The sequence below is a fragment of the Streptomyces sp. NBC_00885 genome (assembly GCF_045207475.1).
Lineage (GTDB): Bacteria > Actinomycetota > Actinomycetes > Streptomycetales > Streptomycetaceae > Streptomyces.
Genome location: NZ_CP108796.1, coordinates 3,233,144 through 3,683,240 on the forward strand (window position 1 = coordinate 3,233,144; position 450,097 = coordinate 3,683,240).

A 450,097-nucleotide genomic window follows, 5' to 3' on the forward strand; every position below is an offset into this window, starting at 1 on the left:
AGGCCATGGCCAAGCTGGACGCGGCCGCCCGGCAGGGCCTCGACCCGGTCCTTCTCGAACTGGTCAAGATCCGCGCCTCGCAGATCAACCACTGCGCGTTCTGCCTGGACATGCACACCAAGGACGCGTTCGCGGCGGGCGAGTCGGTGGAGCGGATCATCCAGCTCAGCGCGTGGGAGGAGTCGCGGCACTTCTATACCGAGAAGGAGATCGCGGCGATCGAGCTGACGGAGGCCGTCACCGTGCTGACCGACGGCTTCGTGCCGGACGAGGTGTACGAGAGGGCCGCCAAGCACTTCGACGAGGCGGAGCTCGCGCAGCTGATCTCGGCGATCACCGTCATCAACGCATGGAACCGCCTCGCCGTGAGCACGCGCATGGTCCCCGGGCACTACACGCCCGGCCAGTTCAAGCACTGATCCGCGTACGAGAACCGACCAGACCGGGGTATCCGACATGACCGTTGAAGTCTTCCGTTCCCTCCACCACGACCGCGCGCCCGGCGATCCCCTCGTCCTGCCGGGACCGTGGGACGCGGCCAGCGCGCTCGCCTTCGCGGAGGCGGGTTTCCCGGCGCTCGCGACACCGAGCGCGGGAGTCGCGGCGTCCCTCGGTTACGAGGACGGGCAGACCCCGGCCGACGAGATGTTCGCGGCCGTGGCCCGTATCACCCGCGTGGTGAACATCCCCGTCTCCGCGGACATCGAGGACGGCTACGGCCTGGCCCCGAAGGAGCTGGTCGCCCGCCTCCTCGACTCCGGCGCCGTCGGCTGCAACCTGGAGGACTCCGACTCCCGGACCAGGACGCTCAAGGACCCCCGGCGCCACGCCGACTGGCTCGCCGAGGTCCGCGCCGCCGCGGGCGACCGCCTGTTCGTCAACGCCCGCGTCGACTCGTTCCTGCGCGGAGTCAGCGACCCGGCTGAGGCGATCACGCGGGCGCGGCTGTATGCGGCGGCGGGGGCGGACTGCGTCTACCCCTTCGCGGTGCCGCCGCAGCAACTCCCCCTGCTGCGCAAGGAGATCGACGTCCCGATCAACGTCGCGCCGCTGCCGGGCAGCCCGGGGATCGCGGAACTGGGGCGGTTGGGGGCTACGCGGGTGACGTTCGGGCCGTATCTGCAGCAGCAGGCGGTGGTGGCGGCGCGGAAGCTGGCGGAGGAGCTGCGGCCGGGCGGCGCGAACTAGCCAGGGGGCGCCTGCGGCGGGCCTGTTCCCCGCCCCGCCCCTTCCCGAATCGGGGCTCCGCCCCGAACCCCATATGCGACCTCCGGCCGCATGTCCTCAAACGCCGGACGGGCTGGATATACGGCCCCGCCGAACATTCGCGCCCCCGGTTACCCCGCGTCCGCCTCCTTCGCGAACTCCACCGCCGCCAGCAGGCTCAGCCCCGGCTGTGCCTGGCGCAGGGCCTTGATCGCGGGGATCGAGTAGGCCGGGCCCTCGATGCCCGCCACGTCGAGCTGCTGGCGTACCCACCGGCCGCGCAGTTCGGCGGCGGAGGCTTCCGACGCCTCGGCGATGATCGCGGCGGCGCGCTCCAGGCCGGGGCGTTCCTCCGGGGTGGCCGTGGACAGCGCGGCGCGGACGGCATCGAGAATGCCGTCCGCGTCACGCACAACGAGTACGGTGAGTTCGCGCTTGCCGGATCCGAAGAACATGAATGGATCTTCATCCGCGAACCCCCGTTCACTCAAGCGAGTTGAGCAGACTCAGAGCTCGGATCACTTCTTCGGGAGCCACGCCTTCCACGTCGCCTCGTTCGCCTTGACCCACTTCTCGGCCGCCGCCTCCGGCGACATCTTCTCGCCCGCGATCATCAGGGCGACCTCGTTCTGCTGCTCGGTCGTCCACTTGAAGTTCTTCAGGAACTCGGCCGCCTCGCCGCCGTTCTTGGCGAAGTCCGCGTTGAGGTACTTCTGCAGCGGGGTGTTCGGGTACGCGCACGCGATCTTCTTCGGGTCCGCGTCACAGCCCGTCTTGTACTCCGGCAGCTTGACCTCGACCATGTCGACCTGCGCGTTCAGCCACTGCGGGGTCCACCAGTACGTCAGGAAGGGCTTCTGCGCCTTCGCGTACTTCTTGATCGCGGTGATCTGCGCGGCCTCGGAACCCGAGTAGTTGGTCTTCAGGTTCAGCTTCAGGTTCTTGATGAGCGCATCGTCGTTGGTGACGTAGTCCGGGGAGCCCTCAAGGATCTCGCCCTTGTCACCGCTCTCGCCGGTCTTGAAGTCCTTGGCGTACTTGTTGAGGTTCTTGTAGTCCGTGACGTCGGGGTGCTTGTCCGCGAAGTACTTCGGCACGAACCAGCCGATATGCCCGGTCACGCCGAGGTCGCCGCCCTTGACGACGGTCTTCTTCGTCGTCAGGTACTGCTTCTCCTCCTTGGGGTGACCCCAGTCCTCCATGATCGCGTCTATGTCGCCCTTGGAGAGCGCGTCCCAGGCGAGAACCTCACCCATCTGCTGGGTCTTGACGGTGTAGCCCAGCTCCTTCTTCAGGATGTACGCGGCGACGGCGGTGTTGGCCTGGGCGCCGACCCAGGAAGGGACGGTCAGCTTCACGGTCTTGTCGCCGCCGACCGCGTCCTTCTTTCCGGTCTCCGCGGCGCCGCACGCGCTGAGGGTGAGGACGCCGAGGGCGCCGATGACAGCAGTGGTGGTTCGAAGAATGCGCATGGTGGTTCTCTTGCTCCTGTTACTGAGGGACGGGGTTCAGTCGGTCTTGCGGGCTGCGGGCTGCGTGATCCGGTCCAGTACGAGACCCAGGCAGACGATCGCGACTCCGGCGGTCATGCCGACGCCCATATCGCCCCGGGACAGGCCCTTGACGACGTCGTAGCCGAGGGCTCCGCCGCCGACCAGGCCGCCGACGACGACGACCGCAAGCACCAGCACGACGCCCTGGTTGACGGCCAGTTGCAGTGCCGGGCGGGCCAGGGGCAGCTGGACCTGGAGGAGTTGCTGGCGGGTCGAGGCACCCAGCGAGCGGGAGGCCTCCAGCGCGGCCGGGTCGACCTCGCGCAGGCCCTGGGTCGTGATGCGCACGACGGCGGGCAGCGCGTACACGACGGCCGCGATGATCGCCGAGGCGCGGGTGACACCGAACAGCGCGACCACCGGGATGAGATACACGAACTGCGGCATCGTCTGCATCGCGTCGAGTACGGGCCGCAGCCAGCGTTCGAGCCGCCCGGCCCGCGCGCAGAAGATGCCCGCGAGCACACCGAGCACCAGCGTGAGCACGAGCGCCGCGAGCACCTGCGAGAGCGTGTCCAGGGACTTCGCCCACACGCCGAGGACGCCGATCGCGCCCATCGACAGCGTGGCGGTGAGCGCGGTCGCCCAGGTGCCGACCAGCCAGGCGACGGCCGCGACCAGCAGCAGGAGCGACCACCAGGGGAGCCAGACCAGGGCGTCGCGCAGGGGGTTGAGGATCCAGAGGGTGAACTCGCGCGACCAGACCTCGGTGAAGGTCAGGTTCTCGGTGATCCACTCCTGCGCCTTGTTGACGGGCGAGGAGATGTCGTACGTCCAGCCCTCCGGCCAGGCCCTGCCGATGGCGAGGCCGCCCAGCGCGGCGGCCACGACGCCCCCGAGCACCAGGGCCCAGGCCGGGCGGCCGTGCAGCAGCCCGCCGCCGGGAGTGCTTTCGCCGATACGGTCGCCCGCGGCCGCCGTCGTACGGTCCAGCCAGATCGCGATCAGCACGATCGGGATACCCGCGGCGAGCGCCTTGCCGACGTCGACCGTGGACAGTGCCGAGTACACCGCTTCGCCCAGGCCGCCGGCCCCGACGAGCGCCGCGATGACGACCATCGAGAGCGCCATCATGATCGTCTGGTTGAGACCCAGCAGCATCTGCTTGCGGGCGAGCGGGAGCCGCGCGGTCCGCAGCCGCTGCCAGCCGCTCGCACCGAGCGACGCGGAGGCCTCCAGCACGGCCGGATCGGCGCCGCGCAGCCCGAGCGCCGTGAGGCGGGCCATGGGCGGGGCCGCGTAGATGACCGTGCAGAACAGCGCGGCGGGCGTGCCGGTGCCGAAGACCAGCACGAACGGCAGCAGATACGCGAACGCGGGCAGCACCTGCATGGTGTCGAGCACCGGCCGCAGCGCCCGGTCGACGCGCCCGGACAGTCCGGCCGCGAGCCCGATCAGCACGCCCAGCAGGGCGGCGACCGCCACGGAGACCACCATCAGCGCGATGGTGATCAGCGTGGCGTCCCACATCCCGAGCAGCCCGCAGACGGCGAACGCCCCGAACGCGGTGGCCGCCACCTTGATCCCGCGCCGCCCGAGCCCGGCGGCGCGCCAGGCGAACAGCACCCCGGCGACCATGACACCCAGCCAGCCCATGGAGTCCAGGAAGCCGTACACGGCGTCGACCGCGTCGGTGGCGGTGTTGGAGAAGTGGAGCAGGAAGTAGAGGAAGAGGGGGTGGGTGTCACGGTTGTCGATGACCCACTTGTTGGCGTCGTCGAGGGGACCCGAGACGTCGACGGTCAGCCCGGCGGGCCAACTGCCGCTGCCCCACAGGGCGATGCCGACGGGTACGAGCACCAGCGCGGCGAGGCACAGCACCAGCAGCTTGCGCTGAACGGGGCTTTTCAGCAGGGCGCGCAGTGCGGGCGTTTCCTTGACGGGAGCGGTGGTGACGGCCGTCATGCGACCACCACCTTGTCGGTATGCGCGCCGCGGTCCAGGCCCGCCACCACGTTCAGCAGACCCGCGTGGTCCACAACGCCCACGCAGCGGCCCGACTCCATGACCCGCACCGGGGACCCCGTGCGGGCCACGGCCTCGATCGCCTCGAAGACCGTCGCGTCGGGAGCGATCGCCGGTCCCGCGTCCGCCTCGCCGCCGTCCGCGGGGCGCATGGCGGTGCGCACGGTCATCACCTGCTCGCGCGGCACATCGCGGACGAAGTCCCGTACGTAGTCGTCGGCGGGCGAGCCGACGATCTCCTCCGGCGTGCCCAGCTGCACGATCCGCCCGTCCCGCATCAGCGCGATACGGTCGCCCAGCTTCAGCGCCTCGCTCAGATCGTGCGTGATGAAGATCATCGTCCGGCCCTCCTCGCGGTGCAGGCGGATGACCTCCTCCTGCATGTCGCGCCGGATCAGCGGGTCGAGCGCGCTGAACGGCTCGTCGAAGAGCAGCACTTCGGGGTCGACGGCGAGCGCGCGGGCGAGCCCGACACGCTGCTGCTGACCGCCGGACAGCTGGCCCGGCCTGCGGTGCTCGAGCCCTTCGAGCCCCACCTTGGCGACGACCTCCGCCGCCCTGGCCCGGCGCGCGGCCTTGCCGAGGCCCTGTATCTCCAGACCGTAGGCGACGTTGTCGAGCACCGAGCGGTGCGGCAGCAGCCCGAAGTGCTGGAAGACCATGGACGCGCGGCGGCGGCGCAGTTCGCGCAGCCGGGCCGTGTCCATGGAGAGCACGTCCTCGCCGTCGATGGCGATCGCCCCGGACGTCGGCTCGATCAGCCGGGTCAGACAGCGTACGAGGGTCGACTTGCCGGAGCCGGAGAGGCCCATGACGACGAAGACCTCGCCCTTGTGCACATCGAAGGAGACGTCGCGCACGGCGGCGGTGCAGCCGGTACGGGCACGCAGCTCGGCCGGGCCGAGCGCGCCGAGTTCGGCGTCGCCGGGGATGCGTTCCGCCTTCGGGCCGAAGACCTTCCACAGGTCGCGTACGGAGAAGACGGGCGGCGCACTGTCGTCGCCGGCCTTCTTGGTCATGTCCACCGCCTCGTTCACGGTCGCGTTCGCGGTCTTGTCCACTGCTTCGGACTTCATCGGAGTTCACCCCTCTCGTCGGACGCCGCCGCAAGCAGCTCGGCGCATTTCTCTCCCACCATCAGGACCCCGATCATCGGGTTCACGGCGGGCATGGTCGGGAAGACGGACGCATCGGCGATACGGATGCCGTCGAGTCCACGGATCCTCAAGTCCGGTTCCACTACCGCGAGTTCATCGGTCGTTGCGCCCATCCGGCAGGTGCCGGCGGGGTGGTAGACGGTGTGCGCCACCTTGCGCGCGTACTCGCTGATCGCCTCGTCGGAGGTGATCTCGGGCCCCGGGCAGACCTCCCGCTTCAGCCAGCCCGCCAGCGGATGGGCCCGGGCGATCTCGCGGGCGAGCTTGATCCCGTCGACGAGGGTCCGGCCGTCGTAGTCGTCCTCGTCCGTGAAGTAACGGAAGTCCAGCGCAGGCTTCACATCCGGATCCGCGCTGGTCAGATACAACCGGCCGCGGCTGCGCGGCTTGGGGATGTTCGGCGTCATCGACACCCCGTGCGCGGGCCGCTCATAGCCCAGCCGCTCCGGGTTGTCGGTGAACGGGACTTGGTAGAAGTGGAACATCAGGTCCGGCCCCTGCTCGCCCGGATCGCGCCGTACGAACAGGCCCGCGTCGCTGTCCATCGCCGAGTTCTCGGGGATGGGCCCGTGCGTCTCCCAGACGATCACCGACTCCGGGTGGTCGAGCAGGTTCTCGCCGACTCCCGGCAGATCGTGCACGACCGGAATGCCGAGAGCTTCCAGGTCGGCGCGCGGTCCGATGCCGGAGTGCAGCAGCAGCCGCGGGGTGTCCACCGCGCCCGCGCAGACGAGCACTTCGCGCCGGGCACGGACGACCTGCTCCTCGCCATCCTTGGTCCGCACATGCACGCCGGTCGCCCGGGTGCCATCGAGCTCCAGCTTGTACGCCCAGGTCTCCAGGGCGATATGGAGGTTCGGGCGGTCGAGGAAGGGGTGCAGATACGCGACCGAGGCGGAGGAACGCTTGTTGTTCTCCGGGTGGTACGCGAGGTCGAAGAAGCCGACGCCTTCGTGGAAGGGCTTGTTGTTGAAGCCCTCGACGCGCGGGACCGAGAGCGCGCTGTGGGCCGCGTCGACGAAGTCGCGGGCGATGGCGTTGCGGTCCTTCTCGTCGACCGTGACGATGTTGTTCCGCAGCCGGTCGAAGTACGGGTCCATGGCGGCCGCGTCCCAGCCGTCGGCCCCGGCCGCCGCCCACTCGTCCCAGTCGGACGGCAGTGGCCTGAAGGCGATGAGGGTGTTGTGGGAGGAACAGCCGCCCAGCACACGGGCGCGGCTGTGCCGGATGTGGGAGTTGCCGCGCGGCTGCTCGGTGGTCGGGTAGTCGTAGTCGAGTTCGCCGCCGAGCAGCCCCATCCAGCGCCGCAGGGTCAGGACGTCGTCGCGGCCGACATCGCTCGGGCCGCCCTCGATGACGGCGACGGTGATGTCCGGGTTCTCGGTGAGCCGGGATGCGATCACCGATCCGGCGGTGCCGCCCCCGACGACGACATAGTCGTAGGTGCTCATGTGTTCGTTCTCCAACTCGGCCCTGGCTCAGCCCTTGAACCAGCGCACGGGGCGCGGGGCGAGGTTCTGGTAGACGTGCTTGGCCTCGCGGTACTCGGCGAGACCGGCGGGACCGAGCTCTCGCCCGATGCCGCTCTTTCCGAAGCCGCCCCACTCCGCCTGCGGGAGGTAGGGGTGGAAGTCGTTGATCCAGACGGTCCCGTGCCGCAGCCGCCCGGCGACGCGCCGCGCCCGCCCCTGGTCGGCGGTCCACACCGCGCCGGCGAGCCCGTACTCCGTGTCGTTGGCGAGGGCGACGGCCTCGTCCTCGGTACGGAAGGTCTCCACGGTCAGGACGGGCCCGAAGATCTCTTCGCGGACGACGCGCATGCCGCGGTGGCACTGGTCGAGGACGGTGGGCCGGTAGAAGTACCCGTCGGCGTACTCGTCCCCTTCGGGCCGCTGCCCGCCGGCGCGCAGCACCGCGCCCTCGGCGAGGGCGGAGGCGACATAGTCCTCGGTCCTGGCGAGCTGCTGCGCGGATACGAGGGGACCGCACTCGACACCCTCGTCGGTGCCGCGTCCGAGACGGATCCGCTCGGCCCGGCGGGCGAGCTCGCCGACGAAGCGCTCGCGCAGGGATTCCTCGATGATGAGCCGGGACCCGGCGGAGCAGACCTGTCCGCTGTGGATGAAGGCGGCGTTCAAGGCCTGGTCGACGGCGGTGTCGAATGCCTCGTCGCTCTCGCAGGCGTCCGCGAAGACGACATTGGGGTTCTTGCCGCCGAGTTCGAGAGCGACCTTCTTGACGCTGTCGGCGGCGGCGCGCATCACCTTCGTACCGCTGGCGAGCCCGCCGGTGAAGGACACCAGGTCCACATCGGGATGCTCGGCGAGCCGGGCCCCGACGGTGTCGCCCGGTCCGGTCACGATGTTCGCCACACCGGCGGGCAGCCCCGCCTCCTCGAGCAGCTGGATCAGCTCGACGGTCGTCAGCGGAGTGATCTCGCTCGGCTTGATCACAAAAGTATTGCCCGCGGCCAGAGCCGGGGCAATCTTCCAACTCGCTTGAAGGAGTGGATAGTTCCACGGCGTGATGAGGGCACAGACCCCTACGGGTTCGTGCACCACGAAGCTGTGAATGTCCGGCGAACCGGCATCCACCACTCTGCCGCCGCTCTCGTTCATGACGAGGTCGGCGAAGTAGCGGAAAGCGTCGCTGACGCAGTCGACGTCGATGCGGCCTTCCTCGACGGTCTTCCCGGCGTCCCGGCTCTCCAGCTGCCCGAGCGCCTCCCGGTTGCGCTGCAGCAGATCCGCGACGCGCCTGAGCACGGCGGCCCGCTCGGCCACCGGAGTCCGGGGCCATTCGCCCTGGTCGAACGCGGTACGCGCGGCGGCGACCGCGGCGTCCGCGTCCAGGGCCCCGCCCTCCGCGACGGAGGCGAACACGGTCGCGTCAGCGGGGTCGAGTATCTCGCGCGCGGACCCGGAGGCGGCTGCACGCCACTCTCCGCCCACGTGGATGGTCTGTTGTGCCGACACGTCGCGTTTTGCCTTCCCGTTCCCGATGTGATCCCCGCCGGTGTGGACCGGCGGACGGGGCGCCTGCCCCTGGGCGTGGGAAGCATGCGCAATGGGTGGTCGAAAGTGTCGCGTGTCACTTATCCGGTGCCTACGCCACGCATCGGGCCCTGCCTGGGCCGCCCCAGCTGTGGCGGGCGGACACCGCGGCGGGCGAGGGAGCCGCAGGTGGACGTCGGGAAGCCCTGAGGCGTGGACGCGACCGCGTCAGCGCGTCCCACGCGGGCTCGAACTTCTTCGCCGAGGCTCCCCCTGCGCCGCAAAGGCATCCACATGCGAGAAAGCTCCCGGCAGCCATACGGCCGCCGGGAGCTTTCAGCGAATTGCGGATCAGATGAGGCCGAGCTCGCGGACCGCCGCGCGCTCCTCCTCCAGCTCCTTCACCGACGCGTCGATGCGCGCACGCGAGAACTCGTTGATGTCCAGGCCCTGGACGATCTCGTACGTGCCGTCCTTCGTGGTGACCGGGAACGACGAGATCAGGCCCTCCGGCACGCCGTACGAGCCGTCCGACGGGATGCCCATCGAGGTCCAGTCGCCGTCCGCGGTGCCGTTGACCCAGGTGTGGACGTGGTCGATGGCGGCGTTCGCGGCCGAGGCGGCCGAGGACGCGCCGCGGGCCTCGATGATCGCGGCGCCGCGCTTGGCGACGGTCGGGATGAACTCCTCGGCCAGCCACTTCTCGTCGTTGACGACCTCGGCGGCGTTCTTGCCGGCCACCGACGCGTGGAAGATGTCCGGGTACTGGGTCGCCGAGTGGTTGCCCCAGATGGTGAGGCGCTTGATGTCGGAGACGGCGGCACCGGTCCGGGCGGCGAGCTGCGAGATCGCGCGGTTGTGGTCCAGGCGGGTCATCGCGGTGAAGCGGTCGGCCGGTACGTCCGGGGCAGCGGCCTGCGCGATGAGCGCGTTGGTGTTGGCAGGGTTGCCGACGACGAGGACCTTGATGTCGTCCGCGGCGTTGTCGTTGATGGCCTTGCCCTGCGGCTTGAAGATGCCGCCGTTGGCGGAGAGCAGGTCACCGCGCTCCATGCCCTTGGTGCGCGGGCGGGCGCCGACGAGCAGGGCCACGTTGGCGCCGTCGAAGGCGACGTTCGGGTCATCGGTGATGTCGATCCCGCGCAGCAGCGGGAACGCGCAGTCGTCGAGCTCCATCGCGGTGCCCTCGGCGGCCTTCAGGCCCTGCGGGATTTCGAGCAGACGCAGCTTCACCGGCACATCCGCGCCGAGCAGGTGGCCGGAGGCGATGCGGAAGAGCAGCGCGTAGCCGATCTGGCCGGCCGCGCCGGTCACGGTGACGTTGACGGGAGTGCGGGTCATGGCGATCTCCGTAAGACAGCTGGCGGTAGGGGTCCCTGCCCCTGATGCTGGACATCTCCCATGATCGATCGGTGTCTCGACATGAAGAGATATCCAGCGGTCAGGCTATCCGACCCCGGACACCGCCAACCTACGCCCCCTTGTGGCGCGGATCACTGCGGCGTGGTGCAGCCGTTGACGCCCGTCGTGAGCGTGGCGCACGCCTTCGCGTCGGCCGGCCCGGTCACCGCGGTCATCGGGGTGTACGCATCCTTGTCGGCGTTCACCAGGCCGTTCTGGGCGCCCTTGCCGCCCACGCTGATCTGCACCGTGTCGCCGGGCGCCGCGCGGGTGATACGGGCCCAGGACGCCTGGCAGGTCTTGCTGTAGCGGACCTCGACGAAGGCCTTGCCGACGGTCGCGGACGAGACGGTCTTGGCGAACTGGCCACCGCAGCCCATCGCTTCCGGGTCCTGCCCGGTGCAGTCCTTGCCGCTGCACTTCACTCCGGCGGGCAGCGGCGGGCTGCTTGTCGTCGGGGCGCTGGAGGGGGGCTTGGCCACGGGCTTGTCGTCGCCGTCCCCGCCCAGGTCGGTCAGCAGCACGGCCGCGGCGATCACCAGCAGAGCGCCGACGAGACCGGCCAGGAACATGGTGACCTTGCGCTTGCCGCCACGCCCACGTCCGGGGGACGGGGCGGAGGGCAGCGACCCCGGCGCGGAAGGGGAACCCGGCGCGGACGGGGAGCCCGGATGGCCCGGCCCGCCAAGTCCGTCCGGCTCGTGGTGCGTCGGTACGTACGACGGACTCTGCGGCTGGTGATCCCGGCTGCCCGGATCCCGGCGGCGCCCGCCCGGTTCGTGGCCGCTTTCCGGGTCCGCCGGCGCGGCCGTGCGGCCGCCCGCGCGGCCGTTCGCGGTGCCCGCCGGGGCAGGCCCGAACTCGCCGAGTGCGGCCCGCGCCTGGGATATCCGTATCGCTTCCATCGTCATGTCGTGACGCATCTCGGCCCGGCTCCAGGCGCGCTCGGCGAGCTCCCACATGGTGGTCAGATGCGCCTGGTTCGTACCGGTCACCTCCGCGAGCGCGACGATCGCGCCCTTGGGCGCGAGCAGCCGCCCGTTGAGATACCGCTCCCAGGACGTCTTGCTGTACCCGGTGCGGTCCGCCACCGCGGCGATGCCGAGCCCACTGCGGTCCACCAGTCGGCGCAGCTGACTGGTGAACTCTCTGACCTGCGGGTCCAGCTCCTCCGGCAGTGCCTTCCAACGAGGCATGTGCTTCCCCCCTTGTCCCCCCGAACGTGCCTGATGTGCCCCGCGCTCCTGACCCCCTGCGGTGTACCTCGGGAGTCCGTGTACCGGACTACCCACTGGGATGCGCAGGGCCAGGATGTCAGTTCCTGTTATCGGCGTGCACGGGAGCATCCGGGACGGTCGGCGCGCCCCGTTGTGCGCCCAGCCCCGGCTGCCGGACTCAGTCTCCCATCCGTTGCGGAACGATCACACCATGGCGGAACGGTCACTTCCGTGCCACAGGCCCCTGGCGTCCCTTGTCCGAGATTGGCGCGTCCATGACTCTTGAAACACGACGGCGCCCGTCCTCCCTCGGGGGAGAGGACGGGCGCCGTCGGTGTTCGCGGGCGCGATACGTGTGGTCCGCGCGTGCCCGTTCGGGCCCTGTGTCCAAGGCAGTTGCCCCGGCCGTCAGGCGGAGGCCATCTTCTTCTGCAGCCTCGCGTCGAGCGCGTCCAGGAACTGCTCCGTGGTCAGCCACGGCGTGTCCTTGGAGATCAGCAGCGCCAGGTCCTTCGTCATCCGGCCGCTCTCGACGGTGTCGATGCAGACCTGCTCCAGGGTCTGTGCGAACCCGGTGACCTCGGGTGTGCCGTCCAGCTTCCCCCGGTGGGCGAGACCACGGGTCCAGGCGAAGATCGAGGCGATGGGGTTGGTCGAAGTCGCCCTGCCCTGCTGGTGCTGGCGGTAGTGGCGGGTGACCGTGCCGTGCGCGGCCTCGGCCTCGACGGTCCTGCCGTCGGGCGACATGAGGACCGAGGTCATCAGGCCGAGCGAGCCGAAGCCCTGGGCGACGATGTCGGACTGGACGTCGCCGTCGTAGTTCTTGCACGCCCAGACGTAGCCGCCCTCCCACTTGAGCGCCGCGGCGACCATGTCGTCGATGAGGCGGTGCTCGTAGGTCAGACCGGCCTTGTCGAAGTCCGCCTTGAACTCGGCGTCGAAGGTCTCCTGGAAGATGTCCTTGAAGCGGCCGTCGTACTTCTTGAGGATCGTGTTCTTCGTCGACAGGTAGACGGGGAAGTCACGCGCCAGGCCGTAGCGGAACGAGGCGCGCGCGAAGTCGCGGATCGAGTCGTCGTGGTTGTACATGCCGAGCGCGACACCGGCGCCCGGGAACTCGTGGACCTCCACCTCGATCGGCTCGGATCCGTCCTTGGGGGTGAAGGTCATGGTGAGCGTGCCGGGACCCGGGATCTTCAGGTCGGTGGCGCGGTACTGGTCGCCGAAGGCGTGACGGCCGACGACGATCGGCTTGGTCCACCCCGGTACGAGCCGCGGCACGTTCTCCATGATGATCGGCTCGCGGAAGATCACGCCGCCGAGGATGTTGCGGATCGTGCCGTTCGGCGAGCGGTACATCGCTTTGAGGTTGAACTCCTCGACCCGCGCCTCGTCCGGCGTGATGGTCGCGCACTTCACGCCGACGCCGTACTCCTTGATGGCGTTGGCGGCGTCGACGGTCACCTGGTCTTTGGTGGCGTCGCGGTGCTCCATGCCCAGGTCGAAGTACTTCAGCTCGACGTCGAGGTACGGAAGGATCAGCTTGTCCTTGATGAAGGACCAGATGATGCGGGTCATCTCGTCGCCGTCGAGCTCGACGACGGGGTTGGCTACGTTGATCTTGGCCATGAGGTGGAACGTCCCTCTCACGCGTCGATGTGTCCCGCCATCACGGTACTCGACGTGAGCGTTCACTAACGCACGGTGAAGTGGACCGCGTCCTCCAGGAACGGGACGTCCAGCCAGGGGTTCGGCTGGGTCACGAGCGCGATCAGTACGATCACCGTGCCGAGCAGTCCGTACGTGACCATGTCGGTGAAGCGGGAGCGCACCGCGAGCATCCCGACGGAGGGCAGGATCCGGCGCATGACGGCGCCGGTGATGAGCGCGACCCCGATGAGGATCGTGCCCACACGGAACGCGTCGGCGAAGGCGTCCGTACCGACGATGACGAGCCCGAGTCCGGCCAGGGCGAGAACGGTGAGCAGGGGCCACTGTCGTGCGGGCGCGGAAGCGTCGCCGGGGGCGGCGCGCCCGCCGCCCTCGGGCCGGGCGGTGTCCTGGGTGAGGGAGGGCGGCCTCCGCGAGGGGGCCTTGGGGGCGGTCTTGGGTTCGGCGTCCGGTGCTTCGGCGGTGTGTGCCTCCGGCCTCCTGTCCGAGTCGCCGGAGCCCGTACCGCCGGAGCCCTCGGGGTCGGCGTCCGCAGCCGCTGTCCGCGGATGGACCGCCTCTGCCAGGACGGCCGCGGCCGCCACGTCAGGGGCAGGCTCGCCCGCGCGGCCCCGCTCGGCCCCGGGGACCGGTCCCGCCGCGCCGCCAATCGGCTCGGATTCGTCGTTCGTGCGTACGCCCATGGGCTCAGCCTCTCCCGATCCGCTCAGCCCTCGGCAGCGACAGTCGCGCGCTCGGCCGCCTCGACGACATTGACCAGCAGCTGCGCGCGGGTCATCGGGCCCACGCCGCCCGGGTTCGGCGAGATCCAGCCCGCGACCTCCGCGACGCCCGGGTGGACGTCTCCGGCGATCTTGCCCTCCGCGTCACGGCTGACGCCGACGTCGAGGACCGCGGCCCCCGGCTTGACGTCCTCGGGCCTGATGATGTGCTGCACACCGGCCGCCGACACGATGATGTCGGCCTGCCGCAGATGCATCGGCAGATCGCGCGTGCCGGTGTGGCACTGCGTCACCGTCGCGTTCTCGGACTTGCGGGTGAGCATCAGTGGCAGGGAGCGGCCCACGGTGATACCGCGGCCCAGGACCACGATGTGCGCGCCCTTGATCTCGACGCCGTGGTGGCGCAGCAGCTGGATGATGCCGTTCGGAGTGCACGGCAGCGGCCCTTCGATGCCCAGCACGAGGCGCCCGAGGCTCATCGGGTGCAGCCCGTCCGCGTCCTTGGCCGGGTCCATCAGCTCGAGCACCTTGTTGGTGTCGATGTGCTTGGGCAGCGGGAGTTGGACGATGTAGCCGGTGCACTCGGGGTTGTCGTTGAGTTCACGGACGACCGCCTCGATCTCTTCCTGCGAGGCGGTGTCCGGCAGTTCGCGCTGGATGGAGGCGATGCCGACCTGCGCGCAGTCGCGGTGCTTGCCGTTGACGTACCACCGGCTGCCGGGGTCGTCCCCGACGAGCAGCGTCCCGAGGCCGGGGGTGATGCCCAGCTCCTTGAGGGCCGCCACGCGGGCGGTCAGGTCGGACTTGATCGCGGCTGCGGTGGCCTTGCCATCGAGAATCTGGGCAGTCATGGACCCATCCTCGCGGATGAACCCGCCCGGGTTCCAATTCTGCTCTCGCTCCGGTGGCCGCACGCACCCCTCCTGCCCCGCCAAACAGCAGGGGAGGTTGCACTTGCACAACACATACGGATACCGACTGGACAAAATGTCGACGTTAATACCACGATGATCCGCGCAGTACCGCGGCAGTGTTGGGGGGCCAAACCGCTGATCTTGTGAAGTTCCTCCGCTCGGACCGCATCGTCCCCGCACTTTCAACGGAGGAATCCCCCCATGAGCTTCGGCGACCCGAACAACCCGTACGGCCAGCCCCAGGGCGGCCAGCCGGGCTACGGCCAGCCTCAGGGTGGCCAGCCGGGCTACGGCCAGCCGGGATATGGCCAGCCCCAGCCGCAGGGACAGCCCGGTTACGGCTACCCGCAGGCACCGCCGGTCCAGGCGTACGGCGGCGGCTTCGCGGGCGGCCCCACGGAGATGCCGGGCGGTGTGAAGGCGGCCCGCGTGATGCTCTTCGTCATCGCGGGCTTCCAGGTGATCGGCGCGATCTTCGGCGCGCTGGGTGCCATCGGCGTCGCCAAGGCCAAGGACGACCCGGCCCTCAAGGACGACGTCCAGTTCCAGCAGCTCACCGACTTTCCGGTCGGCGCGGTCTGGGCCTTCGCCTTCCTGATCCTGGCCTGGGGCATCCTCGCGATCGTGCTCGGCGCCAAGTTCAGCAGCGGCGGCAACGGCATCCGCGTCACCACGATGGTCTTCGGCATCATCACGGCGGTCCTGGGCATCTACCCGTTCGTCGTCGTGGGCCTGGTGCACACCGTTCTCGCGATCCTCATCACCGTGTTCGTCGGCAAGTCCGACGGCGGCGAGTGGTTCAACCGCGCGCAGCGCTGAGCTGAGCCCTTCGACAGCACGAAGGCCGTAAACCCCGCCGACGGGCGGGGTTTACGGCCTTCTGCCGTTCAGGTCAGGTCAGATTCAGCCGGGTCAGTGGAAGAAGTGCCGCGTCCCCGTGAAGTACATCGTCACGCCCGCCTTCTTCGCCGCCTCGACCACCAGCTCGTCCCGTACCGAACCGCCCGGCTGCACCACGGCCTTGACGCCCGCCGTGGTCAGGATCTCCAGGCCGTCCGGGAACGGGAAGAACGCGTCCGAGGCCGCGTACGAACCCTGCGCCCGCTCCTCGCCGGCGCGTTCGACCGCGAGCTTCGCCGAGTCGACGCGGTTGACCTGGCCCATGCCGACGCCGACCGACGCACCGCCCTTCGCGAGCAGGATCGCGTTGGACTTCACCGCGCGGCAGGCCCGCCACGCGAAGGCGAGCTCGGCCAGCTCGCCGGCGGTCAGCGCCGCGCCCGTAGCGAGCGTCCAGTTCGCCGGGTCGTCGCCGTCGGCCTGGAGGCGGTCGGTGACCTGGAGCAGCGCGCCGCCGTCGATCGGCTTGAGCTCGACCGGGCCGGCCGGGGCACCCTCGGCGCGCAGCACGCGGATGTTCTTCTTGCGGGCGAGGATCTCGACCGCGCCGTCCTCGTAGCCGGGGGCGACGATGACCTCGGTGAAGATCTCCGCGACCTGCTCCGCCATCTCCTTGGAGACCGGGCGGTTGACCGCGATCACTCCGCCGAACGCGGAGAGCGGGTCGCAGGCGTGGGCCTTGCGGTGCGCCTCGGCGACGTCGGCGCCGACCGCGATACCGCACGGGTTGGCGTGCTTGATGATCGCGACGCACGGCTCTGTGTGGTCGTACGCGGCACGGCGGGCGGCGTCCGTGTCCGTGTAGTTGTTGTACGACATCTCCTTGCCGTGCAGCTGCTCGGCCTCGGCGAGGCCGCCGTTGCCGTTGACGTACAGCGCGGCGCCCTGGTGCGGGTTCTCGCCGTAGCGCAGGACGTTCTCGCGCTCCCAGGTGCCACCGAGGAAGTCGGGGAATCCGGACTCGTCGGCCGGGGCGTAGGAGCTCGCGAACCAGGAGGCCACAGCCACGTCGTACGCGGCGGTGTGCTGGAAGGCCTCGGCGGCCAGGCGCTTGCGGGCGGCCAGGTCGAAGCCGCCCTCCTTCACCGCGGCAAGAACGTCCTTGTACCGCGCGGGGCTGGTGACGACCGCGACGGACGGATGGTTCTTGGCGGCGGCGCGGACCATCGACGGGCCGCCGATGTCGATCTGCTCGACGCACTCGTCCGGGGTGGCTCCCGAAGCGACGGTCTCCCGGAAGGGGTACAGGTTCACGACCACCAGGTCGAAGGGCTCGACGCCCAGCTCGGCGAGCTGCTCGCGGTGCGACTCGAGGCGCAGATCGGCGAGGATCCCGGCGTGCACGCGCGGGTGCAGCGTCTTGACCCGGCCGTCCAGGCACTCGGGGAAGCCGGTGAGCACCTCCACCTTGGTGACCGGCACCCCGGCCGCGGCGATCTTCGCGGCGGTGGAACCGGTGGAGACCAGCTCGACGCCGGCCTCGTGGAGCCCGCGGGCGAGCTCCTCCAGCCCTGTCTTGTCGTAGACACTCACCAGCGCGCGACGGATGGGCTTATTCACCGACATGAACCTTTCGTCCCTCAATGCGGTAGCCGTTACGGGCCAGACGCCCCACGACCTCGACGAGCAGCTGACGCTCGACTTCCTTGATGCGCTCGTGAAGAGCGGCTTCGTCGTCCTTGTCCCGGACCTCGACCACGCCCTGCGCGATGATCGGTCCGGTGTCGACGCCGTCGTCGACGAAGTGGACGGTGCACCCGGTGACCTTCGCGCCGTACGCGAGCGCGTCACGCACGCCGTGGGCTCCGGGGAAACTGGGCAGCAGGGCGGGATGCGTGTTCACGAACCGTCCGCCGAAACGGGCGAGGAATTCCTTGCCCACGATCTTCATGAAACCGGCCGAGACCACCAGGTCCGGTTCGTACGCGGCGGTTGCCTCGGCGAGCGCGAGGTCCCACGCCTCGCGGGTCTCGTAGTCCTTCACCTTGCACACGAAGGTGGGAAGCCCGGCGCGCTCGGCGCGCTCAAGACCGGCGATCGCGTCCCGGTCTGCCCCGACGGCGACGATACGGGCGCCGAATCCCTGCGGATCGTCATCAATGGCGTCCAGCAGAGCCTGCAGATTCGTACCGGATCCCGAGACCAGGACCACGAGGCGGGCCGGGCGGGCGGAGTGGGGCGGGGAGGCCACGGCGGGTCTCTTTCTCGCGTGCTTGCTGTTCGCTGGCTGTTCGGCCTTTGTGCGGTCCTACGAATCAATCGCGCCCCGCGATACGGGGAACTCTACGAAGGGGCCGACCGTCAGCAACGATACCGGCACACAGAACGGCCCCCACGGGACGGGGGCGTGGCCGGGAGGTAGCGTCTGGGGACAGGCCCGTCCCCCGACGGGCACGACGACACAAGACCCCATGCGCGCTGGGTCTGAGGGGAAGACGTTCACCAGATGCCGGACCGACGCCGCCGTACGGACCTCCTGTTGCCGCGGGAGCGCCAGTCCACGGATGACAACAATCCCTTCGCGCCGCCGCCGGAAGGCCGGCCGGACCAGCCCTGGCAGCCGCGCCACCCTGCGAACGACGGCAACTCCGACGATCCCTCGTCCGGCTCGTCGGACCCTTCGGGCGACCAGGGCGAGCGCCCGACCTGGGGCAGCCAGTGGAGCAGCCGCCAGCCGGGCCGCTCGTCGGGCGGCGGCTTCGGTGGCCGCCCCGGCGGCCAGAACGGCGAGAACGGCCAGAACGGCGGCGGCGGCCGCCAGGGCCAGGACGGGGGCTCGCCCGGCGGCCTGAAGTGGGACCCGACGGACCCGGCGCAGCGGCGGGCCCGGTATGCGCTGCTTTCGGGCATGTGGGCGTTCTTCTTCGCGCTGTTCGACCTCCCGGAGATCGCGCTGCTGCTGGGTGCGCTGGCGCTGTACTGGAGCATCAGCTCCCTGCGCGCCAAGCCCCAGCGCCGCCCGGTTGACCCGACCTCCCCTCCCCCGCCCCCGACGCCGCCGACGCCCCCGAACAAGCCCCAGCTGACGGCTGCGGTGAGCGGCCTGGTGATGGCGAGCATCGCGCTGGTCATCGTGGCGGCGTCATTCACGGCGCAGCTGGTGTACCGCGACTACTACACGTGCGTGAACGACGCCCTGACGAAGTCGGGCCAGCTGGCCTGCAACGACTTGCTGCCGGATCCGCTGCGCGGAGTGATCGGCGTCAAGGAGTAGCCCCCGGGCCCACTGAGCACGCGGGCGGCGATGCCTCCGCTCCCGCCTGCGGCGCGAAGCCGACCATCGTGGCGGCTGGGGCTTGCCCGGGTACCCATCCGGGCGCGGCAGTCTGCCCGACGTTCCCCTGCGGCGCGAAGCTGCCGCACACCCGGGGTCTGGGGGCCGAGCCCCCAGTTTCGGGGAGGGGCGGGGCTGGGGAGAAACCCTCCTACGGTGCCACCGACGGCCCGGGCTCTTCCGGTGCTGGTGGCTCTCCTTCCGGCTCTGCCGCAACCAGCGGCACCGACGGCTCGGGCTCCTCTGCTGCCGGTGGCTCCGGTGGCTCCGCCGGAACCGGCGCCGGCGGGAACTCCGCCATCAGACCCCCCGACGCCTCCTTCAGTGCCGCCAACCGGACCTCCCACGGCTCCCTCTCCTCCAGCTCCCCCAGCGCCACCACCGGCAGGAAGTCGTACCCCTCCGTCTCCTCCGCCTCCTCCGCCTGCTCCACCTCCTCCGACACGGCCGGGGCAGCCACAACCCCCGCCCCCCGCATCCGCCACGCCCGTACCCCCAGCGCCCCCGGCACCCCCACCGCCGCCGTCCAGGCCGTCGCCGCCGCGCCCGTCAGCCACCACACGGGGCCGAACGCCGCCAGCCTGCCCGTGCCCATTGGGCCGCCCGCCGCCGCCGCGAGCAATGTCGTGAGGAGCCCGCAGCCCACCGCGCCCAGCAGCGCCGCGAGCGCGGTCTCGCGGAGGCCCGACACCGCGTCTCTCCGTACCGTGAACCAGGCGATCACCACCCCCGCCACCACCGGCACGACCACCACCGCCCAGTTCAGCGGGGTCCCGCGGCCCTCCGCCGGAATCGCGGACAGCAGCGGGAAGTGCGGCAGTGCCGGGTCACCGGTGAGCGCGAGGGGCGTCGCCATGGCGCCCGTGCCGAGCGCGAAACCGGGGCCGAGACCGTACGCCGCCCCCCACACCGCCGCGTTCGGCACCAGCGCAAGCCCCAGCAGCAGGAGCGCGAGCCGTCCCGACCACTCATCCGCGAGGTGCAGGAACGAGTCCTGCGTCGCGTCCGCGTGCCACACCAGTGACACCGCGACCAGCAGCGCACCACACCCCAGCAACGCAAGCGCCCCCGCCGCCGCGGACCGCGCGGCGACGGTGTTCCGGGTACGGGCGAGCTCGGTCCGTACGCGCTCGGGCAGCCACACGGGCAGCGGCCCGAGCGGCCGCCCGCTCGCGGTCCACACCCCGGCCGCCGCAAAGGCCCCGGCCACCAGCGGCAGATGGAGGAGCGCGCTCAGCGGATCGGCGGCCAGCGGACCGCGCGTCGCATAGACCACCACGGCCCCGCCGACCAGCAAGTATCCCGAGGTCACCGCGCACAGCACCCCCCGCGCCGACGCCCGCGGCCGCCCCTCTTCCGGTTCGAGCGCGTCGCGCGCGGCCCGGTGCGTGAGCAGCGCGGGCAGGGCGACGAGCAGCAGCGGTACGACACCGACCGGCGCCGGGTTCCCGGAGAGCGTGTCGGCGCGTACGAGCTCCGTGCCGTGCGCCAGCAACCACAGCCCCGCGGCGACGTGCAGTGCCCCGCCAGGACCCCTGTCCGGGTAGGGGGAGCTGATCCACAGCACCATCACGAGGGCGGCGAGCGCGCCGAGCCCGAGCCCCGCGGCGGTCACGCCGCGTACGAGGGCCGCGGCCAGCGCGGGCGCACGGCCCCCCTGGACGACGGCCGGGGCCTGCGACAGCAACGGGCTGGGCTCAGTCATCTGCGTCACGCGGCCATGCTGTCAACGACACGCGGTTTATCCATGTAACAGGCGAATGCCCGCTGTGTCGCTCAAGATACGCTTATGTACTTTTCGCCTGGTGCAGCACTGCGGGGAGCCCTCTCATGACTGAGAGCACCCGACACTCTGCGTCCGACTCCCTGCCCTCCCCCAAGGAACGGCGCAGGCTGCGCGAGGCGATGTCCCTGAGCGAGGAGCAGGTGGCGACAGCGGTCGGCGTCACGCGGGCGACGGTCAGGAACTGGGAGACCGGGCGCAGCAGCCCCCGGGGACGCAAACTCAGGCTGTACGCGCAGCTCCTCGCCGATGCAGGACCCGAGGAGCCGTCCCGTACGCCGGACCCGGCCCCGGACCCCGAACCGGCACCCAAGCCCAATCCCAATCACCCCCACTCCACCACCCGGCCCACCTCCAAAGGCGCGGCCAAGCCCCCCACGCTCCCCGCCCACGCGGCCCCGCCGCCCTCCGCCACACCGCACTCCGGCCCGCCCCCGACACCGCCCGCACCCCCGGCCCCCACCCCGGCCGAGGCCTTCGACGCCCTCTACGCGTACGCCGCCCCCGCGCTCGTACGCCAGGCCTACCTGCTCACCGGCCGTCGCAGACTCTCCCACGAGGCCGTCGAGCGCGCCTTCCACCTCGCCTGGCAGCGCTGGCCCGAGGTCGCGGTCGACGGGGACCCACCGGGCTGGGTGCGGGCTGCGACGTACGAGCACGCCATGTCTCCCTGGCAGCGAATGCGGCGCGTCCACCGCCACCGCGACGCCCCGCCCGCCGAGCAGGACCGCCGCGAACTGCTGGACGCACTCCTCGAACTGCCCCCGCACTACCGCCGGACCCTGCTGCTCTACGACGGCGTGGGCCTCGATCTGCCCGACACGGCCGCCGAGACGGAGGCGAGCACGCCCGCCGCGGCGAACCGGGTGCTGCACGCGCGCGCCGCCCTGGCCGAGCGCGTGCCCGAACTCGAAGCGCCGGACACACTCCACGACCGGCTCACCGAACTCGCCAACTCCTGTCCGGCGCCCCGGCTGATGCCCGCCCAGGCGGTACGAACGGGCAGCGAGCGCCGGGCCCGGTACTGGACTCGGGTCGCAGTCACCGTCACCACCCTGATCGTCGGTGTCACCGCTCTGACGATGATCAACGCACCGACCCGGTACGAGCCGCCGGTCTCCCCCGGCCGGCAGGTCGAGGGCGTACCGCCCCACAAAGGACCGCAGAAGCTGACCCCGAAGGACAAGAAGCTGCGCGCAAGGCTGCTCTCCGAGCCGGTGCACGGCCCGGAACGGCTCGTACCGCAAGATCGCTGAGCCGGCGCGCCCAGGAACGCGTGTGGGCCCGCACCTCGTTGAGAGATGCGGGCCCACACGTGGGTACTGCGAAGGTCAGCCGGCCAGAATGGCGCGCGCCAGCTTGGCCGTCTCGGTCGGCGTCTTGCCGACCTTGACGCCCGCGGCCTCGAGGGCCTCCTGCTTCGCCGCGGCCGTGCCGGAGGAGCCCGAGACGATGGCGCCGGCGTGGCCCATGGTCTTGCCCTCGGGCGCGGTGAAGCCCGCGACGTAGCCGACGACCGGCTTGGAGACGTTCTTGGCGATGAAGTCCGCCGCACGCTCCTCGGCGTCGCCGCCGATCTCGCCGATCATCACGATCAGCTCGGTCTCCGGGTCGGCCTCGAACGCCGCGAGGGCGTCGATGTGCGTCGTACCGATGACCGGGTCGCCACCGATGCCGACGGCGGAGGAGAAGCCGATGTCACGGAGCTCGTACATCATCTGGTAGGTCAGCGTGCCGGACTTGGACACGAGACCGATACGGCCGGGCTTGGTGATGTCGCCCGGGATGATGCCGGCGTTGGACTGGCCGGGGGTGATCAGGCCGGGGCAGTTCGGACCGATGATCCGGGTCTTGTTGCCCTTGCTGACCGCGTACGACCAGAACGCGGCGGAGTCGTGCACCGCGATGCCCTCGGTGATGACGACGGCCAGCGGGATCTCGGCGTCGATCGCCTCGACGACGGCGGCCTTGGCGAACGCCGGCGGCACGAACAGGACGGAGACGTCGGCCCCGGTCTTCTCCATCGCCTCGGCGACGGAGCCGAAGACCGGCACCTCGGTGCCGTCGAAGTCGACGCTGGTGCCCGCCTTGCGGGGGTTCACGCCACCGACGATGTTGGTGCCGTCGGCCAGCATGAGCTTGGTGTGCTTCATGCCGGTGGAGCCGGTCATCCCCTGGACGATGACCTTGCTGTCCTTGGTGAGGAAGATAGCCATGGTGGTCTGATTTCCCTTACTTCGCGGCCGCGAGCTCGGCGGCCTTGTCGGCCGCGCCGTCCATGGTGTCCACGCGCTGCACGAGCGGGTGGTTGGCGTCGGACAGGATCTGGCGACCCAGCTCCGCGTTGTTGCCGTCGAGGCGCACGACCAGCGGCTTGGTGACTGCCTCGCCCTTGGTCTTGAGCAGCTCAAGGGCCTGGACGATGCCCTTGGCGACCTCGTCGCAGGCGGTGATGCCGCCGAAGACGTTGACGAACACGGAGCGGACGTCCGGGTCGCCGAGGATGATCTCGAGGCCGTTCGCCATGACCTCGGCCGAGGCGCCGCCGCCGATGTCGAGGAAGTTGGCGGGCTTCACGCCGCCGTGGTTCTCACCGGCGTACGCGACGACGTCGAGGGTCGACATGACCAGACCCGCGCCGTTGCCGATGATGCCGACCTCGCCGTCGAGCTTGACGTAGTTGAGGTTCTTGGCCTTGGCCGCAGCCTCGAGCGGGTTGGCTGCGTCCTTGTCCTCGAACGCGGCGTGCTCCGGCTGACGGAAGTCGGCGTTCTCGTCGAGCGAGACCTTGCCGTCCAGAGCGATGACGCGACCGTCGGCGACCTTGGCCAGCGGGTTGACCTCGACGAGGAGGGCGTCCTCTTCGATGAAGGTCTTCCACAGGGTCACGAGGATGTCGGCGACCTGGTCGGCGACATCGGCCGGGAACTTGGCGGCCGCGACGATCTCGCGGGCCTTCTCCAGGTCGACGCCCTCGTTGGCGTTGACCGGGATCTTCGCGAGGGCCTCGGGGTTCTCCTCCGCGACGACCTCGATCTCCACGCCGCCCTGGACGGAGGCCATGGCGAGGAATGTGCGGTTGGTGCGGTCGAGGAGGTACGAAACGTAGTACTCCTCGGCGATCTCCGGCGCCGTCTCCGCGAGCATGACCTTGTGGACCGTGTGGCCCTTGATGTCCATGCCGAGGATCTGACCGGCCTTCTCGACGGCGTCGTCCGGGTCGGAGGCCAGCTTCACGCCGCCGGCCTTGCCGCGGCCGCCGACCTTCACCTGCGCCTTGACGACCGACCGGCCGCCCAGACGCTCGGTCACCTCGCGCGCCGCCTCAGGCGTGTCGATGACTTCACCGGCCAGCACCGGTACACCGTGCTTGGCGAAGAGGTCCCTCGCCTGGTACTCGAACAGGTCCACGCGCGTCCGTCCCTTTTCTACTGATCGCGGTTCGTTGTCTGCGTGGGCGTGCCGCGAAGGGCAACGTGACTGCGCTGTCACAAGGGAGGCGTACACGGTGGCCGAGTACGCGGCATGTCCGTCTCGCAGGTTATCCCCGCCGGACCGGGGTCCCTAAATCGCAGATCACACCTGAGCGGTGATTACGGTCACAGATCGCACGGGTGGGCGCGCCGAACAGGGGCTACACCGAAGGAAACGGGCGGTCCCCACCCCAATGAGGACCGCCCGTGGAAAATCCGGCCCGCCTGCCGGACAGTGCTGCCGCCTCAGATGCCCTGGGTCAGGTGCGAGGCGTAACCCGGGGTGACCGTGGTGACCAGGCCCTGGGCGCCGGAGGCGGCGTTGCCGACGAGCTGCGCCGATTCGGCCGTGCCGTGGACGTCCTGCGCGAACGGCCGGACGTCGGAGACCACACCGCCCGTGAACGGGGCGACGTCAGCGACGACGCCCTGCGCGAGGGTGCCCGCGCTGCCGCCGACGCCGTACGCGACCGGCTGGACCTGGCCGACGACGGTGTCGACGAGCGGCGCGAGGGCGCCGACGACGCCGCCCGCGAAGGGCTGGACCTCTGAGGCCACGCCACCGGCGAACGGCTGGACCTCGGAGACGACACCGCCCGCGAACGGCGTCACGTCACCGACCACGCCCTGCGCGAGGGTGCCGACGTCGCCGACCGCCTGACCGGCGACCGGAAGGACGCCGCCGACGGCCCGGGAGGCGATGGGCGGCAGGGTGTCCTGCGCGGCCGCGTCGGCGATCGGGGTGGCGGCGGCGACGGTGCTCTGCGCCGTGTACTGGGCCTGGGCCGGGGCCTGCTCGGCGAGCTGCGGCGCGAAGGCGGCCAGCGGACCGAAGAGGTAGTCGATCTCGGCCTGGACGTCGGCGACGCCGGGGGTGGCCGGGACCTCGTACGCGGGGACGTCGTACGCCGGCAGCTCGGCCTCGGCGTACTGACGGGCCTGCTCGGCCACGGTTTGGGCCGAACCCTGGGCGCCGGTGGCCGTGCCGGTGGCGGTGGCGCGGGCGTCGGATGCGGCGCCCTCGGCGGCGCGGGCTGCGTCGATGCCCTGAACGTCGGACGGGATCTCCGAGCGAACCTGCGACTGGACGTCCGTGATGTCGTCGACGACATCGGCCGCCTGGTCGGGCGTGGAGAGCGGCACGGAGACGGGCAGTTCGTCGGCGCTTGCCGCGGCGGTGCCGAGCGCCCACATACCGGTGGCCGTGGCGGCGACGGCTATGGAACGGCGAATGTTCTTGTGCATGCTGGTGTCAAATCCTTCGAATTGGTTCGGCTGTCCGGAACTATCCGGTTGGCGGGCAGACCTGTCCCGCCCCCGCGCGGCAGGTCTTGAGCGGGGGAAAGGACTGCCCTAGCCGGGGAAATCGAGGATGTCGCGCGGTCGTTCGCGGGTCGGCGCATCCGCCGCCGACCCGCCCGCGCCGGGTACGAGCGCGAACGGCCTGTCGTACGCACTCGTCGCCGCATGCTGGTCGCCCGTGCGCGGCGTGTGGGTCTCGGCGGACTGCTGCAGCGCGCCGGGGGTGGAGTCGCAGGGCTCGCCCGGGACTTGAGCGGGCGCGGAAGCGGGCCGCTCGGAACGGGCTTCGACCCGCGGACGGTGAAGGCCGATGTCGTAACTACTGAGCTGTCCCGGGGTGGTGACGGTCGCCGCCCCGGACGACCGGCCCGCCTCGACGACCGCGGACCGGCCGAGGAGAAGCTGCGGCGCACGCGCCTGGTCCGCGTGGCTGCCCGGAGGTGTCAGCGGTACGGGAGGGGGCTCCGGCAGCGACGTGACGGGCAGCCCGCCGAGCGGCTCGGTGAGCTGCTGGACCACGGGCGGTACGACATGCCGCACTGTGTCCGCGACCGGCTGCGCGACTTCGCGCAGCGGCTCGACGGGCCGGACCACCCGCCGCAGTTCCCGTACCGGGGCCTGCTGCACCGACGTTGCGACGTTCGCCTCGGCGTCGGCCGCCGTTGCCGACGCCTCGGTGACCGCCGTCGGCTGCGGCAGTTCGGCCGCGTGCGCCTGACCGCCGTGGAGAAGACCGATCGTCAGCAGGCCCCCGAGGAACAGCATCACGCGCAGCGCACGCCGACCGCCCGCCGCCCGGCGCAGTATGCGCAGGACAGCAGCAGGACGAGCAGCTGCGGCAGTCACGGTGAGGGAGCCTTCCCTGTCGGCGGAAGCGGACCTTCCGCGGGGATCGGGACGATGCTCGCACGAGACTCCCGGGGGCACGCAAGTCCCCTGTTACTGATGGGTCACTTGTCCGGTATGGGAAGCGGCCGCTTCTCGATCGCCGCCGCCATCACCTCCGGGAAGAGATCCGGCGTACACGCGAACGCCGGTGCGCCCAGCGCCGCGAGGGCCGCCGCGTGCTCTCGGTCGTACGCGGGCGTCCCCTCGTCGGAGAGCGCCAGCAGCGCGACGAACTGCACGCCCGACGCCTTCATCGCCGCGACCCGCTTCAGCATCTCGTCCCGTATGCCGCCCTCGTAGAGGTCGCTGATCAGTACGACGACGGTGTCGGCGGGGCGCGTTATCTGCGACTGGCAGTACGCGAGCGCCCGGTTGATGTCGGTGCCTCCGCCGAGCTGGGTGCCGAACAGGACGTCGACCGGATCGTCGAGCTGGTCGGTGAGATCGACGACCGCGGTGTCGAAGACGACGAGGCGGGTGGCGATGGAGCGCATGGAGGCCAGGACCGCGCCGAACACCGAGGCGTAGACGACGGAGGCCGCCATCGAACCCGACTGGTCGATGCAGAGGACGACGTCCTTCTTCACGGACTGCGACGCCCGCCCGTACCCGATGAGGCGCTCGGGCACGACCGTGTTGAACTCAGGAAGGTAGTTCTTGAGGTTGGCCCGGATGGTGCGGTCCCAGTCGATGTCCCGGTGGCGCGGGCGGTTGATCCTCGCCGAGCGGTCGAGCGCCCCGGTGAGCGTGGAGCGGGTGCGGGTGGCCAGCCGCTTCTCCAGGTCGTCGACGACCTTGCGCACGACGGCCCGGGCCGTCTCCTTCGTCGTCTCGGGCATCGCCTTGTTGAGCGAGAGCAGGGTGCCGACGAGGTGGACGTCCGCCTCCACGGCCTCCAGCATCTCCGGCTCGAGCAGCAGCGCGGACAGACCGAGCCGGTCGATCGCGTCGCGTTGCATGACCTGGACGACGGAGCTCGGGAAGTACGTACGGATGTCGCCGAGCCAGCGGGCGACCGAGGGCGCGGACGCCCCCAGCCCTGCCGAGCGGTTGCCGGCGCGGCCGGCGTTCCTGGCGCCCTCGTTGCCGTAGAGGGCGGTCAGCGCGCCGTCCATCGCCGCGTCCGTACCGGCGAGGGCGCAGCCGGTGCCGTCCGCGGACTCGCCGCCGAGCACCAGCCGCCAGCGCCGCATCCGCTCGTCGTCGCGGCTCATCGGCCCACCCCCACAAGGTCGTTGTCCACACGGTCGTTGTCGTCGGCGTCCTGGGTGCCGAGCAGCAGTCGCAGGAGCGGCAGCACCGCGTCGGCCCGCTCTTCGTCGAGGCCGGGCCCGAAGCCGGGGACCGTGGACTCGGCGCGCATCTCACCGAGAGCCGCCGATGGCCCGCGTCTGACGAGCTCGCCCAGGGTGCGGCGCACACCCGATTCGTACGCGGAGAACGTGCGGCGCAGCAGCGGCAGGACGTCGGTGAACGCGTCCGCCGCAACTCCCGTCAGCCAGGCGTCGACGAGCTGGAGCAGGCGCTGGTCGTGAACCAGGAGCATCCCTCCTCCGGAGGCACCGCCGACGAAGCCCTCGATCCAGGCGGCCGCTTCGGTGGGCGCTGTGCCGGGCGAGAGCGCGAGGCCCATGAGGCGCCCGGCCTCGGCCTCCTCGAGCCGGCCGTCGTCCAGCAGCAGCCGGGCCGCCCGGCCCCGTATGACCCCCGGTACGGTGTCCCGCCCCGCGAGCCGGTGCAGGACCGAACCCCAGCGCCCGCTCAACTCCTGTGCTGTGGGCAGCAGTCCGATCGCGGTGTGCACCCCGTCCAGGTGTCCGCGCATCTCGGCCGCGCCCTCCGCGTCGAGCCCGGTGCACGCGGGCGGCAGGCCGACGCAGATGCGCTCGGCGAGCCCGGCCGCGACCTCGCCGAGTGCTGCCGTGTCGGTTGACCGCACGTCGCCGTACCGCAGGGAACGGGCCAGGGCGGGGAGCGCCTGCGCGAGATGGCCGACGTCGGCGTCGAGCGCGGCACGGTCGGCGAGCGCCCTCATCACGACGGGGAGCGCGCCCGGCAGTTCGGCCAGCAGGCACTGCTCGGCGAGCTCGGTGACCTCGGCGAGGGCGGTCGCCGCCACCGCATGGTTCTCCGCCTTCGCGGTGGCCGCGGAGAGCACGGTGGTCCCCCACACCCCTGCCTCCGCGACCTTGACGAAGAGCTCGGGCTCCCAGCGCAGCCGCCAGCTCTCCCGGAAGGTGCCGGTGCTCCCCCGGCCCGTGACGGTCTCGCCCCAGCCGACGTCGAGCAGCCTCAGCCGGTGCAGCAGGCGGCTTTTGGCCGCGTCGGTCTCCTTGCGCAGATCGAGCTCCAGCTCGCGCTCCAGTGCCTCCGGTTTGAGCCGGAGGCTGCGCTGGAGGCGGCTCAGGTCGCGCTGCAGCGGCACGGCGGGCGCGGCGTCCGGCACCTCGCCGAGGACGTCCCCGACGATCAGCCGGTCCCTGATGAGGTCGAGCGGAACATCGGAGCCGTCACACATCACCGCCCGTACGGCATCGGTCGTCTCGGTCAGCCCGGCAAGCGGCCGGCCGCGCATCGCTGCAAGGGTGTCGGCGAGGCGGACGGCCTCGATGACATGGGCCGGGGAGACCATCCGGTCCTCGCCCCTCAACAGCCGGGCGACCTTGGTCATCCAGCGCTCCACGGGCCGGTCGGGCGCGCCGAAGAGGTGCCCGTACCAGCCGGGTGAGTCGATCCCCGCGCCGTAGCCGCTGTGCCGGGCGAGCCTGCGGTGTGTCCAGGGCACCCAGGTCACCTCGGTCCTGACCTTGGGCAGCCCTTTGAGGAGGGCCTTGTCGGCGGCGAGGGTGGTCTTCCCGGCGAGCGCGGGCACATGCCAGGCGCCGCAGACCACGGCGACATCGTCCCCGAACTCCTTGCGCGCGGCGCGCAGTTGGATCCGCATGTGAGCCTCGCGGGCGAGGTCGCGGTCCTGCCCGCCGTGGCCGTACATCTCGCGCAGCGCGGTCATGGCTTCGCCGAGCGCGGCGAACGGCGCGCGGGGGTCGTCGCCCGCCCGGCCCGTTGGCCCGGCCCTTGACCCGGCCCCGCGGTGCTCGACGACGTCCTCCCACCACCGCTCGGGGTCGTCGTATCCGGCGGTCTCGGCGAGGACGGCGATGGGGTCGATCCGCACACCCGCGTCGGGCACGGCATCCCACTCGGGATCGACGGACTGTGCGTCGGGCTCGACCACGGGCGGCTCCCCGCCCGGAACCGCATCCCATTCGGGGTCGGCGGCCACCGCGTCCGGGAGAAGCTTGTGATCCGCTTCCCGGTCCGGATCCGCGTGACAGGAGTCCTTCTCCTCGGCCGCCGCCAGTGCCAGCGAATGCGCGGCCGGCAGGTCGACGAACCGCACCGGCACCTCCCGCTCCAGCGCCCAGCGGATCGCCACCCACTCCGGCGAGAACGCGGCCAGCGGCCAGAACGCAGCCCGTCCCGGATCGTCCACGGCATGGGCGAGCAGCGCGACCGGCGGGCGCATCTGCTCGTCCGCCGCCAGCGCCAGCAGCGCGTCGCCCTCGGGCGGCCCCTCGATCAGCACCGCCGGGGGCGAGGCCGCGTCCAGCGCGGCCCGCACCGCCCGTGCCGAACCGGGACCGTGGTGCCGGACACCGAGAAGCAGGGGGCCGGTCATGCGCTCACCTCACGGCAGGCGCGGTAGAAGTCCTTCCAGCCGTCGCGCTCACGGACCACCGTCTCCAGATACTCCTGCCAGATGACGCGGTCCGCCGCCGGGTCGCGGACGACGGCGCCGAGGATCCCCGCCGCCACATCGCCCGGCCGCAGCACGCCGTCGCCGAAGTGCGCGGCGAGCGCGAGGCCGCCCGTGACGACGGAGATCGCCTCGGCCGTGGAGAGCGTGCCCGAGGGCGACTTGAGCTTCGTGCGGCCGTCCGCCGAGACACCGTCCCGCAGCTCCCGGAATACGGTGACCACCCGGCGGATCTCCTCAAGACCCTCGGGCACAGCCGGCAGATCAAGCGAGCGCCCGATCTGGTCGACGCGCCGCGACACGATGTCGACCTCGGCCTCGGACGTAGCGGGCAGCGGCAGCACAACGGTGTTGAAGCGGCGACGCAGCGCGCTGGACAGGTCGTTGACCCCGCGGTCGCGGTCATTGGCGGTGGCGATGAGGTTGAACCCGCGCACGGCCTGCACCTCCTGCCCCAACTCCGGGATCGGCAGGGTCTTCTCGGACAGGATCGTGATCAGCGTGTCCTGCACGTCGGCGGGGATACGGGTGAGCTCCTCGACCCTCGCGGTCATGCCCTCCGCCATGGCGCGCATGACGGGGCTGGGCACGAGCGCGTCGCGGCTGGGGCCGTGGGCGAGCAACTGGGCGTAGTTCCAGCCGTAGCGGATCGCCTCTTCGGGTGTGCCCGCCGTGCCCTGCACGAGCAGCGTCGAGTCGCCGCTGACGGCGGCGGCCAGATGCTCTGAGACCCAGGTCTTCGCGGTGCCGGGCACGCCGAGGAGCAGCAGCGCCCGGTCGGTGGCGAGAGTGGTGACGGCGACTTCGACGATCCGGCGCGGACCCACGTACTTGGGTGTGATCACCGTCCCGTCACCGAGCGCGCCGCCGAGCAGATAGGTGGACACGGCCCACGGCGACAGCCGCCAGTTGACCGGGCGCGGCCGGTCGTCGGCCGCCGCGAGCGCCTTGAGCTCGGCGGCGAAAGCGTCCTCGGCATGCGGCCGCAGGGCCTCGGCGCCGGTGGCTGCCCCGGTTTCGGACACGGTCATGGATCCCCCTCCAGATCGGTTCCAGATCGTTCGACCCGATGTGGATTCCACCGTGCACCATGCCACTGACAATCGACTTCGCCGCATACGAATCCGCAGGTCAGAGCCATTGTCAGTGGTGACCCGTAGCGTCGTCCTCATGAATCAGCTGGGGGTGCGCTGGACGTCGGAACAGGTGCTGGCACTGGCTCCTGACGACGCGTCACGCAAAGCGGGAATCAAACTCGGTGCGGCCGGGCCGTGGTCCGGTGCGGGCAGCTGCGGCTCGGGGGCCGTGTGGGGTCTGTGCAAGGGCAGCGGCAGCAAGCCGTACCAGACCGTCGTCGACACCACCGGCCCGGCCTACAAGTGCAGTTGCCCCAGCCGGAAGTTCCCGTGCAAGCACGCGCTGGGACTGCTGCTGCTCTGGGCGGCGGACGAGGGGGCCGTCCAGGTCGCGAGCACGCCGGACTGGGCCGAGGAATGGCTGGAGGGGCGCAGAAAGCGCGCCACGGACAAGGAACAGAGCGGAGCGGGCGCGGGGCAGACGGCGAAGACCGCCGACCCCGAGGCGGCCAGGCGCAGGGCTGAGCGCCGGGCGGAGCGGATCACCGCGGGGGCAAGAGAGCTGGAGCAGCGGCTGTCCGACCTGCTGCGCGGCGGCCTGGCCGCGGCCGAGCAGGCGGGGTACGGGCTGTGGGAGGAGACAGCAGCCCGCATGGTCGACGCGCAGGCCCCAGGACTGGCGGGCCGGGTGCGTGAGTTGGGGGCGATACCGGGCTCGGGGCCAGGCTGGCCGGCGCGGCTGCTGGAGGAGTGCGCGCTCATCCATCTGCTGGATGCGGCCTGGCTGGGGATCGAGCGGCTGCCGCGGCCGCTGGCCGCGACGGTCCGCACCCGGGTCGGGCTCACCTCGCCCGCCGAGGGCCCGGCGGTGCGGGACGACTGGCTGATCCTCGCTCAGTACGACGCCTCGGACGGAAAGATCACCACTCGTCGTATCTGGCTGTACGGACGCGAGTCCGGGCGCATGGCGCTGCTGCTCTCCTTCGGAGCGGCGGGACGGTCCCCGCAGCACGCCCTTCCGGTGGGGCTGATGATCGACGCCGAGCTCACTCCGTACGCGGGTGCGGGACAGCTGCGGGCGGACCTGGGCGAGCAGTTCGGCGCGCCCGTTCCGATCACGTCGCCACCGCCGGGCGGCCCGACCGCGGCGGCCCTGGAGGCGTACGGGCAGGCACTCCGGAACGACCCCTGGCTGGACTCCTGGCCGGTGACGCTGAGCCGCGTCATACCCGTTCCGTCGGACGGAGGGTGGCAACTGGCCGACGCCGACGGCAAGGCCGCGCTGCCCGTCGCACCCGCGGCGCTCGCCCGCTCCGGGCTGCTGAAGCTCGTGGCCGTCGCCGGCGGCGGCCCGGTCACCGTCTTCGGCGAGTGCGGCCACCAGGGCTTCTCGCCGCTCGCCGCCTGGCCCGAGGACGGGTCCGAGACGGTCCCGCTGATCTGAAAGGTACGGAGGACCCCATGACTGGCACCACCAGCACATCGGCCTGGGAAGAACTCGTCACCGCGGCCCTGCTCGGCACCGACCGCCGCACGCCGCCGGATGCGGTCCTGACCCCGGGCAAGGACGCCCCGGCCGCACTGCTGGACGCCGCGGCGCTCCATACCGTACGGCGCAGGGCGGGACTGCTGCCCGCACCCGCGGCCGACCGTCCCGAGCCCGCGCCGCACGACGCACGGCCGCGAGTGCCCGTGGCCGCGCGGCGCCGGCTCGCCCAGCTGCTGGCCGACCGGTCCGCCCCCTCCCACGCGGGCGGGCGGCGCGGTACGGCACCCGATCTGACCGAGCTGCTCCCGCAGTGGCTCGCCGTGGCCAACGAGCACGGTTACCAGGCGCCGCCGTCCCTGCTTCCCGCGCTGCTCGACGCAGCCCGGGCGAGGACCGACCTGCGACCGTATGTCCTCGCCTTCGCCGGGTCGCGCGGGCTGTGGCTGGCCCGGCTCAACCCGGAGTGGAAGTTCGCGCTGCGCGGCGCGTCCGGGAGCGCTGTGCTGCCGGATGTGACCGACGCCGAGGCCGTCCAACGGCTGTGGGACGAAGGGCTGTTCGCGGAGCGCGTCGCCCTGCTGGCCGCGGTGCGGGTGCACGACGCGGGGGCCGCGCTGGCGCTGCTGACCGCGACATGGGGCACAGAGCGAGCCGAGGACCGGCTGATGTTCCTCGACTCCCTGCGTACGGGGCTGTCCGGCGAGGACGAGCCGTTCCTGGAGAGGGCCCTGTCCGACCGCAGCCGCAATGTCCGCGCCACCGCGGCCGACCTCCTGTCCGCGCTGCCGCACTCCGCGCTCGCCGTACGGATGGCGGCCCGGGCCGCGTCCTGCGTCGGCCTGGACCGCAGCGGGGACGGGGCCGGCGGGGACGCGGCGTCGATCGCGGTCGAGGCACCGCACGAGTGCGATGCGGACATGCAGCGCGACGGGATGGTGCCGGGCCCACCGACGGGCCGGGGCGAAAGGTCATGGTGGCTGGGCCAGTTGGTCGAGGCGGCCCCCCTGTCCACCTGGCCGGCGCGGCTCGGCGGGCGCACGGCCGAGGAGATCGTCGCCCTGCCCGTCGCCGAGGACTGGGGGCAGGAACTGCACGCGGCGTGGTGCCGCGCGGCGGTGCGGCAACGGGACGCGGAGTGGTCCCGCGCCCTCCTGGGCGCCCCGGCCGCCCCGCCGGAGACCGGTCCGGGCACCTCGTCCCTCGCCGAGCGGGCGAAGCTGCTCTCGACGCTTCCGGCGGCCGAGCGAGCCGCCTGGGTGGCGGAGTTCATCGCGGCCCACGGCCTGTCGGAGGCCTTCCAGCTCCTCGGCGTCTGCGCCGTGCCATGGGCGGAGCCGCTGGGCCGCTCGGTGGTCGACGCGCTGGACATCGCGCGGGACGCGGGGAGCTACCCGTGGAGCTTCAGCGGCGTGATGGGCCTCGCGGAGCGCTGCCTGGACCCGGCAGAGGCAAGCCGCCTGGAACTGCTGACGGCGACCCCGGACGAGACGGAGGGGGCGTCGCCGGGGGCGGGAGGCTACTGGTCGGAGGCGTTCCAGCGACTGGTGTCGACACTGAGATTGCGCGCGACGATACGTGCGGAGCTCGGGGGTACGCCGCTCTGACCCGCGCCTCAGACGTCGGCGGAAATTCAGCCCGTCCGGCGTTTGAGGACATGCGGCCGAAGGTCGCCTACGGGGTCTTGGGGCTTGCCCCCAGTTCGGGAAGCGGCGGTAGGGGACAAGGCCCGCCGCAGGCGACCCGCACCGCCCCCGCCGCGCGCTGAGCGCTACGCGCCCGCCGGCTCCCGCACATTCGCGTTGACCCAGTCGACGATCGACGTCGTGGTCGCCCCCGGCGTGAAGATCTCCGCGACGCCCAGTTCCTTCAGCGGCGCGATGTCCGCCTCCGGGATGATGCCGCCGCCGAAGACCTTGATGTCCTCCGCCTCACGCTCCTTCAGGAGGGCGATCACCTTCGCGAAGAGCGTGTTGTGCGCGCCGGACAGGATGGACAGGCCGATCGCGTCCGCGTCCTCCTGGATCGCCGTGTCGACGATCTGCTCCGGGGTCTGGTGGAGGCCGGTGTAGATGACCTCCATACCCGCGTCGCGAAGCGCCCGCGCGATCACTTTGGCACCCCGGTCGTGGCCGTCGAGACCCGGCTTGGCCACCACCACACGGATCGGACCGGTCACACCCATCACTGCCTCCACATACCGACTGCGCCGCACTGGGCACGGGTCCCGCGCCGACTCAGGCCCGGGGAAGTGAACGAACGTTATCTCCAGCATCCCGCAACCGGCCGTTTCGCGGTGGACAGCGAGGGGGAAATCACACGTGGGACAAGTTCGCTATGCGTCGTACCCGCATCGGGCGGAACACAAGCCACACCACCGCCGCGGGCACGGTCGCTACGGGAGCCGCAACAGGGTCGTTCCCCGTGCCGTCAGCCGCGCGGCACGGCGGACGACACCGTCCGGCCCCTGGCCCGGTTCGGGCCAGGGGCCGCACAGTACCTGCGAAAGCTCCCATGAGGGCACACGGGGGACGGAGCCGTCCTCCGGCGTGCCGTACGGGAGGTCGGCCATGAGGGTGCTCCCCTTCTTTCCGCTGTGTCTGCGCCCTGTCCGACACCTGCGAATATCCGCCGCGCTGATGCGCGCCACCGCCCTCGAGCTTGCGATCCTCGCCGGGCATCTGCTGCTCTACCCCACCGGCCTGACCCCGGAGCGCCCCGCGCCCACCCCCGCACCGGATCCGGAGCCCCACCCCTCCGACGCCGCACTGCTCCCGACCGGCGGCCCGGTCCACCCGCCCGTCGTGCTCCTCCACGGCTTCGTGGACAACCGCTCCGTCTTCGTCCTGTTGCGCCGCGCCCTCGCCCGGCACGGCCGACAGCACGTCGAGTGCCTGAATTACTCACCTCTGACCTGCGACATCCGCACGGCCGCCGAGCTGCTGGGCCGCCATATCGAGCAGATCTGCACACGTACCGGCCGGTGCGAGGTCGACATCGTCGGGCACAGCCTGGGCGGCCTGATCGCCCGCTATTACGTGCAGTGCCTCGGCGGCGACCTGCGCGTGCGCACCCTGGTGACGCTCGGAACGCCGCATTCGGGCACCGCCGTCGCCCCGCTCGCCAGTGCGCACCCCATCGTGCGCCAGATGCGTCCCGGCTCGGCGGTGATCGAGGAACTGACCACGCCCGCTCCCGGGTGCCGCACCCGTTTCGTGAGTTTCTGGAGCGATCTCGACCAGATCATGGTCCCGGTCGAGACGGCCTGCATCGACCACCCGGACCTCATCGCGCAGAACGTACGTGTCAGCGGAATCGGACATCTCGCCCTGCCGGTCCACCCCGCCGTCGCGGCCGCGATCCGGGAGGCCCTCGAGTCGAGCGACTCGGCGGCAGCCACCTCGGGAGCCGTCTCCGTCGCGTGAATCGGCGTAGCGCCGGGCAACGAATGGTCGAACACATTTCGAACGTAGGATCAAAGCTGTGCCCGCAGTCCGCCGAAAGACGGCCGAATGCCCGTTTCCTGATTGCCTAAAACCTGCGGAAGATTGTCGCCGTCGCGTACCGCCGGGTACAGTCGCGCCACTGCTTTCCCTCTGGGTCCCCCGCTCCCCGTGGCCCCAGAACCCAGGTCCTGCTGCCGAGGCGAGAGAGAAGTTGGTGAACGACCAGCACGCCCACGCCGGGTACGTCGGATACGACGGGTATTCGACCACTGGCAGCTTCGACGCCGACCCGCTCTTCGGTGCGCTCCCCGGGAGTTACGAAGCGGGCCACAGCGGCCAGTACGACACCGCCCAGTGGGACACCGGGTCGCACCAGACCGCCGGTTACGACGTCTACGGCGCGCAGCAGGCACAACAGCCGCAGTACACCGAACAATTCCCGCAGTACGAGACCTCCGCGGTCCAGTACGACACGACCGGGCAGTGGGACGCCGGCGCGTGGAACCAGACCGCGCAGACGGGTCAGTACGAAACGGCCGCGGCGACGTTCGCGTACGACACGACCGGGCAGTGGGCGGCGCCCGCCTTCGACACCGGGACGTACGACGCCGCCGCGTGGAACGCGGGCACGCAGCCCGTCGTACCGCAGCAGTTCACGCCGGAGCACGAGTATCTCCAGCCGGAGTCCCACGGCGAGCCGACGTACGACGGCTTCACCACCGAGTTCCCACAGGACTTCCAGCAGGAATTCCAGCAGGAGTTCACGACCGAGTTCGCGGCGGCCGACTACGAAACGGCCCACTTCGCGGCCGAGCCCGAGGCCCACGCCGAGCCCGAGCCCGAGGCGTACTTCGACGCCGAGGCCCAGTTCGACGAGGCTCACTTCGACGCCGAGGCCCATGCCGAGACCGGCTCCGAGGCCGACGACGAACCGGACGGCGACGACTACGAGCACGACCCCGAGTCCGAGTTCGCATCCGACTTCTCGCCGGAACCCGAACCCGCCTCCGCCGCCGTCACCCCCCGCCCCGTCCGCCGCTCCGGCGGCTCCCGCGGCCGTCGCCGTACCCCCGCCAAGCGCTCCGCCCTCCTCACCGTCGCCGTCCCCTCGGCCTGCGTGATGGGCGTAGCGGGCATCGCCGCCGCCTCCGTCGGCAATCTCGGTACCGACACCAAGGACGACTCCAAGAGCCTCGCGGCCGCCGATCCGTCCTCTGTGAAGCCCGTCGCGGCGAACAACAAGATGGACACGCAGCTCGCCGCTCTCAGCGCCGACGCCCGCGACTTCGGCGACCGCGCCTCCCGCACCCAGGAACGCCTCGATCTCAAGGCGCGCCAGGAAGCGGAGAAGAAGAAACGCGAGGAGGAGGCCAGGCGCCGCGAGGCCCTGCGCCCCAAGTTCGTGCTGCCGGTGAAGCAGCAGGGTCTGAGCGCGTACTACGGACAGGCCGGCGTCAACTGGATGTCCGTGCACACCGGCATCGACTTCCCGGTGTCGTACGGCACCGAAGTGAGGGCCGCGACCGACGGCACCGTCCGTACGCAGTGGAACAGCGCCTACGGCAACATGGCCATCGTGACCGCGGCCGACGGCACGGAGACCTGGTACTGCCATCTGAGCAGCACCAAGATCCGCTCCGGTTCGGTCAAGGCCGGTGACGTCATCGCGTACTCCGGCAATTCCGGCAACTCCACCGGACCGCACCTCCACTTCGAGGTCCGGCCCGGCGGCGGCTCGGCCATAGACCCGCTGCCGTGGCTTCGCAGCCACGGCCTCGACCCCACCTAGGCGACAGGCCTCACAGCTTCTCGACCGGCGCGTACCGCAGCAGCAGCCGCTTCGGCTTGGTGTCCCCGAAGTCGACCGTCGCCTGCGCGTCCGAGCCCGACCCCGTCACCTCCACCACGGTCCCCAGACCGAACTGGTCGTGCGTGACCCGGTCACCGACCGACAGCGAGATCACCGGCTTGTCGCTCGCACGCCGCGTGGCGAAGCCCGACGCACCGCCGCCCGAGCGGGAGCGCGAGGACGAGAGCGACGACGTGATGCCGGAGGTCGGCCCCGCGGGCGCGGCCATCGGGCCGGTCCGCTTCCACTCCAGGTGCTGCCCCGGGATCTCCTCCAGGAAGCGCGAGGGCGGGTTGTACGAGGGCTGGCCCCAGGCGCTGCGCATCGACGACCGGGTCAGATACAGACGCTCACGGGCGCGCGTGATGCCGACGTAGGCGAGCCGCCGCTCCTCCTCCAGCTCCTTCGCCTGGCCGAGGGCGCGCATGTGCGGGAAGACGCCGTCCTCCATGCCCGTCAGGAACACCACGGGGAACTCAAGGCCCTTGGCGGTGTGCAGCGTCATCAGCGTGATGACGCCGGAGCCGTCCTCGTCCTCGTCGGGGATCTGGTCGGAGTCGGCGACGAGCGCGACCTTCTCGAGGAATTCGGCGAGTGTGCCCGCGCCCTCTTCCTCGGCGCGGTCCTGCTCGAACTCCAGGGCAACGGCGGCCAGTTCCTGGAGGTTCTCGATACGTGTCTCGTCCTGCGGGTCGGTCGAGGCCTGCAGCTCGGCGAGATAGCCGGTGCGCTCCAGGACGGCCTCCAGCACCACGGCCGGGCCGGCGCCCGAGTCGACGACCGTGCGCAGTTCCTCCATCAACACGTTGAAGCGCTTGACGGCGTTCGCGGAGCGGGACGCCATGCCGTACGCCTCGTCGACGCGGCGCAGCGCCTGCGGGAAGGTGATCTTCTCGCGCAGTGCGAGGGCGTCGATCATCGCCTCGGCGCGGTCGCCGATACCGCGCTTGGGGACGTTCAGGATCCGGCGCAGCGGGACGTTGTCCTCCGGATTGGCGAGGACCCGCAGATACGCCAGCACATCGCGGACCTCCTTGCGCTCGTAGAAGCGCACTCCGCCGACGACCTTGTACGGCAGTCCGACGCGGATGAAGATCTCTTCGAAGACACGGGACTGGGCGTTCGTACGGTAGAAGACGGCGACGTCGCCCGCCTTCGCGTCGCCCGCGTCCGTCAGCCGGTCGATCTCGTCGGCGACGAACTGCGCCTCGTCGTGCTCGGTGTCGGCGACATAGCCGGTGATCTGCGCGCCCGCGCCCGCGTTCGTCCACAGGTTCTTGGGGCGGCGGCTTTCGTTCCGCTCGATGACCGCGTTGGCGGCGGAGAGGATCGTCTGCGTGGAGCGGTAGTTCTGCTCCAGCAGGATCGTCGTCGCGTCCGGGTAGTCCTCCTCGAACTGGAGGATGTTGCGGATGGTCGCGCCACGGAAGGCGTAGATCGACTGGTCGGCGTCGCCGACGACACAGAGCTCGGCCGGCGCCAGATCCTCGTATCCCGTCCCCACCAGCTCGCGTACGAGTGTGTACTGAGCGTGGTTGGTGTCCTGGTACTCGTCCACCAGGACATGGCGGAAGCGGCGCCGGTAGTGCTCGGCGACATCCGGGAACGCCTGGAGCAGATGCACCGTCGTCATGATGATGTCGTCGAAGTCCAGGGCGTTGGCCTCGCGTAGCCTGCCCTGGTACATGCGGTACGCCTCGGCGAGCGTCTTCTCGAAACCGTCGGCGGCCTGGTCGGCGAAGGTCTCCTCGTCGATCAGCTCGTTCTTCAGGTTCGAGATCTTGGCGCTGAAGGCCTTCGGCGGGAACTTCTTGGGGTCGAGATCGAGGTCCCGGCAGACCAGCGCCATCAGCCTTTTCGAGTCCGCCGCGTCGTAGATCGAGAACGACGAGGTGAAGCCGAGCCTCTTGGACTCCCGGCGCAGGATGCGGACGCACGCGCTGTGGAAGGTGGACACCCACATGGCGTTGGCGCGCGGCCCGACGAGCTGCTCGACGCGCTCCTTCATCTCGCCGGCGGCCTTGTTGGTGAAGGTGATCGCCAGTATCTGGCCGGGGTGGACGCTGCGGGTCCCCAGCAGATACGCGATCCGGTGGGTCAGCACCCGCGTCTTGCCCGATCCGGCCCCGGCGACGATGAGCAGCGGTGAGCCGGTGTGCACGACGGCGGCGCGCTGCTGTTCGTTCAGCCCTTCGAGGAGGGCGGCGGGGTCCACGACGGTGCGCGGGGCGCCGTCGCGGTGGTACGGATCCCGGGCCGGGGGCACGTCGAAGGCGCCCTGGAAGAGATCGTCGGGCATCTCCTCCGGGGCCGGGTCCTCGGGCGGCGGCGGAGGGTGCTCCGAGCTGGGCTGGAGGTCCGCCAGGAAGCTGTCGTCAAAGAGGCTGCTCATCGCTCCACGAGTCTAGGCCGCCGCACTGACAGCTTGCCGCCGCATCAGGCCACCACCCTCCGTAACCTTCGCGACCCTGCGTGATCGGGGCATGTCGCCGGGTCATCCTCCGGAACGCACGGGTCCGTCAATCAGCAAGGTCACGAAAATGTATCGGGCATATCGAACATCAACCTTCACAGCGGCCACGCGAGTTGGCTACCGTGCTCGACCAGGCGGCCCGTATCCCCCTGGCGATCCGCGTCACATCGGGCAGCCTGCGCCGAATTCGGGCTTTCCGCAAGGAAGTTCGGAACCGGGGACCCACCATGCACAACCGGGGTGAATCGGACCGCACCCATTCGGTCCGTAGGGCGATCTTCCGTTCCGCCCGAACCCGACAGCTAACCCGGTAGGCGGTCCACGGAAGAAGGAGATGCCGGCCTTGGCGTCGCATCGCAAGGAACGCAGCCGTACCACGACCTCACCCGCCGTCGGGCTCACGACGGCAGCCATCGCCGGCGTCACGCTGCTGTCGACGCAGAGCGCGGGCGCCGCGCCGACCGAGCCGAAGCCCTCCATCGAAGAGGTGCAGAAGAAGGTCGACGACCTGTACCGGCAGGCCGGCACCGCGACCGAGAAGTACAACAAGGCCAAGGAATCCACCGACGCGAAGCGGGCCGAGGTCGACGAGCTGCTCGACGACGCCGCGACACGTACCGAGAAGCTGAACGAGTCGCGCAGAGTCCTGGGCAACTACGCGGCCACGCAGTACCGCACGGGTGCCGTCACTCCGACCGCCGCGCTGCTCTTCGCGGACAGCCCGCAGGCGTACTTCGACCAGACGCAGCTGATGGACCGGATGACCGACCGTCAGCGCACGGTGATCGACGACTACGAGACCCAGCGGGCCGCGGACGCCAAGCAGCGCGCCGCGGCGACCGAGAAGCTCGAGTCGCTCACGCTCTCGCAGAAGGCCCTGCGCACCAGCAAGCAGGAGGTCCAGGCGAAGCTCGCCGAGGCGCGGGCACTGCTGTCGAAGCTGACGGCCGAGGAGAAGGCGCGGCTCGCCGCGCTCGAGCGCCAGAAGCAGGACGAGGCCCGCCTCAAGGCCGAGGCACAGGCCAAGGCGGAGGCGGAGGCCCGCGCCAAGGAGGCGGCGGCGGAGGCGGCGCGGCAGCAGCAGGAGGCCGCGCAGAGCCAGGACACCAGCACCGGGACGGGCACGGACACCGGCACCAGTACTGGCACCGGCACAAGCACCGGAACAACCGACAGCACCTACGCGGCCAAGGCCGACAAGGTCCTCGCCTTCGCCCGCGCCCAGATCGGCAAGCCGTACGTCTGGGGAGCGAGCGGCCCGAGTTCGTACGACTGCTCGGGGCTGACCCAGGCCGCCTGGAAGGCGGCCGGCGTGGACCTGCCGCGCACCACCTGGGACCAGGTGAACGTGGGCACGCGGGTCGCGACGAAGGATCTGCTCCCGGGTGACCTGGTCTTCTTCTACGACGACATCAGCCACGTCGGCATCTACATCGGCGACGGCATGATGATCCACGCACCGAAGCCCGGTACGAACGTCCGCGAGGAGTCGATCTACTACATGCCCATCTACGGCAGCGTGCGCCCCGCGTAGCACTGCAGCAGCCGAACGCCCGGGCCTCCGAAGCGCGCCCGGGCGTTCTCATGCCCGGCGCACCCGGCGCACCGGGTATCCCAGGCATCCGGGCAACCGGGCATCCCGCGCATCAGGTCCAGAGCGTCGCGATGAAGATGTTCGCGATCGTCAGCCCGCCCACCACGCCGAACAGCGCCTTGTCGACCTTCTCCTCGTCCCGCTTGACGTAGACGAGGCCCAGGATGACCACCAGCAGGGCCATCTTGATCCCGATCTTCAGGCTGTTCACCGGCTGGTCGTCCGCCTGGTTCAGGCCCACCAGCACCACGCCGGTGACCAGCATCGTCAGCGCGCCGTGGAGCATCGCCGGGCTGAAGCGGGCCGTCCCCGCGCCCATCGCCTTCATCTGGGTGAGGAAGCCGCCGAGCAGCGCGGCTATGCCGATGATGTGCAGGGCGACGAAAACATTGATGAGTACGTCCATGAGGCGGAGCCTAACGATCCCCATACCACCGCCCTTTGGGCAGGTGTGCCTCATTCGCCGCATCGGTCACAGCGGTAGCGGGGTCGGGCCGGTGCCATCAGGTCCGCTCTCAGAAACCGGTCCAGGGTGTCCACCTTCGGACAAAACCGGTCCTTGTGCCCCCACCCCGTGAACCCCAGGCTTAGCGTCCTTCCTCAGGTGACCGACTCCCCACCGCCGCCGAGCTCCCGGGCGGCCGTCGGCCACCACCGCCGAGAGATCCGGCGGCGGACCGCTCCCCCTGTGCGGACCGCCGCCGGACTCGGGCTCGGACCGCAGGGAAGACGGAAGGACGTGGACGCCCTCGTGGCAGCGCACCGGAAACCGAAGCAGCATCCGCTCACCGGGCCCGCGGCCCGTACCGCCGCCACCCTTGCGCTCGCAGGCGCCGCAACGACCACCGCATTCAACGGCACCGCACTTGCCGAGCCCGCTCTCACCCCCGCACAGGTCAAGGCCAAGGTCGACAAGCTCTACATGGAGGCCGAGGCCGCCACCGAGAAGTACAACGGGGCCAAGGAGCAGACCGCGAGCGCCCGCAGGTCGCTCGACGAGCTGCGCGACGAGGCCACTCGCAGGACCGAGCTGCTCAACACCTCGCGCAACGCGCTCGGTTCGATGGCCACCGCCCAGTACCGTGCGGGCGGCATCGACCCTGCGCTGCAGCTCGCGCTGTCCTCCGACCCGGACGAGTATCTGGAGCGGGCCGCGCTCGCCGAGCGGGTCGGCGCCCGTCAGGCCGACGCCATCGCCGGCGTGCACCAACAGCTCGTGGACATCGCCCGGTTGAGGGCCGAGGCCGGCCAACGGACGGACGCGCTCACGGCCCGGCAGACCGAACTGGCCAGGCACAAGGCCACCGTCCAGGAGAAGCTCTCGGCCGCCGAACGCCTGCTGGACCAGCTCACCGCGGCGCAGCGCGCCTCCTACGACAGCTCGCAGGGGACGTCCGACGGGGGCTACGGGGACGCCACGACCGAGGCCCGCGCCGACCGCTCCGCGGCTCCCCGCGGCTCCCTCCAGGCCCCCAACCCCCGTGCCGCGCAGGCCGTCGCCTTCGCCTACGGGGCGCTCGGCAAGCCGTACGTCTGGGGCGCGACCGGGCCCGACTCCTTCGACTGTTCCGGGCTCACCCAGGCCGCCTGGCGCTCCGCGGGAGTCTCGCTGCCCCGCACCACGTACACCCAGATCAACGCGGGCAGGCGTGTCTCGCTCTCCGAACTCGCCCCCGGTGACCTGGTGTTCTTCTACTCCGGCATCAGCCATGTCGGCCTCTACATCGGCGGCGGACAGATGATCCACGCACCCCGCCCCGGCGCCCCGGTCCGGGTCGCGCCGATCGACGAAATGCCTTTCGCCGGAGCCACCCGGCCCGCATAGGATCCCCGGCGTCCCGAGATCCCGAACGCGGCAGGAGCCCGACGTGGACGTCGATGTCCAGAACTACGTACGCACCCTCGCGCTCCGCTCGCCCGATCATGTGCGAGTCGGCCCCTTCACGGTGCGCTACGACCCCAACTGGGCCATCCCGCCGGTGAATTACGCCATACCGGACCATGGCGCGGAGCCGACGACCGAAGAGATCGGCGCTCTGATCGCCGTCTTCCGCGAGCGCGACCGGATGCCGCGTCTTGAGTTCCTGCCGTCCTGCGCCCCCGAGGTCGAGCCCGCGCTGCTCGCCGCGGGCTTCGCGGTCGTCAACCGCGCCCCGCTGCTGGCCTGCGCGCCCGGCTCCCTCGTCCCTCCCGCGCCGGTGGCCGGGACGGCGATCAGCGAGCCCCGCGACCCGGCCGGATTCAGGGCCGCGGCCGCCGTGCAGCATCTCGCGTACGGCGAGACGGGAGAACCGACCGAGGGCGAGATCGCCTGGCTCCGCGGGGCCCACGAGGGCGGCGGGGTCGCGGCGCTCGTCACGGACGAGGCGGACGGGACCACGGTCGCCGCCGGCGGCTGCTCCATTCCGGTCGACGGGATGAGCGAGCTGTGCGGTCTCGCGGTCGCCGCGTCGCACCGCCGTCGCGGCATCGGCGCCGCCCTCTCCGCGTATCTGACCGCCACCGCCTTCGACCGCGGCTGCAAGGTCGTCTGGCTGGAGCCGGGCGACGCGGACGTCGAGCGGATCTACGCGGGGATCGGCTACCGGCGGGTCGGCGACAAGACCGACATGGCACTGGACGTGTCGCCCCGGTAGGCCGCGGCCGTCACAGCCGGCTACTCCAGCGGTCCGGCGGCGCTGTCGGTCAGCTCCCCCTCCTGCTTCCCGTCATCGCCCCGGCCGCTTGCCTGTCCCACGGTCTCTCCCTGGCCCTTGCCATGGGGCTGGGTCATGCCCTGCAGATGCATCTGCCGCGTCAGCCACTGGAACGCGTACGGCATTTCCCTGCTCCACACCTTGGTGAGGTGCCCGCCGGTCGTCTTGCGCACCTCCACCTTCGTGGGCGCCTTGGCCGCACGCAGGAGTGCGAGACCGGGCTGGTACCCGTCCGCGCCCTCGCCCGTCGCCAGGAGCGAGACGCGCGGCGGCTTCGTGGCCGACTTCAGGATGTTCAGTACGTCGTTCTCGCGGCGCAGGTCCGGGTCCGAGCCGGTGATCGAGTCCTTCTCGGCCGCCGGGTCGTTGTAGCCCGAGAGGCTGATGGCCGCGCGGTAGCGGTCGGGGTGGGCGAAGGCCAGTTTGGCCGCGCCGTGCCCGCCCGCGGAGTAGCCCGCGACGGCCCAGCTGTCGGGGCTGAGGGAGACCCGGAAGTTGTCGGCCATCATCTTGCGTACGTCGACGGTCAGCCAGCTGTCCGCGTTGACCGTGCCCGGGATGTTCGCGTATCCGGCGTCGGAGGCACCCAGCAGCATCGTGCGGGGCGAGACGAGTATGAACGGAGCGACCTTGCCCGACTCGATCAGCGGCTGGATCTTGGACTGCGCCTTCATGGCCTTGAACCAGCTCTTGGAGGAGCCGGGGAATCCGGCGAGCAGTTCGACGACCGGGAACTTCTTGTTGCGGTAGGCGGGGTCGTCGTACTGCGGCGGCAGCCAGACGTAGACCTCGCCCTCCACACCCGAGATACCGCCCTTGAGATAGGTGCGGCGCAGTCCCTTGCCGAGCTGGGGATCGTCGACCTTGTCGAACTTCTGACGCAGCTTCGGCAGCGAGGATATCTGCCTGCCGCCGGTGCCGCTGGGGCCGAGGTCGACGGCCGTGTTCACATGGTTCGACGTGCCGAGCAGGTCGTCCCAGCTGTCGTAGAGGCCATTGGAGTTGTTGACCGCCACGAACACCACCAGGACCGCCGTCGCCTGCGCGAAGAGCACCATGAGCAGCCGGCCGGCGCCCCGCACCACCGCGGGTCCGCGCAGCCGGCTCCAGAACAGGAGCGGCAGGAGTACGGCGATCACGACCAGGACGATCGTGATCACGAAGAAGGTGTTCCCCGTCAAATTCATCACGCAAAACAAGAGGTGATCACGGCACAGTCGGTTGCCCGGCTATGTACCAGTTACCTCACAACGGAGCCTAGACGAGACGACGAGCCGTCGCCCATCGCGTCAATTCGTGACGATTTGAGAGCTGCAACTTGCGCAGCACCGCCGACACATGGGACTCCACCGTCTTCACCGAGATGAACAGCTGCTTCGCGATTTCCTTGTACGCGTACCCCCGCGCGATCAGCCGCAGCACTTCCCGTTCGCGCTGAGTGAGCCGATCGAGGTCCTCGTCCACCGGCGGCGCGTCCGTCGAGGCGAACGCGTCGAGCACGAAGCCCGCGAGCCGCGGAGAGAACACCGCGTCCCCGTCCTGCACCCGGAAGATCGAGTCGACCAGGTCCGCCCCCGTGATGGTCTTGGTGACATAGCCGCGGGCACCACCCCGGATCACCCCGATGACGTCCTCGGCCGCGTCCGAGACGGACAGCGCCAGGAACCGTACGGGGTTCTCGGTGGCCGCCATGAGGGGGGCGCAGCGCCGCAGCACCTCCACCCCGCCGCCGCCCGGCAGATGCACGTCGAGCAGGACGACCTCGGGCCGGGTCGCCGTGATCACGGTGACCGCCTGGTCCACGTCGGCGGCCTCGCCGACCACCTCGACGCCGGTGGTGTCAGTCTGGCCGATTTCCGCCTGCACGCCCGTGCGGAACATCCGGTGGTCGTCGACGAGCACGACCCGTACGCGCCGCTGTGCGGTCTCTCCCGCAGCCTCGGTCTCGGTCATTCGCCCGCCCTCTCCATCTCCAGCTCGACCTCGGTGCCCCCGCCGGGCACCGAGCGAAGCCGTGCCGTGCCGCCGTTGCGCTGCATCCGGCCGATGATCGATTCTCTTACGCCCATCCGGTCCTGGGGCACCGAATCCGGATCGAAGCCGGGCCCGCGGTCCCGTACGGAGACGAAGACCGTGCGGTCCTCGACCTCCGCGTAGACCTGCACCGCCCCGCCCTCGCCACCGTACTTGGCCGCATTGACCATCGCCTCGCGTGCGGCCTGCATCTGGGCGACCAGTTTCTCGTCCAGCGGGCAGTCGCCGACGACCACGACCTCCAGGGGGACGCCGTGCTTGTCCTCGACCTCGGCCGCCGCCTTCTTCACCGCGTCGGCGAGAGTGTCGGGTTCCTCGTCCTCGTCCTTGCCGGTGCCCTCGGGTTTGTAGAGCCAGTTCCGCAGCTCGCGCTCCTGGGCGCGGGCGAGCCTGCGGACTTCGCCCCCGTCGTCGGCGCTGCGCTGGATCAGGGTGAGGGTGTGCAGGACGGAGTCATGGACGTGCGCGGCGACTTCGGCACGTTCCTGGGCCCGGATGCGCATCGTCCGCTCCTCCGAGAGGTCCTGGGTCATCCGCACCAGCCAGGGTCCGGCGAGCAGCGCGACACCGGCGATCACGGCGATCGCCGCGGTCAGTACGTTGCCGAGCTGGGCGACCGAGCCGCGGACCACGATGAAGACGGTCAGGCCCATGCCGACCAGGGCCACGCCCGCCAGCGCCCGGCCGAGCTGCAGCAGCCTGCGGCGGCGGCCGACCTCGGTCCAGCGGGCGCGGCGCGCGTTGTCCGCCTGCCGCCACACCAGCACCACACCGGCGCCGATCAGCAGGATCGGCCAGACATAGCGGCCGGCGCTGCTGCCCATCTGCACATTGCCCGCGAAGATCGCGGCGCCGACGAGCAGCGCGACCATGGCGAAGAGCTGGCCCTTGTCGGGTTTGCGCAGCCTGCGTCTGCCGTCCGCCGTGGTCTCGAAGACGGAGCGCGGCTCGGCGGTCCTTCCCCCGACGCCCAGCGGCACGACGATCCAGAAGACCGCGTACAGCAGCACGCCGAGTCCGTCGGCCATGAACAGGCCGAGGAAGACCAGCCGTACCCAGATGACAGGCAGCCCCAGATGGCCCGCCAGGCCCCGTGCCACACCGCCGAGCATCCGGCCGTCCGCGCTGCGGTACAGCTTGCGCAGCGGCTGCTCCTCGGGCACGGGGGCGCGGGAGGGTCCGGCGGGTCGGGGCGCGGCGACTGGCATGTTCCGATCGTCACACGCGGGGACAGGCCGCGGTATCAGGGTCGTCCCTTAAACCGACCCTGATCCGCGCCCGGGGGCGGGCTGCCGATATCAGGGACCGGCCAGGGTCGGGGTGGGTGCCGCCGGGGCGCGCGGCCCGTCACCATGGACGTATGACTCAGCCGACCACTTCGCCTCAGGCGCAGCCGGATGTGCCGCCCGAAGCGCAGCAGCTGCGCCGCGCCTCCCGTCAGAAGGTCGTGGCCGGTGTCTGCGGCGGGCTCGGGCGTTACTGCGACGTGGATCCGGTGATCTTCCGGATCGTGATCGGCGTGCTCTCCGTGACCGGCGGTCTCGGCCTGATCTTCTACGGCTTCGCCTGGCTGCTGATCCCCTTGGAGGGCGAGGAGGAGAACGAGATCCGCAGGGTGCTGTCGGGCCGGGTCGAGGGCGCTTCGCTGGCGGCCGTGCTGCTCGCGCTGATCGGCTGCGGTGTGTTCCTGTCGATGCTGAGCAACGGCGGGACGCTCGCCTTCGCCGCGATGCTCTCGATCGCGGTCGCGGGCTCGGCCGTGTGGTCGCAGCGCCGCCGTGTCACCGCGCCCGGCGGGGCGCCGCTGGATGCGGCGACGGCGCACGCGGTGGCAGAGGCCCCGCCGGAGACCAAGGCGCCGCCCGCTCCCGACAGCCCCTCCTGGTGGCGGGATCCGATCGTCAAGGACGGCACGACGGGCCCGGTGCCTTCCGGCTATCTGTGGGGTCCGGAGGATGCCGTCGCGGAGGCGGCACCGGCCGGTGCACCGCCCCCGCGGCGCACGTCCTCGGCTCCCCCGCAGTCGCGCGGCCCGCGCGGAATCGGTGGCACCGTCTTCCTGTTCGCCCTGCTCGCGGCCGGTCTCGGCACCGGTCTCAGCTGGGACAGCAATCCGCTGGGCACAAGCCTTCAGATCGGACTGGTCTGCGCGCTGGCGGTGTTCGGGCTCGGCCTGCTGGTCAGCTCGCTGCTGGGCCGTACCGGCTTCGGCACGATCATGATGACGATGATCACGGCGGTACTGCTGGCGGGCGCGGCCGCCCTGCCCAGGGACATCAGCACCCAGTGGGTGCGTACGGGCTGGAAGCCCGCCACCGTCGCGGCCGTGCAGGAGCACTACGAACTGGGTTCGGGCGTCGCGACGCTCGATCTGTCGTCCCTCGCCGTGCCCGCGGGCCGGACGGTGTCGACGAGTGCCGAGGTCGGGGCCGGCCGGCTCAAGGTCGTGGTGCCGAAGAACGCACCGGTGAAGGTGCGGGCCGAGGCGGGCATCGGCGACATCCGTCTCCCCGACGACGCCCCGAACGACATCGACGTCTCGGCCGGCAAGGAACGGCAGCAGACGCTGCCCGCCCCCGCGGGGGCGAAGCCGTCGGGCACGGTGGAGCTGAACCTCGAAGTGGGCATCGGACAGGTGGAGGTGACCCGTGCCTCGTCGTGAACTCCGGCATGGTTTCCGGCCGGGCAAGCTGGTCGCGGGTCTCGCCGTGCTGGCCGCAGCGCTGCTGTACGCGGGCGATGCGGCCGGCGCGTGGCAGACGCCCTGGTTCGTGGTCTTCCCGGTCGTCTTCGGCGGTCTGTTCCTGGCCGGGGCGGTGACCTGGATTCACTACGGAATCCGGCGCCGCCGCTCGGCCAGAAGGGCATCGAGGGAGAACACCGCGGCGCCGCCGAGCACCAGCGGCAGCCAGGCCATGAGATAGGCGAGATCGTTGCCGTAGTAGTACGGCTCGGTCTGCCAGCTCACGGTCAGCCACAGGCTCAGCGAGATGAGCGCACCGCCGAGCGCGGCGAGCCGGGCCAGCAGCCCGACCAGGGTGCCGATGCCGACGGCCAGCTCACCGAAGGCGATCGCGTAGCCGAAGCCCTCGGGGCTCTTGAGCGCAAGATCGACCAGGGCGGGCACGGCGGCGGTGTCGCGCACGCTGCGCATCAGTTCTCCGATGGAGCCGCTGCCGCTGGCCGCCATGAACTGGCTGTCGGTGAGTTTGTCGATGCCCGCGTAGATGAAGGTCACGCCGAGAAAGATCCGCAGCGGCACAAGGGCGTAGCGGCTCGCCTTCTCCCTCCAGCCGCCGCGCCCGCCGTCGACCGGTCCGTAGCCGGCCGTCGTCCGATATGTGTGTGTCATGAGTGGTCCCGCCTTCGGTTGACCCGTCAACTGACCATACGTACGACGAAGCGGGGCCGCTCACCAGCCGCGCGGCTCACTCTGTGACAGACGAGTGTGGTGGGTCAGGCCTTCAAATCCCTCAGTCCTTCACCTGGATCGGACAGCGGTTGCTCTCCACGCCCGCCGCCGTCACCACCTGGACGTCCACCTGCCCGGGCTCGACCTCGGCCGGGACCTGCACCGTGAGCACCGTGTCCGCCGGGTTGGCGAAGCCGCCCGGGACCGGGATCAGCGGGACATGGACATGCACCTCGCCGATACGGACGACCATCCGGGCCAGCCGGTCGGGCGCTCCCGCACCCGGCGGCACGAAGCCCGCGCCGCGGATCTCGATGTCGTCGCCCGTACGGATGGGGGCATCCAGATCCCCCGCCTCACGGGCCCGTACGACCGAAAGGACGACCGGCGGGCCGCCCTCCGCGTACTTCCCGGCGAAGTACGTCGCCGCCGAGACCGCGACCAGGAGCGCGAGCCCCCACGGCAGATCGGGCAGCTGCTCGGGCCGCCGCGCCAGCCGTACCAGCGCGAAGATCACGGCAACGGCGCTGACCAGCGCGTACTGCACATCCGCGAAGCTGCCGCGCCCGCCGTCGTCGCAGAGCAGATCCCCGAGGCGCGGGCGGTCGGCCCGGATCTTCTGCAGCCGCCGGTTCCTGACGCGCACGGCCACCACACTGCGTACGACAACGGCGATCCCACACACCAGGGCGAGAACGGACAGCACGCCCGCGCCCCGGGCCAGGTCGAGCCCTTCGATCAGCGCGTCCCGGTCGGCGGCCGAGGAGGCCCCGGCCAACTGGACAGCGAGCACCAGGACCGCGAAGACGACGAGCAGCACCCAGGCGGTGGCGACGGCGCGGGAGGTGGAGAGGCGGTTGTCCTCGCCGATCAGCGGCGCGAGGAGACCGCCACGCGAACGGTGCAGCCGCGCGGCCGCGGTCAGCAGCCCGCCGACTACGACCGCGGCGATCAGCCCTGCCGTCCGGGCACCGGTCCAGCCCGCGCCGATCGCGGTGGCCGCCTGACCCAGCACCAGCGCCCCGACGCTCACCCAGACGATCAGCAGCGTCCGGCACCACACCAGCTGGAGCCAGGCCTCGCCCTCTTCGCGGCTGCGGTCGGCGACCGTGCGGGCCGACTGGTACAGCTCGTCCGACACCCACTGTCGTGAGGCGCTCGGCGAGTGCGAGAGCGCGACCGGCAGTCCCTGTCCGGCGGCGAGCTCGTCCCTCTTGGCGATGAAGGCCGCCACGGCACGCCGATGCTCTTCGCGCGCGCCGTGCGTGCATTCGTCGCACTGTCCCGCTTCCTGCACCGCCACGACCGACGCCGCCCTTTCCGCGTACCGACTGAACTTCCGTGCAATTCCTGGGAATTGTGCCGTACGGAAGGGGTCCACACTCCGGCGCCAAAGGCCAGAGCGGGTGAATGTGCCGTGCCGAGATTGACTTCGGCCACCGCGTGGCCGGTTGTGGGGCTATTGAAGCAGCCCCGGCTCCTCCTGGCTGATCTGCCGCCACAGCGGCTGGTAGTTGATCCACGCGACCAGATCACTGCCGAGCTGATCGCGCGTGGCCACCGCGTCCCGGTGCTCGATCAGCACGGGCTTGCCCGCCGCCCGGGCCGCGAGCTGGACCTGCGCGCAGCGCTCCATCGAGATGAACCACCAGGCTGCCGCGTCGACCGAGTCGCCGACGGTCAGCAGCCCGTGGTTGCGCAGGACGACGGCCTTGTACGCACCGAGGGCGCCCGCGATCCGCCGGCCCTCCTCCTCGTCCACGATCACTCCGGTGTACGAGTCGACCAGCGCGTGGTCCTCGTAGAAGCCGCAGGCCTCCTGCGTGATCGGCTCGATCAGCTCACCGAGGGCGGACAGCGCCCGGCCGTGCACGGAGTGGGTGTGCGCGACGGCGACGACATCCGGCCGGGCGCGGTGCACCTGCGCATGCACGGCGAACGCGGCCTGGTTGACGTGGTGACGCCCGACGACGACCTGGCCCCCGTCGTTCACCAGGATCAGCTCCCCGGCCGTGACCTGCGCGAACGGCACACCGAAGGGATTGACCCAGAAACAGTCGGTGAACTCCGGGTCGCGTGCGGTGATATGGCCGGACACCCCCTCCTCGTAACCGAACCGCCCGAAAAGCCGCAGTGCCCCGGCGAGCCGCTCCTTGCGGTAGCCCCGCTCGTCCACCACGGACTCGTGCACGGGCGGCATGGCGAAGCGCAGCTGCTCGACGGGGATGGGAGGGGGCGTCTCAGTCATGGCTGGAAGCTACCTCCGGGTACCCGAAGTGACCAGAGACTTCGCACGCCTTGTACGAGAATGCGCTCATGACCGACACGACATCTCCGCTGGTCCCGCTGCTCGGCCTCGAACCGCACGTCGAGGGCGGCTGGTTCAGGGAAACCTGGAGGACGGCCGGCTCGACGACCCCGCCCGGCTACCCCGGCCCGCGCGCGTACGCCACCGGGATCTACTTCCTGCTGCACCCCGGCGAGAGCTCGCGCTGGCACCGCGTACGCTCCGACGAACTCTGGCTCTGGCACCGCGGCGGCCCGCTCCGCCTCCGCTTCGGCGGCACGGACGAGAAGCCGTCCGAGACGCAGAGCCTGACCCTGGGCCCCGCGGTGGAGGCGGGCGAACAGCCCCAGCTGCTGATCCCGGCCGGGACCTGGCAGGCGGCGGAGCCCGAGGGCGACGAGCCGGTCCTGGTGACCTGCATCGTCGCCCCGGGTTTCCACTACGAGGACTTCGAGCTGGAGCAGTCCTAGGGACCTAGGAAGTGGTTACTCCCACTCGATGGTGCCCGGCGGCTTGCTCGTCACATCGAGGACGACGCGGTTCACGTCCGCGACCTCGTTGGTGATCCGCGTCGAGATCTTCGCCAGGACGTCGTACGGCATGCGCGTCCAGTCCGCCGTCATGGCGTCCTCGGACGACACCGGCCGGAGCACGATCGGGTGGCCGTAGGTGCGGCCGTCACCCTGCACGCCGACGCTGCGCACGTCCGCGAGCAGCACGACCGGGCACTGCCAGATGTCACGGTCCAGGCCGGCCGCGGTCAGCTCCTCGCGGGCGATCGCGTCCGCCTCGCGCAGCAGGTCCAGACGGTCCTTGGTGACCTCGCCGACGATACGGATACCGAGACCCGGGCCCGGGAAGGGCTGGCGCTGAACGATCTCGTCGGGCAGGCCGAGCTCCTGGCCGACCATCCGGACCTCGTCCTTGAACAGCTTGCGCAGCGGCTCGACGAGCTCGAACTCGAGGTCCTCGGGAAGGCCGCCGACGTTGTGGTGCGACTTGATGTTGGCGGTGCCGGTGCCGCCGCCGGACTCGACGACGTCCGGGTAGAGCGTGCCCTGCACGAGGAACGCGACGTCCTCGCCGTGCTCGGCCTCGGCGATGATCTCGGCCTGGGCCTGCTCGAAGACCCGGATGAACTCGCGGCCGATGATCTTCCGCTTCTCCTCGGGGTCGGAGACCCCGGCCAGCGCGCCGAGGAACCGCTCCTGCGCGTCGACGACCTTCAGCTGGACGCCGGTTGCCGCGACGAAGTCCTTCTCGACCTGCTCGGTCTCGCCCTTGCGCATCAGACCGTGGTCGACGTAGACGCACGTGAGCTGGGAGCCGATGGCCTTCTGCACGAGCGCTGCGGCAACAGCGGAGTCGACTCCACCGGAGAGACCGCAGATGGCCCGCTTGCCGCCGACCTGCTGCCGGATGGCCTCGACCTGCTCGTCGATGACATTGCCGGTGGTCCACGTCGGCTCGATGCCGGCGCCGCGGTAGAGGAAGTGCTCAAGAACCTGCTGGCCGTACGTCGAGTGCATCACCTCGGGGTGGTGCTGGACTCCGTACAGCTTCTTCTCGTCGTTCTCGAAGGCCGCGACCGGCACGACGTCGGTGGACGCGGTGACGGTGAAGCCCTCGGGCGCGGCGGAGCAGGCGTCGCCGTGGGACATCCACACGGACTGCTCGGCCGGGGTGCCCTCGAAGAGGGTCGAGCCGGTCTTGGAGACATGCAGCGGCGTACGGCCGTACTCACGCGCACCGGTGTTGTCGACGGTCCCGCCGAGCGTCGTCGCCATCAGCTGGAAGCCGTAGCACATGCCGAAGACGGGGACCCCGGCCTCGAAGAGCGCGCGGTCGAGACGAGGAGCGCCTTCCGCATAGACGGAGGACGGGCCGCCGGAGAGGATGATCGCCTTGGGGTTCTTGGCCAGCATCTCGGCCACGGGCATCGTCGAGGGGACGATCTCGCTGTAGACCCGGGCCTCGCGGACGCGGCGGGCGATGAGCTGGGCGTACTGCGCGCCGAAGTCGACAACGAGGACTACGTCCGGGTTGGAGGGGTCTGGCGCGGCAGCGGGGGACGCTGAGGACACTGGCGGCCTTCCGGCGGTGGGAGGGGGTCGGTTTTGTCGATTCTACCGGCGCGCCGGAGCCGTTTTTCGTCTCACCATCCGAACCGGGTTTTCGCCGCGGACGGCGGGCGGTCCATACTTCCCCCATGCACAAGCAGCTGACCTTCGTCTTTACCTATGGCACCGGCCCGTCCGGCTGCCATGGTCGTGCTGCTTGAGCCACTGACAAGCAACTTCCCAGGCGCCCCGGGCCGACAAGGCCCGGGGCGTTCTGTCATTTCCGGGCCGTGCCGATCCGGGGCCTCGCACAAAGGAGCCCCACCATGACCGTCACCGAGCAGACCGTGACCGAGCAGACCGGCGCCCGCACCGAAGAGGCCGCGGATCTCATCACCGGCGCCCGCGAGCGCATCGACGCACTCGACGACCGGATCATCGGCCTCGTACAGGAACGGATGGCGGTCTCGGCCGTCATCCAGGAGGCCCGGATCTCCTCCGGCGGCCGCCGCGTGAATCTCTCGCGGGAAATGGAGGTTCTCAGCCATTTCCGCGACGCGCTCGGAAAGCCCGGAACGGCACTCGCGATGACGCTCCTGGAGCTGTGCCGGGGGCGCATCTGAGGCCGCGCCGACGCGTGCGGAGCCGCAGCTGAGTTCGGGCCCAGCCTCACCCGTACGGAGCGTGACCGCGCCCGGCGGGGCTTCGTTGGTACCGATGTCCGCGCCAGCCAGGGGCGGGCTTCGCAGGAAACCACGCGTGGCTTCGCTGGGGCGTGTGACGTACCGCGGGTACGTCGTGGGACCTCGCCCCGGCGTGCGTGACCGGTCGGCAGGGGACAGCAGCCCGGTCACCCCAAGGGCGGTCGGCTCCGGGGACGCCCGGGGCCGACCGCATCCGGTCCAAACGGTTGCGCACGCCGCGGCCCGTCCAGCACGATGCAAGAGAAGCGCGTCCCCCTCTGCGCGAAACAACTGCCAAAGGTCGATACCACCCGCGCGCCCTCTGCGCGCCGGGGCGGCGACCTTCCCCACGCGGCGCTACCCCCCGGTGCCGCGCCTCGGCACCGGCGCTGCCCTGACGTCGGTGCTGACCCCCAAGGGCCCTGCGGTGGTGCATCCGCGGGGCCCTTGGCCGTTTCCGCACGCTCAAATGGCATGTGACGGGGGGCACATAAAGTTTCTGTCAGTCCGAGGGCAACCTTTTCGGCCACTGGCCGGTCAAGCATGCGAAACAACGGCCTCACCTATGTACCCCCACCTCGGTAGGCCCATCAGACTCCGTGCCGTGTCACAGCGGTACGCCCGGACTTCACTGAGGTCTTAATGATGCTTCGCCGCGCTATGGCCGTCGCTGCAGCGACCGCTGTCATAGCACCCGCCGCGTTCCTGTCGGCTCCGGCCGCGTTCGCGGACCCGTCGCCGACGCCGACCGAGACGGCGAGCAGCTCCCCGTCCGAGACGGCCAGCGCCTCCCCTTCGGAGACGGTCAGCAGCACCCCCTCGGCCACGGCGACCACGCCGGCCGCGGACCAGAGCAGCACCCCGGCAGCCGCTCCGAGCACGTCGTCCAGCTCGTCGGCCGCGACGCCGAGTGCCACGGCGAGCGAGCCGGGCGAGGACGACGACTTCGAGTGCGAAGAGGGCTCCATCCAGGTCTCCCTCGGTGGCTTCCCGAACAAGATCGTCGCGGGCAGCGGCTGGAAGAACTTCACGTACAACGTGAAGAACACGGGCAAGAACGACATCGAGAGCCTGCTCGTCTACACCGTCGCCACGTACGCGGACGGTCTCGAGAACCCCGACGACAAGCTCGTCAGGAAGTACGCGCACTTCGAGTACAAGGACCCCGAGTCCGGCAAGTGGGTCAATGACCTCGCCGGCTCCGGTTTCAACAACGGCATCTTCTTCGGCGAGTTCCCGCTCGACGCCGGGCAGAAGGTCACGATCGACCTCCGCGTCAAGATCGACAAGGCCGCCCCCGCGGGCGATGGCCTCGCGATCGCCGCCGGCACCTATGACAACGGCGCCGACGACGACTCGTTCAAGTGCTACGACAACGGCGACGTCTACCCGTTCGCGATCGTCAAGGCCGGTAGCAACCCCGGTGACGTCGACGACTCGAAGCCGAACGGGCAGAAGCCGGAAGGCGACGTCAAGCCGCAGGGTGGGGCCAAGGAGCTCCCCGTCACCGGCAACCTCGCGTCGACCGGTTCCAGCTCCATGCTGCCGACCGTCGGGATCGCCGGTGGCATCGCCGTCGTCGCCGGTGCCGGTGTCGTCTTCGCGATGAAGCGCCGCCGCAGCGGTGACGCCACCGCGTAACACCCGGCCCCAGAGCCAGAAGGCCGCTGCACTCGGAGGGGGGTGCAGCGGCCTTCGTATGTCCGAAAGGGTCAGGACTTCTTCGGCGGGACCGCCGGCATTCCCAGGAACGGCAGCCTCAGCGCGCCGAACGCCGAATCCGGCACAGCCGGTGACTTCGGAGCCACCGCCGGGAGGCGTTCGTACGCCGCGCCCTGCTGCGGGCGGGTGTCCTCCTCGCCGTAGTTGGGCCAGAGCGACATCGCCCGCTCCGCCTGTGCCGTGATCGTCAGCGACGGGTTCACGCCCAGGTTCGCCGAGACCGCCGCGCCGTCCACGACCGAGATGCCCGGGTGGCCCCACAGCCGGTGGTACGGGTCGATGACGCCCTCCTCGCCGGAGGCGCCGATCGGGCAGCCGCCCAGGAAGTGGGCCGTCAGCGGGGTGCCCATCAGTTCGCCGATGTTGGAGCCCGGGTAGCCGTTGATCTCCTCGGCGAGGAGCGACGCGGCGCGGGTGGCTTCCGGGATCTGGTTGGGGTTGGGGGCGCCGTGGCCCTGGCGGGCGGTGAGCAGGCCCTTGCCGATGCCTTTCGGCTTGCGGTACGTCGTCAGGGAGTTGTCCAGCGACTGCATGACCAGACCGATGATGGCCCGCTCCGACCAGCGGCGGCTGGAGAGCGAACGGACCGCGAGCCAGGGGTGCCTGGCCATGTTGCCGAACCATGCCGCGACCCGGGAGTGGGCGCTGTAGGGGACCTGGAGGATCGTGAGGCTGCCCATCGCGTTCGAGCCCCTGCCGTAGCGCACCGGCTCGATGTGCGTGTTCTCGTCGGGGTGGATCGAGGACGTGATGGCGACGCCCCGGGTGAAGTCGACCTTCTCCGCTCCGTGCTTCTTGCGGTAGCGGCGGTTGTCGGTCAGTGCGCCGACCAGCGCCTCGGAGTTGGTACGGGTCAGCTCGCCCAGACGCGGCGAGATCCGCGGCAGCAGGCCGCCGTCCTTCATCCGGTGCAGGAGGGTCTGGGTGCCGTACGTGCCTGCGGCGATGACGACCCGGCGCGCCGTGAACGTACGCCCCTTGCCCTTGCGCTTGTTGTCGCTGGGCAGGGTGCTGACCGCGAAGCCGCCGCGCGAGTCCTCGGTGACGGTGACGACCGAGGTCATCGGGTGGACGACGGCGCCCGCCTTTTCCGCCAGGTAGAGATAGTTCTCGTTGAGGGTGTTCTTCGCGCCGTGGCGACAGCCCGTCATGCATTCCCCGCACTCGGTGCACGCCTTGCGGGAGGGACCCACTCCGCCGAAGTACGGGTCGTCGACCTCCTGTCCCGGTTTGGCCGTCGTCGTGCCGTCGGCGTCCTCGCCGTCGCCGAAGTAGACGCCGACCGGGGCCATGTGGAAGCTGTCGCCGACGCCCATCGCCTGGGCGGTTGCCTTGAGATGGACGTCCGAGGGGGTCATCGTCGGGTTGAGCCGCACGCCCAGCATCCGCTTGGCCTGGTCGTAGTACGGAGCGAGCTCCTCCTGCCAGTTCGTGATGTCCTTCCACTGCGGGTCCTCGAAGAAGGCCGCGGGCGGGACGTAGAGGGTGTTGGCGTAGTTGAGCGAACCGCCGCCCACCCCCGCGCCCGCCAGCACCATCACATTGCCGAGCAGATGGATGCGCTGGATGCCGAAGAGGCCGAGCGCCGGGGCCCACAGATAGTTGCGCAGGTCCCAGGAGTTCTTGGGCAGCGTCTCGCGGGTGAAGCGGCGGCCCGCCTCCAGGACGCCGACCCGGTAGCCCTTCTCGGTCAGCCGCAGCGCGGAGACAGAGCCACCGAAGCCCGAGCCGACGACGATGACGTCGTAGTCGTACTCGGATTCGTCCTGATTCCCGGCAGGATTTGGGGTAGGGGGTAGCTCGGGCATGGCTCTCCTTGGTGCGAAAGGGGCTGTATCAGCGCAGGCGCAGGGCCTTCATCGCCTTCAGGCTGCGGCTCATGAGCGCGGCGTACTTCTCGTCGTCCATGCCGAAGGACGGCCCCAGCGGCATCAGTCTCTGCTGGGCGACGGTCTGCGCCTCGGTGTACTTGAGGATGCCCTCCGAGCCGTGCCGCCGGCTGAGACCGGAGTCCTTCATGCCGCCCATCGGGGACTGCACGCTGCCGTACGCGGGGGCGTAGCCCTCATTGATGTTGACGGTGCCGGTGCGCAGCTTCGCGGCGACGGCGTGGCCGCGCTTGCCGTCCTTGGTCCAGACGCTCGAATTCAGGCCGTACGGAGTGCCGTTGGCCTGCTTGACGACCTCGTCCTCGTCCTTGAAGCGGTAGATGGAGACGACAGGGCCGAAGGTCTCCTCGGTGCACACGGCCATCGGCGACTCGACGCCGTCCAGGATGGTCGGCTCGTAGAACAGCGGGCCGATGTCGGGGCGCGCGACGCCGCCCGCGACGAGTGTGGCGCCCTTGGCGACGGCCTCCTCGACATGGCGGGTGACGGTCTCCAGCTGGCGCTCGCCGACCAGGGAGCCCATGTCGGCTCCGTACGCGAGGGAGTTGCCGAGGCGCATGGCCTTCGTACGGGCGGCGAACCGCTCCAGGAAAGCGTCGGCGATCGACTCGTGGACGTACAGCCGCTCGATGGAGATGCACAGCTGGCCCGCGGAGGAGAAGCAGGCACGGATCGCTCCGGCCGCGGCCTTCTCGATGTCGGCGTCGTGCAGCACCAGCATGGCGTTCTTGCCGCCGAGTTCGAGGGAGACGCCGATCAGGCGGGCGGCCGCACCCTGGGCGACCTCGCGGCCGGTGCGGGTGGAGCCGGTGAAGGAGACGTAGTCCGCGTGCTTGACGACCTCGGGGCCGACGACCGGGCCCTCGCCGATGACGATCTGGAAGACCTCGGAGGGCAGTCCGGCCTCGATGAGCAGATCGCGGGCCCACAGCGCGGTGAGCGCGGTCTCGGTGTCGGGCTTCATCACGACGGCGTTGCCGGAGACGAACGCGGGGAGCGCGTCACCGACGGAGAGCTCGAAGGGGTAGTTCCAGGGCGCGATCTGGCCGACGACGCCGCGCGGCTGACGCAGTTCGGTGGTCTTGGTGAGGACGGGGACCACGCCCGTGTGCCGCTTGGGCTTGAGATAGGCGGGCGCCCTGCGGCCGTAGTGACGGGCGGCGACGGCGACGGCCTGGACCTCTTCGTGCGCGTGGAGGCGGGCCTTGCCGGTCTCCAGCTGTATGAGGTCGAGGACCTCGGCCTGGCGCTCGAGTACGAGGTCGTGGAAGCGGAGCAGGACGGCGGCGCGGGCGCGGGCCGGAGTCGCGGCCCACGCGGGCTGGGCGGCGCGGGCGCGCTCGAAGGCCTCGGCGACGTCGTCGGGGGTGGACTCGGGCAGGTCCGCCAGCTTCTCCCCGGTGAAGGGGGTGTGGTTCGCGGTTGTGCCGGAGCCGATCACGCCACGGGTGAGCTGGGCGACCACCTCGGGAGTGACCACGTCGGCGGCGGTGCGCGCACCGGCCGGGGCGGCGGCTGTCGGATTGGTGCCGGGGGCGGCGGCGGGAGCCTGCGAGTCCGTCATGGGGGTGAGAGTAAGCCGCATCCGGAACTTTGGGTACCCGTCGGTAACGGCTTTTCACCAGGCCCTCACCATCACGCCAGCGATCACTGGCAGATAAGCCCTGATCAGGGGCTTGTCCCGGGTATTCCGGGCTTCAGCAGCTCTTGTACCGGCCCTTGAAGATCCTCGATCTTCAGGTGCTCGACCACCTGGTCGAAGAGCCGGGCGGTCCGCAGCAGCGTGGCCCGCCTGACGTCAGCCCGCCGGCGTGAAGGAGTCCAAGGCGGTGTCGAAGTGCCGCCGCGCCTCGTCCGCCCTGCCGACCGGGGCCGAGACCCACACGTCGTACATCATGCCGTTCTCGTCCCAGCAGATGTCGAACGTGTGCCGGTCTCCCTCGGCCTCGGAGAAGCCGTTCCAGGTGAACTCCCAGAGCGCGGCGGTCAGGCCGTTGTGCGTGGTCGCGGTGACCTTGCCGTCGCGGTAGCCGGGGTTGGTGTTCGGACCGTCCGCGTCCGAGCGGCGCATCGATCCGACCGGCCCTTCGGCGGCCGGGCTCTGCACCCGGATGCCGATCCTGATGTCCTGGTCCGGCGCCATGTAGTAGACGCGCTTGTCGTCCTGGGAGCGGGTGAAGCCCTCGGGGACGACGAGGGCGAAGCCTCCTGGGTCGGAGACCGCGAGATACCCCTCGGGCGCGACGGGCTTCTTGGCCGGGGGCGGTGCGGGCGACGTGGTCACGGTCACCGTGGGGTTCGGTCTGGCCTTCGCGGCGGGTGACTGCTCCGTACGCACCGGAGGCGCACTGTTCTCGGCCGTAGGGCCCGGAGCCGCATCTGCGCTGCTCCCTCCGTCGCCATTGAGCAGGACCGCTGCCGCCCCTCCCGCTCCGGCCAGCGCGGCGACGAGCGCCGCCGCGACCAGCAGCGGCGCACGCCGACGTCCGGCACGCTCGGTCCCGGGGGCCGCGGGGGCCACGGGCTGCCGCGGCGCAGGCGCATGCGGCGTCGGCACGCTGTCCCGGCGGGTGTCGGGGCGGGTGTCCCGTCGGGTGTCGGTGTCGCGTCCGGCAGGCATCGGCACGGCCCCCGTCGTGACGTACGTACGCAGCAGCTCCTCCGCCTCCGTCGCGCCGATCCGGCGCTCAAGGTCCCGATCGAGAAGCCCCAGCACGACCGGCAACAGCGGCGCAGCCTGGGCGGGCGGGCGGATCTCGTCCTCGACGACGGCATGCAGGATGCCGCCCAACGAGTCACGGCGGAAGGGCGATTCACCACTCAGCACCGCGCAGAGCAGTACACCCAGCGACCACAGATCCGACTCGGGCCCGGCCGTCTGCCCCTGCATCCGCTCCGGCGCGGTGTACTCGGGCGATCCGACGAACGACCCCGAGTCTGTGATCGTCGTGGACCCGGCAAGCTGCGCGATCCCGAAGTCGGTGAGGACGACCCGCCCGGTGGACTCCTCGATGAGAACGTTGGCGGGCTTCAGGTCGCGGTGCAGCACTCCCAGTTCGTGCGCGGCCCGCAGTGCGGCCAGCAGGGCGAGCCCGATCCGCGCCGCCTCGGCCACATCGACCGGTCCGTCGCGGCTGATCCGCTCGGCGAGCGAGCCGCCGTCGACCAGTTCCATGACGATGTACGGGAGTCCGTCGTCGACGACCACGTCATGGACGACGATCACATGCGGATGCTTGACCCTGGCAACGGCGCGGGCCTCACGCAGCGGCGCGGCCGTGGACGTGTACGGGGACGCCGAACGGCCGCCCCTCGCATCCTCCGGATGGAGCTCCTTGACGGCGACGCGGCGGCCGAGCAGCTCGTCGTCCGCACGCCACACGGTGCCCATGCCTCCGCGCCCCAGCCGGTCCACAAGCCGGTAGCGGCCCGCGATCAGCCGCGTTTCCTCGGACACGCAACTCCCCCTCGATCAGCCTGCGTCCATCATGCCGGAGGCCGCCAGCCCCGGAGCATGATGTCGAACTGCTGACGTGTCGTAGCCCAGTCGTCCGCCGGGCCCGACATGTAGAGCGCGTACTCCGCGCCGTCCTCCTCGATGTATATCTGATCGATGGCACGGCGCGGACCGGGGAAAGTCTTCTTCTCGTGCCAGGTGAACTCCCAGCAGGCGGAGTTCACCTGGTCACGGTAGGTGTTCTGGCCGAGCTTCAGCCGCTTGTACTGGGGAAGCCGTTTCGCCAGACCCCTCTCCATGTCCAGCAAGTGCGTATACGGATTCTCGAATTCGGGCGAATCGTTACTGCTGATCCGGATGCGGTGCTTGCCGTTGTCGGGCGTGTAGTCGACCTGGTCGCCGTCCGTCTGGCGCGTCCAGCCGTCCGGTACGAGCAGGCTGAAGCCTTCCGGATCGTTCTCGCGGTGCCAGCCGGCCGGCACGGCCGAGGAAGGGCCCGGCTTGGCCGAGGAAGGGCCGGGCTTGGTGGTCGTCTGGTCGCCCGCACGCGCTCTGCCATCGTTGTCGCCGCCCGCGTACTCCATGGCGGCAAGTCCCGCGCCGACACCGACAACCGCAGCGAGCACCACGACGATCGCGGCCCTGCGCAGCCTGCCGCCGCGGCGCAGGGGCGGCGCGGCCTGGGCAGTCGTGCCTGTTCCGGAACCGGAGCCGGTGCCCGGACCCGGACTCGGAACAGGCTCCGGAGCGGGGGGCGTCGGCGACGGAAGGTTCGTGGTCACGGGCCGGGTGTGCCGCTCGGTCGTCCGCTGGGCGGGCACCTGCGGCGTACGCGGGGCCGCCCGGCGCTCTCCCATCGCTTCCGCCAGCATCTGCTCGGCCTCGGCGGCCGACGGGCGTTCAGCGGGATCCTTGCGCAGCAGCGCCATGATGACGGGCCCCAGGGGACCCGCCCATTCGGGATGACGCGGCTCCTCGCCCACCACGGCCTGCATGCTGGCGAGCGGCGACGAGCGCCGGAAGGGCGACTCGCCCTCCACCGCCGTGTACAGCGTCGCGCCGAGCGACCAGAGGTCGGAGGCGGGTCCGGGATCCGCGCCACGTACCCGCTCCGGGGCCAAGTAGTCGATGGACCCCACGATTTCCCCGGTCCGGGTGATCGTCGAGTCGCCCTCGATCGCGGCGATCCCGAAGTCGGTGATCAGCACCCTGCCGTCGCGGTTGAGCAGGACGTTGGCGGGCTTGACGTCCCGGTGGAGCACTCCGGCGGCGTGCGCGGCGCCCAGCGCGCGCAGCACGTGCAGCCCGATGCGGGCGGCCTCGGCGGCCGGGATGCGTCCGGACTCCTTGGCCGCATCGGCGAGCGAGGGCCCGTCGACGTACTGCATCACGATCCAGGGACGGGCGTCGTGTTCGAGAACGTCGTGGACGGTGACCACACCGGGGTGGCTGATCCGGGCAGCGGCCCGGGCCTCCTTCTGGGTGCGGGCGTGCAGAACGATGCGGTCCGCCTCGGAGACATACCGCCCGGCGGTCAGCTCCTTGACCGCCACGACCCGGTGCAGCACCTCGTCGTGCGCGCGCCACACCTTGCCCATGCCGCCGCTGCCGATGGTCTCGCTCAGCCGGTAGCGTCCGGCGAGCAGCAGACCCGCGCCCGTGCTTTGACTGTGTTCCACGTCCCCCGCCCAGTTTCCTTGGGATGACAGGTTACGGAAGTGAAGTACGGGCGCGGAACCCCGGATGCCTCAAGTGACCAGGCCGTGATGCTAGCGGGTGGTCCGATAGGCCTTTGTGGCCTCCTGGTAGATCTCGGTCACCTTGTCGCGCTGGTCCTCCGGTCCAATCACCTGGACGACGTGGTAGCCGCCGCCGATGACGAGGGCGAGATTGCGTACGTACACCTCACGGCCGTTGCTGTCCTGCCAGGTGAACTGCCCTTCGGCCATGACCTGTTGCCCGACCTCGATACGGCGCAGCCCGGACGCCCCGGCCCAGGACGAGTCACGCCACGGCTGGAGTTCACGCTCCTTGTCACGCTGATAGGTCAGCGGATCGTCGCCGTTCGCTTTCACGGTGTCACGGCCGGGGACGACGATCAGAGTGAAATTTCCGTCGGTGTAGCGGACTTGGCCGACATCATTGATCGGGCGGCGCTGCCAGGATTTGTCGACGGCTATCTGGAAACCTTCCGGATCCTTGCGCAACGCGTAGCCGTACGGGAGGTTCCCGGCGGGTGCGGAGGTCTGGGGCTGCTGGGCACCGGGGCTGGTCGCGGGAGTCGACGGCCGGTTGCCGGGAGTGGCGGGGTCCGGGCTCGCACTGGCCGCCGGCGGACGCCCGCCGTTCGTGCCCTGGGAACGGTCCTGCTGCGAGTCCGCCTTCGGCATGAACACCACGGCATACGCGATCGCCGCGACCAGCAGGAGCAGTATCAGCAGCAGGAGGATGCGGCCGAGGGAACGCGGGCCGCGCCGCTCACGTCTGGACTTCTTGTGGCGATGGCGGCCGTGCACCACTTCGGCCGAGCCGCGGCGTCTGCGCACCAACTCGCCCCGGCGGCGTACGACAGGCAGCCGGGAGCCGTCGACCGCGGCCGACGGGACCGGCACGACGTCCATCCCCGCCTCGGGCTCGGGCGCGGACCGTACGAGCGAACGCAGCCAGCCGCGCAGCTCCTCGAAGTCCGGGCGCTCCGTGGGGTCCTGCCGCAGCAGCGACTCGACGACGGGGCGCAGCGGGCCGCACTCCTCGGCGAAGGCGGGCGGCTCGGAGCAGACGAGCTGGACCAGCTCGACTGCGCTCTCCTCGGGATACGGGGCGTGGCCCTGGACGGCCCGGTAGAGTAGGGCGCCCAGCGCCCAGAGGTCGGTGGCGGGGCCGACGGGGGCGGCCAACTGCCAGTTCTCATGGACGGGTCCGGCCTGCTCGGGGGCCCATCGCTCGGTGACCGCGCCGACGACCGCGATACGCGCCTGCCGGGCGCGCTCGGCGGCCAGGGGTGTGGCGGGGCCGCGGTAGGCGGGTGTGCTGCCGCCCGCGACTATCTCGTCCCAGCGCCCGGTGGGCGCCTGGACCTCGGCGACGACGGGCCTGCGCTGGACGTCGGCACGCTGGGCGTCGGCGCGCAGCGCGTCCTGGGCGGTCCCGCCATGACGGGTGGGGGCGGGCACGTTGTCGGTACGGGGGCCGGGAAGCGCGGGGCGGGTGCCGTACGGGTCGTTGTGGCCGCGTGCCGCGGGACCGCCCGTGCTGTGGCTGCCCGGGCTGCCGCCTGCCGGGAGGGGGCGCGGGCCGTCCTGGGCCGGGAAGGCGCCGTCGTGCCAGGTACCGGCCAGCCTGACGCGGCCGGGGGTGCCGGACCAGCCGCCGTCGTCTTCCTCGTCGTCGATGTCGTCGTCGGTCTCGTCGTCCATGCCGAGATCCGGGCCCGGCTCGCCCGGACGCCGGGCCCACCAGTCCGGGTCGAAGCCCGCCTGGACCGGACGGTCGCCATCGCGCTCGTCCTCGCCGGCGCGCGCCGCGGCCCGTGCACCCGCGCGGTACGCCGCGATCGCACCCGCCCTCGCGGCCCGGGCGTCCACCGCGCCGGTTCCGGGCCCCGGCAGGGCGACCCGGGCGCCGGGCGAAGCCCCGTACGGCCCGTCGTCCTCGCCGTCGCTGTTGTCCTCAACCTCGTCCGCGTACCCGTCCGCGTCCTCCGGATCGGCGTACGTCTCCGCCTCCAGGAACGCCGGTTCCCCCGACGGCACGGGCGCCTCTGGCAGCCCCGAAACCCCTGCCAACTCGTCCGGAGGACCCGGCACCGGGGCATACCCGCACAACGCTTCCTCCGCCGCTCCCGACGCCAGTCCGGTCAGGACCACGCGCCCGTCGTCGCAGACGAGGACCGTTCGGGAAGTGATGTTGCGATGGGTCCAGCCGTGCGCGTGCAACACCCGCAGGGCGGTCAGTACGTCGGAGGCGACCTCGGCCGCCCGGTAGGGGCTGAGCGGCTTCTCCGCCAGAAGCGCCGCGAGCGGCCGCGCGGCGACCCGTTCGCTCACTATCCAGAGCGAACCGCCCTCCGCGAAGACGTCGAAGACCTGGTCCAGGCGCGGATGGTCGGGAATCTGCGCGGCAGCCTGCGCGGCCTCGATGGCCCGCCGCACCGCCGGGTCCGTGGGCCGCCGTGTCGTACGCCCCTGGGCTCTGCGTGGCACCGCCGCCCCGGCCAGGCCGTCCGTCTCGACGACCTCGGCGTCCACGACCTCCGGCAACGGCACCTGCCGCACCAGGACTTCCTGCCCGCTGTATGTGTCGAACGCGCGGGTCTCCACCAGTTCGTACTCGTCGGAGGGCGGCAACGGCAGGCGGTAGCGGTCGGCGAGCACCCTTCCCGCATAGTCGTCCACGTCGCCTCCCCACGCGCGCGCATGTCCCCCGGACGGCCCCCAGGGTCGTACCAAACCGTCAATTCCGGTCGTTTGACGGCTACTTACGACCCCTTGCGGCTGCGTACCGTCCGCGAGCTCTCACGATACGTGTCCTGACTCAGTCCTTGGGCTTGAATGTGGCGAACGCCGTCTTGCGCAAGGTCTCGCACTGCGTGCTGTGCCACTCGCTCGCCTTGCACGTGATCATGATCGAGTAGCCGTGCTCGGCATCCACCTTGAAGCCCCTGTTGAGGACTCGTACCCGCTGGCCGACCTGATTGCGCTCGAACTGCCAGTCGGCGACGGTCGGATAGCCCTTGTACTGGACCGGCTTGATCCCGAGGTGCTTATAGCCGTCGCTGCTGGCGGCGGTCACCAGCCTCAATCCCTCCCAGGCAGCGGCGGCGTCGTCCGTGGGGCTGCCGTTGAAGTCGACCTGAACGCGCGGGAAGCCATCCTTCTGCAGGTTGAATATCCCGCCGGAGTTCTCGCCCGCGATGGCGGTCATCCTGAAGCCCTTGGGCATCGCCATGGTGAAGTGGAACCGCTCGTTCGAGACCATCACGTACCCTGCCGGGATTCCGTCCCGGCCCGCGGGGGCATCGGTCTTGGGCCCGCCGGACGGCTGCCCGCCCTGGCTGTCCCCGGTCCCGGTGCCGTCCTGGGGGTCGTCCTTGGCGGCGTCCTTGCCCTTGCCCCCGTCCGCGGTACCACCCGCGTCCGTGCCCTTGCCGCCGGTCACTCCGGCCGAAGTGGACTTGTCCTTGCCCGACTTGTTCTTGCTGCCCTTGTCGCCACCGCCGAGCGTCAGATAGAGCACGGTCGCCAGCACGGCGAGCGCGACGACGGCCGCGATGACCATCAGGGTGCGGCGGGGCACCACATCGGTGAGCGGCGCTCGCACCGGCGCGGGCCGGGCGGCAGGAGCCTGTGGCGCGGGCTGCGGCTTCGGTTCCGGCTTGGCGGCCGCGGCGGCGTTGCGCACGGAACGCAGCGCACCGCGCACCCGGTCGGCCGCCGGGTCCTTCTGCCTGGCCTCCGGCGGAGGCGGGGGAAGCGGCGGCAGCGCGACGACGCGGGTGGCCTCCGGCGACGGCTCGGGCTCGGCGGGCGGCTCCGGCACCTCGGGGGCGTGCAGCACCCTGGTGAGCAACGCCCGTGCGCCCGCGTCGTCGAGACGCTGATCCGGGTCCTTGGCGAGCAGACCGTAGATGACCTCCTCCAGCGGGCCCGCGTTCTTCGGCGGGTCCAGCGGCTCGGTCATCACGGCGGTCAGCGTCGCGATCGCGGAGCCCTTGTCGTACGGCGGGCAGCCCTCGACGCTCGCGTACAACAGCCCGCCCAGCGACCACAGGTCGGCGGCCGGCCCGGGCTTGTGACCGCGGGCACGCTCCGGCGAGATGTAGGAAGGCGCGCCGACGAGCATGCCGGTCGACGTGATCGACGGGTCGCCCTCGACCTGCGCGATACCGAAGTCGGTGAGCACAACGCGCCCGTCCTCGGCGATCAGCACATTGGACGGCTTCACATCGCGGTGCAGGATGCCCTCGCGGTGCGCGGAACGCAGTACGTCGAGGATCGCGAGTCCGACCTCGGCGGCCCGCCGGGGCGTCAGCGTGCCGTCCTCGCGCACGGCTTCGGCCAGGGACTTGCCCTCGACGAGCTCCATGACGATCCACGGGCGGTCGTCCTCGTCGACGACGTCGTAGACCGTCACCGCGCTGTTGTTGCGGATCCGGGCGATCGCCTTGGCCTCGCGCATGGTGCGGGTGATGAGGCGGCGCTTCTCTTCCTCGTCGATGCTGCTGGGGAAGCGCAGTTCCTTCACGGCGACGGTACGGCCGAGGGTCTCGTCGACGGCCCGCCATACGGTGCCCATCCCGCCGCGCCCGAGGACGCCGCCCAGCCGGTACCGCCCGGAGAGCAGCCGCCCCTGGGCCTCCCGCCCGGAACTCCGCCCGGCGGCAGCCGCCTTGACGGGCGCGGTTGCCGCCGACTCGGGCGCCTTGGGCTCAGAGGTCGTGGGCTTGGGGGACGTTGGCTCAGGCGCCGCGGACTCGGGCGCCTTGGGCTCAGATGCCTTGGGCTCGGTCTCCTTGGGGGACGTCGCCCGGGACGCCTTTGACGCACCGGCCCCGGACACGGCCCCGTCACCGCGGCCCGAGCCGGACCCCGGCTCTGAGTCCTGCCCAGAGGCGACCCGCCCGGAAGGCGTCACAGGCTTCTCGGCCTTCGCCGCCTTCTCCGGCTCGGCACCGGACGCCGGTTCGGCAGCCGATGCGGGCACCGCCTTGGACTCCGGCTCCGTGTCGAGCTTCTTCTCGGGATCCTGGGACTCCGGCTCGGTGTCCTGGGACTCCGGCTTGAGCTCCGTCCCGGAATCCTGCCCGGAATCCCGCTTGGGCTCCTCGGCCGTGTCCCGCTGGGGCTCCCGCGCCTGCTCCGCCTCCGACATGCGTCCCCTCTGCGATCCCTGATCTTCGCCCGCGCCTGCCGCTTCCCGCGCGATGCGGTAACCCGCCCTGGCAGAGCCCCCATTGTCCCTCACTCCGGGACCGGCGCTTCTCCCGGGTCCGCAGTCCGCCGGGACAGGTCCAGAAGCAGGGGAGCACCCACCATGCCATTACTCGCCGTGAAGCTCACCGCTTGGCTGGTCGGGGCCCTGCCCAGCCAAGCGGAACGCACCCCTCCAGCCACACTCGCCACCCCGAACCGACCCTCCGGATGGCGGATTTCCAACGGGTCGGGGGCCGAAAACAGGGTTCCGGCAGAAAGCCCGCGGGCAGCCCGCACGGACGGGCGCGGGCAAACGGGATCAGATCGGCACGATGTCCGGTGCCCCCAGCCGCGCCGCGTCCGCCGTCAGGTCGTCCGGCTGCCGCTGCGACTCGCGCTCCGCCTCCACCCGCTTCTCGTAGTGCTCGATCTCCTTCTCGATGTGCCCCTTGTCCCAGCCCAGCACCGGTGCCATCAGCTCCGCGCACTCGCGCGCACAACGCGTCCCCCGGTCGAAGGTCTCGATCGAGATCCTGGTCCGCCGCGTCAGCACGTCATCGAGGTGCCGCGCCCCTTCGTGCGATGCGGCATAGACGACCTCGGCCCGCAGATAGTCCTCCGCGCCCCCCAGCGGCTCCCCGAGCTTCGGGTCGTCGGCGATCAGCGTCAGCAGTTCCTCGATGAGCGAGCCGTACCGGTTCAACAGATGCTCCACGCGGACCACATGAAGCCCTGTCCGCGCCGCCGTCCTCGCCCGCGCGTTCCACAGCGCGCCATAGCCCTCGGCCCCGACGAGCGGGACGTTCTCCGTGACGCACGCAGCCACCCGCTGGTCGAGCGCGTGCACCGCCTCGTCCACCGCGTCCTTCGCCATCACCCGGTACGTCGTGTACTTGCCGCCCGCCACAACCACAAGGCCGGGCACCGGATGCGCCACCGTGTGCTCGCGCGACAGCTTGCTGGTCGCGTCTGACTCCCCCGCGAGCAACGGCCGCAGCCCCGCGTACACCCCCTGGACGTCATCGCGCGTCAGAGGCACCGCCAGCACGGAGTTGACGTGCTCGAGGAGATAGTCGATGTCCGCGCTGGACGCGGCCGGATGGGCCTTGTCGAGATCCCAGTCGGTGTCCGTGGTCCCCACGATCCAGTGCCGTCCCCAGGGGATGACGAACAGCACGGACTTCTCGGTCCGCAGGATCAGCCCGGTCGTCGAGTGGATCCGGTCCTTGGGCACCACCAGATGAATGCCCTTGGAAGCCCGCACATGGAACTGCCCGCGCTCCCCGATCAGCGCCTGGGTGTCGTCCGTCCACACTCCGGTCGCATTCACGACCTGCTTGGCCCGGATCTCGTACTCCCCGCCGGACTCGACGTCCTGCACCCGCGCTCCGACGACCCGCTCACCCTCCCTCAGAAAGCCGATCACCCGCGCCCGGCTGGCGACATGGGCCCCATAGCTCGCGGCCGTGCGTACCAACGTCGCCACATAGCGGGCGTCGTCCATCTGTGCGTCGTAGTACTGCAGCGCCCCGACCAGGGCGTCCTTCTTCAGACAGGGCGCTACCCGCAGCGCCTGCCGCCGCGACAGATGACGGTGGACGGGCAGTCCGCGCCCATGACCCGACGACACCGACATCGCGTCGTACAGCGCGACACCCGATCCGGCGTACAGCCGCTCCCAGCCCTTGTGCTGGAGCGGATAGAGGAACGGCACCGGCTTCACCAGATGCGGCGCCAGCCGCTCCAGCAGCAGCCCGCGCTCCTTGAGCGCCTCCCGGACGAGCGCGAAGTCCAGCATCTCCAGATAGCGCAGCCCCCCGTGGATCAGCTTGCTCGACCTGCTCGATGTGCCCGACGCCCAGTCCCGCGCCTCGACCAGACCGGTGGAGAGTCCTCTCGTCGCGGCATCCAGCGCGGTCCCTGCTCCGACCACGCCCGCGCCGACCACCAGCATGTCCAGTTCACGCTCGGCCATCTTGGCGAGCGCCTCGGCACGCTCCACCGGTCCCAGTGTCGCTGTCCTCACTGCTGCCTCCCGTCGCCCCCGTACGGCCCCTGCGATCGGGCTCACAACGTCGATTCTGTCCGCAGTCGACGACTTCAGCCACCGCCTGTGGATAACACTCGGACAGCCACGAGCACACAATGCGGCATATCGGTCATATTTACGCCTAGTGTGACATTGCGCCTGCCCGTTCTGCCCACAGGGCTTGCGCTCAATGTCTCCGCGGCTTAAAGGGAAGGACGGCCCACGCCATGCCCGCAGATCTCGCCGTCATCGGACTCGGTCAGCTCGGCCTGCCCCTCGCCCAGGCCGCCGTAGCCGTCGGCATCGAGACCATCGGCTACGACACCGACCCACGCCGGCTGCCCGAACCGGCGGCGGGATGCACTCCGGCCGACATCCGCCGCATGTTCGCCGGTGGCTTCCGGACCGTCACGGACCCGGCCGAACTCGGACGCGTACGCACCGCCGTCATCTGTGCCCCCACCCCTCCCGGAGCCGACGGGGCGCTCGATCTCACCGCCCTCGCCGAGTCCGCCCGGGCACTCGCCGCGCGGCTGCGCCCGCACACCACCGTGCTGCTCGAATCGGCGGTCCAGCCCGGCACCACGGAGACGTTCCTCCGCCCGATCCTCGAAGAGGGCTCCGGGCTGCGCGCCGGCCGCGACTTCCATCTCGCGTACTCCCCGAGCCGGGTGGACCCGGGCAGCCGCACCCACGGCTACGCCAACACCCCCAAGGTCATCGGCGGCCTCACCCCCGCATGCACCGAATCGGCCGCCGCCTTCTACGGACGCCTCACCGACAAGGTCGTCCGCGCGCGCGGGCCGCGCGAGGCCGAGACCGTCAAGGTCCTCGAAACGAACTTCCGTCACGTCAACATCGCCCTGGTCAACGAGATGGCCGTGCTCTGCCACGACCTGGGCGTGGACCTCTGGGACGTCATCCGCTGCGCCGAGACCAAGCCCTTCGGCTTCCAGGCCTTCCGCCCGGGCCCGGGCGTCGGCGGCCACGGCGTCCCCCTGGACCCGGGCCTCGTCCCACCCTCCGGCCGCGGTTCGGGCCACCCCCTGCGGATGGTCGGCCTCGCCCAGGAAATCAACACCCGCATGCCGCAGTACGTCATCCAGCGCTGCGCCACGCTCCTCAACGAACACGGCAAATCGGCCCGCGGCGCGCGCGTGCTGCTCCTCGGTATCACCTACAAGCCGGACCTCCCCGACCTGGAAGCCTCCCCGGCCACCGAGATCGCCCGCCGTCTGATGGACCTGGGCGCGGCCGTCAGCTATCACGACCCGTACGTCCCCGACTGGCGGGTCCGCGAACTCCCCGTCCCCCGCGCGGACTCGCTCTACGAGGCTGCCGCCAGCGCGGATCTGACGGTGCTGCTCCAGCACCACCGCACGTACGACCTGCAGGGCCTGGCCGTCAAGGCCCAACTCCTCCTGGACACAAGGGGAGCCACCCCGGCCGGGGCCGCGCACCGCCTCTGAGCCCCCAACAGCGGCATTCCAACAGCTCGATAACGCAGTGCCGCACTGTCCTACCGGACTGCTAGTCTCCGGGATCTCCGCCCGCACACTCGTGCGAGGCCTTCGTCCCTGGGGGGAAATTCCAGATGAGCCAGCCTGTTCCACCGTCGTCCGGCAACCCGTTCGCCGGCGGCGACGCCGCCCCGTACGCCCCAACTCCGCCTCCCGCGCCCGTCCGTGACAACGTCGGCGTCGGCATCGTCGTCGCCGTCGTCGCCGCACTGGTCGGCGCGGGTGCGTACGGCGCTCTCAGCGGCGCCATCGAGCGCGAGATCGGCTACGCGGCCATCGGCGTCGGCTTCCTCATCGGCTTCGCCGCCGCCAAGGCCGGCGGCCGCAACCCGGCGCTGCCCGTCGTCAGCGCGCTGCTCGCGCTCCCCGCCGTGTACTTGGGTCAGTTGATCGGGGGCGCTGTCGTCGTCGCCAAGCTGACGGACGCCGCCTTCCTGGACGTATTCATCGACAGGTTCGATCTGCTGACCGACGCGTGGAGCAAGTCGGCGGACGGCATGACGTATGTCTTCCTCGCCATCGGCGCCGTCGCCGCTTTCGGTGGCGCCAAGAAGGCCAACGGCTGAGGCCGACGGCTGAGGCCGACGGCTGATCCGGACAAACGGAGAGGGGCCCCGCACCACCCGGTGCGGGGCCCCTTTCGTACGCGGCGGATTCAGCGGCGGTGCTGCGAGTCGGCCACCGTCACCTCGACGCGCTGGAACTCCTTGAGCTCGCTGTAGCCCGTCGTCGCCATCGCACGGCGCAGCGCGCCGAAGAAGTTCATCGAACCGTCGGGGCTGTGCGAAGGACCGGTGAGGACCTCCTCGGTCGTGCCCACGATGCCCAGGTCCACCAGCTTGCCGCGCGGCACGTCCTCGTGGACCGCCTCCATGCCCCAGTGGTGCCCGCGGCCCGGCGCGTCCGTCGCGCGGGCGAGCGGGGAGCCGATCATCACGGCGTCCGCGCCGCACGCGATCGCCTTCGGCAGGTCGCCGGACCAGCCCACGCCGCCGTCCGCGATGACATGCACATACCGGCCGCCGGACTCGTCCATGTAGTCCCGGCGTGCCGCGGCCACATCGGCCACCGCTGTCGCCATCGGGACCTGGATACCCAGGACATTGCGCGTGGTGTGCGCGGCGCCGCCGCCGAAGCCGACCAGGACGCCCGCGGCGCCCGTACGCATCAGATGCAGCGCGGCCGTGTACGTGGCACAGCCGCCCACGATGACCGGTACGTCGAGCTCGTAGATGAACTGCTTCAGGTTCAGCGGCTCGGCCGCGCCCGAGACGTGCTCGGCCGAGACCGTCGTACCGCGGATGACGAAGATGTCCACACCGGCGTCGACAACGGCCTTGGAGAACTGAGCGGTGCGCTGCGGCGAGAGCGCGGCGGCGGTCACCACACCCGAGTCGCGCACCTCCTTGATCCGCTGCCCGATCAGCTCCTCCTTGATCGGGGCGGCGTAGATCTCCTGCAGACGACGGGTCGCGGCGGCCTCGTCCAGCTCGGAGATCTCGTCGAGCAGCGGCTGCGGGTCCTCGTAGCGGGTCCACAGGCCTTCGAGGTTCAGTACGCCCAGACCGCCCAGCTCACCGATGCGGATCGCGGTCTGCGGGGAGACCACCGAGTCCATCGGAGCGGCCAGGAAGGGCAGCTCGAAGCGGTAGGCGTCGATCTGCCAGGCGATCGAGACCTCCTTCGGGTCCCGGGTGCGCCGGCTCGGTACGACGGCGATGTCATCGAACGCGTACGCCCGGCGGCCGCGCTTGCCGCGCCCGATCTCGATCTCAGTCACGATGTGTGGCCTCTCCCTCTACGTCTGCGCCTACCAGTATCCCCGACGCACACGTCAGGGGCGGTCCCGGGAATCCCCGGGACCGCCCCTGATCACGCGTGGACTACTTCCTGCTGTAGTTCGGCGCCTCGACCGTCATCTGGATGTCGTGCGGGTGGCTCTCCTTGAGCCCCGCCGAAGTGATCCGCACGAAGCGGCCCTTGCGCTCCATCTCGTCGACGGCGGCCGCCCCGACGTAGCCCATGGTCTGGCGCAGACCGCCGACCAGCTGGTGGAGCACCGCCGACAGCGGTCCGCGGTAGGGCACCTGGCCCTCGATGCCCTCGGGGACGAGCTTGTCGTCGGAGGCCACCTCGGCCTGGAAGTAGCGGTCCTTGGAGTACGAGCGGCCCTGGCCGCGCGACTGCATGGCGCCGAGCGAGCCCATGCCGCGGTAGGACTTGAACTGCTTGCCGTTGATGAAGAGCAGTTCGCCCGGGGACTCCTCGCAGCCCGCGAGGAGACTGCCCAGCATGACCGTGTCGGCGCCGGCGGCAAGCGCCTTGCCGATGTCGCCGGAGTACTGCAGGCCGCCGTCACCGATGACCGGAACGCCCGCCGCCCGCGCGGCCAGCGCCGCCTCGTAGATCGCCGTGACCTGCGGGACACCGATACCGGCGACCACTCGGGTCGTACAGATGGAGCCCGGGCCGACACCGACCTTGACGCCGTCCACACCGGCGTCGATCAGGGCCTGGGCACCGTCACGGGTCGCCACATTGCCGCCGATGATGTCGACGCCCACGCTCGACTTGATCTTCGCCATCCAGTTGAGGGCGTTGCTGTTGTGCCCGTGCGAGGTGTCGACGATGAGGAAGTCGGCGCCCGCCCCGGCCAGCGCCTGGGCCCTCTCCAGGGCCTCCGGGCTGGCACCCACCGCCGCGCCGACGAGCAGACGGCCCTCGGAGTCCTTCGCCGCATGGGGGTACTGCTCGGCCTTGACGAAGTCCTTGACCGTGATCAGGCCCTTGAGGATGCCCGCGTCGTCGACCAGCGGAAGCTTCTCGATCTTGTGGCGGCGCAGCAGCTCCATGGCGTCCACGCCGGAGATGCCGACCTTGCCGGTGACCAGCGGCATCGGGGTCATGACCTCGCGCACCTGGCGCGTACGGACGGTCTCGAAAGCCATGTCGCGGTTGGTGACGATGCCGAGCAGCTTGCCCGCGGCGTCGGTGACCGGCACGCCGCTGATACGGAACTTGGCGCACAGGGCGTCGGCCTCGGCGAGCGTGGCGTCGGGGTGCACCGTGATCGGGTCGGTGACCATTCCGGACTCGGAACGCTTGACCAGGTCGACCTGGTTCACCTGATCCTCGATGGACAGATTGCGGTGCAGCACGCCCACGCCGCCCTGGCGCGCCATGGCGATCGCCATCCGCGATTCGGTGACTTTGTCCATCGCCGCGGAGAGCAGCGGGATGTTCACCCGGACGTTCCTGGAGACACGGGACGAGGTGTCGACCGCGTTCGGAAGTACTTCCGAAGCACCCGGCAACAGCAGCACATCGTCGTAGGTCAGCCCGAGTGTCGCGAATTTATCGGGCACTCCGTCGACGTTGGTCATGACACCTTCCCCAAATGGCCTTGATCGGTGCGGATGTCCATGCTAACGGGCCCGGAAGCCGTCTCATTCCACGATCAAGATCGTCGAACAGCTTTGTGTGTTCATACGTGCGCGAGATGCCGTACGACTCACCGCTCGGCTCACTGTTCGGCCAGGGCGCGCAACCGGCTGAGAGCGCGGTGCTGCGCGACCCGTACCGCGCCGGGTGACATGCCCAGCATCTGCCCGGTCTCCTCGGCGGTCAGCCCGACCGCGACCCGCAGCACCAGCAGCTCGCGCTGGTTCTCCGGAAGGTTGGCGAGGAGCCTCTTGGCCCATTCGGCGTCGTCGCTGAGCAGCGCGCGCTCCTCGGGGCCGAGGGAGTCGTCGGGCCGCTCGGGCATCTCGTCGGAGGGCACCGCCGTCGATCCCGGATGCCGCATGGCGGCCCGCTGCAGATCGGCGACCTTGTGCGACGCGATGGCGAAGACGAAGGCCTCGAAGGGCCTTCCGGTGTCCTTGTAGCGCGGCAGCGCCATCAGAACCGCGACGCAGACCTCCTGTGCGAGGTCCTCCACGAAATGACGCGCATCGCCGGGCAGCCGGCTGAGCCGGGTGCGGCAATAGCGAAGTGCGAGCGGATGGACGCACGCAAGAAGATCGTGCGTGGCCTGCTCGTCGCCATCGACGGCACGGTGAACGAGTGCACCGATCACCGTGGTCTCGTCGTCGCGCATCGGTCCATGGTGCCTTGGCGGCTGAGCATCCGTGGCACTGCGTCCAATGTTGTGCACCGAAGCGTTATGAGCAGGTGCGCCGGAACTCATCTCCTGCGCCCTCCCCTCCCGCTCGACCGACTCGTCCCCGAGGAACTCCACCCCTCAAGGATGCGGCATCGCGAGGGAAACGGATGCCCGCGGTCATCCGTCGCCCCGCCCACCCGGCGGCGGGCGGGGTTCATCGTGCCCCCGCGACAGCCCACCCGTCCGCCTAGCGGACCAGGCCCCAGCGGAATCCGAGCGCGACGGCGTGCGCCCGGTCCGAGGCGCCGAGCTTCTTGAAAAGCCGCCTTGCGTGGGTCTTCACGGTGTCCTCGGAGAGGAAGAGCTCCCGGCCGATCTCGGCGTTCGACCGGCCGTGGCTCATACCTTCGAGCACCTGGATCTCACGCGCGGTGAGGGTGGGTGCCGCGCCCATTTCGGCCGAACGCAGCCGCCGCGGGGCGAGCCGCCAGGTCGGGTCGGCGAGCGCCTGGGTGACCGTGGCCCGCAGTTCGGCCCGCGATGCGTCCTTGTGCAGATAGCCGCGGGCACCGGCGGCGACCGCGAGCGCGACACCGTCCAGGTCCTCGGCGACGGTGAGCATGATGATCCGGGCGCCCGGGTCCGCGGACAGCAGCCGGCGGACGGTCTCGACACCGCCGAGTCCGGGCATGCGTACGTCCATCAGAATCAGGTCCGAGCGGTCGGCGCCCCAGCGGCGGAGCACTTCCTCGCCGTTGGCTGCGGTCGTCACGCGCTCGACGCCGGGTACGGTCGCAACCGCCCGGCGGAGCGCCTCTCGGGCAAGCGGGGAGTCGTCGCAGACGAGGACGGATGTCATGGCCGCCCTCCGCAGCTGATGCGCGTCACCTTGAGCCTCCAGGCTGGGTACGTTTCGTCACCTGTGCGGTTGAACGCTCTCGGACATGTGCCCTAGCGCTTGTTCTTTCAACCGCCTCCGCACTCTCAACGACGGTCACTCGAAAGAGTTACGGGTCGGACTCCCGCCTTCAGCACTCTATGTGAGGGGCCGTGCGCGGAGGAGAGCACTGCAGGTGATGGAGCGTTTCGCCTGGAAGCTATGCCCCATTTAGCTGCTTTTCTTCCCTTTTTGTGGTGTCTGTAGCTAGATTCGCAATGAGTCATATTTACATCTACTTACACAGGAGATGTACGGTCGTGAGGCACACGCGGGTGCCGGACGGGTGCCGGATACGGCTCGGATCCCGCTCCGGATCCTGCCCGCATCCCGCTCGTGCGCTACCTGACCTGTATCCACTCAGCACGGTTTCAAGGGGACATGCGCTATGGCAGATTTCTCCCGCCTTCCCGGACCCAACGCCGATTTGTGGGACTGGCAGCTCCTCGCAGCCTGCCGCGGGGTGGACAGTTCGCTCTTCTTCCACCCCGAGGGCGAGCGGGGAGCCGCACGAAGTGCGCGCGAGAACTCGGCGAAAGAGGTCTGCATGAGGTGCCCGGTACGAGCGGAGTGCGCGGCGCACGCGCTGGCGGTGCGGGAGCCGTACGGCGTGTGGGGTGGACTGACGGAGGACGAGCGGGAGGAGCTGATGGGGCGTGCGCGACATCGCCTGATCCCGGCGACCAGCGTGAGCGGGCCGGCGCGGAGCTGACGCCCGCGCCGGGAGAAGTTCGAAGAAACGTTCCTGCACCACCCCCGTCCGGCTCTCCGGCGGGGGTGGTCCGGTCAGCGCAGTGCGGCCAGGGCGAGCTGATCGAGCGTGGCGGCGACCGCCGGGACCTGGGCCAGGTCCGGCAGTGTGAGCGCGACGATCTCGCGCTGGACGGACGGCTCCACGGTGACCGTCCGTGCACCCTTCAGCCGTACGGACTCCATCGCGAGTCCGGGCAGCACCGCCACGCCGAGACCTGCGGCGACCAGGCCGATCACGGCCGGATGGTCGTCGGTGGCGAAGTCGATCCGGGGCGTGAAGCCGGCCTCCTCGCAGACCTCGACGAGCTGGCGGCGACAGCGCGGACAGCCCGCGATCCAGGACTCGTCGGCGAGATCGGCGATGGCCACGGCATCGGCGCCGGCCAGCCGGTGCCCCTCGGGGACAAGGCCGACGAGGCGGTCGACGAGCAGGGGCCGGACGACCAGGTCGTCCCATTCCGCGGCCGCAGCGCCGTACCGGAAGGCGAGCGCCACATCGCAGTCGCCCTCGCGCAGCATCTCCACCGAACGCGGCGGCTCCGCCTCGACGAGCGAGACCCGGGTGCCCGGATGGGCCGCGCGCAGCGCGGCGAGCGCGGTCGGTACGAGCGTGGAACTGCCGCTGGGGAACGACACGAGCCGCACCCGGCCCGCCCGCAGGCCGGCGATGGCGGCGATCTCCTCCTCGGCGGCGGTCAGCCCGGCAAGGATGCCGGAGGCGTGGCGTACGAGAACTTCACCCGCCTGGGTCAGCCGCGTCTCACGACCCGTACGGACCAGCAGCGGGGTGCCCGCGGATGCTTCGAGTGCCCTCATCTGCTGGCTGACGGCCGGCTGGGTGCAGCCCAGCCGGCGCGCGGCCGCGGAGAACGAGCCGGTGGCGGCCACTGCGCGCAGAACTCTCAGATGACGGGCTTCGATCATCCTCCGAATATAAGCGAGGCTTGGAGGGGAGCCTTCTTTTCGATTGGTTCCTTTGGGAGTGGGGGTTAGCGTGTTGTCCATGAAGCTTCTGACCGTGAATGTGGGCCGGCCGAAGATCGTCGAGTACACCGACACACCGGGCGGCGCGACCGGCATCGACAAACAGCCGGTGGCGGGAGCCGTGCGGGTGAGCGACCCCGGCCCCAAGGGCGAGGGGGCCGGCGGTGTCGCGGGGGACGCGGTCTGCGATCTGCGCCACCACGGCGGCACCGACCAGGCGGTGTACGCGTTCGCGCGTGAGGATCTCGACGTCTGGGAGCGGGAGTTGGGGCGGCCTCTCGGCAACGGCGCGTTCGGCGAGAACCTCACCACGAGCGGGCTCGACGTGAGCGGGGCGAAGATCGGCGAGCGCTGGCGGATCGGCGGCGAGCTGGTGCTCGAAGTGACGAGCGCCCGCATTCCGTGTCGTACGTTCGCGAGCTGGCTGGGCGAGAAGGGCTGGGTCAAGCGCTTCACGCAGCAGGGCGCGCCCGGAGCGTATCTGCGCGTCGTCGAGCCCGGCGAGATCCGCGCGGGCGACCCGATCGAGATCGTGCACCGGCCGGACCACGAGGTGACGGTCCACATGGCGTTCCGGGCCGAGACCACCGAGCGGACCCTGCTGCCCGAGGTGCTCGCGGCGGGCGACGCGCTCCACCCCGAACTGCTCAGGGCCGCACGGGAGTACGTCGCCAAGCAGAGCGCGTAGCGCCGGTCTCCGAGCGCGGCGGGCACGGTGGACGCGTACGCCACGCCCGAACACGGGGCACTAACGTGCCGCCTATGACGACTGCACTGATTACGGGAGCGACCGCGGGGATCGGCGCCGCGTTCGCGCGGCGGCTCGCGGCCGAGGGACACAACCTGGTGCTGGTGGCCCGCGACACCGCGCGGCTGCAGGAGCAGGCCACCGAACTGCATGACCGGCACGGCATCGAGGCGGAGGTGCTGACCGCCGACCTGTCGCAGGACGAGGGCATCGCGGCGGTCGAGAAGCGGCTGGCCCACCGTACGGATCCGGTGGATCTGCTGGTCAACAACGCCGGGTTCGGGAACAAGGGGCGCTTTCTGGAAGTGTCCATGGCCGATGAGTTGACGATGCTGAAGGTGCACTGCGAGGCGGTGCTGCGGCTCACGGCGGCGGCGACCGGGGCGATGCGGGAGCGCGGGCGGGGCGGCGTGGTGAATGTGGCATCGGTGGCCGCGTTCGTGCCGCGCGGGACCTATGGCGCGTCGAAGGCGTGGGTCGTGCAGTTCACGCAGGGTGCCGCGCGGGATCTGGCGGGGTCGGGGGTGCGGCTGATGGTGCTCTGCCCCGGTTTCGTACGCACCGAATTCCATGAGCGCGCCGGAATGGGCACCGACAACATCCCCCGCTGGATGTGGCTCGACGCGGACAAGCTGGTGGCGGCCGCGCTGGGGGATCTGGCACGCGGCAAGTCGCTGTCGATTCCGGACCCTCGCTACAAGGCGCTGATGGGTGTGGTGAAACTGGCGCCGCGCGGGCTGATCGGCGGGGTCACGTCCAGGACAGGCCGCAAGTACGGTCCGCAGTAGGGGCCCGGCGTGGCTGGCGGCTGCCGTCCGGCCGGCGGATGCGGCGGATGGGGACGCGGCGGATGCGGACGGCGGCCCCGGGAGTCGCGGCCAAAGGGAGCCGTGTGCTCCTTCTCGCCGGTGATACGGCCGTCCGCCCAGGTCGGCCTCGTCGTTCGCCCAGTGACCTCAAGCGGCTTACGAGGAGCTCGAGTTCCACCATGGACCACGCCACCGACCATCGCCCGGCGAACGACCCCGGTGCCGAACGCCCCGTCCCCGCCGAACGCGCCACGGAACGCCGCACGATGCGCTCCGCGCAGCGCCCCGCCGTCCTCCTCGCCATGGGCCCCGGCATCGCCGAGCGCCTGTTCGCCGACCGCCATCGCGACCGCCTCACCACGCTCGCCCGCAGCGATCCGCGGCTGATCGCCCACGACCTCGCCGCCCCCACACCCGCCGTCGCCGCCGCCCTCGCCGAGGCGGATGTCCTGTTCACCTGCTGGGGCGCCACCCCGCTGACTCCCAAAGTCCTCGAGCGGGCACCGCGTCTGCGCGCGGTCGTGCACGCGGCGGGCTCCGTCAAGCACCACATCACCGACGCCTGCTGGGAGCGCGGCATCGCGGTCACCTCCGCCGCCGCCGCCAACGCCCTGCCCGTCGCCGAGTACACGCTCGCCGCGATCCTCCTCGCCGGCAAGTACGTCCTGCGCTCGGCGCAGCGCTACGAGGAACTGCGCGCCGGCTACGACTGGCGGCGTGAACTCGACAGCGCGGGCAACTACCGCCGCACGGTGGGTATCGTCGGAGCATCCAGGATCGGCCGTCGCGTCCTCGAGCTCCTGCGCCCCTTCGATCTGCAGGTCCTGCTCCACGACCCGTATGTCACCGCCGCCGATGCGGCCGCACTGGGCGTCGTCCCCACCGGCCTCGACGAGCTCTGCGGCCGCAGCGACATCGTCACCATCCACGCCCCGCAGCTCCCGGCCACCCACCACCTGCTCGACGCGCGCCGCCTCGCGCTGCTGCCGGACGGGGCGACCCTGATCAACACCGCGCGCGGCTCGCTGATCGACGAGCAGGCGCTGCTCGCGGAGCTGGTGTCGGGCCGACTGCATGCCGTACTCGACGTCACCGACCCCGAAGTGCCGCCCGCCGACTCGCCGTTGTACACCCTGCCGAACGTCCTGCTGACCCCGCACATCGCGGGCTCACTGGGCAATGAACTCCACCGTTTGACGGACCGGGCCCTCGACGAACTGGAGCGGTTCGCGGCCGGACTGCCCTTCGCGGACCCGGTGCATCCGGGGACCCTGAATCACTCCGCCTGAACCGGCACTATCCCTGAATCTCACTAAACTGGACGTATCCCACCCAACCCGTGGAACCGGGAGACGCGATGAAATTCGTACAGATAATCGACTGCAAGACCGAGCGGTTCGACGAGATGGACCGGCTCATGGACAAGTGGGTCGAACAGACCAAGGGCAAGCGGACCGCGACGCACAACCTCATCGGCAAGGACCGCACCGATGGCTCCCACCTCGTCGAGATCGTCGAATTTCCTTCGTACGAAGAGGCAATGGCGAACTCCAAGCTTCCGGAGACCGACCGGATCTTCCAGGAGATGGTGGCGCTCTGCGACGGCATGCCCACCTTCACGGACCTCGATGTGGTCCGCGACGAGCAGTTGAACCAGGCAACTTCCCGCCGGTTCTTCCACGAGGTAGCCGTCGGCGGCAACCTCGACGCCATCGACGAACTGTTCGCGGCCGACTACGCCGACCACGACGTCGCCAAGGAAGAGGAAACCGTGGTCGGGTCCGACGGAATCCGCCGCGATGTCAGCCAGTGGCGGGCCGCCTTCGACTTCACCTTCGATCTCGACCGGCAGATCTGCGAGGGCGACGACGTGGTGACCCTGTGGACCTGGACCGGCACCCACAAGGGCGAATTCATGGGGATCGCGCCCACGGGCAGGCAGTGCACGATGACCGGCACCACGATCTTCCGGTTCAAGAACGACAAGATCCAGGAAGGCTGGTGGCACGAGGACCTCATGGGCCTGATGCGCCAGCTCGGCGCCATCGGCTGAGGCGGTACACGCTCGGCCGGACACCGGTACGACGCAGACCGGAACGGGGAAGGCCCCGGTTCCCGCCAGTGGCGGGAACCGGGGCCTTCACACCTCGTACGACGTCACACGTCAGTGGCTGTGGCCGTGGCCGTGCCCGTGACCTGCGTCGGACTCCTCCTCGGCCGGCTTCTCGACGACCAGGGTCTCGGTCGTGAGCAGCAGCGAGGCGATGGACGCGGCGTTCTCCAGAGCGGAGCGCGTGACCTTGACCGGGTCGATGACGCCGGCCTTCACCAGGTCGCCGTACTCGCCGGTCGCGGCGTTGAAGCCCTGGCCGGCCTCCAGCTCCGCCACCTTGGCGGTGATGACGTAGCCCTCGAGACCGGCGTTCTCGGCGATCCAGCGCAGCGGCTCGACGACGGCGCGGCGGACGACCGCGACACCGGTGGCCTCGTCGCCCTCCTTGCCCAGGCCGCCCTCGAGCACCTTGGCGGCGTGGACGAGCGCGGAGCCACCACCGGAGACGATGCCCTCCTCGACCGCGGCGCGGGTCGCGGAGATAGCGTCCTCCAGACGGTGCTTCTTCTCCTTCAGCTCCACCTCGGTGGCGGCGCCGACCTTGATCACGCACACGCCGCCGGCCAGCTTCGCGAGGCGCTCCTGGAGCTTCTCGCGGTCCCAGTCGGAGTCCGTGGACTCGATCTCGGCCTTGATCTGGTTGATGCGGCCGACGACGTCCTCGTGGTTGCCGCCACCGTCGACGATGGTGGTGTCGTCCTTGGAGATCGTCACGCGGCGGGCGCTGCCCAGCACGTCCAGACCGGCCTGGTCGAGCTTGAGGCCGACCTCCTCGGCGATGACGGTGGCACCGGTGAGGGTGGCCATGTCCTGCAGCATCGCCTTGCGGCGGTCACCGAAGCCGGGAGCCTTGACGGCCACGGCGTTGAAGGTGCCACGGATCTTGTTCACGACCAGGGTCGACAGGGCCTCGCCCTCGACGTCCTCGGCGATGATCAGGAGCGGCTTGGAGCCACCGGCCTGGATGACCTTCTCGAGGAGGGGCAGCAGGTCCTGGATGGAGGAGATCTTGCCCTGGTTGATCAGGATGTACGGGTCGTCGAGGACGGCCTCCATACGCTCCTGGTCGGTCACCATGTACGGGGACAGGTAACCCTTGTCGAAGGCCATGCCCTCGGTGAAGTCGAGCTCCAGACCGAAGGTGTTGGACTCCTCGACGGTGATGACACCGTCCTTGCCGACCTTGTCCATGGCCTCGGCGATGAGCTCGCCGACCTGCTGGTCCTGCGCCGAGAGCGCGGCGACAGCGGCGATGTCGGCCTTGTCCTCGATCGGGCGGGCGGTCGCGAGCAGCTCGTCGCAGACGGCCTTGACCGCGGCGTCGATGCCCTTCTTCAGGGCGGCCGGGGAGGCGCCGGCGGCGACATTGCGCAGGCCCTCGCGGACCAGCGCCTGGGCCAGCACGGTGGCGGTGGTGGTGCCGTCACCCGCGATGTCGTTGGTCTTGGTCGCCACCTCCTTCACCAGCTGGGCACCGAGGTTCTCGTACGGGTCCTCGATCTCGACCTCGCGGGCGATCGTGACACCGTCGTTGGTGATGGTGGGGGCGCCGAACTTCTTGTCGATGACGACGTTGCGGCCACGGGGGCCGATCGTCACCTTGACCGTGTCGGCAAGCTTGTTGACGCCGCGCTCGAGGGCGCGACGGGCGTCCTCGTCGAACTTCAGGATCTTCGCCATGGGAGCTTCTCTGTCCTCTCAAACGAACTGCGCCCCTGGGCACCCGGCTACATCAGTGCGGGAACCAGGGGCGCAGATCAAAAACGTGGGTGAATTACTTCTCGACGATCGCGAGCACGTCGCGAGCCGAGAGGACGAGGTACTCCTCGCCGTTGTACTTCACCTCGGTGCCGCCGTACTTGCTGTACAGCACGACGTCGCCGGTCTTGACGTCGAGCGGAAGACGCTCGCCGTTCTCGAAGCGGCCCGGGCCCACGGCAAGGACGACGCCCTCCTGGGGCTTCTCCTTCGCGGTGTCCGGGATGACCAGGCCAGAGGCCGTGGTCTGCTCGGCGTCGAGCGGCTGGACCACAATGCGGTCCTCGAGCGGCTTGATGGCAACCTTGGAGCTGGCGGTCGTCACGATCCGACCTCCCCCTTCGGAGATCTCACGGGGTTAACTGTCTGGGTGGCGACCAGGTGGATCCGTCGTCGCGGGTGCCGGACCTGCCCGTCGCTGCGTTGGCACTCTCCAGTGGGGAGTGCCAGACCCGAGACTATGACTGCGATTAGCACTCGGTCAAGCGGAGTGCCAATTCACCGGTGCGCCGCGGTTCGCTCCCGGTACGGACAACGCCGCCGCCGATGCCAGGGTTCCGCCGCCCGGGCGCCGCCCGGTCAGACGTAGTCCTCCAGGCGCCCCACCGCGTATCCCTGTTCCTGGATACGGCGCAGCAGCGCCGCCGTCCTGCTCGCATCCGCCCGGACGATGTCGCCGGGCCGCAGGCGTTCGCCCAGCGCGTACTCACCGAACTCCCGGCCCAGCACCACCGCACGGACCCCGCAGTCGGCCGCAGCCCGCAGCGTGTCCGCGTTGTACGCGCCTTGGGGCGGATGGAACAGGCGGCTGCCGTGCTGCCCGCAGATCTCGGCGCGCTGTCCCTCGTACGAGAGCGTGGGCAGGTCGGGCCGCCCCTCGGCGCGGAACAGGCTGACCGGCAGCTTCAGTTCGCCCGCCATCCGCACAAACCGCGGATCGCGCGCCGCACCCGCGTCGACAGCGAGAAAGACAACCTTGTCGTGGGTCGGCACATGGTCCACGACATACGCCGCCGAGAACCTGCGTGCGGGCGGCTCCGGCGCGCGGGCGAGCGGTCCGGCCAGCCCCCACCGCCTGTGCGCCGCGGACCGTGGCGCACCCGTGCCCGGAGTGACCTGCTGCGCCGCCTTGCGTCCGAGGCGTTCGATCGGGTCGACCGACTGGGCGCACCCCGCGGTGAGGAGCGCACCGGCCGCCAGCAGTCCGGCCAGCAGCCGGTGCGACTGCCTCATACGTAGTCCTCCAGCTTGGCCACGGCGTAGCCCTTGTCGGTGACCGTCTTCATCACCCGCCGGATCATGTCCGGCATGCTGCCCTTCCATTCTTTGCGGCCACGGAAGTGGGTGAGGATGATGTCGCCGGGGTGCAGGTCCCGGTCCCGCTCGCGCCACTCCATGCGATCGGGGAACGCCTCGGCCGCCCACAGGGGGATGGCTTTGATTCCGCACGACCGGGCGATGCGCAGCGTGTCCTGGTCGTAGCTGCCGTACGGCGGGCGGAAGAGCGGGGGCCTGATTCCGTACCGCTTCTCGAGCTTGGTCTGCTGGTCGCAGATCTCATGCTTCTGCTCGGCGTACGAAAGGCCGCGCAGATAGCGGTGGTTGAGGGTGTGGTTGTGCAGCGAGACGCCTCGGTCCTGCATCTGCTTGAAGTAGCCGTAGTTGTTGCTGATCAGGTAGTCGCTGAGGAAGGCGCTGTACGGGATCTGAAGATCGCTCATCATCCGGAGAAGGGCGGGGTCCTTCTCCGCACCGTCGTCGATCGTCAGGAAGACAATCTTCTCCTTCACCGGCACGGTCGTGAAGACCGGTGGCAAGGACTCGCCGCCGTCGACCTCGAAGCCCGTGCGGGTGGTGATCTTGTGCTTGACGGCGGGCGGCGGGGGCGCGGCAAGAGGCGTCTTGGCCAGGCCCCATTTCTTGGCGGCGACGGCCCGTACGGCCTGGGCGCGCTTCACCTTCTCCACGTACGCGGAGAGCGCGCCCGCCGGTCCAGCCTGCCGACCGGGGGCGGCGGGCGAGCCGTCCCACGACTCGGCGGCACATCCGGAGCCGATCGCGGCGACCATGAGCACGGCCAGGACCATTCGGCCCCACTTTCCATGCTTATTTTCCTTTTGTCGTACTAGTTGCATGGCGCTGGATCCTGTCAGCACGAATCCGTACGGCCCGGCCGACACCGCCACCGCGGGCGCACCATCCCCCGCCTGGCCCACAATGGGCCGGGTGAACGACCTCGATCCCCTCGCCTCCTTCGCCGCACTGCTCACCGAGGAGGGACGGGCGCTGCTCGACTCCCTGGCCGACTACGACCCGGCGAAGGAGCTGGCCACGGCCACCCGACTGCGCCGCGAGCACCCGGCGGAACTGGTCTCGGCGGCCCTCGGACAGGCGCGCCTGCGGCAGCGCGCGGTCGCGAAGTTCGGGCCCGAGGACGCACGGCGGATGTTCTTCACGCCGAACGGCGTCGAGCAGGCGACCCGCCGCTCCGTCGGCTCGTACCGCGCCGGGCGCTTCGCCTCCCTCGGCGTGCGCAGCGTGGCGGACCTGTGCAGCGGAATCGGCGGCGACGCCATTGCGCTCGCCCGCCGGGGCATCTCCGTACTTGCGGTGGACCGGGACCCGCTGACGGCGCAGGTCGCACGGGCGAACGCACAGGCGCTGGGGCTGGCCGAGCTGATCGAGGTCCGGTGCGCCGATGTCACGGAGACCGACACGGCGCCGTACGACGCGGTGTTCGTGGACCCGGCGCGGCGGGGCGGCAGGGGCAGGATCTTCAACCCCGAGGCCTACTCCCCGCCCCTGTCCTGGGCGATCGCCGCGGCCCGCGCCCGCCCGCACGCGGCCCTCAAGATCGCCCCCGGCATCCCGCACGAGGCGATCCCCGAGGACGCCGAGGCGGAGTGGATCTCGGACGGCGGCGACGTGAAGGAGGCGGTGCTCTGGTTCGGCACCCGCCCCTCCACCCTCGGCGCGACCCTGCTTCCGGGCCCGCACTCCCTCACCGGCCGCGGCCTGCCCGACCCCGGCGTAAGGAAGGTGGGCCGCTATCTGTACGAGCCGGACGGCGCCGTCATCCGTGCGCATCTGGTCGCCGAGGCGGCCGAGCAGCTGGACGGCGGACTGATCGACGAGACGATCGCGTACATCACGGCGGACGAGCTGCGCCCGACGCCGTACGCGACCGCGTACGAGATCACCGATGAACTCCACTTCAATCTGAAGAAGTTGAAGGCACTGCTGCGGGACCGCGGCGTCGGCGTACTCACCGTGAAGAAGCGCGGCTCGGCGGTGGAACCGGAGGAGCTGCGCCGCAAGGTGAAGCCGCACGGACCGAACGCGGCGACGGTGTTCCTGACGCGGGTGGCGGGGGCGCCGACGATGCTGATCGGGCGGCCTGCGTAGTCCCGGGCACAGTGGGCCCGCGGTGTGTAACCGCCGTGCTGTCAGCCTGCGTTGTTAGGCTTCTTTCCGACCGCACGGAGGGGGAGCCATGGTGGATCACGCCGATCTCGACGTCTCGGACGACGACCTGACCCGGCTCGCGCTGCACGGAGGAGCGGCTGAAGACGCCGTACGGATACGGGAGCCCGGCGGCCGGCTCACCGGACTCGCCGGACGGCTTCGCTGACCATGCCGCTGCACCCCGAAGGCATACTCACCACCGGCCCCCTCTTCCAGCTGGTCAGCGAGGCGGCGTCGGGCCGGATCCCGTGGAGTGGCAGGTCCTGCGCCTCAAGCGGGTCCTGAGGACCGAGTACTGGGACGCCCCCTGGCGCCAACCGATGCAGCCGCTCGCCTCCCAACTCGACTACATGGCAGCCACCTTCACGAGCGATTTCTTCGCGTCCTGCCCCACGAAGGCACAGGAAACCTGGATCGCCGCCGCCGAGAAGAAGTCCGTCCCCGAGTTCATGACGGAGCTCGCCATGCTGCTGCGCGTCGCGGACCGGCAGTACGAGCCGGACTACGACGAGGTACCACTGGCCCGATGGGAAACGTGGGCGCGCTTCCCACTCCTGATCGGCATCGATCGCTGGGCCTACGACGACGAGTACGACTCGTTCGAGGCGAGCGTCCAGGGGCGCATCGACACGGAACACCCGTTGTGCGAATTGGAAATCGTGCCCGCCATCGCGCAGGCGCTGGAGGCCCTGGCACTCTGCGCCGAGTCGAGCAGCTTCGCCGCCGCCCTGCTCTTGCACGCGTCCGGCGCGACACAGGACTCTCTGGCCGTCTATGCCGACCTGGGTCAGGCCCACATGCGGACCCACCACCGCCCCTGAGCGCAGGTCACCGGTGCGCGCCGCGGCTGTCGGGGCTCCCTTGGGCAGCCGCAGCATCAGTGATCGCCCAGGTCAGCAGCCCGGTCAGCCGGATTCCCGGGCCCGCTTCAGCAGGAGTTCCCGCTCCCGTGCGTTGCGGGTCAAGGACGCCGCCCGCTCGAACTCCGCCCGTGCCTCCTCCCTGCGCCCCACTCGCTCCAGCAGGTCGCCTCGTACGGTCGGCAGCAAGTGGTAGTCCTTCAGCGCCGGTTCGTCGGCAAGGGCGTCGACCAGCTCCAGGCCGGCCTCGGGACCATCGGCCATGGAGACGGCCACCGCCCGGTTCAGTTCCACGACCGGCGAGGGCATCAGCGCCACCAACTGCCCGTACAGCGTCGCGATCGTCACCCAGTCGGTGTCCTCGTACGCCATGGCCTGCGTGTGGCACGCGGCGATCGCGGCCTGGAGGGCGTACGGTCCACGGCCCGCACGGTGCAGTGCCTCGACACCGCGGCGGATCAGCAGGCGGTTCCACCGGGAGCGGTTCTGGTCGGCGAGCAGGACCGGCTCGCCGTCGGGCCCCGTCCGGGTCGCGATGCGCGAGGCCTGGAACTCCAACAGCGCGGCCAGGCCGTGCACTTCGGGCTCCTTCGGCATCAGCCCCTGCAGCACGCGGGCCAGCCGCAGCGCGTCCTCGCAGAGCGCCGGTCGTACGAGGTCGTCGCCTGCCGTGGCCGAGTACCCCTCGTTGAAGACCAGGTAGATGACCTCGAGCACCGAGCCGAGGCGCTCGGCGCGGTCGGAGCCGTACGGGACCTCGAAGGGGACGCCCGCCTTGGCCAGGGAACGCTTCGCGCGGACGATGCGCTGGGCGACCGCGGGCTCGGTGGCCAGGAACGCGCGAGCGATCTCCTCGGTGGTCAGGCCGCCGAGGAGCTTGAGCGTGAGTGCGATCCGGGCGTCCGTCGACAGCACCGGGTGGCATGCGGTGAAGATCAGCCGCAACAGGTCGTCGTCGATGTCGTCGGGACCCGACGGCTCGGGCGGCGGCGCTGCGTCCTCCAGGTCCCGCCCGACCTCGGCGAGCTTGCGGGCGTACGTCTCCTTGCGGCGTACGAGATCGATCGCACGGTGTTTGGCGGTGGCCATGAGCCAGGCGCCCGGCTTGTCAGGGACACCCGACTCCGGCCACTGCTCCAGCGCGGCGACCAGAGCGTCCTGCGCGAGCTCCTCGGCGATGCCCACGTCCCGCACGATGCGGGTGACACCGGCGATGATCCGCGCCGACTCGATCCTGAATACCGCTTCGACCGTTTCGGTCGCGCTTGCTGCCGTCACGGCCATCCATCAGAGCAGCCGCACCGGGGCGGGGCAAGCGCGGCCCGATCAGCCCTCGGCGATCTGGCGGACCTCGCAGGTCACCGACCACTGCTTCGGGTGGATCTCCAGGAAGCGCTTGGCCCATTCGAGGGCCTCCGCCTTGTCCTTGCACTGCATGATGGCGTAGCCGCCGATCACTTCCTTGCTCTCGGTGAAGGGCCCGTCGGTGTACGACAGCTTGCCATCGGTCCAGGTCACGCGGGTGCCGTCGGAGGTCGGGGCGAGGCCGGCCGTGTCCAGCATGACTCCGGCCTTGGTGATCTCCTCCAGCAGCTTGCCCATGCGCTCGTTGAAGTCCTCGGGGAAGTCCTCTCCGGCGAGCTCGTTCTCGTTGACACGGACCATCGACAGGAAGCGCGGCATGGTGACTCCTTGGTTCGGGAGAGCGGGGCCGTTCCCCGCCTCTCACCCATGCGTCGAACAGGAGACGGCCGGATCGACAGCCTCCCCGGAATTCTTCCGGGATTTTTCCCGGCGGGCACCGGCACGGCCACCGGTGCGGCCGCCGGCACGGTCCGATCCGGGCCTGGCTACGGCTGCGTCTCCACCGACTCGAAGCGCCAGCGGTGGACCGGCCGCGTGATCAACTGAGCCTCGGGCTCCGGGAGTTCGGGCAGTTCGGCGCCCACGTCCTCCGCGTCCCACCAGGTGATGACCAGGACCCGGTCCTGCGGGGCGCGGAAGGTCTCCCGGCGCAGCGGCTCGCGCGCCAGCTCCTGGGCCCGCGCCCACTCCAGCAGCTCGGCGCCCCGCCCCTGGACCGCCCGGGCCTCCCACATCAGCGTGACGGTCACTTGTACAAGTTCCCCTTGCTGACCTCGTGCACATGGTCGTGGCCCCGACCTGGAACGTGGGGATCGGTCACCGGAAGCGACGAGTCCGCCGACAGCTCCAGGTCGGACACCGGCCTGCCCCGCGCCACCATCTCCGCACCGAGAGCCGCCACCATTGCGCCGTTGTCCGTGCACAGCTTCGGCCGCGGCACCCGAAGCCGGATCCCGGCCCGCTCGCAGCGCTCCGCGGCCAGCGCCCGCAGCCGCGAGTTGGCGGCCACTCCCCCGCCGATCATCAGGTGGTCCACGCCCTCGTCCTGACAGGCGCGTACGGCCTTGCGGGTCAGCACGTCGACGACCGCCTCCTGGAAGGACGCCGCCACATCCCTTACGGGCACCTCCTCGCCCGCGGCCCGCTTGGCCTCGATCCAACGGGCCACCGAGGTCTTGAGCCCCGAGAAGGAGAAGTCGTACGCCGCGTCGCGCGAGCCGGTCAGTCCGCGCGGGAAGGCGATCGCGGCCGGATCTCCCTCCTTCGCGAGACGGTCGATCACCGGACCGCCGGGGAAGCCGAGGTCGAGCACCCGGGCGATCTTGTCGAAGGCCTCGCCCGCCGCGTCGTCGATCGTCGCGCCGAGCGGCCGTACGTCCGAGGTGATGTCGGGCGCGAGCAGCAGGGACGAGTGGCCGCCGCTGACCAGCAGCGCCATCGTCGGCTCGGGCAGCGGCCCGTGCTCCAGCTGGTCGACGCAGATGTGCGAGGCCAGGTGGTTCACGCCGTACAGCGGCTTGTTCAGCGCGTAGGCGTACGCCTTCGCCGCCGAGACGCCGACCAGCAGCGCGCCCGCGAGCCCCGGCCCTGCCGTCACCGCGATGCCGTCGAGGTCGCGCGCCGAGACGCCCGCCTCCTTCAGGGCGCGCTCGATGGTCGGCACCATCGCCTCCAGATGCGCGCGCGAGGCGATCTCGGGCACCACGCCGCCGAAGCGGGCGTGCGTGTCCACGCTGGAGGCGACGGCGTCCGCGAGCAGGGTCGTGCCGCGGACGATGCCGACGCCGGTCTCGTCGCAGGAGGTCTCGATGCCCAGTACGAGCGGTTCGTCAGCCATCTGTTAAGTCTCTGTTCCTTGTACGTGGAGCCGCATGACGAGGGCGTCGACATTGCCCGGCTGGTAGTAGCCGCGGCGGAATCCGATGGGCTCGAAGCCGAAGCGTTCGTACAGCTTCTGGGCCCTGGTGTTGTCCACGCGCACTTCGAGGAGCACCTCGTCGCACTCGAAGGCGGTGGCGTGCTGCAGCAGCTCGGTCAGGAGCCGGGACCCGAGTCCGGTGCCCCACTGCTCCCGGGCGACAGCGATGGTCTGTACGTCACCGAGGCCGCCGGCCGCCGCGAGGCCCGCGTATCCGACGATCTTCCCGTCGGCCTCGGCCACCACATAGTGGCGGGTGGCCTGCGGCCCGCGCGCATGGGCGAGTTCGGACCAGAACATCCCGGCCGACCAGGCGTCCTCGGGGAAGAGCGCGTGCTCGAGCGCGAGCACGGGCTCCAGGTCCCACCAGCGCATCTCGCGCAGCACGGCGGTGGCGACGTCGGTCACTTGGGGGTGACCACCTTGTAGTTCTTCGGCACCTGGGCGTCGGGCCTGCGCAGATACAGCGGCAGCGGCGGCAGGAAGGCCTCGCCCGCCGCCAGCTTCTCGGCCGCCAGCGAGGCGAGCGCCCCGGCCGAGACATGCTCGGGCCCACGGGCGTCCGGGAAGGCCTCGGGGTAGAGCAGCGCGCCGGCGCCGACGGCGGGCAGGCCCGCGAGCTGCTCGGCGATGTCGGCGGGCCGGTCGACGGACGGCTCGCCCACCCGGGCGCGCGCGAACTCGTACCGCGCCCAGTACACCTCTTTGCGGCGCGCGTCCGTCGCCACCACGAACGGCTCCTGCAGACCGGAGGCGTACGCGAGGCCGTCCAGCGTGCACAGCCCGTACACCGGCACCCCCAGCGCCGAACCGAAGGTCGCGGCCGTCACCAGGCCGACCCGCAGTCCGGTGTAGGGACCGGGTCCGACCCCGGCCACCACCGCGGTGACGGCGTCGAGTTTCACGCCGGCCTCGGCAAGGACGCGGTCGACGGCGGGCAACAGCAGTTCCCCATGGCGGCGCGCGTCGACGGACGAGGACTCGGCGACGACGGAGCTGCCGTCGTGGAGAGCGGCGGTGACGGCGGGCGTGGCGGTATCAACGGCGAGCAGGAGCACGCAAACAGCCTACGGCTCCGGCGGACTGGCCACGGTGCCCCGTCCGCGCGTGCGGCTGCTGCTAACGTCGCAGGCGGATACGTACATCAGAAAGGTGGGCACGGTGGCACGGAGCAGCTCGGGTCTCGTGGCCGGGCTCACGGCGGCAGCGCTGGCCGTCGTCGGATTCCTCGCCTACCAGGCGTCGGCGAGCGCCCCCGACCAGTTCGGCAGTCCCGCGACACCCAGTGCGGTCCCCTCGGGGCAGGCCTCCGGCGGCACCGGACAGAAGCCCAAGAACCCGCTGGCGCTGCCCGCGAAGTCGGGCAAGGGCGTGCGCGTGGTGTACGCGCTCGGCCAGCGGCGCGTGTGGCTGGTGGCCCGCAATGGCAAGGTGGAGCGGACCTTCGGGGTCATGCCGTCGACGGTCAGCCCGGTGCCCGGCGTGTACACCGTCACCTCGCGCTCCGGGAGCGTGCCCGGCTCGGACGGGGTGCGCATCGAGCATGTGGTGCGCTTCGCGAGCGTCGACAGCGTGGCGATCGGCTTCAGCGCCGCGGTGAACGGGTCGATGGAGAGCCCCGACCCGGACAAAAAGACCGGCGGCGTACGGATGAAGCGGGCGGACGGCGACGCGATGTGGACGTTCGCCGCGATCGGCTCGAAGGTCGTCGTCGTCCCTTAGGGGGATGCACCCGAACGGACTAGGCCGCGTCGCGGCGCCGTTCACGCTCCCCGGCGAGCCGCTCGTCGCGGGGCGGGGTGGAGACCGCGCTGGCCGCCGCACACGACGCCAGCAGATCACGCATCGACAGTGCCGACGGTGACATCGGCACCGGCGGCGCCGGCTGCTGCTGCCGCGGCTCTGATTCGCGCTCGGATGCCGACATGGACGCCTCCTGGGCTCCGGGGGCAGGCGTGGTTAGGTAGACCTAACCAGGTCTCAGTACCATGTGACCACGCCCGGTGCGGCCCGCGCAACTTTTTGCCGACGTCTTGTCGGAACGACCAACGCTTTCTGCACACGTCGCGCGCTTGGACCGCCCAGGCCGCGGCTCAGACCCCCAGGGCCGCCAGATCCACCTGCGCCCAGCGGGCGCCGAAGGCCGTCAAAGTGACCTCGCGGTGGTCGTCCACCGTGTCCCCGACCATCCGGTGGATCAGCACATGCAGCCGGTCCTCCGACAGGTCCTCGACCTTGCCGACCCCCCACTCCACGACCACCACCGACTCGGGCAGCGAGACATCGAGATCGAGGTCCTCCATCTCGTCCAGCCCGCCGCCCAGGCGGTACGCGTCCACATGGACCAGGGCGGGCCCCCCGGTCAGCGAGGGGTGGACGCGCGCGATGACAAAGGTCGGGGAAGTGACGGCGCCGCGGACCCCGAGGCCCTCGCCCAGGCCCCGGGTCAGCGTCGTCTTGCCCGCGCCGAGCTCGCCGGTGAGCATCACCAGATCGCCGGGGCGCAGCAGCTTCGCGAGGCTGCGCCCCAGCTCCTGCATCTGCTCGGGGGACTCGACAGAGAGACGGGCGGCGGCAGACTCAGCCGCCGGGCTGTGCGGTGCTTCCATACGGGCCAACGTTAGCCGGTGCCGGGACCGCGCCGACCCGGGCCAGCAGGTCCGCCAGCCGGTCGGTGACGACCTCCGGGTGCTCCAGCATCACCAGATGCCCGGCGTCCGGCACGATCACCAGCTCCGAGTCCGGCAGCAGGTCCGCGATCGCCTCGCTGTGCGAGCTCGGCGTCACCAGATCCTGGTCACCGGCCAGGACGAGCACCGGGACCTCCAGGAAGATCTCCAGCGCCCCGGCCTTGTCGTGCTCGACGAAGGCCGGATAGAACTCCGCGACGACATCGATCGGGGTCGACTCGATGAGCCGCTCCGCGAACCGCGCGACCGCCGGGTCCACGTCCTTGGACGAGAACGAATACCGCTTGATCAGGCCCGCGAACAGATCCGCGGTGGCCCGGCGGCCCCGTTCGACCAGTTCGGCCTGGGAGCCGAGCGCCTTGAGGACGCCGGGCAGCACGCGCCGTACGGCATTCACTCCCGCGACCGGCAGCCCGTAGTTGACCTCGCCGAGCTGCCCGGACGAGGTGCCGACGAAGGCGACCCCGACGACCCGTTCCCGTACGAGCTCGGGGAACTGGTCGGCGAGCGCCATCACCGTCATCCCGCCCATGGAGTGCCCGACCAGCACCAGCGGGCCCTCGGGCGCGGCCGAGTCGATGACCGCCTTGAGGTCGCGGCCCAGCTGGTCGATGGTGACCGGAACGCTGTCGGGTCCCGACTGGGACGCGCCCCGGTCGGAGCGGCCGTGGCTGCGCTGGTCCCAGTACACCGTGCGCACGAGGCCGCGCAGGGCGGCGCGCTGGAAGTGCCAGGAGTCCTGGCTCAGGCAGTAGCCGTGGCTGAAGACGACGGTGACCGGTGCGGGCATCTTGCGGCCGAAGAGCCGGCGGCGGCGCGGGGCGCCCGCCTCCGGGTCCACCTCGTCCGCCTCGTAGTAGAGCTGATTGCCGTCGTCGGCGGTCGCCGTGCCCGGTACGCCGCGCAGGGAGCCGTACGGCCCCGAGGCGTCCAGCGCGAGCCGGGCCTTCTTGCGCATGCCGCGGCCGACCGTAAGGCGCTCGAGTGCGACGCCCGCGGCCGCTCCCGCGGCGATCACACCTATCGCGGCGCCGGCGATGCCCGCCTTGCGCCAGTTGCCCGTCGTGGCGGCCGTCGCCGCGGCCGCCACGACGTCCCCCGTGCTGGTCTCGCTCACCGTGCCGCTCCTACTCGTCGGAGTCCTCGTTCAGGTAGACGCGCGGAACCCTCGTTCCGATGCGGGTGACGATCTCGTACGCGATGGTGCCCGCCGCCTGGGCCCAGTCCTCGGCGGTCGGCTCGCCCCGGTCGCCCGGGCCGAACAGCAGCGCTTCGGCGCCCTCGGCGACCGCCCCGCCGTCCGGTCCGAGGTCGACCACGAACTGGTCCATGGCGACCCGTCCCGCGACCCGGCGCCACTTGCCGCCCACCAGAACCGGTCCCCGGCCCGAGGCATGACGCGGTATGCCGTCCGCGTAGCCGAGCGGGACGAGGCCGAGCGTCGTGTCCTGCGCCGTGACGTAGTGATGTCCGTAGCTGACGCCGTGACCGGCCGGGACCTGCTTGACCAGGGCCACGGACGCGGCGAGCGTCATCACGGGCCGCAGCCCGAAGTCCGCCGGCGTGCCCAGCTCGGGGCTGGGCGAGACGCCGTATATGGCGATGCCGGTCCGGACGAGGTCGAAGTGGGTCTCCGGAAGGGTCAGCGTCGCCGGGGAGTTGGCGATGTGCCGGACCTCTGGGGTGATGCCCGCCTTCTCGGCGTACGCCACCAGGTCGCGGAACAAGTCCAGCTGAGCAGTGATCGAGGGGTGCCCGGGCTCGTCGGCACAGGCGAGGTGCGACCACAGGCCGGTGACCTCGACCGTGCCCTCGGCCTCGGCGGCGAGCGCGGCGGCGACCAGTTCCGGCCAGTCGGCCGGCTGGCAGCCGTTGCGCCCGAGGCCGGTGTCGGACTTGAGCTGGATCCTGGCCGGGCGCCCCGCCTCACGGGCGGCGGCGGTGACCTCCCGAAGAGCCCACAGTCCGCTCACCGACATGTCGAGATCTGCCTCGATGGCCTCGCGCCAGGGCCCGCCCGGCGTCCACAGCCAGCACATCACGCGCCCCTGGATGCCCGCCGCGCGCAGGGCCAGGGCCTCGTGGGGTGTGGCAGTGCCCAGCCAGGTCGCGCCCGCCTCGATCGCGGCCTTCGCGCAGGGCACCACGCCGTGTCCGTACGCGTCCGACTTCACCACGGCCATCAGGGCAGCACGGGGTGCGCGGGCACGGAGCGCGCGGACGTTGGCGCGCAGGGCCGCGAGGTCGATCTCGGCACGGGCTCTCAGGGGTGGTGTCTGGCTCATTGCGCCCAGTGTCTCAGAGCCGTACGACAGCGCTCGTGTAACGGTTGTGCGGTTCCTCACGGGGGGCCGAACTGGGGCTCCGCCCCAGACCCCGCGCCTCAAGCGCCGGACGGGCTGGAATGTGCGGCCCTGCCGCACATTCCAGCCCGTCCGGCGCTTGAGGACACGCGCGAAGCGCGTAGTACGGGGTTCGGGGCGGAGCCCCATTGCGCGCCGCGAAGCGGGCGCAGGGGTCTGGGGCTTGCCCCGGTTACGGGAAGGGGCGGGGTGGGGGCCTCTCAATCCTGGACGTCGCGCCACGCGTACCGCAGCGCGTCCGCCACCTCGTACGACGTGATCGGCGTGCCCTCCGCCGCCATGTGTCGCGCCGCCAGGCCGTGCAGGTACGCCGCCACCGAGCCCGCGTCCCGCGCGTCCAGGCCCGTGGCCAGCAGCGAGCCGGCCAGGCCGGAGAGGACGTCGCCGCTTCCGGCCGTGGCCAGCCACGGCGTGCCCATCGGGTTCACCCGGACCGGGGTCCGGCCGCCGTCCGGGGCGGCGACCAGGGTGGTCGAGCCCTTGAGCAGCACCGTCGCCCCGTAGCGCGCGGCCAGTTCCCGTACGGAGGCGAGCCGCGCGGACTCGACGTCGTCGCGCGGTACGCCCAGCAGCGCGGCCGCCTCCCCCGCGTGCGGCGTCAGCAGCGTGGGCGCGTTCCTGCCGCGTACCGACACCGCGTCCAGCAGCCGCAGCCCGTCCGCGTCGACCAGCACCGGTACGTCGGAGTCCAGTACGTCCCGTACCGCATCCACCGCATCGCCCCCGTCGCCGAGACCCGGGCCGACCACCCACGCCTGCACGCGGCCCGCCTTGGACGGCGGCCCGGCGTGCACCAGGGCCTCGGGGAAGCGGGAGATCACGGCGTCGGTGGCGGGACCGACGTACCGCACGGCGCCCGCACCGCCGCGCAGCGCGCCCGCGACGGCGAGCACGGCGGCGCCCGGGTAGCGCGCGGACCCGGCGACGACGCCCACGACACCCCGCCGGTACTTGTCGCTCTCGGCGGCCGGGACCGGCAACAGCTGTGCCACATCCACGTGTTGGAGCGCCTCGACATCGGGCACGGACGGCAGGTGGTCCTCGAGACCGATGCCGACGAGCCGCACCGTCCCCGCGTACTCCCGTGCCGGATCGATCAGCAGCGCCGGCTTGTACGTGCCGAACGTCACCGTCGCGTCGGCTCGCAGCGCCTCGCCGTGCACCTCGCCGCTGTCCGCCTCGACCCCGCTCGGCAGATCGACCGCGACGACCGCCGCGTTGGACCCGCGTGCAGCCCGGATCACCGGCACCGCGTCCGGGCGCAGCCCGCCGTGGCCGCCGATCCCGGTCACGCCGTCCAGCACCAGATCGGTGAAGGCCAGCACCTCGAAGGGATCGTCCGCGACCCGTCCGCCCGCGCCGAGCAGCGCCGCGAGGCCGCCCTCGTGGGCGTGCGAGCCGAGCAGTACGGCCGCGACGCCCGCCCCGCGCCGTGCGAGGCGCGCCCCCGCGTACAGCGCGTCGCCGCCGTTGTCCCCGCTGCCGACGAGCAGCACGACCCTGGCTCCGTACACCCGGCCCAGCAGGCCGGCGCAGGCGGCGGCCAGTCCGGCGGCCGCGCGTTGCATGAGCGCGCCCTGAGGCAGGCGGGCCATCAACTCGGCCTCGGCGGCCCGTACGGTCTCCACGCGGTAAGCGGTACGCATACGCTCAACCCTCCGCGATCACCACTGCCGACGCCACCCCCGCGTCGTGACTGAGCGACACATGCCAGGAGCGCACACCGAGCTCGGCGGCCCGCGCCGCGACCGTCCCGCGCACCCGCAGCCGCGGCTGCCCGCTGTCCTCGACGTACACCTCGGCGTCCGTCCAGTGCAGTCCGCCGGGCGCGCCGAGCGCCTTGGCGACGGCCTCCTTCGCGGCGAACCGGGCCGCGAGGGAGGCGTATCCGCGTTGCTCACCGCTCGGCAGCAGCAACTCCCGCTCCAGGAAGACCCGTTCGGCCATTCCGGGCGTACGCCGCAGCGATGCGGCGAACCTGTCGATCTCTGCGACGTCGATCCCCACCCCGATGATCATTCGACGGTGACAGACTTCGCGAGGTTGCGCGGCTGGTCGACCTCGTTGCCGCGCGCCGTCGCCAGCTCGCAGGCGAAGACCTGCAGTGGCACGGTGGCAACCAGCGGCTGCAGCAGCGTCGGCGTCGCCGGGATCCGGATGAGATGGTCCGCGTACGGCACGACCGTCTCGTCCCCCTCCTCCGCGATCACGATCGTCCGCGCCCCGCGCGCCCGGATCTCCTGGATATTCGAGACGATCTTGTCGTGGAGAACGGAGCGCCCGCGCGGCGACGGCACCACGACCACCACCGGCAGATCCTCCTCGATCAGCGCGATGGGCCCGTGCTTGAGCTCACCGGCCGCGAAGCCCTCCGCGTGCATGTACGCGAGTTCCTTGAGCTTGAGCGCGCCCTCCAGCGCCACCGGGTAGCCCACATGCCGGCCCAGGAACAGCACCGTGTTCTTGTCGGCGAGCGAGCGTGCCAGCTCCCGTACCGGTTCCATCGTCTCCAGGACCGTCTCGACCTCGCCGGAGATCTGTGCCAGGTCGCGGATGACGGCCTGGATCTCGTCGCCCCACTTGGTGCCGCGCAGCTGGCCCAGATACAGCGCCACCAGATAACAGGCCACCAGCTGCGTCAGAAACGCCTTCGTGGAGGCGACCGCGACTTCGGGACCGGCGTGCGTGTACAGCACCGCGTCCGACTCCCGAGGGATCGTGGAGCCGTTCGTGTTGCAGATGGCCAGCACCCTCGCGCCCTGCTCGCGCGCATGCCGCACGGCCATCAGGGTGTCCATCGTCTCGCCCGACTGCGAGATGGCGATCACCAGCGTGCGCTGGTCCAGGATCGGGTCCCGGTAGCGGAACTCGCTCGCCAGCTCCACTTCGCACGGGATACGGGTCCAGTGCTCGATGGCGTACTTGGCGATCATCCCCGCGTGGAAGGCGGTACCGCAGGCCACGATGACGACCTTGGCCGCGTCCCGCAGCACCGACACCGGGATCCGCACCTCGTCGAGGCTGAGGGAGCCCTCCGCGTCGATCCGGCCCAGCAGGGTGTCGGCGACCGCCTTCGGCTGCTCGGCGATCTCCTTGAGCATGAAGTAGTCGTAACCGCCCTTCTCGGCGGCCGACGCGTCCCAGTCCACGTGGTACGTGCGCACCTGCCCGGGCGCTCCGTCGAAGTCGGTGACGCTCACACCGTCCCGGCGCAGCTCCACCACCTGGTCCTGCCCCAGCTCGATGGCCGAGCGCGTGTGGGCGATGAAGGCGGCGACGTCGGAGGCGAGGAAGGACTCGCCATCGCCGACTCCGACGACCAGCGGGGAGTTGCGCCGGGCACCGACCACGACGTCCGGCTCGTCCGCGTGCACGGCGACCAGCGTGAAGGCGCCCTGAAGCTGCCTGCACACCTGGCGCATCGACTCGGCCAGGTCGCCGCACGACGAGAAGGACTCGGCGAGCAGATGCGCCACGACCTCGGTGTCGGTCTCCGACGCCAGTTCGTGGCCCCGGTCGGTCAACTCGGCCCGCAGGGCGGCAAAGTTCTCGATGATCCCGTTGTGTACGACCGCGACGCGTCCCGCGTTGTCCAGATGAGGGTGGGCATTGGCGTCGGTGGGCCCGCCATGGGTGGCCCACCTGGTGTGCCCGATGCCGGTGGAGCCGCTCGGCAGCGGCCGGCCCACCAACTCCTTCTCCAGATTGACGAGCTTGCCCGCCTTCTTCGCCGCGGCAAGCCCGCCGTCGGCGAGTACCGCCACACCGGCCGAGTCGTAGCCCCGGTACTCGAGCCGCTTGAGGCCCGCGATGACCACATCAAGCGCCGACTGTCCGCCGACGTAACCCACGATTCCGCACATGTCGGCAGCCTACGGCCCGCGCCTGTCACGTCCCAGACGGCAGGCGCGCACCGGCCGGGTCATGCTTTCGCCCGATACGCCCGCATCGCCAACGGATAGAAGACCGCGGCTATCCCGGCAGCCCACAGCAGCGACCACAGCACCGGCTCCGCGACCGGCCCGCCGAGCAGCAGACCGCGGTACGCGTCCGACAGATGCGTGACCGGGTTGACGTCGCTCCACGCCTGGAGCCAGCCCGGCATCGTGTCGACCACCACGAACGCGCTGCTGGTGAAGGTGATCGGGAAGATGATCGTGAAGGCGATTGCCTGGACCTTCTCCGCGTCGCCCGCCAGCATGCCGATCAGCACCGCGCTCCACGAGACCGCCGCCGCGAAGACCACCAACAGCAGTGCGCCGAGCAGGAATCCGTCCCAACCGCCGGTGATCCTGAAGCCCAGCAGCAGGCCGAGGCCGATCATCAGCAGCATCGCCCACACATGCTTGGCGAGGTCCGCGACGATCCGGCCGATGAGCGGGGCGGAGCGGGCTATCGGCAGGCTGCGCAGCCGGTCGAAAACGCCTTTGGTCAGGTCGGTGTTGAGCGCCATCGCCGTGTACATCGTCATGAACAGCGTGTTCTGGACGATGATCCCCGGCAGCGCGTACTTCAGGTACTCCTGCGGCGAGCCGGCCATCTGCCCGCCCAGCACGAACGTGAAGAGGAACACGAACATGATCGGCGTGATGCTGTAGTCCACCAGCTCCAGCGGGTTGTGCTTGACCGCCACCAGACTCCGCCAGGCCATGGTGAAGGTCTGCTGGAGCCCGGCAAGCGGCCGCACCCGGCCCGACTTGCCGATCGGAGCAGTGATCGTCGTCGCGGTCACAGCGAACTCACCGCCTTCTCCAACTCGCTCTCCTGCGCATCGGTCCCGTCCGGCTGCGCGGGCTGAGCACGATGCCCGGTCAGCGCCAGGAAGACCTCGTCCAGCGAGGCGCGCCGAAGCGTCAGCTCGCCCACCGCTATCCCCTCACGGTCGAGCGTGCGCACCACCGAGGGCATCAGCTGAGGGTCCTTCACCGGCGCGGTGATCGACTGTCCCTCGATCTGGGTGTGCGGACCGGCTTCCCGTGCCACCAGCGCATGCGCACGCGCCAGGTCCTGGGCCAGCACCGGCCGCAGCTCGAGCACCTGGCCGCCGATCTGCGACTTGAGCGCGTCCGGGGTGCCCTCCGCGATGACCCGCCCCTTGTCGATCACCACGATGTCGTCGGCGAGCACATCCGCCTCGTTCAGATACTGCGTGGTCAGCAGGGCGGTGGCACCGTCCGCGACCAGGGCTCGCAGCATGTCCCACAGCTCGCCGCGGCTGTGCGGGTCCAGGCCGGTGGTCGGCTCGTCCAGGAACAGGATGCTCGGGCGTCCGACCAGGCTGGCCGCCAGGTCCAGGCGTCGCCGCATACCGCCCGAGTACGTCTTCACCGCGCGCCCCGCCGCGTCGCTGAGCTGAAAGCGGCCCAGCAGCTCCGCCGTCCGCCCCCTTGCCTCACCCCTCGGCAGACCGAGAAGGCGACCGATGAGCATCAGATTCTCGGTACCGGTGAGGTTCTCGTCCACGGCGGCGTACTGCCCGGTCAGGCCGACGAGGGAACGCACCACACCGGCCTCCCGCACGACGTCGTGTCCGGCCACGAGGGCTCTGCCGCGGTCGGGCTGCAGCAGCGTGGCGAAGATCCGCACCGCCGTGGTCTTCCCTGCGCCGTTGGGCCCGAGCAGACCCAGCACCGTGCCCGTACGAGCCGCCAGATCCACTCCCGCCAGGGCCTCGGTCTCCTTGAACCGCTTGGCCAGGCCTTCCGCCTCAATCGCATACTTCATGGGGCCACCCCTCGGGCTTCGCGGACGTCGGCAGGCGTCCACCTTCCTCATAACTGTGACGTACGCCACTGACATTCCGGCCGGAGCCCCCGGCCCCTTGCGTGATGGATCCCACCCGCCACGCAGGCCCGGCACACCCGACAATGACTGTGTGATCTCTTCGCCGCCACGAAGCGCCCACCGCCGGGCCGAGCCTGCGTCGACGCCGTATGTCGACCTCACCCGCGCGGAGTGGAGCGCCCTGCGCGACAAAACCCCGCTCCCCCTCACCGCCGATGAGGTCGAGCGGCTGCGCGGTCTGGGCGATGTCATCGACCTGGACGAGGTACGAGACGTCTACCTGCCGCTGTCCCGGCTGCTGAATCTGTACGTACAGGCCACGGCCGGTCTGCGGGGAGCGCTCAACACCTTCCTGGGCGACGCCGGAAACGGCCACGGCGAGCAGCGCGGCACCCCCTTCGTCATAGGCGTCGCCGGGTCCGTCGCGGTCGGCAAGTCCACCGTCGCCCGTGTCCTCCAGGCGATGCTGGCCCGCTGGCCGGAGCACCCGCGGGTCGAGCTGGTCACCACCGACGGCTTTCTGCTGCCGATGAAGGAGCTGGAGTCCCGCGGCCTGATGTCGCGCAAGGGCTTCCCCGAGTCGTACGACCGCCGTGCACTGACCCGTTTCGTCGCCGACATCAAGGCGGGCAAGGACGAAGTCACCGCCCCGGTCTACTCCCACCTGATCTACGACATCGTTCCGGACGAGCGCCTCACGGTCCGCCGCCCCGACATCCTGATCGTCGAGGGTCTCAACGTCCTCCAGCCTGCCCTGCCCGGCAAGGACGGCCGCACCCGCGTCGGCCTCGCCGACTACTTCGACTTCAGTGTGTACGTGGACGCGCGGCCCGAGGACATCGAGACCTGGTACCTCAACCGCTTCCGCAAGCTGCGCGAGACGGCCTTCCAGAACCCCTTCTCGTACTTCAGGAAGTACACCCAGGTCTCCGAGGAGGAGGCCCTGGACTACGCCCGCACGATGTGGCGCACCATCAACAGGCCCAATCTGCTGGAGAATGTGGCGCCCACGCGCGGCCGGGCCACGCTCGTGCTCCGCAAGGGACCCGACCACAAGGTCCAGCGCCTGTCCCTCCGTAAACTCTGAGCATGCTGCATCTGCGCCTGATCGTTCCTGCCGACCGTACCGACGACGTCGTACGGACGGTGGAGAGGACGGTTGGCACCGCCCACCTGGCCGTTGTCCCGGGCGTCGCCCGCAATCCCCGGGGCGACCTGGTCCTGTGCGACGTGGCGCGCGAGGCGGGCGACGAACTCATCGGCAGCCTGCGCGCGCTGGGCATCGACAAGACCGGGTCGATCGCCGTCGAGAACATCGACCTTTCGCTCTCCAGCCGCGCCGACAAGGCGGAGGCCGAGGCGCCGGGCGAGGGCGCGGACGCGGTGCTCTGGGAGCACCTGACCGACGCCACCCACGAGGAGTCGACGCTTTCGGTCACCTACATCGCCTTCCTGACGCTGGCGACGATGATCGCGGCGTGCGGTGTGGTGCTCGACAACGCGATCCTTATCGTGGGCGCGATGGCGGTGGGGCCCGAGTTCGGCCCGCTGGCGGGCATCTGCACGGCCCTGGTCCAGCGCGCCCCGCGCCTGGCGTGGCGCTCGTTCCAGGCGCTGATCGTGGGCTTCGCCGTTGCCATGCTGCTGACAGTGACCTTCAGCTACTTCATGGACGCGGTGGGCCTGTTCGAGGTGGTGAAGCTGGACGCCGAACGCCCCAACACCAATTTCATCTATCGCCCGGACGCGTTCTCGTTCGTGGTCGCGGTGCTCGCGGGCGCGGCGGGAATGCTCTCGCTGACCTCGGCGAAGTCGGGGGCGCTGGTGGGCGTCGCGATCTCGGTCACGACGGTCCCGGCCGCGGCGAACGCGGCGGTGGCCTTCAGCTATCAGGAGTACAAGCAGGCGTGGGGCTCGACGGAGCAACTGCTGCTGAACCTGCTGGGCATCGTGCTGGCGGGCACGCTGACGCTGCTGGTGCAGAAGGTCGTGTGGGACAGGCAGCGGGAGCGTGCGGCGGCGAGGTCCGGAGGGGTCTGACGTCAGACCCCTCCGGATATCGGCGTGGGGATCCGGGACGGTCAGCCGAGCGCGGACTTGACCGCGTCCGCGAGCCGCTCCGCCACCGAGCGGGCCTGCTCGATGTCGGCGGCTTCGACCATGACCCGTACGAGCGGCTCGGTGCCCGAAGGACGCAGCAGTACGCGACCGGTGGCGCCCAGCTCGCGCTCCGCATCGGCTACGGCGCCTGACAGCTCGGCGGACGTCGTCACCCGGGACTTGTCGACGTCCGGGACGTTGATGAGCACCTGCGGCAGCCGGTTCATGACCGCGGCCAGCTCGGCCAGCGAACGGCCGGTCGCGGCGACCCTGGCCCCCAGCATCAGGCCGGTGAGCGTGCCGTCGCCGGTCGTCGCGTGGTCGAGGACGATGACGTGCCCGGACTGCTCGCCGCCCAGGGCGTAGCCCTCGGCCTTCATCGACTCCAGTACGTACCGGTCGCCGACCGCCGTCTGCACCAGCTGGAGGCCCTCGCGCTCCATCGCCAGCTTGAAGCCGAGGTTGGACATGACGGTGGCGACGACGGTGTCCTTGCGTAGCGTTCCGGCCTCGCGCATCGCCAGGGCGAGCACGGCCAGAATCTGGTCCCCGTCGACTTCCTCACCCGAGCCGTCGACGGCCAGGCAGCGGTCCGCGTCACCGTCGTGCGCGATGCCGAAGTCGGCGCCGTGCTCGACGACGGCGGCCTTCAGCAGGCCGAGGTGCGTGGACCCGCAGCCGTCGTTGATGTTGAGTCCGTCGGGGTCGGCGCCGATCGTGATGACTTCGGCCCCGGCCCGGGCGAAGGCTTCGGGCGAGACGCGGGCGGCCGCGCCGTGCGCCTCGTCGAGGACGACCTTGAGGCCGTCGAGGCGGTTCGGCAGCACGGCGATCAGATGGGCGACGTACTTGTCGAAGCCCTCGTCGTAGTCGGTGACCCGGCCGACGCCCGCGCCCGTGGGCCGCTCCCAGGGCTCGCCGGTGCGGTGCTGCTCGTAGACCGTCTCGATACTGTCCTCGAGCTCGTCGGCGAGCTTGTGGCCGCCGCGCGCGAAGAACTTGATGCCGTTGTCCGGCATGGCGTTGTGGCTCGCGGAGAGCATCACGCCGAGGTCGGCACCGAGGGCGCCGGTGAGATACGCCACGGCGGGGGTGGGCAGCACACCGACGCGCAGGACGTCGACGCCCGCGCTCGCCAGACCCGCCACGACGGCGGCCTCCAGAAACTCTCCCGACGCTCGCGGATCACGGCCGACCACGGCGGTCGGCCGATGCCCTTCAAAGGTCCCCGCTTCGGCGAGCACATGCGCCGCAGCGACTGAGAGGCCGAGCGCGAGCTCCGCCGTCAGATCCGCATTTGCGACACCGCGCACGCCGTCCGTGCCGAAGAGTCGTCCCACAGCTGTCCTCCGAAATGCTCCGAAAATGCAAGCCTCTGAGCGCCATAGCCCGTTGTACGCCCGAGGTAGTTGATAAACGAACGCCCCGGCAGCACGGAGTGCCGCCGGGGCGAACGTAAGCCGTACAGGCCAGCGAGCGATTTAGCGCTTGCTGTACTGCGGGGCCTTGCGGGCCTTCTTCAGACCGGCCTTCTTGCGCTCGACCGCACGGTCGTCGCGGGAGAGGAAGCCGGCCTTCTTGAGCGCCGGGCGGTTGTTGTCCACGTCCGCCTCGTTCAGCGCGCGGGCCACGCCGAGGCGCAGGGCGCCGGCCTGGCCGGAGACGCCGCCACCCGAGATGCGGGCGATGACGTCGTAGCGGTTGTCGAGCTCGAGCACCTTGAAGGGCTCGTTGACTTCCTGCTGGTGCACCTTGTTGGGGAAGTACTCCTCAAGGGTGCGACCGTTGATCTTCCACTTGCCGGTGCCCGGAACGATCCGGACGCGGGCGATGGCGTTCTTGCGACGGCCCAGGCCGGCAGCCGGCTGCGGGTCGCCGAAGCGGGACGCCATGGACTCGGAGGTGTACTCGCCCTCGACGGGGGCTTCCGACTCGAAGGTCGTCACCTCGGCGAAGGTCTCTTCGCCCTCGAGCGGGGTCTCTGCAGTGGTCTCGGCCACGATTCTCCTCAGATTTCTTTTCGTCTTAGGGGGTGGCCGGAACTACTGCGCGACCTGGGTGATCTCGAACGGGACCGGCTGCTGAGCAGCGTGCGGGTGGTTCTCGCCCGCGTAGACCTTCAGCTTCGAGAGCATCTGACGGCCCAGGGTGTTCTTGGGGAGCATGCCCTTGATGGCCTTCTCGATGGCCTTCTCGGGGCTCTTGGCGAGCAGCTCGTCGTAGCGGATGGAACGCAGACCACCCGGGTAGCCGGAGTGGCGGTACGCCATCTTCTGGGTCCGCTTGTTGCCGGAGAGGTGCACCTTCTCGGCGTTGATGATGATGACGAAGTCACCAGCGTCAACATGCGGCGCGTAGATCGGCTTGTGCTTGCCCCGCAGAAGGGTGGCGGCGGTGGTCGCCAGACGGCCCAGGACAATGTCCTGCGCGTCGATGATGTGCCACTGGCGCGTCACATCGCCGGGCTTGGGGCTGTACGTACGCACGGTCGTATGCCTTCGCTTCTTCAGTGATGGGGTCTCCCCAAACCCGCTAGGGCTGAGGGGACGGGTCCTGACAAGGCCACCCGGACGATCACGACAGCCTTGGCGGCGCTACGGGGACGCAACCCGAGTGCCTGCCGCTGGTCATCGGCCCGGTGGACCGGCGTAAGGGCCCCTCACGTGAGATAGAGCAAGCCAATACGCATAACGAACCAGAAGAATACCCGCGGTCCCCCACCTGGGTCAAAATGCGCGGCGCCCCCGTGGCCGGTTCCCGCCCCCACCGAGGCTCAGGGTGCCCCTGTACGGCTGCGTGGCACCCGGTAGCGGCCCCGGGACCGGGGTTGCCGCTGGGGCCCGCAGGTGCCCCGCCCAGGGGCCGCCTTCCGGTGGCCGGGCGCGGGTCCCGACCGCCACGGCGGCGCGAAGCGCTCCAGACAACGGAGCCCCTGCGACCCACCCGGCCGAGGGGCACAGCCCCCGCCCGGGCCCTGCGGCGCGAAGCCCGCACGCGCCCCCGGCCCGGCGCGAGCGCAGCCCCACTCACACCCAGCGGCGCGAAGCTGCCGCACCCCCGGCGTCCGGGGCGGAGCCCCGGTTTCGGGAAGGGGCGGGGTGGGGGAAGGCCCGCCGCAGGCGCCCCCGCCCACACCTCACCGCGCCCGCGCCACCCTCGCCTCGTCCCACACCGGCTCCCCCGCCTCCCGCACAACCCCGTCCGCCCCGAACACCAGATACCGGTCGAACGTCTTCGCGAACCACCTGTCGTGCGTCACCGCCAGCACCGTCCCCTCGTACGCCTCCAGCCCCTCCTGCAGCGCCTCCGCCGACTCCAGGTCCAGGTTGTCCGTCGGCTCGTCCAGCAGCAGCGCCGTCGTGCCCGCCAGCTCCAGGAGCAGGATCTGGAACCGCGCCTGCTGTCCGCCCGACAGCTTCTCGAAGCGCTGGTCCCCCTGCCGCTCCAGTTCGTAGCGCCGCAGGACCGACATCGCCCCGCCCCGGTCCTTCGCGTGCTCGGTCCACAGGATGTCGACCAGCGTCCGCCCGAGCAGTTCCGGGTGGGCGTGCGTCTGCGCGAAGTGGCCGGGTACCACCCGCGCCCCCAGCTTCCACTCGCCTTTGTGCGCCACGGACGCGTCGCCCGCCAGCAGCCGCAGGAAGTGCGACTTCCCGGACCCGTTGGAGCCGAGCACGGCGACCCGCTCCCCGTAGAAGATCTCCAGCGAGAACGGTTTCATCAGCCCGGTGAGCTCAAGACCGGCGCAGGTCACCGCCCGCACCCCCGTGCGCCCGCCCCGCAGCCGCATCTTGATGTCCTGCTCGCGCGGCGGCTCGGCCGGCGGGCCCGCCTCCTCGAACTTCTTGAAGCGCGTCTGCATCGCCCGGTACCGCGACGCCATGTCGGGGCTGATCGCCGCCTGCTGCCGCAGCCGCAGCACGAGCGCGCGCAGCCGCGCGTGCTCCTCGTCCCAGCGCCGCTTCAGCTCCTCGAAGCGCGCGAACCGCTCCCGCCGCGCCTCGTGATACGTACCGAAGCCGCCACCGTGCACCCACACGTCCGACCCCGCGGGCCCCGGCTCCACGCTCACGATCTTCTGTGCCGTCCGCGACAGCAGCTCCCGGTCGTGGGAGACGAAGAGGACCGTCTTACGGGTCTCCTTCAGCCGGTCCTCCAGCCACCGCTTTCCCGGCACGTCCAGATAGTTGTCCGGCTCGTCGAGCAGCAGCACCTCGTCGGGCCCCCGCAGCAGCGCCTCCAGCACCAGCCGCTTCTGCTCGCCACCGCTGAGGGTGCGCACCAGCCGCCACTGCGCGCTCTCGTACGGAACACCCAGCGCGGCGCTCGTGCACATGTCCCAGACCGTCTCGGCCTCGTACCCCCGCGCCTCCGCCCAGTCGCTCAGCGCCTGTGCGTACGTCATCTGCGCGGCCTCGTCGTCGACCGTCATGATCAGGTGTTCCGCGGCATCCACCGCCGCGGCCGCTTCCCTGATCCGCGGCTGGGCGACCGACACCAGCAGGTCGCGTACGGTCCGCTCGTCCCGTACGGATCCGACGAACTGCCGCATCACGCCGAGCCCGCCGCTCGACGACACCGTCCCGCCGTGCGGCTGCAGCTCACCCGCCATCAGCCGCAGCAGTGTCGTCTTGCCCGCGCCGTTCGCCCCGACCAGGGCGACCACCGCGCCTTCGCCCACTCGGAACGAGGCGTCGCCGAGGAGGACCCGCCCGTCCGGTAGGTAGTACTCCAGATGCGCCGCCTCGAGATGTCCCATGCTCCGATTCTCACCGCCGACGTCCCCACCGCCCAACAGGTTTAGGATGCGCGGCATGAGCTTTGGGCAGGGGGGACCCCAGTGGGGGTCCGGTGGACAGAACCAGGATCCGTACGGAGGGCAGGACCCGTACCGGGGGCAGAACTCGTACGGCGCACCTGACCCGTACGGCGCGGACCAGGCCACGCCGGACCCGTTCGGCCTGCGGGCCAGGGCGGCAGCGGCGGACAACACCCCGGACTGGGCCGCGCTCGCCGACGCCTCCGCGGCCCGTACCCGCCGCAGGCGCTGGCTGCTGATCGGCGGCGGCGCACTCGCCACCGCCGCGGTCGCGGGCATCGTGGCGAGCGCGATCGTCTCTTCCAACAGCGATGACAGCAACCAGTCTTCGGACAAGAACGCGAGCCAACTGCCCGCGGCCCCCGAGCTGCCCAGCGACACCACCCAGCCCGAGCCGTCCTTCTCGTCGGTCGCGCCGCTGCCCCCGCCGGACCCCAAGGACTTCATCTCCGACCGGAAGAAGGACACGGCGCCGCTCAGCGCGGAGTCCCTCTTCCCGGGCAGGAAGCTGACGATGGGCGAGCGCGTCTACGACAAGGGCGCCACGGCCCGTACCGGTGACTGCAAGTCCGTCACCAAGGGCGCCCTCGGCGCGGCCCTCGAAAACAACGGCTGCGAACAGGTCTTCCGCGTCACCTACAGCGCGGGCGGTATCGCGGTCACCGTCGGCGTGGCCACCTTCGAGAACGAGGCCAAGGCCAAGAAGGCCGTACAGCAGGCGTCGGGCAACATCCTGCCGCTGTCCGGCGACGGCGTCCCCGCCTTCTGCCAGGGCGGCCCGGTCTGCCGCTCCACGTACAACTCGTACGGCCGGTACGCCTACATCACGTTCACCGGCTACACCAAGGCGAAATCCGTCACCAAGGGGGACGCCAAGGCCTTCCAGATCGGCGACGACCTGGGGGAATTCACGTTCCGTCAGATCCGCAGGCGCGGCGAGGCCCAGGCCTCAGCAGCAGCCGCCCAGCCCGCCGCCTGACCCGGGCAGCGAACGCTTGTTGCGGGCCTCCCGGTTCCGGGCGGCCAGCAACTCGTCCGCGGGGTAGCCGACTTCCTCCAGCGTGAGCCCGTGCGGCCGCACCACATGGACGGCCGAGTCCCGCACGCCCGCGGCCAGTACCTTCCCCGGCCAATCGACCGGCCGGTGCCCGTCCCCCACGAACAGCAGCGCGCCGACCAGCGAGCGCACCATGTTGTGACAGAAGGCATCGGCCTTCACGGTCGCCGTGATGACCCCTGCCGCATCCCGCTCCCACGAGAGCTGCTGCAGCGTACGGATGGTCGTGGCGCCCTCGCGCCTCTTGCAGTACGCCGCGAAGTCGTGTTCGCCGACCAGCTTTTCGGCCGCGGCGTTCATGGCGTCGACGTCCAACGGCCAGTCGTGCCACAGCACATGACCGCGCAACAGCGGATCGACACCACCCGGGTTGTCGGTCACGCGGTAGGCGTACCGCCGCCAGATCGCCGAGAAGCGCGCGTTGAATCCGGCCGGAGCCTGATCGACGCGCCAGATCCGCACATCGCGCGCGAGCCTCCCGGCCAGCCGCTTCAACAGCTTCTCCTGGTGCTCGGCCCACACCTCCGCCGGCAGATCCACATGCGCGACCTGCCCGCGGGCGTGCACGCCGGCGTCCGTCCGCCCGGCGACGGTCAGCTCGTACGTCTGCGAGGACCGCGTCACCGTACGCAGCGCGTCCTCGATGTCCCCCTGGACGGTCCGCTGCCCACGGGCCTGCTTGGCCCAGCCGGAGAAGTCCCTGCCGTCGTACGACAGGTCCAGCCGCACCCGGACGTGTCCGGGCTCCACCTCGTCACTCACGTATCAGATCCTCTCAAAGCGGAACGGGCCCGCTCCCCGGAGGGAACGGGCCCGCTCGCACAGCCAGGTCAGAACGCTCAGGCGTCCTTGGCCTCGTCGGCCGGCGTGGCGTCCTCGACGACCTCGGCCTCGGCGGCCTTGGTCTCGGACTCCTTGACCGCACGCTTGGTGGCGGCCTCGGCCTCGGCGACGGTCGCCTTCTTGGCGATCTCACCCTCGACCAGCTCGATCACAGCCATCGGGGCGTTGTCGCCACGACGGTTGCCGATCTTGGTGATGCGGGTGTAGCCACCCGGGCGCTCGGCGTAGCGAGGAGCGATCTCGGTGAAGAGCGTGTGCACGATGCCCTTGTCCGTGATCGTCTGCAGCACCAGACGACGGTTGTGGATGTCGCCCTTCTTCGCCTTGGTGATCAGGCGCTCGGCGACCGGACGCAGGCGGCGGGCCTTGGCCTCGGTCGTGGTGATGCGGCCGTGCTCGAACAGCGACTTCGCGAGGTTCGCGAGAAGCAGACGCTCGTGCGCGGCGCTGCCGCCGAAACGGGCTCCCTTGGTGGGACGCGGCATGGTGTTTCTCCTTGGTGATCTGCACCGGCCGTATCAGGTACCGGTGTCAGTTACCGGCGGGCGGCCGCCCGCCGGAAGTTTCCCTGAGCCACAGGCTCAGTACTGCTCGGTCTCCACGAAGCCCGCGTCCGCGTCGTCGTCGGCACCGAAGGCGTCGGCGGCGGCGGTCGGGTCGAATCCGGGCGGGCTGTCCTTGAGGGCCAGGCCCATGCCGGCCAGCTTCGCCTTGACCTCGTCGATCGACTTCGCACCGAAGTTGCGGATGTCGAGCAGGTCGGCCTCGGAGCGGGCGACGAGCTCACCCACGGAGTGGATGCCCTCGCGCTTGAGGCAGTTGTACGAACGAACGGTGAGCTCGAGCTCCTCGATCGGCAGCGCCAGGTCGGCAGCGAGCGCGGCGTCCGTCGGGGACGGACCCATGTCGATGCCCTCGGCGTCGATGTTGAGCTCGCGCGCCAGACCGAACAGCTCGACCAGGGTCTTACCGGCCGACGCCATGGCGTCACGCGGACGCATGGCCTGCTTGGTCTCGACATCGACGATCAGCTTGTCGAAGTCGGTGCGCTGCTCGACACGGGTCGCCTCGACCTTGTACGTGACCTTGAGCACCGGCGAGTAGATGGAGTCGACCGGGATACGGCCGATCTCCTGGCCCACCTGCTTGTTCTGCACGGCGGAGACATAGCCGCGACCGCGCTCGACGGTCAGCTCCATCTCCAGCTTGCCCTTGCCGTTCAGCGTCGCCAGCACGAGGTCCGGGTTGTGGACCTCGACACCGGCCGGCGGGGCGATGTCAGCAGCGGTGACGAGGCCGGGACCCTGCTTGCGCAGGTACATCACGACCGGCTCGTCGTGCTCCGAGGAGACGACCAGCTGCTTGATGTTGAGGATGAGGTCGGTGACGTCCTCCTTGACGCCCGGCACGGTGGTGAACTCGTGCAGGACACCGTCGATCCGGATGCTGGTGACAGCAGCGCCGGGGATCGAGGAGAGGAGCGTACGGCGGAGCGAGTTACCGAGGGTGTAGCCGAAGCCCGGCTCCAGCGGCTCGATCACGAACCGTGAGCGGTACTCGTCGACGACCTCTTCGGTCAGCGAAGGACGCTGAGCGATAAGCATGAGAAATGCCTCCAGTCTTGGCACCCACTATTTGATGCCAACGGAACAAGGGTACGGGCGGTACGGCACCGAAGCGCCATACCGCCCGAAGTCAGGCCCCTACGGGGTCAGACGCGGCGACGCTTCGGGGGGCGGCAGCCGTTGTGCGGGGTGGGGGTGACGTCCTGGATCGAGCCGACCTCGAGGCCGGTGGCCTGGAGGGAGCGGATCGCGGTCTCACGGCCGGAGCCGGGCCCCTTGACGAAGACGTCAACCTTGCGCATGCCGTGCTCCTGCGCGCGGCGGGCGGCCGACTCGGCGGCCATCTGCGCGGCGAAGGGGGTGGACTTGCGCGAGCCCTTGAAGCCGACGTGGCCGGCGGAGGCCCAGGAGATCACGTTGCCCGAGGGGTCCGTGATCGAGACGATCGTGTTGTTGAACGTGCTCTTGATGTGGGCGTGCCCGTGAGCGACGTTCTTCTTTTCCTTGCGGCGCACCTTCTTGGCAGCGCCCTGACGACCCTTGGGGGGCATCTATATCTCCTACAGGGAGGTGGTCGGTCCTACAGCGAAGACCGCTGATGAGCGTCCGCTGAGGACTACTTCTTGCCCGGCTTCTTCTTGCCGGCGATGGCGCGACGCGGGCCCTTGCGGGTACGAGCGTTCGTGCTGGTGCGCTGACCGTGGACCGGCAGGCCGCGGCGGTGCCGCAGACCCTGGTAGCAGCCGATCTCGACCTTGCGGCGGATGTCGGCCTGAACCTCACGCCGGAGGTCACCCTCGGTGCGGAGGTTGGCGTCGACGTACTCGCGGATCTTGACGAGGTCCTCTTCGGCCAGGTCACGAACGCGGGTGTTCGGGTTCACGCCGGTGGTGGCGAGGATCTCCTTGGACCGGGTGCGCCCGATGCCGAAGACGTAGGTGAGGGCAACCTCCACACGCTTGTCGCGCGGGATGTCAACACCTGAAACGCGTGCCATTCAATGGCTCCAGTTGTTTTCGGGGGTCTTCCGCAGAACCGCTCCCGACCGCCGACCTCTCGCGCAAGAGAGGTGGTACGGCCCGGGTCCCCGGCCCCCGCCGGAGGTGTCGTCAGCCGTGGCTTGGACGGGCTCTGCGTATGTACGTATTACGTGCGTCGCGCGAAGAACTGCGAGGTGCAGGTCGTGCTTCAGCCCTGGCGCTGCTTGTGGCGCAGGTTGTCGCAGATGACCATGACCCGACCGTGACGGCGGATCACCTTGCACTTGTCGCAGATCTTCTTGACGCTCGGCTTGACCTTCATGGGATGTGAGGTTCTCCGGGTCAGTGCCACCACCCACGCCGGAGCGGGGTGCGGGCAAGATCTACTTGTATCGGTAGACGATCCGCCCACGCGTCAGGTCGTACGGAGACAGCTCCACGACGACCCGGTCGTCCGGGAGAATACGGATGTAGTGCATCCGCATCTTGCCGGAGATGTGCGCGAGGACCTTGTGACCGTTCTGGAGCTCCACCTTGAACATGGCGTTCGGGAGGGACTCGATCACGGTGCCCTCAATTTCGATGGCACCTTGCTTCTTGGCCACGCTTCGCCCTTCGAATCGGCTACCTTGATCGACTCACGCTCACCGCATGCAGACACACGAGTACACGAGAGCCGACGCATCAGTCTACGTCAGGCCATCCGAAATGACGAATCCGGCAAGTCTGCCCACCCCCGGAGATCGTTAAGCCAGCGGGTCCGGCGCCGTCGTGATGCCCAGCTCCGCCAGCTTCGCCCTGCCGCCGTCCGGCGCCGTCAGCACCAGCGGGCCCTCCTCCGTCAGAGCCACCGAGTGCTCCCAGTGCGAGGACCACGTGCCGTCCGTCGTGATGACAGTCCAGTCGTCCTGGAGCACCTCGGTGTGCGGGGTGCCCAGCGAGACCATCGGCTCGATGGCCAGGCAGAAGCCGGGGACCAGCTTCGGGCCCTTGCCGCGCTTGCGCGAGACGTAGTTCAGCAGGTGGGGGTCCATGTGCATCTCGGTGCCGATGCCGTGGCCGCCGTACTCCTCGATGATCCCGTACCGTCCGCCGCCCGGCTTCGGCTGACGGCGGATGTACGTCTCGATCGCACGGGAGACGTCCACCAGCCGGTTGCCGCTCTTCATCGCCGCGATGCCCGCCCACATCGACTCCTCGGTGACCCGGGAGAGTTCGATCAGCTCCGGAGCGTGACCGCTGCCGACGAAGACGGTGTAGGCCGCGTCGCCGTGCCAGCCGTCGATGATCGCGCCGGCGTCGACCGAGATGATGTCGCCGTCCTTGAGGACGGTCTTCTCGTCCGGGATGCCGTGCACGACCACCTCGTTGACCGAGGTGCAGATGGTCGCGGGGAAGCCGCCGTACCCGAGGAAGTTCGACTTGGCGCCATGGTCGGCGATCACCTTGCGGGCGACCTCGTCCAGATCCTTCGTGGTGGCGCCCGGCACGGCCGCTTCGCGTGTCGCCGCGTGGATCGCGGCGACGACCAGCCCCGCCTCGCGCATCTTGGCGATCTGCTCCGGGGTCTTGATCTGCACCATGGCCTTGCCTTCCACCTCTGACGTGTCTCTGCTCAACAGTACGGCCGCGGCGTCCGTCGGACACCGCGGCCGTACCAGGAGTTACTACGGGGTACTGCTCAGCTCTTCGCGGACTTCTTCAGCGCGTCCATCGCCCGCTGCGTCACGTCCGTGACCTTGCCGAGCGCGGAGATCGTGACCACCAGGTTCTGCGCCCGGTAGTAGTCGATGATCGGCTCGGTCTGCGTGTGGTAGACCTCGAGGCGACGGCGCACGGTCTCCTCGGAGTCGTCGTCGCGCTGGTAGAGGTCACCGCCGCAGATGTCGCAGACACCCTCGTGCTTCGACGGGGAGTAGGTGACATGGAAGACATGGCTGGAGTCGTTGCGGCAGATGCGGCGACCCGCGATCCGCTTCACGACCTCGTCCTCGGGGACCTCCAGGTCGAGCACCGCGTCCAGCGTCATGCCCTCGGACTTCAGCATCGCGTCGAGCGCCTCGGCCTGCGAGACATTGCGCGGGAAGCCGTCCAGCAGAAAGCCGTTCGTGGCGTCCGGCTGTTCCATCCGGTCCTTGGCCATGCCGATGGTGACCTCGTCGGGCACCAGATCTCCCGCGTCCATGTAGGCCTTGGCCTGGAGACCGAGCTCCGTGCCCTGGCTGATGTTGGCGCGGAAGAGGTCGCCCGTGGAGATGTGCGGGATCGACAGGTTCTTGGCAAGGTACGCAGCCTGCGTTCCCTTGCCGGCACCGGGCGGCCCGACGAGGACGATTCGCATCAGCGGAGGAACCCTTCGTAATTGCGCTGCTGGAGCTGGCTCTCGATCTGCTTCACGGTCTCCAGACCCACACCCACGATGATGAGGATGCTCGTCCCGCCGAACGGGAAGTTCTGGTTCGCGCCTCCGAAGCCTGCCAACGCCATCGTCGGGACAAGAGCAATCAGACCCAGGTACAGCGAGCCCGGCCAAGTGATCCTGTTGAGCACGTAGCTCAGGTACTCGGCAGTAGGTCGACCTGCCCGGATACCCGGGATGAAGCCACCATACTTCTTCATGTTGTCCGCGACTTCCTCGGGGTTGAACGAGATCGCCACATAGAAGAAGGCGAAGAACACGATCAACAGGAAGTACGTCGCGATGTAGTACGGGTGGTCACCCTTGACGAAGTGCTGTTCAATCCATGTCTTCCAGCCCGCTTGGGAGTTGGAGAACTGCGCGACCAGCGCCGGAATGTAGAGCAGCGACGACGCGAAGATGACGGGAATCACACCCGCCTGGTTCACCTTCAGCGGGATGTACGTGGACGTCCCTCCGTACGAACGCCGCCCGATCATGCGCTTCGCGTACTGAACCGGGATACGGCGCTGGGCCTGTTCGACGAAGACGACCAGGGCGACCATCACGAAGCCGATCAGGATGACGGTCCCGAACTCGATCCAGCCCTTGGCGAGCTTTCCGCTCGCCTTGATGGCCCACAGGGCACCCGGGAAACCGGCGGCGATCGAGATGAACATCAGGATCGACATGCCGTTGCCGATGCCGCGGTCGGTGATCAGCTCACCGAGCCACATGACGGCGGCGGTACCCGCGGTCATGGTGACGACCATGACGATGGTGGTGAAGATCGAGCGGTCGGGAACGATCTGGTCGCCGACGGAGCAGTTGCCGAAGAGCGCTCCGGAGCGGGCGGTGGCGACCAGGCCGGTGCCCTGCAGCACGGCGAGGGCGACCGTCAGATAGCGCGTGTACTGCGTGATCTTCGCGGTACCGGCAGAGCCCTCCTTCTTGAGGGCCTCCAGCCGCGGAATGACCACGGTCAGCAGCTGCAGGATGATGCTCGCCGTGATGTACGGCATGATGCCGAGCGCGAAGATCGTGATCTGCAGCAGCGCTCCGCCACTGAACATGTTGACCAGGCCGAACAGGCTGTTGTTGCCCTTCGAAGCCTGGTCCACACACGTCTGTACGTTCTGGTAATCGACGCCAGGGACCGGGATGTGTGATCCCAGCCGGTACAGCACGATGATGGCGAGCGTGAAGAGCAGCTTCTTGCGCAGGTCGGGCGTCTTGAACGCCCGGGCGAACGCGGTGAGCACGGTGCCTCCTGCGACCCCCGCGCTACTGCGTCAGAGGTGACGGTATTGAGGATCGACGAATACGTATCAGGCATTCCGCTTGGTCCAGATGCACAGACCACGCGGTTTGGGGGCACAGCCCCCTTTGTTTACAGCAACAGTGCACGCCACCTTACCGGCGGAAGTGCCCCCCTAGGAACGACCAACCGGGGATGCCCCATTTGAGAGGCATCCCCGGTCGATTTTCAGCTTTCAGCCACTGAACTCGTCTCAGACGAGCTCGGTGACGGTGCCGCCGGCAGCGGCAATCTTCTCCTTGGCGGAGCCGGAGACGGCGTCAACCGTCACCTGCAGCGCCACGGAGATCTCGCCCTGGCCCAGGACCTTGACGAGGCTGTTCTTGCGCACCGCACCCTTGGCGACCAGGTCGGCAACGGTGACCTCGCCACCCTCCGGGTAGAGGGCGCCGAGCTTGTCCAGGTTCACGACCTGGTACTCGGTGCGGAACGGGTTCTTGAAGCCCTTGAGCTTCGGGAGACGCATGTGGAGGGGCATCTGCCCACCCTCGAAGCGCTCCGGAACCTGGTAGCGGGCCTTGGTGCCCTTGGTGCCACGACCAGCGGTCTTACCCTTGGACGCCTCACCACGACCCACACGGGTCTTGGCGGTCTTGGCGCCCGGGGCGGGCCGGAGGTTGTGGACCTTCAGCGGGTTGTTCTCCGCCATGTCAGTCGACCTCCTCAACCGTGACGAGGTGGCGGACGGTGTGCACCATGCCGCGGAACTCGGGACGGTCCTCCTTGACAACCACGTCGTTCAGGCGCTTGAGCCCGAGCGAACGCAGGGTGTCGCGGTGGTTCTGCTTGCTTCCGATGTACGACTTCGTCTGCGTGATCTTGAGGCGGGCCATTACGCAGCACCCGCTCCCGCACGCGCACGAAGCAGAGCCGCGGGGGCGACGTCCTCGAGGGGCAGACCACGGCGAGCCGCGATCTCCTCGGGACGCTGCAGGCCCTTGAGGGCCGCCACGGTCGCGTGCACAATGTTGATCGCGTTGGACGAGCCGAGCGACTTCGACAGGATGTCGTGAACGCCGGCGCACTCGAGCACGGCGCGCACCGGGCCACCGGCGATAACGCCGGTACCGGGGGAAGCAGGCTTGAGCAGGACGACGCCCGCGGCCTTCTCGCCCGTGATCGGGTGCGGGATGGTGCCCTGGATACGCGGAACCTTGAAGAAGTTCTTCTTGGCCTCTTCAACGCCCTTGGCGATGGCCGCGGGAACTTCCTTGGCCTTGCCGTATCCGACACCTACGGTGCCGTCACCGTCGCCCACCACGACCAGCGCGGTGAAGCTGAAGCGGCGACCACCCTTGACAACCTTGGCAACGCGGTTGATCGCGACAACGCGCTCAACATAAGCGGTCTTCTCGGCGGCAGCGCCACCGTCGCGACCCTTCCGGTCCCGCCGCTCGCCGCCACCGGCACCGCTTCCGCGGCGCTGGGGTCCAGCCATTGGATTTACCTCTCTCTGTTACGTCCGTTAGTCCCGGAACCGGGGCTCAGAACTTCAGCCCGGCTTCGCGGGCGGCGTCAGCCAGAGCGGCAATGCGCCCGGCGTACCTGTTGCCACCACGGTCGAACACGACGGTCTCGACGCCGGCAGCCTTCGCACGCTCGGCGACAAGCGCGCCGACCTGCTTGGCCTGGGCGCTCTTGTCGCCCTCGCCACCACGAATCGAGGTGTCCAGGGTCGACGCCGACGCGAGCGTGTGGCCCGCGATGTCGTCGATGACCTGCGCAACGATGTTGCGGTTGGAGCGCGTCACGACCAGGCGCGGACGCTCCGGCGTGCCGGAGACGTGCTTGCGGACGCGGATGTGGCGGCGCTTGATGGCGGCGCGCTTGTACGCGTCACCCTTGGCAATCTTCACACCGTATGCCATGGCTTACTTACCCGCCTTTCCGACCTTGCGGCGGATGACCTCGCCGGCGTACTTGACACCCTTGGCCTTGTACGGGTCGGGCTTCCGCAGCTTGCGGATGTTCGCGGCGACCTCGCCGACCTTCTGCTTGTCGATGCCCTCGACCGAGAACTTGGTCGGCGACTCGACCTTGAAGGAGATGCCCTCGGGCGCCTCCACCAGGATCGAGTGGCTGTAGCCGAGCTGGAACTCCAGGTTGGAGCCCTTCGCGGCGACGCGGTAACCGACACCGCTGATCTCGAGCGCCTTGACGTACCCCTGGGTCACGCCGGTGATCATGTTCGCCACCAGCGTGCGGGACAGGCCGTGGAGGGCCTTGTTCTGACGCTCGTCGTTGGGACGGGTGACGTTGAGAACGCCGTCCTCGCCCTTAACAATCTCGATCGGCGCGGCGACGGTGTGCGAGAGGGAACCCTTGGGGCCCTTCACCGCGACCGTGCGGCCATCGATGGTGACGTCCACACCGGCGGGAACCTGGATGGGGAGCTTGCCGATTCGCGACATTAGCTATTCCTCCGTTCCCGACTACCAGACGTAGGCGAGGACTTCCCCACCCACGCCCTTCTTCTGCGCCTGCTGGCCGGTCAGGAGACCGTGGGACGTGGAGATGATCGCCACGCCCAGGCCGCCGAGAACCTTCGGCAGGTTGGTGGACTTCGCGTACACGCGCAGACCCGGCTTGGAGATGCGCTTGATGCCGGCGATCGAACGCTCGCGGTTCGGGCCGAACTTCAGCTCCAGGACGAGGTTCTTGCCGACCTCGGCGTCCTCGACCTTCCAGCCGGTGATGAAGCCCTCCTGCTGGAGGATCTCCGCGATGTGCGACTTGATCTTGCTGTGCGGCATCACGACGGAGTCGTGGTATGCCGAGTTCGCGTTACGCAGACGCGTGAGCATGTCTGCGATGGGATCAGTCATGGTCATGAATTGGCCTTCGGCCTCTCTCGCCGGGGTTTCCTGTATGCGCCATCCCTCTCCCCACTCAGTGGCGGGACGGGTGCGGTGCGGGGACCTACGGCGTAGTAAGTCGGTCAGGGCGGCGGGCGCCCAACCCCACAAGCCTACGGCATGTGAAGGAGGGCTCCCGCCGACCAGATACTTACCGAGAGCCTCCGGTAATTCCCAAGTAGGGAATTACCAGGAGCTCTTGGTCACGCCCGGCAGCTCGCCACGGTGAGCCATCTCACGAAGGCACACGCGGCACAGGCCGAACTTGCGGTACACGGAGTGGGGACGACCGCAGCGCTGGCAGCGGGTGTACGCACGCACACCGAACTTGGGCTTACGAGCAGCCTTGGCAACTAGAGCCTTCTTCGCCATCTCGCTTACGCCTCCTTGAAGGGGAAGCCGAGGTGACGAAGGAGCGCGCGGCCCTCAGCGTCGTTGGTCGCCGTGGTGACCACGGTGATGTCCATACCCCGGACGCGGTCGATCTTGTCCTGGTCGATCTCGTGGAACATGACCTGCTCCGTGAGACCGAAGGTGTAGTTGCCACGGCCGTCGAACTGCTTGGGGGACAGACCACGGAAGTCGCGGATGCGCGGAAGCGCGAGCGACAGGGTGCGGTCCAGGAACTCCCACATGCGGTCGCCACGAAGCGTGACGTGGCAGCCGATCGGCTGGCCCTCGCGCAGCTTGAACTGCGCGATGGACTTACGGGCCTTGGTGACGGCCGGCTTCTGGCCGGTGATCGTGGTGAGGTCGCGAATCGCGCCGTCGATCAGCTTGGAGTCGCGGGCGGCGTCGCCCACACCCATGTTGACCACGATCTTGACGAGGCCGGGGATCTGCATGACGTTCTCGAACGAGAACTCCTCACGCAGCTTGCCCGCGATCTCCTCGCGGTACTTCGTCTTCAGACGCGGAGTGGTGGTGGTAGCCATCAGATGTCCTCACCCGTCCGCTTGGCAACGCGGATCTTGTTGCCCTCGTCGTCGAAGCGGTAACCGACGCGCGTGACGACCTTGTTGCCGTCCTTCTCCACGACGAGCTGAACGTTGCTCACGTGGACAGGGGCCTCGGTCGTGACGATGCCACCGGTCTGCGAACCGCGAGCGGTCTGACCGGCCTTGGTGTGCTTCTTGACCCGGTTGACACCCTCGACCAGGACGCGGTCCTCACGGGGGAAGGCCGCGATGACCTTGCCCTGCTTGCCCTTGTCCTTGCCGGTGATGACCTGAACCAGGTCGCCCTTCTTGATCTTCATGCTTACAGCACCTCCGGCGCGAGCGAGATGATCTTCATGAACTTCTTCTCGCGCAGCTCACGGCCCACGGGGCCGAAGATACGGGTGCCGCGAGGGTCGCCGTCGTTCTTCAGAATGACAGCGGCGTTCTCGTCGAAGCGGATGTACGAGCCGTCCTGGCGGCGGCGCTCCTTGACGGTGCGAACGATGACCGCCTTGACGACGTCACCCTTCTTCACGTTGCCACCGGGGATCGCGTCCTTGACGGTGGCAACGATGACGTCACCGATGCCCGCGTAGCGGCGACCGGAGCCACCGAGAACACGGATGCAAAGGATCTCCTTGGCACCAGTGTTGTCGGCGACACGCAGTCGCGACTCCTGCTGGATCACGTCTATCTCCTGTTTGTCTGCCGGTTCCCGGCCGGGGCTGTACTGGACAGCCCCGGCCGAGCCTGGCGGAACTGACTCGAAGGGTTACCCCTTCAAGTAATTACTTGGCCTTCTCGAGGATCTCGACGATGCGCCAGCGCTTGGTCGCCGACAGCGGACGCGTCTCCATGATGAGGACGCGGTCGCCGACGCCGGCAGCGTTCTGCTCGTCGTGCGCCTTGAGCTTGTTCGTACGGCGGATGACCTTGCCGTACAGCGCGTGCTTCACGCGGTCCTCGACGGCGACGACGACGGTCTTGTCCATCTTGTCGCTGACGACCAGACCCTCACGGGTCTTGCGGAATCCGCGGTCGATCTTGTTCTCAGTCACGTTGCTCTCGCTCATCAGGCGCTCTCCACCGTCTCGATGCCCAGCTCGCGCTCACGCATCAGGGTGTAGATCCGCGCGATGTCCTTCCGGACGGCCTTCAGCCGACCGTGGTTCTCGAGCTGACCGGTTGCCGCCTGGAAGCGGAGGTTGAACAGCTCTTCCTTGGCCTCGCGGAGCTTGGCAACAAGCTCCTCGTTGCCCAGTTCGCGCAGCTCGGACGCCTTGGTACCGGTAGACATCACGACTCACCTGCCTCGCGCCGAACGATCCGGCACTTCATCGGAAGCTTGTGAGCAGCGCGGGTAAGCGCCTCACGCGCAATCTTCTCGTTCGGGTAGGACAGCTCGAACATCACCCGACCGGGCTTGACGTTCGCGATCCACCACTCCGGGGAACCCTTACCGGAACCCATGCGGGTCTCGGCAGGCTTCTTCGTCAGCGGACGGTCCGGGTAGATGTTGATCCAGACCTTGCCGCCACGCTTGATGTGGCGGGTCATCGCGATACGAGCCGCCTCGATCTGGCGGTTGGTCACGTACGCCGGAGTGAGGGCCTGAATGCCGTACTCGCCGAACGCAACCTGCGTACCACCCTTGGACATACCGCTGCGCTTGGGGTGGTGCTGCTTGCGGTGCTTGACCCTACGGGGGATCAGCATGTCGGTCAGGCCTCCGTTCCGGTGCTCTCAGCAGCCGGAGCAGCGGCAGCGGCGGGAGCCTCGGCCTTGGGGGCCTCGGCTGCCGGCGCGGACTGCTGCGGCTTGCGGCCGCGACCGCCACCACGCTCGCCACCGCGGCCACCGCGGCCGGCCGGGCGGTCGGTGCCGCCTCGGGCCGGACGGTTGCCGGCGCGGGCAGCGGCGTTCTCGGCGCGGACCTCGGCGATGTTCTTGACGTCGCCCTTGTAGATCCAGACCTTCACACCGATACGGCCGAAGGTCGTCTTGGCCTCGAAGAAGCCGTAGTCGACGTTCGCACGGAGCGTGTGCAGGGGCACGCGGCCCTCGCGGTAGAACTCCGAGCGGGACATCTCGGCGCCGCCGAGACGGCCACCGCACTGGATCTTGATGCCCTTGGCGCCGGCCTTCATCGTGCCCTGCATGCTCTTACGCATGGCGCGACGGAAGGAGACGCGGGAGGAGAGCTGCTCGGCGACGGCCTGGGCCACCAGCTGAGCGTCCACCTCGGGGTTCTTGACCTCGAGGATGTTCAGCTGGACCTGCTTGCCGGTCAGCTTCTCCAGCTCGCCGCGGATGCGGTCGGCCTCGGCGCCACGGCGACCGATGACGATGCCCGGGCGGGCGGTGTGGATGTCAACGCGGACGCGGTCGCGGGTGCGCTCGATCTCAACCTTCGAGATACCGGCTCGCTCCATGCCCTTCGTCATCATGCGACGAATGGCGACGTCTTCCTTGACGTAGTCCTTGTACAGCTTGTCGGCGTACCAACGGGACTTGAAGTCCGTGGTGATGCCGAGCCGGAACCCATGCGGGTTAACCTTCTGGCCCATTACCGGGTTCCTTCCTTGCTGCTGACGACCACGGTGATGTGGCTGGTCCGCTTACGGATCCGGTAGGCACGGCCCTGAGCACGCGGTCGGAACCGCTTCAGGGTCGGGCCCTCGTCCACGTACGCCTCGCTGATAACCAGCGAAGAGGCGTCGGTGTGGTCGTAGTTGTGCGCGGCGTTGGCAATGGCGCTGTCCAGCACCTTGCCGACCGGCACGCTCGCGGCCTGCGGGGCGAAACGCAGGACCGCCTGAGCCTCCGTGGCATCCATGCCACGGATGAGGTCCACCACTCGGCGGGCCTTCATGGGCGTGACGCGGATGTACCGCGCCTGGGCCCTGGCTTCCATGGTTGTCCCTTCGGTGTAAGTCATAGTCAGTCACCCCGCGTTAGCGGCGCTTCGACTTCCGGTCGTCCTTGACGTGGCCGCGGAAGGTGCGAGTCGGCGAGAACTCGCCGAGCTTGTGGCCGACCATCGACTCGGTGACGAACACCGGGACGTGGATCTTGCCGTTGTGCACCGCGATCGTGTGGCCGAGCATGGCCGGGATGATCATCGAGCGACGGGACCAGGTCTTGATGACGTTCTTGGTGCCTGCTTCGTTCTGTACGTCCACCTTCTTGATGAGGTGGTCGTCGACGAAGGGCCCCTTCTTGAGACTGCGCGGCATCTAAACCCGCTCCTAGCGCTTCTTGTTCGTCTTGCGGCGGCGGACGATGTACTTGTTGCTCGCCTTCTTGGGAGAACGAGTACGACCCTCCTTCTGACCCCACGGGCTGACCGGGTGGCGACCACCGGAGGTCTTGCCCTCACCACCACCGTGCGGGTGGTCGACCGGGTTCATGGCGACACCGCGGACGGTCGGGCGGACGCCCTTCCAGCGCAGACGGCCGGCCTTGCCCCAGTTGATGTTCGACTGCTCGGCGTTGCCGACCTCGCCGATGGTGGCGCGGCAGCGGACGTCGACCAGGCGAATCTCGCCGGACGGCATGCGCAGGTGGGCCATCTGGCCCTCCTTCGCCAGCAGCTGCACGGAGGCACCCGCGGAGCGGGCGAACTTCGCGCCGCCGCCGGGCCGCAGCTCGATGGCGTGGATGGTCGTACCGACCGGGATGTTGCGCAGCGCCAGGTTGTTGCCGGGCTTGATGTCGGCGGCCGGGCCGTTCTCGACACGGTCACCCTGCGACAGGCCACGCGGTGCGATGATGTAGCGCTTCTCGCCGTCTGCGTAGTGCAGAAGCGCGATGCGCGCGGTGCGGTTCGGGTCGTACTCGATGTGAGCGACCTTGGCCGGCACGCCGTCCTTGTCGTGACGACGGAAGTCGATCACGCGGTAGGCGCGCTTGTGGCCACCGCCCTGGTGACGGACGGTCACACGACCGGTGTTGTTACGGCCGCCCTTGCTGTGCAGGGGGCGGACCAGCGACTTCTCCGGCGTGGACCGCGTGATCTCGACAAAGTCGGCGACGCTGGAGCCACGACGGCCCGGGGTCGTCGGCTTGTACTTGCGGATACCCATTTCTCAGTCCTCGTCCGATTCCGGACGACTCGACCTCCGTCAGGAGGTCGGGCCGCCGAAGATGTCGATTCGGTCGCCCTCAGCGAGGGTCACGATGGCGCGCTTGGTGTTGGCGCGCTTGCCGAAACCGGTCTTGGTGCGCTTGCGCTTACCCTGACGGTTGATCGTGTTGACCCCGGTGACCTTGACCGAGAAGACCGCCTCGACGGCCTGCTTGATCTGGGTCTTGTTGGAGCCGGGCGCGACGATGAACGTGTACTTGTTCTCGTCGAGCAGGGCGTAGCTCTTCTCGGAGACAACCGGCTTGACGAGAACGTCACGCGGGTCCGAGTAGGTCTTGCTGGTTACGGTCGCCTCGGACATCAGGCGTCGCTCCCTTCGGTCTCAGCGGCCTTGGGGCCAGACACGAAGGACTCGAAGGCGGCCTGGGTGAAGACCACGTCGTCGGAGACGAGCACGTCGTACGTGTTCAGCTGGCCCGGCTCCAGGAGGTGCACCTGGGGCAGGTTGCGGGCGGAGAGCCACGCGGCCTCGTCGGCCCGCTCGACAACCAGGAGCACGTGCTTGCGCTCGCTGATCTTGCCCAGCAGGGTCTTCGCGGCCTTCGTGGAGACGCCACCGTCGACCACGCCGGTGACGACGTGGATACGGCTGTTGCGGGCCCGGTCGGAGAGGGCACCGCGCAGGGCGGCGGCCTTCATCTTCTTGGGGGTCCGCTGCGAGTAGTCGCGCGGCGTGGGGCCGTGGACGACGCCACCGCCGGCGAACTGCGGCGCACGGGTCGAACCCTGGCGCGCGCGGCCGGTGCCCTTCTGGCGGTAAGGCTTCTTGCCACCACCACGGACCTCGCCACGACGCTTGACCTTGTGCGTGCCCTGACGGGCGGCGGCCAGCTGCGCGACGACGACCTGGTGGAGCAGCGGGATGCTGACCTTGGCGTCGAAGATCTCGGCCGGGAGCTCGACGGTCCCGGACTTGTCGCCGGAGGGCGACAGAATGTCAATGGTGCTCATAGTCCTCAGACCCCCTTGGCCGCAGTGCGGACGAGGACGAGGCCGCCGTTCGGACCAGGAACCGCGCCCTTGATGAGCAGCAGGCCCTTCTCCGCGTCAACCGCGTGGATGGTCAGGTTCTGGGTGGTGACCCGCTCGTTACCCATGCGGCCCGCCATGCGCATGCCCTTGAAGACACGCCCAGGGGTGGCGCAGCCACCGATGGAACCGGGCGAGCGGTGCTTGCGCTGGGTGCCGTGACCGGCGCCGAGGCCCTTGAAGTTGTGACGCTTCATGACACCGGCGAAGCCCTTGCCCTTGCTCTTGCCCGTGACGTCAACCTTGACGCCGGACTCGAACACCTCGGCAGTGATCTCCTGGCCGAGCGTGTACTCGCCGGCGTCGGAGGTGCGGAGCTCCACCAGGTGGCGGCGGGGGGTCACGTCGGCCTTGGCGAAGTGGCCCTTGAGGGGCTTGTTCACCTTGCGCGGGTCAATCTCGCCGAAGGCGATCTGGACCGACTCGTAGCCGTCGACGTCATTCGTACGGACCTGGGTCACAACGTTCGGACCGGCCTTGACCACAGTCACCGGGACGACACGGTTGTTCTCGTCCCAGACCTGGGTCATGCCGAGCTTCTCGCCCAGGATGCCCTTGATCTGCTTAGCCATCTCTTCCGCGCCTCTCAGAGCTTGATCTCGATGTCGACGCCGGCCGGAAGGTCCAGGCGCATCAACGAGTCAACGGTCTTGGGCGTCGGGTCGAGGATGTCGATCAGGCGCTTGTGCGTGCGCATCTCGAAGTGCTCGCGCGAGTCCTTGTACTTGTGCGGCGACTTGATGACGCAGTACACGTTCTTCTCAGTGGGCAGCGGCACCGGGCCTGCAACCGACGCACCAGTGCGGGTCACCGTCTCGACGATCTTCTTCGCCGAAGAGTCGATGACCTCGTGGTCGTAGGCCTTGAGCCGGATGCGGATCTTCTGTCCCGCCATGGCTACTCAGTAGTCCTGTCTCTCGTAACGCTCTGGAACTCGGCGGGTACTACATTCTTCTCCGACCCACGCGGTCGGGCGTGTCGCACTCCCTCTACGAAGATCTCCCGAAGGATTTCCCAACCAAGGGGGTGCGGGCCGTAGCCGCGCATCGGGGGAAGAACACCCACCGAGTGCCTGGCCGGTACCCCGCTGACACTTCCCGGAAGATTCCCGTACGTCCGCTCCAGCGCTGCCTTACGGCAGATGGGGCGACGAGTACTGTGGGACTCGCTTCCGGTCCTCCCGACGGGAGGCGCGCAGCATCGGCACTCAACCGAGCAACCTGGCTAGTGTGCCATATGGGGCAGACCCCTGGCCAATCGTGGCCGGAGAGAGTACCCCACTGATCCGCTTCTCACCCACGCCCCTGCGACGCGAGGCAACCTCGCGTGTCGATCGGCCGTCTTGCTGAGCGCGGACGGCCTGTGACCAGCCCGGCCGCCCATATCTGAGTGTGAGAGTACGCAGCAAGGGGGGCCTGTCTGCCCGCTGCGGGGGAAGCGGACGGAGCGGGACAGATGAACATCGCGCATGCCCGGGGGGCGGCTGCCGCGCGCCTGAGCGGCCCGAGCAGACGGAATGTGGTCAGCGCCACAGCCGCCGTCGCCGCGGCCGCCGCTCTCAGCTCCTGCTCCGTACCCGCCCAGCGGCGCTCCTACCCGACCGCGGACCCCGCACCCGGCATTCCCATCGCCAGCTCCCGGCGGGCGCAGCTGATGCAGATACTCGCCCATCCCGACGACGATCTGTACTTCATGAACCCCGACACCCAGCGGATGCTGGACGCCGGGGTTCCGCTGGTCTGCGTGTACGTCACCGCGGGCGAGCACGAGGGCATCAACCACATACCCGGCAACCCGAACGACCCGGCGGACAAGGCCGCCTACTCCTCGGCCCGTCACCAGGGCCTGCGCCAGGCCTACGCGTCCCTGCTCGGGCTCGGCAGGTTCACCGAGTGGACCAAGGACGTCGCCCCGCTGCAGGGCGGCCACCGTGCCGAGATCAACACCCTCGTCAACGGCTACCGCAGGGTCGAGCTGATCTTCCTCAACCTCCCCATGCACACCAGGCGCCGGTACATGGCCCTGCCCAGCCTGTGGCAGGACCGGGCGCTGGGGCTGACCACCGTCGTCGCCGCCGACTCCCCGCTGCGCCGGGCCGTCTCGTACGACTACGACACGCTCGTCGACGTACTGGTCGGGCTGATGGAGCAGTACCGGCCGACCGTGATCCAGACCCTGGACCCCGACCCGGACATCCAGCACAGCGACGAGGCCACCCGCAAGAAGGACAGCGAGCAGCGCGGCTACTCGGATCACGGCGACCACACCGCGGTCGCCTCCTTCAGCTGGGCCGCCATGGTCCGCTGGGTCGCCCGTGCGACGAAGGACGGCGGCCATGTGCCCGCCTTCGTCGCCACCGCCTTCCGCGGCTACTACAACCGGCACTGGCCCAAGAACCTCCCGGCCGCGGTGCTCAAGGAGAAGGCCCAGAACCTCGTCCCGTACGGCGGCGACCCGCGGTGGCAGTGCGGCAACTCGTCCGGCTGCGGCGACTACAGCGTCGGCGGCATCCGTCCGCTCCAGAACAAGAAGGGCTGGGTCCGCTCCACCCACTACCGCCACCCCGGCGCCCGCACCGTCGTCGCCGCCGAGCCGTCCGGCCGGCTGGTCGCCTACGGGGTGCTCGGGCTGCGTGCGGTCCGCTGGCGCGAGACCAGGCCGGGCAGCGGGCAATGGAGCAACCCGGACGACCTCGGCGGCGGCCCGCTCGCGCCCGCGCTCGGCGGCGCAACGCTGAAGGACGGCCGCCAGTTGCTGTTCGCGCTGCGCTTCGCCGAACTCGGCGGCCGCGGCGGGCCCAACCGGCGCGAGGTCGTCCTGCTGGAGCAGGGCTCCCCCGGCGGCACGTTCCTTGCCTGGAAGGGGCTCGGCAACCCCGAGCGGGGCGACGACCGCGGCCGCCGCATCGGCGTCCCGGTCGCCGTCGCGGCCCCCGACGGCCGGGTCCATCTCTTCGTCCGCAACGCCGACAAGGGCATCAGCACACGGGTCCGCGACACCTCAGGGGACTGGGACCGCTGGCGCGACCTCGGCGGCGAGGAGATCCAGGACGGTCTGTCGACGGTCGTGGACCGCGCCGGCCGGGTCCATGTCTTCGCCGCGGGCCGCGAGGGCGTCCACCACTGGACGCAGGACACGATGGGCCTGCCGCTCACCTACCGCGCGGACGGGGGCCTGCCGGTGCCCGGAGACCCGATCGCCCCGCTGCCGACCCACGACGGCGGCATAGAGCTGTACTACCGCAGGCCGACGGCCCGGGCCGTGATGGCCGTACGCGCCGGGGGCACCCCCGCGCGGCCCCGCAAGGAGGGCTTCGCCGGCTACGGCCCGGTGAGCGCGGCAGCGACGCCCGGCGGCCCGGTACTGCTCGGCAAGGACACCCGCGGCCAGCTCCAACTGCGCACGGGCAGAAGGCTTCTGACACGCACTCGGGGCATGGCGGCACTGGACGCGCCCGCCCTCCACATAGGCCGCTCGGGCGCCACCGTGGTGGGCCTGGGGGCAGACGCGCACCCCTGGACCTGGCAGCCCGAGGCAGGAACCGCCGGCTGATCCGGCTTCAGCGCAGGCAGACAGACAGACACAGCAAAGGGGCCCCGCACCGAAGTGCGGGGCCCCAGCTGTTGCTCCAGGAGCAACCAGGTCAGATCAGCAATTACTTGTTGATCTTGATGACCTGGCCGGCGCCCACAGTCCGGCCACCCTCACGGATGGCGAACTTGAGGCCTTCCTCCATGGCGACCGGCTGAATCAGGTTGACCGTCATGGTGGTGTTGTCGCCCGGCATGACCATCTCGGTGCCCTCGGGGAGGGTCACAACGCCGGTCACGTCCGTGGTACGGAAGTAGAACTGCGGGCGGTAGTTGTTGAAGAAGGGGGTGTGACGACCACCCTCGTCCTTCGACAGGATGTAGGCCTGGGCCTCGAACTCGGTGTGCGGCGTGACCGAACCGGGCTTGATGATGACCTGGCCGCGCTCGACGTCCTCGCGCTTGATGCCACGGAGGAGCAGACCGACGTTCTCACCGGCCTGGCCCTCGTCGAGCAGCTTGCGGAACATCTCGATGCCGGTGACCGTGGTGGTGGTCTTCTCCTGCTTGATGCCCACGATGTCAACGGTCTCGTTGACCTTGAGGACACCACGCTCGATACGACCGGTGACGACGGTGCCACGACCGGTGATCGTGAAGACGTCCTCGATCGGCATCAGGAACGGCTTGTCGACGTCACGCTCGGGCTGCGGGATGGACTCGTCGACGGCCTTCATCAGGTCGAGGACGGTCTGGCCCCACTCCTTGTCACCCTCGAGCGCCTTGAGCGCCGAGACCTTGACGACCGGAAGGTCGTCGCCCGGGAACTCGTACTCGGAGAGCAGCTCGCGGACCTCGAGCTCGACGAGCTCCAGGATCTCCTCGTCGTCCACCATGTCGGCCTTGTTCAGGGCGACAACGATGTACGGAACGCCAACCTGACGGGCCAGGAGCACGTGCTCCTTGGTCTGCGGCATCGGGCCGTCGGTCGCGGCGACCACGAGGATGGCGCCGTCCATCTGCGCCGCACCCGTGATCATGTTCTTGATGTAGTCCGCGTGACCGGGGCAGTCGACGTGCGCGTAGTGACGCGACTCCGTCTGGTACTCGACGTGCGCGATCGAGATCGTGATACCGCGCTGGCGCTCCTCAGGAGCCTTGTCGATCTGGTCGAAGGCCGAGGCCTCGTTCAGGTCCGGGTACGCGTCATGCAGCACCTTGGTAATGGCGGCCGTGAGGGTCGTCTTACCGTGGTCGATGTGACCGATGGTGCCGATGTTGACGTGCGGCTTAGTCCGCTCGAACTTCGCCTTCGCCACTGGGGTCCTCCTGTGGAGTGGTTCTGTACGCCTTACTCATCGGCGCCAGGTGATCTTTGCTGGATGGCCGGGGCCCGGGACATTCCGGCCGAATACTTGCGTAACGGCTGGAACGTCCCCAGCAGGCTCCGGTAACAAGCCTAAAGCGTGTACTCGGGAGAGTTACTCGCCCTTGGCCTTCGCGATGATCTCCTCGGCGACGTTCCGCGGAACCTCGGCGTAGGAGTCGAACTGCATCGAGTAGCTTGCGCGACCCGAGGTCTTGCTGCGGAGGTCTCCGACGTAGCCGAACATCTCCGACAGCGGAACCAGGCCCTTGACGACCCGGGCACCGCTGCGCTCCTCCATGGCCTGAATCTGGCCACGGCGGGAGTTGAGGTCGCCGATGACATCGCCCATGTAGTCCTCGGGCGTGGTGACCTCGACGGCCATCATCGGCTCGAGGAGCACGGGGGACGCCTTGCGGGCACCCTCCTTGAACGCCTGCGAACCAGCGATCTTGAACGCGAGTTCGGAGGAGTCGACCTCGTGGTAACCACCGTCGATCAGGGTGACGCGGACGCCCACCATCTCGTAGCCGGCCAGGATGCCGAACTGCATGGCTTCCTGCGCACCCGCGTCCACCGAGGGGATGTACTCACGGGGGATGCGGCCACCGGTGACCTTGTTCACGAACTCGTAGGTCGCGTCGCCGCCCTCGATGGGCTCCAGCGCGATCTGCACCTTCGCGAACTGACCGGTACCACCGGTCTGCTTCTTGTGCGTGTAGTCGATACGCTCGACGGCCTTGCGGATCGTCTCGCGGTACGCGACCTGCGGCTTGCCGACGTTCGCCTCGACGCGGAACTCGCGCCGCATGCGGTCGACGAGCACCTCGAGGTGAAGCTCGCCCATACCACCGATGATGGTCTGGCCGGTCTCCTCGTCGGAGTGGACCTGGAAGGAGGGGTCCTCCTCCGCGAGACGCTGGATGGCGACACCCAGCTTCTCCTGGTCACCCTTGGACTTGGGCTCGATCGCGACCTGGATGACCGGCGCCGGGAAGTCCATGGACTCCAGGATCACCGGGTTCTTGTCGTCGCACAGCGTCTCACCGGTGGTGGTCTGCTTCAGGCCCATGACGGCGACGATGTCGCCGGCGCCCACCGCGTCGATCTCCTCACGCTTGTTCGCGTGCATACGGTAGATCTTGCCGATGCGCTCCTTCTTGCCCTTGGTGGGGTTCAGCACAGCGGTGCCGGACTCCAGGCGACCCGAGTAGACCCGGATGAAGGTGAGCTTGCCCAGGTGCGGGTCGCTCGCGATCTTGAAGGCCAGGGCGGCCAGCGGCTCGTCCTCGGACGGCTTGCGCGTGATGACCTTCTCCGCGTCCTTGACGTCGTGGCCATCAATGCCTTCGACGTCCAGGGGGGAGGGGAGGTAGCGCACAACCGCGTCGAGCAGGGGCTGCACGCCCTTGTTCTTGAACGCGGTACCGCAGAAGACGGGGGTGACGGTGGTGCCGCCGCCCTTGCCGGACGCGATGGTGATACGACGGATCGCGGCGTACAGCTGCTCCTCGGTGGGCTCGACGCCCTCCAGGTACAGCTCCATGATCTCTTCGTCGTTCTCCGCGACGGTCTCGACCAGCTTGCCGCGCCACTCTTCAGCAGCCTCGGTGTGCGTGGCCGGGATGTCGACGACGTCGTACATCTCGCCCTTGGTGGCCTCCGCGGACCAGACAAGAGCCTTCATACGAACGAGGTCGACGACGCCCTTGAAGTCCATCTCGGCACCGATCGGCAGCTGCATCACGATCGGGGTCGCGCCGAGGCGGTCCACGATCATGTCGACGCAGCGGTGGAACTCGGCGCCGGTACGGTCGAGCTTGTTGACGAAGCAGATACGCGGAACGCCGTAGCGGTCCGCCTGACGCCAGACGGTCTCGGACTGCGGCTCAACGCCGGCAACACCGTCGAACACCGTGACGGCACCGTCGAGCACGCGGAGCGAACGCTCCACCTCGACCGTGAAGTCGACGTGGCCCGGGGTGTCGATGATGTTGATGGTGTGATCGACGTCCTCGAGCGGCCAGTGACAGGTCGTCGCGGCGGACGTGATCGTGATGCCGCGCTCCTGCTCCTGCTCCATCCAGTCCATCGTGGCAGCGCCGTCGTGGACCTCACCGATCTTGTAGCTCACACCGGTGTAAAACAGGATGCGCTCGGTGGTCGTCGTCTTGCCCGCGTCGATGTGGGCCATGATCCCAATGTTGCGGACCTTGGCCAGGTCAAGCGAAGTGGTGGCCATAAGGCTCAATCTTCTCTCGGTCTCGATGTGGGTAGCGACTACCAGCGGTAGTGCGCGAAGGCCTTGTTGGACTCGGCCATCTTGTGCGTGTCCTCACGCTTCTTGACCGAAGCGCCGAGGCCGTTGGAGGCGTCGAGCAGTTCGTTCATGAGGCGCTCGGTCATGGTCTTCTCGCGACGGGCGCGGGAGTAACCCACGACCCAGCGGAGCGCGAGGGTGCCGGCGCGACCGGGCTTGACCTCGATCGGCACCTGGTAGGTGGCGCCACCGACGCGGCGGGACTTGACCTCGAGAGTCGGCTTGACGTTCTCGAGAGCGCGCTTCAGCGTGATGACCGGGTCAGCGCCGGTCTTCTCGCGGAGGCCTTCCATGGCGCCGTAGACGATCCGCTCGGCAGTGGAACGCTTGCCGTTGAGCAGGATCTTGTTGATCAGCGACGTGACAAGAGGAGAACCGTAGACCGGGTCGATGATGACCGGGCGCTTCGGGGCGGGGCCCTTACGAGGCATTCTTACTTCTCCTTCTTGGCGCCGTAGCGGCTGCGGGCCTGCTTGCGGTTCTTGACACCCTGGGTGTCAAGGGAACCGCGGATGATCTTGTAGCGAACACCCGGCAGGTCCTTCACACGGCCACCACGCACGAGCACGATGGAGTGCTCCTGCAGGTTGTGTCCCTCACCCGGAATGTAGGCCGTGACCTCGATGCCGGAGGTCAGACGCACACGCGCGACCTTCCGCAGGGCCGAGTTCGGCTTCTTCGGGGTGGTCGTGAACACACGCGTGCAGACGCCGCGGCGCTGAGGAGAACCCTCGAGCGCGGGCGTCTTGTTCTTCTCGACCTTGTCCTGCCGGCCCTTCCGGACCAGCTGCTGGATCGTAGGCACTACTTCTCCGGTTTCTGTGTGCCGTATGTGAAACTAACCTGGAACGTCGCCGACCCACGCGGTCGGGTGTGTCGAATGCTGCAGGCTCCCCCGCAAAGGGAAGAGAGCGCAGATTACGGTGGCCTTTCGCGGACTCGCCATGCGGTTGAGGACACGCACACGAGCCCAGGCACACCCCAGGCACAAGGTCAGAGCGTACCTACCGCATCGGCTCCGGTCAAAACAAATGCACACGCGCAGGACACACCAGCCTGCAATGTACGACACAGGGCGGCCATCCGCGAGGGATGACCGCCCTGTGGGCGTACGCTGCGTCATTCCGGGGGACGCCCCCGGAACCCCCAGCGCTTACTGGTTGTACGGACCGTAGTCGTAGTCCTCCAGCGGAACCGCCTGGCCGGAGCCGGTGCCGAACGGCGAGTAGTCGATGTCGTCGTAGCCGACGGCCGAGTACATCGCGGCCTTGGCCTCCTCGGTGGGCTCCACCCGGATGTTGCGGTAACGGGACAGGCCCGTACCGGCCGGGATGAGCTTACCGATGATGACGTTCTCCTTGAGGCCGATCAGGGAGTCCGACTTGGCGTTGATCGCCGCGTCGGTCAGAACCCTGGTCGTCTCCTGGAAGGACGCCGCGGACAGCCACGACTCGGTCGCCAGCGAGGCCTTGGTGATACCCATCAGCTGCGGACGGCCGGAGGCGGGGTGACCGCCCTCGGTGACCACACGACGGTTCTCGGTCTCGAACTTCGAGCGCTCGACGAGCTCGCCCGGCAGCAGTTCCGCGTCGCCGGACTCGATGATCGTCACACGGCGCAGCATCTGCCGGATGATGATCTCGATGTGCTTGTCGTGGATCGACACACCCTGCGAGTTGTAGACCTTCTGGACCTCGCCGACCAGGTGGACCTGGACCGCGCGCTGACCGAGGATCCGCAGCACGTCGTGCGGGTTGGTGGCACCCACGGTGAGCTTCTGGCCCACCTCGACGTGGTCGCCCTCGCCCACCAGCAGACGGGCACGCTTCGAGATCGGGAACGCCGTCTCGTCGCTGCCGTCGTCGGGGGTGACGACGATCTTCTTGGTCTTCTCGGTCTCCTCGATACGGATGCGGCCGGCCGCCTCCGAGATCGGGGCGACACCCTTGGGCGTACGAGCCTCGAAGAGCTCGACGACACGGGGCAGACCCTGGGTGATGTCGTCACCGGCCACACCACCGGTGTGGAAGGTACGCATCGTGAGCTGGGTACCGGGCTCACCGATGGACTGGGCGGCGATGATGCCGACCGCCTCACCGATGTCGACCAGCTTGCCGGTGGCCAGCGAACGGCCGTAGCAGAAGGCACAGGTGCCGACCGCAGACTCACAGGTCAGGACCGAGCGGGTCTTGACCTCCTCGACACCGGCGCCCACCAGGGCGTCGATGAGCACGTCACCCAGGTCGACATTGGCCGGCGCGATGACCTTGCCGTCGACGACGACGTCCTCGGCGAGCATCCGCGCGTACACGGAGGTCTCGACGTCCTCGGTCTTGCGCAGCACACCGTCGGCGCCGCGCTCCGCGATCTTGAGCTTCAGACCGCGGTCGGTGCCGCAGTCCTCCTCGCGGATGATGACGTCCTGCGAGACGTCGACCAGACGACGGGTCAGGTAACCCGAGTCGGCGGTACGCAGGGCGGTGTCCGCCAGACCCTTACGGGCACCGTGCGTGGAGATGAAGTACTCCAGCACGGACAGACCCTCACGGAACGACGCCTTGATGGGCCGCGGGATGGTCTCGTTCTTGGCGTTGGACACCAGACCACGCATACCGGCGATCTGACGCATCTGCATCATGTTTCCGCGAGCACCCGAGTTGACCATCATGGAGACCGGGTTGGTCTTCGGGAAGTTCGCGTTCATCGCCTCGGCAACCTCGTTGGTCGCCTTGGTCCAGATGGTGATGAGTTCCTGCGTGCGCTCCTGCTTGGTGATCAGACCGCGCTCGTACTGCTTCTGGACCTTCTCGTCCTGCGCCTCGTAGCCCTTGACGATCGCCTTCTTGGCGTCGGGGACCACGATGTCGGAGATGGCCACGGTGACACCGGAGCGGGTCGCCCAGAAGAAGCCCGCCGCCTTCAGGTTGTCGAGCGTCGCCGCCACGATGACCTTGGGGTAGCGCTCGGCCAGGTCGTTGACGATCTCGGAGAGCTGCTTCTTGCCCACCGTGTAGTCGACGAACGGGTAGTCCTCGGGCAGCAGCTCGTTGAAGAGCGCGCGGCCCAGAGTCGTACGCAGCCGGAAGGTGTCACCCTGCTGCCACTCGCCCGCGGCGATGTCCGAGCCCTCCTCCGCGACCGGCGGGGTCCAGCCACGCGGCGGGATCGTGCCGACCGGGAAGCGGATGTCGACCTTCGCCTGGAGCGAGAGCTCCCGGGCGTCGAAGGCCATGATCGCCTCGGCGGTGGAGTTGAACGCACGGCCCTCGCCGCGCACCTCGCGCTCCTCCTCGTCCGTGGTGAGGAAGAAGAGGCCGAGCACCATGTCCTGGGTGGGCATGGTGACCGGACGGCCGTCGGCCGGCTTGAGGATGTTGTTCGAGGACAGCATCAGGATGCGGGCCTCGGCCTGCGCCTCCGCGGACAGCGGCAGGTGCACGGCCATCTGGTCACCGTCGAAGTCCGCGTTGAACGCGGTGCAGACGAGCGGGTGGATCTGGATGGCCTTGCCCTCGACCAGCTGCGGCTCGAAGGCCTGGATGCCGAGGCGGTGCAGCGTGGGCGCACGGTTCAGCAGAACCGGGTGCTCGGCGATGACCTCTTCGAGGACGTCGTACACGACCGTGCGGCCGCGCTCGACCATCCGCTTGGCGCTCTTGATGTTCTGCGCGTGGTTCAGGTCGACCAGGCGCTTCATCACGAACGGCTTGAAGAGCTCCAGCGCCATGGCCTTGGGCAGACCGCACTGGTGCAGCTTCAGCTGCGGACCGACGACGATGACGGAACGCGCGGAGTAGTCCACACGCTTGCCGAGCAGGTTCTGACGGAAGCGGCCCTGCTTGCCCTTGAGCATGTCGCTCAGGGACTTCAGCGGGCGGTTACCGGGACCGGTCACCGGGCGACCGCGGCGGCCGTTGTCGAACAGCGCGTCGACGGCCTCCTGCAGCATCCGCTTCTCGTTGTTCACGATGATCTCGGGGGCACCGAGGTCAAGGAGACGCTTGAGGCGGTTGTTGCGGTTGATCACACGGCGGTACAGGTCGTTCAGGTCGGAGGTCGCGAAGCGGCCACCGTCCAGCTGCACCATCGGACGCAGGTCCGGCGGGATGACCGGCACGCAGTCGAGCACCATGCCCTTGGGGCTGTTGCTGGTCTGCAGGAACGCGGAGACGACCTTGAGGCGCTTGAGCGCACGGGTCTTCTTCTGGCCCTTGCCGGTACGGATGATCTCGCGGAGGCGCTCGGCCTCCTCCTCGAGGTCGAAGGACTCCAGGCGCTTCTGCAGCGCCGCGGCACCCATCGAGCCGTCGAAGTACGTGCCGAAGCGGTCACGCAGCTCGCGATAGAGCAGCTCGTCACCCTCCAGGTCCTGGACCTTGAGGTTCTTGAAGCGGCTCCACACCTCGTCGAGACGGTCGATCTCGCGCTGCGCACGGTCGCGCAGCTGCTTCATCTCGCGCTCGGCGCCTTCGCGCACCTTGCGGCGCACATCGGCCTTGGCACCCTCGGCCTCGAGCTCGGCCAGGTCGGTCTCGAGCTTCTTGGCGCGGGCCTCGAGGTCGGCGTCGCGGCGGTTCTCGACCTGCTGGCGCTCGACGGAGACATGAGCCTCCAGCGAGGGCAGGTCGCGCGTACGGCGCTCCTCGTCCACGAACGTGATCATGTACGCGGCGAAGTAGATGACCTTCTCGAGGTCCTTCGGCGCGAGGTCGAGCAGGTAGCCAAGGCGCGACGGGACGCCCTTGAAGTACCAGATGTGGGTGACGGGCGCGGCCAGCTCAATGTGGCCCATCCGCTCACGGCGCACCTTGGCGCGGGTGACCTCTACGCCACAGCGCTCACAGATGATGCCCTTGAAGCGGACACGCTTGTACTTGCCGCAGTAGCACTCCCAGTCCCGGGTCGGGCCGAAGATCTTCTCGCAGAAGAGTCCGTCCTTTTCGGGCTTGAGCGTGCGGTAGTTGATGGTCTCCGGCTTCTTGACCTCGCCGTGCGACCACTGTCGGATGTCGTCCGCGGTGGCAAGGCCGATCCGCAGCTCGTCGAAGAAGTTGACGTCGAGCACTTGTCGTCAATCCCTCTTTCGGGGTCGTGTCTCAATCATGGTCTGTACGGGTCCGGGGCAGGGCCGGGACCTCACGAGGAGGTCCCGGCCAGACCCGTCAGACCTCTTCGACGCTGCTCGGCTCACGCCGGGACAGGTCGATACCGAGCTCCTCCGCAGCGCGGAAGACGTCCTCGTCCGTGTCGCGCATCTCGATGGACATGCCGTCCGAGGAGAGCACCTCCACGTTGAGGCAGAGCGACTGCATTTCCTTGATGAGCACCTTGAAGGACTCGGGAATGCCGGGCTCGGGGATGTTCTCGCCCTTGACGATGGCCTCGTAGACCTTCACGCGGCCGGTGACGTCGTCGGACTTGATGGTCAGCAGCTCCTGGAGGGCGTACGCGGCGCCGTAAGCCTCCAGCGCCCACACCTCCATCTCACCGAATCGCTGGCCACCGAACTGGGCCTTACCACCCAGCGGCTGCTGGGTGATCATCGAGTACGGACCGGTCGAGCGGGCGTGCAGCTTGTCGTCGACCAGGTGGTGGAGCTTGAGGATGTACATGTACCCGATCGAGATCGGGTCCGGGAACGGCTCGCCGGAGCGGCCGTCGAACAGGTTGGCCTTGCCGGAGGGCTGGACCAGCCGGTCACCGTCGCGGTTCGGGATCGTGGCCTCGAAGAGACCGGCCAGCTCGTCCTCGCGCGCACCGTCGAAGACCGGGGTCGCGACGTTGGTGCCGGGGGCGACCTGGTCGGCGCCGATGGCCTGCAGGCGCTGAGCCCAGTCGTCGGCCAGACCGGAGACGTCCCAGCCGCGGCTGGCGAGCCAGCCGAGGTGGATCTCGAGGACCTGTCCCGGGTTCATTCGGGACGGGACACCGAGGGGGTTGAGGATGATGTCGACCGGGGTGCCGTCCTCCAGGAACGGCATGTCCTCGATCGGCAGGATCTTCGAGATGACGCCCTTGTTGCCGTGACGGCCGGCGAGCTTGTCACCATCGGTGATCTTGCGCTTCTGCGCGACGTACACGCGAACCAGCTGGTTCACGCCCGGCGGCAGCTCGTCGCCCTCCTCGCGGTCGAAGACGCGGACGCCGATGACCTTGCCGGTCTCGCCGTGCGGCACCTTCAGCGAGGTGTCGCGGACCTCACGCGCCTTCTCACCGAAGATCGCGCGGAGCAGACGCTCCTCCGGGGTCAGCTCGGTCTCACCCTTGGGCGTGACCTTGCCGACCAGGATGTCGCCGGCGACGACCTCGGCACCGATACGGATGATGCCGCGCTCGTCGAGGTCGGCGAGGACCTCCTCGGAGACGTTCGGGATGTCCCGGGTGATCTCCTCCGGGCCGAGCTTGGTGTCACGGGCGTCGACCTCGTGCTCCTCGATGTGGATCGAGGAGAGGACGTCGTCCTGCACGAGGCGCTGCGACAGGATGATCGCGTCCTCGTAGTTGTGGCCCTCCCACGGCATGAAGGCGACCAGCAGGTTCTTGCCGAGCGCCATCTCGCCCTGCTCGGTGGCCGGACCATCGGCGAGGACCTGGCCCTCGACGACCCGGGCGCCCTCGTCCACGACAACCTTCTGGTTGACCGAGGTGCCCTGGTTCGACCGGGAGAACTTGGCGATGCGGTACGTGGTGTACGTGCCGTCGTCGTTGGCGACGGTGATGTAGTCCGCGGAGACCTCCTGGACAACACCTTCCTTCTCCGCCTTGATGACGTCACCGGCGTCGACCGCGCAGCGGTACTCCATGCCGGTGCCGACCAGCGGCGCCTCGGCCGTGATCAGCGGAACGGCCTGACGCATCATGTTCGCGCCCATGAGGGCACGGTTGGCGTCGTCGTGCTCGAGGAACGGGATCATGGCGGTCGCGACCGACACCATCTGGCGCGGCGAGACGTCCATGTAGTCCACGTCGGAGCCCGGGACGTAGTCGACCTCGCCGCCACGACGGCGGACCAGGACACGGGCTTCGGCGAAGCGCATGTCGTCGGTCAGCGCGGCGTTGGCCTGCGCGATGACGAACCGGTCTTCCTCGTCGGCGGTCAGGTAGTCGACCTCGTCGGTCACCTGGTCGTCGACGACCTTGCGGTACGGCGTCTCGACGAAGCCGAAGGCGTTGACCCGGCCGTAGGAGGCGAGCGAGCCGATCAGACCGATGTTCGGGCCTTCAGGGGTCTCGATCGGGCACATGCGGCCGTAGTGCGACGGGTGCACGTCACGGACCTCGAAGCCGGCCCGCTCACGGGACAGACCACCCGGGCCAAGCGCGGACAGACGGCGCTTGTGGGTGAGACCCGACAGCGGGTTGTTCTGGTCCATGAACTGCGACAGCTGGCTGGTGCCGAAGAACTCCTTGATGGAGGCGACGACCGGCCGGATGTTGATCAGGGTCTGCGGCGTGATCGCCTCGACGTCCTGGGTCGTCATGCGCTCACGCACGACGCGCTCCATACGAGCCAGACCCGTGCGGACCTGGTTCTGGATGAGCTCGCCGACGTTGCGCAGACGACGGTTGCCGAAGTGGTCGATGTCGTCGGTCTCGACGACGATCTGGGTGCCGCTCTCGCCCACGGTCTCGGTCTCACCGGCGTGCAGCTTGACCAGGTACTTGATGGTCGCGATGACGTCGTCGGTGGTGAGCACGCCGGCGTCCAGCGGCTCGTCGGCGCCGAGCTTCTTGTTCACCTTGTAGCGGCCGACCTTGGCGAGGTCGTAGCGCTTCGGGTTGAAGTAGAGGTTCTCGAGCAGCGTCTGAGCGGCCTCACGCGTCGGCGGCTCGCCCGGGCGGAGCTTGCGGTAGATGTCGAGCAGCGCGTCGTCCTGGCCCTGGGTGTGGTCCTTCTCCAGGGTGGCGCGCATGGACTCGTACTCGCCGAACTCCTCGAGGATCTGCTCGGTGGTCCAGCCGAGAGCCTTGAGCAGGACGGTGACGGACTGCTTGCGCTTGCGGTCGATGCGGACACCGACCATGTCGCGCTTGTCGATCTCCATCTCCAGCCAGGCACCCCGGGACGGGATGATCTTGGCCGTGAAGATGTCCTTGTCGGACGTCTTGTCGATGCTGGAGTCGAAGTAGACACCCGGCGAGCGGACCAGCTGCGACACGACGACACGCTCGGTGCCGTTGATGACGAAGGTGCCCTTGTTGGTCATGAGCGGGAAGTCGCCCATGAAGACCGTCTGGGACTTGATCTCGCCGGTCTCGTTGTTGGTGAACTCGGCCGTGACGAAGAGCGGGGCCGCGTACGTGAAGTCGCGCTCCTTGCACTCGTCGATGGAGTTCTTCGGAGGCTCGAAACGGTGGTCGCGGAAGGTCAGCGACATCGACCCGGAGAAGTCCTCGATCGGAGAGATCTCCTCGAAGATCTCTTCCAGACCGGACTTGGTGGGGACGTCCTGTCCGCTGTCCAGAGCCGCCTCGACACGAGCCTTCCATGCGGCATTGCCGAGCAGCCAGTCAAAGCTCTCGGTCTGCAACGCGAGGAGGTTCGGAACCTCGAGGGGCTCCTTGATCTTTGCAAAGGAGATGCGCAGCGGGGCGGTGCTGGCGCCGTTGTTCGTATTCGCGGTCGAGGCGTTGCGCGAGGCGGCCAAGAGGGGGTCCTTCCGAGGGCTCGGACTCACTACGCGCGTACCGGTCCCACCATGGGCACGGAGAAAGACGCTCCTGATTGGCCAAATGGCCAGCTCAGGGATGCTTCAGTCAACGATGCTCATACGTGGGGATGCCCCTGGTGACGGGCAGGGGGCAGTTAACAGGCAGCGCAAAGGGTCAGTGTAGCCACTTGGCACACTGATGTCCAGTGCGGGTTTTCGAGACCCTCGTTGTTCTCAACTCCGCGGCTTGCCCTCGCGCCAGCAGGCGCACCTCGATACTGCCCGTTCGGTCGTCGATCCATGCCTCGGATCCGGATCCTTGTGACGACGCGTCCTGAGAATTGCGCGCTACGTGCGGTTCGTCAAGGCCCCCCAACCCAAACTGGCTGCTGAGATCGTCACTGACCAGCGTCAGGGGCGCACGGCGAAGATCACGATACCCACCGGATCCGGAAGAACATCGCAGGCCTCGCACACGTCGAAGGGCGACCACCCGTCTGGGTGATCGCCCTTCGCTGTGTCCCTCGCGGCTCCTATGCGGAACCACGCGTCAGAGACTCAATCCACGCGCCGGTGGCGCAAGTGGGACTTACTTGACCTCGACGGACGCGCCGGCACCCTTGAGGGACTCGGCGGCCTTCTCGGCGGCCTCCTTGGCGACCTTCTCGAGAACGGGCTTCGGGGCGCCGTCCACGAGGTCCTTGGCCTCCTTCAGACCCAGGGAGGTCAGCTCACGCACGACCTTGATGACCTGGATCTTCTTCTCGCCGGCGCCGGTGAGGATGACGTCGAACTCGTCCTGCTCGGCCTCGGCCTCGGCCGGGGCGGCAGCGGCGCCACCAGCGGCAGCGGCGACCGGAGCGGCGGCGGTGACGTCGAACTTCTCCTCGAAGGCCTTCACGAACTCGGAGAGCTCGATGAGGGTCATCTCCTCGAACTGCGCAAGCAGGTCGTCCTGGCTGAGCTTCGCCATGATGGGCGATCCTTCCACTAAATCGGCTGGTGCCGGGATGTATATGTCGGCGGGCGTTCGGCCCGCTGCGACCAGCGCGCCTTCAGGCGGCGCTGATCAATGCGCGAGCCGAATTACTCGGCACCGCCCTGCTCGGCCTTCTTGGCACGAAGCGCCTCCGCGGTGCGGACGAACTTCGAGGGAAGCGCCTGGAAGAGCGCGGCAGCCTGGGACTGCTTGCCCTTCATGGCGCCCGCCAGCTTGGCGAGCAGAACCTCGCGGGACTCGAGGTCCGCAAGCTTCTTGATCTCATCGGCGGACAGCGCCTTACCGTCAAGGACACCGCCCTTGATGATGAGGTTGGGGTTGTCCTTGGCGAAGTCACGAAGACCCTTCGCCGACTCCACCGGGTCACCGGTGACGAAGGCAACCGCTGTCGGACCGTTGAACAGGTCGTCGAGCGTGTTGATCCCGGCCTCGTTGGCCGCAATCTTGGTCAGCGTGTTCTTCACCACGGCGTACTGGGCGTTCTCACCGAGCGAACGGCGCAGCTCCTTGAGCTGAGCCACGGTGAGACCCCGGTACTCGGTCAGCACGGCGGCGTTCGAGCTGCGGAACTGGTCCGCGAGCTCGGCTACCGCGGCAGCCTTGTCGGGCCTTGCCATGAGCGTCGGCCTCCTTCCGGGTGATGAGGACCGCTCAGAAGGGGCTGAACAAAACGAAACGCCCCGGCGCAGGCGCACGGGGCGTAGCTCGACCGAATGGAATCCGGGAGCTGTCCACAGTCACCTGCGCAGGACGTCCGCAGCTAGCGGATCCTTCGGCCGCCACACCCTCTACGAGAGCACGGCAACGACCAGCGGTCTTTGGCTTCTGTGGAAGCGTACGGGACCGGATCCCGGTCAGGCAAATCGGGCCGTACGGCTCACTCCTGGCCGCTCTCCATGCCCTTGAACATCTCGGCCAGATCCGCGGTCGCGGAGGCCGGCGGCGCCTTCACGACGACCGGCTTGTTGTAGTCGAGGAACGTGATGGTGAGATCCAGCGGGCCCTTCTCGGCGGCCGCGCGGGTGCGGAACTGCTTGGTGTGGTCACTCCCGTCGATCCACATGTCCATCGTGACGGCCTTGACGCCCATCTCCTCGTACTTCTTGAGGCTCTTCTCCCGGCGCTGCCTGGTCGCCGCGTCCTCGCCCTTGAGACTCGCGCGCATCACGTCCAGCGGCACGGTGCCCGCGTAGTGGGTGGTGGCCACCCCGTCGACCGTCTCCTGGCCGACCTTCTTGAGGTCCTTGGCGGCGGTCAGCGAGGACGAGTCCTCCGTCGGGTTCCGGTCCGCCTGGCCACCCAGCCCGGCCAGCGGGTCCTGTCCGCCCTTGCCGAGCCCGGACAGGTCGAACTTGAGCCAGGTCTTGCCGTCCAGCTCGGCGGCGGCCTTCTCGCCTCCGTTGAGGTACATGACGCCGCCGACGAGGCGGATCTCGACCTCGGCCTTCTCCCCGGCGCTCTTCTGCTTCATCTTCATCCGCATGGCGAGCGGCTTCAGCGCCATCGCGGCCTGGCCCTCGATGGCGCCGCCCCCCGGCACCTGGCCCTTCATGCGGTACGAGAGCGAGGTCAGCTTCTCGTTCTGGTCGGCCGCGCGCTTGACCGCCGCGGCCAGGGTGACCCGGAGCGGCTTCTGCGCGGCCGGGCGGTCCGGCTTCGGCGTGGTGTCCGCCGAACAGGCAGCACTGCCGCACAGCAGCGCTCCCGCGAGCAGTCCCCCGGCCGCCTTCCGGTACATCGGATGCATGTTCCCCCCACAGCTGTACGTGATGCTCCGCAAACCCTCGCGACACTACCGTTCGACTCCGACAACGCCAGTGATTAAAAGACGGCGTCTGCGCAAAAACCGGCCCCCGCGCCTCTGTTGAGGTGCGGGGGCCGGTTCTCGTATCGAGTGAGCCGTCAGGCTCAGACCGCGGCCGGGTCCTCCTCGACGAGGAGGTTGCGGGTGCGGTTGGAGTCCAGCGGGATGCCGGGGCCCATCGTCGTGGTCAGGGTCGCCTTCCTGATGTAGCGGCCCTTCGCGGCGGACGGCTTGAGACGGAGGATCTCCTCCAGCGCCGCGGCGTAGTTCTCGACCAGCTTCGTCTCGTCGAAGGAGACCTTGCCGATGATGAAGTGCAGGTTCGAGTGCTTGTCGACGCGGAACTCGATCTTGCCGCCCTTGATGTCGTTCACAGCCTTGGTGACATCGGGGGTGACGGTGCCGGTCTTCGGGTTCGGCATCAGACCACGCGGACCGAGCACGCGGCCGAGGCGGCCGACCTTGCCCATGAGGTCCGGGGTGGCGACGACGGCGTCGAAGTCCAGACGGCCCTTCGCAACCTCGTCGATCAGTTCGTCGGAGCCGACAATGTCGGCGCCAGCGGCTTCCGCGGCCGCAGCACGGTCACCGGTCGCGAAGACCAGGACCCGGGCGGTCTTGCCGGTGCCGTGCGGAAGGTTCACGGTGCCGCGGACCATCTGGTCGGCCTTGCGCGGGTCAACACCCAGACGCATGGCGACCTCGACGGTGCCGTCGAACTTGGTGGCGGTGGTGTCCTTGGCGAGACGGACGGCCTCGAGCGGGGCGTACAGCTTCTCCCGGTCGATCTTGGCGTCCGCAGCGCGGAGAGTCTTGCTGCGCTTCACTTCTGCTCCTGTGTTGGTTCAGGTATGGAGTCGTGGTGCGGACCAGCGCTTGGCCCTACCACTGAGGTCAACGGGGGCTGTCAGCCCTCGACCGTGATGCCCATCGAACGGGCGGTGCCGGCGATGATCTTCGACGCGGCGTCCAGGTCGTTGGCGTTCAGGTCGGGCATCTTGACCGAGGCGATCTCGCGGACCTGGGCGCCGGTGAGCTTGGCAACCTTGGTCTTGTGCGGCTCGCCGGAGCCCTTGTCCACACCCGCGGCCTTGAGGATCAGCTTGGCGGCCGGCGGAGTCTTGGTGATGAAGGTGAAGGAACGGTCCTCGTAGACCGTGATCTCCACCGGCACGACCATGCCACGCTGCGACTCGGTCGCGGCGTTGTAGGCCTTGCAGAACTCCATGATGTTGACGCCGTGCTGACCCAGCGCGGGGCCGACCGGCGGAGCCGGGTTGGCCGCGCCGGCCTGGATCTGGAGCTTGATAAGCCCCGTGACCTTCTTCTTCTTGGGAGGCATTCCGGGTCCTCTTCCTATTCATGTCTTTCCTGCTGCCCAAGGGGCAACCGCACAACGATAACTGCTGTGGCTGTGCGGCCAAAAACCGAGCAGGTCAGAGCGGCTGCGAGAGCCGATCTGACCTGTTCGGAGGCGTATGTTCCAGAAGACCGCTTGAAGGAGCTAGTTCTTCTGGATCTGGTCGAAGCTCAGCTCAACCGGGGTCTCGCGGCCGAAGATCTCGACGAGGCCCTTGACCTTCTTCGAGTCGGCGTTGATCTCGTTGATCGTCGCCTGCAGCGTCGCGAACGGGCCGTCGGTGACGGTGACCGAGTCGCCGACCTCGAAGTCCAGCACCTGGACCTCGACCTTGCGGGCCGGAGCCGGCTTGCCCTCGGCCTCGGCGGCCTCGCGGGCTGCCTTCTCCTCGGCCTCCGGGGCGAGCATCTTGACGATCTCGTCCAGGGTCAGCGGGTAGGGGTCGTAGGCGTTGCCCACGAAGCCGGTGACGCCGGGGGTGTTGCGGACGACGCCCCAGGACTCGTTCGTCAGGTCCATACGGACCAGGACGTATCCGGGGAGCTTGTTCTGGCGGACGTTCTTGCGCTCGCCGTTCTTGATCTGGACGATCTCTTCCTCGGGCACTTCGGCCTGGTAGATGAAGTCCTCGACGTTCAGGGAGACGGCGCGCTGCTCAAGGTTGGCCTTCACGCGCTTCTCGTACCCGGCGTACGTGTGGATGACGTACCACTCGCCGGGCAGACCGCGCAGCTCGTCGCGGAGCGCGGCGACGGGGTCGACCGGGGCGGCGGGCTCTTCCTCCACGACATCGGCCGCCTCTTCGGCGGCTTCGACGTCGGCGGCCTCTTCGGCCTCGTCCTCGACAGCGGCTGCGGCGGCCTCGTCCTCGTCGACCTCGGCCACGGCGGTGGCCTCTTCCTCGACGTGCACCACGGCCTGCTCGGCCGGCTCACCGGCGGTGGAGTCGGCAGCCTCGGCCTGGTCCGGCTCCACAGCGTCCGCCGCCTCGACGATGTCGAGCTCGTCCTCCACGGACTCCGCCGACTCGATGGCGTCGTTCAGGTTCGGGTCAGACACGGTGGCTGCTTCTTCCTGGATACAGATGGGGTGGAACATGCGAAAGGGGCGCCGCTGCCGGCGCCCTCCGCGGGATCAGCCGAAGACGTACTTGACGGCTTCCTGGAAGCCATAGTCAATCACGGTCACCAGACCAATCATGACGACTACGAAGACAATCACCACTGTGGTGTACGTCGACAGCTGGCTTCGAGTGGGCCAGACGACCTTGCGCAGCTCGGCAACGATCTGTCGGTAGAAGAGCGCCAGACGACCGAGGGGGCCCTTCTTGCCGCGCTTACCGCCCTTGCGGGCCTTCTTCTTCGACTCAGGCGCCTCGTCCTCGGCATCAGGCATGTCGATGGAGCCCACGGCGTCCGTCACGATCTTTCACCTGATTCCGGGTCGTGGCCGCGCCGCGCCCGGTGGAGCCGCACGGCCGGTTCATTGAATGTACGTACATGCGCACACATCCTGGCGAAGGTGTGTGTAGCAGGGCCGGAGGGACTTGAACCCCCAACCGCTGGTTTTGGAGACCAGTGCTCTACCAATTGAGCTACGACCCTTTGTGGTTTCCCCAACCTACCCCATCCGAAGATGTGGTTGGTGTGGGCCAACGACGAGTGAGTGTACGTGCTTGCAGGCCCGGCGTCGAACAGACAGCTTCGAGCCGGTTCCTGTCCGCTACTCGAAACACCTGTGCCGAGCGGGATGGCTGTCTGGGACGATGGCCGTATGAGCGCTGCAACCTCTCCCACCGAGCGCCGGGTCTCCGCCCGCATCGGCGCGATCTCCGAGTCCGCGACCCTCGCCGTCGACGCAAAGGCCAAGGCCCTCAAGGCCGCCGGACGTCCGGTGATCGGCTTCGGCGCGGGTGAGCCGGACTTCCCGACACCGGACTACATCGTCGAGGCCGCGATCGAGGCCTGCAAGAACCCGAAGTACCACCGCTACACGCCGGCGGGCGGGCTTCCCGAGCTCAAGGCCGCCATCGCCGCGAAGACGCTGCGCGACTCCGGTTACGAGGTCGATGCCTCGCAGATCCTGGTCACCAACGGCGGCAAGCAGGCGATCTACGAGGCGTTCGCGGCGATCCTCGACCCGGGTGACGAGGTCATCGTCCCGGCTCCGTACTGGACCACCTACCCCGAGTCGATCCGCCTCGCGGGCGGCGTCCCGGTCGAGGTCGTGGCCGACGAGACCACCGGCTACCGGGTCTCCGTCGAGCAGCTGGAGGCGGCGCGCACGGACCGTACGAAGGTCGTGCTCTTCGTCTCCCCGTCCAACCCGACGGGCGCGGTCTACAGCGAGGCCGACGCCGAGGCGATCGGGCGCTGGGCGCTCGAGCACGGGCTGTGGGTGCTGACGGACGAGATCTACGAGCACCTGGTCTACGGCGACGCGAAGTTCACCTCGCTGCCGGCGCTGGTGCCCGAGCTGCGCGACAAGTGCATCGTGGTCAACGGCGTGGCCAAGACCTATGCGATGACCGGCTGGCGCGTGGGGTGGATCGTCGGCCCGAAGGATGTGGTGAAGGCCGCGACCAACCTGCAGTCGCACGCCACGTCGAACGTGTCCAATGTGGCGCAGGTCGCGGCACTGGCCGCCGTCTCCGGTTCGCTGGACGCCGTCGCCGAGATGCGGACCGCCTTCGACCGCCGCCGGCAGACGATCGTGCGGATGCTCAACGAGATCGACGGCGTGCTGTGTCCGGTGCCTGAGGGCGCCTTCTACGTGTACCCCTCGGTGAAGGGGCTGCTGGGCAAGGAGATCCGCGGCAAGCGTCCGCAGAGCTCGGTGGAGCTGGCGGCGCTGATCCTGGACGAGGCCGAGGTGGCGGTCGTACCGGGCGAGGCCTTCGGCACGCCCGGCTATCTGCGTCTTTCGTACGCACTGGGCGACGAAGACCTGATCGAGGGTGTCTCGCGGCTGCAGAAGCTGCTGGCCGAGGCGCGCGACTGAGGTCCTGCGACGGCGGAACCCACTGACTCGCTGGAGTCGGTGGGTTCCGTTTCTTTGTTCGGGCAAGAACCCGATCGGGGAAAGCGGCTGTCCCTGGGCGGGGTGTTGCGGCAAGATCCTTGGATGGAGCGTGTACGTGACGTGGCCCTGCTGCCCAAGGCTCATCTGCATCTGCACTTCACCGGGTCGATGCGGCCCACCACCCTGCTGGAGCTCGCCGACAAGTACGGCGTTCATCTGCCCGATGCCCTGACCGGGGGCGAACCGCCCAAGCTGCGCGCGACCGACGAGCGCGGCTGGTTCCGTTTCCAGCGGCTCTACGACATGGCGCGGTCCTGTCTGCGCTCCCCCGAGGACATCCAGCGGCTGGTGCGTGAGGCGGCCGAGGAGGATGTCCGGGACGGTTCCGGCTGGCTGGAAATTCAGGTCGATCCGACCTCGTACGCCCCCATGCTGGGCGGGCTGATCCCGGCGCTGGAGATCATTCTGGACGCGGTGGAGTGCGCCTCGCGGGAGACCGGCCTCGGGATGCGGGTGCTGGTCGCGGCGAACCGTATGAAGCACCCCCTGGATGCCCGCACGCTGGCGCGGCTGGCGGTGCGCTATGCGGACCGTGGGGTTGTCGGCTTCGGCCTCTCCAACGACGAACGCCGGGGCATGGCACGGGACTTCGACCGCGCCTTCTCCATCGCGCGGGAGGGCGGTCTGCTGGCGGCGCCGCACGGCGGCGAGCTGACGGGACCCGCGTCCGTACGGGACTGCCTGGACGATCTGCACGCCTCGCGGATCGGCCACGGGGTACGGGCGGCGGAGGACCCTCGGCTGCTGCGGAAGCTGGCGGAGCGCGGGGTGACCTGCGAGGTGTGCCCCTCGTCGAATGTGGCGCTCGGCGTGTACGAGAAGCCCGCCGATGTGCCGCTGCGCACCCTGTACGACGCGGGAGTACCGATGGCGCTGGGGGCGGACGACCCGCTTCTCTTCGGCTCGCGGCTGGCCGCCCAGTACGAACTGGCACGCAGGCACCACGGCTTCACGGACGCCGAACTGGCCGAACTGGCACGCCAGTCGGTACGGGCGTCGGCGGCTCCGGACGAGATGAAGGACAAGCTGCTGGCGGGGATCGACAACTGGCTGGCTACCGGCTGATTCCGCGCAGCAGGGTGCGTGCGATGCCTGCGGCGAACTCGTCGAGGGGCTGCGGGGGCTTGCCTCCCTCCGTCATCTCGTAGGCGAAGGCACGCTGGGCGCAGGCGCCGAGAAGCAGCGAGGCGGCGGCATAGGTGTCCGCCTCGGCGCTGATACGGCCCGCTTGCTGCTCGGCCCGCAGATAGGCGTCCAGACCCTGGATCGGCCTGTGCGGTCCCGCGCCCATCTCACGCATGGCTTGCTCGTGGCGTCGCTTGAGCTGCGGCTCGGCGTAGAGCGAGGCGGCGATCGGGAAGGTCTGCTCGTAGAAGAGCGCGGCCTCGCGGGCGACCGCCGTGAGGTTCTCCTCGACGGGATGCTCCCCCGGCTCGGCGGTGAGGCCGGCGAGCAGCGGGCTCAGCTTGGGCAGCCGCTCTTTCAGGACGGCAATGAACAGTTCCTCCTTGCTCGCGAAGTTCTTGTAGAGCGCGGCCTCGGAGCAGCCTGCCGTCTTGGCGATCTCCTTGGTGGTGGTGCGGGCGAGGCCGAGGGTGAGCATGAGCTCGTGGGCGGCGTCGACGATGCGGGCGCGAGCCGGTTTCTGCATGGATCCTCCGACCGGGCTTGACGAGTGAGTGAGTACTTACCCACTCTAGAGGTGAGTGAATACTTACCCACCCGAGGAGGGTGCGCCATGAAGCTCACAGTTTTCGGTGCGACCGGCCAAATCGGTCAGGAGATCGTCACCCAGGCAGTGGCGGCGGGGCACGAGGTGACGGCGGTGGTGCGCGACCCGGCGCGGTTCACGATCACGGGTCCAGGCCTGCAGGTGTTCCAGGCGGACCTGAAGGAGGGCGAGTCGCTGCGCAAGGCGGTCGCCGGGCGGGACGCGGTCCTCTCGGGTCTTGGTGCACGCAGGCGTGGGGACGCCGGGGTCGCGGCCGCGCTGACGCGCTCGGTGCTCTGGGCGATGGAGGCGGAGGGCACACGCCGGCTGCTGGTGGTGAGCGCGGCCCCGCTCGGCCCGGTCCCCGAGCGCCAGCCGATGCTGGACCGCACGACGCTCGCGGTGATCAACACCTTGCTGAAGCCGGTGTACGACGACCTCCGTTCCATGGAGGAGGAGCTGGCGCGCAGCTCGACGGACTGGACCTCGGTACGCCCGCCACGGCTGCTGAACAAGCCGCTGACAGGCTCGTACCGGACGGTCGTGGGCGGCACTCCGCGCAGCGGCAGGACGATCGGCCGTGCGGATGTGGCCCACGCGATGCTGGGAATGATCGAGAACCCGGCGACGGTCAAGCAGGGTGTGGGCGTGGCGTACTAGCGGGGAACCGCCCGGGCGCGACGGCGCGGGCTCAGTCGCACTCGTCGCCTTTGCGGTCGACCAGTTGGTAGTTGATCTTCCAGTTCTTCTGGGGCTGGGGGATCTCGAGGAGAGCGGTGGTGCTGTCCACCTGGGTCATGTACGCGGCGAGGGGCCTTTCGTTCACCCAGTCCACCCGGACCCCGGACGACCAATTCTCGTCGGCCTTCCACCACCTGCCGCCGAAAGCCGCGTACTTCATCTCACACTCCTTGGTCATGGAGTACGGATACCTGGCACCTATAAGTGGCTTCTTCGGGCCCATCGGATAGGCGGGCTCGTCGGACAGCGCCCGCTGCGGTTCCTGCCCGATGCAGGGCACCTTTCCGGAGACGGGGTGGAAGGTCAGCCCGGACGGCCGGCCTTCGGCGGTCTCGAAGAGAGCGGTGTCCGCGGCTATCAGCGTCATGTATCCACTGTGGCGGTCGGCGCCGGGTACCCACAGGAAGGGCAGCAACCCGTCACGGGTGGACTCCCAGATGCGGCCGCCGAAGACGGCGAACCGCCGATTACAGACCTGGGACAGGTCGTACCGGTACCTGACCCGCTCCTCGGGCTTGGCAGGCCCGGTCGCCAAAGGGCCCCCCTTCTGCGGCGACAGGCTCTCCGTCTCCTTGCTCACCACACTGTCCGGCGCTCGGTCGCCGACAGAGAGCCGCACTCCCAGCCCCGCGCCGCCCGCAACCAGCAGCACTGCGCAGCCGGCGACCGCCACACGTCGGCGAGCCCGGGCCCGCTGTGCCTTCGCCAGGAATGCCTCCACCGCCGTCAGACCCCCGGCCTGACCACCACCCTCGGCCAGATCCTTCAGGCCCCGCCTCAGCACCTCTTCCTCGTCACTCACCGCGCGCCCCTTCCCGCATAGCCGGCCAGCGCACCCGCAGTACGCAGCCGCTCCAAGGCCCTGTTGGTACGGCTCTTGACCGTCCCGGGCGAACAGCCGAGCAGCTCGGCCGTCTGTTCCACCGACAGGTCCTCGTAGTAGCGCAGCACCACGACGGCTCGCTGGGCACGGGGCAGAGCCCCGAGCGCGCGGCCCAGTTCGAGCCTCGCCTCCGCGCTCCCGGCCATGTCGTGGCCGTCCGCCGCGCTCTCCGCTCCGGTGTGGGCGACCTCGCTGTGCCAGCGGCGCCTGCGCCAGGTCGCGAAGAGATTGACGACGGCCTTGCGGGCATACGCCTGAGGCGAGTCCCAGCCAGCCGACCGGCCCCAGTGCGTATAGACCCGTATCAGCGCGGTCTGCACGAGATCCTCGGCCGTGTGCGGATCACCCGTCAGCAGACGGGCGGTCCGCAACAGCGACACCTGTGACGCCGTCACGAAATCCGCGAATTCCGAATCGCGAGCCGAGCCGCCCTGACGCACTGGCGCTCCCCCCGAGCGGTGTGTGGTCCGAAGACCCTGTCACTCACTCGACAACCTGGGGAGCACGGCGGGTTCCATCGGCTTTTGCGGACCGATGCCTGCCTTGTCCAGGCTGGGCTGCAGGTCGGGAACAGGCCGGGCTACAGGCTGACGCCGACCGTCACCGGCTCGTTGACGAGCGTGACGCCGAAGGCCTTGCGCACGCCCGCCACGACCTCGCGTGCGAGCGCGAGCAGGTCCTCGGTGGTGGCCTCACCGCGGTTGGTGAGGGCGAGCGTGTGCTTGCTGGAGATCCGGGCCGGGCCGGTGCCGTACCCCTTGGTGAAGCCGGCCTTGTCGATCAGCCAGGCCGCCGAGGTCTTGGTGCGCCCCTCCCCCGCCGGGAAGGCGGGCGGCGCGACGTCGGGGCCGAGGCGGTCGTGGACCCGGGTGAGAAAGGTCTCGTACGCGGCCGGATCGAGGATCGGGTTGGTGAAGAAGGAGCCCGCCGACCATGTGTCGTGGTCCTCGGGGTCCAGGACCATGCCCTTGCCCGCGCGCAGTTTCAGTACGGTCCCGCGGGCGGCGGCCGCCGGGACACGGTCACCGGCCTCGACGCCGAGTGCGCGCGCGGTCTCGGCGTACTTGAGGGGCGCCGACAGACCGCCCGCGTCCTCCAGCTCGAAGCGGACCCGCAGGACGACATAGCGCTCGGGGTCCTGCTTGAAGCGGCTGTGGCGGTACGAGAAGGCGCACTCGGCGTTCGGGACGGTGACCGTTTCGCCGCTGCGGCGGTCGTAGGCCACGACCTCGGTGATGGTGCTGGATACTTCCTGGCCGTACGCGCCGACGTTCTGGATCGGCGTGGCACCGGCGGAGCCGGGGATGCCCGCCAGGCACTCGATGCCCGCGAGGCCCGCTTCCACGGTGCGGGCGACAGCGTCCGTCCAGACCTCGCCCGCGGCCAACTCCAGCGTGGTACCCGACAGTTCGAAGCCGCGGGTGGCGATGCGCAGCGCGGTGCCGTCGAATCCCTTGTCGCCGATGACCAGGTTGCTGCCGCCGCCGATGATCAGCAGCGGGGTGCCCGCGGCGTCCGCCTCCCGTACGACGGCGACCACCTCGTCGTCGGTGGTCGCCGTGACGAGGCGGGTCGCGGGGCCGCCGAGCCGGAAGGTGGTCAGGGGGGCGAGGGGGGCGTCGTGGAGTTCCTGCACGGGGACAAGGGTACGGTCCGTGGCTCCACCACTCGGGCGGGGCCACGGACCGGATGCGTAGGCCGCTGTCGTACAGATCACACGGCGACGGCTCACACGGCGACGGGTCACGCGTCGTCCGGTCACACCGCGACGGGCACGGACTGCTCGCCGGCCTCCGAACTCACCGGGGCGTCGGCCGGGGTCAGCCGGCGGCGGCCCGGGATCAGCAGGGCGACCAAGGCCGCGACGGCCACCGCGCCCGCGCCGATCCACAGCGCCGGGGCGGTGCCGTCGGTGAAGGCCTGGGGGGACTCGTAACTGCCCTGGGCGGCGAAGACCGCGCCGAGGACCGCGATACCGAGCGCTCCGCCGACCTCGCGCAGGGCGTTGTTCGCGCCTGACGCGACGCCTTGCTCGGCCGGACGGACGCTGGACATGACGACGCTGGCAGCCGGGGCGAAGTACAGCGCCATGCCGATGCCGCTGAGGATCAGTGCGGGCAGCTGCGCGGAGTACGACACACCCGGCTCCAGGACCAGCGCGAAGAGCGCCAGACCCACGGCCTGAAGGGCGAGGCCGGTGGCGACGACCGGGCGGCCGCCGATCTTGTCGGAGAGGTATCCGGCGATGGGCGCGACGATCAGCGGCATACCGGTCCAGGGGAGCATCCGCAGACCCGCCTCGGTGGGCGAGTACCCGGCGACGCCCTGCAGGAACTGGCTGAGCAGGAAGATCGAACCGAACATCCCCAGGAACATCAGCAGGCTCGCCGTATTGATACCGAAGAAGGCGCGGTTGCGGAAGAGCCGCATGGGGAGCATGGGGTTCTTGCTCGTCAGACCGTGCCGCACGAAGGCGGCCAGAAGGAGCGTGCCCAGGATCAGACCGGCCAGGATCGGGGTGCTGCTCCAGCCGTCGGCCTGACCGTTGACCAGGGCGTAGACGATCCCGAAGAGGCCGCCGCTGACGAGCAGGGTGCCGGGGATGTCGAGCCGGGCGTTGGGTGCGTACGACTCGTCCAGGCGCAGCCGGGCCAGCGGCAGCAGCGCCAGGCCTATCGGTACGTTCAGCCAGAAGATCCACTGCCAGGAGATGTGCTCGGTCAGGCTGCCGCCGATGAGTGGGCCGCTGGCGACGGCAAGGCCGGTGACGGCGCTGAAGATGCCGAGAGCCGCACCGCGCCGGGCGACCGGAACGGCCGCAGTGAGCAGGGTCAGGGTGAGCGGCATCATGATCGCCGCACCGACGCCCTGGACGGCACGGGCTGCGATGAGGGCGTCGATACCGGGTGCGAGGGCGGCCGCGGCGGAGGCGCCGGTGAAGACGGCCAGCCCCGCTATGAAAAGCCTGCGACGGCCGAAGCGGTCGCCGAGCGCGGCACCGAACATCAGCAGGACGGCGAAGGTGAGCGTATACGCGCTCACCGTCCATTCCAGGTCCTCCAGTGCGCCTCCGAGGTCCTTGCGGATGGAGGGGAGGGCGGTGGTGACGACGAGGTTGTCGAGGGCCGCCATGAAGCCGGCGACGCTGGTGATGACGAGTGCCCAGGCGGCGCTGCCGCGGCGGGCCGTGCTCTGTTCCATGACTTTCCCCTGATGTTAGTTATTGATGACTAACTTTCGTAGGCAGAGAAACGCGCTCATCCATTACGCGCGAGGGCTTACTCCGCCACCGGAATCTTGGACCCGTCGAAGGCCGACCAGACCCGATGCCCCTTCGGGAAGCCGAGCGACGCAAGGACGTTGATGAGCATTCCGTAGGACAGGAAGTACGTGGTCTCCTTCACATCGGCGCCGAGGGCAAGATGCGAGAAGTCCCAGAGCTTCTCCCACTCGGCCCGGATCGCCTCGCCGAACTCGTGGTCCCCGGCCGCCTCGGCCGAGGCCACGGCGACGTACACCTGCATCTGCATGAGCAGCCTGTCGGGATCCTCGGCCAGCAGCCGCTTGTACGCGGTCCCCATCGCCAGGTGCACATCTTCCGGCGCCACGTCGCGCGCGGCGTCGGCCATTGCCTCGCGAGTCTGATCCAGACAGCGGGTCGCCGCCGCAAGGAAGAGCTCCTGCTTGTTCTTGAACAGCCGGAAGAGATACGGCTGCGACACCCCGACCCGCTTGGCGATCGCCTCGGTGGAGGTGCCGTCGTAGCCGCCTCGCGCGAACTCGGTGATCGCTGCGCGGATGACGCTCTCGCGTCGCTCTTCTGCGCTCATTCTGACCATGAGAACTAAGTTAGTGGCCAATCACTAACAAGTCAAGAGGCGACTGAAAGACGGAGGCAGGGCAAGGGGAAGCGGGGTAAGGGACACCCCGCATGGAGGGGTGCCCCTTACTCATCGCCGTACCGTTCGGGACTCATCGCCGTACCGCCCGGCGCGGCCCTCAGGAGAGCTGCACCACGGCGCGGGACATGCTCAGTACCTTCTGCCCCTCGCTCATCACCGTCACGTCGACCTGGACGCGGTTGTCGTCCAGCTTCGCCGCGACCTTGCCGCTGACCTCGATCAGCGCACCCTTCTCGTCATTCGGGACGACGACGGGCTTGGTGAAGCGGACGCCGTACTCGACGACCGCGCCCGGGTCGCCGGCCCAGTCCGTGACGACACGTACCGCCTCGGCCATGGTGAACATGCCGTGCGCGATCACATCGGGAAGTCCCACCTCCGTGGCGAACTTCTCATTCCAGTGGATCGGGTTGAAGTCGCCCGAGGCGCCCGCGTACTGCACCAGTGTCGCCCGCGTCACGGGAAAACTCTGCGCCGGAAGCTCGGTGCCCACCTCGACGTCCGCGTAAGAGATCTTCGCAGCCATCACGCCTCCTCGGCAGCGCGCGCCACCAGCTTGGTCCACGCAGTCACGACATGTGCGCCGGCCTCGTCGCGCACCTCGCCACGGATGTCCACAACATCGTTGCCCGCAAGGGACTTGATGGACTCAATGGTCGAGGTGACGGCGAGCCTGTCCCCCGCGCCGACCGGGCGGGTGTAGGCGAACTTCTGCTCGCGATGCACCACGCGGTCGTAGTCGAGCCCCAACTGCGGGTCCTGAATAACCTGTTCAGCAGCTTTGAAAGTGATCGCGAAGGCGAAAGTCGGCGGCGCGATCACATCGGAGTGGCCGAGCGCCCTGGCGGCATCCGGGTCGGTGTACGCGGGATTGGCGTCGCCCACCGCCTCGGCGAACTCGCGGATCTTTTCCCGGCCTACCTCATAAGGCGAGGTGGGCGGATAAGTCCGCCCCACGAAGGACTGGTCGAGCGCCATGGACTGGCTCCCTCCTGACAGATGGACCTCAACAAACGACACGAGGCCGCCCCCGAGTCGGGGGCGGCCTCGTATACGAGCCTGATTAGCGCGTTTCGCGGTGCGCCGTGTGCGAGTTGCAGCGCGGGCAGTGCTTCTTCATCTCAAGACGGTCCGGGTTGTTACGCCGGTTCTTCTTGGTGATGTAGTTCCGCTCCTTGCACTCCACGCAGGCCAGCGTGATCTTCGGGCGGACGTCGGTGGCAGCCACGTGAGTGCTCCTTGGACGGACGGATGAACGGATGAACGCATAAAAGAGTAGCCGATCGGAGGACCGACCCCACAATCGGCTACTGTGTGTAGCGGTGACCGGACTTGAACCGGTGACACAGCGATTATGAGCCGCTTGCTCTACCGACTGAGCTACACCGCTGCGATACCGGATCTCCTCACCCGGAGGTGAGGATCCCCGACATCAGAGCCCCAATACGGAATCGAACCGTAGACCTTCTCCTTACCATGGAGACGCTCTACCGACTGAGCTATTGGGGCGAGCGATGAAGACATTACACGGTCGGTCGCCGATCGCCCAAATCCGTTTCGGCGCCCTCCGCAGGGCATGAGCCCCGTGCGTCCCGTACGCCACTCGTGGCCACACCGGTACGACTATTGCGCTCCTCCTCGAAGCGCGCTCGGCGCGCCCCTAGGCTCGACTCACGCTGCGTGATCTTGTCTTTGTGATCTTGTTTTCCGTCACGCCGCCCGAGCCCCACCGCCCCACCCAGGAGCGCGATGCCCGACAGCCAGCCGCAGCCACCCGACGGCGCCACGGCGGACACCACCGCGCTGCTGCTCTGCGACGCCCGGCTCACCGACGGCCGCACCGTGGACGTACGGCTCAGCGGCGGACGCATCGAGGCCGTCGGCACCGCGGGCAGCCTCACCCCGCACGCCACCCGCGTCGACCTGAGCGGCTATCTGCTGCTGCCCGCCCCGGCCGATCCGCACACCCATGGGGACACGGCACTGACCGCCGACTCCCTGGGACCCGTTTCGTACGACACCGAGGACGTCCAGCGGCGTGCCACCGAGGCCGCCCTGCTGCAGTTGGGACACGGGGCGACCGCGCTGCGCTCGCACGTCCGGATCGGGGATGTGCACGCGCTCGGCCCGCTGGAGGCGGTGCTCCAGGCACGGCGCGCGCTGCGCGGCCTCGCGGATCTGACAGCTGTTGCCGTGCCGCGGCTGCTCACGGGCGTCGCGGGAGCCGACGGCCTGGCGATGCTGCGGGATGCGGTGAAGATGGGCGCCGGGGTGGTGGGAGGCTGCCCGGACACCGACCCCGATCCGACCGGGTACGCGGAGGCCGTGCTCGAAGTCGCCGCCGAACACGGCTGCCCCGTCGACCTGCACACCCACGGCGACGATCCCGCCCGGCTCGCCCGACTCGCCGCGATGGCGGGCGGACTGCGGCCCGGCGTCGCGATCGGACCGTGCGCGGGGCTCGCCCGGCTGCCGCGCGAGGTGGCGTCGAGGGCGGCCGACCAGCTGGCCGCGGCCGGGGTCACGGTGGTCTGTGTGCCTCAGGGCGGCTGCGGGGCCGTCGAGCTGCGGGGCAACGCGCCGGTGCGCCTGCTGCGAGCCGCCGGGGTGCGGGTCGCGGCGGGCAGCGGGGCTCTGCGCGACGTCTCGAATCCGGTGGGCCGCGGCGATCCTTTGGAGGCCGCGTATCTGCTGGCTTCTCAGGGCGGGATGGCGGCGCGTGAGGCGTACGGGACGGTGGCGGGCGTCGCGCGGCAGGCGATGGGACTGCCGGAGGTACGGGTCGAGGCAGGCTTCCCCGCCGAGCTGCTTGCGGTGCGCGGCGAGCGGATCTCGGGGGTCCTGTCGCTCGCGTACAGCCGGATCGTGATTCACCGCGGCCGGGTGGTGGCCCGGACCAGCGCGGTACGGGAGTACTGCGACTCGGCGGCCGCGGTCGCCCTCGAACTGCCCCGGCAGGGGCGGCCGGACACCTGCCCCTGAGGTCTGCGCTTCGCGTCTAAGCGTGATGTCGCAGACGGTGAGTCCCTGAGCGAGCAGGGCGCTTCGGACGTACCGTCGTAGGCATGCGCATTGTCATCGCTGGAGGACACGGTCAGATCGCACTCCGCCTCGAACGGCTGCTGTCGGCGGGCGGCCACGAGGTCGCCGGCATCATCCGCAGACCTGAGCAAGGCGACGACCTGCGTGCGGCCGGTGCCGAACCGGTCCTGCTCGACCTGGAGTCGGCCTCGGCCGAGGAGGTCGCCGCCGCGCTTCAGGGCGCCGGCGCCGCCGTCTTCGCGGCGGGCGCGGGTCCGGGCAGCGGCAAGGCGCGCAAGGACACGGTGGACCGGGGCGCGGCGGTGCTGTTCGCGGACGCGGCCGAACGGGCAGGCGTACGGCGGTACATCGTGGTCTCCTCGATGGGTGCGGACGCACAGCACGCGGGCGACAGCGAGTTCGACGTGTACCTGAGGGCGAAGGGCGCGGCGGACGACGACGTACGGTCCAGGCGAGGCCTCGCCTGGACGATTGTGCGGCCGGGCTCACTGACGAACGACGCAGGCACCGGTCTCGTACAGCTGAAGGCGTCGACAGGCCGCGGGATGGTGCCGCGTGACGATGTGGCAGCGGTGCTCGCGGAGTTGGTGGAGACGCCGGCGACGGCGGGGCTGACCCTGGAGCTGATCAGCGGCTCGGTGCCGGTGACGGTCGCGGTGAAGGACGTCGCCGGAAACTGAGCCCGCGGGCGATGTGGTCCGCGTTTCCGGCTGGCTGACCGGCCGCGGAGCTCGCCGGTGCCCTCTTCTTCCGCTTCAACAGCGTCGACATCGAAGGGGAGTCGGAGGTCGAGGCGGGCATCCCCGTCGTGTCCATGCCGGAGCCCGACGGCGATATCGGCGTCGCCGTGCTGCCTCGCGGCCGCTATGTGACGGTCACCCATGCCGGCCATCCCGACCAGCTGTTCGGGGTCATCACGGCGGTACGGGAATGGGCGGAACGGGAGGGTCTGGAGTGGGACATGACGGTGGTCGACGGCGCTGAGCGCCGGGCCTGCCGCCTGGAGTCGTGTCTGACCGACCCCCGCGTCGAGCCGGACCCGTCCAAGTGGGAGATCGAGCTCGCGTTCCGTCTGGCCGACTGAGGGCGACGGTGATCACGCTCGGCGAGGGCCGGCAGGGGTGTCGGCCGTCCGGACGGGGAGGCCTGCAGTCCGGGGGGTCTGCCGTCCGCCGGTGCCTGCCCTGGGACACGCGTATACGACGATGGCCCCCGGTCCGCGTTTCCGCAGATCGGGGGCCATCTTCATCACGTGGCGGCGCCAGGATTCGAACCTGGGTAGGCAGAGCCGACGGATTTACAGTCCGTTCCCATTGGCCACTCGGGCACACCGCCATGGGATGTCGCCGTGAAAGTCACCCGCTGTGGGGTGGTGCTCCGTGGCAACGACGTAAACGATACCCGATGCCCGGGGGTGCTCCGCCACCGGATTGATCAGCCCTCGGGACGGGTCCGGGTGGCTAGGCTTGCGGGTGCGGTCCGGGACTCCGGCCGCGCCTCCACGCACCCGATACAAGGAGCCACAGGACATGGCCGACTCCAGTTTCGACATCGTCTCGAAGGTCGAGCGGCAGGAGGTCGACAACGCCCTCAACCAGGCCGCGAAGGAGATCTCCCAGCGCTACGACTTCAAGAACGTCGGGGCTTCGATCGCCTGGTCCGGCGAGAAGATCCTTATGCAGGCCAACTCCGAGGAGCGCGTCGCCGCCATCCTCGATGTCTTCCAGACCAAGCTGGTCAAGCGCGGGATCTCGCTGAAGGCACTGGACGCGGGCGAGCCCCAGCTGTCCGGCAAGGAGTACAAGATCTTCGCCTCGATCGAGGAAGGCATCTCCCAGGAGAACGCCAAGAAGGTCGCGAAGATCATCCGCGACGAGGGCCCGAAGGGCGTCAAGGCGCAGGTCCAGGGCGACGAACTGCGGGTCAGCTCGAAGAGCCGGGACGACCTGCAGGCCGTACAGACGCTGCTGAAGGGCCAGGATTTCGAGTTCGCGCTGCAGTTCGTGAACTACCGCTGATTCCGGCGGCGTATGCCTGGCGACCGGGGGCGGAGCGGCTCGGCCGCCCGCCCTCGCCCCGTGTGGCGGGGGCGGGGCGCGTCGGCCGGGCGTGATGTCCGAATACCGCCAGCTTCGGCGGAGCGGGGGTCGCAGACTCGTAGGCGTACGGCGCAGGACACGCTGCGAGGAAAGGAACGGGCCATGACCGCCAGGACGGTCTACACGACCATCGACAGCCCGCTGGGCGAACTGCTGCTGGTCGGCGAGGAGTCCCCCACGGCGAAGGGCGGCACCGCACTCGCCTCACTGTCGCTGCCCGGCCAGAAGGGCGCGGCCGTCGTACGGGACGGTTGGCGGCGCGACCCTGCGGCCTTCGAGGAAATCGGCAGGCAGATCGGCGCGTACTTCGAGGGCCGGCTGACCCACTTCGAGATCGAGTACGTGGACGGCGGGACCGAGTTCCAGCGCCGGGTGTGGCAGGCGCTGGAAGAGATTCCGTACGGCGCGACGGCAACGTACGGGCAGATCGCCCAACAGGTCGGCACCTCGGCTGCGGGGGTACGCGCGGTGGGGACCGCGATCGGGCGCAATCCCCTGCTCGTGGTGCGGCCGTGTCACCGGGTGATCGGCGCGGACGGCACCCTGCGCGGATACGCGGGCGGGCTGGAGCGCAAGCAGCGGCTGCTCGGGCTCGAGGGCGTGCGCGAGGGCGTGCCGACGCCGTGAGGGGTGAGGCACTGTTCCCCAGGGAGCGGGCGGTGATCGCCCCTGGGGCGGTGCATGTGCCGGGGTGGCTGGCGGTGGAGCGACAGCGGGAACTGGTGGAGGCATGCCGCTCCTGGGCTCTCGGCCCGGTCCCGATCCGCCACACCGTGCTCCCGGGTGGCGGTGTGATGTCCGTGCAGACCGTGTGCGTCGGCTGGCACTGGCAGCCGTACCGGTACAGCCGCACGGCGGACGATGTGAACGGCGCCCGGGTCGCCGAATTCCCTGACTGGCTTGTGGAGTTGGGGCGGTCGGCCCTTGTCGCGGCGTACGGGGAGGACGAGGCGGATCAGGCGTACGCCCCCGACACCGCCCTGATCAACTTCTATGACGGTGCGGCGCGGATGGGAATGCACCAGGACAAGGAAGAGCGCTCCGGTGCTCCGGTGGTGTCCCTGAGCATCGGCGACGCTTGCGTCTTCCGGTTCGGGAACACCGAGACGCGGGGGCGGCCGTACACGGATGTGGAGCTGGCGTCCGGGGACCTGTTCGTCTTCGGCGGACCCACACGCTTCGCGTACCACGGGGTGCCGAAGGTGTACCCGGGCACGGCCGACCCGGCGACGGGCATGAGCAGTGGACGGCTGAACATCACCCTGCGGGAGACCGGTCTGCCGGGCTGAGCAGGCGCGGCGGGTGCTGGGCGAGTACTGCGGGCGTCAGCGCGAGCGCGAGTGGCCGAACAGGATCCGGTAGACGATCAGCAGCACGAGCGCGCCGCCGATGGCTGCGGCCCAAGTCGCCCCGTCGTAGAACTCGTTGGTGATGGGCCGGTCGAGGTACCGGGCCGATATCCAGCCGCCGATGAACGCTCCTGCCACACCTATCAGCGTGGTGCCGATCAGGCCCCCCGGGTCGCGGCCCGGGAGCAGGATCTTGGCTATGGCGCCGGCGAGCAGCCCGAGAATGATCCAGCTGATGATGCCCATGCCGTGAACCTGCCTTTCGTACGGTGTTGCTCGTGCTCTCAAGGACGTCGGGGGGACTGAGCGTGGTTGCGGAGATCAGTAGGGTCGTCACATGACACCGGAACTGCGGCGGTCCCTGGGAGTCTTCGACGCGGTCGTGATCGGGCTGGGGTCGATGATCGGCGCGGGCATCTTCGTGGCACTCGGTCCCGCCGCCCGTGCTGCCGGTTCGGGGCTGCTGCTGGGGCTGGCCATGGCGGCCGTGATCGCGTACTGCAATGCCATGTCGTCGGCACGGCTCGCCGCCCGCTATCCGGCTTCCGGCGGGACGTATGTGTACGGGCGGGAGCGGCTCGGCGAGTTCTGGGGCTATCTGGCGGGCTGGGCGTTTGTCGTCGGGAAGACCGCTTCGTGCGCGGCGATGGCTCTGACGGTCGGGGCGTATGCCTGGCCGGACCAGGCGCACGCGGTCGCTGTCGCCGCGGTGGTGGCGCTGACTGCCGTGAACTATGGGGGCGTTCAGAAGTCGGCGTGGCTGACGCGGGCGATCGTGGCGGTGGTACTGGCGGTTCTGGCTGCGGTCGTCGTCGTCTCCCTCGGCTCGGACTCGGCGGACTTCGATCGGCTGGACGTGGGCGCGGACGCTTCGGCCGGCGGCGTACTCCAGGCGGCGGGGCTTCTCTTCTTCGCGTTCGCGGGGTACGCCCGGATCGCCACGCTGGGCGAGGAGGTGAAGGATCCCGCTCGTACGATTCCGCGTGCCGTGCCGCTGGCGCTGGGCATCGCGCTGGTGGTCTATGTATGCGTGGCGGTATCGGTCCTTTCTGTGCTGGGGGCCGGGGAGTTGGGCAGGGCGACGGCTCCGCTCGCCGACGCCGTGCGAGCTGCGGGTGCTCAGTGGCTGACGCCCGTGGTGCGGGTGGGGGCCGCGGTGGCGGCGCTCGGGTCTTTGCTCGCGCTGATTCTCGGCGTCTCACGGACGACGCTTGCGATGGCCCGGGACGGTCATCTGCCGGGCGCGCTGGCCGCCGTACACCCCCGTTTCCAGGTGCCGCACCGCGCGGAACTCTCGGTGGGCGCTGTCGTCGCCGTGGTGGCGGCGACGGCGGATGTGCGCGGGGCGATCGGCTTCTCGTCGTTCGGAGTGCTGGTGTACTACGCCATTGCTAACGCCTCGGCATGGACGCTGAGTTCCGAATCGGATGGGGATACGCCCGTTCGAGTGACGCAGGCACGAGCGACGACGGTACGGGTGACCGCGGGCCTCGGGCTCGCCGGGTGCCTCGTGCTGGCCTTCGCTCTCCCGGCGCTCTCGGTGGCGGCGGGCGCAGCGGTTCTGGCCGTGGGCGTCGTGGTGTACGCGGTACGCCGAAGGGGTTAGGGGGGCGTCTTCCCCTAGCGCACTGCGAACGGCTGGTCCGTGCGGACGATCTCCTTGCCGAAGGGCAGCAGCGAGACCGGGATCAGCTTGAAGTTGGCGATGCCCAGCGGGATGCCGATGATCGTGATGCACAGCGCGATGCCTGTGACGATATGGCCGAGCGCCAGCCACCAGCCGGCGAGGACCAGCCACAGCACATTGCCGACGCAGGACGGCGCTCCGGCATCACGGCGTTCGACGACGGTGTAGCCGAAGGGCCAGAGGGCGTACACGCCGATGCGGAACGCGGCCAGACCGAAGGGGATGCCGATGATCGTGATGCACAGCACGAGTCCCGCAACCATGTAGCTGAGGAACATCCAGAAGCCGCACAGCACGAGCCAGATGACGTTCAGGATAGTTTTCACGGGCGACGACCTGCCATTTGCTCGAGTCGGGCAATGCGCTCCGCCATGGGCGGGTGTGTCGAGAACATCCTGGAGAGGCCCCGTCCCGGGCGAAACGGATTCGCGATCATCATATGACTCGCGGTCTCGAGGCGCGGCTCGGGCGGCAGCGGCAACTGCTTCGTACCGGCGTCGAGTTTGCGCAGGGCGCTCGCGAGGGCGAGCGGATCACCCGTGAGCTGGGCGCCCGAGGCGTCCGCCTCGTACTCCCGCGAACGGCTGACGGCCAACTGGATCACCGAAGCGGCCAGCGGACCGAGGATCAAGACCAGCAGCATGCCGATGAGGCCGGGGCCTTCGTCGTCGTCGGAGCGGCCTATGGGGATCAGCCAGGCGAAGTTCACCAGAAACATCACCACCGAGGCGAGCGCGCCCGCGACGGAGGAGATCAGGATGTCGCGGTTGTAGACATGGCTCAGCTCGTGGCCGATGACGCCGCGCAGCTCACGCTCGTCGAGAATCTGCAGGATTCCCTCGGTGCAGCACACCGCGGCATTGCGCGGGTTCCGCCCGGTGGCGAAGGCGTTGGGTGCCTGGGTCGGCGAGATGTACAGGCGGGGCATGGGCTGACGGGCGGCGGTGGAGAGCTCACGGACCAGGCGGTACAGCGCGGGCGCCTCGAATTCGCTGACGGGACGGGCGCGCATGGCCCGCAGTGCCAGCTTGTCGCTGTTCCAGTAGGCGTACGCGTTGGTGCCGAGCGCCACGAAGAGCGCGACGATCAGGCCCGTACGGCCGAAGAAACTGCCGATGACGAGGATGAGAGCGGACAGTCCCCCGAGGAGTACGGCGGTCTTCAGCCCGTTGTGCCGGCGGTGCACGGTACGCCCTCCAAGTGGTGCCGCAGGGGAACCCTTCGCGTGATGGTGCTCCACTCACCAGTGGACCCTTCTGTACAGGTCAACGCCAGGCGAGGGACGCTAGTTCCCTTGTGCTCCGGCCCTTGGAGTGGGCCGTTCGGGTGTCGCTCAGAACAGGTTGGTCGCCGCGAAGCGGAGCACCAGTTGGGGATAGCCGGACAGGACGACGCCGACGACGGCGGTGAGGACGATGGCCACGGTGACCGGGGCCGGGGCGCGCCTTCCGGCCGCAGCTGCTGCCTCGCCGCCCGCCTCGGCGCTCTGTGTGGCTGCCTCCGCGGCCCCTTCGGGGGCGCGGAAGAGGATCGCGGTCCACTGCAGGTAGTAGTACAGGGCGATCACGACATTGATGGCCATGACGACGGCCAGCCAGCCCAGGCCCGCGTCGACGGCCGAGGAGAAGACGGTCACCTTCGCGAACAGGCCGATGATGCCGGGCGGCAGACCTGCCAGGCAGAGCAGGAAGAAGCCCATGGCGAGGGCGGTGAAAGGGCGGGTGGCGTAGAGGCCGCGGTAGTCGGAGATCCGGTTGAGCGGCCGGGTACGGGCGACGACCGCCGCCACGGCGAAGGCTCCGAGGTTCACGATTCCGTACATCAGGGCGTACGCGACGGTCGCGCCGATCTGGTCGTCGCTGGAGTACGCGGCGGCCGCGATCGGCACCAGGAGGTACCCGGCCTGCGCCACGGAGGACCAGGCCAGCAGGCGTACCGCGCTCCACGCGCGCGTGGCCGACTGGCGCAGCGCCGCGACATTGCCCGCGGTCATGGTGAGACCCGCGAGGACAGCCATGGCCGGGCCCCAGACATCCGCGTATCCGGGGAAAGCGATGACCGTCACCAGGATGAGGCCGGAGAAGCCAACGGCCTTTCCGACGACGGAGAGATACGCGGCGACGGGCAGCGGGGCGCCGACATAGGTGTCGGGGACCCAGAAGTGGAAAGGAACCGCGGCCGTCTTGAAGGCGAAGCCGACGAGGGTCAGCGCGACGCCCACCTTGGCGAGACTGTCCAGCTGGCCGGGGACCTCGTCGAGCTCGGTCGCGATCTGGGTGAGGTGCAGGGTCCCCGTCGTGGCGTACACAAAGCTGACGCCCAGCAGCATCACGGCGGTCGCGGTGACCGAGGACAGGAAGAACTTCAGGGCCGCTTCACTGGAGAGCCGGTCGCCGCGCCTGAGGCCGACGAGCGCGAAGGCCGGCAGGGATGCGACCTCGAGGGCGACGACCAGGGTGGCCAGGTCGCGCGAGGCGGGCAGCAGTGCCGCACCGGCCGCCGAGGAGAGCAGCAGGAACCAGAACTCCCCTGCGGGGAGCTTCTTGCGGGTGTCGTGGAGCGAGAGCAGAGCGGTGAGCAGGGCGCCACCGAGCACGAGGAGCTGGATCACGAGCGTGAAGCGGTCGGCGGTGTAACTGCACGCGTCCGCGTCGGTCGTGAGGCAGAACGTCGCGCGGTTGCCCTTGCGCAGCGGCACGAGGGTGATCAGCGCGGCGACAAGACCGGCGATCGCGAGGGCCCCGAGCAGCGGCTTGCGCTTCTCGGGCACGAACAGGTCGGCGACCAGGACGATCAGAGCCACCGTGGCGGTGATGGTGGGCGGCGCGATCGTGAGCCAGTCGACGGACTGGACGAGGCTGGTGACGCTGTCGGCTGCCACGGTCACGACTTGCCTCCTGCGAGGAGCTTCTGCACGGCCGGGTCGGTGAGGCCGAGGAGGACGGCGGGCCACAGTCCGGCGAGGACGGTGAGGGCGACGAGCGGGGACCAGGCCGCGAATTCGTAGCTCTGGACATCGGTGAGCGGCTTCACGAACTGCTCCTCCTGCCCCGTCTGCCCCTCCGGTCGCAGCGCGCCCATGCAGACGCGGCGTACGACGACGAGGAGGTACGCCGCGGTGAGCAGGGTGCCGAAGCCGGCGATCGCCATGAACGTGAGGAAGGCAGGGCGGCTCAGACCCTCGGCGGGATCGAACGCGCCGAACAGCGCCAGCATTTCGCCCCAGAACCCGGCGAGGCCGGGCAGGCCGAGCGAGGCGACGGCGGCGAAGGCGAGGAGGCCGCCGAGGCGCGGGGCCCGGCCGTAGAGGGCTGCCCCGGTGGCACCGGAGAGGGTGTCGAGGTCGGCGGTGCCGTAGCGGTCTTTCAGGGCGCCGACCAGGAAGAAGAGCAGACCCGTGATCAGGCCGTGCGCGATGTTGGCGAAGAGCGCGCCGTTGACGCCGGTGGGGGTCATCGTCGCGATGCCGAGGAGCACGAAGCCCATGTGCCCGACGGAGGAGTACGCGATCAGGCGCTTGAGGTCGCCGCCCGCGCCCTGCTTGGCGAGGGCGAGGCAGGCCAGGGATCCGTAGATGATGCCGACGACGGCGAAGGCGGCGAGATACGGCGCGAAGGTCTGCATGCCTTCGGGCGCGATGGGCAGCACGATGCGGACAAACCCGTACGTACCCATCTTCAGCAGTACGCCGGCGAGGAGGACGGAGCCGACGGTCGGTGCGGCGGTGTGCGCGTCCGGCAACCAGCTGTGCAACGGCCACATCGGGGTCTTCACGGCCAGCCCGAGCCCGATCGCCAAAGCGGCGATGACCTGCGTGGATGCGGTCAGCCCACGGCCGTTGTCAGTGGCGAGTGCCACCATGTCGAATGTGCCGGTCTTCAGCCCGATCAGCAGCAGGCCGAGCAGCATGACGACAGAGCCGAGCAGCGTGTAGAGGATGAACTTCCAGGCGGCGGGCTGCCGCTCCTCGCCGCCCCAGCGGGCGATGAGGAAGTACATCGGGATGAGCACCATCTCGAAGGCCAGGAAGAAGAGCAGCAGGTCGAGGACGGCGAAGGTCGCGAGAGTCCCGGATTCCAGGACGAGCAGCAGCGCGACGAAGCCCTTCGGGGACGGGCCCGAAGGCATCTTGTAGTAGCTGTACAGCGCGCACAGGAAGGTCAGCAGCGCCGTAAGGACCAGAAGGGGGAGGGAAATGCCGTCGACGCCGAAGTGGATCCGCACATCGAGTGCCGGGATCCAGCTGATGTCCGTCGTGGCCTGCATCTTCGACGGGTGGTCGTGGTCGAAGCCGATGGCGAGCACGATCGCCGCCGCGAGGATCGCGCCGGTGAAGGTCACGCCGTGGCGCAGGACCGCCTGGTCCGGGCTCTTGCCGCGCAGCCCGGGCGGGGCGGGCAGGAGCGCGGCCCCGGCCCCGATGAGCGGGCCGACGACGATGCACGCGAGAAGGAACTGCATCACGGACTCGCTGATATCGATCACGGCTCACGATCCCGCGTTGACGTTGGAAAGGACGACGGCGGCGATCGCCAGGACGACGGAGCCTGCCAGCAGCGCGCTCAGGTAGGTCTGCACATTGCCGGTCTGGGCGCGGCGGACGGCCGCGCCGAGCCAGCGGGTTCCCGTGCCCGATCCGCGTACGTACGTCTCGACGACCTCGCGGTCCAGGAAGCTGACCAGCTGGGCTGCGGCCCGGACGGGCCGTACGAACAGTGCGGAGTAGACCGCGTCGACGTGGAAACCTGCGGCGGCGTGGCGGTGGAGCGGGCCGAGCAGAAGTCGGCCGGGGTCCGACTGGTCGGGGGCTGCCGCGATGTCGCCGTACGCGGGGGTGTGGGTCGCGATGGCCTCGGCCTCGGTGACCGACGGTGCCGCCTCCGGGTGGGCGGCGACGGCGCCCAGGGGAGCCCTGGCGATGGCTGCTCCCGCGCGGAACTGCAGGGCACGCCAGGTGCCGTAGGTGATCAGTCCACCGACGAGCGCGACACCCGTGCCGAGGACGGCGGTGGTGACGGTCGGGGTGAGGCTTTGGCCGTCGAACCAGTCGTCGAGATAGCCGATGGTCAGGCCGATGCCGAGAGAGGGGATGGAGAGCACCCAGAGCACCGCGTTCATGACGACGGGCTCGCGGCCGTGATCCGGGGCTTCGGCTCCGCGCCCGCGGAAGGCGAGCAGCCACAGGCGCATCGCGTACGCGGCGGTGAGAAGGGCGGCGATCAGGCCGGAGACCAGCACCGTCCAGCCGGCGGCGCCGGGGGCGATGTCGGATTCGCCGAGCGCCGCGTGCTCGGCGGCGACGAGGATGGCTTCCTTGGAGAAGAAACCCGCGAAGGGAGGGATGGCGGCGAGCGCGAGCAGGGCGACGGTCATCGTCCAGTACGCGTCGGGGATGCGCTTGGCGAGGCCGCTCATCCGGGACATGGCGGCCAGCGAGTTGGTGCCCGCGGCATGGATGATCACGCCCGCCGCAAGGAAGAGGAGCGCCTTGAACGCGCCGTGTGCAAGGAGGTGGAAGACGGCGGCACCACGGTTACCGACGGCCAGCGCGCCCGTCATATAGCCGAGTTGGCCGATGGTCGAGTAGGCGAGGACCCGCTTGATGTCGTCCTGGGCGAGAGCGGCGAGGCCCGAGCCGACCATGGTGACGGCGGCCATCACGGCGAGAACGATGAGTGCTGCCGCGGAGGCGGCGAAGACGGGAAGGAGCCGGGCCACGAAGTAGACACCGGCGGCGACCATGGTCGCGGCGTGGATCAGCGCGGAGACGGGGGTGGGGCCCGCCATCGCGTCGGGGAGCCAGGTGTGCAGCGGGAATTGGGCCGACTTGCCCGCCACACCCGCGAGGAGCAGCAGTGCGATCAGCGTCGGGTGATCGATTCCGCCGGCCGCGACGGAGCCGAGGATTCCGGTGATCTGGAAGGTTCCGGCGTCAGCGGCGAGCGCGAACAGACCGAAGAGGAAGGGGACATCGCCGAGCTTGGTGACCAGGAATGCCTTGAGGGAGGCGGCGCGCGCCTCGGGCGTCTCCCAGTAGTGGCCGACGAGGAAGTACGAGCAGATGCCCATGATCTCCCAGCCGACCATGAGCACCATCAGGTCGCCGGAGTAGACGACGAGCAGCATCGCGGAGGTGAAGAGGGAGACGAGAGCCGCGTACGAGGGGTAGCGCGGGTCCTCGCGCAGATAGCCCGTCGAGTAGATCTGCACGCACGAAGCGACTACGCCGACCAGGACCGCGACGAGGACAGCGAAGCCGTCGAGGTACAGGGCGAGGTCGATGGGGACCGACCCGGTGGGGGTGAGCTGGGTCGAGGCGACGATCGGCTTGTCCCCGCCCTGGCGGACGGCGACGAGGACGGCGATGGCTGCCGCGGCGAGGGTCGGCAGGACGGCAAGGGGCCGTACGAAACCGGGGGCTGTGCGGCCGAGGAGCAGTCCGGCCGCGGCGCCCAGGAACGGAAGGAGGGGGACGAGGACGGCGAGGGTCGTGGTGGTCACGCGGTGGCCTCGGCCTTCTGCGCCCGGGCGGCTGCGTCGGCGTCCGGGTCGTGGGGCTCGTCGTCGGGGCGCTCGGCGGTGTCGCGAAGCTTGTCGACGTCAGAGGTTCCGCGGTTGCGGTAGACCATCAGGACGATCGCCAGGCCGATTCCGATCTCCGCGGCGGCGATGGCGATGGTGAAAAGGGTGAGCGCCTGGCCGGCGTGCAGGGTGTCGCGCATCCACACGTCGAAGGCGACGAGGTTGAGGTTGACCGCGTTGAGCATCAGCTCGACGGACATCAGGACCAGGATCGCGTTGCGGCGCGCGAGCACTCCGTACAGCCCGACGGAGAAAAGGAGGACGGCGAGCACAGCGGGATAGACGAGGTGCATCAGCTCTTCCCCTCGGGAGCCTTGACGTCCTTGCGGGACAGGACGATCGCCCCGACGAGGGCGGCGAGCAGCAGTACGGAGAGCGCCTCGAACGGCAGCACCCAGTGCCGGAAGAGGATCTCGCCGGATACCTGGGTGGAGCCCTGGGAGGGTCCGTCCAGGTCGATCCAGGTCGTACGGAACGCGTCCACGACCACCCAGACCAGAGCGCCCGCGGCAGCGAGGGCGACCACGAGGGCGACCCAGCCGTTGCGGGAGTCGGCGTCCGGGGAGCGGCCGATGGGGGCCTTGGTGAGCATCAGCCCGAAGAGAAGGAGGACGACCACGGAACCGACATAGATCAGGACCTGCACCCAAGCGATGAACTCGGCCGTCAGCAGCAGGTATTCGACGGCGAGGCCGCCGAGGGCCACGACCAGCCAGAGGGCGGCGTGCACCAGCTGCTTGGTCGTGACCGTGATGGCGGCCGCGCCGAGGGTGGCGAGGCCGACGAGGAGAAAAGCGATCTCGACGCCGGTCGGGGAGAGGAAGCCGTGCGTTTCGGCTGCGGCGAGCATCATGCGGGACCTCCCTCGTCCGCGGGCGGTTCGGCCTGGGCGGCGGCGAGCTTTTCGACTGCCTTGCGGGCCGCGGCAATCTCCTTCGGCTCCTCGGCGCCCGGGTCGAGCGCGGGCGGCGCGGGCACCGTCCACATCCACTCGCGGAGCTTGTCCCGCTCATGGGTGAGTTCGCGGATGTCCGTCTCCGCGTACTCGAACTCCGGTGACCAGAACAGCGCGTCGAAAGGACAGACCTCGATGCAGATACCGCAGTACATACAGAGCGAGAAGTCGATGGCGAACCGGTCGAGGACGTTGCGGCTGCGCTCGCGGCCGCCCGGGGCCGCAGCCGGAATCGTCTCCTTGTGGGAGTCGATGTAGATGCACCAGTCGGGGCACTCGCGGGCGCACAGCATGCAGACCGTGCAGTTCTCCTCGAACAGGCCGATCACGCCACGGCTGCGAGGCGGGAGCTCGGGCTGGGTGTCGGGGTACTGCTGAGTGACGGTCTTCTTCGTCATCGTCCGCAGGGTGACGGCGAGGCCCTTCGCGAGGCCGGATCCGGGGATCGGAGGCATTACTGCATCACCACCTTCACGATGCCGGTGAGGGCGATCTGGGCGAGGGCGAGCGGGATGAGTGTGGTCCAGGCGAGTTTCTGCAGCTGGTCCTCACGCATCCGCGGATAGCTCACGCGCAGCCAGATGACGACAAAGGCGAGTACGGCGGTCTTGAGCAGAGTCCAGACCCAGCCGAGCCCGTCCGCCCCGAACGGGCCGTGCCAGCCGCCCAGGAAGAGGACGGTGGTCAGAGCGCACAGGACGACGATCCCCGCGTACTCGGCGAGGAGGAAGAGCGCGAAACGCAGGCCGGTGTACTCGGTGTACGCGCCGAAGATGATCTCGGAGTCGGCGATCGGCATGTCGAAGGGCGGACGCTGGAGTTCGGCGAGGCCCGCGGTGAAGAAGACCAGGGCGCCCACGATCTGCCAGGGCACCCACCACCACTCGAAGGCGTTCAGGATGCCCGGCAGCGAGACCGTGCCGGCCGCCATGGCGACGGAGGCGGCGGCGAGCAGCATCGGCAATTCGTACGCCAGCAGCTGCGCGGCGGTGCGCAGTCCACCCAGGAGGGAGAACTTATTGGCCGAAGCCCAGCCCGCCATGAGCGAGCCGAGCACCCCGACGCCCATCACGGCGAGCACGAAGAAGATGCCTGCGTCGACGACCTGACCGACCGCGCCCTCGCTCGGGCCGATGGGGATCGCGACCAGTACGAGCAGGTACGGGAGAAGGGCGACGGCGGGCGCGAGCTGGAAGATGCGGCGATCGGCACCGGCCGGGACCACGTCCTCCTTCTGCGCGAACTTCACGCCGTCCGCGACGAGCTGGGCCCAGCCGTGGAAGCCGCCCGCGTACATGGGGCCGAGGCGGCCCTGCATATGGGCCATCACCTTGTGTTCGGTCTGCCCGATGACGAGGGGCAGGACAAGGAAAACGGCGAGGATGACGACCAGCCGGAGGGCCACGTCGAGAGCGTCGTTCACGCGCTTCCTCCGGGGCGTTCGGCCGAGTCGTCCGAGTCGGTCGGGGCTTCGTCGGCCTCGGGCCGCTCGGGTTCGTCGGGGGTGGGTTCGGACGGGGCCGGCTCTTCGCCGGCGGGGGCTGCATGCGGCGCGGGGGCCACCTGCTCTTCGTCGGCGGGCGGCTCGGGTGCGGTGGGCGCCTGCGGCGCCTCGGTTCCGGCTGCTGGGGCGGGCTGCTTGGGCTCGGGCTCCGGCGGCGCCTCGTTCTCGGCTGCCGGGGCGGGCTGGTCCCGCTGCGGCTCAGACTCGGGTGCCGGGGGCGCTTCGGTCCCGGCCACCAGGGCTGGGGCGGGCTGCTTCGGCTCAGGCTCCGGCGCGGGCGTTGGGGGGCCCTCCGTCGGCCCGGGCTCAGCCGGTGCCGACTCGTCGAAGGCCGGGCGGGCGTGGTGCCAGGGGGCGTCCGGGGTGCCGGGGCGGGCTGCGGCGGCGGGCTGCTGGGAGGCCGAGCCCTCGGAAGCGGTGCGTGCCCGGCGGGGCCGGGCGGCCGGAGCGTCGGAAGTTTCCGCACCGGCCGTCACCTCGGGCACAGCCGCGGCCTGCGACGCCGAGCCCTCCGAGGCGCTGCGGGCACGGCGCGGCGGGCGTTCCACCGGCGCCGCCTCCTGCGAGGCCGAGCCCTCGGCGACGCTGCGGGTGCGGCGGGGCGGGCGTTCGCCGGGTGCGGCGGGCGCGCCTGCCGTGCGGGCTGCCCTCGCGGGGCGGGCCGGGGCAGGGGGAAGCTGGCCCTTGAGCGGGCCCCATTCGTTCGGGTCCGGGACGCCCGGCGGGAGCATCTGGCGGCGCTTGGGGCCGCCGTGTTCGGACTCCCCCGGCTCCTTCGCGCCCGGCCAGGCCTTCGCGACGCGGGCCGCCAGCACGAAGTCCTTGCGCAGCGGGTGCCCCTCGAAGCCCTCCGGGAGGAGCAGCGGGACGAGGTGCGGGTGATCGGTGAAGGTGACGCCGAACATCTCGTACGTCTCACGCTCGTGCCAGGCGGCGCCCGCGTAGACCTCGACAGCCGACGGGAGGGATGCAGCGGTGTGCGGAACGGTCGTACGGAGCAGCAGGCGGCGGACCCTGCCACCGCCCAGCGCGACGACATGCGCACAGACCCGGAAGCCCCTGCCCGGTTCGTCGACCGCGCTCAGCCAGTCGAAATACGTGCAGCCCAGCCCGTCGCGGGCGATCTCAAGCGCGGCGATCCAGGAGCCGGCGGGGACATCGACCGTGAGCAGGTCGTAGGCCCGCTCAGCAGTGGCTTCGTCGCCGAAGATCTCCGTAACGGCGTCGGGGAGTCGGTCGTAGGCGCTCACCGGTCACCTCCCGGCGCCGGCGGCGGGGTGACCAGACCGCTGCGCAGCTGATCGGCCGACGCCCGCGCGCCACCGTTTCCGTACCGCTCTCCGAGCGATTCGCGCGCGATCTTCTCCTGCAACTTCAGAATGCCCTGGAGCAGCGCCTCGGGCCGGGGCGGGCAGCCGGGCACATACACATCGACGGGGATGATCTGGTCGACGCCCTTGGTCACGGAGTACGAATCCCAGTACGGGCCGCCGCAGTTGGAGCAGGCACCGAAGGAGATCACGTACTTGGGCTCGGGCATCTGCTCGTACAGGCGCTTGACCGCCGGAGCCATCTTGTCCGTCACCGTGCCCGAGACGACCATCAGGTCGGCCTGGCGCGGGCCGGGCGCGAAGGGGATCACGCCGAGCCGGATGAAGTCGTGGCGCGCCATCGAGGCCGCGATGAACTCGATCGCACAGCAGGCGAGCCCGAAGTTGAAGACCCAGAGGCTGTAGCGGCGACCCCAGTTGAGGACCACCTTCATGGGCTCCGGGGCCAGGCGTGACAGTACGCCCAGGCGTTGTGGCTCCGGCAGGAGCACGGGCTGGGCCTCGGGCCGGGTCACGTCCATGCCAGGACGCCCTTCTTCCATGCGTAGAGCAGTCCCACGGCCAGGAAGCCGAGGAAGATGAACATCTCCACAAGCGTCGTCGCGCCGTATCCCGCCGCGGCGAAGACCGTGGCCCACGGGAAGAGGAAGATCGAGTCGACGGCGAAGATCACGTACAGAAAGGCATACACGTAGTAGCGAACCTGGGTGTGCGCCCAGCCCTCACCCACGGGGTCGACGCCGCACTCGTACGTCAGCATCTTTTCCCGCGTGGGCACCACGGGCCGCAGCAGCCGGCCCGCCCCGAAGGCCACGGCCACGAACAGCACGCCGATCAACGCGAGCAGTCCGACGACCGAATAGCTCTCGAAATAGTCCGCCGCGAGCACGGCCACGGTCGGTTCCGGCACGTCTGCCCCTCGCTCCCTGAACCTCGTTGGCGATCTGACCGATCTGTTCGATCTGTTCGACGATCTATCTCTACGCACGGGAGTCTAGGCCCTGCTAAAGGGACCGTAAGCAGTCGAGTCGCACATCAGGTGGGGTTATCCCTACTACATCCCACCCATGAACCCCATGGCGTGCGGCAACCCGGCCCGGCAGGCTTGGCGCCATGACCGCGAGCATCACCGCACCCGACGACGACCGGCCGCCGGCCGCGCGCTTCGCCTTCGACCGCCACACCTGGAAGGAGATCGCCCATCTCCTCGCCAATCTGCCCGCCGCGCTGATCGGCTTTGTGTACGTGGCGGTCATGATCTCCACAGGTGCGGGGCTGTCAGTGACCGTGATCGGTCTGCCGCTCCTCGCCCTCGGGCTCGCGGGTGCGCGCCTGCTCGGCCGGTCGGAACGGGGCCGGGCGCGGGCGCTGCTCGGCGTACGGATCGACGAGCCGAGCCCCTTGCACGGCCCGCACCGCCGGGACGGGCTGTTTCCCTGGCTGTGGGCAAGCCTCAAGGATCCGGTGGCCTGGCGGTCGGTGCTGTACTCCTTCATACGGCTGCCGTGGGGCGTACTGACCTTCACCGTGACGCTGGTCAGCCTGTTCGTGCTCTGGCCCGTACTTCCCTTCATCGCGCGCGGCCTGGCCAACGCGGACCGGGCGATGGTCCGCGGACTGCTCGCGCCCTCCGACGAGCTGGAGCGGCGCATCGCGGAACTGGAGTCGGACCGGGGGGTCGTCGTCGACACGGCCGCCGCGGATCTGCGGCGTATCGAGCGGGATCTGCACGACGGGGCGCAGGCGCGGCTCGTGGCCCTCGCGATGGGGCTCGGCCTCGCGAAGGAGAAGCTCCTGGAGGACCCCGACACGGCGGCGGCGATGGTGGACGAGGCGCACGGCGAGGTGAAGCTCGCGCTGCAGGAGTTGCGCGATCTGGCGCGCGGGATCCATCCCGCCGTACTGACCGACCGCGGGCTCGACGCGGCGCTCTCGTCCGTCGCCTCCCGCTGCACGGCGCCGGTCAAGGTGACCGTCGACCTGACGGAGAGGCCTGCCGCGGCGATCGAGGGCATCGCCTACTTCACCGTCTCCGAGCTCCTGCAGAACGTCAGCAAGCACGCGCAGGCGAAGAGCGTCGCCGTGGATGTGTGGCGGGCGAACGACCGGCTGCTGATCCAGGTCACCGACGACGGGCGCGGGGGCGCACGGCTGGACGGAGGCACGGGCATGTCCGGCCTGGCGGAGAGGCTGGGGGCGGTGGACGGGCTGTTCGTGCTGGACTCGCCGGTGGGGGGGCCGACGGTGGTGACGGCGGAGCTGCCGTGGAGGAGGCGGGCGGAGGGGTGAGGCGGGGGTTGTTCCCCCACCCCGCCCCTTCCCCAAACTGGGGCTTCGCTCCAGACCCCTGGGGGTGTGGCGGGGGCCGGCGCCCCCGCACCCCCGCTGCTCCGACGGCTTCGCCGCGGACCGGGACACCACGCGGGGTTGACCCCGCAGAGGTGCTCGCCTGCGGGAGCCGTGCCCGGCGCGGGTCTGGCGCTACGTGGGCCGGGCCGCGCCGCCCCAGCGCGGAGCAGTAGGAGACTCACGCCCCCCACGCCCCCAACCTCCAGCGGCTCCGCCGCGGGAATGAACAGGGGCCGACGCCCCGAGCCCTAGCTTGCCGGCAGCTCCCGCCGCGGGCCCGGCGCAGGTCGGGCGCTAGGCAGGACGGCCCGCGCCGCCCCGGCGCCCCACGCCCCGGGCTCCAGCGGCTACGCGGGTCCAGCCCCCGCCGCCCCGGCGCCGAGCAGCAAGTGCGGGCTGCTGCCCCGCGCCCCGGCGCGGAGCAGCAGGTAGGGGCTGACGCCCCCGACCTCCAGCGGCTCCGCCGCGGAGAATGAACAAGGCCCGACGCCCCGACCCTGCGCCTGCGGGCAGCTCCGCGCCGCGGGCCCGGCCCCCGTGGACCGCCACCCCCAAACCCCCACGGTAGGGAAAACCCCCCTCCCAACACGGTGCCCCTCCTCATGGCGCCCCCGCTCCCCCGGACCCACGCTTGACCCATGACAGCCCGCATCGCAGAACGGACGACCCCGATGGCCACCGAATACGGATCCGAGCGCCGGGAGCACTTCCTCCCCGCCGCTCTGCGCGCGCCGCTCGAAGGGCGGACATGGCGGGAGTTCGGCTATCTGCTGCTGAGTCTGCCGATCAGCATCGTCTTCTTCACCTTCGCCGTCGCCGGCGTCTCGCTCGGCGCGGGCCTGCTCATCACCTTCCTCGGGATTCCGGTCCTGGCCGCCGGGCTCGCCGGGTGCCGGGGGCTCGGGGCGATGGAGCGGGCGCGGGCGCGAGGGCTGCTGGGGCTGGAGGTCGGGAATCCGGAGCCGATACGGGCCCGGAAGGGCGGGCTGATGTCCTGGGTCGGCGCCGTCCTCAAGAGCGGGGCGTCCTGGCGGCATCTGCTCTACGCGCTGCTGCACTTCCCGTGGGCGATCTTCGCCTTCGTCGTCTCGGTCACCTTCTGGGTGAACGCCTGGGCCCTGCTCACGTATCCGTTGTGGCACTGGACCTTCCCGCGCTACCTCGACCAGCCGGGCATCTCGCTCTACGGCGACAGCGACGGCAACCAGCTCTATATCGACACCCCCTTCGAGATCGGCTCCACCGCCGCCGTCGGCCTGGTGCTGGTCCTCGTGACTCCTTGGGTGATCCGCGCTCTCGTCTCCTTCGACCGGGTCATGGTCACCGGTCTGCTCGGCCCCTCCACGCTGGCCACCCGCGTCGTCGAGCTGGAGTCGGACCGCGGCGTGGTCGTCGACACGGCGGCCGCAGATCTGCGGCGTATCGAGCGCGACCTGCACGACGGCGCCCAGGCCCGCCTCGTCGCCCTGGCCATGGATCTGGGGCTCGCCAAGGAGAAACTGGCCGAGGATCCGGACGCGGCCGCGCGCATGGTGGACGAGGCGCACGGCGAAGTGAAGGTGGCGTTGCAGGAGCTGCGCGATCTGGCGCGCGGGATCCATCCCGCCGTACTGACCGACCGCGGGCTGGACGCCGCCCTCTCCGCCGTCGCCTCGCGCTGCACGGTCCCGGTGACCGTCGAGGTGGACCTGCCATCGAGGCCCGCCCCCGCCATCGAGGGGATCGCCTATTTCACGGTCTCCGAGCTGCTGCAGAACGTCAGCAAGCACGCGCAGGCGAGCCGCGCCACGGTCGACGTCTGGCGCTCCCAGGACCGCCTGATGCTGCAGGTCACCGACAACGGCCGTGGCGGCGCCGACCTCAGTGCGGGCAGCGGTCTTGCGGGCCTGGCGGAGCGGCTGGACGCGGTGGACGGGATCCTGGCTCTGGACTCCCCGGCCGGCGGTCCGACGACGGTGACCGCCGAGCTTCCCTGGCGTGGCTGATCTGCCCCCAATCTCCCGATCCGTCGATTCTCCCGGCCAGGGCACAGTCGGGTCCCATACTGGGATGCTTGTAGGTGCACGGGTGGGACACAGATCGACATGGGGGCTTCAGGGTTGTGGAGGACAGGGTGCGGGTGGTCATCGCCGAGGACTCAGTGCTGCTTCGGGAGGGCCTGACCCGGCTGCTGACCGACCGCGGGCACGATGTGGTGGCCGGCGTGGGGGACGCCGAGGCGCTGATCAAGACGATCGGTGACCTCGCGGCGCAGGAGTCGCTGCCCGATGTCGTGGTCGCCGACGTGCGGATGCCGCCCACGCATACGGATGAGGGTGTACGGGCGGCGGTGCAGCTGCGCCGGGAGCATCCGGGGATCGGGGTGCTGGTCCTTTCGCAGTACGTCGAGGAGCAGTACGCCACCGAGCTGCTGGCGGGCAGCAGCCACGGCGTGGGCTATCTGCTCAAGGACCGGGTGGCCGAGGTGCGTGAGTTCGTGGACGCCGTGGTGCGGGTGGCCCGGGGCGGCACCGCGCTGGACCCCGAGGTCGTCGCGCAGCTGCTGGGCCGCAGCCGTAAGCAGGATGTGCTGGCCAATCTCACCCCGCGCGAGCGTGAGGTCCTGGGCCTGATGGCCGAGGGGCGGACGAATTCAGCGATCGCCAAGCAGCTGGTGGTGAGCGACGGCGCGGTGGAGAAGCATGTCAGCAACATCTTTCTGAAGCTCGGACTGTCCCCCAGCGACGGGGATCACCGGCGTGTACTGGCGGTGTTGACCTACCTGAACTCGTAATTGGCTGACACTCTGTCAGGTATCGAGCGGGTCGTTAGTCCCAGAACCAAAGTATGAATGGGGAGCGTCTTACAGGAAGGACCCGGGGGCGAAGCAAAAGATGGCAAACCAGGGCGCCGGGGTGTCTCACAAGGACGTCCGGCATATGAGCGGTCCAGGGAAGGCCACCCTTACGGACGTAGGGTGGCTAATGGGACGGCCGGTGGGCCGACCGGGCCCGAGCAGCCGCCTCGAGGGAGGTCCAGTTCAGTGACCAGCCAGGTCAGTAGCCCAGCCGAGCAGGCCGATGAGGCCGATGACGAGTCCAATGAGGCTCTTGTCGGGGAACAGCGCAAGCCCGCCGGCGACAAGGAGATCCGCCGACTGGACCGGGTGATCATCCGCTTCGCGGGTGACTCCGGTGACGGTATGCAGCTCACGGGTGACCGGTTCACCTCGGAGACGGCGTCGTTCGGGAACGACCTGTCGACGCTGCCGAACTTCCCCGCCGAGATCCGGGCCCCGGCAGGCACCCTGCCCGGCGTTTCCAGCTTCCAGCTGCACTTCGCCGACCACGACATCCTCACCCCCGGCGACGCGCCGAACGTGCTGGTGGCGATGAACCCGGCCGCCCTGAAGGCCAACATCGGAGACGTGCCGCGCGGCGGCGAGATCATTGTCAACACGGACGAATTCGCCAAGCGGGCGATGGCCAAGGTCGGCTACGACACCTCCCCGCTGGAGGACGGCTCGCTGGACGCCTACCACGTCCACCCCGTGCCGCTGACGACGATGACGATCGAGGCGCTCAAGGACTTCGGGCTGTCCCGCAAGGAGGCCGAGCGCAGCAAGAACATGTTCGCGCTGGGGCTGCTGTCGTGGATGTATCACCGCCCCACCGAGGGCACCGAGACGTTCCTGCGGACCAAGTTCGCCAAGAAGCCCACCATCGCGGAGGCGAACATCGCCGCGTTCCGGGCGGGCTGGAACTTCGGCGAGACGACCGAGGACTTCGCCGTGTCCTACGAGGTCGCCCCGGCCAGCACGGCCTTCCCGACCGGCACGTACCGCAATATCTCCGGGAATCTGGCCCTGTCCTACGGGCTGATCGCCGCGAGCAAGCAGGCCGACCTGCCGCTGTATCTGGGCTCGTACCCGATCACGCCGGCCTCCGACATCCTGCACGAGCTGTCCAAGCACAAGAATTTCGGCGTACGCACCTTCCAGGCCGAGGACGAGATCGCCGGGATCGGTGCGGCGCTGGGCGCGGCGTTCGGCGGGGCGCTGGGGGTGACCACCACTTCCGGACCGGGTGTGGCGCTGAAGTCGGAGACGATCGGGCTTGCGGTCTCGCTGGAGCTGCCGCTGCTGGTGGTGGACATTCAGCGCGGCGGGCCCTCCACCGGGCTGCCGACCAAGACCGAGCAGGCTGATCTGCTGCAGGCGATGTTCGGCCGCAATGGTGAGGCGCCGGTGCCGATCGTGGCGCCGCGGACCCCGGCGGACTGTTTCGACGCCGCCCTGGAGGCCGCCCGGATCGCCATCACCTACCGGACCCCGGTGATGCTGCTGTCGGACGGCTATCTTGCCAACGGCTCCGAGCCGTGGCGGATCCCCGACGTGGACGAGCTGCCCGATCTGCGGGTGCAGTTCGCCACCGGCCCCAACCACACCCTGCCTGACGGCAGCGAAGTCTTCTGGCCCTACAAGCGCGACCCCAAGACGCTGGCGCGGCCGTGGGCGGTGCCCGGCACACCCGGGCTGGAGCACCGGGTCGGCGGGATCGAGAAGCAGGACGGCACCGGCAACATCTCCTACGACCCGGCCAACCACGACTTCATGGTCCGTATCCGCCAGGCCAAGATCGACGGCATCGAGGTCCCGAACCTGACCGTGGACGACCCGGACGCGGCCCGCACCCTGGTGCTCGGCTGGGGCTCCACCTACGGCCCCATCACCGCCGCCGTCCGCCGCCTGCGCGCCGCCGGACTGCCCATCGCCCAGGCTCATCTTCGCCACCTCAACCCCTTCCCGAGGAATCTCGGAGAGGTTCTGGGGCGTTACGAGAAGGTAGTGGTACCGGAGATGAACCTCGGCCAGCTCGCCACCCTGATCCGGGCGAGGTATCTGGTCGACGCGCACAGCTACAACCAGGTCAACGGCATGCCGTTCAAGGCCGAGCAGCTGGCCACGGCTCTGAAGGAGGCCATCAATGACTGAGGCGCTCTCACTGGTGCCCAAGGCCGAGGCCAAGCAGTCCATGAAGGACTTCAAGTCCGACCAGGAGGTGCGATGGTGCCCGGGCTGCGGTGACTACGCGATCCTCGCCGCCGTGCAGGGCTTCATGCCCGAGCTCGGCCTGGCGAAGGAGAACATCGTCTTCGTCTCCGGGATCGGCTGCTCCTCCCGCTTCCCGTACTACATGAACACCTACGGGATGCACTCCATCCACGGCCGCGCCCCCGCGATCGCCACGGGCCTGGCCTCCTCGCGGCGGGACCTGTCGGTGTGGGTGGTCACCGGCGACGGCGACGCGCTGTCCATCGGCGGCAACCACCTCATCCACGCCCTGCGCCGCAACGTGAACCTGAAGATCCTCCTGTTCAACAACCGGATCTACGGCCTCACCAAGGGCCAGTACTCCCCGACCTCCGAGGTCGGCAAGATCACCAAGTCGACGCCTATGGGCTCCCTGGACGCCCCCTTCAACCCGGTGTCGCTGGCGATCGGTGCCGAGGCCTCGTTCGTCGCCCGCACCATCGACTCCGACCGCAAACACCTCACCGAGGTACTGCGCCAGGCCGCCGACCACCAGGGCACGGCGCTGGTGGAGATCTACCAGAACTGCAACATCTTCAACGACGGCGCCTTCGAGGCCCTCAAGGACAAGCAGCAGGCCGAAGAGGCCGTCATCCGCCTCGAACACGGACAGCCCATCCGCTTCGGCACGGAGAACGACAAGGGCGTCATCCGCGACCGGGCCACCGGCGACCTGAAGGCCGTCCACATCACGTCCGAGAACGAGTCGCAGATCCTCGTCCACGACGCGCACAACCCCAGCCCCACCACCGCCTTCGCGCTGTCCCGCCTCGCCGACCCCGACACCCTGCACCACACGCCGATCGGCGTGCTGCGCAGCGTGGAGCGGCCCGTCTACGACACCCAGATGTCCGACCAGCTCGACACCGCCATCGAGCAGAACGGCAAGGGCGACCTCGCCGCCCTCCTCGCCGGCAACGACACCTGGACGGTCGTCGGCTGACCTGCCGCTGAGCCACCAGGGCCCGGATCTCCCCTCAGGAGGTCCGGGCTTCGTCGTACGCGGTGCGCGCGGCAAGGACCTCGTCCGTCCGCTTCTCCGTCCAGCGGGCCAGGCCCCACACCTGCTCGGCGGCCTCCCTGCCGAGCTCGGTCAGCGAATAGTCGACGCGCGGCGGGATCACCGGCTTGGCATCGCGGTGCACGAAGCCGTCGCGCTCCAGCGTCTGGAGCGTCTGGGCGAGCATCTTCTCGCTGACGCCGCCGACCTCGCGGCGCAGCTCACTGAAGCGGTACGAGCGCTCCAGCAGTGCGGCGAGAACGAGCACGCCCCAGCGGCTGGTGACGTGCTCAAGGATCAGACGCGAGGGGCACATCGCCTGATTGACGTCGGGGTCTCTCCTTACGGCCATGCCAGTACCTTACTTCAAAGTGGGTACTTTCCAATAGTTAGCGCCCGCCCTAGGGTGAGCTCTGGAACCCCGCCGAACAAGGAGAAATCACCCATGAGCATCGTCGTCACCGGAGCCACCGGAGCCCTCGGCCGTCTCGTCATCGACGAGCTGCTCGCCCTCGTCCCCGCCGAGCAGCTGGCCGCCGTCGTCCGCAACAAGGAGAAGGCCGCGGATCTCGCGGCGCGCGGCATCGAGCTGCGTATCGCCGACTACAGCGAGCCCGAATCGCTGGCCGGGGCCTTCCGCGCCGGCGACCGGGTGCTGCTGATATCCGGCAGCGAAATCGGCCGGCGGGTGCCGCAGCACGCCGCCGTGATCGACGCGGCGAAGGCGGCGGGCGTCGCTCAGCTCGCGTACACAAGCGTGCTGGGCGGGCCCGGCGCCGACTTCAGGCTGGCAGCCGAGCACCACGTCACCGAGCAGGCGATCGTCGACTCCGGACTGCCGTACACCCTCCTGCGCAACGGCTGGTACACCGAGAACTACACCGAGCACCTCGCCCCCGTCCTGGAGCACGGCGCCGTCTTCGCCAGCGCCGGTGAGGGCCGGATCGCCTCCGCCTCCCGCGCCGACTACGCGGCAGCCGCGGCGGCCGCGCTGACCGGCGAGGGCCACCTGGGTGCGGCGTACGAACTGAGCGGCGACGTCGCCTGGTCCTTCGCGGAGTACGCCGCCGAGCTCTCCCGGCAGACCGGCCGGACGATCACCTACAACAACGTCCCCGCCGAGGCGCACCTGGAGATCCTGACGGGCGCCGGGCTGCCCGAGCCGCTCGCCGAGATCTTCGTCGACGTCGACGCGGCGGTCGGGCGCGGGCTGCTGGCGGGCACGTCGGGCGACCTGGCGCGGCTGGCCGGGCGCCCCACGACTCCGCTCGCCGACTCGGTCGCGGCGGCACTCGCCGCGTCGTAGCCATCCATGATCCGTCATGACCGTATGGCGATACGGACATGACTGAACGGCCTTGTGCGGCGTACCTTCGACGGGATATTGCGCGCGTGGGCGGAGGGGCCAGTGAAGTCGGACGCTGAACAGCGGGCAGGACTGCTGTACGGGATCGGGGCCTACGGAATGTGGGGCCTGGTCCCGCTCTTCTGGCCACTGCTGAAGCCGGCCGGAGCGCTGGAGATCCTCGCCCACCGGATGGTCTGGTCGCTGGCCGTCGTCGGCATCGCGCTGGTGGCGCTGAAGCGGTGGGGCTGGATTCGGGAGCTGATACGTCAGCCCCGCAAGCTGGCCCTCATCTCGGTCGCCGCGTCGGTGATCACCGTCAACTGGGGCCTCTACATCTGGGCGGTGAACTCCGGCCATGTCGTCGAGGCCTCGCTCGGCTACTTCATCAACCCGCTGGTCACCATCGCGATGGGCGTCCTGCTGCTCAAGGAGCGGCTGCGTCCGGCGCAGTGGGCGGCGGTCGGCACCGGCTTCGCGGCGGTGCTCGTCCTGGCGATCGGCTACGGGCAGCCGCCGTGGATCTCCCTGACGCTGGCCTTCTCCTTCGCGACGTACGGCCTGGTCAAGAAGAAGGTCAACATCGGCGGTCTGGAGTCGCTGGCCGCCGAGACCGCGATTCAGTTCCTCCCCGCGCTCGGCTTTCTGCTGTGGCTGGGGGCGGACGGCTCCGCCTCCTTCGGCTCGCACGGCGCGGGCCATGCGGCGCTGCTGGCCGCGACGGGTGTCGTGACGGCGGCGCCGCTGGTCTGCTTCGGCGCGGCGGCGATCCGGGTGCCGCTCTCCACGCTGGGGCTGCTGCAGTATCTGGCGCCGGTCTTCCAGTTCCTGCTGGGGATCCTGTACTTCCACGAGGCGATGCCTGCCGAGCGGTGGGCGGGCTTCGCGCTGGTGTGGCTGGCGCTGACGTGCCTGACCTGGGACGCGCTACGGACGGCACGGCGCACGAGGGCGGACGCGCTGCGGCTGGCCGCGGCGGCGGCCCCGTCCCGGGCGTCGCAGGTCCCCACGCCTCAGTCTCCACAGCCGGAGGCGGAACCTACGGCCTGAGACTCAGGCCACGCCCAGGGCGTCGCTGACCTCGACCATCACGGCCTTCCAGTGCGCGCGCTGCCGCTCGCGCTCCTCCGCGTCCGCGAGACGCTCCTGGTGGAAGCGGAGCACGGCCCTGCCCTCCCCGGACGCCGAGACCGCGACCTGGAGGGTGCTCGTGCCGTACGTCAGCCGGACCCGGTCACCGGGCCGGTAGCTGCGCACCTCACCGGCGATCCCGTCCCCCGTCTCGTACGACTCCCCCTTCGCGGTGGGCAGCCGGACATCCTCGCCGAGCCAGAGGGCGACGCCTTCGGGGCTCGCGATGAACTCCCATACGGCGGCCACCGGGAGGGGCAGGGTCCTGGACACGCCGATCTCCCAGCCGGCGTCCTGCGTCAGTCCTCGTGGCATGGTTCGGCCTCCTTCGTGGCGGACGCGGTGCGCCCGGACCTTGTTGCGGTTGCCGCACCGTTCCATGGCGCACCAGCGCCGTCGGCCCGGGCGTGAGGTGTCGACGAAGAGCAGATAGCAGTTGTGCGAGCCGCATTCGCGGATGCGGTGTGCGTACGGACCGGTGAAGAGGTCCACCGCATCGCGCGCCACGGCGGACAGCAGCTGGGTGCCGGTGGCCCCGGGCGCCCAGTCGCGCCCGCCCCGGTCGGTTATCCGGGGCGCGGGCGGGGTCTGCGCCGCCGCCTCGTTGACCACTGCCAGGTCGGCGGGGCTCGTGGCGCGGCCGTGTACCCGCGCCGAGGCAAGCCGCCACAGTGCGTCCCGGAGTGCCCGCGCGGCCCACAGCTCGTCCGGCGCGACGACCGGCTCAAGACCGTCCGGCAGCCGGCTCTCGCCCGCCCAGCGCACCAGGTCGGCGGGCTCGTGCAGCACCTCGTACCGCGCGAAGTCGCCGGGTCCGCCGGTCGTCAGCAGCTCAAGGCAGAGCGCGCCGGGGTCGAAACGAAAGCGACGCCCGTCCGGCGTATGCAGGGTCAGTCCTCTTGCAGCCTCGCTCACGTAACCACTATAAGTGGTTAGCATGACCCTGCACTGGAAACTGGTCGTCGATACCTCCGACCCGCACGCCCAGGCGGACTTCTGGGCCGAAGCCCTCGGCTACGAGGTCGAGGACAACAGCGCACTCATCGAGCGGCTGCGCGGATACGGGCAGTTGCCGGAAGAATCGACGGTCCAGTCGCACGGCCGGGACGCCTTTCGCGACTACGTCGCAGTCCGGCATCCGGACGATCCGTTCGACAAGGACACCGGGATGGGACGCGGGCGCCGGCTGCTCTTCCAGCGCGTCCCGGAGGCGAAGACGACCAAGAACCGGCTCCATCTCGACCTGCACGTCGGCGCGGAGCAGCGCGAGGCGGAGGTGGCACGGCTGGAGGGCCTGGGCGCGCGGGTCCTCTACCACGCGGACCAGCCGGAGGGCGTGTGGACGACGATGGCCGACCCGGAAGGCAATGAGTTCTGCGTGGAGTAATGGGGCGCGGATCCCGCTACTCCGGATCGTTCCAGGTGAAGGACTCCAGCCCCTCGCACTCCTCCTCGGCGTCCGTCCACCGGTGGCGGATACGACGTGTGCCCAGCGCGACGAGGCCAACCAGCAGACCCATCACACCCACGGTGATGAACACCGCCACCACACCGGCGCGCAGGAACATCTCGCCGAAGAGGGTCAGGATGACGAACGGGTCCAGGTTCATGCCGTCAGCTTGCGGCTCGGCGGCTTCTTCCGCTCCCGGCCTGCGGCCTCGTACCTGAACAGCGCCTCGGCATTGCCCATTCCGTGACCCGTATCAACCGTGTCGGCGCCGGATCGTCCGGCATGCGAACACCGCTGACCGGTTTCCGCCCTTGACGGTGAGTCAAACTCTCGCTGAACTCTCAGCACGCACTGCGCACCAACAGCTCCAACGCCCTGGGACCCGCCATCCCAGGGCGTCTCGCACGTTCCGTCCTGTCCCCGTTCGGAATTCGGAGCCCCCACACATGCCCCTGTCCTTGTCCAGACGGTCCCTGCCCATACGCACGGCCGCTGCCGCCGCGCTCGCCCTCGCCGGGCTGCTCGCATCCGCCGCGCCCGCGGCCACCGCGGCACCGGCGCCGGTGCTCGCCGCCCCCGACATACCCCTCGCCAACGTCAAGGCGCATCTCACCCAGCTCCAGTCGATAGCCACCGCCAACCGCGGCAACCGCGCCCACGGCCGCAGTGGCTACAAGGCGTCCATCGACTACGTGAAGGCCAAGCTGGACGCGGCCGGATTCACCACGTCCCTCCAGCAGTTCACCTCCAGCGGCGCCACCGGCTACAACCTGATAGCCGACTGGCCCGGCGGCGATCCCAATCAGGTCCTGATGGCGGGCTCCCACCTCGACTCCGTCACCTCCGGGCCCGGCATCAACGACAACGGCTCCGGCTCGGCGGCCGTCCTGGAGACCGCGCTCGCCGTCTCCCGCGCACAGTTCACCCCCCAGAAGCATCTGCGCTTCGGCTGGTGGGGCGCCGAGGAACTGGGCCTGGTCGGGTCGAGGTACTACGTCAACAACCTTCCCGCCGCGGAGCGTTCGAAGATCTCGGGCTATCTGAACTTCGACATGATCGGCTCGCCGAACCCCGGCTACTTCGTCTACGACGACGACCCGGCGATCGAGAAGACCTTCAAGGACTACTTCGCCGGACTGAGCATCCCCACCGAGATCGAGACCGAGGGCGACGGCCGCTCCGACCACGCGCCGTTCAAGAACGCGGGCGTCCCGGTCGGCGGCCTGTTCACGGGCGCCGACTACACCAAGACGGCGGCCCAGGCCCAGAAGTGGGGCGGCACGGCCGGCCAGGCCTTCGACCGCTGCTACCACTCCTCGTGCGACACGAGCGCGAACATCAACGACACCGCGCTGGACCGCAACAGCGATGCGATCGCGCACGCGATCTGGACGCTGTCCGCCGGGACGACCACCCCGCCGGGTGATGTGTACGAGTCCACGGCGGACGTGGCCATCCCGGACAACGGCGCGGCGGTCACCTCCTCGGTCAGCGTCACCGGCCGCACCGGCAACGCGCCGAGCACCCTCAAGGTCGGCGTGGACATCATCCACACCTGGCGCGGCGACCTCGTCGTCGATCTGCTCGCCCCGGACGGATCGGTCTACAACCTCAAGCCCTTCAGCGGTTCCGACTCCGCCGACAACGTCCAGGCCACGTACACCGTCAACGCCTCCTCCGAGGTCGCCAACGGCACCTGGAAGCTCCGCGTCCAGGACAAGGCCGCCTACGACACCGGCTACATCAACAGCTTCAAGCTCACCTTCTGAGAGGTCCCCGCGACCGCCACACTCCAGGGACTGCATGCGTGTGCATATACTTGCGCACGCATGCAGTCATCTTCGGAGTACGCGCGATCGGACGACGCGCAAGGCGCGCAAGGGGAAATGCCATGACCCGGACGTTCCTGTTCCTGCTGGGCAGCAGCCGCACCGGCGGCAACACCGAGACGCTGGCCCGCCTGGCCGCCGAACAGCTTCCGGCCGGGGCCGAGCAGCGCTGGCTGCGGCTGTCCGAGCTCCCCCTCGCGGATTTCGAGGACCTGCGCCACGAGGGCGACGGCACCTACCCCGCACCCACCGGGCATGCGGCAACCCTGCTGGACGCCACCCTGGAGGCAACCGACCTCGTCATCGCGTCCCCGCTGTACTGGTACAGCGTCTCGACCTCGGTCAAGCGCTATCTCGACCACTGGTCGGGCTGGCTGCGGGTGCCGGGCGCGGACTTCAGGGCGCGGATGGCCGGGCGGACGCTGTGGGGCGTCACCTCGTACGCGAGCACCGCCGACAAGGCCGAGCCGCTGATCGGCACCCTGCGCAACACCGCCGACTTCATGGGCATGCGCTTCGGCGGCGTCCTGCTCGGCAACGGCACCCGGCCGGGTCAGGTGGACAGCGACACGGACGCGACGGCCCGGGCCAAGGAGTTCTTCACGCCATGACGCCCGCGCCGATGCCGTTCAGGCCGTGACGTCCTTCGTCGTGAAGCGCGCCCAAGCCGCCGATCCGAAGACCGCCGCGTAGACCCCCTGCAGACCGAGGTTCTTCAGCACCTCGTCCCAGTACACCGGCTCTCGCAGCAGGTCCGCGAACGACAGCCAGTAGTGCGGGAAGAGATACGGATGGATCCCGTTCAGCTGCGGGATCGTGTCCAGGATCTGCACCGTGATCAGCAGTCCGACGGTCGTCGCCATCGCCGCGATGCCGCTGCCCGTCAGGGTCGAGACGAACAGGCCCAGTGCCGCGATCCCGGTCAGTGACGCGGCGACGACGACGGCGATCAGCCCGGCCCGCAGCAGCCCGTCCCCGAAGGAGATCCGGGTGCCGGAGATCGTCGTGACATCGCCGAGCGGGAAGAGCAGCGCCCCGACCGCGAGCGCGGACGCCGCCACGACCAGGGTCGCGACAAGGCAGAAGGCGCAGGCCGTGGCGTACTTGGCGAGCAGCAGCCGGGTCCGCCCGGCCGGGGCGACGAGCAGATAGCGCAGTGTTCCGGAGTTCGCCTCGCCCGCGATCGCATCGCCCGCCACGACGCCGATCGCCATCGGGAGGAAGACGGGCAGCGTCGCGGCGAGCGCGGCGAAGACCAGGAACAGGCCGTTGTTGGTGATCTGCGTGATGAACGCGGGCCCCTGGCCGCTGCCGCCGCCGGCCTGTCCGCCGTCGCTCGTCTCGATCCTGACGGCGATGCCGATCAGTACGGGAACGGCGGCCAGCACGCCCAGCAGGGCGAGTGTGCGCCAGCGCCGCAGTGTGGTGGTCAGCTCGGAGCGGAAGAGGCCGAGCGTCCACAGCGGGCTGCTCGTCCTTCTCCCTGCGGCCACTGCGAGCGTGTCAGCCTGCGACATCGAAGCCCTCCCCGGTCAGCGCGACGAAGGCGTCCTCGAGCGATGCCCGCTCGACCCCGAAGCCCCGTACCCGTACGCCTGCTTGGACCAGCGCCGCGTTGAGCTCCGCGAGGTCCTTGGCGGGCGGTTCTCCGGTCACCCTTTCGTCGGTCACGGCCAGATCGGTCACACCCTGCTCCTTGAGAATGCGCGCGGCATCGGCCGGGTCGGGGGTGGTGACCACCAGCCGCCCGAGCGCGCCCGCCGCGAGATCGGCGACCGGGCCCTGAGTGAGCAGCCGCCCCCTGGGCCATCACCGCCGCATGCGTACAGACCTGTTCGATCTCGTCGAGGAGATGGGAGGAGAGAAAGACCGTGGTCCCGTCGGCCGCCAACTCCCGTACCAGCGACCGGATCTCACGCATGCCCTGCGGGTCGAGGCCATTGGTCGGCTCGTCGAGCACCAGCAGTTTCCGCGGCTGCAGCAGCGCGGCCGCGAGTCCCAGCCGCTGTTTCATGCCCAGGGAGTACGCCTTGGCCTTCTTGCCCGCGGCCGGGGTCAGCCCGACCCGGTCCAGCGCGGCGGCGACGCGGCTGCGCCGGGTGCGCGGATCGGCGCTGGGGTCGGCGGAGTCGTAGCGCAGCAGATTGTCCCGGCCATTCAGGAACCCGTACAGCGCGGGCCCTTCGATCAGCGCGCCCACCTGCGGCAGTACGGTCCGAACGGCGCGCGGCATGGGTTTGCCGAGGACCGTGGCGCTGCCCGCGGTCGGCTCGATGAGCCCCATCAGCATCCGGATGGTGGTGGTCTTGCCGGAGCCGTTGGGCCCCAGGAACCCGAAGACGCTGCCGTCGGGCACGCTCAGATCGAGTCCGTCGACGGCCAACTGGCCGCCCCGGTACCGCTTGGTGAGCCCGTGCGTCTCGATGACGGCTGTCATTCCGGTCCCCCGTTTCGCTCGGTCAGCGGTCCGCCCCGCCGTATGGAGCGTACGGCGGGGCGGACTGTCAGCGCGTGTCGTGCTGCCCGATGGGCGCTGCGTGGGGCTACTTGCCCTCGTTGGCGGCCTTCACGAGCGCGTCCTTGGTCACGGCGCCGACATAGACCGTGCCGTCGTCCGTCATCAGCGCATTGACCAGGCGGGTCTCGAAGACCGTGCCCGAGCCGAACTTCCCCTCGACCTTGTCGCCGAGCGCGTCCAGGAGCTTGCTCGCCTCCGGCGGCATGTCCTCGCCCTTCGGCGCGCCGGAGCCCTGGCCACCGGGCATCTCGATCTTCGCGATGGAGGTCCAGCCCTCACCGATGACATTCAGACCCTTGAAGTCCTCGGCACCCTCGAAGTCCTCGTGACCCTTGAGGTCCTTCGGGCCCTTGAAGCCCTCGTGGTTCCTGGCGCCCTCGCCCTTCTCCAGCTCGTCGGCCTCGGTGACCTTCGCCCCCTTGGGCGGGGTGAAGTCGAAGGTGGAGGCTGCCGGCTTGGAGAAGTCGACCTTGGTGAAGCCCGCGTCGATCACGGCCTTGCCGCCGCTGGCCGGCGTGAGCGTGAACTTCAGCGGCACGCCGTTCTCCGCGTCCACCGCGATCTTGATCGAGCCGATCGTCGAACCGCTCTGCTTGGGCTTGATGACCAGCTGGTACGCATCGCGGCCTGCCACCTGCGCCGTACCACCGACGGTCACCGACGTGGTGTCGCCCGCGGCCTTCAGCGCCTCGTCGGCGAAATGCTTCGGCGTGGTCGGGAGGTCCTTCGGCAGGGCCTCGTGCTCCTTGCCCTTCTCACCGGAGCCGCCGTCCTTGGCGTGGAAGGCCTCGTTCGAGGCGCTGTCGTACGCCCAGACCTCGTCGCCGTTGTGGATCAGGCTGTACTCGGCGGCGTCCTCAAGGATGGAGACCTTCGCCTTGTCGGGGCCGTCGGCCGCGACGCGCAGGGTGTGCGAGCCGGTGGCCAGTTCCATCAGCTTGCCCTGGGGATCGGCTGACGAGCCTGCGCCCGGGCCGCCCTGGCCCTTGGGTGCGAAGGAGCCGCCGCCCAGCCCCGCGAGGCCGCCCAGCGGGAGGCCCAGGTCCGTGTTGATCTTCACGCTGCCGGACAGCTGCTGGGTCTCCGAGGCGGCCATCTTCTCGATGAGTTCCTGCGCGCTGATCTTCGGCAGATCGGGGTCACCGGAGGCAGCGAGCGCCGGGACGAGCCCGATGGTCGCCGCCGCCACCCCGGCCACCGCGACCGGGACGAAGTAGCGCGCTGCCCTGCGGCGGCCCGCTGCGAGGTCCTCGGCCTCTTCGGTGGTCTGTGCGCTGTCGTTCGGTGCCATGGTGTGCCCTACCTCCGTGGTTGGTCAGGTTCCACTGACTCCATCTGACCAAATCGGGTGAACAGAAGCGTCAGTCCGCGGGAGCAACTTGGCGTACTGCTATGGGATGACACAAGGACGCGGCGCCTCCCCCAGCCAGTGGGGGAAGCGCCGCAGGCCCAGTTGAGGAGGGGTTACTTCTGGATGAAGACGTAGTCGGCCCCGTAGGGGACGCCGACGACGGCGCCCTTCTCACAGCTGCCGGCCGGGGCGACGCCGCCCACGGTGTTGAGCCGGAAGATCTCCTGGGTGCCGGCCAACAGGCCCCGCTTCTTGCCCGACTGGGTCGCCTTCAGGTCCAGCTCGGCGATGTTCTTGTCACCGTTGGGGGTCTTGCTGATCAGCTTGCCGGTGACGGCGCTGTGGTCGGGCGCGATCCACTGCGGCGTACCGGAGTTGGGGGCGACGAAGGAGTGGGCGATGTTCCCGCCGAGGACAGCGCGGACATCGCGCTGCTGGAAGGAGAGCGTGCCGTCCTCGCCCTTCTTGCACTCGTAGATCTGCTTGCCCTTGACCACGGAGGCCTGGAAGTTGTCGAGGGCGTCTGAGAAGTTGAAGGAGCCGGTCACCTTGTGGAACTGGCCGCGGACGGCGCCGCCCGGGAACTGTGCGGTGTGCAGGTTGGCGTAGAAGCCGTTCGGGTCGGCCTTGAAGGCGTCGAGCACGGCCTTGTCCTTGACCCTGACCGTGCCGGCGACGGCGCCGGTCCAGCCCTTGGCCTTGGTCCTGCCCTTGCCGACCAGCTCGGTGAAGTCGATCTTGATGCCGCCGTTGGTGCCCTTCGCGCCCTGGTGGATGTGGAGGGCGGTCGGCTTGTCGGTGCCGCGGAACTTCACGGCAACGGACACCTTGTCCCCCTTGACCTTCACGAACTCCAGCGCGACGCCGTCGCGGTCACCGACGGCGGGTCCGCCCTGCACCGGCACCTCGTTCGCGCCGTTCAGGCTGGAAACGAAGAGGGAGGCACCACTGTCCGAGCCGCTGCCGCCGCTCTGGACCGAGATGCTCGCGCCGCTGTCCCCCTGGCTCTCGCGGCCGGCGTTGGAGCTCTTGCTGTCGGCGAAGGCCGGCAGAACGGCGAGCGCCACGCCCGCGGCTGCGGCGACGGCGGTCGTACCGACAAGAAGTGCCTTGTTGCGCTTCATTCTGAAATCTCCCCGTACTGGTGCCAACGCCCGGTGCGTCGGCTTCCGGGCATGAGTACGGAGTGGATCCGAGATTAGACTCAATCCAAGAATGAGACCTGCGTCACATCCTTCGGGTGGAACCCGAAGCAGGTCGCAGGCGTGATAACTGGTTTGTCAATCCGCCCGCCGGCGGTCAGCCCGCGCGGTGGACCACCGCGTCGCAGAGTTCCTCCAGGGCAGCCTTCGCAAAGCACTCGGGCAGCGGGGCGAGCATCGCCCGCGCCTCCTCCGCGTACCGCACGGTGTCCCGCCTGGCCTGCTCCAGCGCCGGGTGGACACGCAGCCGCCGCAGTGCCTCGCCGTGCCGGGCGTCGTCCGTCAGATCCCCGTCCAGCAGGGCGACGAGCTCCAGGTCCTCGGGCCGTCCGTGGGCCTCGGCCTGCGCGCGCAGACGCAGCACCGGCAGCGTCGGGATGCCCTCGCGCAGATCGGTGCCGGGCGTCTTGCCCGACTCGTGCGAGTCGCTCGCGATGTCGAGTACGTCGTCGGCGAGCTGGAAGGCCACGCCGAGCCGCTCTCCGTACTGGGTGAGGATGTCCACGACACCCTCGTCGGCGCCGGACATCATCGCGCCGAACCGGCCGGAGACCGCGATCAGCGAGCCCGTCTTGCCGCCGATGACGTCGAGGTAGTGCTCGACCGGGTCGCGGCCGTCACGCGGCCCCGCCGTCTCCAGGATCTGGCCGGTGACCAGCCGCTCGAAGGCCTCGGCCTGGATGCGCACGGCCTCGGGGCCCAGGTCGGCCAGTATGTGCGAGGCCCTCGCGAACAGGAAGTCGCCGGTCAGCACGGCCACGGAGTTGCCCCAGCGGGCGTTGGCGCTGTCCACGCCGCGCCGCACATCGGCCTCGTCCATCACGTCGTCGTGGTACAGCGTCGCGAGATGCGTGAGCTCGACGACCACGGCCGAGGGCACGACACCCGGCGCGTACGGATCACCGAACTGGGCCGCGAGCATCACCAGCAGCGGCCGGAAGCGCTTGCCCCCCGCCCGTACGAGATGCTGTGCGGCCTCCGTGATGAAGGGCACCTCGCTCTTGGTGGCATCGAGCAGACCCGCCTCGACAGCCGCCAATCCGGTCTGGACATCGGCCTCAAGAGCCTGGTCCCGCACGCTCAGCCCGAACGGCCCGACGACGGTCACGAGGGGATCTCCTGTCTGCTGACGGTCACACGGATTGTCGATGTGTCGCTGGATTCACTCAAGTCAGCGTATCCGGTCGCCTTTCGATCACCATGGGCGCCTTCCCGTCACCGCCGGTATGTTCGTGATCAGCTGGTACGACATCGAGTGACCCTTTCGCCAGGAAGCTCCCGCCATGCGCATCCGCACCGATTTTCCGTACGAGACCGCCCATGAGGACGTCCGTATCCCCCTCAAGGACGGCACACGGCTGTACGCGCGCCTCTGGCGGCCGCTGACCGGCGAACCCGTTCCCGCCCTGCTCGAATATGTGCCCTACCGGCTGACCGACTGGACCGCGCCGCGCGACTATCAGCGCCACCCCTGGTACGCGGGCCACGGCTACGCCTCCGTACGGGTCGATGTGCGCGGACACGGCAACAGCGAGGGACTGCCCGGCGACGCGTACGACGCCACCGAGGCGGCCGACGGGGTCGAGGTGATCAACTGGCTGGCCGGACAGCCCTGGTGCACGGGCCGGGTCGGAATGTTCGGGATCTCCTGGGGCGGCACCGACGCCCTGCGGATCGCCGCCCTCGCCCCAGAGCCGCTGAAGGCGATCGTCACCGTCTGCTCCACGGACGACCGCTACGACAACGACGCGCACTACATGGGCGGTTCGGTTCTGGCCGGCGGGATGCCCGCCTGGGCCGCGACCCTGCTCGCCTTCACCGCCCGGCCGCCCGACCCGCTCCACGTCGGCGACGCCTGGCGCGAGCAGTGGCTGAACCGGCTGGAGGCTCTCTCCCCCTTCATCCACACCTGGCTCGCCCACCAGATCCGCGACGACTACTGGAAACAGAGCAGCGTCCGCGAGAACTACGCCGCCGTCGACGCGGCGGTCCTGGCGGTCGGCGGCTGGCACGATCCGTACCGGGACACCGTGCTGCGCCTGGTCGAGCAGCTGCCGCCCGACCGGGTACGGGGCCTGATCGGCCCGTGGCCGCACGAGTACCCCGACCGCGGCCGCCCGCCGGGACCCGCGATCGGCTTTCTCCAGGAGACCCTCCGCTGGTGGGACCACTGGCTGAAGGGCAGGGACACCGGCGTCATGGCCGAGCCCCTGCTGCGCTCCTGGATCAGCGAGTCGCACCGGCCCGCGACCGTCTACCGCGAACTGCCCGGCCGCTGGGTCGGCGACCCCGCCTGGCCCTCGCCGCACCTCACCTCAGTGCCGTACGCGCTGACGGGCGAGCCGCTCATCGTCGACTCGCCGCAGCACACCGGCCTGGACGCCGGACGCTTCCTCCCCACCGGCAACGACGCCGATCTGCCGCCCGACCAGCGCGACGAGGACGCCCGCTCGGCCTGCTTCGAATTCCCGGTCACCGACGAGCCGGTCGAGATCCTGGGCCGCCCCCGGGTGACCCTGCGGCTGCGCCCGGACGTGCCCTACGGCCAGGCGATCGCCCGCCTCTGCGACGTCGCCCCGGACGGCTCCTCCACCCTCGTCACCCGCGGCGTGCTGAGCCTCTCCGCCCGCCACGGCCGCGAACGCGCCAACGCCTGGCCGCCCGGCACGACCGAGGACGTGGCCTTCGAGCTGAACGCCATCGGTCACACCTTCCCCCCGGGCCACCGCATCCGGCTCGCCGTCTCCTCCGCGTACTGGCCCTGGATCTGGCCCCACAGCGGCTCCGCGGGCTTCACCCTCGACCCGGCGGGCTCCCGTCTGGAGCTCCCCGTACGCGATCCGGGCGCGGGCGCCGAGTACAAGATCCTCTTCGAGGAGCCGGAACAGTCCGAGCCGCTCGGCGTCAGCTCCCCCGTGACGCTCGACGAGCCGCGGCCCGGGCGGCTGGTGACCCGGGACGTCGCCAAGGGCGAATGGCGCGTCGAGACCGACCCGCGCCACGGCGCCACGCTCGTTCATCCGGACGGCCTCGAGTACACGGAGGACACGCTGGAGACGTACACGATCCGCGAGCGCGACCCGCACTCCGCGCACACCCGCTCCACCTGGACGATCCGGCTGCACCGGCCCGAGCTGGCCTGGGACGTGACGATCGAGACCCGCTCCGAAGTCGGCTGCGACGCGGCCGACTTCATCACCCGGGACGAGGTGGTCTGCCGGGACGGCAGCGAGATCGTCTTCCACCGCACCTGGGAGCGGCGCATCCCCCGTATGGCCGGGTGAGAGCGCAGGCCGGGTGGCCTGCCGCGGCGGGGGAACATCCACGTAACGTGGGACCCACACCCGTGGAAAGCGAGGCAAGCACCGATGCCCGAGCAGAGCCCGCTCGATCTGGCCGAGGGCGATCCCTTCGGCCCGCACAATCTGCCGTACGGCGTTTTCAGCACGGCCGACGAGCCCGGCCGCCGGCGGCTCGGCGTCCGCATCGGCAGCCATGTGCTCGACGCCGGGGCCGCGGCCCACACCCTCGGCTCCCCCTATGCCGCGCTGCTGGCACAGCCGAGCCTCAATCCGCTGCTCGCCGCGGGCCGCACCGCCTGGCGCGATGTGCGCCGCGCGCTCACCGCCTGGGTCACGGTGCCCGCCCACCGCGCGGACATCGAGCCGCTGCTGCACCCGCTCGACTCGGTCACGCTGCACCTTCCGTACGAGGTCGCCGACTATGTCGACTTCTACGCGAGCGAGCACCACGCCACCAACGTCGGCAAGATGTTCCGGCCGGACGGGGACGCGCTGACCCCCAACTGGAAGCACCTGCCCATCGGTTACCACGGCCGGTCCGGTACCGTCGTCGTCTCCGGCACGGATGTGGTGCGCCCCTCGGGCCAGCGCAAGACTCCCGCCGACACCGCCCCCGTCTTCGGCCCCTCGGTCAAGCTCGACATCGAGGCGGAGGTCGGCTTCCTCGTCGGCACCCCCTCCGAGCTGGGCACGCCCGTGCCGCTCGGGGACTTCCGCGAGCATGTCTTCGGGCTCTCGCTCCTCAACGACTGGTCGGCGCGCGACATCCAGGCCTGGGAGTACGTCCCGCTCGGACCCTTCCTCGGCAAGTCCTTCGCGACCTCCGTCTCCGCCTGGGTGACCCCCCTCGAGGCCCTCGACGCGGCGCGGACCGCCCCGCCCGCCCGCGACTTCGATCTGCTGCCCTACCTCGACGACTCCGGCGAGGACGAGCCCGGCGGCTTCGATGTGCGCATCACGGTGGCGATCAACGGCCATGTGATCTCCGAGCCGCCGTTCGCCACGATGTACTGGACGGCAGCCCAGCAGCTGACCCATATGACGGTCAACGGCGCGTCCCTGCGTACGGGCGACCTCTTCGGCTCCGGCACGGTCAGCGGCCCCGAAGTCCACATGCGCGGCTCGCTCCTCGAACTCACCTGGAACGGCCGGGACATCCTCGAACTCCCCGAGGGCAAGCGGACCTTCCTGGAAGACGGCGACGTGGTGACGATGACCGCGTGGGCGCCCGGCCCGGACGGCACCCGGGTGGGCCTCGGCGAAGTGACCGGCCGGATCGTCCCGAGCGTCGGCTGAGTCGGCTGATGAGCGAACTCACCCTGCCCGAGGAGCTGTTGCTGCTCGCCCTCGACCCGGCGACGGGCCGCCGGCACTGCAGCAGGAGCTACCTCCAGTACGGAGTGGCCGGCGCCGCCCTGGCCGAACTGGACCTCCAGGGCAGGGTGGCCGAGGCACGCGGCCGGGTGACGGTCGTCAATCCACTGCCGCCGCAGAACCCGCTGTCGGCGCAGATCCTGGCGAGCCTCCCGGCCCCGCGCGGGAGCCGGTTCGGCGACGGCGTCCATGCCCGGCGCTGGGTCAGGCGCACCGGGCGTCACGTCGAAGAGCTGTGCCTGCACCACCTGGTGGGGCGCGGTGCCCTGCGGGTGGAGACCCGGCGCTTCCTGGGCCTCTTCCCGTACCACCGCTACCCCGCGGCGACCGAGGACTGGTCGTCATCGGCCCGGGGGCGCTATGCCCAGTCGATGGCGTCCGGCTTCCCGGACCGCCGCAGCCGACTGCTGGCCGGCTTCACCACGGCGATCGGTCTTTCCCGGGTGCTGCATCCGGGCCGGTCCTGGCGGGAGAGCGGCGTGATGCGCGCTCTCGTACGGGAGGAGTGGGCCCCGTACGCGGTGCACCGCGCCGTCAAGCAGGACAAACGGTCGAGCAGCATCAGCGTCGGGGACGGGGGCGGGTCGGACGGCGGAGGCGACGGTGGGGGCGGCGGCGACTGACGTGCAGGGGGTGGCAGATCATCGGCTACTCCGGCCTGAGCGGCGGCAGCCCCATCGCATTGGGGAACGGCACCCCGCCCGCCCCGACGATCCGCCGCGCGAGCGGACGTAGACACTCGGCGAGCCTCGCGTCGCCGAGGACGGGCCGGGCAAGCCGATCGGTGGTGGCCTCGATCGCAGCCCGCTCCAAGCGGCCCGCGTCGGTGAGGGTGCCGTCCTCGGCCAGCACTCCCCGCTCACGGAGGCGTTCCTCGGCGTCCTGCCACTCGTCCTCGCTCCACCCACGGTTGAGCCGTTGCTCGGTCGGGGCGAGCCCCAGCGCCACGGTGATCACATTGGCCTCGCAGCCGTCCACCCCCGCGGCCACGAGGGCGGCGACATGCCCGTCCCCGCGGAATTCCCGCAACGCGGTGGCAGCCCACCACAGCCCCAGGTGAGGATGCTCGGGCACGGGCAGCGCAGCATGCGCGGCAAACAGCACCCGCCCTGCGACGGGAAGCGCCTCGACCGCCCGGCGCCCGAGTTCCGCGGCCTCGGCGACCTCCGGCCCCTCGACAAGCTCCCCGAGCAATCGCCGCAGAGCCTGGTCAGTCACGTCAAGCCGGGCCGCAAGCACCTCCTCGGGCGTACACCGATCCCAGGCATCCGGAATCGACCGGGCAACCCGCGCAGGCGCGAAGTTGTAGAAGGCGGCGGTCACCACCTCCGGCGCCACCGCACCCAGCGCGGCGGCGCGCGAGGCGAAGTACCCCATCCAGAAGCCCTTGAGCCCGGACCCGGCGGCGGAGTAGACGGGCACCGTCTCGGGCGCGAAGTAGACGGGCGCGTGTACGCATTCCAGCGACTGCCAGATGTCGTCCATGGTCACCGACGCTAGCCGACACAGGGCACGTCAATGCGACGTGATGCCCTCACCCGTGTGCGGGAGCCTGATCGCATTCCCGCCGGATACGCTGGACAGACCCGCGAGACTCCGTCCCATGGGAGCACTGATGAGCGTCGAACCCGAGGCCCCCGAGCCCAGCTGGCCGACCCCGCCCGTGGGTGGCTGGACTGCCGACGACCTCGACCGGCTTCCGAACCTGCCTCCGCACACGGAACTGATCGACGGGAGCCTGATCTTCGTGAGTCCGCAGACGCTTTTTCATTTGCGGGCGGTCGACTTCTTCAACTGGCAGTTGCAATCTGTGGCCCCCGAGGACCTGGATGTGGTCCGGGAGTTCACCATCGACATCGACTGGCAGAACAGGCCCGAGCCCGACGTGATCGTCGTACGCGAGGATGTCGTGGAGGACGCACGCCAGACCCGGTTCCCGGCCGAATCCGTAGTGCTGGCCATTGAGGTCGTCTCCGCCGAATCCCGGACCCGCGACCGCGAGACCAAGCCGGTGAAGTACGCACGCGCCAAGATCCCGCACTACTGGCGGGTGGAGGACAACGAGGGCAAGGCTGTCGTCTACGTCTTTGAGCTCGAGCCAGCCACCGGCGCCTACACCAGCACCGGCATCTTCCACGACCGAATGAAGGTCTCCGTCCCCTTCCCCGTCGACCTGGATCTGAACGGGATCGCAGCCCGCCGGAAGCGAACCCAAGAACAGTAGCCGTATCAGCCGAAGAGCCCGGCACCTCACCGAGGTGCCGGGCCGGGTGTCATCCGATGGCCTTGTAGCCGGACCAGCTCGTGCCGACGCTGCTGTTGATGATGTTGAACATGTTGGTGGTGCTGAGCGCGGCGGTGCTGCTCCCCGGGTAGATCACGGCGTTGCCGTCGGATTTCAGGGCCCAGACATCAAGGATGGCGTCCCCTGTGACATCCGGGCTGCCGATGACGATGGGTATGTCCGCGACGTGCCAGCCCGAGCTTCCGTAGATGAAGTCGATGCCGTCGGCGGATGCCGTCTGGACCGCGAAGGGATTTCGGAAAGCCAGTAGGGAGAGGGCCCATACCGCGCGATGGATCCGCTCCTGGTTGGCAGACCAGTGTACGGGTTCATATTGATGGAAAGGGTCGGGTGCACGCCCACCCGGTCGGCCCCGTTTATCGAGACTAGCGACATGAAGGAAAGCGGATCCATGGGAGCGAGAACCCCCTGGCCTTGGCGGGCATGGGACGAGCTGACGCGAGATATCCAGAACGCGTACGAGGACATCGGTGCACCTCGGAGATCCTTCGTCTCGGCTGTTGAGCAGAGCCAGCCCTACCGCGATCTCGTCCATGCTCTGAGTGAAGTAGCTGAATTGAATGACGATACGGACGTCAACTGTGACGTATGTTTCAGCTATGTACTGGAGTCGGATGGGTTGTACTTCGTTCGCCTTTCGATGGTTGGGTTGTATGCAACTTTTGAAAGGTTGCATGGTCACGGAGGTGCAGACCTTGTCACCTCGCGGAAAGATTGTTCATCGGACTTTGAGCGCGATGTATTCCGGTTGCTGACGGCCCGTGGTTTTCATGTCTTGTCTGAGGGTGAGCTGAATTCAGTGGTCGATCTGGCGCCTCCAGACATTGACAACGGGGCGGTGACGGTGCGCAATGCGATCTTCTCTCCAGAGGAGTAAGCGCATTTGCTTTGGAGGAGGTGGGCTGTGAAATTCCGAGGCTGCGGTGTTCCGGGAACAGTGTGGCACTGGAGGGGCAGTTCCAGCGGTGTGACGAAGTCGGGCACTGGCGTACGCCCGAGACATCCTCGCCCCCGGCGCGAAGGCGGTCTCGGGCACCGAGTACCGCTGGCTGGCCTGCCGACTGGCCTTTTGACAACCCTTTCTGGGCCAGGCACGACTTCAGGAGTCGGTCCGACGCAGCCCGAAATCGAGGACTACACATTCCACTCCCTGAACGCGTGCACTCAGGAATACTTGCACCACTTCCCGAATCGCCGTGTCGGGGCCACGATTCTTGTCCACCTGGAAGCGTCTGGTCTTGACAGCAGGGACATGAGGGCGCCTATCCGCGGAATATCAAGGTTCCTTCATGCAAGGTGGTACGGGTAACCCAAGGCGTGGGGGCTGTTTGACGGCAACGTCGGCTGCAGCGGATGGGTCATCAGGGCGGTCGCCGCCCCGCCACCGAATGCGTCGTTGAGGGTCTCGATGGCTTGGCATTGGAGACGGAGCCGGACTCTGGCATAGACGTCGGCACCCTCACTCCGAGGGCCATGCTGCCCGGGTCAAGGCTTGGACGTGGACGTGTACGTCACGAAGGTTGCCCACTGGGCTTCGGTGAAGGCGAGTTGGGGGCCCTGGGTGTTCTTGGAGTCGCGGACGAGTACCGCACCAGGAGCCGCCGCTATCTCGACGCACTCGCTACTGCTGCTGCTGTCGCTGTAGCTGCTCTTGAACCACTCCAGCTCGGAAACGTCCCCGGCAGAGGGCTTGCGGATCATGTCTCTCCCAGCATTTGCTCGATGAAGGCCAGCGACTCCCGTGGCGTGAGAGCTTGGGCGCGGATCATGCCGTACCGCAGATCAAGGACCCGGAGCTGTTTTGGCTCAGAGAGCGGACGGCCGCCGGACTGTCCTTCGTCACGGCCCACCGCTGAACCGTCCCCGAACTTCAACACCTCGATCCCACCTCCCATCCCGGCATGGTCGTCGCTGTCGGTCGGCATCACCTGGATCGCGACGTGCCGTAACTGACCAACCTCCAGAAGGCGTTCCAGCTGTCGGCGCAGCACCATTCTGCCTCCGAGCGGGCGCCGCAGTGTCACCTCCTCCTGAACGAATGTGAGGGCCGGGGCAGGGGACCGCCCGAAGACCGCGTTCCGAGCCATGCGCGCGGCCACGGCTCGCTCCACCTCGTCCTGCGAGTAGGCGGGTTGCCGCATCTCGAACAGCCTGCGCGCGTACTCCTCCGTCTGCAACAGCCCGTGAACGTTGTGGTTGCCGTACACCCCGATCTCGACCGCCTGAGCCTCCAGCCTCGCCAGGTCCCGAACCTTCTTCGGGTACCGCGCCTCCGCGATGTCCTTCTTCATCGCGGCGATCTTTCCGCCCGCTCCCAGTGCCTCGTCTGCCTTGTCCAGGAACTCCGGCCTGGGGATGCGCTTTCCTCCCTCCACCTTGTAGATCAGGTTCTCGCCGTAACCGATCGCCGCACCGAACTCGGCCGGCCGCAGCCCCGCCGCCTCGCGCCAGAGTTTGAGCTGGTGGCCGAGTGCGGCGACCACGGCCGCCGAGTCGTTCTCCGGATCGACCTCCCAGCCGGGCTCGTCCGCCCCTTCCGCCGCGTGCTCCGCGCGTTCCCCGTCCACGCTCATCCGCGCCCACCTCCGAAAATGTCATGGTGGACAGCCTGTACAGGCCTTGACAGCCGCCAGACAGTCACCGTACGCATCGACTTCATCACTGTTCAGGCTACGCACGCACGGCCACGCTGAGTTACGTGAATCCAGAAATCACCCAAGCCAGCGTCACCGTCCGCCAGTTCAGCGTGCAGCTCTCCGCCACCCGCAGAGGTGCCCGCCTCGCCCGTCTGCTCGTGACCGAGCAACTCCGCTCCTGGGGGCTCCCGTTCGAGACGGCAGCTCAGGTGGTTGCAGAGCTGGCTTCGAACGCCGCGCTGCACGGACGCGTACCGGGACGCGACTTCCGCCTCGCCCTCGCGGCCACCGAGCGCACTCTCCGCATCGAGGTGACCGACACCCGCAGTGACCTTCTGCCCGTCAAACGGCAGTCCGGAGACGACGAGTCCGGACGCGGACTCATCCTCGTCGATTGCCTTCGCCGACCGCTGGGGCGTCACCCACGGCCCGGCACCCTGCAAAACCGTGTGGGCCGAGTTTGATCTCGCACCCTGACCGGCCCCCACCGGGACGAGGCGCGGCACGTTCCGGCTTTGCCTGGAGGTCTGCGCAGACGTCAACCCCGACGATCGTCCAAGTCTCGTGCTGTCGTTCGGCCCAGGCCCTTGGCTGTCCCCACTTCTACGTTCGTGCTTATGGAACGAGAATCGCGAGAGAACATCCGTGCTGGTCGGCCGCTGGCCGCGCTGGGGACGCTTGGCGCGGGAGCGGGAGCAGTGGCCTGGCTTTCCCCGGGCGGACTGGGTGAGGCCGACGCAGTCGAGGTCGCTGGCGGAGCCTCGGCGTCCGCCTACCGATCGGCGACCGGGACAATGGCGGACGCTCCCTCGTGGCTTGGCCCGCTCCTCGAAGTAGCCACCGAGGGCACTCTGGTGATCCTCGGGATGTTGCTGGCCTGGATGTGGTGGACCGGAATCCGCCACACGGACCCACGACTCGCCGCCGGAACCGTGTTGACCGGCGTCGGCACCATCGCTGCCTATGCGGTCAGCGAAGCCGTGAAGCTGGTGGTGGACGAGGAGCGGCCATGTCGTGCCCTGCGCACGGGGGCCGACTTCGTCGCGGAGTGCCCCGGCGCAGGGGACTGGTCGTTCCCGAGCAACCACGCCACCCTGGCCGCAGGGCTGGCAGTCGGCCTGGCCATGCTGCGGCCCCGCCTCGCCGCAGTCACGCTGCCACTGGCCGGAACCGCTGCGCTGCTGCGCGTCGTTGTGGGAGTCCATTACCCGCACGATGTGCTCGCCGGTGGGACTCTCGGCGGCGCTGTGGTGGCGGCCGTGCTGCTCGCGTTCATGCCGCGCGCTCAGCAGGCGGCGTCACTGCTGGGGAGGCAGCGGAGGAACGATTCCTGCCTCGTGGGCAACGACCGCGGCAGCAGCCCGGTTATCGACGCCCAGCCTCGCCAGGATAGAACTCACATGGGCTTTGACCGTTCCCTCCACCACATGCAGCCGTCGGGCGATCTGTCCGTTGGACAGGCCGCTCCCGAGGAAGGCCAGTACCTCCCGTTCCCGAGCAGTGAGGGCGTGGACCCGGTCACGTGCGGTGGCGCGCCGACCGGCCAGGGCGCCCGCGCCAGTCGCGGCGAGGTGCGCGACGACCCGGGCCGCGACCTTGGGTGACAAGTAGGCGGCGCCTTCGGCCACCGCACGGACCCCCGTGATCAGTTCCTCGGGCTCGCCCGACTTGATCAGAAATCCGGCTGCACCGCCGCCGAGCGCCTGAAGGATGTAGTCATCCTCGCCGAACGTTGTCAGCATGACGACGGCCGTGGTCGGCACCATCCTGCGGATCTCCGCCGCCGCCTCGATCCCGTTGATCCCCGGCATGCGGATGTCGAGTACAGCCACCTGAGGCCGGTGGCGACGACTCAGTTCCACGGCGTCGTGCCCGTCCCCGGCCTCGGCTACAACATCGATGTCCGGAACTGTGGAAAGAACGGCGCGCACCCCCGCGCGGATCATCGGCTCGTCGTCGGCGATCAACACCCGGATCATCGGATGCTCACGAGGTGAGGGCGTCCATGGACACGAGCGTGGTCTTCTGGAAGCAGAGCCGGTAGGCGTCCCCGGACCGGTTGTCGAACCGGTCGGCCGTCATCGCGTAGTACTCGCACGTTATGCCGTGTCCTCTCGGTTCCTCAGCCGGGGGACGGTGGATCGTCTGACGGTCCGGCAGAAGACGCTCCACCTCGGAGCGATCTTGCCCCACCCGGAGGCGGGCGTAGTCGCCCGGGTCCAGCACCGACTGCGACGCCGACAGCATCTCCCACCCCATGAGTACTCCGCTCAGCACCGCTCCCGTCACCAAGGGCAGCACGACTGCGAAGGTCAGGGCCCGGCTGACCCGGCGGCGAGCGCCTCGGTGTTCTTGGGGCAGTTCGCCGCCCGGCCAAGAGGATGCGGAGGTCAGTTGTGGCGGCTGTGCCGGGGAGGTGTGCGGAATCCTTGCGACGACGCTGTAGCCCCTGTCGCACGGGCCGTACGCGAAGGAGCCGCCGGCCAACCGCACACGCTCGTCAAGGCCGATCAGCCCACGTCCTCCGCCCGAGGGCCGAACTCTCCTGGGGAATGGCGGCAGGCTGTTCTCGACCACGACCTTCGTCTCTTCAACCGAATGCCCCACACGGACGGTCGCCTTCGAGTGGGGCGCGTGCTTGGCGACGTTGGTCAGCGCCTCCTGCACGACGCGGTGAGCGGCCCGCGCGACCGCCGGAGGGAGGCCGTCCTCCTCGCCGTCGATGTACAACTCGACCGCGAGCCCGGACGCCGACGCCTCGTCGGCCAGACGCGAGATGGTGGAGCCGGACGGCAGCAACGGCGCACCGTCGGTCTCCTCGCGCAGGACACCGATCACCTCTCCGAGACGCTCCACCGCGGCTGCCGCCCTGGCCCTGATGTCCCCGGCAGCCCTTCGGTGTTGTTCTTCGAGACCTGGCGCAAGTTTCAGGGCTCCCGCCGAGAGCGCGATCAGGCTGAGGTCATGGCCGAGTACGTCGTGCATGTCCTGGGCGATACGAGCACGCTCGCGCAGCCGGGTCTGCTCGGCCACCAGTCGCTGCTCGCGTTCCAATTGCTCGGCCCGCTCCCAGCCGGCCCGGACAAGCTCCTGGTATTGGCGCCAGAACCGGCCCGCGAACCAGGGCAGCATCGTGGCGAAGACCACCACTGTCACGAACCGGCTCCCCATCTGGAACCAGGCAGGCACGACGGCCACCGCTACCACGCCCGCCGCCAGAATCGCGACCAGAGCAAGCACAGTTGGGCGGGTTCGTCCGGGCCGCTGTCCCGCCAGGAAAGCGGTGACCGCAGTCGGCACAGCCCACCAAAGGCTCACCATGGTCAGACCAGCAGCCGTCGTGGCAGCCACTGTCAGAAGGTTCCCCGGATCAAGCGCCCGCTGAAAACCCGCCGTCCCGGTCACGGTCACGCCGTCGATCATTGTGCTGTCCACAGCCGCGACGGTACGGGCATCGGGAACCGTCCGACACTGCCGAAAGTCCAATCCGCCCCTGCGCCTGGCACCGTGGTGCCAGGACCGAAACCGTTCAGCCAGAGCCATGTCGCGCACCTCGCCGCATAAAGAGCGCTCGCCGCGGCGTCGTCGAAGACACCGCGGCGAGCGCTCAGAAGACGGGGCCGGGCTACCGCACGAACACTCCCGCCTGGCTCGCCAGGTCCAGGAAGTACTGCGGCGCCACACCCAGGACCAGCGTTACCGCCACGCCCACGCCGATCGTCGTCATCGTCAGCGGCGACGGCACGGCGACCGTCGGGCCGCCCTCCTTCGGCTCGCTGAAGAACATCAGGACGATCACCCGGATGTAGAAGAACGCCGCGATCGCCGAGGAGATCACACCGACCACGACCAGCGCGCCCGCGCCGCCCTGTGCCGCCGCCGAGAAGACCGCGAACTTTCCGGTGAAGCCCGAGGTCAGCGGGATGCCCGCGAAGGCCAGCAGGAAGACCGCGAAGACCGCCGCCACCAGCGGTGAACGGCGGCCCAGGCCCGCCCACTTGGACAGGTGCGTCGCCTCGCCGCCCGCGTCCCGGACCAAAGTGACCACCGCGAACGCGCCGATCGTCACGAAGGAGTACGCCGCCAGGTAGAAGAGGACGGACGAAATGCCGGCGGGCGTCGCCGCGATGACACCGGCCAGGATGAAGCCCGCGTGCGCGATCGAGGAGTACGCCAGCAGTCGCTTGATGTCGGTCTGCGTGATCGCGACGATCGCGCCGCCCAGCATCGTGACGATCGCGATGGCCCACATGACCGGCCGCCAGTCCCAGCGCAGGCCGGGCAGGACGACGTACAGCAGGCGCAGCAGCGCACCGAACGCGGCGACCTTGGTGGCCGCCGCCATGAAGCCCGTGACCGGGGTCGGCGCGCCCTGGTAGACGTCCGGCGTCCACATGTGGAACGGCACCGCGCCGACCTTGAAGAGCAGGCCCATCAGGATCATCGCGCCGCCGATGAGCAGCAGCGCGTCGTTGCCCATGGTGTCGGCGAGCGCCGGGTCGATGGTGCGGACGCTGCCGTCGACGACGTCCGCGATCCTGGCGTACGAGACCGAGCCCGCGTAGCCGTACATCAGCGCGATGCCGAAGAGCAGGAAGGCGGAGGAGAAGGCCCCGAGCAGGAAGTACTTCACCGCCGCCTCCTGGGACAGCAGCCGCTTGCGGCGGGCGAGCGCGCACAGGAGGTAGAGCGGGAGCGAGAAGACTTCCAGCGCGATGAACAGCATCAGCAGATCGTTGGCTGCCGGGAAGATCAGCATGCCGGTGATCGCGAAGAGCACCAGCGGGAAGACCTCGGTGGTGGTGAACCCGGCCTTGACCGCGGCCTTTTCGCCGTCGCTGCCGGGCACGGACGCGGCCTGCGCGGCGAAGGAGTCGATGCGGTTGCCGTGCGCCGCGGGGTCGAGCCGGCGTTCGGCGAAGGTGAAGACGGCGACCAGCGAGGCCAGCAGGATCGTGCCCTGCAGGAAGAGCGCCGGGCCGTCGACCGCGATGGCGCCCATCGCCGCGATGTGCGCCTTGGTGGTGCCGTATCCGCCGGCCGCGAGTGCCACGACCGCCGCGAAGGCGGCCGTGAGTGCGACGACGGTCAGGAACACCTGGGTGTAGTAGCGCGCCCTGCGCGGGACCAGGGCCTCGACCAGCACACCCACGACGGCGGCGCCGACCACGATCAGCGCGGGTGCCAGCTGGGCGTACTCGATGGTCGGGGAAGGGATCTTGTCGATCGGCTCGGCGACCGTCGTCCACAGGCTGTGGACAGCCATTGCGCTCACTTGGCTGCCTCCGCGTTCTGAATGGGCACAGTGGGCTGGGGGTCCTTCTGCTGTACGTCGGACATCGTTTGCTCCACCGCAGGGTTGATGATGTCCGTCAGCGGCTTCGGGAAGACGCCGAGGAAGATCAGCAGCGCGATCAGCGGTGCGACCACCGCCAGTTCACGTGCCCTGAGGTCGGGCATCTTCGACACCTCGGCCTTCACCGGGCCCGTCATCGTCCGCTGATACAGGACGAGGGTGTAGAGCGCGGCGAGCACAATCCCGAAGGTCGCGACGATTCCGGCCACCGGGTAGCGGCTGTACGTGCCGACCAGGACCAGGAACTCACTGACGAAGGGCGCGAGACCGGGCAGTGAGAGTGTGGCCAGGCCGCCGATGAGGAAGGTACCGGCGAGCACCGGGGCGATCTTCTGCACTCCGCCGTAGTCCGCGATGAGCCGCGAGCCGCGCCGGGAGATCAGGAAGCCGGCCACCAGCATCAGCGCGGCGGTCGAGATTCCGTGGTTGACCATGTAGAGCGTCGCGCCCGACTGACCCTGGGAGGTCATCGCGAAGATGCCCAGGATGATGAAGCCGAAGTGCGAGATCGAGGCGTAGGCGACCAGGCGCTTGATGTCGCGCTGGCCGACCGCGAGCAGCGCGCCGTAGACGATGCTGATCAGCGCCAGTACGAGGATCACCGGCGTGGCCCACTTGGACGCCTCCGGGAAGAGCTGGAGGCAGAAGCGCAGCATCGCGAAGGTGCCGACCTTGTCGACAACCGCGGTGATCAGCACGGCGACCGGGGCGGTCGCCTCACCCATGGCATTGGGCAGCCAGGTGTGCAGCGGCCACAGCGGCGCCTTGACCGCGAAGGCGAAGAAGAAGCCGAGGAACAGCAGCCGTTCGGTGCTGGTCGCCATGTCGAGCTGCCCACTGGTCCGGGCGTCGGCGATCTCCGTCAGGGAGAAGCTCCCCGCGACGACATAGAGACCGATGACCGCGGCCAGCATGATCAGACCGCCGACGAGGTTGTAGAGCAGGAACTTCACGGCCGCGTACGAGCGTTGAGCCGCGGCGTTCTCTTCGGTGCCCGCGTGGGCCCGGTCTCCGAAGCCGCCGATGAGGAAGTACATCGGGATGAGCATGGCTTCGAAGAGGATGTAGAAGAGGAAGACGTCGGTGGCCTCGAAGGAGAGGATCACCATCGCCTCGACCGCGAGGATCATGGCGAAGAAGCCCTGAGTCGGCCGCCAGCGCGAGGACTTGGTCTCCAGCGGGTCGGCGTCGTGCCAGCCCGCGAGGATCACAAAGGGGATCAGCAGGGCGGTGAGTGCCAGCATCGCGACCGCGATGCCGTCCACGCCCAGTTCGTACCGGACGCCGAAGTCCTTGATCCAGGCGTGGGACTCGGTCAGTTGATACCGGGCGCCACCGGGCTCGAAACGTACGAGCACGATCGCGGCCAGCACCAGTGTGCCGAGCGAGACGAGCAGCGCCAGCCACTTGGCGGCGCTCCTCCTCGCGGCCGGGACGGCGGCGGTGGCGATGGCGCCGACCGCCGGAAGCGCCGCCGTCGCCGTCAGGAGTGGAAAGGACATCTCAGACCGCCCTCATCAGCAGGGTCGCGGCGATCAGGATCGCCGTACCGCCGAACATCGAGACCGCGTACGTGCGGGCGTAGCCGTTCTGCAGCTTGCGCAGCCGGCCGGAGAGCCCGCCGAAGGAGGCGGCCGTGCCGTTGACCACGCCGTCGACCAGGGTGTGGTCGACATAGACCAGGGAGCGGGTGAGGTGCTCGCCGCCGCGCACCAGGACCACGTGGTTGAAGTCGTCCTGGAGGAGATCGCGACGGGCGGCCCGGGTGAGCAGCGAGCCGCGCGGCGCGAGGACCGGCACCGGCCTGCGTCCGTACATCCCCCAGGCGATGGCGACGCCGACGACCAGACAGACCATGGTCGCCCCGGTGATCGTGGCCACGCTGAGCGGTGAGTCCCCGTGGGCGTGTCCGGTGACGGGCTCCAGCCAGTTCAGGAATCGGTCGCCGATGCTGAAGTACGCACCGGCGAAGACCGATCCGAAGGCCAGGACGATCATGGGGATCGTCATCGACGTCGGAGACTCGTGCGGATGCGGCTCATGGCCCTCCGCGTCCGGCTGCCAGCGCTTCTCGCCGAAGAAGGTCATCAGCATCACGCGGGTCATATAGAACGCGGTGATGGCAGCGCCCAGCAGCGCCACGCCACCGAGGATCCAGCCCTCCGTGCCGCCCTTGGCGAAGGCCGCCTCGATGATCTTGTCCTTGGAGAAGAAGCCGGACAGCCCCGGGAAGCCGATGATGGCCAGATAGCCGAGGCCGAAGGTGACGAAAGTGATCGGCATGTACTTCCGCAGGCCGCCGTACTTGCGCATGTCGACCTCGTCGTTCATGCCGTGCATGACCGATCCGGCGCCGAGGAAGAGCCCGGCCTTGAAGAAGCCGTGCGTCACCAGGTGCATGATCGCCCAGACGTAACCGATCGGGCCGAGGCCCGCCGCCAGGATCATGTAGCCGATCTGCGACATCGTCGAACCGGCCAGCGCCTTCTTGATGTCGTCCTTCGCGCAACCGACGATCGCACCGAAGAGGAGCGTGACCGCGCCGACGACCACGACCACCAACTGGGCGTCGGGTGCGCCATTGAAGATCGCTCCGGACCGGACGATGAGATACACACCGGCGGTCACCATGGTCGCCGCGTGGATGAGGGCCGAGACCGGAGTCGGGCCTTCCATCGCGTCCCCGAGCCAGGACTGCAGCGGTACCTGGGCGGACTTGCCGCAGGCGGCCAGCAGCAGCATCAGCCCGATGGCCGTCAGCTTGCCCTCGCTCGTCTCACCGGTCGACGCCAGGACCGGCCCGAAGGCGAAGGTCCCGAAGGTGGTGAACATCAGCATGATCGCGACGGACAGGCCCATGTCGCCGACGCGGTTGACGATGAAGGCCTTCTTCGCCGCCGTCGCCGCGCTGGGCTTGTGCTGCCAGAAGCCGATCAGGAGGTACGAGGCGAGGCCCACGCCCTCCCAGCCGACGTACAGCAGCAGGTAGTTGTCCGCGAGGACCAGCAGGAGCATCGCCGCGAGGAAGAGGTTCAGATAGCCGAAGAAGCGGCGGCGCCGCTCGTCGTGCTCCATGTACCCGATGGAGTACATGTGGATCAGCGAGCCGACGCCGGTGATCAGCAGGACGAACGTCATCGACAGCTGGTCCAGCTGGAAGGCGACGTCCGCCTGGAAGCTCTCGACGGGGATCCAGGTGTACAGCTTCACGTGCAGGGCGCGGTCGTCCGCGTCCTTGCCGAGCATGTTGGCGAAGAGCACCGCGCCCATCACGAAGGACGCGGCCGCGAGCAGCGTGCCGATCAGATGGCCGCTGCGGTCGAGCCGCCGCCCGCCGCACAGCAGGACCGCCGCTCCGAGCAAGGGCGCCGCGACGAGCAGCGCAATCAAGTTCTCCACGATTCAGCGACCCCTTACAGCTTCATCAGGCTGGCGTCGTCGACCGAGGCCGAGTGGCGAGAGCGGAACAGCGACACGATGATCGCGAGCCCGACCACGACCTCCGCGGCCGCGACGACCATCGTGAAGAAGGCGATGATCTGGCCGTCGAGATTGCCGTGCATCCGGGAGAAGGCGACGAACGCGAGGTTGCAGGCGTTGAGCATCAGCTCCACGCACATGAAGACGACGATCGCGTTCCGCCGGATCAGCACGCCTGCGGCGCCGATGGTGAACAGCAGCGCCGCGAGATACAGGTAGTTGACGGGATTCACCGAGTGGCCTCCTCTTCGTCCCGGTCACGGCCGAGCCGCTCCTCCGCGCGCTGCTCCAGCGCCTTGAGGTCGTTGAGCGCATCGCTCGACACATCGCGGATCTGGCCGCGCTCCCGCAGCGTCTTGCTGACGCTGAGCTGGGAGGTGGTGCCGTCCGGCAGCAGGCCGGGGATGTCCACGGCGTTGTGCCGGGCGTAGACACCGGGTGCGGGCAGCGGGGGCAGTTGCCTGCCTTCCCGTACGCGCTGCTCGGCCAGCTCCCGCTGGGTCCTGGCCCGCTCGGTGCGCTCCCGGTGGGTGAGCACCATCGCGCCGACGGCCGCGGTGATCAGCAGCGCACCGGTGATTTCGAAGGCGAACACGTACTTGGTGAACAGGAGCGCCGCGATGCCTTCGACATTGCCGCCGTACGCGCTGTTGGCCGGGCCCAGTCCGTTGAAGTTCTTCAGCGAGGCATTGGCGATACCGGCGATCAGCAGCACACCGAAGCCGAGACCGCAGACCGCGGCGAGCCAGCGCTGGCCCTTCAGCGTCTCCTTGAGCGAGTCGGCGGCGGTGACGCCGACCAGCATGACGACGAAGAGGAACAGCATCATGATCGCGCCGGTGTAGACGATGATCTGGACGACTCCGAGGAAGTACGCCCCGTTGGCGAGATAGAAGACCGCCAGGATGATCATGGTCCCGGCGAGGCTGAGCGCGCTGTGCACGGCCCGCTTCATCAGGATCGTGCCGAGCGCACCGAGCACGGCGATGGTGCCGAGCATCCAGAACTGGATGGCCTCACCCGTCGAAGTGACCGTGGCCGCGAGGGTGTTCATACGTCCACCTCCTCGGCCTTCTCGTCCTTGGAGACGGCGACCTGCTGGACCGTGCCGGGAGCGGCCTCGGTGACCAGGCCCCGGTAGTAGTCCTGCTCGTCCATGCCCGGGAAGATCGAGTGCGGGGAGTCGACCATGCCCTCCTCGAGACCGGCGAGCAGTTGCTCCTTCGTATAGATGAGGTTCTCGCGGGAGCTGTCGGCCAGTTCGAACTCATTCGTCATGGTCAGCGCCCGCGTCGGACAGGCCTCGATGCACAGCCCGCACAGGATGCAGCGGGCGTAGTTGATCTGGTAGACCCGGCCGTACCTCTCACCCGGGGAGTAGCGCTCCTCCTCGGTGTTGTCCGCGCCCTCCACATAGATCGCGTCCGCCGGGCAGGCCCATGCGCACAGCTCGCAGCCGACGCACTTCTCGAGCCCGTCCGGATGACGGTTCAGCTGGTGCCGGCCGTGGAAGCGCGGCGCCGTGACCTTCTGCTGCTCCGGGTACTGCTCGGTCAGCCGCTTCTTGAACATGGCCTTGAAGGTCACGCCGAAGCCGGCAACCGGATTCTGGAACTTGTCCTCGGATCCCTCAGACATCGTCAGCCTCCTTTCCGTCACTGGAACCGTCACTCTGAGTATCGGGGCCACCACTGACAATCAACTCGCGCTCCCGGCGCGGCCGCCTGCGCGGCACGGGCGGCAACTCCTGTCCCGGCAGCGGCGGTACGGGGAATCCGCCCGCCATCGGGTCGAAGGCCGGGGGCTCGCCCTTGGCGGCTTCGGCCTCCTGCTCCTTCTTGCCCCGGAACATGTCGGCGACAAAGGAGAGCAGCAGCACCGCGATGACCGCGCCTCCGACGTACAGCACGATCTGCTGGAAGTCGTAGTTCTCGTTCCGCAGCGCCCGTACGGTCGCGACCAGCATCAGCCAGACCACCGACACCGGGATGAGGACCTTCCAGCCGAGCTTCATCAGCTGGTCGTAGCGGACGCGCGGCAGCGTGCCGCGCAGCCAGATGAAGAAGAAGAGCAGCAGCTGGACCTTGATGACGAACCAGAGCATCGGCCACCAGCCGTGGTTCGCGCCCTCCCAGAAGGTGGAGATGGGCCACGGGGCCCGCCAGCCGCCGAGGAAGAGCGTGACCGAGACCGCGGAGACGGTGACCATGTTGACGTACTCGGCCAGCATGAACATCGCGAACTTGATCGAGCTGTACTCGGTGTTGAAGCCGCCGACGAGGTCGCCCTCGGACTCCGGCATGTCGAAGGGGGCGCGGTTGGTCTCGCCCACCATCGTGACGACGTAGATGATGAAGGACACCGGCAGCAGGATGATGTACCAGCGGTCCGCCTGCGCCTCGACGATCGCCGAGGTCGACATCGACCCGGAGTAGAGGAAGACCGAGGCGAAGGCCGCGCCCATGGCGATCTCGTACGAGATCATCTGCGCGCAGGAGCGGAGTCCGCCGAGCAGCGGGTAGGTCGAGCCGGACGACCAGCCCGCCAGCACGATGCCGTAGATGCCGACGGAGGCGACCGCAAGGATGTAGAGCATCGCGATCGGCAGGTCGGTGAGCTGCATCGAGGTGCGCTGGCCGAAGATCGAGACCTGGTCGTCGGCCGGCCCGAAGGGGATCACGGCGATCGCCATGAAGGCCGGGATCGCGGCGACGATCGGCGCGAGGACATAGACGACCTTGTCCGCGCGCTTGACGATCAGGTCTTCCTTGAGCATCAGCTTGATGCCGTCGGCGAGCGACTGGAGCATGCCCCAGGGGCCGTGCCGGTTGGGGCCGATGCGCAGCTGCATCCAGGCGACGACCTTGCGCTCCCACACAATGGAGAAGAGCACGGTGATCATCAGGAAGGCGAAGCAGAACACGGCCTTGATGACGACGAGCCACCAGGGGTCGGTCCCGAACATCGAGAGATCCTCAGCCGCGAGGACGGTCGGGTTCACGCTCGCACCTCCGTGTCGTCAGTGGCGGCGGCCGCCGGGCCGATGCGGACCAGCTGTCCGGGGACTGCCCCGGTGTCCGAAGTGACGCCGCCGCCCACGGAGTTCAGCGGCAGCCACACCACCTTGTCGGGCATCTCGCTCACCTGGAGCGGCAGCCGCACCTCGCCGGCGGGCCCGCTGACGGCCAGGACGTCGCCGTCCTTCACTCCCGTCTCGGCCGCCGTGGCCGCGGAGAGCCGGGCGACCGCGGCATGGCGAGTGCCCGCCAGTGCCTCGTCGCCCTGCTGCAGCAGGCCCTGGTCGAGCAGCAGCCGGTGTCCCGCGAGAACCGCCTCGCCCTCGCCGGGGCGGGGCAGGGTCAGCGCGGACTCCAGCGGTTGGGTGGCCCGGGGGCCGTCCCAGGTGCCGAGCCGGTCCAGCTCCGTGCGTACGGACCTGAGGTCCGGCAGTCCGAAGCTGACGTCGAGCGCGTCCGCGAGCATGTGCAGCACCCGCGCATCGGTCGGCGCCAGGCGGCGGGTCATCTGCTCGGGCTTGAGCGCGGCCTCGAACAGCCTCGCCCTGCCCTCCCAGTTGAGGAAGGTGCCGGGCTTCTCGGCGACGGCCGCGACCGGGAAGACCACGTCCGCCCGCTCGGTGACCTCGCTCGGCCGCAGCTCCAGGGACACCAGGAAGCCGACCGCGTCGAGTGCCGCACGCGCGCGTGCCGGGTCCGGCAGGTCCGCGAGCTCGACGCCCGCCACCAGCAGCGCGCCCAGCTCGCCGGTGGCCGCGGCCTCGACGATCTGGCCGGTGTCGCGGCCGTAGCGGTGCGGGAGTTCGCGTACCCGCCAGGCCGCCGCGGTCTCCTCGCGGGCCCGCGGGTCGGTGGCCGGACGTCCGCCTGGCAGCAGCGAGGGGATCGCGCCCGCCTCGATCGCGCCGCGTTCGCCCGCCCTGCGCGGGATCCACACCAGCTGCGCGCCCGTGGCGGTCGCGGCCAGAGCGGCCGCGGTAAGACCGCCGGGCACGCCCGCCAGCCGCTCGCCGACCACGATCACCGCACCTTCGGTGCGCAACGCCTCGGCCGCCTTCGCGGCGTCGCCCTCCAGACCGGTGCCGGAAGCCAGCGCGTCCAGCCACTCGGGCTCGGTCCCGGGCGCCGCGGGCAGCAGCGTGCCGCCCGCTTTCGTGAGGCCCCGGGTGGCGTGGGTGGCCACAGCGAAGGTGCGCTGGCCGTGCTTGCGGTTCGCCTTGCGCAGCCGCAGGAAGACGCCGGGGGCCTCCTCCTCCGACTCAAACCCGACGAGCAGGACCGCCGGTGCCTTCTCCAGCGAGGTGTACGTGACGCCCTCGCCGTCCAGGTCGCGGCCACGGCCCGCGACGCGGGCGGCCAGGAAGTCGGCCTCCTCGCTGCTGTGCACGCGCGCGCGGAAGTCGACGTCGTTGGTGTCGAGCGCGACCCGGGCGAACTTGGCGTACGCGTAGGAGTCCTCGACGGTGAGCCGGCCGCCCACCAGGACACCGGCGCGGCCGCGTGCCGCGCTCAGCCCGCGGGCCGCCGCCTCAAGCGCCTCGGGCCAGCTCGCCGGTTCCAGGACGCCGGCGTCATTGCGTACGAGCGGAGTCGTGAGCCGGTCCGGCTTCTGCGCGTAACGGAAGCCGAAGCGCCCCTTGTCGCAGAGCCACTCCTCGTTGACCTCGGGGTCCTCGGCCGCCATGCGTCGCATGACCTTGCCGCGCCGGTGGTCGGTACGCGTCGCGCAGCCGCCCGCGCAGTGCTCGCACACCGAGGGCGAGGACACCAGGTCGAAGGGGCGGGAGCGGAAGCGGTACGCGGCCGAGGTGAGCGCTCCCACCGGGCAGATCTGGATGGTGTTCCCGGAGAAGTACGACTCGAAGGGGTCGCCCTCGCCGGTGCCGACCTGCTGCAGTGCGCCGCGCTCGAGCAGCTCGATCATGGGGTCGCCCGCGACCTGGTTGGAGAAGCGGGTGCAGCGGGCGCAGAGCACGCAGCGCTCGCGGTCGAGCAGCACCTGCGTGGAGATCGGCACGGGCTTCTCGTACGTGCGCTTCTTGCCCTCGAAGCGGCTGTCCGGGTCGCCGACCTGCATGGCCTGGTTCTGCAGGGGGCACTCGCCGCCCTTGTCGCAGACCGGACAGTCCAGCGGGTGGTTGATCAGCAGCAGCTCCATCACACCGCGCTGGGCCTTCTCGGCGACCGGCGACGTGAGCTGCGACTTGACGACCATGCCGTCGGTGCAGGTGATGGTGCAGGACGCCATCGGCTTGCGCTGGCCCTCGACCTCGACGATGCACTGGCGGCAGGCGCCGGCCGGGTCGAGGAGGGGGTGGTCGCAGAACCGGGGGATCTCGATGCCGAGCAGTTCGGCGGCCCGGATGACCAGGGTGCCCTTGGGCACACTGATCTCGATGCCGTCGATCGTCAGCGTGACGAGGTCTTCCGGCGGACGAGCCGCCTCCCCGCCCCCGGAGGGAGCGCTGTTTGTCGTGACCGTCATGCGTTCACCTCCAGGTGCTTGTCGGCCCAGGCGGTCGACTTGGCGGGGTCGAAGGGGCAGCCCTTGCCGGTGATGTGCTGCTCGTACTCCTCGCGGAAGTACTTGAGCGAGGAGAAGATCGGGGACGCGGCGCCGTCGCCGAGCGCGCAGAAGGACTTGCCGTTGATGTTGTCGGCGATGTCGTTCAGCTTGTCGAGGTCGGACATGACGCCCTTGCCCGCCTCGATGTCGCGCAGCAACTGCACCAGCCAGTAGGTGCCTTCGCGGCAGGGTGTGCACTTGCCGCAGGACTCGTGGGCGTAGAACTCGGTCCACCGGGTGACGGCCCGCACCACGCAGGTGGTCTCGTCGAAGCACTGCAGCGCCTTGGTGCCGAGCATCGAACCGGCGGCGCCCACACCCTCGTAGTCCAGCGGGACATCGAGGTGCTCGTCGGTGAACATCGGGGTCGAAGAGCCGCCCGGCGTCCAGAACTTGAGCCGGTGGCCGGGGCGCATGCCGCCGCTCATGTCGAGCAGCTGGCGCAGGGTGATGCCGAGCGGTGCCTCGTACTGGCCGGGGCCGGCGACATGGCCGCTGAGCGAGTAGAGCGTGAAGCCGGGGGACTTCTCGCTGCCCATCGACTTGAACCAGTCCTTGCCCCGATGGAGGATCGCGGGAACGGACGCGATGGACTCGACGTTGTTCACCACAGTGGGGCATGCGTACAGACCGGCGACCGCAGGGAAGGGGGGACGCAGCCGGGGCTGACCGCGACGGCCCTCCAGTGAGTCCAGCAGCGCGGTCTCCTCACCGCAGATGTACGCGCCCGCGCCCGCGTGCACGGTGAGTTCGAGGTCGAGTCCGCTGCCGAGAATGTTCTTGCCGAGGTAGCCCGCCTCGTACGCCTCGCGTACGGCTTCGTGCAGCCGCCGCAGTACGGGGACGACTTCACCGCGCAGATAGATGAACGCGTGAGACGAACGGATCGCATAACAGGCGATCACGATGCCTTCGATGAGCGAATGCGGGTTGGCGAAGAGGAGCGGGATGTCCTTGCAGGTCCCGGGCTCCGACTCGTCGGCGTTGACAACAAGATAGTGAGGCTTGCCGTCGCCCTGCGGAATGAACTGCCACTTCATTCCGGTGGGGAAGCCGGCGCCGCCGCGGCCGCGCAGACCCGAGTCCTTGACGTAGGCGATGAGGTCGTCGGGCGACATGGCCAGCGCCTTGCGGAGCCCCTCGTACCCCTCGTGCCGCTTGTAGGTCTCCAGCGTCCAGCTCTCGGGCTCGTCCCAGAAGGCCGACAGGACGGGCGCGAGCAGCTTCTCGGGGCTGGTCTCTCCCCCGGTACCCGGCCCGGAGGGACCGCCGTATTCGGTGGACATGGTCATCACTCCCCCTCCTCGGCGTCACGCGGGTGCACCACTCGCGGGGCCTCGCCCCTGGCGAGCCGCAGGCCCACCAGCGAGGCGGGACCCGCGCCGCCGCCCGCCTCGACGGCGCCCGGGCGCTCGTCGGGGAAGCCGGCCAGGATCCGCGCGGTCTCCCGGTACGTGCACAGCGGCGCTCCGCGGGTGGGAGTCACCTGCTCCCCGGCCCGGAGGTCGTCCACCAGCTGCTTGGCGGACTCGACGGTCTGGTTGTCGAAGAACTCCCAATTGACCATCACCACGGGAGCGAAGTCGCAGGCCGCGTTGCACTCGATGTGTTCGAGGGTGACCTTGCCGTCCTCGGTCGTCTCGTTGTTGCCTACGCCGAGGTGCTCCTTGAGGCCCTCGAAGATGGCGTCCCCGCCCATCACCGCGCACAGGGTGTTGGTGCAGACGCCCACCTGGTAGTCGCCGCTCGGCTTGCGGCGGTACATCGAGTAGAAGGTGGAGACCGCGGTGACCTCGGCCGTGGTCAGGCTCAGCATCTCGGCGCAGAACCGGACGCCGGTGCGGGTCACATAACCCTCCTCCGCCTGCACCAGGTGCAGCAGCGGCAGCAGGGCCGACCTGCTGTCGGGGTAGCGGGCGACGATCTCCTTGGCGTCCGCTTCGAGCCGGGCGCGCACATCGGCCGGGTAGTCGGGGGCGGGGAGCTGCGGCATCCCCAGTTGAACCTCTTGCTTGGGCGACTGGGCCGTCATCGGTCGACGCCTCCCATCACGGGGTCGATGGACGCGACGGCGACGATGACGTCGGCGACCTGGCCGCCTTCGCACATCGCCGCCATGGCCTGGAGGTTGGTGAAGGACGGGTCGCGGAAGTGGACCCGGTAGGGGCGGGTGCCGCCGTCGGAGACGACATGGACCCCGAGCTCGCCCTTGGGCGACTCGACGGCCGCGTAGGCCTGGCCGGCCGGCACCCGGAAGCCCTCGGTCACCAGCTTGAAGTGGTGGATCAGGGCCTCCATGGAGGTGCCCATGATCTTCTTGATGTGGTCGAGGGAGTTACCGAGTCCGTCGGGCCCGAGCGCGAGCTGCGCGGGCCAGGCGATCTTCTTGTCGGCGACCATGACCGGTCCCGGCTCCAGACGGTCCAGGCACTGCTCGACGATGCGCAGCGACTGCCGCATCTCTTCGAGCCGGATGAGGAAGCGGCCGTACGCGTCGCACGTGTCGGCGGTCGGGACGTCGAAGTCGTAGGTCTCGTAGCCGCAGTACGGGTCGGTCTTGCGCAGATCGTGGGCGAGGCCCGCGGCGCGAAGGATCGGGCCGGTCGCGCCGAGCGCCATGCAGCCGGTCAGATCGAGATAGCCGATGTCCTGCATACGGCCCTTGAAGATGGGGTTGCCGGTGGCGAGCTTGTCGTACTCCGGCATGTTCTTGGTCATCTTCTTGACGAACTCACGCACCGCGTCGACCGCGCCGGGCGGCAGGTCCTGGGCGAGTCCCCCGGGCCGGATGAACGCGTGGTTCATCCGCAGGCCGGTGATCAGCTCGTACAGATCCAGGATCATCTCGCGGTCCCGGAAGCCGTAGATCATGATCGTGGTGGCGCCGAGCTCCATGCCGCCGGTGGCGATGCAGACCAGATGGGACGAGAGCCGGTTGAGCTCCATCAGCAGGACGCGGATGATGCTCGCCCGGTCCGGGATCTGGTCGGTGATGCCGAGCAGCTTCTCCACGCCCAGGCAGTACGCCGTCTCGTTGTAGAACGAGGTGAGGTAGTCCATGCGCGTGACGAACGTGGTGCCCTGCGTCCAGGTCCGGTACTCGAGGTTCTTCTCGATGCCGGTGTGGAGGTAGCCGATGCCGCAGCGGGCCTCGGTGACCGTCTCGCCGTCGATCTCCAGGATGAGGCGGAGCACGCCGTGCGTGGAGGGGTGCTGCGGGCCCATGTTGACGACGATGCGCTCGTCGTCGGCCTTGGCCGCGGACTGGACGACCTCGTCCCAGTCGCCGCCGGTGACTGTATATACAGTCCCCTCGGTGGTCTCGCGCGGGCTTGCAGGTGGGGTGGTCACGAGTACGACCTCCGCTGGTCCGGAGCCGGGATCTGGGCGCCCTTGTACTCGACGGCGATGCCGCCGAGCGGATAGTCCTTGCGCTGCGGGAAGCCCTGCCAGTCGTCCGGCATCATGATCCGGGTCAGGGCGGGGTGACCGTCGAAGACGATCCCGAAGAAGTCATACGTCTCGCGCTCGTGCCAGTCGTTGGTCGGATAGACCTCGACCAGTGACGGGACGTGCGGATCGCTGTCCGGGGCGGAGACTTCGAGGCGGATCAGCCGGCCATGGGTGACCGAGCGCAGGTGGTAGACGGCGTGCAGCTCGCGGCCCTTGTCCTGGAGGTAGTGGACACCACTGACGCCCGTGCAGAGCTCGAAGCGCAGTGCCGGGTCGTCGCGCAGGGTGCGGGCCACCTGGAGCAGGTGCTCGCGGGCGATGTGGAAGGTGAGCTCGCCGCGGTCGACGACCGTCTTCTCGATGGCGTTCTCGGGGACGAGTCCCTGTTCTTCCAGCGCGCCTTCGAGCTCGTCGGCCACCTCGTCGAAGTAGCCACCGTAGGGGCGGTGCGAGGCGCCCGGCAGCGTCACGGTCCTGACGAGCCCGCCGTAGCCGCTCGTGTCCCCACCGTCGCCGGCGCCGAACATGCCCCTTCGTACGCCGATGACCTCCGGCGAATCGTCGCGCGGGGCGGGGACGTTGTTACCGTTGGTGTGTTCGCCGTCACTCACCGGAGCAGCCCCTTCATCTCGATGGTGGGGAGCGCCTTGAGGGCCGCTTCCTCCGCCTCGCGGGCCGCTTCCTCCGCGTTCACACCGAGCTTGGAGCTCTGGATCTTCTGGTGGAGCTTGAGAATCGCGTCCATCAGCATCTCGGGACGCGGCGGGCAGCCCGGCAAATAGATGTCAACGGGAACAACATGGTCAACGCCCTGCACAATCGCATAATTGTTGAACATTCCGCCCGATGACGCACAAACACCCATGGAGATAACCCACTTGGGGTTGGGCATCTGGTCGTAGACCTGCCGCAGGACGGGCGCCATCTTCTGGCTGACGCGACCGGCGACGATCATCAGGTCGGCCTGGCGCGGCGAGCCGCGGAAGACCTCCATGCCGAAGCGGGCCAGGTCGTAGCGTCCGGCGCCCGTGGTCATCATTTCGATGGCGCAGCAGGCCAGACCGAAGGTGGCCGGGAAGACGGATGACTTGCGCACCCAGCCCGAGGCCTGTTCGACCGTGGTCAGCAGGAAACCGCTCGGCAGCTTCTCTTCGATTCCCATTGGTGTGCCCCTCAGCCCCTCAGTCCCATTCCAGGCCGCCGCGCCGCCACACATAGGCGTAGGCGACGAAGACGGTGAGCACGAAGAGCAGCATCTCCACGAGCCCGAAAATCCCCAGGGCGTCGAAGGTGACCGCCCAGGGATAGAGGAAGACGATCTCGATGTCGAAGACGATGAAGAGCATCGCCGTCAGGTAGTACTTGATGGGAAAGCGGCCGCCTCCGGCCGGCGTGGGAGTGGGCTCGATGCCGCACTCATACGCTTCCAGTTTTGCGCGGTTGTACCGCTTTGGGCCGATAAGCGTGGCCATGACCACGGAGAAGATCGCAAACCCTGCCCCGAGGGCGCCGAGCACAAGGATGGGCGCGTAAGCATTCACCCTCCCCGCTCCTTCCAGTCGTCCTTGACCGTTGGACCGCACCGGGCATCCGTCTCGCCGCCTCGCGAAGATCGTGCACATGTGAGGCAGTTCACAAGCCCGACTGCTCCGCATCCTATGCCTGCCGGTCTGTGATCTGCGACACGGGGTGGCCCACCGTCTTTGTGATCTCCACCACCAGGCGAACGATCATGAAGTCGGATGAGCAGTGATCTTCATACGCGAAGCGCCCGAGTGATCACCAGACGTGACATCTGGCCGTGTTACCGCTGGTCGGAGACGTGGCGCCCTATCAAGGGGTGGCCCGTACAGGCAAATTGGCGATGGACCGCATCGGGTGATAGTGGACGCACCCTCACCCGTCCGGGCAACAGGGCGGATTGAGGTGGACGCGTGCACGCGTTCACGAGCTCTCACGTTCTCCGGACGGTGACCTTTCTGTGACCTGCACCACTCGTTCCCGGGCTCAACAAAAGCGGGCTTGGCCATGGGTGTGAAGCGATGGTAAGCGCCAGGCAATTCGGACCTTTCACGGAAACGCCGTGATCACAGCCCGTATCACGGGTGCCCGGTTTGCCCGTTACGGCGTCAATAAGGGCGCAACATAAGCGGATTCAGACGTTCCGAACGTAACTGTGGCGCAACACACGTTTCTTGATGGGAACCGGGTGCCCCTGATAGCGGTTGTACTCATGTCCCACACCGCTCACATACCCAGCCACCGGAAGCCCCGCCGCAGCAGCTCGAAGCTCGCACTGCGGGCCGGAGTTGCCGGTGGCGTCCTCAGCACCATCGCAGTGGCTTCAGGAGCCGGGCCGGCGACCGCCGAGCCGGTGACCGAGACCATTGAGATGCCCACGCTCACCTCCGGCCTCTCCGCCGCCGTCGCGCAGTCCGCCGAGGCCACTTCGCAGGTCGCCCTCGACCTCGAGCTGCAGGCCCAGGAGGACGCCGCGGCCGCCAAGGCCGCGCAGACCGCGAAGAAGGCCAAGGCCGAGGCCGAGCGCAAGGCCGAGGCCAAGGAGAAGGCCGAAGCGAAGAAGCGCGCCGAGGCCGAGGCCCAGGAGCGCGCCTCGCGCGACTCCGAGCGCACCACGCTCTCCGCGAAGACCAGCACCTCCTCCAACGCGACGGGCTCCGCAGCGACCGTTGTGGCCTTCCTCAAGGCGCAGGTCGGCGACGCCTACATCATGGGCGGCACCGGACCCAACTCGTGGGACTGCTCCGGCCTCGTCCAGGCCGCGTTCAAGACGGTCGGCGTCGACCTGCCGCGTGTCTCGGAGGACCAGTCGGTGGCCGGCACCCAGGTGGGCACCAGCAACCTCCAGATCGGCGACATCCTCTACTGGGGCGGCGCCGGCAGCGCGTACCACGTCGGTGTCTACATCGGCGACGGCCAGTACCTCGACGCCGCCAACCCCAGCAAGGGCGTCGTGATCCAGGACCTGTCGGGCTACCCGGCGAGCGGCGCGGTCCGCGTACTCTGAGCGCAGACAGCGCATATACGGACACAAAGGGCCGCGGCTCCCCCCCTCGGGGGTGGAGCCGCGGCCCTTCGCCGTGCCGGACCGCTCAGGCCTTGGGGGCCACCTTCGAGAGGCCGTTGATGATCCGGTCCATCGCGTCGCCGCCCGTCGGGTCGGTGAGGTTCGCCAGCATCTTCAGCGTGAACTTCATCAGCAGCGGGTGGGTCAGACCGCGCTGCGTCGCGATCTTCATGACCTTCGGGTTGCCGATGAGCTTCACGAACGCGCGGCCCAGCGTGTAGTAACCGCCGTAGGTGTCCTTGAGGACCTTCGGGTAGCGGTGCAGCGCCAGCTCGCGCTGCGCCGGGGTCTGCCGGGCGTGCGCCTGGACGATCACGTCGGCGACAAGCTGCCCGGACTCCATGGCGTACGCGATGCCCTCGCCGTTGAACGGGTTGACCAGGCCGCCCGCGTCGCCCACCAGCAGGAGACCGCGCGTGTAGTGCGGCTGGCGGTTGAAGGCCATCGGGAGCGCGGCGCCGCGGATCGGCATCGTCATGTTCTCCTCGGTGTACCCCCAGTCCTCCGGCATCGAGGCGCACCAGGCCTTCAGCACCTCGCGCCAGTCCAGCTCCTTGAAGGAGGCGGAGGTGTTGAGCACACCGAGGCCGACGTTCGAGGTGCCGTCGCCCATGCCGAAGATCCAGCCGTAGCCGGGCAGCAGCCGGTCCTCGCCCGGACCGCGCCGGTCCCACAGCTCCAGCCAGGACTCCAGGTAGTCGTCGTCGTGGCGCGGTGAGGTGAAGTACGTCCGCACGGCCACGCCCATCGGGCGGTCCTCGCGCCGGTGCAGCCCCATGGCGAGGGAGATCCGGGAGGAGTTGCCGTCGGCGGCGACCACGAGCGGGGCGTGGAAGGTGACCGGGGTCTTCTCCTCGCCCAGCTTGGCGTTCACGCCGGTGATACGGCCCGTACGGTCGTCGATGATGGGGGCGCCGACATTGCACCGCTCGTACAGCCGCGCGCCCGCCTTCTGCGCCTGCCGGGCCAGCTGCTCGTCGAAGTCGTCGCGCTTACGGACAAGTCCGTAGTCCGGGTAGGAGGCGAGATCCGGCCAGTCGAGCTGCAGCCTCACGCCACCGCCGATGATCCTCAGGCCCTTGTTGCGCAGCCAGCCGGCTTCCTCGGAGATGTCGATGCCCATGGCGACCAGCTGCTTGGTGGCGCGCGGGGTCAGACCGTCGCCGCACACCTTCTCGCGCGGGAAGGCGGTCTTCTCCAGGAGCAGGACATCCAGTCCGGCCTTGGCCAGGTAGTACGCGGTCGTGGAGCCGGCCGGGCCTGCCCCGACGACGATCACATCGGCGGTGTGTTCGGAGAGGGGCTCGGTCACGGCGGGTTCTCCCGAAGACTCGATATTGCGTACCGAAGGGCACTGGACATGTGCAGTCTATGGGGGCGTACTGATCCACAAACTGAAGGGCACCCCCTATGAGCAGGCCGCTCCCCGCCGTACAGCTGCGTGTGCCCACCGATGAGGACGCCGTGGCCTGGCACCGGATCTTCGACGACCCCGACGTCATGGAATTTCACGGCGGGAAGTCGGCGGAGCTGTCGCTCTACGAGGAGTTGACCGCCCGGCAGCGCAGACACGACGCCGAGCGCGGCTTCTGCTTCTGGACCATGCTCGACGAGGAGGGCAGGGTCATCGGCTTCACCGGGGCGCAGCCGTGGCCGCACGAGACCTTCGGCCCGGTGGGCGAGATCGAGATCGGCTGGCGGCTGGCGCGCGACGCGTGGGGCAAGGGGTACGCGACGGCCGCCGCCCGCACCACGCTGGAGCGGGTACGGGCGGCAGGCGTCGAGCGGGTGGTGGCGATGGTCAACGCCCGCAACGAGCGCTCCATCGCCGTGATCCGGCGACTCGGCATGGAGCTGGCGGAGACCTTCACGACACCGGTTTCCGAGCAGAAGGGGTACTGCTTCCGGCTGGAGCTCAGTTCATCGTGAACGTGCTCGTCGCGGTCGAGAAGACCACGTCCTTGCTCGCGTCCCACAGATCGGCGCGGCCTGCCGCGAGGATCGCGTACTCCGTGCCGTCGGCGGCGACGAAGGCCTGGTCGATGACGTGGCGCCGCAGGCTGCTCTCGTCGGGCTCGGGAATGTGGGTGAACTCCCAGAGCGCGCCCGGCCGTCCCTGATAGGTGTTCTCGATCAACTGGCCGCGCCGGTAGTCCGTTTCCGGGGTCTGAAGGTGCTTCGTCTCCAGGCCGAGGAAGTTGTCGTACGAGGTCGTCGGCGTGTTCTTGACGATGCCGATCTGGAGGTACGCGCCGCCCGTCGGGGCCTCGTAGTAGATCTGGCTGCCCGCCTGCCGCCGCTTCCAGCCGTCCATCACGCCGACGGTGAATCCGGCGGGGTCCTGCTTGAGCACGAAGCCCGTGGGGAGGGTCGCGCTGCCCTGCGAGGCGGACGGGGACGGGGAGGGGCTGGTGGACGGGGTGGCGGACGCGGAGGGCTGCTGATTCTGCTGGTTCTGCTGGTCTTGCTGCGGGGTGGGTGACTGCGAGGCGGCAGGCGGCTTGTTCTGCGCCCGGCCGGACTCGTCGTCGTTGTTCTTCTTCAGGAGCAGGGCTCCGGCGGTCGCGCCGCCGCCGATCACGAACGCGGCGGTGAGGGTGGCGGTCCAGATGAGGACTCTCCGCTTCCGCTCGGCCGCGCTGGGTACGGGGGGTACGCCGGGAGCCACGGGAGCCACGGGAGCCACGGGAGCCACGGGAGCCGGTGCGGCGCCGAGGTGCATGGTGTGTGGTTCGACGGCATACGGAGCGGACGGCGCGGCGGCGACGGTGGCGGGGTGATCCGGTACGTCGGGGTTCGGGGGCGGGGCCGGGTGGACCGGCGGGGCGCCGGGCAGCGCCGGGTCGGCCGGAGCCGAGACACCCGGCGCATACCCGGCCCCCGGGCCGTACGCCGGAGGCATCGGCGGCGCGGGCGGAGCCGGCGGGACCAGTGCCTGCTGCCCCACCAGCCGCAGCACATACGGGCCGAGGAACGTCGCCGCCCCCACCCACAGCAGACCGAACAACAGCGCGTCCGGAACACTCGGTGCGAACTCCGACGTGCCCTGACCGCCCCAGTCCGCCAGGCCGCCCGCGAGCTTCGCCGAGACCCCGCTGACGCCCGTGAACAACAGGACGAGCCCCAACGAGAAGCCCGCGGCCAGCAGTTGCTCGCGACGGTCCGCCGAGCGGCGCGCCGCCCAGACACCGAGTGTGAGCGCGCAGACGACGCCGAGGCTCAGCGCCCCCGCGACCGCACCGTTGCCCCATACGTCGCCGATCTCGGACAGCCCGAAGCTGCCGCTCTCCGCGCTGGAGCCGACCATGCTGAACTGCCCCTGGACGTCGAACTTCACCGGCGCGCCCCAGCTCAGCCCCAGGACCGCGAAGCCGATGTTGGGCAGAATCGGCAGCGCGATCAGCAGGGCCGTGCCGTCCACGTCGTCCGAATTGGCGTACGCGACGAAGCCGACCAGCGAGCAGAGCGCCACGACAGCGCCCAGCGCGCGCACCGCGGTCCCGAACGCCCGCACCGCCGACCGGGCCCCGGGCCGCTGCGCCAGCCAGGCCGCGAGATCGTCGCGCTGCAGCACCCCGCACGTCGCCGCGAGCGAGATCACCAGCGCGCCGAGCGCGGCGAGGAGCGGGGACGAGGAGATCTCGACCCCCTGGATCTCGGGCTGCGCGAACAGCCCCAGGACCAGCACCAGTCCGGAGACCAGCAGCGAGAGCCGTACGGCGGCCTCCAGTCCGGCACCGCGCGTACGCAGCATCCGCGCACCCAGATAGAGCGCGCCGATCCACAGCAGGGTCACCGTCAGCGGAACGAGGGAGAGGGAGGCCGCGCCCATCGCGTCCGTGCCCGAGTCGCCGAAGATCCCGCCCGAGGAGCCGGAACCAGAACCGGAGCCTGAGTCCGAGCCGAAGGGCGAGGAACCACCGCTCGCCTTCATCTCGAAGCCGCCGCCGAAGCCCTGCAGCAGCATCGCCAGCGCGATCCGCAGCCGGTCGCTCCAGCCGACGACGACCTCGTCGTCCTGGCCGTACGAGGGGATGGCGAGCGCCACCGCCATCACCAGCAGCAGCCCGGCGGGCCAGGCCGCGGCCTTCACCGAGGACAGCCAGTCGCCGCGGAACACCCGCCCGAAGAACGCCCCCACGGGAGAGGGCTGAACGGGACCAGGGACGGAACCCGGGACGGGACCCGGGACGGAACCGGGACCGTACACGGGCGGCGGTGGCGCAGGCGGCGCCGCAGCGGCGACGGGCAGCCTCTCACGCCCGCATGTCATGCAGAAGCGAGCCTCATCCGGGGATGGGTTGCCGCAGTGCGGGCAGAACGACGCCATGGTCAGACTCCGAGGTGAGACACGGGGACGGGCGGGGAGATAAGAACGTCATAAACAAACGTCGTAGACAACGGACACATCTTCCCCGGCCGCCGGTTCCCGTCAACTCGCCGTCCGGAACGGCTCGTTCAACAGTCCGCGTCAGAAGACGGAAAGCCCCGTCAGCGTCGTGAAGCGGTCCAGCGCCGCAACTCCCGCCACCGAGTTGCCCCGTGCGTCGAGCCCCGGGCTCCAGACGCCCAGCGTGCAGCGTCCCGGCACCACCGCCACGATCCCGCCGCCCACGCCGCTCTTGCCCGGCAGCCCGACCCGGTAGGCGAACTCACCGGCCGCGTCGTACGTACCGCAGGTCATCATCACCGCGTTGACCTGCTTGGCCTCGCTGCGGGTCAGCAGCCGCGAGTCGTCGGCGCGCAGCCCGTGCCGGGCCAGAAAGAGCGCCGCACGGGTCAGGTCGGCGCAGCTCATCTCGATCGAGCACTGCCAGAAGTAGTGGTCGAGAAGGGTGGGGACGGGGTTGGCGATATTGCCGTACGAGGCCATGAAGTGGGCCAGCGCGGCGTTGCGGTCGCCGAACGCGGACTCCGACTCGGCGACGTCCGGATCGAAGGCCAGCTCCGCGTTCCCGCTCTCCTCCCGCAGGAATTCCAGGACTTCGCTGCTCGCGTCGCCGGTCAGGGTCAGCAGCCGGTCGGTGACGACGAGCGCGCCCGCGTTGATGAACGGATTGCGCGGGATCCCGTTCTCGTACTCCAGCTGCACCAGCGAGTTGAAAGGGTTGCCGGACGGCTCACGACCGACGCGCTCCCAGAGGCTGTCGCCGCCCTGGGCGAGTGCCAGGGCGAGCGTGAAGACCTTGGTGATCGACTGCGTGGAGAAGGGCTGCTGCCAGTCCCCCACCCCGTACACCGTGCCGTCCACGTCGGCGATGGCCATGCCGAAGCGGTGCGGGTCGACGGCGGCGAGGGCCGGGATGTACTCGGCGGGGGTGCCGCTGCCGACCTGGGGGGCGATGTCCTGCGCGATCCGTTCGAGGACCGCCTGGTAGTCCATGGCGGGTGGCTCAGCGGGGCTTGGTGCCGCGGTGCAGAGCCACGATCCCGCCGCTCAGATTGCGCCAGGCGACCTGGGACCAGCCCGCCCCCTGAAGCCGCTTCGCGAGACCGGCCTGGTCGGGCCATGCGCGGATGGACTCGGCGAGGTAGACGTACGCGTCGGGGTTGGAGGAGACCGCGCGGGCCACCGGCGGCAGCGCCCGCATCAGGTACTCGGTGTAGACGGTGCGCAACGGCGCCCAGGTCGGCTGCGAGAACTCGCAGATCACGACCCGCCCGCCCGGCTTGGTGACCCGGTACAGCTCGCGCAGCGCCTCGTCCGTGTCCTGGACGTTGCGCAGCCCGAAGGAGATCGTCACGGCGTCGAAGACATCGTCGCGGAAGGGCAGCTTCGTCGCGTCACCGGCGGTGAGCGGCAGCCACGGGTGGCGCTTCTTGCCCTCGCGCAGCATGCCGAGGGAGAAGTCGCAGGGCACCACATACGCGCCGGTGGCGGTGAAGGGGAGCGAGGACGTGCCGGTGCCCGCGGCCAGGTCCAGGACCTTCTGTGCCGGGCGGGCGTCCACCGCCCTGGCGACCTCCTTGCGCCACCGCCGGTCCTGGCCGAGCGAGAGCACGTCGTTGGTGAGGTCGTAGTTCGCCGCCACGTCGTCGAACATCGAGGCGACTTCGTGCGGCTGCTTGTCCAGGGTTGCGCGGGTCACTGGCGTTCGGCCTCGCTCGTGTCGTGGGGCGGGTGACGTGGTGGACGCATTGTCTCAGGCGCCCGGTCGGCGTCGGCGGTGGACCAGGCGCCCGTCGAGGACGGTGACCAGGCAGGTGCCGTCCTCGGCGAAGACGGCGAAGTCGGCGGGCCCGCCGGGGGCCAGGGCGCGCGGCCCGGCGGCGTACTTCAGGCCGGAGCGCTCGACGGCGAGCCGGACCGCCGGCCGTGAGAGGGGCCCCGCCAGGGTGGTCGTGCCGGACGCCAGGAGGCGCTGCACCCCGCGCCGGGCGCTCGCGCCCCACCGGGTGTCGGTCATCCCGAGCGCGGCCAGTGCGTCCCCGGTGAGCGGCGCGGTGCCCAGCTCATCGGCCTCACGCGGGTCGGGCCAGTACGCGTGCTCCAGCAGGGCGACGGCGTCCGGCTCGTGGCGGCCGGGGCCGAGGACCCCGTCCCACTCGCGCACCCGGGCGCGCTCCCCGTACGCGGCGTACAGCTCCTCGTACGGGCCCATCGCGGCGATCCGCGCGCCCTCGACGATGAGCGAGTGTCCGTCGGGCACCCGGTGAAGTGTCAGCACAGCACGCTCAGTTGGCGCTGAGAAGCTTCAGCTCGGGGTGCGCCGTGCCGCCCTCGATCGCCGTCGACGAGATGTGCGAGGCCACCCGCTCGTCGACCGGGTCGTTCGCAGGGTCGTCGTGCACGAGGATGTGCTCGTACGTCGTCGTCCGCTGCGCCGGGACCCGGCCCGCCTTGCGGATCAGGTCGATGATCTCCAGCCGGTTCGAGCGGTGCTTGGCGCCCGCCGAGGAGACCACGTTCTCCTCCAGCATGATCGAGCCCAGGTCGTCCGCGCCGTAGTGCAACGACAGCTGGCCGACCTCCTTGCCGGTGGTCAGCCACGAGCCCTGGATGTGGGCGACGTTGTCGAGGAAGAGCCGCGCGATCGCGATCATCCGCAGGTACTCGAAGAGCGTCGCCTGTGTCCTGCCCTTGAGGTGGTTGTTCTCGGGCTGGTACGTGTACGGGATGAAGGCCCGGAAGCCGCCCGTCCGGTCCTGTACGTCGCGGATCATCCGCAGGTGCTCGATGCGCTCGGAGTTGGTCTCGCCTGTGCCCATGAGCATCGTCGACGTCGACTCGACGCCCAGACCGTGCGCGATCTCCATGATCTCCAGCCACCGCTCGCCGCTCTCCTTGAGCGGGGCGATCGCCTTGCGCGGGCGCTCGGGCAGCAGTTCGGCGCCCGCGCCCGCGAAGGAGTCGAGACCGGCGGCGTGGATACGGGAGATGGCCTCCTCCACCGGCACGCCGGAGATCCGCGCCATGTGCTCGACCTCGGAGGCTCCCAGCGAGTGGATGACCAGCTGCGGGAACTCCTTCTTGATCGCGGCGAAGTGCTCCTCGTAGTACTCGACGCCGAAGTCCGGGTGGTGCCCGCCCTGGAACATGATCTGGGTGCCGCCGAGCTCGACGGTCTCGGCGCAGCGCCGCAGGATGTCGTCGAGGTCGCGCGTCCAGCCCTTGGCGGTGTCCTTGGGCGGGGCGTAGAAGGCGCAGAACTTGCAGGCGGTGACGCACACGTTGGTGTAGTTGATGTTGCGCTCGATGATGTACGTCGCGATGTGCTCCGTACCGGCGTAGCGCCGCTTGCGTACGGCGTCGGCGGCCACGCCGAGCGCGTGCAGGGGTGCGGAGCGGTAGAGGTCGAGCGCCTCTTCGGGCGTGATCCGCCCACCCTCGGCAGCACGGTCCAGCACGGACTGAAGGTCGGCCTTCTCGGTCACCGGGCGTCACCTTTCGGCGGTGTTTCAGAGCATCAGCGGGCCGATCCAGCCTACGCCAGCCGCCTCGCCCGCTCGCGGGCGCGGTCGGCGGGTCACTGCCTGCGCTCCAGCGTGGCGCGCGGGTCGCCCGCGCGGGGTTCCTTCGAGGTGTACTGGAGGCGGGCTCCGTCCAGTCGCAGCCTGACCGTGTGCGTGCCGGGCGTGCACTTGGTGCCCGGTTTGCCGCTCGACCTGCCGTCGGCGACCAGCTCCTTCGGGGTCACGCCGCGCAGCACGAGATTGTCCTCGCAGGAGAGGCTGCCCAGCGCGTCGAACTGGCTGACCGTGGCGAACTTCGCGCCCGTCCTCCCCGCGCGGATGGCGACCGAGAAGGTCCCGGCCTCCAGTTCGCTGCCCGCGAAGCTGACCTTGAAGGGGCCCTCCCAGGTGCCGATGAAAGCCTTTGGCACCTTCTTCACCTTCTCGGTCGCCGACGGGGAGTGGCCCGCCGAGTCGTTGGTCTTGTCGCTGCCCGCGCCCGGCCACAGGTCGAAGAGGAACCCGCCGCCCACCGTGACCGTCGCCAGTGCCGCGGCCACCGTCAGCGTGACCGTGCAGCTCACCTTCCTGCGGGCGCGGGCGGGCGGCGGGCTCTGAAGTGGGCTCCCCTGGGTGTGCGGCGGCGCGTCCTGGGGAGCCGCCGCCGAAGCGGGCGGCGTCACCGGTTCGACCGGCGGCCCGAACGTCCCGATCGCCGGGCTGCTGAACGCCACCGGCCCCGACGCACGCGGGTCGGCCGGTGCCGGCTCCAGGTTCAGCAGGCTCACCGCCGACCGGCTGACCTGCTCCACCAGCGGGCCGGGCAGCCACCCCACGCCGACCAGCGAGGCCGCCCCGCCCGGGGCCAGCCTGTGCGCGATCTGCGCGGGCGCGGGCCGCGCGGCCGGGTCCTTGGCCAGGCAGTCGGCGACCAGCGCCCGCAAGTCGCCCTCCAGCAAGCCCAGTTCGGGCTCCTCGTGCACCACCTTGTAGAGCAGCGCGGCCGACGAGTCGCCGGGGAAGGGCGCAGCCCCCGTCGCCGCGTACGCCAGCACCGCGCCCAGCGAGAACACGTCGGCCGCGCCGGTGACGACCCTGCCGAGGATCTGCTCCGGCGACATGTAGCCGGGCGAGCCGACCGAGACCCCGGTGGAGGTGAGCGAGGCGGTGCCGTCGGTGGCACGGGCGATCCCGAAGTCGATCAGGCGCGGTCCGTCCAGCGTGAGCAGCACATTGGACGGCTTCACGTCCCGGTGCACCAGTTCGCGGCCGTGTACGGCCGCCAGCGCCTCGGCGAGCCCCGCGCCCAGCACCCGTACCGAGTGCGCGGGCAGCGGACCGTGCTCGGTGACCGCCTGCGACAGCGCGGGACCGGCCACGTAACCCGTGGCCACCCAGGGCACGGTCGCCTCCGGGTCGGCGTCGAGGACCGGCGCCGTCCACTGGCCGCCGACGCGGCGGGCCGCCTCCACCTCACGCCGGAACCGCGCCCGGAACTCCTCGTCGAGCGCGAAGTGCGGATGGACCACCTTCACCGCGACCGTGCGGCCGCCGGCGCTGCGCCCGAGATAGACGCGGCCCATTCCGCCCGCCCCCAGCCGTCCGAGCAGCCGGTACGCCCCGATGTTCTGCGGCTCGCCCGGATCCAGCGGCTGCATCTGTACTCCCCCGATTGCCCTTGCCCTGACGGCCCTTGCCTGCTGTGACTCCTCAGCGTAGGGGGCGCCGTGCCGGGCATCACGAGGATTCCCGCCGCCCGGCAGCCAACCGAACCGGGCCCGACGCCATCTCCCTGCGTGTAAATCACACCGCTTGTCCGAAAGCCGGCTGTGCCGTGACGCCTCGGCCAGAATCCCTCGGAGTCCGTCCATGAAACGCCTGCCCAAAGCCCTCATAGCCACCGTTGTCCTCGGCTCTGTCGCGCTCGGCTCGTACGCGCTCGGCGCAGGCTGGTGGGAGGAGGGTGAGCCGCTCACCTTCGACGGTCCCACCGCAGCAGCCCCCGGCCGGCAGTCGGGCGGCGCCCAGGACAGCGGCACGGGCGACAAGGCGGCCGACGAGGCCGCCGCCAAGACGCTGATGCCGACCGGCCCGAAGGCCTCGTTCACCACCCAGAACAGCCTGGACGATGGCACCAAGATCGGCGTCACCACGCTGGAGGGCAAGAAGTCCGGCTTCGAGGGCAAGGTGTGGGTCTGGGCCCCCAAGGAGTACTTCGACCCCAAGTACGCGGGCAGCGGTTTCCCCGTGCTGATCGCGCTGCCCGGCGGCAACGGCTACCCCAAGAACTACTGGATGGGCACCGACCTCAAGCTGCAGAGCAGCATCAGCAAGTGGTCCAAGGAGGGCAAGAGCCTGCCCTTCATCGTGGTCATGCCGGTGCTCAACCCGGACGCGAAGTACTACTACGACGGCAGTGACATACCCGGGCAGCCGAAGATGGGCACCTGGATGACCGAGGACGTCCCCGACTTTGTGAAGGCCAACTTCCGTACCTTCACGTCCCGTGACGGCTGGGCCTTCATGGGCTCCTCGTCCGGCGCCTTCGTCGGCCTGAAGTCGGTGCTCCAGCGCCCGGACAAGTTCAAGGCCGTGATCGCCTCCGGCCCCGACACCGTCCCGGACTCACCGCTGTGGGCGGGCCACGAGTCCAAGCGGCAGGCCAACAACCCGGAGAAGCTCGCCAAGGCTCTGGCCGCCAAGCCCGACACCAAGGCCAACGACGTCTATCTGGCCTTCCAGATAGGCACCAAGGAGCGCGGGGTCAAGAGCCTCAAGAACTTCATCCGTGACTACTGCAAGGGCCCGGTCAAGAGCCGCCTGCAGGTCATCCAGGACGGCGAGCACAACGCCAAGACGTATGTGCAGGGCATGGGCGACGGATCCATCCAGTGGATCAGCGAGCACATGCAGGCCCCCATCCCCGCGTCCTAGCCGGGCGGCCCTCAGGAGCCCGGCAGCCGTCAGGGGCCGAGCAGCTCCACGCGTACGTCCGCCGGGAACCCGGTCGTCGGCCCGGTCCGGCGCGCGAACTCCCGTACGCCCGCGAGCTGCTCGGCGCCGAAGCGGAAGTCCAGCGTCCTGAAGTACCGCTCCAGCAGCGCCTTGTCGAAGCTCTCCCAGCGCGCGGCCTGCTCGGCGACCTTGGAAACCTCCTCCAGCGAGACGTCCCGCGAGGCGAGGAAGGCCTCGTGCACCTGCCGTACGACCAGGGGCTCGCGCGCCAGATAGTCCTTGCGCGCCGCCCACACGGCGAAGACGAAGGGCAGCCCGGTCCAGTCCTTCCACATCAGCCCCAGGTCGTGGACCTGAAGGCCGAGCCGGGGGGCGTCGTGCAGCGAGGCGCGCAGCGCGGCGTCGCCGATCAGTACGGCCGCCTCCGCCTCCTGCATCATCAGGCCGAGGTCGGGCGGGCAGGTGTAGTAGTCGGGCGCCACCTTGTACTGCTCGGCCAGCAGCAGTTGAGCCAGCCGTACGGAGGTGCGCGAGGTGGACCCGAGCGCGACCCTCGCACCGTCCAGCCGGTCCAGCGGGCCCTGGGACACGATCACGCAGGACATGACCGGGCCGTCGCAGCCGACCGCGAGATCGGGGAAAGCGACGAGCTGATCGGCATTGCGCAGGAATTCGACGAGTGTGATCGGCGCGATATCGAGTTCGCCGCGCACCAGCTGCTCGCTGAGCTTCTCCGGAGTGTCCTTCGTCAGCTCGAGATCGAGGAGAGTTCCGGTACGGGCCAGCCCCCAGTACAGGGGGAGACAGTTGAGGAACTGGATGTGGCCGACGCGGGGCCGGCTGCGGCGGTGGTCGGTTGCTGTGCTTTCTCCAAGACTGTCCACATCGCGAGGCTAGACCTGTGCCGCGCGGGCGGCCCCGCCGGGGCTGGGCGCGCCCCTCCCGAGCTGCAATTCGTCAGCGGATCATGATCCTTTCAAACGTCCGGGTGACGTGATCTTTCCCTCTACCGCTGCGCACACGCTGCGTGCTAGGCTCGACGCAAGTTGCAGTTTGGTTTCCCTTGCAGTACAGAGCCTGCGGAGCATGTAACCCGCAGGCTTTTGTAGTTTTCAGACTTCTTGCAGGTTCTGGAGCAGGGCAACCCTTTGGCCCAAGGAGGGCTTATGGCTACCGGAACCGTCAAGTGGTTCAACGCTGAAAAGGGCTTCGGCTTCATCGCCCAGGACGGCGGCGGCCCGGATGTCTTCGTCCACTACTCCGCGATCAACGCGTCTGGTTTCCGCTCTCTCGAGGAGAACCAGGTCGTGAACTTCGACGTCACTCAGGGCCCGAAGGGCCCGCAGGCGGAGAACGTCACCCCGGCCTAGTCAGCCACGGGTCGGCGATCGCGCACGACTTAGCAGTACCAAGGAGCCCCGTTCCCTGTGGACCGGGGCTCCTGCCTTTATTCCGATGGAGACACCCTCCTCCCGCCTCCTACAGTGACCGGACCCGATGTCGTCACGGAGAGCGGTCATGCGAGTTCACTACCCCCGCACACCACACCTCCCGTGGTCGCCGGGGGCCGCGTCGGACGACGTACGAGCCGGTGATCTCTCGCCTCTGCACGGCCGTGAAGTCGTGGTCACCGAGAAGCTCGACGGGGAGAACACCACCCTCTACGCCGACGGGCTCCACGCCCGGTCGCTGGATTCCGCGCACCATCCCTCGCGGGCCTGGGTCAAAGCTCTGCAGGGGCGGATCGGTACACAGATCCCTCGGGGGTGGCGGGTGTGCGGCGAGAACCTCTTCGCGCGGCACTCGATCGCGTACGAGGACCTGGAGAGCTGGTTCTACGGCTTCTCCGTCTGGGACGGCGACGGCCGTTGCCTGGACTGGGACCGGACCGTCCGCTTTCTGCGGCGGCTGGGGGTTCCCGTGCCGCGGGTGCTGTGGCGGGGCGCCTTCGACGAGCGGGCACTGCGCGCGCTGCGGCTGGACACCGCGCGGCAGGAGGGCTACGTCGTACGGACCGTGGAGGGCTTCGGCCAGGACGAGTTCGGGCAGCGGGTGGCCAAGTGGGTGCGCGGCGGGCACGTGCAGACCGATACGCACTGGATGCACGCCGCGGTCGTGGAGAACGGGCTGAGCCCGAAGGCCGCGCTGTGGGCGGTGCGTTCGGGGGCCACCGCCGATGGGGAGTCCCTGTCGGCCGCGGTCGGAGTCGCTCCGCGGGACCCCGCCGCCGCCGGGGCCGCCGTCGCCGAGGTGTCGGCGAGACTCGATGCGCTCGGCCGGTCCGGGGACGCGCGGCTGGCGGGCGTCCTGGCCGCGCTGCTGCACGGAACACGCCGGGGCTCGCTCGCCGGCCGGCTGGTGGCCCCGCTGGGCATGCCGCTCGCCCGGCAGGTCGCCGACCTGGTCGGGCTGCACCCGAATCTGCACCGGCCGTATCCGGACGAGGACCGCCGGACCGGTCTTGTACGGATGTCGTTCGCGGCCGACCTGGGGGTGCTGCACGCCGTCGCGGGAGCGGTGGCGGCGGACAACGCGGGGCGCGAGCAGGTCGACTGGTCCGCGCTGTACGCCGAGGACGCCGGACTGCTGGGCGGGGCTGAGGTGCTTGCGGGACTGCGGGAGGCGTTCGCCGACCTGGACACGGAGGCCGCCGACCGCTGCCGGGCCGAGGCGCGGGAAGCCTGTGCACAGGGGCGGATCCGGACCGTCGAGGAGGCTGCCGCGGCGACCTGGCGGTGGCGGAACGGGGACTTCCCGCGGCTGATCCACCTGGTCGGTCCTTCGGGCAGCGGGAAGAGCACCTTCGCGCGCGGCCTGCGGGGAGTCGACGCGTACGTGTCCCTCGACGAACTGCGCGAGGCGCGCGGCTCGCGCGCGGACCAGCGCGCAGGCGGGGACGTGCTGCGCGCGGGCCTCAGCCGGCTCGACACCGCACTGGCCTCGGGCGGGACCGTCGTATGGGACGCCACCTCGCTCAACCCGCACCAGCGTTCCCTGGTGCACGCGGTCGCGCACCGTCGCGATGCGCTCATCACGCACGCCGTGGTGCTGGTAGACGAGGATGAACTGGTCCGGCGTAACGCGGTGCGGCCGCATCCGGTGCCGCCCGACGTGCTCACCGCGCAGCTGCACCGTTTCGTGCCGCCCTACCCCGGCCAGGCGCATCGCACCTGGTACATCGGGCCGGGCGGAACCGTCGAGGAGGCGGTCTAGTGCGTACCAGCGACGAGATCTACCACCGCGTCCGCTGGGACGCGCGCTTCGACCCGGCCAGGTTCGTGATCGGGATCAACCAGCGCGGGGCCGCCCCCAAGCGGATCCCGCTGCCCGCCTTCGTACCCGGGGGCGACATCCCGTGGCACCGGGTGCTGTTCTTCGAGGCGGACGGCGAGGTGGTCTGGGACCGGGCGACCGGGGTGGACCGGATCGACACCTCGGACGCGGGCCGGGCACGGGATCCGCGCCTGTTGCGCGCGCCGTTCTTCACGGCCGGGACGCCGCACGCGTGGGACCCGGCGACGGAGCGGTGGCGGCCCGCTGACGGGTGGCGGCCTGCGGGCGGCGCAGCCCGGGCTGCCGCGCCGGCCGGGAGGAGTCTGCGCGTACTGACGTGGAACACGCTGTGGGACCGGTACGACAGCGAGCGCATCGACACCGCACTGCGCAGGCCCCTGCTGCTCGCCGCCCTGGAGGAAGCGGACGCGGACGTCATCGCGCTCCAGGAGGTCGAACCCGCGCTGCTCGCCCTGCTCCTGCGGGCGCCGTGGGTCCGCGCGGGCTACACCCTGGGCACCGACGCGGGAGGCAAGGACGTAGACGACTGCGGGCTGCTGCTGCTCAGCCGGCTGCCCGTACGGGAGGCGGGACGGCACGAGTTCGGACCGCACAAAGCCGTCACCGCCATCACCGTGGAGACCGGCTCCGGCCCGCTCGTGGTGGCGGCGACCCATCTGAGCAGCGACCACTCCGAGGACGGACCGGCCAGGCGGGAGGCCGAACTTGGCAGCCTCGCCGAGGGACTCGGCGGGATCGACGGCGAGCTGATCCTGCTCGGTGACTTCAACGACGGCGGCGAAGGACCGGCCGAGACGCTCCGGCTGCGGGACGCCTGGACCGAGGTACACGGTCCGGACGACCGGACCCCCACCTTCGACCCCGGCGTCAATCCGCTGGCCGCGGTGTCCTCGCTGTCCGGCCGGGTCTCCCGGCTTGACCGGATCTTCCTGCGCGCAGGGCGGCTGCGGGCGACCCGGGCGGCGCTCCGGGGCGACGTGCCGACACCGGAAGGGCTGTACATATCGGATCATTACGGTGTGGAAGCCGACCTGACCGTCGGCCGGACCGAACCCGGCGACAACCTCGCCGACGTCCTCGCCGTCGCGCCGACGCCGCGCACCGCCGTGGCCTGGATTCCTCCCCAGGAGCTCTGGCCGTCGATCCAGCACATCCGCCAGGAACACGACCGACAGATCCACCGCTGGCCGCCGCACGTGAACCTGCTGTTCGGTTTCGTACCGGAGTCGGACTTCGAGCGGGCGGCCCCGCTGCTCGCTGCGGCGACGGCAGGGACGGCGGCGTTCACCGCCCGTCTGGAGGGAGTGCGCTCCTTCCGGCACCGGGAGGACTCCACCGTCTGGCTCGACCCGGCGGCGACCGACGCGGCGCCCTGGGCAGAACTGCACCGCGCCCTGGAGCGGCGATTTCCCCGCTGCGGGGGCCGGGCCCCCAGCTTCACCCCACACCTCTCTCTGGGCCGGACCCGGGATCCGCACACGCTCGCCACGCACTGCGCCGCCCTGCTCGACGGCATGTCGGCGCGGGTGAGCGAACTGGTGCTCCTCTCGCGGCGGGGCGACGGGCCGATGCGGCCGCGGGCCACGGTGGCCCTGGGAACGGGCGAGGTGCGCTGGCTGCCGGACTCCCCCGAATCCCCCGCGTCCCCTGAAGCCGCCACCGCCGAGCCTGTCGCGGAGGACGGGACCGCTCAGCACCTCTCCGAAGCACTGGGTGAGGGAGTCGTCCACATCGCCGGTTCGCGGCGCATGGGCTGCGCCCTCGCCGGAGCCGACCTGGACCTGGTGGCGGCGCTGCCGGGCTCCGTCGACATGGCGGACGTACGGGCGCGCGTGACGGCCGCACTGCCGGACGCCACCCGGGTACGGGAGGTGACGGGCGCCCGCGTGCCCGGCCTGCGGCTGCGCGTCCGTGACATCGACGTGGACCTGGTGGTCGTCGCCACCGGGACGCTCGATCCGGCCGAAGCGGTCTCACGGCGTGCCGAGTTGGGCGAGGCGGCCGCGATCGCGCTGAGCGCGGTGAGCGACGCGGACGCGGTACGGGCCGAAGCCGGCGCCGACCATGCCGCGTTCGCCCGGCTGGCCGGGCAGGTGAAGGCGTGGGCGAAGGCACGCGGCCTCGACTCGGCTCCCTTCGGCGGGCTCCCGGGCCTGGCCTGGTCGGTGCTCGCGGCCCGTACGACACGCGAGTCGGCGGGCTCCACCGACGCGGACCGGCTGCGTGACTTCTTCGGCACCTGGGCCGCGTGGGACTGGCGCGAACCGGTCGGCCTCGCGGATACCGCTACGGGTCCACAGGGTTCCCTGACCGTCATGACCCCGACCGCGCCCGTCCGTACCTGCACCGGGCAGGTCACCGCGGGCTTCCGGAACCTGCTCACCGACGAGCTCTACCGAGCCTGGACCATCCTGGATACGGCCGCGGAAAGCCGCGCGGACCCCTGGCCCGAGCTGCTGTCACCGCCGCCCCTGCACCGGCGGCACGCCGCCTGGGCGACGGTGACCGTACGCCCGGGCCCGGACGGCGAGTTCGAGGAACTCCTCGGCCGCGTCCGGGGCCGCCTGCGCGCGCTGCTCACCGCCCTGGAGGACGCGGGGGCGGTGGACGCGCACGCCTGGCCCCGCCCGTACGAGAGGGGCCCGGCGCTCGCGCGGTACGCGATCGGCCTCGGCCGTACGCCTCCGGACGCGGCCCGGCTCGCCCGGATCGCCGAAGCGTGGGGCCGGGGGCTGCGCGGGGTCGACGTGGAGCGGGCGGAGTGCGGCGCGGTGCCGACCCTGCGCTGATCCCGGAGGCGAACCGCCCCGCCTACCATGGATTCACGAGACGGGAGGAGCGGCCGTGACCGAACGCAAACCCCCAGGTGTCAGCTTCGAATCGTGGGTCGACAAGCAGATCCGGGACGCTTCGGAGCGCGGGGACTTCAAGGATCTGCCCGGCTTCGGAAAGCCGCTCCCCGACGACACGGCTCCGTACGACGAACTGTGGTGGGTCAAGGGCAAGATGCACCGCGAGGGCGTCTCGGTGCTGCCGCCGACGCTGGCCCTGCGCAAGGAGGCGGAGGACGCGCGGGAGGCGGCGGGGCGGGCGGCGACGGAGTCCCAGGTGCGGCGGATCCTCTCCGAGGTCAACGAGAAGATCGAGGCGGCGATCCGGAGGCCGCCGGTGGGGCCGCCGCTGGGTCTTGGGCCGTTCGATGTCGACGCGGCTGTCCGCGAGTGGCGCGCGGGGCGCTTGGGTTAGGGGGGCCGCTGCGCGGGGCTTGTTCCCCTACCCGCCCCTTCCCGAACTGGGGGCAGGCCCCCCGAACCCCGTCGACCCGCACCGCACCCGCCCCCCTTACCGCCGCGCCTGCGGCAACGCCGGGAGTTTCTCGTCGTACAGCCACATCCGGAACAGCCCGTCCAGCGGATGCTCCGAATACCTCTGCGCGACCGCGATGAACTCCTGCGTCGTCACCACCCCGTACCGCCGCGTCGTCGTCCACTCCCGCAGCACCGCCACGAACGCCGCATGCCCGATCACCGTCCGCAGTGCGTGCATCGTGAGCCCGCCCCGCTCGTAGAGCCGGTCGTCGAACAGCCGCCGCAGCCCGGGATCGCCGATCTTGATGTCCTGCCGCAACAGGGCGAGCTTGGCCCGGGACTTGGCCGCGAGTGCCGCGGCCGAGGGCCCGCCGGACACTTCGGACCACAGCCATTCCGCGTACTTCGCGAAGCCCTCGTTGAGCCAGATGTGCCGCCAGTCCGCGACGGTCAGGCTGTTGCCGAACCACTGGTGGGCCAGTTCGTGCGCGATCAGGCGCTCGCTGCCGCGCCGCCCGTCGACATGGTTGGACCCGAAGATCGACAGGCCCTGCGCCTCGCAGGGCACGTCCAGTTCCTCGTCGACCACGACGACGGCGTAGTCGTCGAAGGGGTACGGGCCGAAGAGGTCCGTGAAGGCCGTCATCATCTGCGGCTGGCGGGCGAAGTCGTGCTCGAAGCGGCCGAGCAGTTCGCGCGGCACGGCGGCCGGCTGCGGCACGCGTCCGGCGTGGGCGATGTCGACCAGTTCGTACGGGCCGATCTGGACGGTCGCCAGATACGTCGCCATCGGCGCGGACTGCTCGTACACCCAGGTCGTCGTGGAGGCGCTGATCGTACGGGAGGTGAGGGTCCCGTTGGCGACCACGGTGTACGGCGAAGGGGCGGTCACCGCGATCCGGTAGACCGCCTTGTCGCTGGGCCGGTCGTTGCACGGGAACCAGGAGCGCGCGCCGCTGGGCTGGGAGGCCACCAGCGCGCCCTCCTCCAGCTGTTCCCAGCCGATGTCGCCCCAGTCCCGGGTGCGGACGGGATGGGGGACGCCGGTGTAGCGCACCTCGACCGTGAACGGGGACCCGGTGCGCAGCGGCTTGGCGGGCCGGATGCGCAGCTTGTCGGCGCGGTGGGTGTACCGCGCCGGGCGGCCGCCGTTGACGAGGACGCGGTTGATGCGGAACTGGCCGAGGTCCAGGGCGACTTCGGCCAGGTCACGCTCGGCGACGGCGCTGATCCTGGCCCGGCCGGACAGGCGGCCGGTGTGCGGTCGGTAGTCCACCTCCAGGTCGTACTCCGTGGTGCGGTAGCCGCTGTCACCGTGCTGCGGCAGGTAGGAATCCCTCACCGTGGTGCGTCCTCGCGTTTCTTGCTGTCGTGCGTGTGCGTGTGCGTGTGGCTGATTCTGGGCTACGGCTTCCAGGCCGCGATCGGATTGCCCAGCCAGCGGGTGCCCGCGGGCACCCGCTCCCCACGCATCACCAGCGACGCCGGACCGACCGCGGCGCGGTCGCCGATCACCGCGCCGGGCAGCGCGATGCCGTGCGGGCCCAGCGTCGCGCCGGCTCCGAGGACGACATTGTCCATACGCATGATCCGGTCATGGAAGAGGTGCGTCTGAACAACACAGCCACGATTCACGCTGGCACCGCCGCCCACGCTGACCAGGTCGGCCTCCGGCAGCCAGTACGTCTCGCACCAGGCGCCGCGGCCGATGCGGGCGCCGAGCGAGCGCAGCCACAGGTTCATCAGCGGTGTGCCGCCGGTCGCGCCGATGAGCCACGGCACCGCGAGCACCTCGACAAAGGTGTCCGCGAGCTCGTTGCGCCACACGAACGACGACCACAGCGGGTGCTCGACCGCCTTGAAACGGCCCACCAGCAGCCACTTCGCCGCGATGGCCACCAGGCAGGCCACCAGGCCGCCGGCGAGCAGCAGCCCGCCGGTGGACAGCACCGCGAGGCCGACGCCGACGCGGGAGGCCACCAGCGCGAAGGCCGCGAGCACGAGGACGGCGAGCGCCACGCCGCACATGACAGGCACGACCCGGCAGACCTCGACGGCCGCGCGCGCCCACATCAGCCGCTTCGGCGGGTCGAAGGTACGGCTCTGGTCGCCCGCTTCGGCCGCCCGGGGCAGCTTCATCGGCGGCATGCCGAGCCAGGAACTGCCCGCCTTGGCGCGCTTCGGGGTCGACGACAGCACGCCGACCAGACCCCGCTTGGGCACGGAGCGGCCGGCGGCCGTCATCCCGGAGTTGCCGAGGAAGGCCTTCTTGCCGATCCGCGCCTCGGCGATCCGCAGCCAGCCGCCGCCCAGTTCGTACGAGGCGACCATCGTGTCGTCGGCGAGGAACGCGCCGTCGCCGACCGTCGTCATCGCGGGCAGCGCCAGCACGGTCGACGCCTCGACCCCGCGGCCCACCTTCATGCCCAGCGCCCGCAGCCACACCGGCGTGAACAGGCTCGCGTACAGCGGGAAGAGATGCACCCGGGCCATGTCCATCAGCCGTTCCGTCGCCCATGCCTGCCAGGCGACCCGGCCGTGGACGGGGTAATAGCCCTCGCGCAGGCCGATGCTGAGCAGCCGCACACCGGCGAGGACGATCAGTGCGTACGTGACCATCGCGACGACGGTCGCGAGCGGTACGGCGGTCAGGGCGGCGGTCAGCGCCTCGCCGAGATCCGCGCTGCCGCGTACGAACAGGCCGATGACGAGCAGACCCGGAAGCGCCGCGACCGCGGGCAGCAGCCCGAGGAGCAGCGAGGTCAGCGAGTAGAGGCCGATCCAGCGGCGCCTGCGGGGCGGGCGGCCGTCGGGGAGACGGCGGTTGGCCTTGCCCTTGCGGGTGGCGGGCACGCCAGACCAGCGCTCGCCCGCAGGGACGGTGCCGGTCACGCCCGATCCGGGCGCGATCTCGGCGCGCTTGCCGATGCGTGCGCCGGGGAAGAGTGTGCTGCGGGCGCCGACCGTGGCTCCCGCGCCGATCCGGATGGAGCCGATGTGCAGCCGGTCGCCGTCGAGCCAGTGCCCGGACAGATCGGCCTCGGGCTCGACGGCGCTGCCCTTGCCGAGCCGCAGCATGCCGGTCACCGGCGGCAGGGCGTGCAGATCGACGTCCTCGCCGATCCGGACGCCGAGAGCGCGTGCGTAGTAGGTGAGCCAGGCGCCCGCGAGGCTGGTCGCGCCGCTCATCTCGGCGAGGCGTTCCGCGGTCCACAGGCGCAGATGGACACGGCCGCCGCGCGGATACGTACCCGGGCGCATGCCCCGCAGCAGCAGCCGCGCACCGCCCGCGGCGATCACGATCTTGCCGACCGGGCTGACGAAGAGCAGCCATCCGAGCGCCACCCACCACCAGGACACGGTCGGGGCCCAGGGCCCGCCGATCACATTGCCGACGGCGGCGGCGACCACGCCCCAGCGCAGCCCTGTCACGCCGAACAGCGGCAGCATGAGCAGTGTCTGCGCGATTCCTGTGCGGCGCGGCACCGGCTTGACGTCGCGTGCGTCGTCCCTGCCCGCGGAGGATGCCTCCAGGGTCCGGGCGAGCGCGCCGAGGGTGGGGTTCTGGTAGATGTCGCCGACGGATCCGGCGGCGAACCGCTCGCGAATCCGCGACACGAGCTGGGCGGCGGCGAGAGAGCCGCCACCGCTCGCGAAGAAGTCGGCGTCGGGCCCGCTCACCGGTGCTCCGAGCAGCTCGGTCCACTGCTCGGCCAGCCACGCCTCGGTCTCGGTGAACCGGGCCGTTTCCTCTTCCGCCCTCTCCGCGGCGGGCAGCGGCCAGGGCAGTGCGGCCCGGTCGACCTTGCCCGAGGTCCGGGTCGGAAGGGTGTCCACGACGGCGAGCAGTGGCACGAGCGCGGCGGGCAGCTCCTTGCGGAGCCGCGCGACGGCGTCGGCGGGGTCGAAGGCCACGGTGTCGAAGGGCAGCGCGCGCGGAACCACGTCGTCGGCGTCCGGGGCGGCGTCCTGCTCAGGGGCGCTCGGGACCACGTACCCCACCAGCAGCTGATGCCCCGCGCCCGTCGTACGGACCGCCGCCGCCGCGCCGGCGATGCCCGGGAGCGACTGCAGCGCGGAGTCGATCTCGCCGAGTTCGATACGGCGGCCGCCGAGCTTGATCTGCTCGTCCGCGCGGCCCATGAAGAGCAGGCCCTCCGCCTCCGCCTTGACCAGGTCGCCGCTGCGGTAGGCGCGGTCCCAGCCGAGGACGGGCAGGGGCGCGTACTTCTCGGCGTCCTTCTCGGCGTCCAGGTAGCGGGCGAGGCCCACGCCGCCAATGACCAGTTCGCCGGTCTCGCCCATGGGCACGACCTCGCCGCGGGCGTCCACGACGGCGAGCTCCCAGCCGTCGAGCGGCAGCCCGATCCGTACCGGCCCCTCGCCGGTCAGCGGTGCAGCGCAGGCGACGACGGTGGCCTCGGTCGGGCCGTAGGTGTTCCAGACCTCCCGGCCAGGGACGGCCATCCGCTCGGCCAGCTCGGGCGGGCAGGCCTCGCCGCCGAAGATCAGCAGCCGTACGTCGTCGAGCGCCTCGGCGGGCCAGAGCGCCGCGAGCGTGGGCACGGTCGACACGACGGTGATGCCCTGCTCGATCAGCCAGGGGCCGAGGTCAAGGCCGGTGCGTACGAGGGAGCGGGGGGCGGGCACCAGGCAGGCGCCGTGCCGCCACGCGAGCCACATCTCCTCGCAGGAGGCGTCGAAGGCGACAGAGAGCCCCGCGAGCACGCGGTCGCCGGGGGCGAGCGGCTCCTGGGCCAGGAAGAGGCGGGCCTCGGCGTCGACGAACGCGGCCGCGCTGCGGTGCGTGACGGCGACGCCCTTGGGCTTTCCGGTGGAACCGGAGGTGAAGATGATCCACGCGTCGTCGCCGGGCCCCGGCCGGCGGCCGGTGTCGCCGCCGCAGGATCCGAGCGGCGTGATCTCGCGGCCCGCGCCGATGACGGCGCTCACGGCGGCCTCGGTGAAGACGAGCTCGGCCCGCTCGTCGGGGTCCTCGGCGTCGACCGGCACATAGGCAGCGCCCGCCGCGAGGACGGCGAGGATCGAGACGTACAGGTCGGCGGTGCCGGACGGCACCCGTACGCCGACACGGTCGCCGATGCCGATTCCGGCGTCGCAGAGGCGGGCTCGCAGTCCCTCGACCTCGTCGAGGAGCGCGCTGTAGCTGAGGGGCGCTTCGCCGTCGTCGACGGCGAGGGCATCCGGGTGACGGCGTGCGCTCTCGTCGAGAATGTCGAGGAGGGTGCGCTCGCGGGCGGCGGCGCCGGCGGTGAACAGCGCGGTCGCGGGCGCGGCGTCGAGCAGCGGATCGAGAAGAGTCGGCGACTGAGGGGCCATAGTCATGCAGCGCACCGATCGCCGGCCGACAGGTCGCTCGGATCAGGTCCGATCCGGTGGATGTCACACAGGTTCGTACGCATCTCTCACTCTCCGTAGGTCGTGTCGAGTGCGCTGCGAATCCCCATTCCGCGCACGGCAAACGAGGAGTTTATCCCTCGTTCACCCGACTCGCCTGTTGTATGGGCGAGAGGCGAACGGGTCCCGCCGACCGGCCGGAGAGCCGCCAAGACGGCATAGCACCTGCTCACGCGGGGCGCTGCCACTGATCTACCGACGGGTACCCGGGGCGTCCCCGGCCGCCCGACTGTGGCGAAGGGCACTCGTCAGTCACCGTTTGCTCACCGTCCGAAACGGCTCCGACCGCCCCGCCGGAGGCCGGGGCACCACTCTCGAACGGCGCCCTTACTCTCGAGCAACCTGCCTGACGGTCGCACCTCGCGGGACTGATCCCGACACGGCTCAGCGGGAGTGCGACCAGCTCTCCCCGCGCATCAGATTTCCCAGTCCCATCCAGGCGAAGTTCATCAGCGTCCCGGCCGCTTCCTTCGCCGAGACGTCCTCCGCTTCGTTCGCCCACCCGGCGAGCGATTCGGCCGCCCCCACCAGTGCCTGAGCGAGCCCGGCCACATCGCGGTCCGCGAGCTCCTGATCCCGGTGCGCCTCACGGGCCGCGGCACCGATCAGCCCGGTCACCACCGCCACGATCGCGTCCCGCATCACCGCCACATCCGCGGCGAACGGCTCCCCGTGCGTACGCGCCTGACGGTGCAGCACCGCCCAGCCGTAAGGATTCTCGGCGGTGTGCGTGAAGAAGGCCGCGAGTCCCGCCCACAGTTGCCGGTCCGCCGCGAGCCCCGGCTCGACGGCCGCCTGTACAGCGGCGATCAGCGCGTCCGCCTCACGTCTGATGCACGCCGTGAAGAGCTCTTCCTTGGAATTCAGGTACAGATAGACGAGCGGCTTGGAGACCCCCGCGAGCTCCGCGATCTCATCCATGGAGGCCGCACGGTAGCCGCGCCGCCCGAAGGTCTGCACTGCCGCGTCCATCATCTGCCGCTCGCGGACGGCACGCGGCATGCGTTTGGCCTTCGCGCCTTTCACAGCACCCATGTCAAACATCCTCCCGCCCCACACCCCAAGTCCGCGGTAAGCCTACGGCCACCGCGGAGTTCGAGCGCCTGGCCCCCGCGCAGCCGGCGAACACCGCGCTCGCCGCACGAGGAGACGCGTGCTGCACCCGGAAAACGGGCACAGCACGCGTCGTCACGATCTCGGCTCGGTCAGGACTGCCACCGGGCCAAGACCACTACCCGGGGTCAGGAGTGCTTCCTGCCCTTTTCGCTCGGAACGACGCCCATCAGGCCCGAGCTGCTCGAACCACTGGCAGCCGGGGCGAGTTCGGGCGACACCTGCGGGTCCCACACCTCGGTGCACGCAAGGCTCGGGGGCGTGAACGGAGCCACAGGGAGCCCGAAGGTCAGGGTGCACTCGGTCTCGTACACGTCCCCGCCCTCGGTGAGCACCTGGACCGAGGCGGTGTTCACCGCTCCGTTGCTGGCCACCGAGATGGCGCAGGCGTCCACCGGGAAGCCGCCGAGCGGGGTGTTGCTGATGTTCTCCCAGTCGTAGACGCCCCCGGGAACCGTCCGGATACCGGCGAAGGCGACCCCGTCGATGAGCGCGGCGCTCACCTGGTGGGTGCTGAGCGGGTCGACCACGAGGGGGTTGTAGGTGTCGATGTCGCTGCAGGGACCCGTGTCACCGGTCGGACCCGTCGGACCGGTCGCACCGTCAAGACCGTCAAGACCAGCCGGACCCGTCGGACCGGTCGCACCGTCAAGGCCGGCCGGACCCGTGGGACCGGTCGCACCGTCAAGACCGTCAAGGCCGGCCGGACCCGTCGGACCGGTGGGGCCGGTGGGCCCGGTGGGACCGCGACGGCCGGTGGGCCCGGTGGGCCCGCAGTCGCGGCCGCCCATTACCGACTTCTCCGTGACGTCGTCACAGCCCACACCCGACGGGCCGGACACGGACGTGGGCGCCTTGGCGCTCTGCGCCATGGCGATCCCGGGGGCCGCCATACCCGAAACCACGAGGGCGAGCGACGCCATCGTGCCGCCGACCAGCCAGGCACGCCGCTTCGGAAGCGGACCCAGAGAGGACTTGGTCCTGTTCTCAGGACTCATACAGGTGCTCCTTCTTGAACCAGTTCGAGTGAGACTCTGGAAGCCAGTTCGAGCCTCCTTCGACATCATCGGTTCGCGGACGCAACGTCCTTGAGAGCATCGCGAAGCTATCAACGCAATGGCGTACGAGTAGCACACCAATGGCTGTGTACGCGGTAGGGAACGGCACAGTCGTCGGCGTGCCGTGACCGCGCCGCCGGGTCCGGTGCCTAAGGTCGCCGCCGGAGAGACCCGCCGGAAATGGTGATGCCGTGAAGCCGACCGTGTGCCTGTGCATGATCGTCAAGAACGAGGCGAAAGTCATCGAACGATGCCTCGCCTCCGTACAAGACCTCATTGACACCTGGGTGATCTCCGACACCGGCTCGACCGACGGAACCCAGGAGTTGATCCGCGGGGCGCTGCAGGGCATCCCGGGCGAGCTCCACGAGGAGCCCTGGGTCAACTTCGGCCACAACCGGAGCCTGAACATCCAGCACGCCCGCGGCAAGGCCGAGTATCTGCTCCTCCTCGACGCGGACCATGTGATCCGCCAGGACGGCCCGCTGCCTCGTCTCACCGCTGAGGCGTACATGCTGCGCCACGAGAGCGCGACCGAGTACCGCATCAAGCGCCTCGTCCGCGGCGACCTGCCCTGGCGCTACGAGGGCGTCACCCACGAGTACCTCACCGCCGACCGGCGCGATAACCAGGAGAACCTCGACGCACTCGTCATCGAGGACTACGCCGACGGCGGCTCACGGCACGACAAGTTCGAGCGCGACGCACGTCTGCTGAGCGCCGAGATGGAGCGCGACCCCGCCAACGGGCGCACGGTCTTCTACCTGGCGCAGACCATGCGCGACATGGGCAGGGCCGACGAGGCGATCACCCTGTACGAGCGCCGCGCGGAGATGGGGGGCTGGGGCGAGGAGGTGTACTACTCGCTGCTGCAGGCCGGGATCCTCCGGGCGGATTCCGGTGACTGGCCCGCTGCCATGGACACCCTCTCCCGCGCCTGGGAGTCGCGCCCGCAGCGGCTCGAAGCGTGTTACGAACTGTCCTCACGGCTGCGCAGCCAGGGCCGACATCACACCGCGCACGCGATCCTCCTTGCCGGGCTCGGCAGGAAGCAGCCGGACGACATCCTCTTCATCCATCCGTGGGTGTACCGCTGGGGACTGCTGTTCGAGTACTCGATCACGGCCTACTGGGTGGGCGACATGGCCGCCTCGCTCCAGGCCTGCAACCGTCTGCTGGCGATGCCCGACCTGCCGGAGTCCTATCGGGAGCAGACCCTCACGAACCGAGGATTCGCCCAGCGGCGCCTCACGCCGGAAAAGGCGGTGGGACGGCAACGCCCCGGCCGGGCGCGAGGCTCCCGCAGGGGTGTGTGACCACACCGGCCAGGCCCTGTCCCGTCGATCAGGCCGGATCAGTGAGCGGCCCGCCGCGGAGCGGCTGATGTCACTGCGGTGCGTGCGATCGCAGGCCGGAGGATGGGGGTCCCCCAACCGAAGGCAGGGGGAGAGCCGACGCGGAGCGTCGGCGACTGACGCAACGCGGCATGGGGGGCACCTCCCGTGCCCGAAGGGCTACGGGGGAGTGCGTGCCAGGGCACGCGAACCCGGCAAGATCGGCCGGACACGGCCGCGCGGCCCTACTGAACGGCGCCGTCCTCCTGCGACCGGTTCGCCTCGAGACGGGCCTTGGTCCTGTCGACCTTGCCGGCGATCTGCTCGGACATCGCGTCACGCTGCTTGCGCAGCAGTACGAAGCTCAGCGGCGCGGACAGCACGAGCGCGAGCAGGACCACCCAGACGAAGTTCGAGTCGCCGAGCCCCTTGGGCAGGGCGCCGACCTGGACCAGGCCGCCGACGACAACGAAGCAGCCGATGAAGATCGCCAGGCGCAGGGTGGTGTACCGGATCGCGGCGCTCGACTTGGCGGACACGGCGGGCCTTCTCTCTTCTTACGACAGGTAGTGCCCGTCCAGTGAAGCACGTCCGCTATGGGATCAATTCAGCGGGAGCAGCATGATGATGTCGTCGCGGTCGTCGCCCTCGGCCACCCGGATCGCACCGGGCACCCGCCCGACCTCCTTGTAGCCGCACGCGGCGTAGAAGCGGTCGACGCCGATCCCGCCGCGGCAGGTGAGCCGTATCGCGTCTATGCCCTCGAAGCCGCGGGCCGCTTCCGCCACGGCCGCCATCAGCTCGCGGCCGTAGCCCGCTCCCTGGTGGCGGGGATGGACCATGACCGTGTACAGCCACACCCAGTGGCGCATCAGCCGGTGGGTGTTGTACGTGAGGAAGGCGGTGGCCGCTACGGCGCCTTCCTCGTCGTACCCCACCAGCAGCCGGGTGCGGCCCTCGGCCATCGAGGCCAGATGCTTCACGAACTCGGGCCGTACGGTCTCCTCGTCCACGGGCGGCACGAATCCGACGGCGCCCCCGGCATTGGACACCTCGGCCCAGAGCGCTACGACCCCGTCCCGCAGCGCGCGGTCGACCGGCGGATCCAGCTCGAACATAAGGGACATGCAGGAAGGTTATCCATTACGCGGAAGGCCGTTCACGCCGGGCTCGCTCCCCGGAACGCCGGGTCCGCCCGGGCTTTTGAGCAGGACGAAGCCATCCTCGTAAGCCACGGTGCGGTATCCCTTGCGCAGCGCGCCGTCCAGTTTGAACTTCTCCTGTCCGGCTGACAGAGGCCATCGCCGCTCCGCCGGCACCCGGGTGTCCACCATGATCCACTCGGGAAGGGGGCGGCTCGCGGGCCAGCCGTACAGGCTGACGCTCGTGCGCCTGGTGAGCTGGGGCACCAGATGACTGGACGCCTGGACCGTGGCGCCGTCGGGGATCTGATCCATCAGACGGTGGGCGACAGCGATACGGGGATCGGTCCGCCAGGTGGCCGGCTGGACCAGCTGCCACAGCGGAAACTGCGGAAGCAGCAGGACGGTGATCGCGGCACAGCCCACGAGATAGCGGCGCAGACTGCTCGCACTGGAGCGCCGTCGGACCAGAGCGTCGATGAATGCCGCGAAGACGATCGGCATCAGCACCAGCGAATAGTGGAACTGGGTGCCCCAGTGAGCCGCGTTGCCCGAGGCGCCGCGCCAGAGCAGAGTCGGCAGCGCGATCCACAGCAGCGGCGATCGCAGAGCCAGGAAGAGAGTCGGAGCCAGTACGAGCACAAGAGTCGACATCTTGGCCTGGGGCGTGATGAGACCGACCGTGTACTTGTAGAGCTGATCTGCCGGTCCGCCTGCACTTCCTGCCGGGCTGTCCAGGTAGAACCAATAGGCAAAGGAACCGGTCGGGTTGACAGCCGGGAGAATCACCAGCAGCGCAAGCACGGTCCCGGCCAGACCGGCCGACGCGGTGATGATCCCTAGTCTGCGGTTGCCGCGCAGGGCGATGACGAGACCGATCACGGCCACCGTGAGCCCGAGGTCTTCCTTCACCAGCAGCAGGGGAAGAGCCCAGTACGCCGCGGCGCGCGGCCGGTTGTTCGCGAGAGCCGTCAGCGAAAAGGCGAGGAGGGGGACGGCGAAGGCCACTTCATGGAAGTCGAAGCCGACCGCGGTCGCGACCCCCCAGGAAAGGCCGTAGCAGACACCGATGACCGCGGCGGCCAGGGAGCCCAGCGTTCGCTTTGCCCAGACGGTGAGGGGCAGAACGCTCACGGCGATCAGCGCCGCCTGCGTCACGAGCAGGGTGCCCGGCGACGGCCACAGCCAATAGAGCGGTGCCACCAGGGCCAGAATGGGGGAGAAATGGTCCCCCAGGACGGGAAAGTCCGGACCCTTCAGTTCAGCGACGGGCAGGTGGCCGTGCGCGTAGGACTGGACGACCTGCTCGAAGATTCCCAGGTCGTAGCTGTTGGAGAGCATCCGCTGATGGATACGCAGGGACAGCGCCGTGTAAAGGAGAAACAGCGCTCCCGCCAGGACCCACATCCACCATGCGACGCCGGAGCGCCTTTCATGAACCGTCTCCGCCGACGACTGTTTGTCGAATTCCGATTGCTGCGATGGCAGAGTGGTGCCGCTGGTGGGGAATGCTTGCATGGCCATGCCTTCCAGAAGCTGAGGCTGAGTGGCCATCAAGATGCCAGCAACCAGGAAGACTTGACTCTGAGCAAACTGCCGTGTGGTAAGAATCCCCCGAATGGCCGCGCGCCCGGGCGAATTCAGAAACGTCCGTGCCCGGGGCGCAGCCTCAGGCCGGCGTCAGACCCGCATCGGCTGCGGCGACTCGCGGCGGTCCGCGTCCGGCCCCGGGTACTCCCGGATGACCTCGTACCGCGTGTTCCGCTCCACCGGGCGGAAACCGGCGTCGCGGATCAGGTCGAGCAGGTCGTCACGCGTCAGCTTGTTCGGCGTGCCGTAGTTGTCCGCGTCGTGCGTGATCTTGTACTCGACGACCGAGCCGTCCATGTCGTCCGCGCCGTGCTGCAGCGCCAGCTGAGCGGTCTGCACACCGTGCATCACCCAGAAGACCTTGACGTGCTGGACGTTGTCGAACAGCAGCCGCGAGACCGCGAAGGTCTTCAGCGCCTCGGCTCCGGTCGCCATGGTGGTGCGCGCCTGAAGGCGGTTGCGCACCTTGCCGTCCTGCATGTCCACGAAGTCGTGCTGGTAGCGCAGGGGGATGAAGACCTGGAAGCCGCCGGTCTCGTCCTGGAGTTCACGCAGGCGCAGGACGTGGTCGACCCGGTGCCTGGGCTCCTCGATGTGGCCGTACAGCATCGTGCACGGGGTCTTGAGACCCTTCTGGTGCGCGAGCCGGTGGATGCGCGACCAGTCCTCCCAGTGGGTGCGGTGGTCGACGATGTGCTGCCGGACCTCCCAGTCGAAGATCTCGGCGCCGCCGCCGGTCAGTGACTCCAGACCGGCCTCGATGAGCTCGTCGAGGATCTCGGAGGCGGACAGCCCGGAGATCGTCTCGAAGTGGTGGATCTCGGTCGCCGTGAAGGCCTTCAGCGAGACGTTCGGGAGGGCCTTCTTCAGCTCGCTGAGCGACCGCGGGTAGTAGCGCCACGGCAGGTTGGGGTGGAGCCCGTTGACGATGTGCAGCTCGGTGAGGTTCTCGCCCTCCATCGCCTTGGCGAGGCGGACGGCCTCCTCGATGCGCATCGTGTACGCGTCCTTCTCGCCCGGCTTGCGCTGGAAGGAGCAGTACGCGCACGACGCGGTGCACACGTTGGTCATGTTGAGGTGCCGGTTGACGTTGAAGTGGACGACGTCACCGTTCTTGCGCGTCCGCACCTCGTGCGCGAGGCCGCCGAGCCACGCCAGGTCGTCCGACTCGTAGAGGGCGATGCCGTCCTCGCGGGTCAGCCGCTCCCCGGAACGGACCTTCTCCTCCAGCTCGCGCTTGAGCCCCACGTCCATGTACGGCCGCCTCCCATACGATTCGTCAACAGGCCCCACCCAAGGTACGCCCCTGCCTACTCGGGCAGATCTCCGACCCGGTTCTCCCACTTCGTGGAGAGCACGATCGTCGTACGCGTACGCGACACTCCCCTCGTGCCGGAAAGCCTGCGGATCGTCTTCTCCAGACCGTCCACGTCGTTCGCCCGCACCTTGAGCATGTACGAGTCGTCGCCCGCGATGAACCAGAGGTCCTCGATCTCGGCCAGGTCCTTGAGCCGGCGCGCCACGTCCTCGTGGTCGGCCGCGTCCGAGAGCGAGAGACCGATCAGAGCCGTGACGCCGAGGCCGAGCGACCTGGCGTCGACCGTGGCGCGATAGCCGGTGATGACGCCCGCCGCCTCGAGGCGGTTGATGCGATCGGTGACGGAGGGCCCCGAGAGCCCGACGAGCCGGCCGAGCTCCGCGTACGAGGCCCTGCCGTTCTCCCTGAGGGCCTGGATGAGCTGCCTGTCCACCGCGTCCATATGCCTGGACCCTTCCATTATTCAGCGATTCCGCAATTCTAACATGCGAATCTAAGGTGCGCAGCGCGAAATTCCTACGAATTACACAAATCAAGCGTGAGGTGCCGGCCCTGGTCAGTCCGTACGAGGGCCACCCAGCTCACCCTCCCAACGGCGGTACAGCCGATGCGGCACCCCCGCCGCGTCCAGCACCCGTCCCGCCACGAAGTCCACCAGATCCTGAATGTGCGTCGCCCCCGCGTAGAACGCCGGAGAGGCCGGGAGCACCACCGCACCCGCCTCGTCCAGTGTCACCAGATGCCTCAGGGTCTGCCCGTTCAGCGGGGTCTCGCGCACCGCGACCACCAGCTTCCGCCGCTCCTTGAGCGTCACGCTCGCGGCCCGCTGCAGCAGATCCTTCGAGAGCCCGAGCGCGACTCCGGCCACGCACGCCGTGGACGCCGGGACGATGAGCATCCCCTTGACGGGATACGAACCCGAGGAGGGCCCGGCGGCCAGATCCCCGGCAGCCCAGTGCCGTACGTCATCGACGTCCACCCGGAAGGTGCCCGGCTTTCCGTCCGCCCCGCGCGCCAGCCACTCCCGCAGATCCTCGCGCCAGTGCGCGTCACGGAAGGCGATCCCCGTCTCGTCGAGCAGCGTCAGCCGTGAGGCCCGGCTGACCACCAGGTCCACGCTCTCGCCGGCGGCGAGCAGCCCGCGCAGCACGGCGGCGGCGTACGGCGTCCCGGACGCGCCGGAGACGCCCACCAACCAGGGGGTGCGCTTGGCCTCGTTCATGCCGCTGAGCCTATCCGCCGGTCACACCGTCAGGCCGCGCACCAGCAGATCGAGCAGCGCGCACCCGAACAGGGCGATGCCGATGAAGCCGTTGACGGTGAAGAAGGCGCGGTTGAGACGGGACAGGTCGTGCGGCTTCACGATCGTGTGCTCGTAGAGGAACGCGGCGGCGACGATCAGCAGACCGGTCCAGAAGAATCCGCCCGCCTCGGTGGCCAGCGCGTACCAGACCAGCAGAACGGTCGTCACGAGATGCGCGGCCCGGGCCCCGTACAGCGCGGCCGGGACGCCGAAGCGGGCCGGGACCGACATCACGCCGTGCGCGCGGTCCGCCTGCACGTCCTGGCAGGCGAAGATCAGGTCGAAGCCGCCGATCCAGACGCCCACGGCAAGACCGAGGACCACCGAGTCCCAGGACCACGCGCCGGTGATCGCGATCCACGCGCCGACCGGGCCCATGGCCTGGGCGAGGCCGAGGATGACATGCGGGAAGTTCGTGAACCTCTTGCCGTACGGATAGACCACCATCGGGATCACGGCGATCGGCGCGAGCGCGAGGCACAGCGGATTGAGCGCGGCCGCCGCACCCAGAAAGACGACGACGGCGATCAGCGCGCCGGTCCAGGCCGACCGCACCGACACCGCGCCCGTCACCAGTTCACGGTTCTCGGTACGCGGATTGCGGGCGTCGATCTCGCGGTCGATGATCCGGTTGCAGGCCATCGCGAAGGTCCGCAGCCCGATCATGGCGAGGGTGACCAGCAGCAGCCGCCCCCAGTGGATGTTCCGGTCGAACTGGAACATCGCGGTCAGCGAGGCGATGTACGCGAAGGGCAGCGCGAAGACCGAGTGCTCGATCATGACGAGCCGCAGAAACGACTTGGTCCTGCCGGGTTGCGGGACTGCTGCGGCAGCGCTGCTCACAGGCCGTACTCCTTCCACCGGCGGTCGACCTTCGCCGCCGTATCCGGGTCCGACTCGACCATGTCCGGCCAGCCGCCGTCCCGGACGTACCCCTCCTCGGGGAGTTTCCTCGTCGCGTCGATGCCCGCCTTGCCGCCCCAGAACTGCTGGTACGAGGCGTGGTCGAGATGGTCGACCGGGCCCTCCACGACGGTCAGATCGCGGGCGTAGTCGGTGTTGCCGAGCGCGCGCCAGGAGACCTCGTGCAGATCGTGCACGTCGCAGTCCGCGTCGACGACGACGATCAGTTTCGTCAGGGACATCATGTGGGCGCCCCAGATGGCGTGCATGACCTTCTGCGCGTGCTTCGGGTACTTCTTGTCGATCGAGACGATCGCGCAGTTGTGGAAACCACCCGACTCGGGCAGGTGGTAGTCCACGATGTCGGGCACGATGATCTTGAGCAGGGGCAGGAAGAACCGTTCCGTGGCACGGCCGAGCGGTCCGTCCTCAGTCGGCGGGCGGCCCACCACGATCGACTGGAGCAGCGGCCGCCTGCGCATGGTCACGCAGTCGATGGTCAGCGCGGGGAAGGGCTCCTGGGGCGTGTAGAAGCCGGTGTGGTCGCCGAAGGGACCCTCCGGAAGCATCTCGCCCGGCTCCAGCCAGCCCTCCAGGACGACTTCGGCGTTCGCCGGGACCTGGAGCGGCACCGTCTTGCAGTCGACCATCTCGATGCGCTTGCCCGACACGAAGCCCGCGAAGAGGTACTCGTCGATGTCGCCGGGCAGCGGCGCGGTCGACGCGTAGGTCACCGCGGGCGGGCAGCCGAAGGCGATCGCGACCGGCAGCCGCTCGCCGCGCTTGGCCGCCACCTGGTAGTGGTTGCGGCTGTCCTTGTGGATCTGCCAGTGCATGCCGATGGTGTTCCGGTCGTGCCGCTGAAGGCGGTACAGACCGAGGTTGCGCACGCCCGTCTCCGGGTGCTTGGTGTGGGTCAGACCCAGGTTGAAGAAGGAGCCGCCGTCCTGGGGCCAGGTGAACAGCGCGGGCAGCTGGTCGAGATCGACGTCGTCACCGCGCAGGACGACCTCCTGCACCGGCGCGTCCTTCACCTTCTTCGGCGGTACGTGGACCATCGTGCCCAGCTTGCCGAAGGCCTCGCGGACCCCGACGAAGCCGTGCGGCAGCTCGGGCTTGAGCAGCCCGCCGATCTTGTCGCTGATCTCGGAGTAGGACTTCAGGCCGAGGGCCTTGAGCAGCCTGCGGTCGGTGCCGAAGACGTTCATCGCGAGCGGCATCGCCGACCCGCGGACGTTCTCGAACAGGAGCGCCGGACCGCCCGCCTTGTTCACCCGGTCGACGATCTCCCCGACCTCCAGATACGGGTCGACTTCGGCCTTGATGCGCTTGAGGTCACCCTCGCGCTCCAGCGCCCGGAGCAGGGAGCGAAGATCGTCGTAAGCCATGCCGTCCAGTATCGGGCAAGGACTAGGCTTGGCCTGTCACCGGGGCCCCAAGCAGCCCCGCCACCGCTCCCCGGGGGGAACGCACCACCATGCTCCGGTATCTGCCCTTCCTGCTGGTCCTGGCGCTGTGGATCTACGCCTTCATCGACTGCCTCAACACCCCCGAGCAGGAGGTCAAGCACCTCCCGAAGGTGGTCTGGGTCATCATCGTGCTGCTCTTCGGCGAGGTCCTGATCGGCCCGATCGCGTGGCTCGCCGCGGGCAGGGACCGCAAGGCCACCGCCGGCGGCAGCACACCGTCCGCATGGCACCGCAACCGCACCGAGTTCGTCGCGCCCGACGACAACCCGGACTTCTTGAAGTCCCTCAAGGACGACGCTGTGCCTTCTCAAGATGTGAAGGACGAGGCGCTCCTCAAGGACTGGGAGGCGGATCTGCGCCGCCGCGAGGAGGAGCTCAAGCGCCGCGAGAACGGCGACGACCCCCAGCAGCCCTGACATGGAACTGCGTCTGCTGGTCACCTTCGAGAAGGTCGCCACCGTCCTCAGCTTCACTCAGGCGGCGGCCGAGCTGAAGTACGCCCAGTCCAGCGTCACCAGCCAGATCCGCTCGCTGGAGACCTCTCTCGGCACGGAGCTCTTCGACCGGCTCGGCAGCCGCATCCGGCTCACCGAGGCGGGCGAGCGGCTGCTGCCGTACGCACGCCGGATCATCGAGCTCTCCGAAGAGGCCAGGGTCGCCGTCACCGGCGCCGACGAGCCCGCCGGAACGATCAACGTCGGCACCATGGAGTCGCTGACCTCCTACCGGCTGCCCGCGCTGCTCGAACTGTTCCACCACCGCTATCCGCAGGTGAGGCTGTCGCTGCGCCCCACGCTCGGGGACGAGACCCGCCAGGCGCTGCGCCAGGGCGTGTACGACATCGGCTTCCTGATGGAGCGGGAGACCGAGCACGCGGGCCTTCAGACGGAGGTGCTGACCGCCGAACCACTCGCCCTGGTCTGTGCGCCCACCCATCCGCTCGCCGACGCGGCGAAGCTCGCGACCGTCGATCTCGCGGACATCCAGCTGGTGGGTACGGAGCCGGGCTGCCCGTACCGCGACCTCTTCGAGGAGGAGCTGCGGGAACGCAACGGCGCTCCGCCGCCCTTCATGGAGTTCGGCACGATCGAGGCGACCAAGCGGGGTGTGGCCGGCGGCCTCGGGGTCGCGCTGCTGCCCCGCATGGCGGTGCGCGAGGAGCTGGCGTCGGGGACGCTCCTCGCGCTGCCGTGGGAGCCGCCGTTCCAGCTGTACACGCAGGTCGCGTGGCGGGAGGGGAAGCGGCTGCCGCGCCATGTGCGGCTGTTCATCGACGAGACGATGCGGCTGGTGCGGGAGCAGGAGTCGGCGAGCCGGTCCGAGGACCCGAACCGGTAACCGTACGGGGGGACTTGGCGAGGTTGACCTTCAGGCTGGCGAACACGATCAGCGGGATGCCGAGCGCCTGGACGAGGCCGATGTGGTGCCCGTAGACCGCCCAGTCGGCGACCATCGCGACGGCCGGGTAGGTGAAGGCGAGCACGGCGATCTTCGCGGTGGGCAGCTTCTGGTACGCGGCGTACATCAGGACGTACATCACGCCGGTGTGGATGAGTCCGAGGCCGATCAGCCAGCCCCAGTCGGCGCCGGTCCCGCTCATGGCGCCGAAGTCGGCGAGGGGCAGCAGCAGCGGGATGCCGACGAGGACCTGGACGAGTGCGATCAGGTGCGGGCGTACCCCCGTGACGCGCTTGGTGACGAGCGTCGACAAACCGTAGAGGAGCGCGGCGGCGAGCGCCTGGCCGATGCCGAGCAGATAGGTGCTGTTGCCGCCCGTGAAGTCGCCCGGCGTGACACCGGAGACGAGGATCAGCCCGGCGAACGCGAGCGCGATCCAGCCGACCTTCGCGGCGGTGAGGCGCTCACGGAAGAGCAGGGCGCCCAGCAGCACCACGTAGAAGGGCTGCGTGTGGTAGACGACGGTCGCGACGGAGATCGACGTGTTCTCGTACGACTCGAAGAGCAGCACCCAGTTGAAGACGATGAACAGGCCGCCGAGCGCGGCCAGTCCGAGCTTCTTCGGGGTGAGGCCGTGGCCGCGGAAGTAGCCGCGGGCCAGTGCGTAGCCACCCAGGGCCAGGGCGCCGAACAGGACGCGGAAGAAGACGACGTTGAAGGCGGAGGCGCCCGATTCGACGACGAAGATTCCGAGCGTGCCGGACAGGACCATGGCCGCGGTCAGCTGCAGCGTGCCCTTGCTCTCTGTGTTCATGACCACGACGCTACGAGTGGAGGTGGGAGCCGGTCCACGAGCCAGTGGGGCGTCCTGCCGATGGGCCGATCGGCGCCGCCGATGACTTAAGGTCCTGTCCGGTCGATCTTGCCGGGCTAGCTTCGGGATGTGAGCGTCATGGAGAACGCGCGGTACGGGGCATGGCTGCGGGCGGCCGTCGAGGAGGCCAGAACCGGCCTCGCGGAGGGCGGGATCCCGATCGGGGCCGCGCTGTACGGCGCGGACGGGAGCCTGCTGGGGCGCGGCCACAACCGGCGGGTGCAGGACGGCGATCCGTCGATGCACGCGGAAACGGCCGCCTTCCGGGCGGCCGGGCGGCAACGCTCGTACCGGGGCACGACCATGGTGACGACCCTCTCGCCGTGCTGGTACTGCAGCGGCCTGGTCCGGCAGTTCGGGATCTCCCGGGTGGTGATCGGCGAGGCGGCGACCTTCCACGGCGGGCACGACTGGCTGGCCGGACACGGCGTGGAGATCGTGCTGTTGGACGACGCCGAGTGCAGAACCCTGATGGAGGACTTCATCAGGGAACGTCCCGAACTGTGGAGCGAGGACATCGGTGACTGAACCCAGGATTCCCACCATCGATCTGCGCCTCTGGTCCCCCGGGGACCCGGCCGCCCGTGCCACGGTCGCGTCGGTGGTCGACAACGCCCTGCAGCGCGCCGGATTCCTCCTGGTCACGGGCCATGGGGTCGATCCGGGACTGCGCGGACGGATCCGGGAGGCGGCGGGAGAGTTCTTCCGGCTGCCCGAGGCGGCGAAGGAGCGGTACGCCGTGCGGGTCGGCGGACGCGGCTGGCTGGGCCCGGGCGCCGAGGCCAACGCCTATGCGGAGGGCACCGAGTCTCCCCCGGATCTGAAGGAGTCGCTGTCCTTCGCGGCGGACGAGCCGACCGGCGACGCCGCGGTGGACGCCGAGTGGTTCCTGCCCAACACCTGGCCGGACGAGGCGCCGCGGCTCAAGGCCCTGGTCGAGACGTATCTCGCTCAGATGCGGGAGCTGTCGGACCGGCTCCTCGGACTCCTGGGCGTCGCGCTGGGCGAGCCGGAGACCTTCTTCACCCGGCACACCGGGCACCCCACCTGGGGCTTCAACATCAACTGGTACCCGGGCCGCGACCGGCTCGGCGACCCGCAGCCGGGCCAGTTCCGCATCGGCCCGCACACCGACTTCGGCACGGTCACGGTCCTGGACCGGCAGGCGGGCAAGGGCGGGCTCCAGGTCTTCACCGATGAGGGCGGCTGGGAGGACGCGCCGTACGACCCCGAGGCCTTCACCGTCAACATCGGCGATCTGATGGCCCGCTGGACGGGCGACCGCTGGCGCTCGGGCCGCCACCGGGTGCTGCCACCGCCCGCGGACGCGCCCGCGGAGGAGCTGATCTCGCTGGTCTACTTCTACGAGTGCGACCCGGGCACGGACGTCCTGGGCATCGACTCACACACCTATCTGCGGGCCCAGCTCGACGCGATCACGGCCGGCTGACGTACTCCTCGCGCAACTCCTGCCACCGCTCGGGCGTCCAGGTCGACCGGTCCGTCACCGGCCGCCCGTCCAGTGCGGCGGCGAGCAGCTCGAAGTGGTGGTGCCAGCCCGCCAAGTGGTCGAGCCGGTGCTCGTCCGTACCCCGGAACTCATGGGTGAACCGGAGCACGGTGACGCTCTCGCCCGCCGCCTGGAGATGAAAGCGGATCCGGCCGCGGAAGGGATCCATGGTGTACTCGGCGACCCGCTCCATGTCCCAGGCGGTGACCCGGCCCTCGGCCGCAAGGGTGTCCACGGCGTTGAGCCGGCGCAGCCTGATGGCCCCGCCGATCCTCGGTTCGAGGACATCCACGGCGGTGAGCCAGGTCGGCAGCCCCTCCGGCGTGGCGACGGCGGCCCAGACCCGCACCACCGGATGCGGCAGCCGGAGCTCGAAGCGCAGCAGCTGAATGCTGCCGTCCCGGGTCTCGCTGGTGCCATGGCGGATCGCGTCCATGGCACCAGCCTCGCCCGGGCTCAGGGCTTGTGCACGCCCGCCGCAGCTACGGCATCTGGCGACCGTACGGGAAGGGTCAGACCCCGGCGTAGGAGTGCTTGCCGGTGACGAAGATGTTCACGCCGTAGTAGTTGAAGAGCCAGCAGCCGAAGGCGATGAGCGCCAGGGTGGCCGCCTTGCGGCCCTTCCAGCCCGCGGTGGCGCGTGCGTGCAGGTAGCAGGCGTACGCGACCCAGGTGATGAAGGACCAGACCTCCTTGGGGTCCCAGCCCCAGTAGCGGCCCCAGGCGTCGCCCGCCCAGATCGCGCCCGCGATGATCGTGAAGGTCCACAGGGGGAAGACCGCGGCGTTGATGCGGTACGAGAACTTGTCGAGCGAGGCGGCCGCGGGCAGGCGTTCCAGGACCGAGGTGGCGAAGGAGCCGGGCTTCACGCCGCGGGCCAGCTTGTTCTCGTAGCTGTCGCGGAACAGGTAGAGCAGCGTGCCGACCGCGCCCAGGTAGAAGACCGCGCCGCAGAAGATCGCGGTGGAGACATGGATCCACAGCCAGTACGAGTGCAGGGCCGGGACCAGTTGGTCGCTGTCGGTGTAGAGCCAGGTGGTGGCGATGCCGAGGTCGAGGAGGACCGTGGTGACCAGCAGCAGGCCCATCCAGCGGACGTTCTTCTTCGCCAGCAGGAAGCCGAGGTACGCGCCGACCGCCACCGTGGAGAAGGTGATGGAGAACTCGTACATGTTGCCCCAGGGGGCCCGCTGCACCGACATCGCGCGGGCGACGACGCCGCCCGCCTCGACCAGGAAGGCAAGGACCGTCAGCGAGACGGCGATCCGGCCGTACAGGTCGCCCTTCTCGGTGCCGCCGGCCGCGCCGGGACCGTCCGGGACGTCGCGGGTGCCGGCCGCGGAGCGGGTGATGACCTTGGGCTTGTCCAGTACGGCGGTGCCGCCGGCCTGCTTGACCCGGACCGTGACCGAGGGGGCCGCGGCGGACCCGGCGCCGGTCAGCGCGGCGGCCGTGCGGCCGACCTTGCTGCGGCTGCCGAAGACCCATTCCGCGATGTGCGCGAAGAAGGCCAGCGTGTAGACGGCCATCGACGAATAGATCAGCACATTGCTGATGTGCGCGAGATTCTCGTTGGTTGCGGCGGCGAGAGTCACTTCTCAGCCCCTTCGGCAGGTACGTCTGAGGAATCGGGCGCCGTCGGCGCCTCGGCGTTGAGAGTCAGGGCCAGATCGCCCAGCTCTTCGGGAAGCTTCGGGGACTCGCTGCGGCCGAGTCCCGCCATTTCGACGACGGTGACGCCGTCCTCACCGGTCACGGCCCGCACCCAGACCCGGCGGCGCTGGATGAACAGCGAGCCGACGAGGCCCGCGATGGCGGCGATGGCGCCGGTCAGCGCCCAGCCGTTGCCGGGCTGCTGCGAGATCTGGAAGCTCGCCCACTCCTTCACTTCCTTCTCGAAGGTGATGGAGCCCGCGCCGCCCGGGAGGGTCATCGTCTCGCCGGGCAGCAGCCGCGCCTTGAGAATCTGGCCCTTGGCGTCCTTGAACTGGGTCATCTTGGCGGTGTCGAGCTGGTACACGTTCTGCGGCAGCCCCGCGTTGACGCCGAGGCTGCCGTGGTAGCCGGTCAGCGCGATCACGGGGAACTCGAGGCCGGGGAACTGCGAGAACATGGTGCCCTTGCCCGCGCCGCCGAACGTCGGCACGAAGAAGGCCTGGAAGCCCAGCTGGTCCTTCTTGCCGTATCTGTCCCGGTAGCCGTCCATCACCTTGATCGCGCCGGTCGACGTGATGTTGTTGTCGATCGGCAGCAGCGGGACGCCGCCGTTGAAGACGACCTTGCCACGGCCGTCCCGGACGGTGACGACGGGCGCGTACCCGTGCGAGAGCAGATAGACCTTGGTGCCGTCGATGACCAGGGGCTTGTTGACCTGGATGACGGACTTCTTGTCCGGGCCGCCGCCCTGGGAATAGGTGACCTGGGCCTCGAAGGTACGCGGGGTGCCGCGCTGCGGCCCGGTCTTCTCGTACGTACCCGTGAACCGGTCCAGCTTGAAGGTGAACGGCACGAGGTCGTCCGTGCGGAACAGTGAGCCGGACTTGAAGTCGTCGTACTGGGTGAGGGTGTTGGAGAAGCCGTCGCCCTCGACGATCAGCTTTCCGCCCTCGGACTTGAAGAGCTGGCCCGCGGCGAAGGCCACCAGCATCACGATCAGCGCGATGTGGAAGAGCAGGTTGCCGGCCTCGCGCAGATAGCCCTTCTCGGCGGCGACCGCGTCACCGACGGTGTGGGCGCGGAAGCGGCGCTTCTTCAGCATCGCGAGCGCGGCCTCACGCACCTGCTCGGGCTCGGTGTGCGTACGCCAGGTCGTGTACGCGGGCAGCCGGGTCAGCCGTCCGGGCGCGCCCGGCGGGCGGCCGCGCAGCTGCCCGACGAACTGCCAGGAGCGCGGCACGATGCAGCCGATGAGCGAGACGAACAGCAGGATGTAGATCGCCGAGAACCACACCGAGCTGTAGACGTCGAAGAACTGCAGCTTCTCGTAGATCGGCGAGACCGTCATGTGGGACTCCTTGAAGGTCCGCACCTTCAGCTCGTCCACGCTGTTCTGCGGGATCAGCGAGCCGGGGATCGCGCCGAGCGAGAGCAGGAAGAGCAGGATCAGCGCGACCCGCATCGACGTCAGCTGCCGCCAGAACCAGCGGACCCAGCCGACGACCGAGAGGGAAGGCCCACCGGTGAGCTCCTCGCGGGGGGCGGTGGACAGCTGGGCGCCGGCCGCGCCGAGGTCCTTGCCGTCCTGGGCGTCCCCGCCGTCGCGCTGCTCTTCGGTCTCCGTCGTGCTCATGGAACTCAGATCCCCACCGTGAAGCCATTGGTCCAGCCCTGCATGTCCTGCACCAGGCTGTCCCAGACGCCGGTCAGCAACAGCAGACCGGTCGCGATCATCATGATGCCGCCGATCCGCATCACCCAGGCGTAGTGGCGCTTGACCCACCCGAAGGCGCCGAGCGCCTTGCGGAAGGCCACCGCCGCGAGGACGAAGGGCAGTCCGAGGCCGATGCAGTACGCGACCGTCAGTATGGCCCCCCGGCCGGCGCTCGCCTGCTCGGCGGCCAGCGCGTTCACGGACGCGAGCGTCGGGCCGATGCACGGCGTCCAGCCGACCCCGAAGAGCGCGCCGAGCAGCGGAGCGCCCACCAGCCCGGTCACCGGCCGTTTGTGGATACGGAATTCGCGCTGGGTGAGCCAGGGCATCAGCCCCATGAAGAACACGCCCAGCAGGATCATCAGTACGCCGAGGACCTTGGAGAGCGTCTCCTTCTCGGCCTGCAGGCTCGCGCCGAAGTAGCCGAAGAGGGCGCCGCCTGAGACGAAGACGGCGGTGAATCCGAGGACGAAGAGGGAGGCTCCCGCGACCATCCGGCCGCGCTTGGCCTCGGCCAGGTCGGTGCCGCTGACTCCGGTGACGTAGGAGAGATAGCCGGGTACGAGAGGCAGCACGCACGGCGAGAAGAAGGAGACGAGACCGCCGAGCACGGCGATGGGCAGTGCGAGCAGCAGCGCACCGCTGAAGACCGTCTCATTCACCGCGACTCACCTCGCGAGGACCGTTCCACGATCACTTCTCCGCGACCAGCGGATCGATGATCTTGTGGAGCCCCTCGCTGTCGAGAGCCATGAGCGAGCGTGCCGCGATCTTTCCCTCGCGGTCGAGAACGATCGTGGAGGGAATGGCCTGCGGATTGAGGCTGCCCTTGGGGAAGCCGTTGACGATCAGCTTGCTCACCGGGTCGTACAGGCTCGGATAGCCGATCTCGTAATCCTTCTCGAAGGCGAGAGCCGGGCCCTTGTTGGCGTCGCGGGTATTGATCCCCACGAACTCGACGCCCTTGGCCTTGGTCTCCTTGGCCACCTTCGCGAAATGCGGCGCCTCGGCCCGGCAGGGCGGGCACCAGGAGCCCCAGACGTTCATCACGACGACCTTGCCCTTGAAGTCGGCGACGTCGAGCTGCTTGCCGTCGAGGGTCTCGCCGGCGAGCGTGCGGGGGGCGGTGCGCTTGCCCTTGGCGACGGTGGAGATGCCACCGGTGTCGGTGACGAAGTTGGTGTCGCCGCCACCGCCGGACTTGCCGTTGGAGTCACCGCTGCATGCCGACAGCACGAGTGCGCCGCCAGCGACCACGGCGGTCAGCAGGGCGGCGCGGGGGGCACGGCTAAGGCTCATGTGAAAAGTTTCGCATGGCCCTTCCGCGGATCATTCCGCGCCCCCCTGGGTGCCCGTGAAGCCCCTTGTCAGGCTGCCTTGAAGAATGTGTTCCAGCCGCCCGCCGGGGACTGACCGACTTCGAGCGTCCGGAGCTTGGCGAGCACCTGCGGGTCCTGGACATCGAGCCAGTCGCAGAACTGCCGGAAGGAGACCAGCCGTACGTCCTTCTTGCCGGCCATGCCCTTGAGCGCCTCTTCGACGGCGTCCATGTAGATGCCGCCGTTCCACTGCTCGAAGTGGTTGCCTATGTAGAAGGGCGCGCGATTGCTCTCGTAGGCCCGGTTGAATCCGGCGAGGTACGCCTCGCCTGCCTGCTTCTTCCAGCCGGGATAGCGCTCGGGCATGCCCTTGGTCGAATTGTTCGACTGATTGGCGAGGATGTTGTAGTCCATCGAGAGCACCTCGAAGGAGTGCCCGGGGAACGGAATCTGCTGGAGCGGCAGATCCCACAGGCCCTGGCGCTTCTCGGGCCACATCTGGCGGCCGCCGGGCGAGCTGGCGTCGTAGCGCCAGCCGAGCTTCTTCGCGGTGGGCAGCAGCCTGTCCTGGCCGAGCAGGCAGGGGGTGCGGGCGCCGACGAGTTCCTTGCGGTAGTCGAAGGGCAGCGGATCGAGGTCCTTCCAGCCCGTGTTCGTACGCCACTCGGTGACGAACTTCACAGCCTGGTCTATCTCGTTCTGCCAGTCGGCGGGCGACCAGTTGCGGACCGATCCCGAACCGCCGCAGAAATGCCCATTGAAGTGCGTGCCTATCTCATGGCCGTCGAGCCATGCCTGGCGTACGTACTTCAGCGTCTCCTTGATGTGACCGTCGGTGAGATAACCGATGTCGGATGCGCCGATGCCGTTGTTCGGCGGGCGGTAGAGCGTCTTCTTCGACTCGGGGAGCAGATAGAGCCCGGAGAGGAAGAAGGTCATCGCGGCGTCATGATTCTTCGCGAGTTCGAGGAAGCGCGGGAAGAGGCCGTTGCCGACCTCGCCCGCACCGTCCCAGGAAAAGATCACGAATTGCGGCGGCGTCTGGCCCGGTTCGAGCCGAACGGGCTTGGGCGGCTGGTTCGGCTGCTTGCCGGTGTCGGACGTGGAGCCGTCACCGATGAGCCGGCCCTGACTCCTGGACGGGGAAGGCTTGCCCTCCCCGCCGGGTCCGGTCTGTCCCCCTTTGCCCTGACCCAAGGAGCCGCAGCCCGCGATTCCGATCGCGGCTGCGGCTCCAAGTCCCGCCCCGAGCAAGCCCCTTCGACTGATGTCGCCCATCTCGTCCCCCATCCACGCTCTCCCGTTCGGAGAGAGCACATCCAAACCGGCAATGGTCTAGATGGACTTCCGGAGAGAGGGGTTCCGGGGACTGGCACCCATTTCGTGAAGGTTCGTCAAGAACTGCTTTCGATCTACGCGCCGAATGCTTTGGACTTGCCCTTCACAGGCTTTGCACCGGCGAGAAGATGAGCCGGAACAAGATCACGGGCGGGCTCGCTGTAACCGACGGAAACAATACGGTCGCCCTGATATGTGAACGTGGTCAGGGACGCGAGCGTGCATTGCCGGCGGCGCGGGTCGTGCCACAGCCGCCGCCGCTCCACGAAGCTGCGCACGATCCAGATCGGCAGCTGATGACTCACGCACACGGCCTCGTGCCCACGGGCCGCGTCCCGCGCCGCGTCAAGCGCGCCCATCATCCGTACGACCTGATCGACGTAGGGCTCGCCCCACGAGGGGCGGAACGGATTGGTCAGATGCTTCCAGTTGGACGGCTTGCGCAGCGCGCCGTCGCCGACGCCGAAGGTCTTGCCCTCGAAGACGTTGCCCGCCTCGATGAGCCGCTCGTCGGTGTCCAGGGTGAGGCTGTGGCTCTTGGCCACGGGAGCCGCGGTCTCCTGGGCGCGCTCCAGCGGGGAGGAGACGACATGGGTGATGTCGCGGTCCGCGAGATGCTCGGCGACCCGCTCGGCCATCTGCCGGCCGAGCTCGGAGAGGTGGTACCCGGTGCGGCGGCCGTAGAGCACACCGTCGGGGTTCTCGACCTCGCCGTGGCGCACCAGATGGACGACGGTGATGTCCTTGTCCTCGCTCATGCGGACACCTCCGTCGCCTCGGCCGCGGCACGGGCGGCGGCGGGCAGGGCGGCGGCGATCCGCTCGATGGCCCGCTCGTCGTGGGCCGTGGAGACGAACCAGGACTCGAAGGCGGACGGCGGCAGGTAGACGCCCTGGGAGAGCATCGAGTGGAAGAAGGCGGTGAAGCGGAAGGACTCCTGCTTCTTGGCGTCCTCGTAGTTCGTGACCTCCGAGCCGGTGAAGAAGACGGAGAACATGTTGCTCGCGCTCTGCAGCCGGTGGGCCACGCCCTCCTTGAAGAGCGAGTCGGTCACCAGCGACTGGATCTGTGCCGAGACGGCGTTGATCTTCTCGTACGCGGCCTCGTCGAGCAGCCGGAGCTGCGCGAGCCCGGCGGCGGTGGCCACCGGGTTACCGGAGAGGGTGCCCGCCTGGTAGACCGGGCCGGCCGGGGCGAGATGGGCCATGACGTCCTGGCGGCCGCCGAAGGCCGCGGCGGGGAAGCCGCCGCCCATCACCTTGCCGAAGGTCATCAGGTCGGGCGCGACGCCGTCCACGCCGTACCAGCCGGCCCTGGACGTACGGAAGCCGGTCATGACCTCGTCGGAGATGTACAGCGCGCCGTTCTCGGCGCAGGCCGCCTTGAGGCCCTCGTTGAAGCCCGGCCGCGGCGGGACCACGCCCATGTTGCCGGGCGACGCCTCGGTGATCACACAGGCGATCTCGCCGGGGTGCGCCCGGAAGGCCTCACGCACCGCCTGAAGGTCGTTGTACGGCAGCACGATGGTGTCGCCCGCCTGCGCGCCCGTGACGCCGGGGGTGTCGGGCAGCCCGAAGGTCGCTACGCCCGAGCCCGCTGCGGCGAGCAGCGCGTCCACATGGCCGTGGTAGCAGCCGGCGAACTTCACGACCTTGGCGCGGCCGGTGAAACCGCGGGCCAGCCGGATCGCGGACATCGTCGCTTCCGTACCGCTGGAAACCAGCCGTACCTGCTCGACGGGCTCGATACGGGCCACGATCTCCTCGGCGAGGGCCACCTCACCCTCGCCGGGCGTGCCGAAGGAGGTTCCGCGGGCCACGGCGGACTGCACGGCCTCGATGACGGACGGGTGGGAGTGCCCGAGGATCATCGGTCCCCACGAGCAGACGAGGTCGACATACTCGCGCCCGTCGGCATCGGTGAGGTACGGACCCGTACCGGACACCATGAACCGGGGCGTACCGCCCACAGCGCGGAAGGCTCGGACAGGAGAGTTCACGCCGCCGGGCGTCACAAGGGACGCGCGGTCGAAGAGCGTCTGCGAAACGGGGGCTTCGTATGAATACGCCACTTTGGTCCTGATCTGCTATGCGGGTGTTCGGGGGGCCGGGACGGAGGATCTCGGCCACCGGTGAGCAGGGAGCGCGGTCTCCTCGTATTACGAAAGGGCGTCACCACGCTCGCGTCTGCGAAACTGGGGCGACACAGGGAAAGCTCACGGAATCCATGGTGTCAGAGCCTTCGACGTTCTTGCGGACTGGTGTTTCACAGTACGTTCGTGGGGGAGGTCACTGTCACGATGATCGGGTTGCGCGGCGGGGGCTGCGAGTGGTCGGGTGGAGATATGCATCGCGGTGGCGGACTGGGCGAGGGGACCGACGGTCTGGGTCCTGAGCCTGCCCGGCGGGGAAAGCACCGGCGAGGCGAATCGGGCGCGGGCGAACCCATGGAAGGCCCGGGCGAGCCCATGGAAAGCAGGAGCGGCCGAGTGGGGGTGACCTACAAGTACTTCGGCGCACCCGACGGGGCCACGGCGGCACGCGTGCCGATCTCGATGCGCCCCGAGGAACTGGGCGGCGACGAACTCGGCATGGGCGGAATGTTCGCCAAGATCAAGCCGGAGACCATAGCCGCGATGGTGCTGACGGGCATCCAGGGCATGCCGCTGAACAAGGTGCCGCCGCTGGAGCTGGTGGTGCTCCACCCCGACTACGCGGTGGTCAAGCTTCCGATGACGGTGGTCGACCCGCTACGCGGCATCGGCGAGGAGTCGGTGGGCGCGGCGGCCTTCATATGGTCGACGGTCCCGGACCGGGGCGGTCCGCGGGACGCGTTCAACGTGTACCAACTGCTTCACGAGTGGCAGGACTTCTCGGTGCGGTTGCATGAGGCGGGGCACCAGCCGTACTGCCTGGTGTGGCCCTAGGTCGTGTCCGGCCGATCGTGCAGGTCGAGCCCGGGCGCACCGTTGACCTGGGCGAAGCACAGATCGCGGGCGGGCGCCGGGTGTGAGCGAGCTACGGCCGCCAGTGCGGATCGCGGCCCGTCAGCCCAAGCACCCGGTCGAAGGCGGACGCGTCCTGCCCGACCTCGACGGGCGCGCCGTACACGCCGCCCTTGTGGGCCATCGGCGCCAGCTCGGCGAGCGTGGGCTCGATCTCCTCGACGACGGCCGGGTCCGGCGTGAAGTCCTGTCCGGTGGCGCGGGCCAGGTCCCACGCGTGCACGGTCAGATCGCCCAGCGCCATGTTGGCGACGGTCCTGGCCGGGAAGCCCATGCGCCCGGTGGTGCCCTCCTCGGCGCCGGGTGCCGCCCACGCCGCGACGAGTGCGCCGGCCTCGTCGGCGAACCGGGACCGCCAGTCGCCCTCCATGTAGTGCGGTTCGGCACCGAAGTCGGATTCCTCCTTCGCCGCCAGCTTCTGGAAGTTGATCAGCACCTGGATGAGGTGATCGGTCAGAGTGCGTACGTCGTACTCGGCGCAGGGCGTCGGGTCGGACAGCTGGTCCTCGGTGATGCCACGCACCACCGGCACGGCACGCCTCGCCGCCGCGTCGAGCAGCTCACTGATGGGTTTCGTCATGCCTCGACGGTAGGCCCGGCACAGTCCCTGCGTATTGAACAAACGCGACATAGGATCCGCGTCATGGCAGGTCCGCGCCGCGACACCAGGGGAATCGTCGAAGCCCGCGAGCTCTTCGCGCGGGTCGACTTCCGCCGCCGCGAGCCCGCGCCCGAGCTGCGCCCGTATCTCGAGCACTACTGGCTCATCGACTGGGACCTGGCGGAGCCGTACGCCTCGCATGTGGTGCCGCATCCGTCCGTGAACGTGGTCTTCCAGCGGTACGGCGACAAGCCGCCGTGGGGCGAGGTCGCGGGCATCGGCCTGGGGCTGTTCACGCAGAAGCTTCAGGGGCGGGGGCGGGTGTGCGGGGTGCAGTTCCGGCCCGGCGGCTTCCGGCCGTTCGCCCCCGGGCGGCCCGTGTCCGACTGGACGGGGCAGCGCCTGCCGGTCCCGGACGTCCTCACGGGCGCGGACACGGCGAACACGGCGGGCGCCGGCCCGGACACGGCGGGCGCGATCCTCGGGCCGGAGGCGGAGGACGAGCGGGTCGCCGCACTGGACGCCTTCCTGCTGGGGCTGGAGCCCGCGGCGGACCCGCAGGCGCTGCGCGCGATGGAGCTGGTCGATCTGGTGCGCAGGGACCGTACGATCCGGCGGGTCGCCGAGCTGGCGGAGGCGGAAGGGGTGTCGGCGCGTTCGCTGCAGCGGCTCTTCGCGGCGTACGTCGGTGTGGGCCCCAAGTGGGTCATCCTGCGCTACCGCATCCATGAGGCGCTGGAGCGGGCCGAGGCGGCGGAGGACGCCGCGGCCGAAGGTGGCGGCGGGGCCTCGGATGCCGACGCGCTGGACTGGGCGGCGCTGGCCGCCGAGCTCGGATACAGCGACCAGGCCCATCTCGTACGGGATTTCACGGCGACGGTGGGCGTACCGCCGACCGCCTACGCGCGCCAGACCCCTTAGGTCCTGTCCGGCCGAGCTATCAGTAACTCTGGGTGACGCCGACCGCGCCCGTGCCATGTGCGGCCGCGTACCGCAGCACCCGCAGCGGCCCGTCCAGCAGCATGCGCGCGTCGAAGCCGGGCTCGTCGCTCATGGCCGACATCCAGGCGTCGACACGGCCGATGATCTCGGCTCGGCGGGGCCCGGTTACGGCGAGCACGGACTCGGCGTGCGGCAGGACGGCCCGCACCTCGGCGGCGGTCAGCAGAAAGTCGCCGAACCAGCCGGGGAGGCCGGCTACGGCCTTGGCCCCCAGGCCGTAACAGAGGGCGACGGCCGGATCGCTCTTGCGCGCCGTGGCCGCGAAGGCGGCCGCCCCTTCCGCGTCCCGCAACAGGTCCATGCCCGCCTCCTTCATCGCGGCGACGGCCGGCGCGCTGGGTCCGCCACTGCGCGCGAAGGCCGCGAAGCGGAGGGCTGCGGGGGTGGGATCGGGCGTGAAGTACGGTTCGCGGTCACCGCCGCCGAGCCACCACGCCAGATCCTCGGCGTAGCCCGGGGGCGTGGTCCACTCCCCCTCCAGGTGCGCGAAACGCCCGGGAAGGGCGGCGACTTCGGCATCGGGGACGGCACCGATCGCCCACACACCGGTGAAGCTCATCCTCAGGACCCCCGGTTGTCAGACCCCCGTCTTACAGTGCGTGACATGGAGATCAAAGCATCGGCGGTACGGATCGAGCCATGGTCCGAGGACGACTTCGACCTTCTCCGGGCTGCGAACGCACCGGAGTTGATGGCACACCTGGGAGGCCCGGAGACGGAAGAGCAGCTGGTCAAGCGGCACGCGCGCTATGTGGAGGTGAGCTTTGACCGTACGGGCAGAGGCCGGATGTACCGCATCGTCCTGGAGGAGACCGGGGAGTCGGTGGGCTCGGTCGGCTTCTGGGAGAGGACCTGGCAGGGCGAGGAGGTGTACGAGACGGGGTGGGGCGTCCTGCTCGGCTTCCAGGGGCGCGGCATCGCGACATCGGGCACGCGCGCGGTGGTCGAGGCGGCACGCGCCGAGCACAAGCACCGCTATCTGCACGCTTTCCCGCCCCCTGACAACGGCCCGTCGAACGCGGTGTGCAGGAAAGTGGGCTTCGAGCTGCTGGGCGAGTGCGAATTCGAGTACCCGCCGGGCCATGTGGCTGTGTCCAACGACTGGCGACTGGACCTGTGGGGGACTTCCCCCACGAGGTGAGGCACGCCTGATGCGCGGCTGATGCGGGTCTGCTTGACGAGAGGGGCACTTTCGCGGATATTTATCTGCGCCACGCAGATTCTGCGCGGCGCCGAATGATGCGCAACTCCCTTAAGGAACCTCACCCATGACCGTCCTCGTCACCGGAAGCCGCGGCAAAGTCGGCTCCGCCCTCATCGCGCTCCTCCACCAGGCCGGAGCCGACGTCCGCGCCGCCTCCGCCGCCCCGGACGAGCTTCGCCTCCCGACGGGCGTCGAAGCCGTGCAGTGCGCGCTCGACGACCCCGTGACCTTCCCGGCCGCCCTCGACTCCGTGACCTCCGTCTTTCTGTACGCGGAGCCGTCGCAGACCGGCGCCTTCCTCGACGAGGCCGCGGCGGCGGGCGTCGAACACATCGTGCTTCTCTCCTCCAGCTCCGTTCTCGATCCGGACGCTGCCGACAACCCGATCGCCGCGTCGCATCTCGCCGTCGAGCAGGCGCTTGCCGCCTCGCCCGTCGAGACGAGCGTCCTTCAGCCGGGCGCCTTCGCGGCCAACGCGTTCCAGTGGCGCTGGGCGCTGGAGTCCGCCGGCTCGATCGACCTGCCGTACCCCGGCAGTTACGGCGATCCCATCCACGAACGCGACATCGCCGAGGCGGCGTTCGCGCTGTTCACCCGGCCGGAGCTGCGCGGCAGGACGTACCACCTGACCGGCCCCGAATCGCTCACCTTCACCGAACAACTCGCCATCCTGGAACGCGCGGTCGGCAGCCCCTTCCCCTACACCACGGTGACCCGCGAGGCGTGGAAGGCGGCCATGGCCGGATACATGCCGGGCGCCTTCGCCGACGGACTGCTCGACTACTGGGCCTCGACCGACGGCTCACCCACGCCGCTGACCCACGCCGTCGAGGAACTGACCGGCCACCCGGCCCGCAGTTTCGCCGCGTGGGCGGCGGAGAACGCCGATGCCTTCAAAACGGCCTGGCTGACGCGGGCCGCCCGATGACATGCTGGCGGCGTGAACGGACCGGAAATCCATCTAAGCGTCGCCCCTGAGCTGCGCCTCTTCGTCCCTTCGGAGCGCCGCCAGGGACGTACGGCCCTGGTCACCGACGGATCGTCGACCCTCGGCCATGTCATCGAGTCGCTCGGTGTCCCGCTCACCGAGGCGGGCCGGGTGCTCGTGGACGGCCGCGAGGTGCCCGTCTCCCACATCCCGCGCACCGGCGAGAGCGTCGAGGTGTTCGGCGTCGAACGGCCTCAAGCGGTCCCCGGAGCCCCGCTGCGTTTCCTGCTCGACGTCCACCTCGGCACGCTGGCGCGACGGCTGCGGCTGCTCGGCCTCGACGCCGCGTACGAGAACGAGGACATCGGCGACCCGGCACTGGCCGCCCTCTCGGCGAAGGAGCAGCGGGTCCTGCTCTCCCGCGACCGCGGACTGCTGAGGCGGCGGGAGATCTGGGCGGGGGCGTACATCTACAGCGACCGCCCGGACGACCAACTGCGGGACGTACTGGAGCGGTTCGCGCCGAGGCTCGCACCCTGGACCCGCTGCACGGCGTGCAACGGGCGGCTGACGGATGCGGACAAGGACTCGGTCCAGGACCAGTTGCAGCAGGGCACCCAGCGGACGTACGACGTGTTCGCGCAGTGCACGGCCTGCGAGCGTGTGTACTGGCGGGGCGCGCACCATGCCCGCCTGGAGGAGATCGTCGAAGAGGCACTGAGGGAATTCGGCGACGCCGCGGCGTAATTTCAGCCCGTACGGCGCTCAGTCGGGGCGGCCGCACATTCAGCCCGTCCGGCGTTTGAGGACACGCGGCCCGCGTCAGAGCTCGCCGCCCCGCAACCGCTCCACCTGCGCCGCACTGAGCTCGACCGTCCGCCTCATATGCGCGGTGAGGAGCGCGATCTCCTCATCGCTGTACGCGTCGAACATGGCGAACCACGAGCCGTTCAGCTTCTGCCACACCTCGCCGAACTCCGCCATGCGCTCGGGCACCAGCGTCACCAGCACCCGCCGCCGGTCCTCGACGTCGCGCTCGCGCCGGACATAGCCGGCCCGCTCCAGCCGGTCGACGAGCCGCGTCGCGGACCCGGTGGTCAGCCCGGTCAGCTCGGCGACGCGTCCGGTGGTCACCGGGCCGGGCTCGAGCGCCAGCAGGTTGAGGCACTGCAAGTCGGTGGGATGCAGCCGCAGATGATCGGCGAGGGCCTGGTTGAACAGGGCGTACGAGGCCATGTAGCGCCGCGAGGCGGTGGACAGCTCGTCCATCAGCCTGCCCCGACCGGCCGCACTCTTCTGCGTCATGCAGAGATTGTACGAACCAAACGCACACTCCCCCGCGACGCCACCGGCCACGGCACCCCTACAGCGCCTCCGCCGTCAGATACCGCTGAACCGTCGGCGCCAGCCAGGCGATCACCTCCTCCCGGGACATGTCGACGGCCGGGGGGAAGCGCAGCACGTAGCGCACGAGCGCCATCCCGAGGATCTGCGAGGCGACGAGCGCGGCACGGCGGGGAGCCTCGGCCGGATCGGGGCAGACCGCGGTGGCGACCGGCCCGAGCTGCCCCTTGAAGATCTCCTGCGCCCGCTCGGCGGCGGCCGCATTGGTGACGCTGGCCCGCAGCAGCGCGGTCAGCACCTCGTCCTGCTCCCACCGGTCGAGGAAGTGGGACACGAGGACCGCACCCATGTGCTTGCCGGGCACGGCTCCCAGCGCGGGCAGGCGCAGATCGAATTCGGAGGCCGCGGCGAACAGCCCCTCCTTGTTGCCGTAGTAGCGCATGACCATCGACGGGTCGATGCCCGCGTCGCGGGCGATGGCCCGGATGGTGGCGCGCTCGTACCCGTCGGCCGCGAAGCGCTCGCGCGCGGCTTCGAGGATCGCGGCCCTGGTGGCATCGGAGCGGCGGGGACCGCCGGGGGCTTCCGTCGTCATGCCAACAACTGTAGGCCAACAGGTGTTGACATGCCAGGCCGGGCCGCTCTACATTTGCCAACAAGCGTTGACCAACAAGCGTTGGCATCCTGAGGAGGCAGCCATGACCGGCAAGCCCGGAACCGAAGTCACCACCCGCACAACCGGCACGACCCGCGGGGACGGCACCGACGTCCTCGTCGTGGGCGCGGGCCCCACCGGCATGCTGCTCGCGGGCGACCTCGCCGCCGCGGGTGTCCGGGTCACCGTCATCGAGCGCCGCCCGCACGAGACCAGCAACATGACGCGCGCCTTCGGCGTGCACGCCCGCACGCTGGAGCTGCTGGATGCCCGGGGCCTGGCGGACGAGCTGGTGAAGACAGGCACGTCCATCACCGGCCTGCGGCTCTTCAGCCGGCTCTCCCTCGACCTGTCCCGGCTCCACTCCCGTTTCCCGTTCCTGCTCATCACCCCGCAGTACGAGGTGGAGCGTCTGCTGGAGCGCCGGGCAATCGCCGCGGGCGTGACCTTCCGATACTGCACGGAGCTGCTCGGCCTGAGCCAGTCCGACACCTCCGACACCTCCGGCGACTCCGGCGAGGTCACCGCAGAGGTGCGGGCCACCGACGGGACCCGGAGCACGCTGCGGGCCCGCTATCTGGTCGGCACGGACGGGGTGCGCAGCGCCGTGCGCACGGCTCTCGACCTGCCGTTCCCCGGTGTCTCGGCGATCCGCTCGATCGTCCTCGCGGACGTCCGGCTCATGGAGGAGCCCGAGAGCCTCCTCACCGTCAACGGCACGGGCGACGCCTTCGCGTTCATCGCCCCCTTCGGCGACGGCTGGTACCGCGTCATGGGCTGGAACCGCAAGCGTCAGGTCCCCGACAGCGAGCCCGTCGAGCTGGACGAGGTCCGCGAGATCGCCCGCCAAGCCCTCGGCACCGACCATGGCATGCATGACGCTCGCTGGATCTCCCGCTTCCACAGCGACGAGCGCCAGGCTCCGTCCTACCGGAGCAGCCGTGTCTTCCTGGCGGGCGACGCGGCGCACGTCCACTCCCCCGCCGGCGGCCAAGGCATGAACACCGGCTTGCAGGACGCCGCGAACCTCTCCTGGAAGCTCGCTTCCGTCGTCCGGGGCAAGGCCCCCGACCCCGAAACCCTGCTCGACAGCTACGAGTCGGAGCGGCACCCCGTCGGTGCGATGGTGCTGCGCAGCAGCGGCACGATCGTCCGGCTCGCCATGGCCCACACCCCGCTCCAGCGCGCCGCCCGCTCGCTCGCGTCCCGCTTCCTGAACGCGGTGCGGCCCGCGTCCGCCCGGGCGATGGGCATGATCTCCGGCATCGGCATCTCTTACGCCGCGCCTCGCGGCGCCCACCGCCTCACTGGCAGGCGCGCGCCCGACCTGGAGCTCACCCAGGGCAGGCTCTACGAACTGCTGCGAGAGGGCCGGTTCGTTCTGGTGGCCCCGAAGGGCGAGACCCCCGCGGCACCGGCCGCCCCCGGCAGCGTCATACGCGCGACCTGGGCATCGGACCGCCGCGGTGCGCTGCTGATCCGCCCCGACGGCTATATCGCCTGGGCACAGGGCCGCTGATTCGGCGGCCGGATGCGTGGCACAGGCGACCTGTCAGCCCGTCAGAAGACGTACCGGTCCCCGGTGGCGGGCGCCTCGCGTGGCAGGCTGCCCCCATGCTCGTCGTCCGTTCCGCAGCCCTCTTCCTCGTCGCCGCCGTCTTCGAGATCGGTGGAGCCTGGCTCGTCTGGCAGGGACTCAGGGAGCACCGAGGCTGGATCTGGATCGGCGCGGGCGTCATCGCCCTCGGTGCGTACGGCTTTGTCGCGACGCTCCAGCCGGAGGGCGAGTTCGGGCGGATCCTCGCCGCGTACGGCGGAGTCTTCGTCGCGGGCTCCCTCGCCTGGGGCATGGTCGCCGACGGCTACCGCCCGGACCGCTGGGACGTGATCGGGGCGCTGGTCTGCCTGGCGGGCATGGCATTGATCATGTACGCACCACGGAGCCGCTGACGCCGGGCCGTCGCCCGCGAGACCCGCCGCCTATCCTGGGCCCGTATCGATCACATGCGCGAGGAGTAGGACATGACCCCCGCCGGGACCCCCGTCGCCGTCATCACCGGAGCCAGCAGCGGCATCGGCGCCGCCACCGCACGCGGGCTCGCCGCCGCCGGGTACCACGTCGTCCTCACCGCCCGCCGCAAGGACCGTATCGAAGGGCTCGCCACCGAGCTCGCCGCCGCGGGCCACGGTGCCACCGCGTACGCCCTCGATGTCACCGACCGCCCGGCCGTCGACGAGTTCGCCTCGTCTCTCGACCGCTGCGACGTCCTCGTCAACAACGCGGGCGGCGCACTCGGCGCGGACCCCGTCGCCACCGGGGACCCCGCCGACTGGCGCCAGATGTTCGAGGTCAACGTCATCGGCGCCCTCAACACCACCCAGGCGCTGCTCCCGGCCCTCACCGCCGGCGGCGACGGCACCGTGGTGATCCTCTCCTCCACCGCGGGCCTCGCGACCTACGAGGGCGGCGGCGGCTATGTCGCCGCCAAGCACGGCGCCCACGTCCTCGCCGAGACCCTCCGCCTGGAGATCGTCGGCACCCCGGTCCGGGTGATCGAGATCGCGCCCGGCATGGTCAAGACCGAGGAGTTCGCCACGACCCGCTTCCGCGGCGACGAGGAGAGGGCAGCCAAGGTCTACGCGGGCGTGGCCCAGCCGCTCACCGCCGACGACGTGGCGGACACCATCACCTGGGCGGTCACCCGCCCCTCGCACGTCAACATCGACCTCCTGGTGGTCCGCCCCCGCGCCCAGGCCTCCAACTCCAAGGTCCACCGCGAGCTGTAGGCCCATCCGTACTGTCTCCGAGGCCTGGACAGGTGGGCTCCGGACCCTCGACGGTGCTCAGCAGAGCGCGATAATTCCCACCGCCGTGTCCGCAGAACCGATGTCCCGGTCCATCGACACAATGTCAGCGCGCTCCGGGCTGCAGTCATGGCGCACACCGCGCCGGTTCAGGCTTCCTCAGCGGGTGTCTCATTCACGTCGGAACCCGCGCTGACGTCTCGGCTCTGGATCGTTTCGGCTGCACGGTGCAGTTCGGTGAGCACCAGCCGTACCGCTCGCCGTGCGGCACGTTCGGGGCGGTGGAGCACATCGATGTGGCGTCGGGTGTGCACGCCGCTGAGAGGTCTGAGGATCAGTGCGGGGTGCGGACGTGTAGTCCAGCGTGGCATCAGCGCCAGGCCGCCTCCGGCGGCCACGACTTCGGCGACCACCGCGAATTCGTTGATGCGATGGACGATGTTGAGCCGTCGGTTCGCGGCAGTGGAGATGGCGTCGATGGTGGCCATCAGCGGGAAGCCGTCGTGAACGGTGATCCAGGGTTGATCCGCGACGTCTCGCGGCGTGAGGCGTCGTTTGGCGGCCAGGGGGTGGCCGGCCGGCAGGGCGATGTCGAGCGGTTCACGCAGCAGCGTGCCGGCGGTGACCGTGGCCGGCCACGGTGGCGCATGGTCGAGACGGTGGGCGAGTACGAGGTCGTAGTCGCGGGTCAGTCGCGGGAAATGGTCTTGCGCGACGTCCTCGTCGGCGAGCGAGAGCTGCGGGCGTCCAGGGCCGTCCTGGCCAAGCAGCAGCAGTGGGAAGAATGCGGCGGCCGCGCTGTGGAAAGCCGCTACCGACACATCTGCGTCCGGCTGGTCGACGAATTCCTCGATGGTGTGCCGTGCCCTGGCCAGTGCGGTCTCCACCTCGATCGCCGCACCGGCCAGGGCTTGTCCGGCATCGGTGAGCACCAACCGCCGTCCGTCACGTTCGGTGAGTGGGACCGGGATCGAGCGCTGCAGCAGCCGTAGCTGTTGGGAGACTGCCGAGGGAGTCATCAACAGCGCCTCGGCGGTCGCGGTGACGCTTCCCAGCTCTCCGAGCTCCCGCAGAATCTGCAACTGCCGTTCATTCATCCTCTCAATGTAGTGATGCTTCAGGATTCCTGAAGAACCTCGTTCTTGGCTTCAGAGTGGAAGCAATACAGCGTAGAGGGGTGTTCCACACCCGCCGCACTGACGCAGTGCTTCTCCTTGTCGCCATCGTCTGGGGCTCCAGCTACCTGGCCGCGAAGACGGCCACCTATGCCCTGCCGGTCCTGATGGTGCTGTTCGTGCGGTACGCGATCTCCGCGATCGCCTGCCTCGCCCTCGTCGCGGCCCGCAGCCGGAAGGGGCGCTACACGCGCGATGAGGTTCGTGTCGGGGCACTGCTGGGGATAACACAGGCTGCTGTCCTGCTTCTTGAGACCTATGGCGTCGCGCACACCAGCGCGGCGAACGCCGGCCTGATCATCAGCCTCACCATCGTGCTGACCCCACTGCTGGACCGCACGGCAGGCACCGGTCGGCTGCCCCCGCGCTTCTTCGCCGCCACGGGCGTGTGCCTGCTGGCCGTCGCACTGCTCATGTCCGGCAGCGGCTTCCACACTCCCCGGATCGGTGACCTGCTGATGCTCGCCGCCGCGGTGGTTCGCGCAGCGCACGTCGTGCTCGTGGGGCGACTCACGAAGGGCCGCGTTGTGCGGCCGTTGCAGCTCACGGCCGTCCAGACGGTTGTCGGCTCGGCGCTGTTCGTCATGCCGGCCGCGAGCGGCATGTCGGCGCTCACTCAGGTCGATGCCGCGGGCTGGGGCCGGCTCGTCTATCTCGCCCTGTTCTGCAGCGTGTTCGCCTTCCTCGCCCAGACGTGGGCGGTGCAGAACAGCTCCGCCAGCCGGGCCAGTCTGCTGCTGGGCACTGAACCGGTCTGGGCGGTCGCGGTCGGCATCGGCCTCGGCGGCGAAGAGTTCACCGCCCTTGCCTGCCTCGGGGCGGCGCTCATGGTCACCGGAACGTACTGGGGGCAGAACATCGAACGCGCCCACCGCACCACCAGCAACGAGGAGACCCCATGCCGGACAACAGCACCTACGAGCGTCTGATCAGCCTGCTCGACAACACCGCAACCGCGTACAAACTCATTGACCATGAACCGGAAGGCACGACCGAGAGTGTCAGCGCACTGCGCGGACACCCAGTGTCGGAAGCAGCCAAATGCCTCATCCTGATCGTCAAGATCGACCGGCGAGTCACTCGCTATGTGCTGGCGGTCGTCCCCGGGCACCGGCGTGTGGACCTCAACGCCATCCGCACGCTCTTCGCCGCCCGCTACGCCGGATTCTGCGACGCAGCCACTGCAGAGCGACTGGCCCATGCCGTCCCCGGCACCGTCCTGCCCTTCAGCTTCGACCCTGAACTTGAACTCGTCGCAGACCCGGACGTCATTGCGCGGCCGTGCCTCTACTTCAACGCCGCCCGCCTTGACCGCTCGCTGGCCATCTCCGGTGCGGACTACGCGAGGCTCGCCGAGCCGCGCATCGAGCGCATCACCAGTCCGGGCTCGAACTGACACACCCCACGGCCCGCTGATCCTGCCGCCCGGCTCACCCGCCAGATGCAGGAGTCCGGGACCGTTGGCCCGCTCAGGGGGCCCACTTGTACTTGCCGCCGCCGACCCATCGCACGACCGCGGGATCGTCGACGTCGATATGGGTCAGCCCCGCCCGGTGCGCCAGCCTGATCACATCCAGCATGGTGTAGGCGGGCCCGGCCACCTCCCCGTTGATCTCCACCAGGCGGTACGGCGGGTCGCTCGGCACTACGCCGAGCACGACGACGGGGGTGGGGTGGAACTCCTCTTCAGCATCGCTGGTCATGCTTACAGCGTGTGGCAGGGACGCGACGCGCACATGTCGAGCGGACCAGGGGGTGCGGGGATGCCGCCGCGTTGCCCCTGCGTCAGGGAGTTCCGGCGCGCGCCGCCGCGGAGGGCCGAACGCCTCGCGCGTGGGCGGCGGCAGTTGATCCCGGGGTCGCCCTGCCCCGGGGCCGGCAGCGCGGAAGCCGATGGCCGGCGGCGCCTACGCTTTGGGCGCCTGCGAGATGCGCACCATGTTGCCCGAGGGGTCCCGGAACGCGCAGTCGCGCGGGCCCCAAGGCTGGTCGACGGGCTCCTGCAGCACCTCGGCACCGGAGGCCCGCACCTTCTCGAAGGTCGCGTCGAGATCGTCGGCGCGGAACACGATCATAGGCAGGACTCCCTTGGTCAGCAGCTCCTGCAGAGCGTCGCCGTCGGCCTGGGATCGGCCGGCGTGCGGCTCGGAGAGCACGATCTCCAGGTCCGGCTGGGACGCGCTGCCGAGGGTGATCCAGTGGAACCCGCCCGAGGCGACGTCATTGCGCACCTCGAGGCCGAGCGCGTCGCGGTAGAAGGCGAGCGACTCGTCCGGGTCGTTGACGGTGACATGGCAGTACTGGAGGGAAATGGTCATGGAACCAAGGCTAGGTCCCCTCCGGCCCCAGCTGCGCGGGCCGCTTCTGCGATCGCGCTCGGTTGCTCCCTGGTCGGCCGGGTGCGCATCTTTGCCACACACGCCGGCATCGCCGTCACGGCGCGGTGCTCCCGGGACCGGTACGCGCTCGGCGTCACCCCCACGAGCTCGGTGAAGCGCGAGCTGAACGAGCCGAGGGAGGTGAAACCGACCGCCATACACGCCTCGGTCACACTCATGCCCCCGCGCAGCAGCGCCATCGCCCGCTCGACGCGCCTGGTCATCAGGTAGCTGTACGGCGTCTCGCCGTAAGCCGCCCGAAACGCCCGGGAGAAGTGCCCCGGCGACATCAGCGCGTGGCGGGCCATGGTCGGCACGTCGAGCGGACGCGCGTACTCCCGGTCGACCAGATCCCGCGCCCGGCGCAGGCGCGCAAGGTGGGAAAGGTGGTGCTGATCCATGGAACGAGCGTACCGTTCCACTCTGACAGCAGCCTGCTGACCTGCACGGATGACACTTGGCGGGGGTCACGCCCGCGCGATTGAGTCCACGGAGTTCCTCGATGCCGTTTGACGTTCAGCCTTGCCTCAAGGGCGAATTGGTCGAACTCAGGCCGCTCCGCGCGGAAGACCACGCAGACCTCTATGCCGTCGCGGCGGACCCGCTCGTCTGGGAGCAGCATCCCGACCCGGAGCGATACCAGGAATCGGCGTTCAGCGGCTTCTTTCGCGACGCCCTGGATTCCGGAGGGGCGTTGGCTGTCGTCGACAACGAAGACGGCCGTCTCATCGGTTCCTCGCGCTACCACGGATACGACGAGGAGCGCGACGAGGTCGAAATCGGCTGGTCGTTCCTGGCCCGGTCACACTGGGGCGGCGTCTACAACCGTGAGCTGAAAGAGCTCATGCTGAACCATGCATTCCGGTTCGTCGGCAGCGTCATCTTCCTCGTCGCGCCCGGCAACATGCGTTCCCAGCGTGCTGTGGAGAAGATCGGTGGCGTACGAGCGGGCACACGGCTCGACGGTGGAGGACAGCGCAGTCTCCTCTACCGGATCGAGGCTTCCACCCGGCCTTGAGGATGTCCGATTCGTCGCATGGCCTCAGAATTGGCGATATCTGCTGTTTCTGCCGGATCGGAGACATCCATGAAGGACCTCAAGTTTGAGCAGAAGCGCTCGCTGTCCCGCCTCGAGGCGGCTGATCAGCTCACCGCGCTCGCGGCCGCACTGAGGCACGGTGGCGATGCCGATCTGGAACTCGGCCCCGGGCGGCTGAGCCTGCGGGTCCCCGACGAGCTTCGCAGCGAGATAGAGGTCGAGGTCGGCAACGGGGAGATCGAGCTGGAGATCGAGTTCAAGTGGCCGACCGCACCGACACGGACAGCACCATCACAGGCGGCGGCAGGCGCAGAGTAGGTCCCGCGCGCGACGACGACTGGCGCGAGACCCGAGACGCGAGACCCGAACCAGCCCGCACCCGTCTCACCGGCCCAGACCGCCACCTGACCCAGAAGTCGGCCCGGTCGGCGCCGCCCTCCGGATCGCACCCTGGCTCTACGGTTCCGTGGAGCCGGGCTGGGTGGTCGGGATCCGCTGGGTGAAGAACAGCGCGAGCAGACTGGCCAGAGCGAGGATCGCGAGTGCGGCGCGCAGGCCGTCGAGCCTCGCCGCCTCATTCGCGTCGAGCGCGGCCTGGGTGACTTCCTCGCTCGTGCCCGCCTCGTCGAGGGCGTCCTTGAGCTGGGCGTCAGACAGGAAGGGCACACCGCTTTCAAGTTCGACGGTCGCCCGGCTCTTGACGTCGGCCGGGATCGCCTCGTTCTGCTCGACGCTGGTCAGGAACGAAGCCGTCAGCGCGGCGATCAGGATCGACCCGGCGAGTGCCGTACCGATCGAGGCGCCGAGGTTGGTGACGGCGTTCTGGATACCGCCGACCTCCGCGCTCTGCTTGTCGGGCACTGCGGACACCGTGACCGACCCGAGCTGGGACGCCAGCGCGCCCATACCGAGCCCGATCAACAGGAGGGGGATGGTGACGATTTCCGCACCGGCGTCCGCGTCGAGCGCGGCGATCAGGACCACCGCACCCGCGAACAACGCAAGGACCCCGAGCCGGACCACGCGCCGCGGTGAGACGTTCGGAAGGAGACGCGGGATCAGGATCGCGGCGGCGAGCAGTGTCAGCGAGAGCGGCAGGATGCGTGCCCCGGTCTGGAGCGCGGACAGGCCGAGCGCGACCGAGAGGTAGAGCGGTACGACGAAGAACACGCCCATCTGCACGAGGTACTGGAAGAAGAACATGGTCAGGCCGCCGGTGAGCTGCCTGTTCCGCAGGAGCGCCGGATCCACGAGGGGTTCCTTGCGCTGCTCCACCATGCGGGCCTCCCAGTGCAGGAAGAGCCAGATCAGGAACAGACCCGCCAGCATCAGCCACACGACCAGAGAAATACCCAGCCAGGAGGGTGCGTCGGGCTTCGGCCTGAACCAGCCCCATTCGTCCGAGCGGAGTACGCCGTAGACGAAGATCCCGAGCCCGAGGGCGGAGAGCGCGGCGCCGACGAGATCGAGGGGGTGGCGCCCGCCGGTCGGGGCGTCGGTGACGCGGCGGGCGAGCAGCAGGATGCCGAGCACGATCACGACCTCACCTGCGAAGACCCAGCGCCAGGAGAAGTACGTCGTTGCGATACCCCCGATGATCGGCCCGACCGCGATCGCCACGGCTCCTGCGGCCGCGACGAGTCCGTAGGCGGCGGGGCGGCGTTCCGCGGCGAAGTTGCCGGCGACGAGCGCCACGATGGCGGGCAGGATGAGCGCCGCCCCGACGCCTTCGAGGAACGACCAGCCGAGCAGGAGAACCGGCAGGTTCGGGGCGAGCGCCGTCGTCAGGGATCCGCAGCCGTAGATGCAGCAGCCGATCATGAACGCGCGCTTGCGGCCGATGATCACGCCGACCTTGCCGCCAGGGATCATGAACATCGCCATCACGAGGGTGTAGGCCGTGATCGCACCCTGGATCCCGGTCACCGTTGTGCCGACGTCGTCAGCCACCGTCGCGATCGAGACGTTCATGACGGAGCTGTCGAGCGCCATCAGGAACTGCCCGGCCGCGAGAGTCAGCAGGACGAGTCCTGCCTTGGTCGAACTCCCCGTGCCCGCTTTGGATGTCATGGGGCGCATCGTCCCAGCGCCCCCGGCGGCAGTTCCTCGGCCCGCCTCGGAGGTCAACCGGTTGGCGGACATTTTCGCGCCGAGTCCCCGCAGCCTGGCCCGATCCTGCCTGCGGACCTCCAGAGGCGGGGCGGAAGAGGGGCAGGTCAGCGTGGCCCCGCGCCGGAACCGGATCCGGGCCCGGGCTGTGTGAGCTGCTGCCGCAACGCGGCGATCTCGGCTCGCAGAGCGGCGACGTCGTCCTTGTCGGCCGCCTGGTCGCCCTCGCGCAGGCTGACCAGCAGCGAACCGCTCGGCTCCAGGCTGACCGAGGTGGTCTCGGAGACATCGTCGCCGCCCTGCCGTTTGACCGCGACATCCAAGTCCGCGCGGTTCAGTCCGCTGCGCTTCACCTCGGAGGGCAGCCACTGCCCGTCGCGCGCGAGAATGACAGGCGTTCCCTCGAGCAGGCGGCCGAGTCGGCTGGACAGCGAGGCAGCCCGGACCACGAGTGCGTTCACCGCGAGCAGCACGGCAGCGCCGAAGGCGGCTCCGGCCACGGAATTGTCGGGTCCGATGATGGCGTTCTGCACCACGTTGGCCAGCAGCAGCATGACCACCAGGTCAAAGGTGTTCAGCTGAGCGAGCTCCCGTCTCCCGCCCCACCGCAGCAGCACCAGGATCACCAGATAGACCAGCACGGTGCGCACCGCCTTCTCGCCGTACGAGATGCCCACACTCATCAGGTCATGCCACATCGCGTCTCCCGCGTCTCTTCGGTCCGCCCACTTGCTCATCGGCCGCTTGCCCCAACCCTCTTGACCGGCCATCAGGCGGACGCTTTCTCTGGTGCTCTTCCGGTGCGGCCTGGTACTCCCCATCACTCGACGTGTTCGCCCGCGCGTGAAACGATGCCGGCCGGGGAGAGGGGGACGTGATTCAGTCGGTGCTCGCGAACATCGCGATCGGGCTCGTGACGAGCTTGCTCGGCGGTGGGTTCGTCTGGTTGAGGGAGCGGGCCAAGCGCGCTCGGGCGGTGAACAAGAGGGCGGCATTCTTCGGCGTCCGGCCCGGGCAGACCTGCCTGATGGTGCTGGGCAACAAGCACAACGCGCCCGGCACCGCGCATCATCGGGATGTACGGGCGATGCTGGAACTGGCCATGCTTGCCGCTGAGTTGGACTGCAACGTCTCGCTGGAGTCCGGCGACTTCCGTGGCGGCAACGGAGATCGCACCGAATTCTGTGTCGGCGGACCCACCGGGGGCGCCAACATCCGCACCGGCGGCCACCTTGCCGCCCACATGCCCGGCGTCGTCATGCATCCCTACGACGCCACCCGTGCGGACTCGGTGGCCATCGAGGTCGGTGGGGAGAAGTTCCTCTTGGACAAAGGCAACCAGGAGCACGCTCTCGTGGCGAAGTTCACGCCCGTGGAGTCCACTTGCCCGGTGTTCCTGGTGGCCGGGCAGACGCCCGTGGCAAACCTGGCCGCGATCCACTTCCTGCGGCGCGAGTACGCGCGAGTGGCCGGACAACTGTCGTCGGTGGAGCGCTTCTGCCTGCTGATCAAGGTCTCCGACATCGGGACCTACGAGTTCCACCGCGCGGAACTGGAACGGGAAGTCACCGCGGCCGCGTTCGGAGAGTGAGCGCGCCCACCGTTTCGCCCGCTCGCACAGCGGATCAGCGAGTCCGCCACCCGAACTGATCACCCAGGGCTCTGATCAGCCTGCGCGCCGCGGCCTTCGTCGGCCGCTTCGCGGCGGTCGCCGGGTGCTGCGCGACTCGCTGCTAGGCCCCGCCCAAAGGGAATGCCCTAGCAGTAACCCGCGTGCAGAAAGCCGCGCCGGCCCGGTGTCCCCAGGTCCAGCGGGATGGTGACATGGCTCGGCAAGGCGGTGAAGGGGGCGCTCGGCAGGATGAACTCGCGGCCGGTGTACCGCTCCCGCACGCTCTGCCGGTCGGCGGGCCGACACACGAACGGATTGGCGTACGTGTTGTACCCCAGCCCCACACCGGTGTTGAGGAACCCGGCGTCCTGGCACTGGAACAGCGCGCCCCGCAACGCCGAGGCGTCCCGGTGGCCCCGGTAACGCGTCTGGAAGTTCGCGAAGCACGTCCGGGAGTCACCGCCGTCGTACGGGGACGGGCCGGCAGCCGCCAGCGCGCCGAGGAAGGAGCGGTCGCAGCCGATCTCCGCCGAGGGAGCCTCACCCGCGAGCAGTGCGTCGCGGCGGCAGCCGGTGACCTCCTCGAACGCCCCGACGACGTCCTCGCCCCGGTCCAGCTGTGAGTACGCGACGACCAGGTCGCGCTGAGCCTCGAGCGGGTACGCCCCCGTCGTACCGAACTCCTCGTCGAGCAGCCGGAACCAGGTCTCGAAGGCCGGCACCTGCGCACGGACACCGGACGGCAGCGTGTAGACCTCCAGATCGGTCGGCGTCGACCAGTCGTCCAGTCCCGGGAAGCCGACGTAGGACAGGACCCCGATGCCGACCTTGGCCGGCTGGTCGCCGTACCGCGCGCGCAGCATCAGGTACTGCTCCAGGTTGGTGCTGGAGCCGGCCCAGGCATAGCGGAAGCCGCTCGGGTAGAGGGAGGTCTGGCCCCGGGTGTACGCGGTCCCGAAGAGGGACGGCGCCACGCACCGGACCTCGCGCGCCTCCCACGCGGCCCGGTACGCGACCGGTGTGGAGACGCACCCGGCGGCGGCGACGCTCGCGCCGTCCCGGGAGAGCGGGAACGCGCTCGGTGCACCCGCCAGCAGGAGCAGTCCCGCCACAAGGGCTGCCAGCAACCGGGCGCGCGACCCGAGGAATCGTTGTCGGTGATTCATAGAGCCAAGTCTCGAAACGGGCTCGCGGCCCCGCCAGCCCACTGCTCTACTCGGCCCAACGGGCCATTCCCCCGGTCCGTCGCACGGGCGGAAGAAAACGGCCGGGCGGCGGCCGGACAACCGCCGCGCCGGACCTCTACGTGGCGCCCCGACGGTGAGGAGATACGCAAGCGGGTGTTCGGCGTCATTGGTATCGGGTATCGGCTACTACCAGGATCTGGGCCAAACGCACGTCCGCTAGCTCACTTCCTGCGCGCTCGGTCGACCAGGTCCCGCTGCCCCCAACGAGCCCCGGACTGCTACCAGTCCGGGGCCTCTCGTTCACGTGGTGTGCTGCCCTCAGCCTTCACACAGATGACCTGCTTGAGCTTCGCGACCACCTGCACCAGGTCCCGCCCTTCGTCCATCGCAACCACCGCCGCCCGAACCAGCTCGCCGAGTCGTTCCCCCGCATGCTCAAGGTCGACGGCCCACGTCGCGGACCTGGATGCGATCGATGGCTCGCCAATTTTCGACCTGGCCCCTTACTTCAAGGAGATGGGCCCCCGCGGCGAGGTGCGGGAGCCCACTTGGCCAGGCGAAATGCTTGAGGACTACTGGGCCGAGATCCAGTGACGCTTGTCATGGCGTGAGGACCTGGTTGAGTGCGTGATTCAAAGCCCGGCTGCCCCGCTAGCGCGTTGGCAGGATGACCCATCGGTACCCACGTCCCAGTCGGCGGCCTCCGTCTTTCAGCCTCGGCGTGCCGTGACACCGAGCCTGACTAGCGAAAACCGCTGTCCGACGGTTCGCACTGAGGGCAGCTGGCGGAGTGAGCATGAACACCAAATGGGCACTGCGTCAGCTGGATGATTTCGTCGCAAGACCAGACTCGTTCGCCGGAGCGGTCCAGCTAGCACACGCCTCATGAACAACCAGAGCCCTGACCGGGACATCGTCGACGTGGCACCAGTAGTAGAACAGATCGTCGATCAGGTCCTGCCTGGCCGGCGGCTCAGCAGTGAAGCTCGGATCAGCGCCGGTCCCGGCGGTCCTCTCGACGGTCCTGACGGTCGTCCCGGTGGTCCTCGCGCCGGTCGCTGCGGCGTTCGACCCCGTGGGCGACTACAGCTGCCGTGCCCGCGACAGCAGCTGTGCGAGCAACGGGGCGGCCGATGACCCCACGACGTCCTCTGCGCATGGGTCCGAGTGGCATGTCACTCTCCTCCTTCCTCGGCTTCGATCGACGCCAGGATGGCCTGTATCGGTATACGTCCGTTGGCGATGAGCTGGCCTCCCGAGCGGCGTGCGGCGGCGGCGAAGGGCCCCGCCCACACGTTCTCCCAGACCAGCACCCCGGCTGTCGTACCGGGCTCCATGGCGGCGGCCAGGTTGATGACGTCCTCTTCGGCGAGTAGGCCGGCCAACTGCGCCTCTGCGGCGCGCAGGTCGCCGGCGTTCTTGAGGTCATCGACCTCCATTGCGTCGATCTCGCCGTCTGCTCCCTTCGTCAGGATGACCAGGTCCAGGACCCGGATGATCCCCGTGGTGACCAGCCTGTCGAGCTCTGCGGCCATCTCACCGGTGAAGTGCGAGGTAGCCGGAGGGAACTCGACGACGAGGTAGTCGACCGGGCCCAGTTCGTCGGTGTCGGGTGATGTCATGTCTGCGCTTCCGTTCTCTCGGTGAGCACCCGCTCGAGGCCAAGCGCCTTAGCCGACAGGTTCAGAGACCTCAAGTGCAGAAGCCCGGTCCAGCACACAGCGCCCGCACAATGTGGCAGCGATGGGCAGAGTGCCCGGAACGAGGTCAAGCCACCAGTCCTACCGTGCCAGGTTCAGCGCGCACGGGTAGTTCCGCGTGACGAATTCACCGTCGTTAGCGATCGCCTCCCTCCGAGAGGAAGCGGGATTGGCTCTCGCTGGGCGGAGCAAGACCCTCGACGGGCTCCAATTACCACCCTTGCACGGTAGCCGCCTGCCTGCATCCCTGCCGAACCCGGCTCGGGAGGCCACAGATGCCGTCCATCCTGCTGCGCCACGACCATCGCCGGGGGGCTAGCAGTGCCTGCGCGGCGCGCGCCGGGACGCTGATGCAGGCGTGCGCGCAGGGAGTCCGCGCCGCTTGCGCACGTCGGCCCATGATGACGGATACGGGGCATGCGGTTCACCTCCCTCGGCGGGCACCGTCTTCACATCTGCGACGGCAGACGGAGGCACCTCCATCTCAGGATCGCGGTGACGGGGGGTTCGCGTAAACGCCAGAAACGGGTGATCGTCATGCGCCGCCCGTCGGCGAGCATCGGGTCACGGGAAAGCAAGCGCCGGGCAGAGCGGGCTCCGCGGCCGGTCGTGGCCACCTGGACCGGGTGATGTGCCCAGCCAGGAGCTGCTCGGCCGTCGCGGCGACCGCAGCAGCTCGGCTTTCACTGAAGCGGAGTTCGTACGCGGCCAAGATCCCTGTTCACTGCCGAGCCATGTGCATACGCATCTCGCTGTCCGCGTCGGTGATGAGCTCCCCCGACACGTCGATGGTCACGCTGTGGAGCGTGCCGGTGAACCGGAACGGTGACCGGTAGTCGGAAGTAACCGGTTGGCCGGGGTTGGCGCCGCAGGTCAGGCCGCCGGGGTTGAACATGATGGGGGTGGTCACCGGGAAATCGGCCTCTGCCACGAGGCGGCGGTCGATGTAGAGCTGGGCACGCCCCGGTGCTCCCTTGCCGGTGGCGAGGTCGGGCTTGCCGGTCGGTTCGAATTCGAAGCGCAGCTCATGACGGCCTGCGGGCACCGGGTCGGTCGTGGACACGGTGTAGAGGGCTCGCGAGACGTAGTTGTGGACGTACGTCAGCTTGCCGTCCTTGATGTAGAAGCTCCAACCGCCTGCCAGCGAGCCTTGGCTCATCAGTACGCCTTCGGCGCCGCCCGTGGGGATCTCCGCGACGGCGGTGATGCTGTGCGGCCGGTTGAGCACCCGGGGCACGACGGAGGCCGGCAGCGTCTGGGTGCCGGGCCGGAAGGCGTAGCTGGTCCGTTCCTTGGTGATCTGCGGGCGTTCCACGATCATCCGTGCGAGGGCGCTGCCGTCGATCGGCAGCACGCCGTACTTGCCTGCCTCGACGTACCACAGCGACACCATCTCTATGAGCTTGTCGCGGTGATCTGCACCGATGTCACGGGTCTCGGCGAAGTCCTCGTCGATGTGGAAGAGCTCCCAGGAGTTGGCGTCCAGTTGGGAAAGTGTCTCGGAGCTGATGGGTGTGCCGAAGGGCTGGCGCGCCTCGGTGAAGGAGGGGCCCGGCCAGGGACATACGGCACGCCAGCCGTCGTGGTCGATGGCGCGGTGGCCGAGCATTTCGAAGTACTGGGTGTGGTGGAGTGTCGGCGTGGTCGGGTTGTCGAAGGTGTGGGCGAAGCTGACGCCGTGCAGGGCGGACTGGGTGACGCCTTTGATGGTGTCGGGCGGTTCGATCCCGAGGACGTCGAGGACGGTGGGGACCATGTCCACGAGGTGGGCGTACTGGGTGCGCACTTCTCCTCGCGCCTTGATGCCGCGTGGCCAGTGGACGAGGAACGGGTCGCTGGCGCCTCCGCGGTAGGTCTCCCTCTTCCAGCGCCGGAACGGGGTGTTGCCTGCCCAAGTCCAGCCCCAGGGGTAGTGGTTGAACGTGGTCGGACCGCCGAGTTCGTCGATCGTCCTGAGGCTGTCCTCGATCGGTTCGGGGGCGTTGTTGAAGAACTGTGCCTCGTTGGCGGTCCCGGTGACCCCGCCCTCCGCGCTGGCCCCGTTGTCGGAGACAACCATGATCAGGGTGTTGTCGAGTTCGCCGGTCTCCTTGAGGAAGTCCAGCAGCCGCCCGATCTGGTGGTCGGTGTGCGACAGGAATCCGGCGTAGACCTCCATCATGCGGGTGGCGAGGCGCCGGGCGTCCGGGGTCAGGGACTCCCAGAGCGGGACGTCCGGGTCGTGGCGGGAGAGCTCTGCGTCGGGGGGGACGACGCCCAGCCTTTTCTGGTTGGCGAACGTCACCTCGCGGTAGGCGTCCCAGCCGTCGTCGAACTTGCCCCGGTAGCGGTCCGCCCACTCGCGCGGTACGTGGTGCGGTGCGTGGGTGGCCCCGGGGCAGAAGTGGAGGAAGAACGGCTTGTCGGGGGCGACCTGCTTGGCATCGGAGATGAAGAGCATCGCCTTGTCGGCCAGGTCCTCGGTGAGGTGGTAGCCCTGCTCCGGTGAACCGGGGGGCTCGACCTGGTGGTTGTCGTACACGAGGTCCGGATACCACTGGTTGGTGTCGCCGCCGAGGAAGCCGTAGAACCGTTCGAAGCCGCGGCTGAGCGGCCAGCGGTTGTAGGGGCCGGCGGGGGACTCCTGCTCCGAGGGCATCAGGTGCCACTTGCCGAGCATGTACGTGTTGTATCCGTGCTGCAGCAGCATCTCGGACAGGAACCCGTTCTCGAACGGGATGTTGCCGTTGTAGCCGGGGTATCCGGTGGCCATCTCGGTGACTGCCGCCATGGCGTTGGCGTGGTGGTTGCGGCCGGTGATGATGCATGAACGCGACGGCGAGCACAGTGCCGTGGTGTGCATGTTGTTGTAGAGAAGCCCGTTGGCAGCCAGCCCGTCGAGGCTGGGGGTCTCCATCGGACTGCCGTAGCAGCCCAACTGTCCATAGCCGGTGTCGTCAAGCACGATCGTCAGCACATTGGGGGATCCCGGTACCGCGCGGGGTGGCTCGGGCCATGCGGGGGTGGACACATCTGTGGTCCGCCCGATCACTCCGGGGAACCCGCTTCCTGGCTTGTACTCGTTCACTGGCATCGTGCCTGTCCTCCTTCCTGCCGAACCGCTGATGGGCACCGGCAGGTGGATGCGGGTGGGCGATACCAAGCCGTCGCCCCGCCGGCCGTCGTACCGGTGGGCCTCGGATCCTCGACGTCCAGCGAGCTTTACGCCGGCCAACGGGAGGGCCTCATGCGGACCGCTCCGCGGTGTGCGTGGGCTCACACGGAAGTGTTGGCCGACGGGTCAGGTCCGTGGCACACAATCACCTGGCACGCGGCTTATCAACTGCGGTCGACCCGCGTGCAGCTCGGTTGCCCCTGCACATTTCGCCCACCATTAATGCTAGATCCGCGCCACGACAGCTGCCACTGGAGCAGCGGCCGTTGACGCTCCTCCAACCGTGATCAGTCGCCGGATGCAATACGGGGCCGCGGATTAACCCCTCGCCGAATTACCTGTCCAGAAGGATTTCCGCCGAGGAGTTCTACGTCCGCCCCTGCGAGCATTGACGTGATGAAATAGAAAGCGCATGACTGCACCTAATGTTGAGCGTGGGACTACACGACGAGGACGATGGCACGCGGCGCTTCCCGGGTGTCGGGCCAAGACCCGGCGACGTCACCGGACTTGAGATGCTCCCGCTCGTAGGCACTCCGTGGCAATTCACGCAGGTCGTGATCTTCGCGGGCGAGGCCCCATGCCGCGCGATTCGGCGCCACGCTCCATCTGCCGCTGGCGTCGACACCAGTCGGCCGCCACCGTTCTTCGTGAGGGGCGCCCGACCGCCGGCTGGAGCGCGCGGGACTCCCGCCTGTGCAATCCAGGCGGGGAGAGGAAGGGAGAATGGTGGTACTCATGGTTCGGCATTGGTATCCACTCGCCGAGAGTGGAGACGCATTTCTGAAGTCCGCGCCCTTCCGCTACGTGCACTCCGTGGAGACCACGGCCCCTGCCGAGCGGATCTGGGAGGTCCTGACCGGTGAGAAATTGGTCCACTGGGTGTGGGTATTCACCGGCCTGCGCTGGGTTTCGCCGCTCCCGTTCGGCGTCGGAACGGTACGCGATGTCACGCTGCTGAGAGTTTTCACCGCTCGTGAACGCTTCTTCCGCTGGGACGAGGGGCATCGGTACACGTTCAGCGTTTTCGAGGCATCTCTTCCCGGCCTCCGCCACGCGGCGGAGGACTGGACCATCGAAAGCACGCCTTCCGGCTCACGCCTCACCTGGACGATGGCCATCGAGGCAATCCCTCTGGTCACCCCGTTGATGTGGGCCAGCAGCCCGGTCATCAGGCTCGTGAAACGCCGAGCCATGCGCACCATCCGAGCCCACGTCGGCAGCTGACGCCGGGCTCCGGACTCCCTGGTCGGTAGGCCGACCGGCCTGGCAGTGGCCCGCCCTGCTCTGTGAGCGGAGACACAGAAATCGGCACGAATACGGACGTACGATCTACGTGAATAGCACTCCGTACAGGCAGGGGCGGGAAGCCCGGTGCTGACTGGCGACGTGGCCGTCGACGGGGGTGTCCCCACACTGCGGAGGGCTCGAATGGTTCGCCTGGTTTCCTTGACAGACGCGCGCGTATGCGCGGTGAGCGAGGCCCTGAGCCCGTACGCGTGGCGAAGGCTCACGCCTGAAATGGTCAGCCGTCGCGCGCTCGCCGCGATCGACGAACCCGCAGCGGCCGACCCAGTGCCGGTGGCCCGCCATGACGAGCGGATCGGAGTACTCGTCGAGTTTCTCAGGGGCTGCCGGTGGCGCTCAATGACAGCCGACGCAGTGAGCCGCCAGATGGTGACCGCCCTGGACACGTGGCGTCACGAGAGCCAATGGCTTGAGATCGAGTTGCGCTGGCTGTCGGACGCAGACAACTGAGGCACGGCTTGGAGACGCCCGGGCCGCGCGCCATCACCTCTCGGGCCGGTCCAGGGAGCCGAGCCTGCGGCGCCCGGGGGACTCGGGTACGGGGGTGCCCTCGCGCAGGCCGCGGGTGGCGGCCGCGGCCTTCTCGTGCCAGCGGCCGTACCGCTCGGCGAGGGCCACTGCCGAGACGCCGTGCAGGAGGACACTGAGGCCGACGGTGATCGCGACCACCCTGCCCAGCAGTTCCACCCCGGGGACGTCTTCCTCCACCACGAGCAGCGCCAGCACGACCGACGCGAGACCGCGTGGCCCGAACCACCCGATGTACGCCACCGTGGGCACCCGCAGCCCGCTCCCGACGAGGGAGAAGGCCACCGGCACCATCCTGACGACAGTGAGACTGAGCACCGCGTACAGGACGATCCGCCAGCTCAGATCCTCCAGCGTAGGACCGAGCAGCACTGCTCCGAAGACCAGAAGACTGATCGACGCCAGGAGTCCTCCGAGGTTTTCGGTGAACTCGGCTGTACGGTCCGGGTGTTCCTCCTCGCGGCCGGTCCGGTAGCGGCGCAGGGCGAAACCGCAGGCGAACCCGGCGACCCAGGCGGCGATGAAGCCGCTGCCTTCCGTCACGACGCCGAGTTCGTACGCCGCCGCCGCGACGGCCAGCACATAGACCTGCCGCCACTCTCGCGTGACCCATCCCTTGGCCCGGGACCATTGCAACAGCCGCCCGCCCAGCCCACCGACCAGAAGACCCAGCGCGGTGCTCAGCACGAGTGCGCGCCAGAAGACGCCCGCCACCCCCTCTTCCGCATAGTTCGTGCCCGGGATGGCTGCCAGGAAGAGGACGAAGAAGGGCAGCACCATGCCGTCGTTGAGGCCGCTTTCCACATTCAGGCCGTGACGTACCAGCGCCGGGACGCGGGGACTGGACATGGCCGTCTTTCCGAGGGCGGCGTCGGTGGGGGCGAGGATGGCACCGACGAGTGCGAGCTCCCACGCCGTCAGCCCGGGCAGCAAGGGCCAGGCAAGCAGCCAGCCCGCCCCGATACTCAGCGGCAGTCCGATGGCCAGCAGACGGCCGGGCAGAAAGCCCCCAACCGCGAGGTCCCGTCTGCGCACGGTCATGGCATCGGTGAACAGCACGAGGGTCAGAGTGGTTTCGAGAAGCGCGGTGATCGGTGCGGTGTCGTGCTCCAAGTCGACGATGTCCAGCACGGCCGGCCCGAGGAGGATCCCGGCGCCGACGAACACGATCGCCGACGACAGAGGCGTCGATGACAGCCGACGCGAAACCAGTGCGTACGCGGCAGTGACGCCTGCCACCGCCACAACGGTCCAGGCGCCACTGCTCATGCTCCGGCCCTCCGGGTCCACCCGCCGGACACACCCGGTGGATTGTCGACTCCTGCGCAGCTGCGGCGAGCCCCGCTGGTCCCCCTTGAACGCGCCGCTCGCCTCGTTCTACAGGTCGGCGAAGAACTGCCCGCCAACATCGACGGGACACGCCGGACGGTGCCGCCCCAGGGGTGCAACGGCGGACCGTGGTCGCTCCTACTCCGCTCGTGGGCTCGATCCCGTCTTCCAACGGACGACCGACCGGCCCCGCCCCGCCTCGCCCGCCCGCACTGTGCGTGGTCAAGCGTGACGAGTTCACCGGCCGAGCGGGGTAGCCCGCCCTCCGCTCCCGGGCCCTGGCAGGTCAACCCAGGTAGCCCGTTGGCTCAGGTAGCTGGGGGCACCATCCGGAGATACGATCAAGCGAATGGGCAAATATGCTCATTTCGCCCAGCGCGGCTGGATAGGGACGATCAGCTGCTGCGGCGGCGACCCGGTCTGCGCCGAACTCGACGTCATGCTGAACGACCCACGACCTCGGCGGCCGCCGCGCTACCAACGCGCTGCGCGCCGGGCCACCAGATCGTGGAGCGTCTGCAATGACCGAGAACTACCTCTCCGGCGCCGAGACACGACACCTCAGCCAGCAGGAGCGGGTCGCCCGCGGCAAGGCCGCACGATCCGCCGCACCCCGGTCCAGCCACGCCGAGTTCCATCCCCCGCCGAAGCGCACGGACCCGGTGGAGATCATCGAGAAGCAGTCCGCGGCGCGGGTGCCGGAACTCGTGCCGATCCGCTACGGCAGGATGAGCGAGGCGCCATTCCGCTTCTACCGCGGGGCTGCCGCCATCATGGCCGCGGACCTCGCGGAGACGCCGCGCAGCGGGATCAGGGTGCAGTGCTGCGGCGACGCGCACATGCTGAACTTCCGGTTGCTGGCCTCACCGGAACGCCGCCTGATGTTCGACATCAACGACTTCGACGAGACACTGCCTGGACCATGGGAATGGGACGTCAAACGGCTGTCGGCCAGCCTCGTCATCGCGGGCCGGGCGAACGGCTTCAGCTCCAAGGAGCGGGCGTCGGTGGTCCGGACGGCGGTGCGGTCCTACCGTGAGAGCATGCGTGGCTTCGCGGGACTGGGCAATCTCGAGGTCTGGTACACCCGCTTCGACGCGGACGAGCTGCAGCAGCAGTTCGCCTCCGCGGCGAGTGCCAGGCAGCGCGATCGCTGGGAAAAGACGCGGGAGCGGGCCCGTGCTCATGACACGCTGCAGGTCTTCGACAAGCTCACACACGTTCTCGACGGAAGGCGTCTGATCGCTCCCGATCCGCCGCTGCTGGTACGGCTCCAGGATCTGCTTCCGGACACCGAACGCGGCGAGCTGGAGAAGGAGCTCAGCCGGCTGATCGAGCGCTACGGACAGACCCTGTCGACGGACCGCCAGTTCCTGCTGGAGAGCTATCGCTTCGCCGATGTGGCCCGCAAGGTGGTCGGTGTGGGCAGTGTGGGAACCCGCTGCTGGATCATCCTGCTGCTCGGCAAGGACGACGAGGATCCCCTGTTCCTCCAGGCCAAGGAGGCCGACGAGTCGGTTCTGGCGCCCTACGTCGGCCGCAGCACATTCGCCACCCAGGGCGAGCGCGTCGTCGCCGGCCAGCGGCTCATGCAGGCCACCAGCGACATGTTCCTGGGATGGGAACGCCTCACGGGTATGGACGGTAAGCGGCGGGACTTTTACGTACGCCAGTTGCGGGACTGGAAGGGAATCGCCGTGGCCGAGGACATGTCGCCCAAGAAGATGGCTCTGTTCGGCCGGCTGTGCGGTGCCACGCTGGCCCGCGCCCACGCCAGGTCCGGGGACCGGATCGCGATCGCCGCCTACCTGGGCGGCGGCGACGCGTTCGACCGCGCGCTGGCGTCGTTCGCCGAGTTGTACGCGGACCAGAACGAGGAGGACCACCAGGCTCTGGTCGATGCCATCCAAGCCGGACGGGTCCCGGCCGAAGCGGCCTGAGAAGCCGGCCGCCCGCAGCATCGGCGACGCCTTCGGGCTGGAACTTCCCGCCGAATAGGACCAGTAACGACCGGCCCGGCCGGGGTCGCGAGCCCCGCGCGCTTCGGCAAGGGGCCCGCGGCCCCGTCCTCACACACACCCCGGCCGCAACGGACGACACCAACAGGAGACGACACCAACAGGAGAAGCAATGGGCAGCTATGTGAACCTGGCCTACGACTACCCGGTCCTGGGGGCCTTCTGGACGATCATGTGGATCTTCCTTTGGGTCGTGTGGATCTTCCTGCTCTTCCGCGTCATCGTCGACATCTTCCGCGACGACTCCCTGAACGGATGGGCCAAGACGGGATGGCTGATCTTCACGATCGTCCTTCCCTTCCTGGGCGTCTTTGTCTACGTCATCGCCCGCGGCAAGGGCATGGGCAGGCGTGAACAGAAGCACGCCCAGGCCAAGATGGAGGAGTCGGACCGGTACATCCGCGAGACCGCCGGCACCACCGGCCCTGCCAGCGAGGCGGACCAACTCGCCAAGCTCTCGGAGATCCGGGCCCGGGGCGACATCTCCGATGAGGAGTTCCGCCAGGCCAAGGAGAAGGTCCTCCACCACTGACGCCGTGAGCGCACGCGTGGAAACCGCCAAAATGTGTGCTCCCGCCGACGGGCCCTGCCAGAGAGGCGGTTGCGCACAAGCGGTGCCGAACAGACAGGTTCACTACGCGGCGAAAGGGCCGTTCTCGCCGTCGCCCGCTGCCCGATTCCGCTGCCGCACACCCTCTTGGACCGCGCCGACCAAGACCCGGGCCGCAACGCCGATCAGCACGAGATCGACTGCCATCTGACCAGTGATCAGCAGCCGTGCCGGTTCGCTGACGGGGGTGATGTCTCCGAAGCCGACCGTGCTGAACACGGTCATCGTGAAGTACAACGCGTCGCTCCGCGACAGCGGTTCACTGAAACTCTCCGGCGCGCTGTGGTCCAGCAGGTAGAAGACCGCAGCGAACAGCAGCAGGAAGAGCGGCAGGGCCGTCGACACCGACTCCACGGCCCTCAGCAGGGGCCGCGGGGAGCTCATGATCACGCGAACCTGCCAGAACAGGATCAGTGCCACTGCGGTGAGCCCGCTGATGAGCGCGATGACGGTGCCGACTGTGAACGCCGAATCGAGCGGCAGCAGGTAGTAGGCGGTGATGAGGACCCCAGCTGCCAGAAGTGAACGCACGGCAGCGAGCACGATTGCCCGGCGCCCGTTGCCCGGATCCCTGTCCACGGATTCCCCTCTCGGTCGCGCAGACCCGATGGGTGACCGCGCCGGTGCGCTGGCTGGAGACGGTCACTCTCCCGAGTGATCCGAGCGCCGTGCGGCAGGCGCACCACGGGTGTCACCGGACTGGCGGCACCCACACGTCCTCTTCGCACAGCCGCCACCGACGAGGCATGAAGGGCGCCGCGGCCGAGGAGCGGCGCAAGGCCGGCGCAGAGGCGAAGCCGCTGGAGGTGAAGGCCGGCGCGGACGATACGTACGCCTTCACCGGCCGCACCACAGAGATCTTCATGCGTATCGGCGGGGCCCTGGTCCGGGTGGAGAGCGAGGACCTCCGGGAAGGCCGGCCCTACGCCGGTTTCGCCAAGCTCCAGATCGACTGGATCAAGAAGACGCCCGAGGGCAAGAACCCCGACGCCTGAGGGCAGGTGAGGGTCGACCGCGTTCCGCTGCTCTCCGCAACGAGCAGAAGGCCCCGGACCGCTACCAGTCCGGGGCCCTCGTTCACGTGACGTGCTGGACCTCAGCCCTTCACACAGATCACCTGCTTGAGCTTCGCGACCACCTCGACCAGGTCCTTCTGCTGCTCCATCACCTTCTCGATCGGCTTGTACGCACCCGGGATCTCATCCACGACGCCGGAGTCCTTACGGCACTCCACACCCCGCGTCTGCTCCTCCAGATCCTTCGTCGAGAACCGCCGCTTCGCCGCATTCCGGCTCATCTTCCGACCCGCCCCGTGCGAAGCCGAGTTGAACGACGCCGGGTTACCCAGACCACGGACGATGTACGAGCCCGTACCCATCGAGCCCGGGATGATCCCGAAGTCGCCGCTCCCCGCCCGGATCGCGCCCTTACGCGTGACCAGCAGGTCCATGCCCTCGTACCGCTCCTCCGCCACGTAGTTGTGGTGGCAGGAGATCACCGGCTCGAAGGTCACCTTCGCCTTCTTGAACTCCTTGCGGACCACGTCCTGGAAGAGCGACATCATGATCGCGCGGTTGTACTTCGCGTACTCCTGCGCCCAGAAGAGGTCGTTCCGGTACGCGGCCATCTGCGGGGTGTCCGCGATGAACACCGCCAGGTCTCGGTCGACCAGGCCCTGGTTGTGCGGGAGCTTCTGGGCCTCGCCGATGTGGAAGTCCGCGAGCTCCTTGCCGATGTTCCGGGATCCGGAGTGCAGCATCAGCCAGACCGAGCCGGACTCGTCCAGGCAGAACTCGACGAAGTGGTTTCCCGAACCGAGCGTGCCCATCTGCTTCGTCGCACGCTCCTGACGGAACTTGACCGCGTCGGCCACCCCGTCGAACCGCGCCCAGAAGTTGTCCCACCCCGCCGCCGGGAAGCCGTGCAGCTGTCCCGGGTCGACCGGGTCGTCGTGCATCCCCCGGCCGACCGGGATCGCCTGCTCGATCTTGGAGCGCAGCCGGGAAAGATCCCCGGGCAGGTCGTTCGCGGTCAGCGAGGTCTTCACCGCCGACATACCGCAGCCGATGTCGACACCCACCGCGGCCGGGCAGACCGCTCCGTGCATCGCGATCACCGAGCCGACCGTCGCGCCCTTGCCGTAGTGGACGTCCGGCATGACCGCGAGGCCCTTGATCCAGGGCAGCGTGGCGACGTTCCGGAGCTGCTGCATCGCGCCGCTCTCGACCGTCGAAGGGTCCGCCCACATCCGGATGGGGACCTTCGCACCCGGCATCTCTACGTACGACATACTTCCTCAATTCCCCCGAAACACCATGAAAAGTCTAAAGCGCAAAAGCCGGAGCATAAGACCGGATATGACTCAACGGACCGGCATCCACGGCTGTGCGTGCGATAGACATTGTGTTCATCGGCCGCTCTGGCGCGGCAACCGTTTTTCCTCTCGAAGGGAGCCTGGGACCGTGCAACGAAAGGCGTACGTACCCGGCCTCGCGGCGCTCCTCGTGGCGCTCCTCGCCGGCTGCACCGCCGACAGCGGCACCGAGGGCTCCGCCATCGACTCCAAGGCCGGGAAAAGCACGTCCTCCGTCGCGCAGCCCGGCAAGTACCGCACCCTGCGTGAGCCCTGCGGCTCCGTCCCGGGCTCCACGCTCAAGGACCTGCTGCCCGGCGCCGCCGAGCTGCCCGAGGAGCAGCGGCAGAAGATCTTCCGCGGCACGTCCGCCGTCACCTACGACACGGACCGCCGGGTCGGCTGCAGCTGGAAGGCCGACTCCCCGGACGCCTCCCACCACCTCAGCGTCGACTTCGAGCGGGTCGTCTCGTACGACGGGGCGGTGAGCGACGACGACCGGGCGCAGGAGGTCTTCGCCACGAAGCAGGACGCGGCCAATCTGCCGATCCCCGCGAACAGCGCCGCCACCGACGCCGACGGCAAGCAGGGCCAGGTCTCCCCGCCCCCCACCCCCTCGACCTCGAAGCCCGCGACGGGCACCCCCTCGGGAACCCCGAGCGGCACCCCCAGCAGCACCTCCACCAGCACCGCCGACGGCCTCCAGCCCCGTGTCCTCGACGACCTCGGCGACGCCGCCTTCCTCGATGACGTCCTCACCGGAGCCGGGGCCGGATCCACCGCCCAGCGCCGCACCGTCAGCGTGGTCTTCCGCACATCGAACGTGATCGTGACCATCGTCTACGGCGAGCAGGCCGCCCGTACGACAGAGATCCCGGACAGCAAGGAACTGCAGGACAAGGCCCGGAGTCTGGCCCGCAAGCTCGCCGAGGAGTTCAGCGGCTGACCCGCTGTGCGGACGGGTTGCGATGTGGCGTACGTATCAGAAGACAGTCCCACGGAAGGGCCGGGTCCGCGTACCGTGGCCTGGCCGACCGGACCGACCGGACCGACCGCAGACGGTCGACCGACATCGACTGACATCGACTGAAGGAACCATGCACCGTTCAGCCCCGCGACTCGCCCGCATTCTCGCCTGTGCCGCCGTCCCGGTGATGCTCGTCGTCGCCGGCTGCTCCTCGCTCTCGGGCTCCGACAGCAAGAAGGACTCGGGCTCGGACTCGTCCTCCTCCGCCACCTCGCAGGGCGGGCAGAAGCCCGCGGCCGTCGAGCCGGCGAAGTACGCCAAGCTCCCCGAGCCGTGCAAGGCGATCTCCGCGAAGACGATCGCGAAGCTGGTCCCGAAGACGAAGTCGAAGTCGGGCACGGCCGGAAAGTCCTCGGACACCACCAGCCGCGGCAGCTGCTCCTGGAACGGCCTGGACGACAACGGCATCAAGGGCTCCCAGTACCGCTGGCTCGATGTCTCCTTCCTCCGCTACGAGTCCGAGCAGTCGCTGGGCGTCAGCGGCAAGAAGCGCGCCGAGGACAACTACGCCAAGGAAGTGGCGGGCGCGCAGGCGACCGAGGGCGCCAAGAAAGTGCGGACCTCGCCCGCGAGCGGCGTCGGCGAGGCGGCCACGGCCGTCGGCTACGAACTGACCAAGACCGGCGAGGACTTCACCTACGCCACGATCGTGACCCGCGTCGACAACGTCGTGATCACGCTGACCTACAACGGCACTGGCTACGCGGGCGCCAAGTCCCCGTCTTCCTCCGAACTGATGGAAGGCGCCGTGGCGGCGGCCAAGGAAGCCGTTACCTCGGTGGGCACCGCCAACAAGTAAGTTCCGGCCAGAGCCTGTTGACGGATCCCGCCACCCGGACGTACCCGCGGTAGCACCCCAGGAGGGTCGCCCGGAGGGCCGGGCTCCGAAAGCATGTGCCAGGCTGTGCCCGCTGGAATCGAATACGGGAGGGGATCGCGGGTGGCCGCGATGCAGCTGACACGCACGCACCGCATACTCATCGGGCTCGTCGTCACGGGCGCGGTCGTCATCGCCGCGATCGGATTCGCGGGCTCGTACGCCGCCGTGCGCGAGCTCGCCGAGAACAAGGGCTTCGGCCGCTTCTCCCTCGTCTTCCCCATCGGAATCGACGCGGGCATCTGTGTTCTGCTCGCGCTGGATCTGCTGCTGACCTGGCTGCGCATCCCCTTCCCGCTGCTGCGCCAGACCGCCTGGCTGCTGACCGTCGCGACGATCGCCTTCAACGGCGCGGCCTCGTGGCCCGACCCGCTCGGCGTCGGCATGCACGCGGTCATCCCGGTGCTGTTCGTCGTCTCGGTCGAGGCGGCGCGGCACGCGGTGGGCCGGATCGCGGACATCACGGCCGACAAGCACATGGAGGGCGTCCGGCTCACCCGCTGGCTGCTGTCCCCGATCCCCACGTTCATGCTGTGGCGCCGGATGAAGCTGTGGGAGCTGCGCAGTTACGAGCAGGTCATCAAGCTGGAGCAGGACCGGCTGATCTATCAGGCGCGCCTGCAAGCCCGCTTCGGGCGGAGCTGGAGACGCAAGGCGCCGGTCGAGTCGCTCATGCCGCTGCGCCTGGCGAAGTACGGCGTGCCGCTTGCCGAAACGGCACCGGCGGGGCTGGCCGCGGCGGGCGTTGAGCCTGCGCTGATCCCGCCGCAGCCGCAACAGCAGCAGCAACAGCCGCAGCTGCCTCGGGGCCAGGAGTGGGCGCAGAAGCCCGAGCGCGAGCGCGAGCACTACGAGCCTGAACAGTACGGGCCCGAGCAGTACGAGCAGGAACAGCAGGAGCAGTACGAGCAGGGCCCCGCCAACCACGAGAGCCCGTGGTTCGCCGCGCCTCAGGTCCCGCAGGAGGCGTACCAGGAGGCGTACGAGAGCGCCTTCAACCCGACGTACGTGGAGGGCCTGGAGCCCACCCCCGTCCGCGTCCCCGCGGGCCCGGGCCGCACCCGCCCCCTCGGCGGCATGGTCCCCGGCCAGCGTGTGGAGGGCCCTGCGCCGGAGCCCGTCCAGGAGGAGTTCCCGGAGCCGCCCGCCGACACGGAGGAGTTCAGGGAGCTGGCCTATCCGGTCTTCCAGGCGTACGTGAACCAGCACGGCGCGTTCCCGAGCGCGGAGCAGCTGGACATACACCTCACAGACGGCCACGGGGTGCGGCACCCGCGGAGCGCGGCGCTTCTGCGGCGGTTGATGCCGGAGTTCAAGAACCGGTTCCAGGCGGAGCTTGAGGCGGAGCACATCGCTTGAGCGGGATGTTCTCCCCCACCCCGCCCTCCCCCAGACTCCGTCCGGGGGGACCCCCAACCTCCCTGCGCCCGCTTCGCGGCGCGAACCGGGGGCGCTGCCCCAGACCCCGTAACCGGGGGCTCCGCCCCCAAGCCCCCATACGCCCTTCTGGGGGTCCCCTCACGCCCGCAGGGCGTAGGGGGAGTGTCCTCAAACGCCGGACGGGCTGGATGTGCGGCTCGGCCGCACATCCAGCCCCGTCGGCAGTTTGAGGCGCGGTCCCGGGATGCGAAATTCAGCCCGTCCGGCGTTTGAGGACATGCGGCCGAAGGTCGCATACGGGGTCCGGGGCGAAGCCCCGGCGGGGGCTGGGGCGGAGCCCCAGTTCGGGAAGGGGCGGGGTGGGGAACAGCCCCGCCGCAGGCGACCCCCTACGCCCCCAGCAGCTTCCGCACCCGCTCCGCCCCCACCGCCAGCAGCAGCGTCGGCAGCCTCGGCCCCGTGTCCTTGCCCACCAGCAGGTGGTACAGCAGGGCAAAGAACGTCCGCTGCGCCACCTTCAGCTCCGGCGTCGGCTTCGCGTCCGGCTCCAGGCCCGCCATCACCTTCGGCACGCCGTAGACCAGCGTCGTCAGGCCGTCCAGGGACCAGTGCGTGTCCAGGCCCTCCAGGAGCAGCCGCAGCGACTCGCGGCCCTGCTCGTCCAGCGACGAAAGCAGCTCCGTATCGGGCTCGGACCGCACGACCGTCCGCGCCTCCGCGGGGACCTGCGAGGTGATCCAGTTCTCGGCGCGGTCCAGCCGGGGCCGGGCCTCGTCCAGCGAGGACAGCGGGTTCGACGGGTCGAGGTCGCTCAGGATGCGGATCGTCTGCTCGTCGTGCCCGGCCGTGATGTCGACGACCGACGCGAGCGTGCGGTACGGCAGCGGCCGCGGCGTCCGCGGCAGCTCTCCCGCCGCCGTGCGCGCGGCGCGCGAGTACGCCGCGGCGTCCGCCGCCAGCGCGGTCCCGTCCGCGACCTTGCTCTCCAGCTTGTCCCACTCGTCGTAGAGCCGCTGGATCTCCTGGTCGAAGGCGATCTTGAAGGACTGGTTCGGCTTGCGGCGCGCGTACAGCCAGCGCAGCAGCTGCGGCTCCATGATCTTCAGCGCGTCCGCCGGCGTCGGCACGCCTCCGCGCGAGGACGACATCTTCGCCATCCCGGAGATCCCCACGAACGCGTACATGGGGCCGATCGGCTGCACTCCGTCGAAGATGTCGCGCACGATCTGCCCGCCGACGACGAACGACGACCCCGGCGAGGAGTGGTCGACACCGCTCGGCTCGAAGATCACGCCTTCGTACGCCCAGCGCATGGGCCAGTCGACCTTCCAGACCAGCTTGCCGCGGTTGAACTCGCTCAGCCGCACCGTCTCGCCGAAGCCGCACGCCGTGCAGACGTAGGTCAGCTCGGTGGTCTCGTCGTTGTACGAGGTGACGGTCGTGAGGTCCTTGTGGCACTGCCCGCAGTAGGGCTTGTACGGGAAGTAGCCCGCGGCCCCGCCGCTGCCGTCGTCCTCGGCAGCAGCGCCGGATCCCTCCGCCGCCTCCAGCTCCGCCTCCTCCAGCGGCTTCTGCGACTTCTTCGCAGGCGACTTCTTCGTGCGGTACTGGTCGAGGATCGCGTCGATCTTCGCCCGGTTCCTCATCGCGTGCAGGATCTGCTCGCGGTACACACCGGACGTGTACTGCTCGGTCTGGCTGATGCCGTCGTACTCGACGCCCAGCTCGGCCAGGGACACGGTCATCGCGGCCTTGAAGTGCTCGGCCCAGTTCGCGTACTCAGAGCCTTCCGGCGCGGGCACCGAGGTCAGCGGCTTGCCGATGTGCTCGCCCCACGAGTCGTCCACACCGGGGACGCCGGCCGGAACCTTGCGGTACCGGTCGTAGTCGTCCCAGGAGATCAGGTGCCGGACCTCGTACCCGCGCCGCCGGATCTCGTCGGCGACCAGGTGCGGGGTCATCACCTCACGCAGATTGCCCAGGTGGATCGGTCCCGAGGGCGAGAGGCCGGACGCGACGACGACCGGTTTGCCAGGCGCACGTCGCTCCGACTCGGCGATGACCTCGTCCGCGAAACGGGAGACCCAGTCGGTCTCGGTGCTGCTCTGAGCCACGATCGGCACGTCCTTGAATGCTTGGGGGTTCTCTTGGGTTCTCGACAGGCGTCGTACGCCATTGTCCCAGACGGAACGGCTCCCCCTGAGGTTGCTCATCACCGTGCTGATTCCAGGGAGAAATCCGGGGAGAAACAGGTTGCTGCCCCATGGGACACTTGACAACCGAAATAGCCCTCCCGACGAGACTCGACAAGAACGGAAGCTCATGGCCTCGGTCCCTTCCCTCGCTTCGACCGTGCAGCAGCGCCTCGCGGACGCCCTCTCGGCAGCTCTGCCGGAGGCCGGTTCCGCCGACCCCCTGCTGCGACGTAGCGACCGGGCCGACTTCCAGGCCAACGGCATCCTGGCGCTCGCGAAGAAGCTGAAGGGCAACCCGCGCGAGCTGGCGGCCAAGGTCGTCGGGGGCCTGACCGCCGGTGATCTGATCGAGGAGATCGAGGTCTCGGGCCCCGGCTTCCTCAACATCACGCTCACCGACGAGTCGATCGTGAAGACCCTCGCCGCGCGCGCCACCGACGACCGGCTCGGCGTCCCGGACGCGCAGAACCCGGGCACCACGGTCATCGACTACGCCCAGCCGAACGTGGCCAAGGAGATGCACGTCGGCCACCTGCGCTCCGCGGTGATCGGCGACGCGATGGTCCAGATCCTGGAGTTCGCGGGCGAGAAGGTGATCAGGCGCCACCACATCGGCGACTGGGGCACCCAGTACGGCATGCTCATCCAGTACCTGATCGAGCACCCGCACGAGCTGGACCACGAGGGCGCCGAGGAGGTCACCGGCGAGGAGGCCATGTCCTCCCTGAACCGCATCTACAAGGCTTCGCGCGCGCTCTTCGACTCCGACGAGGCCTTCAAGGACCGCGCCCGTAACCGGGTGGTGGACCTGCAGGCCGGGGACCCCGAGACGCGTGCCCACTGGCAGCGGTTCGTCGACGAGTCGAAGATCTACTTCTACTCGGTCTTCAACAAGCTCGACATGGAGATCCACGACGCCGACATCATCGGCGAGTCCGGCTACAACGACATGCTCGACGAGACCTGCCGGCTCCTGGAGGAGTCGGGCGTGGCGGTCCGCTCGGAGGGTGCGCTGTGCGTCTTCTTCGACGATGTGAAGGGACCGGACGGCAACCCGACCCCGCTCATCGTCCGCAAGAGCAACGGCGGTTACGGCTACGCGGCCACCGACCTCTCCGCCATCCGCGACCGGGTGCAGAACCTCAAGGCGAACACGCTCATCTATGTCGTGGACGCCCGGCAGTCCCTGCACTTCAAGATGGTCTTCGAGACCGCCCGCCGGGCGGGCTGGCTGAACGACGAGGTCAAGGCCGTCCAGCTGGCGTTCGGCACGGTGCTCGGCAAGGACGGCAAGCCCTTCAAGACCCGTGAGGGCGAGACGGTACGGCTGGTGGACCTGCTGGACGAGGCGATCGAGCGGGCGACGGCGGTCGTGCGCGAGAAGGACGTCCAGAAGCAGCTCACCGAGGAGGAGATCGCGGAGCGCGGTACGCAGGTGGGCATCGGCGCGATCAAGTACGCCGACCTGTCGACGTCGGCGGCGCGGGACTACAAGTTCGACCTGGACCAGATGGTGTCGCTGAACGGCGACACGTCCGTGTACCTGCAGTACGCGTACGCCCGTATCCAGTCGATCCTCCGGAAGGCGGGCGAGGTCAAGCCGGCCGCGCACCCGGAGCTCGAACTGGCCGCGGCGGAGCGGGCGTTGGGTCTGCACCTGGACGAGTTCGGCGAGACGCTGGCGGAGGTCGCGGGCTCGTACGAGCCGCACAAGCTGGCCGCGTACCTCTACCGGCTGGCGTCACTGTTCACGACGTTCTACGACCAGTGCCCGGTCATCAAGCCCGCGCCTGCGCGTGAGGTCGCCGAGAACCGTCTGTTGTTCTGCGACATGACGGCCCGCACGCTGCACCAGGGCATGGCGCTCCTCGGCATCCGCACCCCCGAGCGCCTCTGACCCCAGGGGCCCCTGGTACCCCCAGGGGCCCTCAGGAAGCCGACTGCTCGACCCACGCGCTCTTGTCCGGCAAGTACCCGTACTCGGTCCGTCCGTTCATCGCGCTCGTACGGAACGGCTTCCCGCCGTCGTCCATCCGCACCGTCCCCCGCCGGTCCCCGCTGCTCCAGTCGAGTTCCAGGTACCAGCTGACGTCGTGTCCCTCGGTGTGGACGTCCAGATTGAGTACCTGCGGATCGTCGGACGCGACCTTGTACGGGAAGTCCTTGGCGGGCACGACGGTGTCGCCGTCCTGCCCCGCCACGGGCTTCACCGGCGGATGCGCGGCATCCAGGTCGATGTCGAAGGTCTGCGGGGTGATGCCCCCACCGCAGCCGTAGGACATCGAGTACGCCTTCCAGTCGAGGGGTGCGCTGCGCGCAACGACCCGTACGTGCACGGCGTTCAGCACCACCGAGTCCGCCGTCTTGCCCGTCGCGGTCAGCTGAAGCAGCATGTGGCCGCCGTCCACCCCGCCCAGTGCACGGGCCCAGCTCCTGTTGTCCTGCGGCGCGGGCGGCGGCGGGACCGCGTCGGGGGCCTGGTCCAGCAAGTAGTACTGCCCACACGGCTCTTCCCAGTTGTACGAGCTGACTCCCACCCGCAGGGGTACGCCTCCGGTCGCCGGAAGTGCCTCCTGGCGGCTCGGAGCAGACGAGGGCGACGGGCTCCCGCTCGGCGAGGTGCTCGCCGAAGGGCTGCCGCTCGGCGAGACGCTGGGGGATGTGGTGCGTGGGGCGGTGGTATCTGGCGGGACACTGGCTCCGGCGACGGCGCCCGACTTCTTGCCGCCCTCGTCCCCGTCGGCCGCGTGAACGGCCACGAAGGCCGCGGGCACGGCGAGAGCGACAACGGCCCCCGCGGCAAGGGCGATTCGTATCCGGTTGCGGTCGCGGCCGCGCGGTGCGTCGGCGGCTTCGGGCGGGACCTCGGGCTCCGTGGCATCGACCGGGACCTCGGCCTCCACAGCCTGTGGAACCTCTGCCCGTGCCCGCTTCCGCGCGCCGTCCGCCAGAATCCAGTGCCGGTGCAGGTCCACCAGCTCGTCCGGTGTCGCCGCGCACAGCCGCGCGAGCCGCTCCACGGGTGCGTACTCGGTCGGGACGGCGTCACCGTTGCAGTACCGGTGCAGCGTGGACGTACTGACATGGAGCTTGCCCGCCAGCACGCCGTAGCTGCGTCCGGAGCGGTCCTTGAGTTGCCTGAGCAGGGCCGCGAACTCCTCGGCCTCTGGCGTCGCCACTGCTGTGTTCCCCCTCGTGAGCCCTGCCGACTGTCCCGGAACGCCGTCCCAGGGACGTGAAATCCGCCCAGGTCACAGTACGCGCCGCCGTTCCAGCATCCCCAATGGTTCAGGGCCTGTTGCGGCCGGAATCCGCCGCGGCCCAGCCTGTGATCGATGCGAAGCCACATCCGCGACAGCCTCATTGATGTCGTGGCGGCACTCGTACTGATCGCGGCGACCGCGATCGTCACGGCCCTCATCTGCCGCCACTGACCCAGAGACCGACCACGGGGAGAACCGAACACCATGCGCAACACCGCCGTAGCCGCCACCGCTCTGCTGGCCGCCCTCTCACTGACCGCGTGCCAGTCCGCCGACGACGACGGAAAGAAGGCCGGCGCGTCGGCCCCGGCCACGAGCGCTCCCGCGGCCGACAAGACCGGGTCCACGACCGAGGCCAAGACCCCCGCCAAGACCCCCGCCGGGGACACGGCCGAGCAGCCCACGACGGGCACCAGGCCCACCTCCGCGGGCAAGGGAATGACCGGCAGCGGCACCGACACCGGCCCCGTCACCACCGCCTGCACCGACGCGAACACCAAGGTCACCGTCACCAAGGTGAGCCGCCCCATCAACCACCTGCTGCTCACCGTCACCAACACCGGCTCCAAGGCGTGCAACGCCTACCACGCTCCGTTGCTCCGCGTCGACGAGGGCCAGGCCGTCACCCGGATCATGGACGAGAGCCGGCCGCAGGCGGTCGTCACGCTCTCCCCCAGGCAGTCCGGCTACGCGTCGATCCTCCTGTCCGCTGCCGACGGCAGCGGCGAGAACGGGCGTACGTCAAAGACCCTCGGAGTCCTCTTCGCCCCGCGCAACGGCTCCGGCTCCATCGGCAGCCCTCACGTGCTCACTCTCCCGGCGAACACGTACACCGATGACTCCGTGGCCGTCAGCTACTGGCAGAGCAGCATGTCCGACGCGCTCACGTACTGACCCGCACCGCGCACTGACGCACGCCACGCGACAGCCCCCACCGGTTCCCCGGCGGGGGCTGTCACCGCAATCCGGTCACCTCAGGGGGTGCGACATTCTGCCCGAGGCTTCGTCGATCTCCACATGAGCCTTCTGCAGCAGTTGCGAGGCGATGTCCATGAGCGCCCGCGCGCCCGAGATCTCCTCGCCGACCCGGAGCTGCTCCGGGTCGGAGTGGTGGCGCTGGGCATTACCGTGGCCGCGGATTTCCGTGCCGTCGCCAAGTCTCACCATGGCGGCCGCCCTGGTCCGGTCGCCTTCCTCCTGGAATTCCATCTCAACGTGCCATCCGACGAGTGTCTGCATGGCGGATCACCTCCAGCGGTACCTCCAGAGTGCGCCGCCGGGCCCGTGATCACCACATCACTGACCGAAATGGTGCGCACCCGACTTATTACGCTCAAGCGCTCACGGTGAACTCGCACCACACGATCTTCCCCGGATCGCGCTCGCCGACCCCCCACTTGTCGGCGAGCGCGGCCACGAGTAACAGACCCCGCCCCGACTCCTCGTCCGGCTCCCGTACCGCCGGCAGCCCGCCGCCGCTGTCGTGCACCTCGATGCGCAATGCCCCGTCCCCGTCTCCGTAGAGCCACAGCTTCAGCCGGTAGCCGCGGCCCGGTGGCACACCGTGCACGAGGGCGTTGGTGGCCAGCTCGCTCACACAGAGCAGTACGTCGTCCATACGCGCGCCGAGCCCCCAGTCGGTCACGGCCGTGCGTACGAACTCCCTGGCCGCGGGAACGGATCGTCGCTCACGGCGGTAGAACCGCTCACGCAGACAGGGCTGTTGAATCACGTCGTCCATGAGACGAGCGTCACTGACTGTGACTACGGTGGTGCAGTACGCGAGCCCGTACGGGAATTTCGTACGGGCCCGAAGTGCGTGACGTACGGACATGGGTGGGGAGTTGGACGTGTATGCACCCCAGAAAGCGGCAGCGGAAGAACGCGTCGGCGATGAAGCTCGTGGGCGCGCTGGTGGGCCGGTTCCGGGAGTTCGCCGGGCTCACACAGCGCGAACTGGCCGAGCGGGTCTGCCTGCACGAGGAGACGATCGCGTCGCTGGAGCAGGGCCGCCGCCCACTGAAACCTGACCTGGCGAGGGCGCTGGACAGGATCCTGGATACGAAGGGGGCGCTGGAGACGGCGGTGGACAACATGCCGGAGATCGATCTGATCCCGGCGTGGGCGGAGCAGTACATGGACATCGAGCGCGAGGCGATCGCGCTGTCGTTCTTCGCGAACCAGGTGCTGCCGGGTCTGCTCCAGACGGAGAATTACGCCGGAGCAGTCTTCCGCAACCGGGTCCCCACGTTCAGCGAGGAGCAAATCAACGCCCTTGTCGCTGCTCGTCTGGAACGCCAGGAGATCCTGCACCGCAAAGTCCCGCCGACGGCCTGTTTCATCCTCTCCGAAGGAATCCTGATCGACCGCCTCGGGGGCAACGCCGTGTACAAGGAGACCCTGCGCCATCTCCGCGCCTGCGCTGATCTACCGGGCTTCACGTTCCAGGTCATGCCACTGGGACGAGAGGCCCATGCCGGGCTCAATGGCCCCTTCATCCTCCTGGAAACACCTGACCACCAGCACCTCGGCTACACCGAAACGCAGCGTGGCAGCCAACTCATCTCCGACCCAGATGAGGTCAGCATTCTCGCGCAGAAGTATGCGATGCTGCGAACGCAGGCCCTCAACCCCGAGGAAACGAAGGGCCTGTTGGACCGGCTGCTAGGAGAGCAATGAGCACCGCACTTGAGTGGTTCAAGTCCAGCTACAGCAGCGAGCAAGGCGGCGCCTGCCTCGAAGTCGCCTACGCCTGGCGCAAGTCCACGTACAGCGGCGACGAAGGCGGCGAGTGCGTCGAAGTAGCCACCCACCCCGCCGCCGTCCACATCCGGGACTCCAAGAACCCCGACGGCCCCATGCTCACCCTCACCCCCGCCACCTGGGCCGCCTTCACCACCACCCTGCTCTGAGCCAAATTGTCAGTGGCGACGCATAAAGTCGCCTGCATGGTGATCAACCCGAACGCACTGGGCCTGGATCTGCCGCCCGGTGCCATGCGTGTCCAGCCGTCCCTCTGGTACGCGAACGAGCCCGCACAGCTGAATACTTGGGCGCGCCTGCTCCCCGCCCGGGAGGTGTCCGGCATGCACCCGGTGCTGCTCGTGAACGACGAGGACCGCTCCCTCACCTGGGACCGGGACCTCGATCTCGACCGTGTGTCGCACCCGGACGACTACGACGTCGAAGAGGTCCTGACGGCCCTGTGGGACTACGACATGGCGGAGAACGAGGCCGAGGACGACGCGGACACCATCGCCCCGTTCACATCCGAGTGGCCGGGCCTCGCCCCCGCCGGCGAGCGGGTGGCCGACGCCGACGTCACGGCCGCCCGGGTCGCGGGCGAGCTGATGAAGGCCGGCCGGCTGCCCGGCGCCCGGGCCGGACTGATTCCCGTACGCCGCAGCGCGGACATCCCCAGCGCGCTGGGCTGGGCCGCCGCGGGCAACCACTACGACACGGGCCCGCTGTCCACCATCCTGCGCTCCTGGGAGGACCGCTTCGGACTGCGCGTCGTCGCGCTCCACTTCGACCGCCTGGACGTGTCCGTCGCAGCGCCGCCCAGCACGATGACGGATGCGCTCGCCGTGGCCGCCGAGCACCACGCGTTCTGCCCGGACAACATCCGGCAGGGGTACGACACCATCCGCGAGTACGCGGCGGAGGGCCTGCTGGGGAAGCAGCACTGGACGTTCTGGTGGGACTGACCGCTGGAGCGTTTTTCGGCTGACCCCAATTCGCATTGGTCTATACCTTGACTTGATCACGTCAAGCACGCTTCAGTGAGTTGCACAACCCCCCACCACGGCACGGCCGTTGCGTGCTAAGGAGTGATCGCGTGCTGAGACGACACCGCATCATGGCGTTGCTGATCGCCATCCTCGTAGGAAGCGGACTGGCGGCGGTATTCATGCCCGCCGCCACCGCCGCCACCGCGGACGCCTGCACCTCCGCGCCGAACTGGTCGGCCGGTACCTGGTACGGCACTGGCAACGTTGTCAGATACACGGACGGCAAGTACTACATAGCCGAGCACGACAACCCGGGCTACGACCCGACGATCAGCACCTGGTACTGGGACCCGTACAGCTGCAGCGGCGGCGGGGACCCGTCCCCGTCGGGCTTCGTCGTGAGCGAGTCGCAGTTCAACCAGATGTTCCCGAACCGGAATTCGTTCTACACGTACAGCGGGCTGAAGGCCGCGCTGAGCGCGTACCCGGGCTTCGCGAACACGGGCAGCGACACGGTCAAGAAGCAGGAGGCCGCGGCCTTCCTGGCGAATGTGAGCCACGAGACGGGCGGTCTGGTCCACATCGTGGAGCAGAACCAGGCCAACTACCCGCACTACTGCGACTGGAGCCAGCCGTATGGCTGCCCCGCGGGCCAGGCGGCGTACTACGGCCGCGGTCCGATCCAGCTCAGCTGGAACTTCAACTACAAGGCGGCGGGCGACGCGCTCGGCATCGATCTGCTGGGCAACCCCTGGCTTGTGCAGAACGACGCGGCCGTGGCCTGGAAGACCGGCCTCTGGTACTGGAACACCCAGAACGGCCCGGGCACGATGACCCCGCACAACGCGATGGTCAACCAGGCGGGCTTCGGCCAGACCATCCGCTCGATCAACGGCTCGCTGGAATGCGACGGCAGGAACCCGGCGCAGGTCCAGAGCCGGGTGAACAGCTACACGCAGTTCACGCAGATCCTGGGCGTGCCGACAGGCTCCAACCTGTACTGCTGACACCGCCCCCCACACGACCGCGGGCCGGGAGCGATTCCCCCGGCCCGCGGTCAGCCATGTGAGCCCCATTTCGCGCCACAGGAACTGTCGCCACTCCCTGTTCATGCGCCCCTGGGCAACCGACAGGTTCTTCTCCCCGTCCTCCGGGAACGAGAGGCATCCGGGCCCAACCGGGCGCCGCGGTCGGGGGGTTGAGGAGAGAGAAGTTGATACGTGCCCGGAGAACATGGGCCACCGCGATAGCGGTGCTCACCGTGGCGGGGGTGTCCCCGGCCGTGGCTTACGCCCAGCCCAAGCCACCTGAGGTCCGGTCCGCCGCGGCGGCGGCGAACAACGACGACGCCCTGCCGCCCGGCTGGCAGATCACGAACACCGAGGGGGAACAGGCGCTGGAGTGGCGTTCCCCGCGCCCGGTGCCGACGGGCGACGCGCGCGTGGAGTTCCACGCCGGCGGCAAGCTGGTCGGCGTGCCCGAGCCGGACGAGGACGGCCGGACCTTCCGGCTGCCCCTCGACGACGCACGCACAGCGGATCTGGCGGACCTCCAGGTGCTGGCGGCCGGCCGACGGCTGGACCAGAAGGCCGACAGCGCCCGTGACCGGCGCTCGCCGTCCGCGGCCAAACCGCCCGCCACGCTCCCGGCCGGCTCCGTCGACCCCGGCAAGCCGGGCACGTACCGCACGGTCACCGGCGAGTACGCGCTCGACCCGGTCCGCCTACCCGGCCTCTCCGCGCCCGTCGAGATGCGCGGCGTCGTCGTCGCACCGAAGGACGCCAAGGGCAAGCGTCCGATCGCACTGTTCCTGCACGGCCGGCATGCCACGTGTTACGTCCCGGGCAGCGACGAGCCGAACATCGACTGGCCGTGCGCCAAGGGCGCCAAACCGATCCCGAGCCACCGGGGCTACCTGCGCGACCAGGAACTGCTGGCCTCCCAGGGCTATGTGACCGTGTCGATCTCCGCCAACGGCATCAACGGCCAGGACGGGGACATCGAGGACGCCGGCGCGCAGGCGCGCTCCTCCCTGGTGCGCACCCACCTTGGCCGGTGGGCCGACTGGGCCGCCAAGCCGTCCGCCGCGCCCGCGGCCGTGCGCGAGGCGCCGAAGGCCGACCTGTCCCGCGTCCTGCTCGTCGGGCACTCGCGCGGCGGCGAGGGCGTCAACCGTGCCGCCATGGACAGCCTGTACCCGCCCCTGCCCGCCCAGGACGGCTACCGGGGGAAGGTGCGCTGGAACATCCGCGGGACCGTTCTCATCGGGCCGACGATCTTCGGCCAGAACCCCGTGCCCGACGTGCCTTCACTGACGATCCTTCCGGGCTGCGACGGCGACGTTTCCGACCTCCAGGGCCAGGTGTACGCCGACGGCACCCGCGGGGTCAGCACGGGCAAGGCCCTGCACAGCTCCGTCTACCTGGTCGGCGCCAACCACAACTTCTTCAACACCGAGTGGACGCCCGGCCAGGCCCAGGCACCCTCCTCCGACGACTTCGGTGCGGACCCCGAGCGGCCGGACCCGGTGTGCTCGCCGGGCACCGCGACCCGGCTGACGGCCGACCAGCAGCACCGGGCAGGGGCCACCTACATCGCCGCCGCGGCCCGGCTGTTCGTCGCCGGTGACGACCGGGTGCGCGAGCTGGTCGACGGCTCGGACCGCCGGGCCCCCTCCGCCGACCCCGCGCGGGTGCTGACGCACGCGGTGGGCGCGAGCCGCGGGGCCGGGTTCCTGCCCGACGGCTCCGTGAAGGTGACCGGCGGACGGCTGTGCTCCGCGATCGATCCCGACCCGCGCGTCGCCTGCCTGGACTCGGCGGCGGGCGGCTCCTCGCCGCACTTCGCGTATTGGCAGCCGGAGCGCGAGACCGGTCGCCGGGCGGTGGCCCTGCGCTGGAAAACGCCGGGCTCGGCGGTGACAGTGCGCCCCGCGAAGCCGCTCTCCGTCAAGGACGCCAAGAACCTCGCGCTGCGTGTCTTCGTGCCGCCGAACTCCACCGGCACACAGCTCGACGTGTCCGTCACCGACGCCTCGGGCAAGCGGGCGAACCTCGGCCGCGTACGGGTGGACGGCCTGCCGGGCAGCGACCGCACCTCCTCCTACTGGGCGCGCGAGGTGCGCGTACCCCTCACCGCCGCCACCCGCGCCGGCCTCGACCTGCGCCGCATCGCCTCCCTGGAGCTGACCCCGCGCACCCGCTCCGGGCAGGCGTGGCTGATGGACGCCTGGGCGTGGAGCCCCGGCACACCCGCAGCGCAGGAGGCGCCACTGATCCGCGTCGACCTCGGCCGCCTGAAGGTCAAGGAGGGCGACTCGGGCGTCCGCACGTACCGGGTGCCCGTCCGCGCGTCCGGGAAGGGCAGCGGCACGGTCCGGCTGTACGTCCTCGACCCGGTCACCGGCAAGGCGAAGGACCGGCTGGTGACGGTGCGGCCCGGCGGGGGCATCGACGTTTCGGTGCAGGTGAAGGGCAACAAGCGGTACGCCTGGGACGTGTCCCACGACCTGCTCGTGAAGGCGGTGCGCGGGACCGTCGTCGGCTCGCACTCCGGAGGGGTCATCGCCGAGAACGACGACCCGATGCCCAAGATCACCGTCAAGCCGGTCGCCGGCAAGGTGACCGAGGGGCAGCCCCTGAAGTGGCAGGTCGCCCTGTCGGCGCCCGCCGACGTGGAGATCACGAGCACGCTGACGTTCGTCCCCGTCCCGGACCGCCGCGAGCTGTCCACGGCGGATGTCGACCGGCAGTGGCTGCTCGACCTGATCGGCCACGTCCCGAACGGTGAAGTCCCCCTGTCCCGGCTGGAACAGGCCAACCTGTGGGCCTCGGTACCGGCCGGGAAGACCAGCGCCGAGGTGACCGTACCCACGGTCCGCGACCAGCTGGCCGAGCCGACGGAGTACATGGGCATCCAGTCCACCGACGACGAGGGCAAGCCGCAGGGCCCGGTCTTGACCGGCACGGTACTCAACGCGCCGTAGGCGCGAACGCATTGGTCACGCGGGCGGGAGCCGACACCTTCGGTTCCCGCCCGCGTGTGCGTCTCTCGTCAGCGACCTGCGCCGAGCCCCTGCGCGACCTCGGTCGCCCAGTAGGTGAGGATCATGTCCGCACCGGCCCGCTTGATGCCCAGCAGCGCCTCGGCGATCGCCTTGTCCCGGTCGATCCAGCCCTTCTCGGCGGCGGCCTCGATCATCGCGTACTCACCGCTGATCTGGTACGCGGCGACCGGCACGTCGACGGACTCGGCGACCTTCGCCAGCACGTCGAGGTAGGGCCCCGCGGGCTTGACCATGACCATGTCGGCACCCTCTTCGAGGTCCAGCGCCAACTCCCGCAGGGACTCCCGGACATTGGCGGGGTCCTGCTGGTAGGTCTTGCGGTCGCCGCTGAGGGAGGAGCCGACGGCCTCGCGGAAGGGCCCGTAGAAGGCCGACGAGTACTTCACCGTGTACGCGAGGATCGACACGTCCTCGTGGCCGGTCTGGTCCAGCGCGTCGCGGACGACGCCGACCTGGCCGTCCATCATGCCGCTGGGGCCGACGACATGAACGCCCGCGTCGGCCTGCACCTGGGCCATCTCGGCGTACCGCTCAAGGGTGGCGTCGTTGTCGACGCGGCCGTCGGCGTCCAGGACGCCGCAGTGGCCGTGATCGGTGTACTCGTCCAGACACAGGTCCGACATGATGACGAGCTCGTCCCCGACCTCGGCCTTCACGTCCCTGATCGCGACCTGCAGAATCCCGTCCGGGTCCGTCCCCGCGGTCCCCGCGCCGTCCTTCTTCGCGTCGTCCGGCACCCCGAACAGCATGATCCCGGCGACGCCCGCCTCCAGCGCCTCGACGGCTGCCTTACGCAGGGTGTCGCGGCTGTGCTGCACGACGCCGGGCATGGCGCTGATCGGCACGGGCTCGTGGATGCCCTCCCGGACGAAGGCGGGAAGGATCAGATCGGCGGGGTGAAGGCGAGTCTCAGCGACCATGCGGCGCATGGCGGGGGTGGTGCGCAGCCGCCGTGGCCGCGCGCCGGGAAAGGATCCGTACGCAGTCATAGGGGAACGGTACGCCCGTCGCGGGGGCGCACGTACCGACAGCCCGTCGGCGGGGGCGGTGCCGCTGCGCGGGGTGTGTTCCCCACCCCGCAGGCTCCGCCCCGAACCCCAAACGCCGGACGGGCTGAATTTCGCGCCCGGGACCGCGCCTCAATCGCCGGCGAGGCTGGAATGTACGGCTCGGCCGCACATTCCAGCCCGTCCGGCGTTTGAGGACACGCCCGAAGGGCGTATGGGGGCTTGGGGGCGGAGCCCCCGGTTACGGGGTCTGGGGCAGCGCCCCAGTTACGGGAAGGGGCGGGGTGGGGGAACAAACCCCCGCCCCGCCCCGCGAAACCCGTACCGCAGCCCGCCAGGGCTACGTCGTCCGCCGACGCCGTCCGCCAGGACGCCGCTCGCTCGGCCGCGTCACATGCTCCCCCGCCTCCAGCGCCGCCGTCCTCCGCCGCGCCCCGAATTCCGCGAGCGCCTCCGCGAGCTTGTGCACCGACGGCTCGGGGGACAGTACGTCCACCCGCAGCCCGTGCTCCTCCGCGGTCTTCGCGGTCGCAGGACCGATGCACGCGATCACGGTCACGTTGTGCGGCTTTCCGGCGATGCCGACCAGGTTCCGCACCGTCGACGACGACGTGAAGAGAACGGCGTCGAAGCCGCCGCCCTTGATCGCCTCGCGCGTGTCCGCCGGCGGCGGCGACGCCCGCACGGTCCGGTAGGCCGTGACGTCGTCGACCTCCCAGCCGAGTTCGATCAGGCCCGCGACCAGCGTCTCGGTCGCGATGTCGGCCCGCGGCAGGAAGACCCGGTCGATCGGGTCGAAGACGGGGTCATACGGCGGCCAGTCCTCCAGGAGACCGGCCGCGGACTGCTCACCGCTCGGTACGAGGTCCGGCTTCACGCCGAAGTCCACCAGTGAGGCCGCGGTCTGCTCCCCCACCGCCGCGACCTTGATCCCCGCGAAGGCCCGCGCGTCGAGCCCGTATTCCTCGAACTTCTCCCGCACCGCCTTCACGGCGTTCACCGAGGTGAAGGCGATCCACTCGTAGCGGCCCGTCACCAGGCCCTTGACCGCGCGTTCCATCTGCTGCGGCGTCCGCGGCGGCTCGACGGCGATCGTCGGAACCTCGTGCGGCACCGCGCCGTACGAACGAAGCTGGTCGGAGAGCGACGCCGCCTGCTCCTTGGTCCGCGGCACGAGCACCTTCCAGCCGAACAGCGGCTTGGACTCGAACCACGCGAGCTGGTCGCGCTGAGCAGCGGCACTGCGCTCACCGACCACGGCTATGACGGACTGGTGGCCGTCGGGCGAGGGCAGCACCTTCGCCTGCTTCAGGGTCTGGGCGATCGTGCCGAGCGTCGCGGTCCAGGTGCGCTGCCGCGTCGTGGTACCGGCGACGGTGACGGTCAGCGGGGTGTCGGGCTTGCGGCCCGCGGCCACCAGCTCGCCCGCCGCCGCGGCGACCGTCTCCAGTGTCGTGGAGACGACGACCGTGCCGTCGCTCGCGCCGACCTCGGTCCAGCAACGCTCGCTCGCGGTGCGGGCGTCGACGAAGCGGACGTCCGTACCCTGCGCGTCGCGCAGCGGCACACCGGCGTACGCGGGCACACCCACCGCGGTGGCGACACCGGGCACGACCTCGAAGGGAATCCCCTCCGCGGCGCAGGCGAGCATCTCCTGACCTGCGTCGGTGTCCAGGCCGGGATCGCCGGTCACCGCACGGACGACCCGCTTGCCGTGGCGCGCGGCCTCCATGACAAGATTGGCCGCATCCCTGAGGACGGGGATTCCGGCGGCTGTTGACGCGTCGTCAACAACCGTCAGTTCAGGCGTGCTTACATTCGCCCGCGCATGGCTGCGTACGACGTCGAGCACATCCGGTTCGGCGATCAGTACGTCCGCTCCCGCGAGCGCTTCGACGGCGCGCAGTGTCAGCAGTCCGGGGTCGCCGGGACCGGCGCCGAGGAAAGTGACGTGCCCGTGTGCCGAGAGCGTCGAGGATGCGTTGTTGGTGGGGCTGGTGGGGCTCAAAGTGCTCGCTCCCCCATAAGACCGGCCGCACCCTTGGCGAGCATCTCGGACGCGAGTTCGCGACCGAGCGCGATGGCGTCGCCGTGCGACGTGGGTACGGGACCGGTGGTGGACAGCTGCACCAGCGTGGAGCCGTCGGTCGTGCCGACGACGCCGCGCAGGCGCATTTCGGTGACAACCTGTCCGTCGGCCAGCAGGTCGGCCAGCGCACCCACAGGTGCGGAGCAGCCGGCCTCCAGGGCGGCGAGCAGGGAACGCTCGGCGGTCACGGCGGCCCGGGTGTGCGGGTCGTCGAGCTCGGCGAGCGCGGCGGCGAGGTCCGCGTTGACCGCGGCACACTCGATCGCCAGTGCCCCCTGGCCGGGGGCGGGCAGGACGAAGTCGACCGACAGGAAGTCGGTGACCTCGTCGGTCCTGCCGAGGCGGTTGAGCCCGGCCGCGGCAAGCACCACGGCGTCCAGCTCTCCGCTGCGTACGTATCCGATCCGGGTGTCGACGTTGCCGCGGATCGGCACGGTCTCGATGCTCAGGCCGTGCGAGCGGGCGTACGCGTTGAGCTGCGCCATGCGGCGCGGCGAACCGGTGCCGATCCGGGCAGCCCCCCTTGGGGAAGGAGCAGCCAGCCGGTCGAAGGTCAGCCCGTCGCGGGCCACGAGCGCGTCCCGCGGGTCCTCGCGCAGCGGCACGGCCGCCAGCGTCAGGTCCTCGGGCTGCGCGGTGGGCAGGTCCTTCAGGGAGTGGACGGCGAAGTCGACGTCACCCCGCAGCAGGGCGTCCCGCAGGGCGGTGACGAAGACCCCCGTACCGCCGATCTGCGCGAGATGCTCACGGGAGGTGTCTCCGTACGTGGTGATCTCGACGAGCTCGACGGCACGGCCGGTCAACCGGCGCACCGCCTCAGCCACTTGCCCGGACTGGGCCATGGCCAGCGCGCTGCGCCTGGTCCCGAGCCTCAAGGCCCTCTCGGTCATACTCGCCCTCGATTCGGGTCATTCATGTCGGCCCGGCTGACGGATGCGACCGTCTCCGGGTCGAGGTCGAAGAGTGTCCGCAGCGCGTCCGCGTACCCGGCGCCGCCGGGCTCGCTGGCCAGCTGCTTGACCCGCACGGTGGGCGCGTGCAGGAGCTTGTCGACGACGCGGCGCACGGTCTGGTTGATCTCGGCGCGCTGCTTCTCGTCGAGACCGGTCAACCGGCCCTCCAGGCGCGCCATCTCACCGGCGACCACATCGGCGGCCATCGTGCGCAGGGCGACGACGGTGGGAGTGATGTGCGCGGCGCGCTGGGCCGCGCCGAAGGCGGCGACCTCGTCGGAGACGATGCGCCGCACCTGGTCCACGTCGGCGGCCATGGGAGCGTCGGCGGAGGCCTCGGCGAGCGACTCGATGTCGACGAGCCGCACACCGGCGAGGCGGTGGACGGCGCCGTCGATGTCCCGCGGCATGGCGAGATCGAGCAGCGCGATCCGTACGTCGCCGTTGGCCCGCGTAGTCCGGGTGCCGGAAGCGGTGCGGATGGTCCGTCCCGCGTTGTCGACCCAGGCCGCGTGCTGCGCAGCTTCGTCGGCGTGCCGGTCGTTCAGCCCCACCGGGCAGGCATCGGCGAATTCCGGCCCCGCCGGCGTTTGAGGCGCCGGGTCCGGGGCGGAGACCGCCGCGTCCGTACCGGTGTTACTCACACCCGTGTCGCCGAACGACGTGCCCGCGAGCGACTTGTCGGCCACGCGGCCGTCCCGCGCCGCCGCCGCGGCAAGGCGCGCCACCAGGCTGCCGTCCGGCGCGCGCAGGCTGTCGCCCGCACCCGCGTCCGGAGCGGAGGGCGCCACCGCGAGGGCCGCCGCGATCGACTCGGCCGTCAGGACAAGACCCGTCGCACCGGTGCACGACACCACGGCGTCGGCACGTGTCAGCTCATCGTCGAGGCCGTCCATCGCGACCGCGCGCGCCGTCACCCCGCCCGGCTCGCCCAGCGCCGCGGCCAGTCGCTCCGCACGCTCCAGCGTCCGGTTGGCGATGACCAGTTCACGTACACGCAGGCGCGCGAGCGTCGTCGCGGCGAGCGAGGACATCGAGCCGGCGCCGATCACCAGCACCCGCTTGTCCGCGGCCCACTCCTCGACGTCCGCGCCGTCCGCGAGCTGCTCCAGTCCGAAGGTGACGAGCGACTGCCCGGCCCGGTCGATCCCGGTCTCGCTGTGCGCGCGCTTGCCGACGCGCAGCGCCTGCTGGAAGAGGTCGTTGATCAGGCGGCCCGCGGTGTGCAGCTCCTGCCCGAGCGCGAGGGCGTCCTTGATCTGCCCGAGGATCTGGCCCTCGCCGACGACCATGGAGTCAAGTCCGCAGGCCACCGAGAAGAGGTGGTGGACGGCCCGGTCCTCGTAGTGCACGTAGAGATAAGGAGTGAGCTCCTCGAGCCCGACGCCGCTGTGCTGCGCGAGCAGCGTGGACAGCTCGGCGACACCCGCGTGGAACTTGTCCACGTCCGCGTACAGCTCGATGCGGTTGCACGTGGCCAGCACAGCCGCCTCGGTGGCGGGCTCCGCGGCCAGCGTGTCCTGGAGCAGCTTGATCTGCGCGTCCGCGGACAGCGAGGCCCGCTCCAGCACGCTCACCGGCGCACTGCGGTGGCTCAGTCCGACGACCAGAAGGCTCATGCCGGCATCACGGCGGGCATGTCCCCGTCCGGTCCCTTCCGGCCTGCCGCGGCCTCGGCCTCCTCGCCGGCCTTCCGCTGCTCGTGGAAGGCGAGGATCTGCAGCTCGATCGAGAGGTCGACCTTGCGCACATCGACGCCGTCGGGCACGGAGAGGACGGTGGGGGCGAAGTTGAGGATGGAGGTGACACCGGCGGCGATCAGGCGCTCGCACACCTGCTGCGCGGCACCGGCGGGCGTCGAGATGACGCCGATGGACACCCCGTTGTCGCTGATGATCTTCTCGAGTTCGTCGGTGTGCTGGACCGGAATCCCGGCGACCGGCTTTCCGGCCATGGTGGGGTCGGCGTCGATGAGCGCGGCGACCCGGAAGCCACGGGAGGCGAACCCGCCGTAGTTGGCGAGCGCGGCGCCGAGGTTACCGATACCGACGATGACAACCGGCCAGTCCTGCGTGAGGCCGAGCTCACGGGAGATCTGGTAGACGAGGTACTCCACGTCGTAGCCGACGCCCCGCGTCCCGTAGGAGCCGAGGTAGGAGAAGTCCTTGCGCAGCTTCGCGGAGTTGACCCCGGCGGCGGCCGCGAGCTCCTCGGAGGAGACCGTGGGTACGGACCGCTCGGACAGCGCGGTCAGTGCGCGCAGGTACAGCGGAAGACGGGCGACGGTGGCCTCGGGGATTCCTCGGCTACGGGTCGCCGGTCGGTGATTTCGGCCAGTTGCCACGGTGCTCCTGCGGGATGAGCGAGGCTGCAGGCGGCCAGACGTCCAAGGACCGCCCCGTCGAATGCAGGCTATGTCTTTGTGAACGCGTGCACAAAGATGGTGTCCGTTTTGTCCGCGCAAAGTGACCGGGGTCACGCAATCCGGCCACACGATCCTGGAACCGTGAACCGCATCGGTCCGTTGGAGAGCCGAAGGGGGCAAAGCCGTACACACTCCTCACCATGGCGCCCCCGAGACCGCTCTACTGTGCCCTGTCCGTGTCGCGTCCGGATAGAGCCGGACCCGCCGGAAAAACCCAGCAGAACGTGCACGGTGGTCACGAACCTTCCGGTCAGGCCCCCAGCGCGCGGCGAAGCCGTCCGGCATCCACGCGCCAGAAGGTGTGCTGCTCCCCGTCGACCAGGACGACCGGAATCTGCTCCCAGTAGGCACGGTGCAGCACTTCGTCCTGAGTGATGTCCTTCTCCTCGAAGGACGCACCCGTCTCGGTGCACACCTCCTCGATCACCGACCTCGCGTCGTCACACAGATGACACCCCGGCTTCCCGATAAGCGTCACCACACGCTCGCCGGCCTTCTTCTTCGTACGCCGCAACACAGGACTCATGCAGCCATTCTCCGCCAGCCCGCGCGCGATGCGTCCCGCATGCCCCGCCTGACGAATCGCCCGTTTAACAGGCAGGTCGCAGAGTGTTCACGCCATGGCATCCCGGCGTGTCGGGAAGTACCGAACAGACTGGCTATGCTCACGACATGGCCGCACTGGGATGGCTCACCCCCCGTAGGCGCTCCGCCACAGCGCGGAGCGTGCTCGCAGGCGAGGCAGCAGCCGAGGCAGCGCGCAAGTCGTCACAGCAGTTCGAGGCACTCGACGCGCTCGAGGCGAAGGACGGCACTGCCCCGGCCGAACCGGATTTCCCCGTCGCGGGGGACGACCGGGCAGCCGCCTTCTTCGACCTCGACAACACCGTGATGCAGGGCGCCGCGATCTTCCACTTCGGCCGCGGCCTGTACAAGCGGAAGTTCTTCCAGCGCCGCGAACTGGCCCGTTTCGCCTGGCAGCAGACCTGGTTCCGCCTCGCCGGCGTCGAGGACCCGGACCATATGCAGGACGTCCGCGAGTCCGCCCTGTCCATCGTCAAGGGCCACCGCGTCTCCGAGCTGATGTCGATCGGCGAGGAGATCTACGACGAGTACATGGCCGACCGCATCTGGCCGGGCACCCGCGCACTCGCCCAGGCGCACCTCGACGCGGGCCAGAAGGTCTGGCTGGTGACCGCGGCCCCCGTGGAGACCGCGACGATCATCGCCCGCCGTCTCGGCTTGACCGGCGCGCTGGGCACCGTCGCCGAGTCCGTCGACGGCGTGTACACCGGCAGGCTGGTCGGCGAACCGCTGCACGGACCCGCCAAGGCGGAGGCCGTACGGGCGCTGGCCCACGCCGAGGGCCTGGACCTGACGCGCTGCGCGGCGTACAGCGACTCGCACAACGACATCCCCATGCTGTCCCTGGTGGGACATCCGTACGCCATCAACCCGGACACCAAGCTCCGCAAGCACGCGCGCGCCCGCGAGTGGCGGCTGCGCGACTACCGGACGGGCCGCAAGGCGGCCAAGGTGGGCATTCCGGCCGCCGCCGGTGTGGGCGCCATCGCGGGCGGAACCGCCGCAGCGGTCGCCCTGCACCGCCGCCGCCGCTGACGCACACCTGCCCGGTTTCCCGGTGGACACGGGCGGCACGCACCCCGCCATTCCGGGGGCCTTGCCCCGGCGCGCCCCCGGCCAGTCCCGTTGCCACGGCGCGGGCGCAATCCACTGCCCGACCGGACAGATCGCGACGCGATTCGATCAACAAACGTTCACAATCTGCTACTTGATACGTCGCCGAGACGTAACGGAAGCGACGGAAACGGCGATTTGAGCAACTGGGTGTAGCACTGCCTGTACGAAGCGTTATTCTCCTCAGACGCATGACGGACCACCACCAGTCCCCACGACGGGTGAATGGTCCCGCACTGCACGTGATGGAAGCTCTGCCTCTGGGAGTCCCGTGTACCCACACGTCGGGGTTGACGCCTCGGGCCTGGCTACGCTGCGCGCAGCGGTCCTCGACCACTTGCGCGGCTTCGTCCCCACCGCGTACGCCGTCCCCGCATTCGCCATGCCCCGCCTTGCCGTCAGCGGCCCCGCCGCCCCTTGCTACGCCCTGGCCGACGGCATCGAAAAGGTGCCTGGGCGCAGCCCTGTCGTTGAGGGGCGGCGGCCGGGCGACGGGCGGGGCGTGGGCAGACGGGGCAGCCGGGGCGGCTCCGGCGCCTCGACCACCGCCCGCCGCCCGAGTGCCGACAGTGACAGCGCACGCATGATGGAGCTGGTCGAGCGCGCCCAGGCGGGCGAGGCCGATGCCTTCGGCCGTCTCTACGACCAGTACAGCGACACCGTCTACCGCTACATCTACTACCGGGTGGGCGGAAAGGCGACGGCGGAGGACCTCACCAGCGAGACCTTCCTGCGCGCCCTGCGCCGTATCTCCACCTTCACCTGGCAGGGCCGGGACTTCGGCGCCTGGCTGGTCACCATCGCCCGCAATCTGGTGGCCGACCACTTCAAGTCCAGCCGCTTCCGGCTGGAGGTCACCACCGGCGAAATGCTCGACGCCAACGAGGTCGAGCGCAGCCCCGAGGACTCCGTCCTGGAGTCCCTTTCGAACGCCGCACTGCTGGAAGCCGTCCGAAAGCTCAACCCCCAGCAGCAGGAGTGCGTCACTCTGCGCTTCCTGCAGGGCCTCTCGGTCGCCGAGACGGCCAGGGTCATGGGCAAGAACGAGGGTGCGATCAAAACCCTCCAGTACCGCGCGGTGCGCACCCTTGCCCGGCTCCTTCCCGACGACGCCCGCTGACCCCACCCCAACTCACAATCGGTGACGCCTCGATGACGCACTGGTCCGATCATCCTTCGCGCGTAACCCAAGTGCCGCGACGCTCGTTGTGCGGGATGCAGGCTCCCTGTGGTCACGCCCTGCCCACAGCCACTCACTCGATCGTGTGGATGTGCTCAAGGCGTGCAACCCTCCAGACCCCCAGGGGAGTCGATCGTCATGACGAGAGGAGGTGCCGCCAGTGATCGCGAACGTATCGGCGCACCGGCGGGCGAGCGCCTTCGCCCAGGCCTTGGAAGATCAGGCGGCCGGGCAGCCCGAAGAATCGGTCGAACCGACCGAGCCCGGACGGCTGTTGGCTCTGGCGAACGGTCTCGGCGAGCTGCCGAAACCGGAGATGGATCCCGAGGTCAAAGTGGTGCAGCGAGCACAGCTCGTGGCCGCCATGGAAGAGATGTTCGCCTCGGCAGGTGCGTCCCCGGGCTCCGCGGTGCCCGGGCAGCGGACCGGCCGGGGCGCCCATCGCGCCTCCCCACTCCGGAAATTGCGACCACGCTCCCGCTGGTCGAAGGGCCTCGCGGCCGGCGGCTTGACCGTCGGAGTCGCCGCGGGAGCCTTCAGCGGGGTGGCCGCGGCCAGTTCCGACGCGCTGCCCGGTGACTCGCTCTACGGGCTGAAGCGTGGCATGGAAGATTTCAAGCTCGGCCTGGCGGACGACGACTCCGACCGCGGCGAGCTCTACCTCGACCAGGCGTCCACCCGCCTGAGCGAGGCCCGGCGCCTGATGGAGCGGGGCCGCGCGGGTGCCTTGGACCACGAATCGCTGGGCGAGGTCCGCCGCGCGCTCAACGGCATGCGGCACGACGTGAGCGAGGGCCACCGCCTGTTGCACGCGGAGTACCAGCGGGACGGCTCGCTCGGCCCGATGGCGACGCTCAATTCGTTCGCCAGGTCCCACCGCGACACATGGAACGGTCTGCGCGACCGGCTGCCCGCTCAGCTGGCCGACGTCGGCGACGAGGTGAACTCCGCCTTCGACGCCATAGACCAGGAGGTCGGCCCGCTGGAGTCGCTGCTGCCCCGGGCCCCGGAGAAGGGCCGCGGCTCCCAGCCGTCCGGCTCCACGCAGGACTCCGGACGCACCATGGGCCCCGGTCGTACGTCACCGGCCTCACCCGGCGCGGACGACAGCCCGCCGGGAGACAGCGGCCCCGACCCGTCGGGCTCGACCACCACGGCGGACGAGGGCCTGCTCGGCGGCAACACGGGCGGCCTGTTCGAGCCCCCGGCGACCGGCGCATCGCCGTCCCCGTCCGGCAACACCTCGACGGTGCCGCAGCCGGATGTGACGATCCCGCCGCTGCTGCCGGGGATCCTGCCGGGTCTCGGCTTCGAGAGCGACGACTAGCGGCATTGGGCACTGGCTCTGCGTGGCAGGGAGGGGAAGCCCTCCCTGCCACGCAGGTCAGAAGCGTCAGAAGAACACGGACCGGCGCTGAACCAGCAGCTTGTACAGCGTGTGCTGGATCTGCTCCCGGACCTGGTCCGTCAGGTTGAACATCAGCATCGGATCCTCGGCCGCCTCCGGCGGGTACCCGTCCGTCGGAATCGGCTCGCCGAACTGAATCGTCCACTTCGTCGGCAGCGGCACCGCACCCAGCGGCCCCAGCCACGGAAACGTCGGCGTGATCGGGAAGTACGGGAACCCCAGCAGCCGCGCCAGTGTCTTCGCGTTGCCGAGCATCGGGTAGATCTCCTCCGCCCCGACGATCGAGCACGGCACGATCGGCGCCCCGGCCCGCAGCGCCGTCGACACGAACCCGCCGCGCCCGAACCGCTGAAGCTTGTAGCGGTCGCTGAACGGCTTGCCGATGCCCTTGAAGCCCTCCGGCATGACCCCGACGACCTCACCGCGCTGCAGCAGCCGCTCGGCGTCCTCCGAGCAGGCCAGCGTGTGCCCGGCCTTGCGGGCCAGTTCGTTGACCACGGGCAGCATGAAGACCAGGTCCGCGGCGAGCAGCCGCAGATGCCGGTTCGCCGGGTGGTTGTCGTGAACGGCGACCTGCATCATCAGCCCGTCCAGCGGAAGCGTCCCGGAGTGGTTGGCCACCACCAGCGCCCCGCCGTCGGACGGGATGTTCTCGATGCCCTTCACCTCGACCCGGAAGTACTTCTCGTACAGCGGCCGGACCATCGACATCAGGACCTGGTCGGTGAGCTCCTTGTCGTAGCCGAACTCGTCGACCTCGTAGTCACCGGTGATCCGCCGGCGCAGAAACGCCAGCCCGCCCGCGATACGCCGCTCCCAGCCGCCACCGTCGCCCACAGGCTGCGGGAGCGCCCCGGGCTCCTCGCCGGGCGTCTCGGAAGCCTTCAGGACCCCCTGATGCCCCGGCAGAGGGCTGACCGGAACCTCGTGTACCGCCGCGGGCTCGACCTTCCGGCGGCCCCCCGCAGGGCGTCGCCGCGCACCACGCTGCGCGCCGGCACGCGAACGGTCGTCGTCGAACGGAATGACCTTGGCGTCCGCCATCGTTGGCTGCGCTCCTTATTCGGCGTCGCTCTGAGCCGTCTTCGTGGCCTTCGTGGCTTTCGTACGCGCACTGCCCCCGCAGGGCAGTGCCGCCGCCACCTGGTCAACAGCCTTGGCCAGGGCTTCCGGCGGCAGCAGCCCCGGGCCCCGGCTGCGGGCGAAGTCCGCGAACGTCTCCGCGGTCGTGTACTTCGGGTTGAAGCCCAGTGTCTCGCGCATCTGGTCGGTGCTCACCACCCGGCCATGGGTGAGCAGCCGGATCTGCTCGGGCGAGAAGTCCGTGACACCGACCGTACGCAGCGCGGAGCCGACCCAGGTGACCGCGGGCAGCAGGACCGGCATCGTGGGCCGCCCCAGCCGCCGTGAGCACTGCGAGAGCAGCAGCACACCGTCGCCCGCGATATTGAACGTGCCGCTGTTGAGCGTCCCGCGCCGCGGCTCGTGCAGGGCGATCCGCAGCACGTCGATCACGTCGTCCTCGTGGACGAACTGCAGCCGCGGGTCGTAGCCGAAGACGGTCGGCATGACGGGCAGTGAGAAGAACTCGGCGAGCGGGGAGTCCGCGCACGGCCCGAGGATGTTCGCGAAGCGCAGCACGCAGACGGCCACATCGGGCCGCCGCCGGGCGAATCCGCGTACGTACCCCTCGACCTCCACCGCGTCCTTCGCGAAGCCACCGCTCGGCAGGGACTTGGGCGGGGTGGTCTCGGTGAAGACCGCCGGATCGCGCGGCGCGGAGCCGTACACGCTCGTACTGGACTTGATCACCAGCCGCTTGACGGTCGGCGACTTCTGGCAGGCGCCGAGCAGCTGCATGGTGCCGATGACATTGGTCTCCTTGACCGTCGTCCGGCCGCCCGCGCCCAGTGGTGTACCGGTGACATCCATATGGACGACCGTGTCGACGCCGTGCTCGGCCAGTACGCGCCCTATTGCGGGCTGGCGGATGTCCGCGCGGACGAAATCGGCTCCACCGAGATGGTGCTCGGGCCCCACCGCATCGACGCCGATGACCCGGTCCACGTCGGGATCCCGCTGGATGCGCCGTACGAGACGGCCTCCGAGCTGCCGGGCCACTCCGGTGACGAGCACGACCTTCCCCAAGATCAGCGCCTTCCCATAGCTCCGCCTAGGTCAGCCTAGGCCGTGTTTGAGAACTCCCGCCTGGCTCGCGACGCCTGGCAGTGCGATTGCACGCACCAGACTCCGCGAGCCCCGCCCTACGGGCGGACGGCGCTAGTTCTCAAACACGGCCTAGGTCCCACTCTCACGCGTCACCGTAGCGGTTCGGTGTTGCGCTGTGATGACCACGCGACGCACTTTTGCCACGCGGCCGAAAACCACCGCGGCCCTCCCACCGTGCTGGTGGGAGGGCCGCGGCGACACGAACAGCTATCGCTTACTTCTTGTTGCGACGCTGAACGCGGGTGCGCTTGAGCAGCTTGCGGTGCTTCTTCTTAGCCATCCGCTTGCGCCGCTTCTTGATAACAGAGCCCACGACTACCCTCGCTCACTTCTCTTCACTCGGTGCGGGGCGTCTGGGCCCACACGACCTACGTCGGCCTAGCCTACCCGCCCGAGCTCCGAGCCCGTAATCCGAGGGGAACCGACCGGCTCCGGCTACGCCGATTCCACCCCCACGAAAGATTCGCGGAGGTACTCGTGAACTGCTTGCTCCGGAACCCGGAAGGACCTGCCCACCCGGATCGCCGGCAGATGACCGCTGTGTACCAAGCGGTACACCGTCATCTTCGACACTCGCATTACCGAGGCGACTTCCGCCACGGTAAGAAACTTGACCTCATTGAGAGGCCTCTCGCTGCCAGCAGCCATGACCCACCTGTACCTTCCGCACACGACGCACACCGGCTTCCCCTCCGGTGACTCTTCGTCGCTGTGCGCTCACTCCCCAGACTAGGGGCGGGTGATGCGAGTGGGGAAGAGGAGCAGCCATCGGCCGCCTACTGTGACAGACACGCTCGATTGAGTACATAGCGAGTCAGCGGTCGGTAGTAATCAGACCGCACAGCGTCATCAAGCGGAACGACTACGGACACGCGGCCCTCGGCCTCGCCGACGAACAGGGCCGGATCGTCGGTATCGGCGAGGCCGATGGCCTCAATCCCCAGCTGACCTGCCCCGCAGACCCAGCCATGGTCCCCGACGACCAGCTCGGGCAGCGGCCCGCCGCCCTGCGCAAGACCCTCCAGGGCGGCCCGAACCGGGAGCGGCGAATGGGTGTGTGCGCCGGTGTCACCGGCGGCGCCCTGCGCTCCGGGTTCCCGCACCAGCGCGACTCCTCGTACGTACTCAAGGTTGTACGTGCGTACGCCGAACCGGGTCGTTATGTCGACACATCGCCCCTGCGCGGGTGTGAGGACCTGGCACCCCACTGCCGACAAAGCGTCTGCCAGCGCGGCGTAGAACCCGAGCAGCCGATGCGGATGCCCGGTCCCGATCAACACTGCCCCACGGCGGGCGGCCACGTCCCCGAGCCGCTCGGCAAAGGCCCTGAGCGCGCTCAGCGTCCGCTCGGGATCAATCACATCCGGCCCGACGACATGCGCGGGATCGCGGGAGACCCCGCACTTGTCGGCCATCAACGCGATCAAGTCCCGCTCGCTCCAGTCCCATTCGGGAACGAGCCCGAGGGTGACGCGGGGATCCCTGGCGGCGAAGAGCCGATAACTGCGCAGACTCTCCTCCCGCGAGGTGGCCACGGGCCCGGCCAACCGAGCGGCCAAGAGATGCGCACGCAGGGCTCCGGTACTCAACACACGGTTGATGCTGCCGCACGGGGAAGAATCCCGGGCCAAAAGGAGGAATACCACGCACAGTTGGCGTAATGGCACATGGTCGGCGCCAGGCGCCCGCGAGGGCGGCCGTCCTCCACCGGCTCGGGTCGCGCCGCACGCCTCCGGGGCCGGCCGGCCGGGCGGCGCAAAGCGGTCGGGCGACCGCGCCGACGCCAGGAAGCTGCCCCCGCCGCAGCGGGCGCCGCGATGAAGGACCCCGAACGCGCCCGGCAGTGCCAGGCTGCGGCCGCCGCGGGCGCGTGGGGGGACGAGCCGTAGCGACGCGCCCCGGGCACCGCGAAGCTGGTGCCGAATGGCTCATATCCGGCGGGCCTCGGCCCGCAGTTCGGACCGGCGCCACAGCTCGGCCGGCCGGGGCGGCGCGAAGCGGTCGGCGACCGCACCCGCAACAGAAAGCTGCCCCGCCGCAGCGGGCGCCGCGGCCGAGAGCGAGGCACTCGCCCCACCGGGCGCCGCGCAGCGGTCGCCCGACCGAGCACGCCGGGGGCGTGGGGGTACCCCGTACCCCCACAACTCAAGGGCGGGCGGGTGGGGAAACCCCGGGGTCCGGGGCGGAGCCCGCGGTTCGGGATGGGGGTACCTCCCACGGCCGCCAGGCCGTAGGGGGAGGGCGGGGTGGGGGAAACGCCCCGCGCAGCGGCCACCCGCACCACCCTCGGGCCCGCCACCGCGCTCCTACGCCAACAACCCCCGCAACGGAAACACCGCGCCCCGCGTCGCCCGCACCGCCTGGTCCAGCCGGTCCGCCGGGTCGTACCCCTCTTCCCACGACCGCCACTGCGGATCGCGCCCATCCGTCATCCGCCCCGGCCCCAACTGCCGCGTCCGCGCGTACACCTCATCGCGCCACGACGACGGAATCACCGACTCCGGGTCCACCGGCGCATGCCCCGCGATCCCCACCAAATGCGTCCACGACCGCGGTACGACATCCACCACCGCGTACCCACCGCCCCCGAGCGCGACCCACCGCCCGCCCTCGACCCACTCGTGGGCCAACGCATGACACGACTCCTGCACCGCCCGCTGCGCGTCCAGCGACACCGCGAGATGCGCCAGCGGATCCTCGAAGTGCGTATCCGCCCCGTGCTGCGTCACGAGCACCTGCGGCCGGAAATCCGCCAGCAGCTCCGGCACCACCGCGTGGAACGCCCGCAGCCATCCCGCGTCCCCCGTCCCCGCCGGCAGCGCCAGGTTCACGGCCGAGCCCTCACCCGGCCCCGACCCGCCCGTCTCTTCCGGCCACCCGGTCCCCGGAAACAGCATCCGCGGATGCTCGTGCAGCGAGATCGTCAGCACCCGCGGGTCGTCCCAGAACGCCGCCTGCACCCCGTCCCCGTGATGCACATCGACGTCCACGTACGCGACCCGCTCCGCCCCGAGCTCCAGCAGCCGCGCGATCGCCAGCGACGCGTCGTTGTACACGCAGAACCCCGCCGCCGACCCCGGCATCGCATGATGCAGCCCGCCCGCGAAGTTCACCGCGTGCGTCGCCTCCCCGCGCCACACCGCTTCCGCGGCCCCCACGGACTGCCCCGCGATCAGCGCCGCTGCCTCGTGCATCCCCGCGAAGGCAGGATCGTCGACAGTCCCCAGCCCGTACGCCTGATCCGCAGCCCGCGGATCCGCCGACGCCGCCCGCACCGCCGCCACATAGTCCTCGCGGTGTACGAGCCGCAGCGTCGAGTCGCCGGCCGGCTTGGCCGCCACCACATCGACGACGCGATCCAGCCCGTACGCCCGCACCAACCCCATGGTCAGCGCAAGCCGCACCGGATCCATCGGATGGCCGTCCCCGAAGTCATACTTCGTTACCGCCTCGTCCCACATCAACAACCCGCGGCCGCTCATGCCCGCCACGGTATCCGGCTTGTTGCGCATCGAACGACCTGGTGTACCGCAAGGTCATCAGCACCAGCACCATCGGCACGACCATCGCCCACCGGTAGCTCCACGCGTCCCCGAGCGCCCCCACCAACGGCGAACCGATCAGAAACCCCACGTAGTTGAATACATTCAGCCGCGCCACCGCAGCGTCGCTGGCCCCCGGATCGCCGCTCTCGACGGCCCGGCGCCCCGCCGCCGCAAAGGTCTGCGGCACGATCACACACAGCCCGAGCCCCAGCATCGTGAACCCGAGAATCCCCGCCCACGCTCCGGGCGCCACGGCCACCACGCCGAATCCAGCCGCTGCCAGCCCGGTCCCGCAACGGACCACAGCCGCCGCCCCGAACCGCCGGACCCCCAGATCCCCGACGGCCCGGCCGAGCAGCGTCGTGACCATGTATGCGTTGTACGGGACGGTCGCCAGCTCCTCCGAGCTGCCCAGCACGTCCTGCAGATACTTCGCGCTCCAGTTGGAGACCGTCGAGTCCCCGATGTACGCGAAGGTCATCACCAGGCAGAGCGGCAGCAGCAGCTTGAACGCGACCCCCGTCTGCTTCCCCTCGCCCTGAGCCTCGCCCAGGCCCTCGGCCGGGACCGGCCCGCCCCTTTCCCCGTCCGCGTACCACCGGCTCCCGATCAGTGCCGCGGGCAGCAGCACACCCACCACCGGCAGATACGAGACAAGCAGCGACAGATGCCAGTGCGCCCCGGCCCATGCGAGCGAGGCACCCGCGATCCCGCCCAGGCTGTACGCCGCGTGGAAACCGAGCATGATGCTGCGCCCGTACGCCCTCTGCAGGCTCACCCCGAGCATGTTCATGGACGCATCAAGCGCACCCACCGCCAGCCCGAACACCCCGAGCGCGAGCGCCACCTGCCACAGCTCGTCGCCCGCGGCGACCCCGAGCAGTGCCAGCAGCACAACCGGCTGCGCCCACCGGAGCACCACACTCGGCGCGACCCTCCGCACCAGCCGCTCGGTGACGACACTCGCCACCCCGGCCAGCACCGGCACGGCCGCGAGAAAGGCGGGCAGCAGCCCGTCGGATATCCCGTACCGGTCCTGGATCGCCGGTATGCGCGTCACGAGCAGCGCGAACGCCACTCCCTGCGCGAAAAAGCTCAACGCCAAGGAGGCACGCCCGTGCCGCAACCGCGCATCTGTCATGGCCGGACAGCGTAGGGCGCTCCTCTACCCATGGGTAGATCGATCACGCAAGCAATGCGGGCAACTCCGCCATCTCCCCGAAGTACCCCCTGGCCCCCGCCAGCGTCTCGGCCGCGGTCATCGCCGTGAACCCGTACACATCCATCCCGGCCGCCCTGGCCGCCGCCACCCCGAGGCGACTGTCCTCCACGACGACGCACCGCTCCGGCGCGACCCCCATCCGCTCGGCGGCATGCAGAAACAGATCCGGCGCCGGCTTCCCCCGCCCCACATCCTGCGCGCTGAACACCGTCCCGTCCTCGAACCACCGGTCCAGCCCGGTCCTGCGGTGCCCGACCCGGATCCGCTCATGGCTCCCGGACGACGCGACGCAGTACGGCACCGAGTCCGCGACCAGCTTCTCCAGCACGTCCGTCACACCGTCGACGGCGACCAGCTCCCGCTCGAAGGCGGCAAAGACGCGAGCATGCAGGGTGTCGTCGAAATCCGCGGGCAGCGTCTGCCCGGTCCGTTCCATAACTATGTCGTGTATGCGATGCACAGCGGCCCCCATGTAATCCCGCAGGGAGTCCTCGTACGAGGTGGGGTGCCCGAGCTCGGTCAGATACCCGGCGAGGATGGTGTTGGAGATGGGCTCGCTGTCGACGAGCACACCGTCGTTGTCGAAAATGACAAGGTCGTAGCGCATGCCCCCAGCCTAGGAGGGCCCCACGCCTGACGCACAACGCAAAAATGCCTCAACCCCCGGACAGAGTCCAGGGGTTGAGGCTAAAGATTGTTCGGCGGCGTCCTACTCTCCCACAGGGTCCCCCCTGCAGTACCATCGGCGCTGAAAGGCTTAGCTTCCGGGTTCGGAATGTAACCGGGCGTTTCCCTAACGCAATGACCACCGAAACACTGTGAAGATATCGATTCCGGAATCCCCCGGCCAAAGGGGGACTCGACAGTTCGTTACTTCAGAACTGACACAGTGGACGCGAGCAACTGAGGACAAGCCCTCGGCCTATTAGTACCAGTCAGCTCCACCCCTTGCGGGGCTTCCACATCTGGCCTATCAACCCAGTCGTCTACTGGGAGCCTTAACCCCTCAAAGGGGGTGGGAGTCCTCATCTCGAAGCAGGCTTCCCGCTTAGATGCTTTCAGCGGTTATCCTTTCCGAACGTAGCCAACCAGCCATGCCCTTGGCAGGACAACTGGCACACCAGAGGTTCGTCCGTCCCGGTCCTCTCGTACTAGGGACAGCCCTTCTCAAGACTCCTACGCGCACAGCGGATAGGGACCGAACTGTCTCACGACGTTCTAAACCCAGCTCGCGTACCGCTTTAATGGGCGAACAGCCCAACCCTTGGGACCGACTCCAGCCCCAGGATGCGACGAGCCGACATCGAGGTGCCAAACCATCCCGTCGATATGGACTCTTGGGGAAGATCAGCCTGTTATCCCCGGGGTACCTTTTATCCGTTGAGCGACGGCGCTTCCACAAGCCACCGCCGGATCACTAGTCCCGACTTTCGTCCCTGCTCGACCCGTCGGTCTCACAGTCAAGCTCCCTTGTGCACTTACACTCAACACCTGATTGCCAACCAGGCTGAGGGAACCTTTGGGCGCCTCCGTTACCCTTTGGGAGGCAACCGCCCCAGTTAAACTACCCATCAGACACTGTCCCTGATCCGGATCACGGACCCAGGTTAGACATCCAGCACGACCAGAGTGGTATTTCAACGGCGACTCCACAACCACTGGCGTGGCTGCTTCAAAGTCTCCCACCTATCCTACACAAGCCGAACCGAACACCAATATCAAACTGTAGTAAAGGTCCCGGGGTCTTTCCGTCCTGCTGCGCGAAACGAGCATCTTTACTCGTAGTGCAATTTCACCGGGCCTATGGTTGAGACAGTCGAGAAGTCGTTACGCCATTCGTGCAGGTCGGAACTTACCCGACAAGGAATTTCGCTACCTTAGGATGGTTATAGTTACCACCGCCGTTTACTGGCGCTTAAGTTCTCAGCTTCGCCACACCGAAATGTGACTAACCGGTCCCCTTAACGTTCCAGCACCGGGCAGGCGTCAGTCCGTATACATCGCCTTACGGCTTCGCACGGACCTGTGTTTTTAGTAAACAGTCGCTTCTCGCTGGTCTCTGCGGCCACCCCCAGCTCAAGGAGCAAGTCCTCTCACCAGTGATGGCCCCCCTTCTCCCGAAGTTACGGGGGCATTTTGCCGAGTTCCTTAACCATAGTTCACCCGAACGCCTCGGTATTCTCTACCTGACCACCTGAGTCGGTTTAGGGTACGGGCCGCCATGAAACTCGCTAGAGGCTTTTCTCGACAGCATAGGATCATCCACTTCACCACAATCGGCTCGGCATCAGGTCTCAGCCTTAATGTGTGACGGATTTGCCTATCACACGGCCTACACCCTTACCCCGGGACAACCACCGCCCGGGCTGGACTACCTTCCTGCGTCACCCCATCGCTTACCTACTACCACCTTGGGCCGGCGGCTCCACCACTCCCCTTCGCCCGAAGGCTCCAGGACGGCTTCACGGCCTTAGCATTAATGGGCTCGATACTGGGCGTTTCAAAGCGGGTACCGGAATATCAACCGGTTGTCCATCGACTACGCCTGTCGGCCTCGCCTTAGGTCCCGACTTACCCTGGGCAGATCAGCTTGACCCAGGAACCCTTAGTCAATCGGCGCACACGTTTCTCACGCGTGTATCGCTACTCATGCCTGCATTCTCACTCGTGTACCGTCCACCACTCGCTTACGCGGCGGCTTCACCCGGCACACGACGCTCCCCTACCCATCCCAGCGGGCGTTGGCCCTCATGCTGGAATGACACGACTTCGGCGGTACGCTTGAGCCCCGCTACATTGTCGGCGCGGAATCACTTGACCAGTGAGCTATTACGCACTCTTTCAAGGGTGGCTGCTTCTAAGCCAACCTCCTGGTTGTCTCTGCGACTCCACATCCTTTCCCACTTAGCGTACGCTTAGGGGCCTTAGTCGATGCTCTGGGCTGTTTCCCTCTCGACCATGGAGCTTATCCCCCACAGTCTCACTGCCGCGCTCTCACTTACCGGCATTCGGAGTTTGGCTAAGGTCAGTAACCCGGTAGGGCCCATCGCCTATCCAGTGCTCTACCTCCGGCAAGAAACACACGACGCTGCACCTAAATGCATTTCGGGGAGAACCAGCTATCACGGAGTTTGATTGGCCTTTCACCCCTAACCACAGGTCATCCCCCAGGTTTTCAACCCTGGTGGGTTCGGTCCTCCACGAAGTCTTACCTCCGCTTCAACCTGCCCATGGCTAGATCACTCCGCTTCGGGTCTTGAGCGCGCTACTAAACCGCCCTGTTCGGACTCGCTTTCGCTACGGCTTCCCCACACGGGTTAACCTCGCAACACACCGCAAACTCGCAGGCTCATTCTTCAAAAGGCACGCAGTCACGACGCACAGAGTAAACTCTGCGCGCGACGCTCCCACGGCTTGTAGGCACACGGTTTCAGGTACTATTTCACTCCGCTCCCGCGGTACTTTTCACCATTCCCTCACGGTACTATCCGCTATCGGTCACCAGGGAATATTTAGGCTTAACGGGTGGTCCCGCCAGATTCACACGGGATTTCTCGGGCCCCGTGCTACTTGGGTGTCTCTTAAACGAGCCGCTGATGTTTCAGCTACGGGGGTCTTACCCTCTACGCCGGACCTTTCGCATGTCCTTCGCCTACATCAACGGTTTCTGACTCGTCTCATCGCCGGCAGACGATGACAAAGAGATCCCACAACCCCGCATGCGCAACCCCTGCCGGGTATCACACGCATACGGTTTGGCCTCATCCGGTTTCGCTCGCCACTACTCCCGGAATCACGGTTGTTTTCTCTTCCTGAGGGTACTGAGATGTTTCACTTCCCCTCGTTCCCTCCACACTGCCTATGTGTTCAGCAGCGGGTGACAGCCCATGACGACTGCCGGGTTTCCCCATTCGGAAACCCCCGGATCAAAGCCTGGTTGACGGCTCCCCGGGGACTATCGTGGCCTCCCACGTCCTTCATCGGTTCCTGGTGCCAAGGCATCCACCGTGCGCCCTTAAAAACTTGGCCACAGATGCTCGCGTCCACTGTGCAGTTCTCAAGCAACGACCAGCCACCCACCACCCCACCCAACAGGGCGAGTTCACCGGGGCCGGCATCGCGAAGGACGAGCAAACGCTCGTACCCTCAGACACCCAACAGCGCGCCCGGCAGGTCTCCCGCCCCGGGCTCCGTTCCACGCTCCGAAGAGCAGTACTGGAAGACCGAGTTGGTCAGACCTGCCGAATAGTCAACGTTCCACCCATGAGCAACCAGCATCGGACGTACGCCGATGTACTGGCCTCTGGACCGGCAGAGCCGGCCTAGAAGTGCTCCTTAGAAAGGAGGTGATCCAGCCGCACCTTCCGGTACGGCTACCTTGTTACGACTTCGTCCCAATCGCCAGTCCCACCTTCGACAGCTCCCTCCCACAAGGGGTTGGGCCACCGGCTTCGGGTGTTACCGACTTTCGTGACGTGACGGGCGGTGTGTACAAGGCCCGGGAACGTATTCACCGCAGCAATGCTGATCTGCGATTACTAGCAACTCCGACTTCATGGGGTCGAGTTGCAGACCCCAATCCGAACTGAGACCGGCTTTTTGAGATTCGCTCCGCCTCGCGGCATCGCAGCTCTTTGTACCGGCCATTGTAGCACGTGTGCAGCCCAAGACATAAGGGGCATGATGACTTGACGTCGTCCCCACCTTCCTCCGAGTTGACCCCGGCAGTCTCCTGTGAGTCCCCATCACCCCGAAGGGCATGCTGGCAACACAGAACAAGGGTTGCGCTCGTTGCGGGACTTAACCCAACATCTCACGACACGAGCTGACGACAGCCATGCACCACCTGTATACCGACCACAAGGGGGGCACCATCTCTGATGCTTTCCGGTATATGTCAAGCCTTGGTAAGGTTCTTCGCGTTGCGTCGAATTAAGCCACATGCTCCGCTGCTTGTGCGGGCCCCCGTCAATTCCTTTGAGTTTTAGCCTTGCGGCCGTACTCCCCAGGCGGGGAACTTAATGCGTTAGCTGCGGCACCGACGACGTGGAATGTCGCCAACACCTAGTTCCCAACGTTTACGGCGTGGACTACCAGGGTATCTAATCCTGTTCGCTCCCCACGCTTTCGCTCCTCAGCGTCAGTAATGGCCCAGAGATCCGCCTTCGCCACCGGTGTTCCTCCTGATATCTGCGCATTTCACCGCTACACCAGGAATTCCGATCTCCCCTACCACACTCTAGCTAGCCCGTATCGAATGCAGACCCGGGGTTAAGCCCCGGGCTTTCACATCCGACGTGACAAGCCGCCTACGAGCTCTTTACGCCCAATAATTCCGGACAACGCTTGCGCCCTACGTATTACCGCGGCTGCTGGCACGTAGTTAGCCGGCGCTTCTTCTGCAGGTACCGTCACTTGCGCTTCTTCCCTGCTGAAAGAGGTTTACAACCCGAAGGCCGTCATCCCTCACGCGGCGTCGCTGCATCAGGCTTTCGCCCATTGTGCAATATTCCCCACTGCTGCCTCCCGTAGGAGTCTGGGCCGTGTCTCAGTCCCAGTGTGGCCGGTCGCCCTCTCAGGCCGGCTACCCGTCGTCGCCTTGGTAGGCCATCACCCCACCAACAAGCTGATAGGCCGCGGGCTCATCCTTCACCGCCGGAGCTTTCAACCCCCCAAGATGCCTCGGGAGGTGGTATCCGGTATTAGACCCCGTTTCCAGGGCTTGTCCCAGAGTGAAGGGCAGATTGCCCACGTGTTACTCACCCGTTCGCCACTAATCCACCCCGAAGGGCTTCATCGTTCGACTTGCATGTGTTAAGCACGCCGCCAGCGTTCGTCCTGAGCCAGGATCAAACTCTCCATGAATGTTTACCCGTAATCGGGTCGAACACCACAAGAGCGGGACAACCGGTCGGAATAAGACCGGTCATCCACAGCGTCCTCGCTGTGTCATTGCCTGCCCGCCACAAAAGGGCCGACAGGACTTTCAAAGGAACCTCAACCCACCGAAATGGGCCGGGGTTGTCAATCTGGCGTTGACTTTTGGCACGCTGTTGAGTTCTCAAGGAACGGACGCTTCCTTCGTACTCACCCTCACGGGCTTTCCTCCGGGCGCTTCCCTTCGGTCTTGCGTTTCCGACTCTATCAGACGCTTTCGTGTCCGATTCCCCGTCGGAGCGGGGCTCGCTTTCCGGCCTTTCGGCTTTCCGGCGATTCCGACTCTATCAGATCCTTTCGGGCCTGATTCCCGGTCGAACTCGGGTTGTCATTCCGGCCGTTGAGCCGTTCCGACGAGTGAGACTTTAGCGGAATCCTTGCCCCCGACGCTAATCGGGGTTGCGTCCGTTCGAACGCCGATTCCTCATTTCGCAAAAGCGCACGGAAAGCCGGGCGACGGAGAGTCGCTTGCTGTAGTGGATCTTGCGGAATGGTTGTCCCGGGACCGGCCGTAGTCGGTGCTCACGCCGGACAACTCGGAGAACAGTACGGATGTGGGAATCCGCTGTCAACCTGGTGCCTGCCAGCGTACTCTCGTTCGCATGACTATGCGTACGTGCCTCCTTCAGTGGTGGGCCGCCTGACGGCGGCCGGCACCTGCGCAGGTACTCAACGGCCGCCGCTTCGGCGGCCGTTCGTGTTTCTCCCTCCGGGAGTCCGGCCGCCGGTGGCGGCGGCTCCAACAGGAGACGGAGAGCGGGATGACGCGGATCTTCAGCGGGATCAAGCCCACGGGGCATCTGACGCTGGGCAACTATCTCGGGGCGCTGCGCCGGTGGGTCGACGTCGATCAGCATCAGGCGGACGCGCTGTTCAGCGTGGTCGATCTGCATGCGCTGACCGTGGAGCACGATCCTGCGCGGGTGCGCAGACTCAGTCGGCAGGCCGCCACGCTGATGCTGGCGGCCGGGCTGGATCCGGAGCTGTGCACCGTATTCGTACAGAGTCATGTGGACGAACACGCACGGCTGTCGTATCTGCTGGAGTGCACGGCCACGGACGGCGAGCTGCGCCGCATGATCCAGTACAAGGAGAAGGCCGCGCAGGCGCAGGCTGCCGGGCAGAGTGTGCGGCTGTCGCTGCTTACGTATCCGGTGCTGATGGCGGCGGACATCCTGGCCTACGGGACCGATGAGGTGCCTGTGGGGGACGACCAGACCCAGCATGTGGAGCTGACCCGGGATCTGGCGGTGCGCTTCAACCAGCGGTACGGGCACACGTTCACCGTGCCGAAGGCGACGCATCCGCCCGTGGCCGCGCGGGTCATGGATCTGCAGGACCCGACGTCGAAGATGGGGAAGTCGCACGAGGCCGGGGCGGGGATCGTCTATCTGCTCGACGAGGCCGACGTCGTCCGCAAGAAGATCATGCGGGCCGTGACGGACAGCGGACGCGAGGTCGAGTACGACCGGGCGGCCAGGCCCGGTGTCGCGAATCTGCTCGAAGTGCTGGCGGCCTGTGAGGGTGGGGATCCCATCGAGCTGGCCGGTGCATATGAGTCGTACGGCGCTTTGAAGAAGGACACGGCCGAGGCGGTGGTGGAACTGCTGCGGCCGGTCAGGGAGCGGCATGCCGAGCTGGCGGCCGATCCGGGACATGTCGACGACGTACTGAGGAAGGGAGCAGAGCGGGCCAGGGCGATGGCCAGGCCGAGGGTGGACGCCGCCTACCGGGCGATCGGGCTGCTGCCCGCCTAGGGCGCGGTTCGCCCCCCACGGCAGTGGGGGGCGAACTCTCAGCCGTTGCCGGAGGCGAGCTCGCGGCTGCGGTCGCGGGCCGCTTCGAGGGCGGCGATCAGGGCGGCGCGTACACCGTGGTTCTCGAGTTCACGGATGGCGCTGATGGTGGTGCCGGCGGGGGAAGTGACGGCTTCGCGGAGCTTGACGGGGTGTTCGCCGCTGTCGCGGAGCATGACGGCGGCGCCGATGGCGGCCTGGACGATCAGGTCGTGCGCCTGGGCGCGCGGGAGGCCGAGGAGGATGCCCGCGTCGGTCATGGCTTCGACGAGGAAGTAGAAGTACGCCGGACCCGAGCCGGACAGGGCGGTGGCCGCGTCCTGCTGGGACTCGGGGACACGGAGGGTCTTGCCGACGCCGCCGAAGATCTCCTCTGCGTGGGCGAGGTGGTCGGCGGTGGCATGGCTGCCGGCCGAGATCACGGACATGCCCTCGTCGACGAGTACGGGGGTGTTGGGCATGACGCGGACGACGGGGGTGCCCGCGGTCAGGCGCTCCTCGATGAAGGAGGTGGGGATACCGGCCGCGGCGCTGATGACGAGACGGTCCGCGGCGATGTGCGGGCTGAGTTCGTCGAGGAGCTTGCCCATGTCCTGGGGCTTGACGGTCAGGATGAGGGTGTCGGCTCGTTTGGCGGCCTCGGCGTTGGTGACGGGCTCGACGCCGTAGCGGGTGCGGAGCTCGTCGGCCCGGTCGGCCCGGCGGGTGGTGACCAGCAGGTCGGCGGGGCGCCAGCCGGCGCGGATCATGCCGCTGAGGAGGGCCTCGCCGATCTTGCCCGTACCGAGAACTGCGACTGTCTGGGTCATGGCTCTGTTCACCTCGCCGGTGGGGATACGTGCGGCCATCCTCGCACCGGGGGCGTGACGGTGCCGTGACGTCCGAGGGGCGGGATCACAGGGCGCTGCGCGAGCGCCACTGGGACCAGGAGAGGTTCCAGTCGCCGTAGCCGTTGCCTGCGGCGAGGGTGTCCTTGGAGTTGGTCACGCGGATGACGTCGCCCGGGATTATCTGCTCGTAGAAGCGTCGGGCGGTGCCGTCGGATGCGAGGCCGATGCAGCCGTGGGTGATGTTGCTGCGGCCCGCGAAGGTGTTGGCCCGGTCGTTCTCGTGGAGGTAGGTGCCGGAGGTCGTGAGGTGGACGGCGTAGCTGTACCAGCCCTGGTAGGTGTCGGCGATGTCGACGGTGCGGGAGTCCATATAGACGCGGCGCTGCTTGTCCGAGACGACCATCGTGCCGTTCCAGGTGTCGTAGCCGGGAGCGCCGGTGGTGATCGGGATGTTCCGCGTGGCCTCGCCGTCCTTGACCACGGTCATCCTGTGGCTGCGGACGTCGACCGTCGCGACGAGTGAGCGGGCGATGGTGAAGGAGCGTGCGAGGGAGGGGGCCGTGAGGCTGACCTTGGTGCCCGGCTTCCAGTAGGTCTGGGGGCGGAAGTCGACGCGCTGGCCGTCGTGGAGGTTGCGGTCCTTGATCCAGGCCCAGGCGCCGGTGACTGCGGGGTTGGCGGTGACCTTCAGCCGGCGCTCCACGTCGGCGCGCTCCGAGTCGGGTATCGGGCGCTTGAAGGTGACCGAGATCGGCATGCCGACGCCGACCCGCTCGCCTTCGGTGATGTTGACGGAGGCGTCGGACAGATGGGCGAGGGTGGCGGGTGTCGGAGGGGTGGCCGTGGGCCGGGATGGCGCGGGGGACGTGGTTGAACTGTTGTCGGCCGGTCGCGCCGATCCCGCGGCGGCGCCCGGTGCGACGCTCGCTCCCGAGCAGCCGGTGAGCGACAGAGCGCAGATCAGGCCGAGTACGGCGGCGCCGAAGTGTCCTCGCATGGTTCCTCCCCCTGGGTCAGCTGATGAGTCAGCTGTGCTGGTTCGGCTTCTGTACGCACGGGGAGCGGGGGGAGGTTGCAGAAGCGGCGCGGAAAGTTCCGAGGGAACCGCGGGGGCGCGTCGGCTGTCCTACCGCTCGTGACCGAGGAGGAATTCGACACCTTCTACGCGGCCTCTTTCCCCCGCCTGGTGGGGCAGTTGTACGCGTTGACGGGGGATCACGGCGAGGCTCAGGACGTGGTCCAGGAGGCGTTCGTACGGGCCTGGGACCGTCGTGCCTCCTTCCTGGCCGAGGCGGCTCCGGAGGCGTGGATCCGTACGGTCGCGATGCGGCTCGCGGTGAGCCGCTGGCGGCGGGCGAGGCGGTGGCTGGAGCTGGTGCGGCACCATCCGCCGGCGGACCGTACCCCGGGGCCGGGGCCCGAGCACACGGTGCTGGTGGAGGCATTGCGGCAACTGCCGGAAGTGCAGCGCCAGGCGGTGGTGCTGCATCATCTCTGCGATCTGAGCATCGAGCAGATCGCCGCGGAGACGGGATCTCCGGCCGGTACGGTCAAGGCGCGACTGTCTCGTGGGCGCGCCGCGCTCGCGAAGTTGTTGTCTCCCGAGGAGTCCGCCGACGAGAGGGAGGGGAGCCATGTCTGAGCACGAGCCGGACGCGCTCGGCTCCGCGTTGCGGGTGCTGGCCGCGGATGCACAGGCACCGCCCTCACTGTCGGGCGGGCAGATCCGGCGTCGCGGTGAGGCGCGGGGCAGGCGTCGGCGGGTGGCGGGGACGGCGGCTGTGGCCGCCCTGCTGGTGGCGGGCGTCGCGCTCGGAGTTCCGCAGGTGATGGGTGCGGGCAAGGCCTCCCAGCCGCCGGCCGCGTCGACCCCGAGCCCTTCGTTGCCGAAACCGCCGCCCCTGGCGGCCGCCAGCCTGGACACCCAGAACAAGGTGCTGACAGTCACCGGGCGCGATGGCCGGTCACGCTCGATCGACGTGTCGATCAAGGAAGGCACCGCCTTGATCCGGCTCACCGTCGACGACAAGTACCCCAAGGGCGAGTTGCCCGACGACCTGCTCTCGGGGGGCAAGTACGTGTACGGCGCACAGTGGGTGGTGAAGCTGACCAGGACGGGCGGTTCTCCCGTCTACATCGCGCAGGCGTCCAAGAACACGAGGTTTTCCTCGAACGTGATCGCAGTGGGCTCTGCCGACGCGAAGTGGGTCTACGACCAGCTCGACGTCGGGGACGTGATCGTCCCGAACTAGGCCGTGCGGCGGCGCAGGGTCGCCGCGCCCAGGGTCAGGACGAGGATCGCACAGGCCGCGACGATCAGGACGTCGCGGGTGAAGTCGCCCGTGGCGTCCGGGTGGCGCAGGACCTGGTTCATCGCGTCGACGGCGTACGACATGGGCAGGACGTTCGAGATCCCCTCAAGGACCGGCTGCATCTTCTCCCGCTCGATGAACAGACCGCAGAGAAGCAGCTGCGGGAAGATCACGGCCGGCATGAACTGGACCGCCTGGAACTCGGAGGCGGCGAAGGCCGAGACGAAGAGGCCGAGTGCCGTGCCGAGCAGGGCGTCGAGGAGTGCGACGAGGAGCAGCAGCCAGGGCGAGCCGATGACGTCCAGGCCCAGTGCCCACAGCGCGAGGCCGGTGGCGAGGAGGGACTGGACGACGGCGACGAGTCCGAAGGCCAGGGCATAGCCGCCGATCAGATCGCCCTTGCCCAGCGGCATGGCGAGGAGGCGTTCCAGGGTGCCGGAGGTGCGTTCGCGCAGGGTGGCGATGGAGGCCACCAGGAACATCGTGATCAGCGGGAAAATGCCGAGCAGCGAGGCGCCGATGGAGTCGAAGGTCTGCGCGCTGCCGTCGAAGACGTACCGCAGCAGGAAAAGCATCAGGCAGGGCACCAAGACCATCAGTGCGATGGAGCGCGGGTCGTGGCGCAGCTGGCGCAGGACCCGGGCGGCCGTGGCGAGGGTGCGTGAGGTGCTCATCGGGCGTTCTCCTCAAGGGCCTGGGTCTTCGGCATCCGGGGGGCGCGCTCGTCGGCCCGGCGGGCGTTGGCTTCGTCGACCAGGTGGAGGAAGGCGGCCTCGACCGTCTCCGAGCGGGTGCGCAGGCGCAGGTCGTCGGGGCTGTCCTCGGCGAGGATCTCGCCCTCGCGCATGAGCAGCAGGCGGTGGCAGCGCTCGGCCTCGTCCATGACGTGCGAGGAGACGAGGATCGCCGCGCCGCGCTCTCCGGCGAGGCGGTGGAAGAGGTTCCACAGGTCGCGGCGCAGGACGGGGTCGAGGCCGACGGTCGGTTCGTCGAGGACGAGCAGTTCGGGTGCGCCGAGCAGGGCGACGGCGAGGGAGACGCGGGTGCGCTGGCCGCCGGAGAGCCTGCCTGCGAGGGAGTCGGTGTGCGAGGTGAGGTCGACGTCGGCGATGGCGCGGGCGACGTGTTCGCGGCGGGCCTCGCGACGGCGGCGGCCGGGTTCCAGTACGGCGGCGAAGTAGTCGAGGTTCTGGCGGACCGTCAGGTCGCCGTAGACGGAGGGGTTCTGGGTGACATAGCCGATCCGGGAGCGGAGGGAGGCATCGCCGGCGGGCTTGCCGAGGATCTCGAGGGTGCCGGTGACCTTGGCCTGCGTGCCGACGACGGCACGCATCAGGGTCGACTTTCCGCAGCCGGACGGGCCGAGGAGGCCGGTGATACGGCCGGGCGGGACGCTGAAGTCGATACCGCGCAGGACGGTGCGGTCTCCTCGCACGACGGTGAGGCCGCGGGCCAGGACGGCCAGGCCAGAAGAATTCATCATGCGATGAATAATGCGCCCGGGGCTGGACCGCGTCAAGAGATGGGGGGTGTGTCAGGGGCATCCCCCATGGCGCTCCGGGGGAAAGGCGGCGGACTGTGGACATATGAGCCACAACAGTGAGATCTCGAAGGCCGAGCGGCGGCGTCTCGCCATCGCCTCGGCGACGCTCGGGCCGTGGCGCGCGGCGGCGGTGGTCGGCGGGCTGGGCGGCGGGATTGCCCTCGCGTTCGGCGCGATCGACGACAGAATCGGGCTGGGGCTGCTGGCCGGAGCCTTGTCGGTCGCGCTGATGCTGTTCTTCATGGTCGGCGGGGCCGGGGCGGTGCTGGGTGGCGGCCCGTCGGCCGCCGGGGCGGCCGATACCGACCGCCGGATACGCCGCTGGGCGGCGGCCCACCCGTGGCGGGTCGCGGCGGTGCCGGGGGCGCTGATGGTGGCGGCGGACGTGGTGGTGCGGCAGGTGCTGACGTCGCAGGGGTTCTTCGGCAGCCTGTGGGAGGGGCTGTGGCGAGGGGCGCTGGTGGTCGGTGTGGTGGGGATGGTGGGGCGGGTGTCGCGGGGCCGGCGGTGAGGGGGGTGGGAGATACGCGCGCGGGACCTACCGGGTGGACGATCCCGACGCGCGCAGGGTGACACTGAGCTCGACCGCGTACGCCTCCTCGACGATGCCGTCCGGGAACACCTTCAGCAGTTCGGCGCGCTCCCGGGCGAGGAAGGACGCCGTGGCCTGCGCACCCAGCACCAGGAAAAGGGAGTGGCTGCCGAGGTTGTCGAGGTGGGTGTCGAGACAGACGCGCCGGGTCCAGTGGACCCGCCGCTCCGCGCGCTCCAGCCCTTCCGGCAGGCGCCGGGCCGGGCCGGCGGCTCCATGGGCGCCTTCCTTCAGCTCGCTGCGTAGCCGTTCGTCCTGCTCGGCTATCCATGGGACGTCGCGGTCCGAGACGTTCCACCACAGTGCCAGCGCACCGCCCGGCCGCAGCACCCTCAGTGCCTCCGGGAAGGCACGTTCCGGGTCGGTCCAGTGCCAGGCCTGGGCATACGTGACAAGGTCGGCGCAGCCGTCGGCCAGCGGCAGCGCGTCACCGAGGCCCAGCACGAGCGGTATGTCCGGCAGGACGCTGTGCAGTTGGGCCGCCATACCGGGGCCCGGCTCCACCGCGGTGACGCGGGCGCCGCGCTCCCGCAGCAGCCGGGTCGCGATGCCCGTACCCGCGCCGACGTCGATGACCCGGGAGCCCTTGAGGGGACGGCCGGTCAGTTCCTCGACGGCGTCGAAGAGGGCGGGCGGATAGCCGGGGCGGGCCGCGTTGTACTGGGCTGCCGCCGCGTCGAAGGACAGCCCGCGCTGCGCGTGACTTGTTGTCGTCATGCACTGCATCCTCACCGCGACACGGCTATTTACGCTTGGACTTGGCGCCTTTCGGCCTGCGCGTGGCCGGGTTGCCCGCGCGGGCCCCGCGGCGCTTCTCGTACTGGCTGCGAGCCGTCTCGTACTCCTCGCGGTGCAGCTTCTCCCCCGGCGCCTCGGCCAGCGAGCGGAAGAAGTACGCGAGGAGTACGCCGACGAAGCCGATCGCCTTGAGGCTGCGCAGCGCGTCCTCGCCGACGGAGCCGCTGGGGCGGCGGGTGAAGCCCTCCCAGGTCTTGCGGAAGGCCACAGCGCTGCAGATCGCGAACATGACGACGACCAGCATGTTGACGAAGCCGCCGATGTCGGCGATCGCCAGGCCCTGGTAGGCGAAGCGCAGGACGAGGCAGCCCGCGAGCGCGGCGACGAGCGAACCGGCGGCGACGGCGGCACGGCGCGGCCCGTAGCCCCTGTCGTGGCCCACCCAGGTCGTGCCGAAGAAAAGGATGGGCTCGGGCTGCGGGCCGTCACCGGCGCCGTCACTGGTGTTCTGGATCTGCTCGCTCACGGGGCGATTATCCCCGTAGCGTCACGAGCAGCGAATGGTCACATAGCCGTCGCTGCCCGTGTTCACATACGCGTCGGAGACGAACTCCCCGTTCGCGATGTTGTCCCACAGGTTGGACGTGCCGTAGGGGCCGCTGATCCACTCCCCCGGCTTCTGGCAGTTGATCGGCACCCGCGACCCGACCGGCAGCACCCTGATGAGCCGGTAGTTGGTGCCGGGACCGCTGCGGACGTTCAGCGCGACGCCCGGCGCGACCGGGTAGCGCTTGACCGTTGCTTCCCCGAAGCTCTCCGACTCGCTCCGCACTTCTTCGACAGCCATGAAACTCTCCCCCGTCAATGTGGCTTGGCCAATGTGGCTTGATCCGTACGGTTCGCCCGTACGCCGCGCAGGCTAGCAAGCCGCACCGGCATCGGACGCATCATCGACTAGGCTCCGTGCGTCGCGCGTGTGCACGAACATCACGGGGGTGGGGAAATGCCACCGCTGCGCAGCACCGGTCGGTTCCCGGAAGCGGAGCATCCGGAATATGCCGGGCAGTACCGGCTTGAGGCATGCCTCGGCAACGGCGGTATGGGGGTCGTCCATCTGGCCACCTCTGCCTCGGGGTTGCGCCTTGCCGTCAAGGTCATCCATGCCGAGCATGCGTCGGACCCGGAGTTCAGAGCCCGGTTCCGGCAGGAGGTCGCGGCTGCCCGGAAGGTCAGCGGCGCGTTCACCGCGCCTGTGGTCGATGCCGACCCGGAGGCCGAACGGCCCTGGATGGCCACGCTGTTCATCGAGGGCCCGACGCTCGCCGAGCGGGTGAAGCGGAACGGGCCACTGGGCGCACAGGAGTTGCGCAAGGCGGGCGCAGGCCTCGCCGAGGCGCTGCGCGACATCCATCGCGCCGGCGTGGTGCACCGCGATCTCAAGCCGAGCAACGTACTTCTGGCGTCCGACGGTCCCAAAGTCATCGACTTCGGCATCTCCCGTCCCGCGGACAGCGATCTGCGGACTGAGACGGGCAAGCTGATCGGTACGCCGCCGTTCATGGCGCCCGAGCAGTTCCAGCGCCCGCGCGAGGTCGGGCCGGCCGCCGATGTGTTCGCGATGGGCGCGGTGCTGGTGCACGCGGCGACCGGGCGCGGGCCCTTCGACTCGGACAGCCCGTACATCGTGGCGTACCAAGTGGTGCACAACGAGCCGGACTTGGCGGGGGTGCCCGCCGACCTCGTACCGCTGTTCCGGCGCTGCCTGGCGAAGGACCCGGACGAGCGGCCGACGCCGTACGAACTGATGGTCGCCCTGCGCGGGTCGTCGCCCTCGTCCTCGTACGACACCCAGGCCTACATACCGGTGCAGCGGACGCCGGACCCCCGCGAAAACATTCCCCCGGGCCTCGCCGCCGAGCCCCTGCCGAGGCGGCGGCTGGGCCGGAAGGTGAAGTGGGCAGCCGCGGGGGTGGCGGTGCTGGTCACGGCGGGGGTCGTTGTCGCCGGGACGGTGGCGGACGGCGAGAGCCCCGGACCCTCTCACTCCAAGCCGCGCGCCGAACAGGGCTTCCACGGCTGGAGTGTGCCGCTGCGCGGCGGGAACGACGAGAACAGGACACCGGTCTGCGCGGCCGCGGACGGCGGGCTGTACTGCGCGGCGCCCGGGATCAAGGCGGCCCGGCTGGACCCCGACGACGGCAGGATCCTCTGGTCGCAGAAGGCGGCCGACAAAGCGGCGCAGACCGACGAGGGCATGACGCCCGTACTCTCCGGAGGTCTGCTTCAGGTGGTCGCGCCCGGCGGGAACCGGCTTGAGGCACTCGACCCCGAATCCGGCACGGTGCGCTGGGATCTCGACATCTCCCCGTACTCCTCGGTCCGCTACAGCGGCGACGTGGTGCTGCTGGTGACCGACAGCGGACGGGTGCGGGCGGTCGACGCCGCGACGGGCAAGGAACGCTGGACCCGGCAGCGCGGCGGACCCGGCACCCAGTGGGTCTCGTCCGCGGGCGGCGACGGGCCCGCGCTGGGCGCGACGCCCGCGCCGGACGGTACGACCACGCTGGTGACCGCGGTCGATCCGGGCAGTGGAAAGGTGCTGTGGGAGAAGCGGGTCAAGGGGGCGCTGAGCCCGGTGCGGTTCGTCGGCGGTGCGCTGTATCTGCTCGCCGCGAACACCGACGGCTTCACCGACGCGGTCGTACGCATCGACACCGCGGGTGGCAAGCGTGCGGTTCGCCGGATCGTGCTGTCCGCGCCGCTCGACCAGGCGCAGGCGACCGTGGCGGTGTCGGGGGACGTCGTCTACCTGAGCGGGTCGGGCGGCGCGCTGATCGCCCTCGACACGAGCGGGAGGAAACCCGCGCAGCTGTGGCGTCTTGAGACCCAGGTCACGCATCTCTCGCGACCGGCGGCGGACGGGCGCGCGGTGTATGTCACGGCGGGGGACGGGCGGCTGCTGGCGGTGGACGCGGTGCGGGGGAAGCTGACCGGCCAGTCGAAACCCCGTATGGACGACGGGCGTTACACCTTCGCGTCGGCGCTGCCGGCGCCGGTGGCGGGGGGCGGGAGGGTGTACGGGATGGCGCCGGACGGGTCGGTGTTCGCGCTGGACGGGCGGGGCGCGGCGGGGTGGTGAGGCGGCGCGCCTGCGGCGGGCTTGTTCCCCGACCCGCCCCTTCCCGAACTGGGGGCAAGCCCCCAGACCCCCGTACGCGCTTCGCGCGTGTCCTCAAACGCCGGACGGGCTGAACTGCTCAGCCGAGCCGGGACACGTCCCGGACCGCTCCCTTGTCCGCGCTCGTCGCCATCGCCGCGTACGCCCGCAGCGCCGCCGAGACCTTCCGTTCGCGGTTCTTCGGCGCGTAGACGCCACCCAGCACCTCACGACGGGCCGCCAAGTCGCCCTCCGACACGAGGAGTTCGATCGAGCGGTTCGGGATGTCGATACGGATGCGGTCGCCGTCCTCCACCAGGGCGATGACGCCGCCCGACGCCGCCTCCGGTGAGGCGTGGCCGATCGAGAGGCCCGACGTACCGCCGGAGAAGCGGCCGTCCGTCACGAGCGCGCAGGCCTTGCCGAGGCCGCGGCCCTTCAGGAAGGACGTGGGGTAGAGCATCTCCTGCATCCCGGGGCCGCCCCTGGGGCCCTCGTAACGGATGACGACGACATCGCCCTCCTTGATCTCCTTGCGGAGGATCTTGTCGACTGCCTCGTCCTGCGATTCGCAGACGACGGCCGGGCCCTCGAAGGTCCAGATCGACTCGTCGACACCGGCGGTCTTCACGACACAGCCGTCGACCGCGAGATTGCCCTTGAGGACGGCGAGGCCGCCGTCCTTGGAGTACGCGTGCGCCGCGTCGCGGATGCAGCCGCCCGCCGCGTCGGTGTCCAGCGTCTCCCAGCGTTCCGACTGCGAGAACGCCGTGGCCGAGCGGACGCAGCCGGGCGCCGCGTGCCACATCTCGACTGCCTCGTCCGACGGCGAGCCGCCGCGCACGTCCCAGGTCTCCAGCCACTCCTTGATGCCGGGCGAGTGGACGGTGTGCACGTCCTCGTTCAGCAGTCCGGCCCGGTAGAGCTCGCCGAGGATCGCGGGGATGCCGCCCGCGCGGTGCACGTCCTCCATGTAGTACGTGCCGCCGGGGGCGACGTTCGGTGCGACCTTGGCCAGGCAGGGCACCCGGCGCGAGACCGCGTCGATGTCCTTGAGGTCGTAGTCGAGCCCTGCCTCCTGGGCGGCGGCGAGCAGGTGCAGGATCGTGTTGGTCGAGCCGCCCATGGCGATGTCGAGGGCCATGGCGTTGTCGAAGGCCGCGCGGGTGGCGATATTGCGCGGCAGGACCGACTCGTCGTCCTGCTCGTAGTAGCGCTTGGTGATCTCGACGACCGTGCGGGCGGCGTTCTCGTACAGCGCCTTGCGGGCGGTGTGGGTGGCGAGGACGGAGCCGTTGCCCGGCAGGGAGAGGCCGATGGCCTCGGTCAGGCAGTTCATGGAGTTGGCGGTGAACATGCCGGAACAGGAGCCGCAGGTCGGGCAGGCGTTCTCCTCGATACGCAGCACGTCCTCGTCCGAGACGTTCTCGTTGACCGCGTCGACGATGGCGTTGATCAGGTCGAGCTTGCGGACCGTACCGTCGACGAGAGTGGCCTGACCGGCTTCCATGGGGCCGCCGGAGACGAAGACGACGGGGATGTTGAGGCGCAGGGCGGCCATCAGCATGCCCGGGGTGATCTTGTCGCAGTTGGAGATGCAGATCAGCGCGTCCGCGCAGTGCGCCTCGACCATGTACTCGACGGAGTCGGCGATCAGGTCGCGGGAGGGCAGGCTGTAGAGCATGCCCGCGTGGCCCATGGCGATGCCGTCGTCGACCGCGATCGTGTTGAACTCACGGGGCACGGCGCCCGCGGCCAGGATCGCGTCGGAGACGATCCGGCCGACCGGGGCGAGGTGGGTGTGCCCGGGGACGAACTCCGTGAAGGAGTTGGCGACCGCGATGATCGGCTTGCCGATGTCCGAGCTCGCTACGCCCGAGGCCCGCATAAGGGCGCGGGCGCCCGCCATGTTCCGGCCGTGGGTGACAGTGCGGGACCGCAGCTCGGGCATCGTCGCTCGCTCCTTCGGACGGATCCTTCAGGCAGATCCTTCAGACAGATAGGACTGCAATCGAGCGTACGCCGAGGCTCCAAGATCTGGACACTCCGTCCGCTATACGGGACGCGCGGCTCACGCTTCGGTCGCTCACGCTTCGGTCAGATACCGCTGGAGCGTGGGGGCCACCATCTGCACGATCTCCTCGGGATCCACCGAGGCCAGCGGCTCCACCTTGATCACGTAGCGCAGGATCGCGATGCCGATCATGTGAGAGGCCGCGAGCTCCGCGCGGAACTTCGGATCCGGTACGTCAAGCTCCCCCGCGATCCGCTCCAGCAGCCGCCGCAGCACAAAGCCGCGCAGCACCTTGGCCGCCGCCTCGTGCGTGAGCGCGGAGCGGACGATGGCCAGCAGCGGGCCCCGGGTCGCCGGGTTCTCCCACACGCCGATGAAGTAGCGGGCCAGCCGCTCGCCGATGCCCTCGTTGCCCTGGCCCAGGATCGCCGGGACGACCAGGGCCGGCTCGAAGGAGACCTCGATGGCGGCCGCGAAGACCTCGTCCTTGGTACCGAAGTAGTGGTGTACGAGAGCCGGGTCGACGCCCGCGGCCTTGGCGATGCCGCGGACGGTCGTCTTGTCGTAGCCGCGCTCGGCGAATTCCGTACGGGCCGCCTCAAGGATCCGGTCACGGGCGCCGGGCCCCTCGTCGGTCTTGGTACGGGCGGGGCGGCCGCGCCGCCTCGGAGCCGCCGCACCGGTCATGAGCCGCGCACTCCCGAGGAGGCGGCCGACGCGAGGTGCAGCCGGGTGAAGGCGAGTGCCTCGGCGAGGTCGGCTTCGCGTTCGGCGGCGGACATCGCGCGCCTGGTGTTGACCTCGATGACGACATGGCCGTCGAAGCCGGACCGGGCGAGCCGTTCGAGGAGATCGGCGCATGGCTGGTTGCCGCGCCCGGGCACCAGGTGCTCGTCCTTCGACGATCCCTTGCCGTCGGCGAGATGCACGTGACCGAGCCGGTCGCCCATCCGGTCGACCATCGCCATGGTGTCGGCGCGGGAGGTCGCGGTGTGCGAGAGGTCGATCGTGAAGTGCCGGTAGTCCTCTTTGGTGACGTCCCAGTCGGGGGCGTACGCGAGCATCTCGCGGTCCCGGTAGCGCCAGGGGTACATGTTCTCGACAGCGAAGCGGACGTCCGTCTCGTGCGCCATGCGCCAGATCCCGCTGACGAAGTCACGGGCGTACTGCCGCTGCCAGCGGAACGGCGGATGCACGACGACCGTCGACGCGCCCAGCTTCTCGGCCGCCGCCTGCGCCCGCTGGAGCTTCACCCAGGGGTCGGTGGACCAGACGCGCTGGGTGATCAGCAGACACGGCGCGTGGACGGCGTGGATCGGCACCTGGTGGTAGTCGGACAGACGGCGCAGCGCCTCGATGTCCTGGCTGACCGGATCGGTCCAGACCATGACCTCCACGCCGTCGTACCCGAGGCGTGCGGCGATCTCGAAGGCCGTCGCCGTGGACTCCGGATAGACGGAAGCCGTCGACAGGACAACCTTCGCATCCGGGATGCGCACCACTGGTTCTGCCACGGGAGACAGCGTACGGGCCAACACTAGGAAGCCGGGAGGTGGTCGAGACGCCGCAGGATGACGCCCTCACGCAGCGCCCAGGGACAGATCTCCAGGACCGGTACGCCGAACAGCTCCATCGCACCCTCCGCGACCAGGGCTCCTGCGAGCAGCTGGCGGGCGCGGCCCTCGGAGACACCGGGGAGCGTGCTGCGCTGCTCGACCGTCATGGTGGCGAGTTTCGGCACCCACTCCCGCAGCGATTTGAGACTGAGCTCACGCTGCACGTACAGCCCCTCGGTGGAGCGCGCGGCGCCCGCGATACGGGCCAGCTGCCGGAAGGTCTTGGACGTCGCCACGACGTGGTCCGGCTTGCCGAGCCGGGTGAACTCGCCGACCGTACGGGCGATTTCGGTCCGCGCCTGGCGGCGCAGCGCCCTCACGTGCTCGGCGTCGGGCGGGTCGCCCGGCAGCATCGCGGCCGTCAGCCGGCCCGCACCCAGCGGCAGCGACACGGCCTTGTCCGGCTCCTCGTCGATCCCGTACGCGATCTCCAGCGAGCCGCCGCCGATGTCCAGTACCAGCAGTCTCCCGGCGGACCAGCCGAACCAGCGGCGGGCCGCGAGGAAGGTGAGCCGGGCCTCCTCCTCGCCGGTCAGCACCTGCAGATCCACTCCGGTCTCGGCCTTGGCCCGGGCGAGTACCGCGTCGGCGTTGGTGGCCTCACGCACCGCGGATGTGGCGAACGGCAGCACCTGCTCGCAGCCCTGGTCCTCGGCGGCCTGCACCGCCCCGGCGATCGTCTCGATCAGCCGGTCGATTCCGGCGGGGCCGATCGCCCCGTCGTCGTCGAGAAGTTCGGCGAGCCGCAGCTCCGCCTTGTAGGAGTGGGCGGGCAGGGGGCGGGCGCCGGGGTGCGCGTCCACCACCAGCAGGTGCACTGTGTTCGAACCGACGTCGAGGACTCCGAGTCTCATGGACCGAACGCTACTGCGGTCGCGGACATACCCTTGGCCTGTGCCAAAGACGAAAAAGGCGAAGCAGGGCAAAGCCAAGCCCCCGAAGCAGAGCAAGCGCGACCGGGACGGCGTGCAGAACGCTGTACCGGGCGCCATGCCGGACGCCGTACCGGACGAGAAGGGCCTGGACTTCGCGCGCGCGTGGGTCGAATTCCCGGACCCCGCCGACGACGAACAGGTCTTCCGCTGCGATCTGACCTGGCTGACCTCACGCTGGAGCTGCATCTTCGGCAGCGGCTGCCAGGGCATCCAGGCAGGCCGCGCGGACGACGGGTGCTGCACGCTGGGAGCGCACTTCTCCGACAAGGACGACGAGAAGCGGGTCGCGGAGAACGTCGCGCGGCTGACGCCCGAGCTGTGGCAGTTCCACGACGTGGGCGCGGAGACCGGCTGGGTCCAGCTCGACGAGGACGGCGAACGCCAGACGCGGCGCTGGGAGGGCTCCTGCATCTTCCAGAACCGTCCCGGGTTCGCGGGCGGGGCGGGCTGCTCGCTGCACATCCTGGCGCTGCGGGAGGGCAAGGAGCCGCTGGAGACCAAGCCGGACGTGTGCTGGCAGCTGCCGGTGCGGCGGACGTACGACTGGATCGAGCGGCCCGACGACACGAAGGTGCTGCAGGTCTCGATCGGCGAGTACGACCGCCGGGGCTGGGGCCCGGGCGGCCACGACCTGCACTGGTGGTGCACGTCGGCGACGTCGGCGCACGGGTCGGGGGAGCCGGTGTACGTGACGTACCGGCCGGAGCTGACGGAGCTGATGGGCAAGGCGGCGTACGAGGTGCTGGTGGAGCTGTGCGAGGCGCGGCTGTCGTCCCAGCTTCCCCTGGTAGCGCCGCATCCGGCGGACCCGAAGAGGGACTGAGCGGCGGGGGCCGCGGGTGGTGCGGGTGGCCGCTGCGCGGGGCTGTTCCCCGACCCGCCCCTTCCCGAACTGGGGGCAAGCCCCCAGACCCCCGTATGCGACCTTCGGCCGCATGTCCTCAAACGCCGGCGGGGCTGAATGTGCGGCCCAGCCGCACATTCAGCCCCGCCGGCGTTTGAGGCGCGGGGTGTGGGGCGGAGCCCCAGTTCGGGAAGGGGCGGGGTGGGGAAAACAACCCTCCCTCAGCCCGACGGCGACGGCGGCGTCTCCTCCTGGGACGGGGGCGGGTCCGAGGGGGCCTGCCCCGGCGAGGAGGGGTCCGAGGGCGGCGGGTCCGAAGGGGGCGGGGTCGGATCCGAAGAAGCCGGCGTCGGGGTCGGCGTCGGGTCTGCGGGCGTCGGCGTCGGGGGCGGGTCCGACGGGGTTGGCGTCGGGTCTGCGGGCGTCGGCGTGGGCGTGGGCGTCGGGTCCGAAGAGGCCGGCGTCGGGGTCGCCCCGTAGCCGTCGATCTCCAGGACCGCTCCCGACGGATCCACCCCCACCCGCGCACTCCACGGCCCCGCCGGCTCCCGCCCGTGATCCACGGTCACGTAGATCGTGACCGACTCGCCCGGACGCAGCGTCCCGGAGGAGCGGCTCACATACAGCCAGGGCGCGTCCGTCCACAGGGACCAGGCCACCGGGGACCCGCCCGACGCCCTGAGCGTGATGCGGGTCGTGTCGCCCGCGGGCTCCGCCTCGACCGTGATGCGGCCGGGTCCCGGAACGCCGGCGCGGGCCGGTGGGAACGAGGCGCCCGCGCTGATGACCTCGACCGAGACATCGGGCGAGCGCATGCCCGCCGTGAACCTCGGGTCCGGTTCCGCGCGCGCGTTGCCCGCGTTCTCGTAGTAGTCGTACGGCTCGCCGTCGAGCCCACCAGGACCGTCCGCCTCGCTCGCGGTGACCGAGGACCCGTTGTGCCCCTCCCCCGTCTGCGGCGCGCCCCGGTACGCCGCCCACAGCGCGAACACCGGCGCCGCGACGACGGTCGCCACGACCGTGGTCGTCACGGCACGTGCCCGCAGCCGGTCACGCCGGGCGGCGTGGTCCTTGGGGTCGAGCGGAAAGCCGCCGGGACCGAAGCGGGGCGCCCCCGCGCGAGCCCGCGGGACGTGCAGCATCGCGCTGTACGCGGCGGCCCGCGGTGCCTCGACCAGGGGCAGCGCGGCCGGGGTGACGCAGGACCCCGGCCAGGGTCCGCCCGCACCGGCGCGCTCGGCGGCGCGGCGGCAGCGGGGGCAGTCGTCGACGTGCCGGACGAGTTCCTGGCGCAGTGCGGCGGAGAGCAGGACCCGGTGGTCGTCGGTGAGCCGGGCGACGGCGGGGCAGTTGCCGGTCTCGACGACGGCGAGCGCGGCCCGGGTGCGCTCGACCTCGCACGCGGCCGCGGCGAGCAGTTCACGCGCCGCGAGCGCGTCGAGGCCGAGGACCGAGGCGACTTCGGATGCCCCGAGCCCGTGCCGGACGGCGAGTTCGAGGGCCTCGCGCTGTTCGGGTGTCGTGCCGGCCGCCTCGGGCCAGGCCAGCAGCGCCAGTTCGCCGCGGCGGCGCTCGGCGACGTCCTCGCGGAGCTGCGTGGCCTCGTCCGGGACGGCGGGCCGCGTCGGCCGCCCGGTGTGCGCCCCCTGCCGCTTGCGCCGCTCTTCGGCCAGTCGGCGCAGACATGCCCAGCGCGCGAGCGCGTACAGCCATGCCTTCCGCTCGGCCTCGCCCGAAGGGCAACGCCCTTCATGCCGCTCGGCGATGGCGAGTACGTCGCCGAGCAGCGCCGTCGCGGCGTCGTGGTCGCAGAGCACGGAGAGGCAGTAGGTGAACAGGCCGTCGAGGTACGGCTCATAACGCGCGGGCGGCCGTTGTGCGCAGGGGCGGGGCGCACGCCGGCGCCCCCGGTGTGCGCCGGTGATGTGGGTCGGTGGCTCCAGCCTGCTGCTCGTCACGCCGTGACCGTAGGCGCTGAATCACATCCCCTTCGTACCCCTTGAACACTTTTAATCCTTACGGGTGAACACATCGCTCGAAGGGGGACAGGAATCGTTAATTCCACCCCTACCGGTCCGCCCTGCGACGACGAGCGGCTGCGGGAGACCTCGTTGTCAGTGGTCCCCTATACGGTTCCTGCATGGCTGCCCGTACGAAATCCGCGAAGGACCGGCCGTCCTACCGCTGCACCGACTGCGGCTGGACGACCGCCAAGTGGCTCGGCCGCTGCCCTGAATGCCAGGCCTGGGGCACGGTCGAGGAGTACGGCGCACCCGCTGTCCGTACGACCGCCGCCGGGCGCGTCTCCACCGCCGCGCTCCCCATCGGTCAGGTCGACGGCCGGCAGGCGACCGCCCGCTCCACCGGTGTGGCCGAGCTGGACCGCGTCCTCGGCGGCGGCCTCGTGCCGGGAGCCGTCGTGCTGCTGGCGGGCGAGCCGGGCGTCGGCAAGTCCACGCTGCTCCTCGATGTCGCCGCCAAGGCCGCGAGCGACGACCACCGCACCCTGTATGTCACCGGCGAGGAGTCCGCGAGCCAGGTCCGCCTGCGCGCCGACCGGATCAACGCGCTGCACGACCACCTGTATCTCGCCGCCGAGACCGATCTCTCCGCCGTCCTCGGCCACTTGGACGCGGTCAAGCCCTCCCTGCTGATCCTCGACTCCGTACAGACCGTCGCATCGCCCGAGATCGACGGGGCGCCCGGCGGCATGGCCCAGGTCCGCGAGGTCGCGGGCGCACTGATCCGCGCCTCCAAGGAGCGCGGCATGTCCACGCTCCTGGTCGGCCATGTCACCAAGGACGGCGCGATCGCCGGACCACGGCTCCTCGAGCATCTGGTGGACGTCGTGCTGTCCTTCGAGGGCGACCGGCACGCCCGCCTCCGTCTCGTACGGGGCATCAAGAACCGCTACGGCGCGACGGACGAGGTCGGCTGCTTCGAGCTGCACGACGAGGGCATCACCGGCCTCGCCGACCCCTCCGGCCTCTTCCTCACCCGCCGCGCGGAGGCCGTACCCGGCACCTGCCTGACGGTCACCCTCGAAGGCCGCCGCCCTCTCGTCGCCGAGGTGCAGGCACTGACCGTCGACTCGCAGATCCCCTCGCCCCGGCGCACGACCTCGGGCCTGGAGACCTCACGGGTCTCGATGATGCTGGCCGTACTGGAACAGCGCGGCCGGATCACCGCGCTGGGCAAGCGCGACATCTACAGCGCAACGGTCGGCGGCGTGAAGCTCTCCGAGCCCGCGGCGGACCTCGCGATCGCTCTCGCTCTGGCGTCGGCGGCCAGCGACACCCCGCTGCCCAAGAATCTGGTCGCGATCGGCGAGGTGGGCCTCGCGGGCGAGGTCAGAAGGGTGACGGGCGTCCAGCGAAGGCTCGCCGAGGCGCACCGGCTCGGCTTCACGCATGCCCTTGTCCCCACCGATCCGGGCAAGATCCCTGCGGGTATGAAAGTCACGGAAGTGGCCGACATGGGGGACGCTCTCAGGGTGCTCCCGCGCGGTCGCCGGACGGCTCCCGACAACGGATCCGAAAGGCGTCCCGAAAGGGCTTCCGAAAGGGGTCAGTAGACCGCCAAAGGGAAAGAGCGCACCGAGGCCCCACGGGCGGGCGACACGCGCCGGTAGACTTTGCCCTGGTCTCGCCCATCCGTACGAGCCGGAGGAGTGCAGTGGCAGCCAAGGACGGGGCAGGTGCACCCGGAAAGTCCGGCGGAGGCTCCGGCAACGAAGCACTGATCCGCGCCGCCCTGAGCGCGGTCGCGCCCGGGCAGGCCCTCCGCGACGGCCTTGAGCGGATCCTCCGCGGCAACACCGGAGGTCTGATCGTCCTCGGCATGGACAAAACGGTCGAATCCATGTGCACCGGCGGCTTCGTGCTGGACGTGGAGTTCACCGCGACCCGGCTGCGCGAGCTGTGCAAGCTGGACGGCGCGCTCATCCTCGACAAGGACATCAGCAAGATCCACCGGGCCGGTGTGCAACTGGTCCCGGACGCGTCCATCCCCACCGAGGAGACCGGCACCCGCCACCGCACGGCGGACCGGGTCTCGCGCCAGTGCGGCTTCCCCGTCGTGTCCGTCTCCCAGTCGATGCGCCTGATCGCGCTGTACGTGGACGGGGAGCGCCGGGTCCTTGAGGAGTCGGCCGCGATCCTCTCCCGCGCGAACCAGGCGCTCGCGACCCTTGAGCGCTACAAACTGCGCCTCGACGAGGTCGCGGGCACGCTCTCCGCCCTGGAGATCGAGGACCTGGTGACGGTGCGCGACGTCACGGCGGTGGCACAGCGCCTGGAGATGGTGCGCCGGATCGCGACCGAGATCGCCGAGTACGTGGTGGAGTTGGGCACCGACGGCCGCCTTCTCTCGCTGCAGCTGGACGAGTTGATCGCGGGCGTCGAGCCGGAGCGGGAGCTGGTCGTACGCGACTATGTGCCAGAGCCCACGGCGAAGCGGTCGCGCACGGTGGACGAGGCGCTTGCCGAGCTGAACGACCTCACGCACACCGAACTGCTCGAACTGCCCATAGTGGCAAGGGCGTTGGGATACAGCGGCTCGCCCGAGACGCTCGACTCCGCGGTCTCGCCGCGCGGTTACCGTCTGCTGGCGAAGGTGCCGCGGCTGCCCGGCGCGATCATCGAGCGGCTCGTCGAGCACTTCGGCGGCCTGCAGAAGCTGCTGGCGGCGAGCGTCGACGATCTGCAGACGGTCGACGGCGTCGGCGAGGCACGGGCACGGAGCGTGCGCGAGGGCCTGTCGCGGCTGGCGGAGTCCTCGATCCTCGAGCGGTACGTCTGAGTTCTGTGTCCTCAGTCGCCGGACGGGCCGGCTCCTCCAGCGCGTCCGGCGAGGACCATTCCGACCGTGCGGCCCAGGCTCCGGCTCAGTCCTTTTCGAGGCGGAACGACGCCGGCAGCACCGTCACCCCCGGGAACGCCGCCTCCACCAGATACGTTCCGGGACCCACCGCCCCTGCGGGCGGCGTGGCGCACTGCGGTGCGCTCCGCTTGCGGTCCCACTCCACGGTGTGCGTGATGCTCGCCCCCGCCGGGACCCTCAGCAGCAGACTCCCCGCCGCCCGCGGGCAGTCCTTCGACGACCACACTGCGTCGTCCTCGTCGTCGGTGACGGTGAGCACGGCAGCCTTGGGCCCGAAGTCCGCCTTGCACGTCGTCGCCGACGAGTTGGCGGCGACCAGCTGGAACGAGGGCTTCTCCCCCGGCCCGTAGGCGACTTCGACGCTGCGCAGGGTCAACTTCAGTGCGCCCGGGGCACAGTCGGGCAGGCTGGAGCCGGCCGGGACCTGCTGGCCGCCCGCGCCGCCATTGGCAGCGCCGCCCGCCGCGTTGTCGCCGTTCTTGCCCGTGGTGGCGCCACCGTCGCCGCCCGCGCTGTCGCCCGTACCGCCGCCGTCACCGCTGCCGTCGCTGCCGCCGGTTTCGCCCGACTCGTCGCGCCCGCCCGGCTGTTCACTGATCGCGGTGCCGGACTGCGAGGGTCCGGGGGTGATGGTGCGGGCGGGCGTCGAACCGTTGGCACTGTCGCCGTCGCCCTTGTCTCCGTTGCCACCGCCGGAACTGACGGCCCATACGGTCAGCATCGCGAGCAGCGCGATCAACGAAGCCGCGACTGCCCTCCGTCGCCAGTAGATGGAGGAGGGGAGCGGCCCGATCGGATTGCGCAGAGATCCCACGGCCCAAACTCTACGAGAGATCCGGGCCAACTCCGGCCCCACCCGCCGCCGCAGTCCACAAGTTCTGCGGATCATCATCCCGGGCGGCATGGCCCGGTCCGTGCACCGTCACCGAGAGAAGGCGTCGGCATCACGGAGCGTATGCAGCATCGACTCCCCGGGACGTGCCAGGATCGGAGTGATGACTGAAACCACCACAGACCCTGCCCCGGCCGATGCGACGGCTCTCCACGCCCCCGTCATCGCCTGGTTCGACGAGCACGCACGCGATCTGCCCTGGCGCCGCCCCGAGGCCGGCGCCTGGGGTGTGATGGTCAGCGAGTTCATGTTGCAGCAGACCCCGGTCAACCGGGTGCTGCCCGTGTACGAACAGTGGCTGGCGCGCTGGCCGCGTCCTGCCGATCTCGCGGCCGATGCGCCCGGCGAGGCGGTCCGTGCCTGGGGGCGGCTCGGCTATCCGCGCCGTGCGCTGCGCCTGCACGGGGCCGCGCAGGCGATAACGGATCGGCACGGCGGCGATGTGCCGAGCGACCACGCCCAGTTGCTCGCTCTGCCGGGCATCGGGGAGTACACGGCGGCCGCGGTGGCCTCCTTCGCGTACGGACAGCGTCATGCCGTCCTCGACACCAATGTCCGCCGGGTCTTCGCTCGGGCGGCGAGTGGCATCCAGTACCCGCCGACGGCGACGACCGCGGCCGAGCGCAAGCTGGCACGGGCACTGCTGCCCGACGACGAGGAGACCGCCGCCCGCTGGGCAGCGGCCTCCATGGAGCTGGGCGCGCTGGTGTGCACCGCGAAGAACGAGGACTGCGCGCGCTGCCCGATCGCCACGCGCTGCGCCTGGCGGCTCGCCGGTAAGCCCGCGCACCAGGGTCCCGCGCGCCGCACCCAGACGTACGCGGGCACGGACCGCCAGGTGCGTGGCAGGCTCCTTGCCGTGCTGCGCGAGGCCGTGGTGCCGGTGCCGCAGTCGGCGCTGGACGCGGTCTGGCACGAGCCGGTGCAGCGGGCTCGGGCGCTGGACGGGCTGGTCGCGGACGGCCTTGTGGAGCCGCTGGAGAACGGCGTCTACCGCCTCCCCCAGAACTGACGCCGAGCAGACACAGAGCAGTCGCCGAGCCGCCGCGGAAAGCCGTGCCCGCGGCCCGGTCCGCAACACGCCGGGTGCCGTTTCCCACCCGAACCGTGCCTGAAACCTCTCCTGTTACACAACCGATGGATGGCCGTGCGCCCTCCGACGGCTGGACCGCACAGCCCCGTGACAACACCTCCGTAGCTTCATCTGGCGTAAGGGGACGGCAGTTGCTTGTCACGGGGATTCACGGGGACGGAGGCGGTTGAGATGGCGCACGGCGAGGTGCTCGAATTCGAAGAGTACGTACGCAACCGGCAGGAGGCCCTGCTGCGAAGCGCCCGGCGTCTCGTACCCGACCCGATCGACGCCCAGGACCTGTTGCAGACCGCTCTGGTCCGCACCTACGGCCGCTGGGACGGCATCGCCGACAAGTCGCTGGCCGACGCCTACCTCCGCCGCGTGATGATCAATACGCGTACGGAGTGGTGGCGGGCCCGCAAGCTCGAAGAGGTACCGACCGAGCAGCTGCCGGACGCGAGCGTCGAGGACGGCAGCGAGCAGCGCGCGGACCGCGCCCTGTTGATGGACGTACTGAAAGTTCTGGCTCCCAAGCAGCGCAGCGTCGTCGTGCTGCGACACTGGGAGCAGATGAGCACCGAAGAGACAGCTGCCGCGCTGGGCATGTCTGCCGGTACGGTGAAGAGCACGCTGCACCGGGCTCTCGCCCGGCTCCGCCAGGAGTTGGAGAGCCGGGACCTGGACGCCCGCGCCCTTGAGCGCGGCGAACTGCGGCGTGAGCGTGAGCTCGACGAACGGGGGCAGGAGCGGTGCGCGGCCTGAAAGTCAGAGGCGGCAACAAAAGCCTGGCGGCGAGCGGCGCGGCGATGGCCGGACTCGCCGCCGTAGGCGTGTTCACCGTCGCATGCTCCTCGGGCGGCACCGGGGTCCAGGACGAGGGCGCGGCTCATGCCGACGTGGTCGCCAAGGCCACTCCCTCGCCCGACTCGAGCCCCACGAACGGTGCGCAGAAGGCCGAGCGCGCGAACCCGGTAAAGCTGATCATGAGTGACCCCAAGGTCAGCGAACGGGTCAAGGCCGATCTCAAGCCCTGTGCCCGGGACTCCTACCCGGTGGACACCTCCTATGGAAACCTCACCGGCGGGACCAAGCCGGATGTGGTCGTCAACGTCCTGACGTGCGGCGACGCGGTTGGCATGGGCACGTATGTGTACCGGGACAACGGCGAGAAGTACGAGAATGTCTTCGCGGTCGAGGAGCCCGCGGTGTACTCCGCGATCGACCGGGGTGACCTGGTGGTGACCCAGCAGGTGTACGCCAAGGGTGATCCGGTCGCCGAGCCGTCTGGCGAGGAAGTCACCACCTGGCACTGGGCGGGCGGGAAGTTCGTCCAGCAGTACTGGGTGCGCAACGAATTCAGCAGAGCGGTCGGCGAGGGCGAAGCAGTCGTCCCCGAACCGTCATCGACGAGCGAGAACTGAGAGAGCAGCGGGATGGCCGAGACCCATGTCCTGTTCGTGGAGGACGACGACGTCATCCGCGAGGCGACCCAGCTGGCGCTGGAGCGCGACGGCTTCAGGGTCACCGCGATGCCCGACGGGCTGCAGGGCCTCGACGCGTTCCGGGCGAACCGTCCGGACATCGCGCTGCTCGATGTGATGGTGCCCGGCCTGGACGGCGTGAGTCTGTGCCGCCGTATCCGGGACGAGTCGACCGTGCCGGTGATCATGCTGTCGGCGCGGGCCGACTCCATCGATGTGGTGCTCGGCCTGGAGGCCGGCGCCGACGACTACGTCACCAAACCCTTCGACGGCGCGGTGCTGGTCGCCCGCATCCGCGCGGTCCTGCGCCGCTTCGGCCACGCGGGCGGCGCGGCGGGCGGCGAGTCCGGCCCGGCGGGCCAGGAGGCGCAGGAGGCGCTGCTGGTCTTCGGCGATCTGGAGATCGACACGGAGGGCATGGAAGTGCGCAAGGCCGGTGAGCCCGTGGGGCTGACGCCGACCGAGATGCGGTTGCTGCTGGAGTTCTCCTCCGCGCCCGGCACCGTGCTCTCCCGCGACAAGCTGCTGGAGCGGGTCTGGGACTACGGCTGGGGCGGCGACACCCGCGTCGTGGACGTCCATGTCCAGCGCCTGCGCACCAAGATCGGACAGGACCGGATCGAGACGGTCCGCGGCTTCGGTTACAAGCTCAAGGCATGAGGCGGCTCGTACTGCGCACCGGCGTCCGATGGAAGATCAGCATCGCGATCGCAGGGGTGGGCGCACTGATCGCCGTGGCGCTGAGCCTTGTTGTGCACAACGCGGCCCGCGTCTCGATGCTGGACAACGCGCGCGATGTCCAGATGGACCGGGTGGACATCGCGCGGCGCTGGTACGAGACGTCCAAGAACAAGGACCCCCGCTTCAACTCCAAGATCAATGACCCCGCGCTGCCCAAGTCGCTCCAGAAGCTGATGCGGGAGAAGCGGCGCGGTAGTTACGTCGACGAGGGCCGCGGCAGCACACCCGACATCTGGGCCGCCGTCCCCCTCTCCAACGGCGATGTGCTCTCCCTGCACAGCCCTTTCCCCAGACACAGCGCCGCCGTCATGAACGACCTCGACCGGGCGCTGATCATCGGTTCGGTCTCAGTGGTGTTCGGCGGCTGCGCGCTCGGCGTACTGATCGGCGGACAGCTCTCGCGCAGACTGCGCAAGGCCGCCGCGGCCGCCCGCAATGTCGCGCAGGGCAATACGGACGTACGGGTCAGGCACGCCATCAGTGGTGTCGTACGCGACGAGACCGACGATCTCGCCCGTGCCGTCGACGCCCTGACCGACGCGCTGAACGAACGCATCGAGGCGGAGCGCCGCGTCACCGCGGACATCGCGCACGAACTGCGCACCCCCGTCACCGGGCTGCTCACGGCCGCCGAGCTGTTGCCGCCCGGCCGCCCCAGCGAGCTCGTACGGGACCGGGCACAGGCCATGCGGACGCTGGTCGAGGACGTCCTGGAGGTGGCCAGGCTCGACAGCGCGTCGGAGCGGGCCGAACTCCAGGAGATCGCGCTCGGCGAGTTCGTCAGCCGCCGGATCACGGCACTGAATCCGGACGTGGTGGTCCGAGTCGTGCACGAGTCCTGGGTCAGCACCGATCCGCGCCGCCTCGAACGCATCCTGCTCAATCTGCTGACCAACGCCGCCAAGTACGGAAAGCCGACGGTCGAGGTCACCGTCGAGGGCCGCGTGGTGCGGGTCCGCGACCACGGTCCGGGCTATCCCGAGGCGCTGCTGCGCGAGGGCCCGAGCCGCTTCCGTACGGGCGCCAGCGACCGGGCGGGCACGGGCCACGGCCTGGGTCTGACGATCGCGGCGGGCCAGGCGCGCGTACTCGGCGCACGGCTGACCTTCCGCAATGCCGCGCCGGAGGGAATGCAGACGCCGCTGGGCGAGTCGGGCGGCGCGATCGCGGTGCTGTGGCTGCCCGAGCACGCGCCGACGAACACCGGCAGCTTCCCGATGATGCCGCTCCCGGACTAGCGGACTAGCTGGCCCAGTCCTTGTCGAGGTCGAGGCCGCCCTCGCGCCGCTGCGTGAAGGAGAACCAGTTGCCGGAGTCGTCGCGCAGGATCGCCTCCGTGCCGTACGGACGCTCCTGCGGCGGCTGCAGGAACTCCACTCCGCGCGCCTTGAGCCGCTCGTAGTCCCCATGGACATCGTCGGTGGTCAGCACCCCGGCGCCCATGACGCCCTTGCTGATGAGCGTCTTCATCGCCGCGGCCGCCTCCGGGTCCATCGCGGGCGCGCCCGGCACCATCAGCGTCAGCTCCACGTCCGGCTGGTCCTTGGCTCCGACGGTCAGCCAGCGCATCCCGCCGTCGCCCATGGTCATGTCGGTACGGACCTCAAGACCGAGCTTCTCGGTGTAGAACTCCTTGGCCCGGTCCTGGTCCAGGACCCAGACCGTGGAAATGGCAAGACCCTTGATCATGAGGTGCTCCTCGGTGGGGTGGCGTCGAGTGGGGTGGTCCCCGCCCGTGGTGTCACCGTAGGCAGCGCCCCCGTCAGTCGGCTTCTCCAGAATTGCTCTGTCCGTCCGGACGCTGTTTCGCGGGGAAGCCGCCCGCCCACAGCAGGGCATAACACCCCGGTATCAGCGCGGCCCCGCGCCCCACGTACCGGGCGCGGTACTCGCTCGGTGTCAGCCCGGTCTGCTTCTTGAACCGGGTCGAGAAGGTGCCGAGGCTGCTGAAGCCGACGAGCGTGCAGATCTCGGTGACGGACAGATCCGCCGAGCGCAGCAGTTCCTCGGCCCGCTCTATGCGCCGGCAGGACAGGTACTGGCCGGGCGTCTGCCCGTACACCGCCTTGAAGGCGCGCACGAAGTGATACCGCGAATACCCGGCATGGGCGGCCACCGCGTCCAGGTCGAGCGGCTCGGCCCAGTCGCGGTCCATGGCGTCCTTGGCGAGGCGCAGCTGCCGCAGATGGGCCAGGCGCGCCGGCGCCGCAGTGGTGCTTTCCACATGTCCGATGCTGGCACGCACCACTGACAACGGCCCCCGGTGTGCACACCGGGGGCCGTCGACCGGGCAATCTGCGGGGTTCGGGCGCGTCAGACCTTCTCGGCGACCTTCTCGCCGCCGGCGTCCGCGATCTCCTGCGCGTCCGCACTCTGCTCGGCGTCCGCATTCGGTTCCGCGGCGGGCGCCGGAGCCGCCCCGCGCAGCGGTACCTCCTTGACGAAGAACGCCGCCAGGAAGCCGATCACCGCGACCGCCGCCCCCAGCAGGAAGGCCGCGTGGGTGCCGGACGACACCGCGAACTCGTACGCCTCCCTCACCGGGTCCGGCAGCTTCGCCAGGCTCGCGGCGTCCAGCTGCGCGGAACGCTCGGTGATCGACGAGCCGCCCCTGGCCGCCATCTCGTGCTGCACCCGGCTGGTGAACAGCGCGCCCATGATCGCGACGCCGAAGGAGCTGCCGAGCGTACGGAAGAGGGTGGCACCGGAGGACGCGACGCCCATGTCCTTGAGCTCCACGCTGTTCTGCGCGACCAGCATGGTGATCTGCATCAGGAAGCCCATGCCCGCGCCGAGCACCGCCATGTAGAGGCCGGAGGTAAGCCGCGAGGTCTCGGTGTCCATCGTCGAGAGCAGGTACAGGCCGACCATCATCAGCCCGCCGCCGATGATCGGGAAGAGCCGGTACTTGCCGGTGCTGGTGGTGACCCGGCCCGCGATCATCGAGACGACGAGCATCGACATCAGCATGGGGAGCAGCAGCAGGCCGGAGTTGGTCGCGGACGCGCCCTGGACCGACTGCTGGTACAGCGGCAGGAAGAGCACCGCGCCGAACATCACGAATCCGGTCAGGAAGCCGATCACCGACATGAGGGAGAAGTTGCGGCTGCGGAAGATGTGCAGCGGCATGATCGGCTCGGCGGCCTTGGTCTCGACGAAGAAGAAGCCGGTGAGCGCGGCCACACCGATCGCGATGAGCTCCATGATCACGGCCGAGTCCCAGGCGTACTCCGTACCGCCCCAGGTGGTCACCAGCACGATCGAGGTGATGCCCACGGTCAGCAGCCCGGCGCCCAGATAGTCGATGCGCGCCTTGGTCCGTTCCTTCTTCGGCAGGTGGAGCACCGCGGTGACCATGGCGAGCGCGACGGCACCGAGCGGCAGGTTGATGTAGAAGCTCCATCGCCAGCCGAGGTGGTCGGTGATGGTGCCGCCGACCAGCGGTCCGCCGATCATCGCGACGGCCATGACGGCCGCCATCATGCCCTGGTACTTGCCGCGTTCCCGCGGCGGAACCAGATCGCCGATGATCGCCATGACGCCGACCATCAGACCGCCCGCGCCCAGTCCCTGGACGGCGCGGAAGCCGATGAGCTGGCCCATGTCCTGGGCCATGCCGCTGAGTGCCGAGCCGATCAGGAAGAGCACGATGGAGGTGAGGAAGGTGCCCTTGCGGCCGTACATGTCGCCGAGCTTGCCCCAGATCGGGGTGGAGGCGGCGGTGGCCAGGGTGTACGCGGTGACGACCCAGGAGAGATGCTCCAGGCCGCCGAGCTCACCGACGATGGTCGGCATCGCGGTGCCGACGATCATGTTGTCGAGCATGGCCAGCAGCATGGCGATCATGAGCGCGAGGATCACGACCCGGACGCTGCGCGCCTGAGGCTGGGCCTCCTGCTGCGCCTGTGACGGTTGCTTCGCCTGTTGCTCCCCCGGCGCCTCGGCGCTCGGCTTTTTCTTGTCTCCCGTTATACCGGCCATCGTTCCCACTCCCCGACACTTACTTGCCGCCCGGCTAGCTGACTACACTGGGAAGGTAGACCCGCAACTAGCCGGGCGTCAAGTAAGTTTTCAGGAGAGCCCATGGCCAGAGGCAACACCCGCCAGCGCATTCAGGACGTGGCTCTGGAGCTCTTCGCCGAGCAGGGCTACGAGAAGACCTCACTGCGCGAGATCGCGGAGTCCCTCGACGTCACCAAGGCCGCGCTGTACTACCACTTCAAGACCAAGGAAGACATCCTGATCAGCCTCTTCCAGGACCTCACGAGGCCGATGGACGAGCTGATCGAGTGGGCGCAGACGCAGCCGCACACCCTGGAGACGAAGAAGGAGATCCTGCGCCGCTACAGCCAGGCGCTGCTCGGCGCGGCCCCGCTCTTCCGCTTCATGCAGGAGAACCAGGCGACGCTGCGCGATCTGAGCATCGGCGAGACCTTCAAGGAGCGGATGCTGGCGATGGTAGAGCTGATCAAGGAGCCCGAGGCGGCTCTTCCCGACCAGGTCCGCTGCTTCAGCGCGCTCTTCACGATGCACGCCGGAATGTTCCTGCTCAAGGACGTCGAAGGCGACCCGGAGGACAAGCGCATGGCTGTCCTCGAGGTCGCCGTCGATCTCGTGAGCCAGGCTCACGGCGTCAAGGGCTGACACGCTGCGGCGTCAGGCTCGGCACACCGGGCCGGTGCGTCCGGCTCGGCACACCGGGCTCGGCGCGGCCGACTTGGCCCGTCCGGCTCCGTGCGTCAGATGGAGACACCCTCGGCGCGCAGGAAAGCCATGGGGTTGACCGCGGAGCCGTAGTTCGGGGTCGTACGGATCTCGAAGTGCAGGTGCGGGCCGGAGGAGTTACCGGTGTTGCCCGAGCGGGCGATCGCCTGGCCGGTCTTCACGTGCTTACCGACGAACACGTTGATCTTCGACAGGTGGGCGTACTGCGAGTACGTGCCGTTGGCGTGCTTGATCACAATGGCGTTGCCGTACGCGGAACCGTCGCCGCCGCCGTTCGGGCCGGCCTTCACGACGACACCGCCGTGGGTGGCCTTGACCAGGGTGCCGACCGGAACGGCGAAGTCCTGGCCGGAGTGCTTGTGGGACCACATGGCGCCGCCCTGGTTGAAGCTCGCGCTCAGCGTGTAGCGGGCGACCGGCTTGACCCAGCCGACCTTCTTGGCGGCCTTGGCCTTGGCAGCCTTCGCGGCAGCGGCCTTCACCGCGGCAGCCTTCGCAGCCTTGGCCTTCGCTGCGGCCTTGGCCTTGGCAGCCTTCGCGGCAGCGGCCTTGGCGGCTGCGGCAGCCTTCGCCTTCGCCGCGGCCTTGGCGGTTGCCGCGGCCTTGGCCTGCACGTCGGCCTGGACGGCCACGGCGGCGGCGGGAGTCGTGGCAGCCGCCTTGCCCGCAGTTGCGGAGGCGACACCGGCACCGGCTCCGACGACCATCACGGCGCCGAGTCCGGCGGCGACGACGGTGCCACGGTTACGGAGCACGGACGGGCGGAGACGGTGGTTGATGACGCGCTTCGACATACGGGAGAACCTCCGGGCATGAATGGACCCGGCGCGCTGGCACCGGGCTGGCCATCCCTTGGTAACCCGAGCTCCCGTTCCACCTCAAACACCCCATCTACGACATTGCGTCGTAGCCGTCACCCCGGGAATTCAACTCTTGACGCCATTCCCATCCCCACCGGAGTCCCTCGAAAATCGGACAAAATATCCCAGCGGGGAGAGGTTTAAGCCCTTGTGTGAACCGACCGAAACCGACATCCCGCCCGGATAAGCACCTCTCGCCCAGTCATGGACCAAACCCCCCGCCGCGATCCTGGACGGAGGGCCCCCTGCGAGGGGCGACAAGTGCTCCTATCCCGGCTAGTAGGGCCTCATGGGCCTGTGTGCCTTGTCACGGAGCCGGGGCCCGCCACGGGCCGCGGATGTTACCCGCGCCACACCAACTCCCGTGTCGCAAATGCCGGTTTCACCCCATATCGACACTCCAGAAGCAGTGCCCATACGACCGAACCGCCACCTTCCCGCCCAGGCCCGCCTCCGGGATGCTCCTGTGCCATGAGTAGACCCGTGATTCGCCCGACCCGAGGCCGCGGACGGCTCCGCGGCCGGCTCAGGCCCGCCCTCTTAGGCCTCGCCTGCATCCTCACGTCCACACTCACCTGGAGCGCACCCGCCGGAGCCGGACCCTCCGACACCGGGCTCAAGGGCGCCATCGACGCGATACTCGCCGACGCCCGCATGGACGGCGGGGCCGGGAGCGTGGTCATCGCCGACGCCGCCACCGGGGAGCGGCTCTACCAGCGCGACGGCGGCGACCGCCTGATGCCCGCCTCCAACACCAAACTCGCGACCTCCACCGCCGCGATGGCCCTGCTCGGTCCCGGTTACCGCTTCCACACCGACGTCCTGTCCACCGGCCGCCGTCACGGCTCCACCCTCCGCGGCGACCTCTATCTGCGGGGCGGCGGCGATCCCACGACCCTCGCCAAGGACTACGACCGGCTCGCCGCCGACCTGGCGGCCTCGGGCGTGAGGCGCGTCACCGGCCGCCTCGTCGCGGACGACACCCGTTTCGACACCCAGCGCCTCGGCCGCTCCTGGGCCGCCGACGACGAGTCCTCGTACTACTCCGCGCAGATCTCACCGCTGACCCTCGCGCCCGACACCGACTACGACTCCGGCACGGTCATCATCGAGGCGCTGCCCGGCGCCGCCGCCGGCGACAAGCCGCGCGTGAGCCTCACCCCGCTCACCGACTACGTACGCATCGACAACCGCGGCACCACCGTCCCCGCCGGACAGAGCGACACCCTCACCATCGAGCGGCGGCACGGCACCAACACGATCGCCGTCAGCGGGAACATCCCCGTCGGCGCGAGCGCGACCAAGGAGTGGGTGACCACCTGGGAGCCCACGGGCTACGCCGCCGCGGTCTTCTCCGACGCGCTCGCTCGGCACGGCATACGCGTCTCGGGCAGCCCCCGCCTCGGCCGCGCGACCCCGCCCGGCGCGAAGCTGCTGGCCACTCACAGCTCCATGCCGCTGCGGGAGTTGATGCTCCCCTTCATGAAGCTGTCCAACAACATCCACGCCGAGACGCTCACCAAGACGATCGGCTACGAGACGGCGGGCCGCGGTACCTGGGAAGCGGGCCTCGCGGCGATCGGCGGTTACCTGGGGAAGGAGGGCGTACGGACCTCCACGATCCGCCAGCTCGACGGCTCGGGCCTGACCCGTATGAACCTCTTTCCTGCCGAACAACTCGCCACGCTGCTCCTCTCCGTACGGGACGCTCCCTGGTACACCGACTGGTACGCATCCCTCCCGGTGGCCTGCAACACGGACCGCGCGATCGGCGGCACCCTGCGCTCCCGTATGTGCGGGACCCCCGCGGCCCTCAACGCCCGCGGCAAGACAGGGTCGTTGACGGGCGCCTCGGCGCTGTCGGGGTATGTGAAGGACGTCGCGGGCCGTGAACTCGTCTACAGCATCGTTCTCAACAACTACCTGGCGTCCTCAGTGAAGAGCATCGAGGACGCGATCGTGGTCACCCTCGCGAAGTCGGACACGGGGGCCGGCACCATCGCCGCTGTTGCCCCGAACGCGGTGCGCACCCAGGAGCCCCCGTCCAACCTCGAATGCTCCTGGCAGAAGCCGAAGTTCTGCTGAAACGCCGGTCGCCCGGACCGTACGGAAGGTACGGTCCGGGCCATGACGGACATCGAGCTCGCCGACGCGATCCAGTCGGTACGCGACCAGTTACTCGACGCGGCGACACGGGCCACAGATCAGCCCCTGGCCTTCGAAGTGGGCGACATCCAGATGGAGTTCACGATCGAGCTCCGCAAGGAGGCCAGAGGCGGCCTGAAGGTGAAGGCCTGGGTGGTCGAAGGGGGCGCGGACGGTGCCCGCACCACCGGGCACACCCACAAGGTCGCTTTCACACTCAAGCCCCGGGATGCGGTAACCGGCGAGCCGTGGAAGGTTGGCAACAACAGCGCGGGCAGCTCCAGCCGCTTCGGCCAGGTGCCCGGCCGCCCGTGAGCGGGCTGCCCACGACGCCCGAGCGCGTCGTCGCCGTGGTGTCGGGCGGGCGGCAGGGCAGTGGGGTGATCCTGTCGCCCCGGCTGGTGCTGACCTGCGCACATGTCCTGGGCGGCGGCGCCGGGGCACAGGTCCTGCATCCCGCAACGGGCGAACATCCGTGCAAGACGGTCTGGACGGACGAATCGCTCGATGTGTCCCTGCTGCAATCGGCCACCTCCCTGCTGCGGGGAAAACTTCGCCTGGGCAACGTCGAAACCGCGCAGGCGCTGTCCGGCTGCGAGGTCCTCGGTTTTCCCGACATCCAGCGCTTCGGCCCGGACCGCCATCTGGACCTCGACCAATTCACCGGCACCGTCCTCCCGGCTGCGGGCGCCCTGCGCCGGGTGCTCGTGTGCGAGCTGGACCGTCCGCCCGCTGCCGAGCGGACGGACGGCTCCTCCCCTCTGGCGGGGTTGTCGGGCGCACCGCTCTTTGCGGGAGCGGTACTGCTGGGCATCACGACCCAGGTGCCACACGGCCGCCGACACCAGCGGCTGGAGTGCACGCCCCTGGCCGAGGTGCTCGCCTCGGAAGGCTTCCTTCAGTCGTACGCGCCGTCGACCGCGCCACCGATCGCGGAACCGGTCACGGAGCTGCATCGCAGGGACCAGCAGTTCGAACGCGACTACACGGAATCGGTGGGGGTCGCGTACCGCAAGACGGAAATCTTCGGCCTGGACGAGCTGAACAAGCGCGACTCCACCTGGGATCTGGACACTGCATATCTGAGCCTGGAGGCCCAGCCCAAGCACAAGGAGGGCACCATGGGCGGCCCTTCCACCGTCAGCCGAGCACCGCAGCGCATCGACACCCTCCTGGCTTCCCGCCCCCGGGTGCTGATCCGCGGCGACGCCGGCGCAGGAAAGACGACCCTCGTGTGGTGGCTGGCCGCGCACGCGGCGGTGGGTGACCTCGGAGAGCAACTCGCCGACCTCAACGGCATGGTGCCCTTCGTCGTCCCCCTGCGCACCCTCCGCGCCCACGGTGGTGCCTTCCCGGCCCCGTCCCAGCTGCCGACGGCGGCGCATCTCCCGGTCGACGAGGCTCCGCAGGGCTGGGTAGGCCGAGTCCTCAAGGCGGGCCGCGCCTTGCTGCTCGTCGACGGCGTGGACGAGGTACCGCAGGACGACCGCGCCGCGGCGCACCGCTGGCTCACCGATCTGCTCGCACGTTTCCCGAGAAACCGCTGTGTTGCGACCGTGCGCCCGCTCGCTGTCGAATCGGACTGGCTGAAGTCCGACGGCTTCGAAGAACTGCGGCTGCTCCCCATGGGCACCGAGGACATCCAGGCGTTCGTGGCGGCCTGGCACGAGGCTGCCCGACTGGACTGCGAAGCCCTCGAGGACATCGACGCGCTGGAGCGGGACCTGTCGCGGCAGCTCAGGCAGAACCCGGCTCTGATCGATCTGGCCCGGACCCCGCTTCTGTGTGCGGTCATCTGCGCCCTGCACCGGCTGCGCCAGGGCTTCCTCCCGGACACCCGGTGGAAGCTCTACCAGGCTGCTCTGGACATGCTCCTCGGCAACCGCGACAAGCGGCGCAGGCTGGGCGCGGCCGAGGGCATCAGGATGAGCATCGAGGAGTCCACCGAACTGCTCCAGCGCATTGCTGTGTGGCTGGTACGGGAAGGCCAGTCGGAGTTCTCCCAGGAACAGGCCGTCCGCCAGTTGCAGCGGGCACTGCCGGGCATGGAGGGCATACGCGGCCAGGGTGCCCCGGAGGATGTGCTGAAGCACCTGCTCAACCGCAGCGGTCTGCTCCAGGAACGGGCCGAGGATGCCTTCCAGTTCGCCCACCGCACCTTCCAGGATTTCCTGGCTGCCAAGGAGTTCGTCGAAGACGGCCATCTCAACGAACTGCTGCGGCATGCCTCGGAGCAGCAGTGGCAGGACGTGATCCTGCTTGCCTCGGGCCACTGTGGCCGTCGTGAACTGTCCTCACTGGTCCATGGGTTGCTGGACGCGGGTGCCCGGGAGGACTCAGGCGCGGCACGAGCGAAGACCTATGTGCTCGCCGCGCTGTGCGCCCATCACGCCGCATACCTGGACGCCCGGACCGCCGGGCGGATGCGTGAGCACATCACCGGGCTGCTGCCACCGCGCGAGCCCGGCCTCGCTCCCGTACTGGCCCGCCTCGGCCCGTCCGTACTCAACCTGCTGCCGAGCCCGGAGGACGGAGGAGACGAAGTTCTGAGCGCCATCGGCCTCATCTTCGAGATCGGTGGACCCGAGGCCGTCCCCCACGCACGCGCATGGGCCGTCGCCCACCCCGGGGCGCGCCATGAGTTCGCCTACGCGTGGTCCAGCTTCCCGGCCGAGGAGTACGCACGCGAAGTGCTCAGCCGGATCGATCTGAGGGGTATCGGGCTCGCAGTCGAGACGCGGAGCCAACTCACCCAGCTTCACCGCCTGCCGGATGCCCGCAGGCTGATCTTCCGCGGTGACTTCGAAGAGGCAGAGCTCCGGGCTGCCCTGCGCGGCCGGGCAGTTGTCGGCCTCAGCCTGGCCGAGAACAGCGAACTGACGGACCTCTCTGTGCTGAGCGACGACGCGGATGAGCTCCAGGACCTGGAGTTGGCCGCCTGCGACAGGCTCTCGGACTTCTCCGCGCTCGATCGGCTTCCTCTGCTGCACAGGCTCGGACTGGAGGTTCGCACCTTCAACGGTACGGATCTGCCCAGCCTGCAGGCGATTGCCGGACTGCGTTCCCTGCGGCTTCACCGAAAGGTGGACATGCACCTCGCGTTCATACCCGTGCACCGCGGCGTGACGTCCCTGCGCATCGAGGCAGAGGACGTGTCCGGCTTCGACCGCCTGGACAACTGGCCGTCACTGACCCACCTGGAACTGCTCTCACCCCACACCTCCATCAAGAAGGCGCTGTCCTACGTACGCGGACGGGCGGGCATCACCAGGCTCGGCCTGACGCTCGGCTCCGCGGAGACCCTGTCCGCAGAGGCGCCCCTTCCCGCCGTACGCGAACTGACTCTCTGGGTCGGTGACCGTGTAGGGGACCTCGGCGTCCTGCGCACGATCTTTCCCTCGCTCTCCGAGCTGGACCTCATCCCGCCTGCCGCCGCGAGCCAGGAGCAGGATCTGGGACCCCTGCTCGGCCATCCCGGTCTTACGGTCCGCCTCAATGGCGTTCCCGCACCCTGCGGCGGCGTCTGACCCGCGCAGGCAGAGAAAGGGGCTGCCCCGGACCGTACGAAATGGTCCGGGGCAGCCCCTTCAGACACTCAGAACGCTTACGCGTCCTTCGACAGGTTCGGCCCGGCTCCGCCGGCCGCCTGCTCGATCGGAGGAACGTCCGGCAGCGCCGACTTCTCCTCGCCGCGGAAGGTGAACTTCTTCTCCTCACCCTCACCCTCGGTGTCCACGACCACGATGTGACCGGGGCGCAGCTCGCCGAAGAGGATCTTCTCCGACAGGATGTCCTCGATCTCGCGCTGGATCGTCCGGCGCAGCGGCCGGGCGCCCAGAACCGGGTCGTAGCCCTTCTTGGCGAGCAGCGACTTGGCCGTGGGGCTGAGCTCCAGACCCATGTCGCGGTCCTTCAGGCGCTCGTCCACCTTGGCGATCATGAGGTCGACGATCTGGATGATGTCTTCCTCGGTCAGCTGGTGGAAGACCACGGTGTCGTCGACACGGTTGAGGAACTCGGGCCGGAAGTGCTGCTTCAGCTCTTCGTTGACCTTGACCTTCATCCGGTCGTAGTTCGACTTGACGTCGCCCTGCGCCGCGAAGCCCAGGTTGAAGCCCTTCGAGATGTCCCGGGTCCCGAGGTTGGTCGTCATGATGATGACCGTGTTCTTGAAGTCCACGACGCGGCCCTGGGAGTCGGTCAGCCGACCGTCCTCCAGGATCTGCAGAAGGGAATTGAAGATATCGGGGTGGGCCTTCTCGACCTCGTCGAAGAGGACGACGGAGAACGGCTTCCGGCGCACCTTCTCGGTGAGCTGGCCGCCCTCTTCGTAACCCACGTATCCGGGCGGGGAACCGAAGAGACGCGAAACCGTGTGCTTCTCGCTGAACTCCGACATGTCGAGGGAGATCAGCGCATCCTCGTCGCCGAAGAGGAATTCGGCGAGCGTCTTGGAGAGCTCGGTCTTACCGACACCGGACGGGCCGGCGAAGATGAACGAGCCACCGGGGCGCTTCGGGTCCTTCAGACCCGCTCGCGTACGGCGAATGGCCTGCGAGAGCGCCTTGATGGCGTCCTTCTGGCCGATGACGCGCTTGTGGAGCTCGTCCTCCATGCGCAGCAGCCGGGAAGACTCCTCCTCGGTGAGCTTGAAGACGGGAATGCCGGTCGCCGTGGCGAGGACTTCGGCGATGAGCTCACCGTCGACCTCGGCGACGACGTCCATGTCGCCGGCCTTCCATTCCTTCTCGCGCTTGGTCTTCGCGGCGAGCAGCTGCTTCTCCTTGTCGCGGAGAGAGGCCGCCTTCTCGAAGTCCTGGGAGTCGATCGCCGACTCCTTGTCGCGGCGGACGCCCGCGATCTTCTCGTCGAACTCGCGGAGGTCCGGCGGCGCGGTCATCCGGCGGATGCGCATCCGGGAACCGGCCTCGTCGATCAGGTCGATCGCCTTGTCCGGCAGGAAGCGGTCCGAGATGTACCTGTCCGCCAGCGTCGCGGCCTGGACCAGCGCCTCGTCCGTGATGGAGACGCGGTGGTGGGCCTCGTAGCGGTCCCGCAGGCCCTTGAGGATCTCGATGGTGTGCGGCAGCGACGGCTCCGCGACCTGGATGGGCTGGAAGCGGCGCTCGAGCGCGGCGTCCTTCTCCAGGTGCTTGCGGTACTCGTCCAGCGTCGTGGCGCCGATGGTCTGCAGCTCACCACGGGCCAGCATCGGCTTGAGGATCGAGGCGGCGTCGATCGCGCCCTCGGCGGCACCCGCACCCACCAGGGTGTGGAGCTCGTCGATGAACAGGATGATGTCGCCGCGGGTGCGGATCTCCTTGAGAACCTTCTTCAGGCGCTCCTCGAAGTCACCGCGGTAGCGGGAGCCGGCGACCAGCGCGCCGAGGTCCAGGGTGTAGAGGTGCTTGTCCTTGAGGGTCTCGGGCACCTCGCCCTTGACGATGGCCTGGGCCAGGCCCTCGACGACCGCCGTCTTGCCGACGCCGGGCTCGCCGATGAGAACCGGGTTGTTCTTGGTACGGCGGGAGAGCACCTGCATGACCCGCTCGATCTCCTTCTCGCGCCCGATGACCGGGTCGAGCTTGGACTCACGAGCGGCCTGGGTGAGATTCCGGCCGAACTGGTCCAGGACGAGCGAGGTCGAGGGGGTGCCCTCGGCCGGGCCGCCTGCCGTGGCGGCTTCCTTGCCCTGGTAGCCGGAGAGCAGCTGGATGACCTGCTGCCGCACCCGGTTGAGATCGGCCCCGAGCTTCACGAGGACCTGGGCGGCGACGCCCTCGCCCTCGCGGATCAGGCCGAGCAGGATGTGCTCCGTGCCGATGTAGTTGTGGCCCAGCTGAAGGGCCTCTCGGAGCGACAGCTCCAGGACCTTCTTGGCACGGGGGGTGAAGGGGATGTGCCCGGACGGAGCCTGCTGGCCCTGCCCGATGATCTCCTCCACCTGCTGGCGGACCGCCTCGAGCGAAATCCCGAGGCTCTCCAGGGCCTTAGCGGCGACACCCTCACCCTCGTGGATAAGGCCCAGGAGGATGTGCTCGGTGCCGATGTAGTTGTGGTTGAGCATCCGGGCTTCTTCCTGAGCCAGGACGACAACCCGCCGCGCGCGGTCGGTGAACCTCTCGAACATCGTTAATCGCTCCTCAGAGCGGTCAGGCAGTAAGGGGTCGGTCCCCTCCCTGTCCTTCCGCAGCTTAGTCCCGCAAGCGGGGACCGCTCATTCCAACTGCCGACACCCGTCTGTGGCCTCCTGACCGCTGAACGCCGACAACTGCTCAACCCGATGGTGCGAGACGATGTTCCCGCAGGCCAGGCAGTTACCCTCACCACCGCTACGCCGATGGCGAACGTGAGACCGTACCTGCGAGCGTGTCGCCCCTCCCCACTAGGAATGTCTTACCCGCAAGCATTGACACTCCATGCGGCGCGCACCGGTTCCCTCAGCTACGGGCGAACAACCTTGCGCCTGCTGAAGCACGCATACGCCCTCAACTCAGACACCCTGTGCGATCGCACTCACACTCTGCGTAACTCCCGGGGCGGCTCTCCCGTTCCCGGGGGTATGGCTTCCATCGTCCCGCTTCCCCGCGCGTCCTGCGACGGCAGTGCCGCGCGGTGGTACGAGAACGAACTCGGCTGGGCCGCCGCGGAGGGGTCGCCGGTGCGGCTGCTCACCGGGCTGCGCTTCGATGTGCTGGAGCTGCCTGCGGACGCGGGCGCGGCCGTGCTGCGCCGTACGGAGACGGCCGGGCCGGTGGTTCTGATGGGGCGCAGAATGCGGTTCCTGGTGGCCGCGGGAAGCGCGGAGGAACTGCCCGGTCTGCTCGACTGGCTTCAGTGGGGCGGGATCGCGCTCGATCTGACCGCCATCGGCGCGGGCGGACTGATGACCGCCCCGCCGCCGCCCGGATGGCCTGGCTCGCGGGGGGCCGCCGTATGGCTGCGACCCCCCGTGCCGGGGCGCGAGGTGGAGCCGACGCTGCCGGCTCTGGCCCCTTTCGGGCGCAGTGCCGGAACAGGTGGGGGTATCAGCCCCGATCTCGTACGACTCGTGGACACAGTGGCGACCGAGTGTCACCGGGCCCGATTGCTGCGTACGAATACGCCGCGCACTAATACTCAGCCGTTGGCCTTCTCGTAAGCCTCACGAACCGTGGCCGGGACACGGCCGCGGTCGTTCACCTCGAAGCCGTTCGCCTTGGCCCAGGCGCGGATTTCTGCGGTGTCCTTGTTACCGCCCGCGGCGGGACGACCCTTGCCACGGCCGGACGCGGCGCGGCCACCCGTGCGCCGACCGCTCTTGGCGTACGGCTCGAGGAGACCACGGAGCTTGTCCGCATTGGCGGTGGTGAGGTCGATCTCGTAGGTCTTGCCATCCAGAGCGAACGTCACGGTCTCGTCCGCCTCGCCGCCGTCGAGGTCATCGACAAGAAGGACCTGAACCTTCTGTGCCACCGGATTTCCTTTCATCGAAAATGCAGTACGCGGAAAGGAAACCGCTTTTCCCTGGAAAACACAAACCCTCGGGAGAGGTTCAGAACCTCAAGAACGCGGGAAACATGCGCGATTCGGACATAGGGTTCCGACTCTTCGGTGATCACAGGTGCAGAAGCATCCGGCTGTTGCCCAAGGTGTTCGGCTTCACTCGTTCGAGCCCGAGGAACTCGGCGACGCCCTCGTCATAGGAACGCAGCAGCTCGCTGTAGACATCTCCGTCGACCGGAGTCTCACCGATCTCGACGAAGCCGTGCTTCGAGAAGAAGTCCACTTCGAAGGTGAGGCAGAAAACCTTGCGCACCCCCAGCCAGCGGGCGGTCTGCAGCAGCTTGCCGAGCACCTGATGACCGATGCCGGTGCCCTTGAAGACGGGATCGGTGGCGAGAGTGCGTACTTCCGCGAGGTCTTCCCACATGACATGCAGTGCGCCGCAGCCGACCACTCGGGCATCCTCGTCGCGTTCCGCGACCCAGAACTCCTGGATGTCTTCGTAAAGGGTGACCGTCGCTTTGTCGAGCAGGATGCCTTCACTCACGTACGGGTCGACGAGTCGGCGGACCTCGGGCACATCGCTGGTCCGGGCTCGCCTGACGGTGATGGCATTTGCTGCGGCATAAGGCATGGCCCGACGCTATCGCCCCGGCGGCGTACCGCCCTCGGGGGCCTCGGCGTCCTGAACCATGCGGACCGCGGCTTGCAGGGACTCGCGCTGCTCGGGCGACATCATGCTGAAGAAGGCGACCAGCGCGGCGGCGGGGTTGTCACTCTGGGACCAGGCTTCGTTCATCAGTGCTGCCGCGTAGGCGGCGCGGGTGGAGACCGCGGTATATCGATAGGCGCGGCCGTCGACTTCCCTGCGCACCCAGCCCTTCTGATGGAGATTGTCCATTACGGTCATGACGGTGGTGTAGGCGATGGACCGTTCCTGCTGAAGGTCTTCAAGGACTTCCCGGACGGTGACCGGCCGGTTCCATTGCCAGACGCGAGTCATGACGGCGTCTTCCAGCTCTCCCAATTGGCGGGGCACAGCGCCACCATAGTGCGAGTTGTGCCGGAATGGCCTGTTATTGCCGCAGCAAAAAGGACGCACGGCGGGAAATATGCCGTACGTCCTCGGTGCGAAGGGGTCCGCCGGTGAACGTCAGTCGTCGCGGCCGGCCTGGCGGGTGGATGCCGCACGGGCGAGCGCGGCGTCCACGATCGCGTCTTCCTTCGCCTTGTTCGGGCCGCCCTGGCTCTTGACGATCGTCACGACCAGGAAGGTGAAGAAGATGGCCATCACCACGGGGGGCAGGAGCGCGGATACGTAGTCCATGGCTCACAGAGTAGCTAGCCCGCGGCGAGCTGTTCCGGTGGGGGGACGGGCTTGCGGCGGGGCGGGAAGACCTCGGAGGGCTTGGGCACCGGGCGCTCGCCGGGTGCGGGCGCCTTGGGCTGCGGTTCCTGCTGGGGCTTCTCACGGGGTTTGTGCTGCGGCTTCGGCTCGTCGGCCGCCCGGCCGCCGGGGAGCGCATGGAGTCGGGTGCGGGGCGTCGGGGCGCCCGCCGGGGCGCGCGAGCCGGTCCGTACCGCGCGGCCGGCCAGCCGGGCGCGTACGGAGTGCTCCGCGAGCGTCTGGCAGCGGCGCAGCACGGCGGCACCGACGGGATGACTGCGCAGGGTCCGCAGCGCGGCCAGATCCTCGGGGCGGGGGTCGTAGCCGGCGGCCAGGGCGTCCTGGAGGAGCTCCAGATAGCCGGCTGCCGAGCCGGGGAGCGCTTCGCGGTAACGGGCGAGGTCGGCGAGGAGAAACGTACGCAGCCGGCCGGCCTCGCGTACCGCCTCGTCAACGGAATCGGCCAGACGCAGACAGTCCTGGACGTCCTCGTCGGCGAGAGGGGCGGGATGGAGGGCACTGGCGAGGGCGCGTCGGAGCACACGCAGCTCGTCTGCGCTGAAGGCCATGCCGCCGCGGGATCCGTATGGCGTGGGCATGGGGCGACGATACGTGCGACTTGGACAAAATCGGGTTAATTCCGCGAACCCGGGCGCGGCGGGGCGCCTGCCGCTGGCTTGGGCGGTCGGGGTGCGCGGTGCCGCAGGGCGGGGGCGGGGGGTGCGCCTGCGGCGGGCTTTGTCCCCGCCCCGCCCCTTCCCGAACTGGGGGCAAGCCCCCAGACCCCCGTACGCGCTTCGCGCGTGTCCTCAAACGCCGGACGGGCTGAAATGTGCGGCCGAGCCGCACATTCCAGCCCGTCCGGCGTTTGAGGCGCAGGAGGTTGGGGGTCCCCCCGGACGGAGTCTGGGGGAGGGCGGGGCGGGGAAAGCCCCCGCCTACATCCGCGACACGTTCCGCTCGTACACCAACCGCAGCCCGATCAGCGTCAGCCACGGCTCGTGCTCGTCGATCGCCGACGCCTCCCCCAGGACCATCGGCGCCAGGCCGCCCGTCGCGATCACCGTGACGTCGTCCGGGTCGTCGGCCAGTTCGACCTTCATGCGGCGGACCACGCCGTCGACCTGGCCCGCGAAGCCGTAGACGATGCCCGACTGCATCGCCTCGACCGTGTTCTTGCCGATCACACTGCGCGGGCGGGCCAGTTCGATCTTGCGGAGCTGGGCGCCCTTGACGCCGAGCGCCTCGACGGAGATCTCGATGCCGGGGGCGATCACGCCGCCCGCGTACTCACCGCGCGCGCTGACCGCGTCGAACGTCGTCGCCGTGCCGAAGTCGACGACGATCGCCGGGCCGCCGTACAGGTCGACGGCGGCGACCGCGTTGATGATGCGGTCCGCGCCGACCTCCTTGGGGTTGTCCATCAGGATCGGCACGCCGGTCTTGATGCCGGGCTCGACGAGGACGGCCGGGACGTCGCCGTAGTAGCGGCGGGTCACCTCGCGCAGTTCGTGCAGGACCGAGGGGACGGTGGAGCAGATCGCGATGCCCTCGATGCCGTCGCCCAGTTCGTCGCCGAGCAGCGGGTGCATGCCCATCAGGCCCTGCAGCAGGACCGCGAGTTCGTCGGCGGTGCGCCGGGCGTCGGTGGAGATGCGCCAGTGCTCGACGATCTCCTCGCCGTCGAACAGGCCGAGGACGGTGTGGGTGTTGCCGACGTCGATCGTGAGCAGCATCAGATGCCTGCCTCGCGCAGGTCGAGGCCGATGTCGAGGATCCGCGAGGAGTGCGTGAGCGCGCCCACCGCCAGGTAGTCGACGCCCGTCTCCGCATAGGCCCGGGCGGTGTCGAGGCTGAGGCGGCCGGAGGACTCGAGCAGGGCGCGGTGCGCGACGATCGCGACGGCCTCCTCGGTCTCGGCGGGGGTGAAGTTGTCCAGCAGGATCAGGTCGGCGCCCGCGTCCAGGACCTCGCGGACCTGGTGGAGGGTGTCGACCTCGACCTCTATGGCGAGGTCGGGGAAGGCGTCCCGTACGGCCTTGAAGGCCGCCGCCACGCCGCCCGCGGCCACGACGTGGTTGTCCTTGACCAGCGCGGCGTCCGAGAGCGACATGCGGTGGTTGACGCCGCCGCCGCAGCGCACCGCGTACTTCTCCAGGGCGCGCAGTCCGGGCGTGGTCTTGCGGGTGTCGCGGACCTTGGCGCCGGTGCCTTCGAGCACGTCCGCCCACGCGCGCGTGGCGGTCGCGATGCCGGACAGGCGGCACAGCAGATTCAGGGCGCTGCGCTCGCCGGTGAGCAGATCGCGGGTATTGGTGGTGACGGACAGCAGCTTCTGGCCCGCCTCGACGCGCTCGCCGTCCTCGACATGCCGCTCGACCTCGAAGGCGTCGGTGCAGACGATCGACAGGACGGCCTCGGCGATGCGCAGGCCCGCGACCGTACCGGCCTCGCGGGCGGTGAAGTCGCCGGTGGCGACGGCGTCCTGGGGGACGGTCGCCACGGTGGTGACATCCACGCCGCCGTCGAGGTCCTCGGCGAGGGCGAGGTGCGCGATGTCCTCGACCTGTACGGGATCGAGGCCCGCGTCGGCCAGCAGCTGGGCGAGGCCGGGGTCGAGGCCGCACTCCAGGTCGTCGTACCCCTCCTCGTCGCCTCCGCAGCCGCACGCGTCGCCGCAGCCGCCGGTGGAGGCCGCGGCGGGTGCGCCGATCTGGATCAGCGGTACGTCCACGGGACGCGGACGTTCTTCGGGCGTGCTCACGGCTGGGGCTCCCTGGGGGCGACGGGGACGGTCGGGGCGAATGCGGTGTTCTCGGTGCGGCTGACGACGAGGGACCGGTCGGGGGCGAGACGTACGACGAGATGGCGGCGCCACTGGGCGTCGTCGCGCTCGGGGCGGTCCTCGCGCCAGTGGCAGCCGCGGGTCTCCTCGCGCCGCAGCGCGGCGGTGGTCAGCACGCGGGCCACACACAGAAGGTTCGAGGTCTCCCAGGACTCGACGCCGGGCTCGGCCGTCTTGGCGGCGGAGCCGTTGCGGCCCTCGACGGCGTCGCGGTGGACGGCGTCGAGCGCGGCGGCGGCTGCGGTGAGGCTTTCGGCCGAGCGGAGCACGCCCGCGCCGTGCGACATGATCCGCTGGATCTCGGCGCGCGTCTCGGGGGCGATGAGCGGCAGTACGGAGGGGGTCGTCGGCGCGGCGGGCGCACCGGCCCGCAGCGGGGCACGGGACGCGATGTCGGCGGCGATGCGCTCGGCGAAGACCAGGCCCTCCAATAGGGAGTTGGACGCCAGCCGGTTCGCGCCGTGGACGCCCGTGCAGGCCACCTCGCCGCAGGCGTACAGACCCGGGACCGTGGTGCGGCCGTGCAGGTCCGTGCGGACGCCGCCGGAGGCGTAGTGCGCGGCGGGGGCCACCGGGATCGGCTCGGTGACGGGGTCGATGCCGTGGGCGCGGCACGCGGCGAGGATCGTGGGGAAGCGGGAGGCCCACATCTCGGCGCCGAAGTGGCGGGCGTCGAGATACATGTGGGCCGCGCCCTGCTCCTGCATCCGGCGCATGATGCCCTTGGCGACGATGTCGCGGGGCGCGAGCTCGGCCAGTTCGTGCTGTCCGAGCATGAAGCGGGTCCCGGACGCGTCGACGAGATGGGCGCCCTCGCCCCGTACCGCCTCGGAGACCAGGGGCTGCTGGCCCTCGCGGTCCGCGCCGAGGAAGAGCACCGTCGGGTGGAACTGCACGAATTCCAGGTCGCTCACCTCCGCTCCGGCGCGCAGCGCGAGCGCCACGCCGTCGCCGGTGGAGACCGCGGGGTTGGTGGTGGCGGAGAAGACCTGGCCCATGCCGCCGGTGGCCAGGACGACCGTGGGGGCGTGGACCGCGCCGACGCCGTCGTGCTGGCCCTCGCCCATGACATGCAGGGTGATACCGGCCGTACGGCCTTCGGCATCCGTCAGCAGGTCCAGGACCAGGGCGTTCTCGATGGTCCGCAGGCCCGCGTCGCGCACCGCCTCGACCAGCGCCCGGGAGATCTCGGCGCCCGTGGCGTCGCCGCCCGCGTGAGCTATGCGGCGCCGGTGATGCCCGCCCTCGCGGGTGAGCTCTATCTCGCCGGCGTCGGAGGTGTCGAAGTGGGCGCCGGTGGCGATCAGGCGGCGTACGGCGCCCGGCCCCTCGGTGACCAGGGTGCGTACCGCCTCCTCGTCGCACAGGCCCGCCCCCGCGACGAGGGTGTCGTCCAGATGCTGCTCGGGGGTGTCCCCCTCGCCGAGCGCCGCCGCGATGCCGCCCTGGGCCCAGCGCGTGGAGCCGTCGTCCAGGCGGGCCTTGGTGACCACGACCGTGCTCAGCCCCTCCGCTGCACAGCACAGCGCCGCGGTCAGGCCCGCGACGCCGGAGCCGACCACGACGACGTCCGCGTCGATGGCCCAGCCGGGGGCGGGAGCGTTCAGCCGTATTCCGGTCATGCGGGGGCTCCGAAGGTCAGGGGGATGTTGTCGATCAGCCGCGTGGTGCCGACCCGGGCGGCGACGGCCAGAACGGCGTCGCCGGTGTGGTCGTCGGGGACGTCGGTGAAGTCGGCCGGGTCGATGAGGGCCAGATAGTCCAGTACGAGCGGGGGCCTGGCCCTGGCCGCCTCGTCGAGGACGGCGCGGGCCGCGGCCCGTACGGCATCGGCGCCGCCCGGTCCCGCCTGCGCAACGGCGTGCGCGTCGGCCGCGGCGCGGGCCTCGCCGAGCTTGGACAGCGCGGCTGCCCGGGACTGCGACGCGGGCTGCGACTGGGCACGCGCGCGCAGCGCCTGCTGGGCGGTGAGCCGGTCGCGGGCCGCGAACAGCGCCCCCGACAGGGCGAGGGCGGTGCGGCGCTCCTCGGCGGAGAGATAGCGGTTTCGGCTGGACAGGGCGAGGCCGTCCGGCTCCCGCACGGTCGGTACGCCGACGATCTCGACCGGGAAGTTCAGATCGCCGGCCATCCGGCGGATCAGGGCCAGCTGCTGCGCGTCCTTCTGTCCGAAGAAGGCGGCATCGGGGCGCGTGAGGTTGAGCAGCTTGGCGACGACGGTGAGCATGCCGTCGAAGTGGCCGGGGCGCGAGGCCCCTTCGAGCCGCTCCCCCATCGGGCCCGCGGCGATGGTGACCTGTGGCTTGCCGCCGGGGTAGACCTCGTCGGCCGAGGGGGCGAACACGGCGTCCGCGCCCGCGTCTTCGGCCGTCTTGAGGTCGGCGTCGAGAGTACGGGGGTACCGGTCGAGGTCTTCGCCCGCGCCGAACTGCAGCGGGTTGACGAAGACCGTGACGACGACGAAACCCTCGCGCCCGACGTGCGCGCGGGCCGTGCGGATCAGGGTGGCGTGGCCCTCGTGGAGCGCGCCCATGGTCATCACCACGGCGGTGCGGCCGGGGACGGCGCGCAGGCCGAGGACGCGGTTCAGGTCGTCCACGGCCAAAGCGAGTTCGAAACCATGGCTCATCGCTGGTCATCCTCCGCAAGAACGCCCAGCAGATCCTCCGCGAGCTCCGGCTTGAGCAGGCCGTGCGCGAGTGCGCGGTCGGCGGTGGTGCGGGCCATCGCCAGATAACCGGCGACGGTTCCCGGGGCGTGCTTGCGCAGCTCCGCGACATGGGCGGCGACAGTGCCCGCGTCGCCGCGGGCGACGGGTCCGGTCAGGGCCGCGTCACCGGACCGCAGGGCGTTGTCCAGGGCGGCGCCGAGGAGCGGGCCGAGCATCCGGTCGGGAGCGGCCACTCCGGCCTTGCTGAGCAGCTCCATCGACTGGGCGACCAGGGTCACCAGGTGGTTCGCGCCGAGGGCGAGGGCCGCGTGGTAGAGCGGGCGGTTCGCCTCCTCGATCCACTCGGGCTCTCCGCCCATCTCGATGACGAGCGCCTCGGCGGCAAGCCGCAGCTCCTCGGGAGCGGTCACGCCGAACGAGCAGCCCGCCAGCCGCTGGACGTCCACGCTCGTCCCCGTGAACGTCATCGCGGGGTGCAGCGCGAGCGGCAGCGCACCGGCTCGCCGGGCGGGGTCCAGCACCTTCGTGCCGTAACGCCCCGAGGTGTGCACCAGCAGCTGCCCCGGGCGGACAGCGCCGGTCTCGACGAGTCCTTCGACGAGCGCGGGCAGGGCGTCGTCCGGGACGGTCAGCAGCACCAGGTCGGCGCGGGCGAGCACGTCGGCGGGCGTCACCAGGGGAACGTCGGGGAGCAGAGCGGCCGCCCGCCGCACGGACGCGTCGGAGACGCCGGAGACGGCGACCGGACGGTGTCCCGCGAGCCGCAGCGACGCCGCGAGAGCGGGACCGACACGGCCCGCTCCGACAACGCCGACGCTCAGGCGGGCGGGACGGTCCCGCGGGTCGAGCGGTTCCTGTGGTGCTGTGGCATTCACGCGGCGGGGCCTTCCGTTCCAGTCCGCGGGGGGTACCGGACGATTTCCCGTCATGCTACGCCAGCGCCTGTCCACCCCTTGCGGTTGTCCACAGGCTGTGGGCCGTCCGTACGACACGAGCGTGGGCGATGATCTGTGGATGACTGAGCAGAGCGAGCAGGACCAGCGCCGGCGGAGGCTCACGGCATGGCGGGCCTGTGACCGGGTGCTGTGGCGGAGCTCCGCCGACCGCCGCATCGGGGAGCGGCTCTCGGCTCTGGCGGCGGATGCTCGATCCGTCTACGACCTGGACGAATGGACCGACATCTACGGCAACGGGGTCGTCGGTGAACTGGAGCAGCGGGTGGCCGAACTGCTCGGCTTCCCGGCCGCGGTGTACTTCCCGACCGGGACGATGGCGCAGCAGGTGGCGCTGCGGTGCTGGGCGGGACGTACCGGGAACACGACCGTCGCGCTGCATCCGATGGCGCACCCACAAGTGCACGAGCGGGGTGCGTTCGGTGCGCTGAGCGGGCTGCGCACCGTCCACCCGACGAGTGAACCGCGGCTGCCTACGGAGGATGACGTACGGGACTTCGAGGAGCCCTTCGGGGCGCTGATGCTCGAACTGCCGCTGCGGGACGCGGGGTTCGTTCTGCCGGCGTGGGACGAGCTGGTGGCCGTGGTCGAGGCGGCGCGCTCCCGCGACGCGGTGGTCCACTTCGACGGCGCGCGCCTGTGGGAGTGCGTTTCGCACTTCGGCCGCCCGCTGGAGGAGATCGCCTCGCTCGCCGACAGCGTGTACGTGTCCTTCTACAAGTCGCTCGACGCGCTCTCCGGCGCGGCACTGGCGGGCCCGACGGACCTGATGGACGAGGCCCGCGCCTGGCGCCACCGGTACGGCGGCATGCTCTTCCAGCAGTACCCCGCGGCACTGTCGGCACTGCTCGGCCTGGAGCGCGAGCTGCCCCGGCTGCCGTCGTACGTGGCCCACGCCAAGCTCGTCGCGGCGGCGCTGCGGGAGGGTCTGGCGGCGGCCGGCGTGCCGTGGTTCCGGGTCCACCCCGGCGAGCCGCACACCCACCAGTTCCAGGTCTGGCTGGCAGGCGACGCCGAGGCGCTGAACGAGGCGTCGCTGACCCAGGCCGAGGAGACGGGCGTGACGCTGTTCCGCCACTGGTTCACGGAGGGGTGCCCGCCGGGGATCGCGGTCACGGAGGTGACGGTGGGGTCGGAAGGGCTGGAGTGGACGGGGGAGGACGTGCGGGATGCGGTGGAGGAGTTTGTGCGGCGGGCGGGGTAGCTCGTCGTCCCCACCTCCGGTCCCGCCGATTGACGAGCCCCGTCAAATGAAGCGGGACCACCTGAGCGCACCCCGCACCATGGAGGGGTGAGCGTGAGCATCGACATCGCGGGGCTGCCCCCGGAGCGCATCGTCTTCGAGATTTCCCCCCTCGCCGAACTGGGCGTGGCGCTGCACGCGCTCGCCGAGCCCGGACACCATCCCGGGCTGCACGGCTGGGCGACGGCCACCTCCGCCGGGCTCAAGCCCGATCTCGCGGACCGGCTGCACGAGGCCGAGTTCCTGTGGCGGACCACCTTCTCGGACGTCTTCATGCCGTTCGCCGGGCTGCCCGCCTCCGCCCGTGAGCCCGGCGACAGCACCAGCGCGAGCCTCGCCGACGAGCTGGACATGCTCGACCGGCTCGACGACGAGCGGTTCGTCTCCGCCGCCCTGGAGTTCACCTGCGTCAGTACGTACGGGACGGGCGCGCCCTCGGCCCTCAGCGACCCGGTCCGCCGCGAGCGCGCCCTCGAACTCGCCGCCACCCGCGGCCCCAAGCAGCTCGACTTCACCCAGCGGCTGCTGGACGACCCCGTTTCCGTACGCGCCTGGGTGCGCCGCCTTTTCGAGGACTGCGACCAGGCGTTCTTCGCCGACACCTGGCGCCGCATCGCCACCCAGCTCGCCTCCGACGCCCGCCACAAGACCGAGCTGCTGCGCCACAGGGGCCTGGCCGAAGCGCTGCACGCCGTCTCCCCGGCACTCGCGGTGGACGAGGACCACACCCGTATCAGCGCCGACAAACTCGCGGACGGGCGTACGACCGCCGTCGACCCGGCCGTCGGCGCGGGGCTCTCCCTCATCCCGTCCAGCTTCGGCTGGCCGCATCTCATGGTGCTGCACGCGCCCGGCTGGCGGCCCGTGATCCACTACCCGGTCGGCTCGCCCGCGCTGCCGGGACCGGCCCCCGTAGAGCTGCTGAAGCTCCGGATGGAGGCGCTGGCGCACCCCATGCGCATGCGCCTGTGCCGCAACCTCGCCCGCGCCCCGTACACGACGAGCGAGCTGGCGGACACGTACGGGATCACCGCGCCCGAGGTCTCACGGCATCTGGCCGTGCTGAAGAAGGCCGGGCTGATCTCCACCCGGCGGCGCGGCCGTTACGTACTGCACCAGCTGGACGTCACCGCCGTCGCCCGCCTCGGCAGCGACTTCCTGGAGACGGTGCTCCGTTAGGTCCTGCCCGGCCGATCTTGCCGGGCCTGCTCGGACTCGTCCTCAAAGGCGACCAGGGATGCCTTGTGGATCAAACAGAGCCCCGGGGATACGCCGCCGATACCAGCGGGTCTAAGGTCTGAAATCGGGGACAGAACGATAGGAGGCGGCCGCCAGTGGCACAGGACGAGGCCGTTATCGGCTGCCCCGGAGAGCTGCTCATCGGCACACGTGGAGCGGCCGGTCCCGGCGAGATCCTGGTACGGGTCAGAGGCGGATCCGAGACGTTCCTCGCCTGGTCCGAAGAACCCCTGCCCAGGGGCGCGACCGTGCTGGTGATCGGATCCCGCGGCCATCGCCAGGTGGACGTCATCGAGTGGGCCGATCCGTTGGATGCGCTGGGCGGCGGCGCCGCCGGCGCCGGTTAAGGAGACGAAGGATGTTCGGTTACCGGGTTCCGGCCCCCGACGAGGCGATGCTGATCTCGGGAGGCAGGCGGGGTCTTGGGGGTGCGCCGTTCCGCGTGGTGACGGGCCACGGCAAGTTCGTGCTCCCGATCTTCCGCAAGACGCGCTTCCTCACCCTGTCGATGTGCGAGTCCGAGGTCACCGAGACGTGTGTCACCCGGCAGGGCATCGCACTTCACGTCCGCGCCGTGATCGCTTTCAAGGTCGGCAATGACCACGAGAGCATCATCAACGCGGGCCAGCGATTCCTCTCCGACCAGGACCAGATGTCGGTGCTGACCGGGCGGATCTTCGCCGGCCACCTGCGCGCCATCATCGGCTCGATGACGGTCGAGGAGATCGTCACCGAACGGCAGAAGCTCGCGGCCGAGGTCCTGGACACCTCGAAGACCGAGATGGCCAAGATCGGTCTGATCGTGGACTCGCTGCAGATCCAGTCGATCGACGACGGCGACACCGGCTACATCGACGCGATGTCGGCCCCGCACAAGGCGGCCATCCAGCGGCAGGCCCAGATCGCCCAGGCCCAGGCCACCCAGGCATCGGTCGAGGCGCAGCAGGTGGCCGCGCGGAACCAGGCCGAGTACGCGCGGCAGACCGCGGTGGTGAAGGCGGAGTACTCCGCGGAGGTGGAGCGCGCAGAGGCCAAGGCGGCGCAGGCCGGGCCGCTGGCGAAGGCGCACGCGCAGCAGGAGGTGCTCGCCGCGCAGACCGAACTGGCCCAGCGTGCGGCCCAGCTCCGCCAGCAGGAGCTGATGGCCGAGATCGTCAAGCCGGCGGAGGCCGAGGCCGAGCGGATCAGGGTGCTGGCCCTGGCCGAGGCGGAGCGGATGAAGATCCAGGCCGAAGCCGCCGCCTCGCACGACCGGGTGGCGCTGGACCGGATGCTGATCGACCAGCTGCCGCTCATCGTGAAGGAGGCGGCGGGCGGCCTCGCGGGGGCCAATGTCAATGTGCTCAACGGCGCCGACGGCCTCGGTGAGATCGCGGCGGGCCTGGTCGGCCAGGGGCTGACGATCCTGGACTCGGTCAGGCAGAACCTGAGCGGTTCCGATCAGCGCCCTCAGAAGCCGGAGCAGGCCGACGGCAGGCTCGGTCTTCCGGGACGCTCGGCGCCCGACAAGGGCACGGACAAGAAGGACGGCCCGGTCGTCATCGACTAGGAAGCCCCAGGGCCGGCCTGTCCGGCCGATCAGGGCGCGAGCCCGGCAGGATCGGCCGGACGGGACCTTATTCGAAGCGGATGTGCCGCAGGCCGATCCGGATGCGGCGCAGCCGGTGCCGCAATGCCCCGTCCGTGTTCGGCTCCAGCGTCAGCCCCGCCGACTGAGCGATCCGGTCCGCCACTTGAGGCACGCTCACCCGGTCGGTGTGGACGTGCTCGGCGAACTGCGGCCCGCGCAAACGCTCCAGACACAGGTCCAGCCGCCGCACGGCGAAGCTCTCGCGCCCGAGTCCGCGGCCAAGCCCCCGCTCGGTGAGCCGCCGCAGCACGGTCTCGCGTTCGGCGAGCAGTGCGAAGTGGTGCACCTCGTGTCCGGCCTCGCGCAGCCTGCCCACCGTCTCCTCGAAGTACGCCGGTTCAATCAGCGTCATGGGGGCGATCACCACGCCTTCGTACGAGCGCAGGCTCAGATCGAGCACCTCGTACACGCCCTGCCGCCAGGCGGCCAAGTCCTGGAAGTCGCCCCGTAGTTGCGGCGGCGCCATCCGGTGCAGACCGAAGCCGACATGCTCCGGATCGCAGACGACGCTGCCCGGCAGGCGTCGCTTCAGCTCGTACGCGGTCTGGGTCTTGCCGCCCCCGAACGGGCCGTTGATCCAGAGCAGCATCGCGTCAGAACGCCTGTCCGCCGCCCGCCCGCACCAGGCCGGTCTCGTACGCCAGCACCACCACCTGGACCCGGTCCCGCAGGCCCAGCTTGGTGAGGATGCGGCCCACATGGGTCTTGACCGTGGCTTCGGAGAGCACCAGGCGCGCGGCGATCTCGCCGTTGGACAGGCCCTGGGCGACCAGCATCATCACCTCGCGCTCGCGCTCGGTGAGCCGCTCCAGCTCCTTGTGCTGCGGCTCGTTCACGCTGCTCGGCAGCATCGGCGAGAAGCGGTCGAGCAGCCTGCGGGTCGTGGACGGCGCGACCACCGCGTCGCCGCTGTGCACCGAGCGGATCGCGCTGAGCAGTTCGGCGGGCGGCACGTCCTTGAGCATGAAGCCGCTGGCGCCCGCCTTCAGCCCGGAGAAGGCGTACTCGTCCAGGTCGAAGGTGGTCAGGATCAGCACCTTGGGCGCGTTCGACTCGGCGCAGATCCGGCGCGTGGCCTCGACCCCGTCCAGCCTCGGCATGCGTACGTCCATCAGCACCACGTCCACGGCCGTGGAGCGGAGGTTCTCGATCGCCTCGGCGCCGTCGCCCGCCTCCGCGACGACCTCCATGTCCGGCTGGGCGGCGAGCACCATGCGGAATCCAGTGCGCAGCAGCATCTGATCGTCGACGAGCATCACGCGGATGGACATGTCAGTCGGTTCCTCGGTCTCTTGTGGGCGGGCCTTGCGACCTAGTGGGCGGGCTTGAGGGGAAGCAGTGCGCTGATCCGGAAGCCGCCGCCGGGCCGCGGCCCCGCGTCGAGCGTGCCGCCGACCATACCGACGCGCTCGCGCATGCCGATCATGCCGTGGCCCTTTCCGTCGGCTCCGCCGTCCTCGTACAGCTCGTGCGCCGAACCGCGGCCGTCGTCCTCCACCAGCAGGCCGAGGCCGTCGTCGAAGTAGACCAGCCGCACACTGGCGCCGGCTTCGGGGCCGCCGTGTTTGCGGGTGTTGGTCAGCGCCTCCTGGACGATGCGGTACGCGGTGAGCTCGACGCCGCTCGGCAGTGGCCGCGGTGTGCCCTCGATCTTGAAGTCGACGGTCAGGCCCGCGCGGCGCACCTGCTCGACCAGGTCCTCGATCTGCTGCACATCGGGCTGCGGGACGTACTCCCCGCTCTCGGGGGCGTCGCCGGTGCGCAGGACGCCGAGCAGCCGGCGCATCTCCGCGAGCGCCTGGCGGCCGGTGGAGGAGATGGTCTCCAGCGCCTGCTTGGCCTGGTCGGGGGCGGCATCGAGCACGTACGCGGCGCCGTCCGCCTGCACGACCATCACCGAGACGTTGTGCGCGACGACGTCGTGCAGCTCGCGGGCGATCCGCGCCCGTTCCGCCGCGACGGCGACCTTCGCCTGCGCCTCGCGCTCCTTCTCCAGCCGGGTCGCCCGCTCTTCGAGCTGGGCGAAGTACGCCCGCCGGGTGCGTATCGAGTCGCCGAGCACCCAGGCGAGGGCGAAGGGCACTGTCATGACGATCGTGACGAAGATCCTTCCGCCGACGCCGCCCTCCCCCTCCGGCCAGCGCAGCTGCGCCAGGGTGGCCGCGGACAGCCCTCCGGCGAGCGCGAGACGGGACGTCCAGCGCGCCCCGTCATGGGCGGCGACGGTGTAGATGATCACGAGCATCGCGAAGTCGCCCGGGTTGACATCGACGTCGAGCGCGAGCTGGGCGGCGCCCAGTAGCGCGGCGAGGATCAGCATCTTCTCCGGCATCCGGCGGCGAAGAGCCACCACCACGCTCAGCAGGAGAACGATGAATCCCGCCGACCACTGGGGCTGGGCCCCGATCGGCACGTCGATCACCCACAGCATGGAGAAACCGAAGAGCACGACAGCCCAGAAGGTGTCGACGCCCGTCGGGTGTCTGCGGATGAAGTCATAGAGGCGCTGCACGTAACCCAGAGTAGGGAAAGCAGATAGGTGCAGGGGTCAACCGGAGGAGCGATCCGGGCGGCCGGGGCGTACTCCCCAAGGTGGAGACTTGTGCGCGTGATGGATGACGTGACTGATGAGACGTGTCAGTGGAGGGGCTGGCGGGAAGCCGCTCAGGCCGCGCTCTACGGCCCGGGCGGCTTCTATCTGCGGCCCGAGGGACCTGCCGGGCACTTCCGTACGTCCGTGCACGCCTCGCCCCTGTTCGCCTCGGCAGTCGCCCGTCTGCTGACCTCACTCGAACTCGACGACATGGCACTCGTCGACGTCGGCGCGGGCCGCGGTGAACTCCTCACCGGCGTACTGGCCGCGCTCCCCGCCGGCTTCCCGGTCCGGGCGTACGCCGTCGAACAGGCCCCCCGGCCCGCCGCTCTGGACCCGCGCATCGAGTGGTGCGCCGAGCCGCCCGCCGACGTGAGCGGTCTCCTCTTCGCGAACGAATGGCTGGACAACGTCCCGGTGGACATCGCCGAGGCCGACCCGGACGGGGTGGCGCGCTACGTCCTCGTACGCCCGGACGGCACCGAGCGCCTCGGCTCCCCCGTCGACGGCGCCGACGCGACCTGGCTGGCGCGCTGGTGGCCGCTGACCGAGCCCGGAACGCGGGCGGAGATCGGGCGCCCGCGCGACGAGGCGTGGGCGTCGGCGGTGGGCACGCTGCGGGCGGGCCTCGCCGTGGCGGTCGACTACGCGCACACGGCCGGGTCCCGGCCGCCGTTCGGCACGCTGACGGGCTTCCGCGCGGGCCGCGAGGTGCGCCCGGTCCCGGACGGCAGCTGCGACATCACGGCGCACGTGGCTCTGGACTCCTGCGCACTGCCGGGCGCGGAACTGCGCACCCAGCGGGATGCACTGCGCGACCTGGGCCTCAACGGCGAACGCCCGCCCCTGTCCCAGGCATCGTCGAACCCGGCGGCTTACGTCCGTGCCCTGGCCTCGGCGAGCGAGGCGGCGGAACTGACGGCCCGCGGCGGCCTCGGCGACTTCGGCTGGCTGGTGCAGCGCATCCGGTGACCGGGGTCCGGGGCCGAGCCCCGGATGCTCACCCCACAAGGGATACTGGCCGCATGACGGAGACGACGGTCGGCATCGGCGGCGCGGCGGAGAGCACCGACATGGTGCTCAACATCGGCCCCCAGCACCCCTCCACCCACGGCGTCCTCCGCCTGCGCCTCGTCCTCGACGGCGAGCGCATCCAGCACGCCGAGCCGGTCATCGGCTATATGCACCGCGGCGCCGAGAAGCTCTTCGAGGCGCGCGACTACCGCCAGATCGTCATGCTGGCCAACCGCCACGACTGGCTCTCCGCCTTCTCCAACGAGCTCGGCGTCGTCATGGCCGTCGAGCGCATGCTCGGCATGGAGGTCCCGGAGCGCGCGGTCTGGACCCGTACGCTCCTCGCCGAGCTCAACCGGGTGCTGAACCACCTGATGTTCCTCGGGTCGTATCCCCTCGAACTGGGCGGAATCACCCCGATCTTCCACGCCTTCCGCGAGCGCGAAGAGCTCCAGCACGTCATGGAGGAGGTCTCCGGCGGCCGGATGCACTACATGTTCAACCGGGTCGGCGGCCTCAAGGAGGACCTCCCGGCGGGCTGGCTCGGCCGGGCCCGGCACGCCGTCGCGGAGCTCAAGTCGCGAATGGACGTGTACGACCGCCTCGTCCTCGGCAACGAGATCTTCCGCGGCCGTACGCGCGGCGTGGGGGTGCTCCCGGCCGAGGCGGTGCACGCCTTCGGAGTGAGCGGCCCGATCGCCCGCGCGTCCGGTGTCGACTTCGATCTGCGGCGCGACGAGCCGTACCTCGCGTACGGGGAGCTGCAGGACACCCTCAAGGTCGTCACGCGCGCGGACGGCGACTGCCTGGCCCGCTTCGAGGTGCTGCTCGATCAGACGCACAACGCGCTGGAGCTGGCGGACGCCTGCCTGGACCGGATCGCGGACCTGCCGCCCGGCCCGATCAACCAGCGGCTGCCGAAGGTGCTGAAGGCTCCCGAGGGCCACACCTACGCCTGGACCGAGAACCCCCTCGGGATCAACGGCTACTACCTGGTCTCCAAGGGCGAGAAGACGCCCTACCGGCTCAAGCTGCGCTCGGCGTCGTACAACAACATCCAGGCGCTGACCGTGCTGCTGCCGGGCACGCTGGTCGCCGACATGGTCGCGATCCTGGGATCGCTGTTCTTCGTCGTCGGAGACATCGACAAGTAGGCGAGGGGCCGGTCAGCTGACCGCGTCGCGCAGCTCGACCACGTCCAGCGTCTCCGTTTCGTCGTGTGCGGTCAGGTCGATGACCTTTCCGACGGCACGGGAGTCCGCCGGATGCTCCGCGGCCATGGCCTCCTCGCCCACCACATCGGCGAGATCCTCGTTCTGCACGGCCTCGATCGCCTTCTGCGCACCAGCGGCCTCGGCCGTACCGAAGAAGTCGAAGCCACCCTCGGGGCGCTTGACGGGGCGACGCTGCGGGCCGTACGGAACGATCGCGGTGGCCGCGGGAACGGGGCGACGGGCGGGAGAGGCGGACGTCGGGCGGGTGTGCTGCTCTGCCCCGGCGACCGCCGCGTGCTTCCCCTGCGGCTCGTCCGCCTCACGGGACCGCTCGGCCAGATCCCGGGCGCGGGCCTCCTCGACGGTTCGCTTCGCCTCCTGGGCCGCGGCATTGCGGGACAGCTCGTCCAGCGCCTTGTTGGCTCGCAGAAAGGTCGCCGGGGTGGGCGTGGTCCCCGCCGGGGGCAGCGCCTTGACCGGGGACGCGGCTTCCAGCGCGAGCTGCCGGCGGTCCTCCAGGACACCGGCCCGCTCGGTCTCGGCGGTCGCGTAACGCCGCAGGAGGGCGGCGTGCTCACCGCGGAGCGCCGCCAGCTCGACGCGCTTGGCGCGCAGCTTCGCATCGAGCTTGGCACGCAGCTCGCGCGATTCGTCGATGTCGGTTTCGAGTTCGGCTATGCGTTCCTCGGTCTTCCACGCGTCGCTCGCGCGGGCGCGGGTGAGCTCCGCGACGCGGCGACCCGCGGAACGGTCCCAACTGCGCATGAGGACCGCGCCGGTCACGGCCGCGGCCGTCGCCGCGATGACCAGCGAACGGAGCATGACCGGCTCGTTGAGAAACCACGCGCCGGCGGCACACAGAACCGACGCTCCGGCGACCGCCGAGGGCGGCAGCAGCCTGTGAAGGGGTGGGGAATGGCGGTGGCGTCCACGTGGCATGGCCCGAAATTTACCCTGCGTAGACGCCGAATGGGGTGTCGGCCCGGCAAATCTCTCGTTCAAGAACGCCGGGCCGCACCGCCGCCACTTCCAAGGCGGCTTCTCGCTACTTCTTGAGCAGGCCCTTCGACTCCAGATATGCCTTCGCCGCGTCCTCGGGCTTCGCGCGCTCCGCGTCCACCTTGCGGTTCAGCTCGGCGAGATCCTCGGTGGTCAGCACCTTGGTGAGCTTGTCGAGTACGTCGGCTATCTCCTTGGAACCCGCGTCCTTGGCATTGACCACCGGCAGGACGTTGTCGGCGTTCTGGAGCTTCTTGTCGTCCTCAAGGAAGACCAGGCCGTCAAGCACCGCGTCCGTGGTCGTGGTCAGCACCAGCTGGTCGGCGCCGTCCTTGACCGCCTGCTTGGACTGGGGAGTGCCCACGCCCTTGGGATCGATGCCCGCGACATCAATGCCGTACGTCTTCTTCAGTCCCGGCGCGCAGAAGGGCCGCACCTCGCACTCGTCGCCCGCCGCGATCTTCACCTTGAGCTTCGACTTCCCGAGGTCGGAAAGCGTCGTGAGCTTGTTCTTCTCGGCGAATTCCTTGCTCACCGCGAAGGCGTTCTGGTCGACGGCCGCACCGGCCGGCAGCACCTTCAGCCCGCGCGGCTCGGCAAGCTTGGTGAGAGCCGCGACGGTGGCCGTGACATCGCCGGACGCGACCGGCTTCTCGTCGGGCGCCTTCGGGCCGTTCACCTTCGCATTGAGGAATTCGGCGATCGTCGCCGCGTATTCCGGTACGACGTCTATCTCGCCCTTCTCCAGGGAGGGCTCGTACAGCTCACGGTTCTTCACCGTGGTGATCGAGGTCTTGTATCCGGCGTCGCCCAGGATCTGTGCGTAGAGCTCGGCGAGCACCTTGGACTCGGTGAAGGACGCGGCGCCGATGACGAGCGTGCCCTTCTTGTCCGAGCCGCCGCCCGGAGCCGAGCCGCCTTTCTCCTTCTCCAGGCTGTCGCCGCCGCATGCGGCGAGAGAACCCGTCAGGGCCACCACACCGAGTACAGCACCCGCGATGCGCGAGGTCTTGATCATCAGGTTCTCCGTCCAAGTGTTGTCACACGGTCTTACGGAGGGGGCTGAGCAGCCGGTCGGCCGCCACCAGCACCCCCTCGACAAACAGCGCGAGCAGCGCCGCGAGGAGCGCGCCCGCCACCACCTGCGGGGTGTTGTACGTGTTGAATCCCGCGGTTATGATCCGGCCCAGGCCGCCCTGGCCCACCATCGAGGCGATCGTGGCCGTGGCCACCACCTGGACGGCGGCCGACCTGAGCCCGGTCATGAGCAGGGGGTAGGCGAGGGGCAGTTCGACCCGGAAGAAGAGCTGGCCGCCCGACATGCCCATCCCCCGCGCGGCCTCGACCACCGCCCGGTCCACCTCCCGCATCCCCACATAGGCGTTGGTCAGCAGCGGCGGCACGGCGAACAGCACCAGGGCGATGATCGTCGGCAGATAACCGGCGCTGCGCAGCGGCGTGAGCATGAAGAGCGCGAGGACGGCGAAGACCGGAATCGCCCGGCCCGCGTTGGAGATGTTGACCGCGAGCGCGCCGCCCCTGCCCAGATGCCCCAGCCACAGCGCGATCGGCAGGGCGATCGCGCAGGCCAGCGCCAGGGACACCCCGCTGACGTACACATGCTCGCCCAGCCGGTGCCAGGCACCGCTCTCCCCCGACCAGTTGGAGCCGGTGGTGAGCCACGTCCACGCGTCGGCGAGGACTTCCATCAGACCGCCACCTTCACCTTCGGCGCCGGCGCCGCGGCCGGTTTCGCCGTGCGTATTCGGGTCCAGGGGGTGAGCAGCCGCTGCAGGCCGAGCAGCAGCAGATCAGCGACGGCCGCGAGCAGCACACAGAGCACGGACGCGGTCAGCACCTGCGCCTTGAAGGTGGTCTGCACCCCGTCGTCGATGAGATTGCCCAGACCTCCCTTGCCGACCAGGGCCCCGACCGTCGTCAGCGCGATCGTCGAGACGGTCGCTATGCGCAGGCCCGCCATCAACGCCGGCAGCGCGAGAGGCAGTTCGACCTCCCAGAGCAGCCGCCCCGGGCCGTACCCCATCCCGCGCGCGGCTTCCCGCGCCTCGCCCGGCACCGCTTCGAGCCCCGCCATGATGTTCCGTACGAGAATGGTGAGCGAGTAGAGCACCAGGCCGGTGACCACCAGCGCGGCCGACAGTCCGAAGACGGGCAGCAGCAGCGAGAACATCGCCAGCGACGGAATGGTGTAGAGCAGGGTCGTCAGCCCCAGGACCGGGCCCGCGAACCGCGGTTTGGCACGCGCGAGCAGAGCCAGCGGAAAGGCCACGGCAAGGCCGATGAGGACGGACACCACGGTGATCGAGACATGCTGGATCGTCGCGTCGGTCAACTCCTGGCTGCGGGTGCGCAGATACTCCCCGCAGATCCAGTCATTGGCCGCCAGACAGCTCTGCGCAGCCAATTGCGAACTCATGCACCCCACCTCCCCAGCAGTGCCGAACGTATGTCTGGCGACCATATCCCTGAGCACTGACAATCGCCGAGGGCCGCCACAGTGCAGCAACATGGCCTTCACACAACACCCGTCACAATGGGGAATCATGATCCGATTCGAACACGTCACCAAGCGGTACCCGGACGGAACGACAGCGGTCGACGACCTGTCGTTCGAGGTCGCCGAGGGCGAACTGGTCACGCTCGTCGGGCCGTCCGGCTGCGGCAAGACCACCACCATGAAGATGGTCAATCGCCTGATCGAGCCGAGCAGCGGCCGGATATACCTCGACGGGGAGGACATATCCGCCATCGACCCGGTCCAACTGCGCCGCCGAATCGGCTATGTGATCCAGCAGGTCGGACTGTTCCCCCACAAAACGGTCCTGGAGAATGTCGCGACAGTCCCGCATCTCCTCGGCTGGAAGCGCGGCAAGGGCCGCGAGCGCGCCGCCGAACTCCTTGATCTGGTGGGCCTGGACCCGTCGGTGTACGGCGAGCGCTACCCCGAGCAGCTCTCCGGCGGGCAGCGCCAGCGCGTGGGCGTGGCCCGGGCACTGGCCGCCGACCCGCCCGTGCTGCTGATGGACGAGCCGTTCGGCGCGGTCGACCCGGTGGTGCGCGAGCATCTGCAGAACGAGTTCCTCAGGCTCCAGTCCCAGGTCCGCAAGACCGTGCTCTTCGTCACCCACGACATCGAGGAAGCCGTACGCCTCGGCGACCGTATCGCCGTCTACGGACAGGGGCGCATCGAGCAGTTCGACGCACCGGCCGCGGTCCTCGGCACCCCGGCCACCGACTATGTCGCGGACTTCGTCGGCGCGGACCGCGGTCTCAAGCGGCTGTCGGTCACCCCCATCGAGGAGAGCGATCTGGACCAGCCGCCCGTCGTCCGTCTCGATGACCCGCTGCCCCGCGAGATCGGCTCCCGCTGGGCCGTCGTACTGGACGGATCGGGCGACCTGCACGGCTGGATCTCGGCCGAGCAGGCACAGCAGAAGGGCTCCGTGCGCGAACACGCCCGCCGGATGGAGGCCTGGCTGCCCGTCGGCGCATCGCTCAAGCAGGCCTTCGCCACGATGCTCCAGCACGACGCGGGCTGGATCGCGGTGATCGACAAGGAGGAGACCGGGCGTTTCCTCGGGGTGCTCACCCCGGCCCGGCTGCACGAGGCGCTGCGCCGCTCGATCGACGCGGACGCGCAGGACATCCCGCGTACGGAAGTCACGCTGGAGACGATCGAGACGGTCCCGGCCGTGACGAAGCTCTGAGGAAGGTGCCGCGGGGAGCGAAGCCGCATCGGAGAGCGAAGCCGGCCCAGGAGGCGCCAGGGAGAAGCGCTGGCCCCGGGAGCGAAGCTGCCTCAGAGAGCCGTCGGGGCCGCGCCGGTCCCGTTGTCCTCGTCCTCGGGGAGTTTGCAGACCCGCTCGAGGAAGAACGCCGCCGCGATCACGCCGATGCCCGCCACCACCGAGAAGCCCGCGTAGATCGCCTGGTCCCGGCGGGCCGGAATGTCCAGGGAGCCGAGCAGGTAGACGCCCGTACCGCCGTACATGCCCGCCACCAGCGCCGCCACCAGCGCGCTCGCCTGGCCGAAGACCACCGCTCGGGCCGCCATCAGCGGCTCCACGCCCTTCGCACCCGGGCGGCGTTCGCGCTGGGCCCGCAGGCGGGCGCGGAGGGAGAGTGCCGTCGCCGTGAGGATGACCGCGATCACCGCCAGCACGATCGGCGCGGCCAGCGGCACCTTCGGCAGGGTGCCGAAGGCTTCCCACAGGCGGGCGCCGGCCCACGACAGCACGCCCGCCGCGGCGAAGAGACCGGCCAGTACACCGAGCCGTAGTTGCTTCACCGAGAGTGCCGCCCTTCACCTGTCCTGCGTATCCGAAGAGCCTAACGACTACTCGGGGAGACGGAGTTCCAGGTCGGCCCGGGCAGCCACGCCGTCCTGTGCGACGCCGGCCAGCAGCTGGGCGACCGCTCCGCGGCCGGGCAGCTGTGCCTCCGGCTCGACGTCGTGCCACGGCGCGAGCACGAACGCCCGCTCGTGGGCGCGCGGGTGGGGCAGCGTGAGCGCCGGGTCGTCGGAGACCACATCGGCGTACGCCACGATGTCGACGTCGATGGTGCGCGGACCCCAGCGCTCCTCCCGGACCCGGTCGAAGGCCTCCTCGATGGCCTGACCGCGCTCCAGCAGGGAGGAGGGGGGAAGCGTGGTCTTGATCACGACCACCGCGTTGAAGTACGAGGGCTGACTGCCGGGCTCGACGCCCCACGGCTCGGTCTCGTAGACGGGGGAGACGGCCTTGACCCGCAGGCCCGGGGTGTCCTCGAGCGCGTCGATCGCGCCCTGCAGGGTCTCCAGGCGGTTGCCCAGGTTGGAGCCGAGGGAGATAACCGCCCGTTTCGGGTTGGACAGGGTGACATCCGCCGCGTCGACCTGTTCCACCACGGAGGCGGGCACCGGCTGCACGGTCGGGTCGCTCTGGGTCGCATTCATACTCGGCTCCGGGTGATCGTGATGGTCACGTCGTCGAAGGGCACCGCGATCGGCGCGTCCGGCTTGTGCACGACCACCTCGACCTCTTCGACGCCGTCGTGCTTGAGGCACTGCTGCGCGATCCGCTCCGCCAGCGTCTCGATCAGGTCGACGGGCTCGCCCTTGACGACCGCGACGACCTCCTCCGCGACGATGCCGTAGTGCACGGTCTTGGCCAGGTCGTCGCTGGCCGCCGCGGGGCGGGTGTCGATGCCGAGCACCAGGTCCACGATGAAGGTCTGGCCCTCCTGGCGCTCCCTGGGGAAGACGCCGTGGTGCCCGCGGGCCTTGAGGCCGCGCAGCGCGACACGATCCACGCGAATCACTCCTGCTGTCGTTGGTCTTGCGGGCACACTGCCGCGTGCGGGCGGCACGGTGTCCACAATCGAATCTACCTGCGGGCACCGACAGTGCCCGCCAACGGGGGCTGTGGACGAGTACCCCGCGAGGCTGGTAGCCGCCCCTACCCGGAGGGCCGGATTTCCAATCCCCGAAGGCCCGCCTACCCACTTATGAGGGGGTTTCGTCGTCCTCTTCGTCGTCGCTTTCCGCCAGAACGGGTGATCCGTGATGTGACCAGATCTTCCAACCGTCCGATGTGCGGCGGAACACATTGGTGGCGACGACGAGCTGCCCGACGAGGGGGCCGAGTTCGCCGCTCTCCTCGGCGGGACCGCCGCTGAGGATGTTCTCCGTACAGGTCACCAGGGCGGTGTCGCCCGCGAGGCTGACCTTCACGTCCGTGAGGAAGAACTGGATGTACTCGGTGTTCGCCATGATCAGGGCGTACGAGCGGAGCACCTCGCCGCGGCCGGTGAGGACCGGCCAGCCGGGGTGGATGCAGGAGATGCCCTCGTCCAGCCAGAGGCCGGAGAGTTCCTCGAAGTCACCGCGCTCCATCGTCTCGTAGAACGTGGTGTTGGCCTCTTCGACCAGCTCGACGTCGGTACGGCTCACCGGGCACCCTCGACGGCGCGGGCGACGCGGACGGCGTCTGCCGTGGCGCGCACCTCGTGCACGCGTACGGCCCAAGCGCCCTCGTGGGCCGCGATGGCGGACACGGCGGCGGTCGCGGCGTCCCGCTCGCGGGCCGGTGGCGGGGCGCCCTCCCTCGCCAGTACGTGGCCGAGGAAACGCTTGCGGGAGGCGGCGACGAGGAGGGGGCGGCCGAGCGCACGGAGCTCGTCGAGGTGGGCGACGAGGGCGAGGTCGTGCTCGGCCTGCTTGGCGAAGCCGAGGCCGGGGTCGATGACGATGCGCTCGGGCGCGATGCCGCCCGCGACGACGGCGTCCATGCGGGCGCGCAGTTCGGTGACGACTTCGGCGACGACGTCGGTGTAGACGGCGCGGGCGTTCATGTCCTGGCTGAAGCCGCGCCAGTGCATGACCACGAAGGGGACGCCGGTGGCGGCGACGGCGGGGACCATGCGGGGGTCGGCGAGGCCGCCGCTGACGTCGTTGACGAGTATGGCGCCCGCGGCAACGGCTCGTTCGGCGACGGAAGCGCGCATGGTGTCGACGGAGACGGTGACGCCCTCTGCGGCGAGGCCGCGTACGACGGGGATGACGCGGCGCAGCTCCTCGTCCTCGTCCACGCGACTGGCGCCGGGCCTGGTGGACTCGCCGCCGACGTCGACGAGGTCGGCGCCCTCGGCGACGAGGTCGAGGCCGCGCTTGACCGCGGCGGTGGTGTCGAACCAGCGACCGCCGTCGGAGAAGGAATCGGGCGTCACATTGACGACCCCCATGACCGCACAGCGATCCCACTCCGGCAGGCCGCTGGCCGTGCCCCGTCCGCGCAACGTACTCATACGCCCAGCCTAGGCCCGTGGGGCGGGCGGGACGTCACACCGGTGGCGGACGACGGTTTTGTCCCCACCTGCGTGCCCTGTGAATACGGGGGTGTGGGGGGCACCCGTGCGCACCCGTAGCCCGCCCCGTGCGAGGCGGCGGCTACGCGGCGACAGCGGGCGCCTGAGCCCGGCCCCCGGTCGGGGGGCGGGGCTCAGGCGCCTCCACACGAACCCTGCCGTCCCGGGCGGCGGGCGGGGCGGCAGGGCTGGCCATCGCGGCGCTACGCCGCCTGAACCTCGCGTTCCGGCTGGTGGACCGTCATGTGCGCGCACGGGCGGGGCTGGCGCGGCGGGCGGCGGCGCGGGAAGAGGCGCGGGAGTGCGACATTGACGAAGCCCTCCGCCTGCATCGCCGCGAAACCTATCCGCGGCAGGTCGCGCGTGTTGCGGAAGACCACGAAGCGCGGCTCCCAGCGCGGCTGGAACTTCGCGTTGAACTTGTACAGCGACTCGATCTGGAACCAGCGGGAGAGGAACACGAGAAGTCCGCGCCACATCCGCAGCACCGGGCCCGCGCCGATCTTCTCGCCGCGTGCCAGTGCCGAACGGAACATCGCGAAGTTCAGCGAGACCCGCTCGATCTTGAGCTCGGGCGAGGCCTGCAGGGCGGCCACGATCAGGAGTTCGTTCATGCCCGGGTCGGCCGAGCGGTCGCGGCGCATCAGTTCCAGGGACATGCCGTCCGGCCCCCACGGAACGAAGTGGATGATCGCCTTCAGGTCGCCGTAGGGAGATTCGCCGTCCTCCTTGTGCGCCGTCGCGATCACCGCGTCGCCGTCGGCCGGGTCGCCTATCCGGCCCAGGGCCATCGAGAAGCCCCGCTCCGTGTCGGTGCCCCGCCAGTCCGCCGCGGCCAGACGGATGGCCGCCAGCTCCTCGTCGGACAGATCACGGGCGCGCCGTACGCGCGTGGTGTACCCATTGCGTTCGATGCGCTTCACCATCTGGCGTACGTTGCGCATCGCGCGCCCGGTGAGCGAGAAATCCGCGACGTCCACCACCGCCTCGTCGCCGAGCTCCAGCGCGTCCAGTCCGGTCTCCCGGGTCCATACCTCACCACCGGTCTCCGAGCAGCCCATCACCGCCGGGGTCCAGGAGTGCGCCTTCGCCTCGTCCATGAAGCGTTCGATCGCGCCCGGCCACGCCTCGACGTCGCCGATCGGGTCGCCGCTGGCGAGCATCACGCCGGAGACCACGCGGTAGGTGACCGCGGCCTTGCCGCTCGGCGAGAAGACGACTGCCTTGTCGCGGCGGAGCGCGAAGTGCCCGAGCGAGTCCCGCCCGCCGTGCCGGGTCAGCAGGTCGCGCAGCCGGCGCTCGTCGTCCTCGGTGAGGCGCGCCGCCGGGTGCTCGGGGCGGAAGGCGAGATAGATCGTGGTGACGGCCGTCAGCAGGCCGAGCGCGCCGAGGGAGTAACCGACCGTCCAGGACACCCCGTCGGCATAGTCGACGGGACCCTCGAAGCCGAACAGCCCGTACAGGACATGCTCCAGGCGGTCCGTCAGGCTGGGGCTGCCGACCTCGTTGTGAGGATGTGCGCTGACGATGACCAGGCCGAGGCCCAGGGAACCGGCGCCCATGAGGATGAAGTTGGCGAGCGCCTTCCAGCGGCTGCGCGGGTCGGGCAGCGCGGCGAACTCACTGCGGTGGCGCAGCAGCAGCGTCAGCAGCAGCAGCGAGACCAGCGCGCCGATCACCGAGTGGCGGTAGACGAACTGCCCGACTGCCCCGATGGGCAGCAGGATCACCGCGGCCCGCCAGGCACGGCGCTTGTGCCGCTTGAGCCCGTGGGCGAGCAGCAGAAGCAGCACGCCGACGCTCAGCGAAAGCGCCGCGGCGAAGGGCCCGGTGGCCCCCGGCAGCACCTCGGCGAGCGTGTGCATACGGCTGTGCCGGAACCGGGGGAAGACCCCGGCGGCAATGTCGATCAGGCCGACGAGTGTGCAGGCCGTGCCGACCAGCGAAGGAACCACTTCCGGTCGGGGGCCGCGCAGAACGCGACGTACCCGATCCGGAACCGATCCTGATTTGTCCCCATCTACCGTTGCAGACATCGCTTCCCGTGACTCCGCGAGAGATCCTGTGTCCGTGCGCCGCAGTTCAGCGGGCTCCGGACGATTTGCGTTCTCTAGGACGGCACTTTCGGGAGGCGGGTTCACTCACTCACAAGAAATTCTCAAGGAAGAAAGCTCACGCGACTCATGGGTCTGACCAGTAACAAAGTTCTGGCCTTGGCCATCCTCGTGGCCGTGGTGCTGTTCGGCGTCACGATCTGGCTCTGGCCGCGGCTCGCGCGGCGCAGCTGGCGGGCCGTGACCGGCAGGATCGGCCTGCTGCTCGCGACCCAGCTGGCACTGTTCGCCGCGGTCGGACTCGCCGCGAACAACTCGTTCCTCTTCTACGGCACCTGGTCCGACCTCTTCGGTCAGGAACAGGACATGGGCGTGGTCGTCGACCACTCGGCCGGCGGCAAGCGGATCAAGGTCGTGGAGAAGAAGAAGCTGGATGTTCCGGGCAGCTCGCGGCCCGCGACGGGTGGTCAGATACAGAAGATCGTCGTTGCGGGCGAGAAGTCCCGGATCGACAGCCCTGCCTATGTCTATCTGCCCCCGGAGTACTTTCAGCCGAAATACCAGAAGAGCACCTTTCCGGCAGCCCTTGTGCTCACCGGATATCCCGGTACGGCCGAGAACCTGCTCAAGGGGCTGAAGTACCCGAGGACGGCCTTCATGCAGGCCAGGGAAGGCCGGATGCAGCCGATGATCCTGGTGATGCTGCGACCGACCGTCGCGCCGCCGCGGGACACCGAGTGCGTGGACGTACCGGGCGGGCCGCAGACCGAGACCTTCTTCGCCAAGGATCTTCCGAAGGCGATCTCTCAGACGTACCGCGTCGGCACCCAGCCCCGGAACTGGGGTTTCATCGGGAACTCGACCGGCGGCTACTGCGCCCTGAAGATCGCGCTGCACCACCCGGAGCAGTTCGGAGCGTCCGCGGGCCTCTCCGCGTACTACAAGGCGGCCGACGATCCGACGACCGGCGATCTCTTCCACGGCGACAAGAAGGCGAAGAGCCGCGCGAATCTGCTGTGGAGCCTGGACCATCTGCCGCAGGGCAAGTCGTCGTTCCTGGTGACCAGTTCGAAGGGGGGCGAGGGCAACCTCAAGCACACCCTGCAGTTCATCGACAAGGTGAAGGCTCCGGCGCGCGTCTCGTCGATCATGCTCGACAGTGGCGGGCACAACTTCAACACCTGGCGGCGCGAGATCCCGCCGGCCCTGGAGTGGCTGAGCAGCCGGCTCAGCGCGTCGTAGACCTCAGCAGCGCACAGGGGCCCGCCGTCCCGGACAGGGCAGGGCCAAGGTCCTGTCCGGCCGATCTTGCCGGGCTAGCGAGCCATGATGAGGCTCATGGCCTCATTGCGCGTAGCGAGGTCGCGCAGCTGGCCGCGCACCGCGGAAGTGATCGTCTTGGCACCCGGCTTGCGGATGCCGCGCATCGACATGCACATGTGCTCGCACTCGATGACGACGATCACTCCGCGCGGCTCCAGTATCTCCATCAGCGAGTCGGCGATCTGGGTGGTGAGCCGCTCCTGCACCTGTGGGCGCCGGGCGAAGACGTCGACGAGGCGGGCCAGCTTCGACAGTCCGGTGATCTTGCCGTCGGTCGACGGGATGTAGCCGACATGCGCCACACCCCTGAACGGGACCAGATGATGTTCACAGGTTGAAAAGACTTCGATGTCCTTCACCAGGACCATCTCGTCGTGCCCGAGGTCGAACGTCGTCGTCAGGACCTCTTCCGGCTTCTGCCACAGGCCCGCGAATATCTCCCGGTACGCCCGCGCCACCCGCCCCGGCGTCTCCCGCAGGCCCTCCCGGTCCGGGTCCTCCCCGACCGAGATGAGGAGTTCTCGCACGGCGTTCTCGGCCCGCTTCTCGTCGAACTCGCCGATCGTGCCCTCGCCGTCCAGCGTCACGGGGTCGGTCATCTGTGCCTCGTTCCTCTTGCTCTTGCGTGCGGGCAGACGAAAATGCCGCGTCCCCCAGGCTAAAACTTGGGGGACGCGGCATTCATTCCGGGCCCTGTGCGGCGCCGTGCGACCACAGCGCCGGAAGGGATCAGCCCTCGGGACGCTCCTCGGGGACCGCCTCGATGGCCGGGACGGTGTCCGTCGGGGCCGAGCCGTTGGAGCCGACGGCTCCGTTGGTCAGCGCCAGCTCCTTCGGCGAGAGCACCGGCGGCCGCGTCGACGGCGTGCGTCGCGAGGAGCCGGTCCAGGCCGGGCGGGCCGGGCGCTTCACGATCGGCGCGAAGATCTCGGCGATCTGCTCCTTGCCGAGGGTCTCCTTCTCGAGGAGCTGGAGAACCAGGTTGTCGAGTACGTCACGGTTCTCGACGAGGATCTCCCACGCCTCGTTGTGCGCGGTCTCGATGAGCTTCTTGACCTCTTCGTCGACCAGCGCGGCGACCTCTTCCGAGTAGTCGCGCTGGTGAGCCATCTCACGTCCGAGGAACGGCTCGGTGTTGTCGCCACCGAACTTGATGGCGCCAAGACGCTCGGTCATGCCGTACTGCGTGACCATCGCCCGGGCCGTGGCCGTCGCCTTCTCGATGTCGTTGGCCGCACCCGTGGTCGGGTCGTGGAAGACGAGCTCCTCGGCCGCGCGCCCGCCCAGCATGTATGCCAGCTGGTCGAGCATTTCGTTGCGGGTCGTGGAGTACCTGTCCTCGTCCGGCAGGACCATGGTGTATCCGAGCGCCCGTCCACGGGACAGGATCGTGATCTTGTGGACCGGGTCGGAGTTCGGCGAAGCCGCCGCGACCAGGGCGTGACCGCCCTCGTGGTACGCGGTGATCTTCTTTTCCTTCTCCGACATGATCCTGGTCCGCTTCTGCGGGCCCGCCACGACGCGGTCGATCGCCTCGTCCAGGGCGTGGTTGTCGACAAGCTTCTTGTCGCTGCGCGCCGTCAGGAGCGCCGCTTCGTTCAGCACGTTCGACAGGTCCGCGCCGGTGAAGCCGGGCGTACGCCGGGCAACCGCGCCCAGGTCGACGTCCGGGGCGACCGGCTTGCCCTTCTGGTGAACCTTGAGGATCTCCAGACGGCCCTGCATGTCCGGCCGGTCGACGGCGATCTGCCGGTCGAAACGGCCCGGGCGCAGCAGCGCCGGGTCGAGAATGTCGGGCCGGTTCGTGGCGGCGATCAGAATGACGCCGCCCTTCACATCGAAGCCGTCCATCTCGACGAGCAACTGGTTGAGGGTCTGCTCGCGCTCGTCGTGTCCGCCGCCCAGACCCGCACCGCGGTGCCGGCCGACGGCGTCGATCTCGTCGACGAAGACGATCGCCGGGGCGTTCGCCTTTGCCTGCTCGAAGAGGTCGCGCACTCGGGACGCACCGACACCGACGAACATCTCGACGAAGTCGGAGCCGGAGATCGAGTAGAAGGGGACACCGGCCTCGCCCGCGACAGCGCGGGCGAGCAGCGTCTTGCCCGTACCGGGCGGGCCGTACAGCAGCACACCCTTCGGGATCTTGGCGCCGACCGCCTGGAACTTGGCCGGCTCCTGCAGGAACTCCTTGATCTCGTAGAGCTCCTCGACCGCCTCGTCGGCCCCCGCCACATCGGCGAAGGTCGTCTTCGGGGTGTCCTTGGTGATCAGCTTGGCCTTGGACTTCCCGAAGTTCATGACTCGGGAGCCGCCGCCCTGCATCTGGTTCATCAGGAAGAGGAAGACCACGACGATCAGGACGAAGGGCAGCAGCGAGAGCAGCACCGAGACGAACGGGCTCTGCTTCGACGGCGAGACGGTGTAACCCTTCTCGATGTCGCCGGCCTCGTACTTCGTCTGGAGCTTCTCCGCCAGATCGGCACCCTGGGTGCCGATGTAGCTCGCCTGGATCTTGTCGCTGCCCTTGACCTTCTGGCCGTCCTTCAGATCAACCTTGATGATCTGTTCGTCGCCGGTGGTCAGCTTGACCTGGTCGACCTGGTTCTTGTCGATCGCCTGGACGACCTCGCCGGTGTCCACCGTCTTGTAGCCGCCGGACGAGCCGACGACCTGCATCAACACGACCACGGCGAGGACGGCCAGCACGATCCACATGACCGGCCCACGGAAGTATCGCTTCACGTCCATCCATACGGAGCGGAAATCGCCCCGTCCCTCCTGCCCGTAGGTAAATGCTGCTGTGAGAAAAGACTGTTCTTCGGACGGTACCCCAGCATTGTCACCCGTGGCCGCCTTCCCTTGCTCCAACGGCGGGAGAGGGACCAGGGTTCCCGTGCTTTCGGGGGGCTTCAGCCGCCGTACACGTGCGGTGCGAGCGTGCCGACAAACGGCAGATTGCGGTACTTCTCGGCGTAATCCAGTCCGTACCCGACGACAAACTCATTGGGAATGTCGAAGCCGATCCACTTCACATCGATCGCGACCTTCGCGGCATCCGGCTTACGCAGCAGTGTGCAGACCTCAAGAGAGGCCGGCTCGCGCGAGCCGAGGTTCGACAGCAGCCACGAAAGCGTGAGGCCGGAGTCGATGATGTCCTCGACGATCAGGACGTGCTTGCCCTTGATGTCGGTGTCCAGGTCCTTGAGGATCCGGACGACGCCCGAGGACTGGGTGCCCGCGCCGTACGAGGACACCGCCATCCAGTCCATCGTGACGGGGGTGGACAGGGCACGCGCCAGGTCCGCCATCACCATCACGGCGCCCTTGAGGACACCGACGAGGAGCAGGTCCTTGCCCGCGTACTCTGCGTCGATCTTCGCGGCCAGCTCGCCCAGCTTCGCGTCGATCTCTTCCTTGGTGATGAGCACCGACTGGAGGTCGGCGCCCATGTCCTTCTCGTTCACCCGGGTCACTTTCGTTTGCTGCGTCAGCCTTGCCGAATGACCAGTCTGCCACCCTGCCGTCGTGCCTCGACGCGGCCGGGCAGATTGATGGCGCCCTGGCCGCGCCAGCCCGTGATCAGCCGGTCGACTTCCTCGACGTGCCGGGCGAAGAGCGAACCGGCGGGCGCTCCGGCCTCGATGACGGCCCGGCGCAGGATCCGGCGGCGCACGGCGGGCGGCAGCGTGTACAGCTTCGCGCACTCCAGGCGGCCCGCGTCGTCCCGTACGGCGGCGTCCGCGTCGGCGGCCCAGGTGTCCAGGGCGTCGGCGTCGTCGCGGGAGAGCTGTGCGGTACGGGCGAGCGCCTCGACGACGCCCTTGCCGAGCGCCTTCTCCAGAGCGGGCAGGCCCTCGTGGCGCAGCCGGGAGCGTGTGTAGGCCGGGTCGGCGTTGTGGGGGTCGTCCCAGACGGGCAGCGACTGGGCCATGCAGGCCTTGCGGGCGGTCTGCCGGTCGAGCTGGAGGAAGGGGCGGCGGTAACGGCCGGCCGCCCCCGAGACGGCCGCCATCCCGGAGAGCGAGCGGGTTCCGGAGCCGCGGGCGAGACCCAGCAGGACGGTTTCGGCCTGGTCGTCGCGGGTGTGGCCGAGCAGGACGGCGGCGGCGCCGTGGCGCTCGGCGGCGTCGTCGAGGGCGGCGTAGCGGGCGTCGCGGGCCGCGGCCTCGGGGCCGCCGTCGCGGCCGACTCGTACGGAGATGGCTTCGACGGGGTCGAGCTGCATCGCGGTGAGCCGGGCGGCGACCTCGACGGCGCGGAGGTCGGAGCCGTCCTGGAGGCCGTGATCGACGGTGATGCCGCCGGCCCGGACGGAGAGTTTGCGGGCCTCGAAGGCGAGGGCGGAGGCGAGGGCCATGGAGTCGGCGCCGCCGGAGCATGCCACCAGGACGAGCGGCTGCTCGTCTGTGGGCGCGTGATGGAAGGAGGAGGCCGAGCGCGCGGGGGCCGCGTGGCCGACGGAGCGCGCGAGCCGGTCGGAGTGTTCGGTGAGTACGTCGTGGAGTACGCGGCGGACCGCCAGGCGTATCGCCGCGACCGCAGGATGGGGACCCATGTCCGGTGCCCTTCGTGAAAAGTTGGGGGGTGCCTCGGTCGGTTGTCGGGACGGGAGGATCAGTCACTCAGAGTGCGTCGATGGTGACAGAACCGAGCCGATACCCGAGCATTGCACGCCTACCCATTGCCTACGGTCCCTCGGATGGGTGATTAGGGGGGCGTCCTTCTGCCGTCGGACGCCGCCCGCTCACGAGTCTGCTTTACGGTGCACCCTCGCGACCCAGTCCGCGGGTTTGGCGATCTCCGCCTTGGTGGGCAGCGTGTTCGGAGACGTCCAGACGCGGTTGAATCCATCCATTCCGACCTCCTCGACGACGGACCGGACAAACCGCTCGCCGTCGCGGTACTGGCGCAGCTTGGCGTCGAGGCCGAGCAGCTTGCGCAGTGCCTGGTCCAGACGGCTCGCGCCACGGGCCCTGCGCTGCTGGAACTTCTCGCGGATCTCGGCGACGGAGGGCACGACATCGGGTCCGACGCCGTCCATCACGAAGTCGGCATGCCCTTCCAGCAGGGACATCACGGCGGTCAGCCGACTGAGGATCTCGCGCTGCGCGGGGGTCTGGACCAGCTCGACGATGGAGCGGCCGCTCTCGTCCTCCTCGCCCTCGGGGCGGGCGCCGGAGAGCGACTGGGCGGCCTCCCGGAAGCGCTCGAGAACCGTCATCGGGTCGACCTCGGTCTCGCCCAGAAATGACTGGATCTCGCCCTCGAGATGGTCGCGCAGCCAGGGCACGCCGGTGAACTGGGTGCGGTGGGTCTCCTCGTGGAGGCAGACCCAGAGCCTGAAGTCGTGCGGGTCCACTTCGAGTTCACGCTCGACATGGACGATGTTCGGGGCGACCAGGAGCAGGCGGCCGCCGCCGGAGCCCGGGTCGGAGGGGTCGCCCCCCGGCAGTTCACGGGTGGCGGGCGCGAAGGTCTCGTACTGACCGAGGACCCGCGAGGCCAGGAACGACAGCAGCATGCCCAGCTCCACGCCGGTGACCTTGCCGCCGACCACTCCGAGCATCGCGCCACCGGCGCTGCCCGAGCGGCGCTCCTGCATCTTGTCCAGCAGCGGCTTCAGCAGTTCGCGGAAGCCCGCGACATTCGCCTGGATCCACCCGGCCCGGTCCACGACGAGGACGGGGGTGTCCTTCGGTTCGTGGCCGTCCGGGATCATCCGGGTGAAGCCGCGCACATGCAGTTCGGACGCCTTGGCATGCCGCCTCAGCTCGGCGACCACGGCCCGCGCCTCCTCCCGGCTCACGTCGGGTCCGGGCCGCACGAAGCGGGTCGCGGTCGCCACGGCGAGGTTCCAGTCGACCATCTCGGCACCACCGATGCTCGTCATGCGTCAACCGTACGTTGTCGGCTCCGGGAGCGGTCAGGTGTCGGCAACGGCCGGTTCGCCCATTGAGTCACGAGGCCAGCGCGTCCGCCAGCCGGTCCAGAGCGGGCTGGGCGACCTCCTTGGACGGGGTGTTGGCGGCCATGAAGGCGAAGGCGAGGAGGCGTCCGTCCGGGGCCACGACGGTGCCCGCCAGGGTGTTGACGCCGGTCAGGGTCCCGGTCTTGGCGCGCACCAGGCCGGTGCCGGGCGAGTTGCTGCTGTAGCGGCTCTCCATGGTGCCGCTGAAGCCCGCGACCGGCAGGCCCGTCAGGACCGGGCGCAGTTCGGGGTGAGCCGGGTCGGCGGCGCGGGCCAGCAGCGCGGTGAGCAGCCCGGCGGTGAGCCGGTCGTCCCGGTTCAGGCCGCTGCCGTCGGCGATGCGGGCGCCGGCCAACGGGAGCTTCAGCTTGGCCAGTTGCCCGGTGACGGCCCGTCCGCCGCCCTCGAAGCTCGGCTCCTCGCCGGTGGCGACGGCGGTCTGGCGTGCCAGTGCTTCGGCGATGTCGTTGTCGCTGTTGGTCAGTGCCCGTTCGACCAGGGCCGACAGGGGCGCGGAGAGCCACTTGGCGAGCGGGGCGGACCCGGCGGCGGGACGGCCGGGGGCGGGGGCGGCGGACGTGGCGATGCCGCGCTCCTTCAGCAGCCGCTCGAAGGCGCGGGCCGCGTCTTCCGCCGGGTCGGGGCTGCGGTCCACGGGCCCCGTGCTCTTCTCGTCGGACCGCCCCTCGCCCACCATCAGTGCGCTGACCGGGGCGAGGTTCGGGTTGCGGCCGATGGGGTGCCGGAGGGGCCCCTTGTAGAGCGAGGTGTCGTACGCGAGCCGGACGGAGACGACCCCGCGCTCACGCAGGGCACGGGCCGTACGGTTGGCGAGTGTCCGCAGTCCTGCCGAGTCGAGGCTCGGGTCTCCGCCGCCGACCAGTGTGAGCTGCCCGGCGTCCTTGGAGGCGAGGACCGTGGTGGGAATGCGGTGGTCGGGGCCGAGGGCGGACAGGGCGGCGACCGAGGTGGCGATCTTGATGGTGGAGGCGGGGGTCATCGGGTCGAAGACCCCTTGTCCGTACAGCTGCTTGCCCGTCGCGAGGTCGATGACGCATGCCGTACGGACAGTCCCGAGCCCGGGAGCGCCGAGCAGCGGCGCGAGCACGTGGGCGAGGTCGGCGGTGCCGGCCTTCGCGGCCTTGGCCGTGGCGTTCGAGGGGGCGCCGAGAGCGGCGAGCACACCGGGTGCGCTGGGCGCGGGAGCCGGGTCCTGCCGCGCCGGTGTCCCGTGATGTGCGCCACCCACCGGATTCCGGGCAGCCGCCCACTCCTTCTCGGCCTTACGCTGGCCGGAGTCCCAGGGACCAGCGGCGGCCACCGCCCCGGCGGCGAGGGCGAGGCCGGCCACGGCGGCGCCCGCCGCGAGCTGCCATGTACTGACCTCTGGCACCTCGCACCATCCCCTTTCGCGATCACACACCTGCGTGAGGGACACTTAACCACCAGACGTATGTGTTGATCATGGAGGAGCCACCCGTGGAGTTCGACGTCACCATCGAGATCCCGAAGGGTTCGCGGAACAAGTACGAGGTGGACCACGAGACCGGTCGGATCCGCCTTGACCGTCGACTCTTCACCTCGACCAGCTACCCGGCCGACTACGGCTTCGTCGAGAACACCCTCGGCGAGGACGGCGACCCGCTGGACGCGCTGGTCATCCTTGACGAGCCGACCTTCCCCGGCTGCCTCATCAAGTGCCGCGCGATCGGCATGTTCCGGATGACGGACGAGGCGGGCGGCGACGACAAGCTGCTGTGCGTGCCTGCCTCCGACCCGCGCGTCGAGCACCTGCGCGACATTCACCACGTGTCCGAGTTCGACCGCCTGGAGATCCAGCACTTCTTCGAGGTCTACAAGGACCTGGAGCCCGGCAAGTCCGTCGAGGGTGCGAACTGGGTCGGCCGCACCGAGGCGGAGGCGGAGATCGAGGCCTCCTACAAGCGCCTGGAGGCGCAGGGCGGCGCGCACTGAGCACGTAGCTCTTCGGCATCGAGCTGACGACGGGCGGGGCACCGACGGGTGCTCCGCCCGTCGGTGCGTGGTGCGACGGCTCGGCGGCCGGAGGCCGGCGCAGCGGCGCGAAGCCTGGGAGGCGCCCCGGCGCCGAGCAGTGCGAGCGGCGCGTCAAGAAAGGTGGTGCCGCCCGTCGTGCGTGCGGCCGCTGGCCCACACCCATACTGAGCTGACACGCGACACAAGAGGGAGCGAGGACAGCACGTGGTGGCGGAGCCGGAGGGTCCGGAAGACCGGAAGCCTCAGTCCGACGAGGCGCACAGCGCCTTCACCCCGCCGCCCGGGGTGGGTGCCCCGGATGTTCCCGAAGAGGACCATCCCTCCTCGGAGTTCGCCGTTCCGGCCGGGATCGGCACCGAGGGCCCTGCCGGGCCGGAAGGTTCCGCCTTCGCCCTGCCGAGCACCTACAGCGCCAAGAGCTCGCCGCCCGCGTTCACACCCGCGCACGGCATCCCACAGGTCCGGCTGACCAACCACGCCCCCTGGCAGGACCGGATGCGGGCGATGCTGCGGATGCCGGTGGGCGAGCGGCCCGTGCCCGAGGCCGTGCAGCGGCACGAGGAGGGCGGCCCGGCCGTCCCCCGCGTGCTGGACCTGACGCTGCGTATCGGGGAGCTGCTGCTCGCGGGCGGCGAGGGTGCCGAGGACGTCGAGGCGGCCATGTTCGCCATCTCGCGTTCGTACGGACTCGACCGCTGCGAGCCGACCGTCACCTTCACCCTGCTGTCGATCACCCACCAGCCCTCGCTCGTCGACGACCCGGTGACGGCGAACCGGACCGTACGGCGCCGGGGCACCGACTACACCCGGCTGGCGGCGGTCTACCGGCTGGTCCACGACATCAGCACCGAGGAGTCGGAGGTCTCGCTGGAGGACGCCTACCGCCGCCTCGCCGAGATCCGCCGTAACCGGCACCCCTACCCCGGCTGGGCGCTCACCCTGGCCGGCGGCCTGCTGGCGGGCGCGGCGTCCGTGCTGGTCGGCGGTGATGCGCTGGTGTTCCTGGCGGCCGCGATCAGCGCCATGCTCGGCGACCGGCTGGCCTGGCTGTGCGCCGGGCGCGGACTGCCGGAGTTCTACCAGTTCGTCGCCGCGGCCATGCCGTCCGCCGCGATGGGCGTCGCGCTGACGCTGTCGCCGCTGGACGTACGCGCCTCCGCGGTGATCACCGGTGGCCTGTTCGCGCTGATCCCGGGGCGGGCCCTGGTCGCCGGCGTGCAGGACGGCCTGACCGGCTTCTACATCACCGCGGCGGCCCGCCTGCTCGAGGTCGGCTATCTGGTGGTCGGCATCGTCGTCGGCGTACTGAGCGTGCTCTATCTGGGCCTCGCGCTCGGCGCGGGCCTGAACCCCGAGACGGCCATCCACAGCGTCGACCGGCCCGTCGTGCAGACGCTGGCGGCGATGGCACTGTCGCTGTGCTTCGCCGTGCTGCTCCAGCAGGAGCGGAACACGGTGCTGTGGGCGACGTTCAACGGCGGCATCGCCTGGGTCGTGTACGGCGCGCTCGCGAACACCGCGGGTGTCTCGCCGGTCGCCGCGACCGCCGCGGCGGCCGGTCTGGTGGGCCTGTTCGGGCAGGTGCTCTCGCGCTACCGGTTCGCGTCCGCGCTGCCGTACGTGACCGCGGCGATCGGGCCGTTGCTGCCCGGTAGCGCGACGTACTTCGGGCTGCTGGAGATCGCCAGGAACGATCTGAACTCGGGCCTCACCCAGCTCACCAAGGCCGCCGCCCTGGCGCTGGCCATCGCGATCGGGGTGAACCTGGGGGGCGAGCTGTCCCGGCTGTTCCTGAGGATGCCGGGTGTTCAGGGTCCGCTGCGCCGCGCGGCCAAGCGGACGCGCGGATTCTGAGCGGGCCGGGAGCGGGGCTCAGCGCTTGGCGTGGCGGCCGCGCTGCGCCGGGGGCACATCGTCGTCGGCCGGTCCCGCGGCGGCTGCCGCCTTCTTGTTCTTGGAGCGGGCCCGCAGGAACTCGATCGCGATCGGGATCACCGAGAGCAGCACGATCAGGACCAGCATCGCCTCGATGTTCTTGTTCACGAACTCGACCTTGCCGAGCGCCGCGCCGAGCAGCGTCACACCCGCGCCCCAGAGCGCGCCGCCGATGATGTTGAACGTGATGAACGAGCGGTAGTTCATCCGGCTCACACCGGCGATGATCGGCGTGAACGTGCGCACGATGGGCACGAAGCGGGCCAGGACCAGCGACTTGGGACCGTACTTCTCGAAGAATTCGTGCGCCTTCTCGACGTTCTCCTGCTTGAAGAGCCGGGAGTCGGGGCGCTTGAAGAGCGAGGGGCCGACCTTGCGGCCGAAGAGATAGCCGACCTGGTCACCGGCGACGGCCGCGAACACGACCAGCGCGCACACCGCCCACAGCGGGAGTTCGTCGAGCTTGCCGGTCGTCACCAGCAGGCCGGTGGTGAACAGCAGCGAGTCGCCCGGCAGGAAGAAGCCGATGAGCAGGCCGGATTCGGCGAAGACGATGACCAGGACCCCGATCAGGCCGAAGGTCGCGATCAGATAGTCCGGGTCCAGCCAGCTCGGTCCGAGCGCAAGGGTAGTCACGAGGTCCGGGCTCCTGAGTCGATAGTCGGTCGATCGTCGATTCGGCCGTCGATTCGGCGTGGTCGGCCACCCAAAGCTATCAACGCATCGCGGCTGTTCCACGTTCCGCCCGCTCGCCCAGGATGCACTGTGCCCCCTCTGGGGCAAAGCTGTGCGTCACAGGCCCGTACGGAAGGTGGACGCAGATGGGCATCGAGGATTACGGCGGCGGACAGGGTCCGCAGCCCGAGGTACTGGTCGTCACAACGAACGATGTACCGGGATTCCAGGTGCAGCAGGTCATCGGCGAGGTCTTCGGCCTCACCGTGCGCTCGCGGCATCTGGGCAGCCAGATCGGCGCCGGTCTCAAGTCGATGATCGGCGGCGAGCTGAAGGGGCTGACCAAGACCCTGGTCGAGACCCGGAACCAGGCGATGGAGCGCCTGGTGGAGCAGGCCCGCTCACGCGGCGCCAACGGTGTGCTGATGTTCCGCTTCGATGTGTCGGAAGCGGCGGACGTGGGCACGGAGGTCTGCGCGTACGGGACGGCGGTGGTCCTGGCCAAGAGCTGAGGAGCCCCGGGCCAGGACGCTCGGGCCCGGAGCCTCAGCTGCCCCGCACCGCGTTCGCGAGGATCGCGTCGCGCAGATGGCCGGCGAGCCCCGGCCGGGTCCTGTCGTAGAAGGCGCGGAACCGCTCGTCGGAGACATACATCTCGCCGAGTCCCGTGTGGATCTCGTAGGTGCACTCGTAGAACCACTTGGTGATGTGCTGCCGGTGCTCCTCGGCCATGTCCATGGCCCGCTCACCGGTCGCCGGTTCGCCGTCCGCCATCAGGGCGTCGTAGCGGGCGCCCCAGTCGGCGAGCTCGTCCTGCATGCGCTTCCAGTCGTCCTTGGTGTAGCGCGCGGCCCGCCGCTGCGACTCGGCGTACTGAGCTGTGCCGCCCCAGCGCTCTTCGGCCTCCTCGGCGTACTGCTCGGGATCGTGGTCCCCGAAGACCTCGAACTTCTCCTCGGGCGTGAGGTTGATGCCCATCTTTCTCGCCTCCATGGCTTGTTCGACGGCGGCGGCCATCTCCTGCAGCCTGGCGATCCGGCCGGTCAGCAGCTCGTGCTGCCTGCGCAGATGTTCGCGCGGGTCCGCGTCCGGGTCGTCGAGCAGGGCCGCGACCTCGTCGAGCGGGAAGCCGAGCTCCCGGTAGAACAGGATCTGCTGCAGCCGGTCGAGGTCGGCGTCCTCGTAGCGCCGGTGGCCCGCGTGGCTGCGGCCACCCGGACGGAGCAGTCCGATCTCGTCGTAGTGGTGCAGCGTGCGCACGGTCACTTTGGCGAATGCGGACACCTGTCCCACGGAGTAGCTCATGGCCGTCCGCTCCTTCGTCTCTCGTTTCGCGTCTCAGCCTCACGCCTCACGTTGCGTGAGGTGCAAGCCCGTACGAGCCTGAGAACTGACCGCACACCCATGCGCCAGGAAGGCGATACCGACGATGCCACTCCACAAGGGCGCGGCCGCCCCTCCCCACAAGGACGGCTCCGCCGAGCACACGCCGGAAATGCGCAGGCTCGCGGTCAATCCCTTCTTCGGTGCGACCGACCCGACCAGCGGAATGACCGCGGCCCCGCCCACGCACCGACTTCCGGACGGGCCGCTTCCGCCCATGACGGCGTACCAGCTGGTGCACGACGAGCTGATGCTGGACGGCAACGCACGGCTCAACCTCGCCACCTTCGTCACCACCTGGATGGAGCCACAGGCCGGGGTGCTGATGGCGGAGTGCCGGGACAAGAACATGATCGACAAGGACGAGTACCCGCGCACCGCCGAGCTGGAGCGGCGCTGTGTGGCCATGATCGCCGACCTGTGGAACGCCCCGGACCCGGCCACCGCGGTCGGCTGCTCGACCACCGGCTCCAGCGAGGCCTGCATGCTCGCCGGGATGGCGCTCAAACGCCGTTGGGCGCAGCACAACGCGGACCGCTATCCCTCCACCGCCCGGCCGAACCTGGTGACGGGCACCAACGTCCAGGTCTGCTGGGAGAAGTTCTGCAATTTCTGGGAGGTCGAGGCGCGGCTCGTGCCGATGGAGGGCGACCGCTTCCATCTCGATCCGCAGGCCGCGGCCGATCTCTGTGACGAGAACACCATCGGCGTGGTGAGCGTGCTGGGCTCCACCTTCGACGGGTCGTACGAGCCCGTCGCCGAGGTCTGTGCCGCGCTGGACGCCCTTCAGGAGCGGACGGGCCTGGACATCCCGGTCCATGTCGACGGGGCGTCCGGCGGGATGGTGGCGCCGTTCATCGACGAGGATCTGGTCTGGGACTTCCGGCTGCCGCGGGTCAAATCGATCAACACCTCAGGGCACAAGTACGGCCTGGTCTACCCGGGGGTCGGCTGGGCGCTGTGGCGGTCACCGGAGGATCTGCCGGAGGAACTGGTCTTCCGGGTCAACTATCTGGGCGGCAACATGCCGACGTTCGCCCTCAACTTCTCGCGTCCGGGCGCTCAGGTCGTCGCGCAGTACTACACGTTCCTGCGGCTGGGCCGGGAGGGCTTCCAGGCCGTGCAACAGACCTCCCGGGACATCGCCTGCGCGCTCGCGGACCGGATGGAGGCGCTGGAGGAGTTCCAACTCCTCACGAGAGGCGACCAGTTGCCGGTCTTCGCGGTGACCACCGCTCCGGACGTGAAGAACTTCGACGTCTTCGATGTCTCGCGGCGGCTGCGCGAACGCGGCTGGCTGGTCCCCGCCTACTCCTTCCCGCCCAACCGCGAGGACCTCTCCGTACTGCGACTGGTGATCCGCAACGGCTTCTCGGCCGACCTCGGCGAGCTGCTGCTGGACGATCTGAACGAACTACTGCCGGAACTGCGCCGCCAACAGCACCCGTTGAGCAAGGACTCGGCGGCGGCTTCGGCGTTCCACCACTGATCAGCCGTCGTCCTGCGGGTGCCGCTCGCCCGTCGCGTACGGGTTCTCCTCGCCCTGGGCGAGCACCCCGGTGAAGGGCTCCCCCTCCCCCGCGAACACGTACGCCCCGCCCTCGATCCGCCGGATCAGCCCCCGCGTCCACTGAGCACCGAAGTCCGCCGAACCCACCCACATGTTCATGATTTCGCCGATGTGCCCGATCGACTCGGGCCCCGCCTGCGGTGTGTAGTACTCCGTCACCGAGGTACGCCACTCCTCCAGGCCGCGTACCCGCTCCTTCAGCAGGGCCACGGCATCCTCGCGCGCGAGATCTACGATGAAGCCGATCCCCGCCGAGAGCACGTCCATCTTCTCGTCGTAGGCCGTCAGGGACTCCCGCAGCAGCTTGAAGAACTCCTCGGTGCCCTTCTCGGTGATCTCGTACTCGGTACGCGGCGGCCCGCCGGCCGTGGACGGCGCGGTCTCGTGGGCGTGCAGCAGTCCCTGCTTCGCCATCTGCTTCAGCGCGTGATAGATCGAGCCCGGCTTGGCGTTGGACCACTCGTGCGCGCCCCAGTACTCCAGATCGTTGCGGACCTGGTAGCCGTGCGCCCGCCCGTGCTGGCGTACGGCCCCCAGGACCAGCAGCCGGATCGCTGACATCCGCGTACCTTTCTATTCAACTTTGAATAGGGTACGGCCGGGCTCAGCCCCAGCTCTCGCCGCTCTCCAGCGCCACCAGGTCGAACGCGCCCTTGCCGTCCAGCGACTCGCGGATGATGTCGGCGTGCCCGGCGTGCCGGCCGAATTCCTCGACCAGGTGCAGCAGCAGCCAGCGCATGGACACCGCGGCGTCCTTGGGGAACCAGGGCGCGGGAGGCAGCGGGAAGGTGTCGTTCAGGCTCGGCACGGAGTGGATGAAGGCATCCGTCTCCTTGGCCACCTCGTCCCAGAAGGCCAGCGTCCCCGGAACGGTCTCGTCGCCCACCAGGCGGAAGCTGTCGGCCCAGGTCTCCTCGGTGCGCTCCGGTTCGTTCGTTCGCTGCTGCGCCCGCCGCAGCCAGCCGAGCTCCGTCTCCGCGACATGCTTGAGCAGCCCGGAGAGCGAGAGCTCGCTGGCGCTCGGCCGGCTCGCGGCCTGCTCCTCGGTCAGCCCGAGTACCGAGCGGCGGATCGCGCCGCGCTGCGCCTCGACGAAAGCGAGCAGCGCGCCGCGCTCGTCGCCGTGAGCCTCCGCGGGAACGTGAGTGACCATGATGTCCGCCCTTCCGAGCTTGGTTTGTGCCGTCCTGACACCGACCAAACTACGGACCCTTGCGGTCAGCTTCTGTCCGCAAGGGGGCGGCGTCGCGGACAATCAGAACGGGAACTGAGAGCGCCCGTGCTGCACCGAGATCCACTTCTGGGTGGTGAACGCCTCAATCATCGACTCGCCGTTCAGCCGCCCGCTGCCCGAGTGCTTCTCGCCGCCGAAGGGCACGATCGGCTCGTCGTGGACCGTGCTGTCGTTGATGTGGATCATCCCGGTGTTGATGCGCTGGGCGATCCGTACACCGTGCTCGATGTCAGCGGTGTGCACCGCGCCGCTCAGGCCGTACGGAGTGTCGTTGGCGATCCTGACCGCCTCGTCCTCCCCGTCGAAGGGCACGATCAGGGCCACCGGGCCGAAGATCTCCTGCTGCAGGACGGGCGAGTCGGCTTCGAGCCCGGTCAGCACCGACGGGCGCACCAGATTGCCCTCGGAGCTGCCGTGCAGCAGCGCGGTCGCGCCGGCCTCCACGGTCTGGTCGACGAGCGCCGTGACCGCGTCCGCCTGTGTGGAGTTGATGAGCGGGCCGATGTGGGTGCCGGGGTCCCTGGGGTCGCCGACCTTGAGGGTCTTGACCTTGGCGACGAACTTCTCGGTGAACTCCTTCTCCACCTTCCGGTCCACCAGGACGCGGTTGGCGGCCATGCAGACCTGGCCCTGGTGCACGTAGCGGCTGAAGACCGCCGCGTCCACGGCGTAGTCGATGTCCGCGTCCTCCAGCACGATCAGCGCGCTGTTGCCGCCCAGTTCGAGGATCGCGCGCTTGAAGTTGGCCGCGCAGACCGTGGCGACATGCCGCCCCACCTTGTCGGAGCCGGTGAAGGAGATCGCCTTCGGCACCGGGTGCTCCAGCAGCGCGTCGCCGATCTCCGCTATGTCGGTGATGACGACATTGAGCAGACCGGCGGGCAGGCCCGCGTCCTCGAAGACCTTGGCGACCAGGGACCCGCCGCAGATCGGGGTGTTCTGGTGCGGCTTGAGGACAACGGCGTTGCCCAGCGCCAGCGCCGGGGCCACCGACTTGATGGACAGCAGGAAGGGGAAGTTGAAGGGGCTGATGACGCCCACGACGCCCACCGGCAGCCGGTAGACGCGGTTCTCCTTGCCGTCGACCGGCGAGGGCAGGATCCGGCCCTCGGGCCGCAGCGAGAGCTGCACCGCCTCGCGCAGGAACTCCTTGGCGAGGTGGAGTTCGAAGGCCGCCTTCAGATGCGTGCCGCCGAGCTCCGCGATGATCGTCTCGGTGATCTCCTGCTCGCGGTCCTCGATGATGCGCAGGGCGCGCTCGAAGACGAGGCGGCGGGCGTACGGATTGGTCGCGGCCCAGGCCTCCTGCGCACGCTCGGCGGCGCGGTAGGCCTGGTCCACCTCGGCGGCGGTGGCAACGGGGATCGAGGCCAGCTTCTCCCCGTCGTACGGGTTGAAGTCGATGATGTCCCAGGAGCCGCTTCCCGGCCTCCACTCGCCATCGATGTACTGCTGGGCCAGCTCGGTGAAGAAGGACATGTGATCCGATTCCTTACCGCGTAAGACTGCAGAAGCAGATACCTGATGTGGCGTCATCGTACTTGTGTTTCAGATGAGTTGAAGGAGACCCCGAAGAAGATCGCGGGTCTCGGACGGATCCGGGCTGTCCTCGTGCAGACGCCTCATCACCCGTTCGTACTGCGCCACTTCCTCGCGCTTGTCGAGATACAGGGCGCTGGTCAGCTGCTCCAGATAGACGATGTCGGAGAGGTCGGACTCGGGGAAGCGCAGCATCGTGAACGAGCCGCTCTCGCCCGCGTGCCCGCCGAAGCTGAAGGGCATCACCTGGAGCGTGATGTTCGACTGCTCGGAGATCTCGATGAGATGCCTCAACTGGCCCTGCATCACCGAGCGGTCGCCATAAGGGCGGCGCAGCGCGGCCTCGTCGATGACGGCGTGGAAGCGGGGGGCGCGCTCGGAGACCAGAACCTTCTGGCGTTCCAGACGGAGCGCAACGCGGCGGTCGATCTCGGCCGTGGGGGCATCGGGGATGCCGCGGGAGACGACGGCATGGGCGTACGACTCGGTCTGCAACAGGCCGTGCACGAACTGCACTTCATAGATACGGATGAGCGAGGCGGCGCCTTCCAGACCGACGTACGTCTGGAACCAGCCCGGCAGCACATCGCCGAAGCTGTGCCACCAGCCGGCGACATTGGCCTCCTTGGCGAGACCGAGGAGGGACTCGCGCTCCGCGTCGTCGGAAACTCCGTAGAGCGTCAGCAGATCCTCTACGTCCCTGGCCTTGAAGCTCACCCGTCCCAACTCCATGCGGCTGATCTTGGATTCGGATGCCCGGATCGAGTACCCGGCAGCCTCTCGGGTGATGCCGCGTGATTCGCGCAGCCGCCTCAGCTGCGAGCCCAACAGGATGCGCCGTACCACCGAACCGCTCGACTCGCCTGCGGTCACGACCCCAACCCTCCCCATCGACTCATGGTCCGCCTCGACCCAACTCGCTTGTCCGACTTGCCGGAGCACCCCCGAACCCCGAGACCCGGGATTCTGCCACCAAAACGCTTCAGCCCGTACTCATTCGATTACGGAAATGAGACGGCCTTGGGAAGGGCTGGAAAGAGATTCGTGGAAGAAATGAGCAAGAACCGGCACGGGGTCGGACAGGTCCGGCGCGTGCACGTGCATCTGCCCTTGCATCTGCCCTACGCATTCGGAACCATGGTCCTCGCGCACCTGCGTGCTCGTTCGTGTTGTAGCGTCACAGCCGCGATTCCCGGGAGTGCCTCGCATGGGGATGAATGGATCGACCATGCTCGCGCCGTTACGGCAGGGGCTTCCTCCTATTGATCCCGCCGCGGTCTCCAGCTCGGCCTCGTGCGCCCTGCCCGCCCGCTTCGAAGCGGTGCGCGGAGCACGGCAGTTCACCCGGACGACTCTCGGCCAGTGGGAACTGAGCGACCGTTTCGACGATGTCGCGCTGGTCGTGTCCGAACTCGTCACCAACGCACTGCGGCACGCGCTGCCCACGGAGACACTTCGGGAGACCCAGGAACCGCCCGTACGGCTGCACTTGATGCGCTGGACGACCCGGCTGGTGTGTGCCGTGCGCGACCCCAGCCATGACAGCCCCGGAGCGGCCGGAAGGAGCGACGACGCTCCCTTCCCGGATCCCAGTGGCGCGGCCGAATCCGGTCGGGGCCTTTTTCTCGTGGACTCCTTCAGCGACAGCTGGGGCTGGCACCCGCTCGCCGGATCGCTGCACGGCAAGGTGGTCTGGGCGCTGTTCCGGCTCGGCTGAGCCCGGCAGGACCGGCCGGACAGACCTAGACGAGGTGGTCGAACTCCCCGTCCTTGACGCCCAGAAGCAACGCTTCTATCTCTGCGGGCGTATATACGAGTGCGGGGCCGTCCGGGTGCCGTGAGTTGCGCATCGCCACGTCCCCGCCGGGCAGCTTGGCGAACTCCACGCACGAGCCCTGGGAGTTGCTGTGCCTGCTCTTCTGCCAGACGACACCGTGCAGCTCTGTGGCCGCCATGCCGTTGTACACATTGGGCACAAGTCGCTCCCGGGGTGCAAGATGCAGGTGTCAACTATCCCGGATCATAGCTGTGTTCATATGCCGATGCATGGGCGGCAGCACGAGCAGATGCACGTGCACGTCGGGTGGCCCTCCGGTTACAGCTCCGGGGGCAAACCAGAGCGGGCCTCCCTGAGCACCTTGAGGTGTTCCAGGAGGCCCGATCGGCGCACGTCGACGTTGCCGGCGATCGCCCGGACCGGCTGCGGGCCGTGGCTCCTACTTGCCGGACGCGTACGGCAGTAGCGCCATCTCCCGCGCGTTCTTGATGGCCAGGGCCAGCTGCCGCTGCTGCCGTGCACTGACCCGCGTCACCCGGCGGCTGCGGATCTTGCCGCGGTCCGAGATGAACTTCCGCAACAGGTCGGTGTCCTTGTAGTCGATGTACGTGATCTTCGCCTGGTCCAGCGGATTGGGGCGGGACTTCAGCGGCTTGCGCGGATCGGAGCGGCGGGGCATCAGACCTCCAGGAGGGAGTCGAAGGCGGGCGGCAGCCGCTTCCAGGCCTCGCGGCCCGCGGCGTATTCGGCATCGGTCAACAGGCAGGATTCGAGGAGCTGTTCCAGGCCGTCACGGTCCAGGCCGGGCGAGGTGAAGACCAGGTGCTGGCAGCAGTCCCCGTGTTCGGGGTGCCAGTCCAGCGCGGCAGCGGCCCGGCGCACCGGCGGGACCATCTCCCAGGCGGCGTCCGGCAGCGAGGCGAGCCAGGGGCCCGCGCTCTCCACACACAGCGCACCGCCCGCGGCGTCCCAGGCCAGCAGGGTGTCGGGCCGGTCGGCGAGCCAGAAGCGGCCACGGCTTCGGGCGGCCGCGCAGGTCAGGTCCTCCAGCGCCTGGTAGAGGCGCTCGGGGTGGAAGGGGCGGCGGCGGCGCCAGACGTACGTGGCGACACCGCAGGCGTCCGCGTCCTGCGGCAGCAGCGCACAGGCCGGGTGCTGGGCGGCGGCGGCCGCCTCGACGTCGAAGCCCGCCAGCGCCGCGCGCGCCAACTCAAGCCCTGACAGATTCACTTGGCGGGCGGTGGGATGCAGCTGAGCGAGCAGCGCCCGGTCCTCGTCGTCGGCCTCCTCACTGTCGACGACGGCGAGCACGGGCGCGTACTCCAGCTGGCGCGCCCAGGTGTCGGCGATCGTACGCCGGTCGCCGGCAGCGGCTGCGAGCCCCGCGTCGATCAGGTCGTCGCCGTTGCCGAGGCAGGGCAGCAGCAGCGCCGGGTCGACGGCGGTCATCACCGCCGTGACGGCGAGGCGCCCGCCGCCGTGCGCGGCGACAACCTCGGCCATGGCCTTGGGCTCGACCGAGTCCCAGAGCTCGACGATCGCGAGCCGGGTCGTGCCGCCGTCCGCGAGCCGTTCCAGCTCGGGCACCAGATCCTCGCGCAGCGCACAGCAGGCGCAGTCGTTGACCAGCGGCGTCTCGCCGGTGCTCTGCACACCGAGCGCGTCACGGACGGTGCGAACGACCGTGCCCTGCACGGCGGTCGACAGGTCGTGATGCAGCACGACGCTGCCCGGCACGGTGGCCAGCAGCCGCTCCACGACGGCCTTGCGGGCATCTGTGTGCAGACCGCAGACGAGTGCGACGGGGAGTCTCACTTCCGGCCCCCGTAACGCTTCTCGAAGCGCTCGACACGGCCGGCCGTGTCGAGCACGCGCGCGGTGCCCGTGTAGAAGGGGTGGCTCGCCGAGGAGATCTCGACGTCGATGACGGGGTAGGTGTTGCCGTCCTCCCATTCGACCGAGTTCTCGCCGGTGGCGGTCGATCGCGTGAGGAAGGCGAAGCCGGCTGCCTTGTCGCGGAAGACGACGGGGCCGTACGCCGGGTGGATCCGGGGCTTCATGGGCTTGTGCTCCTCGGCGGGTCAGCGCTCTTCGCGGAAGTCCACGTGGCGGCGGGCGATCGGGTCGTACTTGCGCAGCGTCATGCGGTCGGGGTCGTTGCGGCGGTTCTTGCGGGTCACGTAGGTGAAGCCGGTGCCTGCCGTGGAGCGGAGCTTGATGATCGGGCGGAGTTCGTTGCGGGCCATGGGGTTAAGATAAATGGAAATGGTTTCCATTATCAAATGGCACCACCCAACGAGAGGTGAATCACCCGTGTCCGCGCACTGCCAGCTGACCGGCGCCCAGCCGGGCTTCGGCAACAACATCTCGCACTCGCACCGGCGCACGTCCCGCCGCTTCGACCCCAACATCCAGCGCAAGCGCTACTGGCTCCCGAGCGAGGGCCGCCATGTCCGGCTCACGCTCAGCGCCCGCGCGATCAAGACCGTCGACACGATCGGGATCGAGGCCGCGGTGGCCCGTATCCGTGCCCGCGGGGTGAAGGTCTGATGGCGAAGAAGAGCAAGATCGCCCGCAATGAGCGGCGCAAGGCGGTCGTGGAGCAATTCGCGGCACGCCGGGCGGAGTTGAAGGAGATCATCCGTCGTCCGGGCAGCAGCGAGGCCGAACGGATCGCCGCCCAGGAGGAGTTGCGACGTCAGCCGCGCGACGCGAGCGCCACGCGGGTGCGCAACCGGGACAGCGTGGACGGTCGGCCGCGAGGCCATCTGCGGAAGTTCGGCCTCTCCCGCGTCCGGGTGCGTGAGCAGGCACACGCCGGGTTCCTCCCCGGAGTGCGCAAGTCCTCCTGGTAGCTTGGCGCGGTCTTGAAACCGACTAGGGGGACCGATAAGTGCACAAGCGCGTACGGATGTCAGTCGCCGCGGCGGGTCTTGTCGCCGCGCTCGCGCTGACCGGCTGTGGCAGCAGCGACAGTGACGACGCGGGCAAGGGCAAGACCTCTGCCACGCCCACGGAAGCGGGCGGCGGAGGGGCGGCGAGCGGGAGCATCGACGGCGCCTGGTCCGGGGTGACCGACGGCAAGCCGATCGCGCTGTCCGTCTCGGGCAAGACCGCGGCGGTCGTCGCCGACGGTCATGTCTGCACGGGCGAGGTGACGGACCACGGCAAGCCGATGCTGTCGCTGAAGTGCGCGGACGGGAACACCGACCGCACGATGGGCTCGATCGAGTCCAACGACGGTACGAAGCTGGTGGTCTCGTGGGACGCGGGCGCGAAGGACACGCTCACCAAGACCGAGCCGGGCAAGCTGCCCAAGGGACTGCCGACGGGACTGCCGGCGGAGCTGCCGACTGGCATCCCGGCTCCCTGACGCCTCTCATGCTCTGACGCCTCCGACGTCCTGACGTACGAGGCCGGCCGCGGGCCGCGGACCTTCACGGGTTCGCGGCCCGTCGTCGTGTCAGCGAGGCCCGGCCCGGCGGCCATTGCACGGTCAACTACAACTTTGCCTTCTCTTGGTGTGGCTGCAGGGGCTGTTGGGACAGCCTCGCATGCACAGGCGGTGAGTTCGGACACATGCGGGAGCCTCAACTCCCGTGTACAGAAGTCCGGTTCACCGACCCCCCATGCACGACCGAAAGGCACCAACATGACAATGAACCGCGCCATACGGCACGGCGGCCGACTACTGGCCCTGACCGTGGCGGCCTGTGGAATCGCGGCGGCGACCGCCATGCCCGCATCCGCCGACGAGCAGCCGACACGGCAGGAGCTGACGGCGGACTGCGCCTCCGGCGAGGGCAAGTGCACCTTCAACTCCCCCCAGCTGGGCGAGGCGTACCTGGGTCAGTTCCGCCAGGTCTCCGACTCGCTCTACAACTGCAGTACGTCGGACGCCACTCAGTCCATGACCTGGAGCGACACCGTGGGCTCGACCGATTCGGTCGGCGTCTCGGTCACCGCGGGCGGCAAGATCGCGGGCATCATCGACCTGAGTGTGACGGCGACCTACAGCCACACCTGGACGAGCACGCACTCGGAGAGCAGTTCCCTGGGCATGACGGTCAAGCCCGGTGAAGTGGGCTGGATCTCCCGCGCCCAGGTGATGCAGAAGGTCTCCGGCACCTGGCAGACCCACTACGACAGCCCCAAGTGGGGTCACTACTACTGGTTCTGGGATGACACCGTCACCGGTCCTGCCGCGAACGGCACGGACGGCAAGAGCAACGCGGTGGTCGTCAAGAGCCGCAAGATGACCGACGCGGAGAAGCAGTCCTGCTCCGCCGATGCCCACGAGGGCAGGGCGTTCGTCCAGGAGCGCTGACGCACGGCCCCTGCCCTGCCCCGGGGCGGGGCAGGGGACCCGCCGTCTCACGCCGTCGGCCTACGCGTCCCCCGCGCCCGGGCGGGACTGTTCACCGCTGAGCTTGTGGCGCTCCCGCGCCAGCTGCGCTGTGTCCGCAGCCGCTCTGCCGTGGACCCAGCCCGCCTCGTCACTCGCTCCGCGCACCCGCGTGGTCGTCGTCTCGGGGAACATCCGCTCCGTGCGATCCGTGACGGCCACGTCCCGCGCGGCCAGGACCGGCAGCAGATCGCTGCCCTCGTCGGCCGTCACCGCGTCCGTCGCCGCCGTGAGGCGTTCGCCGAGGCGGGCGGCGTACGACATCAGGAAGGACTGCCGGAAGGTCTTCGTCCGCTTTCTGCCGCCCGCGCGCTGGGTCGCCTCCGCGCGGGTCATCGACGTCGTCCCCTGGACCAGCAGCGAGGTGTAGAGCAGCTCGACCGCCTCCAGGTCGCCGTCGAAGCCGACGACCGTCGAGAATCCGAAGGCGCTGTTCCATACGGCGCGGCAGCGGTTCGCCGATGCGACGGCGTCCAGCAGGATCGCCTTGGCCGTTTCGTAGGGGGCATCCACGCCGATGCGGCAGGCCGCCGGTACATCCGGGCGATGGGTCTGCGCGGCGAGCATCGCCTCGTCCAGACTGTGCCGCGCCATCAGCTCCTGGGCCTTCGCGGTCAGCGCCTCCGCCTCCTGCGGATAGCCGGTCGCCTCCGCCTTGGCGAGCAGTGCCCGGATCCGGCCGAGCGTGCGCGGCTCGTGCGCCGCGGGCTCGGCGGACAGGGGCGCCCCGGGTATCGGGCCGACCGGTTCGACAGCGGGGAGCCGGATCAGCAGCCGGTACAGCTCCAGCACGGCGGTCGCGTAGGAGAAACGGTCGGCGGTGTACGGGGGCAGCTTCAGCTCGTCGAGCTGGGCCCGCCAGCGCGGGGCGAGGTGCGCGTACCGCCCGCTCTCCCCCGTGATCAGCCCGGCGGCCAGCCGCTCGTGCCCGTCGTCGAGGTCGCGCCGTACGAGCCGTACGACATCGGCGGGCTGCCAGCCGCGCTCCCAGGCCCGGCGCAGGAACTCCTCGCCGCGCAGCCTCAGTTCGGCGTCCGCGGCCGGATCGGCGGCGAGCAGGGAGGCGCCGGTGTCGAGCCCTTCGTCGCCGTCGGCGTACAACGCCACGGCAAGCGCCTTCTCGACCGTGCCGACCGTGCTCACGCCTCCGATGATCCCATGGGCGCCGGGGCTGCCCTCAGGGGTCGGCCTCCGGCCGTCGTACGGCGCCGGCGGTACGCGAGCGTCACCGCGACCAGCAGCGGAGGCCAGGCGAGCAGCGGGACATAGCAGACCACCAGCACCGCGTCCTGGAGCGCACTGCCGTCCAGTCCGTCGCCAAGACCGGCGAACTGGGCGTAGAACGACCAGGCGCACAGCACGGTGAGACCGGCCGCGCCCAGCAGCGCCGGGACCACCGCGGCGCCCGGCCGCACCCTCCGCCCGCCGATCAGCGGGATCCAGTCGGGCACCACCTCGCCCCACGGGCGGACGAGCCCGAGGGTCAGCAGCGCGAGGCACTCCGCGACCACGCTGAGCATGACGATGTACAGCCCCTCTCCCCAGTTCGAGACGGCCCGCGGGAGCAACGGCACCCCCGCGACCAGAGCGATCCGCCACAGCCCGGACGGCAGGGTGACCAGTGGTACGGCGTGGGCCGCGAGCACGGCCCAGCGCGGCACATTCGGCAGAGCGCTCATCTTCGGCATGCGTTCATGCTCGGGCCGGGGGTGTGCCGGTGACATCGGCGGGGGGAAGCATCCCGCTCCGCCGTGCGGCGGAGCGTGACGTACGACCAGGCGGCAGGCCTAGAGCCCAGGCTCTAGCTGTCGCCGCCCTCGTCGATCAGCCGCCGCACCTCGCGGTCGATCAGCCCCAGCCGCGCCTCCGCCACCAGCGGCACCGCCCTTCGCTGCCGCCGCGCCTCGTGGAGGTCGATGTCCACGGTCACGAGCCCGGGCTCCCACTTGGGCGCCTGGGCCACCACCGACCCGCGCGGGTCGACCACCCGTGAACCGCCCCAGAACGAGGCGCCGTTCTCGCTCCCCACCCGGTTCACGAAGACGACCCAGCACTGGAGCATCCGCGCCGTATAGGTGAGCAGGCTGTCCCAGTACAGGCCCGTGTCCATCGCCTCCGGATCGAGGCTGGCCGCGCTGTTCGCCGGCACGATCACGACCTCCGCCCCGTCCTGCACGGCGAGCCACGGCAGGACCGGCTGCCAGGCGTCGTTGCAGATGAGCGTGGCCGCGCGACCGGCACCCTCCGGCAAGTCGTACGCGCGCACCAACTGGCCGGGGCTGACGTGCTTGCGCTCCTCCCACGCCAGATAGTTGGGCAGATACAACTTCCGGTGCGTGTGCAGGAGTTCACCGCCGTTGTAGTACGCGCAGGTGTTGTACGCCCGCAGCGAGGTGTGCTCGTGGAACCCGGCCATCACGTCCGCGCCGTACGTCCCGAGCTTGAGCAGCCGGGGATCGCGTGCCTGCACCGAGGTGTCCCGCCGCAGCGCGCCCAGGTGATAGCCGTGCAGGCTCAGCTCGGGGAAGACGACGAGATCCGCGCCCTGGGCGACGGCCTGCTCGATCTGCTCCCGGGCCGTTTCGAGATTCGCGTCCACTTCGCCCAGTACACAGTCGGTCTGTGCCAGTGCCATTCGCATACAACGAGCCTGACAGCGGTGGCGCGATCAGGCACCTCCGGCGGGCCCGCCGGACACCCTTAAGCGCCGTGGAGGCTCTGCTACGCGCCGTGGAGGCTCTTCTTCGCCAGCTCGTACGCCGGGAGCATCCCCTCGTGCTCCTCGTTGTCCAGTCCACCGAGATGCACGACGACCACGCCCTTGGGGGTCGTGAGGGCGAGCGCCCGCTCCTTCTTGGGCGCGTCCAGGAACTCGTTGGTATTGAGGTAGGTCACCTCGGTGGCCGCGTACTCGCCCGCCTTGATCTGTGCGTACGCGACCTTGTCCCGGCTCTTGGCCTCCTCGGCGACAAACGCTTCCAGGGCCTTGCGCGGATCGTCACCGGCGTGGCCCCCGGTCCAGACGCGCAGGAAGCCGATGTTCCCGGCGGGCTTGGCGTCGATCTCGCAGACGAGGGTGACGGGACCCTGCTTGGTCAGCCCGAACTGCTTGTCCTCCTTGACGGCCTTCGGCTTCCAGTCGGCCGCCAGGTCGAACGAGACGGGCAGGGCGCACGGCGAACCGGCACCCCCGACCGTGCCGCCCTTCGCTGCGGCTGGGGTCGCGTCCCCCTTGCCGGGCGCCTCCCCCTTGGCAGCGCCCTTCGCGCTCGCCCCGGACTGAGGCCGGTCGGACTCCCCGTCCGACGAACAGCCGGTCAGCGCCACCGTCACAAGCGCCGCCGGGACCAGCCCCGCACCCACACCGCGCAGAAGACCACGCACCACGATTCCCCACCCCTGGGTCAGCTCCGAACAAACCTGACCGATCCTAGATCGGCGTCGTCTGGGAGTGATCACCAGCTTCCCCCGCACATGCAGACAGCCCGCGGATCAGGGCCGGTGTCAGACCCGGCTGCGACACTCGCTCCCATGAGCGAACGATGGGCTCTGGCGGCGGCGGAGGGCGACGGGGCGCGGCTCGTCCCCCTCGGCCCCGACGGCCTGCCCGCCGGGCCCGTCCAGGAGGAACCCGAGCTGACCGAGGCCGTCCGCTCCCGCCCGGACGTCGGCAGATGGGTCTGGCGCTCCACCCCCGACATCTACCCCCGTCTCCTGGCGGCCGGAGTGCGCGTCGAGCGGTGTTACGACATCGAGGACGCCGAGCTCCTGCTGCTCGGCCACGAGGGACGGCTCGGCGAGCCCCGGTCGGCGGCGGCTGCCTGGGCCCGGCTGCACAACGCCCCCGTGCCGCCCGATCCCCCGCAGCGCGCGGCCGAACCGGGCTCGCAGTCCTCGCTCTTCGAGCCACAGCCCGTGCCCGTACCGCTGGAAGCGCTCCTTGAGGTCTACGCCGACCAGCAGCGAAGACACCAGGCCGCCGAGCACCCCGGGCGGATGCGGCTGCTCACGGCCGCGGAGTCGGCGGGCCTGCTGGTGGCGGCGGAGATGAACCGCGCCGGGCTGCCGTGGCGCGCGGACGTCCACCGGGACCTGCTGCACGAGCTGCTGGGCGAGCGGTACGCGGGCGGGGGCGAGCCGCGCCGTCTGGCGGAGCTGGCGGACGAGGTGTCGGCGGCCTTCGGGCGCCGGGTGCGCCCGGATCTGCCCGCGGATGTGGTGAAGGCGTTCGCGCAGGCCGGGATCAAGGTGAAGTCGACCCGGCGCTGGGAGCTGGAGGAGATCGACCACCCGGCGGTCGATCCCTTGATCCAGTACAAGAAGCTGTACCGCATCTGGACCGCGCATGGCTGGAGCTGGCTCCAGAACTGGGTCCGCGACGGCCGCTTCCGCCCCGAGTATCTGCCCGGCGGCACGGTCTCGGGCCGCTGGACGACCAACGGCGGCGGGGCACTCCAGATCCCGAAGGTGATCCGGCGCGCGGTCGTCGCGGACGAGGGCTGGCGCCTGGTGGTCGCGGACGCCGACCAGATGGAACCGCGGGTGCTGGCCGCGATCTCCCGCGACCCGGGCCTGATGGACATCGCGGGCCATGAGGGCGATCTGTACTCCGCGCTGTCCGACCGGGCCTTCTCCGGCGACCGCGACCACGCGAAGGTCGCACTGCTCGGCGCGATCTACGGCCAGACCTCGGGCGACGGCCTGAAGAACCTGGCCATGCTCAGACGCAGGTTCCCGCTCGCCGTGTCGTACGTCGACGAGGCGGCGCGGGCGGGCGAGGAGGGGCGGCTGGTGCGCACCTGGCTGGGGCGCACGAGCCCGCGGGCGGCGGGTTCGGGGGACGACGACGAGGCGGGAATCCCCCAGGAGAGCGAGGAACTCCCCCCCGCGGAGGCGGAGTTCACCCCCGGCTACGCCTCCTCCAACGCACGTGCGCGGGGCCGTTTCACGCGTAACTTCGTGGTGCAGGGCAGCGCGGCGGACTGGGCCCTGCTGATGCTGGCGGCACTGCGGCAGGCCACCGCGGGCATGCGCGCCGAGCTGGTCTTCTTCCAGCACGACGAGGTGATCGTGCACTGCCCGGCCGATGAGGCGGCCGAGGTCGCGAAGGCGATCCGCGAGGCCGGGGAGCTGGCCGGGCGGATCGCCTTCGGTCTCACGCCGGTGCGGTTTCCGTTCACGACGGCAGTGGTGGAGTGTTACGCCGACGCGAAGTGACCGTGTCCGGTGCCTACTTGAAGTTGTGCCACTTGTCGCTGGTCGCCATGGCGGACAGCTGAGCCAGGGTGAGCGGGGGCTCAGGGCGCACGGCAGCCTGGTTGGGATACTGCGAGTTGAAGGCGGTCACGGTCACCCGCAGCCCCTGCGGCGTAACGGTCTCGGCCGACCACTCCAGGGAGCCCGGCTGCTTGCCTGCCTTCTGCTGGGTGCGCACCTTGCCACCGTCGGGGGTGCCGGGCGCAACGGTCGCCCGCAGGAACGTCTTGACCTTGAGCTTGGCGTCGTAGACGACGATGTATCCCTCGTCACCGAGTCCTCCGAGGCCCCGTTGCGACAGCCCCGCGGGCACCAGGGACTCAAGCATGTCGCGGACCGCCCAGCTGCCCTGAATGGGACGCGGACTGGAGAACGTCTCGGCGTTCATCACACCGAACTTGGTGAACGCCCCTTCCACGGCACCCGCCAGTTCGCCCAGCTGCATCGCTGTCAGCGGCGGCTTGTTCCGGGTGGCTTCGACGCCCTTTTCCGCAGGCGCGTTGTACTCGGTCGCCTCCAGCAGGAAGCCGTCGCTCGAAACCCGCAGGGCCTGCCATTTCTTGACGCTGTCGGGATTCTTCCCGTCCACGAGGCTCTGCCGGATCTTGTGCCCGTAGGTGTCGGTGACACAGGATTCGGACGAGCTCTTGGCCGGGCAGGTGGTCATCGACTTATTGAGCGCCTTGTCGTTGGGGTCGACGCGCCTGGCCGAGATGGAGACGAGCGACTTGCCATAGCCGTCGTCGTACACCAGGGAGGCATTGGCGACGTCGTCCGGACCGCCGAAGTTGCTGGTGCCCCGCTGCTTGCTGAATTCCCCCTTGGGCAGGCTGATTTCCAGCAGCTTGATCATCTGGTCGGCGCTCGCGCGCATGAACCATTTGGGGTCGCCATAGCGCGGGTCCGGCTTCCCGCTGCCCGACACGCGCGGTTTCGGCCGGGGGCTCTCACCCCGCTCCTTGTCGGCCACGGACGTCCCGTCCGTTCCGTCGAGGAGTCCGCCCTCGTACGCTCCGACCGTCCCGATCATGGCGACGGCCAGCAGCACGCCGGTCACGGCGGCCGCTCGCCGTCGAGCCAGCTTCACGCGCCCTCGCCGCACTCCCGCTTCCAGCAGGACACGTCGGCGATCGGTGGCGAAGGTGCCCCCGGTGCGCCGGATCGCCTCGCCGAGGTTGTTCTCGAATTCGTTGTCGGAGGTGTCGTCTTCGAAGGGCATGACGGATCACCATCTCCTGTCGGTGCCGGTAGGCCGGAGGGGAAGAAGTCTCAGGTGTCTCAGTGGGCCGAGACGAGCTCGGCGAGGCTGCCGCCGAGCTGCGCGCGCAACCGCGCCAGCGCTCGCGTCGAGCGCGTGCGCACGGCGGCGGAGCTGGCGTTCATGGCGTCGGCGGTCTCCTCGACGCTGCGGTCCTCCCAGTAGCGGAGCACGACCACCGCCCTGTCCTTCGGTGGCAGCTGCCCCAGTGCCTGGAGCAGCGCCAGCCGCAGCAAAGGGTCGCTCCCCGCGATGATCGGGATGTCGGGCAGCTCGCCGAGCGGCCGCTCGTCGGCGGAGCGCCGCCGCCGGTACGTGAGAAAAGTGCGGACGAGAACGGTCTGGGCATAACCGGCCGGGTTGTCGACTCGGGACACCCGGCCCCACTTCACATACAGCCGGCTCAGCGTCTCCTGCACCAGATCCTCGGCGAGATGGGTGTCGCCGCTGGTGAGCAGGCAGGCGGAGCGAAAGAGATGGCCGGTGCGGCCCGCTGCGAATTCCATGAACTCGTCCGCGTGGGACTGTCTCATGCCCTCCCCGTTCATCCCCGTCGTGCAGTTCGGTCAACGGGGCTTCTCGCCCCTCCACCCACTTGACGCGGTGACCCTGCGAGAATGTTTCACGCGGACAGTGACCGGCTCCCCAGCGGCTCCCGCAACTCCCTCAGCGTCGACTCGTACGCCCCCGGTCGTACGAGGGGTGACTCCACCGGGAGGACGCGGCCGCCCCGCTTCGGGCCGATGCTGACCGCATGACCACCGCAGCCCTCCGGCACGCCCTCACGCCGCCCCGGCATACGGGTGGCCCGCGAGGCGCTGAACTCTTCTGCTACGCGACCGGCGCCGCGCTGATCGCCGCCGGCCTGTTCCATCTGGTGGTCTTCTTCGCCGACGGCGGCCCCTGGACGGGCCCGGTCTCCTGGCGCAAGCCGTTCACCTTCGGGGTCTCCTTCGGCCTGACGGTGGTCGCGATCACCTGGGTGACGTCGTATCTGCGGATCGGCGGCCGCACCCGCTGCGTAATGCTGGCCCTGTTCGCCGCCGACTGCGTGCTCGAAGTCGCCGGGATCACGCTCCAGGCCTGGCGGGGTGTGCCGTCGCACTTCAACCGCGAGACCCCTTTCGACAGCGCGGTCGCCACTGCCCTCGCGGTCGGCGGGGTGCTGCTCGTGCTGATTCTCACGACCTTCGCCACCGCTTCGTTCAGACAACGCCCCGAGGGCCCGGCGGGCATGGCACTCGCGCTGCGTACGGGCTTCGCCGTGCTGCTCGTCGGCCTGCTGTCGGGCGCGGCGATGATCGCGTACGGCGTCGTGGTGACCCGCACCGTCGGCCAGGAGGCGGCCTACCACTCCTCGGGGGCCCTGAAGCCGCTGCACGGGCTGTCGCTCCACGCGATCCTGGTCCTGCCGATTCTGGCCCGCCTGCTGGCGTTCACCTCCTGGCCGGGGTCGACCCGCGAGAAGGTGGTGCGGGCGGCTTCGGCGGCGTACCTCCTGGCCGTGGTCGCGGCGGGCGCCTGGGCTCTGCTCCAGCTGTGACGGAAGGGCGGTTCGCTCAGCGCTCGGCTCCCGGGTCGAGCACGGGTTTCACGTCGAGTACGGGTGTCCCGTCCAGCGCCTCCAGATTCTGTACGCGCACTCTCGTCCCGTCTTTCGTCACGTCGACCGCCACAAGGGTCACCCGGTGCAGCCCGATCGGGTTGGGCCGGTCCGGCGAACGGGTCGAGAACACCCCCGTCACCGGCCTCGTCACATCACCGCGCGGATGCACTGCCAGGACCTCCCGGCTCGCGCGATCGAGCCAGGTCAGCACCATCACCTCCTCCCCGGCCCGCAGATCGCGCAACCCCTCGCTCACGCCCGGCTCGAACACCAGCCAGGCCTCGGGCGCACCCTCGTCCCCCTGCTTCGGGGCAGACTCGCGGTCGGTCAGCGGGGACTCGACCCGGCCGATCGGCCGCAGGACGTAGGGACTGTCGTTCATGCTTCCTCCCACGCGTGGCTTGATTCCTGGCTGATAGTTGTCACATCGGCTCGGTTTCACGGGTCACTCCTGTGACACGCGGCGGCGAAGGAATGTGTCCCATGGACGAGAACGATTTTCTGGCGGAACGCTTCGAGGCGCACCGCGCCCGGCTGCGCGCGGTCGCCTACCGGATGCTCGGCTCGTCCGGCGAGGCGGACGACGCCGTCCAGGAAGCCTGGCTGCGGCTCAGCCGCTCCGACGCCGCCGCGATCGAGAACCTGGGCGGCTGGCTCACCACGGTCGTCGCACGCGTGTGCCTCAATATGCTGCGCTCGCGCGAGACCCGGCGCGAGGACCCCTGGGACGTGCACCGGCCGGAACCGGCCGCCGACCGCGAGGACATCACCGACCCCGAGCACCAGGCGCTGCTCGCCGACTCGGTCGGCCTGGCGCTCCTCGTCGTACTCGACACCCTGGCGCCCGCCGAACGGCTCGCCTTCGTCCTGCACGACATGTTCGCCGTGCCCTTCGACGAGATCGCCCCGATCGTGGAGCGCACCCCTGCGGCCACCCGCCAGCTCGCCAGCCGCGCCCGCCGCCGGGTCCAGGGCGCGGAAACCGCCCCCGAAACCGATGTCACCCGCCAGCGCGAAGTCGTCGACGCCTTCCTCGCCGCCTCGCGCGGCGGCGACTTCGACGCGCTGCTGACGCTGCTCGACCCGGATGTCGTCCTGCGCGCGGACAGCGTGGCCGTCCGGTCGGGTGCGGGCGTGGCACGTGGTGCGCAGGCGGTGGCCCACACCTTCGCGGGCCGCGCGCAGGCCGCACAGCCGGCGCTGATCAACGGCGCGGCGGGACTGGTCTGGGCCCCGGGCGGACAGCCGCGCGTAGTCTTCGGCTTCACGATCGCCGCCGACGGCAGGATCGTCGCGATCGACATCGTGGCCGACCCCGGCGGCCTGGGCCGGCTGGACCTGGAGGTCCTGAGCGGCTGAGGGGCGACGGACGGCGCTGCCGGGCAGCCATGCTGCGGCGGCCCGGTCGGCACGGGGGCGTACGGACCGGGCCACCGTTTCCGCGGCTGACGGCCGCGTGCCGTCAGCCCTCCTGGATGAGGCCGATGACACTGCCGTCCGCGTCCCTCAGGATGGCGGTCAGCTTGCCGCCGCCGACGTCCTTGACGTCCTGCACGGTCTCCGCTCCGGCGCCGAGGAGCGCCTGGATCCTGGCCTTGATGTCATCGACGTGCCAGTAGGCGACAGGGCCCGTCATCCCCAGGCTGTGGCCGTTGGGGTCCAGACCGACATCCTGGCCGCCGACGCGGTAGCCGACGTAGTAGACCTCGTCCATGATCGGCTCCACCCCCAGGAGCTCGGTGAAGCGGGCCTTGGCCTGCTCGATGTCCTTGACGGGGTAGATGATCGTCTTGATGCCTTCGTTCATGACGTGCTCCTGGTGCTCGGTTCGCGGTGCTCAGGTCGTGCGTTCACTGCCATGACACGACGGGTCGGGGGAATGTGACCTCCGGACACACGGAACCTGCCCCCGAGCGGAGGTACGGGAAAACCCATGGTGCATGCCACCCTGATCACCAACACTGGTGAGGATGGAAGTCTTCTGCGACGAGTCCGGATCCGACGGCGAGAATCTCACCGGCGGAAACACTGATGTGTTCGCCCACGCCAGCGTGCACCTGCCCCTCGAACCGGCGGCGGATTCCATACGGGAAACAAGAAGCAGAATCCGCTCACCAGCGGAGGAATACAAAGCGAATCATCTGCTCCGGGGGAAACACCGCTCGACCCTCGAGTGGCTGTTGGGGCCTGCCGGTCCGATCCACCACAACGCCCATGTACATCTCACCGACAAGGCATTCTTCGTCGTCGGCAGAGTCGTCGACCTCCTCGTGGGCGAAACCCCCGGCCGGACCCCGAGCACCATGGCTCTCACCCTCTACCGCGAGGGCCCCAGCGCCTTGGGGCACCAACAGTGGCAAGCCTTCCTGGAGTCGTCCAACAACCTGATGCGCACCAAGAACCGCTGGGACGCGCGAACCCCGGTCGACTCCTTCTTCCACCTGCTCGACGCCCTGCGCCCGGCAGTCGAGGGCAACGGAGTCGGCGACATCATGGAATTGCTTCAACAGGCCAGGCCCCGCGCCGACTCTTTCTGGGCGCGGACGCTCGAAAACCCGACGAGGATTCCGTCATTGGACCCCCTCATTCCGGCCATCGTCCACACCGTCGCCCACTGGAGTGCGGGAGGACAGTCCGTCTTCCTTGTCCACGACCAGCAGAACGCGCTGACGGAAGAGCGCATCGCATGGCTCAAGGAGCATCTCCCTTCACCACAGGGCCGATTGACCGGCGTGCGGCTCGTCGATTCCCGCTCGGATCCGCGGGTTCAGCTCGCGGATTTCCTGGCCGGAGTGGCGCGGAAGATAGCCTCGGACGAACTCAACGGCCGGGGCGACGCAGAGCTCACGGCGCTGCTGCGACCGTATGTGGACGCGTCCTCGATCTGGGGCGACGACCGAAGCTGGTCCCTGCTGGGTCTCGCGCACGCTCGGGCGGCCCAATGAAAGAAACCCAGGTCAGCGGAACTGACCTGGGCTTCAGCCGAGCCGCCTTCGGGATTCGAACCCGAGACCTACGCATTACGAGTCAGCACATGATCATCCCGATCCTGATCAACTTTGCTCTGATCTGCGGAAAGCGGCAGGTCAGAGCAAGTACCGGAGCCTGGTCCTGCTTGGTCTTGCCGCATCATGCGTGATCCTTCCGTTCCCATGAGGTTCCCATCGGTTCCCGTGGAGCGGGGCCAGATCCGTGATGCACGGCAGCGTCGCTGGTGGGAGCGGGGAGCCAATCCGGGGAGCTTCGCACCTGCATCGAGAAGAACGCGAGCTCACTTCCCCTGCACCCGGGGTGGAGCCAGTGACCGTTTTCGCAGGTCAGCCGCGTCCTCACAGCCTACTCCGCCGCCTCACGTCTCCGTCCGGTGATGCTGGAGTCCGCGCGGGACGTTCCTTCCATGCGATCGGGGCAGTGGTCTGGGCGATTGTCGGCGGCCGCTGAACTGTGGTTCGGCCGCCGGTGAGAGGCTCAGCGACGGCTGTAGCTTCGTCCTAGGTTCCGGACACGCCACAGCGGGAAAGGATCGAGGCTGTCGTCGCAGGGGCGGCGTGCACTGAGAAGGAAACTCGAGATGGAGCGGTTTGTTCCGCGTTTTCAAGGCCATCCGTGGGTGGACGGCATGCGGGTCCTGCATGCCTATATCCCCCTACGCCCCGGTGTCGACGATGAGTTGCTGGCCCTCGTACATACGTGCCGTCCGGCGATGGCGGGCTACCCCATTGACCCGCTCTTTCCCGCAGACCCGGCCGACCCGGGGGTTTTGCACCTGACTGTCGAGATGGTCGCCGACGCCACCGCAACTGACATCGGTCCGGCGGAGCGCACTGCTCTGGCAGATGCACTTCGCGAGGCACTGTCCGGCGTGTCGCCGTTCGAGACGCAGGTGGGCCCGCCGATCGGCAACATCGCGGGCGTCGTTTTGGACGTGTGGCCCGACGAAGCAGTCCTCAACCTCCAAGAGGGGGTGCGGACCGCGATTCGCAAGACGCGGGGGGACACCGCGCTCCAGCACAGCGGTGGGCGGCCCCACATGCAGCTCGGCTACAGCTACGGCGCCGCTAGCTCCGACCTCCTCAACAGCGTGCTCCGCGGCCTTACCCCGCGCCGGGCGCCACTGCGCGTCGGCTCCGTGCATCTGCTCGACGTCTGCTTCGCCATCGCGCCGGACACGGGCGGTTGGCGGATGACCTGGGAACCGGTCGCCGAGATCCCTCTGGGCTACTGACATCGGACCAGAATTGGGCTCCCTGTTCGGTGCTACTGGTCGGCGATCTGATCCAGTTGCGCCATGACATCGTCGCGGCCGACGAAGGCATGCTCACGAGAGCGCGCCCACACGGTGTCCTCCAGGGATGCGTCTTCCGACCAGCCGGACTCGGGGATGTTGAAGGGTCCGTCGACTGCGACGTGGCCCTGCGTGGCGGGGTCGAGGTCCAGCGCCCGCAGCGCCTTACGGGCATGGACGGCGGACAGACGCCAGTCGCGGTGGCTGTGGCCGTTCGGGCAGACGGAGCTGATGAGCGGTCCGTCGACCAGCAGGGTGCTGCCCTGGTTCGGGCAGGAGTGGCTGCACCTCAGCGGGACGATACTGGAGGCCGTGGCGACGAAGATCCCCTCTGTGGCGTCGATGCGCAGGGGGCCAGACTCCCCGGGCACAGCAGCGAGTTCGGAGCGGGCTTCTTCCGTGAAATGCTCAAGCTGCAGGGCGAGCCGTTCAACGGCCCACCGCATCGGCGACGGTCCCGGCGGTTCGAGGCCGTCCAAGTCTCCTGTGGTGTACCGGTTCGCGAGGTCGACGTACGTCTGCCACAGCGGGCCGTTGTGCGGCTTGTTGCCCGGGGCATGCCCAGCGGCTCGAAGAGCGTCCAGGATCTCGTGGCGGATTCCTGGTTCGCTCCCTTCGACCGGAGGACCGCGAAGGGCTCCGCGCAGTTCATCCAGCGGCACATCGGCCGGGGCCCGCCGCCCGTTGTGGGTGCGCGAGTAGAGCAAGAGTGCGAGGGTTCCCAGGTTCAGCTCTGCAGCGCGGCTGCTGTCCCAGGAACAGCGGAGAAGCCGTGCGGCTTCCTCTACCGACGCGGTCCACGCGGAGGGAGCAGACGAGGGGAGCAGGAGACTCATTGCCAAGGGAAGTGGGCGAGCGGGCTGAGTCTGTGAGGAAGCAAGGCTCATGGGGTGCCCTTTCTGATGGCTGGACGGACTTGGCGGTACCCGCACATCCTCCGCAGATGGCAATTCCACGTCCAGGAGTCGTTCAGGCCCGGCACATCGGGGCAGCCCCGGCTGGTGCCGGGGCTGCCGAAGGCGTTCAGTGCGTGAAGGCGTTCAGTGCGCGGTGGTGTCCTGATGCTGGGTGCGCTTGTGTCGCTGGGCGCGCTCGTCTCGGACGATGGCGAGGAGTCCTTGGGGGTCGGCGCCCTGGTTGACGGCGTCGTGGAGGATGTCGGCCATGGCGTAGTCGGGATCGGCGGTCAGGGCCTGCTTGAGTGCGAGGCGCGCGGTGATCTTGTCGTCCTGACGCCAGGCGATCCAGGCCAAGGCGGTGAGCACGGGAACCGCCTGGCCGGTGAAGGGGGCCACGCAGCGGCGGGCGAGGTAGGTCCACAGGCGTCGTGCGTGCGGGAGGTCGTCGTCTTCGGCGAACTCGAAGGCGTGGTCGCGTGCGTGGTTGTCCTGGAGTCCGTGGATGAGTCGCGCGGCTATGTCGTCGGCGAGTTCGGTTGCGCCGTCGCGGAAGTCGCGCATCGCGCCTTCGAGGAGTTGGCGGGTGGCGGCGAGCGCCGCGTCTTGTCCTGCGGGCTGGGTGCGCTGGCGGGAGTAGCTGTCGCCTTCGTCCTTGAGGGCCTGGAGCAGGCGCGGGGCTGATGCGGGGTCAATGGGCTGGAACTCTTGGACGATGTCGCTGGTGCGTCGGCCAGGCGAGTAGCCGAGCCGGATGAGCTGTGCGGTGACGCTGTTGGGGTCGTCGAGGGCGGGGAGCGGTTCGCCTTCGCAGCATCCGGACAGGTCGCATGCGAACCCCCACCAACGTCCCGCGACGAGGCCGATGGTCTGCTGGGGGACGCCGCGGTGTTCGGTGAGCGCATTGACGAGCCAGTCGGCCACGGGCCGGAGGAGTTCGGCGGTCTCCTCGGCGGTCTGGCCGGGGCGCGGCTCGCGGCAGAGGTAGATGATGATGTTGCAGTCGAGGCCCTGGCCCTTGCTCTGGGCGTAGTGCATGAAGTTGCAGGCTGCGGACTCGGCGATCTGCTGCCAGTGGGCGGGGTCGTCGGGCAGGGGGCAGGTCATGCTCGGCCCGTCGATGAAGTTGGGGCCGGGGCAGTGGAAGGCGATGCTGTCGTCGGGGTAGTGGCCGAGCATGAACGGCAGGA

General features: G+C 69.5%; 429 protein-coding genes, 4 tRNA genes, 3 rRNA genes, 7 pseudogenes and 1 riboswitch (2 of these 444 cut by a window edge). Of the genes and pseudogenes, 142 read left to right on the forward strand and 301 right to left on the reverse strand.

From position 1 onward, the window contains the following. Both OHA61_RS14320 and OHA61_RS14325 read left to right on the forward strand, forming a co-directional pair. A protein-coding gene (locus OHA61_RS14320) for a carboxymuconolactone decarboxylase family protein (protein WP_406303374.1) crosses the window boundary here: on the forward strand, positions 1 to 419 show its 3' portion. Its footprint begins 82 nt before the window's first position; 419 of the gene's 501 nt are visible here — the last part of the coding sequence; its start codon lies off the left edge, out of view; its stop codon occupies positions 417 to 419. A 37-nt stretch (positions 420 to 456) separates the two neighbouring features. Further along, positions 457 to 1,188: an isocitrate lyase/phosphoenolpyruvate mutase family protein gene (locus OHA61_RS14325; protein WP_406303375.1), complete on the forward strand. Its 732-nt coding sequence runs from the start codon at positions 457 to 459 to the stop codon at positions 1,186 to 1,188. Positions 1,189 to 1,337: 149 nt separating this feature from the next. On the opposite strand, the gene OHA61_RS14330 is transcribed toward OHA61_RS14325, so the two are convergent. The 11 genes from OHA61_RS14330 to OHA61_RS14380 form a co-directional block, all read right to left on the reverse strand. Beyond that, a complete protein-coding gene (locus OHA61_RS14330; RefSeq protein WP_406303376.1) occupies positions 1,338 to 1,661 on the reverse strand; it encodes a hypothetical protein in 324 nt (107 codons plus the stop codon). 63 nt (positions 1,662 to 1,724) lie between these two features. Next, on the reverse strand, positions 1,725 to 2,678 hold the full coding sequence (locus tag OHA61_RS14335) for an ABC transporter substrate-binding protein (protein ID WP_406303377.1): 954 nt from the start codon (positions 2,676 to 2,678) through the stop codon (positions 1,725 to 1,727). A gap of 36 nt (positions 2,679 to 2,714) precedes the next feature. Then, the gene (locus OHA61_RS14340; RefSeq protein WP_406303378.1) at positions 2,715 to 4,664 is read right to left on the reverse strand and encodes an ABC transporter permease subunit; all 1,950 of its coding nucleotides are present in this window, start codon (positions 4,662 to 4,664) and stop codon (positions 2,715 to 2,717) included. Continuing rightward, the gene (locus OHA61_RS14345; RefSeq protein WP_406307360.1) at positions 4,661 to 5,743 is read right to left on the reverse strand and encodes a glycine betaine/L-proline ABC transporter ATP-binding protein; all 1,083 of its coding nucleotides are present in this window, start codon (positions 5,741 to 5,743) and stop codon (positions 4,661 to 4,663) included. The genes OHA61_RS14340 and OHA61_RS14345 overlap by 4 nt, the downstream gene beginning before the upstream one ends. A 53-nt stretch (positions 5,744 to 5,796) precedes the next feature. Beyond that, entirely contained in the window at positions 5,797 to 7,332 is a 1,536-nt protein-coding gene (locus OHA61_RS14350; RefSeq protein WP_406303379.1) for a GMC family oxidoreductase, read from the reverse strand. A gap of 27 nt (positions 7,333 to 7,359) precedes the next feature. Continuing rightward, on the reverse strand, positions 7,360 to 8,856 hold the full coding sequence (locus tag OHA61_RS14355) for an aldehyde dehydrogenase family protein (RefSeq protein WP_406303380.1): 1,497 nt from the start codon (positions 8,854 to 8,856) through the stop codon (positions 7,360 to 7,362). A 369-nt stretch (positions 8,857 to 9,225) separates the two neighbouring features. After that, on the reverse strand, positions 9,226 to 10,215 hold the full coding sequence (locus OHA61_RS14360) for a malate dehydrogenase (protein WP_324972518.1): 990 nt from the start codon (positions 10,213 to 10,215) through the stop codon (positions 9,226 to 9,228). Between the two features lie 152 nt (positions 10,216 to 10,367). Next, positions 10,368 to 11,471 (reverse strand): DUF2690 domain-containing protein, encoded by a 1,104-nt coding sequence (locus OHA61_RS14365; RefSeq protein ID WP_406303381.1) that lies wholly within the window; start codon positions 11,469 to 11,471, stop codon positions 10,368 to 10,370. A gap of 429 nt (positions 11,472 to 11,900) precedes the next feature. Next, a complete protein-coding gene (locus tag OHA61_RS14370; RefSeq protein ID WP_406303382.1) occupies positions 11,901 to 13,121 on the reverse strand; it encodes an NADP-dependent isocitrate dehydrogenase in 1,221 nt (406 codons plus the stop codon). 65 nt (positions 13,122 to 13,186) lie between these two features. Then, the gene (locus OHA61_RS14375; protein WP_406303383.1) at positions 13,187 to 13,846 is read right to left on the reverse strand and encodes a DUF3017 domain-containing protein; all 660 of its coding nucleotides are present in this window, start codon (positions 13,844 to 13,846) and stop codon (positions 13,187 to 13,189) included. Between the two features lie 23 nt (positions 13,847 to 13,869). Then, on the reverse strand, positions 13,870 to 14,736 hold the full coding sequence (locus OHA61_RS14380) for a bifunctional methylenetetrahydrofolate dehydrogenase/methenyltetrahydrofolate cyclohydrolase (RefSeq protein WP_406303384.1): 867 nt from the start codon (positions 14,734 to 14,736) through the stop codon (positions 13,870 to 13,872). Positions 14,737 to 15,000: 264 nt separating this feature from the next. Between OHA61_RS14380 and OHA61_RS14385 the strand changes: the two genes are divergently transcribed. Continuing rightward, positions 15,001 to 15,618, forward strand: coding sequence for a hypothetical protein (locus OHA61_RS14385; protein ID WP_406303385.1), 618 nt, complete (start codon positions 15,001 to 15,003; stop codon positions 15,616 to 15,618). A gap of 93 nt (positions 15,619 to 15,711) precedes the next feature. Here OHA61_RS14385 and purH read toward each other — a convergent pair whose 3' ends face one another. Next, positions 15,712 to 17,265 carry a bifunctional phosphoribosylaminoimidazolecarboxamide formyltransferase/IMP cyclohydrolase gene (gene purH, locus OHA61_RS14390; RefSeq protein ID WP_406303386.1) on the reverse strand — a complete coding sequence of 518 codons (1,554 nt, stop codon included), beginning with the start codon at positions 17,263 to 17,265 and terminating at the stop codon, positions 15,712 to 15,714. Next, positions 17,252 to 17,890 (reverse strand): phosphoribosylglycinamide formyltransferase, encoded by a 639-nt coding sequence (gene purN / locus OHA61_RS14395; RefSeq protein ID WP_361912407.1) that lies wholly within the window; start codon positions 17,888 to 17,890, stop codon positions 17,252 to 17,254. Before purN ends, purH begins: the two co-directional genes overlap by 14 nt. Before the next feature lie 255 nt (positions 17,891 to 18,145). On the opposite strand from purN, the gene OHA61_RS14400 reads away from it, so the two are divergent. Next, entirely contained in the window at positions 18,146 to 18,913 is a 768-nt protein-coding gene (locus OHA61_RS14400; RefSeq protein WP_406303387.1) for a hypothetical protein, read from the forward strand. 211 nt (positions 18,914 to 19,124) lie between these two features. On the opposite strand, the gene OHA61_RS14405 is transcribed toward OHA61_RS14400, so the two are convergent. Next, a complete protein-coding gene (locus OHA61_RS14405) occupies positions 19,125 to 20,678 on the reverse strand; it encodes a DUF6350 family protein (RefSeq protein WP_406307361.1) in 1,554 nt (517 codons plus the stop codon). 125 nt (positions 20,679 to 20,803) lie between these two features. On the opposite strand from OHA61_RS14405, the gene OHA61_RS14410 reads away from it, so the two are divergent. After that, entirely contained in the window at positions 20,804 to 22,012 is a 1,209-nt protein-coding gene (locus OHA61_RS14410; RefSeq protein ID WP_406303388.1) for a helix-turn-helix domain-containing protein, read from the forward strand. A gap of 75 nt (positions 22,013 to 22,087) precedes the next feature. Here the strand turns inward: OHA61_RS14410 and sucD are convergent, their stop codons facing one another. From sucD to OHA61_RS14445, 7 genes are all read right to left on the reverse strand, one after another. After that, positions 22,088 to 22,972 carry a succinate--CoA ligase subunit alpha gene (gene sucD, locus OHA61_RS14415; RefSeq protein WP_266486715.1) on the reverse strand — a complete coding sequence of 295 codons (885 nt, stop codon included), beginning with the start codon at positions 22,970 to 22,972 and terminating at the stop codon, positions 22,088 to 22,090. A gap of 16 nt (positions 22,973 to 22,988) precedes the next feature. Continuing rightward, entirely contained in the window at positions 22,989 to 24,167 is a 1,179-nt protein-coding gene (sucC, locus tag OHA61_RS14420) for an ADP-forming succinate--CoA ligase subunit beta (protein ID WP_266486713.1), read from the reverse strand. 308 nt (positions 24,168 to 24,475) lie between these two features. Beyond that, positions 24,476 to 25,474 carry a hypothetical protein gene (locus OHA61_RS14425; protein WP_406303389.1) on the reverse strand — a complete coding sequence of 333 codons (999 nt, stop codon included), beginning with the start codon at positions 25,472 to 25,474 and terminating at the stop codon, positions 24,476 to 24,478. Between the two features lie 108 nt (positions 25,475 to 25,582). Then, a complete protein-coding gene (locus tag OHA61_RS14430) occupies positions 25,583 to 26,377 on the reverse strand; it encodes a hypothetical protein (protein ID WP_406303390.1) in 795 nt (264 codons plus the stop codon). A 104-nt stretch (positions 26,378 to 26,481) separates the two neighbouring features. Further along, positions 26,482 to 27,633: a VWA domain-containing protein gene (locus tag OHA61_RS14435; protein WP_406303391.1), complete on the reverse strand. Its 1,152-nt coding sequence runs from the start codon at positions 27,631 to 27,633 to the stop codon at positions 26,482 to 26,484. Beyond that, complete coding sequence (locus OHA61_RS14440; RefSeq protein WP_406303392.1) at positions 27,630 to 30,098, reverse strand: DUF5682 family protein; 2,469 nt, start codon at positions 30,096 to 30,098, stop codon at positions 27,630 to 27,632. Before OHA61_RS14440 ends, OHA61_RS14435 begins: the two co-directional genes overlap by 4 nt. Beyond that, positions 30,095 to 31,207, reverse strand: coding sequence for an AAA family ATPase (locus OHA61_RS14445; RefSeq protein WP_406303393.1), 1,113 nt, complete (start codon positions 31,205 to 31,207; stop codon positions 30,095 to 30,097). Before OHA61_RS14445 ends, OHA61_RS14440 begins: the two co-directional genes overlap by 4 nt. A 139-nt stretch (positions 31,208 to 31,346) precedes the next feature. Between OHA61_RS14445 and OHA61_RS14450 the strand changes: the two genes are divergently transcribed. Together OHA61_RS14450 and OHA61_RS14455 are read left to right on the forward strand one after the other, a co-directional pair. Further along, the gene (locus OHA61_RS14450) at positions 31,347 to 32,696 is read left to right on the forward strand and encodes an SWIM zinc finger family protein (RefSeq protein WP_406303394.1); all 1,350 of its coding nucleotides are present in this window, start codon (positions 31,347 to 31,349) and stop codon (positions 32,694 to 32,696) included. A 17-nt stretch (positions 32,697 to 32,713) separates the two neighbouring features. Continuing rightward, the gene (locus tag OHA61_RS14455) at positions 32,714 to 34,345 is read left to right on the forward strand and encodes a DUF5691 domain-containing protein (protein ID WP_406303395.1); all 1,632 of its coding nucleotides are present in this window, start codon (positions 32,714 to 32,716) and stop codon (positions 34,343 to 34,345) included. 164 nt (positions 34,346 to 34,509) lie between these two features. On the opposite strand, the gene OHA61_RS14460 is transcribed toward OHA61_RS14455, so the two are convergent. Both OHA61_RS14460 and OHA61_RS14465 read right to left on the reverse strand, forming a co-directional pair. Then, a complete protein-coding gene (locus OHA61_RS14460; protein ID WP_324986475.1) occupies positions 34,510 to 34,923 on the reverse strand; it encodes a cobalamin B12-binding domain-containing protein in 414 nt (137 codons plus the stop codon). 210 nt (positions 34,924 to 35,133) lie between these two features. Continuing rightward, complete coding sequence (locus OHA61_RS14465; protein WP_266486699.1) at positions 35,134 to 35,310, reverse strand: hypothetical protein; 177 nt, start codon at positions 35,308 to 35,310, stop codon at positions 35,134 to 35,136. Between OHA61_RS14465 and OHA61_RS14470 the strand changes: the two genes are divergently transcribed. Together OHA61_RS14470 and OHA61_RS14475 are read left to right on the forward strand one after the other, a co-directional pair. Beyond that, positions 35,309 to 36,163 carry an esterase/lipase family protein gene (locus tag OHA61_RS14470; protein WP_406303396.1) on the forward strand — a complete coding sequence of 285 codons (855 nt, stop codon included), beginning with the start codon at positions 35,309 to 35,311 and terminating at the stop codon, positions 36,161 to 36,163. The genes OHA61_RS14465 and OHA61_RS14470 overlap by 2 nt on opposite strands. 235 nt (positions 36,164 to 36,398) lie before the next feature. Continuing rightward, positions 36,399 to 37,973, forward strand: a complete 1,575-nt coding sequence (locus OHA61_RS14475) for a peptidoglycan DD-metalloendopeptidase family protein (RefSeq protein WP_406303397.1) — start codon at positions 36,399 to 36,401, stop codon at positions 37,971 to 37,973. A gap of 10 nt (positions 37,974 to 37,983) precedes the next feature. Here OHA61_RS14475 and pcrA read toward each other — a convergent pair whose 3' ends face one another. After that, positions 37,984 to 40,425: a DNA helicase PcrA gene (gene pcrA / locus OHA61_RS14480; RefSeq protein WP_324986484.1), complete on the reverse strand. Its 2,442-nt coding sequence runs from the start codon at positions 40,423 to 40,425 to the stop codon at positions 37,984 to 37,986. A 250-nt stretch (positions 40,426 to 40,675) separates the two neighbouring features. Next, positions 40,676 to 40,838: riboswitch (cyclic di-AMP (ydaO/yuaA leader) on the forward strand. Between the two features lie 2 nt (positions 40,839 to 40,840). Here pcrA and OHA61_RS14485 point away from each other — a divergent pair. Beyond that, a complete protein-coding gene (locus tag OHA61_RS14485; RefSeq protein ID WP_406303398.1) occupies positions 40,841 to 42,040 on the forward strand; it encodes an NlpC/P60 family protein in 1,200 nt (399 codons plus the stop codon). Between the two features lie 112 nt (positions 42,041 to 42,152). Here OHA61_RS14485 and OHA61_RS14490 read toward each other — a convergent pair whose 3' ends face one another. Next, entirely contained in the window at positions 42,153 to 42,506 is a 354-nt protein-coding gene (locus OHA61_RS14490) for a hypothetical protein (protein ID WP_406303399.1), read from the reverse strand. A gap of 345 nt (positions 42,507 to 42,851) precedes the next feature. Between OHA61_RS14490 and OHA61_RS14495 the strand changes: the two genes are divergently transcribed. Together OHA61_RS14495 and OHA61_RS14500 are read left to right on the forward strand one after the other, a co-directional pair. Further along, the gene (locus OHA61_RS14495; protein ID WP_406307363.1) at positions 42,852 to 43,925 is read left to right on the forward strand and encodes an NlpC/P60 family protein; all 1,074 of its coding nucleotides are present in this window, start codon (positions 42,852 to 42,854) and stop codon (positions 43,923 to 43,925) included. Between the two features lie 43 nt (positions 43,926 to 43,968). Beyond that, positions 43,969 to 44,736 (forward strand): GNAT family N-acetyltransferase, encoded by a 768-nt coding sequence (locus tag OHA61_RS14500; protein ID WP_406303400.1) that lies wholly within the window; start codon positions 43,969 to 43,971, stop codon positions 44,734 to 44,736. A 20-nt stretch (positions 44,737 to 44,756) separates the two neighbouring features. On the opposite strand, the gene OHA61_RS14505 is transcribed toward OHA61_RS14500, so the two are convergent. The 3 genes from OHA61_RS14505 to OHA61_RS14515 all read right to left on the reverse strand — a co-directional run bounded on the left by OHA61_RS14505 (position 44,757) and on the right by OHA61_RS14515 (position 48,038). Next, positions 44,757 to 45,983: an alpha/beta hydrolase gene (locus tag OHA61_RS14505; protein ID WP_406303401.1), complete on the reverse strand. Its 1,227-nt coding sequence runs from the start codon at positions 45,981 to 45,983 to the stop codon at positions 44,757 to 44,759. A gap of 70 nt (positions 45,984 to 46,053) precedes the next feature. Beyond that, positions 46,054 to 46,749, reverse strand: a complete 696-nt coding sequence (locus OHA61_RS14510) for a LuxR C-terminal-related transcriptional regulator (protein ID WP_406303402.1) — start codon at positions 46,747 to 46,749, stop codon at positions 46,054 to 46,056. Next, positions 46,746 to 48,038, reverse strand: a complete 1,293-nt coding sequence (locus OHA61_RS14515) for a PspC domain-containing protein (RefSeq protein WP_406303403.1) — start codon at positions 48,036 to 48,038, stop codon at positions 46,746 to 46,748. Before OHA61_RS14515 ends, OHA61_RS14510 begins: the two co-directional genes overlap by 4 nt. A 152-nt stretch (positions 48,039 to 48,190) precedes the next feature. Between OHA61_RS14515 and OHA61_RS14520 the strand changes: the two genes are divergently transcribed. After that, on the forward strand, positions 48,191 to 49,492 hold the full coding sequence (locus tag OHA61_RS14520) for a PspC domain-containing protein (RefSeq protein WP_406303404.1): 1,302 nt from the start codon (positions 48,191 to 48,193) through the stop codon (positions 49,490 to 49,492). Positions 49,493 to 49,660: 168 nt separating this feature from the next. Here the strand turns inward: OHA61_RS14520 and OHA61_RS14525 are convergent, their stop codons facing one another. The 3 genes from OHA61_RS14525 to OHA61_RS14535 form a co-directional block, all read right to left on the reverse strand. Further along, a complete protein-coding gene (locus tag OHA61_RS14525; protein ID WP_406303405.1) occupies positions 49,661 to 50,182 on the reverse strand; it encodes a DoxX family protein in 522 nt (173 codons plus the stop codon). A gap of 121 nt (positions 50,183 to 50,303) precedes the next feature. Further along, positions 50,304 to 51,545, reverse strand: coding sequence for a hypothetical protein (locus OHA61_RS14530; RefSeq protein ID WP_406303406.1), 1,242 nt, complete (start codon positions 51,543 to 51,545; stop codon positions 50,304 to 50,306). Between the two features lie 156 nt (positions 51,546 to 51,701). Next, positions 51,702 to 52,490 carry a class II aldolase/adducin family protein gene (locus OHA61_RS14535; protein WP_406303407.1) on the reverse strand — a complete coding sequence of 263 codons (789 nt, stop codon included), beginning with the start codon at positions 52,488 to 52,490 and terminating at the stop codon, positions 51,702 to 51,704. Positions 52,491 to 52,558: 68 nt separating this feature from the next. On the opposite strand from OHA61_RS14535, the gene OHA61_RS14540 reads away from it, so the two are divergent. Beyond that, entirely contained in the window at positions 52,559 to 52,999 is a 441-nt protein-coding gene (locus tag OHA61_RS14540) for a cupin domain-containing protein (RefSeq protein WP_324986518.1), read from the forward strand. 15 nt (positions 53,000 to 53,014) lie between these two features. Here the strand turns inward: OHA61_RS14540 and guaA are convergent, their stop codons facing one another. After that, complete coding sequence (guaA, locus tag OHA61_RS14545) at positions 53,015 to 54,613, reverse strand: glutamine-hydrolyzing GMP synthase (protein ID WP_324986520.1); 1,599 nt, start codon at positions 54,611 to 54,613, stop codon at positions 53,015 to 53,017. A gap of 302 nt (positions 54,614 to 54,915) precedes the next feature. Here guaA and OHA61_RS14550 point away from each other — a divergent pair, with 302 nt between their 5' ends. Both OHA61_RS14550 and OHA61_RS14555 read left to right on the forward strand, forming a co-directional pair. Next, positions 54,916 to 55,212 carry a chorismate mutase gene (locus OHA61_RS14550; protein WP_266486679.1) on the forward strand — a complete coding sequence of 99 codons (297 nt, stop codon included), beginning with the start codon at positions 54,916 to 54,918 and terminating at the stop codon, positions 55,210 to 55,212. Between the two features lie 720 nt (positions 55,213 to 55,932). After that, the gene (locus OHA61_RS14555) at positions 55,933 to 56,913 is read left to right on the forward strand and encodes an LPXTG cell wall anchor domain-containing protein (RefSeq protein ID WP_406303408.1); all 981 of its coding nucleotides are present in this window, start codon (positions 55,933 to 55,935) and stop codon (positions 56,911 to 56,913) included. Between the two features lie 71 nt (positions 56,914 to 56,984). Here the strand turns inward: OHA61_RS14555 and OHA61_RS14560 are convergent, their stop codons facing one another. The 7 genes from OHA61_RS14560 to OHA61_RS14590 all read right to left on the reverse strand — a co-directional run bounded on the left by OHA61_RS14560 (position 56,985) and on the right by OHA61_RS14590 (position 71,277). Beyond that, complete coding sequence (locus tag OHA61_RS14560; RefSeq protein ID WP_406303409.1) at positions 56,985 to 58,802, reverse strand: GMC oxidoreductase; 1,818 nt, start codon at positions 58,800 to 58,802, stop codon at positions 56,985 to 56,987. A gap of 28 nt (positions 58,803 to 58,830) precedes the next feature. Continuing rightward, the gene (locus OHA61_RS14565; RefSeq protein WP_406303410.1) at positions 58,831 to 60,447 is read right to left on the reverse strand and encodes a succinic semialdehyde dehydrogenase; all 1,617 of its coding nucleotides are present in this window, start codon (positions 60,445 to 60,447) and stop codon (positions 58,831 to 58,833) included. Positions 60,448 to 60,681: 234 nt separating this feature from the next. After that, positions 60,682 to 62,340, reverse strand: coding sequence for a protein kinase domain-containing protein (locus OHA61_RS14570; RefSeq protein ID WP_406303411.1), 1,659 nt, complete (start codon positions 62,338 to 62,340; stop codon positions 60,682 to 60,684). A gap of 29 nt (positions 62,341 to 62,369) precedes the next feature. Further along, complete coding sequence (locus tag OHA61_RS14575) at positions 62,370 to 64,019, reverse strand: serine/threonine-protein kinase (RefSeq protein ID WP_406303412.1); 1,650 nt, start codon at positions 64,017 to 64,019, stop codon at positions 62,370 to 62,372. Positions 64,020 to 64,109: 90 nt separating this feature from the next. Then, positions 64,110 to 66,734, reverse strand: coding sequence for a protein kinase (locus OHA61_RS14580; RefSeq protein ID WP_406303413.1), 2,625 nt, complete (start codon positions 66,732 to 66,734; stop codon positions 64,110 to 64,112). A 139-nt stretch (positions 66,735 to 66,873) separates the two neighbouring features. Then, positions 66,874 to 69,210 carry a protein kinase domain-containing protein gene (locus OHA61_RS14585; protein WP_406303414.1) on the reverse strand — a complete coding sequence of 779 codons (2,337 nt, stop codon included), beginning with the start codon at positions 69,208 to 69,210 and terminating at the stop codon, positions 66,874 to 66,876. Between the two features lie 360 nt (positions 69,211 to 69,570). Then, the gene (locus OHA61_RS14590; RefSeq protein WP_406303415.1) at positions 69,571 to 71,277 is read right to left on the reverse strand and encodes a glycerol-3-phosphate dehydrogenase/oxidase; all 1,707 of its coding nucleotides are present in this window, start codon (positions 71,275 to 71,277) and stop codon (positions 69,571 to 69,573) included. 230 nt (positions 71,278 to 71,507) lie between these two features. Between OHA61_RS14590 and OHA61_RS14595 the strand changes: the two genes are divergently transcribed. Both OHA61_RS14595 and OHA61_RS14600 read left to right on the forward strand, forming a co-directional pair. Then, positions 71,508 to 72,749, forward strand: coding sequence for a nucleotide sugar dehydrogenase (locus tag OHA61_RS14595; protein WP_406303416.1), 1,242 nt, complete (start codon positions 71,508 to 71,510; stop codon positions 72,747 to 72,749). 125 nt (positions 72,750 to 72,874) lie between these two features. Then, on the forward strand, positions 72,875 to 73,366 hold the full coding sequence (locus OHA61_RS14600; RefSeq protein WP_406303417.1) for a hypothetical protein: 492 nt from the start codon (positions 72,875 to 72,877) through the stop codon (positions 73,364 to 73,366). 89 nt (positions 73,367 to 73,455) lie between these two features. Here OHA61_RS14600 and OHA61_RS14605 read toward each other — a convergent pair whose 3' ends face one another. The 4 genes from OHA61_RS14605 to OHA61_RS14620 form a co-directional block, all read right to left on the reverse strand. After that, positions 73,456 to 74,580, reverse strand: a complete 1,125-nt coding sequence (locus OHA61_RS14605) for a GuaB3 family IMP dehydrogenase-related protein (protein WP_324983301.1) — start codon at positions 74,578 to 74,580, stop codon at positions 73,456 to 73,458. Positions 74,581 to 74,683: 103 nt separating this feature from the next. Next, the gene (guaB, locus tag OHA61_RS14610; RefSeq protein WP_361906834.1) at positions 74,684 to 76,183 is read right to left on the reverse strand and encodes an IMP dehydrogenase; all 1,500 of its coding nucleotides are present in this window, start codon (positions 76,181 to 76,183) and stop codon (positions 74,684 to 74,686) included. 140 nt (positions 76,184 to 76,323) lie between these two features. Next, on the reverse strand, positions 76,324 to 76,899 hold the full coding sequence (locus OHA61_RS14615; protein WP_266486661.1) for a sigma-70 family RNA polymerase sigma factor: 576 nt from the start codon (positions 76,897 to 76,899) through the stop codon (positions 76,324 to 76,326). A 253-nt stretch (positions 76,900 to 77,152) separates the two neighbouring features. After that, entirely contained in the window at positions 77,153 to 77,764 is a 612-nt protein-coding gene (locus OHA61_RS14620) for a response regulator transcription factor (RefSeq protein WP_003948568.1), read from the reverse strand. Between the two features lie 466 nt (positions 77,765 to 78,230). On the opposite strand from OHA61_RS14620, the gene OHA61_RS14625 reads away from it, so the two are divergent. Beyond that, on the forward strand, positions 78,231 to 78,554 hold the full coding sequence (locus OHA61_RS14625) for a WhiB family transcriptional regulator (RefSeq protein WP_324983294.1): 324 nt from the start codon (positions 78,231 to 78,233) through the stop codon (positions 78,552 to 78,554). Positions 78,555 to 78,628: 74 nt separating this feature from the next. Here OHA61_RS14625 and OHA61_RS14630 read toward each other — a convergent pair whose 3' ends face one another. After that, the gene (locus OHA61_RS14630) at positions 78,629 to 79,519 is read right to left on the reverse strand and encodes a LysR family transcriptional regulator (protein ID WP_406303418.1); all 891 of its coding nucleotides are present in this window, start codon (positions 79,517 to 79,519) and stop codon (positions 78,629 to 78,631) included. Positions 79,520 to 79,598: 79 nt separating this feature from the next. Between OHA61_RS14630 and OHA61_RS14635 the strand changes: the two genes are divergently transcribed. The 4 genes from OHA61_RS14635 (at position 79,599) to OHA61_RS14650 (ending at position 83,189) form a co-directional block, all read left to right on the forward strand. Then, positions 79,599 to 80,267, forward strand: coding sequence for an MOSC domain-containing protein (locus OHA61_RS14635; protein ID WP_406303419.1), 669 nt, complete (start codon positions 79,599 to 79,601; stop codon positions 80,265 to 80,267). Positions 80,268 to 80,341: 74 nt separating this feature from the next. After that, positions 80,342 to 81,115 (forward strand): SDR family NAD(P)-dependent oxidoreductase, encoded by a 774-nt coding sequence (locus OHA61_RS14640; protein ID WP_406303420.1) that lies wholly within the window; start codon positions 80,342 to 80,344, stop codon positions 81,113 to 81,115. A 287-nt stretch (positions 81,116 to 81,402) separates the two neighbouring features. After that, positions 81,403 to 82,425, forward strand: a complete 1,023-nt coding sequence (locus tag OHA61_RS14645) for a hydroxyacid dehydrogenase (protein ID WP_406307364.1) — start codon at positions 81,403 to 81,405, stop codon at positions 82,423 to 82,425. Between the two features lie 68 nt (positions 82,426 to 82,493). Then, positions 82,494 to 83,189, forward strand: a complete 696-nt coding sequence (locus OHA61_RS14650) for an ester cyclase (RefSeq protein ID WP_406303421.1) — start codon at positions 82,494 to 82,496, stop codon at positions 83,187 to 83,189. A gap of 111 nt (positions 83,190 to 83,300) precedes the next feature. On the opposite strand, the gene groL is transcribed toward OHA61_RS14650, so the two are convergent. From groL to OHA61_RS14670, 4 genes are all read right to left on the reverse strand, one after another. Next, positions 83,301 to 84,929 (reverse strand): chaperonin GroEL, encoded by a 1,629-nt coding sequence (gene groL, locus OHA61_RS14655; RefSeq protein ID WP_361906844.1) that lies wholly within the window; start codon positions 84,927 to 84,929, stop codon positions 83,301 to 83,303. A 94-nt stretch (positions 84,930 to 85,023) separates the two neighbouring features. Next, positions 85,024 to 85,332 carry a co-chaperone GroES gene (gene groES, locus OHA61_RS14660; protein ID WP_266486653.1) on the reverse strand — a complete coding sequence of 103 codons (309 nt, stop codon included), beginning with the start codon at positions 85,330 to 85,332 and terminating at the stop codon, positions 85,024 to 85,026. A 254-nt stretch (positions 85,333 to 85,586) separates the two neighbouring features. Beyond that, positions 85,587 to 86,240, reverse strand: a complete 654-nt coding sequence (locus tag OHA61_RS14665) for a hypothetical protein (protein ID WP_406303422.1) — start codon at positions 86,238 to 86,240, stop codon at positions 85,587 to 85,589. Continuing rightward, entirely contained in the window at positions 86,237 to 87,094 is an 858-nt protein-coding gene (locus tag OHA61_RS14670) for a polysaccharide deacetylase family protein (protein ID WP_406303423.1), read from the reverse strand. Before OHA61_RS14670 ends, OHA61_RS14665 begins: the two co-directional genes overlap by 4 nt. 130 nt (positions 87,095 to 87,224) lie before the next feature. Between OHA61_RS14670 and OHA61_RS14675 the strand changes: the two genes are divergently transcribed. The 3 genes from OHA61_RS14675 (at position 87,225) to OHA61_RS14685 (ending at position 89,293) form a co-directional block, all read left to right on the forward strand. Then, on the forward strand, positions 87,225 to 88,412 hold the full coding sequence (locus OHA61_RS14675) for a THUMP-like domain-containing protein (protein ID WP_406307365.1): 1,188 nt from the start codon (positions 87,225 to 87,227) through the stop codon (positions 88,410 to 88,412). Positions 88,413 to 88,500: 88 nt separating this feature from the next. After that, positions 88,501 to 88,638, forward strand: coding sequence for a hypothetical protein (locus tag OHA61_RS14680; RefSeq protein ID WP_406303424.1), 138 nt, complete (start codon positions 88,501 to 88,503; stop codon positions 88,636 to 88,638). An 82-nt stretch (positions 88,639 to 88,720) separates the two neighbouring features. Continuing rightward, entirely contained in the window at positions 88,721 to 89,293 is a 573-nt protein-coding gene (locus OHA61_RS14685; protein WP_406303425.1) for a hypothetical protein, read from the forward strand. Between the two features lie 84 nt (positions 89,294 to 89,377). Here OHA61_RS14685 and OHA61_RS14690 read toward each other — a convergent pair whose 3' ends face one another. From OHA61_RS14690 to tsaB, 6 genes are all read right to left on the reverse strand, one after another. Beyond that, positions 89,378 to 90,616 (reverse strand): RNA polymerase sigma factor, encoded by a 1,239-nt coding sequence (locus tag OHA61_RS14690; RefSeq protein WP_406303426.1) that lies wholly within the window; start codon positions 90,614 to 90,616, stop codon positions 89,378 to 89,380. A gap of 42 nt (positions 90,617 to 90,658) precedes the next feature. Further along, entirely contained in the window at positions 90,659 to 91,015 is a 357-nt protein-coding gene (locus tag OHA61_RS14695) for a YciI family protein (RefSeq protein ID WP_361906855.1), read from the reverse strand. A 167-nt stretch (positions 91,016 to 91,182) separates the two neighbouring features. After that, positions 91,183 to 91,446, reverse strand: coding sequence for a hypothetical protein (locus tag OHA61_RS14700; protein WP_406303427.1), 264 nt, complete (start codon positions 91,444 to 91,446; stop codon positions 91,183 to 91,185). Further along, positions 91,443 to 92,534 carry a tRNA (adenosine(37)-N6)-threonylcarbamoyltransferase complex transferase subunit TsaD gene (gene tsaD / locus OHA61_RS14705; RefSeq protein WP_361906859.1) on the reverse strand — a complete coding sequence of 364 codons (1,092 nt, stop codon included), beginning with the start codon at positions 92,532 to 92,534 and terminating at the stop codon, positions 91,443 to 91,445. Before tsaD ends, OHA61_RS14700 begins: the two co-directional genes overlap by 4 nt. A 3-nt stretch (positions 92,535 to 92,537) precedes the next feature. Next, the gene (gene rimI, locus OHA61_RS14710; protein ID WP_406307366.1) at positions 92,538 to 92,990 is read right to left on the reverse strand and encodes a ribosomal protein S18-alanine N-acetyltransferase; all 453 of its coding nucleotides are present in this window, start codon (positions 92,988 to 92,990) and stop codon (positions 92,538 to 92,540) included. Between the two features lie 29 nt (positions 92,991 to 93,019). After that, a complete protein-coding gene (gene tsaB, locus OHA61_RS14715; RefSeq protein ID WP_406303428.1) occupies positions 93,020 to 93,673 on the reverse strand; it encodes a tRNA (adenosine(37)-N6)-threonylcarbamoyltransferase complex dimerization subunit type 1 TsaB in 654 nt (217 codons plus the stop codon). 103 nt (positions 93,674 to 93,776) lie between these two features. On the opposite strand from tsaB, the gene OHA61_RS14720 reads away from it, so the two are divergent. Further along, positions 93,777 to 94,337, forward strand: a complete 561-nt coding sequence (locus OHA61_RS14720) for a L,D-transpeptidase (RefSeq protein ID WP_324990494.1) — start codon at positions 93,777 to 93,779, stop codon at positions 94,335 to 94,337. A gap of 19 nt (positions 94,338 to 94,356) precedes the next feature. Here the strand turns inward: OHA61_RS14720 and OHA61_RS14725 are convergent, their stop codons facing one another. The 9 genes from OHA61_RS14725 to OHA61_RS14765 form a co-directional block, all read right to left on the reverse strand. After that, complete coding sequence (locus OHA61_RS14725) at positions 94,357 to 94,542, reverse strand: hypothetical protein (protein ID WP_324990496.1); 186 nt, start codon at positions 94,540 to 94,542, stop codon at positions 94,357 to 94,359. Between the two features lie 166 nt (positions 94,543 to 94,708). Further along, positions 94,709 to 95,224 carry a tRNA (adenosine(37)-N6)-threonylcarbamoyltransferase complex ATPase subunit type 1 TsaE gene (gene tsaE, locus OHA61_RS14730; protein WP_324990499.1) on the reverse strand — a complete coding sequence of 172 codons (516 nt, stop codon included), beginning with the start codon at positions 95,222 to 95,224 and terminating at the stop codon, positions 94,709 to 94,711. Further along, a complete protein-coding gene (locus OHA61_RS14735) occupies positions 95,196 to 96,422 on the reverse strand; it encodes an alpha/beta fold hydrolase (protein WP_406303429.1) in 1,227 nt (408 codons plus the stop codon). The genes tsaE and OHA61_RS14735 overlap by 29 nt, the downstream gene beginning before the upstream one ends. A 10-nt stretch (positions 96,423 to 96,432) precedes the next feature. After that, positions 96,433 to 97,590 (reverse strand): alanine racemase, encoded by a 1,158-nt coding sequence (alr, locus tag OHA61_RS14740; protein WP_406303430.1) that lies wholly within the window; start codon positions 97,588 to 97,590, stop codon positions 96,433 to 96,435. A 278-nt stretch (positions 97,591 to 97,868) separates the two neighbouring features. Beyond that, on the reverse strand, positions 97,869 to 99,314 hold the full coding sequence (locus OHA61_RS14745) for an NAD(P)H-hydrate dehydratase (protein WP_406303431.1): 1,446 nt from the start codon (positions 99,312 to 99,314) through the stop codon (positions 97,869 to 97,871). Between the two features lie 4 nt (positions 99,315 to 99,318). Further along, complete coding sequence (locus OHA61_RS14750; protein ID WP_266486630.1) at positions 99,319 to 99,687, reverse strand: holo-ACP synthase; 369 nt, start codon at positions 99,685 to 99,687, stop codon at positions 99,319 to 99,321. Further along, positions 99,684 to 101,531, reverse strand: a complete 1,848-nt coding sequence (gene glmS, locus OHA61_RS14755; RefSeq protein WP_406303433.1) for a glutamine--fructose-6-phosphate transaminase (isomerizing) — start codon at positions 101,529 to 101,531, stop codon at positions 99,684 to 99,686. The genes OHA61_RS14750 and glmS overlap by 4 nt, the downstream gene beginning before the upstream one ends. Before the next feature lie 59 nt (positions 101,532 to 101,590). Continuing rightward, positions 101,591 to 102,400, reverse strand: a complete 810-nt coding sequence (locus tag OHA61_RS14760; protein ID WP_324990517.1) for an ABC transporter permease — start codon at positions 102,398 to 102,400, stop codon at positions 101,591 to 101,593. Next, entirely contained in the window at positions 102,397 to 103,392 is a 996-nt protein-coding gene (locus tag OHA61_RS14765) for an ATP-binding cassette domain-containing protein (protein WP_406303434.1), read from the reverse strand. Before OHA61_RS14765 ends, OHA61_RS14760 begins: the two co-directional genes overlap by 4 nt. Positions 103,393 to 103,543: 151 nt before the next feature. On the opposite strand from OHA61_RS14765, the gene coaA reads away from it, so the two are divergent. Together coaA and OHA61_RS14775 are read left to right on the forward strand one after the other, a co-directional pair. Continuing rightward, complete coding sequence (gene coaA, locus OHA61_RS14770; RefSeq protein ID WP_324990524.1) at positions 103,544 to 104,539, forward strand: type I pantothenate kinase; 996 nt, start codon at positions 103,544 to 103,546, stop codon at positions 104,537 to 104,539. Between the two features lie 2 nt (positions 104,540 to 104,541). Then, the gene (locus OHA61_RS14775) at positions 104,542 to 105,492 is read left to right on the forward strand and encodes a DUF389 domain-containing protein (RefSeq protein WP_406303435.1); all 951 of its coding nucleotides are present in this window, start codon (positions 104,542 to 104,544) and stop codon (positions 105,490 to 105,492) included. 41 nt (positions 105,493 to 105,533) lie between these two features. Here the strand turns inward: OHA61_RS14775 and glmM are convergent, their stop codons facing one another. From glmM to OHA61_RS14795, 4 genes are all read right to left on the reverse strand, one after another. Further along, a complete protein-coding gene (glmM, locus tag OHA61_RS14780) occupies positions 105,534 to 106,892 on the reverse strand; it encodes a phosphoglucosamine mutase (RefSeq protein ID WP_406303436.1) in 1,359 nt (452 codons plus the stop codon). Positions 106,893 to 107,033: 141 nt separating this feature from the next. Then, positions 107,034 to 107,552 carry a 30S ribosomal protein S9 gene (rpsI, locus tag OHA61_RS14785; RefSeq protein WP_142214188.1) on the reverse strand — a complete coding sequence of 173 codons (519 nt, stop codon included), beginning with the start codon at positions 107,550 to 107,552 and terminating at the stop codon, positions 107,034 to 107,036. 42 nt (positions 107,553 to 107,594) lie between these two features. Then, positions 107,595 to 108,038 carry a 50S ribosomal protein L13 gene (gene rplM, locus OHA61_RS14790; protein WP_266479143.1) on the reverse strand — a complete coding sequence of 148 codons (444 nt, stop codon included), beginning with the start codon at positions 108,036 to 108,038 and terminating at the stop codon, positions 107,595 to 107,597. Between the two features lie 650 nt (positions 108,039 to 108,688). Further along, on the reverse strand, positions 108,689 to 110,311 hold the full coding sequence (locus tag OHA61_RS14795) for an ABC-F family ATP-binding cassette domain-containing protein (protein WP_406303437.1): 1,623 nt from the start codon (positions 110,309 to 110,311) through the stop codon (positions 108,689 to 108,691). Between the two features lie 55 nt (positions 110,312 to 110,366). On the opposite strand from OHA61_RS14795, the gene OHA61_RS14800 reads away from it, so the two are divergent. Next, the gene (locus tag OHA61_RS14800) at positions 110,367 to 111,350 is read left to right on the forward strand and encodes a hypothetical protein (protein ID WP_406303438.1); all 984 of its coding nucleotides are present in this window, start codon (positions 110,367 to 110,369) and stop codon (positions 111,348 to 111,350) included. Here OHA61_RS14800 and truA read toward each other — a convergent pair. The 31 genes from truA to rpsJ form a co-directional block, all read right to left on the reverse strand. After that, a complete protein-coding gene (gene truA / locus OHA61_RS14805) occupies positions 111,321 to 112,190 on the reverse strand; it encodes a tRNA pseudouridine(38-40) synthase TruA (RefSeq protein WP_406303439.1) in 870 nt (289 codons plus the stop codon). The two genes, OHA61_RS14800 and truA, sit on opposite strands and share 30 nt — an antisense overlap. Positions 112,191 to 112,267: 77 nt before the next feature. Next, complete coding sequence (gene rplQ, locus OHA61_RS14810; RefSeq protein ID WP_328670975.1) at positions 112,268 to 112,756, reverse strand: 50S ribosomal protein L17; 489 nt, start codon at positions 112,754 to 112,756, stop codon at positions 112,268 to 112,270. Between the two features lie 96 nt (positions 112,757 to 112,852). Next, positions 112,853 to 113,875 carry a DNA-directed RNA polymerase subunit alpha gene (locus OHA61_RS14815; protein ID WP_003956430.1) on the reverse strand — a complete coding sequence of 341 codons (1,023 nt, stop codon included), beginning with the start codon at positions 113,873 to 113,875 and terminating at the stop codon, positions 112,853 to 112,855. Positions 113,876 to 113,982: 107 nt separating this feature from the next. Then, positions 113,983 to 114,387 (reverse strand): 30S ribosomal protein S11, encoded by a 405-nt coding sequence (gene rpsK, locus OHA61_RS14820; protein ID WP_003956432.1) that lies wholly within the window; start codon positions 114,385 to 114,387, stop codon positions 113,983 to 113,985. 65 nt (positions 114,388 to 114,452) lie between these two features. Continuing rightward, the gene (gene rpsM, locus OHA61_RS14825; RefSeq protein WP_142214193.1) at positions 114,453 to 114,833 is read right to left on the reverse strand and encodes a 30S ribosomal protein S13; all 381 of its coding nucleotides are present in this window, start codon (positions 114,831 to 114,833) and stop codon (positions 114,453 to 114,455) included. A gap of 191 nt (positions 114,834 to 115,024) precedes the next feature. After that, positions 115,025 to 115,138: a 50S ribosomal protein L36 gene (gene rpmJ, locus OHA61_RS14830; RefSeq protein ID WP_003956441.1), complete on the reverse strand. Its 114-nt coding sequence runs from the start codon at positions 115,136 to 115,138 to the stop codon at positions 115,025 to 115,027. A 61-nt stretch (positions 115,139 to 115,199) separates the two neighbouring features. Next, entirely contained in the window at positions 115,200 to 115,421 is a 222-nt protein-coding gene (infA, locus tag OHA61_RS14835; protein WP_003956442.1) for a translation initiation factor IF-1, read from the reverse strand. A 141-nt stretch (positions 115,422 to 115,562) separates the two neighbouring features. Further along, the gene (gene map, locus OHA61_RS14840) at positions 115,563 to 116,399 is read right to left on the reverse strand and encodes a type I methionyl aminopeptidase (protein ID WP_406303440.1); all 837 of its coding nucleotides are present in this window, start codon (positions 116,397 to 116,399) and stop codon (positions 115,563 to 115,565) included. A gap of 98 nt (positions 116,400 to 116,497) precedes the next feature. Beyond that, positions 116,498 to 117,157, reverse strand: coding sequence for an adenylate kinase (locus OHA61_RS14845; RefSeq protein ID WP_324986094.1), 660 nt, complete (start codon positions 117,155 to 117,157; stop codon positions 116,498 to 116,500). Next, entirely contained in the window at positions 117,157 to 118,476 is a 1,320-nt protein-coding gene (gene secY, locus OHA61_RS14850) for a preprotein translocase subunit SecY (protein ID WP_406303441.1), read from the reverse strand. The genes OHA61_RS14845 and secY overlap by 1 nt, the downstream gene beginning before the upstream one ends. A gap of 249 nt (positions 118,477 to 118,725) precedes the next feature. Further along, a complete protein-coding gene (rplO, locus tag OHA61_RS14855; RefSeq protein ID WP_142214197.1) occupies positions 118,726 to 119,181 on the reverse strand; it encodes a 50S ribosomal protein L15 in 456 nt (151 codons plus the stop codon). A gap of 1 nt (position 119,182) precedes the next feature. Then, entirely contained in the window at positions 119,183 to 119,365 is a 183-nt protein-coding gene (gene rpmD, locus OHA61_RS14860; RefSeq protein ID WP_005313525.1) for a 50S ribosomal protein L30, read from the reverse strand. Continuing rightward, a complete protein-coding gene (gene rpsE, locus OHA61_RS14865) occupies positions 119,365 to 119,970 on the reverse strand; it encodes a 30S ribosomal protein S5 (protein ID WP_328671274.1) in 606 nt (201 codons plus the stop codon). Before rpsE ends, rpmD begins: the two co-directional genes overlap by 1 nt. Before the next feature lie 46 nt (positions 119,971 to 120,016). Then, on the reverse strand, positions 120,017 to 120,400 hold the full coding sequence (gene rplR, locus OHA61_RS14870) for a 50S ribosomal protein L18 (RefSeq protein WP_266479163.1): 384 nt from the start codon (positions 120,398 to 120,400) through the stop codon (positions 120,017 to 120,019). Positions 120,401 to 120,403: 3 nt separating this feature from the next. Further along, positions 120,404 to 120,943, reverse strand: a complete 540-nt coding sequence (gene rplF, locus OHA61_RS14875) for a 50S ribosomal protein L6 (RefSeq protein WP_266479164.1) — start codon at positions 120,941 to 120,943, stop codon at positions 120,404 to 120,406. Between the two features lie 21 nt (positions 120,944 to 120,964). Beyond that, positions 120,965 to 121,363 (reverse strand): 30S ribosomal protein S8, encoded by a 399-nt coding sequence (rpsH, locus tag OHA61_RS14880; RefSeq protein ID WP_005313538.1) that lies wholly within the window; start codon positions 121,361 to 121,363, stop codon positions 120,965 to 120,967. A 210-nt stretch (positions 121,364 to 121,573) separates the two neighbouring features. Further along, positions 121,574 to 121,759 carry a type Z 30S ribosomal protein S14 gene (locus OHA61_RS14885; RefSeq protein WP_099500629.1) on the reverse strand — a complete coding sequence of 62 codons (186 nt, stop codon included), beginning with the start codon at positions 121,757 to 121,759 and terminating at the stop codon, positions 121,574 to 121,576. Positions 121,760 to 121,764: 5 nt separating this feature from the next. Further along, positions 121,765 to 122,322 (reverse strand): 50S ribosomal protein L5, encoded by a 558-nt coding sequence (rplE, locus tag OHA61_RS14890; RefSeq protein ID WP_266479165.1) that lies wholly within the window; start codon positions 122,320 to 122,322, stop codon positions 121,765 to 121,767. Further along, a complete protein-coding gene (rplX, locus tag OHA61_RS14895) occupies positions 122,322 to 122,645 on the reverse strand; it encodes a 50S ribosomal protein L24 (RefSeq protein WP_142214201.1) in 324 nt (107 codons plus the stop codon). Before rplX ends, rplE begins: the two co-directional genes overlap by 1 nt. Positions 122,646 to 122,647: 2 nt before the next feature. Next, complete coding sequence (rplN, locus tag OHA61_RS14900; RefSeq protein WP_003956455.1) at positions 122,648 to 123,016, reverse strand: 50S ribosomal protein L14; 369 nt, start codon at positions 123,014 to 123,016, stop codon at positions 122,648 to 122,650. A gap of 100 nt (positions 123,017 to 123,116) precedes the next feature. Then, positions 123,117 to 123,401 (reverse strand): 30S ribosomal protein S17, encoded by a 285-nt coding sequence (rpsQ, locus tag OHA61_RS14905; RefSeq protein ID WP_266479166.1) that lies wholly within the window; start codon positions 123,399 to 123,401, stop codon positions 123,117 to 123,119. Continuing rightward, a complete protein-coding gene (gene rpmC / locus OHA61_RS14910; RefSeq protein ID WP_142214203.1) occupies positions 123,401 to 123,625 on the reverse strand; it encodes a 50S ribosomal protein L29 in 225 nt (74 codons plus the stop codon). Before rpmC ends, rpsQ begins: the two co-directional genes overlap by 1 nt. Next, positions 123,625 to 124,044: a 50S ribosomal protein L16 gene (rplP, locus tag OHA61_RS14915; protein WP_014047785.1), complete on the reverse strand. Its 420-nt coding sequence runs from the start codon at positions 124,042 to 124,044 to the stop codon at positions 123,625 to 123,627. The genes rpmC and rplP overlap by 1 nt, the downstream gene beginning before the upstream one ends. Before the next feature lie 5 nt (positions 124,045 to 124,049). After that, on the reverse strand, positions 124,050 to 124,895 hold the full coding sequence (gene rpsC, locus OHA61_RS14920) for a 30S ribosomal protein S3 (protein WP_328671338.1): 846 nt from the start codon (positions 124,893 to 124,895) through the stop codon (positions 124,050 to 124,052). Continuing rightward, positions 124,895 to 125,242, reverse strand: coding sequence for a 50S ribosomal protein L22 (rplV, locus tag OHA61_RS14925; RefSeq protein WP_004571827.1), 348 nt, complete (start codon positions 125,240 to 125,242; stop codon positions 124,895 to 124,897). Before rplV ends, rpsC begins: the two co-directional genes overlap by 1 nt. 40 nt (positions 125,243 to 125,282) lie before the next feature. Then, a complete protein-coding gene (gene rpsS, locus OHA61_RS14930; protein ID WP_127356386.1) occupies positions 125,283 to 125,564 on the reverse strand; it encodes a 30S ribosomal protein S19 in 282 nt (93 codons plus the stop codon). Positions 125,565 to 125,576: 12 nt separating this feature from the next. Next, on the reverse strand, positions 125,577 to 126,413 hold the full coding sequence (gene rplB, locus OHA61_RS14935) for a 50S ribosomal protein L2 (RefSeq protein WP_142214206.1): 837 nt from the start codon (positions 126,411 to 126,413) through the stop codon (positions 125,577 to 125,579). Between the two features lie 39 nt (positions 126,414 to 126,452). Then, positions 126,453 to 126,776 (reverse strand): 50S ribosomal protein L23, encoded by a 324-nt coding sequence (rplW, locus tag OHA61_RS14940; RefSeq protein WP_324989678.1) that lies wholly within the window; start codon positions 126,774 to 126,776, stop codon positions 126,453 to 126,455. Then, complete coding sequence (rplD, locus tag OHA61_RS14945) at positions 126,776 to 127,426, reverse strand: 50S ribosomal protein L4 (RefSeq protein WP_324989679.1); 651 nt, start codon at positions 127,424 to 127,426, stop codon at positions 126,776 to 126,778. Before rplD ends, rplW begins: the two co-directional genes overlap by 1 nt. Before the next feature lie 5 nt (positions 127,427 to 127,431). Further along, entirely contained in the window at positions 127,432 to 128,076 is a 645-nt protein-coding gene (rplC, locus tag OHA61_RS14950; protein ID WP_324989681.1) for a 50S ribosomal protein L3, read from the reverse strand. A 14-nt stretch (positions 128,077 to 128,090) separates the two neighbouring features. Continuing rightward, a complete protein-coding gene (rpsJ, locus tag OHA61_RS14955; RefSeq protein ID WP_003948644.1) occupies positions 128,091 to 128,399 on the reverse strand; it encodes a 30S ribosomal protein S10 in 309 nt (102 codons plus the stop codon). A gap of 560 nt (positions 128,400 to 128,959) precedes the next feature. Between rpsJ and OHA61_RS14960 the strand changes: the two genes are divergently transcribed. Next, positions 128,960 to 131,056, forward strand: coding sequence for a PIG-L family deacetylase (locus OHA61_RS14960; RefSeq protein WP_406303442.1), 2,097 nt, complete (start codon positions 128,960 to 128,962; stop codon positions 131,054 to 131,056). A gap of 103 nt (positions 131,057 to 131,159) precedes the next feature. Here OHA61_RS14960 and tuf read toward each other — a convergent pair whose 3' ends face one another. The 14 genes from tuf to OHA61_RS15030 form a co-directional block, all read right to left on the reverse strand. Next, positions 131,160 to 132,353, reverse strand: coding sequence for an elongation factor Tu (gene tuf / locus OHA61_RS14965; RefSeq protein WP_266479175.1), 1,194 nt, complete (start codon positions 132,351 to 132,353; stop codon positions 131,160 to 131,162). A gap of 162 nt (positions 132,354 to 132,515) precedes the next feature. Next, positions 132,516 to 134,642 carry an elongation factor G gene (gene fusA / locus OHA61_RS14970; protein ID WP_406303443.1) on the reverse strand — a complete coding sequence of 709 codons (2,127 nt, stop codon included), beginning with the start codon at positions 134,640 to 134,642 and terminating at the stop codon, positions 132,516 to 132,518. Positions 134,643 to 134,680: 38 nt separating this feature from the next. Beyond that, on the reverse strand, positions 134,681 to 135,151 hold the full coding sequence (rpsG, locus tag OHA61_RS14975) for a 30S ribosomal protein S7 (RefSeq protein WP_266479179.1): 471 nt from the start codon (positions 135,149 to 135,151) through the stop codon (positions 134,681 to 134,683). 2 nt (positions 135,152 to 135,153) lie between these two features. After that, positions 135,154 to 135,525 carry a 30S ribosomal protein S12 gene (gene rpsL / locus OHA61_RS14980; RefSeq protein WP_003948652.1) on the reverse strand — a complete coding sequence of 124 codons (372 nt, stop codon included), beginning with the start codon at positions 135,523 to 135,525 and terminating at the stop codon, positions 135,154 to 135,156. 348 nt (positions 135,526 to 135,873) lie between these two features. Continuing rightward, on the reverse strand, positions 135,874 to 139,785 hold the full coding sequence (locus OHA61_RS14985; RefSeq protein WP_406303444.1) for a DNA-directed RNA polymerase subunit beta': 3,912 nt from the start codon (positions 139,783 to 139,785) through the stop codon (positions 135,874 to 135,876). A 97-nt stretch (positions 139,786 to 139,882) separates the two neighbouring features. Beyond that, positions 139,883 to 143,368, reverse strand: a complete 3,486-nt coding sequence (gene rpoB / locus OHA61_RS14990; protein ID WP_406303445.1) for a DNA-directed RNA polymerase subunit beta — start codon at positions 143,366 to 143,368, stop codon at positions 139,883 to 139,885. Between the two features lie 592 nt (positions 143,369 to 143,960). Then, positions 143,961 to 144,344, reverse strand: coding sequence for a 50S ribosomal protein L7/L12 (rplL, locus tag OHA61_RS14995; RefSeq protein ID WP_324988774.1), 384 nt, complete (start codon positions 144,342 to 144,344; stop codon positions 143,961 to 143,963). Between the two features lie 113 nt (positions 144,345 to 144,457). Beyond that, complete coding sequence (gene rplJ / locus OHA61_RS15000) at positions 144,458 to 144,988, reverse strand: 50S ribosomal protein L10 (RefSeq protein WP_142214216.1); 531 nt, start codon at positions 144,986 to 144,988, stop codon at positions 144,458 to 144,460. A gap of 260 nt (positions 144,989 to 145,248) precedes the next feature. Next, entirely contained in the window at positions 145,249 to 146,109 is an 861-nt protein-coding gene (locus OHA61_RS15005; RefSeq protein WP_406303446.1) for a DUF1396 domain-containing protein, read from the reverse strand. 170 nt (positions 146,110 to 146,279) lie between these two features. Beyond that, positions 146,280 to 147,002: a 50S ribosomal protein L1 gene (rplA, locus tag OHA61_RS15010; protein WP_266479191.1), complete on the reverse strand. Its 723-nt coding sequence runs from the start codon at positions 147,000 to 147,002 to the stop codon at positions 146,280 to 146,282. A gap of 80 nt (positions 147,003 to 147,082) precedes the next feature. After that, complete coding sequence (rplK, locus tag OHA61_RS15015) at positions 147,083 to 147,517, reverse strand: 50S ribosomal protein L11 (protein ID WP_142214219.1); 435 nt, start codon at positions 147,515 to 147,517, stop codon at positions 147,083 to 147,085. 162 nt (positions 147,518 to 147,679) lie between these two features. Next, positions 147,680 to 148,594 carry a transcription termination/antitermination protein NusG gene (gene nusG / locus OHA61_RS15020; protein ID WP_406303447.1) on the reverse strand — a complete coding sequence of 305 codons (915 nt, stop codon included), beginning with the start codon at positions 148,592 to 148,594 and terminating at the stop codon, positions 147,680 to 147,682. Positions 148,595 to 148,669: 75 nt separating this feature from the next. Beyond that, positions 148,670 to 148,957: a preprotein translocase subunit SecE gene (secE, locus tag OHA61_RS15025; protein ID WP_266479196.1), complete on the reverse strand. Its 288-nt coding sequence runs from the start codon at positions 148,955 to 148,957 to the stop codon at positions 148,670 to 148,672. A gap of 109 nt (positions 148,958 to 149,066) precedes the next feature. After that, positions 149,067 to 149,139: transfer RNA gene (locus OHA61_RS15030), tRNA-Trp, on the reverse strand. A 169-nt stretch (positions 149,140 to 149,308) separates the two neighbouring features. Here OHA61_RS15030 and OHA61_RS15035 point away from each other — a divergent pair. After that, on the forward strand, positions 149,309 to 150,535 hold the full coding sequence (locus OHA61_RS15035) for a pyridoxal phosphate-dependent aminotransferase (protein WP_406303448.1): 1,227 nt from the start codon (positions 149,309 to 149,311) through the stop codon (positions 150,533 to 150,535). A 123-nt stretch (positions 150,536 to 150,658) separates the two neighbouring features. Beyond that, positions 150,659 to 151,681 carry an adenosine deaminase gene (locus OHA61_RS15040; protein WP_406303449.1) on the forward strand — a complete coding sequence of 341 codons (1,023 nt, stop codon included), beginning with the start codon at positions 150,659 to 150,661 and terminating at the stop codon, positions 151,679 to 151,681. On the opposite strand, the gene OHA61_RS15045 is transcribed toward OHA61_RS15040, so the two are convergent. Further along, positions 151,671 to 152,267 (reverse strand): TetR/AcrR family transcriptional regulator, encoded by a 597-nt coding sequence (locus OHA61_RS15045; protein WP_324989468.1) that lies wholly within the window; start codon positions 152,265 to 152,267, stop codon positions 151,671 to 151,673. The two genes, OHA61_RS15040 and OHA61_RS15045, sit on opposite strands and share 11 nt — an antisense overlap. A gap of 87 nt (positions 152,268 to 152,354) precedes the next feature. Between OHA61_RS15045 and OHA61_RS15050 the strand changes: the two genes are divergently transcribed. Further along, on the forward strand, positions 152,355 to 152,987 hold the full coding sequence (locus OHA61_RS15050; protein ID WP_406303450.1) for an NAD(P)-dependent oxidoreductase: 633 nt from the start codon (positions 152,355 to 152,357) through the stop codon (positions 152,985 to 152,987). Positions 152,988 to 153,018: 31 nt separating this feature from the next. On the opposite strand, the gene OHA61_RS15055 is transcribed toward OHA61_RS15050, so the two are convergent. The 10 genes from OHA61_RS15055 to OHA61_RS15100 form a co-directional block, all read right to left on the reverse strand. After that, a complete protein-coding gene (locus tag OHA61_RS15055) occupies positions 153,019 to 153,870 on the reverse strand; it encodes a hypothetical protein (protein WP_406303451.1) in 852 nt (283 codons plus the stop codon). Continuing rightward, the gene (locus OHA61_RS15060) at positions 153,867 to 154,391 is read right to left on the reverse strand and encodes a SigE family RNA polymerase sigma factor (protein ID WP_361904183.1); all 525 of its coding nucleotides are present in this window, start codon (positions 154,389 to 154,391) and stop codon (positions 153,867 to 153,869) included. The genes OHA61_RS15055 and OHA61_RS15060 overlap by 4 nt, the downstream gene beginning before the upstream one ends. 140 nt (positions 154,392 to 154,531) lie before the next feature. Next, the gene (locus OHA61_RS15065) at positions 154,532 to 155,587 is read right to left on the reverse strand and encodes a UDP-N-acetylmuramate dehydrogenase (protein WP_406303452.1); all 1,056 of its coding nucleotides are present in this window, start codon (positions 155,585 to 155,587) and stop codon (positions 154,532 to 154,534) included. A gap of 122 nt (positions 155,588 to 155,709) precedes the next feature. Beyond that, complete coding sequence (locus tag OHA61_RS15070) at positions 155,710 to 157,152, reverse strand: DHA2 family efflux MFS transporter permease subunit (RefSeq protein ID WP_406303453.1); 1,443 nt, start codon at positions 157,150 to 157,152, stop codon at positions 155,710 to 155,712. A gap of 77 nt (positions 157,153 to 157,229) precedes the next feature. Next, positions 157,230 to 157,790: a TetR/AcrR family transcriptional regulator gene (locus tag OHA61_RS15075; protein ID WP_406303454.1), complete on the reverse strand. Its 561-nt coding sequence runs from the start codon at positions 157,788 to 157,790 to the stop codon at positions 157,230 to 157,232. A 160-nt stretch (positions 157,791 to 157,950) separates the two neighbouring features. Further along, positions 157,951 to 158,379, reverse strand: a complete 429-nt coding sequence (locus OHA61_RS15080) for a MaoC family dehydratase (RefSeq protein ID WP_324990307.1) — start codon at positions 158,377 to 158,379, stop codon at positions 157,951 to 157,953. Next, entirely contained in the window at positions 158,379 to 158,831 is a 453-nt protein-coding gene (locus OHA61_RS15085; protein ID WP_328671534.1) for a MaoC family dehydratase N-terminal domain-containing protein, read from the reverse strand. The genes OHA61_RS15080 and OHA61_RS15085 overlap by 1 nt, the downstream gene beginning before the upstream one ends. Before the next feature lie 85 nt (positions 158,832 to 158,916). Next, positions 158,917 to 159,081 carry a 50S ribosomal protein L33 gene (rpmG, locus tag OHA61_RS15090; protein WP_003956487.1) on the reverse strand — a complete coding sequence of 55 codons (165 nt, stop codon included), beginning with the start codon at positions 159,079 to 159,081 and terminating at the stop codon, positions 158,917 to 158,919. An 89-nt stretch (positions 159,082 to 159,170) separates the two neighbouring features. Continuing rightward, positions 159,171 to 159,243 (reverse strand) — tRNA-Met (locus tag OHA61_RS15095). Positions 159,244 to 159,289: 46 nt separating this feature from the next. Further along, positions 159,290 to 159,362: transfer RNA gene (locus tag OHA61_RS15100), tRNA-Thr, on the reverse strand. Positions 159,363 to 159,602: 240 nt separating this feature from the next. Between OHA61_RS15100 and OHA61_RS15105 the strand changes: the two genes are divergently transcribed. The 3 genes and pseudogenes from OHA61_RS15105 to OHA61_RS15115 form a co-directional block, all read left to right on the forward strand. After that, entirely contained in the window at positions 159,603 to 160,835 is a 1,233-nt protein-coding gene (locus tag OHA61_RS15105; protein WP_389373857.1) for an amidohydrolase family protein, read from the forward strand. An 83-nt stretch (positions 160,836 to 160,918) separates the two neighbouring features. Next, positions 160,919 to 161,575, forward strand: a complete 657-nt coding sequence (locus OHA61_RS15110; protein ID WP_406303456.1) for an NAD(P)H-binding protein — start codon at positions 160,919 to 160,921, stop codon at positions 161,573 to 161,575. A gap of 86 nt (positions 161,576 to 161,661) precedes the next feature. Then, positions 161,662 to 161,979, forward strand: a pseudogene (locus OHA61_RS15115) (GyrI-like domain-containing protein); the annotation flags it as partial. A 169-nt stretch (positions 161,980 to 162,148) separates the two neighbouring features. Here the strand turns inward: OHA61_RS15115 and OHA61_RS15120 are convergent. Then, positions 162,149 to 162,230, reverse strand: a tRNA-Tyr gene (locus OHA61_RS15120). 194 nt (positions 162,231 to 162,424) lie between these two features. On the opposite strand from OHA61_RS15120, the gene OHA61_RS15125 reads away from it, so the two are divergent. From OHA61_RS15125 to OHA61_RS15135, 3 genes are all read left to right on the forward strand, one after another. Next, positions 162,425 to 162,913 carry a YajQ family cyclic di-GMP-binding protein gene (locus OHA61_RS15125; RefSeq protein WP_406303457.1) on the forward strand — a complete coding sequence of 163 codons (489 nt, stop codon included), beginning with the start codon at positions 162,425 to 162,427 and terminating at the stop codon, positions 162,911 to 162,913. A gap of 183 nt (positions 162,914 to 163,096) precedes the next feature. Next, positions 163,097 to 163,621 (forward strand): methylated-DNA--[protein]-cysteine S-methyltransferase, encoded by a 525-nt coding sequence (locus OHA61_RS15130; protein ID WP_406303458.1) that lies wholly within the window; start codon positions 163,097 to 163,099, stop codon positions 163,619 to 163,621. A gap of 32 nt (positions 163,622 to 163,653) precedes the next feature. Further along, on the forward strand, positions 163,654 to 164,283 hold the full coding sequence (locus OHA61_RS15135) for an alpha-ketoglutarate-dependent dioxygenase AlkB family protein (RefSeq protein ID WP_406303459.1): 630 nt from the start codon (positions 163,654 to 163,656) through the stop codon (positions 164,281 to 164,283). A 36-nt stretch (positions 164,284 to 164,319) separates the two neighbouring features. Here the strand turns inward: OHA61_RS15135 and OHA61_RS15140 are convergent, their stop codons facing one another. Next, on the reverse strand, positions 164,320 to 164,589 hold the full coding sequence (locus tag OHA61_RS15140; RefSeq protein WP_324985422.1) for a GlsB/YeaQ/YmgE family stress response membrane protein: 270 nt from the start codon (positions 164,587 to 164,589) through the stop codon (positions 164,320 to 164,322). Between the two features lie 91 nt (positions 164,590 to 164,680). Here OHA61_RS15140 and OHA61_RS15145 point away from each other — a divergent pair, with 91 nt between their 5' ends. Next, complete coding sequence (locus OHA61_RS15145; RefSeq protein WP_406303460.1) at positions 164,681 to 165,949, forward strand: APC family permease; 1,269 nt, start codon at positions 164,681 to 164,683, stop codon at positions 165,947 to 165,949. A gap of 14 nt (positions 165,950 to 165,963) precedes the next feature. On the opposite strand, the gene OHA61_RS15150 is transcribed toward OHA61_RS15145, so the two are convergent. The 12 genes from OHA61_RS15150 to OHA61_RS15205 all read right to left on the reverse strand — a co-directional run bounded on the left by OHA61_RS15150 (position 165,964) and on the right by OHA61_RS15205 (position 177,312). Further along, entirely contained in the window at positions 165,964 to 166,356 is a 393-nt protein-coding gene (locus OHA61_RS15150; protein ID WP_406303461.1) for a YccF domain-containing protein, read from the reverse strand. After that, the gene (htpX, locus tag OHA61_RS15155; protein WP_324985414.1) at positions 166,353 to 167,216 is read right to left on the reverse strand and encodes a zinc metalloprotease HtpX; all 864 of its coding nucleotides are present in this window, start codon (positions 167,214 to 167,216) and stop codon (positions 166,353 to 166,355) included. Before htpX ends, OHA61_RS15150 begins: the two co-directional genes overlap by 4 nt. A 147-nt stretch (positions 167,217 to 167,363) precedes the next feature. Continuing rightward, positions 167,364 to 168,917, reverse strand: coding sequence for an NADH-quinone oxidoreductase subunit N (locus OHA61_RS15160; protein WP_406303462.1), 1,554 nt, complete (start codon positions 168,915 to 168,917; stop codon positions 167,364 to 167,366). Beyond that, positions 168,914 to 170,491, reverse strand: coding sequence for a NuoM family protein (locus tag OHA61_RS15165; RefSeq protein WP_406307367.1), 1,578 nt, complete (start codon positions 170,489 to 170,491; stop codon positions 168,914 to 168,916). Before OHA61_RS15165 ends, OHA61_RS15160 begins: the two co-directional genes overlap by 4 nt. A gap of 27 nt (positions 170,492 to 170,518) precedes the next feature. Beyond that, a complete protein-coding gene (locus tag OHA61_RS15170) occupies positions 170,519 to 172,531 on the reverse strand; it encodes an NADH-quinone oxidoreductase subunit L (RefSeq protein WP_406303463.1) in 2,013 nt (670 codons plus the stop codon). Further along, the gene (gene nuoK, locus OHA61_RS15175; protein WP_406303464.1) at positions 172,528 to 172,905 is read right to left on the reverse strand and encodes an NADH-quinone oxidoreductase subunit NuoK; all 378 of its coding nucleotides are present in this window, start codon (positions 172,903 to 172,905) and stop codon (positions 172,528 to 172,530) included. Before nuoK (OHA61_RS15175) ends, OHA61_RS15170 begins: the two co-directional genes overlap by 4 nt. Beyond that, the gene (locus OHA61_RS15180) at positions 172,905 to 173,465 is read right to left on the reverse strand and encodes an NADH-quinone oxidoreductase subunit J (protein ID WP_389373848.1); all 561 of its coding nucleotides are present in this window, start codon (positions 173,463 to 173,465) and stop codon (positions 172,905 to 172,907) included. Before OHA61_RS15180 ends, nuoK (OHA61_RS15175) begins: the two co-directional genes overlap by 1 nt. Further along, positions 173,462 to 174,022 (reverse strand): NADH-quinone oxidoreductase subunit I, encoded by a 561-nt coding sequence (locus OHA61_RS15185; RefSeq protein ID WP_361904228.1) that lies wholly within the window; start codon positions 174,020 to 174,022, stop codon positions 173,462 to 173,464. Before OHA61_RS15185 ends, OHA61_RS15180 begins: the two co-directional genes overlap by 4 nt. Then, positions 174,022 to 174,990: an NADH-quinone oxidoreductase subunit H gene (locus tag OHA61_RS15190; RefSeq protein ID WP_406303465.1), complete on the reverse strand. Its 969-nt coding sequence runs from the start codon at positions 174,988 to 174,990 to the stop codon at positions 174,022 to 174,024. Before OHA61_RS15190 ends, OHA61_RS15185 begins: the two co-directional genes overlap by 1 nt. Beyond that, complete coding sequence (locus OHA61_RS15195) at positions 174,987 to 176,321, reverse strand: NADH-quinone oxidoreductase subunit C (protein ID WP_406303466.1); 1,335 nt, start codon at positions 176,319 to 176,321, stop codon at positions 174,987 to 174,989. The genes OHA61_RS15190 and OHA61_RS15195 overlap by 4 nt, the downstream gene beginning before the upstream one ends. After that, complete coding sequence (locus OHA61_RS15200; RefSeq protein ID WP_406303467.1) at positions 176,318 to 176,923, reverse strand: NADH-quinone oxidoreductase subunit B; 606 nt, start codon at positions 176,921 to 176,923, stop codon at positions 176,318 to 176,320. The genes OHA61_RS15195 and OHA61_RS15200 overlap by 4 nt, the downstream gene beginning before the upstream one ends. Beyond that, complete coding sequence (locus tag OHA61_RS15205) at positions 176,914 to 177,312, reverse strand: NADH-quinone oxidoreductase subunit A (RefSeq protein ID WP_266479267.1); 399 nt, start codon at positions 177,310 to 177,312, stop codon at positions 176,914 to 176,916. Before OHA61_RS15205 ends, OHA61_RS15200 begins: the two co-directional genes overlap by 10 nt. A 203-nt stretch (positions 177,313 to 177,515) precedes the next feature. On the opposite strand from OHA61_RS15205, the gene OHA61_RS15210 reads away from it, so the two are divergent. From OHA61_RS15210 to OHA61_RS15230, 5 genes are all read left to right on the forward strand, one after another. Next, positions 177,516 to 178,691 (forward strand): sensor histidine kinase, encoded by a 1,176-nt coding sequence (locus tag OHA61_RS15210; protein ID WP_406303468.1) that lies wholly within the window; start codon positions 177,516 to 177,518, stop codon positions 178,689 to 178,691. 731 nt (positions 178,692 to 179,422) lie between these two features. After that, on the forward strand, positions 179,423 to 180,736 hold the full coding sequence (locus OHA61_RS15215) for a sensor histidine kinase (RefSeq protein ID WP_406307368.1): 1,314 nt from the start codon (positions 179,423 to 179,425) through the stop codon (positions 180,734 to 180,736). A gap of 128 nt (positions 180,737 to 180,864) precedes the next feature. Further along, positions 180,865 to 181,524, forward strand: coding sequence for a response regulator transcription factor (locus OHA61_RS15220; protein ID WP_361914310.1), 660 nt, complete (start codon positions 180,865 to 180,867; stop codon positions 181,522 to 181,524). A gap of 249 nt (positions 181,525 to 181,773) precedes the next feature. Then, entirely contained in the window at positions 181,774 to 183,723 is a 1,950-nt protein-coding gene (locus OHA61_RS15225) for a 2-oxoacid:acceptor oxidoreductase subunit alpha (RefSeq protein WP_406303469.1), read from the forward strand. Beyond that, the gene (locus OHA61_RS15230) at positions 183,716 to 184,765 is read left to right on the forward strand and encodes a 2-oxoacid:ferredoxin oxidoreductase subunit beta (protein ID WP_406303470.1); all 1,050 of its coding nucleotides are present in this window, start codon (positions 183,716 to 183,718) and stop codon (positions 184,763 to 184,765) included. Before OHA61_RS15225 ends, OHA61_RS15230 begins: the two co-directional genes overlap by 8 nt. 34 nt (positions 184,766 to 184,799) lie before the next feature. On the opposite strand, the gene OHA61_RS15235 is transcribed toward OHA61_RS15230, so the two are convergent. Continuing rightward, positions 184,800 to 185,174 (reverse strand): winged helix-turn-helix transcriptional regulator, encoded by a 375-nt coding sequence (locus tag OHA61_RS15235; RefSeq protein WP_406303471.1) that lies wholly within the window; start codon positions 185,172 to 185,174, stop codon positions 184,800 to 184,802. A 93-nt stretch (positions 185,175 to 185,267) separates the two neighbouring features. On the opposite strand from OHA61_RS15235, the gene OHA61_RS15240 reads away from it, so the two are divergent. Continuing rightward, positions 185,268 to 186,128, forward strand: coding sequence for an SDR family oxidoreductase (locus tag OHA61_RS15240; RefSeq protein ID WP_406303472.1), 861 nt, complete (start codon positions 185,268 to 185,270; stop codon positions 186,126 to 186,128). A gap of 102 nt (positions 186,129 to 186,230) precedes the next feature. Further along, entirely contained in the window at positions 186,231 to 187,217 is a 987-nt protein-coding gene (rarD, locus tag OHA61_RS15245; protein WP_406303473.1) for an EamA family transporter RarD, read from the forward strand. Positions 187,218 to 187,220: 3 nt separating this feature from the next. Here the strand turns inward: rarD and OHA61_RS15250 are convergent, their stop codons facing one another. Together OHA61_RS15250 and OHA61_RS15255 are read right to left on the reverse strand one after the other, a co-directional pair. After that, positions 187,221 to 187,613: an SRPBCC domain-containing protein gene (locus tag OHA61_RS15250; RefSeq protein WP_406307369.1), complete on the reverse strand. Its 393-nt coding sequence runs from the start codon at positions 187,611 to 187,613 to the stop codon at positions 187,221 to 187,223. An 18-nt stretch (positions 187,614 to 187,631) separates the two neighbouring features. After that, positions 187,632 to 188,237 (reverse strand): annotated as a pseudogene (locus OHA61_RS15255) (CGNR zinc finger domain-containing protein); the annotation flags it as partial. Between OHA61_RS15255 and OHA61_RS15260 the strand changes: the two are divergent. Then, positions 188,236 to 188,685 carry a VOC family protein gene (locus OHA61_RS15260; RefSeq protein WP_406303474.1) on the forward strand — a complete coding sequence of 150 codons (450 nt, stop codon included), beginning with the start codon at positions 188,236 to 188,238 and terminating at the stop codon, positions 188,683 to 188,685. The pseudogene OHA61_RS15255 and the gene OHA61_RS15260 overlap by 2 nt on opposite strands. A gap of 16 nt (positions 188,686 to 188,701) precedes the next feature. On the opposite strand, the gene OHA61_RS15265 is transcribed toward OHA61_RS15260, so the two are convergent. Continuing rightward, on the reverse strand, positions 188,702 to 188,908 hold the full coding sequence (locus OHA61_RS15265; protein ID WP_406303475.1) for a hypothetical protein: 207 nt from the start codon (positions 188,906 to 188,908) through the stop codon (positions 188,702 to 188,704). Between the two features lie 286 nt (positions 188,909 to 189,194). Here OHA61_RS15265 and OHA61_RS15270 point away from each other — a divergent pair, with 286 nt between their 5' ends. Both OHA61_RS15270 and OHA61_RS15275 read left to right on the forward strand, forming a co-directional pair. Then, a complete protein-coding gene (locus OHA61_RS15270; RefSeq protein ID WP_406303476.1) occupies positions 189,195 to 190,517 on the forward strand; it encodes a M28 family peptidase in 1,323 nt (440 codons plus the stop codon). Positions 190,518 to 190,639: 122 nt separating this feature from the next. Continuing rightward, a complete protein-coding gene (locus OHA61_RS15275; RefSeq protein WP_406303477.1) occupies positions 190,640 to 191,188 on the forward strand; it encodes a flavodoxin family protein in 549 nt (182 codons plus the stop codon). Between the two features lie 18 nt (positions 191,189 to 191,206). Here OHA61_RS15275 and OHA61_RS15280 read toward each other — a convergent pair whose 3' ends face one another. From OHA61_RS15280 to OHA61_RS15300, 5 genes and pseudogenes are all read right to left on the reverse strand, one after another. Next, complete coding sequence (locus OHA61_RS15280; RefSeq protein ID WP_406303478.1) at positions 191,207 to 192,094, reverse strand: ABC transporter permease; 888 nt, start codon at positions 192,092 to 192,094, stop codon at positions 191,207 to 191,209. Then, positions 192,081 to 193,014 (reverse strand): annotated as a pseudogene (locus tag OHA61_RS15285) (ABC transporter ATP-binding protein). The gene OHA61_RS15280 and the pseudogene OHA61_RS15285 overlap by 14 nt, the downstream one beginning before the upstream one ends. A 106-nt stretch (positions 193,015 to 193,120) precedes the next feature. Then, positions 193,121 to 194,386 (reverse strand): LolA family protein, encoded by a 1,266-nt coding sequence (locus OHA61_RS15290; RefSeq protein WP_406303479.1) that lies wholly within the window; start codon positions 194,384 to 194,386, stop codon positions 193,121 to 193,123. 173 nt (positions 194,387 to 194,559) lie between these two features. Next, positions 194,560 to 195,570 (reverse strand): CHRD domain-containing protein, encoded by a 1,011-nt coding sequence (locus tag OHA61_RS15295; protein ID WP_406303480.1) that lies wholly within the window; start codon positions 195,568 to 195,570, stop codon positions 194,560 to 194,562. Between the two features lie 175 nt (positions 195,571 to 195,745). Continuing rightward, positions 195,746 to 196,756, reverse strand: a complete 1,011-nt coding sequence (locus tag OHA61_RS15300) for a polyprenyl synthetase family protein (RefSeq protein ID WP_324983653.1) — start codon at positions 196,754 to 196,756, stop codon at positions 195,746 to 195,748. A 175-nt stretch (positions 196,757 to 196,931) separates the two neighbouring features. Here OHA61_RS15300 and OHA61_RS15305 point away from each other — a divergent pair, with 175 nt between their 5' ends. The 3 genes from OHA61_RS15305 to OHA61_RS15315 all read left to right on the forward strand — a co-directional run bounded on the left by OHA61_RS15305 (position 196,932) and on the right by OHA61_RS15315 (position 200,947). Beyond that, complete coding sequence (locus tag OHA61_RS15305) at positions 196,932 to 198,932, forward strand: CocE/NonD family hydrolase (protein WP_406303481.1); 2,001 nt, start codon at positions 196,932 to 196,934, stop codon at positions 198,930 to 198,932. Positions 198,933 to 199,016: 84 nt separating this feature from the next. Continuing rightward, on the forward strand, positions 199,017 to 200,246 hold the full coding sequence (gene fahA / locus OHA61_RS15310) for a fumarylacetoacetase (RefSeq protein ID WP_406303482.1): 1,230 nt from the start codon (positions 199,017 to 199,019) through the stop codon (positions 200,244 to 200,246). A gap of 8 nt (positions 200,247 to 200,254) precedes the next feature. After that, the gene (locus OHA61_RS15315; RefSeq protein WP_406303483.1) at positions 200,255 to 200,947 is read left to right on the forward strand and encodes a GPP34 family phosphoprotein; all 693 of its coding nucleotides are present in this window, start codon (positions 200,255 to 200,257) and stop codon (positions 200,945 to 200,947) included. A 25-nt stretch (positions 200,948 to 200,972) separates the two neighbouring features. On the opposite strand, the gene OHA61_RS15320 is transcribed toward OHA61_RS15315, so the two are convergent. Further along, positions 200,973 to 201,809 (reverse strand): SCO6745 family protein, encoded by an 837-nt coding sequence (locus OHA61_RS15320; protein WP_406303484.1) that lies wholly within the window; start codon positions 201,807 to 201,809, stop codon positions 200,973 to 200,975. A gap of 130 nt (positions 201,810 to 201,939) precedes the next feature. On the opposite strand from OHA61_RS15320, the gene OHA61_RS15325 reads away from it, so the two are divergent. Then, positions 201,940 to 202,548: a Uma2 family endonuclease gene (locus OHA61_RS15325; protein WP_406303485.1), complete on the forward strand. Its 609-nt coding sequence runs from the start codon at positions 201,940 to 201,942 to the stop codon at positions 202,546 to 202,548. Between the two features lie 454 nt (positions 202,549 to 203,002). Then, positions 203,003 to 203,506, forward strand: coding sequence for a hypothetical protein (locus OHA61_RS15330; protein WP_406303486.1), 504 nt, complete (start codon positions 203,003 to 203,005; stop codon positions 203,504 to 203,506). A gap of 608 nt (positions 203,507 to 204,114) precedes the next feature. Here OHA61_RS15330 and OHA61_RS15335 read toward each other — a convergent pair. Then, positions 204,115 to 204,330 carry a DUF397 domain-containing protein gene (locus OHA61_RS15335; protein ID WP_406303487.1) on the reverse strand — a complete coding sequence of 72 codons (216 nt, stop codon included), beginning with the start codon at positions 204,328 to 204,330 and terminating at the stop codon, positions 204,115 to 204,117. Further along, the gene (locus OHA61_RS15340) at positions 204,327 to 205,202 is read right to left on the reverse strand and encodes a helix-turn-helix domain-containing protein (RefSeq protein WP_406303488.1); all 876 of its coding nucleotides are present in this window, start codon (positions 205,200 to 205,202) and stop codon (positions 204,327 to 204,329) included. The genes OHA61_RS15335 and OHA61_RS15340 overlap by 4 nt, the downstream gene beginning before the upstream one ends. A 125-nt stretch (positions 205,203 to 205,327) precedes the next feature. On the opposite strand from OHA61_RS15340, the pseudogene OHA61_RS15345 reads away from it, so the two are divergent. Both OHA61_RS15345 and OHA61_RS15350 read left to right on the forward strand, forming a co-directional pair. Beyond that, positions 205,328 to 205,742 (forward strand): annotated as a pseudogene (locus tag OHA61_RS15345) (ATP-binding protein). A gap of 404 nt (positions 205,743 to 206,146) precedes the next feature. Beyond that, positions 206,147 to 206,527, forward strand: a pseudogene (locus tag OHA61_RS15350) (phosphatase PAP2 family protein); the annotation flags it as partial. Between the two features lie 36 nt (positions 206,528 to 206,563). Here the strand turns inward: OHA61_RS15350 and OHA61_RS15355 are convergent. The 16 genes from OHA61_RS15355 to OHA61_RS15430 all read right to left on the reverse strand — a co-directional run bounded on the left by OHA61_RS15355 (position 206,564) and on the right by OHA61_RS15430 (position 224,678). After that, on the reverse strand, positions 206,564 to 207,244 hold the full coding sequence (locus OHA61_RS15355) for a response regulator (protein WP_406303489.1): 681 nt from the start codon (positions 207,242 to 207,244) through the stop codon (positions 206,564 to 206,566). Positions 207,245 to 207,251: 7 nt separating this feature from the next. After that, complete coding sequence (locus OHA61_RS15360) at positions 207,252 to 208,688, reverse strand: sensor histidine kinase (RefSeq protein WP_406307370.1); 1,437 nt, start codon at positions 208,686 to 208,688, stop codon at positions 207,252 to 207,254. A 202-nt stretch (positions 208,689 to 208,890) separates the two neighbouring features. Further along, entirely contained in the window at positions 208,891 to 210,540 is a 1,650-nt protein-coding gene (nuoN, locus tag OHA61_RS15365) for an NADH-quinone oxidoreductase subunit NuoN (protein ID WP_406303490.1), read from the reverse strand. Continuing rightward, positions 210,537 to 212,123, reverse strand: a complete 1,587-nt coding sequence (locus tag OHA61_RS15370) for an NADH-quinone oxidoreductase subunit M (protein ID WP_406303491.1) — start codon at positions 212,121 to 212,123, stop codon at positions 210,537 to 210,539. The genes nuoN and OHA61_RS15370 overlap by 4 nt, the downstream gene beginning before the upstream one ends. Before the next feature lies 1 nt (position 212,124). Continuing rightward, positions 212,125 to 214,020, reverse strand: a complete 1,896-nt coding sequence (nuoL, locus tag OHA61_RS15375) for an NADH-quinone oxidoreductase subunit L (protein WP_406303492.1) — start codon at positions 214,018 to 214,020, stop codon at positions 212,125 to 212,127. Between the two features lie 14 nt (positions 214,021 to 214,034). Next, on the reverse strand, positions 214,035 to 214,334 hold the full coding sequence (gene nuoK, locus OHA61_RS15380; protein WP_069927518.1) for an NADH-quinone oxidoreductase subunit NuoK: 300 nt from the start codon (positions 214,332 to 214,334) through the stop codon (positions 214,035 to 214,037). Beyond that, complete coding sequence (locus OHA61_RS15385; RefSeq protein WP_406303493.1) at positions 214,331 to 215,155, reverse strand: NADH-quinone oxidoreductase subunit J; 825 nt, start codon at positions 215,153 to 215,155, stop codon at positions 214,331 to 214,333. The genes nuoK (OHA61_RS15380) and OHA61_RS15385 overlap by 4 nt, the downstream gene beginning before the upstream one ends. Further along, on the reverse strand, positions 215,152 to 215,739 hold the full coding sequence (nuoI, locus tag OHA61_RS15390; RefSeq protein WP_406303494.1) for an NADH-quinone oxidoreductase subunit NuoI: 588 nt from the start codon (positions 215,737 to 215,739) through the stop codon (positions 215,152 to 215,154). The genes OHA61_RS15385 and nuoI overlap by 4 nt, the downstream gene beginning before the upstream one ends. Beyond that, the gene (nuoH, locus tag OHA61_RS15395; RefSeq protein WP_406307371.1) at positions 215,732 to 217,066 is read right to left on the reverse strand and encodes an NADH-quinone oxidoreductase subunit NuoH; all 1,335 of its coding nucleotides are present in this window, start codon (positions 217,064 to 217,066) and stop codon (positions 215,732 to 215,734) included. Before nuoH ends, nuoI begins: the two co-directional genes overlap by 8 nt. 32 nt (positions 217,067 to 217,098) lie before the next feature. Next, a complete protein-coding gene (locus tag OHA61_RS15400; RefSeq protein WP_406303495.1) occupies positions 217,099 to 219,603 on the reverse strand; it encodes an NADH-quinone oxidoreductase subunit G in 2,505 nt (834 codons plus the stop codon). Beyond that, a complete protein-coding gene (gene nuoF, locus OHA61_RS15405) occupies positions 219,600 to 220,976 on the reverse strand; it encodes an NADH-quinone oxidoreductase subunit NuoF (RefSeq protein WP_324982199.1) in 1,377 nt (458 codons plus the stop codon). Before nuoF ends, OHA61_RS15400 begins: the two co-directional genes overlap by 4 nt. After that, positions 220,976 to 221,716, reverse strand: coding sequence for an NADH-quinone oxidoreductase subunit NuoE (gene nuoE / locus OHA61_RS15410; RefSeq protein WP_406303496.1), 741 nt, complete (start codon positions 221,714 to 221,716; stop codon positions 220,976 to 220,978). Before nuoE ends, nuoF begins: the two co-directional genes overlap by 1 nt. Continuing rightward, a complete protein-coding gene (locus OHA61_RS15415; RefSeq protein ID WP_389373252.1) occupies positions 221,713 to 223,035 on the reverse strand; it encodes an NADH-quinone oxidoreductase subunit D in 1,323 nt (440 codons plus the stop codon). Before OHA61_RS15415 ends, nuoE begins: the two co-directional genes overlap by 4 nt. Beyond that, positions 223,032 to 223,748 (reverse strand): NADH-quinone oxidoreductase subunit C, encoded by a 717-nt coding sequence (locus tag OHA61_RS15420; protein ID WP_406303497.1) that lies wholly within the window; start codon positions 223,746 to 223,748, stop codon positions 223,032 to 223,034. The genes OHA61_RS15415 and OHA61_RS15420 overlap by 4 nt, the downstream gene beginning before the upstream one ends. Beyond that, entirely contained in the window at positions 223,745 to 224,299 is a 555-nt protein-coding gene (locus OHA61_RS15425) for an NADH-quinone oxidoreductase subunit B family protein (protein ID WP_108151339.1), read from the reverse strand. Before OHA61_RS15425 ends, OHA61_RS15420 begins: the two co-directional genes overlap by 4 nt. A 19-nt stretch (positions 224,300 to 224,318) precedes the next feature. Next, a complete protein-coding gene (locus OHA61_RS15430) occupies positions 224,319 to 224,678 on the reverse strand; it encodes an NADH-quinone oxidoreductase subunit A (RefSeq protein WP_003992243.1) in 360 nt (119 codons plus the stop codon). Between the two features lie 692 nt (positions 224,679 to 225,370). Here OHA61_RS15430 and OHA61_RS15435 point away from each other — a divergent pair. Further along, the gene (locus OHA61_RS15435) at positions 225,371 to 226,165 is read left to right on the forward strand and encodes a C40 family peptidase (protein WP_389373250.1); all 795 of its coding nucleotides are present in this window, start codon (positions 225,371 to 225,373) and stop codon (positions 226,163 to 226,165) included. 85 nt (positions 226,166 to 226,250) lie between these two features. On the opposite strand, the gene OHA61_RS15440 is transcribed toward OHA61_RS15435, so the two are convergent. Further along, complete coding sequence (locus OHA61_RS15440; RefSeq protein WP_328671685.1) at positions 226,251 to 227,537, reverse strand: geranylgeranyl reductase family protein; 1,287 nt, start codon at positions 227,535 to 227,537, stop codon at positions 226,251 to 226,253. Between the two features lie 98 nt (positions 227,538 to 227,635). Here OHA61_RS15440 and OHA61_RS15445 point away from each other — a divergent pair, with 98 nt between their 5' ends. Then, positions 227,636 to 228,154, forward strand: coding sequence for a GNAT family N-acetyltransferase (locus OHA61_RS15445; RefSeq protein WP_406303498.1), 519 nt, complete (start codon positions 227,636 to 227,638; stop codon positions 228,152 to 228,154). On the opposite strand, the gene OHA61_RS15450 is transcribed toward OHA61_RS15445, so the two are convergent. From OHA61_RS15450 to OHA61_RS15480, 7 genes and pseudogenes are all read right to left on the reverse strand, one after another. Further along, positions 228,141 to 230,366, reverse strand: a complete 2,226-nt coding sequence (locus tag OHA61_RS15450) for a hypothetical protein (protein WP_406307633.1) — start codon at positions 230,364 to 230,366, stop codon at positions 228,141 to 228,143. The genes OHA61_RS15445 and OHA61_RS15450 overlap by 14 nt on opposite strands. Before the next feature lie 120 nt (positions 230,367 to 230,486). Further along, a pseudogene (locus tag OHA61_RS15455) lies at positions 230,487 to 230,555 on the reverse strand (zinc-ribbon domain-containing protein); the annotation flags it as partial. A gap of 141 nt (positions 230,556 to 230,696) precedes the next feature. Further along, positions 230,697 to 231,608 (reverse strand): glutaminase, encoded by a 912-nt coding sequence (locus tag OHA61_RS15460; protein ID WP_406303499.1) that lies wholly within the window; start codon positions 231,606 to 231,608, stop codon positions 230,697 to 230,699. 10 nt (positions 231,609 to 231,618) lie between these two features. After that, complete coding sequence (locus tag OHA61_RS15465) at positions 231,619 to 232,314, reverse strand: demethylmenaquinone methyltransferase (RefSeq protein WP_406303500.1); 696 nt, start codon at positions 232,312 to 232,314, stop codon at positions 231,619 to 231,621. Positions 232,315 to 232,368: 54 nt separating this feature from the next. Continuing rightward, positions 232,369 to 232,893, reverse strand: coding sequence for a hypothetical protein (locus OHA61_RS15470; protein WP_406303501.1), 525 nt, complete (start codon positions 232,891 to 232,893; stop codon positions 232,369 to 232,371). A 7-nt stretch (positions 232,894 to 232,900) separates the two neighbouring features. Continuing rightward, positions 232,901 to 234,100 (reverse strand): cyclic dehypoxanthinyl futalosine synthase, encoded by a 1,200-nt coding sequence (gene mqnC, locus OHA61_RS15475; RefSeq protein WP_406303502.1) that lies wholly within the window; start codon positions 234,098 to 234,100, stop codon positions 232,901 to 232,903. A gap of 92 nt (positions 234,101 to 234,192) precedes the next feature. Further along, complete coding sequence (locus OHA61_RS15480) at positions 234,193 to 235,776, reverse strand: protein kinase domain-containing protein (protein ID WP_406303503.1); 1,584 nt, start codon at positions 235,774 to 235,776, stop codon at positions 234,193 to 234,195. Positions 235,777 to 235,987: 211 nt separating this feature from the next. Here OHA61_RS15480 and OHA61_RS15485 point away from each other — a divergent pair, with 211 nt between their 5' ends. Next, on the forward strand, positions 235,988 to 237,052 hold the full coding sequence (locus OHA61_RS15485; RefSeq protein ID WP_406303504.1) for an alpha/beta hydrolase: 1,065 nt from the start codon (positions 235,988 to 235,990) through the stop codon (positions 237,050 to 237,052). 29 nt (positions 237,053 to 237,081) lie between these two features. On the opposite strand, the gene OHA61_RS15490 is transcribed toward OHA61_RS15485, so the two are convergent. Further along, on the reverse strand, positions 237,082 to 237,957 hold the full coding sequence (locus OHA61_RS15490) for a menaquinone biosynthetic enzyme MqnA/MqnD family protein (protein ID WP_266479391.1): 876 nt from the start codon (positions 237,955 to 237,957) through the stop codon (positions 237,082 to 237,084). Between the two features lie 282 nt (positions 237,958 to 238,239). Between OHA61_RS15490 and OHA61_RS15495 the strand changes: the two genes are divergently transcribed. From OHA61_RS15495 to OHA61_RS15510, 4 genes are all read left to right on the forward strand, one after another. Then, positions 238,240 to 238,443 (forward strand): cold-shock protein, encoded by a 204-nt coding sequence (locus OHA61_RS15495; RefSeq protein WP_003967102.1) that lies wholly within the window; start codon positions 238,240 to 238,242, stop codon positions 238,441 to 238,443. Positions 238,444 to 238,591: 148 nt separating this feature from the next. Then, positions 238,592 to 240,286 (forward strand): RNA ligase family protein, encoded by a 1,695-nt coding sequence (locus OHA61_RS15500; protein WP_406303505.1) that lies wholly within the window; start codon positions 238,592 to 238,594, stop codon positions 240,284 to 240,286. Beyond that, the gene (locus OHA61_RS15505; protein ID WP_406303506.1) at positions 240,286 to 243,156 is read left to right on the forward strand and encodes a poly(A) polymerase; all 2,871 of its coding nucleotides are present in this window, start codon (positions 240,286 to 240,288) and stop codon (positions 243,154 to 243,156) included. The genes OHA61_RS15500 and OHA61_RS15505 overlap by 1 nt, the downstream gene beginning before the upstream one ends. Positions 243,157 to 243,211: 55 nt before the next feature. Then, a complete protein-coding gene (locus tag OHA61_RS15510; RefSeq protein WP_406303507.1) occupies positions 243,212 to 243,613 on the forward strand; it encodes a DUF1992 domain-containing protein in 402 nt (133 codons plus the stop codon). Between the two features lie 96 nt (positions 243,614 to 243,709). On the opposite strand, the gene OHA61_RS15515 is transcribed toward OHA61_RS15510, so the two are convergent. The 4 genes from OHA61_RS15515 to OHA61_RS15530 all read right to left on the reverse strand — a co-directional run bounded on the left by OHA61_RS15515 (position 243,710) and on the right by OHA61_RS15530 (position 251,204). Next, positions 243,710 to 245,017, reverse strand: a complete 1,308-nt coding sequence (locus tag OHA61_RS15515) for a M1 family metallopeptidase (RefSeq protein WP_406303508.1) — start codon at positions 245,015 to 245,017, stop codon at positions 243,710 to 243,712. 62 nt (positions 245,018 to 245,079) lie between these two features. Beyond that, positions 245,080 to 249,021, reverse strand: a complete 3,942-nt coding sequence (locus OHA61_RS15520; RefSeq protein WP_406303509.1) for a Pls/PosA family non-ribosomal peptide synthetase — start codon at positions 249,019 to 249,021, stop codon at positions 245,080 to 245,082. A gap of 456 nt (positions 249,022 to 249,477) precedes the next feature. Next, positions 249,478 to 250,128, reverse strand: a complete 651-nt coding sequence (locus OHA61_RS15525; RefSeq protein WP_324982143.1) for a TetR/AcrR family transcriptional regulator — start codon at positions 250,126 to 250,128, stop codon at positions 249,478 to 249,480. 206 nt (positions 250,129 to 250,334) lie between these two features. Then, positions 250,335 to 251,204, reverse strand: a complete 870-nt coding sequence (locus tag OHA61_RS15530; protein ID WP_406303510.1) for a hypothetical protein — start codon at positions 251,202 to 251,204, stop codon at positions 250,335 to 250,337. A 251-nt stretch (positions 251,205 to 251,455) separates the two neighbouring features. Between OHA61_RS15530 and OHA61_RS15535 the strand changes: the two genes are divergently transcribed. Beyond that, positions 251,456 to 252,580 carry a glycosyltransferase gene (locus OHA61_RS15535; RefSeq protein ID WP_406303511.1) on the forward strand — a complete coding sequence of 375 codons (1,125 nt, stop codon included), beginning with the start codon at positions 251,456 to 251,458 and terminating at the stop codon, positions 252,578 to 252,580. 263 nt (positions 252,581 to 252,843) lie between these two features. On the opposite strand, the gene OHA61_RS15540 is transcribed toward OHA61_RS15535, so the two are convergent. The 8 genes from OHA61_RS15540 to OHA61_RS15575 form a co-directional block, all read right to left on the reverse strand. Continuing rightward, entirely contained in the window at positions 252,844 to 253,137 is a 294-nt protein-coding gene (locus OHA61_RS15540) for a DUF4229 domain-containing protein (RefSeq protein ID WP_361908204.1), read from the reverse strand. A 63-nt stretch (positions 253,138 to 253,200) separates the two neighbouring features. Next, entirely contained in the window at positions 253,201 to 253,725 is a 525-nt protein-coding gene (locus tag OHA61_RS15545; RefSeq protein WP_406303512.1) for a GNAT family N-acetyltransferase, read from the reverse strand. 9 nt (positions 253,726 to 253,734) lie between these two features. Next, complete coding sequence (locus OHA61_RS15550; RefSeq protein WP_406303513.1) at positions 253,735 to 255,264, reverse strand: DUF2079 domain-containing protein; 1,530 nt, start codon at positions 255,262 to 255,264, stop codon at positions 253,735 to 253,737. Positions 255,265 to 255,420: 156 nt separating this feature from the next. Further along, a complete protein-coding gene (gene mqnE, locus OHA61_RS15555; RefSeq protein ID WP_324982124.1) occupies positions 255,421 to 256,584 on the reverse strand; it encodes an aminofutalosine synthase MqnE in 1,164 nt (387 codons plus the stop codon). Positions 256,585 to 256,640: 56 nt separating this feature from the next. Beyond that, positions 256,641 to 257,090, reverse strand: coding sequence for an Lrp/AsnC family transcriptional regulator (locus OHA61_RS15560; RefSeq protein ID WP_142214307.1), 450 nt, complete (start codon positions 257,088 to 257,090; stop codon positions 256,641 to 256,643). A 114-nt stretch (positions 257,091 to 257,204) separates the two neighbouring features. Continuing rightward, positions 257,205 to 257,870, reverse strand: a complete 666-nt coding sequence (locus OHA61_RS15565) for a UbiX family flavin prenyltransferase (RefSeq protein ID WP_361908193.1) — start codon at positions 257,868 to 257,870, stop codon at positions 257,205 to 257,207. A gap of 21 nt (positions 257,871 to 257,891) precedes the next feature. After that, entirely contained in the window at positions 257,892 to 258,794 is a 903-nt protein-coding gene (gene mqnP, locus OHA61_RS15570; RefSeq protein ID WP_406303514.1) for a menaquinone biosynthesis prenyltransferase MqnP, read from the reverse strand. Continuing rightward, a complete protein-coding gene (locus OHA61_RS15575) occupies positions 258,791 to 260,242 on the reverse strand; it encodes a menaquinone biosynthesis decarboxylase (protein WP_361908188.1) in 1,452 nt (483 codons plus the stop codon). Before OHA61_RS15575 ends, mqnP begins: the two co-directional genes overlap by 4 nt. Positions 260,243 to 260,331: 89 nt before the next feature. Here OHA61_RS15575 and OHA61_RS15580 point away from each other — a divergent pair, with 89 nt between their 5' ends. Beyond that, on the forward strand, positions 260,332 to 260,739 hold the full coding sequence (locus tag OHA61_RS15580; RefSeq protein ID WP_406303515.1) for a PLD nuclease N-terminal domain-containing protein: 408 nt from the start codon (positions 260,332 to 260,334) through the stop codon (positions 260,737 to 260,739). 1 nt (position 260,740) lies between these two features. Continuing rightward, positions 260,741 to 261,661, forward strand: coding sequence for a LysR family transcriptional regulator (locus tag OHA61_RS15585; RefSeq protein WP_406303516.1), 921 nt, complete (start codon positions 260,741 to 260,743; stop codon positions 261,659 to 261,661). Here the strand turns inward: OHA61_RS15585 and OHA61_RS15590 are convergent. Continuing rightward, positions 261,591 to 262,535 (reverse strand): DMT family transporter, encoded by a 945-nt coding sequence (locus tag OHA61_RS15590; RefSeq protein ID WP_406303517.1) that lies wholly within the window; start codon positions 262,533 to 262,535, stop codon positions 261,591 to 261,593. The genes OHA61_RS15585 and OHA61_RS15590 overlap by 71 nt on opposite strands. A 138-nt stretch (positions 262,536 to 262,673) precedes the next feature. On the opposite strand from OHA61_RS15590, the gene OHA61_RS15595 reads away from it, so the two are divergent. Continuing rightward, complete coding sequence (locus tag OHA61_RS15595; RefSeq protein ID WP_406307372.1) at positions 262,674 to 263,123, forward strand: nucleoside deaminase; 450 nt, start codon at positions 262,674 to 262,676, stop codon at positions 263,121 to 263,123. Next, entirely contained in the window at positions 263,116 to 264,045 is a 930-nt protein-coding gene (locus OHA61_RS15600) for an isopenicillin N synthase family dioxygenase (protein ID WP_406303519.1), read from the forward strand. Before OHA61_RS15595 ends, OHA61_RS15600 begins: the two co-directional genes overlap by 8 nt. Here OHA61_RS15600 and OHA61_RS15605 read toward each other — a convergent pair. The 8 genes from OHA61_RS15605 to hemL all read right to left on the reverse strand — a co-directional run bounded on the left by OHA61_RS15605 (position 264,032) and on the right by hemL (position 272,203). Next, a complete protein-coding gene (locus OHA61_RS15605; protein ID WP_406303520.1) occupies positions 264,032 to 264,541 on the reverse strand; it encodes an SRPBCC domain-containing protein in 510 nt (169 codons plus the stop codon). The two genes, OHA61_RS15600 and OHA61_RS15605, sit on opposite strands and share 14 nt — an antisense overlap. Positions 264,542 to 264,617: 76 nt before the next feature. After that, entirely contained in the window at positions 264,618 to 265,700 is a 1,083-nt protein-coding gene (gene ccsB, locus OHA61_RS15610) for a c-type cytochrome biogenesis protein CcsB (protein ID WP_324982094.1), read from the reverse strand. Continuing rightward, positions 265,697 to 267,394 carry a cytochrome c biogenesis protein ResB gene (locus OHA61_RS15615; RefSeq protein WP_406303521.1) on the reverse strand — a complete coding sequence of 566 codons (1,698 nt, stop codon included), beginning with the start codon at positions 267,392 to 267,394 and terminating at the stop codon, positions 265,697 to 265,699. The genes ccsB and OHA61_RS15615 overlap by 4 nt, the downstream gene beginning before the upstream one ends. Before the next feature lie 5 nt (positions 267,395 to 267,399). Continuing rightward, positions 267,400 to 268,137 carry a cytochrome c biogenesis CcdA family protein gene (locus OHA61_RS15620; protein WP_266479438.1) on the reverse strand — a complete coding sequence of 246 codons (738 nt, stop codon included), beginning with the start codon at positions 268,135 to 268,137 and terminating at the stop codon, positions 267,400 to 267,402. Between the two features lie 31 nt (positions 268,138 to 268,168). Next, positions 268,169 to 268,774 carry a TlpA family protein disulfide reductase gene (locus OHA61_RS15625; RefSeq protein ID WP_406303522.1) on the reverse strand — a complete coding sequence of 202 codons (606 nt, stop codon included), beginning with the start codon at positions 268,772 to 268,774 and terminating at the stop codon, positions 268,169 to 268,171. A gap of 68 nt (positions 268,775 to 268,842) precedes the next feature. Further along, on the reverse strand, positions 268,843 to 270,072 hold the full coding sequence (locus tag OHA61_RS15630; protein ID WP_406307374.1) for a hypothetical protein: 1,230 nt from the start codon (positions 270,070 to 270,072) through the stop codon (positions 268,843 to 268,845). 134 nt (positions 270,073 to 270,206) lie between these two features. Further along, on the reverse strand, positions 270,207 to 270,890 hold the full coding sequence (locus tag OHA61_RS15635; protein WP_406303523.1) for a histidine phosphatase family protein: 684 nt from the start codon (positions 270,888 to 270,890) through the stop codon (positions 270,207 to 270,209). After that, on the reverse strand, positions 270,887 to 272,203 hold the full coding sequence (gene hemL, locus OHA61_RS15640; RefSeq protein WP_406303524.1) for a glutamate-1-semialdehyde 2,1-aminomutase: 1,317 nt from the start codon (positions 272,201 to 272,203) through the stop codon (positions 270,887 to 270,889). Before hemL ends, OHA61_RS15635 begins: the two co-directional genes overlap by 4 nt. A 273-nt stretch (positions 272,204 to 272,476) precedes the next feature. On the opposite strand from hemL, the gene OHA61_RS15645 reads away from it, so the two are divergent. Continuing rightward, positions 272,477 to 273,058: a hypothetical protein gene (locus tag OHA61_RS15645; protein WP_406307375.1), complete on the forward strand. Its 582-nt coding sequence runs from the start codon at positions 272,477 to 272,479 to the stop codon at positions 273,056 to 273,058. Positions 273,059 to 273,149: 91 nt separating this feature from the next. Here the strand turns inward: OHA61_RS15645 and OHA61_RS15650 are convergent, their stop codons facing one another. Then, positions 273,150 to 273,716 (reverse strand): TIGR03086 family metal-binding protein, encoded by a 567-nt coding sequence (locus OHA61_RS15650; protein ID WP_406303525.1) that lies wholly within the window; start codon positions 273,714 to 273,716, stop codon positions 273,150 to 273,152. Between the two features lie 63 nt (positions 273,717 to 273,779). On the opposite strand from OHA61_RS15650, the gene OHA61_RS15655 reads away from it, so the two are divergent. Next, positions 273,780 to 274,658, forward strand: coding sequence for a DUF6597 domain-containing transcriptional factor (locus OHA61_RS15655; protein ID WP_406303526.1), 879 nt, complete (start codon positions 273,780 to 273,782; stop codon positions 274,656 to 274,658). Between the two features lie 19 nt (positions 274,659 to 274,677). Here the strand turns inward: OHA61_RS15655 and OHA61_RS15660 are convergent, their stop codons facing one another. Next, a complete protein-coding gene (locus OHA61_RS15660; protein WP_406303527.1) occupies positions 274,678 to 275,298 on the reverse strand; it encodes a hypothetical protein in 621 nt (206 codons plus the stop codon). Between the two features lie 45 nt (positions 275,299 to 275,343). Between OHA61_RS15660 and OHA61_RS15665 the strand changes: the two genes are divergently transcribed. The 3 genes from OHA61_RS15665 (at position 275,344) to OHA61_RS15675 (ending at position 277,618) form a co-directional block, all read left to right on the forward strand. Continuing rightward, positions 275,344 to 275,880: a GNAT family N-acetyltransferase gene (locus OHA61_RS15665; RefSeq protein ID WP_406303528.1), complete on the forward strand. Its 537-nt coding sequence runs from the start codon at positions 275,344 to 275,346 to the stop codon at positions 275,878 to 275,880. 127 nt (positions 275,881 to 276,007) lie between these two features. Further along, entirely contained in the window at positions 276,008 to 276,871 is an 864-nt protein-coding gene (locus OHA61_RS15670; RefSeq protein WP_406303529.1) for an NAD(P)H-binding protein, read from the forward strand. 12 nt (positions 276,872 to 276,883) lie between these two features. Continuing rightward, complete coding sequence (locus tag OHA61_RS15675) at positions 276,884 to 277,618, forward strand: Mut7-C RNAse domain-containing protein (RefSeq protein WP_406303530.1); 735 nt, start codon at positions 276,884 to 276,886, stop codon at positions 277,616 to 277,618. Between the two features lie 75 nt (positions 277,619 to 277,693). On the opposite strand, the gene OHA61_RS15680 is transcribed toward OHA61_RS15675, so the two are convergent. Together OHA61_RS15680 and OHA61_RS15685 are read right to left on the reverse strand one after the other, a co-directional pair. Next, positions 277,694 to 278,176 (reverse strand): MarR family winged helix-turn-helix transcriptional regulator, encoded by a 483-nt coding sequence (locus tag OHA61_RS15680; RefSeq protein WP_389373218.1) that lies wholly within the window; start codon positions 278,174 to 278,176, stop codon positions 277,694 to 277,696. A gap of 58 nt (positions 278,177 to 278,234) precedes the next feature. Then, positions 278,235 to 278,810, reverse strand: a complete 576-nt coding sequence (locus OHA61_RS15685; RefSeq protein ID WP_328671746.1) for a TetR family transcriptional regulator — start codon at positions 278,808 to 278,810, stop codon at positions 278,235 to 278,237. A gap of 103 nt (positions 278,811 to 278,913) precedes the next feature. Here OHA61_RS15685 and OHA61_RS15690 point away from each other — a divergent pair, with 103 nt between their 5' ends. The 3 genes from OHA61_RS15690 (at position 278,914) to OHA61_RS15700 (ending at position 281,657) form a co-directional block, all read left to right on the forward strand. After that, positions 278,914 to 280,389 (forward strand): FAD-dependent monooxygenase, encoded by a 1,476-nt coding sequence (locus tag OHA61_RS15690; RefSeq protein WP_406303531.1) that lies wholly within the window; start codon positions 278,914 to 278,916, stop codon positions 280,387 to 280,389. Positions 280,390 to 280,484: 95 nt separating this feature from the next. Next, positions 280,485 to 280,820, forward strand: coding sequence for a YnfA family protein (locus OHA61_RS15695; protein WP_266479462.1), 336 nt, complete (start codon positions 280,485 to 280,487; stop codon positions 280,818 to 280,820). A gap of 72 nt (positions 280,821 to 280,892) precedes the next feature. Continuing rightward, the gene (locus OHA61_RS15700) at positions 280,893 to 281,657 is read left to right on the forward strand and encodes an SDR family NAD(P)-dependent oxidoreductase (RefSeq protein WP_406303532.1); all 765 of its coding nucleotides are present in this window, start codon (positions 280,893 to 280,895) and stop codon (positions 281,655 to 281,657) included. 167 nt (positions 281,658 to 281,824) lie between these two features. Here the strand turns inward: OHA61_RS15700 and OHA61_RS15705 are convergent, their stop codons facing one another. Next, on the reverse strand, positions 281,825 to 282,772 hold the full coding sequence (locus OHA61_RS15705; RefSeq protein ID WP_406303533.1) for a LysR family transcriptional regulator: 948 nt from the start codon (positions 282,770 to 282,772) through the stop codon (positions 281,825 to 281,827). An 80-nt stretch (positions 282,773 to 282,852) separates the two neighbouring features. Between OHA61_RS15705 and OHA61_RS15710 the strand changes: the two genes are divergently transcribed. Both OHA61_RS15710 and OHA61_RS15715 read left to right on the forward strand, forming a co-directional pair. Continuing rightward, entirely contained in the window at positions 282,853 to 283,779 is a 927-nt protein-coding gene (locus tag OHA61_RS15710) for a DMT family transporter (protein ID WP_406303534.1), read from the forward strand. Next, the gene (locus OHA61_RS15715; RefSeq protein ID WP_406303535.1) at positions 283,749 to 284,246 is read left to right on the forward strand and encodes a YbaK/EbsC family protein; all 498 of its coding nucleotides are present in this window, start codon (positions 283,749 to 283,751) and stop codon (positions 284,244 to 284,246) included. Before OHA61_RS15710 ends, OHA61_RS15715 begins: the two co-directional genes overlap by 31 nt. 73 nt (positions 284,247 to 284,319) lie before the next feature. Here the strand turns inward: OHA61_RS15715 and OHA61_RS15720 are convergent, their stop codons facing one another. The 3 genes from OHA61_RS15720 to OHA61_RS15730 form a co-directional block, all read right to left on the reverse strand. Next, positions 284,320 to 284,553 (reverse strand): hypothetical protein, encoded by a 234-nt coding sequence (locus OHA61_RS15720; RefSeq protein ID WP_406303536.1) that lies wholly within the window; start codon positions 284,551 to 284,553, stop codon positions 284,320 to 284,322. 204 nt (positions 284,554 to 284,757) lie between these two features. Then, positions 284,758 to 285,168, reverse strand: a complete 411-nt coding sequence (locus OHA61_RS15725; protein ID WP_406303537.1) for a VOC family protein — start codon at positions 285,166 to 285,168, stop codon at positions 284,758 to 284,760. Then, on the reverse strand, positions 285,165 to 285,629 hold the full coding sequence (locus OHA61_RS15730; RefSeq protein WP_406303538.1) for a helix-turn-helix transcriptional regulator: 465 nt from the start codon (positions 285,627 to 285,629) through the stop codon (positions 285,165 to 285,167). The genes OHA61_RS15725 and OHA61_RS15730 overlap by 4 nt, the downstream gene beginning before the upstream one ends. A gap of 101 nt (positions 285,630 to 285,730) precedes the next feature. Here OHA61_RS15730 and OHA61_RS15735 point away from each other — a divergent pair, with 101 nt between their 5' ends. Together OHA61_RS15735 and OHA61_RS15740 are read left to right on the forward strand one after the other, a co-directional pair. Then, complete coding sequence (locus OHA61_RS15735; RefSeq protein WP_406303539.1) at positions 285,731 to 286,246, forward strand: GNAT family N-acetyltransferase; 516 nt, start codon at positions 285,731 to 285,733, stop codon at positions 286,244 to 286,246. Between the two features lie 69 nt (positions 286,247 to 286,315). Continuing rightward, the gene (locus tag OHA61_RS15740; protein WP_406303540.1) at positions 286,316 to 286,585 is read left to right on the forward strand and encodes an amphi-Trp domain-containing protein; all 270 of its coding nucleotides are present in this window, start codon (positions 286,316 to 286,318) and stop codon (positions 286,583 to 286,585) included. Positions 286,586 to 286,723: 138 nt separating this feature from the next. Here OHA61_RS15740 and OHA61_RS15745 read toward each other — a convergent pair whose 3' ends face one another. Both OHA61_RS15745 and OHA61_RS15750 read right to left on the reverse strand, forming a co-directional pair. After that, positions 286,724 to 288,337 carry an MFS transporter gene (locus OHA61_RS15745; RefSeq protein ID WP_406303541.1) on the reverse strand — a complete coding sequence of 538 codons (1,614 nt, stop codon included), beginning with the start codon at positions 288,335 to 288,337 and terminating at the stop codon, positions 286,724 to 286,726. 146 nt (positions 288,338 to 288,483) lie between these two features. After that, positions 288,484 to 289,059 carry a DUF421 domain-containing protein gene (locus OHA61_RS15750; protein ID WP_406303542.1) on the reverse strand — a complete coding sequence of 192 codons (576 nt, stop codon included), beginning with the start codon at positions 289,057 to 289,059 and terminating at the stop codon, positions 288,484 to 288,486. Positions 289,060 to 289,250: 191 nt separating this feature from the next. On the opposite strand from OHA61_RS15750, the gene OHA61_RS15755 reads away from it, so the two are divergent. Further along, on the forward strand, positions 289,251 to 289,967 hold the full coding sequence (locus tag OHA61_RS15755; RefSeq protein ID WP_406303543.1) for a hypothetical protein: 717 nt from the start codon (positions 289,251 to 289,253) through the stop codon (positions 289,965 to 289,967). 167 nt (positions 289,968 to 290,134) lie between these two features. Here OHA61_RS15755 and OHA61_RS15760 read toward each other — a convergent pair whose 3' ends face one another. Continuing rightward, on the reverse strand, positions 290,135 to 291,154 hold the full coding sequence (locus OHA61_RS15760) for a hypothetical protein (RefSeq protein WP_406303544.1): 1,020 nt from the start codon (positions 291,152 to 291,154) through the stop codon (positions 290,135 to 290,137). Between the two features lie 398 nt (positions 291,155 to 291,552). On the opposite strand from OHA61_RS15760, the pseudogene OHA61_RS15765 reads away from it, so the two are divergent. After that, positions 291,553 to 291,769, forward strand: a pseudogene (locus OHA61_RS15765) (TrmO family methyltransferase); the annotation flags it as partial. A 581-nt stretch (positions 291,770 to 292,350) separates the two neighbouring features. Here OHA61_RS15765 and OHA61_RS15770 read toward each other — a convergent pair. The 3 genes from OHA61_RS15770 to OHA61_RS15780 all read right to left on the reverse strand — a co-directional run bounded on the left by OHA61_RS15770 (position 292,351) and on the right by OHA61_RS15780 (position 296,631). Continuing rightward, positions 292,351 to 292,797: a DUF6325 family protein gene (locus tag OHA61_RS15770; protein ID WP_406303545.1), complete on the reverse strand. Its 447-nt coding sequence runs from the start codon at positions 292,795 to 292,797 to the stop codon at positions 292,351 to 292,353. Positions 292,798 to 293,596: 799 nt separating this feature from the next. After that, a complete protein-coding gene (locus OHA61_RS15775) occupies positions 293,597 to 295,948 on the reverse strand; it encodes an arylsulfatase (RefSeq protein ID WP_406303546.1) in 2,352 nt (783 codons plus the stop codon). Between the two features lie 521 nt (positions 295,949 to 296,469). Next, a complete protein-coding gene (locus OHA61_RS15780; RefSeq protein ID WP_406303547.1) occupies positions 296,470 to 296,631 on the reverse strand; it encodes a hypothetical protein in 162 nt (53 codons plus the stop codon). A 136-nt stretch (positions 296,632 to 296,767) separates the two neighbouring features. On the opposite strand from OHA61_RS15780, the gene OHA61_RS15785 reads away from it, so the two are divergent. Together OHA61_RS15785 and OHA61_RS15790 are read left to right on the forward strand one after the other, a co-directional pair. Next, positions 296,768 to 297,256, forward strand: coding sequence for an SRPBCC family protein (locus tag OHA61_RS15785; RefSeq protein WP_406303548.1), 489 nt, complete (start codon positions 296,768 to 296,770; stop codon positions 297,254 to 297,256). Positions 297,257 to 297,502: 246 nt separating this feature from the next. Then, complete coding sequence (locus tag OHA61_RS15790) at positions 297,503 to 297,787, forward strand: hypothetical protein (protein WP_406303549.1); 285 nt, start codon at positions 297,503 to 297,505, stop codon at positions 297,785 to 297,787. Between the two features lie 33 nt (positions 297,788 to 297,820). On the opposite strand, the gene OHA61_RS15795 is transcribed toward OHA61_RS15790, so the two are convergent. After that, complete coding sequence (locus OHA61_RS15795) at positions 297,821 to 299,134, reverse strand: cation:proton antiporter (protein WP_406303550.1); 1,314 nt, start codon at positions 299,132 to 299,134, stop codon at positions 297,821 to 297,823. Positions 299,135 to 299,715: 581 nt separating this feature from the next. On the opposite strand from OHA61_RS15795, the gene OHA61_RS15800 reads away from it, so the two are divergent. Both OHA61_RS15800 and OHA61_RS15805 read left to right on the forward strand, forming a co-directional pair. After that, positions 299,716 to 301,134, forward strand: coding sequence for a DUF2252 domain-containing protein (locus tag OHA61_RS15800; protein WP_406303551.1), 1,419 nt, complete (start codon positions 299,716 to 299,718; stop codon positions 301,132 to 301,134). Positions 301,135 to 301,324: 190 nt separating this feature from the next. Continuing rightward, positions 301,325 to 301,744, forward strand: coding sequence for an SHOCT domain-containing protein (locus tag OHA61_RS15805; RefSeq protein WP_406303552.1), 420 nt, complete (start codon positions 301,325 to 301,327; stop codon positions 301,742 to 301,744). 102 nt (positions 301,745 to 301,846) lie between these two features. Here the strand turns inward: OHA61_RS15805 and OHA61_RS15810 are convergent, their stop codons facing one another. After that, a complete protein-coding gene (locus tag OHA61_RS15810) occupies positions 301,847 to 302,401 on the reverse strand; it encodes a potassium channel family protein (RefSeq protein WP_406303553.1) in 555 nt (184 codons plus the stop codon). Between the two features lie 167 nt (positions 302,402 to 302,568). On the opposite strand from OHA61_RS15810, the gene OHA61_RS15815 reads away from it, so the two are divergent. Then, entirely contained in the window at positions 302,569 to 302,817 is a 249-nt protein-coding gene (locus OHA61_RS15815; RefSeq protein WP_406303554.1) for a hypothetical protein, read from the forward strand. Between the two features lie 101 nt (positions 302,818 to 302,918). Here OHA61_RS15815 and OHA61_RS15820 read toward each other — a convergent pair whose 3' ends face one another. Further along, the gene (locus OHA61_RS15820) at positions 302,919 to 304,112 is read right to left on the reverse strand and encodes an RtcB family protein (RefSeq protein ID WP_406303555.1); all 1,194 of its coding nucleotides are present in this window, start codon (positions 304,110 to 304,112) and stop codon (positions 302,919 to 302,921) included. A 172-nt stretch (positions 304,113 to 304,284) separates the two neighbouring features. Between OHA61_RS15820 and OHA61_RS15825 the strand changes: the two genes are divergently transcribed. The 3 genes from OHA61_RS15825 (at position 304,285) to OHA61_RS15835 (ending at position 307,438) form a co-directional block, all read left to right on the forward strand. After that, positions 304,285 to 305,121, forward strand: coding sequence for a DUF3558 domain-containing protein (locus tag OHA61_RS15825; RefSeq protein WP_406303556.1), 837 nt, complete (start codon positions 304,285 to 304,287; stop codon positions 305,119 to 305,121). A gap of 151 nt (positions 305,122 to 305,272) precedes the next feature. After that, the gene (locus OHA61_RS15830; protein ID WP_406303557.1) at positions 305,273 to 306,001 is read left to right on the forward strand and encodes a DUF3558 family protein; all 729 of its coding nucleotides are present in this window, start codon (positions 305,273 to 305,275) and stop codon (positions 305,999 to 306,001) included. A 141-nt stretch (positions 306,002 to 306,142) separates the two neighbouring features. Beyond that, on the forward strand, positions 306,143 to 307,438 hold the full coding sequence (locus OHA61_RS15835; RefSeq protein WP_406303558.1) for a DUF2637 domain-containing protein: 1,296 nt from the start codon (positions 306,143 to 306,145) through the stop codon (positions 307,436 to 307,438). A 410-nt stretch (positions 307,439 to 307,848) separates the two neighbouring features. Here OHA61_RS15835 and lysS read toward each other — a convergent pair whose 3' ends face one another. Continuing rightward, positions 307,849 to 309,582, reverse strand: a complete 1,734-nt coding sequence (gene lysS / locus OHA61_RS15840) for a lysine--tRNA ligase (protein WP_406303559.1) — start codon at positions 309,580 to 309,582, stop codon at positions 307,849 to 307,851. Between the two features lie 199 nt (positions 309,583 to 309,781). Here lysS and argS point away from each other — a divergent pair, with 199 nt between their 5' ends. Next, on the forward strand, positions 309,782 to 311,551 hold the full coding sequence (gene argS / locus OHA61_RS15845) for an arginine--tRNA ligase (protein ID WP_406303560.1): 1,770 nt from the start codon (positions 309,782 to 309,784) through the stop codon (positions 311,549 to 311,551). A gap of 31 nt (positions 311,552 to 311,582) precedes the next feature. On the opposite strand, the gene OHA61_RS15850 is transcribed toward argS, so the two are convergent. Continuing rightward, entirely contained in the window at positions 311,583 to 312,833 is a 1,251-nt protein-coding gene (locus OHA61_RS15850) for a helix-turn-helix domain-containing protein (protein ID WP_406303561.1), read from the reverse strand. Between the two features lie 288 nt (positions 312,834 to 313,121). Here OHA61_RS15850 and OHA61_RS15855 point away from each other — a divergent pair, with 288 nt between their 5' ends. Further along, complete coding sequence (locus tag OHA61_RS15855; protein WP_406303562.1) at positions 313,122 to 313,811, forward strand: DUF4232 domain-containing protein; 690 nt, start codon at positions 313,122 to 313,124, stop codon at positions 313,809 to 313,811. A gap of 75 nt (positions 313,812 to 313,886) precedes the next feature. Here the strand turns inward: OHA61_RS15855 and OHA61_RS15860 are convergent, their stop codons facing one another. Continuing rightward, positions 313,887 to 314,156 (reverse strand): DUF1876 domain-containing protein, encoded by a 270-nt coding sequence (locus OHA61_RS15860; protein ID WP_266479515.1) that lies wholly within the window; start codon positions 314,154 to 314,156, stop codon positions 313,887 to 313,889. A 94-nt stretch (positions 314,157 to 314,250) separates the two neighbouring features. Continuing rightward, positions 314,251 to 314,658, reverse strand: a complete 408-nt coding sequence (locus OHA61_RS15865; RefSeq protein ID WP_406303563.1) for an ATP-binding protein — start codon at positions 314,656 to 314,658, stop codon at positions 314,251 to 314,253. Positions 314,659 to 314,810: 152 nt separating this feature from the next. Between OHA61_RS15865 and OHA61_RS15870 the strand changes: the two genes are divergently transcribed. The 5 genes from OHA61_RS15870 (at position 314,811) to OHA61_RS15890 (ending at position 320,633) form a co-directional block, all read left to right on the forward strand. Then, entirely contained in the window at positions 314,811 to 315,596 is a 786-nt protein-coding gene (locus tag OHA61_RS15870) for a Scr1 family TA system antitoxin-like transcriptional regulator (RefSeq protein WP_406307376.1), read from the forward strand. Continuing rightward, positions 315,593 to 315,829 (forward strand): DUF397 domain-containing protein, encoded by a 237-nt coding sequence (locus tag OHA61_RS15875; protein WP_328671811.1) that lies wholly within the window; start codon positions 315,593 to 315,595, stop codon positions 315,827 to 315,829. Before OHA61_RS15870 ends, OHA61_RS15875 begins: the two co-directional genes overlap by 4 nt. A 36-nt stretch (positions 315,830 to 315,865) precedes the next feature. Further along, positions 315,866 to 316,624: a DUF4253 domain-containing protein gene (locus OHA61_RS15880; protein WP_406303564.1), complete on the forward strand. Its 759-nt coding sequence runs from the start codon at positions 315,866 to 315,868 to the stop codon at positions 316,622 to 316,624. Positions 316,625 to 316,758: 134 nt separating this feature from the next. Continuing rightward, positions 316,759 to 317,655 carry a glycoside hydrolase family 19 protein gene (locus tag OHA61_RS15885; protein ID WP_406307377.1) on the forward strand — a complete coding sequence of 299 codons (897 nt, stop codon included), beginning with the start codon at positions 316,759 to 316,761 and terminating at the stop codon, positions 317,653 to 317,655. A gap of 206 nt (positions 317,656 to 317,861) precedes the next feature. Further along, positions 317,862 to 320,633 carry an alpha/beta hydrolase family protein gene (locus OHA61_RS15890; RefSeq protein WP_406303565.1) on the forward strand — a complete coding sequence of 924 codons (2,772 nt, stop codon included), beginning with the start codon at positions 317,862 to 317,864 and terminating at the stop codon, positions 320,631 to 320,633. A gap of 68 nt (positions 320,634 to 320,701) precedes the next feature. On the opposite strand, the gene hemB is transcribed toward OHA61_RS15890, so the two are convergent. The 6 genes from hemB to OHA61_RS15920 form a co-directional block, all read right to left on the reverse strand. Then, entirely contained in the window at positions 320,702 to 321,703 is a 1,002-nt protein-coding gene (gene hemB, locus OHA61_RS15895; RefSeq protein WP_406303566.1) for a porphobilinogen synthase, read from the reverse strand. 358 nt (positions 321,704 to 322,061) lie between these two features. Further along, positions 322,062 to 323,729, reverse strand: coding sequence for a uroporphyrinogen-III synthase (locus OHA61_RS15900; protein ID WP_406303567.1), 1,668 nt, complete (start codon positions 323,727 to 323,729; stop codon positions 322,062 to 322,064). Beyond that, positions 323,726 to 324,700, reverse strand: coding sequence for a hydroxymethylbilane synthase (gene hemC, locus OHA61_RS15905; protein ID WP_406303568.1), 975 nt, complete (start codon positions 324,698 to 324,700; stop codon positions 323,726 to 323,728). The genes OHA61_RS15900 and hemC overlap by 4 nt, the downstream gene beginning before the upstream one ends. Continuing rightward, positions 324,697 to 326,382: a glutamyl-tRNA reductase gene (locus OHA61_RS15910; protein ID WP_406303569.1), complete on the reverse strand. Its 1,686-nt coding sequence runs from the start codon at positions 326,380 to 326,382 to the stop codon at positions 324,697 to 324,699. Before OHA61_RS15910 ends, hemC begins: the two co-directional genes overlap by 4 nt. Beyond that, a complete protein-coding gene (locus OHA61_RS15915; protein ID WP_142214354.1) occupies positions 326,379 to 327,107 on the reverse strand; it encodes a redox-sensing transcriptional repressor Rex in 729 nt (242 codons plus the stop codon). Before OHA61_RS15915 ends, OHA61_RS15910 begins: the two co-directional genes overlap by 4 nt. Positions 327,108 to 327,438: 331 nt before the next feature. After that, positions 327,439 to 327,714, reverse strand: coding sequence for a glutaredoxin family protein (locus tag OHA61_RS15920; RefSeq protein WP_406303570.1), 276 nt, complete (start codon positions 327,712 to 327,714; stop codon positions 327,439 to 327,441). Positions 327,715 to 327,860: 146 nt separating this feature from the next. Between OHA61_RS15920 and OHA61_RS15925 the strand changes: the two genes are divergently transcribed. The 3 genes from OHA61_RS15925 (at position 327,861) to OHA61_RS15935 (ending at position 331,393) form a co-directional block, all read left to right on the forward strand. Beyond that, a complete protein-coding gene (locus tag OHA61_RS15925) occupies positions 327,861 to 328,808 on the forward strand; it encodes an HAD family hydrolase (RefSeq protein WP_406303571.1) in 948 nt (315 codons plus the stop codon). A gap of 349 nt (positions 328,809 to 329,157) precedes the next feature. Next, complete coding sequence (locus tag OHA61_RS15930) at positions 329,158 to 330,006, forward strand: ECF subfamily RNA polymerase sigma factor, BldN family (protein ID WP_406303572.1); 849 nt, start codon at positions 329,158 to 329,160, stop codon at positions 330,004 to 330,006. A gap of 220 nt (positions 330,007 to 330,226) precedes the next feature. Continuing rightward, positions 330,227 to 331,393 (forward strand): DUF5667 domain-containing protein, encoded by a 1,167-nt coding sequence (locus OHA61_RS15935; RefSeq protein WP_406303573.1) that lies wholly within the window; start codon positions 330,227 to 330,229, stop codon positions 331,391 to 331,393. Between the two features lie 66 nt (positions 331,394 to 331,459). Here the strand turns inward: OHA61_RS15935 and OHA61_RS15940 are convergent, their stop codons facing one another. From OHA61_RS15940 to OHA61_RS15990, 11 genes are all read right to left on the reverse strand, one after another. Beyond that, positions 331,460 to 332,518, reverse strand: coding sequence for a lysophospholipid acyltransferase family protein (locus OHA61_RS15940; protein WP_406303574.1), 1,059 nt, complete (start codon positions 332,516 to 332,518; stop codon positions 331,460 to 331,462). Positions 332,519 to 332,533: 15 nt separating this feature from the next. Then, positions 332,534 to 333,622: an NAD-dependent epimerase/dehydratase family protein gene (locus tag OHA61_RS15945; RefSeq protein WP_406303575.1), complete on the reverse strand. Its 1,089-nt coding sequence runs from the start codon at positions 333,620 to 333,622 to the stop codon at positions 332,534 to 332,536. 295 nt (positions 333,623 to 333,917) lie between these two features. Further along, positions 333,918 to 334,016, reverse strand: coding sequence for a 30S ribosomal protein bS22 (locus OHA61_RS15950; RefSeq protein WP_003948845.1), 99 nt, complete (start codon positions 334,014 to 334,016; stop codon positions 333,918 to 333,920). Between the two features lie 122 nt (positions 334,017 to 334,138). Continuing rightward, complete coding sequence (locus OHA61_RS15955; protein ID WP_014046653.1) at positions 334,139 to 334,351, reverse strand: helix-turn-helix domain-containing protein; 213 nt, start codon at positions 334,349 to 334,351, stop codon at positions 334,139 to 334,141. A gap of 128 nt (positions 334,352 to 334,479) precedes the next feature. After that, positions 334,480 to 335,295: a phosphatase gene (locus OHA61_RS15960; protein ID WP_406303576.1), complete on the reverse strand. Its 816-nt coding sequence runs from the start codon at positions 335,293 to 335,295 to the stop codon at positions 334,480 to 334,482. A gap of 714 nt (positions 335,296 to 336,009) precedes the next feature. Continuing rightward, the gene (locus OHA61_RS15965) at positions 336,010 to 337,185 is read right to left on the reverse strand and encodes an acetoin utilization protein AcuC (protein ID WP_406303577.1); all 1,176 of its coding nucleotides are present in this window, start codon (positions 337,183 to 337,185) and stop codon (positions 336,010 to 336,012) included. After that, complete coding sequence (locus OHA61_RS15970; protein WP_406303578.1) at positions 337,136 to 338,389, reverse strand: MFS transporter; 1,254 nt, start codon at positions 338,387 to 338,389, stop codon at positions 337,136 to 337,138. Before OHA61_RS15970 ends, OHA61_RS15965 begins: the two co-directional genes overlap by 50 nt. A gap of 43 nt (positions 338,390 to 338,432) precedes the next feature. Then, on the reverse strand, positions 338,433 to 339,077 hold the full coding sequence (locus tag OHA61_RS15975) for an HAD family hydrolase (protein WP_406303579.1): 645 nt from the start codon (positions 339,075 to 339,077) through the stop codon (positions 338,433 to 338,435). Positions 339,078 to 339,166: 89 nt separating this feature from the next. Beyond that, positions 339,167 to 339,283, reverse strand: a 5S ribosomal RNA gene (gene rrf / locus OHA61_RS15980). Between the two features lie 92 nt (positions 339,284 to 339,375). Continuing rightward, a 23S ribosomal RNA gene (locus OHA61_RS15985) occupies positions 339,376 to 342,499 on the reverse strand. A gap of 310 nt (positions 342,500 to 342,809) precedes the next feature. Then, positions 342,810 to 344,335: ribosomal RNA gene (locus OHA61_RS15990) — 16S ribosomal RNA — on the reverse strand. Together the 16S, 23S and 5S rRNA genes form the textbook arrangement of a ribosomal RNA operon. A gap of 833 nt (positions 344,336 to 345,168) precedes the next feature. On the opposite strand from OHA61_RS15990, the gene trpS reads away from it, so the two are divergent. Then, positions 345,169 to 346,164: a tryptophan--tRNA ligase gene (trpS, locus tag OHA61_RS15995; RefSeq protein ID WP_324981861.1), complete on the forward strand. Its 996-nt coding sequence runs from the start codon at positions 345,169 to 345,171 to the stop codon at positions 346,162 to 346,164. A 38-nt stretch (positions 346,165 to 346,202) separates the two neighbouring features. Here trpS and proC read toward each other — a convergent pair whose 3' ends face one another. Continuing rightward, the gene (gene proC, locus OHA61_RS16000) at positions 346,203 to 347,012 is read right to left on the reverse strand and encodes a pyrroline-5-carboxylate reductase (RefSeq protein ID WP_324981857.1); all 810 of its coding nucleotides are present in this window, start codon (positions 347,010 to 347,012) and stop codon (positions 346,203 to 346,205) included. A gap of 85 nt (positions 347,013 to 347,097) precedes the next feature. Next, positions 347,098 to 348,030, reverse strand: coding sequence for a L,D-transpeptidase (locus OHA61_RS16005; protein ID WP_406303580.1), 933 nt, complete (start codon positions 348,028 to 348,030; stop codon positions 347,098 to 347,100). Positions 348,031 to 348,168: 138 nt separating this feature from the next. On the opposite strand from OHA61_RS16005, the gene OHA61_RS16010 reads away from it, so the two are divergent. Then, complete coding sequence (locus OHA61_RS16010) at positions 348,169 to 348,675, forward strand: SigE family RNA polymerase sigma factor (RefSeq protein WP_361917600.1); 507 nt, start codon at positions 348,169 to 348,171, stop codon at positions 348,673 to 348,675. Further along, positions 348,668 to 349,285, forward strand: coding sequence for a L,D-transpeptidase (locus OHA61_RS16015; protein ID WP_406303581.1), 618 nt, complete (start codon positions 348,668 to 348,670; stop codon positions 349,283 to 349,285). Before OHA61_RS16010 ends, OHA61_RS16015 begins: the two co-directional genes overlap by 8 nt. On the opposite strand, the gene OHA61_RS16020 is transcribed toward OHA61_RS16015, so the two are convergent. Together OHA61_RS16020 and OHA61_RS16025 are read right to left on the reverse strand one after the other, a co-directional pair. Further along, a complete protein-coding gene (locus tag OHA61_RS16020; protein ID WP_324981257.1) occupies positions 349,282 to 350,019 on the reverse strand; it encodes an ABC transporter permease in 738 nt (245 codons plus the stop codon). The genes OHA61_RS16015 and OHA61_RS16020 overlap by 4 nt on opposite strands. Further along, on the reverse strand, positions 350,016 to 350,828 hold the full coding sequence (locus tag OHA61_RS16025) for an ABC transporter ATP-binding protein (RefSeq protein ID WP_406303582.1): 813 nt from the start codon (positions 350,826 to 350,828) through the stop codon (positions 350,016 to 350,018). Before OHA61_RS16025 ends, OHA61_RS16020 begins: the two co-directional genes overlap by 4 nt. Before the next feature lie 103 nt (positions 350,829 to 350,931). Between OHA61_RS16025 and OHA61_RS16030 the strand changes: the two genes are divergently transcribed. Beyond that, the gene (locus tag OHA61_RS16030) at positions 350,932 to 351,399 is read left to right on the forward strand and encodes a hypothetical protein (RefSeq protein ID WP_406303583.1); all 468 of its coding nucleotides are present in this window, start codon (positions 350,932 to 350,934) and stop codon (positions 351,397 to 351,399) included. A gap of 27 nt (positions 351,400 to 351,426) precedes the next feature. Here the strand turns inward: OHA61_RS16030 and OHA61_RS16035 are convergent, their stop codons facing one another. The 3 genes from OHA61_RS16035 to OHA61_RS16045 are packed head-to-tail and all read right to left on the reverse strand — an operon-like array spanning position 351,427 to position 353,065. Next, the gene (locus tag OHA61_RS16035) at positions 351,427 to 352,197 is read right to left on the reverse strand and encodes a class I SAM-dependent methyltransferase (protein WP_406303584.1); all 771 of its coding nucleotides are present in this window, start codon (positions 352,195 to 352,197) and stop codon (positions 351,427 to 351,429) included. A gap of 25 nt (positions 352,198 to 352,222) precedes the next feature. After that, positions 352,223 to 352,744, reverse strand: a complete 522-nt coding sequence (locus OHA61_RS16040; RefSeq protein WP_406303585.1) for a hypothetical protein — start codon at positions 352,742 to 352,744, stop codon at positions 352,223 to 352,225. 21 nt (positions 352,745 to 352,765) lie between these two features. Then, positions 352,766 to 353,065, reverse strand: a complete 300-nt coding sequence (locus OHA61_RS16045) for a peptidase (RefSeq protein WP_406303586.1) — start codon at positions 353,063 to 353,065, stop codon at positions 352,766 to 352,768. A gap of 156 nt (positions 353,066 to 353,221) precedes the next feature. Here OHA61_RS16045 and OHA61_RS16050 point away from each other — a divergent pair, with 156 nt between their 5' ends. Continuing rightward, entirely contained in the window at positions 353,222 to 355,357 is a 2,136-nt protein-coding gene (locus tag OHA61_RS16050; RefSeq protein WP_406303587.1) for a PQQ-binding-like beta-propeller repeat protein, read from the forward strand. A 118-nt stretch (positions 355,358 to 355,475) separates the two neighbouring features. On the opposite strand, the gene ilvD is transcribed toward OHA61_RS16050, so the two are convergent. From ilvD to OHA61_RS16070, 4 genes are all read right to left on the reverse strand, one after another. Next, positions 355,476 to 357,326, reverse strand: a complete 1,851-nt coding sequence (gene ilvD / locus OHA61_RS16055) for a dihydroxy-acid dehydratase (protein WP_406303588.1) — start codon at positions 357,324 to 357,326, stop codon at positions 355,476 to 355,478. Positions 357,327 to 357,461: 135 nt separating this feature from the next. Further along, entirely contained in the window at positions 357,462 to 358,076 is a 615-nt protein-coding gene (locus tag OHA61_RS16060) for a TetR family transcriptional regulator (protein WP_324990647.1), read from the reverse strand. Further along, positions 358,073 to 358,903, reverse strand: coding sequence for a sugar phosphate isomerase/epimerase family protein (locus OHA61_RS16065; RefSeq protein ID WP_406303589.1), 831 nt, complete (start codon positions 358,901 to 358,903; stop codon positions 358,073 to 358,075). The genes OHA61_RS16060 and OHA61_RS16065 overlap by 4 nt, the downstream gene beginning before the upstream one ends. Positions 358,904 to 358,926: 23 nt before the next feature. Beyond that, a complete protein-coding gene (locus tag OHA61_RS16070) occupies positions 358,927 to 359,859 on the reverse strand; it encodes a Ppx/GppA family phosphatase (protein WP_406303590.1) in 933 nt (310 codons plus the stop codon). 40 nt (positions 359,860 to 359,899) lie between these two features. On the opposite strand from OHA61_RS16070, the gene OHA61_RS16075 reads away from it, so the two are divergent. After that, positions 359,900 to 360,763 (forward strand): hypothetical protein, encoded by an 864-nt coding sequence (locus OHA61_RS16075; RefSeq protein ID WP_324990639.1) that lies wholly within the window; start codon positions 359,900 to 359,902, stop codon positions 360,761 to 360,763. A gap of 242 nt (positions 360,764 to 361,005) precedes the next feature. Here OHA61_RS16075 and OHA61_RS16080 read toward each other — a convergent pair whose 3' ends face one another. Next, entirely contained in the window at positions 361,006 to 362,742 is a 1,737-nt protein-coding gene (locus tag OHA61_RS16080; protein ID WP_406303591.1) for a BACON domain-containing protein, read from the reverse strand. 182 nt (positions 362,743 to 362,924) lie between these two features. On the opposite strand from OHA61_RS16080, the gene radA reads away from it, so the two are divergent. After that, the gene (radA, locus tag OHA61_RS16085; protein ID WP_406303592.1) at positions 362,925 to 364,358 is read left to right on the forward strand and encodes a DNA repair protein RadA; all 1,434 of its coding nucleotides are present in this window, start codon (positions 362,925 to 362,927) and stop codon (positions 364,356 to 364,358) included. A 101-nt stretch (positions 364,359 to 364,459) separates the two neighbouring features. After that, complete coding sequence (gene disA / locus OHA61_RS16090) at positions 364,460 to 365,584, forward strand: DNA integrity scanning diadenylate cyclase DisA (RefSeq protein WP_266479620.1); 1,125 nt, start codon at positions 364,460 to 364,462, stop codon at positions 365,582 to 365,584. Between the two features lie 85 nt (positions 365,585 to 365,669). Here the strand turns inward: disA and OHA61_RS16095 are convergent, their stop codons facing one another. Beyond that, positions 365,670 to 366,479 carry a hypothetical protein gene (locus OHA61_RS16095; RefSeq protein WP_406303593.1) on the reverse strand — a complete coding sequence of 270 codons (810 nt, stop codon included), beginning with the start codon at positions 366,477 to 366,479 and terminating at the stop codon, positions 365,670 to 365,672. A gap of 172 nt (positions 366,480 to 366,651) precedes the next feature. Here OHA61_RS16095 and OHA61_RS16100 point away from each other — a divergent pair, with 172 nt between their 5' ends. From OHA61_RS16100 to cseC, 5 genes are all read left to right on the forward strand, one after another. Continuing rightward, the gene (locus OHA61_RS16100; RefSeq protein ID WP_406307379.1) at positions 366,652 to 367,569 is read left to right on the forward strand and encodes an A/G-specific adenine glycosylase; all 918 of its coding nucleotides are present in this window, start codon (positions 366,652 to 366,654) and stop codon (positions 367,567 to 367,569) included. A 252-nt stretch (positions 367,570 to 367,821) separates the two neighbouring features. Beyond that, positions 367,822 to 368,394, forward strand: coding sequence for a SigE family RNA polymerase sigma factor (locus tag OHA61_RS16105; protein ID WP_324980352.1), 573 nt, complete (start codon positions 367,822 to 367,824; stop codon positions 368,392 to 368,394). Further along, the gene (locus OHA61_RS16110; RefSeq protein WP_406303594.1) at positions 368,382 to 369,053 is read left to right on the forward strand and encodes a hypothetical protein; all 672 of its coding nucleotides are present in this window, start codon (positions 368,382 to 368,384) and stop codon (positions 369,051 to 369,053) included. Before OHA61_RS16105 ends, OHA61_RS16110 begins: the two co-directional genes overlap by 13 nt. Before the next feature lie 12 nt (positions 369,054 to 369,065). Continuing rightward, positions 369,066 to 369,773, forward strand: coding sequence for a two-component system response regulator CseB (gene cseB, locus OHA61_RS16115; protein ID WP_324980355.1), 708 nt, complete (start codon positions 369,066 to 369,068; stop codon positions 369,771 to 369,773). Continuing rightward, complete coding sequence (cseC, locus tag OHA61_RS16120) at positions 369,770 to 371,092, forward strand: two-component system sensor histidine kinase CseC (RefSeq protein WP_389374434.1); 1,323 nt, start codon at positions 369,770 to 369,772, stop codon at positions 371,090 to 371,092. Before cseB ends, cseC begins: the two co-directional genes overlap by 4 nt. Positions 371,093 to 371,096: 4 nt before the next feature. On the opposite strand, the gene OHA61_RS16125 is transcribed toward cseC, so the two are convergent. The 3 genes from OHA61_RS16125 to OHA61_RS16135 form a co-directional block, all read right to left on the reverse strand. Continuing rightward, positions 371,097 to 371,543, reverse strand: a complete 447-nt coding sequence (locus tag OHA61_RS16125) for a VOC family protein (RefSeq protein WP_389374433.1) — start codon at positions 371,541 to 371,543, stop codon at positions 371,097 to 371,099. Between the two features lie 73 nt (positions 371,544 to 371,616). After that, positions 371,617 to 372,009, reverse strand: a complete 393-nt coding sequence (locus tag OHA61_RS16130; protein ID WP_406307380.1) for a helix-turn-helix transcriptional regulator — start codon at positions 372,007 to 372,009, stop codon at positions 371,617 to 371,619. A gap of 158 nt (positions 372,010 to 372,167) precedes the next feature. Then, entirely contained in the window at positions 372,168 to 373,835 is a 1,668-nt protein-coding gene (locus tag OHA61_RS16135) for an MDR family MFS transporter (RefSeq protein ID WP_406303595.1), read from the reverse strand. 102 nt (positions 373,836 to 373,937) lie between these two features. Between OHA61_RS16135 and OHA61_RS16140 the strand changes: the two genes are divergently transcribed. Beyond that, complete coding sequence (locus OHA61_RS16140; RefSeq protein WP_406303596.1) at positions 373,938 to 374,498, forward strand: TetR/AcrR family transcriptional regulator; 561 nt, start codon at positions 373,938 to 373,940, stop codon at positions 374,496 to 374,498. 95 nt (positions 374,499 to 374,593) lie between these two features. Here the strand turns inward: OHA61_RS16140 and OHA61_RS16145 are convergent, their stop codons facing one another. Then, on the reverse strand, positions 374,594 to 375,373 hold the full coding sequence (locus OHA61_RS16145; protein WP_324980370.1) for a M23 family metallopeptidase: 780 nt from the start codon (positions 375,371 to 375,373) through the stop codon (positions 374,594 to 374,596). Positions 375,374 to 375,910: 537 nt separating this feature from the next. Here OHA61_RS16145 and dacB (OHA61_RS16150) point away from each other — a divergent pair. Genes dacB (OHA61_RS16150) through OHA61_RS16160 form a run of 3 tightly spaced genes read left to right on the forward strand, consistent with a single transcriptional unit; the run spans position 375,911 to position 381,111 of the window. Then, entirely contained in the window at positions 375,911 to 377,524 is a 1,614-nt protein-coding gene (gene dacB / locus OHA61_RS16150; protein ID WP_406303597.1) for a D-alanyl-D-alanine carboxypeptidase/D-alanyl-D-alanine-endopeptidase, read from the forward strand. Positions 377,525 to 377,566: 42 nt separating this feature from the next. After that, complete coding sequence (locus OHA61_RS16155) at positions 377,567 to 377,899, forward strand: trypco2 family protein (protein ID WP_406303598.1); 333 nt, start codon at positions 377,567 to 377,569, stop codon at positions 377,897 to 377,899. Further along, positions 377,896 to 381,111 (forward strand): NACHT domain-containing protein, encoded by a 3,216-nt coding sequence (locus OHA61_RS16160; protein WP_406303599.1) that lies wholly within the window; start codon positions 377,896 to 377,898, stop codon positions 381,109 to 381,111. Before OHA61_RS16155 ends, OHA61_RS16160 begins: the two co-directional genes overlap by 4 nt. A gap of 77 nt (positions 381,112 to 381,188) precedes the next feature. Here the strand turns inward: OHA61_RS16160 and OHA61_RS16165 are convergent, their stop codons facing one another. Then, on the reverse strand, positions 381,189 to 383,714 hold the full coding sequence (locus OHA61_RS16165; protein ID WP_266479644.1) for an ATP-dependent Clp protease ATP-binding subunit: 2,526 nt from the start codon (positions 383,712 to 383,714) through the stop codon (positions 381,189 to 381,191). A 432-nt stretch (positions 383,715 to 384,146) separates the two neighbouring features. On the opposite strand from OHA61_RS16165, the gene OHA61_RS16170 reads away from it, so the two are divergent. Then, a complete protein-coding gene (locus tag OHA61_RS16170; protein WP_361912554.1) occupies positions 384,147 to 384,725 on the forward strand; it encodes an SCO3374 family protein in 579 nt (192 codons plus the stop codon). Here OHA61_RS16170 and OHA61_RS16175 read toward each other — a convergent pair. The 10 genes from OHA61_RS16175 to OHA61_RS16220 form a co-directional block, all read right to left on the reverse strand. After that, the gene (locus OHA61_RS16175; protein WP_142214397.1) at positions 384,704 to 385,039 is read right to left on the reverse strand and encodes an Lsr2 family protein; all 336 of its coding nucleotides are present in this window, start codon (positions 385,037 to 385,039) and stop codon (positions 384,704 to 384,706) included. The two genes, OHA61_RS16170 and OHA61_RS16175, sit on opposite strands and share 22 nt — an antisense overlap. A gap of 142 nt (positions 385,040 to 385,181) precedes the next feature. Next, a complete protein-coding gene (locus OHA61_RS16180) occupies positions 385,182 to 385,703 on the reverse strand; it encodes an amino-acid N-acetyltransferase (RefSeq protein WP_324980009.1) in 522 nt (173 codons plus the stop codon). A gap of 9 nt (positions 385,704 to 385,712) precedes the next feature. Beyond that, positions 385,713 to 386,108, reverse strand: coding sequence for a BlaI/MecI/CopY family transcriptional regulator (locus OHA61_RS16185; RefSeq protein WP_324980006.1), 396 nt, complete (start codon positions 386,106 to 386,108; stop codon positions 385,713 to 385,715). A 114-nt stretch (positions 386,109 to 386,222) separates the two neighbouring features. Further along, on the reverse strand, positions 386,223 to 386,396 hold the full coding sequence (locus tag OHA61_RS16190; protein WP_266479660.1) for a hypothetical protein: 174 nt from the start codon (positions 386,394 to 386,396) through the stop codon (positions 386,223 to 386,225). Between the two features lie 14 nt (positions 386,397 to 386,410). Beyond that, complete coding sequence (locus OHA61_RS16195) at positions 386,411 to 387,025, reverse strand: hypothetical protein (protein WP_406307381.1); 615 nt, start codon at positions 387,023 to 387,025, stop codon at positions 386,411 to 386,413. A 369-nt stretch (positions 387,026 to 387,394) separates the two neighbouring features. Further along, on the reverse strand, positions 387,395 to 388,192 hold the full coding sequence (locus OHA61_RS16200) for a type III pantothenate kinase (RefSeq protein WP_324980175.1): 798 nt from the start codon (positions 388,190 to 388,192) through the stop codon (positions 387,395 to 387,397). Continuing rightward, complete coding sequence (gene nadC, locus OHA61_RS16205) at positions 388,192 to 389,220, reverse strand: carboxylating nicotinate-nucleotide diphosphorylase (RefSeq protein WP_406303600.1); 1,029 nt, start codon at positions 389,218 to 389,220, stop codon at positions 388,192 to 388,194. Before nadC ends, OHA61_RS16200 begins: the two co-directional genes overlap by 1 nt. Then, the gene (locus OHA61_RS16210; protein ID WP_406303601.1) at positions 389,217 to 390,923 is read right to left on the reverse strand and encodes an L-aspartate oxidase; all 1,707 of its coding nucleotides are present in this window, start codon (positions 390,921 to 390,923) and stop codon (positions 389,217 to 389,219) included. The genes nadC and OHA61_RS16210 overlap by 4 nt, the downstream gene beginning before the upstream one ends. Further along, on the reverse strand, positions 390,920 to 391,930 hold the full coding sequence (gene panC / locus OHA61_RS16215; RefSeq protein ID WP_406303602.1) for a pantoate--beta-alanine ligase: 1,011 nt from the start codon (positions 391,928 to 391,930) through the stop codon (positions 390,920 to 390,922). The genes OHA61_RS16210 and panC overlap by 4 nt, the downstream gene beginning before the upstream one ends. Further along, complete coding sequence (locus tag OHA61_RS16220) at positions 391,927 to 392,847, reverse strand: DUF2520 domain-containing protein (protein WP_361912537.1); 921 nt, start codon at positions 392,845 to 392,847, stop codon at positions 391,927 to 391,929. The genes panC and OHA61_RS16220 overlap by 4 nt, the downstream gene beginning before the upstream one ends. Positions 392,848 to 392,986: 139 nt before the next feature. Between OHA61_RS16220 and OHA61_RS16225 the strand changes: the two genes are divergently transcribed. The 4 genes from OHA61_RS16225 to OHA61_RS16240 all read left to right on the forward strand — a co-directional run bounded on the left by OHA61_RS16225 (position 392,987) and on the right by OHA61_RS16240 (position 396,956). Further along, the gene (locus tag OHA61_RS16225; protein ID WP_406303603.1) at positions 392,987 to 394,129 is read left to right on the forward strand and encodes a threonine aldolase family protein; all 1,143 of its coding nucleotides are present in this window, start codon (positions 392,987 to 392,989) and stop codon (positions 394,127 to 394,129) included. 93 nt (positions 394,130 to 394,222) lie between these two features. Continuing rightward, positions 394,223 to 395,347 (forward strand): DUF5937 family protein, encoded by a 1,125-nt coding sequence (locus tag OHA61_RS16230; protein WP_406303604.1) that lies wholly within the window; start codon positions 394,223 to 394,225, stop codon positions 395,345 to 395,347. A 155-nt stretch (positions 395,348 to 395,502) separates the two neighbouring features. Beyond that, the gene (locus OHA61_RS16235; protein WP_361912529.1) at positions 395,503 to 395,754 is read left to right on the forward strand and encodes a hypothetical protein; all 252 of its coding nucleotides are present in this window, start codon (positions 395,503 to 395,505) and stop codon (positions 395,752 to 395,754) included. Between the two features lie 11 nt (positions 395,755 to 395,765). Beyond that, positions 395,766 to 396,956, forward strand: a complete 1,191-nt coding sequence (locus OHA61_RS16240; RefSeq protein WP_389371362.1) for a flotillin family protein — start codon at positions 395,766 to 395,768, stop codon at positions 396,954 to 396,956. A gap of 67 nt (positions 396,957 to 397,023) precedes the next feature. On the opposite strand, the gene OHA61_RS16245 is transcribed toward OHA61_RS16240, so the two are convergent. From OHA61_RS16245 to OHA61_RS16255, 3 genes are read right to left on the reverse strand one after another with little or no spacing between them, the layout of a single operon-like run. Continuing rightward, complete coding sequence (locus OHA61_RS16245; RefSeq protein WP_406303605.1) at positions 397,024 to 397,626, reverse strand: AAA family ATPase; 603 nt, start codon at positions 397,624 to 397,626, stop codon at positions 397,024 to 397,026. A gap of 4 nt (positions 397,627 to 397,630) precedes the next feature. After that, a complete protein-coding gene (locus OHA61_RS16250) occupies positions 397,631 to 398,308 on the reverse strand; it encodes a response regulator (RefSeq protein ID WP_406303606.1) in 678 nt (225 codons plus the stop codon). Between the two features lie 41 nt (positions 398,309 to 398,349). After that, the gene (locus OHA61_RS16255; RefSeq protein WP_324988037.1) at positions 398,350 to 399,549 is read right to left on the reverse strand and encodes a sensor histidine kinase; all 1,200 of its coding nucleotides are present in this window, start codon (positions 399,547 to 399,549) and stop codon (positions 398,350 to 398,352) included. Between the two features lie 99 nt (positions 399,550 to 399,648). Here OHA61_RS16255 and OHA61_RS16260 point away from each other — a divergent pair, with 99 nt between their 5' ends. Next, a complete protein-coding gene (locus tag OHA61_RS16260) occupies positions 399,649 to 400,602 on the forward strand; it encodes an SAM-dependent methyltransferase (protein WP_406303607.1) in 954 nt (317 codons plus the stop codon). Between the two features lie 53 nt (positions 400,603 to 400,655). Then, positions 400,656 to 401,798: an NADH-quinone oxidoreductase subunit D gene (locus tag OHA61_RS16265; RefSeq protein WP_406303608.1), complete on the forward strand. Its 1,143-nt coding sequence runs from the start codon at positions 400,656 to 400,658 to the stop codon at positions 401,796 to 401,798. Between the two features lie 12 nt (positions 401,799 to 401,810). Here OHA61_RS16265 and OHA61_RS16270 read toward each other — a convergent pair whose 3' ends face one another. The 4 genes from OHA61_RS16270 to OHA61_RS16285 form a co-directional block, all read right to left on the reverse strand. Then, on the reverse strand, positions 401,811 to 402,797 hold the full coding sequence (locus OHA61_RS16270) for a hypothetical protein (protein WP_406303609.1): 987 nt from the start codon (positions 402,795 to 402,797) through the stop codon (positions 401,811 to 401,813). Between the two features lie 106 nt (positions 402,798 to 402,903). After that, a complete protein-coding gene (locus OHA61_RS16275; RefSeq protein WP_406303610.1) occupies positions 402,904 to 403,875 on the reverse strand; it encodes an ABC transporter substrate-binding protein in 972 nt (323 codons plus the stop codon). Between the two features lie 22 nt (positions 403,876 to 403,897). After that, a complete protein-coding gene (locus OHA61_RS16280; protein WP_406303611.1) occupies positions 403,898 to 404,566 on the reverse strand; it encodes an ABC transporter permease in 669 nt (222 codons plus the stop codon). Continuing rightward, complete coding sequence (locus tag OHA61_RS16285; RefSeq protein ID WP_406303612.1) at positions 404,566 to 405,294, reverse strand: ABC transporter permease; 729 nt, start codon at positions 405,292 to 405,294, stop codon at positions 404,566 to 404,568. Before OHA61_RS16285 ends, OHA61_RS16280 begins: the two co-directional genes overlap by 1 nt. 127 nt (positions 405,295 to 405,421) lie before the next feature. On the opposite strand from OHA61_RS16285, the gene OHA61_RS16290 reads away from it, so the two are divergent. Then, entirely contained in the window at positions 405,422 to 406,585 is a 1,164-nt protein-coding gene (locus OHA61_RS16290) for an ABC transporter ATP-binding protein (protein ID WP_406303613.1), read from the forward strand. A gap of 92 nt (positions 406,586 to 406,677) precedes the next feature. On the opposite strand, the gene OHA61_RS16295 is transcribed toward OHA61_RS16290, so the two are convergent. The 6 genes from OHA61_RS16295 to OHA61_RS16320 form a co-directional block, all read right to left on the reverse strand. Next, positions 406,678 to 407,166: a DUF3180 domain-containing protein gene (locus OHA61_RS16295; protein ID WP_324988017.1), complete on the reverse strand. Its 489-nt coding sequence runs from the start codon at positions 407,164 to 407,166 to the stop codon at positions 406,678 to 406,680. Between the two features lie 48 nt (positions 407,167 to 407,214). Next, positions 407,215 to 407,814 carry a 2-amino-4-hydroxy-6-hydroxymethyldihydropteridine diphosphokinase gene (gene folK / locus OHA61_RS16300; protein ID WP_266479713.1) on the reverse strand — a complete coding sequence of 200 codons (600 nt, stop codon included), beginning with the start codon at positions 407,812 to 407,814 and terminating at the stop codon, positions 407,215 to 407,217. Next, on the reverse strand, positions 407,811 to 408,170 hold the full coding sequence (folB, locus tag OHA61_RS16305) for a dihydroneopterin aldolase (protein WP_406303614.1): 360 nt from the start codon (positions 408,168 to 408,170) through the stop codon (positions 407,811 to 407,813). The genes folK and folB overlap by 4 nt, the downstream gene beginning before the upstream one ends. A gap of 193 nt (positions 408,171 to 408,363) precedes the next feature. After that, on the reverse strand, positions 408,364 to 408,810 hold the full coding sequence (locus tag OHA61_RS16310; protein ID WP_361902830.1) for a nuclear transport factor 2 family protein: 447 nt from the start codon (positions 408,808 to 408,810) through the stop codon (positions 408,364 to 408,366). Next, positions 408,807 to 409,664, reverse strand: a complete 858-nt coding sequence (folP, locus tag OHA61_RS16315) for a dihydropteroate synthase (RefSeq protein ID WP_406303615.1) — start codon at positions 409,662 to 409,664, stop codon at positions 408,807 to 408,809. Before folP ends, OHA61_RS16310 begins: the two co-directional genes overlap by 4 nt. Before the next feature lie 263 nt (positions 409,665 to 409,927). Further along, on the reverse strand, positions 409,928 to 411,760 hold the full coding sequence (locus tag OHA61_RS16320; RefSeq protein ID WP_406303616.1) for a phosphatidylglycerol lysyltransferase domain-containing protein: 1,833 nt from the start codon (positions 411,758 to 411,760) through the stop codon (positions 409,928 to 409,930). 147 nt (positions 411,761 to 411,907) lie between these two features. Between OHA61_RS16320 and OHA61_RS16325 the strand changes: the two genes are divergently transcribed. Beyond that, entirely contained in the window at positions 411,908 to 413,020 is a 1,113-nt protein-coding gene (locus OHA61_RS16325) for an alpha/beta hydrolase (protein ID WP_406303617.1), read from the forward strand. Between the two features lie 74 nt (positions 413,021 to 413,094). Here OHA61_RS16325 and folE read toward each other — a convergent pair whose 3' ends face one another. The 6 genes from folE to dacB (OHA61_RS16355) all read right to left on the reverse strand — a co-directional run bounded on the left by folE (position 413,095) and on the right by dacB (OHA61_RS16355) (position 420,465). Beyond that, on the reverse strand, positions 413,095 to 413,700 hold the full coding sequence (gene folE, locus OHA61_RS16330) for a GTP cyclohydrolase I FolE (protein WP_266479725.1): 606 nt from the start codon (positions 413,698 to 413,700) through the stop codon (positions 413,095 to 413,097). 130 nt (positions 413,701 to 413,830) lie between these two features. Then, positions 413,831 to 415,852, reverse strand: coding sequence for an ATP-dependent zinc metalloprotease FtsH (gene ftsH / locus OHA61_RS16335; protein WP_324988002.1), 2,022 nt, complete (start codon positions 415,850 to 415,852; stop codon positions 413,831 to 413,833). 161 nt (positions 415,853 to 416,013) lie between these two features. Further along, complete coding sequence (hpt, locus tag OHA61_RS16340) at positions 416,014 to 416,553, reverse strand: hypoxanthine phosphoribosyltransferase (protein ID WP_142215096.1); 540 nt, start codon at positions 416,551 to 416,553, stop codon at positions 416,014 to 416,016. Positions 416,554 to 416,591: 38 nt separating this feature from the next. Beyond that, a complete protein-coding gene (gene tilS, locus OHA61_RS16345) occupies positions 416,592 to 417,659 on the reverse strand; it encodes a tRNA lysidine(34) synthetase TilS (protein ID WP_324988000.1) in 1,068 nt (355 codons plus the stop codon). Between the two features lie 189 nt (positions 417,660 to 417,848). Beyond that, positions 417,849 to 418,994, reverse strand: a complete 1,146-nt coding sequence (locus tag OHA61_RS16350) for a zinc-dependent metalloprotease (RefSeq protein WP_406303618.1) — start codon at positions 418,992 to 418,994, stop codon at positions 417,849 to 417,851. Positions 418,995 to 419,061: 67 nt separating this feature from the next. Then, on the reverse strand, positions 419,062 to 420,465 hold the full coding sequence (gene dacB / locus OHA61_RS16355) for a D-alanyl-D-alanine carboxypeptidase/D-alanyl-D-alanine-endopeptidase (protein ID WP_406303619.1): 1,404 nt from the start codon (positions 420,463 to 420,465) through the stop codon (positions 419,062 to 419,064). Positions 420,466 to 420,551: 86 nt separating this feature from the next. On the opposite strand from dacB (OHA61_RS16355), the gene OHA61_RS16360 reads away from it, so the two are divergent. Together OHA61_RS16360 and OHA61_RS16365 are read left to right on the forward strand one after the other, a co-directional pair. After that, positions 420,552 to 421,046 (forward strand): inorganic diphosphatase, encoded by a 495-nt coding sequence (locus OHA61_RS16360; RefSeq protein WP_108151010.1) that lies wholly within the window; start codon positions 420,552 to 420,554, stop codon positions 421,044 to 421,046. 246 nt (positions 421,047 to 421,292) lie between these two features. Beyond that, positions 421,293 to 422,942, forward strand: a complete 1,650-nt coding sequence (locus tag OHA61_RS16365; protein ID WP_406303620.1) for a threonine/serine exporter ThrE family protein — start codon at positions 421,293 to 421,295, stop codon at positions 422,940 to 422,942. A gap of 18 nt (positions 422,943 to 422,960) precedes the next feature. On the opposite strand, the gene OHA61_RS16370 is transcribed toward OHA61_RS16365, so the two are convergent. Continuing rightward, positions 422,961 to 423,659, reverse strand: a complete 699-nt coding sequence (locus OHA61_RS16370; protein WP_406303621.1) for a DedA family protein — start codon at positions 423,657 to 423,659, stop codon at positions 422,961 to 422,963. A gap of 185 nt (positions 423,660 to 423,844) precedes the next feature. On the opposite strand from OHA61_RS16370, the gene OHA61_RS16375 reads away from it, so the two are divergent. Further along, a complete protein-coding gene (locus tag OHA61_RS16375) occupies positions 423,845 to 424,210 on the forward strand; it encodes a YbjQ family protein (protein ID WP_406303622.1) in 366 nt (121 codons plus the stop codon). A 34-nt stretch (positions 424,211 to 424,244) separates the two neighbouring features. On the opposite strand, the gene OHA61_RS16380 is transcribed toward OHA61_RS16375, so the two are convergent. After that, positions 424,245 to 425,003 carry a MerR family transcriptional regulator gene (locus OHA61_RS16380; protein WP_406303623.1) on the reverse strand — a complete coding sequence of 253 codons (759 nt, stop codon included), beginning with the start codon at positions 425,001 to 425,003 and terminating at the stop codon, positions 424,245 to 424,247. A 124-nt stretch (positions 425,004 to 425,127) separates the two neighbouring features. On the opposite strand from OHA61_RS16380, the gene OHA61_RS16385 reads away from it, so the two are divergent. Continuing rightward, positions 425,128 to 426,570 carry a glutamate decarboxylase gene (locus OHA61_RS16385; RefSeq protein WP_406303624.1) on the forward strand — a complete coding sequence of 481 codons (1,443 nt, stop codon included), beginning with the start codon at positions 425,128 to 425,130 and terminating at the stop codon, positions 426,568 to 426,570. Here the strand turns inward: OHA61_RS16385 and OHA61_RS16390 are convergent, their stop codons facing one another. The 4 genes from OHA61_RS16390 to OHA61_RS16405 form a co-directional block, all read right to left on the reverse strand. Beyond that, entirely contained in the window at positions 426,571 to 427,212 is a 642-nt protein-coding gene (locus OHA61_RS16390) for a PadR family transcriptional regulator (protein ID WP_406303625.1), read from the reverse strand. It lies immediately after the preceding gene. Between the two features lie 43 nt (positions 427,213 to 427,255). Continuing rightward, on the reverse strand, positions 427,256 to 427,804 hold the full coding sequence (locus OHA61_RS16395; RefSeq protein WP_406303626.1) for a DinB family protein: 549 nt from the start codon (positions 427,802 to 427,804) through the stop codon (positions 427,256 to 427,258). Positions 427,805 to 427,906: 102 nt separating this feature from the next. Next, positions 427,907 to 429,364, reverse strand: coding sequence for an aldehyde dehydrogenase family protein (locus OHA61_RS16400; RefSeq protein ID WP_361902869.1), 1,458 nt, complete (start codon positions 429,362 to 429,364; stop codon positions 427,907 to 427,909). Positions 429,365 to 429,433: 69 nt separating this feature from the next. Then, complete coding sequence (locus OHA61_RS16405) at positions 429,434 to 430,297, reverse strand: helix-turn-helix transcriptional regulator (RefSeq protein ID WP_361902872.1); 864 nt, start codon at positions 430,295 to 430,297, stop codon at positions 429,434 to 429,436. Positions 430,298 to 430,631: 334 nt separating this feature from the next. On the opposite strand from OHA61_RS16405, the gene OHA61_RS16410 reads away from it, so the two are divergent. Further along, positions 430,632 to 431,141, forward strand: coding sequence for an ATP-binding protein (locus tag OHA61_RS16410; protein WP_406303627.1), 510 nt, complete (start codon positions 430,632 to 430,634; stop codon positions 431,139 to 431,141). Between the two features lie 25 nt (positions 431,142 to 431,166). Here the strand turns inward: OHA61_RS16410 and OHA61_RS16415 are convergent, their stop codons facing one another. The 5 genes from OHA61_RS16415 to rpmG (OHA61_RS16435) form a co-directional block, all read right to left on the reverse strand. Continuing rightward, positions 431,167 to 431,400: a DUF397 domain-containing protein gene (locus OHA61_RS16415; RefSeq protein ID WP_142214438.1), complete on the reverse strand. Its 234-nt coding sequence runs from the start codon at positions 431,398 to 431,400 to the stop codon at positions 431,167 to 431,169. Positions 431,401 to 431,640: 240 nt separating this feature from the next. Further along, entirely contained in the window at positions 431,641 to 431,880 is a 240-nt protein-coding gene (gene rpsR / locus OHA61_RS16420) for a 30S ribosomal protein S18 (protein ID WP_389371386.1), read from the reverse strand. Beyond that, positions 431,880 to 433,016: a CobW family GTP-binding protein gene (locus OHA61_RS16425; RefSeq protein ID WP_406303628.1), complete on the reverse strand. Its 1,137-nt coding sequence runs from the start codon at positions 433,014 to 433,016 to the stop codon at positions 431,880 to 431,882. The genes rpsR and OHA61_RS16425 overlap by 1 nt, the downstream gene beginning before the upstream one ends. Next, positions 433,013 to 433,261, reverse strand: a complete 249-nt coding sequence (locus OHA61_RS16430; RefSeq protein WP_406303629.1) for a type B 50S ribosomal protein L31 — start codon at positions 433,259 to 433,261, stop codon at positions 433,013 to 433,015. The genes OHA61_RS16425 and OHA61_RS16430 overlap by 4 nt, the downstream gene beginning before the upstream one ends. Before the next feature lie 21 nt (positions 433,262 to 433,282). Continuing rightward, entirely contained in the window at positions 433,283 to 433,447 is a 165-nt protein-coding gene (gene rpmG, locus OHA61_RS16435) for a 50S ribosomal protein L33 (RefSeq protein ID WP_266479761.1), read from the reverse strand. Between the two features lie 67 nt (positions 433,448 to 433,514). Between rpmG (OHA61_RS16435) and rpmB the strand changes: the two genes are divergently transcribed. The 4 genes from rpmB (at position 433,515) to OHA61_RS16455 (ending at position 435,528) form a co-directional block, all read left to right on the forward strand. Further along, entirely contained in the window at positions 433,515 to 433,751 is a 237-nt protein-coding gene (gene rpmB / locus OHA61_RS16440; RefSeq protein WP_324987944.1) for a 50S ribosomal protein L28, read from the forward strand. Then, complete coding sequence (gene rpsN, locus OHA61_RS16445; protein ID WP_406303630.1) at positions 433,751 to 434,056, forward strand: 30S ribosomal protein S14; 306 nt, start codon at positions 433,751 to 433,753, stop codon at positions 434,054 to 434,056. The genes rpmB and rpsN overlap by 1 nt, the downstream gene beginning before the upstream one ends. A gap of 56 nt (positions 434,057 to 434,112) precedes the next feature. After that, positions 434,113 to 434,574 (forward strand): hypothetical protein, encoded by a 462-nt coding sequence (locus OHA61_RS16450; protein WP_406307382.1) that lies wholly within the window; start codon positions 434,113 to 434,115, stop codon positions 434,572 to 434,574. A 279-nt stretch (positions 434,575 to 434,853) separates the two neighbouring features. Continuing rightward, the gene (locus OHA61_RS16455; protein WP_324987935.1) at positions 434,854 to 435,528 is read left to right on the forward strand and encodes a hypothetical protein; all 675 of its coding nucleotides are present in this window, start codon (positions 434,854 to 434,856) and stop codon (positions 435,526 to 435,528) included. Between the two features lie 60 nt (positions 435,529 to 435,588). Here the strand turns inward: OHA61_RS16455 and OHA61_RS16460 are convergent, their stop codons facing one another. From OHA61_RS16460 to OHA61_RS16475, 4 genes are all read right to left on the reverse strand, one after another. Further along, positions 435,589 to 436,749 (reverse strand): DUF2786 domain-containing protein, encoded by a 1,161-nt coding sequence (locus tag OHA61_RS16460; protein WP_406303631.1) that lies wholly within the window; start codon positions 436,747 to 436,749, stop codon positions 435,589 to 435,591. Further along, positions 436,746 to 437,294, reverse strand: a complete 549-nt coding sequence (locus OHA61_RS16465) for a hypothetical protein (RefSeq protein ID WP_406303632.1) — start codon at positions 437,292 to 437,294, stop codon at positions 436,746 to 436,748. Before OHA61_RS16465 ends, OHA61_RS16460 begins: the two co-directional genes overlap by 4 nt. 113 nt (positions 437,295 to 437,407) lie before the next feature. Beyond that, positions 437,408 to 438,247: a nitrilase-related carbon-nitrogen hydrolase gene (locus OHA61_RS16470; RefSeq protein ID WP_406303633.1), complete on the reverse strand. Its 840-nt coding sequence runs from the start codon at positions 438,245 to 438,247 to the stop codon at positions 437,408 to 437,410. 80 nt (positions 438,248 to 438,327) lie between these two features. Next, on the reverse strand, positions 438,328 to 438,993 hold the full coding sequence (locus OHA61_RS16475) for a lipoprotein (protein WP_406303634.1): 666 nt from the start codon (positions 438,991 to 438,993) through the stop codon (positions 438,328 to 438,330). Positions 438,994 to 439,137: 144 nt separating this feature from the next. On the opposite strand from OHA61_RS16475, the gene OHA61_RS16480 reads away from it, so the two are divergent. After that, complete coding sequence (locus OHA61_RS16480; RefSeq protein WP_406303635.1) at positions 439,138 to 440,823, forward strand: bifunctional 3'-5' exonuclease/DNA polymerase; 1,686 nt, start codon at positions 439,138 to 439,140, stop codon at positions 440,821 to 440,823. 13 nt (positions 440,824 to 440,836) lie between these two features. Here the strand turns inward: OHA61_RS16480 and OHA61_RS16485 are convergent, their stop codons facing one another. Together OHA61_RS16485 and OHA61_RS16490 are read right to left on the reverse strand one after the other, a co-directional pair. Next, positions 440,837 to 442,081, reverse strand: a complete 1,245-nt coding sequence (locus OHA61_RS16485) for a hypothetical protein (RefSeq protein ID WP_406303636.1) — start codon at positions 442,079 to 442,081, stop codon at positions 440,837 to 440,839. A 59-nt stretch (positions 442,082 to 442,140) separates the two neighbouring features. After that, positions 442,141 to 442,653, reverse strand: a complete 513-nt coding sequence (locus tag OHA61_RS16490) for a SigE family RNA polymerase sigma factor (protein WP_361902915.1) — start codon at positions 442,651 to 442,653, stop codon at positions 442,141 to 442,143. 221 nt (positions 442,654 to 442,874) lie between these two features. Here OHA61_RS16490 and OHA61_RS16495 point away from each other — a divergent pair, with 221 nt between their 5' ends. Beyond that, positions 442,875 to 443,663: a hypothetical protein gene (locus OHA61_RS16495; protein ID WP_406303637.1), complete on the forward strand. Its 789-nt coding sequence runs from the start codon at positions 442,875 to 442,877 to the stop codon at positions 443,661 to 443,663. Positions 443,664 to 443,679: 16 nt separating this feature from the next. Here the strand turns inward: OHA61_RS16495 and tsaA are convergent, their stop codons facing one another. Beyond that, positions 443,680 to 444,108, reverse strand: coding sequence for a tRNA (N6-threonylcarbamoyladenosine(37)-N6)-methyltransferase TrmO (tsaA, locus tag OHA61_RS16500; RefSeq protein ID WP_406303638.1), 429 nt, complete (start codon positions 444,106 to 444,108; stop codon positions 443,680 to 443,682). Positions 444,109 to 444,209: 101 nt separating this feature from the next. On the opposite strand from tsaA, the gene OHA61_RS16505 reads away from it, so the two are divergent. Beyond that, positions 444,210 to 445,085, forward strand: coding sequence for a sigma-70 family RNA polymerase sigma factor (locus tag OHA61_RS16505; RefSeq protein ID WP_406303639.1), 876 nt, complete (start codon positions 444,210 to 444,212; stop codon positions 445,083 to 445,085). A gap of 103 nt (positions 445,086 to 445,188) precedes the next feature. Here the strand turns inward: OHA61_RS16505 and OHA61_RS16510 are convergent, their stop codons facing one another. Continuing rightward, entirely contained in the window at positions 445,189 to 445,533 is a 345-nt protein-coding gene (locus tag OHA61_RS16510) for a VOC family protein (RefSeq protein ID WP_406303640.1), read from the reverse strand. Between the two features lie 163 nt (positions 445,534 to 445,696). Between OHA61_RS16510 and OHA61_RS16515 the strand changes: the two genes are divergently transcribed. Further along, on the forward strand, positions 445,697 to 446,671 hold the full coding sequence (locus OHA61_RS16515; RefSeq protein WP_406303641.1) for a DUF3800 domain-containing protein: 975 nt from the start codon (positions 445,697 to 445,699) through the stop codon (positions 446,669 to 446,671). A gap of 626 nt (positions 446,672 to 447,297) precedes the next feature. Continuing rightward, entirely contained in the window at positions 447,298 to 447,951 is a 654-nt protein-coding gene (locus OHA61_RS16520) for a 2'-5' RNA ligase family protein (protein ID WP_406303642.1), read from the forward strand. Between the two features lie 32 nt (positions 447,952 to 447,983). On the opposite strand, the gene OHA61_RS16525 is transcribed toward OHA61_RS16520, so the two are convergent. Both OHA61_RS16525 and OHA61_RS16530 read right to left on the reverse strand, forming a co-directional pair. Further along, a complete protein-coding gene (locus OHA61_RS16525; RefSeq protein ID WP_406303643.1) occupies positions 447,984 to 448,718 on the reverse strand; it encodes a hypothetical protein in 735 nt (244 codons plus the stop codon). Between the two features lie 333 nt (positions 448,719 to 449,051). Continuing rightward, a protein-coding gene (locus OHA61_RS16530; RefSeq protein WP_406303644.1) for a DUF4192 domain-containing protein crosses the window boundary here: on the reverse strand, positions 449,052 to 450,097 show its 3' portion. Its footprint extends 55 nt past the window's final position; the window shows 1,046 of its 1,101 coding nt (coding positions 56–1,101); its start codon lies beyond the right edge, outside the window — the gene reads right to left on this strand; its stop codon occupies positions 449,052 to 449,054.

What these genes read in the sequence shown, in the direction of transcription:
- OHA61_RS14325 (WP_406303375.1), top strand. Translation starts at nt 457, where the DNA reads ATGACCGTTGAAGTCTTCCGTTCCCTCCACCACGACCGCGCGCCCGGC.
- OHA61_RS14330 (WP_406303376.1), bottom strand. Translation starts at nt 1,661, where the DNA reads ATGTTCTTCGGATCCGGCAAGCGCGAACTCACCGTACTCGTTGTGCGT.
- OHA61_RS14335 (WP_406303377.1), bottom strand. Translation starts at nt 2,678, where the DNA reads ATGCGCATTCTTCGAACCACCACTGCTGTCATCGGCGCCCTCGGCGTC.
- OHA61_RS14340 (WP_406303378.1), bottom strand. Translation starts at nt 4,664, where the DNA reads ATGACGGCCGTCACCACCGCTCCCGTCAAGGAAACGCCCGCACTGCGC.
- OHA61_RS14345 (WP_406307360.1), bottom strand. Translation starts at nt 5,743, where the DNA reads ATGACCAAGAAGGCCGGCGACGACAGTGCGCCGCCCGTCTTCTCCGTA.
- OHA61_RS14350 (WP_406303379.1), bottom strand. Translation starts at nt 7,332, where the DNA reads ATGAGCACCTACGACTATGTCGTCGTCGGGGGCGGCACCGCCGGATCG.
- OHA61_RS14360 (WP_324972518.1), bottom strand. Translation starts at nt 10,215, where the DNA reads ATGACCCGCACTCCCGTCAACGTCACCGTGACCGGCGCGGCCGGCCAG.
- OHA61_RS14365 (WP_406303381.1), bottom strand. Translation starts at nt 11,471, where the DNA reads ATGCCTCGTTGGAAGGCACTGCCGGAGGAGCTGGACCCGCAGGTCAGA.
- OHA61_RS14370 (WP_406303382.1), bottom strand. Translation starts at nt 13,121, where the DNA reads ATGGCCAAGATCAACGTAGCCAACCCCGTCGTCGAGCTCGACGGCGAC.
- OHA61_RS14375 (WP_406303383.1), bottom strand. Translation starts at nt 13,846, where the DNA reads ATGGGCGTACGCACGAACGACGAATCCGAGCCGATTGGCGGCGCGGCG.
- OHA61_RS14380 (WP_406303384.1), bottom strand. Translation starts at nt 14,736, where the DNA reads ATGACTGCCCAGATTCTCGATGGCAAGGCCACCGCAGCCGCGATCAAG.
- OHA61_RS14385 (WP_406303385.1), top strand. Translation starts at nt 15,001, where the DNA reads ATGAGCTTCGGCGACCCGAACAACCCGTACGGCCAGCCCCAGGGCGGC.
- purH (WP_406303386.1), bottom strand. Translation starts at nt 17,265, where the DNA reads ATGTCGGTGAATAAGCCCATCCGTCGCGCGCTGGTGAGTGTCTACGAC.
- OHA61_RS14400 (WP_406303387.1), top strand. Translation starts at nt 18,146, where the DNA reads ATGCCGGACCGACGCCGCCGTACGGACCTCCTGTTGCCGCGGGAGCGC.
- OHA61_RS14405 (WP_406307361.1), bottom strand. Translation starts at nt 20,678, where the DNA reads ATGACTGAGCCCAGCCCGTTGCTGTCGCAGGCCCCGGCCGTCGTCCAG.
- OHA61_RS14410 (WP_406303388.1), top strand. Translation starts at nt 20,804, where the DNA reads ATGACTGAGAGCACCCGACACTCTGCGTCCGACTCCCTGCCCTCCCCC.
- sucD (WP_266486715.1), bottom strand. Translation starts at nt 22,972, where the DNA reads ATGGCTATCTTCCTCACCAAGGACAGCAAGGTCATCGTCCAGGGGATG.
- OHA61_RS14425 (WP_406303389.1), bottom strand. Translation starts at nt 25,474, where the DNA reads ATGCACAAGAACATTCGCCGTTCCATAGCCGTCGCCGCCACGGCCACC.
- OHA61_RS14435 (WP_406303391.1), bottom strand. Translation starts at nt 27,633, where the DNA reads ATGAGCCGCGACGACGAGCGGATGCGGCGCTGGCGGCTGGTGCTCGGC.
- OHA61_RS14440 (WP_406303392.1), bottom strand. Translation starts at nt 30,098, where the DNA reads ATGACCGGCCCCCTGCTTCTCGGTGTCCGGCACCACGGTCCCGGTTCG.
- OHA61_RS14445 (WP_406303393.1), bottom strand. Translation starts at nt 31,207, where the DNA reads ATGACCGTGTCCGAAACCGGGGCAGCCACCGGCGCCGAGGCCCTGCGG.
- OHA61_RS14450 (WP_406303394.1), top strand. Translation starts at nt 31,347, where the DNA reads ATGAATCAGCTGGGGGTGCGCTGGACGTCGGAACAGGTGCTGGCACTG.
- OHA61_RS14455 (WP_406303395.1), top strand. Translation starts at nt 32,714, where the DNA reads ATGACTGGCACCACCAGCACATCGGCCTGGGAAGAACTCGTCACCGCG.
- OHA61_RS14460 (WP_324986475.1), bottom strand. Translation starts at nt 34,923, where the DNA reads ATGGGTGTGACCGGTCCGATCCGTGTGGTGGTGGCCAAGCCGGGTCTC.
- OHA61_RS14470 (WP_406303396.1), top strand. Translation starts at nt 35,309, where the DNA reads ATGAGGGTGCTCCCCTTCTTTCCGCTGTGTCTGCGCCCTGTCCGACAC.
- OHA61_RS14465 (WP_266486699.1), bottom strand. Translation starts at nt 35,310, where the DNA reads ATGGCCGACCTCCCGTACGGCACGCCGGAGGACGGCTCCGTCCCCCGT.
- pcrA (WP_324986484.1), bottom strand. Translation starts at nt 40,425, where the DNA reads ATGAGCAGCCTCTTTGACGACAGCTTCCTGGCGGACCTCCAGCCCAGC.
- OHA61_RS14485 (WP_406303398.1), top strand. Translation starts at nt 40,841, where the DNA reads ATGCCGGCCTTGGCGTCGCATCGCAAGGAACGCAGCCGTACCACGACC.
- OHA61_RS14490 (WP_406303399.1), bottom strand. Translation starts at nt 42,506, where the DNA reads ATGGACGTACTCATCAATGTTTTCGTCGCCCTGCACATCATCGGCATA.
- OHA61_RS14505 (WP_406303401.1), bottom strand. Translation starts at nt 45,983, where the DNA reads ATGAATTTGACGGGGAACACCTTCTTCGTGATCACGATCGTCCTGGTC.
- OHA61_RS14510 (WP_406303402.1), bottom strand. Translation starts at nt 46,749, where the DNA reads ATGACCGAGACCGAGGCTGCGGGAGAGACCGCACAGCGGCGCGTACGG.
- OHA61_RS14515 (WP_406303403.1), bottom strand. Translation starts at nt 48,038, where the DNA reads ATGCCAGTCGCCGCGCCCCGACCCGCCGGACCCTCCCGCGCCCCCGTG.
- OHA61_RS14520 (WP_406303404.1), top strand. Translation starts at nt 48,191, where the DNA reads ATGACTCAGCCGACCACTTCGCCTCAGGCGCAGCCGGATGTGCCGCCC.
- OHA61_RS14525 (WP_406303405.1), bottom strand. Translation starts at nt 50,182, where the DNA reads ATGACACACACATATCGGACGACGGCCGGCTACGGACCGGTCGACGGC.
- OHA61_RS14535 (WP_406303407.1), bottom strand. Translation starts at nt 52,490, where the DNA reads ATGACTGAGACGCCCCCTCCCATCCCCGTCGAGCAGCTGCGCTTCGCC.
- OHA61_RS14540 (WP_324986518.1), top strand. Translation starts at nt 52,559, where the DNA reads ATGACCGACACGACATCTCCGCTGGTCCCGCTGCTCGGCCTCGAACCG.
- OHA61_RS14550 (WP_266486679.1), top strand. Translation starts at nt 54,916, where the DNA reads ATGACCGTCACCGAGCAGACCGTGACCGAGCAGACCGGCGCCCGCACC.
- OHA61_RS14555 (WP_406303408.1), top strand. Translation starts at nt 55,933, where the DNA reads ATGGCCGTCGCTGCAGCGACCGCTGTCATAGCACCCGCCGCGTTCCTG.
- OHA61_RS14560 (WP_406303409.1), bottom strand. Translation starts at nt 58,802, where the DNA reads ATGCCCGAGCTACCCCCTACCCCAAATCCTGCCGGGAATCAGGACGAA.
- OHA61_RS14565 (WP_406303410.1), bottom strand. Translation starts at nt 60,447, where the DNA reads ATGACGGACTCGCAGGCTCCCGCCGCCGCCCCCGGCACCAATCCGACA.
- OHA61_RS14585 (WP_406303414.1), bottom strand. Translation starts at nt 69,210, where the DNA reads ATGTCGGAGGCGGAGCAGGCGCGGGAGCCCCAGCGGGACACGGCCGAG.
- OHA61_RS14595 (WP_406303416.1), top strand. Translation starts at nt 71,508, where the DNA reads ATGCCCGCAGATCTCGCCGTCATCGGACTCGGTCAGCTCGGCCTGCCC.
- OHA61_RS14600 (WP_406303417.1), top strand. Translation starts at nt 72,875, where the DNA reads ATGAGCCAGCCTGTTCCACCGTCGTCCGGCAACCCGTTCGCCGGCGGC.
- guaB (WP_361906834.1), bottom strand. Translation starts at nt 76,183, where the DNA reads ATGACCAACGTCGACGGAGTGCCCGATAAATTCGCGACACTCGGGCTG.
- OHA61_RS14615 (WP_266486661.1), bottom strand. Translation starts at nt 76,899, where the DNA reads ATGCGCGACGACGAGACCACGGTGATCGGTGCACTCGTTCACCGTGCC.
- OHA61_RS14620 (WP_003948568.1), bottom strand. Translation starts at nt 77,764, where the DNA reads ATGACATCCGTCCTCGTCTGCGACGACTCCCCGCTTGCCCGAGAGGCG.
- OHA61_RS14625 (WP_324983294.1), top strand. Translation starts at nt 78,231, where the DNA reads ATGGCAGATTTCTCCCGCCTTCCCGGACCCAACGCCGATTTGTGGGAC.
- OHA61_RS14630 (WP_406303418.1), bottom strand. Translation starts at nt 79,519, where the DNA reads ATGATCGAAGCCCGTCATCTGAGAGTTCTGCGCGCAGTGGCCGCCACC.
- OHA61_RS14635 (WP_406303419.1), top strand. Translation starts at nt 79,599, where the DNA reads ATGAAGCTTCTGACCGTGAATGTGGGCCGGCCGAAGATCGTCGAGTAC.
- OHA61_RS14640 (WP_406303420.1), top strand. Translation starts at nt 80,342, where the DNA reads ATGACGACTGCACTGATTACGGGAGCGACCGCGGGGATCGGCGCCGCG.
- OHA61_RS14645 (WP_406307364.1), top strand. Translation starts at nt 81,403, where the DNA reads ATGCGCTCCGCGCAGCGCCCCGCCGTCCTCCTCGCCATGGGCCCCGGC.
- OHA61_RS14650 (WP_406303421.1), top strand. Translation starts at nt 82,494, where the DNA reads ATGAAATTCGTACAGATAATCGACTGCAAGACCGAGCGGTTCGACGAG.
- groL (WP_361906844.1), bottom strand. Translation starts at nt 84,929, where the DNA reads ATGGCGAAGATCCTGAAGTTCGACGAGGACGCCCGTCGCGCCCTCGAG.
- OHA61_RS14665 (WP_406303422.1), bottom strand. Translation starts at nt 86,240, where the DNA reads ATGAGGCAGTCGCACCGGCTGCTGGCCGGACTGCTGGCGGCCGGTGCG.
- OHA61_RS14670 (WP_406303423.1), bottom strand. Translation starts at nt 87,094, where the DNA reads ATGGTCCTGGCCGTGCTCATGGTCGCCGCGATCGGCTCCGGATGTGCC.
- OHA61_RS14675 (WP_406307365.1), top strand. Translation starts at nt 87,225, where the DNA reads ATGGGCCGGGTGAACGACCTCGATCCCCTCGCCTCCTTCGCCGCACTG.
- OHA61_RS14680 (WP_406303424.1), top strand. Translation starts at nt 88,501, where the DNA reads ATGGTGGATCACGCCGATCTCGACGTCTCGGACGACGACCTGACCCGG.
- OHA61_RS14690 (WP_406303426.1), bottom strand. Translation starts at nt 90,616, where the DNA reads ATGGCCGTGACGGCAGCAAGCGCGACCGAAACGGTCGAAGCGGTATTC.
- OHA61_RS14695 (WP_361906855.1), bottom strand. Translation starts at nt 91,015, where the DNA reads ATGCCGCGCTTCCTGTCGATGGTCCGTGTCAACGAGAACGAGCTCGCC.
- tsaD (WP_361906859.1), bottom strand. Translation starts at nt 92,534, where the DNA reads ATGGCTGACGAACCGCTCGTACTGGGCATCGAGACCTCCTGCGACGAG.
- rimI (WP_406307366.1), bottom strand. Translation starts at nt 92,990, where the DNA reads ATGCGCTGGTGGGACCTGGAGCCCGTGCTCGCGCTCGAGCACGCGCTC.
- OHA61_RS14725 (WP_324990496.1), bottom strand. Translation starts at nt 94,542, where the DNA reads ATGTCGGCATCCGAGCGCGAATCAGAGCCGCGGCAGCAGCAGCCGGCG.
- tsaE (WP_324990499.1), bottom strand. Translation starts at nt 95,224, where the DNA reads ATGGAAGCACCGCACAGCCCGGCGGCTGAGTCTGCCGCCGCCCGTCTC.
- alr (WP_406303430.1), bottom strand. Translation starts at nt 97,590, where the DNA reads ATGAGCCAGACACCACCCCTGAGAGCCCGTGCCGAGATCGACCTCGCG.
- OHA61_RS14745 (WP_406303431.1), bottom strand. Translation starts at nt 99,314, where the DNA reads ATGCGTACCGCTTACCGCGTGGAGACCGTACGGGCCGCCGAGGCCGAG.
- OHA61_RS14750 (WP_266486630.1), bottom strand. Translation starts at nt 99,687, where the DNA reads ATGATCATCGGGGTGGGGATCGACGTCGCAGAGATCGACAGGTTCGCC.
- glmS (WP_406303433.1), bottom strand. Translation starts at nt 101,531, where the DNA reads ATGTGCGGAATCGTGGGTTACGTCGGCGGACAGTCGGCGCTTGATGTG.
- OHA61_RS14765 (WP_406303434.1), bottom strand. Translation starts at nt 103,392, where the DNA reads ATGAAGTATGCGATTGAGGCGGAAGGCCTGGCCAAGCGGTTCAAGGAG.
- OHA61_RS14775 (WP_406303435.1), top strand. Translation starts at nt 104,542, where the DNA reads ATGCTGCATCTGCGCCTGATCGTTCCTGCCGACCGTACCGACGACGTC.
- OHA61_RS14795 (WP_406303437.1), bottom strand. Translation starts at nt 110,311, where the DNA reads ATGGGACATCTCGAGGCGGCGCATCTGGAGTACTACCTACCGGACGGG.
- OHA61_RS14800 (WP_406303438.1), top strand. Translation starts at nt 110,367, where the DNA reads ATGAGCTTTGGGCAGGGGGGACCCCAGTGGGGGTCCGGTGGACAGAAC.
- rplQ (WP_328670975.1), bottom strand. Translation starts at nt 112,756, where the DNA reads ATGCCGCGTCCCACCAAGGGAGCCCGTTTCGGCGGCAGCGCCGCGCAC.
- OHA61_RS14815 (WP_003956430.1), bottom strand. Translation starts at nt 113,875, where the DNA reads ATGCTTATCGCTCAGCGTCCTTCGCTGACCGAAGAGGTCGTCGACGAG.
- rpsK (WP_003956432.1), bottom strand. Translation starts at nt 114,387, where the DNA reads ATGCCCCCCAAGGGTCGTCAGGGCGCTGCCAAGAAGGTGCGCCGCAAG.
- rpsM (WP_142214193.1), bottom strand. Translation starts at nt 114,833, where the DNA reads ATGGCACGCGTTTCAGGTGTTGACATCCCGCGCGACAAGCGTGTGGAG.
- rpmJ (WP_003956441.1), bottom strand. Translation starts at nt 115,138, where the DNA reads ATGAAGGTCAAGCCGAGCGTCAAGAAGATCTGCGACAAGTGCAAGGTG.
- map (WP_406303440.1), bottom strand. Translation starts at nt 116,399, where the DNA reads ATGGTGCAGATCAAGACCCCGGAGCAGATCGCCAAGATGCGCGAGGCG.
- OHA61_RS14845 (WP_324986094.1), bottom strand. Translation starts at nt 117,157, where the DNA reads ATGCGAATCGTCCTCGTCGGGCCGCCCGGTGCCGGCAAGGGAACGCAG.
- rplO (WP_142214197.1), bottom strand. Translation starts at nt 119,181, where the DNA reads ATGGCGGAGAACAACCCGCTGAAGGTCCACAACCTCCGGCCCGCCCCG.
- rpmD (WP_005313525.1), bottom strand. Translation starts at nt 119,365, where the DNA reads ATGGCCCGCCTCAAGATCACGCAGACGAAGTCGTACATCGGAAGCAAG.
- rpsE (WP_328671274.1), bottom strand. Translation starts at nt 119,970, where the DNA reads ATGGCTGGACCCCAGCGCCGCGGAAGCGGTGCCGGTGGCGGCGAGCGG.
- rplR (WP_266479163.1), bottom strand. Translation starts at nt 120,400, where the DNA reads ATGGCATACGGTGTGAAGATTGCCAAGGGTGACGCGTACAAGCGCGCC.
- rplF (WP_266479164.1), bottom strand. Translation starts at nt 120,943, where the DNA reads ATGTCGCGAATCGGCAAGCTCCCCATCCAGGTTCCCGCCGGTGTGGAC.
- rpsH (WP_005313538.1), bottom strand. Translation starts at nt 121,363, where the DNA reads ATGACCATGACTGATCCCATCGCAGACATGCTCACGCGTCTGCGTAAC.
- OHA61_RS14885 (WP_099500629.1), bottom strand. Translation starts at nt 121,759, where the DNA reads ATGGCGAAGAAGGCTCTAGTTGCCAAGGCTGCTCGTAAGCCCAAGTTC.
- rplE (WP_266479165.1), bottom strand. Translation starts at nt 122,322, where the DNA reads ATGGCTACCACCACCACTCCGCGTCTGAAGACGAAGTACCGCGAGGAG.
- rplX (WP_142214201.1), bottom strand. Translation starts at nt 122,645, where the DNA reads ATGAAGATCAAGAAGGGCGACCTGGTTCAGGTCATCACCGGCAAGGAC.
- rpsQ (WP_266479166.1), bottom strand. Translation starts at nt 123,401, where the DNA reads ATGAGCGAGAGCAACGTGACTGAGAACAAGATCGACCGCGGATTCCGC.
- rpmC (WP_142214203.1), bottom strand. Translation starts at nt 123,625, where the DNA reads ATGTCTACCGGTACCAAGGCGTCCGAGCTGCGCGAACTGGGCAACGAG.
- rplP (WP_014047785.1), bottom strand. Translation starts at nt 124,044, where the DNA reads ATGCTGATCCCCCGTAGGGTCAAGCACCGCAAGCAGCACCACCCCAAG.
- rpsC (WP_328671338.1), bottom strand. Translation starts at nt 124,895, where the DNA reads ATGGGCCAGAAGGTTAACCCGCATGGGTTCCGGCTCGGCATCACCACG.
- rplV (WP_004571827.1), bottom strand. Translation starts at nt 125,242, where the DNA reads ATGGAAGCCAGGGCCCAGGCGCGGTACATCCGCGTCACGCCCATGAAG.
- rpsS (WP_127356386.1), bottom strand. Translation starts at nt 125,564, where the DNA reads ATGCCGCGCAGTCTCAAGAAGGGGCCCTTCGTCGACGACCACCTCATC.
- rplB (WP_142214206.1), bottom strand. Translation starts at nt 126,413, where the DNA reads ATGGGTATCCGCAAGTACAAGCCGACGACCCCGGGCCGTCGTGGCTCC.
- rplW (WP_324989678.1), bottom strand. Translation starts at nt 126,776, where the DNA reads ATGTCCGAGGCGACCGTAACCAGCAAGACCTACTCGGACCCGCGTGAC.
- rplD (WP_324989679.1), bottom strand. Translation starts at nt 127,426, where the DNA reads ATGAGCACCATTGACATTCTGTCGCCCTCCGGCGACAAGTCCGGGACC.
- rplC (WP_324989681.1), bottom strand. Translation starts at nt 128,076, where the DNA reads ATGGCTAAGCAGATCAAGGGCATCCTGGGCGAGAAGCTCGGCATGACC.
- rpsJ (WP_003948644.1), bottom strand. Translation starts at nt 128,399, where the DNA reads ATGGCGGGACAGAAGATCCGCATCCGGCTCAAGGCCTACGACCACGAG.
- OHA61_RS14960 (WP_406303442.1), top strand. Translation starts at nt 128,960, where the DNA reads ATGAACATCGCGCATGCCCGGGGGGCGGCTGCCGCGCGCCTGAGCGGC.
- fusA (WP_406303443.1), bottom strand. Translation starts at nt 134,642, where the DNA reads ATGGCCACCACTTCGCTTGACCTGGCCAAGGTCCGCAACATTGGGATC.
- rpsG (WP_266479179.1), bottom strand. Translation starts at nt 135,151, where the DNA reads ATGCCTCGTAAGGGCCCCGCCCCGAAGCGCCCGGTCATCATCGACCCG.
- rplL (WP_324988774.1), bottom strand. Translation starts at nt 144,344, where the DNA reads ATGGCGAAGCTCAGCCAGGACGACCTGCTTGCGCAGTTCGAGGAGATG.
- rplJ (WP_142214216.1), bottom strand. Translation starts at nt 144,988, where the DNA reads ATGGCAAGGCCCGACAAGGCTGCCGCGGTAGCCGAGCTCGCGGACCAG.
- OHA61_RS15005 (WP_406303446.1), bottom strand. Translation starts at nt 146,109, where the DNA reads ATGTACCGGAAGGCGGCCGGGGGACTGCTCGCGGGAGCGCTGCTGTGC.
- rplK (WP_142214219.1), bottom strand. Translation starts at nt 147,517, where the DNA reads ATGCCTCCCAAGAAGAAGAAGGTCACGGGGCTTATCAAGCTCCAGATC.
- OHA61_RS15035 (WP_406303448.1), top strand. Translation starts at nt 149,309, where the DNA reads ATGAGCGCTGCAACCTCTCCCACCGAGCGCCGGGTCTCCGCCCGCATC.
- OHA61_RS15040 (WP_406303449.1), top strand. Translation starts at nt 150,659, where the DNA reads ATGGAGCGTGTACGTGACGTGGCCCTGCTGCCCAAGGCTCATCTGCAT.
- OHA61_RS15045 (WP_324989468.1), bottom strand. Translation starts at nt 152,267, where the DNA reads ATGCAGAAACCGGCTCGCGCCCGCATCGTCGACGCCGCCCACGAGCTC.
- OHA61_RS15050 (WP_406303450.1), top strand. Translation starts at nt 152,355, where the DNA reads ATGAAGCTCACAGTTTTCGGTGCGACCGGCCAAATCGGTCAGGAGATC.
- OHA61_RS15070 (WP_406303453.1), bottom strand. Translation starts at nt 157,152, where the DNA reads ATGGAACAGAGCACGGCCCGCCGCGGCAGCGCCGCCTGGGCACTCGTC.
- OHA61_RS15075 (WP_406303454.1), bottom strand. Translation starts at nt 157,790, where the DNA reads ATGGTCAGAATGAGCGCAGAAGAGCGACGCGAGAGCGTCATCCGCGCA.
- OHA61_RS15080 (WP_324990307.1), bottom strand. Translation starts at nt 158,379, where the DNA reads ATGGCTGCGAAGATCTCTTACGCGGACGTCGAGGTGGGCACCGAGCTT.
- OHA61_RS15085 (WP_328671534.1), bottom strand. Translation starts at nt 158,831, where the DNA reads ATGGCGCTCGACCAGTCCTTCGTGGGGCGGACTTATCCGCCCACCTCG.
- OHA61_RS15105 (WP_389373857.1), top strand. Translation starts at nt 159,603, where the DNA reads ATGCCCGACAGCCAGCCGCAGCCACCCGACGGCGCCACGGCGGACACC.
- OHA61_RS15110 (WP_406303456.1), top strand. Translation starts at nt 160,919, where the DNA reads ATGCGCATTGTCATCGCTGGAGGACACGGTCAGATCGCACTCCGCCTC.
- OHA61_RS15125 (WP_406303457.1), top strand. Translation starts at nt 162,425, where the DNA reads ATGGCCGACTCCAGTTTCGACATCGTCTCGAAGGTCGAGCGGCAGGAG.
- OHA61_RS15130 (WP_406303458.1), top strand. Translation starts at nt 163,097, where the DNA reads ATGACCGCCAGGACGGTCTACACGACCATCGACAGCCCGCTGGGCGAA.
- OHA61_RS15140 (WP_324985422.1), bottom strand. Translation starts at nt 164,589, where the DNA reads ATGGGCATCATCAGCTGGATCATTCTCGGGCTGCTCGCCGGCGCCATA.
- OHA61_RS15145 (WP_406303460.1), top strand. Translation starts at nt 164,681, where the DNA reads ATGACACCGGAACTGCGGCGGTCCCTGGGAGTCTTCGACGCGGTCGTG.
- OHA61_RS15165 (WP_406307367.1), bottom strand. Translation starts at nt 170,491, where the DNA reads ATGCAGTTCCTTCTCGCGTGCATCGTCGTCGGCCCGCTCATCGGGGCC.
- nuoK (WP_406303464.1), bottom strand. Translation starts at nt 172,905, where the DNA reads ATGCACCTCGTCTATCCCGCTGTGCTCGCCGTCCTCCTTTTCTCCGTC.
- OHA61_RS15180 (WP_389373848.1), bottom strand. Translation starts at nt 173,465, where the DNA reads ATGATGCTCGCCGCAGCCGAAACGCACGGCTTCCTCTCCCCGACCGGC.
- OHA61_RS15185 (WP_361904228.1), bottom strand. Translation starts at nt 174,022, where the DNA reads ATGCCTCCGATCCCCGGATCCGGCCTCGCGAAGGGCCTCGCCGTCACC.
- OHA61_RS15200 (WP_406303467.1), bottom strand. Translation starts at nt 176,923, where the DNA reads ATGGACGTGACCCGGCCCGAGGCCCAGCCCGTGCTCCTGCCGGAGCCA.
- OHA61_RS15210 (WP_406303468.1), top strand. Translation starts at nt 177,516, where the DNA reads ATGACCGCGAGCATCACCGCACCCGACGACGACCGGCCGCCGGCCGCG.
- OHA61_RS15215 (WP_406307368.1), top strand. Translation starts at nt 179,423, where the DNA reads ATGGCCACCGAATACGGATCCGAGCGCCGGGAGCACTTCCTCCCCGCC.
- OHA61_RS15230 (WP_406303470.1), top strand. Translation starts at nt 183,716, where the DNA reads ATGACTGAGGCGCTCTCACTGGTGCCCAAGGCCGAGGCCAAGCAGTCC.
- OHA61_RS15235 (WP_406303471.1), bottom strand. Translation starts at nt 185,174, where the DNA reads ATGGCCGTAAGGAGAGACCCCGACGTCAATCAGGCGATGTGCCCCTCG.
- OHA61_RS15240 (WP_406303472.1), top strand. Translation starts at nt 185,268, where the DNA reads ATGAGCATCGTCGTCACCGGAGCCACCGGAGCCCTCGGCCGTCTCGTC.
- OHA61_RS15250 (WP_406307369.1), bottom strand. Translation starts at nt 187,613, where the DNA reads ATGCCACGAGGACTGACGCAGGACGCCGGCTGGGAGATCGGCGTGTCC.
- OHA61_RS15260 (WP_406303474.1), top strand. Translation starts at nt 188,236, where the DNA reads ATGACCCTGCACTGGAAACTGGTCGTCGATACCTCCGACCCGCACGCC.
- OHA61_RS15265 (WP_406303475.1), bottom strand. Translation starts at nt 188,908, where the DNA reads ATGAACCTGGACCCGTTCGTCATCCTGACCCTCTTCGGCGAGATGTTC.
- OHA61_RS15270 (WP_406303476.1), top strand. Translation starts at nt 189,195, where the DNA reads ATGCCCCTGTCCTTGTCCAGACGGTCCCTGCCCATACGCACGGCCGCT.
- OHA61_RS15275 (WP_406303477.1), top strand. Translation starts at nt 190,640, where the DNA reads ATGACCCGGACGTTCCTGTTCCTGCTGGGCAGCAGCCGCACCGGCGGC.
- OHA61_RS15280 (WP_406303478.1), bottom strand. Translation starts at nt 192,094, where the DNA reads ATGTCGCAGGCTGACACGCTCGCAGTGGCCGCAGGGAGAAGGACGAGC.
- OHA61_RS15290 (WP_406303479.1), bottom strand. Translation starts at nt 194,386, where the DNA reads ATGGCACCGAACGACAGCGCACAGACCACCGAAGAGGCCGAGGACCTC.
- OHA61_RS15295 (WP_406303480.1), bottom strand. Translation starts at nt 195,570, where the DNA reads ATGAAGCGCAACAAGGCACTTCTTGTCGGTACGACCGCCGTCGCCGCA.
- OHA61_RS15305 (WP_406303481.1), top strand. Translation starts at nt 196,932, where the DNA reads ATGCGCATCCGCACCGATTTTCCGTACGAGACCGCCCATGAGGACGTC.
- fahA (WP_406303482.1), top strand. Translation starts at nt 199,017, where the DNA reads ATGCCCGAGCAGAGCCCGCTCGATCTGGCCGAGGGCGATCCCTTCGGC.
- OHA61_RS15315 (WP_406303483.1), top strand. Translation starts at nt 200,255, where the DNA reads ATGAGCGAACTCACCCTGCCCGAGGAGCTGTTGCTGCTCGCCCTCGAC.
- OHA61_RS15320 (WP_406303484.1), bottom strand. Translation starts at nt 201,809, where the DNA reads ATGGACGACATCTGGCAGTCGCTGGAATGCGTACACGCGCCCGTCTAC.
- OHA61_RS15325 (WP_406303485.1), top strand. Translation starts at nt 201,940, where the DNA reads ATGAGCGTCGAACCCGAGGCCCCCGAGCCCAGCTGGCCGACCCCGCCC.
- OHA61_RS15330 (WP_406303486.1), top strand. Translation starts at nt 203,003, where the DNA reads ATGAAGGAAAGCGGATCCATGGGAGCGAGAACCCCCTGGCCTTGGCGG.
- OHA61_RS15335 (WP_406303487.1), bottom strand. Translation starts at nt 204,330, where the DNA reads ATGATCCGCAAGCCCTCTGCCGGGGACGTTTCCGAGCTGGAGTGGTTC.
- OHA61_RS15340 (WP_406303488.1), bottom strand. Translation starts at nt 205,202, where the DNA reads ATGAGCGTGGACGGGGAACGCGCGGAGCACGCGGCGGAAGGGGCGGAC.
- OHA61_RS15355 (WP_406303489.1), bottom strand. Translation starts at nt 207,244, where the DNA reads ATGATCCGGGTGTTGATCGCCGACGACGAGCCGATGATCCGCGCGGGG.
- OHA61_RS15360 (WP_406307370.1), bottom strand. Translation starts at nt 208,688, where the DNA reads ATGATCGACGGCGTGACCGTGACCGGGACGGCGGGTTTTCAGCGGGCG.
- OHA61_RS15370 (WP_406303491.1), bottom strand. Translation starts at nt 212,123, where the DNA reads ATGTCCTTTCCACTCCTGACGGCGACGGCGGCGCTTCCGGCGGTCGGC.
- OHA61_RS15385 (WP_406303493.1), bottom strand. Translation starts at nt 215,155, where the DNA reads ATGAACACCCTCGCGGCCACGGTCACTTCGACGGGTGAGGCCATCCAG.
- nuoI (WP_406303494.1), bottom strand. Translation starts at nt 215,739, where the DNA reads ATGTCTGAGGGATCCGAGGACAAGTTCCAGAATCCGGTTGCCGGCTTC.
- nuoH (WP_406307371.1), bottom strand. Translation starts at nt 217,066, where the DNA reads ATGTTCGGGACCGACCCCTGGTGGCTCGTCGTCATCAAGGCCGTGTTC.
- OHA61_RS15400 (WP_406303495.1), bottom strand. Translation starts at nt 219,603, where the DNA reads ATGACGGTCACGACAAACAGCGCTCCCTCCGGGGGCGGGGAGGCGGCT.
- nuoF (WP_324982199.1), bottom strand. Translation starts at nt 220,976, where the DNA reads ATGACCATGTCCACCGAATACGGCGGTCCCTCCGGGCCGGGTACCGGG.
- nuoE (WP_406303496.1), bottom strand. Translation starts at nt 221,716, where the DNA reads ATGACGGCCCAGTCGCCCAAGCAAGAGGTTCAACTGGGGATGCCGCAG.
- OHA61_RS15425 (WP_108151339.1), bottom strand. Translation starts at nt 224,299, where the DNA reads ATGGGAATCGAAGAGAAGCTGCCGAGCGGTTTCCTGCTGACCACGGTC.
- OHA61_RS15435 (WP_389373250.1), top strand. Translation starts at nt 225,371, where the DNA reads ATGTCCCACACCGCTCACATACCCAGCCACCGGAAGCCCCGCCGCAGC.
- OHA61_RS15445 (WP_406303498.1), top strand. Translation starts at nt 227,636, where the DNA reads ATGAGCAGGCCGCTCCCCGCCGTACAGCTGCGTGTGCCCACCGATGAG.
- OHA61_RS15460 (WP_406303499.1), bottom strand. Translation starts at nt 231,608, where the DNA reads ATGGACTACCAGGCGGTCCTCGAACGGATCGCGCAGGACATCGCCCCC.
- OHA61_RS15480 (WP_406303503.1), bottom strand. Translation starts at nt 235,776, where the DNA reads ATGCAGCCGCTGGATCCGGGCGAGCCGCAGAACATCGGGGCGTACCGG.
- OHA61_RS15485 (WP_406303504.1), top strand. Translation starts at nt 235,988, where the DNA reads ATGAAACGCCTGCCCAAAGCCCTCATAGCCACCGTTGTCCTCGGCTCT.
- OHA61_RS15495 (WP_003967102.1), top strand. Translation starts at nt 238,240, where the DNA reads ATGGCTACCGGAACCGTCAAGTGGTTCAACGCTGAAAAGGGCTTCGGC.
- OHA61_RS15500 (WP_406303505.1), top strand. Translation starts at nt 238,592, where the DNA reads ATGCGAGTTCACTACCCCCGCACACCACACCTCCCGTGGTCGCCGGGG.
- OHA61_RS15520 (WP_406303509.1), bottom strand. Translation starts at nt 249,021, where the DNA reads ATGACTATGGCCCCTCAGTCGCCGACTCTTCTCGATCCGCTGCTCGAC.
- OHA61_RS15525 (WP_324982143.1), bottom strand. Translation starts at nt 250,128, where the DNA reads ATGGGTGCTGTGAAAGGCGCGAAGGCCAAACGCATGCCGCGTGCCGTC.
- OHA61_RS15530 (WP_406303510.1), bottom strand. Translation starts at nt 251,204, where the DNA reads ATGAGTCCTGAGAACAGGACCAAGTCCTCTCTGGGTCCGCTTCCGAAG.
- OHA61_RS15545 (WP_406303512.1), bottom strand. Translation starts at nt 253,725, where the DNA reads ATGTCCCTTATGTTCGAGCTGGATCCGCCGGTCGACCGCGCGCTGCGG.
- OHA61_RS15550 (WP_406303513.1), bottom strand. Translation starts at nt 255,264, where the DNA reads ATGGCCATGCAAGCATTCCCCACCAGCGGCACCACTCTGCCATCGCAG.
- mqnE (WP_324982124.1), bottom strand. Translation starts at nt 256,584, where the DNA reads ATGGACGTGGGGCTCAAGCGCGAGCTGGAGGAGAAGGTCCGTTCCGGG.
- OHA61_RS15560 (WP_142214307.1), bottom strand. Translation starts at nt 257,090, where the DNA reads ATGGACGCGGTGGACAGGCAGCTCATCCAGGCCCTCAGGGAGAACGGC.
- OHA61_RS15565 (WP_361908193.1), bottom strand. Translation starts at nt 257,870, where the DNA reads ATGAACGAGGCCAAGCGCACCCCCTGGTTGGTGGGCGTCTCCGGCGCG.
- OHA61_RS15575 (WP_361908188.1), bottom strand. Translation starts at nt 260,242, where the DNA reads ATGGCTTACGACGATCTTCGCTCCCTGCTCCGGGCGCTGGAGCGCGAG.
- OHA61_RS15580 (WP_406303515.1), top strand. Translation starts at nt 260,332, where the DNA reads ATGCTCCGGTATCTGCCCTTCCTGCTGGTCCTGGCGCTGTGGATCTAC.
- OHA61_RS15585 (WP_406303516.1), top strand. Translation starts at nt 260,741, where the DNA reads ATGGAACTGCGTCTGCTGGTCACCTTCGAGAAGGTCGCCACCGTCCTC.
- OHA61_RS15590 (WP_406303517.1), bottom strand. Translation starts at nt 262,535, where the DNA reads ATGAACACAGAGAGCAAGGGCACGCTGCAGCTGACCGCGGCCATGGTC.
- OHA61_RS15595 (WP_406307372.1), top strand. Translation starts at nt 262,674, where the DNA reads ATGGAGAACGCGCGGTACGGGGCATGGCTGCGGGCGGCCGTCGAGGAG.
- OHA61_RS15605 (WP_406303520.1), bottom strand. Translation starts at nt 264,541, where the DNA reads ATGGACGCGATCCGCCATGGCACCAGCGAGACCCGGGACGGCAGCATT.
- OHA61_RS15615 (WP_406303521.1), bottom strand. Translation starts at nt 267,394, where the DNA reads ATGAGCACGACGGAGACCGAAGAGCAGCGCGACGGCGGGGACGCCCAG.
- OHA61_RS15625 (WP_406303522.1), bottom strand. Translation starts at nt 268,774, where the DNA reads ATGAGCCTTAGCCGTGCCCCCCGCGCCGCCCTGCTGACCGCCGTGGTC.
- OHA61_RS15630 (WP_406307374.1), bottom strand. Translation starts at nt 270,072, where the DNA reads ATGGGCGACATCAGTCGAAGGGGCTTGCTCGGGGCGGGACTTGGAGCC.
- OHA61_RS15635 (WP_406303523.1), bottom strand. Translation starts at nt 270,890, where the DNA reads ATGAGCGAGGACAAGGACATCACCGTCGTCCATCTGGTGCGCCACGGC.
- OHA61_RS15645 (WP_406307375.1), top strand. Translation starts at nt 272,477, where the DNA reads ATGCATCGCGGTGGCGGACTGGGCGAGGGGACCGACGGTCTGGGTCCT.
- OHA61_RS15650 (WP_406303525.1), bottom strand. Translation starts at nt 273,716, where the DNA reads ATGACGAAACCCATCAGTGAGCTGCTCGACGCGGCGGCGAGGCGTGCC.
- OHA61_RS15655 (WP_406303526.1), top strand. Translation starts at nt 273,780, where the DNA reads ATGGCAGGTCCGCGCCGCGACACCAGGGGAATCGTCGAAGCCCGCGAG.
- OHA61_RS15660 (WP_406303527.1), bottom strand. Translation starts at nt 275,298, where the DNA reads ATGAGCTTCACCGGTGTGTGGGCGATCGGTGCCGTCCCCGATGCCGAA.
- OHA61_RS15665 (WP_406303528.1), top strand. Translation starts at nt 275,344, where the DNA reads ATGGAGATCAAAGCATCGGCGGTACGGATCGAGCCATGGTCCGAGGAC.
- OHA61_RS15670 (WP_406303529.1), top strand. Translation starts at nt 276,008, where the DNA reads ATGACCGTCCTCGTCACCGGAAGCCGCGGCAAAGTCGGCTCCGCCCTC.
- OHA61_RS15680 (WP_389373218.1), bottom strand. Translation starts at nt 278,176, where the DNA reads ATGACGCAGAAGAGTGCGGCCGGTCGGGGCAGGCTGATGGACGAGCTG.
- OHA61_RS15685 (WP_328671746.1), bottom strand. Translation starts at nt 278,810, where the DNA reads ATGACGACGGAAGCCCCCGGCGGTCCCCGCCGCTCCGATGCCACCAGG.
- OHA61_RS15690 (WP_406303531.1), top strand. Translation starts at nt 278,914, where the DNA reads ATGACCGGCAAGCCCGGAACCGAAGTCACCACCCGCACAACCGGCACG.
- OHA61_RS15695 (WP_266479462.1), top strand. Translation starts at nt 280,485, where the DNA reads ATGCTCGTCGTCCGTTCCGCAGCCCTCTTCCTCGTCGCCGCCGTCTTC.
- OHA61_RS15700 (WP_406303532.1), top strand. Translation starts at nt 280,893, where the DNA reads ATGACCCCCGCCGGGACCCCCGTCGCCGTCATCACCGGAGCCAGCAGC.
- OHA61_RS15705 (WP_406303533.1), bottom strand. Translation starts at nt 282,772, where the DNA reads ATGAATGAACGGCAGTTGCAGATTCTGCGGGAGCTCGGAGAGCTGGGA.
- OHA61_RS15715 (WP_406303535.1), top strand. Translation starts at nt 283,749, where the DNA reads ATGCCGGACAACAGCACCTACGAGCGTCTGATCAGCCTGCTCGACAAC.
- OHA61_RS15720 (WP_406303536.1), bottom strand. Translation starts at nt 284,553, where the DNA reads ATGACCAGCGATGCTGAAGAGGAGTTCCACCCCACCCCCGTCGTCGTG.
- OHA61_RS15725 (WP_406303537.1), bottom strand. Translation starts at nt 285,168, where the DNA reads ATGACCATTTCCCTCCAGTACTGCCATGTCACCGTCAACGACCCGGAC.
- OHA61_RS15730 (WP_406303538.1), bottom strand. Translation starts at nt 285,629, where the DNA reads ATGGATCAGCACCACCTTTCCCACCTTGCGCGCCTGCGCCGGGCGCGG.
- OHA61_RS15735 (WP_406303539.1), top strand. Translation starts at nt 285,731, where the DNA reads ATGCCGTTTGACGTTCAGCCTTGCCTCAAGGGCGAATTGGTCGAACTC.
- OHA61_RS15740 (WP_406303540.1), top strand. Translation starts at nt 286,316, where the DNA reads ATGAAGGACCTCAAGTTTGAGCAGAAGCGCTCGCTGTCCCGCCTCGAG.
- OHA61_RS15745 (WP_406303541.1), bottom strand. Translation starts at nt 288,337, where the DNA reads ATGACATCCAAAGCGGGCACGGGGAGTTCGACCAAGGCAGGACTCGTC.
- OHA61_RS15750 (WP_406303542.1), bottom strand. Translation starts at nt 289,059, where the DNA reads ATGAGTGTGGGCATCTCGTACGGCGAGAAGGCGGTGCGCACCGTGCTG.
- OHA61_RS15760 (WP_406303544.1), bottom strand. Translation starts at nt 291,154, where the DNA reads ATGAATCACCGACAACGATTCCTCGGGTCGCGCGCCCGGTTGCTGGCA.
- OHA61_RS15770 (WP_406303545.1), bottom strand. Translation starts at nt 292,797, where the DNA reads ATGACATCACCCGACACCGACGAACTGGGCCCGGTCGACTACCTCGTC.
- OHA61_RS15775 (WP_406303546.1), bottom strand. Translation starts at nt 295,948, where the DNA reads ATGCCAGTGAACGAGTACAAGCCAGGAAGCGGGTTCCCCGGAGTGATC.
- OHA61_RS15785 (WP_406303548.1), top strand. Translation starts at nt 296,768, where the DNA reads ATGGTTCGGCATTGGTATCCACTCGCCGAGAGTGGAGACGCATTTCTG.
- OHA61_RS15795 (WP_406303550.1), bottom strand. Translation starts at nt 299,134, where the DNA reads ATGAGCAGTGGCGCCTGGACCGTTGTGGCGGTGGCAGGCGTCACTGCC.
- OHA61_RS15800 (WP_406303551.1), top strand. Translation starts at nt 299,716, where the DNA reads ATGACCGAGAACTACCTCTCCGGCGCCGAGACACGACACCTCAGCCAG.
- OHA61_RS15805 (WP_406303552.1), top strand. Translation starts at nt 301,325, where the DNA reads ATGGGCAGCTATGTGAACCTGGCCTACGACTACCCGGTCCTGGGGGCC.
- OHA61_RS15815 (WP_406303554.1), top strand. Translation starts at nt 302,569, where the DNA reads ATGAAGGGCGCCGCGGCCGAGGAGCGGCGCAAGGCCGGCGCAGAGGCG.
- OHA61_RS15820 (WP_406303555.1), bottom strand. Translation starts at nt 304,112, where the DNA reads ATGTCGTACGTAGAGATGCCGGGTGCGAAGGTCCCCATCCGGATGTGG.
- OHA61_RS15830 (WP_406303557.1), top strand. Translation starts at nt 305,273, where the DNA reads ATGCACCGTTCAGCCCCGCGACTCGCCCGCATTCTCGCCTGTGCCGCC.
- argS (WP_406303560.1), top strand. Translation starts at nt 309,782, where the DNA reads ATGGCCTCGGTCCCTTCCCTCGCTTCGACCGTGCAGCAGCGCCTCGCG.
- OHA61_RS15855 (WP_406303562.1), top strand. Translation starts at nt 313,122, where the DNA reads ATGCGCAACACCGCCGTAGCCGCCACCGCTCTGCTGGCCGCCCTCTCA.
- OHA61_RS15860 (WP_266479515.1), bottom strand. Translation starts at nt 314,156, where the DNA reads ATGCAGACACTCGTCGGATGGCACGTTGAGATGGAATTCCAGGAGGAA.
- OHA61_RS15865 (WP_406303563.1), bottom strand. Translation starts at nt 314,658, where the DNA reads ATGGACGACGTGATTCAACAGCCCTGTCTGCGTGAGCGGTTCTACCGC.
- OHA61_RS15870 (WP_406307376.1), top strand. Translation starts at nt 314,811, where the DNA reads ATGAAGCTCGTGGGCGCGCTGGTGGGCCGGTTCCGGGAGTTCGCCGGG.
- OHA61_RS15875 (WP_328671811.1), top strand. Translation starts at nt 315,593, where the DNA reads ATGAGCACCGCACTTGAGTGGTTCAAGTCCAGCTACAGCAGCGAGCAA.
- OHA61_RS15880 (WP_406303564.1), top strand. Translation starts at nt 315,866, where the DNA reads ATGGTGATCAACCCGAACGCACTGGGCCTGGATCTGCCGCCCGGTGCC.
- hemB (WP_406303566.1), bottom strand. Translation starts at nt 321,703, where the DNA reads ATGACTGCGTACGGATCCTTTCCCGGCGCGCGGCCACGGCGGCTGCGC.
- hemC (WP_406303568.1), bottom strand. Translation starts at nt 324,700, where the DNA reads ATGACCGAGAGGGCCTTGAGGCTCGGGACCAGGCGCAGCGCGCTGGCC.
- OHA61_RS15910 (WP_406303569.1), bottom strand. Translation starts at nt 326,382, where the DNA reads ATGAGCCTTCTGGTCGTCGGACTGAGCCACCGCAGTGCGCCGGTGAGC.
- OHA61_RS15920 (WP_406303570.1), bottom strand. Translation starts at nt 327,714, where the DNA reads ATGAGTCCTGTGTTGCGGCGTACGAAGAAGAAGGCCGGCGAGCGTGTG.
- OHA61_RS15925 (WP_406303571.1), top strand. Translation starts at nt 327,861, where the DNA reads ATGGCCGCACTGGGATGGCTCACCCCCCGTAGGCGCTCCGCCACAGCG.
- OHA61_RS15940 (WP_406303574.1), bottom strand. Translation starts at nt 332,518, where the DNA reads ATGGCGGACGCCAAGGTCATTCCGTTCGACGACGACCGTTCGCGTGCC.
- OHA61_RS15955 (WP_014046653.1), bottom strand. Translation starts at nt 334,351, where the DNA reads ATGGCTGCTGGCAGCGAGAGGCCTCTCAATGAGGTCAAGTTTCTTACC.
- OHA61_RS15965 (WP_406303577.1), bottom strand. Translation starts at nt 337,185, where the DNA reads ATGAGCGGCCGCGGGTTGTTGATGTGGGACGAGGCGGTAACGAAGTAT.
- OHA61_RS15970 (WP_406303578.1), bottom strand. Translation starts at nt 338,389, where the DNA reads ATGACAGATGCGCGGTTGCGGCACGGGCGTGCCTCCTTGGCGTTGAGC.
- OHA61_RS15975 (WP_406303579.1), bottom strand. Translation starts at nt 339,077, where the DNA reads ATGCGCTACGACCTTGTCATTTTCGACAACGACGGTGTGCTCGTCGAC.
- trpS (WP_324981861.1), top strand. Translation starts at nt 345,169, where the DNA reads ATGACGCGGATCTTCAGCGGGATCAAGCCCACGGGGCATCTGACGCTG.
- proC (WP_324981857.1), bottom strand. Translation starts at nt 347,012, where the DNA reads ATGACCCAGACAGTCGCAGTTCTCGGTACGGGCAAGATCGGCGAGGCC.
- OHA61_RS16005 (WP_406303580.1), bottom strand. Translation starts at nt 348,030, where the DNA reads ATGCGAGGACACTTCGGCGCCGCCGTACTCGGCCTGATCTGCGCTCTG.
- OHA61_RS16015 (WP_406303581.1), top strand. Translation starts at nt 348,668, where the DNA reads ATGTCTGAGCACGAGCCGGACGCGCTCGGCTCCGCGTTGCGGGTGCTG.
- OHA61_RS16020 (WP_324981257.1), bottom strand. Translation starts at nt 350,019, where the DNA reads ATGAGCACCTCACGCACCCTCGCCACGGCCGCCCGGGTCCTGCGCCAG.
- OHA61_RS16025 (WP_406303582.1), bottom strand. Translation starts at nt 350,828, where the DNA reads ATGATGAATTCTTCTGGCCTGGCCGTCCTGGCCCGCGGCCTCACCGTC.
- OHA61_RS16030 (WP_406303583.1), top strand. Translation starts at nt 350,932, where the DNA reads ATGAGCCACAACAGTGAGATCTCGAAGGCCGAGCGGCGGCGTCTCGCC.
- OHA61_RS16035 (WP_406303584.1), bottom strand. Translation starts at nt 352,197, where the DNA reads ATGACGACAACAAGTCACGCGCAGCGCGGGCTGTCCTTCGACGCGGCG.
- OHA61_RS16045 (WP_406303586.1), bottom strand. Translation starts at nt 353,065, where the DNA reads ATGGCTGTCGAAGAAGTGCGGAGCGAGTCGGAGAGCTTCGGGGAAGCA.
- OHA61_RS16050 (WP_406303587.1), top strand. Translation starts at nt 353,222, where the DNA reads ATGCCACCGCTGCGCAGCACCGGTCGGTTCCCGGAAGCGGAGCATCCG.
- ilvD (WP_406303588.1), bottom strand. Translation starts at nt 357,326, where the DNA reads ATGCCCGAGCTGCGGTCCCGCACTGTCACCCACGGCCGGAACATGGCG.
- OHA61_RS16060 (WP_324990647.1), bottom strand. Translation starts at nt 358,076, where the DNA reads ATGACCGGTGCGGCGGCTCCGAGGCGGCGCGGCCGCCCCGCCCGTACC.
- OHA61_RS16070 (WP_406303590.1), bottom strand. Translation starts at nt 359,859, where the DNA reads ATGAGACTCGGAGTCCTCGACGTCGGTTCGAACACAGTGCACCTGCTG.
- radA (WP_406303592.1), top strand. Translation starts at nt 362,925, where the DNA reads ATGGCTGCCCGTACGAAATCCGCGAAGGACCGGCCGTCCTACCGCTGC.
- OHA61_RS16105 (WP_324980352.1), top strand. Translation starts at nt 367,822, where the DNA reads ATGGCGCACGGCGAGGTGCTCGAATTCGAAGAGTACGTACGCAACCGG.
- cseB (WP_324980355.1), top strand. Translation starts at nt 369,066, where the DNA reads ATGGCCGAGACCCATGTCCTGTTCGTGGAGGACGACGACGTCATCCGC.
- cseC (WP_389374434.1), top strand. Translation starts at nt 369,770, where the DNA reads ATGAGGCGGCTCGTACTGCGCACCGGCGTCCGATGGAAGATCAGCATC.
- OHA61_RS16125 (WP_389374433.1), bottom strand. Translation starts at nt 371,543, where the DNA reads ATGATCAAGGGTCTTGCCATTTCCACGGTCTGGGTCCTGGACCAGGAC.
- OHA61_RS16130 (WP_406307380.1), bottom strand. Translation starts at nt 372,009, where the DNA reads ATGGACCGCGACTGGGCCGAGCCGCTCGACCTGGACGCGGTGGCCGCC.
- OHA61_RS16135 (WP_406303595.1), bottom strand. Translation starts at nt 373,835, where the DNA reads ATGGCCGGTATAACGGGAGACAAGAAAAAGCCGAGCGCCGAGGCGCCG.
- OHA61_RS16140 (WP_406303596.1), top strand. Translation starts at nt 373,938, where the DNA reads ATGGCCAGAGGCAACACCCGCCAGCGCATTCAGGACGTGGCTCTGGAG.
- OHA61_RS16145 (WP_324980370.1), bottom strand. Translation starts at nt 375,373, where the DNA reads ATGTCGAAGCGCGTCATCAACCACCGTCTCCGCCCGTCCGTGCTCCGT.
- dacB (WP_406303597.1), top strand. Translation starts at nt 375,911, where the DNA reads ATGAGTAGACCCGTGATTCGCCCGACCCGAGGCCGCGGACGGCTCCGC.
- OHA61_RS16155 (WP_406303598.1), top strand. Translation starts at nt 377,567, where the DNA reads ATGACGGACATCGAGCTCGCCGACGCGATCCAGTCGGTACGCGACCAG.
- OHA61_RS16165 (WP_266479644.1), bottom strand. Translation starts at nt 383,714, where the DNA reads ATGTTCGAGAGGTTCACCGACCGCGCGCGGCGGGTTGTCGTCCTGGCT.
- OHA61_RS16170 (WP_361912554.1), top strand. Translation starts at nt 384,147, where the DNA reads ATGGCTTCCATCGTCCCGCTTCCCCGCGCGTCCTGCGACGGCAGTGCC.
- OHA61_RS16180 (WP_324980009.1), bottom strand. Translation starts at nt 385,703, where the DNA reads ATGCCTTATGCCGCAGCAAATGCCATCACCGTCAGGCGAGCCCGGACC.
- OHA61_RS16190 (WP_266479660.1), bottom strand. Translation starts at nt 386,396, where the DNA reads ATGGACTACGTATCCGCGCTCCTGCCCCCCGTGGTGATGGCCATCTTC.
- OHA61_RS16195 (WP_406307381.1), bottom strand. Translation starts at nt 387,025, where the DNA reads ATGGCCTTCAGCGCAGACGAGCTGCGTGTGCTCCGACGCGCCCTCGCC.
- OHA61_RS16200 (WP_324980175.1), bottom strand. Translation starts at nt 388,192, where the DNA reads ATGCTGCTCACGATCGACGTCGGCAACACCCACACCGTCCTCGGCCTG.
- OHA61_RS16210 (WP_406303601.1), bottom strand. Translation starts at nt 390,923, where the DNA reads ATGACCGGAATACGGCTGAACGCTCCCGCCCCCGGCTGGGCCATCGAC.
- panC (WP_406303602.1), bottom strand. Translation starts at nt 391,930, where the DNA reads ATGAGCCATGGTTTCGAACTCGCTTTGGCCGTGGACGACCTGAACCGC.
- OHA61_RS16225 (WP_406303603.1), top strand. Translation starts at nt 392,987, where the DNA reads ATGACTGAGCAGAGCGAGCAGGACCAGCGCCGGCGGAGGCTCACGGCA.
- OHA61_RS16240 (WP_389371362.1), top strand. Translation starts at nt 395,766, where the DNA reads ATGTTCGGTTACCGGGTTCCGGCCCCCGACGAGGCGATGCTGATCTCG.
- OHA61_RS16245 (WP_406303605.1), bottom strand. Translation starts at nt 397,626, where the DNA reads ATGCTGCTCTGGATCAACGGCCCGTTCGGGGGCGGCAAGACCCAGACC.
- OHA61_RS16250 (WP_406303606.1), bottom strand. Translation starts at nt 398,308, where the DNA reads ATGTCCATCCGCGTGATGCTCGTCGACGATCAGATGCTGCTGCGCACT.
- OHA61_RS16260 (WP_406303607.1), top strand. Translation starts at nt 399,649, where the DNA reads ATGGATGACGTGACTGATGAGACGTGTCAGTGGAGGGGCTGGCGGGAA.
- OHA61_RS16265 (WP_406303608.1), top strand. Translation starts at nt 400,656, where the DNA reads ATGACGGAGACGACGGTCGGCATCGGCGGCGCGGCGGAGAGCACCGAC.
- OHA61_RS16270 (WP_406303609.1), bottom strand. Translation starts at nt 402,797, where the DNA reads ATGCCACGTGGACGCCACCGCCATTCCCCACCCCTTCACAGGCTGCTG.
- OHA61_RS16275 (WP_406303610.1), bottom strand. Translation starts at nt 403,875, where the DNA reads ATGATCAAGACCTCGCGCATCGCGGGTGCTGTACTCGGTGTGGTGGCC.
- OHA61_RS16280 (WP_406303611.1), bottom strand. Translation starts at nt 404,566, where the DNA reads ATGGAAGTCCTCGCCGACGCGTGGACGTGGCTCACCACCGGCTCCAAC.
- OHA61_RS16285 (WP_406303612.1), bottom strand. Translation starts at nt 405,294, where the DNA reads ATGAGTTCGCAATTGGCTGCGCAGAGCTGTCTGGCGGCCAATGACTGG.
- OHA61_RS16290 (WP_406303613.1), top strand. Translation starts at nt 405,422, where the DNA reads ATGATCCGATTCGAACACGTCACCAAGCGGTACCCGGACGGAACGACA.
- folK (WP_266479713.1), bottom strand. Translation starts at nt 407,814, where the DNA reads ATGAATGCGACCCAGAGCGACCCGACCGTGCAGCCGGTGCCCGCCTCC.
- folP (WP_406303615.1), bottom strand. Translation starts at nt 409,664, where the DNA reads ATGAGTACGTTGCGCGGACGGGGCACGGCCAGCGGCCTGCCGGAGTGG.
- OHA61_RS16320 (WP_406303616.1), bottom strand. Translation starts at nt 411,760, where the DNA reads ATGTCTGCAACGGTAGATGGGGACAAATCAGGATCGGTTCCGGATCGG.
- OHA61_RS16325 (WP_406303617.1), top strand. Translation starts at nt 411,908, where the DNA reads ATGGGTCTGACCAGTAACAAAGTTCTGGCCTTGGCCATCCTCGTGGCC.
- folE (WP_266479725.1), bottom strand. Translation starts at nt 413,700, where the DNA reads ATGACCGACCCCGTGACGCTGGACGGCGAGGGCACGATCGGCGAGTTC.
- ftsH (WP_324988002.1), bottom strand. Translation starts at nt 415,852, where the DNA reads ATGGACGTGAAGCGATACTTCCGTGGGCCGGTCATGTGGATCGTGCTG.
- hpt (WP_142215096.1), bottom strand. Translation starts at nt 416,553, where the DNA reads ATGGGCGCCGACCTCCAGTCGGTGCTCATCACCAAGGAAGAGATCGAC.
- tilS (WP_324988000.1), bottom strand. Translation starts at nt 417,659, where the DNA reads ATGGGTCCCCATCCTGCGGTCGCGGCGATACGCCTGGCGGTCCGCCGC.
- OHA61_RS16350 (WP_406303618.1), bottom strand. Translation starts at nt 418,994, where the DNA reads ATGACGAGCATCGGTGGTGCCGAGATGGTCGACTGGAACCTCGCCGTG.
- OHA61_RS16375 (WP_406303622.1), top strand. Translation starts at nt 423,845, where the DNA reads ATGGGCATCGAGGATTACGGCGGCGGACAGGGTCCGCAGCCCGAGGTA.
- OHA61_RS16380 (WP_406303623.1), bottom strand. Translation starts at nt 425,003, where the DNA reads ATGAGCTACTCCGTGGGACAGGTGTCCGCATTCGCCAAAGTGACCGTG.
- OHA61_RS16385 (WP_406303624.1), top strand. Translation starts at nt 425,128, where the DNA reads ATGCCACTCCACAAGGGCGCGGCCGCCCCTCCCCACAAGGACGGCTCC.
- OHA61_RS16390 (WP_406303625.1), bottom strand. Translation starts at nt 427,212, where the DNA reads ATGTCAGCGATCCGGCTGCTGGTCCTGGGGGCCGTACGCCAGCACGGG.
- OHA61_RS16395 (WP_406303626.1), bottom strand. Translation starts at nt 427,804, where the DNA reads ATGGTCACTCACGTTCCCGCGGAGGCTCACGGCGACGAGCGCGGCGCG.
- OHA61_RS16400 (WP_361902869.1), bottom strand. Translation starts at nt 429,364, where the DNA reads ATGTCCTTCTTCACCGAGCTGGCCCAGCAGTACATCGATGGCGAGTGG.
- OHA61_RS16410 (WP_406303627.1), top strand. Translation starts at nt 430,632, where the DNA reads ATGGGGATGAATGGATCGACCATGCTCGCGCCGTTACGGCAGGGGCTT.
- rpsR (WP_389371386.1), bottom strand. Translation starts at nt 431,880, where the DNA reads ATGCCCCGCCGCTCCGATCCGCGCAAGCCGCTGAAGTCCCGCCCCAAT.
- OHA61_RS16430 (WP_406303629.1), bottom strand. Translation starts at nt 433,261, where the DNA reads ATGAAGCCCCGGATCCACCCGGCGTACGGCCCCGTCGTCTTCCGCGAC.
- rpmG (WP_266479761.1), bottom strand. Translation starts at nt 433,447, where the DNA reads ATGGCCCGCAACGAACTCCGCCCGATCATCAAGCTCCGCTCCACGGCA.
- rpsN (WP_406303630.1), top strand. Translation starts at nt 433,751, where the DNA reads ATGGCGAAGAAGAGCAAGATCGCCCGCAATGAGCGGCGCAAGGCGGTC.
- OHA61_RS16450 (WP_406307382.1), top strand. Translation starts at nt 434,113, where the DNA reads ATGTCAGTCGCCGCGGCGGGTCTTGTCGCCGCGCTCGCGCTGACCGGC.
- OHA61_RS16455 (WP_324987935.1), top strand. Translation starts at nt 434,854, where the DNA reads ATGACAATGAACCGCGCCATACGGCACGGCGGCCGACTACTGGCCCTG.
- OHA61_RS16465 (WP_406303632.1), bottom strand. Translation starts at nt 437,294, where the DNA reads ATGCCGAAGATGAGCGCTCTGCCGAATGTGCCGCGCTGGGCCGTGCTC.
- OHA61_RS16470 (WP_406303633.1), bottom strand. Translation starts at nt 438,247, where the DNA reads ATGCGAATGGCACTGGCACAGACCGACTGTGTACTGGGCGAAGTGGAC.
- OHA61_RS16480 (WP_406303635.1), top strand. Translation starts at nt 439,138, where the DNA reads ATGAGCGAACGATGGGCTCTGGCGGCGGCGGAGGGCGACGGGGCGCGG.
- OHA61_RS16485 (WP_406303636.1), bottom strand. Translation starts at nt 442,081, where the DNA reads ATGCCCTTCGAAGACGACACCTCCGACAACGAATTCGAGAACAACCTC.
- OHA61_RS16490 (WP_361902915.1), bottom strand. Translation starts at nt 442,653, where the DNA reads ATGAGACAGTCCCACGCGGACGAGTTCATGGAATTCGCAGCGGGCCGC.
- OHA61_RS16495 (WP_406303637.1), top strand. Translation starts at nt 442,875, where the DNA reads ATGACCACCGCAGCCCTCCGGCACGCCCTCACGCCGCCCCGGCATACG.
- tsaA (WP_406303638.1), bottom strand. Translation starts at nt 444,108, where the DNA reads ATGAACGACAGTCCCTACGTCCTGCGGCCGATCGGCCGGGTCGAGTCC.
- OHA61_RS16505 (WP_406303639.1), top strand. Translation starts at nt 444,210, where the DNA reads ATGGACGAGAACGATTTTCTGGCGGAACGCTTCGAGGCGCACCGCGCC.
- OHA61_RS16510 (WP_406303640.1), bottom strand. Translation starts at nt 445,533, where the DNA reads ATGAACGAAGGCATCAAGACGATCATCTACCCCGTCAAGGACATCGAG.
- OHA61_RS16515 (WP_406303641.1), top strand. Translation starts at nt 445,697, where the DNA reads ATGGAAGTCTTCTGCGACGAGTCCGGATCCGACGGCGAGAATCTCACC.
- OHA61_RS16520 (WP_406303642.1), top strand. Translation starts at nt 447,298, where the DNA reads ATGGAGCGGTTTGTTCCGCGTTTTCAAGGCCATCCGTGGGTGGACGGC.